The sequence below is a fragment of the Nocardioides sp. Soil777 genome, from assembly GCF_001428425.1.
GTDB lineage: Bacteria > Actinomycetota > Actinomycetes > Propionibacteriales > Nocardioidaceae > Nocardioides > Nocardioides terrigena.
In genome coordinates this window covers 224,140-673,784 of record NZ_LMSN01000012.1, presented here as the reverse complement: position 1 = coordinate 673,784, position 449,645 = coordinate 224,140, and the positions used below count along the sequence as shown (strand labels likewise).

Here is a 449,645-nt window from a genome sequence, read left to right as displayed (position 1 = left end):
GGTGATCGATGACATGACCCAAGCCAATCAGGGACCACCGACAATCAGAGGCCACGAAGACCCGTTCTGACCGGATGGTGGACACGACTTTCGACGACKTTCACGGACCCAGGGCCGGCGTGGTTTCGAGGCTCGCACCTCAACCACCGARAGCRCCGTCCCGGCCGGGCGGATGACAGGGTTTCGAGGCTCGCTGCGCTCGCACCTCAACCACCGAGAGCACGGTCCCGAMCGSGTRGGTGGCGKGGTTTCGAGGCTCGCTSCGCTCGCACCTCAACCACCGAAAGCGCCGTCCCGGCCGGGCGGATGACAGGGTCTCGAGGGGCCCGCGCTGCTCGCACATCGACCACAGAGAGCACGGTCCCGAACGCGTGGGTGGCGGGGTTTCGAGGCTCGCTSCGCTCGCACCTCAACCACCGAGGGCACGGGATCGCCGGCAGGCGAGCCCCGGACGCCCGCCTCAGCGAGCGGAACGCAGCGTGGGGAAGGTCCAGTCGCCGCTCAGGATCTCGGGGCGGGGGCGGTAGAGCCGGACCAGGTAGTTCCAGCCGTCGGTGATGGGCAGGGAGTTCTCGCCCTCGCCACCGAAGCGGACGGTCACGCTGCCATCCTCGTCGCGGGCAGCGGTGATGTTGTTGACGCTGTAGGCACCCTGCTGGTTGGGCTCGAAGAAGCCGTCGGCGTTGTAGACCGAGATCGACCAGAACCCGTCGACCGGGACGTCGTCGCCCACGGTGAGCTCGTACTCCCCCACCGGCAGACCGGGAGTCACGCCGACGTAGGCGGCCTCGGCGTCGGGGAGGCCACCCCAGCCGGCGGCGGTGCCGATGAGGTGGTGCACGGGGTCGACGTCCTCCTTGCGTCCGAAGCTGCGCGCGAAGGACTCCTGGTCGGCGGCGAGGGACAGCAGGGCCCGACGGGTGCGGTCGAGGCTGTCGGTGTCGTAGTCGGGCATCACGAACGGGTCGCCGGCACCGGCCTCGATGCCCAGCTGGTCCTGGACCGCGGCGACGGCCGCGAGGTCGGCGGGATCGCGGGGGTCGACGAGGGTGCGGGCGGCGACAGCGACGTACCGGCTGCCCGCCTCATCGACACCGAGGTCGTAGGTGCCGGGGTCGTGGAAGACCTGGTTGATGTAGTGGTCCTCGTTGACCACCATCACCGAGAGGTAGCGCTCACCGGCGTCGGGCACGGTGAGCCGCGCGCCGTCGGACAGGTCGACGATCGCGAAGCTGTAGAGCGTGTCCCGGTTGAGCCGGATCACGGTCTGCTTGTCGACCGACGCGGCCTCCCTGTGGTGCAGGAGGCGATTGATCCCTCCGGCGTCGCGTTGCAGGTCGGCCAGCATCCGGTGGGTCTCGGCACGGGCGAAGTTGTCGGCGTTGACCTTGGGTTGCGACATCTCCCGAGCGTGCTGTTCGCCCGCACGGACCGGCTCACCTCATACGGGTGAGCCTGGAGACAGCGCGGTCAGTCGTTGCTGAGCACGCGGAGGTGACCGCGCTTGGTGCCGTTGCGCGGGTCGTCGCCCCCGTGGTCGACCGGACGCGGCGGCAGGGGGCGCTCGATCGGACGGGCGGCCTCGCGGACGGCGTCGGCCAGCGCGAGCAGGTCGTCGGAGGACGGGCCACGGGTGGACGGGTCCGGCGCCAGGCGCAGCACCTCCCAGCCGCGGGGGGCCGAGAGCCGCTCGCTGTGCAGGTCGCACAGGTCGTAGGCGTGCGGCTCGGCGTACGTCGCGAGCGGGCCCAGGACGGCCGTCTGGTCGGCGTACACGTAGGTGAGCGTGTTGACCGCAGTGCGACCGCAGGCAGTGCGGGAACAACGACGGCTGAGGCTCACCCGCCAGACGCTACCCGCCGCTCGGGTGCCTCGTGATTAGGCTCGCGGCATGGATGAGGTGCTCCCCCGCCGTCGCGTGACCCGAGACCGGCGCGGCCGAGGCATGCGCGGGCCCGGCGTGATGCCCGCACGGCTGGGCGAGCCGGCGGTGCGCACGGCGCGCGAGCGCTTCGACGACCTCGTGCTCGGCATCGTCACCGAGGTCGACGAGCGGTGGCAGGAGCGGCTCGGGCTGGTGGAGTACGCCGTGGAGGACGCTCCGATGCTCCCGGACGACTGGGGCGACGAGACGGTGCCGCTGTCCTCGCTGGTGCGCGGCACGGGTGGTGACCCCACCCGGCTGGTGCTCTTCCGGCGGCCGATCGAGCACCGGTGCGAGGGCCGCGACGACCTCGAGGCGATGGTGCTCACCGTCGTGGTCGAGCAGGTCGCCGAGCTCCTCGGCCTGCCGCCCGAGGACGTCGACCCGCGGTACGGCGACCAGCTCGGCTAGCCACCACTAACGCAGCGACGGGCGGACGTCGGCGACGAGGCCCTGCAGCACCAGCGGCGTCAGCGGGACCACCGCCAGGCCGGGGGGTCCGACCTCCACGGCGGCCACCACGGTGGTCCGCTGGACGACCAGGTCGAGCTGGGTGCCGTCCGGGTCCAGCTTGATGCGCGGCGAGACGCCGGGACCGACCGCGACCCGCTCCCGGGCCACCTCGCGCCCCCGCTGGTCGCGCAGCGTGTAGGTCACCACCCCCGCCCGGTCGGCGCCGGCGAGGACCAGCCGCGCCGGACCGCGCGGCAGGGTCAGGGCGGCCCGGTCGTCGAGCGGCGCGCCAGCGACGGCGTGCGACAGGTCGCCCGACGCCAGGGTGCGCAGCGACGCGGTCACCGGCAGCGACGAGTCGAGCCGGAGCCCGATCGCCCCGCGCGCGGCGTTGCCCTGGAGCACGCCGGTCAGGTCGACGCTGGTGGTGGCGCCCGGGGGGACCGTCAGCTCCTCGAGCCGCGACGGCGTGAACTCGCTCTCCTGGGTCACCACGCGCAGCGCCACCCGCACCTCGTCGTCGCCGGGGTTGGCCACGGCCAGCACCCGGTCTCCGGGCTTGCCGCCGAGGCCGACGACGTACGACGTCGTGGCGGGGGCGGCCTGCGGCGGCAACCAGTCACGGCTGCGGGCGCCCCGACCCAGCTCGTCCACCAGGTCGACGACATGGGCGCCGAGCCGCCCGCGGGAGACCACCACGCGCAGGCTGAGGTCGGACCGGTCGGGCACGACGGCGGCGAGGTCGAAGCGCACCGTGCGCCCCCCGGGCACGGTGACGCCGCGCATCGCGGGGACGTCGACCGGGCCGTCGGGACCCAGCACGGCCACGTCGGCGACCGCCGGTCCGCGGTCGGGGTTGGTGAGCTCGAGGACCGAGGCGTGCTCGGCCGAGGCACCCACCCCGGTGAACCACTGCTCCGGGCTCGGCAGGTCGCACGACGTCGCGGTGCCCTCGCCGTACCGGCCGGCGACGAGCCCTGCGGCGAGCTCACCGTCGGCCTGGAGCACCACCGGCCTGCCGGTGGCGACGCGCGCGGTGCCGTCGAGGGCGAGGGTGTCCTCCGCCGGCAGCCGGGTGGTGACCTCGCCGCTCCCGCCGGTCGCGCTCGCGACCGAGACGGTGCCGGCGCCCGGGAGTGCGGCGGGGCACACCAGCGTGGTGCGCGTGAGCGACACCTCGGCCGGGGGCCGGGTGGTCGTGTCGTCGACGACGGGACTGACCAGGCTGATGGCCCCCACCGTCAGCAGCGGGATGACGATCGCGAGGACGTCCAGGGGACCTGCCCGACGGGCCGGCCCGGACGGTGCAGCGCGACGGCCCGGTCTCGACCTGGAGTCAGTCATCGCGACCCCTCCTCACGGTGGGAGCGGCCAGGACGAGGACGAGCAGGAGGGCGGCGACCTGCACCACCAGCAGCAGGAGGCGCGGCCAGGTGGTGCGGCCCTCGATCCCCTCGGCGGACAGCGGCCGGTCGACGCGCCAGGCCCGGGTGGACCGGTCCTCGGCACTGGCCTGGTCCAACCCGGCGGTGGCGTCGAGGCCGGCGGCGATGGTGCCGTCCGCGGGCGACGGCAGGACGACGTACTCGATGCCGGCGCGGGCCAGCGACTCCACGAGCTCGCCGGTCGGCGCCGAGACGAGCTCGGTCACCTGCCGGGTCAGCTCCACGTCCTCGTCGGCAAGGGCGAGCACCTCGTCCTCGCCGAGCGTGACGCCGTCACCGCGCAGGATGCGGTAGTCGATGCCCTCGTCGACCGAGCCGCGCAGGACCAGCACGCCGTGCTCGTCGCCCAGCAGCGAGCTCTGCTCCATGTAGGCCGGGACCACGGCGGGCTCCTCACGCGTGAGCGCGTGCCCGTCGGGGTTGGCGAGCCACCAGACGAGGCCCCCGATGGGGACGATCGCGGCGACGGCGGCGAGCAGACCGGCCAGGACGCGCTGCCACAGCGCGTGCCGCCGGCCGTCGTGGAGGCGCTGCAGGTAGGCCTCCGCGCCCAGGACGGTGGCGATGACGGCCAGCCCCTGGAGGATGACGACGAAGAGCCCGAGGCTCGGACGGGTGCGGATCGCCGGCAGCTCGAGGGTGACGAAGCCGAGGCCGGCCACCACGACGGCGGCGGCCAGCGCGACCAGCCAGCACGCCAGCACCGGCACCCGCGTCGAGCGCGGCAGCAGCGCGAGGATCGCGAGCAGTCCCAGCAGGGCGCCCAGCCACCACGGCGCACCGAGGTCGCCGAGGCGGCCGGTCAGCAGGCCGACGACGTCCACCCGGTCACCGGGGAGCCGACCGGCCTCGAGGAGCAGCCCCTCGGCCGACCCGGTCGTGACGAGCGGCACGATCCACGGCGCGAGCAGCACCGGCACCATCGCCAGGGCCACGACCGGCGGCCCCCAGCTGTGCCGGTCCTTGAGCAGTCGTGGGGAGATGAAGGCGGCCACGCCGAGCACGACCCCCGCGGCCAGGACCGCGAAGAGCCACACCCCGGGCACGAAGGCCGCACCGAGGGCGACGAGCAGCGCCGTCCGCCATGCGGCCCGCCAGCGGCGGTCGCGGTCGGGGTCGGCGAAGCCGAGGGCGGCGTGGGCGGTCCACGGCAGCAACGCGGCCACGGCAACGGTGCCGAAGCGGCCCTCGCCCCACGCGCCGGACGTGGCCGGGACCAGGCCGTAGGTCACCGCGCCCCACACGTGCAGCCAGCGCGGCATGTCGCGGGTGTCGACGAGGTGGCCGACGACGGTCAGCAGCCGCCACGCCCCCCACGCCGCGAAGGGGACGGCCAGGAGCATGAGCGCCGAGACCACGACCCCCGGCCCGCCCACCAGGCTGGCGACGAAGGCGAACGGGAGGACGTACGCCGGCGCGGGGACGTCGGTGCCCGACCCGAGCGGGTGCCACGTGTGCAGGTGCAGCTGCCACCACTCGGCCACGTCTGCGGGCACCGGCGACAGGGCGCCACCGGTGATCGAGCCGAACGCCGTCCGCGCGCCGACCACCGCGAGGATCGCGAAGAGCGCCAGCACGACCGCGACCGGGTTGGTGAGGAACCGCACCACGAGGCCGCTGTCCTGGAGGTAGGCCTCCTCGTCGTCCTCGTCGCGGCGGTCCCGGTCACGCGACGCCGGCTGGGCGGCCAGCTGCTGCTCCGCCCGGACCGCCCTGCGGCGCTCGGCGACGTCCTGGGCCTGGTTGGTCGCGGCGGCCGCCAGGTCGGTGACGAAGTCGAGACCGTGCCGGTAGGGCAGCCACGGCGGGGCCAGCAGGCGGCGTACGTCGTGGGGGTCGCCGGTGCGTCGCGCGGCGCGGGTCCGGCGCGCCGCCAGCACCTGGCGGGGCCGGGAGTAGACGGACAGCACGGCGGCGAGCTCGTCGAGGGCCTCCCCCACCGAGCGCACGACGAGGAAGCCGAGCACCCGGAGCAGCGACCCGAGGAACAGCCGCACGACCTGCCACGGCAGCCGGCGCGGGGTGGCGTTGGCGAGCATCGTCAGCAGCGCCGCGCGCCGCTCCTGGTAGTGCGTGTGGCGACCGGTCAGGGGCGTACGACGTACACCGCGGTGGGCCGCCTCCGCGTGGAAGACCACGGCCGCGGGCACCACGATCGTGGTGTGGCCGGCCTCGGCGGCCCGCCAGCCGAAGTCGATGTCGTTGCCGAAGATCGGCAGCTGGAGGTCCAGACCACCCAGCCCGGTCAGGACGCTGCGGCGTACGAGCATGCCCGCGGTGTTGACGGCGAGGACCTCACGGACCTCGTCGTGCTGGCCCTGGTCGTACTCGCCGCGCTCGAGGCCGGTCTCGCGGTGGCCCGTGCCGGTGATGGTCAGGCCGACCTCCAGCAGGCGCTTGAGCGAGGGCCACTCCCGCAGCTTGGGCCCGAGGATCGCTGCCTCGGGGTGCTCCTCGGCGGCCCGCAGCAGCTGCTCGAGCGCGTCGGGGGCGGGCCGGCTGTCGTCGTGGAGCAGCCAGACCCACTCGTCCTCCACCTCGGGCACCTGGTCCAGGGCGTGGGCGACGGCCTCGGGATAGCTCGTCGAGCCGGGCAGCTCGAGCACGGACTCGTCGTGCAGGAGCCCGCGGAGCAGGTCGGCGCTGCCGTCCCTGCTGGCCGTGTCGACGGCGATGGCGCGGTCGACGGGGCGGGTCTGGGCCTCCAGGCCCTCGAGGACCGCCGGCAGCCACCGGGCCCCGTCATGGCTGACGAGGAGCACTGTGACGGTCACCGGAGCACCCTAGCGAGGGCTCGGTGAGGCCCGAAAACGTCGTGCGGACGACGGGCGGGGCCGCCCCGAAATGCGCGGCGGGCCCGCTGGATCAGCGGGCCCGTGGCGCCTCGTGCATCAGACTGCGCGCTTCTTGAGCTTGCGGCGCTCCCTCTCGGAGAGGCCGCCCCAGATCCCGAAGCGTTCGTCGTTCATCAAGGCGGACTCGAGACAGTCGTCCCGCACCTCGCAGGTCAGGCAGACCTTCTTGGCCTCCCTGGTGGATCCGCCCTTCTCCGGAAAGAAGGCCTCCGGGTCGGTCTGCGCGCACAGGGCGCGGTCCTGCCAACCCTGCTCTTCGGCGTCCGGCTCGAGGAGAAACAGTTCTGCTCTCATGGCTTTCGCCCTTTCGACCCTGGTGATGGAGCTCTTCGTCCCCCCGCGGAAGCCGGTTCGAGACCTGCCGCCGACGGTGAAGAACACTGTGGGAATTACATGCCTGTCGTACACCTGAAGTCAAGCCCAGATCTGATATGGCCCGAACGGGCCATGAGGTCCCCCGAACGGGCGATCGGCGGTAGGGCAAGGTATTCGCATGCAGAAGATTTCCGTGCTCTCCGGTGGTATGGGCGGAGCGACGTTCGTGCGTGGCCTGCTCCACGGGATCCGTACCGGGGCGCTGCCCGGCGTGGCCCCCGACGCGGAGGTCACCGTGGTGGCCAACACCGCCGACGACATCTGGGTCCACGGCCTGAAGGTCTGTCCCGACCTCGACACTGTCATGTACACCCTCGGCGACGGCATCGACCCCGGTCGCGGGTGGGGACGCCGGGACGAGACGTGGAGCACCAAGGAGGAGCTCGCGGCGTACGGCGTGGAGCCCACGTGGTTCGGCCTCGGCGACCGCGACATCGCGACCCACCTCGTCCGCACCCAGATGCTCGACGCGGGCTACCCGCTCTCCGAGGTGACCGCCGCCCTGTGCCGGCGCTGGCAGCCCGGCGTCCGGCTGCTCCCGATGACCGACGACCGGGTCGAGACCCACATCGCCGTCGCCGATCCCGACGAGCCGAGCGGTCGACGCGTCGTGCACTTCCAGGAGTACTGGGTGCGCCTGCGCGCCCAGGTGCCGGCCGAGGCCGTCGTCGTGGTCGGCCTGGACGCCTCCAGCCCCGGTCCCGGCGTGCTCGAGGCCATCGCGGACACCGACCTCCTCGTGCTGCCCCCCTCCAACCCGGTCGTCAGCGTCGGCACGATCCTCGGCGTCCCCGGGATCCGCGAGGCCGTCGCCGCCACCCCCGCGCCCGTGGTGGGCCTCTCCCCCATCGTCGGCGACACCCACGTCCGGGGCATGGCCCACCAGGTCCTCACCGCCATCGGGGTCGAGGTCACCGCCGGCGCCGTCGCCCGCCACTACGGCAGCCGCCGCGACGGCGGCCTGCTCGACGGCTGGCTGGTCGACACCCGCGACGCCCACCACGTGGCCTCGGTCCGCGAGGCCGGGATCGCCTGCGAGGCGGTGCCGCTCATGATGGTCGACGACGACGCGACCGCGGCGATGGCGGCGGCCGCCGTCGGGCTCGTCCGGTGAGCCGGCTCGAGGTCACCGCGCCGGACGGGCTGCCCGAGATCACCGTCGACACCGATCTGGCCCGCGTCATCACCGCCGTCACCGAGCTCGCCGACGGCGACGTGGTGGTGGTCACCAGCAAGGTCGTCAGCAAGGCCGAGGGCCGGGTCCGGCCGGGCGATCGCGGTGAGGCGCTGGCGGAGGAGACCGTCCGGGTCGTCGCCACCCGGGGCCCCACCCTCATCGTGCGCAACCGGCTGGGGCTCACCATGGCCGCGGCCGGCATCGACGCCTCCAACGTCGGGCTCGGGCAGGTCGCGCTGCTGCCGCTCGACCCCGACGCCAGCGCGCGGGGGCTGCGCTCCGCGCTCCTCGAGCTCACCGGCGCCAACGTGGGCGTGGTCATCACCGACACGGCAGGCCGGGCGTGGCGCGAGGGCCAGACCGACATCGCGATCGGCGCCGCCGGACTGGTCGTCGCCGAGGACTTCTGCGGGCGCGAGGACCCCTACGGCAACCCGCTGGCGGTGACGTTGCCCGCCGTGGCGGACGAGATCGCCGGAGCCGCGGAGCTCGCCCAGGGCAAGCTCGCGGGCCGTCCCGTCGCCGTGGTCCGAGGTCGGGCCGACCTGGTGCTGGACGCCGGGGACCACGGCACCGGGGCCGTCCGCCTGGTGCGAGCCGAGGGAGCGGACATGTTCGGCTACGGCGCCCGTGAGGCCGTCGTCCGGGCCCTGGCCGGGCACCCGGAGGACCGCCGCCCGTTCGGCGCTCCGGTCCTCCCCGATGAGCTGGTCGCGGCGATCGAGCGGGTCCACCGGACGGGACGAACGACCCTCGCCGCGATCGACGGCGACCCCACGTCCTACGAGCTGGGGCTGGGCGGCGCTGCCGACCGCACCGCCGTGACCGCCGTGTGCTTCGCCCACGGCTGGACGGTGGACGGGTGGCGGGCCGGCGATTCCGACGTGGTGGCCACCGTGTCACCCGCCACTCCGTAGACTCTGCCCCCGACCCCCGCCGGAGCGCTGCACACGAGCGCCCCGGCGCGGAGCCCAGTCCCCGATCCGAGAGACACCGCGCCGTGAGCAAGAAGGACAGGACCGACCGTCAGGCGGTCATCGACTCCATCCGCAAGAAGCAGGCGGGCACCGAGAAGCGCCGCGGCTTCGCCCTCGTCGGGGCGAGCATCCTGGTGGCGCTGGTCATCATCGGTGCGGCGGCCTACCAGCCGATCAAGAACTGGTGGGACCTGCGGTCCTTCGACTCCCAGGCCATCGAGGCCATCGGCGCCCCCGCCTCGGACTGCGGCGAGATCACGACCAAGAAGGCCACCGGCGGCCAGGACCACGTCGAGCCCGGCACCCCCCTCCAGTTCGAGGACTCGCCCCCGGCCTTCGGCCAGCACTACAACGTGTGGGACGGCATCGAGCGCAAGCTCTACAACGAGTCCGACCGGCCCGACGTCGGCGAGCTCGTGCACAACCTCGAGCACGGCTACACGATCCTCTGGTACGACGAGACGGTCGCCGGGAGCGACGCGATGATGGACGACCTGCGCGGCATCGCCTCCAAGAAGTCGAGCACCACCAACCTGCGCGACAAGTTCAAGGCCGTGCCGTGGACCTCGGAGGACGGCGACCCGTTCCCCTCGGGCCAGCACGTCGCGATGACCCACTGGTCGGTCGGCGGCGAGGCAGCCGGCGAGGGTGGCGAGCAGGTGGGCGTGTTCCAGTACTGCTCCGCCCCCAGCGGCGAGGCGCTCGACGCGTTCATGGAGCAGTACCCCTACATGGACTCCCCGGAGCCGACCGTCCTCTGACGGCCCGCTCCCCTCAGGTCAGACCGACGTGGCCGTCCTCCTTGAGGGCGGCCACGATCGATTTCACGTCCTGGGCGCGGGCCAGCGTGGTGACCAGCAGGGCGTCTCCGGTGTCGACCACCACGACGTCCTCGAGCCCGACCACCGCCACGACCCGGTCGCCGGCCGGGACCACGAGCCCCGAGCTGTCGATGGCGCGCACCCGGTCGCGGTCGCCCAGCACGACGGGCTCGCCGTCGGCGGCGGGCAGCAGCGAGCGCAGGGAGGCGAAGTCGCCCACGTCGTCCCAGCCGAACCGCCCCGCGACCACGGCGACGCGCCCGGCGGCCGCCGCGGGCTCGGCGACGGCGTGGTCGACCGCGATCCGCGGCAGCGATTCCCAGACGTCCTCCAGGGTCGACGGGTCGGCGGCGATGGCTCGCAACGCCGCCGCGAAGCCCGGGTCCGACTCCGCCAGCAGGTCGAGGAGCACGGTCGGTCGCACGATGAACATCCCGGCGTTCCACCGGTAGCCGTCCGCGACGTACGTCGCCGCCACGTCGGCGTCGGGCTTCTCGACGAACTCGCGCACCACCCGCGTCCCGGGCACCCCGTCCACCTCGTCGCCGGCACCGATGTAGCCGAAGCCGGTGGCGGGGTGCGTCGGCTCGATCCCGATCGTGACCAGCCACCCGGCCCGGGCCGCGTCGACGGCGCTCGCGACCGCCGCGTGGAAGACCGCGGGCTCGCTGATCACGTGGTCGGCGGCGAAGGACCCCATGACGGCGTCGGGGTCACGGCGCTCCAGCAGCGCGGCGGCGAGGCCGATGGCGGCCATCGAGTCGCGGGCCGACGGCTCGGCCAGCACTGCGTCCGCCGGCACGTCGAGCTGCTCGAGCACCGTGTCGCGGTGCGCGCGGCCGGTCACCACGAGGATGCGGTCCTGCACGAGCGGCGCCAGCCGGTCGTGGGTGGCCTGGATGAGCGTGCGGCCGGTGCCGGTGAGGTCGTGCAGGAACTTCGGCGACGACGACCGCGAGAGCGGCCAGAGCCGGGTGCCGGCCCCGCCCGCGGGCACGACGGCCCAGAAGTGGTCGATGCTCGGGCCCGACGGCTGGGACGGCTGGGGCGTCTGGGTCATGGGCCGGAGCCTAGGCTGCCGCCGTGACCACCTTCGACGCCACCCTGCGCGCCCAGCTGCGCCGCGACCCGGGCCGCCCGCTCGTGACCTGGTACGACCACGCGACGGGCGAGCGTGTCGAGCTGTCGGTGACGACGTACGCCAACTGGGTGGCCAAGGCCGCCAGCCTCCTCGTCGAGGAGGGCGACCTCGAGCGCGGGATGCGGTTGCGCATCGACCTGCCGACCCACTGGCTGTCCCCGGTGTTCCTGGGGGCCGCCTGGACGGTCGGCCTGGTCGTGACGTCGGACGACGACCCCGACGCGGTGGTCTGCGGTCCCGACGACCTCGAGGAGTGGGCCGCGCGGGGTGACGACCTCGTGGTCCTCGCCTGCAGCCTGCTGCCGCTGGGCGTCCGCTTCGCCACGCCCGTCCCGGCCGGGGTGCACGACGTCGGCCTGGAGATCTGGTCCCAGCCCGACGCCTTCGCCCCGTGGGACCCGCCGACCGTGCGGGACGCCGCCACCGACGGCGCCTACGGCGATGCCACCCAGGGAGCGCTCATGGAGTCGGCCGCCGCCGGGAGTCTCCTCACCGACGGCGGCCGTCTCTTCTCGATGGCGAATCCGGCTTCCCCACCGGGAGTCGCCACCTTCACCGAGCCGCTCGTACGCGGCGGCTCGCTGGTCCTGGTCCGGAACCCGGACCCGGAGCGGCTCGACGCGACGTACGCCGCGGAGCGTGCCACCCACCGGGCCGGGGACCCGGAGGCCCGACCGGCTCCCTAGCCGGCCAGGTCGAAGCCCTCCATCCCTCCGCCGAGGTAGCGCGGGGCGGCGACCTTGCCGCTCGTGCCGGTGTAGAGGTAGACGTCGCCCGTGCCGGCCCGCCGCACGATGTAGTCGCCGCGTCCCTTGGCCCGGATGTCGCTGACGCTGAAGACCCAGTCGAAGGCCGAGAGGTCGCTGGGCAGCCCCGCGAGGCTGACCTTGCGTCCCGCCACCTGCTGGCCGGCCGCGACGCCGGTGCCTGTGCCGGCGTAGACCATGAGCTTGCCGCTGGCCGGGGTGCCGAGGAGGTCGGGGAAGCCGTCGCCGGTCACGTCACCGGCCGGGGCGAAGGTGATGCCCCCGAAGCCCCTCCCGACCACGACCGGCGGGTTCAGCCCGCCGGCACCGTTGCCGCGGTAGAGGTTGAGGCTGCCGTCGGCAGCGCGGGCGATCACGTCGCCCTTGCCGTCGCGGTCCCAGTCCCCCACGTTGAGGAGCGTGTCGGCGCCCGCGAAGGAGACCCCGGTGTCGATCGGTGCCCCCAGGTCGAAGGTGCCCCGGTTGGCGATCACGACGAGGTTGTTGTCCTTGACGCCGACGAGGTCGGGGGCGGCGTCTCCCACCAGGTTGCCGGCGCCGGTCATCGAGCGCAGCGAGCGCACGTTGGTGGCCGGTCCGACCGGCGTCCCGAAGGTGCCGGTACCCGAGGACGGGAGGATGAAGACCGCACCCTTGGTACGCCGTGCGACGAGGTCGAGGCGGCCGTCGCCATTGAAGTCGGCGCCGCTGGTGATCCGGTTGTAGACCCCCCACGAGCCGGGGACGGCGGTCCGGGCACCGAAGCGACCGTTGCCCTTGCCCTTGAAGAGCATGAGGCCCCTGCCGTTGCGGGCGAGGAGGTCGACGTTGCCGTCACCGTTCTGGTCGCCGGCGCCGATGAACTGCACGTAGCTGCCCATCCCCTTGCCCAGGACGACCCGCTTGAAGCCACCCTTCGGCGCACCCATGAGTGCGACGAGCTTGCCCTTGTGGCGGGCGACGAGGTCGTTGCGGCCATCCCTGTCGAGGTCGCCGACCGCGGTCATCAGGGTGTGGCCACGGGTCGACGTGATGACCTTGGAGGTCGCCTTGAAGCGTGCCTTGCCCTTGCCGGGCCGGATCCGGAGCACGCCCTTCTTGCTGGTGGAGACCAGGTCGACGACCCCGTCACCGGTGACGTCGGGCGTGACGAGCACGTCCTGCTTGTCCTTCCAGCCCTTGGTCGAGACGGTGGCCGCCTTCGCGAAGGCCGTGAGACCCCCGGTGGGGACGATGAAGCCGCGGCCGTCGCCGGCGCGGCGGACGACGAGGTCGGGGTACGCCGCGCCCGCCAGGTTGGACTGGGGTGCGGGCTCGCCGATCTTGACCGTCGTGGGCGCCGGCGGCGGCGGCGGCGCAGGCGTGCCGCCCGCGACGGCGTACGCCCTGATGTTGGCGAGCTTGGCGTAGAGGTAGCGACCCGGGCACGCGGTCGAGCCGGCGTCTCGGTGGCCGTTGATGGCCGCGAACTTCGTCCGGCCCACCTGCTGTGACATCGAGGCGGGGTTGACCCCGTGCAGGCCGAGCTTCCACGCGAAGAGGGCGCCGTAGGCCTGGAGCATCACCTCGGGCGGCTGGACCACGTCGAAGTTGCCGATCGCCGACATCGCGAACGCGTAGTCGTTGTAGCCCAGTGTGTGGGCGCCGACGACGGCCTTGTCGATGCCGCCGTAGCGGCCCTCCCAGATCCGGCCGAAGCGGTCGACGAGGAAGTTGTAGCCGATGTCGCTCCACCCGCGGGACTTCACGTGGTAGGCGTAGATGCTGCGGAGGATCCCCGGCACCTGCGCCTCGGTGTAGTCGTTGGCGTTGACCGTGTGGTGCACGAAGCCGGCGCTGATCGAGCCGTAGCGCAGGGCGCCCTTGTTGCGGATCGACTCGTCGGCGCCCCACTGGGCGCGGCTGAAGATCGTCGGCTGGGCGGCCTTGCGGGCGGCCTGCAGGGTGATCTCGCCGGACTGCTCACCTGACTGCTCGCCGCGCTCCTCGAACTCCTCGTCGTACGACGTGTCCTCGTCGCCCTCGGCGGTCTCCCCACCGACGGCCGGGGTCTCGCTCTCGGTGGCCTCGGCCCGGCCCGGCTCGACGACGGCCATGGAGAGGTCGTCAGGGAGGGCGTCGTCCGAGCTGGCCTTGATCTGGACGGCGTCGACGTCGCCGATGATCAGCGGGTCGGTGCCGGGACGCGACGTGGCGGCGTCGGGGCTACCGGCGTCGGGGGCGTGGTCGTCGTGGTACTCCAGGTCGGCCCAGTCGCTCCAGGTGTCGCCCTCACGGGTGCGCACCTGCAGGGCGATCTGCTCCTCCTCCAGCTCCTCGCCGTGGGCCCAGGTGACACCGACGGCGCCGTAGCCCGTCACGTCCTGGGGCAGGCTCGTGACGCGGTTGCTCGTCACCGAGCCGCCGACCACGGTCTCGCCGGCCAGCGACCGGGCGTTGCCGGTGCTGGTCGTGAGCGGGACCTCGGTGACGCTGGACTCGACCGCCGCGGTCGGCACGGTGGCCGAGCGCAGGGCGCCGGAGATGACCGCGGGGCCCCCCGAGCCGGCCGCACCGGGGTGCTGGCCGACGATGTCGAGGGAGATCACCCCCGAGGCCGGGGTGAGGACGGCAAGGACCACACCGAGGGCCAACATCTGCTGGCACGCGGTGATGAAACGGGCTTGGACAAGACGCATAAGTGGCTACTCCAGTGCGCGGGGAAGGTCACACAAGAAGGCAACTTTCACACCAGTCACACTGGTTCGCTAGGTTTCGTGAGTAACTACAATCGTGTAATTTCCAGTCGACACGCCGACGACTTCCACAATTGTCAACTCCGTGCGGGCGTGGCGCAGTGAAATCGCGCAGTCAGGGCGCCCTCCCGGGCAGCTGGCGGGAGACGACAACCCCCGCMGCGACCAGCACGTCGTACGCCGCCAGGCACGGTCAGGCCCGAGCACGCTGGCTGTGGCGCGTAACTGGCGGCAGACGACAGACCCCGCAACTGTGGCGGGATGCCCGGTTCTGTCTCGGGTCCGTCTGGACACTCTGACCCGAGACTGGCGGGAGACGACAACCCCCGCMGCGACCAGCACGTCGTACGCCGCCAGCTGCCACCGGGCGTGCGGGCAGCGGGCGGTCGGGCCACCGACCTCAGATGTCGGCGCCGAGCCCGTCGTCGGCCCCGCGGCTCTTGTCGTCCTCGTCCTCGTCGTCGTAGTGGAGGAACGCGATGCCCTCGTCGACGTCACCGTCGAAGGTGAGCTTGCCGTGGTCGAGCACCAGGACCCGGCTGCACAGGTTGCGCACCGAGCCGGGGGCGTGCGAGACGTAGAACATCGTCACGCCGGACTTCACGATCTCGTCCATGCGCCTCTTGCACTTGCGCTTGAAGGGCCGGTCCCCCACCGCGAGCGCCTCGTCGGCGATGAAGATGTCGGCGTCGACGTTGATCGCCACCGCGAAGCCGAGGCGCGCCTTCATGCCGGAGCTGTAGTAGGCGACCTCGGTGTCGAGGAACTTGCCGAGGTCGGCGAAGTCGACGATCTCGTCGAACTTGCGGTCGGTCTCGGCCCGCGACATCCCCAGGATGGCGGCGTTGAGGTAGAGGTTGTCGCGCCCGGTGAGCTGCGGGTCGAAGCCCGCGCCGGTGGCGATCAGGCCGGCGATCCGGCCGCGGGTCAGCACCGAGCCCGAGTCGGGGCGCATCACGCCGCTGATGAGCTTGAGGAGGGTGGACTTGCCGGAGCCGTTGAGCCCCATCAGGCCCACCGACTCGCCCTCCTGGACGGTGAAGCTGACGTCGTCGACGGCGTTGAAGACGTCGTGGGTCTTGCGCCCGCGCGCCTTGGCGATCGCGATCTGCTTGAGCGAGCGGTGGTAGGACATGGTGAACGACTTGGTGGCGTTCTCCACCTGGATCATGGTGGTCATCAGAGGCGCTCCGGGACCCTCGACTCGAGCCGGGAGAACAGCCGCTGGGCGAGGACCACGCACACCAGCGAGATGAGCGTCATGATCAGCCCGCGCGTGAAGAGGTGGTCGGGCAGGTGCAGGCCCTCGGTGTACGCCGGGTCGCTGGTCGTGCCGGTCCAGAAGGCGCGCTGGGCCAGGAGCACCGCCTCCGCGACCGGGTTGAGCAGGTAGTAGGACGCGATCGGCTCACCGAAGCGCTCCTGGACGAGGGTGTACGGGTACATCATCGGCACGCTGAACGTCGTGAACTGGGTGAGCGTCTGGGCCACCTTGCCGAAGTCGCGCATGAAGACGTTGGCGACGCTGAACACCAGGCCCAGCGCCAGGCCCAGCAGGGCGATGAGGGTCAGGCCCAGCAGCATCGCGGCCATCCCCACCGGGTCAGGCGTCCACCCCAGCAGGATGCAGACGAACAGCAGGATGAGGATCATCGGCACCGTGTGCCAGGCGGCCACGAGCATCCGCGACACCGGGAACATCTCCCGCGGCACGGGCAGCTTGGTGATCAGCGTCCGGTTCTGGATCAACGACTGGGTGCCGCCGTTGAAGGTCTCGGTGAAGAAGTGCACCATCACCATGCCGGCGAAGAGGTGCACGGCGAAGTTCTCCATGTTGCCGCCGCGCCCGACCATCACCTGGAACAGGAAGTAGAACAGGCAGAAGCGGATCGCGGGCTGGAGGTAGCTCCAGAGCCAGCCCAGCACCGTGCCCTGGTAGCGGGACTGGATGGTGTTGCGCACCAGCATCCGCAGCAGGTAGCGGCGTCGTACGACCTCGGCGAGCCCGGTGGCCGCCGGGGGCACGAGCGGCATCGCCTCGAGCTCCTCGCGGGTGGGCCGCCGCGAGGCCGGGGTGCCGTTGGTGAGGAGACCGCTCATGCAGACGTCGGTCCGGTGGTGGTGGCGTCAGCGTGCGGCGTCTGGTCGGTCCAGGGCTCGAAGGTCTTCTCCCACGCCTCCGGCGAGGTGATGTCACCAAGGGCCCCGCGGTACTCCGCGGCCAGCCGCGGCCACTCGCGCTGGAAGCGCGAGTGGATCTCCGCGGTGCGCTTCATCAGGTCGCGGAACCGCTCGGGGTCGCGCTCGTAGAGCGCGGCCGAGTTGCCGTCGGGCATCGAGACGACCGCCGAGTCGTAGCGCGCGATGCGGTACCACTTGGCGTCCATGGCCGGGATCTCCGCCTCGGGGTGCTGGCGCGAGGTCGGACGCACCGGCCGCAGCTGGCGCAGCGGCATGGTCGCGGCCCGGACCAGGGTCGACATCCGGCCGGGGACGCCGGAGTCGTCCTTGCCCTTGCGCGGCGGCTTGTGGCGGCGCACGGGCGGGAAGGCGTCCGGGTCGGCCTGCAGCTGGGCGTCGGTGAACTGCTTGCGGAAGGCGTTGACCTCCGCGAGCCGCGTCGCCAGCTTGTCGTGCAGGGCGTAGGGACCCTCGAGGACGTCCTCGAGCGCCATCAGCCGCAGCTCGACGGTGGAGTACTGCATCGAGACGAGGTGGGCGATCTGGTGGTTGAGGCTCTCGCGCACCATCCGGCCGCCCCGCTCGTACGGCGAGTGGAGCAGCGCCGCGACGAAGCGGTTGCGGAGGTGGAAGTAGGCCTGCCAGTCGAGTGCGTCGTTCTTGTCGGTCCACGGGATGTGCCACACGGCAGCACCGGGCATGGTCACCGTCGGGTAGCCCGCCGCCTTGGCGCGCAGGCCGAACTCGGAGTCGTCCCACTTGATGAAGAGCGGGAGGCTGAGGCCGACCTCGTCGAGCACCTGGCGCGGGATGAGGCACATGAACCAGCCGTTGAAGTCCACGTCGATGCGCTTGTGCAGCCACCGGGTGGAGCGGAGGTTGCGGGCGGCGAAGTCCCAGTCGCCGAACACGCCCGGGGCCGAGAGCCACCAGAAGCGCCACGGCGTGATGATCTCGCCGAAGCTGTGGAGGCGGGTGCGGGAGTAGATGCTGAACATGTGGCCGCCCACGATCGTGGGGCGGCGGGCGAGGTCACCGAAGGTGACGGCGCGGATGACGCCCTCGGGCTCGCAGATGACGTCGTCGTCCATCATCATCGCGTACGTCGCGGTGCCCTTGCGGACCGACTCGAGCTGGCCGCGGGCGTAGCCGCCCGAGCCGCCGAGGTTGCCCTGCTCGATGACGCGCAGGGTGTCGCCCAGGCTGGCGGCGGCGTCGGGGAAGAACTCCGAGTCCACCATCTTCTGGGTGCCCTGCTCCATGACGAGGACCTCGTCGAGGTAGGGCCGCAGCTCGGGGGTGGAGCCGAGCTGGCCGATGAGCTTGGCGACGAAGTCGGGGCGGTTCATCGTGGTGATGCAGATGTCGACCGTGCCGTGCTCGGCCCGGTCGGCGGGCACCTGGGCGGCCCACTCGGCGGAGCGGATGACCACGTCCTCGTCGCCGGCCACGACGTCGTACCAGTACCAGCCGCCGTCGACGAAAGGCTTGAGGGTGAGCGCGAAGTCGAAGGTCGAGGACGCCTCGTCACCGGTCGTGACCGTCTCCACGCGCTGCGAGCGGCCGTTGGCCATCGAGCGGTAGACGGTGACGGTCGCGCCGCGGCCCTCGACCGTCAGGGTCAGGTCGACCTCGGAGACGATCGTGTAGCGACGCCAGTAGCTGGCAGGGAAGGCGTTGAAGTAGGAGCCGAACGAGATGCGCTCCTCGGCCGGCAGCCGCAGCGCCTCGCGGTCGAGGATCTGGTCGGGGTGGATCGAGACCCCGGTCGAGGTCGACTGCCGCATCTGGGCGGCGTTGAGCTGCTGGGCCGAGCGGTTGGAGCCGACCTCGTACTTGTCGGCGTCGAGGACGGCGGCCTCGGGGTCGACGTACAGGCGGTAGACGTCGGTGTCCCCGTCGATGGGCAGGATCTGCCGCTGCAGGACACGGCGTGTCGTCGAGCTGGTCATGCGTCCACTCCTCCGCTCGTCAGCGGCTCTCCGTCGGCGAAGTGCGGCTTGAGCTTGTTGTCGAACATCGACAGCGCCGACCCGATGGCCATGTGCATGTCGAGGTACTTGTAGGTGCCGAGGCGGCCGCCGAAGAGCACCATCGGCTCGGCCTTGGCCAGGTCGCGGTAGGCGAGCAGCTTGGCCCGGTCCTCGGCGGTGTTGATCGGGTAGTAGGGCTCGTCGTCGGGCTCGGCGAAGCGGGAGTACTCGTGCACCACGATCGACTTGCCGGGCAGGTAGGTGCGCTCGGGGTGCAGGTGCTTGAACTCCAGCACCCGCGTCCACGGCACGTCCTGGTCGTTGGCGTTGACCACGCCGGTGCCCTGGTAGTCGTCGACGTCGACGGTCTCCTGCTCGAGGTCCACGGTGCGCCACGAGAGACGGCCCTCGGAGTTGCCGAAGTACTCGTCGACGGGGCCGGTGTAGACGACCGGGACCTTTCCCTTGAACTCGTCCTGCACGTCGAACCAGTCGGTGTCGACGCGCACCTCGATGTTGGGGTGGTCGGCCATCCGGGTCAGCCATGCGGTGTAGCCATCGACCGGCAGGCCCTCGAAGGTGTCGTTGAAGTAGCGGTTGTCGAACGTGTAGCGCACCGGGAGCCGCGTGATGATGTCCGCGCTCAACTCGGTGGGGTCAGTCTGCCACTGCTTGGCGGTGTAGCCCTTGACGAACGCCTCGTAGAGCGGGCGCCCGATCAGGCTGATCGCCTTCTCCTCGAGGTTGGTGGCGTCCTCGGTCGCGATCTCGCTGGACTGCTCGGCGATGAGCGCCCGGGCCTCGTCGGGGGTGTGCGCCTTGCCGAAGAACTGGTTGATGAGCGCCAGGTTCATCGGGAAGGAGTAGACCTGTCCCTGGTACTTGGCGAACACCCGGTGCTGGTATCCGGTGAAGTCGGTGAACCGGTTGACGTACTCCCACACCCGCTTGTTCGACGTGTGGAACAGGTGGGTGCCGTACTTGTGCACCTCGATCCCGGTCTCCTCGTCGATCTCGCTGTAGGCGTTGCCGCCGAGGTGGTAGCGACGCTCGAGCACGAGCACCTTGAGGCCGAGCTCGGAGGCGCAGCGCTCGGCGACGGTGAGGCCGAAGAAGCCGGAGCCGACGACGACGAGGTCGGGCTGGTCGATCGATCCCTGGGACAAGGGGAGAACTCCTGTGTGTGGACGCATCCCCCGCGGGGGCTGGACGAGTCTAGCGAGGGGGCCGGGCCGAATCGGAAAGGCGGCGCATGCCCCGCGCCGACGCCATGGCGCGGATCACGTTGCGCGCCTCGGCTCGGCCGCCGCGGGCGGGGCTCAACAGGACCACCGCCAGGGTGATCAGCCACGGCTTGAGCCGGACGAGGGCGTTCTCCCCGTGGCGCAGGTGCACCACGAAGAGGTTGCGGTACATGTAGAAGCCCTTCCAGCCCGAGAGGTCGTGCTGCTGGTTGAAGTCGAGCTGCCGCACGAGCACGGCGTCGCGGACCCCCCAGATCCGGCGCCCGGCCCGGCGGGCGCGGACGGCGTACTCCGCGTCGTCGTAGAAGATGAAGAAGGCGGGGTCGGGGAAGCCGATCTCGGTGATCACGTCGCGACGCACCATGAAGCCCTCGAAGGCGACGTTCTGCACCTCGACCAGCGCGGGCATGGACGCCCGGTCGGCGTACGCCGTGTCGACGGCGGCGCGCTTGGGGTGTATGGCGAGGGGGTTGCGCAGGTCGAACTCGATGGCGGCCTTCTCGACCAGCGTGCCGGCGAGGTCCTCGCGCACGGCGATGAGGCAGTCCTCGTCGACGGCCATCAGGACCGCGAGGCAGTCGGGCGCGGGCACCACGTCGTCGTCCATCAGCCAGATGCGGTCGAAGCCGGCGTCGTACGCCGCCCGCACGCCGAGGTGGAAGCCGCCGGCCCCGCCGAGGTTGGCCTCCGACGTGGTCACGTGGAGCGGCAGGTCGGTGCGCGCGTCGAGCACGGCCCGGGTGTGGTCGGTGCTGGCGTTGTCGATGACGAAGACCGCGTCAGGGGCGCGGGTCTGGGCGGCGAGGCCGTCGAGCATCCCGACGAGCAGGTCGGCGCGGTCGTAGGTCACGACGACGACCGCGACGCTCTCCGGCCCGGTCATGCGAGGAACCTCTCGTGGCCGTCGTACTCCCCCGCCAGGCCGGCGCGCATCGCCCGCGCACTCAGGCGCAGGCGGGCGGCACTGGGGCGGGTGAAGGTGTAGAACCAGACGGTCTTCACCACGAACGCGAGGGCGTGCAGCGGGCCCCGGTAGTCACGCAGGTTGACCAGGTTGTTGCGCGCCATGCAGTAGTGCTTGAGGTCGCTGGGGCTGTGGTTGTAGGTCGTGCGGCCCCACATCATCGGCGTGCCGAGCTCCCCGACGCTGGGGTGAAGCACCCGGGCCCCGGTCACGGTCGCGACCCGGGCGCCGGCCTCACGGGCGCGCCAGAGGTACTCGACGTCGTCGCCCCAGATGAAGAACTCCTCGCGCGGCAGGCCGATCCGGTCGACGAGCTCCTTGGTCACCAGGACGCCGTTGAAGGGGATCACCACGTCGGCCAGCACGCCGTCGCGGGCGGCGGCGCGGGCCTGGGCGACGTCGCCCACGACCCGGGCACCACCCGGCAGCCGGATCGGGAAGACCAGCCGGTCGGGGTCCTCCTCGTCCACGACGAGCGGGCCCCAGAAGTCGAGGTCCTCGCCGTGGGCCAGCAGGGTGGTCAGGCAGTCGGGGTCGGGCAGGCCGTCGTCGTCCATCAGCCACACCAGGTCGGCGTGGCGGTCGATGGCCCAGGCCAGGCCGTCGTGGAAGCCGCCGGCGCCACCGCGGTTGTGCTCGAGGGTGCGCGCGAGCAGCGGGGTCTCCCCCGTCGTCGGCTGTCCCGCCAGCCACTCGCCGGTGCCGTCGGTCGAGGCGTTGTCGACCACCACGACCTCGTGGAGGCCGCGCACCTCGCCCAGCCGGGCCACGAGGCGCTGGAGCAGCGGCAGCCGGTTGAAGGTGACGACCACCGCGACGACACGGCCATCACGGGGAGCAGTCACGGCGTACACCCTAGGTGCCGCACGCCCCCGCCTAGCAGGCCGCCCCGAGGTCCTCGGAGTCGTTGGCGGCGTACCCGTCCTTGAGCGTCCCGAGCGAGCCGCCCGTCATCGACGGCGGAGCGGCGGGCGTGGCAGCCGGGGCGGGAGCCGGTGCCGGCCCGGTCCCGGTCGCGGGGTCGGTGCCCGCCTCGGCCTCGGCCTCGTCCTCGACGGGCGCGGGGGCCGGGGCCTGGCCCTCGGCCTTGTCGATCGCCGTGGCGATCGTGCTGTGGACGAGGTCGATGTCCGGGTCGGCCGTGGAGATGAGCGGCGGCACCAGCGAGACGGTCGCGATCTTCTGGCTCTTGGCCTTGAGGGCCAGCTCGACGAAGCGGCCGACCTCACCGCGGGGCACGCTGGTCGAGATCATCTCCGAGGAGGCCTTGGCGATCTTCTCGAAGTTGCGCAGCGCCGTCTCGGGGCTGACCTGCTGGAGCATGGCGTTCATGACGCACTTCTGGCGGGCCATCCGCGAGTAGTCGTCGGAGCCCTCGCGCGCCCGGGCGAACCACAGGGTGTCCATGCCGTCGAGCGTGCGCGTGCCCGGCTCGATGTAGCGGAAGAAGGAGTCGTGCGGCAGCCCGACCGGGATCCGGTCGCGGACCGTCAGCTCCACGCCTCCGACCGCGTCGACGAGGTTGCGGAAGCCGGCGAGGTTGACCATGGCGTAGTAGTTGATGTCGAGGTCGGTGATGCCCTCGACGGCCGACACCGTGGCGTCGACGCCGGGGTTGTCGGAGCCCTTGAAGAGCTCGGTGTTGTCCTGGGCCCAGGTGCTGACGCCGTTGAGGTAGCAGCCGTCGCAGTCGAAGCCGCCCGGGAAGGCCTTGGCCATCGGCGACCCCTCCTCGAAGGGGAAGTTCGCCATGTTGCGGGGCAGGCCGATGAGCACGGTCTTGCCCGTGCGGGCGTCGATGCTGGCCACGGTGAGCGAGTCGGGACGCAGGCCCCAGCGGCCCGCTCCGGAGTCGCCGCCGAGGAGCAGCACGTTGAAGCGGCCCTCGTGGGCGCCGACCACGGCGCCGTCGCCGAACATCGTCAGCATGAACTGTCGCTGCACGTCGACCATGTGGGCTCCGAAGAGCAGCGCGCCGGCAACGGTCAGGGAGAGCAGCCCGTTGACGCCGACGACCGCGAGCCGCTGCTGGCGCTGGAGCCCGAGGGGCTGCCCGAGCCGCCAGGCGTCCATGAAGAGGAGGGCCCAGCCGACGGCGAGGGCCATCAGGCCGAGGCGGATGACGCCGAGGAGCAGGGTGTTGGAGGCGACCCAGAAGACGAAGGAGTGCGCGAAGACCGACACCACGGCGCTCAGCAGGGTGACCACGACGACCGTCATCCACACGCGTGTCGCGATCCGACCGATGCGGCGGTTGCCGGCCACGAGCTGCGCGGAGCCGGGGATGACCAGGGTCATCACCATCAGCGTCACCGCGCGGCGGAAGCGCACGCGCTGCGCCCGGTCGGCGGTGCTGGAGCGGCCCGCGTCACTCGAGGTGACGGTGGGACCGGTGGTGCCGTGCGGAGCGTCGGGGTGCGACCCGCTGGAGCTGTCGGGTGGCATGAGGTGCCTCTCTTGCTGGGGGAAGTCAGCCCGCCCAGTATCACCAGTCCCACCCGTCACAAGCCGGTACGACGCGCCGACGCTCCCCTGCGGAGGCTGACGACCCTCAGGCCTCCGGCGTCCAGTCGTCGTACTCCGACCACCAGCGGTCGTCGCCGTCGAGCAGGTCGACCACCCGGTCGGCGGCCTCGAGGACCGCACCCACGGTCTCGAGGTCGATCCGGCCCTGGGCCCGCTGGACGTGGAGGTGCTCGACGTCCTTCCACTCCCGGCGTCCGTCGGGGTGCACGATCAGGTCGAGGCCGTGGTCGTCGGTGTCGTAGCCGTCGTCGTCACGGACGATCGGCGACTCGAAGTTGAGGTACCAGTAGCGGAACCGCGGGCCGGCCGGGGTCTCGTCGAAGAACTTCCAGGCGCCGTAGCGCTCCCCGGTCCGGTGCACCTGGAGGACGGTCGTCCCGCCCCAGGCCTCGTGGGCACCCCACGGGTGCGGGCCGATCGGGTGGTCGTGGAAGGTGAACGGCGACCCCGGCTCCAGGAGCACCGCGAAGGTGGTGCCGTCGTCGTCCACGACGGTCACCGGGTGCTCGAGCCAGAGCCTCCCGTGCAGGACCTCGCGCCGGGTGATCACCTCACCGGGCACCCACGGGGCCGTCATGCCTCGCGCCCCCGGTCGATCTCCCGCTTGCGGGCGAGCCGGTGCGCGCGCCGGATCTGCGCCTCGCGCTCGCGGCGTACCTCCGTCGGCGTCTCGGTCACCAGGCCGGGGACCGGTCGGGGGGCGCCGTCGTCGTCGATCGCGACGAAGACGAAGTAGGCGCTGGCCACGTGGACCGGCTCGTCGGCGGCGTTGCCCCACGGCTGGGCCTCGACCCGCACCCCGATCTCCATCGACGAGCGCCCGGCCCAGTTGACCTCGCCGTACGTCGTCACGATGTCGCCGACGTGGACCGGTCGCAGGAAGGTCATCTCGTCCATGGCGGCGGTGACCGCCGGGCCGTCGGTGTGCCGGAAGGCCACCGCTCCGGCGGTGGAGTCCGCGAGCTTCATGATCTCGCCACCGTGGACGTTGCCGAGGATGTTGGCGTGGACCGAGGTCGCGGCGATGGCGAGCGAGACCCGGGAGAAGGACACCGGACGCGGGGTGAGCGCTTCACTCATGCGCGCACGGTAGCGTCTCGGCCATGGCTGAACGTCCCCCCGGGAAGGGCGGTCCCGAGGAAGGGACCCCCGAGTACGACTGGCTCTACGGCAAGGGCGGCAAGGGCTCTCCCCCCGCCGGCTCGGCCGACGCCACCCGGATGGTCCCCACCCGGGGTCGCTCCGGCGAGCCGGAGCGACCGGACGAGACGCGGGTCATGCCCGCCCAGCCACGGACGTCGTCGGGCAGTGGCCGACCGCCCGGAGGCCCGACCCGCCCGGCCACGCCTGCTCCCCCGCCCCGTGCCGAGAAGCAGCGGAGCCGTCCGCGCTTCCGCTTCGGCATCGTCAAGCTGCTCGTCCTGGTGTGGCTGGTCTTCATGCTCGCGGTGCCCTTCTGGGCGTGGAGCAAGGTCGACAAGATCGACGCGATGCCCGGCGACGAGGGTCGCCCCGACGAGCAGGGCGGCAACACCTACCTGATCGTGGGCTCCGACTCCCGGGACGACCTCACCGAGGCGGAGCGCGAGGAGCTCGGCACCGGCGGCGAGGTCGGGCAGCGCACCGACACGATCATGCTGCTGCACACCGGCGACGGCCCCAACATGTTGATGTCGATCCCCCGGGACTCGATCGTCGCGATCCCGGGCTACGGCGAGGGCAACAAGGTCAACGCCGCCTTCGCCTACGGCGGCCCCCAGCTGCTCATCCGCACCCTGGAGAACGAGACCGGCATCCGCATCGACGACTACATCGAGATCGGCTTCGGCGGCTTCGTCGGCATGGTCGACGCCGTGGGTGGTGTGCAGATCTGCCCGCGCACCGCGATGAAGGACCCCGACGCCAACCTCGACATCCCGAAGGGCTGCCAGGAGGCCGACGGCAAGACCGCCCTCGGCTACGCCCGCTCCCGCAAGACCTACGCCGAGCTCGGCGACATCGACCGCGCCCGGGCCCAGCGTGAGGTCGTCTCGGCGATCGGCGACAAGGCCCTGTCGGTGTGGACCTTCCTCAACCCGGTGCGCTACTACCAGCTCGCCATGGCGTCCTCCGGGTCGTTCTCGGTGAGCGAGGGCACCAGCCCGATCTCCCTGGGGCGCTTCGCCCTCGCGATGACGCGGGTCGACGGCGACTCCGGCCTCACCTGCGGCGTGCCGATCCAGGACCTCGCCGTCACGTGGGACGAGGAGCGCTCCGAGGAGCTCTTCTCCTACATCCGTGAGGACGACACGGCGAGCATCCCCGACAGCCTGTGCACCCCGAGCGGGATGCCGCGCGGATGACGTCGGCGCCGGTGGACCACGACACGCTCTCGGTCGCGACGGACGACGACGGCGTCTGCACGCTCACCCTCGATCGCCCCGAGGCCCTCAACGCGTTCACCGTCACCATGGCGAGCGAGCTCGAGCACTTCTTCCGCTCCGCGGCCACCGACGACGCGATCCGAGCGATCGTGGTGACCGGCTCCGGGCGCGCGTTCTGCGCCGGCATGGACCTGTCCGCCGAGGGCAACGTCTTCGGGCTCGACGAGGACGCGGCCCCCACGCCGGCCGACCTGCGCGACCACCTCACCGAGGCGCCCTACCAGGACGGGGTCCGCGACACCGGCGGCAAGGTGGCGCTGGCGATCCACGCGTGCCCGAAGCCCGTCATCGCCGCGATCAACGGTCCGGCCGTCGGCATCGGGGCGACCATGACGCTCGCGATGGACATCCGGATGGCCTCCACGAAGGCCCGGATCGGCTTCGTCTTCGGGCGCCTCGGCATCGTGCCCGAGGCCTGCTCGTCGTACTTCCTGCCCCGCATCGTCGGCCTCCAGCAGGCGCTGGAGTGGGTCTACTCCGCGGAGGTCCTCACCGCCGAGGCCGCCCGCGACGGACGCCTCGTGCGCTCGGTCCACGAGCCCGAGGACCTGCTCCCGGCGGCGCTCGACCTGGCGCACTCCTTCGTCGTCGGCCGCTCCCCCGTCGCGCTGGCCCTCGCCAAGCAGCTGTTGTACGCCGGCACGTCGGCCGCGTCGCCCCTCGAGATGCACCGGGCCGACTCGCTGGCCATGTGGCACACCTCCGTCGGGGACGGCAAGGAGGGCGTCGCCGCCTTCCGCGAGAAGCGCGACCCCGACTTCACCGGTCGGGCCTCCGACCTGCCGCAGATCTTCTAGCGCGCCCCGGCCGCCCGGGTCCCGGGCCTGGATCTCCTTGTGCGCGTCGACCTGTCGTCGTACGCTCGCGATATATCGCAATACGTCGGCGACAGGTCAGCGACTGCCGACGCCGGACATCGGGAGGACACGCACATGGGACACCGCAAGAACCCCTGGGAGCTCCGCTTCGACCAGCACGGCTGGGGCGGCCCGCCCCGCGGCCCCGGCGGCCCCCCGCCGTGGGTGCAGGGACTGCTGGGCTGGGGCGGCCAGACCGGCAGCGCACCGCCCCCCTCGGGCGGCCCGCGGGCCCGCCGCGGCGACGTCCGCCTGGCGATCCTGTCGGCGCTCGCCGACGCCGCCGACCGGGGCGAGCCCGTCAACGGCTACCAGGTCATCCAGCAGATCGCCGACCGCAGCAACGGGACGTGGCGCCCCAGCCCCGGCTCCGTCTACCCCACGATCCAGCAGCTCGCCGACGAGGGCCTCGTCGAGACCGACGACGAGCGCGGCCGCAAGACCCTGCGCCTCACCACCGAGGGCGGTCGCTACGTCACCGAGCGTGCCGACGAGCTCGAGGCCGTCTGGGCGCCGTTCGAGCGGGCCCAGCAGCGGTCGTCGACCGGCACCTCGGGCGACCTCAAGTCGGAGATCGGCCAGGTCATGAGCGCCGTGTGGCAGATCGTCACGCAGGGCTCCGACACCCAGCGCAAGGCCGCGATCGGCGTCCTGGTCGAGACCCGTCGCTCGCTCTACGGGATCCTCGCCGACGGCACCGAGCCGGAGCCCGAGCCCGACGAGGACTTGTGATGGCCGAGCCCCGCAGGGCGGAGGCCCGCATCGGCGACCGGGAGCGCGAGTCCGCGACCTCGATCCTCAACGACCACTACGCGGCCGGTCGCATCGACACCGAGGAGCACGCCGAGCGCCTCGACGCGATCTGGTCCGCGCGCACGCGGGGCGACCTCGACATCGTCTTCTGGGACCTCCCGCGCGCCGTCGTACCGGCTCCGCAGCCCCCGGCGCCCCCGCGACGCACGTCGTCGTGGCGCTTCCCCCTCGGGGCGTTCCTGGTCGCCGCCCTGGTCCTCGCGATCGCGCTCCAGGTCCCGTGGTGGATGTGGCTCATCGGCCTCGTCGTCCTCCTCAAGTCACGAGGCTGGCGCCACGGGCACCGCGGGCACCGCACGTGCCACAATCCCGGCACGGGGGTTCGGCGCAGAGCCTTCTGACTGCCCCCCGCAGGAGACCCCATGCCTGACACCCCACCCGATGCCGAGGCCTTCGCCCGGCTCGCCCTCGACCTGCACGACGTCGACGGCCTCGACGAGACCGTCGAGCGCATCCTCGAGTTCACGGTCAAGACCTTCGGCTGCGGGTATGCCGGGGTGATCCTCGTGCACGGCGGGTCCCGGGTCGAGACCGTGGCCGCGACGGATCCCGTCGTCGCCGGGCTCGACGCCGTCCAGCTCGAGGCCGGCGAGGGGCCCGACCTCGAGCTGATCGCGGACCGGCACGAGGTGATCATCCGCGACGTGCGGGAGGAGTCGCGGTGGCCGCGGTGGTGCGAGGCGGTCGCGGACGCCGGGATCCGCAGCATGCTCGGCTCGCGCCTCTACACCAGCCAGCAGGTCATCGGCAGCCTCAACCTCTACGACCCGGAGCCCGGTGCCTTCGACGGGGCCGACGCCGACGTCGCGCACATGCTGGCGCGGCACGCGGCGGTCGCGGTGCAGCACGCCCGCGGCGACGAGCACCTGCGCAAGGCGGTCGACGCGCGCAACCTTGTCGGCCAGGCACAGGGCATCCTCATGGAGCGGTTCGACCTCGACGCGGATCGCGCGTTCGAGGTGCTGCGGCGCTACTCCCAGCACCACAACACCAAGCTGCACCTGGTGGCCCAGCAGCTCATCGACAACCGGACCCTGCCGGAGGGCTGACCTCAGCCCCGGGGTGCGAGCTGCTCGACCGCGGTGTCACGCATCTCGACCCACGTGTTGCCGAGGTAGGCGTCACCCGTCCCGTCCCAGAGGGCGATCGCGGTCGCGACGGCCGCACGGTCGGCGTCGGGCAGCACCCCCGTGAGCCGCACCTCGTCCAGGGCGGCGCAGTGGCGCAGGAACGCCACGGCGACCCGCGCGCAGGCCGCGTCGAAGCCGAGGGACTCCAGCCCCTCCTGCTCGGCCGCGAGCACCTCCCGCCCCAGGGCGGCGCCGGCCTCGTCGACCTCCAGCCGGGGCGCGAGCACGACCTGCTCGAGCGCCACGTGCACTGCCAGCAGGCGGCGCGCGTGCAGGAAGACGTCCTCCCGCGCGCCGGAGTGGAGGCGGGGCACGCGACACCAGGCCTCGCGCAGCTCGCCGTGCTGCTCGGCCAGCAGCGCCGCGAGGTCCTCGCCGGTGTGCACCGGCACTCGTCCGGTGTCGGGCTCTCCCAGGTGAGCAGTCATGCCCCTGACGTACCCGGGTCGGCCCGGCGCATGTATTCGCACGGCCCGGGTACGGCATCGGCAACGGCGGACGACGCGAGGCGTCGTGCCACCGCCGTACGGACCGGTGGCCGGTCGGGACCGGACTCACGCAGCACGGGGCCGACCGGCCACTTCCCGTTCAGGCGGTGAGCTCGGGGTCCTCCACGGTCCCCACCGAGGCGAGGTAGCCGTGGCGCACGCCCCACAGGACCGCCTGCGACCGCGAGGCGACGCCCATCTTGCGGTAGGCCGACCGGATGTAGGACTTGAGCGAGTTGATGCTGATCGACGCCCGGTCGGCGATCGACTGGTTGTCGAGGCCCTGGGTGATCATCGCGATGACCTGGGCCTCGCGTGGGGTGAGCGCCTCGGACGACGCCGCCGACCCGGTCGGACGTTGGTCGCTGCCGAGGTCGACGACGGGACGACCGTGGTGGATCGACTCGAGGGCCGCCACGAGCCGGGGGGCGGGCAGCGCCTTGGAGAGGACTCCGCTGACGCCGTTGCCCAGGGCCAGCTCGACCAGCTCGGGACGGGCGTTCCAGGTCCAGGTGACCAGGCGACCGTCGTGGACGACGGAGCGCACGGCGGCGAGGGGAAGGTCCTTCACGCCGGCGAGGGTGTCGTGGAGGGTCAGGTCCACGTCTCGGGACGGCACCCCGCCCGGTGAGGGAAGCACCTGCACCCGGTGGGCGTACGGCGCGAGCAGGCCGGCGAATCCGACCGTCACGAGGTCGCACTCGTGGGCCAGGGTGACGCGCACGGGGCGTCGTCGTCGTGTCATCACGGTCATGGCCGACCCGTACCCGACTTCGCCGATCGCATGCCCGAAGGGAGGTAGCGGGGTCGCGGGACCACTGGTTGTCTGGGGACGTGGTCGAGCAGCGTGCCACGCTCGACTGCCCGAAGGAACCACGTGTCACCCACCTCCCCGATCCGGGGGCACCGCGGGGTCTCCCGCGCCCGCCGGATGGCCCTGACCAGTGAGCTGCTCTCCCGACTCGACGACGGCGACGAGGACCGCCGCGACGTCGAGGACGAGATCATCCGCCTCAACCTCGTGGTGGCGACCCAGGAGGCCCGTCGCTACGAGCGGCGCGGCATCGACGCCGAGGACCTCCGGCAGGTCGCCTACCTGGCGCTCGTCAAGGCCGTCCGCCGGTACGACGCCGAGCTGGCGAACGACTTCCTCGGCTACGTGGTGCCGTGCATCCGCGGCGAGCTGCGCCGGTGGTTCCGCGACGCCGGCTGGGTGGTGCGGCCGCCACGCTCGGTCCAGGAGCTCCAGGCGCGGATCACCGGGGTGGCCGAGGAGCTCACCCAGGAGCTCGGACGCTCACCGCGGCCGAGCGACATCGCCGCCCGGCTCGGCGTCCCGACCGAGAGGGTCGAGGAGGCCGTCTCGGCGCACGCCGGCTACTCGGTGGACTCGCTCGACGCGGTGGCCGACGACTCCGAGCGACCCCTCGCGGCGTCGCTGGTCCACCACGAGCCGGGCTTCGGCCAGGTCGAGGCGCGCACGGTCGTGGCTCCCGCCGTACGCCGCCTCGGCACCCGGGAGCAGCACATCCTGGAGCTGCGCTACCTCCACGACGCGACCCAGGACGAGATCGGGGCCGCCGTCGGCGTGACCCAGGCCCAGGTGTCGCGCCTGATGTCGGGCATCAACCGGCAGCTGCACGGGGACCTGTCGCCGCGCGACGACGGCCCCGGCAGCCTCTCGCCGGCCGTCTGAGCCGGGACGGGGACCTAGCTCTCGTCCGTCTCCGGGTCGTCCGCCTCGGGGTCGGTCGCGGGACCGTCGGGAGTGCTCCCACCCTCCCCCGACCAGTCGGCGGACTCGCCGTCGTCGAGGCTCGGGTCACTGGTCACGTCGTCGGGCTTGCTGCTCATCGCTGCCTCCGCTGTGGTGGGGATGTGTCTCCCCAGTCCTACCCGATCGGGCCGGACGGATGCGGGCCCGGTGGTGGAGGGACACGACGACCAGGAGCAGGGCCGCCAAGAGCAGCCACGTCACCGTCCCCGGCGCGTCGGCCTCCGCCGACGCGCCAGGGACGGCTTCCCGAGACACCGAGGTCGCGACACGGCCGGGGGTGGCGCTCGCGACCACGGTGAAACCGAGGCTGCCGGAGATGACGTGGCCGTCCGCGCCCACGACGCGGTAGGTCAGGGTGTGGCTCCCGGGATCCGACAGGGTCAGCCGGGCGGCGGCGGTGCTCCCGGACGTGCCCGTGGCACCCACGGCCACCTCCTCGCCCGCGGGTCCGTGCACGGCGATGGCCGTCCCGGCGGCGAGCAGGTCCTCGCCGAAGACGAGCTCCACGCGGTCGAGACCCTCGGCCACCCGGTCGCCCTGCGCGGGGATGCTGCTGACCAGCTCGGTGTGGGCGCCGGCCGGGGCCGGCCGCACGCCGAGCACGAGGACAGCCACGAGCACACCCACGACGGCGGCCAGCAGGACCGCCGTCCGCCCGGCACCGCGGCCCGTCGTGTCGTGCATGCCTCCACCCTGACCCGCCGACCTTGGGCGAACCTTGGGACTCCTGGTCGCCGTCATTCCCCGACCAGCCTGCGGACCAGGGGGGCGAGTGGACTGCCGCCTGCCGCCGCGGAGCGGATGGCGTCGACGAGCTGGTGGTGCGATCCGTCCTTGACCAGGTAGCCGCAGGCGCCCGCGGCGAAGGCCAGGCGGACGAGCCGGCGGCTGCAGGAGACGCTCAGGATCAGCACCCGGACCTCCGGCAGCCCGCGGCAGAGCGCCCGGGTGGCCTCGACGCCGTCGCGGCCCGGGATGTTGACGTCCATGACCACCACCTGCGGTCGGGTGAGCATGCCGAGCTCCACCGCCGCGTCACCGTCCTCGGCGACGGCGACGAGCTCCAGCCCGGGCTCCTGGTCGACGACGTAGGAGAGCAGCTCGCGCATCAGCTGGTTGTCCTCGACGAGCATGACGGTGGTGAGGATGGCTGTCTCCTCTCGCACTGTGTAGCCCGTGCGAGCCATGCTCCATGGGGGACCTTGGAGATTGCTCGGGCAGGTCGGCACCGTGAGCAGCCGTGCGGACGCATGTCGTGGCGGCGGGCCGGACGACACCTCGAGGTTTCTCCAAGGTCCAACGAGCAGGCTCGCGCGCATGACGGTGTCGGGACCCGAGGTCGGTACGGCGCGCGGCCGCGCGCCGGGGACGCGCGCGGACGGGGCGCCGCGCCCCGGAACCGGTGCCGTCATCGCCACCGGGCTCATCGCCGCCGGACTCGTCGCCGTGGTGTCGTGCCTCGTCGCGCTGACGGTCACCGGCGGGCTCCCGCGGGCGGCCCCGGAGGGACTTCCCGATGCCGGGGCCGTCACGGCGTGGGGCCTGCAGCTCGTGTCCCTGATGTCCACGCTGGCGGCGGTGGGCACGGTCGGCTCGCTCGTCGTCGCCACCGTCCTTCTTCCCGCCCGGACGGACGGGACGCTGGGCGGGACCGCCCGGCGCGCCGCGTCCGCCGCCGGGCGGTGGGCCGCCGGGTGGGCGGTGCTGACCGCCTGCGAGCTGGTCCTGATGGCGTCGGACGTCGCCGGGGTGCCCGTGACGCGCATCGGCGGCGGGGCGGTCGCGGAGGTGGCCTCCACCCGGCCCGGCGCCGCCCTGTGCCTGACGGCGGCACTGGCCACCGTCATCGGCATCTCGGCCCGCGCGGCCGGCACGTCCGCCGGCGCCCGTGTGCTGCTGGTCGTCTCGGTGGCCGGGCTGCTGCCCGGCGCCGTGGCCGGGCACGCCTCCTCGGCGCCGGGACACGACGTCGTGGTGTCGGCCCTCGTGGTCCACGTGGTGGCCGTCAGCCTCTGGACCGGTGGCCTGCTGGGACTGGTCCTGCACGTCCGCACCGAGCCGACCCTCCTGCCCGGCGCGGTGGCGCGCTTCAGCCCCCTGGCCCTGGGTGCCTACCTCGCCCTCGCCGGATCTGGACTGATCGCGGTCGCCGAGCGACTGGGGGCGTCGGGCGCCGCGTGGACCAGTGGCTACGGCGCGCTGGTCGCGGCCAAGGCGACGGCGCTCCTGGTGCTGGGCCTGCTGGGACACCTCCATCGGAGCAGGACGATCGCGAGCCTGGCCCGCGGGGGGGACGGCCGGCCGTTCCTCCGGCTGGCCGGTGTCGAGCTCCTGCTGATGGGGGTGGCGATCGGTCTCGCCTCCGCCCTGTCGAGGACCGCCGTCCCCGTCCCCGTGGAAGTGCGGCCGGACCACGGCACGGGACACCCGACACTGCCTGCGGTCGTGGAGCCGTTGTCGGTCACCGAGCTCGCCACGGCCTGGCGTCCCGACGCGATCGTGCTGGTCGTGCTCGCCACCGCCGCAGCGGCCTATGCATCCGGAGTCCGGGACCTGCGACGACGGGGACGCCGGTGGCCCCGGGCGAGGACGGCGGCCTTCGCCGCCGGGATCGGCGTCGCCCTGGTGGTCCTCTGCTCCGGGGTGGCGACCTATGCCCCGGCCGTGCTGAGCGTGCAGGTCTCCCAGCTCCTGGTGGCGCTGCTCCTGGTCCCCCTCCTGCTGCTCCTCGGCGACCCGGCAGGCCTCGCCCTCGAGGTGGGCGCCGCCCGCGGGACCGAGGCACCAGCACGCCTGCTCCGCTCGGGGGCGGCCCGGGCCGCTGCCAGCGCGGTCCCCGGCGCCGTCGCCGTGTGCGTGCTGTTGCTGGCGGTCTACCGCACCCCCCTCATCGAGATGTCCCAGCGGTCGTCCTGGATTCACCTCGCCGTCCTCACGCTGGCGCTGGCGGCCGGCCTGCTCCTCCTCTGGCCGGTCCTGGGGGCCGAGGTCACCCCGCGACCCGGCGGTGCCGCCGAGTGGCAGTGGTCCATGGTCGGCGTCGCCGGCTGCCTGGCGATCCTCGCCGCCCAGCTGCGGTACGGCGATCGCCTGCTGGCGGCCGAGTGGTTCCTCGAGCTGCGGTGGAGCTGGATCGACCCCGTGGCCGACCAGCGACTGGCGGGTGCGCTGGTGGCCGTGGCCACCGTCGCGGTGCTCGTCGTGGCGGTCCTGCTCGGTGTGCGGCGGCGCACCCACCGGGGCACCGCCGAGGCGTCTCAGCCGCCCGGGGGCCACAGCGTCAGCAGCGTGCGCCCCAACAGGTCCGAGGCGTGCACCGAGCCGTAGTCGCGGGAGTCGACGGAGTTGCCGCGGTTGTCGCCCATCACGAACACGCTCTCGTCCGGCACGGTGAACGTCCTGCTGTAGTAGCCGTCGACCAGCTCGGGGTCGACGTACGGCTCGTCGACGGGCTCGGCGTCGACGAAGAGCACCCCGTCCAGCACCACGACGTCCTGCCCGCCGAGGGCGATCACCCGTTTGATCGCCCGAGTGCCATCCTCCGGGGACCGGAAGACGACCAGGTCGCCGCGCGTCAGGTCGTCCACGTCGGGCGGACGCCGGGACACCAGCACGACGTCACCTTCGCCGTACGTCGGGTCCATGCTCGCGGAGTCGATCCGCACCGGGACGACCAGCGTGGCCCGCACGATCACGACCGCGCCGAGCACGACGGCAAGGACCACTGCGTACACGAGCACCCGCGCCCGGGCCGCCGGCACCGGGGCCCGAGGCGTCGGGGTGTCCGACTGCGTGAGCTCCGGCACCGGTGCGTCACTCGTCCCAGGGCCGGGCCGCGTAGATCGGGTGGTTGGGATGCAGGTCCGAGAGGTCGAGGTCGCCGGTGGCGGGCGCCACCACGAACTGCGACATCATGTCGTGGTCCTCGTGCGGCCCGTTGTGGCAGTGGATCATGTAGCGACCACCGAGGTGCCCGTTGGCACCAGCCAGGCCCGTGCTCCGACCGTCCGGGTAGCGCGCCGGAGGCATCCCGTAGAGGACCAGGAGCTCCACGCGTTCGCCCTGGCCGACGTAGACGACGTCCTTGGCCCCCTTCTCCCACGCCTCGACCCGGCCGGTCCCTCCCTGGCGTCGGATGATCCGGAAGTCCACCAGGTGGAAGTGGAGCGGGTGGAACCAGCCGCCGGAGTCGTTCTCGATCCGCCAGATCTCGAGGTCGCCCGGCCGGGGCGGGGTGCCGCCGTCGTCGGCGAAGAGGTTGTAGTACCCGGCCTGCACGTCCCGCCACGCGCGCCCGTTGATGAGGAACTCGTTGGTGACGTCGTCGTGCTCGAGGTCGATGTCGCGGGTACGACGCGACGCCGAGGCCGCCGCGGTCATCACCGGGTTGATCTCGCTGGCCGGCGGTGTCGGCACAGTGGTCCACCGGGTCTCGGTCGGCTCCTGGGTGACGCGCAGCTGCATCACCTTGTTGGTGTGCAGGAAGTCCCGGTTCTTGCCCGGGCTGGCGTTGCGGAGCTCGATCCGGTCACCGACCCGGCAGGTCCCGAAGTCGACCATGACCTCGTACCGCTCGGCACTCGAGTGGCGCCAGCTGGCGACCTGTTGCGGAGGCATGACTCCTCCGTCCGTGGCCACCACGTAGGTCGGGACCGCCGCTCCGGTGCGGGTGTTGACGAAGCTCAGCCTCATCGACCGCGACAGCGTCCCCATCAGGATCCGGAAGCGGTAGAACCGGCGCTCGACGTCGTGGAACGGCCACGGCACCCCGTTCACGGTGATGACGTCGCCCCACAGGCCCGAGTGCTCCCGGTCCATGTAGGCCAGCTTGCCGTCCTTGGCGAACATCGCGTCGCCGATCGTCAGCGGGACGTCGTACTTCCCCTGGGGCAGGTTCTCCTTCTCCCACTGGTTCTGGATGTGGTACTGCGCGTGCAGGCCGCTGTAGATGTTCTCGGCCGTGTGGTGGACGCTGTGGTCGTGGTACCAGATCGTCCTGGCTCCCTGGTGGTTCGGGTACCAGTAGTCCTTGACCTGGCCGGGCATCGTCACGTCGTCGGCGTAACCGTCGTACTGCGGCAGCGAGGCCGACCCGTGGAGGTGGACCGACGACGCGACGCCCCCGTAGCCGAAGGTCGGGTGCGTGGTCGGCAGCGCGTTGCGCACGCGCATCCTGACGCGCGTGTTCTGGTCCACCCTGATCAAGGGCCCGGGCACCGTGGGAGCGGCAGCACCTGAGGCGTAGCCGAGGACCGGGGTGAGGGGCGCGCCCGGGTCGAGGACCTGGGCCGACCCGGCACGCTGGGTGATCTCGTAGAGCAGGTACTCGCCGTGCTCGTCCGTCATGGGCACCGGTGCGAGCACCTGCGGGAGCACCAGCCGCCTCACGAAGCGCGCCGGCTTGGACGAGGTGCTGATCCAGTCGGCGGTGGTGGCCGACTCACCCAGTGGTACCACCAGCCCGACGGCGGTGACACCCGCCCCCAGTCCGGCGAGCTTGATGAAGTCGCGTCTCTCCATGTCGGTCATGAGCCCTCCCCGGCAGTCGGTGACCGTCAGGCACGATCGTGCGACGGGCGACCTTGGGGAATGCTGGGGAACGCCGGGGGGACGCCCGGGTCAGAGGTGCGACTGCACCCCTGCGAGGAGCTGGCGGGCCATCACGATCCGCTGGACCTGGTTGGTGCCCTCGTAGATCTGGGTGATCTTGGCGTCGCGCATCATCCGCTCGACCGGGTAGTCGCGCGTGAAGCCGTAGCCGCCGAGCACCTGGACCGCGTTGACCGTGACCTCCATGGCCACGTCGGAGGCGAAGCACTTGGCCGCGGCGCCGAAGAACGTCAGGTCCTTGTCGCCGCGCTCTGAGCGACCGGCTGCGGCGTACGTCATCTGCCGGGCCGCCTCGACCTTCATCCCCATGTCGGCGAGCATGAACTGCAGGCCCTGGAACTCCGCGATCGACTTCCCGAACTGCTGGCGCTCCTTCGCGTAGTCCAGCGCGTAGTCCAGCGCCCCCTGGGCCACGCCGACGGCCTGGGCGGCGATGGTCACGCGGGTGTGGTCGAGGGTCGCCATCGCAGTGGCGAAGCCGGTGCCCTCCTCGCCGATCATCCGGTCCGCGGGGATTCGGACCTTGTCGAGGTAGACCTCGCGCGTCGGGCTGCCCTTGATGCCGAGCTTCTTCTCCGGGGCACCGAAGGAGACGCCCGGGTCGGACTTCTCCACCACGAACGCCGACACCCCGCCGCGGGTCTTCTTCTCGGCGTCGGTGACGGCCATGACGGTGTAGAACTCCGACTCGCCCGCGTTGGTGATCCACCGCTTCACGCCGTCGAGGACCCACTCGTCGCCGTCGCGCACCGCGCGGGTCTTCATCCCACCCGCGTCCGAGCCGGCGTCCGGCTCGGAGAGGCAGTAGGAGAAACCGCCCTCACCGCGCGCCAGCGCACCGAGGTACTTCTGCTTCAGCTCCTCCGAGCCCGCGATCTGCACCGGCAGCGAACCCAGCTTGTTGACCGCCGGGATCAGCGAGGACGAGACGCACGCCCGGGCGACCTCCTCGATGACCAGCACCGTGGCCAGCGCATCGGCGCCCGCACCGCCGTACTCCTCCGGCACGTGCGGGGCGTGGAAGTCGGCCGCGAGCAGTGCGTCGGCCGCCTCCTGCGGGTAGCGGGCCTCCTCGTCCACCGCGGCGGCGTACGGCGCCACCTTGGCGTCGCACAGGTCCCGGACGGCGGCGCGGATGGCCTGGTGCTCCTCGGAGAGGGCGTAGAAGTCGCTCATGGCTCGAATTCTACTTGCCGGTAACCGGCGCGGGCGACGCCGGTCGGCACACACGACGAACGCCCGGCCGGTGCCGAGGCACCGACCGGGCGTCCGATCAGGAGAACGAGGTCACTTGACCTTGATCACGACCTTCTTGTCCCGCGAGACGTTGGTGTAGTCGTCCCCGCGGTAGAGGACCTTCACGACGGTCTTGCCCTTGGGCAGCTTCTTCTTGAGGGTGACGGTGACCTTGCCCTTGGCGTTGAGCGAGCCCTTGCCGAGCATCTTCTGGCCCTTCATCACCTTGACCTTGCCGGTGGGGACCTCGTTGTCGGCGTCCACGACGACCTTGAGCTTGGTCTTGGTGCCGAGCTTGGTCACCTTCTTGGCGGGCTTGGCCTTGGTGGTGGACTCGTTGGCCGCGAGGACGATGGAGCCCAGGCTCGCCGGAGATCCCGCCTTGAGCGCGCACGGGACGTCGGCCAGCATGACCACCTCACCCTGCTTCGTGGCGGTGAACGTGAACGCCGACGGCACCGCGATGTCGTAGGTGCCCTTGCCCGGGAGGTTGACCGGCACGGTCGTGGCCGGGATGACGCCGGGGGTGGCCAGCGGGTTGGGCGTGTTGAGGGTCAGCGGCTGGGGCGTGGCCGGCACCGCGGTCTGCGGGAACCGGACGTCCTGGAGCGCCAGGTCGGCGGTGTCCGAGGAGGACAGGTCGTCCAGCGTAGCGACCATGTCGTTGGAGAAGCCGCCGATCGTGGTCGCCTGGAACAGGCCCTTGGCCGCGGCGACGACGTCGGCCGGCAGGGTCACGCTGAGCAGCACCGGGATGGCCGGGGCGTCGAGGCCGGCGTTGGCCGCCGACGGCAGGGTCGCGGTGATGCCGACCGGGATGTCCTTCGCCCCGAGGCTCGGGAAGGTGCAGGTGAAGGTGGTGGCTACGGTCGCGGCCTGGGCGGCGGGCGCCGAGACGGCGACCAGGGCGCCGGCGCTCAGTGCGGTGGCGGCGACTGCGGCGCCGAGGCGCCGGGTTGAGGTGTGCAACATGTGGGGTATCCCTCCGTGGATGTGTGTGCGGTCACACCCAACCACAGTGACAGCCGTTCGCGGCGTGTCAACACCCCGCGATCTACCGATGGGTAACCCCCTGGTTTGCGTCGCCTCCCCACGGGGCACTCCCTGCGCATGCGTCGTGCTCCGTTCCTCGCCACCACCCTGCTCGTCCTCGTGCCCCTGACCGGCTGCTCGGGTGGTGACTCCACCGCCGGTCGGCCCGACGACGAGGGGTCGTCTGCGTCCGCGCCGGGCCAGGACCCCGGCGACGCACCGGTCGAGGAACCGGCCGCGCCGACGCTCACCATCGGCGACCAGTCCTACGTCCCGCCCTGCTCCCTCCTCCCACCGAGCGACGCCGCACGACTCCTGCCCCTGACCAACGGCGCGGAGGTCACCGAGCGTGGGCGCGGCGCCTCGGCGACCGACGCGGAGCTCGCGGAGCGCAAGGACACCGTGTCGGGCGCGGTGATCGAGACCAGCTGCGACTACTCGATCGGCGACGAGGACAGGACGTACGCCAAGCTCCGGGTGGAGCAGTACCCCACCGAGTCCGCGGCGACCGCGCAATGGCGCAAGGTCAAGAAGTTCGGTGACGGCAAGCTGCCCCCCGACCTGGCCGACAACGGCGGGGTGTTCGACGCCCTCGAGCAGGCCACGGTCGACATCATCCGGGACGGTCAGAAGAGCTTCGGCGGCGTGCGCCTGCGAGGGATGGACCGGCGCATCCTGTGGCAGCAGGGCACGCAGACCTACATCGCGACGGCGGGCAACCTGCTCCTGCACTTCACCCGGGGGCGCGCCTACGGGCTCACCGCCGACCTGACCGAGCGCGACGCGGGGCTCGCGGAGCGGGTGCTGACGACCGCCCTCGAGCGTGCCGAGGAGCTCCACGGCGAGGACGCCGAGCCCGCGGTCGGCTCGACGGGGCAGATGGGGATCGCGCAGGCCGAGGACTGGCCCACCTTCCTCGACCCCTGCGTGCTCCTCGACGCCGAGGCGGTGGACACCCTGTTCCCGGGCGTCGAGCTGGAGGAGCTCACCTCCGACTCGACCCCCGCCGACCCCGGCTCCTACCTGACCATGGACTCGTTCGCGGGGCGCTCGGTGCAGAACGGCTGCCTGCGCGAGGACGTCGCCAACCGGCACACCGCCGAGCTGTTCGTGCAGTACGTGGCGCCGGGAGACCAGCCGAAGCGGGTGCTCGACTCGTACCTGTCGCAGCGCGCCTACGGGGACCCCCGCCCCACTCCGGACCAGGTGACCACCATCCGGGGTGCGCTGCGTCCCGGCGGGATGTCCGACGTCGACGCCTCCTACGTGCTCGTCAGCACGGGGGGCGGCTGGTACTTCTACGCGATCGTGGACCGCTACGTCCTCGAGCTCAAGGCGGAGCAGGCGAAGAAGACGAAGAAGCGCCGGGGCGACAGGTCCGACCTCGTCCCCGAGCTCGACACGGTCGACAGCTACACCCTCAAGACGGCGATGGACCTCGTGGTCGCCAACGCCCGGAGCCAGCTCGGGACCGAGGAGTGAGCGCTACCGTGGCGCCATGAGCTCGGACTGGCAGGACCCCGCGACCGTCGACCGCATGCTCGACGACCTCGAGACCTGGGCCGTCGTCGGCCTGTCCGGCGACACCGGACGCACGGCGTACTCCATCGCAGGACTGCTCCAGCGGCGCGGCAAGCGGATCGTCCCCGTCCACCCCGACGCGCCCACCGTGCTGGGCGAGCAGGGCTACGCCACCCTGGCCGACATCCCGTTCCCGGTCGACGTCGTGGACGTCTTCCGCCGCTCGGAGGCGGCCGGGGAGTTCGCCGACCAAGCCGTGGCCATCGGGGCGAAGGGCGTGTGGTTCCAGCTCGGCGTGGTCGACGAGGCGGCCTACGACCGGACGACCGCCGCCGGCGTGCCGATGGTGATGGACACCTGCCCGGCCATCGAGTGGCGCAAGCGGGGCGCGTGAAGGACCTGCACGTCCCGTCCGGTCCCGGCCTGCCGTCGGGGCTGGTGGTCCCCGACGCCGACCTCGTCGAGCGCTTCTCCCGCTCCCCCGGCCCCGGCGGCCAGTCGGTCAACACCTCCGACAGTCGCGTCGAGCTCGAGTACGACGTCCGCACGGCATCGACGCTCACCGACGCGCAGCGGGCCCGGGCGCTGTGCCGGTGGCCGGACGGCGTCGTCGCCATCGCCGCCTCCGAGCACCGCTCGCAGCACCGCAACCGGGTCGCCGCCCGCGAGCGGCTGGCCGCGCTGCTCCGCGAGGCCCTCGCGCCACCCCCGCCGCCGCGCCGGGCCACCCGCCCGACGCGCGGGTCCAAGGAACGGCGGCTGCAGGCCAAGAAGGAGCGCGCCCGCACCAAGGCGCTGCGCGGCCGGGTCAGGGACTAGAGGTCGACGCTGCCCTCGGCCGTCGTGATGCCGAGCTGGGACAGCGCCTCCTCCATGACCCACTGGACACCGAGCGTGTCGTCCAGGGGCACGACCGACGACTCGGTGAGCCCGGCGGCCAGGCAGCGACCGACCTCCTCGATCTCGTGGCTGTAGCCGCGACCGCGGGCCGGCAGGTCGCGGGTCTCGGCCTCCTGGCCGTTGCGCCGGACCACCAGCGAGGTGGGGTGGTGGAAGCGGGGCGGCAGCTCGATGGAGCCGCCGGTGCCCCAGATCACCGCGCGGCCCGGGGTCTCGGTGGTGAGCGCGCAGGCCAGCGACGCGCCGCGCCCGTCGTCGTACGCCAGGTGCATCGTCACCGACGCGTCGGTGCCGTTGGGGTAGCGCGTGCCGGACGCGACGACCCGGTCGGGGGTGCCGAGGAAGTCCTGGGCGAAGGAGATGGGGTAGACCCCGAGGTCGAGGATCGCGCCGCCGCCGAGCGCAGGGTCGAAGAGGCGGGAGGCGGGGTCGTAGGTGCGGTGGGCACCGAGGTCGGCCTGGACCGCGACGACCTCGCCGATCTCGCCGGCCTCGACGAGACGCCGGGCCTCCACGACGGCGGGCTGCAGGCGCGTCCACATCGCCTCCATGCAGAAGACGCCCCGGTCGCGGGCGGCGGCCACGACCTCGCGAGCCCCGGCCAGGGTGGCGGTGAACGCCTTCTCGACCAGCACCGGGACGCCGGCCTCGATGGCGGCCAGGGCCAGCGCGTGGTGCTGCGGGTGCGGGGTGGCGACGTAGAGGACGTCGATGTCGGCGCGCACCAGGTCGGCGTAGGTGTGGGCGCCCTCGATGCCGTACGTCGCGGCGAACGCCGCGGCCCGCTCGCGGCTGCGCGACCCGACGGCCACCACCTCGGCGTCCGGCACGTGCTCGAAGTCGGGGACGAAGGCCTCCGCCATGCCACCGGTCCCTGCGATGCCCCACCGAGTCGTCATGGGCCAACCCTAGGGCGACCGGCGACCGCCCGGGAGGCGGCGCCCACCAGGGCCTCGAGCGGCCCGCGGGTGCGCGTGGCGGCGAACACGGCGCCGACCCCCAGCAGGAGCATCACGTGGAAGAAGTAGCTGTCGCGCAGCGCGTCGGGCAGGAGGTCCTGGGAGCGGGCGACCACGTGCACGGAGTAGAGGGTGAGAGTCATCGCACCCGCCCCGAAGAAGATCGCCGCGGTGCGCCGACCGGCGGGCCCGACCACGTCGAGGGCCAGCAGGCACAGCCCGACGACGAGGAGCGCCGAGCCGATCGTCTGCAGCAGGTCGAACGGGGTGGCGGTGTGCGGGGCCACGACCAGCAGCCACTGCCACGCGCCGTCGGTGGGCGTGGTGCCGGGCAGGCCCGCGGAGATCCGGTCGAGCAGGGCCGCGGCGTCGACGTCGGGCGCGGGCGGATCGGTGAGCAGTGCCTCCTGGACCGCGGGCCGGGCCGTCAGGGCCCGCGACACCACCGTGGCGAGCACCGCGGCGACGGCTCCCCCGGCGGCGAGCAGCGCTGCTGTACGACGCGAGGTGAGGTCGAGGCGCCCCACGGCCATCCCGACGAGCACGTAGGCCAGCCACGGCACGGCCGGGTAGTAGCCGGTGAAGGTGAGCTCGGCGAGCAGCCCTGCGGGATCGCCCACGAGCTGGTCGAAGGTGGGACTGGAGAACTGCCTCTCCGGCAGGGACGGGCGCACGAGGTGGGACACCACCGGCGCGACCACGAGCCAGGCGCCGGCCAGCAGGCCCAGTGCCCGCGCCGAGAGCCCGACGAAAGGCAGTGCGAGCACGAAGAGCACGCCGTAGTAGGTGAGGATCACCGCGATCCCCGAGTCGACCGCCCCGAGCAGGAGGCCGAGCGCGGCCACGAGCGCGGCCCGGACCACGAGCGCGGCCGACGCGCGCGCACGGGCGACACCGGTGAAGGGCCGGTCGCGCCCCGTGACCAGCGCGATGCTCAGTCCCGCGAGCACGGCGAAGAGCGCGGAGGCACGCCCGCCGGCCAGCGCCTGGCTCACTGACAGGGAGCCGTCGGGGTCGCGCTCCACCAGGACGTGGGTGGCGACCATGCCCAGCAGCGCCAGGCAGCGCGCCACGTCGATCCCGACGAGGCGGCCGCCGGCCGGCCGGTCGCTCAGAAGCCGAGCCTCCGGCTGCCGTCGGCGGCACCGCGGACGACGGCGCCCTTGTCGGTCGCTGCCTGTCGCAACTCGGCCTGGAAGTCGACCATCCGCTGCTGGAGGGCGGCGTCGCCGCTGGCGAGGATGCGTACGGCGAGCAGCCCGGCGTTGCGGGCCCCGCCGATCGCGACGGTGGCCACCGGCACGCCCGCGGGCATCTGCACGATGGAGAGCAGCGAGTCCATCCCGTCGAGGGTCTTGAGCGGCACCGGCACGCCGATCACCGGCAGCGGAGTGACCGCGGCGAGCATGCCGGGCAGGTGGGCCGCACCGCCGGCGCCGGCGATGATGACCTCGATGCCCCGGCCGGCGGCCTCGCGGCCGTAGGCCAGCATCTCGTCGGGCATCCGGTGGGCGCTCACGACGTCGGCCTCGAGCTCCACGTCGAACTCGGCGAGCGCCTCGGCGGCCGCCTGCATCACCGGCCAGTCGGAGTCCGACCCCATCACGATGCCGACACGTGCAGTCATCTCACTCACCTTCACTCACTGTGGTTGCCGAGGTCGCCGCGGAACCACGCGGCGGCGTGCCGCGCACGCTCGAGGCAGTCGTCGAGGTCGTCGCCGTAGGCGTTGACGTGACCGACCTTGCGACCGGGCCGCAGGTCCTTGCCGTAGAGGTGCACGCGCAGGTGGGGGTCGCGGGCCATCGCGTGCGGCAGCCCGTCGTAGAGGTGGCCGCTGTCGGTGGGGCCGCCCAGGATGTTGACCATCACGGTCCAGCGGCTGCGCGGGGCCGGCGAACCCAGCGGGAGGTCCATGACGGCGCGCAGATGATTCTCGAACTGGGACGTCACGGCGCCGTCCTGGGTCCAGTGGCCGGTGTTGTGGGGGCGCATCGCCAGCTCGTTGACCAGGATGCGACCGTCGGTCGTCTCGAAGAGCTCGACGGCGAGGATGCCCGTGACGTCGAGCGCACCGGCGACGCGCAGGGCGATCTCCTGCGCCTGGCCGGCCAGGGCGGGCAGCAGGTCCGGCGCGGGGGCGATCACCTCGTGGCAGATGCCCCCGAGCTGGGTGGAGGCGACCACGGGGTAGGCCGCGGCCTGCCCGCTGGGCGAGCGCGCGACGAGGGCGGAGAGCTCGCGGCGGAAGTCGACGAGCTCCTCGGCGAGCACCTCGACGCCCGCCGTCTCGGCCGCGGCGAAGGCCGCACCGGCGTCGGCGAGGTCGCGGACGACCCACACCCCCTTGCCGTCGTAACCGCCGCGGGTGGTCTTGAGGACGCACGGCAGCCCGAAGGCCTCGACGTCGGCGGTGCTGGTGACCAGGGCGTTGCGGGGGCAGGGGATGTCGAGCTCGGCGAGACGGGCCCGCATCACGCCCTTGTCCTGGGCGTGCACGAGGGCCCCGGGACCGGGCCGGACGGCGATGCCCGACTCCTCGAGCGCCCGCAGGTGGTCGGTGGGCACGTGCTCGTGGTCGAAGGTGACGACCGGGCAGCCCTCGGTGATGCGCCGGAGCGTGTCGAGGTCGGTGTAGTCGCCGACCTCGTGGTCGGGGATCACCTGCGCGGCCGAGACCCCCTCGGCCTCGGCGAGCAGCCGCAGGGGCAGGCCCAGGGCGATCGCCGGCTGCGCCATCATGCGCGCCAGCTGGCCGCCACCGATCACGGCGAGGGTGGGTGCTCGGTCGGTCACGCAGGAAACCCTAGGGCAGCACTCCTGAGGCTCGGTCAGCCCGTCTCGGTGCTCGACGCGGAGCTCGTCTCGAAGCGCAGTCCCCGACCGCGCAGCGTGGTGATGAGGCGCGGGTCGCGCGGGTCGTCGTCGAGCTTGCGCCGCAGCCAGCCGAGGTGCACGTCGATCGTCTTAGACGAGGTCCAGAAGGTCGTCTGCCAGACGTCCTCCATGAGCTCCGCACGGGTGACCACGAGTCCCGCCCGAGCCATCAGCGCGTGGAGGAGGTCGAACTCCTTGCGGGAGAGCCTGATCTCGCGCTCCCCCCGCCACACCTTCCGCTCGTGCGGGTCGAGACGGACGTCCTGGACCTTGAGCACGGGGCAACAGTGGTCGGAGACCCTCGACGGTGCGGGCCCTTTTACCCAAACGTGGACGGCTGGTCTGGTCCGCCGGTATGCACGTGGGCGTGCAGCACGGGCGCCGAGGTCGGACGCGGCCTCAGCGTCAGCGGCGGCGTACGGCGACCGGCTCGACCAGGCCGAAGCCGTGCACCGGCCGGGCCGGGAGCCGCCGGCTCTCGAACTCCTCGGGCGGCAGCAGGTCGGCCGTGCGCTGGTCGATGATCAGGCGGTTGCGTCGGGCCACCGCCGTCAGCCGGGCGGCCATGTTGACCGGCGGCCCGAACACGTCGCCCAGGCGCGGGACCACCGGTCCCGAGGCCAGGCCCACCCGCACGTCCGGGAGCTTGGGGTCGCGGCCGATCACGTTGATGATCCCCTCGGCGACCTCGATGGCCGCCTCCGCGTCGCCGATCACGAAGAGCACCGAGTCGCCGAGGCTCTTGATGATGCGACCGCCGTGGTTGGTGACGACGTCGTGGCAGCGGCCCTCGAACTTCTCGACCAGGTCGCCGATCTTGTCGCGGTCCATCTCGTTGGACAGCGCCGTGAAGGACACCAGGTCGGCGAAGCCGACGGTCACGTCCACGGTGTGCAGGTCCTCGTCCTTCGCGCCCATCGCCTCCATCCGGGCGACGGCCGCGGCGAGGTGGCGGCGCCAGGCGTAGATGAGCGTCTGCTCGAAGTGTGGGCTCACCTCGCCGATGAGGCGCAGCGCGGTGTCCACCCGCGAGCCGCTGGCATCGGGGCCTGCCTCGATCTCCTCGACCCGGTTGGCGAGGGTGGCGACCTCCCAGTCGGCGAGGCGGGCCATGGTCTGGCCGACCCCGCGGGTCATGTTGACCGCCATGTCGAAGTCGACGGACCCGCCGTCGACGATCCCCACGACGTCGCGGACGGCGTCGGCGTCGGCGCGCGTGAAGGCACGCTCGCCGAGCTGGTCGGGAAAGCCGAGCGCGCGCCACAGCCGGCGCGTCTGGTCGACCGTCACGCCGGTCTCCGACGCCACGTCGAGGGCGGTCAGGGTGGGCTGCTCGCCCAGGATGGCGAGGTCGAGGCGCTCGGGCGCGGGGACCGCGTCCGGCTCCTTGGCCCCGCGGCGGCGGCGATCAGGTGCCATCGTCGACGCGCTCGGACGCGGGGCCACCGGAGGCCAGGGTGTGCAGCTCCTCGGCGACCCGCAGCTGCACCTGCTCGACCTGCGGGACGTCCTCCAGCAGCACCCGCCCGTGGGTGCTGGCGTCGGACACGATCAGGGTGCCGCAGCCGAAGAGGCGGTCGACCACCCCGATCTCGAAGTCGACCCCACTGATCCGGTTGAGCGGGATCGTGCGGCCCTCCTTGGCGATCAGTCCGGAGCGCTTGATGAAGCGCCGGTTGGTGAACGTGTAGGTAGTGGTCAGCCAGTCCAGGACCGGCCGGACCACGAACCAGACGGCGACGAGGGCCGCGACGACCCCGGCACCCAGCCCGACCGTCGTGGAGTCGGTGATGCTGCCGAGCGAGATCACGGCGGCCACCAGCACCACCAGCACGGAGACCGGGGCGATCAGCGCCTTGGCGTGCGTGCGCGTGTGCACGACGACGTGCTCACCGTCGTTGAGGAGCTTGGTCGGGAAGGCCACGTCCCGATCATGTCACTGGCGGGGGCGCACGTGAACGACATCGCCGGCACCGACCGTGAAGGTCCCGTCCGGGGTGCTGACCACCAACGCACCCCGGCCGTCGACGTCGAGCGCCTCGCCGCGGCGTACCTCCACACCGTCCGGTCCACCCGGCAGGTGGACGTCCACCGTGCGTCCGAGCGTGGAGCAGACGTCGGAGTACGCCGCGCGCAGCGCGTCGGTGTCACCGAGCAGGCCCTGGAGCCCGTGCAGCGAGCCGAGCACCTGGCCGAGCAGGTCGGTGCGGTCGACCCGCTCCGAGGTCTCGAGCTCGATCGAGGTCGCCAGGGCCACGGGGAGCTCGTCGAGGCCCTGGGAGACGTTGATGCCCACCCCGACCACCGCCGCGGGCCCGGTCGGGGTCTCGATCCGCTCGACCAGGATCCCGGCCAGCTTGCGCTCCTCCACGAGCACGTCGTTGGGCCACTTGAGGGCGATCTCGGGGATGCGGTCGGCGACGGCGGCCTGGACGGCGTACCCCGTCAGGAGCGGGAGCCAGGTCCAGTCCTGGGCGGGCAGGTCGGGTCGCAGCAGGACGGAGAACGTCAGCGACGCGCGCGCCGGGGTCTCCCAGACCCGGTCGAGTCGTCCCCGGCCCGCGGTCTGGTGCTCGGTCACCACGACGAGGCCCTCGTCCTCACCGGCGCGGGCGCGCTCGGCGACCGCCGCGTTGGTCGACGGCGTGGCCTCGGTGACCTCGACACGCCAGCCGGCGGGGGCCACGATGCGGTCGGGGTCGAGTGCTGGGCGAGGTGCCGGCGCGGACGTCATGGGCACTACATTGGCGCACGCAGACAACAGGAGGCCACACGACGTGAGTGCACAGGTGCAGCCCGGTGAGGGCACGGACGTCCCCGGAGGGGACAGCGACATCGACATCCACACGACGGCGGGCAAGCTCGCCGACCTCGAGCGGCGCCTCGACGAGGCGGTCCACGCAGGCTCCGCGAAGGCGATCGAGAAGCAGCACGCGAAGGGTCGCAAGACCGCCCGCGAGCGCATCGAGCTGCTCTTCGACGAGGGCTCCTTCGTCGAGCTCGACGAGCTCGCCCGGCACCGGTCGACCGCGTTCGGCCTCCAGGACCGGCGCCCCTACGGCGACGGCGTCGTCACCGGCTACGGCTCGGTCGACGGCCGCCAGGTCTGCGTCTTCTCCCAGGACTTCACCGTCTTCGGCGGCTCGCTCGGCGAGGTCTACGGCGAGAAGATCACCAAGGTGATGGACCTCGCCATCAAGACCGGCTGCCCGATCATCGGGATCAACGAGGGCGCCGGCGCCCGCATCCAGGAGGGCGTCGTCTCGCTCGGCCTGTACGGCGAGATCTTCCGTCGCAACGTCCACGCCTCCGGTGTCATCCCCCAGATCTCGATGATCATGGGCAACTGCGCCGGCGGGCACGTCTACTCCCCCGCGGTCACCGACTTCACGATCATGGTCGACAAGACCTCCGCGATGTTCATCACCGGCCCCGACGTCATCAAGACCGTCACCGGCGAGGACGTCACCATCGAGGAGCTCGGCGGCGCCCGCACCCACAACACCAAGTCCGGCAACGCCCACTACATGGCCTCCGACGAGGAGGACGCCATCGAGTACGTCAAGGCGCTGCTGTCCTACCTCCCGCAGAACAACCTCGACGAGCCCGTGGTCTACGACGAGCCCGCCGACCTCGAGGTCAACGACCTCGACCGGTCCCTCGACACGATCGTCCCCGACGGGGCCAACCAGCCCTACGACATGCACACCGTCATCGAGGCCGTGCTCGACGACCAGGAGTTCCTCGAGGTCCAGCCGCTCTTCGCGCCCAACATCATCATCGGCTACGGCCGCGTCGAGGGCCGACCCGTCGGCATCGTCGCCAACCAGCCGATGCAGTTCGCCGGCACCCTCGACATCGACGCCTCCGAGAAGGCCGCCCGCTTCGTGCGCACCTGCGACGCCTTCAACATCCCCGTGCTCACCTTCGTCGACGTGCCCGGCTTCCTGCCCGGCACCGACCAGGAGTACAACGGCATCATCCGCCGCGGCGCCAAGCTCATCTACGCCTACGCCGAGGCCACCGTCCCGCTCATCACCGTCATCACCCGCAAGGCCTACGGCGGCGCCTACGACGTGATGGGCTCCAAGCACCTCGGCGCCGACATCAACGTCTCCTGGCCCACCGGCCAGATCGCCGTGATGGGCGCCCAGGGCGCGGTCAACATCCTCTACCGCAAGGAGATCGCGGAGGCCGAGAAGGCCGGCAACGTCGAGGAGCGCCGCGCCGAGCTCGTCCAGGAGTACGACGACACGCTCGCCAACCCCTACATCGCGGCCGAGCGCGGCTACATCGACGCCGTCATCTCCCCCCACGAGACCCGCTCCGAGATCGTCCGCTCCCTGCGGCTGCTGCGCTCCAAGCGCGAGACCCTGCCGCCCAAGAAGCACGGAAACATCCCGCTGTGAGCGACAGCGAGAGCCCGGCGAGCGGAGCGAGCCAGGGCGACCACGACACCGCCGCAGGCCCGCTGCTGCGCGTCGTCAACCCCGACGCCACCCCCGAGGAGGTCGCGGCCCTGGTGGCCGTGCTCGCCGCCCTCGGGTCGGTCGGCGGCGAGCCGCCGCGGCGTCGTACGCCTGAGTGGTCGGCGCCGCACCGCGGCGTCCGCCGGACCCACCTCAGCGGCCCCGGCGGCTGGCGGTCCAGCGGGCTGGCCCGCTAGCCGGTCGTGGTGGGCGGGGCCGGGCGACCTCAGAGCCAGCCCATCCGCCGGGCGACGGCGGCCGCCTCGTGTCGGTTGGCGGCGCCCAGCTTGGTGGCCGCGCTGGACAGGTAGTTGCGGACCGTCCCGGGCGAGAGGTGCACCCGGCGGGCGATCTCGTCGACCTGCGCCCCGTCTGCGGCGGCGTCGAGGACGTCGGCCTCGCGAGGGGTGAGCGGCGAGTCACCGGCCGCGATGGCCTCCGCGGCCAGCTCGGGGTCGACGTGCCGACCGCCGGCGTGCACCGTGCGCACGACGTCGGCCAGCGTGGCCGCGGAGCTCGTCTTCGGAAGGAACCCGCTGACCCCGCTCGCCAGCGCCCGCTTGAGGTAGCCCGGCCGGCCGTGGCTGGTCACGATGAGGGCGCGGCAGCCGGGGACGGCCTCGGCCAGCCGCTCGGCGAGGGTGATGCCGTCCTCGTCGGGGAGCTGCAGGTCGAGCACCGCCACGTCCGGGGAGACCCCGCGTGCGAGGGCCAGGCCCTCGGCGGCGGTGCCGGCCTGGGCCACGACCTCGAGGTCGTCCTCGAGGTCCAGCATCTGCGCGAGGGCGGTGCGGATCAGGTGCTCGTCGTCGACGAGGAGGACGCGGATCATGCGTGCTCCCCGGGCACGACGCGGAGCTCGAAGTGCTCTCCGTCGCGGGCGGTCTCGATCGCGGCCCCCAGCGGGGCGACCAGCTCGCCCAGCCCCACCAGCCCGTGGCCTCCGGTGCCGGCGGGGGCGGCCCCGTCGTTGCGGATGGCCACGACCCCGTCGTCGTACGTCATGGTCACGAGAGTGGCACGCGAGTGGCGCAGCACGTTGGTGACCGCCTCGCGGACGACCCGTGCGACCGGCTCGGCCCACGGCTCGGGGAGACCGGCAAGGTCGGCGCGTGACTCGATGCCCGCGGACCGCAGCAGGGACCGGGCGCCCTCGAGCTCGTGGTCGAGGTCGACGGGCCGGTAGCCCCGGGCCAGCTCGCGCGCCTCGCGCAGTGCCGTGTGGGCGGTGGCACGGACGTCCCCGAGGGTGCCGGCGGCGCGCTCGTCCCCGCGGGCGACGTACGCACTGGCGAGCTCGGCCTGCACGGCGATCTCGGACAGCCGCCGGCCCAGGACGTCGTGCACGTCGCGTGAGAAGCGCAGCCGCTCCTCGGCGACGGCGAGGGCGGCCCCGGTGCGGCGGCCGGTCTCGAGCTCCTCCACCACCCGGAGGAGCCACAGCGAGCTGCGCACGGTGAAGACGAGGAACGCGGCCACGGCGGCGGCGTACGCCGCCAGGCCGAGGTCGTGGCTGGTGGTCCATCCGAGCACGGGGCTGACCGCGACGACGGCCCACCACACCCGCCGGTCCTCCACGCCCGCGAGACCCCAGGAGAGCCCGAAGACCACGAACATGGCCAGGCTGAAGCCGCTCTCGGGCGGTCGCGTCCACGCGACGACCAGGCCGACGGCTGACCCTCCTAGCAGCAGACCGAGCGCGACGCGATCGGGTGCCCGGGGAGCGTCGACCGCGAGGACCGCGCGCAGGCAGAGGAGTCCGCCCGCGGTCAGGACGAGGGCGAGCCCCACCGCGAAGGCGTCCAGGACCGGCTCGGGCAGCGTCGCGACCGCGCTGCCGACGGCGAGCACCATGAAGAAGACGAACAGGAAGTAGAGCGACCCGACGACGTAGAGCCGCACCCGCTCGATGGGGGTGCGCTCCGACCAGCGGAGCGGAGTGGTGGGTCGCGGCACGGCACCGATCCTTCCAGACGCCCTCGCCGCCGGGGGTGCCCACGAGGTCACGGACGCGGCTCCCACGGCATCGACCGCGCGACGAGCGACAGGCCCAGCACCGTCCAGGCGACCAGGACCGCGAGCCCCGGCCCGGCGGCGGTGGCCGTCTCCAGCAGGGCGAGCTGCGAGCCGTCGTCGGCGACCCCGAACCACGCGGCCTGCACGACCTCCTCGACCGCCGCCCCCGGGAGCACGACCAGCCAGTCGTGGGCGTCCTCGGGCAGCACGACCCGGAAGAGGCCGGCCATCGTCAGCAGGATCACCGGGGCGCTGGTGAGCTGCGCGGCCTCCGCGTTGCGGGTCCACGCGGCGGTCCACAGGGCGAGGGCGACGAAGGCCGTGCAGGCCACCAGCATGCCGAGGAGCATGACCGGCACGTTGGCCGGCGCCGAGAAGCCGAGCAGCGGCGTCGCCACCATGGTGACCAGGCAGATCAGCAGCGCGACCCCGACTCCCGGCAGCGCCAGCGACAGCAGGATCTCGCCGTCGCGCACCTCGCCGGTGCGCAGCCGCTTGAGGACCAGCTCGTCGCGTCGGGTCACGACCACCGAGAGCAGGTTGTAGTAGACGGGGAAGAGCAGGGCCATCGACAGCACGGTGGCGACCGTCGCGAGGCCCGCGCCGGGCTGTGCGGGGTCCTGGGAGAAGAGGAGCGTCAGGGCCAGCAGCGGGACGGCGAAGGCGTAGAAGGTGGCCAGCCGGTTGCGCAGCAGCAGGCGGGTGTTGGTCGCGGCGAGGCCACGGACGCGCCGGGTCCCGGCGGCGAGGTCGAGGGCGGTGCTCATCGGAGGGCTCCTTCGAGGGTCGGGTCGGTGAGGTCGTCGGCCGGCTCGGCGGTCCCTTCCTCGCGGGCGATGCGCAGGAAGACCGCCTCGAGGCTCGGGCTGGTGACGGTCAGGTCGGCGAGCACCACGCGGTGCTCGTCGGCCCAGCGCAGCAGGGTGGACAGGGTGGGCTGGAGGTCGGCCGTGCGGATCTCGGTGCGACCCCGGTCGACACGGACCTCCGCGGGCAGGCGCGGCAGGTCGCGTCCGAGGTCGGAGAAGCCGATGGTGGAGGGCTCCCCCGCCACGATCTGCGCCACGGTGCCCTCGCTCACGACCCGGCCGGCGCGCATGATCGACACCTGGTCGGCGAGCTGCTCGGCCTCGTCGAGGAAGTGGGTCGTGAGCAGGACCGTCCCGCCCGCGTCGCGCAGGCCCTCGATGAGGTCCCACACCGCCCGCCGGCTCTCCGGGTCCAGCCCGGTGGTCGGCTCGTCGAGCATCACCACGTCGGGACGACCCATGAGCGTGCACGCCAGGTCGAGGCGGCGCAGCTCGCCGCCCGACAGGTTGCGGGCGGCGACGTCGCGGCGACCGAGGAGGTCCAGCATCCCGAGGGACTCCTCCAGGGGCCGGGGGTCGCTCACCGTGGTCGCCCACATCTGCAGCGTCTCCGCGACGGTCAGGTCGCCGACGAAGCCGGTGCGCTGGAGGAGCACGCCGGTGCGGCGGCGTACGTCCGCGCGGTCCCGGACCGGGTGCAGGCCCAGCACGCGAACCTCACCGGAGGAAGCGGGCGCGAGTCCCTCGACGACCTCCATCGTGGACGTCTTGCCCGCCCCGTTGACGCCGAGCAGTGCGTGGATGGTGCCCCGGACGACCGCGAGGTCCACGCCGCGCACGGCGGTGAAGGCGTCGGCGCCGGAGCCGTAGGTGCGGATCAGGTCCCGCACCTCGATGGCCAGGTCGGTGCTGGTCGCTGCGTCCCCGGGTGCTGTGGTCATGGCTCCAGCCTTCCGGGGCGGGTCTCCGCGCGGCAGTGCGTGGTGTCACCGGGTGCCGTGCGGCGTGCACGGAAAGCGGGTGACAAACCTCATGCGAGGCGTCGTAGGGTCGCCCCCGTGACCGAGACCGCGCCCGCCCGCACCATCGATGCCATCTGCGACCAGTTCGTCGAGGACTACTGCGCCCTCGACCCGATCGCGGCCACCTACTACGGCGTGGCCGGGCACGACGACCGCCTGCCCGACTACTCGCCCGCCGGGTACGACGCCCGCGTCGCCCTCGTACGCCGCGCGGTCGAGGCCGTGGAGGCCGCGACGCCCGTCGACGACCGCGAGGCCGCGGCCCGCGACTCGTTCCTCGAGCGGCACCGCCTCGAGCTGGAGATGGAGGACGCCGGCATCTCGCGCTGCATGGTGTCAGTCATCGACAGCGCCATCCACGGGATGCGCCAGGTCTTCGACCTCATGCCCACCGAGGGCGACGCCGCGCTCGAGGCGATCGACGCCCGGCTCGCGGCCGTCCCCGCGGCTGTCCAGGGCTATCGCGTCACGCTCGCCGACGAGGCCGCCCGTGGCCGGGTGTCGGCGTCGGCGCAGTACGCCAAGGTCGTCGAGCAGATCCGCGGCTGGACCGGCGAGACGGGCGAGAGCGGTGACTTCTTCGGCGGCCTGGTCGAGCGCTGCGCCCCCGCCGGCGAGCTGGCCGACCGGATGCGCGAGCACGCCCGCGCAGCCACCCGTGCCTTCGCCGACTTCGGGCTCTTCCTGTCCGACGAGCTCGAGCCGCGGGGCCGCGACAAGGAGGCCGTGGGGCGCGAGCACTACGCGCTGACCAGCCGCTACTTCCTCGGTGCGACGGTCGACCTCGAGGAGACCTACGCCTGGGGCTGGCAGGAGCTCAAGCGACTCGCCGACGACATGGCGGCCACCGCCGACCGCATCCTGCCGGGCGCGACGGTCGCCGAGGCGGTCGCCCACCTCGACGCCGACCCCGCCCGCGTGGTGCACGGTCGCGAGGCCTTCTGCGACTGGATGCAGGAGCTCGCCGACCGGACGCTGGCCGACATGGCCGACGTGCACTTCGACATCCCCGAGCCCATCCGGCGCATCGAGTGCATGCTCGCCCCCACCAACGACGGCGGCATCTACTACACCGGCCCCTCGGAGGACTTCGTGCGCCCGGGCCGGATGTGGTGGTCGGTGCCCGACGGCATCGAGGACTTCTACCCCTGGCGCGAGGTCACCACGGTCTTCCACGAGGGCGTGCCGGGACACCACCTCCAGGTCGCCCAGACGGCGTACCGCAGCGAGAGCCTCAACCGCTGGCAGCGACTCATGTGCTGGGTCAGCGGCCACGGCGAGGGCTGGGCGCTGTACGCCGAGCGGCTGATGGACGACCTCGGCTACCTGGCCGACCCGGCCGACCGCCTCGGGATGCTGGACGGCCAGTCGTTCCGGGCCGCCCGGGTGGTCGTCGACATCGGCATGCACCTCGAGCTCGAGATCCCGGCTGACAACCCGTTCGGCTTCCACCCCGGGGAGACGTGGACCCCCGAGCTGGGCCGCGAGTTCCTCGGCGACCACAGCCAGATCGAGCCGGACGTCCTGGACTTCGAGATCAACCGCTACCTGGGCTGGCCGGGGCAGGCGCCGTCGTACAAGATCGGCGAGCGCATCTGGCTCCAGGCCCGCGACGACGTCCGCGCCCGGCAGGGTGACGACTTCGACCTCAAGGCCTTCCACCGCGCGGCGCTCGACCTCGGCTCGCTCGGCCTCGACCCGCTGCGGGCGGCGCTGGGTCGCCTGTGATGCTCGTCCTCGCCTCCGCATCGCCGGCTCGCCTCTCCACCCTCCGCGCCGCGGGGATCGACCCGCAGGTGATCGTCAGCGGCGTCGACGAGTCCCGGCTCGACGGACTGCCGCCGGCCGAGCTGGCGCTCCAGCTGGCCGAGCTCAAGTGCGCGGCCGTGGCGACCCGTGACGACCTGCCGGGCGAGGCGCTGGTGCTCGGCTGCGACTCCGTGCTCGAGCTCGACGGCGCGGCGCTGGGCAAGCCCGCGTCCGCCGCCGACGCGGTCGAGCGGTGGCGCGCGATGCGTGGGCGCTCCGGCGTGCTGCACACCGGGCACTGCCTGCGCGAGGCGGCGTCCGGGCGCGTCGCCGCGGCGACGGCGAGCACCACGGTCCACTTCGCCGACGTCAGTGACGCCGAGATCGCGGCGTACGTCGCGACCGGAGAGCCGCTGTGGGTCGCGGGCGCCTTCACCATCGACGGACTCGGCGGCGCGTTCGTCACCGGGATCGAGGGCGACCACCACAACGTGGTCGGCGTCAGCCTGCCGCTGCTGCGCGACCTCGTGGCCGAGCTCGGCCACGAGTGGACGGGGCTGTGGACCTGAGCGACGGGCGGGTCAGCCGGGCTTGACCGCGATCACCGGGCACGTCGCGTCGATGATGACGCGCTGCGCCACGCTGCCCATGATCAGCTTGCCCACCGGCGTGCGGTGCCGGATGCCGATCACGATCGCGTCGGCCGCGACCTCCTTGGCCACGGCGAGGATCTCGTCGGCGATGTCGCGCCCCATGGTCTGGCGCAGCTCGTGCTCGACGCCGCTGGCGGTCAGCTGCTCCTCGAGGGTCACCTTCCCGTCCTCACCGAGGTAGCGGCGATCGACCAGGGCGTCGCCCTTGGTGCTGTTGACCACCACGACGCCGGTGCCGCGGCGCTGCGCCTCCGCGATTCCGTGGGCGAGGGCGGCCTCGCCGTACTCGTCCGGGATGTAGCCGATCACGACAGCCATCAGGAGACCTCCGACTCGTTGGACGTGGGTGTGGGGACGTTGCTGTTCTTGCGGGCCCAGAGGGTGGGCACGATGAGGGCGAGCAGGATGAGCACGTAGACGAAGATCGCGATCGGCTCGTTGAAGAGCCCGCTCACCTCGCCGTTGGACAGGTCCAGCGCCTCGCGCATCTTGGTCTCCATCAGCGGACCGATGATGACGCCCAGGATGAGCGGCAGGATCGGGATGCCGAAGCGGCGTACGGCGAACCCGACGGCGCCGAAGACGAGCAGCAGGAAGATGTCGAACGCGCTCTGGTTGACCGCGTAGGCACCGAGCGAGGCGAAGAACAGGATGCCGGCGTAGAGCTGGGGCCGCGGGATCCGCAGCAGCCTGGCCCACAGCGGGGCGAGCGGCAGGTTGATGACCAGCAGCAGCGTGTTGCCGATGAGCAGGCTGGCCAGCAGGGTCCACACCAGGTCCGCCTGGTCGGCCATCAGGGTCGGCCCCGGCACGATGCCGTAGGTGCGCATCGCGGCCAGCAGCACGGCGGCCGTCGCGGTCACCGGCAGGCCGAGGGCCAGCAGCGGCACGAACATGCCGGCCGCGCTGGCGTTGTTGGCCGCCTCGGGCCCGGCGACGCCCTCGATGGCCCCGTGGCCGAACTCGTCGGACTTGCGCGACAGGCGCCGCTCCAGGACGTAGGAGAGGAAGGTCGGGGTCTCGGCACCGCCGGCGGGCAGGGCGCCGAAGGGGAAGCCGATGGCCGTGCCCCGCAGCCAGGGGCGCCACGAGCGCGACCAGTCCTCGCGACTCATGTAGGGACGACCGACCGGGATCACGTCGAGCGGCGCCCGGCGCAGGTGCGCCGCGATCCACATGGCCTCGCCGATCGCGAAGATGCCGACCGCCACGACCACGATGTCGATGCCGTCCGCCAGCTGGAGGACACCGCCGGTGAGGCGCGCCTGGCCGGTCGAGAGGTCGAGGCCCACCAGCCCGATGGTGAGGCCGATGGCGAGACCGATGAAGCCGCGCAGCTTGGACGAGCCGAGCACCGCCGTGACGAGCACCAGCGACAGCAGCATGATCGCGAAGAACGACGGCGCCCCGATCTCGACGGCCAGGTCGGCGAGCGCCGGGGTGAAGAAGGCGACCAGCAGGGTGCCGATGGTGCCGGCGATGAAGGAGCCGATGGCGGCGGTGGCCAGCGCCTGCGCGGCGCGGCCCTTCTTGGCCATCTTGTTGCCCTCGATGGCCGTCATCACCGAGGCGGACTCGCCCGGGGTGTTGAGCAGGATCGAGGTCGTCGACCCGCCGTACATGCCGCCGTAGTAGATGCCGGCGAAGAGGATGAACGACTGCGTCGGCTCGAGGCCGAAGGTGATCGGCAGCAGCAGCGCGACGGCCATGGCCGGGCCGATGCCGGGCAGCACGCCGACGAAGGTGCCGAGCAGGACGCCGGCCGCGGCGAAGGCGAGGTTCTGCGGGGTGAGGGCGTTGGCGAAGCCGTCGAGGAGCAGGTTGAGGGTGTCCATCTCAGAGCACCCCGTCCAGGATCCCGGGGGCGAGCGGCACGTCGAGGCCGACGTAGAAGAAGTACCAGGTGCTGACGGCGAGGACGACACCCACGATCAGGTCTCGGACCAGGGTGCGCGATCCCAGCGCCCAGGCGCAGCCGGCGAAGAGCAGCCCCCCGGTCACGGCCCAGCCGAGCAGGTTGACCAGCAACATGTTGAGCACGAGGATCCCGGACAGCTTGCCGACGGTGAGCCAGTCGGGAGGGCTGGTCAGGTCGATGTCCTCGCCCTCCTCACCCTGGGCCACGTCGCCGCGGGCGGTGGCCAGCGCCAGCAGGACGGCCAGCAGCACCATCGAGGCGCCGACGACGTAGGGGAAGACGCGTGGTCCGACCGGGTCGCCGAAGCCCACGTTGAGGCCACGGGCGTCGATCATCGTCCACAGCCCGACGACGGCGAGGACGGCGGCCAGGCCGTACTGCGCCTTGTCGACCTGGACGGGCTCGGTGCGGGTCGGCTCGGTGTCGGCCATCAGATCAGCCCCAGATCCGTGAGGGTGGTCGAGACCCGGGAGTCCTGCTCCTGCAGGAACGCCTCGAACTCATCACCGGTGATGAAGTCGTCGGTCCAGCCGTTGTCGGCCACCGTCTGCTGCCACTCCTCGGTCTCGTGCATGGTCTCGAGGTAGGCGATGAGCTCGTCGCGACGCTCGTCGGAGATGTCCGGCGGGGCCAGGAGCCCACGCCAGTTGAGGAAGACGAGGTCGATGCCCGACTCGGTCAGCGTGGGCACGTCGGCGAAGGCGTCCTGCGGCGAACGCTCCTCGCCGGAGACGGCCAGCATCCGCAGCTCGCCGTCCTCGACGCTGCCGAGGAACTCGGCGGGCCCGGAGAACCCGGCATCGATCTTGCTGCCCAGCAGCGCACTGGTGAGCGGACCGCCGCCGTCGTAGGACACGTAGTTGACGTCCCGGGGGTCGATGCCGACCGTGTCGGCCAGCTGCATCGGGAAGAGGTGGTCGGGCCCGCCCGGAGAGGAGCCGCCGCCGATGGCCAGGGAAGACGGATCCGCCTTCCACGCCTCGACGAAGTCCTCGACGGTCTCGAAGGGCGAGTCGGCGGGGACCAGGATCCCCTCGGGCTCGCTCATGAGCTGCGCGAGCGGGGTCGCGTCGAGCGGGCCGTAGCCGCTGGCGAAGGAGTACGTCGAGCCGACGACGCCGAGGCCCACCGTCATCATGGTGTGCTCGTCACCGGCCTCGCCGATGAGCTGGGTCATCGCGGCGGCGCCGCCGGCGCCGATGACGTTCTCCACCGTGAAGTCACCGCCGGTGACCTCGTTGTCCTCCATCACGCCCACGGCCGCGCGACCGGTCTGGTCGTAGCCGCCGCCGGGGCTGTTGGGGATGATCATCAGCAGGTCGCGGCTGTCGTCACCGCGGGTCACCCCGCACGCACCCAGCGAGACCGTCAGCCCGAGGATCGTGAGGAGGGCTGTCGTACTTCGTCCCAGCCGTCTCATGCGCCACATCGTGCACCGCGCACCATCACCGTGTCGAGCGCCGGACCTGCGATCTCAGCGCGTGGTGGCGACGCCGTCCTCCACGGTCTCCTCGCGGATCCCGAAGACGAGCTGGCGGGTGAGGACGAAGCGGGCGGCATTGGCCAGCGCCAGCCCGATGACGTTGGCGGACACGTTGTCGGACAGCGGGTCGTCGAGGCCGAGGCCGTTGCGGCTGATCCACAGGCAGGTCATCGGGATCACCATGGTGACGAGGCTGATCGCCAGGAAGGCCGTGCGACCGCCGTCGGGGTGGCGGGTCGTGCGGTGCCGGAAGGCCCACGACCTCGTCCCCCGGTAGGCGACCGCCGTGCCGACGAGGTTGGCGATGACGTAGGCCAGCTGCGGCTGGTCGTTGAGCGGCGCCACGCCGCCGGTGTTGAAGCCGTGGACGAGACCGTTGAACAGGACCACCGCCACGATGGTCGCGCCGAGCCCGACGGCAAGGTACCGCCAGATCTCTCCCGCCAGCCGGCGCCCCGTTGACGTCACCGTGCAAGGCTAGCCCGCTCACCCGCAGCAGCCCGATCGGCGCGACGGTGGTCTGCGCCACTCGGTGCCGGCGGTGGTCTGCGCGACTTCGCGCCCCGGCTTCTCCCACGTCGAGGAAGGCGTGCCGCGCCCGTCCCGGAACCGTCTTTTTCCACATACCCGAAACTGGGTATGGATTCGAACATACGTTCGATATATGATGGATCCATGACCTCCTCCCCCGCACTCGCCGCCGACTCCCTGTCGGCCGTGCAGCGCGGGTTGGCGCACGCCCTCGAGCGCCCCAGCGGGCTCGACGACCACGACCGCGTCGATGCCCTGCGGGCCCTCGAGGAGCTCGTCTGCACCGCCACCGCCGCCCAGGCGGCTCTCGCAGCCGAGCTCGACGCGTCCCAACGAGCCCTCCAGGCCGACGCCGGCACCCGGGCCGCCGAGCAGGGCCGCGGAGTGGCGTCCATCGTCGCCTTCGCGCGGCGCGAGTCCCGCCACCGCGGAGAGCGTCACCTCGGTCTCGCCACGATCGTGCGCACCGAGCTCCCCCACACGTGGGCCGCCTGGTCGACCGGTCACGTCACCGAGTGGACGGCCACCGTCATCGCTCGCGAGACCGCCTGCCTCCCCCTCGAGCACCGTCTCACCGTCGACGAGACGGTCGCCGCGGACGCCGACCACCTCGCCACCCTCGGTCAGCACGAGCTGGTCGGACTCCTGCGCGCCGAGGCGGAGCGCCTCGACCCCGCCTCCGTGGTGGCGCGTCGGCGGCGGGCCGAGTCCGAGCGCAGCGTCACCCTGCGAGCAGCACCCGACACGATGGCCTGGCTCACGGCCCTGCTCCCGGTCAAGGAGGGGGTGGCAGTCCTCGCCACCCTGACGCGCGCGTCCGACAGCGCCCGCGCGTCCGGCGACCTGCGGAGCAAGGGCCAGTTCATGGCGGACACCCTGGTCAGCTCGGTGCTCGGCCGCCAGCCCGCGACCCACGCCACGACCGACCCCATGACCGCCGGCCGGACTCCGGCCGTGCCGGTGTCCCTGGGACTGGTCATGAGCGACTCCGCGCTGCTCGGCACGAGCGACGAGCCCGCACACCTCGACGGCTACGGGCCGGTGCCCGCAGAGCTGGCCCGCGAGATCGTCTGCGACGCCCTGACCCGCGACGAGCAGGTGTGGGTGCGACGGCTCTGGACCCGTCCCACGACCGGTGAGCTCGTCTCCATGGACTCCCGCCAGCGAATCTTCCCGGCCACCCTCGGCCGCTTCGTCCGGCTGCGCGACCGGGTCTGCCGCACCCCGTGGTGCGACGCTCCGATCCGCCACACGGACCACCCCGAGGAGCACTCCCGCGGAGGACCCACGAGCGCTCGCAACAGCCAGGGCCTCTGCGAGGCGTGCAACTACGCCAAGCAGGCCCACGGTTGGCGGGCCCGACACGCGCCGGACGACACCGGCAGCCACGTCATCGAGACCACCCTCCCGACCGGTCACTCCTACCGGTCCCGGGCACCGGCCGTCGCCACGGTCAGGCAAGCGGCGATCCCTCCCCTGCGCATCGACTACGTCCTCGCGGGCTGAGCCGCTCGCCACCATCACTTCTGGGACGATCGAGCCATGTCCCACGGTGACTACAAGGACTTCTTCCGCGGCGCCTGCGACGGTGACCTCGAGCTCGTCCGCCACCACCTGCGGTGCGGCGTCGACGTGGACTTCATCCACCCTGAGCTGATGTCGACCGCGCTTGTCGCTGCGATCGAGGCGGGTCGCGCCGACGTCGCACTCGCCCTGCTCGACCACGGCGCAGATCCCACCTTGCGTTCTCCGCTGGATGCCATGACACCACTGGAGGCCGCCGAGGCGGAAGGACTCGACGCCATTGCCGCGCGATTGCGCGCTGACCCTGATCACCCCCCATCGCCCGGCATCGACTGACAGCCTGCTCTAGTTGACCTGCTTACTTGACTTTCGCCCGTGGCCCGATCACGGTGCACCCGTGACGACGAAACAGGCGGGCGAGCCAGGATTGCGACCATGAGGTGGGCGACCCGCGGCCCCATCACGAGTCGCACGCCAGATGCTGGAACGACCGACGCCGCCGATGCCATTGGGGAGACGCCCGTGACCGAGACCCCGCAGCACTCCCACGACGTGATCCCGCTGCGCGAGGCGACCAAGGCGTGGTTCGCCATCTCCCTGCAGACCTTCGGCGGCCCGGCCGGCCAGATCGCCGTCATGCAGCACACCCTCGTCGACGAGAAGCGCTGGATCGGCCAGCAGCGGTTCCTCTTCGCGCTCTCCTACTGCACCCTGCTCCCCGGCCCCGAGGCCCAACAGCTCGCCACCTACGTCGGCTGGCTCCTCAACGGCGTCAAGGGCGCGCTCGTCGCCGGGATCCTCTTCATCCTCCCCGGCGTCGTCGCCCTGCTCGTGCTCTCCGGGATCTACGTCGCCTTCGGCGACACCACGCTCGTGGAATCGTTGTTCCTTGGCCTGGCGCCGGCCGTCATCGCCATCGTGGTCCAGGCCGTCATCCGCGTCGCCGGGAAGGGCCTCGGACATCCCGCGCTCATCGGGCTGGCTGTCGTCTCCTACATCGCCCTGACGTTCTTCGCCGTGCCCTTCCCCGTCGTCATCGGGCTCGCAGCGCTCATCGGCTGGGGACTCGGCAAGGTCATCCCCGACCTCACCAGGCCCAAGGCAGCCGCCCGTGACGACGGCCCCGCGCCGCTCATCAGCGACGACGCCCTGCACACCGAGCGCCCCTCCGGTCGGCGGGCCACCGTCATCCTCGTCGTCGGCCTGATCCTCTGGTTCGCCCCGGTCGCGCTCGCCGCGGTGCTGTTCGGGCGGTCCAGCATCTTCGTCGACCAGGGCCTGTTCTTCTCCGGTGCCGCCGTCGTCACCTTCGGCGGCGCGTACGCCGTCCTCGCCTACGTCGCCCAACAGGCCGTCAACGTCTACGGGTGGCTGGCCCCCGGCGAGATGGTGCGGGGCCTCGCCCTCGCCGAGACCACCCCGGGCCCGCTCATCATGGTGGTCCAGTTCGTCGCCTTCGTGGGCGCCTACCGCGACCCCGGCGACCTCAACCCGTGGGTCGCCGCGGTCATCGCCTCCCTGCTCGTCACCTGGGTGACCTTCGTGCCCTGCTTCCTGTTCATCCTCCTCGGCGCCCCCTACGTCGAACGCCTCCGCGGCAACCGCGCCCTCTCCACCGCCCTCACGGGCATCACAGCCGCCGTGGTCGGAGTCATCGCGAGCCTCGCCACCTTCTTCACCCTCCACACCCTCTTCGAGGACACCACCCGCATCACCACCGGTCCGCTCGACTTCGAGGTCCCCGTGCTGGACTCCATCCAGTGGGCCGCCGTCGCCATCACCGTCCTCGCCTGCGCCCTGGTCTTCTGGCGAGGCTGGTCCGTCCTACGCACCCTCGGTGCCTGCGCGCTGGCGGGACTCCTGGTGGGACTCGCCCAGGTCCTGGTCTGAGACGCGGCGTCCCCACGGAGCTAGGTTGCGGATCGTGGACGTCGCCGTGCTCGAGAGTGACCAGGTGGACGCCGCGGCGCGCGCGGACCTGCGTCTCCTGTGGGACCGCGCGTTCCGTGATCGCTTCGACGACCACGACGCCGACCACGCCTTCGGCGGCGTGCACGTGCTGGTCCGCGACGACGGCCGGCTCATCGGCCACGCCAGCGCGGTTCCTCGACCCATCAGGTTCGGCGACCAGCCATGGCGCACCGTCGGGTACGTCGAAGCCGTGGCCACCGATCCTGCGCGCCAGGGGCAGGGCGTCGGCCGGCTGGCCATGACGCGACTGCACGAGGAGATCTCGAACCGGTGGGAGGTCGCACTGCTCTCGACAGGGCGGGCGACCGGCTTCTACGAGCGGCTCGGCTGGGAGCGGTGGCTGGGGCTTTCCTACACGCGGACCGGGGCCGGCGTCGTCCCCGACGACGAGCACGGTGGCCTGATGGTGCTCACCACCGATCCGTCCGTCGTGGTGGATCGCACGCTGCCCGTGACCTGCCAGGACCGCGCGGGGGATGCCTGGTAGAGCATCGGTCTCAGCGCACCGGCTGCGCTTCCCAGCTGCCACCGAGGTCGGTCGAGGTCCACCACGAGCGCCCGTCCGGGCCGATCGCCCCGAGGGTCGTGGACCCGTCGTCGACGGCGGCGTACCGCACGTCCGGGACGCCGAAGGCGGCCTCGGCGAAGGGCGTCCCCTGCTCGAGACGCGAGTACGCCGCCCAGTCGCTGCCGTCGGACACGTACAGCCCGGGGGCTGTGCCCCGCAGTCGTCCTCCCGTCCGGCCGTTGTCGCTCCAGCCCTCGACGTCGACGAGGAACCGCCCGTCGGGGAGAACGGCCGTCGCGCCGACGTACGCGCGCGGCCCGGCGGGCTGGGGGACGACGGACCAGGAGTCCACGGAATCCATTGTCCGCACCTCCTCGAACGGGAAGAGGGTCGCGCCGTCGCTGCCGCCCACGAGGACGTGCCGGTCGGGCGTGGAGGTCGCAAACGACTGGAGCAGCGTCGCCGCCGAGGCTCCGGCGGACTCGTGCCACGTCGCCCCGCCGTCGTCCGACCAGGCATAGGTGCGCCGCAGGGTGGTCGCGCGCAGCTGGCCGGAAGGCAGCTGCTCGACCTGGACCGAGTCCCGCGGCACGGGGATCGGGTGTGCGACCGCCCGCACCGGGTCGGTGGCGAGGAAGGAGGCACCACCACGTCCGTGGACGACGCCGGCCACGATCTCGCCCGGTGCGACAGGAGCGACGTCACGGGTGCGGCGTACGTCGACGACCGAGCCGTCAGGGCGGACGACGGCGAGCCCGAGCCGCTCCTCCCACGAGACGACCAGGGCGCGGCCCTCGGCATCCACGCGCACCAGCGGGGTGGACCTCCACACCCGCGAGGGCACGACCCGCGTCCCGGTGCCGCGGCTGATCGCGAGTGCCACCCGAGGAGACGGGCAGTCGGTGGTGGGGCACTGCCTCCACGCCGCGACCCGCACGTCCGGGTCCCCCGGTGCGACGACGACGTCGAGCAGCGTCGACGCCGGGTCGTCGACCACTTCCATGGCAGACGCCGCGGCCGTCTCGGTCCCGCCGGGCGCGGGCGGAGCAGGTGCGGAGGTGTCAGGCCCGGCTGGCGCGGCAGCCGGCGGGGCCACCGCGCACCCGGTCAACGCGATCAGCACCGCGGCGCCGCCCAGGACGCGCGCTCCCACCCTCATGACCACTCCCCTCGTCGGGGAGGGGACGTCGGCGGGCGGGGCGAAGTTGTCCGGACCAGACCTCGCGGAGGCGGGCGGCGATCACTCGACCGGCAGGCCGAGCCCCCGCGCGATGAGCATGCGCTGCACCTCCGAGGTGCCCTCGCCGATCTCGAGCACCTTGGCGTCGCGGTAGAACCGGGCGACGGGGTACTCCTCCATGAAGCCGTAGCCACCGAAGACCTGGGTGGCGATGCGCGTCGCGGTGACCGCGGACTCGGTGGCGTAGAGCTTGGCGACCGCGGCGGCCTGCTTGAAGTCCTTCGTCGACACCGAGCGGCCGGCGTCCATGGCGTCCTTCATCGCGGCGGCCTTGTAGGTCAGCAGGCGCGAGGCGTCGAGCATCACCTGGAGGTCGCTGATCTGGAACGCGACACCCTGCTTGCGACCGATCGGGCCACCGAAGGTCTGGCGCTGCCCGGCGTACTCCAGCGACAGGTCCAGGCACGCCTGGATGCAGCCGACCGCCAGCGCGGCGATGGCGACCCGGCCGTCGTCGAGGGTGGCGAGGAACTGCGCGTAGCCGCGGCCCCGCTCGCCGAGCAGGTGCCACTCGGGCACCCGCACGTCCTCGAAGGACAGCGGGTGGGTGTCGGAGGCGTGCCAGCCGAGCTTGTCGTAGGCCTTCTCCGCGGTGAAGCCGGGCGTGCCGCTCGGGACCATGATCGTGGAGAGCTCGGGCCTGCCGCCCTCGCGCTCTCCGGTGCGGGCGGTGACGGTGACCAGCGAGGTGATCTCGGAGCCGGAGTTGGTGATGAACTGCTTGGCGCCGTTGACGACCCACTCGCCGTCGGTGAGCACGGCCTTCGTCCTCGTGGCACCGGCGTCGGACCCGGCCCCCGGCTCGGTCAGGCCGAAGCCGGCGAGCCGCTGGCCGGACACCAGGTCGGGCAGCCACGCCTGCTTCTGCTCGTCGGTGCCGTAGGTCAGGATCGGGTTGATGCCGAGGCCGACGGCGGCCTCGAGCGTGATCCCCATCGACTGGTCGACCCGCCCGATCTCCTCGATGGCCAGGCACAGCGACGTGAACCCGCCGTCCTCGCCCGCCATCCCGGCGCCGCCGAACTCCTCCGGCGCGGTGAGGCCCATCAGGCCGAGGGCCCCCATCTGCTGGACCACGTCGGTCGGGAAGTGGTGGTCGCGGTCCCACTGCGCGGCGTGCGGGGCGATCTCCTTCTCGGCGAAGTCGCGGACGCTGCGGCGGAACTGCTCGTGCTCGGGGGACAGCTCGTAGGTCATGACCGCAGGATAGCCGCGTTGGTTAACGATCGCTAACCCCCGGTGGGCGGAATGTGGTGGCCCGCGACCCGTCCACTAAGGTAAGCCGACCCTAATCCGAGCCCCGAGGACCACGCTCCCATGCCGACCTCCCCCCTGCGCCGCGCCACCCGTCGATGGGCCGGCGCCACCCTCGCCGCGCTGCTCGTCGCTCCCCTGGGCGCGTGCAGCATCCTCAACCCGCCCGACCTGGTCATCTACAACGCCCAGCACGAGGAGCTGCTCGACGAGATCGTCCCGCTCTTCGAGGAGGAGTCCGGGCTCGACGTCGAGCTGCGCAGCGGCAAGGACCTCGAGATGGCCAACCAGATCGTCGAGGAGGGCGGCGACTCCCCCGCCGACGTCTTCCTCACCGAGAACTCGCCCGCGATGAGCATCGTCGACAACGAGGGTCTCTTCGCCCCGGTGCCGCAGGGGGCCCTCGACAACATCCCCGCGGCGTACGTCCCCAGCTCCGGCAACTGGACCGGCTTCCTGGCCCGCTCGACGGTGGTCATGTACAACACCGACAACGTCACCGAGGCCGACCTGCCGACCAGCATCCTCGACTTCGCCGACCCCGAGTGGGAGGGCCGCGTGGGCTTCTCCCCCACCGGCGCCGACTTCCAGGCCATCGTCTCGGCGGTCCTCGAGCTGGAGGGCGAGGAGGCCACCCGCACCTGGCTGGAGGGCCTGGCCGCCAACGGCGTCGTCCTCCAGAACAACCTCGTCGTCATGCAATCGGCCGACGCCGGCGAGATCGACGCCGGCATCGCCTACCACTACTACTGGTACCGCGACCGCGAGGAGGGCGGCTCCGACTCGGACAACTCTGAGCTCTACTTCTTCGGCGACCAGGACCCCGGCGCGTTCCTGTCCGTCTCCGGCGCCGGCATCCTCGAGAGCTCCGAGCACGCCGAGGCCGCCGAGGAGTTCGTCACGTGGCTGACCTCGACCCCCGCGCAGCAGGCGATGGCCGAGTCCTACGCGCTGGAGTACCCGCTCAACCCGGACGCCCAGCTCAACGGCGACGTCAAGCCGTTCGACGAGCTCGAGCCCCCCACCGTCGACGTCTCCAGCCTCAACGGTCCGCAGGTGACCGAGCTGATGACCGAGGCCGGCCTGCTCTGAGGACGAGCGCCCGCACTGCGACACCACCCCTGCTGCTCGCAGCGGGGGTGGCCGTCGCGCTGCTCGCCGTCATCCCCCTCGTGTACGTCGCGACGTACACGGTCATCATCGGCCCCGCCGAGCTCTGGGACCTGGTCGTCCGACCGCGGGTGCTCGAGCTGCTGCGCAACACCGTGACCCTGGCCGTGGCCACCATGGCCGCGACCGCGGTGCTCGGCATCGCCCTGGCGTTCGTCGTCGAGCGCACCGACCTGCCGGCCCGCCGGCTGTGGCACGGGCTGCTGGTCGCACCGCTCGCCGTGCCGGCGTTCGTCAACGGCTACGCCTGGGTGTCGCTGGACCGGTCGATCAACGGCTTCGGCGGCGCCTGGCTCGTCGTGACGCTCTCCTACTACCCGCTCGTCTACCTCCCGGCCGTCGCGTCCCTCCGGGGCCTCGACCCGGCGCTCGAGGAGGCCTCCTGGTCCCTCGGGCACACGCGCTGGCAGGCCTTCACCCGGGTGGTGCTGCCCCAGCTGCGGCCCGCCCTCCTCGGCGGCACCCTGCTCGTCGGGCTGCACCTGCTCGCCGAGTTCGGTGCGCTCGCCCTGCTGCGCTTCCCCACCTTCACCACCGCCATCTACGACCAGTACGCGTCCACCTTCAACGGCTCCGCGGCCACCGCGATGGCGGCGGTCCTGGTCATGCTCTGCCTGTTCCTGCTGCTCGCCGAGCTGCGACTGCGTGGCACCCGGCACTACGCCCGGGTCGGGCACGGCGCCGCCCGGGTGTCCGAGCCCGTGGCTCTGCGCGGACTGCGCTGGCCGGTGGTGGCGCTGGTCGGTGGGCTCGTCGTCCTCGCGCTCGGCGTGCCGACGTACGCCCTCCTCCACTGGCTGGTGGTGGGCACGTCCACCGAGTTCCCCCTCGCCGAGCTGCTCTCCGCGATGGGCTCGACCGTCGTGCTGGCCACCGTCGGGGCGCTGGCCACGACGCTCGCCGCGGTGCCGGTGGCCTGGCTGGCCGTGCGCTACCGCGGCCCGCTGACGACGCTCGTCGAGCGCAGCACGTACGTCGCCAACGCGCTGCCCGGCATCGTCGTCGGCCTGGCCCTCGTGGTCGCCAGCCTGCGCCTCGTGCCGGTCCTCTACCAGACCGCGATCCTGCTGGTCGTCGCCTACGCGATCCTCTTCCTCCCCCGGGCCGTCGTCTCGGTGCGGGCCGGGCTCGAGCAGGCCCCGGTGGTGCTCGACCACGTGGCGCAGAGCCTCGGGACCGGGCCGCTGGAGACCGCCCGGCGGGTCACCCTGCCGCTGATCGCCCCTAGCCTGGGCGCCGGCGCGGCGCTGGTCTTCCTGGCCATCTCGACCGAGCTGACCGCCACGCTGATGCTGAGCCCCATCGGCACGCGCACCCTGGCCACCGAGTTCTGGTCGGCGTCCTCGGAGCTGCGGTACGGCGCCGCCGCGCCGTACGCCCTGCTGCTCGTCCTGATCTCGGTGCCCGCCACGGTGCTCCTCATGCGACAGGAGAGACTGCACCCATGAGCGCGCTGACGGTGACGGGGGTGAGCAAGGCCTTCGGGGACACCCTGGCGGTCGACGACGTGAGCCTGCACGTGCCCCACGGCTCGCTCACCGCCGTGCTCGGACCGAGCGGGTGCGGCAAGACCACGCTGCTCCGGCTCATCGCGGGCTTCCTGGCCCCCGACTCCGGGACCATCGCCTTCGACGACCGGGTCGTCGCCGGCGCCGGTCGTCCGGTGCCGCCGCAGGACCGCCGGGTCGGCTACGTCCCGCAGGAGGGCGCCCTCTTCCCGCACCTCGACGTGGCGGCCAACATCGGCTTCGGGCTGCCCCGTGGCGAGCGCGCGGCGGGCGCCCGGATCGACGAGATGCTCGACCTGGTCGAGCTGCCCCGCACCTTCCGCGGCCGCGCCCCCCACGAGCTCTCCGGCGGACAGCAGCAGCGGGTCGCCCTCGCCCGCGCGCTGGCCCCGCGACCCACCGTCGTCCTCCTCGACGAGCCCTTCTCCTCCCTCGACGCCTCGCTGCGCGAGTCGACCGGCCGGGCCGTCGCCCGGGCCCTGCGGGCGGCGCAGGCCACCGGCCTGCTGGTCACCCACGACCAGTCCGAGGCCCTGTCCCTCTCCGACCAGGTCGCCGTCCTCCGCGACGGACGCCTGATTCAGGCGGGCTCCCCCGCCGACGTCTACCTCGCGCCGCACGACCCCGAGCTCGCGCGCTTCGTGGGCGGCGCCACCTCGCTGCCGGGCCGCGCCGGCCAGGGCACCGCCGCCACCTGCGCCCTCGGGTCCGTGACCCTGACCCACCCTTCCTCGGCCGACGACCTGGTGCTGGTGATCCGCCCCGACCAGGTGGTCCTCGACCCCGCGGGCGTGGAGGCGCGCGTCGACGAGGTGAGCTTCTACGGCCACGACGCCGCGATCCGGCTGACCGTGGCCGGGGCCGCTCTGGTCGCCCGGGTGCCCGGCCCGTCCGCGCCCGCGGCCGGCGACCGGGTCCGCGTGGGGGTGCGTGGGACGGTCCACGCCTACCCCGCCCCGGTCCGCGACTGACACCTCGGTCGGCACCGCCCGACGGGGGCGATAGTGTGCCCAGCGGTATCGATGGCAGCAGACCAGGAGTGTTCCGTGGCCGACAAGCAGGGATTGCAGAAGGTCCTCATCGCCAACCGTGGCGAGATCGCAGTGCGCGTCATCCGCGCGTGCAAGGACGCCGGGATCGGGAGCGTGGCGGTCTATGCCGACCCCGACCGTGACGCCCTCTTCGTCAAGCTCGCCGACGAGGCGCACTCGCTCGACGGCTCGACGCCGGCCGAGTCCTACCTCGACATCGCCAAGATCATCGCGGTCGCGCAGAAGTCCGGAGCCGACTCCGTGCACCCCGGCTACGGCTTCCTCGCCGAGAACGCCGGCTTCGCCCAGGCCGTCATCGACGCCGGGCTGATCTGGATCGGCCCTCCGCCGGCCGCGATCGAGGCGCTCGGCGACAAGGCCAGGGCCAAGCACATCGCCGAGCGGGCCAACGCGCCACTCGCGCCCGGCACCAAGGACCCGGTCAAGGACGCCGACGAGGTCGTCGCGTTCGCGCAGGCCAACGGGCTCCCGGTCGCGATCAAGGCGGTCTTCGGCGGCGGCGGCCGCGGCCTCAAGGTCGCCCGCACGCTCGAGGAGATCCCCGACGCCTACGAGTCCGCCGTGCGGGAGGCCGTCACCGCCTTCGGTCGCGGCGAGTGCCTGGTCGAGAAGTTCCTCGACCAGCCCCGCCACGTCGAGACCCAGTGCCTGGCCGACCAGCACGGCAACGTCGTGGTCGTCTCGACCCGCGACTGCTCGCTGCAGCGCCGCCACCAGAAGCTCGTCGAGGAAGCACCCGCGCCGTTCCTCACCGAGGACCAGCTGACCCGCCTCTACGAGTCGTCCAAGGCGATCCTCACCGAGGCCGGCTACGTCGGCGCCGGCACCTGCGAGTTCCTCGTGGCCAAGGACGGCACCATCTCGTTCCTCGAGGTCAACACCCGCCTCCAGGTCGAGCACCCGGTCTCCGAGGAGGTCACCGGCATCGACCTGGTCCGCGAGATGTTCCGCATCGCGGCCGGCGAGGAGCTCGGCTACGACGACCCCGAGATCCGCGGCCACTCCATCGAGTTCCGCATCAACGCCGAGGACGGCGGCCGCAACTTCATGCCCGCCCCCGGCACCCTGTCCACCTGGGCACCCCCCAGCGGCCCCGGCATCCGCGTCGACGGCGGCTACCTCGAGGGCGAGACCATCCCCGGCTCCTTCGACTCCCTCGTCGCCAAGCTCATCGTCACCGGCCGCGACCGCACCCAGGCCCTCGAGCGCTCGCGCCGCGCCCTCGACGAGTTCGTCGTCGACGGCATGCCCACCGTCATCCCGTTCCACCAGGCCGTCGTCACCGACCCGGCGTACGTCGGGGCCTCGACGCCGTCCGGCGAGGGCGAGTTCACCGTCTACACGACCTGGATCGAGACCGACTTCGACAACCAGATCGAGCCGTACGCCGGCGCCACGGCCGAGGCCGACGAGCCCGGCGAGCGCGAGCGCGTCACCGTCGAGGTCGGCGGCCGTCGCCTCGAGGTCGTGCTCCCGGCTGGCCTGGGCGGCCTGTCGACCGGCGGGGGTGCGGGTGCGGGGTCCAAGAAGCCCAAGCGGTCGGCCAAGAAGGCCGGCGCCGCGGCGTCGGGCGACGCGGTCACGAGCCCCATGCAGGGCACCATCGTCAAGGTCGCCGTCACCGAGGGCGACCAGGTCGCCGAGGGCGACGTCGTGGTGGTCCTCGAGGCCATGAAGATGGAGCAGCCCCTCAAGGCCCACAAGGCCGGCACGGTCACGGGCCTCGAGGCCGAGGTCGGCGCCACCGTCACCAACGGCGCCGTCATCTGCGAGCTCAAGGACTGACCCGGCTCACGCCAGACCCACGGTCCCGGCCAGCACCTCCAGGTGGTGCTCGAAGACGTCCTGGGGCTGGGTGAACGTGTCGGCGCCGTACTGCCCGAACACCTCGAAGCTGACGCACCCGAAGACCGCCGCCCACACCAGGACCCCGCGGGCGACGAGCTCGTCGGGCGCCGTGAGCCCCAGGTCCCGACGGATCCGCGCCAGGTCGCGTGCGAGCCGTCGGGGGCTCACAGGCGCCTCGTCCACGGTGACCGCCCCGGCCACCCAGGCGTCCTCCCAGACCTCCACCAGCCGCGCGATGACCCGGGTCCCGGGCCCGGTGGTCTGCTCGGCGGGCGCCCGGTAGCCGGGCACCGGGCTGCCGAAGAGCAGGGCGTACGTCGCCGGCTCGGCCAGCGCCCACGTGCGCACCGCCCGGCCGATCGCGCGCAGCCGGCCGGCGTGGTCGGACCGGTCCACCCGCGCCAGGGCGGTGTCCACGGCGTCACCCAGCTCGTCGTACCCGTCGACGACCAGCAGCGTCAGCAGCTCGTCGCGGCTGCCGACGTAGCGGTAGACCGCTGACGACACGACCCCGAGGTCGCGGGCCACGGCACGCAGGGACAGCGCCGCGGCGCCGTCGGTGGCCAGGTGGGCCCGCCCGATCCGGACGATGTCGCGCATCGTCTGCTCGCGGGCCCGCGCCCTGGGTGTCCCGCTGCCCGGTGCCGTGTCGCTCATCCTGCGAGTGTGCCACATCTGGAAGCACTGGATGCATCAGTGAGCACTGCTCTTGCATTTCGGACGGGGCCGAGTCATGCTGGACGAACCGAGAGCGGTGCTCTCCCCATCCCGAGGAGCAGGACATGAACCCCATCCACGTCGTCACCGGAGCCGGGCCCGTCGGCTCGACCGTCGCCCAGCAGCTGGCCGAGGCAGGCCAGCGGGTGCTGCTCCTGACCCGCTCGGCCAGCGGGCCGGAGCACCCGCTCGTCGAGCGCCTCAGCGTCGACGTCTCCCGCCCCGACCAGCTCGGGCCGGCCCTCGAGGGCGCGGTCGCGGTCCACCACTGCATCCACGGGTCGCGGTACGACGCCCGCACCTGGCGTGCGGAGCTGCCCGTCGCCGAGCGCCACGTCCTCGCCGCCGCCGGCCACGTCGGTGCCGTCGTGGTCTTCCCCGAGAGCCTCTACTCCTACGGCCCGACCGACGGCCCGATCACCGAGGACCGGCCGCGCAGGGCCACGACCGGCAAGCTGGGCGTGCGCACCGAGCTGCTCGCCCAGCGGGACGCGTCGCCGACCCCGACCGTCAGCGTGGCGGCCTCCGACTTCTACGGGCCGCTGGTGCGCAACGCCCACGCCGGCGAGCGGCTGGTGCCGACGGTGCTGGCGGGCCGGACGATGCGGGTCATGGGGAGCCTCGACCAGCCGCACTCGTTCACCTACGTGCCGGACCTGGCGGCGGCGATGATCCGGGCCGCGGCGACCCCCGACCTCTGGGACTCCTTCCTCCACGCGCCCACCGCTCCCCCGGTCACCCAGCGCGAGCTGGTCGAGCAGGTGGCGGCCGCCGCCGGCGTGCCGGTGCCGCGGATGTCCGCCATTCCGGCCTGGGCGCTGCGCGCGCTGGGTGCGGTGTCGCGGGAGACCCGCGAGCTGACGGAGACGTCGTACATGTTCACCCGGCCCTTCGTCCTGGACTCCGGGGCGAGCCAGGAGCGGCTCGGGCTGGCGCCCACCCCGCTCTCGACCGGCGTGAAGGAGACCGTCGGCTGGTGGCGCACCGCCGGGTGAGTCAGCCCGCCGGGACCTCGTTGCGGACCACGGCGTCGGTCGGCGGCGCCGCCGTCTCGGCCTCAGGGGCATCGTCACCGGTGATGGTGCCGAAGACCTCCTCGGCCACCCCCCGCATGCCCGCGAGGAGCGGGTGGAAGGGCGCCGCGACGCCCAGGCGCATCTCGGGACCGTTGATCCAGGCGTCGCGTCCCGCGCAGACGTCGTGGCCCTCCGACGCCTCGTCGAGGTCGACGTAGGACGCACCGGCGGACTCCGCACCCGCACGCAGCGAGTCGTTGAGACGCTGGGCCACCGAGGCGGCGGTCTCGAGCTGCGACTCCGGCAGCGGCACGGCGCTGCAGCCGTCCTCCGTGGGCAGCACCCGGGGGTAGCCGACGACGTAGACCTCCGCCTCCGGCGCCCGCTCGGAGACCTGGCGGACGGCCCTCTCCACGCGGGCCTCGACGCGGCCGGCGTCGCGGAGCAGCCGCTGCTGGAGGCCGGGCGAGCAGGCTCGGGCGTCACCGGGGGCGCAGCCGACCAGGGAGGAGAAGATCCCGAAGTCGTTGCCGCCGATGCCGAGCGTCACCAGGTCGGTCTCCTCGGAGAGCGCCTCGAGCTGGGGAGCCACGCTCTCGCCGCCGATGACCTGCTGGCGGCGCCGGAGGTCGGAGGTGTCGGCGCCCGAGCAGGTGACGTCGCGGTAGGACCCCACCGCGAGCCACCCGGCGAGGAAGGCCGGGTAGTTGTCGGTCGAGCGCACGCACCCGGACGGGTCCGAGCGGACCGTGGTGACGAGCGGACCGGCACTGTAGGAGTCGCCGAGCGCCACGTAGTCGATCTCCGCGGGCAGGTCGCCGAAGGTCGGCACCTCGGTCTCGGCCGGGCCGTCGGAGCCGCCGGCACCGGAGCAGCCGGACACGCCCAGCGCCGCGGCGGCGAGGGCGACCGCGAGGGCACGACGACGGGTGGTGGCGGGCATCCGTCGATCATGTCACCGGGCTGGTGACCGTCCTACGGACCGGTAACGAACGGGGCGGGCCGGCACTCGATAGCGTGCCGCCATGTTCTCCAAGGTGCTGGTGGCCAACCGCGGCGAGATCGCGATCCGGGCGTTCCGTGCGGCGTACGAGATCGGCGCGCGCACGGTCGCGGTCTTCCCCCACGAGGACCGCTGGTCCGAGCACCGGCTGAAGGCCGACGAGGCCTACGAGATCGGTGAGCACGGGCACCCGGTGCGGGCCTACCTCGACCCCGAGGCGATCGTCGCGACCGCCGTGCGGGCGGGTGCCGACGCCGTCTACCCCGGCTACGGCTTCCTGTCCGAGAACCCCGCCCTGGCAGAGGCGTGCGCCAACGCCGGGATCACCTTCATCGGCCCCACGGCCGACGTGCTGACCCTGACCGGCAACAAGGCGCGCGCCATCGCGGCGGCCAGGGCCGCCGGCGTACCCACGCTGCAGTCCGTGGACCCCTCCACCGACGTGGAGGCTCTGGTCGCGTCGGCCGAGGCCATCCCGGCCCCGCTGTTCGTCAAGGCCGTCGCCGGCGGCGGTGGGCGCGGCATGCGCAGGGTGGACGACCGCAAGGACCTGCGCGAGGCCATCGAGACCTGCATGCGCGAGGCCGAGGGTGCCTTCGGCGACCCCACCGTCTTCATCGAGCAGGCCGTCGTCGAGCCGCGCCACATCGAGGTGCAGATCCTCGCCGACGGCGAGGGCAACGTCATCCACCTCTTCGAGCGCGACTGCTCGGTGCAGCGCCGCCATCAGAAGGTCGTGGAGATCGCGCCGGCGCCCAACCTCCCCGCCGAGCTGCGCGACCGGATGTGCGCCGACGCGGTGCGCTTCGCCCGCGAGATCGGCTACCGCAACGCGGGCACGGTGGAGTTCCTGCTCGACCCGGCCGGCAACTACGTCTTCATCGAGATGAACCCGCGCATCCAGGTGGAGCACACCGTCACCGAGGAGATCACCGACGTCGACCTGGTGCAGTCGCAGATGCGGATCGCGTCGGGCGAGACGCTGGCCGACCTCGGTCTCTCCCAGGAGGGCATCGTCATCCGCGGCGCCGCCCTCCAGTGCCGGATCACCACCGAGGACCCCGCCAACGGGTTCCGCCCCGACACCGGCAAGATCACCACCTACCGCTCCCCCGGTGGTGCGGGTGTCCGCATCGACGGCGGCACGACCTACACCGGTGCCGAGGTGAGCGCCCACTTCGACTCGATGCTGGCCAAGCTGACCTGTCGCGGCCGCACCTTCGAGAAGGCCGTCGAGCGGGCCCGCCGGGCCGTCGCGGAGTTCCGCATCCGGGGCGTCTCCACCAACATCGCGTTCCTCCAGGCCGTGCTCGACGACCCCGACTTCGCCGCCGGGCGGGTCACCACCTCCTTCATCGAGGACCACCCGCAGCTGCTCTCGGCCCGTTCCTCGGGCGACCGTGGCTCCAAGCTGCTCACCTACCTCGCCGACGTCACCGTCAACCAGCCGCACGGCAAGGCCCCGGTGACCGTCGACCCGGTCACCAAGCTGCCCGCCGTCAGCCTCGACGTCCCGGCTCCCGACGGCAGCCGCCAGCACCTGCTGCGCGTCGGTCCCGAGGAGTTCGCCCGCGCGCTGCGGGCCCAGGACCGGGTCGCGGTCACCGACACCACCTTCCGCGACGCCCACCAGTCGCTGCTCGCCACCCGGGTGCGGACCCGCGACCTGCTCGCCGTGGCCGGCCACGTGTCCCGGACGACTCCCGAGCTGTGGTCGCTCGAGGCGTGGGGCGGGGCGACGTACGACGTGGCGCTGCGCTTCCTCTCCGAGGACCCGTGGGAGCGGCTCGCCCTGCTCCGCCAGGCGGTGCCCAACATCTGCCTCCAGATGCTGCTCCGCGGTCGCAACACGGTCGGCTACACGCCGTACCCCACGGAGGTGACCGAGGCGTTCGTCGCCGAGGCGGCCGCGACCGGCATCGACGTCTTCCGCATCTTCGACGCGCTCAACGACGTCGAGCAGATGCGCCCGGCCATCGAGGCGGTGCGCGCCACCGGCACCACCGTCGCCGAGGTCGCGCTCTGCTACACCGGAGACCTCTCGGACCCCGACGAGACCCTCTACACGCTCGACTACTACCTCGACCTGGCTCGCAGGATCGTCGACGCCGGCGCGCACGTGCTGGCCATCAAGGACATGGCCGGCCTGCTCCGGGTGCCCGCCGCGCGCACGCTGGTGACCGCGCTGCGCGAGGAGTTCGACCTCCCCGTGCACCTGCACACCCACGACACCCCCGGTGGCCAGCTCGCGACGCTCGTCGCGGCCATCGACGCAGGCGTGGACGCGGTCGACGCCGCCTGCGCCTCGATGGCCGGGACGACGTCCCAGCCGCCGCTGTCCGCGCTCGTGTCGGCCACCGACCACGGCCCCCGCGAGACCGGGCTGTCGCTGGCCAGCGTCAACGCGCTCGAGCCCTACTGGGAGGCCACCCGCCGGGTCTACGCGCCCTTCGAGTCCGGCCTCCCGGCACCGACCGGTCGCGTCTACCGCCACGAGATCCCCGGCGGGCAGCTCTCCAACCTGCGCCAGCAGGCGATCGCGCTCGGCCTCGGCGAGAAGTTCGAGCAGGTCGAGGACATGTACGCCGCGGCCAACGACATCCTCGGCAACGTGGTCAAGGTGACCCCCTCGTCCAAGGTCGTCGGCGACCTCGCCCTGCACCTGGTCGCCGTCGGGGCCGACCCCCGGGAGTTCCAGGACGACCCGGGATCCTTCGACATCCCCGACTCGGTCATCGGGTTCCTCAACGGCGAGCTCGGCGACCCGCCCGGTGGCTGGCCGGAGCCCTTCCGCACCAAGGCCCTGGCGGGACGCACGTGGAAGAGGCCGGCCGCCGAGCTGACCCCCGGGCAGTCCGCCGGGCTGACCTCCGGCTCGGCCCGCGAGCGGCGCGACACCCTCAACCAGCTGCTCTTCGCCGGTCCGACCAAGGAGTTCAAGGAGTCGCGCGAGACGTACGGCGACATCTCGGTGCTGCCGACCATCGACTACCTCTACGGCCTGCGCCGCGGCCAGGAGCACGTCGTCGACCTCGACGAGGGCAAGCGCCTGCTGATCGGCCTCGAGGCCATCGGCGAGCCCGACGAGCGCGGCATCCGCACCGTCATGTGCACCCTCAACGGCCAGATGCGCCCGATCGGGATCCGCGACCGCAACGTCGCCTCCGAGGTCGCGGCCGCCGAGAAGGCCGACCCCTCGCACGGCGGCCACGTGGCGGCGCCGTTCGACGGGGTCGTCACGGTCGGCGTCGCCGAGGGCGACACGGTGGAGGCCGGTCAGACGGTCGCGACCATCGAGGCGATGAAGATGGAGGCCTCGATCACCGCCCCGCGGGCCGGCACGGTGGAGCGCGTCGCGGTGCCGGGCACGCAGGCCGTCGAGGGCGGCGACCTGGTGCTGGTGCTCCGGGGCTGAGCGGGATCAGCCCAGCCGGGTCACCCCCGCGTACGGGCCTGGAGCGGGGCCACGCTCACGGTGAACCACGACGACCGCAGGCCCAGGAGGGTCCGCAGGGTGTCCCCGGTGGTGGCGGCGCGACCGCGGGTGCCGACCAGCGTCATCTCCTGCACCCGGCCGCCCCAGTCGCCGTTGCCGTCGCGCCCGGAGATCTCGACCGACGTCAGGTCACCGATCCCCGGGTAATGCCGCTCGAGCGCCGAGTCGTTGACCGTCTTCGTCCAGGTGTGGACGGCGTTGCCCTCCCACCCGTCGTACGGGTCCGCCTGGGCGACGAGGTAGGGCGTCGAGCCGGCCGAGGTCCAGCCGCCGCTGCTGGCGGAGAACTGGGTGAACGCCGGCCGCCCGTCGTAGGTCAGCCCCTGCCGGGCGGTGTCCCGGATCGCCTGGGTCGCCGCCGGGTGCTCGGCGCCCACGCCGCCGTACACCTGGCACTGGGTGGTGTCGCAGATCTCGTAGTGCCTTGCGTTGGGGTGCGAGCGCTCGGCCGCGGCGTACGTGCGGGCCGCGACCGACTGGGCGCGGACGGCGTCCGGGCTCCAGGACGCGGGGATCTCCAGCGGCACGACGCCGCGGAGGTAGGACTCCATGCTCAGGATGTTGACGGTGTCGCGCGCCGCGCCGCCGGGCACGGGCGAGGCCGAGCGGAGCCGGCCACGGTAGTCCTTGCTGCCCGAGGGCGTCACCAGCGTGAGGCGCTTCTTCGCCGCGGAGAGCTCGGCGTCGCCGCGGAAGACCTTCCACGTGCGCCAACCGCGACCCTTGACGAACTGGACCTGCGAGCGCCCGCCGGCCAGGCCGTTGACCCGCCACTGGCGCGCCCCGTTGGCGGGCAGCGTCCACGACTTGCGCGGAGTCAACCGGGTGACCGTCAGGCCCGCCTGCGCGGCCACCACCACGTCGTCGGTGGTGTCGCCGGTGAGCCACACCGAGATCGGTCCCCGCAGCTCCCCCCATGAGGTGCCGGGGTAGTAGAACCCGATGATCTGCTGCCAGGTCAGCCCCTGCCGCGCCGCACCCTCGGCGCCGTACTGCGACATCCCGTGGCCGTGGCCGTAGCCGTGCCCGGTGAGCGTGATCGTCGAGGGCCCGGAGACGGCGTACACCTCGGCCCTGCGGCTCGCGGTCGACGGCGCAGCCGCCATCGACACGCTCAGCACCGACGCCACCAGGAGGGCGGCGCCGAGCAGGGCGAGCGGGCGGGTGGAACGGCGCATCGGGTGCGTCTCCTGAGTCGGGTGGGACTGACGTGACGGTCGATGACACCACGCGTCACAGCAGGCCACAACCGGACCGGGACAACTACAACGGTGTACTTCGCCAGGGGGTGGACCGTGGCCGGTCGCCGGGAGGACCATCAGGGCATGAGGAGCTTCGGCCGGCGCAGCAAGGAGGAGCGCCTCGCGGCGCTCGACGCCTTCCGGCACGTACGCCGTGCGGCGGACGAGGACGTCACGCGCTTCGGCGAGGAGCTGGTGCAGCTGCACGTGGACACCCTCACGACGCCGCTGGACGAGGGATCGCGGGAGGACTACCAGCGCGCCCTCGACGCCTACGAGCAGGCCAAGGCACAGCTCGCGACCGCCGAGTCCGCCACCCAGGTCTCCGAGGTCACCCGGGTGCTGGCCCGGGGCCGCTGGTCGCACGCATGCGTGCTGGCGGTCCGAGACGGCGCACCCCGGCCCGTCCGGCACGAGCCGTGCTTCTTCGACCCCGCCCACGGACCGGCCGACCACGACGTCGAGTGGGCGCCGCCCGGCGGCGAGCCCCGCGTCGTACCGGTCTGCTTCCGCGACCTCGAGCGCCTCACCGCCGGCGAGCAGCCGGAGGTCCGGCTCGTCCGCCTCGGCAACCGCCGGGTCGCGTGGTTCGCCTCCGGCCCGTTGTACGCCGCGTGGGCGCAGGGCTGGTACGGCGACCTGCTGGACGACCACCGGATGGAGGCCGACCGGCTGACGATGCTCTGGGCCGGCTCCGCGTCACGCGGGGACGGGGTCGGCATCGCCCCGGCCGCCGCCTGGTCCGACCCCGGCGCGTGGGACGGCGGCGGGATGATCGGCGGCCACGACTACTCCGGCTGGCACGGCGGCCCCGACGGCAGCGGAGGGTTCGACGGCAGCGGTGACGGCGGGGCCGGTGGCGGCGACGGCGGAGGTGGGGGCGACTGACCCCCACCCACCGTCAGACCCGGTGCAGGCGCCGGGCCGCCTCGGCGATCGAGCCGCTCATCGACGGGTAGACCGTGAACGCCTGGGCGAGCTGGTCGGCCGTCAGCGACTCGGCCACCGCGATCGACACCGGGTGGATGAGCTCGGAGGCCCGCGGACCCACGACCACTCCCCCGACGATGATCCCCGTGCCGGGGCGGATGAAGAGCTTGACGAAGCCGTCGCGCACGCCCTGCATCTTGGCCCGGGCGTTGCCGGCCAGCGGCAGGGTCACCACCTCGGCCAGGATCTCGCCCTCCTCGACGGACTTCTGCGACCAGCCGACCGTGGCGATCTCCGGCGAGGTGAAGACGTTGGAGGAGACCTTCTTGAGGTCCAGCGGCGACACCGCGTCGCCGAGGAAGTGCCACATCGCGATCCGGCCCTGCATCGCGGCCACGGAGGCCAGCATGAGGACGCCGGTGCAGTCGCCCGCGGCATAGACCCCACGCGCGGAGGTGCGGGACACCCGGTCGACGGTGATGAAACCGGCCTCGTCGGTGGCGACCCCGGCCTCCTCGAGGCCGAGGTCGGCGGTGTTGGGGACCGAGCCGAGGGCGAGGATGCAGTGCGAGCCGGTGACGGTGCGACCGTCGGTGAGCGTGACGGTGACCGTGTCGCCGTCACGGGTGACCGACTGCATCCGGGACCGGCTGAGCACCTCCATGCCGCGTCGGGTGGCGACCTCCTCGAGGACCGCCGAGGCGTCGGCGTCCTCGCCGGGGAGCACCCGGTCACGGGAGCTGACCAGGGTGACCGGGATGCCGAGCGCGAGGTAGGCGCTGGCGAACTCGGCACCGGTGACGCCCGAGCCGACGACGATGAGCTTGTCGGGCACCTCGTCGAGGTCGTAGACCTGCTCCCAGGTGAGGATCCGCTCGCCGTCGGGCTGCGCGGACTCGAGGGTGCGGGGCGCGGCACCGGTGGCGACCAGGATCGCGTCGGCCTCCAGGACCTCCTCGGAGCCGTCGGGCAGGCTGGCGACCACGGTCATGCCCGGGGCGAGCCGTCCCCGGCCGCGCAGGACGCGGACGCCGTCCCGGTCGAGCCGGGCGGCGATGTCGGCCGACTGGTCGGTGGCCAGCTTCTTGACGCGGGCGTTGACCTTGGCGAGGTCGACCCGGATGGTGGTCGCACTGTCGCCCTCGTGGTCGGAGAAGTCGATGCCGAGCTCGGCCGACTCCGACACCTCGGTCATCAGCTCCGCGGTGGCGATGAGGGTCTTGGACGGCACGCAGTCGGTGAGCACCGCGGAGCCGCCCACCCCGTCGGTGTCGACCACGGTGACCTCGGCACCGAGCTGGGCGGCCACGTGGGCCGCCTCGTAGCCACCGGGGCCCCCACCGATGATGACGACGCGGTCTGCCATCAGAGGTTGATCATGTGGCCGGCGATGCCGTGCACGGCTTCCTTGACCGCTTCGCTCAGCGTCGGGTGCGCGAAGACGTTGCGCGACACCTCGTCGGCCGTGAGGTCCCACTGCTGGGCCAGGGTCAGCACCGGCATCAGCTCGGTGACGCCCGGACCGATCATGTGGGCGCCGAGGATCTCGTTGTGCTCGGCGTCGGCCACGACCTTGACGAAGCCCATGGCTTCGCCGAGGCCCATCGCCTTGCCGTTGGCGGTGAACGGGAACGTCGACGTCTTGACGTCGTAGCCCTTCTCCTTGGCCTGGGCCTCGGAGTAGCCGAACGAGCCGATCTGCGGCATGCAGTAGGTCGCCCGCGGGACCATGTCGTAGTTGATCGGCATGGTCTCGGCGTCGTTGATGGTCTCGGCCGCGACGACCCCCATCGCCTCGGCGACGTGGGCGAGCATCATCTTGCCGGTGCAGTCACCGATGGCGTAGACGCCCGGGACGTTGGTGCGCATGTAGTCGTCGATGGCGACGGCCCCGCGCTCGGTGAGCTCGACCCCGGCGGCCTCGAGGCCGTAGCCCTCGACGCGCGGCGCGAACCCGAAGGCGGCCAGGAACTTGTCGGCCTCGATGACCTGGGTGTCGCCGCCGGCGGCGGGCGCGACGGTGACCTTGACGCCGGAGCCGGTGTCCTCGACGCCCTTCACCGCGGTGCTGGTCAGGACCTTCACGCCGAGCTTCTTGTAGTGCTTGGCGAGCTCCTTGGAGATGTCGGCGTCCTCGGTGGGGACCATCCGGTCGAGGAACTCGACGATGGTGACGTCGACGCCGAAGTTGGCCATCACGTAAGCGAACTCGACACCGATCGCGCCCGAGCCACCGATGACGATGGACTTCGGGAGCTGGTCGGTGAGGATCTGCTCCTCGTAGGTGACCACGTTGTCGCTCAGCTCGACGCCGGGCACGAGGCGGACGGTGGCGCCGGTGGCGATGATGAGGTTGTCGCAGGTGTAGGTCGTGGTGTTGCCGTCGTCGTCCTTGACGTCCATGCTCTTCGCGCCGGTGAGGGTGCCCCAGCCGTCGATCTCGGTGATCTTGTTCTTCTTCATCAGGAAGTGGACGCCCTTGACGATCCCGGCGCTGACGTCGCGGGAGCGCTTGTGGGTCGGCCCGAACGACATGGTGGCGTCGCCCTCGATGCCGAACTTCGCCTTCTCGTGCTGGAGCGTGTGCGCCAGCTCGGCGTTCTTGAGGAGTGCCTTGGACGGGATGCACCCGACGTTGAGGCAGACACCGCCCCAGTACTTCTTCTCCACCACGGCGACCTTCTGGCCGAGCTGGGAGGCGCGGATGGCGGCGACGTAGCCACCGGGGCCGGCGCCGAGGACGAGGGTGTCGAAGTGCGTGTCGGTCACGGGCCACAGACTAGCCCTCGGCCCCGACGCCGCTAGCCTTGGCCGGGTGACGCTGTACGCCGCCTACGGCACCAACCTCGACCCCGCCCGCATGAGCGAGCGGTGTCCGCACTCCCCGCTGCGCTCCACGGGGTGGCTGACGGGCTGGCGACTGACCTTCGGCGGCGAGGAGCACGGGTGGGACGGCGCCCTCGCGACGATCGTCGAGGACCCCATCGAGCAGGTCTTCGTCGCCGTCTACGACGTGACCACCGAGGACGAGACCGAGCTGGACCGCTGGGAGTCCGCCGACACCGGCCTCTACCGCAAGACCCGCGTCCGGGTGTCCACGATGTCCGGCGAGCAGGTCGTCTGGGCCTACGTCCTCGACGCCTACGAGGGCGGGCTGCCCAGCGCGTCGTACCTCGGCGTCCTGGCCGACGCGGCCGAGGCCGCGGACGCCCCCGACGACTACGTCGGGCGCCTGCGGCGCCGGGACTGCCGGTCGACGGGACTCTGAGGCGGGGTCAGCCCCGCCGGTGCCGGGCGTCGTGGGCCGCGAGGCCGATGCCGACGATGTCGGTGTGGGGCAGGCCGGCCAGCTCGTCGAGGTCGACCCAGTCAGCGCGGTCGGTGGTGCCCCCGACCTCGACGGTGCCCAGCGTGCCGCCGGTGACCTCGGCGGCGTACACCGCCCGCACCGCCCGGAGCCAGCGCGCGGTCGAGGCCGTACGCCGCTCCGGCCGGATCGCGAGCGAGTGCACGGTCAGCAGGCCGGTCAGCGCGACGTGGTGGCCGGTCTCCTCGAGGACCTCGCGCACCGCGCCCTCCTCGGGCGTCTCCGCCAGGTCGACGCCGCCACCGGGCAGCGTCCAGCAGGGCTCGGCGACTCCCTCGCCGTTCCACCACGCCAGGAGGATGCGTCGGTCCTCGACCACCACGGCGTACGCGGCCAGTCGGGTGTCGTAGTCGGTGTAGCCCAGGTCGGGAGGAAGGCCCTCGATCATGCGTCCCACCCAAGCACGGGCCTAGGATCGCGCCGTGAACGACACCGCGCCCAGCACCGCAGACCTGGCCCAGCAGGCCGCCGCCGCCCTCGCCGAGCTCACCGGCGTCGAGCGGCACGACATCGCCCTCGTCCTCGGCTCCGGCTGGTTGCCCGCCGTCGACGCGCTCGGTGAGGCCACCGCCGAGATCGCCACGACCGACCTGCCAGGGTTCCACGCCGCGGGCGTGGTCGGGCACAGCGGCCGGATCCGCAGCCTCGAGGTCGCCGGTCGCCGGATCCTCGTCTTCCTGAGCCGCACCCACTTCTACGAGGGCAAGGGCGTCGCCGCCGTCGTCCACCCCGTGCGCACCGCGGCCGCGGCCGGCTGCCGCGCCATCGTGCTCACCAACGGGTGCGGCGGCCTCAAGGAGACCTTCGAGCCCGGCCAGCCGGTGCTCATCTCCGACCACATCAACCTCACCGCGACGAGCCCCATCGAGGGCGCCAACTTCGTGGACCTCACCGACCTCTACAGCCCGCGGCTGCGCGCGCTGTGCCAGGAGATCGACCCGACGCTCGACGAGGGCGTCTACGTGCAGTTCCCCGGCCCGCACTACGAGACCCCGGCCGAGATCGGCATGGTCCGCGCGATGGGCGGCCACCTGGTCGGCATGAGCACCACGCTCGAGGCGATCGCCGCCCGCGAGGCCGGGCTGGAGGTGCTCGGCATCAGCCTGGTCACCAACCTCGCCGCCGGCATCAGCGGCGAGCCCCTCAACCACGAGGAGGTCCTCGAGGCGGGCAAGGCCGCCGCCTCGCGCATGGGCGACCTGCTCGGCCGGATCGTCCCCCGCATCTGATGCGCGTCCTCGTCACCGGCGCGGCCGGCTCCATCGGCCGGGCGGTCACCCTCGGCCTCTGCGACCGCGACCACGAGGTCGTCGGCTTGGACCTGGTGCCCGAGCCCGAGGGCTTCACCGGCAACTGGCACACGGCCGACTGCGCCGACCCCGACGCCGTGCTGGCCGTCTTCGAGGCCGAGCGCCTCGACGCGGTCGTCCACCTCGCCGGCCACCCGGGTGAGGCGTCGCTGCCGACGTCGCTGACCTCGCACGTCGTCACCACCGCCGCCCTGCTGGACGCGATGGTCGCGCACCGGGTCTCCCGGATCGTCTACGCGTCGTCCAACCACGCCGTCGGTCGCACCCCGCGCCGGGACCTGGGTCCCGACGCCCCGCTCACCGACGGTGCGCTCCCCCGCCCGGACACGTTCTACGGCGTCAGCAAGGTCGCCGCCGAGGCGCTCCTGGGCCTGTACGCCGACCGGCACGCCGTCGACGCCGTCGCCTGCCGGATCGGCTCCTTCCTCGAGGAGCCCGCCACCCTCCGGGCGTTGTCGACGTGGCTCTCGCCCGACGACTGCGTGCGGATGGTCGAGGCGGCCCTCACCGCGCCCTCGCCGGGTTTCGCCGTCATCTACGGCATCAGCGCCAACACCCGCGCCTGGTGGGACCTCGAGCCCGGCCGGCGCCTCGGCTACCGGCCCCTCGACGACGCCGAGGCGTACGCCGACCGCATCCCCCAGCGTCCCGAGGACGAGGACGAGGCGGCGTACGTCGGCGGGCCCTACGCGCTCGCCGAGATCCAGCGGCCCGCCCTCGGGGACTGATCGGCCTCGGTGGTTGAGGCGCTCACGACGTCGGGTGCAACATCGAGTGTGCGCAACGGCACCATTCCCGCCCGCTCAGTGGTGCGTCCACGCACACTCGATGATGAGCGGCGGGAGACGTTCGGAGCACGGCACCGACCCGACGAGGTCGGCTGGACTCAGAAGACCTGCGCGTGGAGCGTGCCGTCGTACCTGGCGGCTGCCTGCACCCGCGTGGCCTGGACGCCCGTCAGCTCAGCGAGTGGCGCCCAGTGCCACTCACTGTGCTCGGGTGACAGCCTGATCCTGGCCGTGTCCGGCAGCGAGCAGCGGAAGATCCCGACCTGCGACTCGAACTCGCGGTGGTAGTACCAGCCGGTCAACGGTCCGATCTCGACGTGCACGTCGATCTCCTCCCTGCACTCCCGGGCGAGCGCATCCACGATCGTCTCCCCCGGTTCCACACCTCCCCCCGGGAGGCCCTATCGCTTGTCGCCGTACGTCTGACGGACCAGGAGGACCGACTCTCGCGCAGAGTCCAGGACTGCCGCGTGCACGCTGAACCGGTATCGATCGTCGAAGGCCACCGCGCGAGTATCCACGCCCGCTGCCGAGCCGCCATCGTGACCGCGCGCAACAGAGCACACCGGGTTCGGGGCCCCGGTCAGACGACGTCGAACTGCTCGGTGTGGATCCGCCGCGTCGGGATCCCCCGCTCCCGCAGCTGGCGGCCGACGGCGATCACCATCGGCGGAGGGCCGCACAGGAAGTAGTCGTGGTGGCGGTAGTGCCGTGGGAGGCACCGCTCCAGGAGCTCGGTGTCGATCCGCCCCGTCTCTCCCGGCCAGTCGTCCGGGGGCACCTCGATCACCTCGGTGACCGCGAGGTCGAGCTCGTCACGGAGCTGGTCGATCTCCCCCCGCAGCATGAGCTCGTCCACGGTCCGGGCCCCGACCAGCAGGTGGTGGTGGCGCCGGTCTCCGCGGTCGCTGAGCGTGCGCAGCATGCTCAGCATCGGCGTGATCCCGACACCGCCGGCGATCAGGACGAATCCCTCCGAGCGGTCGAGGCCATCCATCGTGAACCCGCCGTAGGGGCCGTCGAGGAAGACGCGACGACCGGGTCGCAAACCCCGCAGCAGCTCGCTGAAGTCGCCGAGCGCCTTGATCGTGAAGGTCTTTCGGTGCGGTTGCTCCGCGGTCGAGGAGATGGTGAACGGGTGCTCCTCGAAGACGAAGGATGACGAGCCGATCTTGAGCCAGGCGAACTGCCCGGCCGCGAACGGCCGGCCGTCGTGCCCGTGCGCATGCATCACCAGGGTCACGGCGTCGCCGGCCTCGGGCCGCACCTCCTCGAGCACGTAGGAACGCCGGTGGGCCCGCCACGGGAGCCAGACCCAGCGCCGGGATGCGATGCCCAGCGTGGCCACGGCCAGCACCAGGAGCCACACGCCAAACACCGTGTGGTTGACCAGGTTGTCCAGCCACCACACGTGCAGGAAGCCGGTCACGACGACGATCGTCGCCAGGGCGATGTGCACGAGCCGCCAGCCCTCGTAGCGCGGGCGGCGCTTGCGCCGGCGCAGGCCGAGGGCCACTCCCAGCACGAGGGCCAGGGTCGAGAGGGTGCCCGCCCACGCGGCGGGCGTCGTGTCCCGGAGGTCGAGGATCGTCAGCCCCCGCGGGTCCGTGAGCAGCACGAGGACGACGTGGGCCAGCACCAGCCCGAGAGCCGTCAGGGCCAGCAGGCGGTGGCCGCGCAGGATCTTCTCGATCCCCAGCGTGGCGACCAGCGACCGCAACCGGGCGGGCATGACCAGCGCGAGGAGGAGGGCCGAGAGCGCCAGCAGGCCGGTCGTCGTGGCGATCTCCTCGGCGGGAGACGTGAAGACCGAGTCGAGGAGCACCCAGCTCGCCACCAGGGGGCCGATGAGGGCAACCAGGAACAGCCCCGCCCACACCGACAGGCCTGTACGAGACCCCATATTTCACGGTAGCGAGGGAGCCACCCACGGGGACATGGTCCGTTCGGACTCCTTCGCCGGCTGCCCGCCGGCCCCGGAAGGGGCCCCTCACCCCCTCACCGGGAGGCTGCGCGGGCGGCCGCCTCGATCCGCGCGCGGTGGTCGACCCACCCCTGACCGTCGTGCGGCGCCAGGTTGGAGTTGCCGGCCCGCATGCCCACCTGCCCGTCGACCAGCTCGCGCACGATGTCGGCGTGCCCCACGTGCCGGGAGGTCTCCGCGACCACGTGCACCAGCACGCCGTGCAGCGTGACGTCGGGGCGCGACCACCACGACACGTGGCCGGGGGCGTCGAGGGCCAGTGACCGGATCGTCCCGTCGGCGTGCGCGGTCGCCTCCCGGTAGGTCCCGAGGATCTCGTCACGCCCCTCGTCCGCGGTCGCCCACATGTCGGCCTCCTCCGGGGCGTCGTCGTCCCACCACGGCAGGTGCCGGGGGAACGGCCGGCCGAAGGTCGCGCCGAAGTACGACGCCTCGACGATCGACAGGTGCTTGACCAGTCCGAGCAGGTTGGTGCCGGTCGGCGTGAGCGGCCGGCGCACGTCGTACTCCGACAGGCCCTCGGTCTTCCAGCACAGCGCCTCGCGGCTCTCGACGAGGTAGTCGTGCAGCTGCTTCTTCTGGGCGTCGCTCATGGCTCCCACCTTGCCGCACGCGACGGATATCCGGTTGCCGGCCACGCAGCACCTTGCGAGCATCGCCTGATGCCGACCACCCCCGCCGGACCGCCGTACGACGAGTTCCGTGCCGCCGCGGAAGCGGCCGTCGCCGCGCGCCCCGACGCAGACCTCGAGATGGCGCTCGAGGTGTTCCGCGAGGCCGCGACCCTCCTGCACGACAGCCTCGCGCTCGACGGCCTCGACGACCACGACCGGGCGGCCGTCGTCGCGGCGCTGGGTGCCGACCTCGCCGCCGAGGACCCCGGTACGGCGATCCGCGCGCGTGCCGGGGCAGCACGGCTGCACCCCGGCGACCTGCACGACCCGGCCGCCGTCGAGGCGGCGTACCTCGTGTCCGCGCAGGTCCTGCAGCTCTAGGGTGGGCGGCATGGACTCACACGCCGTGGGAGAGACCACCCCCGCCCTGCTCGACGAGACGATCGGGGCGTGCCTGACCCGCACGGTCGCGCAGCACCCCGACCACGAGGCGGTGGTGGAGGTCAGCTCCGGACGGCGGTGGACGTGGGCCGAGCTCGACGCCGACGTACGACGCCTGGCCAAGGCCCTGCTCGTCGGCGGCACCGCGCGGGGCGACCGGGTCGGCATCTGGGCCCCCAACTGCGCGGAGTGGACGACCGTCCAGCTCGCCACGGCCCGCATCGGCGCCGTGCTGGTCACCATCAACCCGGCCTACCGCACCCATGAGCTCGCCTTCGTGCTCAACCAGGCGGGCATCAGCCACCTCTTCCTGGCCGAGAGCTTCAAGACCAGCGACTACGTCGCGATGCTCGACGAGGTGCGCGAGCAGTGCACCGCCCTCACCGCGAGCACCGTCCTCGGCGGGGACGCGTGGGACGCCCTGCTGGCCGGCGGCGACGAGGTCGACGACGCCGACCTCGCTGACCGCGAGCAGGCCCTGGACCCCGACGACCCGATCAACATCCAGTACACGTCGGGCACCACCGGCTTCCCCAAGGGCGCCACGCTCAGCCACCGCAACATCCTCAACAACGGGTGGTTCGTCGGCGAGGTCTGCCGCTACACCCATGAGGACCGCATCTGCATCCCGGTGCCGTTCTACCACTGCTTCGGGATGGTGATGGGCAACCTCGCGGCCCTCACCCACGGCGCCACGATGGTCATCCCCGCGCCGGGGTTCGACCCCGCCCTGACGCTCGCCGCGGTGTCCGAGGAGCGCTGCACCAGCCTGTACGGCGTCCCCACGATGTTCATCGCGGAGTGGGCGCTGCCGGACTTCGCGTCGTACGACCTCTCCTCGGTCCGGACCGGCATCATGGCCGGCTCCCCGTGCCCCGCCGAGATGATGCGCAAGCTCATCGACGCCGGCATCACCGAGATGACGATCTGCTACGGCATGACCGAGACGTCACCGGTCTCCACCCAGACCCGCACCGACGACGCCTTCGACGTCAAGGTCGGCACCGTCGGTCGCGTCGGACCCCACCTCGAGGTCAAGGTCGTCGACCCGCTCAGCGGCGACACGGTGCCCCGCGGCGAGGCGGGCGAGCTGGCGACCAAGGGCTACTCGGTGATGCTCGGCTACTGGGACGAGCCGGAGAAGACCGCCGAGGTGCTGCGCGACGGCTGGATGCACACCGGCGACCTCGCGGTGATGGACGAGGCCGGCAACATCTCGATCACCGGCCGGATCAAGGACATGGTCATCCGCGGCGGCGAGAACATCTACCCCCGCGAGATCGAGGAGTTCCTCTACTCCCACCCCGACATCGAGGACGTCCAGGTGGTCGGCGTCCCGGACGACAAGTACGGCGAGGAGCTCTGCGCCTGGCTGCGGATGCGGCCCGGCGCGGACCCGCTCGACGCGGCGGCGGTCCGCGAGTTCGCCACCGGCAAGCTCGCCCACTACAAGATCCCCCGCTACGTCCTGGTGGTCGACGAGTTCCCGATGACCGTCACGGGCAAGGTGCGCAAGGTCGAGATGCGCTCGGAGACGACACGCCTGTTGGGGTTGTGAGCCGGCGCTCCACCCCGTTGACTCGAGGACATGACGATCCAGAAGCGACAGCTCGGCGACCTCACCGTCTCGACCATGGGCCTCGGCTGCATGGGCATGAGCGAGTTCTACGGCTCTGCGGACGAGCAGCAGGGCATCGACACCATCCACCGCGCCCTCGACCTGGGCGTGACGTTCCTCGACACGGCCGACATGTACGGCCCCTTCACCAACGAGCAGCTCGTCGGCAAGGCCATCGCCGGACGCCGCGACGAGGTCCAGCTGGCCACCAAGTTCGGCAACGAGCGGCGGCCCGACGGCACCCGCATCGGCATCAACGGCAAGCCGGAGTACGTCCGCGCGGCCTGCGACGCCAGCCTGCAGCGCCTCGGCGTGGACCACATCGACCTCTACTACCAGCACCGCGTCGACAAGACGGTCCCGATCGAGGAGACCGTCGGCGCCATGGCCGAGCTGGTCGCGGCCGGCAAGGTCCGCCACCTCGGGCTCTCGGAGGCCTCCGCCGCCAACATCCGCACGGCCCACGCGACCCACCCGATCACTGCGCTCCAGACGGAGTACTCGCTCTTCACCCGCGACCTCGAGGACGAGATCCTGCCGGTGCTCCGCGAGCTCGGCATCGGCCTGGTCCCCTACTCCCCGCTCGGTCGCGGCATCCTCACCGGAGCGATCCGCCCCGGCACCCTGCCCGAGGGCGACTCCCGCGCCTCGGCGTACTTCCCCCGCTTCACCGGCGAGGCGCTCGACGCCAACCTCGCGCTCGTCGACCGGATCACCGCCATCGCCGACGAGAAGGGCGCCACCCCCGGCCAGCTCGCGCTCGCCTGGGTGCTCGCGCAGGGCGAGGACGTCGTCCCGATCCCCGGCACCAAGCGGATCGCCTACCTCGAGGAGAACGTCGGCGCCGCCGACGTGCACCTCACCGCGGACGACCTGGCCGCCCTCGACGCGGCCGTGCCGCGCGACGCGGTGGTCGGCGAGCGGTACGGCGACATGTCCTCCATCGACGCCTGAGAACGCGGTCCCGAGGGTGGCCTCAGGTCGAGGCCATCCCCATCCGGCCCTCGCGGAAGGCGTCGACGAACAGGGAGTGGTCCTCCCGGACCCGCATCGCGTAGTCCATGCCCCACTGGCAGAGCCAGTCGCCGAACTCGCGACGTCGACCCTTCAGCGAGTCGACGATGGCCTTCTCGACCTGGATGTCGACCAGGTCCTGGTCGCTGTCCTCGTCGGAGGCGCAGTGGATCTTGGCGGTGGCCCGACCGAGGAGGTCCACCACGGCGCGGATGTCCTCGGGCTCGTTGATGTCGGTCCAGTTGAGGTCGACCTCGTACGGCGACACCTCGCTCACCACGAAGCCGGTGCCGTCGATGTCGGTGTAGCCGAGCAGCGGGTCGGTGTGGACCTGGAGCGCCCGCTGGCTCACCGACGTCCGGTGGCCCTCGTGCTTGAAGTAGGCGTCCACGTCGGCGGTGTCGACGAAGCGCGAGACCGCCGGGACGTTGGCCTGCTTCATCGACAGCACGACGTCGTTGTCCAGCGCCTGGCTGTAGCCCTCGACGAGGATGTTGTACGCCGGGAGGCCGGCGCTGCCGATGCCGAAGCCGGACTTGCCGACGACGTCGCGGAGCTCGTAGAACAGCGCCCGGTCGAAGCGCTTGGACTGCGGGATGGTGTCGAGGTAGGAGCGGAACGCCGCCACCACCTTGTCGCGCTCCTCGCGGCCGAGACGACGCGCCGTACCGTCCTCGATGAAGCGCCGGGCGCCCTTGGTCAGCACGGTCACCTCGTCGAGCAGGTCGGCGCGGCGCAGTGCACGCGCGCGCTCGAGGGCCACCAGCACGGGACCGTCGGCGTTCTCGAGGTTGAGGGCGAAGTCGTCGTCCTCCTCGGTGCCCGCGTAGTGGTCCACCTGGGACAGGTAGGAGCGCAGGTAGCGGCCGATCAGCTTGCGCACCGCGTCCTCCGGCAGCGCCTTCTGCCAGCCGATCAGCGCGAGGCTGGCGGCGAAGCGCTGCAGGTCCCACACGAAGCGGCCGAGGTAGGCCTCGTCGAAGTCGTTGATGTCGAAGATCAGCCGGCCGTCGGAGTTGAGGTAGGTGCCGAAGTTCTCCACGTGCAGGTCGCCGTGGATCCAGATCCGCTCGGCGCCGTGCCGGGACCACTCGTCGGGCTCCTGCGTCACGTCGCTGTAGTAGAGGCACGCCGAGCCGCGGTAGAACGCGTGCGGGTCCAGCGCCATCTTGCGGTACTTCGCACGGAAGGCCACGGGGTCGGCCCGCATGAGAGGGGCGAACGCCTCCCGGATGACCTCGATGATCGTGTCGGTGCGGGCTGACGTCGTCGACGGTGACATGCGGGCAATGTAGCCGCCATGGAATTCAGCCAACTGTCAGAGCTCGCCCGGGGCGTGCGTGCGAAGTACGCCGCGGTGGAGCGCGAGAGGTACGGGCGCTCCTGGAGCCGTGAGGAGATCATGCTCGGGTTCCTCGGCGACGTCGGCGATCTCGCCAAGCTGGTCCAGGGAAAGGAAGGCGTTCGACCCCGTGACGACCTGGACGAGGCCTTCGCGCACGAGCTCGCCGACTGCCTGTGGTGCGTGATGACGCTGGCCGACTCGTACGGCGTGGACCTGGAGGACGCCTTCGTCTCCACGATGACGGAGCTGGACGAGGTGCTCGACGAGCCGTAGACGGACTTCTCCCCAAGCTTCCCGCTCCCCTTCCCACGGTGTGCGCACGCGGGTAGAATCGAACACACGTTCGACATCGGTCCGACCCACGCACCGAGCGGCCCCGCCACGGGTCGTCAGGGCGTGCTGTGCGCATCGGACGTGGAGGCCCGGGCCGTTGACCTGTCCTCCCGGCTGGAGGCCGCGAGCGGCCTGGACGACGCCGAGCGCGTCGACGCGCTCCGGGCGCTCGAGCGACTCGGGTGCGTCGTCACGGCGGCCCAGGCCCACCTCTCCCGCGAGCTCGACGAGTCGCAGCGCGCTGCCCAGGCCGACGCCGGTGTCCCGGCCGCCAGGCAGGGAGCAGGTGTGGCCGACCAGGTGGCGCGGGCCCGGCGGGAGTCGCCGCACCGCGGCCGTCAGCACCTCGGCCTGGCCAAGGTCGTCGCCCGCGAGCTGCTACACGTGGTCGGCCTGGCGGGCGGGCCGCATCACCGAGTGGAAGGCGACGATCGTCGCCCGTGAGACCGCCTGCCTCTCGCTCGCCGACCGGATGGTCGTGGACGAGGTGGTCGCCGGGGACCCCTCGGCCCTCGAGGCGATGGGAGACCGCGAGCTGGCGGGTGCCTGCCTCAAGGAGGTCGCACGACTCGACGCCGCCGCCCTCGTCGCGCGGCGCCGGAGGGCGGAGTCCGAGCGCCGGGTCACCCTGCGACCGGCCCCCGACACCATGACCTACCTGACCGCGCTCCTGCCGGTGAAGGACGGCGTTGCCGCCCTCGCCGCGCTGACCCGGGCCGCCGACGCCGCCCGTGCGGCCGGCGACGAGCGATCGCGCGCGCAGGTCATGGCCGACACGCTGGTGGAGGGCGTACGAGGAAGCGCCGGCGGCCAAGCGGGATCGCCGGGAGTGTCCCTCGGGCTGGTCATGAGCGACGCGGCCCTCTTCGGTGGCGCCGACGAGCCTGCCCACCTCGACGGCTTCGGTCCCGTCCCGGCCGAGCTGGCCAGGGAGATCGTGGTGGGCGCGTGCGATCGCGACGAGCAGATCTGGCTCCGCCGGCTCTACGCGAGCCCCGCGACCGGCGAGCTGGTCGCCATGGACGCTCGGGGGCGGAGCTTCCGCGGCGGCCTCGCCCGCTTCGTCCGGCTGCGTGACCGGGTCTGCCGGACCCCTTGGTGCGACGCACCCATCCGGCACGTCGACCACCCGCGCCGCCACGCCGACGACGGACCGACCACCGCGGACAACGCCCAGGGCCTGTGCGAGGCCTGCAACTACGCCAAGGACGCGCCGGGTTGGCGGGCGAGACCGGGGCCGGACGGGAGCGTCGTGACCACCAGCCCGACCGGCCACAGCATCGCCACCCGGCCACCGCCGGTCGCGCGCATCCGGGACCGGGGCATCCCTCCCTTGACGATCGACTACGTCCTCGCGGGCTGACGGGGCCCTCGAATCCCGAGTGGGGAGCCCTCACCCGATCCCCCGCCGATACCGTGCCCCCATGAGCACCGCCACCGAGGACCGCAGCACCCTGATCGACCGCGCGCGCGCCTGGGCCGCCGAGGACCCCGACGCGGCCACCCGTGCCGAGCTGGAGGCCGTCGTCGCCGCCCTCGAGGCGGGCGGCGATCCCGCCGACCTCGCCGACCGCTTCGCCGGGACGCTGGAGTTCGGCACGGCCGGGTTGCGTGGGGCCCTCGGGGCGGGCCCGAACCGGATGAACCGGGTCGTCGTCCTCCGCGCCGCGGCGGGGCTGGCGGCCTACCTCCGCGACACCGGCGCCGGAGGCGGCACCGTCGTCATCGGGTACGACGCCCGGCACAACAGCGACGTCTTCGCCCGTGACACCGCCGAGGTGATGACCGGGGCCGGCTTCCGGGCCATGACCCTGCCGCGGCCGCTGCCCACCCCGCTGCTGGCCTACGCGATCCGCGAGCTCGGGTGCGTCGCGGGCGTGATGGTCACCGCCAGCCACAACCCGCCCCAGGACAACGGTTACAAGGTCTACCTCGGGGACGGCAGCCAGATCGTGCCGCCCGCCGACATCGGCATCGCCGAGCGGATCGCCGCCGTCGGTGCGCTGGCCGACGTGCCCCGGGGAGGTCCCGGCAAGGTCGTCGACGAGCAGATCGTCGACCGCTACCTCGACACCGTGGCCGAGCTCGCCGGCGACGGCCCCCGCGACCTCGTCACCGTCTACACGCCCCTGCACGGCGTCGGCGGCACGGCCGTGGCGCAGGCCCTGGAGACGGCCGGCTTCTCCGCGCCGCACGTCGTCGAGGAGCAGGAGCACCCCGACCCGGACTTCCCCACCGTCGTCTTCCCCAACCCGGAGGAGCCGGGCGCGATGGACCTCGCGATGGCCCTCGCGGCCGCCAAGGGCGCCGACATCGTGGTGGCCAACGACCCCGACGCCGACCGCTGCGCCGTCGCGGTCCCCGGCCCGCACGGCTGGCGGATGCTGCGCGGCGACGAGGTGGGGGCGCTGCTCGGCCACCACCTGCTGAGCCGCGGCAAGCACGGCACCTACGCCAACTCCATCGTCTCGTCGTCGCTGCTGGCCAAGATGGCCGCGGCCGCCGGCCAGCCCCACGAGGAGACGCTCACCGGTTTCAAGTGGATCGGCCGCGTCGAGGGCCTCGCCTTCGGCTACGAGGAGGCGCTGGGCTACTGCGTCGACCCCGAGCACGTTCGCGACAAGGACGGCGTCTCGGCGCTGGTGCTGGTCTGCGAGCTGGCCGCCGCCGCCAAGGCCGAGGGCCGTGGCCTCACCGACCTCCTCGACGACATCGCCCTCGAGCACGGTCTGCACGCCACCGACCAGGTCTCGGTGCGCTTCGACGACCTGTCGGAGATCCACGCGACCATGGAGCGGTTGCGGACCACCCCGCCCACGACGCTCGGCGGGCTCGCCGTCGAGCGCGTCGACGACCTCTCGCTGGGCAGCGACGCCCTGCCGCCCACCGACGGGCTGCGCTACTCCCTGGCCGACGGCGCCCGGGTGATCGTGCGCCCGAGCGGCACCGAGCCCAAGGTCAAGTGCTACCTCGAGGTCGTCGTCCCGGTCGACCCGGAGGACGGCGTGGACGCCGCGCGCATCGCCGCGGCCGGTCGGCTCGACGCGATCGCCGCGGACGTCAAGGCCGCGGCCGGGATCTGAGGGCCCGTCAGGCGGCCGGGGTCGCGAAGTTCTGCACCCAGTAGTCGCCGTACGGCGACCCCGGCACGTCGGCATGCCCGACGCCGAGCTGGGTGAACGCGGGGTTCATCAGGTTGCGACAGTGACCCGCGCTGGCCAGCCACCCCTGGACCACGGCGCCCGGGGAGCCGTAGCCGGCGGCGATGTTCTCGCCGTAGGTCCTCCAGGCGTAGCCCGCGGCCGTGATCCTGTCGCCCGGGGAGCGGCCGTCGAGCGAGGTGTGCGAGAAGTAGGCCCGGGTACCCATGTCCACGGCATGCGCGTCCGCGGCTGCGTCGAGGCGGCCGTCGCCCATGACCGGGGGGACGGCGGGGTACGCCGTGTCGCCGCACGTCCGCGCCACCGACCGGGCCTCGTTGGTGAGACGGAGCACGTCACCGGCGAACCCGTCGGCGGACGGCTCCGGAGTGGGCGTCGGCGTGGGGTCGGGAGTCGGCGCGGGAGTCGGTGTCGTGTCCTCCGGCTCCGGAGCGACCACCATCCGCTTGGCGCGCGTGACGGTCGCCGGAGATCCCGGCGCACGGCGCACGTGGACCCGCAGCCACCGGGAGGTGTCATGACCCGGCGCCGACCAGCGCAGCCGGACGACCCCGCGCCGCGACGTACGGCTCCAGCGGGGTGAGCTCCACCCCCCTGCGGGCCTGGTTCGGCTCTGCAACCGGACCATCCGGACGCGGGCGCGTCCGGCGGTGCGCACCACGACCCGGAACGAGAGCGCGTCGCCCGCGCCGACGGTCACCGTGTGCGACGACCACCCGGTCACGCTCGTGCGCGGGCCCGCGGCGGACGTCCCGACGAGCGGCACCGCCACCAGTGCGGCCACGACGAGGGGCAGCACCAGGAGCAGGACGGCACGCAGGGGGCGGGGTCGCGCCACGGCGCCGGACGGGGTGGGCATGCGGGCATTGTCCACTCGGGCGACGCGGGTGTCAGACGAACAGCGACGCCACGAAGGCCACCACGGAGACCACGGTCAGGCCGATCGGCACCCAGGCCGGCTCCCGGCGTACGTCCGCGGCCAGCGCGAGCTGCTCGTCGGAGAGGGAGTCCACGCCCGCCGCGGCGCGGGCCTCCTCCATCAGCTGGTGGAGCCGCTGCTCGACGAAGTCCGCGTAGGGCAGGCCCGGGGCCGGCGCCGCGTCCTCCACGGGGGCGCTGCCGGAGCGGCCGGTCCGCATCGCCTTGCGCAGCGGTCGCCCGACGACCGTGGAGACGTAGCGCTTCTCCCCCACCTTGAGCGCCAGCACCTGCCGCACGGCCAGCTGCTCGACCGCGGCGAGGGGCACGTGGATCGTCTCGAGCATGTTGCGCATGACGAGGTGCTCCGTCGTCGCCCACAGCGCGGGACGCAGCATGGAGGCCCAGGCGAGCACCGCGGCCAGCACCGCACCGGCGAGCACGGGGGGAGGCACCGAGCCCGCGTCGACCGTCCCCGCGACGACCACGACACCGGCGAGGACGAGGACCAGCACGGCCGTCACGCGTCCACTCGTCGGGTCGAACCGCTCCACCGGTTGCTGCTGCATCCACGCTCCTTCTGGGGGTCCTCGCGGTTTGTCCACGAGGCCGTCACCAACCCTATGCTGAGCCGGTGACGACCACTTCTGCCTCAACGGCGAGTGCAGGGGTCTTCGACGACATCACCTCGTCCGAGTCCTCCCTGCGCCGCTTCCTCCACGGCCTCCCCGGGGTCGACCAGGTCGGCGCGGAGGCCCGCGCCGCCAGCCTGGGCACCCGGTCCATCAAGACGACCGCGAAGGCGTTCGCCATCGACCTCGCGATCCGGATGGTCGACCTGACGACGCTCGAGGGCCAGGACACCCACGGCAAGGTCCGCGCGCTGGCCTCCAAGGCGATGCGCCCCGACCCCGCCGACCCGTCCTGCCCCGCCGCCGCCGCGGTCTGCGTCTACCCCGACATGGTCGCGACCGCCAAGCAGACCCTCGGCGACTCCGGCGTCAACGTCGCCGCCGTCGCGACCGCGTTCCCCAGCGGCCGCGCGGCCCTCGACATCAAGCTGGCCGACACCCGCGACGCCGTCGAGGCGGGCGCGGACGAGATCGACATGGTCATCGACCGGGGCGCGTTCCTCTCCGGTCGCTACCAGCAGGTGTACGACGAGATCGTCGCCGTCCGCGAGGCCTGCGGAGACGCACACCTCAAGGTCATCTTCGAGACCGGCGAGCTCCAGACCTACGACAACGTCCGCCGCGCCTCGTGGCTCGCGATGATGGCCGGCGGCCACTTCATCAAGACCTCCACCGGCAAGGTGCAGCCGGCGGCCACGCTGCCGGTCACGATGATCATGCTCGAGGCCGTTCGCGACTACCGCGAGATGACCGGCCAGATGATCGGCGTCAAGCCGGCCGGCGGCATCCGCACGTCCAAGGACGCCATCAAGTACCTCGTGATGGTCAACGAGGTCGCCGGTCCCGACTGGCTCGACCCCCACTGGTTCCGCTTCGGAGCCTCCACGCTGCTCAACGACCTGCTGATGCAGCGCACCAAGATGCAGACCGGCCGCTACTCCGGTCCCGACTACTTCACCCTGGACTGAGGCGAATCATGGTCAAGGTGCCCGACACCTCCACCCCGTTCTTCGAGTACGCCCCGGCCCCCGAGTCGCGTTCCATCGTCGACATCAAGCCGTCGTACGGCCTGTTCATCGACGGCGAGTTCGTCGACGGCCACGGCAAGAGCTTCAAGACGATCAGCCCCTCGACCGAGGAGGTCCTCGCCGAGGTCGCAGAGGCCGACGAGGCCGACGTCGACCTGGCGGTCAAGGCCGCCCGGCGGGCCTACACCCGCGTCTGGTCCCGGATGCCCGGCAGCGAGCGCGCGAAGTACCTCTTCCGCATCGCCCGGCTGATCCAGGAGCGCGGCCGCGAGCTCGCCGTGCTCGAGTCGATCGACAACGGCAAGCCGATCAAGGAGTCCCGCGACGTCGACATCCCCACCGTCGCCGCGCACTTCTTCTACTACGCCGGCTGGGCCGACAAGCTCGAGCACGCCGGCCTCGGCACCAACCCGCAGGCCCACGGCGTCGCCGGCCAGGTCATCCCGTGGAACTTCCCGCTGCTGATGCTGGCCTGGAAGGTCGCACCCGCGCTGGCCGCCGGCAACACGGTGGTCCTCAAGCCCGCCGAGACGACGCCGCTGACGGCGCTGCTCTTCGCGGAGATCTGCCAGCAGGCCGACCTGCCGCCCGGCGTGGTCAACATCGTCACCGGGGCCGGCGCGACCGGTCAGGCGATCGTGTCCCACCCGGACGTCGACAAGGTGGCCTTCACCGGTTCCACCGAGGTCGGCAAGGCCATCGCCCGTGCCGTCGCCGGCACCCGCAAGAAGGTCACCCTCGAGCTCGGCGGCAAGGCCGCCAACATCGTCTTCGACGACGCCCCGGTCGACCAGGCCGTCGAGGGCATCGTCAACGGCATCTTCTTCAACCAGGGCCACGTCTGCTGCGCGGGCTCCCGGCTGCTGGTGCAGGAGAGCGTCGCCGAGGAGGTCATGGAGCGCCTCAAGCGCCGGATGGCCACGCTGCGCGTGGGCGACCCGCTGGACAAGAACACCGACGTCGGCGCCATCAACTCGGCCGAGCAGCTGGCCAAGATCCGTGAGCTGTCCGACATCGGCGAGCAGGAGGTCGCCGGCGCCGGTGAGCGCTGGTCGCCGGCGTGCGACCTGCCGTCCCAGGGTTTCTGGTTCCCGCCGACCGTCTTCACCGGCGTCACCCAGGCCCACCGCATCGCCCGCGAGGAGGTCTTCGGACCGGTCCTGTCGGTGCTGACCTTCCGCACCCCCGCCGAGGCGGTCGAGAAGGCCAACAACACGCCGTACGGCCTCTCCGCCGGCGTCTGGACCGACAAGGGCTCGCGCATCCTCTGGATGGCCAACCACCTGCGGGCCGGCGTCGTGTGGGCCAACACGTTCAACAAGTTCGACCCGACGTCGCCCTTCGGCGGCTACAAGGAGTCGGGCTACGGCCGCGAGGGTGGCCTGCCCGGCCTGGCGGCGTACCTGAAGGGAGCGGACGCCTGATGGCGCGCATCGACGTGAAGAAGACCTACAAGCTCTACATCGGCGGCGCCTTCCCGCGCTCGGAGTCGGGCCGCACCTACCTCGTCAACGACGCGAAGGGCGCGCTGATGGCCAACGCCTCCCAGGCCTCCCGCAAGGACGCCCGGGACGCCGTCGTCGCGGCCCGCAAGGCCTTCGGCGGCTGGTCCGGGCGGACCGCCTACAACCGCGGCCAGGTCGTCTACCGCATCGCCGAGGTGCTCGAGGGACGGCGCGACCAGTTCGTCGCCGAGCTGCGCGCCTCCGAGGGCGTCTCGGCCAGCAAGGCCAACACCGCTGTCGACGCCGCGATCGACCGGCTCGTCTGGTACGCCGGGTGGGCCGACAAGATCACCCAGGTCGTCGGCACCGCCAACCCGGTGGCCGGGCCCTACTTCAACATCTCCTCCCCCGAGCCGACCGGCGTCGTGGCCGTCGTCGCCCCGCGCGGCCCACTCCTCGGGCTCGTCAGCGTGGTGGCGCCGATCATCACCACCGGCAACACCTGCGTGGTCATCGCCAGCGAGCCGCACCCGCTCACCGCGATCACGCTGGGCGAGGTCATGGCGACGTCCGACCTCCCGGGTGGCGTGGTCAACGTGCTGACCGGCTCTGCCGCCGAGGTGGCGCCCTGGCTGGCCTCGCACATGGACGTCAACGGGCTCGACCTCACCGGCGTCGAGGACCCCGCGCTCGCGACGTCGCTGGAGGAGGCCGCGGCCGACAACCTCAAGCGCGTACGCCGCGCACCGCTGGCCGAGGTCGACTGGCTGGCCACGCCCGGCACCGACCGGATGACCGACTGGCTGGAGACCAAGACGGTCTGGCACCCGATCGGGATCTGACCAGCAGCACAGAACCCCCGTACGACGACACGTCGTACGGGGGTTCTCCTGTGCTCAGTCCCGGGTCAGCAGGGAGGTCGCGAGCACCGTGAGAATGTCCTCGGGGTTCTCGGCCAGGAAGGCCCCACCGCTGGTGACCTCGGCCATCTTGCCCAGCGCCGCCATGTCGGCGTCCTGGCTGATGCCGACCGCGACGATGCCCACCGGGCGGGCCGGGTCGTGCATCGTCCGCAGCTCCCGGAGCAGGTCCTGGAGGCTGATCGAGCTCGGGTCGTCGTTGGCACCGTCGGTGAGGATGACCAGCGTGTTGTAGTAGTTCTCGTTGTAGTCGCGGACCGCCTGGCTGTAGCCGGCGAGCACGGTGTCGTACAGGCCGGTCCCACCCTTGATCATGGCGGGCAGCACGAGGGACTGCTGGCGCAGGAGCTTGAGGTGCTTGCCGCCGCCCTCGGCCGGGGCGTCGAGGCGACGCAGCGGCGCGAGCTCGACCCAGTCCTGGTCACCCTGCTGCTGGGTGGAGAAGCCCCACAGACCGATGCGCGCGTGGCCCGGGAAGGCGTCGAGGGCGGTGAGCGCGGCGTTGACCGCGAAGTCCATCCGGGTCTGGCCGTCGGCGGCCACCAGGTTCATCGACTCCGAGGCGTCGACCACGGCGAGCAGGCTCGAGGGCACGGTGAGCACCTGGAAGTTGCGCATGACCGCGTCCGCCTCGGACGCCACGGCCTCGTCGAGCACCTCGACCTCCGGGGGGTCGACCTCGTCGGCGAGGGGCGCACCGTCGGGGCCGCGCAGGTAGGAGTCGGCCAGCTCGGCCAGGACCGCGTCAGTGGCGAAGAACTCGGCGATCTCGTCACCGGCCGCACGGATCGGGTCGAGGGAGCCGGTGCCCATGGTCATCCCGGTCTGGGCGCGGGCCGCCACGAGGGGATAGCTCAGCATCGGGGAGCCGGTGGCCGGGGCGCTCCAGCGCAGTGCCTCGTTGCCGCGGCGGGCGATGACGAAGTCCTGCTCGGTGATCGGCACGAGCCAGGACTCGCCGGCCATCAGCTCGTCGGCGTTGGTGACGACCTCGATGCCGGAGGTGACGTTCTCGCCGAAGGTCTGGGCCATCGGGACGACGTCGTTCTGCACCTCGCCGAGGGCCGCACCCTCGGACAGGGACGCGGTGAGGGCGTAGGCCGACGCGCCGTCGGCCGACGGGTCGCTCATGACGAGGCGGTCGGAGGTCAGCGCCTCGAGCCAGCTGGCGGGGGCGACGCCGTCGCGGCCGCTGGCCAGGCCCACCGGGCTGGTCGCCAGCGCTGCCGCCTCGACGCGACCGGTGTAGCCGACGCGCTGCAGCACGGTGCGCCACGCCGGGGAGTTGGGCACCCAGAGGTCGGGCAGGGCGTCGGGACGGTCCTTCTCCTCGAGCTCCTCGAGGGCGTCCTGCACCTCGGCGACCGAGGCGTCGGTGACCTCGAGGTTGATGCAGTGGGCCTTGGCGGCCAGGTGGTCGGCCGCCTCCTCCATCAGCGTCTCCAGCTCGGGCGCCACGGTGACGGTGATGGGCTCGGCCTCGCAGCTGGCCGCACCGGCCACGGGGACCTGCTCGTTCGACACGACCTGCCAGCCCAGCCAGGCGATACCGGCGACCATGGCGGTGATCACGACGATCACCAGGTTGCGCACACCGGCACCCGCGCGGGAGGCGCGGGCATGACTGTTCGTTCCCATGCGGAAACCTTTCGGGGGGGCTCGACCAACGACGCGCTGACGATAGGTCGAGGGGGGTCCCCTCCGCGGCGAAATGGCGGAGTCTGTGACGCCCCCCTCATCCCAGATGGCCGGAGGTGTCACGAGGGCACGGCACAATGGTCACCCGTGCCTGACTCCCGCGTGCCCGCCCGGGTCGTCGTCCTCGCCGGCCCCAGCGGTGCCGGCAAGTCCCGGCTGGCCGAGCGCCTCGGTCTCCCGGTCCTGCGGCTCGACGACTTCTACAAGGACGGCGACGACCCGACCCTCCCCCGCATCACCGAGGGGGCCAACGCCGGCATCGTGGACTGGGACCACCCCGACTCGTGGCTGCTGGACGACGCGCTGGCCGCGCTCACGGCCCTGTGCCGCGACGGCCGTGCGGAGGTGCCGGTCTACGAGATCGCGCAGAACGGCCGCTCCGGCTCCCGCACCCTCGACCTCGGCGACGCCCGGCTGTTCGTCGCGGAGGGCATCTTCGCCCCCGAGGTCGTGCCGGCCTGCTCTCTCGGCGGGATCCTCGCCGCGGCGTACTGCGTGCGCCAGCACCCCGTGGTGACCTTCTGGCGGCGCCTGACCCGCGACCTGCGCGAGCACCGCAAGCCGCCCCTGGTGCTCGTGCGCCGCGGACTCGCCCTGCTGCGCGACCAGCGCCGGGTGGTCTCCCACGCGGTCCACCTCGGCTGCGAGGCCGTCACGCCGGACGAGGCCCACGCCCGGCTGGTCACACTGGTCCCGTGAGCTCCTTCTGGCCGGTGCGCCTCGCCCAGCCCGACCGCCGCACGTGCGGGCCCTCGGTGGTGGTGTCGCTGCTGATGCTGGAGTCGGAGGACTACCGCGGGCGGGTGCTCCGGGGCGGCCCGGAGGCCGCACGGGCCAGGTTCGCAGCCGAGGTGTGGGCGGCGCACCGCAGCACCAACCGGGCCGTCGACTGGCACGGGCGCCTCCAGCTGCCCTGGGCGCGCGCCCTCGGCACCGGCCCGTGGGCGTTGGCCCGGCACGTCGGCGGGCGGGCCCGCTACGTGCTGCTGCCCCGGCGGCGCGGGGCGGCGTACGACCTGCTCGTGGCGTCGCTGCGCTCCGGGCCGACCCCGGTCTACGTCGGCAACCGGTGGACCCCCCGGCACGTGGTGCTGGCCGTGGCGGAGGAGGACGGTGTCGTCACGTGCTACGAGCCGGCCTCCGGCCGACGGACGCACTTCACCCGCGAGGACTGGCTCGGTGCCCGCCTCGAGGGCTGCGGCGGCTGGCGGGTGCCGTGGGCGGTGGTCACCCGCTCCCCGGTCAGCCGGCGAGGGCGGCGTACTCCGGCTTGATGACCCGGTCGATGAGCTCGAGCCGCTCGTCGAAGGGCAGGAAGGCCGACTTCATCGCGTTGATGGTGAACCAGCGCAGGTCGTCGAGGCCGTAGCCGAACGCCTCCACCAGCGAGTACATCTCGTCGGTCATCGAGGTCTGGCTCATCAGCCGGTTGTCGGTGTTGACCGTGACCCGGAAGCGGAGCCGCGTCAGCAGCCCGATGGGGTGCTCGGCGATCGACGCTGCTGCCCCGGTCTGGATGTTGGACGCCGGGCACATCTCGAGCGGGATGCGTGTGTCGCGGACGTACGCCGCGAGGCGGCCGAGCTCGACCGAGCCGTCGTCGTGGACGGTGATGTCGTCGATGATCCGCACGCCGTGGCCGAGCCGGTCGGCACCGCACCACTGGATGGCCTGCCAGATCGACGGCAGCCCGAAGGCCTCCCCGGCGTGGATGGTGAAGTGGGCGTTCTCGCGCTGGAGGTACTCGAACGCGTCGAGGTGGCGGGTGGGCGGGAAGCCGGCCTCGGCGCCGGCGATGTCGAAGCCCGCCACGCCCCGGTCGCGCCACGCGACGGCCAGCTCGGCGATCTCCATCGAGCGCGCCTGGTGGCGCATGGCGGTGAGCAGCTGGCGTACGACGATCCGGCCGCCGGAGGCCGCGACGGCCTCGTCGAAGCCCTCCTGCACGGCGCCGACCACCTCGTCGAGGGTCAGCCCGCCTCCCACGTGCTGCTCGGGCGCGTAGCGGACCTCGGCGTAGACGATCCCGTCGGCCACCAGGTCCTCGACGCACTCGCGCGCCACCCGGGTGATGGCCGGGCCGGTCTGCATGACGGCGACGGTGTGGTCGAAGGTCTCGAGGTAGCGCACCAGCGAGCCCGAGTCGGCCGATTCGGCGAACCAGCGGCCGAGGGCCTCGGCGTCGTCCGCCGGCAGCGCGTGGCCGCAGTCGGCCGCGAGGTCGATGATCGTCTGGGGGCGCAGGCCACCGTCGAGGTGGTCGTGGAGCAGGACCTTGGGGGCGCGGCGTACCTCGTCGCGGGTGGGAGTCGTCACGGCGCCATCCTCGCAGGCCTATCCTTGCCAGCCATGCGCACCTTCACCAGCCTCGACGAGGTCGCCGCGGCGACCGGCACCGACCTCGGCACCTCCGACTGGGTCGAGATCGACCAGGACCGCATCGACACGTTCGCGGAGGCCACCGGCGACCACCAGTGGATCCACGTCGACGCCGAGCGCGCGGCGACCGGGCCCTTCGGCGCGACCATCGCCCACGGCTACCTCACGCTGTCGCTGGTCCCCTACCTCGGCAGCCAGGTGTTCGCGCTGGAGACGCCGGGCGCCAAGCTCAACTACGGGGTCAACAAGGTCCGCTTCCCCTCGCCGGTGCGCGTCGGCTCGCGGGTCCGCGCGCACGTCTCGATGGGCGAGGTCACCGACCTGCCGACGGGCAAGCAGATGCTGCTGCGCTACACGATCGAGATCGAGGGCGCCGACAAGCCCGCCTGCGTCGCCGAGACGGTCGTCCTGCTGCTCCCCTGAGCCGGGGGCGTCCCCTCCGGCCGCACCGCCGACCGCCCCGTCAGGAGATGCGGTCGAGCACCAGGTCCGTCGGCGTGTACGACGCGGCGTCGCCGACGTCGTACCCGCCCTCGAGCGAGGCCAGGGCCCGTTCGAACCGCTCGGGCTCGTCGGTGAGCAGGGTGAGCAGCGGCTGGCCCTCGGTGACCTCGTCACCGGGGCGTGCGTGCCAGACGACCCCTGCCCCGGCCTGCACCGGGTCCTCCTTGCGGGCGCGGCCGGCGCCGAGCCGCCACGCGGCCAGGCCGACCGCCATCGCGTCGAGGCGGGTCAGGGTGCCCGTCGCCGGGGCGGTGACCACGTGCGACTCGCGGGCGGTCGGCAGCGTCGCGTCGGGGTCGCCGCCCTGCGCGCGGACCATGGCCTTCCAGGCGTCCATGGCGCTGCCGTCGGCCAGCCTGTCGGCCGGGTCGACGTCGGTGACGCCCGCGCCGGCCAGCATCTCGCGGGCCAGGGCCAGGGTGAGCTCGACGACGTCGGCGGGGCCGCCACCGGCGAGCACCTCGACCGACTCGGCGACCTCGACGGCGTTGCCGGCGGTGAGGCCGAGCGGGGTGCTCATGTCGGTGAGCAGCGCCACCGTGTGCACGCCGGCCGCCTTGCCCAGGCCGACCATCGTCTCGGCGAGCTCGCGGGCCCGGTCGAGGTCCTTCATGAAGGCGCCGGTGCCGACCTTGACGTCGAGGACCAGCGCACCGGTGCCCTCGGCGATCTTCTTGGACATGATCGAGCTGGCGATCAGCGGGATCGCCTCCACGGTGCCGGTGACGTCGCGCAGGGCGTAGAGCTTCTTGTCGGCGGGCGCGAGGCCGTCGCCGGCGGCGCAGATGACAGCGCCGACGTCCTCGAGCTGGGCCAGCATCTCGTCGTTGGAGAGCGCGGCCCGCCAGCCGGGGATCGCCTCGAGCTTGTCGAGGGTGCCGCCGGTGTGGCCGAGCCCGCGGCCGGAGAGCTGGGGCACCGCGACGCCGCACGCGGCGACGAGGGGGGCCAGCGGGAGGGTGATCTTGTCGCCGACGCCCCCGGTCGAGTGCTTGTCGGCCGTCGGGCGCGACAGCGACGAGAAGTCCATCCGCTCCCCCGACGCGATCATGGCGTCGGTCCAGCGGGCGATCTCGCGCAGGTCCATGCCGTTGAGCAGGATGGCCATGGCCAGTGCCGACATCTGCTCGTCGGCGACGTCGCCCCGGGTGTAGGCGTCGATGACCCAGTCGATCTGGCTGTCGGTGAGGCTCCGGCGGTCGCGCTTGGCGCTGATGACCTCGATGGCGTCGTGCGTCACGTGATGTCCTTCAGGTCGTCGGGTCCGAAGGCCATGGGGAGCACCTCGGCCATGGTGCGGACGCCTTCGGGCGTCTCGATGAGGAGCCCGGCGCCGCCGTGCTCCCAGAGCAGCTGGCGGCAGCGGCCGCACGGCATGATCACGGCCCCGTCGGCGTTGACGCACACGAAGTGGGTCAACCGCCCGCCGCCCGTGGCGTGCAGCGACGACACGAGGCCGCACTCGGCGCAGAGCGTCACGCCGTACGCCGCGTTCTCGACGTTGCAGCCCACGACCAGGCGGCCGTCGTCGACGAGCGCCGCGGCTCCGACGGGGAAGTGTGAGTAGGGCGCGTAGGCGTGGCCCATGGCGGTGACGGCCTCGGCGCGCAGCTGTGTCCAGTTCATCGGGAGCAACTATGACGTATGACGCTCGAGGGGCGTCAGGCGGCAAACAGGTCACAACCGGATGACGGATCGGCGCTTCGCTACCCACAAGCGCCCGGTCGAGGGCATCATTCTCCCGATATGCGCCCCCAGTCCGGGGGCGATGTGATCTTGGAGGGTTTTTGTGAGGAACACGAGGAAGGTCGTCACCGGCGGCATCGTGGCACTGATCGCCACCGCGTCCCTGGCTGCTTGCGGCGAGGCACCCGAGGAGGAGGCCGGCAGCGGCAGCGGCACCGAGACCGAGGCGGCGAGCGACTTCCAGCCGTGCATCGTGTCCGACGCGGGCGGCTTCGACGACAAGTCCTTCAACCAGCTGGGCTTCGAGGGCGCCACGCAGGCGGCCGAGGAGCTGGGCGTGGAGCTGATCCCCGTCGAGTCCAACAGCGAGAACGACTACGGCCCCAACCTGGAGGCCCTCGTCTCCCAGGGCTGCAACGCCATCGTGACGGTCGGCTTCGCGCTGTCCGCGGCGACCGTCGAGTCGGCCACGGCCAACCCCGACATCGACTACATCCTCATCGACGACGCCGCCGACAACGACTTCGACGGCACCAAGGACGCGGAGAACGTCAAGCCGCTCCTCTACAACACCGCCGAGGCGGCGTTCCTCGCCGGCTACGCGGCCGCCGACTACACCAAGACCGGCACCGTCGGTACCTACGGCGGCCAGCCGTTCCCGACCGTCACGATCTTCATGGACGGCTTCAAGCAGGGCGCGGAGTACTACGCCCAGGAGAAGGGCAAGGACGTCGAGGTCATCGGCTTCGAGGGCGGCGAGAAGGGCTCCTTCACCGGCGGCTTCGAGGCCAACGAGGCGGCCACCAGCACCGCGCGTCGCATCCTCGACCAGGGCGCCGACGTGATCCTGCCCGTGGGCGGCCCGATCTACCAGGGCGCACTCACCGCGATCGCGGACTCGGGTGAGGACGTCGCACTCGTCGGCACCGACGCCGACGTGTTCGAGACCGACCCCAACACGCAGGACGTCATCATGACCTCGATCCTCAAGGACATGAAGGTCTCGACCTACGAGGCCGTGATGTCCGCGGGCAACGACGAGTTCGACGCCGAGACCTACGTCGGCACCCTCGAGAACGGTGGGGTCGGCCTGGCGCCGTTCCACAACTTCGAGAGCAAGATCTCCGACACGCTCGCCGACGAGCTCGAGGAGGTCAAGGCCGGCATCATCGACGGCTCGATCGAGGTGACCTCCTACCTCGACGAGTGAGGTAGTGCGAAGCCAGTAGTTCCAGCACGGGGAGGTCGACCGCGAGGTCGGCCTCCCCGTGGCACGTCCCCGCGGAGCCGGCAGGCCCCGCGTGAATAGGATGCGGTCCCATGAAGCTTGTCCTTCGCAACATCACCAAGCGCTTCGGCTCGTTGGTCGCCAACGACTCGATCTCGCTCGAGGTGTCCCCCGGTGAGGTCCACTGCCTCCTGGGGGAGAACGGCGCCGGCAAGTCCACGCTGATGAACGTCCTCTACGGCCTCTACCAGGCCGACGAGGGCGAGATCGTGCTGGACGACCGGGTGCAGCACTTCGCCGGCCCCGGTGACGCCATGGCGGCCGGCATCGGCATGGTCCACCAGCACTTCATGCTGATCCCGGTCTTCACCGTCGCCGAGAACGTCATGCTCGGCAACGAGTCCACCGGCTTCGCCGGGACCCTCGACCTCGACGCCTCCCGCGAGCGCGTCCGCGAGATCTCCGAGCGGTTCGGCTTCCACGTCGACCCCGACGCCCTGGTGGAGGAGCTCCCCGTCGGCGTCCAGCAGCGGGTCGAGATCATCAAGGCCCTGTCCCGCGACGCCCAGGTGCTGGTCTTCGACGAGCCGACCGCGGTCCTGACGCCCCAGGAGACCGACGAGCTGATGGAGATCATGCGCCAGCTCAAGGAGGCCGGCAAGGCGATCGTCTTCATCACCCACAAGCTCCGTGAGGTCCGCGAGGTCGCCGACAAGATCACGGTCATCCGGCTCGGCAAGGTCGTCGGCGAGGCCGAGCCGACCGCCAGCAACGCCGAGCTCGCCTCGCTCATGGTCGGCCGCCCCGTCGAGCTGGTCGTCCACAAGGACGAGCCCCAGCTGGGCGACGACGCGCTGGTCGTGCAGGACCTCCGGGTGCGCGACGCGCTCGGCCACGTCCACCTCGACGGCATCAGCTTCACCATCCGCGCCGGCGAGGTGCTCTGCGTCGCCGGTGTGCAGGGCAACGGCCAGACCGAGCTCACCGAGGCCATCCTCGGCCTCCAGGAGCACGTCGAGGGCTCGGTCACGCTCGACGGCAAGCAGCTCGTCGGCCGCTCCGTGCGGCAGGTCCTCGACGCCGGCGTCGGGTTCATCCCCGAGGACCGCCAGGAGGACGGCCTGGTCGGCAACTTCTCCGTCGCCGAGAACCTCATGCTCAACCGCAGCTTCCGCTCCCCCTTCGTGCGCCGCGGCTCGCTGCGCAGGGACGCGCTCGAGGAGTTCGCGGAGCAGAAGCTCGAGGAGTACGACGTCCGCGCCCCGGACATCCACACGCATGCGAGCAAGCTGTCCGGCGGCAACCAGCAGAAGGTCGTCGTCGCCCGCGAGCTCTCCCGCGACCTGCGCCTGCTGGTGGCGGCCCAGCCGACCCGCGGCGTCGACGTGGGCTCGATCGAGTTCATCCACAAGCAGGTCATCGCCACCCGTGACTCCGGCGTGCCCGTGCTCGTGGTGTCCACCGAGCTCGACGAGGTCGTCGCCCTGGCCGACCGGATCATGGTGCTCTACCGCGGGCAGGTGGTCGGCATCGTGCCCGGCGACACCCCGCGCGAGACCCTCGGACTGATGATGACCGGCGAGCGACCGAAGGACGTGGTCGCGTGAGCGGCACCGACGACAACACCCCCACCGAGGCCGAGAGGCTCGGCGGCTCCGCGCCCACCACCACCGAGGCCCGCGAGCCGAAGGCCCCCGAGGAGCCCAGCCGGTCGCACTCCGTGCTGCGCGAGATCGCTTCCGGCAACGCCCTGGCGGGCGTGCTGGCCGTGGTCCTGGCCATCGCGGTCGGCTCGCTGATGATCGCGCTGACCGACGAGCGCGTGCGCGAGACCGCGTCGTACGTCTTCGCCCGGCCGGGTGACTTCTTCACCGCCACCTGGGACGCGATCTGGGGTGCCTACACGGCGCTCTTCCGCGGCGCGGTCTACAACGACCGGGTCGACGACTTCGCCACCCAGATCCGCCCCCTCACCGAGACCCTCAAGTTCGCCGCGCCGCTCATCGCGGCCGGCCTCGGGGTCGGGCTGGCGTTCCGTGCCGGCATGTTCAACATCGGCGGACGCGGCCAGATGCTGCTCGCCGGTGCCGCGTCCGGCTGGGTCGCCGCCAACGTTGAGCTCCCGACCGCGCTGCACCTGCCGCTGGCCATCGTGGCGGGCATGGTCGCCGGAGCCCTGTGGGCCGGCATCGCGGGCGTCCTCAAGGCCCGCACCGGGGCCCACGAGGTGATCGTCACGATCATGCTCAACTACGTCGGCTTCTACCTCGTCTTCTTCATGCTCTCGCGGCAGGAGCTGCTGCAGGCCCCCGGCTCGGGCAACCCCAAGTCGGCCCCGGCCCTGGAGACGGCCGTCCTGCCCAAGATCCTCGGCGAGCGCTTCAACCTGCACCTCGGCTTCCTGCTCGCGCTGGTCGCCGTGGCCGTGGTGTGGTGGCTGCTCGGGCGCTCCACGCTCGGCTACCGCATCCGCGCCGTCGGCGAGAACCCCAGCGCCGCCCGCGCCTCCGGCATCGACGTCGGTCGCACCTACGTCGTCGTGATGCTGATCGCCGGCGCCCTCGTGGGCCTGGCGGGCGCCAACCAGGTGCTCGGCACGGTCACGAGCGGCGTCACGGTCGACCTCGACGCCGGCATCGGCTTCGACGCCATCACCGTGGCCCTGCTCGGGCGGTCCCGACCACTCGGCATCCTCGGCGCCGGACTGCTGTTCGGTGCGTTCAAGGCCGGTGGCTTCGCCATGCAGGCCTCGGAGGGCATCCCGGTGGACATCGTGCTGGTCGTCCAGTCCCTCATCGTCCTCTTCATCGCGGCACCGCCCCTGGTCCGCGCGATCTTCCGGCTCCCCGCCAAGGAGGCGAAGTGAGCACCACAGGCCTGTCCCCCGCTCCCGTGCCCACCGCCGGGCCGGTGATCGACACCGTCCCGGTCGTGAGCCGCAAGGTGCCGATCATCTTCGGCGTCCTGACCCTGGGCATGGTGCTGATCCTCGTGTTCGCACCCCAGGACGGCGAGACGACGTTCCGCCTCGCGGCCAGCACCGACTTCGTGGCCCTGCCCGAGCTGACGGTGCCGTCCATGGCCGGCGCCTGGACCCTCACCGCGGTGTGCGCGCTGCTCACCGCCGAGTCCGTACGCCGCTACGTCGGCCGCCGCAGCACGCCCGTGTGGGTGCTGGCGGTCTTCGCCGTCGCGTGGATGGCGGGATTCCTGACCTGGGCCGCCGCCGGTGAGTCCGTCCCCGTCGTCGGCCTGCTGGCCGGGTCCATCGCGCTGGCCGTGCCCCTCGTCTTCGGTGCCCTCGGCGGCGTCCTGGGCGAGCGGGCCGGCGTGGTCAACATCGCCATCGACGGCCAGCTGCTCTTCGGCGCCTTCGCGGCGGCCCTGGTGGGCTCGCTGACCGGCTCGCCCTGGGTCGGGCTGCTGGCCGCGATGGTCGCCGGCGCGCTCGTCGCCCTGGTGCTGGGCCTCTTCGCGATCACCTACTTCGTCGACCAGGTCATCGTCGGCGTGGTGCTCAACGTGCTCGTCATCGGCCTCACCAGCTTCCTCTTCAGCCAGGTGCTGGCCACCAACACCCCCGCGCTCAACACCCCGCCCCGCTTCCCGCGGGTGCCGATCCCGGTGCTGGGCGACATCCCGCTGGTGGGCCCGGTCTTCTTCCGCCAGACCGCCATCGTCTACCTGCTCTACATCGTGGTCGCGCTCGTGGCCTTCGCGCTCTACCGCACCCGGTGGGGCCTGCGGGTGCGGGCCGTCGGCGAGCACCCGAAGGCCGCCGACACGGTCGGCATCAAGGTCAACCGCACCCGCTACCGGACGATCCTCCTGGCGGGAGCCATCGCCGGCATGGGCGGCGCCTTCTACACGCTGGTGTCGGTCCCCCAGTTCAACCGCGAGATGACCGGAGGTGCGGGCTACATCGCCCTGGCCGCGGTGATCTTCGGCAAGTGGGACCCCATCCGGGCGACCCTGGCGGCGCTGCTCTTCGGCTTCGCGACCAACCTCCAGGGCGTGCTCGCGGTCCTCGGCTCCCCGGTGCCCAGCCAGTTCATGCTGATGCTGCCCTACGTCATCACGATCTTCGCCGTGGCCGGCCTCGTCGGCCGCTCGCGGCCCCCGGCCGCCGACGGCGTGCCCTACCGCAAGGAGTAGCCGGACCGCCTGCGCGGCCGGGGCGACGCCCTAGCCGCGCAGCGCGGTGACGGCCGACTCGGCGAGCACGCGCGCGCCGATCATCGTGGCGCGCTCGTCGACGCGCAGGTTGCCCTGGTGGAGGTCGTACGTCGGGCCGCCCGGCGACCGGGTGCCGAGGCGCGCCATCGCCCCGGGGACCTTGTCGAGGTACCACCCGAAGTCCTCGCCGCCCAGGCTCTGCTGGGTGGAGACGTGGCCGTGCGGGCCGAGGACGCGCTCGACGGCCTCGCCCAGGACCCGGGTGCTCGCGGAGCCGTTGACCACCGGCGGGACGCCACGCTGGTAGGTGACCTCCGCCGTCACGCCGTACGGCGACACGATCTGGGTGATGAGCTGCCGGACGAGGTGCTCGGCGTCGGCCCAGGCGACCGCGTCGAGCATCCGCACGGTGCCGGCCACGAGGCCGGCGTGCGGGATGACGTTGGGGGCCGATCCGGCCCGGACCATGCCCCACACGACGCTCACGCCGGCCCGGGGGTCGAGGCGGCGGCTCAGGATCGCGGGCAGCTCGGTGATGAGCTTGCCGATTGCGAAGGTGAGGTCCTCGGTGAGGTGCGGGCGGCTGGTGTGCCCGCCCTTGCCGGCGAGCCGGACGCTGAGGTGGTCGGCGGCGCCGGTGATCGGGCCCTCGCGCATCCCGACGCGGCCGACGTCGAGGCTGGGGTCGCAGTGGAGGCCGAAGACGTGCTGGACGCCGTCGAGGGCTCCGGCCCGGATGAGGTGCAGCGCACCGCCGGGCATGACCTCCTCGGCCGGCTGGAAGAGCAGCCGCACCCGGCCGGGCAGCAGGCCGTGCTCGTGCACGGCGGCGAGCGCGAGGCCGGCGCCGACGAGGCCGCTGGTGTGGACGTCGTGGCCGCAGGCGTGCGCGACGCCGGGGACGGTGCTGCTCCACGGGTCGTTGGTGAGGTCGTCGATCGGCAGCGCGTCGAGGTCGGCCCGCAGCGCCACCAGTCCCCTGCCCTCGCCGATGTCCGCGACCACCCCTCCACCGTCGAGACGGGTCAGCGACCACCCGGTGCCGTCGAGGTGCTCGACGATCCGGTCGGTGGTGCGGGACTCGGTCCAGCTGAGCTCGGGGTGGGCGTGCAGGTCACGACGCAGGTCGACCAGCTCGTCGGAGTACTTCTCGACGACCTCGTCCACCAGCGACGCGGCGTCGGTCTGGGAATGGTCTGGCATGAGGCTCCCCATGCTAGTTGAGGCAGTGGCCCGTCCGGTCGGGCTTGCGCGATGCGGGACGGCGCGCGCCCCGTCAGCCCGAGTCGTACGCCGCGAGGATGCGGTCGGCGGCCATCGGCGCCGGCAGCTCCCCGGAGAGCACGGCGGCGCGCACCTCGTCACGGATCGCCGCGACCGAGGCCGAGCGGCGCAGCCGCTGGTCGAGCTCGTCGCGGACCAGCGACCAGGTGAAGTCGAGCTGCTGGCCGGCGCGCTTGCGGTGCAGCCCGTCCTCGCCGAGGTGCTCGCGGTGGGCCTGGACGCGCTGCCACACGTCGTCGACCCCGACCTGGGTGAGGGCCGAGCAGGTGACGACCGGGGGCGCCCACTCCCCCTTGCCGTGGACGAGCCGCAGCGCACCGGCGAGCTCGCGGGCCGCGCCCCGGGCCTCCTGCTCGCGGTCGCCGTCGGCCTTGTTGACCGCGATGACGTCGGCGATCTCCAGGATCCCCTTCTTGATGCCCTGGAGCTGGTCGCCGGTGCGGGCGAGGGTGAGGAACAGGAACGTGTCGACCATCCCGGCGACGGTGACCTCGGACTGCCCGACGCCGACCGTCTCGACCAGCACCACGTCGTAGCCGGCGGCCTCGAGCACCAGCATCGCCTGGGTGGTGGCCCGGGCCACGCCGCCCAGGGTGCCCGCGGACGGGGAGGGCCGGATGTAGGCGCGCGGGTCGACCGACAGCGACGCCATCCGGGTCTTGTCGCCCAGCACCGAGCCGCCGGTGCGCACCGACGACGGGTCGACCGCGAGCACCCCGACCCGGTGGCCGGCGGCGGTCAGGGCGGTGCCCAGCGCCTCGATGAAGGTGGACTTGCCGACGCCGGGGACCCCGGAGATGCCGACCCGCGTCGAGCCCGCCGTGCTGCCGAGCTCGGTGAGCAGCTCCCGCGCGGCCACCCGGTGGTCGGCGCGCGACGACTCGACGAGCGTGATCGCGCGGGAGACCGCCGAGCGCTGCCCGTCCCGGATGCCCTCGACGAGGGCGGCGACGTCGGGGACCGCCATCAGGGGTTGCGCAGCTTGGCCAGGAGGTCGAGCGCCGAGTCGGCGATCACCGTGCCGGGCAGGAACACCGCGGCGGCACCCATCTCCTGGAGCGTCGCCACGTCGTCGGGCGGGATGACGCCGCCGATGACGACCATGATGTCCGGGCGACCCTGGTCGGCCAGCGCCTGCTTGAGGGCGGGCAGCAGCGTGAGGTGGCCGGCGGCCAGCGACGAGACACCGACGATGTGGACGTCGGCGTCGACCGCCTGCTGGGCGACCTCCTCGGGCGTGGAGAACAGCGGGCCCACGTCGACGTCGAAGCCGAGGTCGGCGAACGCGGTGACCACGACCTTCTGCCCGCGGTCGTGGCCGTCCTGGCCCATCTTGGCGACCAGGATGCGCGGTCGGCGCCCCTCGGCCTCCTCGAAGTCGTCGGTCGCGGCCAGCACGCGGGCGACCTTGCCGTCGGGGGCCCCGTCCTCGCCCCTGCCTGCCTCGTCGCGGTACACACCGCTGATCGTACGAATGACGGCCTGGTGCCGGCCGTAGACCTTCTCCAGCGCGTCGGAGATCTCACCGACCGTGGCCTTGGCCCGAGCCGCGTCGACCGCCAGGGCCAGCAGGTTGCCGTCGAGCGAGCTGTCGCCGGCGTCCCCCCGCTCGGCGCTGTTCGTCAGCGCCTCGAGCGCGCGTCGTACGTCGTCGTCGTCGCGCTCGGCACGCAGCCGCTCCAGCTTGGCGATCTGCTGGCGGTAGACGTCGTCGTTGTCGACCCGCAGCACGTCGAGCTTGTCCTCGGCGGGGAGGCGGAACGTGTTGACGCCGATGACCTTCTGGTGCCCGGAGTCGATGCGCGCCTGGGTGCGTGCGGCCGCCTCCTCGATGCGCATCTTGGGGATGCCCTGCTCGATGGCCCTGGCCATGCCGCCGGCCTTCTCGGCCTCGAGGATGTGCGCCCACGCCCGCTCGGCGAGGTCGTGGGTGAGCCGCTCGACGTAGTAGGAGCCGGCCCACGGGTCGATGACCTCGGTGGTGCGCGACTCCTGCTGCAGCAGCAGCTGGGTGTTGCGCGCGATCCGGGCGGAGAAGTCCGTCGGCAGCGCGATCGCCTCGTCGAGGGCGTTGGTGTGCAGCGACTGGGTGTGGCCCTGGGTGGCCGCCATCGCCTCGATGCAGGTGCGGCCGACGTTGTTGAAGACGTCCTGCGCGGTGAGCGACCAGCCGCTGGTCTGGGAGTGCGTGCGCAGCGACAGCGACTTGGGGTTCTGCGGGTCGAAGTCGCGCACCAGCCGCGCCCACAGGGCCCGGGCGGCGCGCATCTTGGCGACCTCCATGAAGAAGTTCATCCCGACCGCCCAGAAGAACGACAGCCGCGGCGCGAACTGGTCGATCGTCAGGCCCGCGCCGAGGCCGGCGCGGATGTACTCGACGCCGTCGGCCAGCGTGTAGGCCAGCTCCAGGTCGGCCGTCGCCCCGGCCTCCTGGATGTGGTAGCCGGAGATGGAGATCGAGTTGAAGCGCGGCATCCGCTGCGAGGTGTACTGGAAGATGTCGCTGATGATCCGCATGCTCGGCGCCGGCGGGTAGATGTAGGTGTTGCGGACCATGAACTCCTTGAGGATGTCGTTCTGGATGGTCCCCGCGAGCTGCTCCGGCTTCACCCCCTGCTCCTCGGCCGCCGCGATGTAGAGCGCCATGACGGGCAGCACCGCGCCGTTCATGGTCATCGACACCGACATCTCGTCGAGCGGGATGCCGTCGAAGAGCGTGCGGGCGTCGTAGATCGAGTCGATCGCCACGCCGGCCATCCCGACGTCGCCGCGCACCCGCGGGTGGTCGGAGTCGTAGCCGCGGTGGGTGGCGAGGTCGAAGGCGACCGAGAGGCCCTTCTGACCGGCCGCGAGGTTGCGGCGGTAGAAGGCGTTGGACTCCTCGGCGGTCGAGAAGCCGGCGTACTGCCGGATCGTCCACGGCTGCGTCGTGTACATCGTCGGGTAGGGCCCGCGCAGGAACGGGCTCAGGCCCGGCCAGGTGTCGAGCGCGTCGAGGCCCTCGAGGTGCTCGGGGCCGTAGACGGGCAGGATGTCGATGCCCTCGGGGCTCCCCCACGCCTCCCCTCCGGCGGTCGAGGTGCCGACGGGCTGGGCCGCACCAGCCAGCGGCAGTCCCGCGAAGCTGTCCGGAATGCTGCTCATGCGAGGGCCTCTCTCGTCCGGGTGAGGAACGCGAGCGCGTCCACCCCCATGGCTGCACTGTCGTCGACGCCGTCGATGGGCCTGCCGGCGATGATCACGTGGGTCGCGCCCGCCTCGCGAAGGGCGGCGACGACGTCGGCCCCCCACTCGGCGTACGCCGCGTCGGTGCCGGCCAGGCAGGCGACCGGCTGCCCGTCGTAGGCCGCGAGCACGGCCTCGACGCCGTCGGTCGGGCCGGCGACCTCGACCGCGATGCCGCCGGCGGCGAGGAGGTTGCTGGCGAAGGTCGCGCGGGCGGTGTGCGCGGCGACCGGGCCGAGGGTGGCGAGGAAGACCGGCGCGGCGGCCGGGTCGTCGCGCAGTGCCTCGAAGGCCGCGCCGTGGCGACGGACCGGGTCGGGCTCGCCGGCGCGCTCGGGGAGCGCCTCGGCGAGGTGGGGGAACTCGGTGAGCCCGGTCAGCGGGCGCCGGCGGGTGGCGACCTCGCCGGCCCGGACGGCCGCGGCCTCCTCGACGCGGCCGAGCAGGGAGCCGTCGGCGAGGGCGGCCAGGACGCCGCTGCGCCCGTCGTACGACGCCGCCTCGATGCGGCCGAGCTCCTCCCACGCCACCCGGGCGAGGTCGTCGGTGAGCCGCTCGACGGCGTACGAGCCGCCGGCGGGGTCGGCGACCCGGGCGACGTGGGACTCGGAGATGAGCAGCGACGAGGTGTTGCGCGCGACCCGGCGACCGAGCGCGTCGGGGACGCCGAGGGTGATGTCGAAGGGCACCACGGTGACGGCCTCGGCCCCACCGGCGCCGGCGGCGAAGGCCGCGACCGTGCCGCGCAGCATGTTGACCCAGGGGTCGTACTTGCTGAGCATCGGCCGGCTGGTGACGACGTGCTGGCGCATGCCCGCGACGTCCGCGTTGCCGCCGGACAGCTCGACCACCCGCGCCCACAGGCGGCGCGCTGCCCGCAGCTTGGCGATGGTCGGGAACTGCTCGTCGGTGGCCGCGAGGCGGAACTCGACGAGGCCGAGGGCCTCCTCAAGCGAGAGACCGGCGGCGGTGAGGACACGGAGGTACGCCGCGCCGGTGGCGATCGCGTACCCCAGCTCCTGGGCGTCGGTGGCGCCGCGGTCGTGCAGGGCCGTGGCGTCCACGACCACGCCGAGGATCCCGTGCTCGAGCGCGAGCCGGGCCACGTCCGCCAGCGCGTCGAGGCCGGCGTCGACGTCGAGCCCGTGGCGCAGGTGGGCCCCGACGGGGTCGGCGCCGAGGTTGGTGCCGGGGTGCCCGTCGACGCCCTGGTCGTCGAGGACGGCCAGCAGCGCCCGGGCGGCGGCCACCGGCTCGTGGGATGCGTCGAGGGTGACGGGCGCCAGGTCGGCGAGGACCCGGTGCAGCACCGTCGCCAGGTCGGTGGCCACCAGGCCGCGGCCGAGCTCGACCCACAGCGAGGTGGCGCCGTTCTCCAGGTCGACGAGCACGGCCTCGTTGGCGGCCTCCGCGTCCGGGCCGAAGACCCAGGAGCGGATGTCCCAGTCACCGGTGCGGGTCGGCCGACCGCTGGTGGCGAGGTCGGCCAGGCTGTCGCGGGTGCCGATGGGCGCGACCGCGATGCCGTCGAGCGTGGTGCGGGTGAGCTCGTCCCACACCGCCGAGTCGGGGTCGTCCTCGCCGAGGCGACGGGCCTTGCGCAGCACCGCCGCCGTGGCCGCCTCCCACGCCGCGGCGTCGTGCTGGTCGTCGGGTGAGGCGAGCCGCAGCGAGCCCTGCTCGGGCTCCAGCTCGGCCGGCTCGGCGAGGCCGCCTTCAACGTCGGTCATGGAGCGCAGGATAGGCCCGTCCGGCCGACGGGGTCAGGGGCGTGGTCCTGTGGGATACCTCTCACGCCGTCGCCCGATGCTTCACCGGGTGTTGACCCGCCGTTGACCTGCCGGACCCACACCGAGGACCCCGGACGCGGCAGGCTGTCGCCATGGACACCCGTCGGATCGCCCTGGTGACCGAGACGTTCTATCCCGCCGTCGACGGCACCACCACCACGCTCAAGCAGCTGGCCGACCACCTCATCGACGCCGGGCACGAGGTGCTGCTGGTGGCACCCGGTCCCGGCCTGTCGACCTACCGGCGCAGCCAGGTCGCACGCATCCGGCCGCTCGACCGGCCCGGCCGCCAGGTGCGCGAGGCGTTGGCGCGCTTCGAGCCCGATCTGGTTCACACCGTCTCTCCCGGCACCCTGGGCCGCAAGGCGCTCAAGCACGCCCGCCGCCTCGGCGTGCCGACGTTGGTCGTGCAGCACACGCCGCCGACCGAGCTCCCCCGGGAGGTCTGGCAGGCCAAGGTCGCGGCCCGCGCCGACCGGCTGCTCGTGACCTCCGACTTCCTCGCCGGCCGCATGCACCAGCTCGACCTCGACCCCGCCGTGTGGGAGCCCGGGGTCGACACCCGCGCGTTCGCCCCGCAGCTGCGGGACCAGTGGCTCCACGACAAGTGGTCGCGTGCCCGGTCCCGCGAGGGTCGCCGGGTCGTCGTCGGCTACGCGGGCAGCCTGCACAAGCGCCACGGCGTACGACGCCTCGTCGAGGTCGCGGACCTGCCCGGCATCCAGCTCGTGGTGATCGGCGACGGCCCGCAGCAGACGTGGCTGCGACGCCACGTCCCCGCCGCACGCCACACCGGCGCCCTGCTGACGGGCGACCTCGCCACGGCCCTGGCCTCGCTCGACGTGCTCGTGCACCCGGGCGAGGAGGAGACGTGCTGCCACGCCCTGCGCGAGGCCGCCGCGAGCGGGCTGCCGGTGGTCGCCCCCCGGGCCGGTGGCGCACCCCGGGTCGTGCGCGACCTCGAGACCGGGCTGCTCTACGACCCGGCCACCGGGAGCGGCCTGCGCCGGGCCGTCGAGTCGGTCGCCGGCGACCGCCACCGGGGACTCCTGGGAGCTCGCGGCCGCGAGCTCAGCACCCGCACCTGGCGGGACGCGTGCAGCGAGCTGGTGGCCGACCACTACGCCCCGTTGCTCGCCTCGGAGGAGCTCGCCGGGCGGCGTCACACGACCGTCCGCTGATCCGCCCGGCCTAGTCGCTAAGGCTCGCCTAACCCGGCGTATGTCACACTCCCCGGCCCCCACAGGCGGGGATGCTGGCGGTACCGTGACCCCCGTGGCAACCCATACTTCAGCCCCGACCCTGGTGAAGGGTTCCCGGGCGGCCCGTACGACCATCACGCTCAAGATCCTGATGGCCGCCAGTGGCATCGTGTTCATCGGCTTCGTGCTCGCGCACATGTACGGCAACCTCAAGGCGTTCGCCGGCCATGACTCGTTCAACGAGTACGCCCACCACCTGCGCACCTTCGGCGAGCCGATGCTGCCCTACGAGGGGCTGCTGTGGGTCATCCGCGTGGGCCTCATCGTGGCGCTGGTCGTGCACGTCGCGAGCGCCTACGCCCTCGCGCGTCGTGCCTCCACCGCGCGCACCCAGAAGTACGCCGTGAAGAAGAACGCCTCGTCGTCGATCTCCTCGCGCACCATGCGCTGGGGCGGCGTCACGATCCTGGTGTTCCTGGTCTGGCACCTGCTCAACTTCACGATCGTCAAGATCAACCCGTCGGGCGGCGCGACCAACGACCCCTTCAACCTCATGGTCGACACCTTCGACCTGTGGTGGATGACGATCATCTACCTCGTGGCGATGGTGGCCCTCGGCCTCCACCTGCACCACGGCACCTGGAGCGCGCTGCAGACGCTGGGCCTCACCGGCACCGCCGCGGCGCGCCAGCGCGCGAAGACCGCGGGCTGGGTCGTCGCGGTCGTGATCGCCGGCGGCTTCTCGCTGGTGCCCCTGTTCGTCCTCCTCGGCGTCATCTCCAAGTAAGGGAGCCCCAGACATGGCCATGACCGATGCCTCCGGCACCGTGTTCACCAACCAGCCGTCCGTGCAGACGTCCGACGACGCCTCGGGCTACTACACCCCCGGCACGCCGCTGGTCGACGCGAAGGCGCCGACCGGTCCGATCGCGACCCGGTGGACCAACCGCAAGTTCGAGAACCGTCTCGTCAACCCGGCCAACCGCCGCAAGCTGACGGTCATCATCGTCGGCACCGGCCTGGCCGGCGGCTCGGCCGCCGCGACGCTGGGCGAGGCCGGCTACAACGTCAAGTCCTTCTGCTACCAGGACTCGCCGCGTCGTGCCCACTCGATCGCCGCCCAGGGCGGCATCAACGCGGCCAAGAACTACAAGGAGGACGGCGACTCCACGCACCGCCTCTTCTACGACACCGTCAAGGGCGGCGACTACCGCTCGCGCGAGTCGAACGTCTACCGCCTCGCCGAGGTCAGCGCCAACATCATCGACCAGTGCGTCGCGCAGGGCGTCCCGTTCGCCCGCGAGTACGGCGGCCTGCTCGACAACCGCTCGTTCGGCGGCGTCCAGGTCTCCCGGACGTTCTACGCCCGCGGCCAGACCGGCCAGCAGCTGCTCATCGGCGCCTACCAGGCGCTCGAGCGCCAGGTGGCGGCCGGCACCGTGACGACGTACACGCGTCACGAGATGCTCGACCTCGTCATGGTCGACGGCAAGGCCCGCGGCATCATCGCCCGCGACATGGTCACCGGTGCGATCGAGACCCACACCGCCGACGTCGTGGTGCTCGCCTCCGGCGGCTACGGCAACGTCTTCTACCTCTCCACCAACGCGATGGGCTGCAACGTCACCGCCGCGTGGCGCGCGCACCGCAAGGGCGCCTACATGGCCAACCCCTGCTACACGCAGATCCACCCGACCTGCATCCCGGTCTCCGGCGAGCACCAGTCCAAGCTGACCCTGATGAGCGAGTCGCTGCGCAACGACGGCCGCATCTGGGTGCCGAAGAACAAGGAGGACTGCGACAAGGACCCGCGGGACATCCCCGAGGAGGACCGCGACTACTACCTGGAGCGGATCTACCCGTCCTTCGGCAACCTGGTCCCCCGCGACATCGCCTCCCGGCAGGCCAAGAACATGTGCGACGAGGGTCGCGGCGTCGGCCCGATGGTCGGCGACTTCCGTCGCGGCGTCTACCTCGACTTCGCCGACGCCATCGCCCGCCTGGGCAAGGCCGGCATCGAGGAGAAGTACGACAACCTCCTCGACATGTACGAGCGGATCACGGGCGAGAACCCCTACGAGGTCCCGATGCGGATCTACCCCGCCGTGCACTACGTCATGGGCGGCCTGTGGGTCGACTACGACCTCCAGTCCAACGTCCCCGGCCTGTTCGTGACCGGTGAGGCCAACTTCTCCGACCACGGCGCCAACCGCCTCGGCGCGTCCGCGCTGATGCAGGGCCTCGCCGACGGCTACTTCGTGCTCCCCAACACCATCCGCGAGTACCTCGCCGACGGTCCCTTCGAGACCGTCACCGAGGACCACCCCGAGGTCGTCGCCGCCCACGAGGCGGTCCAGGCCCGCATCGAGCGGTTCCTGTCGATCAACGGCGAGCGGTCGGCCGACAGCTACCACAAGGAGCTGGGCCACCTCATGTGGGAGTACTGCGGCATGGAGCGCACCGCCGAGGGCCTGCGCAAGGCCATCGACGGCATCCGTGAGCTCAAGCGGGACTTCTGGTCCAACCTCAAGGTGCTCGGCACCGCCGACTCCCTCAACCAGAGCCTGGAGAAGGCCGGCCGCGTCGCCGACTTCCTCGAGCTCGGTGAGCTGATGTGCATCGACGCCCTCAACCGGCGCGAGTCCTGCGGTGGGCACTTCCGCGGCGAGTCGCAGACCGAGGACGGCGAGGCGCTGCGCATCGACGAGGAGTTCGCCTACGTCGCAGCCTGGGAGTTCGCCTCCGCGCACGAGAACGACCCCAACGAGCCGCAGGTCTCGATGGGCACCCCGGTCCTGCACAAGGAGGACCTCCTCTACACCGCGATCGAGATGAAGCAGAGGTCCTACAAGTGAAGCTCACGCTCAACATCTGGCGCCAGGCCGACGCCGCGGCGACGGGCGAGATGCGTACCTACGCGCTCGACGGCGTCTCGGAGGACATGTCCTTCCTCGAGATGCTCGACGTGCTCAACGAGCAGCTCAACGCCAAGGGCGAGGAGCCGATCGCGTTCGACTCCGACTGTCGCGAGGGCATCTGCGGCACGTGCGGCCTGATGATCAACGGCCAGGCCCACGGCCCGGAGGTCACCACGACCTGCCAGCTGCACATGCGCTCCTTCAAGGACGGCGACGAGATCACCATCGAGCCGTGGCGCGCGGACGCGTTCCCGGTCGTCAAGGACCTCGTCGTCGACCGTGGCGCGTTCGACCGGATCATCCAGCAGGGCGGCTTCATCTCCGCCAACACGGGCTCCGCCCCCGAGGCCAACTCGGTGCCGGTCCCCCGCGACAAGGCGATGCGCTCCTTCAACATGGCCACCTGCATCGGCTGCGGTGCCTGCGTGGCGGCGTGCCCCAACGGCTCGGCGTCCCTCTTCATGGGCGCCAAGATCACCCACCTCGGCGAGCTCCCCCAGGGCCAGCCCGAGCGCGACTCCCGGGTGGTCAACATGGTCGGCCAGCACGACCACGAAGGCTTCGGTGGCTGCACCAACATCGGTGAGTGCGCCGCGGCGTGCCCCAAGGAGATCCCGCTCGACGTGATCAGCCAGCTCAACAAGGACCTGCGCACCGCGCTCAAGCACGGTCACTGAGTTGTCTGACGCCCCCGGCCCGCTCGCCGAGCGCCTGGTGAATGCCGCGACGGCCCTCGCCACGCGTCTCGGTGCCACGGCGCTGCCGCGACCGCTGGACTCGTACGACGACCCGCTCGCCGAGCTGCGGCGGGCGCGGGCGTCGCTGCCCGAGGGCGGTCGGCTGGTCGTGGCGATGGCCAACGGGGCGACGGCGGACTCGGTGGTCCTGCACCTGCGCAGCGACCCGGCCCAGGCGTCGTACGCCCGACCACGCCCCGGGCAGGTGCACGGGTACGCGACCGGCTTCAAGCTCCTGCTCGAGGCCGGCTTCTCGCCCGACATCGTCGAGACCCTCGCCGGGGAGGTCGACCAGGCCCTCCTCGACGCGGCCGCCCCGCTGCTGCAGCACCTGCGGGTCGACGCCGAGCGGGCGGCCCACCACCTGTCGGTCGCGGGCTACCTCTACGTCGCCGACCCCGTGGCCGACCTGCCCGAGACCGGCGCCGAGGCCGTCCGTCACCAGCGACCGGTGACCTTCGTGGCGTGCGTCAACGACGACCTCCAGCTGGCCCACAACCTGCTGGCCTCGCCGGCCTTCGGCCCCGACAGCCCCCACCAGCTGCTGACCTACCGCGGCATGACGAGCGCCGCGGAGGGCCTCAACCGCGGCCTGCACGAGGCCGAGCACGACCTGGTGGTGATGATCCAGCAGGACATCTACGTGCCCTCCTGGTGGCCCGAGCGCCTGTCCCGGCAGTGGGACCTGGCCTCGGCCGGAGGGGCGCCGCCGTCGCTCGCCGGGCCGTTCGGCGTCCGCTACCGCGAGGGCGGTCGCGAGCACGTCGGCCACGTCGTCGACCGGGACCACCTGCTGCGGATGCCGCGCGAGCTGCCCGCGCGGGTGGACGGCCTCGACGAGCTGGTGCTGATCGTGCCGCGGGACACCGAGCTGCGGGTCGAGCCCCGGGTCGGGTGGCACCTCTACGGCACCGACCTCGCCCTGAGCGTGCACGAGGCTGGCGGCTGGACGGCCGTCCTGGACCTCCCGTGCCACCACAACTCCCTCTACCACCAGCTCGACGAGAGCTACCGCCACTCCGAGGCGATGCTGGCCACCAAGTGGCCCCGGGAGCTGCCGGTGGTCACCAACACCTCCACGATCGAGGAGGACCCGCGCGACGCCCGGGTGCGCGACCTGGAGGCGTTCGTGGCGCGCGGCCACGAGGAGCACGTGCGCATGAGCGAGGCCATCGACGTGGCGAGGGTCGAGATCGACCGGCTGCACCGGGAGCTGGCCCACGCGACCGAGCAGATCACCGTGAGCCGCGAGCGCAACGCCAAGCTCCGCAGCCGGCTTCGCGAGTCCTGAGCGCTCAGCGCAGCCCGTGCTCGGCGGTCGTCTGCATGCTCACTTCCTCCTCCTGACGACGGCGACGAGCGCCAGCATGGTCGCGGCGCCGGCCGCGAACGCTCCCACGGGCCGCTGGGACGGCTCGGGGGCCCCCAGGGCCGGACTGTGCCGGACGGCCTGCTGGAGGTCGATCTGCGGGCCCTCGACGTCGCCGGCGCGCCACGCGTCGGCCTCGCGTTGCTCGCGCGCGGCCGGGGACGTGTGCGCCCAGGCGGCGGCGAGCACCACGACCCGGGAGAAGTAGTTCATCCAGACGACCAGGATGAGCGCGATGCCGAACGCCTGCGCAGCCGGCGCGTCCTTGGTGCTGGCCAGCAGGTAGGTCGACAGCTGCTTGAGGACCTCGAAGGCCAGCGCCCCGAGGAGCGCGCCGGACCACAGCGCCCTCGGCGGAACGTTGGGGGCCGCGAGCACGCGGAAGAAGGCGAAGAAGAGCACCGTGCTGGCGGCGAGACCGAGGGCGAGGCCGAGGACCCACACGAGCGGCTCCACGCCGAGCCCGAGGCCGAGGAACTCCAGGATCGGCGTCGCCAGCTTGGTCGCGACCCCCGAGATCGCCACGCTCAGCAGCAGGACGGTGCCGAGCGTGAGCAGGGCGATGATGTCGCGGAGCTTGCCGAGGAAGAAGCTGGGCTGCTCCTTCTCCGGCTCCTCGAAGACCGCGATGAGGGCGGTGCGCATGCCCGAGAGCCAGCCGAGGCCGGAGTAGAGGGCCACGAGGAGACCGATCGTGGCGATGCCCGAGGCGGACGACTGCAGCGAGTCCAGGCTGAGCTCCCCGTCCCCGTCCCCGATGATGCCGGGCAGGACGTCACCGATGGCGGTCTCCAGGTCCCGCTCCGCGTTGGGGTAGGCGCCGGAGACGAACCCGACCACGGCGAACGCGAGCGCGATGATCGGGAAGAAGGACAGGAACGCGAAGTACGTGACGGCCGCCGCCAGGGCGCTGCCGTTGACGTCGCCGAAGTGCTGCACGGTCCGCACGAGGTGGTCGAGCAGGGGCCGCCGCTCGCGAGCGTCCTCGATGCGCTGCTTGACGGTGTCGATCAGTGGCATGGGGGCTCCTGCGGATCAGGCGTGGGGCTGCAGGGCGAACTCGCGCGTGGGCTGCCACCCCGCACCCTCGTCGTGGACGTAGAGCGAGAACGCACCCGCAGTGAACTCGCACTCGAAGTCGGCGAGCTCGTCGAAGGCCCGGTCGAGCTGGGCGTCCGCGAGGTGGTGGGCGATGGTGACGTGCGGGTGGAACGGGAAGTGCAGGTCGACCGCGAGCGGCCCCCGGCGTACGGCGTCCGCGAGCAGCTCGCACTGGGAGATGCCCTCCACCAGTGTCACGAAGACCACCGGAGAGACGGGCCGGAAGGTGCCGGTGCCGCGGAGGTGGATCCGGAACTCCGCCACCCCGGACGCCGCCCGGTCCAGGTGGGCCTCGACGGCCGGCAGGTCCTCGGCGGGCACCTCGATCGGCGGGATGAGCGTGATGTGGGTGGGTATCTGCGTCGCGGTGGTGTCGCCCACCGACGTGCGGTAGTCCTGGAGCTGGGTCGCCCACGGCTCGGGGATAGCCACTGCCACGCCGATGGTCACCACCGGTCGACCCTAACCGGTGACCCGTTCGCGCCCGCACGGCGAGGGTTCATAGACTCCCCCGGTGACCGAGTCCTACCAGGCAGCCCTCGCCCGCAGCGCCGAGCTCGACAAGATCCTCGACACGGATCCCGGCTCGCTGCGCATGCTGACCGGGGACCGACCGACCGGCGCCCTGCACATCGGGCACTACTTCGCGTCGATCCGCAACCGCGTCAGGCTCCAGCAGCGAGGTGCGGAGATCTGGCAGCTGGTCGCCGACTACCAGGTGATCACCGACCGTGAGGCCCTCGGCGACGTCGCGGGCAACGTCCGTGGGCTGGTCATCGACAACATCGCGGCCGGCCTCGACCCGGAGCAGGCGACGATCTTCACCCACTCGTCGGTCCCCGCGCTCAACCAGCTGATGCTGCCGTTCCTGAGCCTCGTCAGCGTCGCGGAGCTCCAGCGCAACCCGACGGTCAAGGAGGAGGCCAAGTCGGCCGGCATCACCTCGATCGGCGGCCTGCTGCTGACCTATCCGGTCCACCAGGCGGCCGACATCCTGTTCTGCAAGGCCAACGTCGTGCCGGTGGGCCGCGACCAGCTCCCGCACCTCGAGCAGACCCGGGTCATCGCGCGCCGCTTCAACGAGCGCTACGGCCCGACCTTCCCCGAGCCCGGCGCCCTGCTCTCCGAGGCGACCCTCATCCTCGGCACCGACGGCACCAAGATGAGCAAGTCCAAGGGCAACGTCATCGAGCTGCGGATGACCGCCGACGAGACGGCCAAGAAGATCAAGGGCGCGAAGACCGACTCCGACCGGGTCATCACCTACGACCCGGACACCCGGCCCGAGGTCGCCAACCTGCTGCTCCTCATCTCGCTCTGCGAGGGCACCCCGCCCGAGGCGGTCGCCGACGAGATCGGCGACGGCGGTGGCGGCGCCCTCAAGAAGCGGCTCACCGACGCGGTCAACACCGAGCTCGAGCCGCTGCGCGCGCGACGCGCGGAGCTCGAGAAGGACCCGGCGTACGTCGCGGGCATCCTGCGCCGCGGCAACGAGCGCGCCAACGAGGTCGCCGAGCAGACGCTCGCCGAGGTGCGCGAGCGGATGGGCATGGTCTACACGTGACCGAGGGCGTGTGACCTCGGTCACGTGACGGTGGTCACGGCATGTAACTCGTGAGTAACCTGCCGTCCATGGCAGCCGCTCGCGCTCTCGGCGCTCTCGTCGCAACCCTGTCCACCACGCTCCTGGCCACGACGCTCGTCGCGGCCCCGGCCGTCTCGGCCGTCGACGAGCCACCCCGCCCGGCCTTCTACGAGGCGCCGGCGACGCTGCCCGCGACCAACGGGGCGGTCATCCGCTCCGAGAAGCTCACGTTCCTGCTCGACCCCCTGGACGCGACCAGCCTGGTCCGCAACGCCACCCGCGTCCTCTACCGGACCACCGACCGCACCGGCGAGCCGATCGCGGTCAGCGGCACCGTGCTGGTGCCCGGCTCCCCCTGGATCGGCGTCGGGAGCCGACCGGTGATCGGCTACGCCCCCGGCACCCAGGGGATGGCCGACCGCTGCGCACCGTCACGACAGTTCTCCGAGGGGATCGAGTACGAGGGCCTGGTCATGGAGGGTCTGCTGCAGCGCGGCTACGCCATCGCGATGCCCGACTACGAGGGCCTCGGCACCGCCGGCGTGCACACCTACATGGACCGCGTCTCGCAGGGCCGGGCCACCCTCGACGCGGTGCGCGCCGCCCAGCGGCTCACCGGCACCGGGCTGTCGTCCAGCAGCCCCGTCGGTCTCCAGGGCTACTCGCAGGGTGGCGGTGCCGCGGCCGCGGCCGTCGAGCTCGCGGCGTCGTACGCACCGGACCTCCGGCTCAAGGGCGCGGTGGTCGGCGCCGTGCCGGCCGAGCTGGGCGCCGTGGCGACCAACCTCGACGGCGGCCCGTTCTCGGCGTTCGCCTTCTTCGCGCTGCGCGGCCTGGCCGCGAGCTACGACATCGACCTCGCGCCGTACCTCAACGACGCGGGACGCGCCACGATGGACGCCGTCGAGCAGGACTGCGTCTTCGACCTGCTCGACAACGCGTTCGTGCGCTCCGAGACCCTCAGCGCCGACGGCCGGCCGATGTCCGAGCTGATGACCCGCGAGCCGTTCCGCACGGTCATCGCCGACCAGAGGATCGGCACGATCAGGCCGACCGTGCCCGTCCTGGTCAGCCACTCGACCCTCGACGACACCATCCCCTATGCCGTGGGCAGGGCGATGGCACGGTCGTGGTGCGGCAAGGGCGCCAACGTGCGCTTCTCGCCCAACGTCGCGCCCCTGCACGTCGGCGGCATCGTGCCGCACGCCGCCGAGGCGCAGGTGTTCTGGGAGGCCCGGTTCGCCGGGCTCCCCCAGGTCAGCAGCTGCTGGCTGCTCTGACCCGTCCGGCGGGCGGAGCCGTCAGGCCGTCCAGGCGACGCTCTCGATGACGTGGTCGGCCCAGGGGTTGATGCCGATGAGCTCCTCGCGCCGCGAGATCAGCTCGACGACGTCGTGGGTACGACGATCGCGCAGCTGGCGTCGGCGCTCCAGCTCGGTGTCGTCGCGGTGTCCGTGCTCCTGCTTCTGCTGCTCGATCATCGAGCCCTCCCCGGGGTTCTCGTCCTGCGGCGACCCGGGTCTCGGGCGCCGTAGGACCATCCTCGGACGGTCTTGCTAACGGACCGTTGAGCACGTGTTACATCCGGGTTCCACTTCGGAGGACTTCCGTCATCCTGCGTCACCGGCCGTTCACCGGGAGGTCTCGCTCCCCGTGGCGACGCCAGTCAGGGGCGCTGGTCAGGCGGGGCTGCGCCGGTGCAGCGTCGCCGACACCAACAGCACGGCCAGGCCGGCCACCGACAGCGCGACGCCGACCAGCGCGGGCGCGCGGTAGCCCGCCCCCGCGGCGATCACCAGGCCGCCGAGCCAGGCGCCGAGCGCGTTGGCGACGTTGAGCGAGGCGTGGTTCATCGCGGCACCCAGCGTCTGCGCGTCGCCGGCGACGTCCATCAGTCGCAGCTGCAGGTTGACGACGAGCACCGAGCCGAGGGCGGTGATGAGGAAGACGACCGGCAGCGCCGCCCAGCCGTAGGGCGAGAGCAGCCAGAACAGCAGCAGCGAGACCGCCATGCCGACCGAGCCGATGATCAGCGAGCGGAAGATCGACCAGTCCGCCATCACCCCGGCCAGCCAGGTGCCGGCGACCATGCCGAGCCCGAAGCTGAGCAGGAAGAGCGGCACGGCGGCCTCGGACAGACCGCCCACCTCGGTGACGGTGGGCGCGATGTAGGTGTAGACGGCGAACATGCCGCCGAAGCCGATGGCGCCGGCGACCAGGGTCAGCCACACCTGCGGCAGCGCGAAGGCACGCAGCTCCCGGCGCCCCGACGCGTCCTTGTCGCCGCCGATCGAGGGGACGTAGAGCGCGACGAGCGCGAGCGTCACCACACCCAGCGCGGTCACCGCCCAGAACGCCGAGCGCCAGCCGAGGTGCTGACCCATCCACGTCGCGGCGGGCACGCCGACCACGTTGGCGACGCTGAGGCCGAGCATCACCGAGGCCACGGCGCGACCCTTGCGGGCCGGGCTCGCCAGGCTGGCGGCCACCAGGGACGCGACACCGAAGTAGGCCCCGTGCGGCAGCCCGGCGGCGAAGCGCGCCAGCATCAGCCCGCCGTACGACGTCGCGAGGGCGCTCATCGCGTTGCCCACGGCGAAGGCGACCATCAGCCCCAGCAGCAGCCCGCGCCGGGGCAGCCGGGCGCCGAGGAAGGCGAGCACGGGCGCGCCGACGACGACGCCGAGGGCGTAGGCGGAGATCACGTGCCCACCGGTCGGGATGGAGACGCCGACCCCGGCTGCGATCTGGGGCAGCAGGCCCATGGTCACGAACTCGGTGGTGCCGATCGCGAAGCCGCCGGTGGCGAGCGCGAGGACCGCGAGGACGAAGTGCGGGGCCTGGACGGCGGGCGTGTGGTCGACGGGAGTGTCAGCGGTGGTCGTCATGGGTGGCACTCAGTCTCCAAGGGTCGGCCCGGACCGCCTATTCCACGACACGGCGACGAGTGACGGCCCCCACAACGACAGCGCGGTGCCCGCGGCCCACGGCGTGGACCACAGGCACCGCACGGTGCCGGGACTGTGTCAGAGCGTGGCCAAGGCCTCGTTCAGCGTCGCGGACGGACGCATGACCTTCTCGGCCTTGGCGTCGTCGGGCTCGTAGTAGCCACCGATGTCGGCCGGCTGCCCCTGGACGGCGAGCAGCTCGCCGACGATCTTCTCCTCGTTGTCGCGCAGCGTGGTCGCGAGCGCACCGAAGGCCGCGGCGAGGTCGGTGTCGTCGGTCTGCTTCGCGAGCTCCTCGGCCCAGTAGAGGCCGAGGTAGAAGTGCGACCCGCGGTTGTCGATCGTGCCCAGCCTGCGACCCGGCGAGCGGTCCTCGTTGAGGAACGTCTCGGTGGCCCGGTCCAGGGTCTCCCCCAGGATCCTGGCCCGCGGGTTGTCGTCGTAGCCCGCGAGGTGCTCGAGGCTCGCGGCCAGCGCGAAGAACTCACCCAGGCTGTCCCAGCGCAGGTAGTTCTCCTTGACGAGCTGCTGCACGTGCTTGGGCGCGGAGCCGCCGGCGCCGGTCTCGAAGAGGCCGCCGCCGTTCATCAGCGGGACGACCGACAGCATCTTGGCGCTGGTGCCGAGCTCGAGGATCGGGAACAGGTCGGTGTTGTAGTCGCGCAGCACGTTGCCCGTCACCGAGATGGTGTCCTCGCCCTTGCGGATCCGCTCGAGGCTGTAGGCCGTGGCGTCGGCCGGGGTCATGATCTCGATGGTCAGGCCCTCGGTGTCGTGCTCGGGGAGGTACTCCCTGATCTTGGCGATCAGGTTGGCGTCGTGGGCGCGACCCTCGTCGAGCCAGAAGATCGCAGGGACGCCGGTGGCGCGGGCGCGGGTGACGGCCAGCTTGACCCAGTCGCGGATCGGGTCGTCCTTGGTCTGGCAGGCGCGCCAGATGTCGCCCGGCTCCACGTCGTGGGAGATCAGCACGTCGCCGGCGGCGTTGCGGACCTCGACCCGGCCGGCCGCGGGGACCTCGAACGTCTTGTCGTGGGAGCCGTACTCCTCGGCAGCCTTGGCCATCAGGCCGACGTTGGGCACCGAGCCCATGGTCGAGGGGTCGAAGGCACCGTGGGCACGGCAGTCGTCGATGACGACCTGGTAGATCGAGGCGTAGGACGAGTCGGGGATCACCGCGAGGGTGTCCTGCTCGGCGCCCGCGGCGTTCCACATGTGGCCCGAGGTGCGGATCATGGCCGGCATCGAGGCGTCGACGATGACGTCGGACGGCACGTGCAGGTTGGTGATGCCCTTGTCGGAGTCGACCATCGCGAGGTCCGGGCCCTCGGCGATGCCCTGCTCGACGGCCTTCTTGATGGCCTCGCCCTCGGGGAGCTTGTCGGTGGCGGCCAGGAGGGCGCCGAGGCCGTCGTTGGGGCTGATGCCCGCGGCAGCCAGCTGCTCGCCGTACTGCTCGAAGAGCGTCGGGAAGAACGCCTGCACGACGTGGCCGAAGATGATCGGGTCGGAGACCTTCATCATCGTGGCCTTGAGGTGCACCGAGAACAGCACGTCGTCGGCCTTCGCACGAGCGACCTGCTCGGTGAGGAAGCGGCGCAGCGCGGCGACGCGCATGACGGTGCCGTCGACGACCTCGCCGGCCAGCACCGGGATGGCCTCCTTGAGGACCGTCTCGGCGCCGTCGGTGCCGACGTGCACGACGGTGAGGGTGTCCTCGGCGTCGAGGACGACCGACTTCTCGTTGGAGCGGAAGTCGTCGGCGCCCATGGTGGCGACGTTGGTCCGGCTGTCGCTGCTCCAGGCACCCATCGAGTGGGGGTGGGCCCGCGCGTAGTTCTTGACGCTCGCGGGGGCGCGGCGGTCGGAGTTGCCCTCGCGCAGGACCGGGTTGACGGCCGAGCCCTTGACCTTGTCGTAGCGCGCGCGGGCGTCCTTCTCCTCGTCCGTCTGCGGGTTCTCCGGGTAGTCGGGGAGGTCGTAGCCCTTCTCCTGGAGCTCCTTGACCGCGGCCTTGAGCTGCGGGATGGAGGCGGAGATGTTGGGCAGCTTGATGATGTTGGCCTCGGGCTTCGTGGCCAGCTCGCCCAGCTCGGCGAGCGCGTCGTCGAGGCGCTGCTCGTCGGTGAGGCGGTCGGGGAACTGGGCGATGATGCGTCCGGCGAGGGAGATGTCGCGCGTCTCGACCTCGACACCGGCCGTCCGCGCATAGGCGGACACGATGGGCAGGAACGAGTACGTCGCCAGCATCGGGGCTTCGTCGGTGTGGGTGTAGATGATCTTGGCCATGGGTACGACGGCTCCTGTGATCGACAGCGGTGATCGGTGTGATCGACGCGGTGGGTACGCCGACCGGGCAAACTAACTTGACGTCAAGATACCTGACGGCTCGGCCCGCCCAACCTTCGCACCCACCCCCCGCGAATCGCTAGAGTGCTCGTTGTTCCCACGGGGGTGGGACACCCGCTCCCAGGAAGGCGCGACATGACCGAGATCGCCGAGGACACGCCCACGACCGGACAGAAGTTCTCCGCCGAGGTGCTGGGCACCTTCGTGCTGGTCTTCTTCGGCGTCGGCGCCGCCGTGATGAGCGGCGGCGACTACGTCGCCACCGGACTTTCCTTCGGGCTCACCGTGGTCGTGATGGCCTACGCCGTCGGCCGGGTCTCCGGCGGGCACTTCAACCCCGCCGTCACCGTCGGTGCCGCGCTCGGCGGACGCCTCCCGTGGAGCGCGACGCCGATCTACATCGGCGCCCAGCTGCTCGGCGCCCTCCTCGCCGGGACACTCCTCTTCGCTCTGCTCCACGGCTTCCCCGGCTACACCGCCGAGGGCAACATCGGGGCCAACTCCTTCGGGGACCAGGGCAGCGGCTACGCCATGTGGGCGGCCTTCCTGCTCGAGCTGCTCATGACCGCCGTCTTCATCTGGGTCATCCTCGGCGTCACCGACGCCCGCAACGAGTTCCAGGCCTTCATGGGCCCCCTCGCGATCGGCCTGGCCCTGGCGATGATCCACTTCGGGTCGATGGGCGCGACCGGCACCTCGGTCAACCCCGCCCGCTCGATCGGTGTCGGCGTCTTCGGCGGCACCGACGCCGTCCTCCAGCTCTGGCTCTTCATCCTGGCCCCGCTGATGGGCGGGGCCATCGCCGGGCTCACCTACCCGCTGATCTTCGGCCACGGCACGGAGCCGGTCCCGGGATCGGGGCTGTCCTTCGGCGGTGGCCGCAAGCAGCAGGCGATGTACGCACCGCCGAGCGGCTACGAGCAGCAGTGGAACCAGGGCCAGCCGCAGCAGTGGCAGCCCGGCCCCCCGGCCCAGTCGTGGGGTGCCCAGGACCCGTACGGCCCGCCCGCCCAGGACCCGTACGCCCAGCCCGCCGCCCCGCAGCAGTGGGGCCCGCCCGCCCCGGAGCAGCAGCAGCCCGGCCAGTGGGGCCAGCCGGCGCCCCAGCAGCCCGGCATGCCGCCCCAGCAGGGTCAGCCGGGTCAGCCCCAGCAGGGCCAGCCCCAGCAGTGGGGCCAGCCGCTCCCCGACGACGGCGAGGACGGTCGCACCCAGGTGCGCCGGCCCGACTGATCCTCACCCGCTGGTGAAGTCCACCAGCTCCAGGTCCGAGGTCGTCCCCTCCTCGAGCACCAGGCCGATCCCTCGGGCGTAGAACGCCTCGGTGGTGACGCCCGGCTCGAGCGGGGTGCCGTCCTCGACCTGCACCAGCGCGTCGAAGGCGTCGTACGGCGTCGTGCGGCGCGCGTCGATCGCCAGCACGCGCGACTCGTCCTCGGCGATGCCGGGCGCGCTCTCCTGCGCGAAGCCGTCGCCCACGCGGGGCGTCGCGGGCATCGCCAGCCCCGCCTGCGCCCCCGCCTCACCGGCCGCCCACACGCCCTCGTCGCCGAGGTGCCACACGTTGCCGCCGCGGTCCTGGGCGAACCACGCCGTCGACTGCTCGACCACCCGGCCGCGCCCCGTGCGCTCGACGGTGTCCACGGCGGTGGCCTCGACGCCGGCCACCGAGGTCGTGCCGGACACCGTGACGACGACCGTGCTCCTGTCGGAGGACTCGTAGGTCCACTCGCTGCCCGGGGCGAGGGGGAACCACGGGTTGTCGACGCCGGCGACGAAGTCGGCCGGGTCCGGGCTGGGCGTCGGGATCACGAGACCGTCCACGCCGGAGGGGGGCGCGGTCTGCGGCGCACCGGCCCCGCAGGCCGTCAGCACCACCGCGACGGGCAGCACCAGTGCGGCCGCGACACGGCGCCGGGGCGCTGGGGAGGGGCCGTCGAGCATGGCGCCAGCATGCCCGACCGCGGGTCAACCCTCTGGCCGTGGGGGGCGGCTGCGCTGCTAGCGTCGGGCGCGGTAACCCCGTCATCGCACAACTTCAGGAGTCGTCGTGAGCACCACACCTCTCAAGGTCGCCGTCACCGGCGCCGCCGGCCAGATCGGCTACAGCCTGCTCTTCCGCCTCGCTGCCGGAGCGCTGGGCGACCGCCCGGTCGAGCTGCGCCTGCTCGAGATCGAGCCCGCTCTGCCCGCCCTCGAGGGCGTCGTGATGGAGCTCGACGACTGCGCCTTCCCGCTGCTCGCCGGCGTCGAGATCGGTGCCGACCCGGCCGCCATCTTCGACGGCGCCAACGCCGCCATGCTCGTGGGCGCCATGCCCCGCAAGGAGGGGATGGACCGCGCCGACCTGCTCGCGGCCAACGGCAAGATCTTCACCGGCCAGGGCAAGGCGCTCAACGACAACGCCGCCGACGACGTCAAGATCCTCGTCACCGGCAACCCGGCCAACACCAACGCGCTCATCGCGATGAGCAACGCCCCCGACATCCCGCGCGAGCGCTTCAACGCGCTGACCCGCCTCGACCACAACCGGGCGAAGACGCAGCTGGCCAAGAAGCTCCGGGTCTCCGTGACGGAGATCCAGAACCTCGCCATCTGGGGCAACCACGACGACTCGATGTACCCCGACCTCTTCAACACGACGGTCGGTGGCCGCTCGGCCGCCGAGCAGGTCGACGAGGCCTGGATCACCGGCGAGTACATCCCGACCGTCGCCACCCGCGGTGGCGCGATCATCAAGGCCCGCGGCGCCTCCTCGGCCGCCTCGGCCGCCAACGCCACGATCGACCACATGCACGACTGGCTCAACGGCACCACCGAGTGGGTCTCGATGTCGGTCCCGTCCGACGGCTCCTACGGCGTCACCGAGGGCATCGTCTCCTCGTTCCCGTGCACCGTGAGCAACGGCGAGTGGTCGATCGTCCAGGGCATCGACCTCAACGACTTCTCCAAGGAACGCATCGCCGCCTCGGTCGCGCGCCTCGAGAGCGAGCGCGACCAGGTCAAGGAGCTCGGGCTCATCTGATCCAGGCCCCGTCAGCGGACTGGATGATGGTGGTTGAGCGAGGCGCGTGACCGAGGAACGAGGTCACGACCGCCGTGTCGAAACCCCGCAGCCCCGACCGGCCCGGTTCAGACCCCGGGCTGGTCGGGGATCGACCCGGCCAGGAAGATCAGCGCCGCGCCGAGCCCGGCGAGCATCAGGACGTCGAAGGCCTTGAAGCGTACGGCGAGCATGCCGGCGTCGCGGTTGGGCAGCAGCAGGCGCACCAGGCTGCCGAGGAGCAGCGCCCCGCCGAAGACGCGGATCCCGGTGCGCCACTCCCCCGTGACCACCACGCCGACCCCGACGATGCAGGTCGCGAGCACGAGCAGGTAGAACGCACCCCCGATCGTCGAGGGATAGCGACGCTCCTCCTCGAGGTCGAGGTCGGGGTCGGGCTGGACGCCGTCGACCAGCTCCTCGGCCGACACCGGAGGCACGCTCTCGGGCGGCGCGATGTAGGGCTCGCGCTGGTCGTCGGCGGGCTCGGTCATGCCCCGACGGACTTCTCGGCCATGGTGACGATGTTGGACAGCAGCATCGCGCGGGTCATCGGGCCCACGCCGCCGGGGTTGGGCGACACCCAGCCGGCGGTCTCCCACACGTCGTCGGCCACGTCGCCGGCGATCGTGCCGTCGACGCGGGAGACGCCCACGTCGAGCACCGCGGCGCCGGGCTTGACCATGTCCCCGGTGATGATCCCGGGCACACCGGCCGCGGCGACGACGATGTCGGCGTTGCGCACGTGCGCGGCCAGGTCGCGCGTGCCGGTGTGGCAGAGGGTGGCGGTGGCGTTCTCCGAGCGGCGGGTGAGGAGCAGGCCGAGCGGACGCCCGACGGTGAGCCCGCGGCCGACCACCACGACCTCGGCACCGTTGATCTCCACGCCGTGGCGGCGCAGCAGCTCCAGGCAGCCGACCGGCGTGCAGGGCAGCGGCCCGTCCTCGCCCAGCACCAGCTTGCCGAGGTTGTAGGGGTGCAGGCCGTCGACGTCCTTGGTGGGGTCGACGCGCGACAGGAGGCGGAACTCGTCGAGACCGGTGGGCTGCTGGACGATGAAGCCGGTCACGGCCGGGTCGGCGTTGAGGCCGTCGATCAGCTCCTCGACCTCCTCCTGCGTCGCGGTGGCGGGCAGGTCGTGGCGGAAGGACGCGATGCCGATCTTGGCGCAGTCCTTGTGCTTGGCGCCGACGTACCACTGGTTGCCCGGGTCGTCTCCCACCATCACGGTGGCCAGGCCGGGGGTGACGCCGCGCTCGCGGAGCGCGGTCACCCGCTCGGCCAGCTCGGCCATGATCGTGGCGAGGGTCGCCTTGCCGTCGAGGGTCTGTGCAGTCACGTCGTGGGTCCCATCAGTCGCTGGCGCGTCGTCGGTCAGTGGAAGAAGTGCCGGGTGCCGGTGAAGTACATGGTCACGCCCGCCGCGCGGACGGCCTCCACGACCTCCTCGTCGCGCACCGACCCGCCCGGCTGGACGATGGCACGCACGCCCGCGTCGAGGAGGACCTGCGCGCCGTCGGCGAAGGGGAAGAACGCGTCCGAGGCGGCGTACGAGCCGGCCGCGCGCTCGCCGGCCCGCTCGACGGCGAGGCGGCAGGAGTCGACGCGGTTGACCTGGCCCATGCCGACGCCCACGGAGGCACCGTCGCGGGCGAGCAGGATCGCGTTGGACTTGACCGACCGGCAGGCCCGCCAGGCGAAGGCCAGGTCGGCGAGCTCGGCGTCGGTCAGCGCCTCGCCGGCGGCGAGCGTCCACGAGGCCGGGTCGTCGCCGCCCTGGTCGAGGCGGGCGTCGACGGCGTCGGTGGCCTGGATCAGCAGGCCGCCCGAGATCGGCCGGGTCTCGACGCCACCGGTGGTGGCGGGCGCGCACACCAGGATCCGGATGTTCTTCTTCGCGGCCAGCACCTCCACCGCGCCGTCCTCGTAGCCGGGGGCCACGATGACCTCGGTGAAGACCTCGGCCACCTGCCGGGCCATCTCGACGCTGACCGGCACGTTGGTGGCGATGACGCCGCCGAAGGCCGACACCGGGTCGCACTCGTGGGCCTTGCGGTGCGCGTCCGCGACGTCCGCGCCGATCGCGATGCCGCACGGGTTGGCGTGCTTGATGATCGCGACGGCCGGGTCGGCGAAGTCGTACGCCGCGCGGCGGGCCGCGTCGGCGTCGACGTAGTTGTTGTAGGACATCTCCTTGCCGTGCAGCTGCTCGGCCTGGGCCAGGCCCGGCTCGGGCACGAAGCCGCTGGCGTAGACGGCCGCCCGCTGGTGCGGGTTCTCGCCGTAGCGCAGCACGGCCTGCTTGGTCCACGTCGCGCCCATCCACGCCGGGAAGCCGGATCCCTCGGAGGTGTCGGTCAGCACGTTGCCCATCCAGCTGGCCACGTGCACGTCGTACGTCGCGGTGTGGACGAAGGCCTCGGCGGCCAGGGCGCGGCGCTCGGCCAGCGTGAATCCGCCGGCCGCGACGGCGCGGAGGACGTCGTCGTACCGGTCGGGCGAGGTGACGATGGCGACGCTGGGGTGGTTCTTGGCCGCGGCCCGGACCATCGACGGGCCGCCGATGTCGATCTGCTCGACGCACTCGTCGGGCGAGGCACCCGACGTGACGGTCTGGGTGAAGGGGTAGAGGTTGGAGACGACGAGGTCGAACGGCTCGACCTCCAGCTCGGCGAGCTGCCGCACGTGGGACTCGAGGCGGCGGTCGGCCAGGATGCCCGCGTGCACGCGCGGGTGCAGCGTCTTGACCCGTCCGTCGAGGCACTCGGGGAAGCCGGTGAGGTCCTCGACCCGGGTGACGGGCAGGCCGAGGTCGGCGATCAGGGCGGCCGAGCCGCCGGTGGAGACGAGCTCGACACCGGCGTCGTGCAGGCCGCGGACCAGCGCCTCGAGGCCCGTCTTGTCGTAGACCGAGACGAGCGCACGGCGGACGGGGACCTGGTCGTGGACGAGAGCGGGGTCGGACACGGGAGACTCCTGAGGTCGAGCGGTGGAGGCGAGCACCCAGGCGGTCGATGCTCTGCGCGGTTCACTCCCCGGTGGTCGCCCACCTGCGCCAGTCGTGTGGGGCCAGAGTAGTGGAACCCGGCCTCGTCAGCCGAGTCGCACCCGGCGTCCGTCGAGCTCCCAGCCGTCGCGCGCCATGATCCCGACGGTGTCCACCAGCATCGTCCGCTCGGCGACCTTGATCCGCTCGTGAAGGGTGCTGCTGGTGTCGTCGTCGAGGACCGGCACCACCGTCTGGGCGATGATCGGCCCGGTGTCGACGCCGCCGTCGACCACGAAGAGGGTCGCGCCGGTGACCTTGACGCCGTAGGCCAGCGCGTCCGCTGGGCCGGTGGTGCCCGGGAACGCGGGGCACAACGCCGGGTGGGTGTTGACGACCCGGCCGGGGAAGCGGGCGAGGAACTCGTCACCCACGAGCTTCATGAAGCCCGCCAGCACCACGACGTCGGGCTCGAAGGCCGCCACCGTGTCGGCGAGCGCGCGGTCCCAGTGGTCGCGGGAGGTGAAGTGGCCGAGCTTCTTCACGAAGGTCGGCACGCCCGCCCGGTCGGCGCGCGCGAGCCCCTCGATGTCGTCGCGGTCGGCACCCACGGCCACCACCCGCGCGCCGTACGACGGGTCGGTGCAGGCGTCGAGCAGGGCCTGGAGGTTGGTGCCGGAGCCGGAGACGAGGACGACGAGGCGAGCGGTCACCCGGCGGATTCTAGGGCGTGGCGGCGCTGCCACCACGTCATGACCAGACCGCCGACGAGACCGCCGACACCGAAGGCGGTGATGGCGTGCACGAGCACGTCCGGGACGAAGGGACCCACGTGCTGCATGCGGCCCGGTCCCGCGACCCCGCCGGCCACCGAGGCCAGCGCGGCGAAGGCGACGCCCGCCACGATGCCGCCGCCGCACCCGCGCAACGCCCCGTGGTCCCAGCGCAGCGTCGGACGGCGGCGCTGCCACCACGCCGTGGCGAGGGCCGCGACGACGGGCGGGGCCGCGACGAGGGAGGCCACCCAGCCGGCGGTGGCGCCGGCGCCGGGGAGGGCCGCGAGCAGCGGCAGCAGGGGCAGCGGTCCGAGGACGACGAGGCCCGGGGAGACCATCGTGCCGCCGCCCACCGCAAAGCCGGGGCCGAGCAGGAAGGAGCCCGAGAAGAGGACGGCGTTGGGCGCGAGGCCCGCGTTGACGAGGGAGTAGACGACCGCGTCGCCGGCCGAGAGGTGCAGCTGGGACATCGTCGTGGCCGCATCGCCGGCCCCGGCGAGCAGCGCGGCCACGAACGCCAGCGCGGAGGCGGCGAGGAACCAGCCGAGCACGGACAGCGCGGCGCCCACCCCGTCACGGACGACGGCGGGGGCCAGGGCGGCCCAGATCGCGGCCCGCCCGGAGCCGATCGCGATCGCGGGGGCCGCGACCGCGAGGGTCATCAGCAGGCTCCACCAGACCACCCGGGCGGTGGAGGGCTCGGTGTCGACCGAGGCGGCGACGGAGGCGACGACGACGGCCACGACGGCGTACCCGACGAAGAAGAGGGCGACCGCCACCGGGACGGTGAAGTCCCGCTCGCCGTCGGCGATCCGGTCGGCGTCCGGGCCGTGGCCGGACACCGCGTCGCCGACACGGTGGCCGAGCCGCCACATGGCCCAGGCGGACATCGCGGTGACGCCGAGGGGCACGATGCCGACGTCCGCGCCCTGCACGGTCACGCCCGACCCGTGGCCCATCAGCCACGCCAGGGCGCCGATCCGCATCCCGTCGCTGGGGGTGCCGTGGGCGCCGGCGTCGGCGGTGAACCAGCCGATCACCCCGACCGCCGCCAGCACGAGCAGCGGTGCCAGGGCGGCCGCCACGCCTCCGAGCGAGGCGACGAGGGCGAGGGGTCGCTGCCGGTCGCTGCGGCCGTCGGCCGAGGGGCGGTCGGAGGCGCGCGGTCCCGCGGCGCGGGGAGGGAGCAGGGAGGTCATGGCCCCGCCATCATCACCCGCCGTCGTACGACGTCCGCGGAGGCCACGCCGAGGGGCCGCGATGCCCCGTCCGGTGTGCTTCTCCCCCGCCCCTCACGTACCGTGGACGGGCCATGAGGAGCCCTGACGCGTTCGACGACTTCTACGCCGGCTCGCGCGACCGTCTCCTGCTGGAGACCTACGCGCTGACCGGCGACGTCCCGGCCGCGCGCGCCGCCGTGCGGGACGCGTTCGCGGTCGCCTGGCAGCACTGGCGCAAGGTCGGCCGGCTCGAGGACCGGGAGTCCTGGGTCCGCCCGCTCGCGCACGGTCGCGCGCAGCGGCGGCACACCGCCCGCCCCTGGCACCGGGAGAAGGGCCTCGACGACGAGGTCAGGGCCACCCTCGAGGCGCTCTCGGGGCTGAGCACCGTCGAGCGCAAGGCCCTCGTCCTCACCAGCCTGTCGCCCCTCCCCCTCGACGAGATCGCCCGGACGATCGGGGTCCCCCGCCGCGAGGCCGAGCGTGCCCTGCAGAGCGGTACGTCGCAGTTCTCGATCGCGCGCGAGGTGCCCAGCACGCACGTACGCCGCCTCCTCGAGGACCTGCGCGCCCCGCTGGCGAGCGAGCGCTGGCCCCGCGCCTCCATCGTGCGGCGCCAGGGCACCGCGCGGCGTCGTACCCACACCGTGGTCGGGAGCGGCGTCGCGGTGGCCGCCCTGCTGGTCTCGGGGACCGTCGTCGCCTCCGGGGGCGCCGAGCCGAGCACCCTGGAGCGCGAGCCGACCACCTCGGGCGTCACCACGAGCGCCGTGGAGGAGGCCGACGAGGTCCTCGCCCTCGACGAGTCCACGCTGCTCACCGACGACCAGCTCGGGCGCTACGACCGTCGGCTCTCGTGGACCGAGCGGTCCACCAACGCCAACCTCGGCGGTGACGGGCTGGTCGTCCCCTGCCAGCTCGAGCGCTTCGCCGACCCGGCCGGGGTCGGCGCCCTGGTGCGCAACTTCGACGGGTCCGAGCGGGTGGCCCGGACGACGAGGAACAACCGGGGCGGCAACCGCACCCAGGAGCGCCGGGTGGAGCAGGTCCGGTCGACGGTCACCGAGTTCGTCGAGCTGTCGGCCGACGAGGACCGGGCCGCGGCCGCGTACACGACGGCCCTGCGCTGGTACACCGAGTGCCAGGACCCCCGCACCCAGCTGCTCGCCACGCACCGTGTCGCCCGCGTCGGCGACGACGCCGTGGTGCTCTCGCTGCGCAGCTGGGCCAAGCAGCCCGGCGGCATCAGCGTCGCCCTCGCCCGCACCGGCCAGGCCCTGGTCACGACGGTCGTCCGCTCGCAGGGCCCCGCGCCCGACGCCCGCACCGCCGCCACCGGTCTCGCCGCCTCCGTCAACGCCCTCTGCGGCAGCCCCGGCGCCGCCACGTGCGCCGGCCCCCCGCGGGCCGTCCGCGTCTCGCCATACCCCGTGGGCCGTCCCGCCGGCATGCTGGCGGCCGTCGACCTCCCACCCGTCACCAACGCGCGCGGGCCGTGGGTCGGCACCGACCCGGAGCGGGCACGCACCAACTTCGCCTCCACCCGCTGCGACAACACGACCTTCGACGCCAAGGGCCTCGAGCACAACCTGACGCGGACCTTCCTCTTCCCGGCCAACACGCAGGTCGACACCTTCGGCCTCACCCAGACCGTCGCGACGATGCCCGAGAAGCGGGCGCGGCAGTTCGTCGAGGAGGTGCGCGACCGCATCCGCCGCTGCGGGCAGGCCAACCTCGGCACCACCGTCCAGCCGATGGTGCAGCGCTCGCGCGGGCAGCAGGACATCACCGTCTGGGACCTCGACATCGAGATCTCCGACTCCCGCTCGGTCGAGTTCCTGATGGCGATCATGCGCGACGGCAAGGCCGTCTCCCAGCTCGGCTTCACGCCCGACCAGGGCATGACGATGACCCAGGCCGACTTCACCGCCGTCGCCGACCGCGCCCTCGACCGCCTCAGCGACCTGCCCAGCGCCCGCTGAGACAACTTCGCGGCGTCCGCCCGCGTCTCCCCTCGACACGTTCGTCGAAGGGGGAGCCATGTCCAGGAACGCTGCCGCACTGCTGCTGCTGGTGCTCGCCGCGGGAGGGTGCGGCTCGCCACCGACCGTGCCCGTCGCCGAGTCGGAAGCCTCCCGGGCTCCGGTGTCGGCCCCCGCGGACCCGGCGATCGCGGTGCCCGGTGACTTCCCGCTCACCGAGGGGATGCCGCCCAACGAGTCGGGCGAGGACATCGTCGTCGCCGGCTCGAGGGGGGTGGGGATGCGGATGCTCGACTTCTGCGGCACCCGGCCGCTGCGCGGGCTGGAGGTCGCGGACCGGGCCACCGCCGCGTCCAGCGGCCCCGAGTACTCCTCCACCCGCGACCTGATGGTCTTCGCCGACCCGCAGCGCGCGTCCGCCGTGGCGGCACAGGTGCTCGACGCCGCGCACGGGTGCCCGGTCGAGGAGTCCGGCCCGGACAGCGAGACGCTCACCGAGGTGCGGGCGTCCGACGCCGGCCCGGGCGCCGCCACCGTGGTCCACACCTACGAGACCGGGGGGCGGGTGGGCGTCGGCGCCGAGATCATCGAGGTGGTCCCCGTGGGCACCGCCCTGCTCGTCACGTCGTCGTACGCGGAGTGGAGTCCCGGGCCGATCCTCGACGACGGCATCACCCAGGGGCGCCAGGCGCTGGCCCCCGTGCTGGAGGCGATGCGGGCCTTCGGCGAGGCGTTGACCTCGACCCCGTCCTCGACAGCCGCCTCGGCCGTCCCTGCGGACTTTCCCCTCGGCCTCGACCTCCCGGAGGACGGCGGGGACTTCGACGTCGTCCCACCCTCCCCCGAGGCCGACGGGGTCGGCGAGGTCGAGGTGTGTGGGTCGACCGTCTGGCCGGCCGGCGCGTCGGAGGCGCGGCTGGCCGTCAACGCCCACGGGCCCGAGCACGTCGACGCCCGGGACCTCGTCGTGCTGGCCGACGCCGACGTCGCCTCGACCGTGGTGCGCCAGGTCCGTGGGGTCGTCGAGGGGTGCACCGACGCCCCGGCCGACCAGGTGTGGACGCTCCACGCAGCCAACACGGGCCACGACTCGGTGACCTTCAGCCTCACGTGGGACAACGGGCTCGGGGCGTCGGTCTTCCAGCTCACCCGGGTGGGCAGCGCGCTGCTGATGACCCATGTGTACGGCGAGGGCACGCTCGCCGGTGCCGACCGGACGGTGCGCGAGCGGACGGCCCTCACGCGCCGGATCGCGCCGGCGATGTGCGCCTTCACCGCCACCGGCTGCTGAGCGGCGCTCCCCCGGACGTCGTACGGCCCGGCAGGTGTCCCTGCCGGGCCGTACGAGGATGCTGGGTGGATCAGAGGGAGCCGAGGATCTCCCGCATGAGCTCGGCGGTCTCGGACGGCGTCTTGCCGACCTTCACGCCCGCGGCCTCGAGGGCCTCCTTCTTGGCCTGCGCGGTGCCGGACGAGCCGGACACGATCGCGCCGGCGTGGCCCATCGTCTTGCCCTCGGGGGCGGTGAAGCCCGCGACGTAGCCGACGACCGGCTTGGTCACGTGGTCCTTGATGTAGGCCGCGGCCCGCTCCTCGGCGTCGCCACCGATCTCGCCGATCATCACGATCGCCTTGGTCTCCGGGTCGTTCTCGAAGGCCTCGAGGGCGTCGATGTGGGTGGTGCCCACGATCGGGTCGCCACCGATGCCGATGGCGGTCGAGAAGCCGAAGTCCTTGAGCTCGAACATCATCTGGTAGGTCAGCGTGCCCGACTTGGACACGAGGCCGACCGGGCCCTTGCCCGCGATGGTGTGCGGCGTGATGCCGGCCAGCGACTCACCGGGCGTGATGATGCCCGGGCAGTTGGGACCGATCATCCGGGTGGACTTGCCCTGCAGGTAGGACCACACCTCGGCGGTGTCCTGCACCGGCACGCCCTCGGTGATGACCACGAGCAGGCCGATGCCCGCGTCGATGGCCTCGATGCAGGCGTCCTTGGTGAACGCCGGCGGCACGAAGACCACGCTGACGTCGGCGCCGGTCTCGGCCATCGCCTCCTTGACGTTGCCGAAGACGGGCAGCTCCTGGCCGCCCAGCTCGACGGTGGTGCCGGCCTTGCGGGCGTTGACGCCGCCCACGATGGTGCTGCCGGCGTCGAGCATGAGGGTGGTGTGCTTGGAGCCCATCCCACCGGTCATGCCCTGGACGATGATCTTGCTGTCCTTGTTGAGGTAGATCGACATGTTCTCTTTCTCCGTCCCTCAGGCCTGGTGGGCGAGCTCGGCGGCCTTGTCGGCCGCGCCGTCCATGGTGTCGACCTGGGTGACCAGCGGGTGGTTGAGCTCGTTGAGGATGCGGCGACCCTCCTCGACGTTGTTGCCGTCGAGGCGGACGACGAGCGGCTTGGTGGCCTCGTCGCCGAGGATCTCGAGGGCGCCCTTGATGCCGTTGGCGACCTCGTCGCACGCGGTGATGCCGCCGAAGACGTTCACGAACACGCTCTTGACCTGCGCGTCGTGGATGATCACGTCGAGGCCGTCGGCCATCACCTGGGCGTTGGCGCCGCCACCGATGTCGAGGAAGTTGGCGGGCTTGACCCCACCGTGCGCCTCGCCGGCGTAGGCGACCACGTCGAGGGTGGACATGACCAGGCCCGCGCCGTTGCCGATGATGCCGACCTCGCCGTCGAGCTTGACGTAGTTGAGGCCCTTGTCCTTGGCCTTCGCCTCGAGCGGGTCGGCCTCCTCGCGGATCTCGAAGGCCTTGTGGTCCTCGTGGCGGAACTCGGCGTTCTCGTCGAGCGAGACCTTGCCGTCGAGGGCCTCGAGCTTGTCACCGGTGAGGCGGGCGAGGGGGTTGACCTCCACGAGCGTGGCGTCCTCCTCGACGAAGACGGTCCACAGCTGCTGGATCATCGTCACGGCCTGCTCGAAGACGGGCTCGGGGAACGCCGCCTCCGTCGCGATCTCGCGGGCCTTGGCCTCGTCCACGCCGGTGCCGGCGTCGATGGCGATCTTCTTGACGGCGTCGGGGTTGGTCTTGGCGACCTCCTCGATCTCCACACCGCCCTCGACGCTCGCGATGCACAGGTAGGACCGGTTGGAGCGGTCCAGCAGGAAGGAGAAGTAGTACTCCTCCTCGATCGAGGCCCCGGGGACCACGAGCACCCGGTTGACCGGGAGCCCCTTGATCTCGAGGGCGAGGATCGCGCGGGCGGCCTCCTCGGCCTCCTCCGGCGACTTGGCGACCTTGACGCCGCCGGCCTTGCCGCGACCCCCGGCCTTGACCTGGGCCTTGACGACGACGACGCCACCGATCTCCTCCGCGGCCGCGCGAGCGTCCTCGGGGGTCTCGACGGTCTTGCCGAGCGCGCCGGCCACTCCGTGCTTGGCGAAGAGCTCCTTCGCCTGGTACTCCATCAAGTCCACGACGTACCCGTTCCTTCTCGTCTGCGTATTCGTCCAGGATTTCCTCTCGGCACCCTAGACCTGTCGGGCGGGTCACATCGAGGTCGGGCGTGGTGGCCCTGCTCACGCCGCCGATACGTTGGACGACATGTCTGCGGTGATGTGGTTCCGACGCGACCTCCGGGTCCGCGACCAGCCGGCCCTCCGGGCGGCGCTCGCCGACGGCCCCGCCGTCGCCCTCTTCGTCGTCGACCCCCGCCTGTGGAAGGGCGCCGGGGACGCCCGAAGGGCCTGGCTCTCCGGCACGCTGGCGGCGCTCGACGAGCGCCTCGGCGGACGACTGGTCGTGCGGTACGGCGACCCGGTCCGGGTCGTCCCGGACGTCGCCCGCGAGGTCGAGGCCTCGGCCGTGCACGTCTCGGCCGAGACCACGCCGTACGGGCGGCGACGCGACGCGGCCGTCGACGACGCGCTGGGCGACGTGCCCCTCACCGCGACCGGCTCGCCGTACGCCGTGGGGCCGGGGCGCGTCCTCAACGGCTCCGGCGGGCCCTACCAGGTGTTCACGCCGTTCGCGAAGGCCTGGCGGGCCCACGGCTGGGTCGAGCCGGCGCCGACCCCGCGCGACCCCGACCTGGTCGGGCTCGACTCCGACGACCGGGCCACCACGCTGCTCGAGCAGGCCACCGGCTCGGGTCCGGCGGGCATGCCGACGCCGGGCGAGGACGCGGCCTGGCGGCGGTGGCGGCACTTCCGCGACGAGCTGGTGACCGACTACGCGACCGACCGCGACAAGCCGGCCGTGGACGGCACCTCCCGCCTGTCCCCCTACCTCCACCTCGGCGTCGTGCACCCGCGCTCGTTGCTCGCCGACCTCGGCGACGTCCGCGGCCAGGGCGCCCACACCTTCGAGACCGAGATCGCCTGGCGCGAGTTCTACGCCGACGTGCTCTGGCACCACCCCGACTCGGCGTGGGCCGACCTCAAGCCCGCCCTGCAGGGCATGCGGTACGACGAGCCGGAGGACGCGATCGAGGCCTGGCGCACCGGGACCACCGGCTACCCGATCGTCGACGCCGGGATGCGCCAGCTGCTGCACGAGGGCTGGATGCACAACCGGGTGCGGATGATCACCGCGAGCTTCCTCACCAAGGACCTGCACGTGTGGTGGCCGGCCGGCGCCCGCCACTTCCTCGACCAGCTCATCGACGGCGACGTCGCCTCCAACAACCACGGCTGGCAGTGGGTCGCGGGCACCGGCACCGACGCGTCGCCGTACTTCCGCGTCTTCAACCCGGTCACCCAGGGCACCAAGTTCGACCCCGACGGCGACTACGTGCGCCGGTGGGTCCCCGAGCTCGATCACCTGCCCGGCAAGCTCGCGCACGAGCCGTGGAAGTCCGACGTCGGCTACGAGAAGGACTACCCCCTGCGGATCGTCGACCACGCCGAGGAGCGCACCGAGGCGCTCGAGCGGTACGACGCGGTGCGGGGCCGCTGAGCCGGATCAGGCCGGTGCGGGGTCCTGCTCGGCGTCGGAGAAGTACTCGGCGACCCAGCCGGTGATGTCGGTGGTCGGAGCGCCCGGGGTGAACACCTTGGCCACCCCGGCCTCGCGGAGCAGGGGGATGTCCTCCTCGGGGATGATCCCGCCGCCGAAGACGACGATGTCGTCGGCGTCGCGCTCGCGCAGGAGCTGGCCGAGCTTGGTGAAGAGGGTCATGTGGGCGCCGGAGAGCACGGAGAGGCCGATCAGGTCGGCGTCCTCCTGGATGGCCGTCTCGACGATCTGCTCCGGGGTCTGGTGCAGCCCGGTGTAGATGACCTCGTGGCCGGCGTCGCGCAGGGCACGGGCGACGATCTTGGCGCCGCGGTCGTGGCCGTCGAGCCCGGGCTTGCCGACGACGATACGGAGGCGACGGGACGGGGGCGGCGTACTCATGGACAGGAGGCTAACCCCGCGACGTGACCCACCCCACACGTGGGGAGCCCGATCGGGCCATCTATCGTGAACCGCTGCGCAGGCCGAGGGGCTCGTCCACAATCGACGGGTCCGCTGATTTCGGCGGTCGTGACCTTTCCGTTACAGTCTGGGGTCGGTTCGCCCAACGGCGGCCGACACCCATCCCCCACCACGGCAGATTGAGGACGTTCTATGGGCAACCACCGAGCGCATCGCGGCCCCCGCCGCAGCACCTCGGCAGCACCCGTCGTCGCCGTCCCCGTCGTGGGCAAGCGCAGGGCCACCGCCCCCGCTCGACGCAGTCCCCTCCTCCGCTCCCTCCCCTCGGCGCCGATCCTCCTCGGCGTCACCGCCCTCGCCATCTCGGCCGGCGGAGCCGTCACCGCCTCGGACGCCGACCTCGCCGGTCAGGTCACCTCGGGCAGCACCTCGATCGCCGCCGCCGGCACCATGGGCATCGCCCAGGTCGCTCCGACGACCACCACCCGCGACGCCGTCGTGTCGCGTGACTCCCGCCGCGACGCCCAGGCCGACGCGGCCAACCAGGAGCTCATCGAGGCCGCCGAGGCGCAGGCCAAGGAGCAGCACGCCGCGCTCGAGCAGTTCGCCCAGGCCGCCGAGAAGCAGTCCGCCAAGATCCGGGAGAACCAGTGGGTCCTCCCGCTGGAGAGCTACCGGATCTCCGCGACCTTCGGCGCCTCCAGCTACCTGTGGTCCAGCGTCCACACCGGGCTCGACATGTCGGCCCCGTCCGGCACCGCGATCCGCGCCATCGCCAACGGCGTGATCACCGAGACCGGCTACGACGGCTCCTACGGCAACAAGACCGTCCTCACCCTCGAGGACGGCACCGAGCTGTGGTTCTGCCACCAGACCTCGATCGACGTCAGCGTCGGCGACACCGTCCGCGGTGGCGAGGTCATCGGCACCGTCGGCTCCACCGGCAACTCCACCGGCCCGCACCTCCACCTCGAGGTCCGTCCCGGCGGCGGCGACCCGGTCGACCCCTTCACCGCGCTCCTCGAGCACGGTGTGACGCCCTGACCTGATCTGACCCGCGCCCGGGCGATGTCTCGGGTTCGTCCGGACGCCACAACTGGCGGGCGCCGACGCCTCCCGCGCCAGCAGCACGTTGTACGCCGCCAGCTGCACAGCCGGAGCCGAGGCAGTACGTCGCCAGCCGCCATTTCCCCGTCACCGCGGGGCACCGAGCCGTGGCGCTCAGGCGGAACCGGCGTCCCCTGGCGATCACTGCGTCCCCCCACACAGCCCGTCCAGCAGCTGGCGGGAGGCGACAACTCCGGCGCCGATAGACATGTCGTACGCCGCCAGTTCTGCAAGCAGCGCCGAGCAGCCCGCCACCCCCTCCACCAACTGGCGGGAGGCGACACCACCATCGCCGGCCAGCACGTCGTACGCCGCCAGTCTCGCGACAGGCGCCGGGACGCATGTCGCACGCCGCCAGTCTCTCGACCGGCGCCGCCCGGCCGGCCGGCGCCGGGCGGGCGCCCGATCGCGAGCCCCGGGTCACCCCGCTACAGCTAGAGCTTCTCCACCGGCGCGTAGCGCAGCAGCAGCCGCTTGACGCCCTCGGACCCGAAGTCGATCGAGGCGACCGCCTTGTCGCCCGCTCCCTCGAGCGTCACGACCGTGCCCAGCCCGAACGAGTCGTGCAGCACCCGGTCGCCGGGCTCCAGCGACGGGATCTCGCGGGCCGGCTTGGCCTTGGACATCGCGTCGGCGCGGGCGGCGGCCGAGGAGAAGTTGCGGCGACCGGCCGCGGTGGGTGCGCCCAGCCGCGCGGCGGAGTTGGCGGCCAGGTCGGGGCGGCCCCAGCGGGTCTGCGCCTCGGCGGTGCGACGCCAGTCGACGAGGTCGACGGGCAGCTCGTCGAGGAAGCGGCTGGCCGGGTTGTGCGACGGGGCGCCCCAGGCGGAGCGCACCATCGCGCGGGAGACGTAGAGCCGCTCGCGGGCCCGGGTGACGCCGACGTAGGCGAGGCGGCGTTCCTCCTCCAGCTCGGTCTGGTCGCCCAGGGACCGCTGGTGCGGGAAGACGCCGTCCTCGAGGCCGGACAGGAACACGACGGGGAACTCCAGCCCCTTGGCGGTGTGCAGGGTCATCAGGGTGACCACGCCGACGTCCTCGCCGTCGGGGGCGTCGGGGATCTGGTCGGCGTCGGCGACCAGGGCGACCCGCTCGAGGAAGTCACCCAGCCCGACACTGACGACGCCCTCCTCGACCTCCGCCGGGTCGGCGCTCGGGCCGGGCTGCGGGTCGTCGGAGAACTCGCGGGCCACGGCGACGAGCTCGGCGAGGTTCTCCACGCGGGTGGCGTCCTGGGGGTCGTCGCTGGCCTCGAGCTCGGTGAGGTAGCCCGAGCGCTCGAGCACCGACTCGAGCACCACGTCGGGGCGCTCCCCCGCGTCGACCATCGACTGGAGCTCCTGGACCATCGCGACGAAGCCCTGGATGTTCTTGAGGCTGCGCGTGGCCAGGCCGGGCGCCTGGTCGGCGCGGACGAGGGCCTCCCAGAAGGTGATCCGCTCGCGCTCGGCCAGCGCCTGGACGCACGCCTCGGCCCGCTCGCCGATGCCGCGCTTGGGGGTGTTGAGCACCCGCCGGACGGAGATCTGGTCGGCGGTGTTGACCAGCATCCGCAGGTAGGCCAGTGCGTCGCGCACCTCGCGCCGCTCGTAGAAGCGCACCCCACCGACGACCTTGTAGGGCTGGCCGGTGCGGATGAACACCTCCTCGAAGACGCGTGACTGGGCGTTGGTGCGGTAGAAGACGGCCACGTCCGAGGGCTTGCGACCCGCGTCGACGAGCTTGTCGATCTCCTCGCTGACGAAGCGGGCCTCGTCGTGCTCGTCGTCGGCGACGTAGCCGACGATCCGCTCGCCGTCGCCGGCCTCGGACCACAGGCGCTTGTCCTTGCGGGAGGCGTTGTTGGAGATGACCGAGTTGGCGGCGGTCAGGATGGTCTGGGTCGAGCGGTAGTTCTGCTCGAGCATGATCGACGTCGCGTCGGGGAAGTCCTGCTCGAAGTCCATGATGTTGCGGATGTTGGCGCCGCGGAACGCGTAGATCGACTGGTCGGCGTCACCGACGACCATCAGCTCGCTGGGCTCGTCGCCCGGGCCGTCGCCGCGCTCGAGGTCGTGGCCGCAGAGCTGGTGGATCAGGGCGTACTGCGCGTGGTTGGTGTCCTGGTACTCGTCGACGAGCACGTGCCGGAACCGGCGGCGGTAGTTCTGCCGGATGTCCGGGAAGGCCTGGAACAGGTGCACGGTCAGCATGATGAGGTCGTCGAAGTCGAGGGCGTTGGCCTCGCGCAGGCGCCGCTGGTAGGTCGTGTAGGCCTTGGCGTAGGCCTCCTCGAAGCCGTTGCGGGCGTCCTTGGTGGCGTCCTCGGGGTCGCGCAGCTCGTTCTTGTGGTTGCTGACCCAGTGGAGCACCGCGCCGGGCTGGTGGCGCTTGGGGTCGAGCTCGAGGTCCTTGAGCACCAGCGTCATCAGGCGCTTGGAGTCGGCGGAGTCGTAGATCGAGAAGTTGGACTTGAAGCCGAGCCGGTCGATCTCCTTGCGCAGGATGCGCACGCAGGCGGAGTGGAAGGTGCTGACCCACATGATCCGGGCACGCCGGCCGACGAGCTCCTCGACGCGCTCCTTCATCTCGGCCGCGGCCTTGTTGGTGAAGGTGATCGCCAGGATCGACCCGGGGTGGGCGTTGCGCTCGGAGATGAGCCACGCGATGCGGCGGGTGAGCACCCGGGTCTTGCCCGAGCCCGCGCCGGCGACCACCAGGAGCGGCGCCCCGGCGTGCACGACGGCGGCCGCCTGGGGCTCGTTGAGACCCTCGAGCAGCTCCTCGCGGGAGGGCCCGCTGCGGGTGCTGCGGGCCTCCCCGACGGGCGGGGCGGACTCGAAGCCGGGCAGCGGGAAGGGGATGCTCATCTCGTCCCCAACCCTACGTCGCGGGACGGACAGTCGCGGACCCGATCAGGCGGCGTGGGCGGGCGCCCAGAAGATGGCCACCCCGATGTTGAGCACGGTGAGCAGGAGCAGCCCGACCCACAGCCCCTGCGGGATGCTGGGCTTGCGCACGTTGGCCATCACCAGCACCAGGAGCACCAGGGCGACGGCGAACTTCACCGCGATCTTGGTGTGGTCGACGGCGGTGTCCCCGGCCTCGAGGACACCGACGAGGAGCAGGCCGGTGAGGAAGGCCGTGCCGATCCCGTCACGCATCGCGGGGTTGACCCGCTTGTCGGTGTCGCGCGCCTGGACCACGAGTCCACCGAGGAGCGCGGCGAAGCCGAGGACGTGCAGGAACAGCAGGACCAGGCGCAGGATCTCCATGGCCGCAGCCTAGTGGTCAGGCCTTGCGTCCCTTGCGGGGCTGGGGGCGTACGACGAGCACCGGGCACGGCGCGTAGTGCTGCACCCGCTGGGCGGTGCTGCCCACCAGCACGCTGTCGCTCAGGCCGCGGCCACCGGCGGCGACCACGACCAGCCCGGCGTCGTACTGCTTGGCCGCCTTGATGATCTCGTTGGCCGCCGACCCGCTGCGGATCCGCTTGTGGACCTTGGGGCCCCAGCCGTCGAAGACCGCCGCGATCGAGGCGACCGCGCTCTCCGCGGCGTCGCGGAACGATCCGACGGGCCACGCGCCCTTGGTGTCGGACACGTCATCGGCGAACGCGACCGAGGCGAGCGGGCGGATCACCGCGACCACCGAGATGTCGGTGACCTTGTCCGGGTCGGCGAAGGACTTGAGGTGCTTGGCGGCCGCGAGCGACTGCCGCGATCCGTCCGTGGCGACGATGACGTGCATGTCAGACCTCCAGGTCACTTGTCGAGGGGCGGGGCGGTGGCGGCGGTGCCCTTGCTGCCGAAGAGCTTCTCGGCGACGTACAGCACGCCACCGACGGCGAGCAGGCCGGCGCACCAGAACAACGACGTCGGGTCGTCGTAGATCGCGTAGTAGAGGATGGCGAGGTTGCCGATCAGCCCCACGATGAGCAGCGGCGTGTTGGCGCGGAACGCCCGCTCGTCCTCGTCCTGTCCACGCAGCTTGAGGCAGGTCACGATCACGAGCGCGTAGATCGCCAGCAGGAAGACCACGGTGACGAGCGCGAGCCGCTCGACCACGTCGAGCGAGCCGCCCGCCTGCGTGACCAGGGTGCCGGTGATGAGCAGGCCGCCCACCACCAGCCCGCTGAACAGCAGGCCCACCCAGGGGCTGCGCCGGGTCGGGTGGATCTTGGCGAACACGCCCGGCACCACGTCCTCGCGCGCCATGCCGTAGAGGATGCGCGGCTGCGTCACGAGGGTGACCAGGGTGGTGTTGGTGATCGCGACGAGCGCGATGACGGTGAAGATCGTCGTCATCAGGTCCGTGGAGAAGGGCAGGATCCCCTGCTTGACCACCTCGAGCAGCGCGACGTCAGAACCGGCGAGCTGGTCGGTCGGCACCGTCAGGGCGGCGGCCATGGAGACCAGCACGTAGACGATGCCCGCGACGATCATGCCGCCCACGAGGGAGCGCGGGAACGCCTTGTACGGGTCGATGGTCTCCTCCGCCACGTTGGCGGTGTTCTCGAAGCCGGTCATGGCAAAGAAGGAGAGCGCCACTCCCGCGAGGACCGCCAGCGCCGGGTTGCCGGAGACGCTGATGTCGGTGAGCGTGCCGAAGTCGGCGTTGCCCTCGGCGACGTACCAGACGCCGATGATCATGACGATGATCAGCCCGCTCAGCTCGACGAACGTCATCAGCATGTTCATCACCACCGACTCGGTGATGCCGATGTAGTTGATGAGCACCAGGGCGGCGACGAAGACGAGCGAGACGAGCAGCGCCGGCGGTCCGCCGCCGTCGAGGAGCTCGGAGAAGTACGACGCGAAGCCCGCGGCGAGCGAGCCCGTCGCCGCGAAGCTCGCGGCCAGGAAGGACACGGTCACCAGGAAGGTGAGCGCCTTGTTGTTGAAGGCCTTCTGGACGTACAGCGAGGAGCCCGCGGCCTGCGGGTACTTGGTGACCAGCTCGGCGTACGCCGCACCGGTGATCGCCGCGACCGTGACACCGGCCGCGAAGGCGATCCAGAACGCTCCACCGACCGCCGCGGCGACCAGTCCGATCAGGACGTAGATGCCCGACCCGAGGACGTCCCCGAGCGTGTAGAAGAACAGCTGCACCCCGGTGATGGACCGCTTGAGGCCGCTGTCGTCGTCCTCGTCGATGCGGTTGCTGCTGGTGACGGTGGAGTCGGCCACGGGTGGCCCTCACTTCCCGAGTGGAGTTGTGGAATCCCCCAACCCGACCGGAAGGAGGGAACCTTTGTCAATCCACTACACCCCGTCGGTGCTCACAGCAGGCGACGGTCCGAGGCCCACCGGGTGAGCTCGTGGCGGCTCGACAGCTGGAGCTTGCGCAGCGTCGAGGACATGTGGGTCTCGACGGTCTTGACGGAGATGAACAGCTCGCGGGCGACCTCCTTGTAGGCGTAGCCACGGGCGATGAGGCGCATCACCTCGCGCTCGCGCTCGGTGAGCCGGTCGAGGTCCTCGTCGACCGCGGCGACGTCGATGGAGCCGGCGAAGGCGTCGAGGACGAAGCCGGCCAGCCGCGGGGAGAAGACGGCGTCGCCGTCGGCCACCCGGGCGATCGCGTCCACGAGCTCGGGACCGGTGATGGTCTTGGTGACGTAGCCGCGCGCACCGCCGCGGATGGTGCCGATGACGTCCTCGGCGGCGTCGCTCACCGACAGCGCGAGGTAGCGCGCCTGCGGCGAGGGCGCCTGGCGCATCACCTCCACGCCCCCTCCCCCGGGCAGGTGCACGTCGAGGAGCACCACCAGCGGCTGGTGCTCGCGGATGGCGGCGACCGCCTCCGCGACGTCGGCCGCCTCGGCGACGACGTCGACCTCCCCGGCACCCGCTCCCGCGAGCTCGGCGCGCACCCCCGCACGGAACATCGCGTGGTCGTCGACGATCACGACCCTCACCGGACGGACGGGACGGGCGGTCTCGGTCATGACTCTCCTCGTGCTGCGGGGTTGGTGCGCAGGGGCATGTGCAGGCGGACCTCGGTGCCGGCACCGGGCGACGTACGGACCTCCGCACTGCCGCCGTGACGGGCCATGCGGTCGATGATGCTGCTGCGGACGCCGTGGCGGTCGGCCGCCACCGCGTCGAGGTCGAAGCCGGCGCCGCGGTCGCGGACGAAGACCTCGACCGCGTCGGGCGTCGCCTCGACGTAGACGTCGACGCGCGGCACCCCGGCATGCCGGGCGGCGTTGACCACCGCCTCGCGCGTGGCGTTGGCGACGGTGCGCACGGCCTCGGAGTCGGCGCAGTCGCCCACGGTGACGACGTCGACGACCACCGGGTGGGTCTCCTCCACCGAGGCGGCCACGTCGCGCAGCGCCCCGGCCAGGGTGGTGTCGTCGGTCGCCTCGCCCTCGAAGAGCCAGGTGCGCAGGTCGCGCTCCTGGGCCCGGGCGAGCCGGGCGACGGTGGTCGCGTCGCCCGAGTTCTTCTGGATCAGGGCCAGGGTCTGGAGCACCGAGTCGTGCAGGTGCGCGGCCATGTCGGCCCGCTCCTGGGTGCGGACCCGCTCGGCCCGCTCGGCGCCGAGGTCGTTGACCAGGCGCAGCGCCCACGGTCCGACGACGAGCGCGAGCCCCAGGATGCCGAGCAGCCCGGCCACCACGACCGGGCCGGCGAACCGGACCGAGCCGGTGGTGACGCCGAAGACCACGAGGGCGACCACGACCAGTCCCAGGCCGATGAGGACCCGGGCGTACGCCGCCCAGCCGCCGTTGCCGAAGACCGCGCGGAAGGGGTCGATCCGGCCCGTGGAGTCGAGCCACCGCTCGCGCTGGGCCTCGTCGGCCTGGCGCCACAGCAGCGCGATGCCCGCGACCCCGAGGACCACCGGCCAGAACAGCACGCCCTGGCCGAAGACCGCCTCGAAGCCCAGCACCCCACCGAAGAGGAGGGCGCCGATCGCGATCGCCGGCCCGGCGCTCGCGAGCCGTCCCACCCGCCGCGGCCGGCGTCCCCCGCGACGGGCGCTGGCCAGGCCGGGCGCCTCGTCGGCGAACCGGCTGTCCGCCGGCAGGAAGACCCACAGCGCGGCGTACAGCAGGATGCCGAGGCCGTCGATCAGCGCGAGCACCACGAACCCCACCCGCACCCACAGCACGGCGATGCCGAGGTGGCGCGCGAGGCCGGCCGCGACGCCGCCCGCCACGGGGGCGGACGTGTCGCGGTAGGCACGGCGTACGGACAGTGGGGAACTCATCGTGCCACCATCGTCGCAGGCCAGGACGACCCTTCCCATGAGGCACGACCCCGACTCGACCCTGAGGTCCGACCCCGTGGGCACCGGCAGCTTTCAGGGTCGTCACCGATGGTCCGACGACGACGCAGAGCCCACGCTGGAGCCATGGACACGACCACACCCCCTCCCGACCAGCCGGAGCCGCCGGCCACCGACCCCCCGGCGCCGGTCACCCCGCCGACCACCGAGGGTCCCCGCGTCTCCCGCGAGGAGATGCGCGACCTCGGGCGGCTCCGCCGCTCGGTCACCGACCGCCGCGTCGCCGGCGTCGCCGGTGGGCTGGCCCGCCACCTCGACGTCGACCCGATCATCGTGCGCGTCGCGCTGGTGGTGCTGGTCTTCTTCGGCGGCTCGGGCCTCCTCCTGTACGCCGCCGGCTGGCTGCTGGTGCCCGAGGAGGGCACCGCCGACCAGCCGCTCGGCCTCGACGAGCGCAGCCGCCGGATCGCGCTGATCGGCGCGGGAGTGCTGGCCGCACTGGCCGCTCTCGGCGACTGGGCCGGCGCGTTCTGGTTCCCCTGGCCGGTCGTCATCGTCGGGCTGGTCGTCCTGTGGTTCCTCAACCGCAACCAGCAGCACGCGGTCCGACCCACCTCGGGCTACGGGTCGAGCCTCACCGGCTCGACGTACGACGGCTTCGAGCAGGCAGGCCCCGCCTACGCGGGACCGACGTACACCGGCCCCACCTACGACCCCGCCGCCTACGTGCGTCCCCGCAACCCCCGCAAGCGGGGGCCCCTCCTCTTCTGGTCGACCCTGGCGCTCATCGCGATCGGGATCGGCACGCTGGGCGTCATCGACGCCGCCGGCACCGACGTCCCCGACGCCGGCTACGCCGCCCTCGCCATGGCCGTCACCGGCGTGATGCTGGTCCTCGGCGCCTTCTGGGGCCGTGCCGGCGGGCTCATCCTGGTGGGTCTGATCGCCGCGGTCGCCACGGTCGCCGGCACGGCGTCCGAGGACCTGGAGGGCACCCGTCTCGCCTACGCCCCCACCACCGTGGGCGAGGTGCGCGACAGCTACGACCTCGGGACCGGCGAGATGACGCTGGACCTGTCCGGCATCACCGACGTCGACGGCCTCGACGGCCGCGACATCACCGTCGACGGCGGTGTGGGCACCGTCGAGGTCGTCGTCCCCCGGGGCATGGACGTCTCGGTCGACGCCTCGGCCGGCGTCGGCAACGTCGAGGTCTTCGAGCAGGAGAGCGGTGGCTTCGACGTCCAGCAGGACGGCTTCGTCGACGGGGGCGACGAGGTCCCCGACATGACCATCGAGGTGGACCTGGGCATCGGCCAGGTCACCGTGCGCGAGCAGTGAGGACGAGACGATGAGCAACGACGAGAGCTACGACGGTCCCCGCGACCGCAGCGACATCCACCAGAACACCAGCCAGGGCCTCGAGGAGGACCTGCGCGACCACGAGCGCTCGCAGACCGCGGCGCTCGTCCCCGAGGCGGTCCGCGACACCTCCGGACGTCACCCCGTCAACGTCGGGCACCTGGTGATGGGCGTGGCCTTCCTCGGCCTCACCGCCATCTGGGCGCTCTTCGAGTCCGGCACCATCGGCTCGGACGACCTGCGCTGGCTGATGCCGCTCCCCTGGCTGGCGGCCGGCGTGGCCGGCCTGCTGGCGGTCGTGCTGACCGGCCGCCGCCGCGGGGACGCGTCGACGTACTAGCGCTCAGTCCTGGTCGGCGAGCCAGTCGGCCAGGGCCCGCGCGGCGATGTCGGGGTTGTCGGAGAAGAGTCCGTCGACCCCGGCACCGAGGAACGCCAGCGACTCGGCGTACATGTCGCCGGGCGCGTTCGGGTCCGTCCCGACGCGGAAGTCGGTGGCCATGAACTGGTTCTCCCGGCGCAGCGTCCACACGTGCACGACGAGGCCCGCCGCGTGGGCGTCGTCCACCACCGCCGACGGGGCACCCGTGGCGCCGGAGGCGTCGCGCGGCAGCACCCAGTTCTTCGCGGCGCCCAGGCCGTCGGCGTACGTCGCGATCGTCCGCAGGCCGGCGGCCGTCACCATCGAGGCGTAGGTCGTGCCGGGCAGGTCGAAGGGACCACCCGCGCCGTCGACGAGCTGGGCGAGGTCCACGTCGACCATCGTGTCGAGGTCGCGGAGGTTGGAGACCTCGAAGGACTGGATGACGACCTCGTCGTCGGCGTCGTCCAGCTTCCGCTTCTCGAGCGCGGCCACGAGCGGCTCCTCGAGGGACAGCCCGATGGAGTCGAAGTACGTCGGGTGCTTGGTCTCCGGGTAGACGCCGACGCCCTCGCGCCGGGCCAGCTTGAGCACCTCGTCCAGGGTCGGGACGCGGAAGCCGCCGTCGTACGCCGTGTTGTCCGGGCGTACGCCGGGCAGCCGCTCGACGGCCCGCAGCGTGCGCAGCTCCTTGTAGGTGAAGTCCTCGGTGAACCACCCGGTCACCGTCCGGCCGTCGATGACCTTGGTGGTGCGCCGGTCGGCGAACTCGGGGCGGTCGGCGACGTCGGTGGTGCCGCTGATCTCGTTCTCGTGGCGGGCGACGAGGACGCCGTCCTTGGTCGAGACCAGGTCGGGCTCGATGTAGTCGGCGCCCTGGCGGATGGCGAGCTCGTACGCCGCGATCGTGTGCTCGGGGCGGTAGCCGGAGGCGCCGCGGTGGCCGATCACCACGGGGTCGGCCGACAGGTCGGTGCTGGGTCCCGCCTGCGCGGCGGTGGGGACGAGGAGGGTGGTCGCGGCGGCGGTCAGGGCGACGGCGGCGGCGATGCTGGTCTTCCGAGAGGTCATGCCCCGGAGCCAAACGAGCGCGGACGGCCGGGCCGCGAGCGCGGGGTGAACGTCAGGTGACGCGTCCGACGACATCCGGCGCGCGGACCTCGCGGGCGGTCCGGAGCGCGATCTCGGGGTGGTCGGTGATGACGCCGTCCACCCCGGCGTCGAGGAGCGCGCGCACCTCGCCGGACATGTCGCCGGGGGCGTCGAGGGCGCTGCCGCGACGCAGGTTGGTGGGCAGGAAGCGGTTCTCGGCGCGCACCGTCCAGACGTGCACGGTCAGCCAGGCCCGGTGCGCGTCGCGGACCAGCCGGGACGGTTCGCCCACCGCCCCGTCGGCATCGCGCGGCAGGACCAGTGCCTTGTGCGGGCCGATCCCGTCGGCGTAGTCGTCGATCCACGCCAGCCCGTCGCGGGTGACGAGGTCGCCGTACGTCGTCGGGTCGCCGAGCGCGACCAGGTCGGCGGGCCGGCGGTGGGCCACGTCGAGGAGCTGGACGACGGGCAGCCGGGTGCGACCGGCCAGCCGCCGCAGGACGGTCGTCTCGAAGGACATCAGGGTGACGCGCGCCCAGGGGTGGTCGAGCCCGTGCCGGGCCAGGTCGACCAGCAGGGGGCGGTCCAGCGGCAGCCCGATCGCGTCGAAGTACGCCGCGTGCTTGAGCTCGACCATCACGCCCACGGTGCGCCCGCGTCGTACGGACTCGGCGCCGACCATGGCGAGCACCTCGGTGAAGGTCGGAACTCCCTCGACCCCGTCGTACGCCGTGTTGTCCGGGCGCAGGCGCGGCATCCGCTCGCGCGCCGCGAGGGTCTTGAGCTGGGCCAGGGTGAGGTCCTCGACGAACCAGCCCGTCAGCTCGGTGCCGTCGATGGTGCGGGTGGTGCGCAGGTGCGCCAGCTCGGGGTGGTCGGCGACGTCGGTGGTGCGGCTGATCTCGGACTCGTGGCGGGCGACGAGCACGCCGTCGCGGGTGATGACGAGGTCGAGCTCGATGTCGTCGACGCCCATCCGGATCGCGGTCCGGTAGGCGTCCAGGGTGTGCTCGGGGCGGTGCCCGCTGGCGCCGCGATGGGCCACGACCGCCGGGGTCAGGACGAGGCTGGAGGTCCGGTCGAGGAGCGGTCCGGTCGTGCCGAGCACGGTCATGGGACCACGGTCGGGTCCGCACGAGGCGGCGGCGGGACGCCCGCACGACGTCAGGGTGAATGGCACATGATGGTCGGGTGACGCTGCCGAGCTTTCCGCGACTCGAGTCCCTGCCCGTCCTCGACCACCTCGACCTGGTCGCCCCTCCGGTGGCCGCGGCGCTGGCCTCGTGGCCGGCGGCGGACCGGGCGGCGGTGGTCGAGATCGATCCGGACCTCGCCGACACGGCCGCGATGACGGCGGAGTACGACCTGCCGCTCGCCGCGTCGGGCAACTGCGTGGTCGTCACGGGCCGCCGCTCCGGTGAGGAGCGCACCGCCGCCTGCGTGGTCCGCGCCGACACCCGGGCCGACGTCAACACCCTGGTCCGGCGCCTGCTCGACGTCCGCAAGGCCACCTTCCTGGCGATGGACCGCGCCGTCGAGGAGTCCGGCATGGAGCACGGCGGGATCACCCCCGTCGGGCTGCCGGCGGGCTGGCGGTTGCTCGTCGACGAGCGGCTGCTGGACGAGCCGGTGGTGATCCTGGGCGCCGGCGTACGACGATCCAAGCTGCTCCTGCCCGGCAGCACCCTGGCGGACCTCCCGGGCGCCGAGGTCGTGCCCGCCCTGGGGACGTGAGCGTGGAACCCGAGCCGATCACCCCGCTCGCGCCCCGGGCCGCCGGTCGCACGGTCTTCACCCAGCGCTGGTCGGAGCTGGCCTTCCTGCACTGGGCGGTGCCGCCGGAGCGGGTGCAGCCGTACCTGCCGGCCGGGACGCGCCCCGACACGCTGGACGGGACGACGTACGTCGGGCTGATCCCGTTCTGGATGCAGGGCATCGGGCTCCTCGGCGGCCCCGGCCTGCCCTACGTCGGGTCGTTCCACGAGACCAACGTGCGTCTCTACTCGGTCGACGAGCAGGGTCGCCGGGGCGTGGTCTTCGTCAGCCTGGACGCGTCGCGGCTCGCGCCCGTCCTGGCCGCTCGCGGCGGTCCCCGGCTGCCCTACCTGTGGTCGCGGATGCGTCGTCGGCGGTCGGGGACGCAGGTGACCTACACGTGCCGGCGGCGGTGGCCCGGGCCGCGCGGCGCCCGGTCCCGGATCGCGGTGAGCGTCGGCGCGCGCCTCGAGGCCGGCGAGCTGGAGCACTTCCTCACGGCCCGGTGGGGGCTGCACCTGGTCGACCGGGGCGGACGCACCCGCTTCTGGCCCAACGAGCACCCGATCTGGCCGCTGCACCACGCCGTCGTCGACGAGCTCGACGACGAGCTCCTCGCCGCGGCGGGCTTCGGCGACCTGGCCGCCCGGGCGCCGGACCACGTGATGTTCTCGCCCGGGGTCGACGTGGTCTTCGGTCCGCGGCTGCGCCGCTGAGCAACGGTCCTTGCGATCGTGACAGTAACGGTGTCACAGTTGGCCCCATGAAGCTCTCCATGCCGCTCATGTACGCCGGGAACCCGCGCGAGGCCGCCGACCAGGTCAGCGCCCTCGAGAAGGCGGGCCTCGACACCGTCTGGGTGGCGGAGGCCTACGGCTTCGACTCCCCCACGCTGATGGGCTACCTCGCGGCCAAGACCGAGACGATCGAGATCGGCTCGGCGATCCTCAACATCTACTCCCGCACCCCCGGAGCGCTGCTGCAGACCGCGGCCGGACTCGACAACGTCTCCGGCGGCCGCGCGATCCTCGGCCTCGGCGCGAGCGGGCCCCAGGTCATCGAGGGCTTCCACGGGGTCCCCTACTCCAAGCCGCTGGGCCGCACCGCCGAGGTGATCGACATCGTGCGCCGCGGGCTCAAGCGCGAGCCGCTGACCAACGACGGCATCATCAAGCTGCCGCTGACCAAGGAGGACGGCGCGGTCACCGGCCTCGGCAAGGCGCTCAAGATCCTCACCCACCCCGACCGCGACACCATCCCGATCTACATCGCCGGCCTCGGCCCCAAGAGCGTCGAGCAGGCCGCCGAGATCGCCGACGGGTGGATCCCGATCCTGTTCCACCCCGAGAAGGCGCACCTGGTGTGGGGTGACGCGCTCGCGGCCGGGAAGGCCAAGCGCTCGGCCGGCCTGGGCCCGCTCGAGATCAACGCCGGCGGCATGGTCGCCATCGGTGAGGGCCCGGAGACCAAGGCGCTGCTCGACCTCGCCCGCCCGACCTTCGCGCTGTACGTCGGGGGCATGGGCGCCCGGGGCAAGAACTTCTACAACGACGTCGCCCGCTCCTACGGCTACGAGAAGGAGGCCGCGGAGATCCAGGACCTCTACCTCTCGGGCAAGAAGAAGGAGGCCGAGGCGCTGGTCCCCACCGAGTGGCTGGAGGCGGCCAACCTCGTCGGCCCCGCGTCTTACGTGAAGGAGCGGATCGCCGCCTTCCGCGAGGCCGGCATCACCAACCTCTCGCTCACGCCCGCGACCGACGACCCGGCGGCGACCATCGCACAGGTGAAGGAATGGGTCTCCTGACCCGAGGGGGCCGCCCTCGGCTGCTGGCCCATCCCCGCCGCTACGACAACCTCCGACGGATCCGCGCCCTCGACCCCGAGCGGGACGCCGACGAGATCCTCGGCCTCACCGCGCGCCGCGAGTTCCCGTGGGACTACTCGCAAGGGACCGGGATCGCCTTCATGCGCGACTACGGAGTGCCGCCCATCGCCCGGCTCCTGCACGAGACCGGTGAGTTCGAGCACGACGGCATGAAGCGCTACGACGACACGATCCTCATCGGCCAGGAGGCCACCGTCGACGGGATCGACAGCGAGCGTGGGCACGCCGCCGTACGCCGCCTCAACCGGATCCACGGCCACTACGACATCCCGAACGACGAGCTCGCCTACGTGCTGGCCACCACCATCGTCGGCCCGGTGCGCTGGATCTCGCTCTACGGCTGGCGCCCGCTCGACCCCCACGAGCTGGTCGCGATCACCCGGGTGACCACGCGCTTCGGCGAGCTGATGGGCATCAAGGACCTGCCCACGACGTACGACGGCTACCTGGCGCTCCTCATCGACTACGAGCGCGCGCACTTCGAACCCACGCCCGCCGGCCACGCCGTCGCCGAGGCGACGATCGCGATCGGGAGCAGCGTCGTGCCCGCGCCGCTGCGCCCCCTGGTCCGGCGGGTGTCGATCGCGATCATGGACGAGCCGCTGCGCATCGCGCTCGGGATGCCCGAGCAGCCCGCCTGGCTCGGCCGGCTGGTCCGCCGCAGCCTGCGGGCACGCGGGTTCCTGCTGCGCTTCGCTCCCCCGCGCCGCGAGGAGTTCCGCCACCGCGCGACCACCTACCCCGGCGGGCACCGGCTCTCCGACCTCGGCCCGCTGTCCATGCTCGACGCCCTCAACTCCCCCTCGAACGCCGGTCCCACCCTCCCTAGGAGCACCCATGCCTGAGCGCCCGTCGATCCTCGAGCAGGAGCACGAGGACTTCCGCGCCACCGTCCGCACGTTCATGGAGCGCGAGGTCGCGCCGTACCACGCGAAGTGGGAGGCCGACGGCGTCGTCGACCGCGACGTGTGGCGCAAGGCGGGCGACGCGGGGTTGCTCTGCTTCGACGTCGAGGAGGAGTACGGCGGCGCCGGGATCTCGGACTTCCGCTACAACATGGTGCTCGCCGAGGAGGCCGCCCGGGTCGGGGCCTCCGGGCCCGGTTTCGCCGTGCACACCGACATCATCGTGCCCTACATCTCCACCCTCGGGACCGAGGAGCAGAAGCGGCGCTGGCTGCCCGGGCTCGTGTCCGGCGACCTGATCTCGGCGATCGCGATGACCGAGCCGGGCGCCGGCTCGGACCTGCAGGGCATCCGTACGACGGCGGTCGACGCCGGCGACCACTACGTGCTCAACGGGTCCAAGACCTTCATCAGCAACGGGATCCTGTCCGACCTCGTGATCGTCGTCTGCCGCACCGATCCCGAGGCCGGTCACCAGGGCATCAGCCTGCTCGTGGTCGAGCGCGGGATGGAGGGCTTCGAGCGGGGTCGCAACCTCGACAAGATGGGGCTGCACGCCCAGGACACCGCCGAGCTGTCGTTCACCGACGTCCACGTCCCGAAGGCCAACCTGCTCGGCTCTCCCGGGTCGGGATTCGTCTCGTTGATGGAGAACCTGCCCCAGGAGCGGATCTCGATCGCCTGCATCGCGGTCGCCGCGATCGAGCACGTGCTGGAGCTCTGCCTGGCCTACGCCAAGGAGCGCGAGGCGTTCGGCAAGCCGATCGGGAAGTTCCAGCACAACCGGTTCGTGCTGGCCGAGATGGCGACCGAGGCCCACATCGCCCGGGTCTTCGTCAACGACTGCGTGCTGCGGCTCAACGCCGGCACCGTCGACACCTCGGTCGCGTCGATGGCGAAGTGGTGGACCACCGAGCTGCAGAAGCGGGTCGTGGACGCGGGCGTCCAGCTGCACGGCGGCTACGGCTACATGAGCGAGTACCCGATCTCCAAGGCCTACACCGACTCCCGGATCCAGACGATCTACGGCGGGACCACCGAGATCCAGAAGGAGATCATCGGGAGGATGCTCGGGCTGTAGGCCGGCTCATCGGTCAGAGCGGCACGTCGTCCGGGACGATCCGGGTGACCACGACGTCGGACCCCTCCCGCTCGGCGACGAGGCGCGAGCCTTCCAGCCGCCCGATCGACTCGCGCACCACCGCCAGGTCGAGGTGGGTGTCGTGGGCGATGTCGGCGTCGCGGACGGGGACGACGTTCGGTCCCCACTCCTCGGGCGGCACCTCGAAGGGGTCGAAGTCCGTCTGCGCGGCCGCCCAGAGCTGCAGGGCGGACTCGTGCACGATGTCGTCGGTGGTGTGGTCGTCCGGCATCTACGCGACGCTACCTGTCGTCCAGCCTGCTAGTCGACGACGAAGGTGATGGACTCCCGAGCCCGCCTGGCCATGTCCACCAGCTCCCTCGGCGCGTCGTTGTCGCGCCACTGGTCGACCACGACCGGAGTCCCCTCGATGTCCAGGACCCAGAAGTCGATGACGACGCTCTCGGGATTGGGACCTGCGCCGGAGTAGGTGATGCCGCGACCGCCGCCGAGAACTGTCTGGGCGACGCGGTAGTAATTCGGACAGTCGACGTCGATCCGTAGCCGCAGGTGGAGCGCAGCGCGCCCGAAGACCTCCGTCGGCGTCGGCGACTCGAGGACCGTGCTCCGCGGCAGCTCGGTCAGCCGCTGCGCGAGGTCCTGCGCGGTCTCGCCCAGATCCGAGGTCGTACGGTCGCGGAGACAGCCCGAGCCGTCGGCCAGCGCGGAGGGCATGTAGGCACCGAAGCCGGCAAAGGTCGCGTAGGCGTAGTGCACGACCGGGAAGCCAGAATTTTGCCAGTTCGTCCCCTCGACGGCCAGGTGGACCTCGATGGCCCCACCGGACGCGTCGGTGCCAATGGGCAGCCGGTAGGTGACCCCTGACCTGAGCGGGACTCCGCCGTCGGGCAGGGGCTCGGGCGTCGAGGAGTCGGCTCGTGTGCCGGCGGGACCGGGTCCGGTGCCGGGGTCGGCGAGGTCGGCGAGGTCGGCCTGCAGGACGCCGGCGGCGGCCGAGCCCACGAGCACGGTCGCGGCGGCGACGGCACCGAGCCGCACGACGGTGCGACGACGACGGCGTACGCGACCCCCGTTGATCATGCCGACGACGTCGGGCGGCGGAGCGGTCCGCCTCTCCGCCTCGCGCGTGAGGGTGACTCGGAGGTTCTCGTCGAGACTCATGACGTGCTCACCGCCTCTCCCACCCCTGCGGCCGCCAGGGCCCGCCGCAGGGCTCCTACCGCCGCCGCCGACTGAGACTTCACGGTGCCCCTCGCACACCCGAGCGCCTCCGCGATCTGGGCTTCGGTCAGTCCCTCGTAGTAGCGCAGCACGATCACCGCTCGCTGCCTCTCGGGAAGGGCGCACACCAGCGGCCAGAGCAGGCAGTGGTCCAGCACCTGCAGCTCCTCGGACTCCCCCTGGATCTCCGGCAGCCGCTCGCTGGGCCTCTCGCGGTTCCAGGCGCGGCGGCGGCTGGAGACCAGGGTGGTGGCGAGCATGCGGCGCACGTAGGCCTCGGGGTGCTCCACACGGCTGATGCGGTCCCAGTTCACGTAGGCCTTCTCCAGCGTGGTCTGCAGGAGGTCCTCGGCGCCCGTCGGCGACGCGGCCAGCAGGTAGGCGAGGCGGTAGAGCGACGTCCAGCGGGCGGCGACGAAGTCGGCGAAGTCCTGGTCGTCGGTCATCGGTCGATCCCTTCCACCGAGACGTCCCACAACGATGATGTGCCCTCCGCGGCCGCATGGCTACGGACACTTCTTCAACGCTTTGGCGCGGATGCTCGGTTCGGTCGGTCCTCTATCCTTCTCGCCATGCGAATCTCGGGGGTTCCTCTTGCACGACGCTGCCTGGCCACGCTCGCCCTGTGGGCGACCGCAGCCGCGACCCTGGCGGCGCCGACGCCGGCGCTCGCCGCCCCCGGAGGCGGCGGCGCCGAGCCCGGGTCGCTGACCGGCTACGCGTTCGACACATGTGCGGCCCCGGCGCAGGAGGTGATGGACGCGTGGCGGCTGTCGTCGCCGTACGCCGGCATCGGCATCTACGTCGGCGGCAGCAACCGCCTGTGCGACCAGCCCGAGCTCGACGCGGACTGGGTGGGCACCCAGCAGCGCCGTGGCTGGCACCTGTTGCCGCTGTGGGTCGGCCCGCAGGCCAGCTGCTCGGGGTATCCCGACGTCATGTCGTCCGACGTGGCCGGTGCCGGCCGCGAAGGGCGTCGCGAGGCCGCGGCCGCGGTGAGCACCGCGCGCGGTCTCGGCATCGGCCGGGGCAGCACGTTGTACTACGACCTCGAGGACTACGACATCGCCCCGGACGACTGCCGCCGAGCGGCGCTGTCGTTCCTCTCCGGGTGGACGAAGGCCCTGCGCGGCTCGGGCTACCGCTCGGGCGTCTACTCCAACATCGCCGCCGCGATCACCTCCCTGGACTACGCGAACCGCGTCTCCCGCGGCTCCTATGCGATGCCCGACGACATCTGGTTCGCCTGGGACAACGGCCGGTCGGACGTGCGCACCGACAAGCGCGTGCTGAGCGACGAGTGGGACGACCACGACCGCGTCCACCAGTACGCGCTCGACGTCACGCAGGCGTTCGGCGGCTACCCGATGGTCGTCGACGCCAACTGGGTCGACGTCGGTCGTGGGTCGGTCGCGCCCCGCAGCCGTCCACTGTGCCGTGGCGTGGACGTGGACCTGCGCCGCTACCCGACCCTGGGCAAGGGAAGAAGCGGTGACGCCGTCCGAGCCGCGCAGTGCCTGCTGCGCCGTCAGGGTGTCCTGAAGGCACCCCTCACCGGCCGGTACGACGCACGCACGGCCGCCGCGGTCGGCAAGGCCCAGCGCAGGCTCGACCTGCCCGAGACCGGCCGCCTCACCCGCAGCACCTGGACCGCGTTGCTCGCCCGGGGCGGACAGCCGCTGCTCAAGGTGGGCGACACCGGCACGGGGGTGCTCCGGCTCCAGCGCGCCCTCACCGCGGCGCTCGGCCGGCCCGTCCGCATCGACGGCGTCGTCGACAAGGGGACCGCCCGCGCCGTGGCGGCGTACCAGCGCAAGGTCGGGCTGCCGGCGACCGGGGTGGTCACCCCCGAGGTGTGGGACAGCCTGACCTGACTCAGGCCGCGAGGCCCAGCAGGGCACGGCTCACGACGAGCTCCGCCGGGCTGGCCGCTGTCGCGGGCGCGCCGATCCGCCGCGTGCCGGTGTGGTCGACGAGGTAGATCGCACCGTGGGGGTCGCGCCAGACGTAGATCCCGGCGAACGGCTGCTGCACCTGCCACGCCCCGTGGGTCTTGATCCGGTGGTGGTGCTGGGTCATCGGGCCGTAGTTGCCCACCCTCGACTGCCCCGCGGGTCTGTCCGCACCGTGCCGGAAGGCCACGGTGTGGTCGATCTGCTGGGTGCGGGACGTGCTGGATCCCCACGGGAAGGTGTCGGCCGGCGTCATGAGATGCACGGCCTGCCGATGTGGGTCGGGGATCTCGTAGGCGTCGACCGGCGCCTGTCCGGCCAGGTCGATCACGGGGCTCACGGTGAACCTCGAGTGCGGGCCGAGGTGGTGACGGAGCCAGGCCTCGGTGACCGGTCCCTGGCCCTCGACGCGAGCGACGCCGGTCTCCTCGTCACCGGCGTAGACGTGGACCATCAGGGCGACAGTCGGCATCAGGGCGTCCCAGTCGACCTCGGGGCGCTCGCCCGTGTGCTCGGCATCGCACTGGGGATCGCGTTCTGGAGGCTTGGCGCCGTCTGGATCGTCCGGCCGGTCGCGCCACGTGGCGTAGGCCGTCATGAGCGCGACGGCGCGCTGGGGGTCGGTGAGCACGAGGACGGCCTTGACCCGGCGATGGTCCTCGGGGTCGGTGTCGCCGAGGTCGGCCAGGATGCGGGCGAGGTGCGCCACGATCGCGTCCAGGCGGGCGACGACGTGGAAGGGCGCGCGGACGTAGAAGCCGCGCATGCCGTCCTCGGTGGACCGGGTCGCGTCGGCGAACTGTCGACGGGCCTGCTCCTCCTCGCGGGCGGCCGCAGCCTCCGGGTCGCTGGCGGCGATCGCACCGGTGACGAGCTCCTCGAAGCGGGTCCACGGGATGCGGCCGTCGGCGGACTCGGCGACGCGCGAGTCGACGTATGCCGCCTGCTCGAGCGTGAGGTCCCGGGTGCGCCGGGCGACGAACCGGGCGTAGGACGCCCGGACCTCGAGCGCCTCGACGCGCCGCCACAGCTGGGGCAGCCGGATGACGAGGCCGAGGGCGTCGGCGATCAGCGAGGAGGCCGCCCACGAGGTGATGCCCAGCCGCGACCCCAGCTCGGCGCAGCAGAACTCCGCGACCTCGGGTGTCCCCACGCCGCCGAACCTCCTGGCCCGCTCCCGGCCCGGCAGCCCGGTCAGCGCGGGGTCGAGGCGGTCGGAGTTGTTGATGACCGCGTGCTGCACGGCGATCCGCAGGACCTGGACCTCGCACTCGCGCTGGGTGCGCGCCACCTCCTCGGCGTGATCGAGGAGTGCCGCCCCGGTCAGCCCGGTGAGGTCGGTGGTCAGGTGCATGACCCCACTCAAGCACCGAGCACCGACAGCGCTCGTCGAGTTCGAGACCCCCTGTGGAGAGGGCCCTCTGCTCAGCCCGGGAACGGCCTGACGAGGCAAGCAGGTCAGCGCCTCCCGGGCCGCGGGAGCTCCGGGACCGGCCGCCGGCAGCCGTTGCCCCGGCAGTCCTCGAGCCGGTCGCGCAGGAGCCTGGTGAGCTGCCGCCGGATCCGCTGGTAGCGCGGGTCCGCGTGGACGTTGGTGAGCTGGTAGGGGTCCCGGCGCCGGTCGTAGAGCTCGCGCAGCCGCGGCTTCTTCCAGCGGACCAGCGTGTAGCGGTCGGTCCGCACCCCGCGGAACGTCCAGGCCCGCGCCTTCACCGTGCCCTTGGACCCGGCCTGGAGCAGCAGCGCCCGGTCGGGCTGCGGCCGGTCGGCGACGGCGTACGGCAGCAGGCTCGTCCCGTCCGTACGCCGCATCGGCCGCGCGCCGGCGAGCTCGGCGATGGTGGGGGCGAGGTCGATCGTGGCGACGGTCTGCGTCCGGCGCTGGCCGGCCGGGATGCCGGGACCCCGCATCAGCAGGGGCACGCGCACGGCCTCCTCGTAGGGCACGTTCTTGCCGACCAGCCGGTGCTCGCCGAAGAGGTAGCCGTTGTCGGAGGTGAACATCAGCACGGTGTTCTCCAGCTCGCCCGTCCGGTCGAGCTCCTCGACGATCCCGGCGACGGCCTCGTCGAGCGCGGCGAGGGCACGGACCCGCTGGGTGAAGAGCCGCTGGGCGTCGGTCCGCGAGCGAGCGGGCGCGGACGTGCCGCGGGCCTTGGCCCAGGGCCCGCGCTTGTTGAAGGAAGGCGAGTCGAGGGCCGGGAGGCGGACGTCGCCGAGGATGTCGGCGTGCCGGTCCGCGGCCGGCGGCGGGCCCGAGCAGTCGGGCTGCGGGTTGCCCTGGCAGGTGCCGTGCGGGGCGAGGAAGCTGGACCACAGGAAGAACGGCCGGTCACCGGCACCGAGGTCGCGGACGAGCTCGCGGGACTGCCGGGCGACCTCGTCGGTGTGGTAGTCCTCGGGGCCGAAGCGCACGAGCTCGCCGTCGGCGTACTGCAGGAACGAGTGGTAGTCGGAGAGCACCCCGATGATCGGCCGCCACCGGTCCCAGCCCGGCTCGATCCCGTCGCTCTCGTCGTACCCGTGCAGGTACTTGCCGACGAAGCCGGTCTCGTAGCCGGCCCGCTGCAACCACACGGGCAGCGCCGTCGACGGGTCGAAGCGCTGGTGGCCGCCCCACGGCGGCCCGTTGGTGCGGACCCCGTTGTTGTGGGCGTACTGCCCGGACAGGATCTGCGCCCGCGAGGGGCAGCAGTTGGGGTGCGGGGCGACCATGTCGGAGAAGGACACCCCGGCCCGGCCGAGCAGGCGCCGGGTCCGCGGCATCCAGCGCAGCTCCACGGCGGTCTGGTCGTCGGAGGTGATCAGCACGATGTTGGGCGGTCGCGGATCGGCCCGCTGCGACGAGGCCAGCTCGACGGTCGCGAGCGTGCCTGTCGTCGCGAGCACGAGGGCAGCGGTCATCAGGACGAGGTGGTGGGTCGGTCTCACGCGGGGTATGACAGCACGACGAGGGAGTTGGTTGTCGCCCCTGTGCGGCGTGTTCCCGCCTCAGTAGACGGACGGGACGAACGTCTGCTCGTACATCGGGGTCCGGACGTAGGGGATGTCCCTCACCTCGGGCAGCACGACGGGGTCGGGCGCCACGTCCTCGTAGTCGAACTGGTCGAGCAGGTGGGTGATGCAGTTGAGCCGGGCCGCCTTCTTGTCGTCGGACGGGACGACGTACCACGGGGCCTGCTTGATGTCGGTGTACTGGAAGGTGACGTCCTTGGCCTCGGAGTAGCGGACGTAGAGCTCACGCTCGGCGAGGTCCATGTCGGACAGCTTCCACCGCTTGACGGGCTCGGCGTTGCGCGCCTCGAAGCGCCGCTGCTGCTCCTCGGCGCTGACCGAGAACCAGTACTTCAGGACCACGATCCCGGACCGGACCAGCATCCGCTCGAACTCGGGGCAGCTGCGCAGGAACTCCTGGTGCTGGTCCTCCGTGCAGAACTCCATCACCCACTCGACGTTCGAGCGGTTGTACCAGCTCCGGTCGAACAGGACCATCTCCCCCGCAGCGGGCAGGTGCTCGACGTAGCGCTGGAAGTACCACTGGGTGCGCTCGCGGTCGGTGGGCTTGGGCAGTGCGGCGATCCGCACCGTCCGCGGGCTGGTGCGCTCGGTGATCCGCTTGATGACCCCGCCCTTGCCGGCCGAGCCGCGGCCCTCGAAGATCACCAGCACCTTGAGGCCCTGGGACTGGATCCAGTACTGCAGGAGCACCAGCTGCTCCTGCAGTCGCTCCATCTCGGCGTCGTAGACGGACGACCGCAGGCCGCCGGACGGCTTGTAGCGCGTGGAATCGGTGCGGTCGGGCGGGGTGTGACGCTTGGTCATGGTGTCTCCTGTCCGCGCTCATCGTCGCCGGGCCGACGCCGCCGGGCAAGGGCATGCCCGAACGGTCCACGGGAGGGGTCCTTCGGCCGTGTCCCCGGTGCGTCCCCGAGCGCATGCTGGAGGTATGAGAACGACGGTCCCGAAGACCCACGGCCACCACCTGGGGTGGACCGTGGAGACGCGTCCAGGCCTCTGGGCGGTCGTGCTGGCAACGCTCGCGCTGGGCGGCACGCTCACGCTCGCCGCGGCCATCGCACTGGGTGCCGTGGAGCCGGGTCAGGGCTTCACCGACAGCTGGTTCGTGACGTCCTGGGGGGTGGCGATCCTGCTGAGCGGCGTGGCCGCCCTCGTCGCCGGCGCCATCGCCGTCGTACGCCGCCACGAGCGCTCGTGGACGGTGCTGACGGCCACCGTGATCGGCGCCGTGGTCACCGCCGCGACCCTCATGCAGGTCGCCGAGGGACTGGGCTGGCTCTCCTCCTGACGAGACGCGGCCGGGATCAGTCGTCGGCGAGGTAGGGATCGCACCACGCACTGATGATGCGGGCCGCCCGCTTGGCCTGGTTGCGGCCGGTGAGCAGGTGGTCGGCGCCCTCGAGCGAGACGAAGCTCCGCGGGTGCCGCGCCGCCCGGAAGATCTCGCTCGCGTTGGCGATCCCGACGGTGTTGTCGGTTGGGGAGTGCATCACCAGGAGCGCCCGCCGCAGCGTCCTGATCTGCTCGTGGAGGTCGGCGACGCGCACGTCCTCGACGAAGTGCCGGCGCAGGGTGAGCGCCTTGCCGCCGACCGGGAACGGCGCCTCGCCGTCCTCCATGATCCGCTCCAGCAGCGCGTCGTAGTGGTGCTCCACGTGGGAGGGGTCGTACGGCGCGCCGACGCTCGCCACGGCCCGCACACCGTCGACCTCGTGCGCGGCCGCGATGACCGCGGCACCGCCGAACGAGTGGCCGACCAGGAGCCGCACCTCGCGGCCCGCGTCGTTCATGAAGCGCACCGCCTGGGCGGTGTCGGCGATCTTGTGCGAGAAGGACCCGTCCCCCCAGTCGCCCTCGGAGTGACCGAGGCCCAGGTTGTCGAAGCGGAGCATCCCGATGCCCTCGGCGGCCAGCTGCTTGCACATGCGGTTGGCCGCGGGACAGTCCTTGCCCAGCGTGAAGCCGTGGGAGAAGACGCCCCAGCCGCGGACCGGGCCCTCGGGGTGGTCGAGGAGGCCCGCCAGGCGCGGGCCGCTCGTGCTGGGGAACCAGACCTTCTCGCTCACGACAGCCGCTCCACGAGGGCCCGACCCAGGTCCCGGCCGGACAGCCACGCGGTCTCCACCTTGGGCGACGCGCCCCAGCCGTCCCCGCACGTCCCGACGAGACCGTCGGGACCGTCGACCAGCGCATGGGTGGCGGTCCGCTCCCCCACCGGTCGGGCGAAGGTCCAGCGGTGCACGTGCACGTCCTCCGGCTCTGGCAGCGACATCAGCGACCGCAGCGCGGCCACCAGCTCGGGACCGGCCGCGGCCGGGTCCTCCAGGTGACGCCCGGCGAAGTCCGGGGTCGAGTGCACGACCAGCACCGGGGCGCCGTCACCGCGCCGTCGTCCGTCGTCGGCCACCCACGCCACGACCGGATGGTCGTTGACGAACGCGCCGTCGAAGCGCCCCGTCGGACTGACGTGGTCCCAGCTGCGCTCGGCCCAGGTGGCGGCCATGGCCAGCACCGGCTCGAACTCGCGGTCGAGGCGGGCCGCGAGCGGGTGGTCGTCGCCGACGAGGCGGCGGGCCTGCGGGTCGGGCATGGCCAGCACGACGGCGGCAGCGTCCAGCGCGGCGACGCCCGCGACGTCGTACCGCTCGACCTCCAGGCCCGTCGCCAGGTCCTCGACCAGCGACCGCAGTCCACCCGGTGCACCCCAACGCAGCGGGCCGGTCTTGGCGACCGGTTCGGCGTCGCCGAGCGCGCAGAACGTGTCGGTCCAGGGCCGGGCGAGCCCGCGCTCGCGCCAGCCCTCCACCACCGCGAGGAAGTCGTCGTCGGAGGTCGTGAGGTACGACGCGCCGAGGTCGACCGGGCGGTCCCACAGCCGGCGCGAGGCCATCCGGCCACCGGGCTTCCGGCCGCGGTCGAGGACCCGGACGGGCACCCCGGCCGCCTGCAGCTCGCGGGCGCACGCCACGCCGGACAGCCCTGCACCGACGACCACGACCCCCGGGGCACCCTCGCTCGCACTCACGGCGCCATCATCCCCCGGCGAGCACCGCGGCCGTCGCGGCGACCGCTCCGAGGACGGCGAACGCGCACCGCCACCGGTCGGCCACGAGCAGTCGCGCCACGAGCACGTCGTCGCGGTCGGTGAGGCGGCCGTGGACCGGCGCGGCCGCCAGGGCGGTCGTGGCCAGCGCCAGGCCGGTCAGGCCGAGCGCCAGCCACCCGAGGGGGTCCGGCCCGGAGGCCGCGAGGAGCCCCCCGGTCACCAGCACGGCGAGGTAGAGCACGCCCACGAGCGGGGCGATGGTCCGCGAGTGCCGGTCGTGGGCGGCGCGCCACTCCTCGCTCGACCGACGGGCCAGCACCGGGTAGACGAGGAGGGTGACCGTGAGCTGGAAGCCCGCGTGCCACGCCGTCGCGACGGCGAAGGCGACGACCGCGCTCACCGCAGTGCCGCGAGCACGGCCTCCGCGGCGCGCTGCCCGCTGACCAGCGCGCCCTGGATCGAGCCGGTGTCGCGGTGGTCGCCGCACACCACCAGCTCGCCCACCCGCACGGGACGCGTGGCGGAGTACGGCGCGGGCTGGGCCGGCAGCGCGTCGGGCACCTCGTGCCGCGCGACCACCTCCCACCGGGTCGGGTCGACGCCCAGCAGGTCCCCGGCGTGCCGGCGGACCACCGCCTCGTCGGTCACCCGGCCCGGCCCAAGGAGGGCCGAGCCCTGCATGAGGTGGCGGCCCGGGGGTGCGTAGGACGGCGCCGCCCGGGAGACGACCGCCGCGTTGACCAACGGCCCGCGCGGGTCGCGGCGGGCGTCGACGTGCAGCAGGTCGGACGACGGGGCGTCGGTGGCCGACCACCACGTGGTGACCACGCCCTTGGTCGCGGGGACCTCGATCCCGGCGAGCTCCCGGGCCCGCGGACCGTCGGTCGCGACCACCACCTGCCGGGCGGTCCAGGTCCGGTCGGCGGCGGTCACCGTGGCGCCCGTGACCCCCTCGACGCGGTGGCCGATGCGCACCCGGTCGCCGAGCGGGGCGGCGAGCTGCTCGGGCAGCGCCTGCATCCCGTCGACCGGCAGCGACGGCACCCCGCGGGCGAACATCCAGGCCAGCAGCAGGGCGAAGCGGTCGGCCGTGCTGCCGTCGTCCTCCAGCAGCACGCCGGCCAGGAACCGGTCGACCACCCGCCGCAGCAGCCCGTCGAGGCCGGCCCGGTCGAGGGCCTCGGCCCGGCCCACGTCGGCCCGGCCGGCGAGCACCTCGGACAGTCGCGTGCGCCCACGGGGACGCAGGAGCGGGGCGGCCCACCGGAGCACGGCGGCCACCTCGCGCGGGTGGGCGAGCGCCGTACGGGCCGTGCCCGGGAGCAGGCCAGGAGCCCGCATCGGGTGCCCGAGGACCGCCGTGCCCGACTCGGTGACGGCCGCGACGCCGGCCCCGAAGCCCTGCAGGCCGAGGGCGTCGACGTCGACCCAGCGGCGTACGGCGGGATAGGCGGGGTTGAGCAGCTGGAAGCCGCGGTCGACCAGGAACCCGTCGACCCGGTCGGTGCGGATGCGCCCGCCCACGGCGTCCGCCGCCTCGAGCACGACCACCTCGTGGCCGGCGTCGTGCAGCACCCGCGCGCAGCGCAGCCCGGCCAGTCCTGCCCCCACCACCAGCACGTCGGCGTCCACGCGGCGACCCTAGTGGGTCCCCCGTTGCGTGTGAGCCCGGCTGCGGCCCGCCTCGCTACGGTCGTGGGACAGCCACCACCAGAGGGAGACACCATGGACCTGTTCGACATCGACGACACCCAGCGCATGAGCCGCGAGGACGCCGCCGCCCGGCTGCACGCCCTCGCCGACGCGATCGCCCGCAACAACTCCGTCGAGTTCCAGCGCGAGGGTCGCCGGATCACCGTCCGCATCCCCGACGAGGTCAACCTCAAGGTCGAGGTCGAGCTCGGCGACGACAACGAGCTGGAGATCGAGCTCACCTGGTGACGACTGGCAGGCTGGGGCGATGACCACGATCAAGATCAACGCCATCACCGTCCCGGCCGGCTCGGGTGACGAGCTCGCCCACCGCTTCGCCGCGCGCGCCGGCGCCGTCGACGGGGCCGAGGGGTTCGAGGGCTTCGAGCTCCTCCGCCCCACCGACGAGCGGGACCAGTGGCTCGTCATCACGCGCTGGCGCGACGAGGAGTCGTTCCAGGCGTGGATGAGCTCGCCGGGCTTCGCGGAGGGACACCGCTCCGCCGCCGAGCGGGCCGGCGGCGACGCGCCCCGGCCGGTCTCCACGCACAGCGAGGTGTGGAGCTACGAGGTGGCCGGCGGCTCGGCCGCGTCCTCCGACTGAGTGGTGTGCTCGGCCCGGTAGCGCTCCATCAGCCGGTCGAGCAGCGCCCCGAGGTCGGCGGCCGTCTCGTCGTCGAGCGTGGCGAAGGAGAACGTCGCCCGCCCCGTACGCCGCGCCAGCAGCGCCAGCAGCGCCAGCAGCGACGCCGCCAGGTCGTCGGGGTAGCGGTCCGCGATGACGAGGTAGAGGCCCACCTTGGCCTTGCCGCGCTTGAGCGCCGCGAAGTAGTCGTGTCCCGTCGCGCCCGGCCACACCAGGGACGGGACGCCGTAGATCGTGCCGTCCACCAGCTCGGGCCGGTAGCGGTCGAGCAGCGCCACCAGACGCGCCTCGACGGCGACCAGGTCGGTCACGACCCCGCCTCGGGGACGACTCCCTCGCGGCGCTCGTGGAGCCGCTGCTGCGCCTCGGAGAGGAACGCCAGGCACGGCGCCTCGGAGTCGGGGTGCTTCTCCACGAGGTGGAAGGTCCAGCGGTCCATCGCGGCCATGAAGCCGTTGTCCTCGCCGGGCCGGTAGGTCGACCAGGCCCGGTGACCCTTGGCGCGGCAGCTCGAGCAGCTGATCTTGTAGACGAACTGCTGCTCGGCGTCGAGGTCGATCTTGACCCGCGCCAGCGGACCGCCCTGGGCGGCGGCCTTCCTCTCACGAGCGGAGCGGCTCGCCACCATGTCGTCCTCCTGTGCTCATCGGACCGAGGACTCATCATGGCGGACGTAGGCTCGGCGGGTGAGCGTCACCCCGGTCTCCCTCCACCTGCACGACCACTTCGCCCGAGAGCTGGGCGAGATGGCCGTCCCGTGGCAGGCCGAGCGCACGCCGGACCCCCGGCTGCTGGCCGTCAACGACCGCCTGGCGGACGACCTGGGCCTGGACCCGGCCTGGCTGCGGACCCCCGAGGGGATCGGGCTGCTCACCGGCACCCGCCTGCCAGACGGTGCCGCGCCCGTGGCGCAGGCCTACTCCGGGCACCAGTTCGGGGGCTTCTCCCCGCGGCTGGGCGACGGCCGTGCCCTGCTCGTCGGTGAGCTCGTCGACCGCGACGGCGCCCTGCGTGACCTGCACCTCAAGGGATCCGGCCGCACGCCGTTCGCGCGCGGTGGCGACGGCCTGGCGGCCGTCGGCCCGATGCTGCGCGAGTACGTCGTGAGCGAGGCGATGCACGCGCTCGGCGTCCCCACGACCCGCGCCCTGGGCGTGGTCGCGACCGGGCGCAGCGTGCGGCGGGAGGAGATCCTGCCGGGTGCCGTCCTCGCCCGCGTGGCCAGCAGCCACCTGCGCGTCGGGAGCTTCCAGTACGCCGCGGCCACGGGCGACGTCGCGTTGCTGCGCCGTCTCGCCGACCACGTGATCGTCCGCCACCACCCGGCGGCCGCCGGGTCCGAGCGTCCCTACCTCGCCCTGTACGACGCGGTCGTCGCGGCCCAGGCGTCCCTGGTGGCCCGGTGGATGCTGGTCGGCTTCGTCCACGGGGTCATGAACACCGACAACATGACGGTGTCGGGCGAGACCATCGACTACGGCCCCTGCGCCTTCCTCGACGCCTTCGACCCGGCCACCGTCTACAGCTCGATCGACCACGAGGGCCGCTACTCCTACGGCAACCAGCCCGTCGCGGCCGAGTGGAACCTCGCCCGGCTGGCCGAGGCCCTCCTGCCGCTCCTCGACGACGACCAGGAGCGCGCCGTCGCCCTGGCGACCGACTCCCTCGGCGCCTTCCGCTCCCGCTACTCCGCGGCCTGGGCGGCCGGGATGCGCTCCAAGCTGGGGCTGCCCGACGGGCTCGACGGTGCCGTGGCCACCACCCTGGTCGACGAGCTGCTGGTGCTGGCCGAGCGCAGCCACGTCGACCACACGGTGCTCTACCGGGCCCTGGCCTCCGCAGCCCGCGGGGATGCGGACGCGGCCCGGGGGCTCTTCCTCGACCTGCCCGACTTCGACGACTGGTGCGCCCGGTGGCGCGCCACGGGACCCGATCCCGACGCCATGGACCGCACCAACCCGCTCCGCATCCCCCGCAACCACCTCGTCGAGGAGGCGCTCCACGCGGCGGTGGCCGGCGATCTCGACCCCTTCGAGCGCCTGGTCGACGCCGTCACCTCGCCCTTCGACGACCGGCCGGGGCTCGAGCGGTACGCCGCCCCGCCTCCGGACGACTTCGGCGCCTACCGCACCTTCTGCGGGACCTGAGGCCTAGCCACCGGACCCTCGCGTACGTGAGGATCGTGACCCCCGTCACATCCCCGAGGAGACCGGCATGATCGACGTGCTGCCCGATTCCGTCCACCCCGACGTCGCCGCCGACCGCACGCGGATCGAGGAGGCGGTCGCCGGTCGCACCCTCATCGACGCGCTGGCCGACACCGCCGCGGCATACGCCGACGAGCCGGCCTACTCCGACAGGCACGGGGTCGCGGAGGGCGAGTCATGGCGCACGCTCACGTGGGCGCAGACCCGCGAGACGGCCCTCGACCTGGCCGCCGCGCTCGTCGGGGTGGGTGTGCAGGTCGGCGACACCGTCGCGATCATGGCCACCAACCGGATCGAGCACCTCGTCGGCGACATGGGCGCGGTGCACGCCGCGGCGACCCCGATGTCGATCTACAACACCCTCTCCCCCGAGCAGGTGTCCTTCATCGCCGGCGAGTCGAGCCCGAAGGTGGCGATCCTCGAGGGCACCGACCAGCTCGAGCGCTGGCGCGACGCCCTCGACGCCGTCGCCACGGTCGTCGTGCTCGACGCCGGCCAGGCCCCGGACGGCGACCGTTTCGTCACCTGGGACGACTTCGTCGCCCGCGGGGCGGCGTACAGGCACGAGCACGCCGAGGAGATCGAGCAGCGCCACCGGGACCTCGACCCCGACGCACCGGCGACGATCCTCTACACGTCCGGCACCACCGGCAACCCCAAGGGCGTCGTGCTCACCCACCACAACGTCCTCTACGAGGCCGTCAGCACCATGGAGGCCGCCGGCTTCGGCGAGCCCCAGCGCCAGATCAGCTACCTGCCGCTGGCCCACATCGCCGAGCGGATCCTCGGCCTCTACGGCCCGCAGGTGGTCGGCGGCCACGTGCACTGCATCGGCGACCCCGCGCAGCTGCTCGCCACTCTCGGCGAGGTGCATCCCACGGCGTTCTTCGGCGTCCCGCGCGTGTGGGAGAAGATCAAGACCGGTCTCTCCGCCAAGCTCGCGGCCGACCCCAACCCCGACAACGTCAAGCTCGTGCAGGACTCGATGGCCGCGGCCCTGACCTGGGTGCAGGCCCAGGAGGTCGGCGGCACCATGACCCCGGAGATCCAGGCGGCGTACGACGAGGCCGACGCCGCGATCCTCGGCTTCCTCAAGCTCCTCCTCGGCCTCGACCAGGTGACGTGGGCCGGCTCCGCCGCCGCCCCGATGCCGCTCGAGGTCGCCAAGTTCATGGCCGGCCTCGGCCTCATCGTCTACGACGTCTACGGCATGACCGAGACGTGCGGCGCGGTCACCGCCAACGGTCCCGGCGGCTTCCGCCTCGGCACCGTCGGCCGGGCCACGCCGGGCATGGAGGTCAAGCTCGCCGAGGACAGCGAGGTGCTCGTCCGCGGGCCGGTCATCACCCCCGGCTACCACCGCCAGGAGAAGGCCACCCGCAACCTCATCGATGCCGACGGGTGGGTCCACACCGGCGACATCGGCACGCTCGACGAGGAGGGCTTCTTCGCGATCGTCGACCGCAAGAAGGAGCTGATCATCACCTCGGCCGGCAAGAACATCGCCCCCTCCAACATCGAGAACTACCTCAAGGAGTCGCCGATCGTCGGCCACGCGATGGCCATCGGCGACAACCGCTCGCACGTCGTCGCGATCCTCACCCTCGACGGCGAGGTCGCCCCGGTGCTGGCCCAGGCGCGCGGCATCGAGTTCACCGACCTCGCCGACCTGTCGTCCCGGCCGGAGATCCGGGCGATGGCCCAGGACGCGGTCGACAAGGCCAACGCCCGCCTCTCGCGACCCGAGCAGGTCAAGGCCTGGGAGCTCCTGCCGGCGGAGTGGACGGCTGAGTCGGAGGAGCTCACGCCGACGCTCAAGCTCAAGCGGCGCGTCGTCAACAGCAAGTACGCCGACGTGGTCGAACGGCTCTACGCGACCCGCCCTGCCGAGGAGTGACCTTCGACGCTGTGCCGTTGCCCGTCTTCGACGTCGAGGCCCACCGCGGTGGCGCCGGGCTCTGGCCGGAGAACACCCTGGAGGCCTTCGGCCGGGCCCTCGCCCTCGGCGTGTCGACGCTCGAGCTCGACGTGCACCTGACCGCCGGGGACGACGTGGTGGTCTCGCACGACCCGACGCTGGCCGACGCCCGGCGGATCCGCACCCTGACCCGTGCCGACCTGCCTCCGACGATGCCGCTGCTGCGCCAGGTGGCGGCCCTGCTCGAGGAGCGCGGCGCGGACGACGTCGGGGTCAACCTGGAGATCAAGTACGACGCCCTCGCCGCCGCCGAGCTGACGTCGCGCTCCGACTTCGTCGAGGTCGTCGTGGACGCGATCCGGATCGACGGGCTCGTCGGGCGGACCAGCATCCAGTGCTTCGACTGGGGCGTCCTGCGCCTCGTGGGCGGCACCGAGCCCCTGCTCGCGCGCAACCTGCTGGTCTCACCGCGCTACCTCCGGCCCTCCCCCGACGGCCCGTCCCCGTGGTTCGACGGCCTCGAGGTGGAGGAGCACTTCGTGCGGACCGCCGCCGCCCAGGGCTTCGACGCCGTCTCCCCCGTCCACGGCAGCCCCTTCGCGTCCGGCGTCGACGACCCGGCGTACGTCCCTTTCACGACCCCGGAGCTGGTGGCGGACGCGCACGACGCCGGCCTGCGGGTGATCCCCTACGTCGTCGACGACCCGCCGACCATGCGGGCCCTCCTCGCTGCCGGCGTGGACGGCCTCATCACCAACCGGCCCGACCTGCTGCGCGACGTGCTCGCGACGGTCGGGCGCGACCTGCCGCCCGCCTACCCGGGTCGGTGACGTCACCGGTGCAACCGATCCGGCGCTGGCGCTGTCCTACGAACATGAACCGTCTCGTCACCGCGCTGGCCGTCGCTCCACTGGCCCTCACCCTGCACGTCGCGCCCGCCGGCGCCGACTCCTCGCCCGACCGGGCCAGCGACCGGGCCGCCGTGCCCCGCCAGGTCCTCGACGTCTCCGACCTCGACACCGGGGCAGCCCCTCGGATGGCCTGGGCCGAGCGCACCGGCCGTCGGCTCACCATCCACGGTGCCGACGGCACCACGCCTGCCGCAGGCAACGTCCGGGCCTTCGCGCCCATGGGGTCGGGGTACGTCGTGCAGACCGGCGGCGCCCGTCCGCCGCGGGTCCGCTGGATCGCGGCCGACGGCACCGCCGGCCCCCGCGAGTGGCGCTCCGGCTACGGACTGGCCGTGTCGCCCGGCGGCGGCGCCGTCGCCTTCACCGTCCGTCGCGGCGGGGTCCGGGTCATCGACTCCGAGGGCGACCGGGTGCTGCGAATGCCCGCGGTCCCGGGGGTCCGCGGCCTCAACTCCCCCGCCGGAGTCTCGGGCGACGACTGCCGCGAGGACGCCACCAGCAACGGCTGCTCCGTCGCGGTGAACTCGACCCGCCGTCCGGTCAGCTGGTACACGTCCTCGCACGGCCTCGTCGACCGCACGCCGTTCCGTTCCTTCTCCACGGGGCGCGGTCGCTGGACCGGTGGCGTCACGAGCGTGAGCGACACGGGGAGCTGCAGCGCCATGCGCGGCGGCCTCCGGGTGCGCTGGACCACCTGCCGCAACCAGCTGTCGGTCATCTCCCCGGACACGCTGCACCTCGTTGGCACCCCGGCGTACGGCGACGGTTTCGGGCCCACCCGCCTCGACCTCCTCGACCTCCGCACCGGAGACCGCACGCGGTCGTGGACGGCCGATCGCCGCGGCCGCTCGGCGACGTACTTCGACCAGGTGTGGGAGGACGCCGACCACCTGCTCGTGGTGACCTACCAGGCCGGCGAGTGGGCGATCGTGAGGCTCGGCACCGACGGCTCGATGGAGTACGCCGTGCCGCCGCGGGCCGACGGTGGCGACCAGGAGAAGCCGCTGTACCTCAGAAAGGGGTGACTGGTCTAGACCCCCGCACGCGGGTCAGGGAAATTCCTGATGCGCACTGTCGGTGGGTTCTGTTGCACTGGTGGTCATGAACCGTCAGCTCGCAGGGGCCCTCACCGGACGCGTCACCAAGTGGATCGTGCTCGTCGTGTGGCTGATCGTCGCCGCCGGGTCCGCGACGTTCGCGGCCAAGCTCGCCGACGTCCAGAACAACGAGGCCTCCTCGTGGCTGCCGGAGTCCGCCGAGTCGACCCGCGCCTTCGAGAAGCTCGAGCCCTTCCAGGACCCCAACGCCATCCCGACCCTCGTCGTCTACGAGCGTGACGGTGGCCTGACGGAGGACGACCTCGCCGCCATCGAGGAGCACGCCGCCGAGTTCGCCGCGATGGACGGCCTGGCCGAGGCCCGGGAGGGACGGGCCCCGTCGGTGGTCAGCCCGGCCACCGCCGAGCAGGTGGGCTTCCCCGCGGTCTCGCAGGACGGCACGGTCGCCCAGACCAGCGTGACCTTCGACCTCGGCTCCGAGGGCTGGAACCAGATGCCCGACATCGCCGACGAGCTCCGGAGCATCTCCGAGCTCGAGGGCGTCGAGGTCTACGTCGCGGGCGCCGGCGGGCAGGCCGCCGACTCGGCCGAGGCCTTCGGGGGCATCGACACCACCCTGCTCGGCGCCACCCTCGGCGTCGTCATCCTGATCCTGCTGTTCACCTACCGCAGCCCGATCCTGTGGATCCTGCCGATCTTCAGCGCGATCGTGGCCCTCTTCGTCTCCCAGGCCCTCATCTACTTCCTGGCCAGGGACGCCGGCCTGACCGTCAACGGGCAGTCCTACGCGATCCTGACCATCCTGGTGATCGGCGCCGGCACCGACTACGCCCTGCTGCTGGTGGCGCGCTACCGCGAGGAGCTGCGGCGCCACGAGGACCGGCACGAGGCGATGGCGTTCGCGCTGCACCGGGCCGCGCCGGCCCTGCTGGCCAGCGCCGCGACCGTCGCGCTCGGCATGTTGTGCCTGCTCTTCGCCGAGATGAACTCCACCGCAGGCCTCGGCCCGGTGGCGGCCATCGGCGTCGCCGTGACCTTCCTGGTGATGATCACCCTCCTGCCCGCGCTCCTGGTGATCACCGGGCGGTGGATCTTCTGGCCGCGGCGCCCGGGTTATGGCTCGCCCGAGCCGACCCAGACCGGCATCTGGGCCAAGGTCGGTCGCTGGATCGCGCCGCGCCCGCGCCAGGTCTGGGTCATCACGTCGGTGGTGCTGGCCATCGCGTGCCTCGGCATGCTGCGCCTCGACACCAACGGCTTGTCGACCGAGGACTCCTACACCCAGGAATTCCAGTCGGTCACCGGTCAGCAGGTGCTGGTGGACGCCGGACTGGTCGACCAGTCCAACACCGTCATGGTGGTGGGCAACGCCGGCAGCGAGGACGCGATCACCGAGGCCCTCACCGGCCTCGACGACGTCGAGCCGCCCAAGCCGCCGGTCACCGCCGGTGACGTCACGTTCGTCGAAGCCGCGATCGGCTCGGACCCGGCGTCCCCCGAGGCCTTCGTCACCGTCGAGCGGGTCCGCGACGCCGTCCACGCCGTCGACGGCGCCGACGCCCTCGTCGGTGGCAACTCGGCGTTCTTCCTCGACACCCGCGACGCCGCCAACCGCGACAACCTGGTGATCATCCCGATCATCCTGCTGCTCGTGCTGCTGATCCTGGTGGCCCTGCTGCGCTCGGTGCTGGCACCCCTCATCCTGATCGGCACCGTGGTGCTGTCCTTCGGCGGCGCGATGGGCATCTCGGCCCTGCTCTTCGAGTACGTCTTCGGCTTCGCCGGGTCGGACCCGGGGTTCCCGCTGTTCGCCTTCGTGTTCCTCGTGGCCCTGGGGATCGACTACAACATCTTCCTGATGACCCGGGTGCGCGAGGAGACGATGCACTTCGGCACCCGCAAGGGCGCCCTGGTGGCGCTCACCTCCACCGGTGGGGTCATCACCAGCGCCGGGCTGGTGCTGGCGGCGACGTTCCTGGTGCTGGGCACCATCCCGGTGGTGTTCCTCGCGCAGCTCGGCGTCGCGGTCGCCCTCGGCGTCATCCTCGACACCATGATCGTCCGCTCGGTGCTCGTCACCGCGATCAACATGGACCTCGGCGGCAAGATCTGGTGGCCCAGCAAGCTCGACCGGGAGGACCACCACCTCACCGTCGAGGAGGTCCGGGCCCCGATCGAGACCGTGCACTGATCAGTAGCGCAGGTCCACCCAGACCTGGCGGTGGTCGGAGGTCGGGACTCCGGTGAAGGGCCAGCGGCTCGGGTCGTAGTCGCCGGTCAGGCGGTACAGCGGGTCGGCGTCGATCGGCCAGAAGATGCCCGACCCGACGACCTTCGTCCCCTTCGACGGCAGCACGTAGTCGACGCGCAGGTTGCCCGGCGCCCCGTCCGCGAAGTCCGCGGTGTCCAGCGCCGGGTCACCCTCGTGGCCCAGGTTGGCGCCGCCCTGGTCGACGGCCTCGGCGCCGCCCGCGGAGGTGGGCCGCGGGTCGCGGACCCGCGGGTGGCGCAGCAGCTGGTCGATCGCGCTGTCGACCGAGTCGCCGTCGGCGGGGTCGGCGTTCTGGTCCCCGGCGATCACGAAGGACGCACCCCTCGCCAGCCCGCCGTACCGCCCCTCGTCGTCGTAGACGTACGCCGCGCGCCCGGCTCTCGGCGCCACGTAGTCGGCCCAGAAGCGGATCTCGTCGTGGTTGCGCAGTCCGTTGCGGTCCTCGGGCCCGTCGAAGGTGGGCGGCGTCGGGTGCGAGACGAGGAAGTGCACGGTCTCGTCACCGATCTCGATCGGCACGTCCCAGTGCGACTTGGAGGAGAGCCGGACGTCCTCGAGCTCGGCCGGCGAGTACCAGTCGGCAGGGGCGTCGGTGGACGGGTCGTCCGGCAGCAGCGCACCCGGCATGTCGGCCCAACGGAAGGTCTGGAACGTCCGCACGGCGTCGGTGTCGATCGGGTACCGCGAGTAGACGACCATGCCGTACTGGCCGGGGAACAGCCCGAAGCCGAAAGCGTCGTCACCGCCCCCGACCGACCCGTTGTTGTTGAGGTCGTGGCCGCTCGGGATCCCGGTGTTGGACGGCGCGACGTACGCGTAGGGGTAGGCGATCGGACGCGCGTCCCCGTGGCCGACCCCGAGGAAGTTGTCGCGGAACAGGTCCACGGCCTCCGGGTCGAAGTCGAACTCGTTGACCAGCAGCACGTCGGGGCGCGTGCGCTGGATGGTCTCGGCCACCTTGTGCGCCTGCCGGACCGCGCCCGTGTCCGCGTCCGGGGTGGACAGGTCCGCGGCGAGCCCACCCGCGGTGGCCCGGTTGAGCGAGGCGTTGAACGTGGAGAAGCGCACGGTCTCGCGCGTGCCGGGCCCGTGGCCGTCTCGATCTGCCCGGTCTGCCTGGGCGGGGGCGAGGGTGGCGAGCGGAACGGCGGCGAGCACGGTCGCGAGTCCGGCGCCGAGCAGGGTGGTGCGTCGCATCAAGGACCTCCGAGTCGGGTGATGTGGGTCCCCGCACCCTAGGCAGCCCGGGTGAACTCCCGGTGTCCGGGGCGCGGGTCAGGCCCGGACGGTCCGGGTCCGCCCGACCACGCGGCCGTCGGCGTCCAGCGCCTCGGCCCGCACCACGCGGGACCCGGTCTCCAGCGCCACGACCGTCTCGAACCCCTCGCGCGGCACCTCGCCGACCGGCCGGAGCCGGTCGTCCCGCTCCCCCGCGAGCACCCGCCAGGCGGTCACCTCGGTGGCGCCGTTCCAGGAGATGTACGCCGACCCGTCCGCCACTGCGAGGTCCGGCAGCGTCGCCGGGCGTCCGCGCCACGGGAAGCGGTAGGACCGGTAGGAGCCCAGCCCCAGGTCGGACAGCTCGAAGACGACCTCGCCGTCCGCGTCGAACTCGGTGGCGTAGGGGTCCATCCCCCACCCGACCAGCACGTGACCGTCGGGGAGGTACTGCGCGTTGCCCATCGCGTAGCCGTAGCGGTCCTCGTGGCGCAGTGCCTGGACGAGGCGGGCGGTCATCGCCTCCTCGTCGAGCTCGAAGCGCAGCGCCGCGGACACGGCGTCGGTCTCGATCGCGTTCTCGTGGTTGTCGTAGATCGTGAGGGTGCCGTCGGGCTGGCGACGCAGGTCGTGCTGCCAGCCGAAGTCGCCTCCCTCGGGCACCTCGAAGTCGCTCCGCCTGCCCCCGAAGCGCCACAGCACCTCGCCGGTGCGGCGGTCGATCCGGTAGAGGGCACCGGTGTGCCGGGCCGAGACGAGCAGCCCGTCGCCGTCCTCCTCGACGGAGTTGACGTGGATCGGGTCGAAGGGCAGCGCGGCCGTGCCGGTGTCGTCGACCTCCCGGTAGGTGTCGGTGAGGTCGATGTGGTCGAGTCCCTCCCAGTCGAGCAGCACCTCACCGGTCTCCACGTCGACCTCCTGGAGCCGGCCGCCCCAGACGTGGCCGTCCGCCGGCCCGCCGACCGGCGTGAGGTCGTAGGGGATGGTCGGATAGGACGTCAGCAACGCGGTCCCGCGGGACGTCAGCTGGAACTCGTGCAGGTCGGAGAGGACGCCGTTGCCGCAGCGCACCTCGGCCACCGGCAGGTAGCGCTCGTCGAGGACGACCCCCTTGCCGTTGCCGGTGCCCTCCTTGACCTCCCCGGTCCAGTAGGTCAGCACCGGCCGACCCCGGTAGGTCTGCACGCGCAGGTCGGTGGCCGCGCTGCCGTCGGGCTCGATCCACACCGGCTGGGCGCGGTCGTCGTACACGACCCCGCGGAACGTCGGCGTGCGCGGCGTCGTGAAGAGCAGGCCGCCCGAGATCGCGGCCCCCTCCCGGCGCCAGGCGCTCGCCCGGGGCGCGGTCAGCTGGCTGCTGACGAACCGCACCGGCTCGGGCGCCTCCGGGGCGTCGGCCTCGGCCGGCTCCTCGCCCACCGGCTCGTCCGGGGAGCGCTCGGACCACGCCCACCCTGCCCCCACACCGGCCGCACCGAGGACGACCCCTGCACCGAGGACCAGCACGTCGCGGCGCGCGGGACGCGGCCCGCGACCGGCCTCCTCGGTGCTGTGGCTCATCACGCCAACCTAGACGAACCCGAGCTGCTCGCACCTCCGTGCGGTGGATCCGTCGCACAGCTCGTCGAGGGTGAAGGCGCCCTCCCGCACGAGCACGTCGGTCAGCCCCGCGAGTCGCACCTCGGCGGCGGTGTGGAGCCACGACGGCACGCCCTCGAAGTCCTCCGCACCCTCCGGCTCCTCGTCGGCGAGGACACCGACGGCGACGTCGGCCGCCTGCTCGCTCATCGCGGTGGCGGGCACGTGCAGCATCGAGCGGCGCTGGCCGGCCAGGACCTGGCGGGCCGCCTCGAGGTCGGAGTCGGCGGGCGGTCCTGCGTCGCTGCTGGCCAGCGGCTCGGCGAGGCCGACGAACCAGTCGGCCCCGGGAACCAGGGCCGTGTGCGCGACGACGGGGACCTCGTCCTCGCCGCCACCGACCAGGGCCTCGGCGTCCTCGACGTCGACGGGGTCGAGGACGATCACGTCGGCGCTGTCACGCAGCGCCTCGACGGCCTGCTCGGCCTGGGTGGTGGCGTCGCCCTCGGCGTCGTAGACGCGGACCGCGCACTCCTCGCAGGTGGCCTCGACGCGGGCCTCGAAGGCCTCGACGTCGACCCGGGGCTCGAGCTCACGCGCTCCGTCGGAGACGAGGAACGCGACCACGGTCGGGTCCTCGCGGAAGCAGCCGCCGAGCAGGCTGCAGCCGAGGACCACGACGAGGAGGGTGGCGAGGGGGCGCATCGCGGCACATCGTATGCGCCCCCTCACCGTTGTCGTTGCTCCGATCAGCCGCGACCGCTCGACGTACGAGCGCGACGCGACACGGAGTCGATCGCCACGGCCAGCAGCAGCACTGCGCCGGTGACCATGAAGCGCACCGACGAGTCCACGCCGACCAGGTTGAGGCCGGTCTGGATCGCCTGGAGCACGATGATGCCGAGCATCGCGGAGTAGGCCGACCCGCGGCCGCCGAAGAGCGACGTGCCGCCGATGACCGCGGCCGCGATGGCCGTCAGGTTGGTGTCGGTCGTGCCGCTCGCCTGCGAGACGCTGGTCTGGAGGCCGGCGGCCAGCAGGCCACCCACCGCCGCGAGCGTCGAGCAGAGAGCGAACACCGAGAAGTAGACCCGGTTGACCTTGATGCCCGAGCGACGTGCCGCCTCCTCGTTGCCACCAACCGCGAAGACGTGCCGTCCCCAGCGGGTACGACGCAGCGCGAGGTCCATCACCACCACCATGAACGCGAAGAAGAGCCACAGGTAGCTCCAGCCGCGGTCGATGTTGACGTAGTAGGTGAGCGCGCCGAGCCCGATGAGCAGCGCCGCGCCCTTGATGAGCACGAGCGGCAGCCACGGCGGCGTGAGGTCCGCCGCGGACCGCTGGCGGATCGTCCACAGCTGCGACCCGACGTACAGGAGCGTGATCAGCAGGACCAGGACGTAGGACACCACGTCGGACAGGAACTGGAACCGGGTGAACTCCACCAGGAACGAGTCCGACGGCAGGTTGATGGTGCCCTGGGTGCCCAGCACGTAGAGCAGTGCTCCCTGGAAGCCCAGGAGCCCCGCGAGCGAGAAGACGAACGACGGCACCCCCAGGCGTGTGTAGAGCAACGCGTAGAACGCGCCGATCGCGGTGCCGATGAGGATCGCGACGAGCATCGAGACCAGCATCGACTGGCCCTCGTTGACCAGCAGGACGGCCATGGTGGCCGACGTGAAGCCGCTCACCGAGCCGACCGACAGGTCGATCTCGCCCAGCAGCAGCACCAGCACGATGCCCAGCGCGATGATGCCGATGGGCGCCGCGAACTGGGTGATCGACACGACGCTCCGCGAGGAGAGGAACCTCGGCTCGGCGCTGTAGAAGCCGATGCTGATGCAGATCAGCCCGATGACCACGGGCAGGCTGCCGAGCTCACCGGACTTGAGCCGGTTGATGAAGAGCCGGAAGTAGCCGGACAGGCCCTCGGTCTTGATCAGCCGCTCGTCGGCGAGGTCGGCCGCCAGCGCGGTGGCGGGGGTCTCGTCAGCCATCCTGGCCTCCGTCGGTGGTCGGGTCGGTCGACTGACCGCGCGAGGCGCGGGCGGCGACGACGTTGTCGGAGGCGCCGGTGATGGCCGCCACGAGCTCGGACGTCGTGGCCTCCTCGACGTTGAACTCGGCCGCGTTCTTGCCGAGCCGGAGCACCACGATGCGGTCGGCGACAGCCTGGACGTCAGCCATGTTGTGGCTGATCAGGATGACGCCGAGGCCGGTCTCGCGGAGCCGCTCGATGAGGTTGAGGACCTCCGCGGTCTGGGCCACGCCCAGGGCGGCGGTCGGCTCGTCGAGCATCACGACCTTGGGGCTGCCGACCAGGCTGCGCGCGATGGCGACGGTCTGGCGCTGGCCGCCCGAGAGGGACGCGATCGGGATCCGGACGCTGGGAATCTTCGCGGAGAGGGTGCGCAGCAGCCGCCACGCCTCCTTCTCCATGGTGACCTCGTCGATGAAGGGCCCGAGGCTCTTCTCCTGGCCGAGGAAGAGGTTGGCCACCACGTCCAGGTTGTCGCACAGGGCGAGGTCCTGGAAGACCGTGGCGATGCCCAGGGCCTGGGCCTCGGCGGGACCACTGGCCCGGACGGGCTTGCCGTCGAAGGTGATGTTGCCCTCGTCGGGCGTGTAGACGCCCGAGATCACCTTGACGAGCGTGGACTTGCCGGCGCCGTTGTCGCCGACCAGGGCGACGACCTCGCCCGCCCGGACGTCCATGTGGACGTCCGAGAGGGCTTGGACGGCACCGAAGCGCTTGGTGACGCCGGCCAGGGAGAGGACTACCTCCCCGGCCGGCGCACGGTGTGTAGCAGTGGTGGACATCAGGAGATGCCAGCCGCCTCGCACGCGTCCGCGTACTCGTCGGTGCAGATGTCCTCGACGGAGTAGAACTCGTCGGCGATCACGGTGTCGTTGACGTTGTCCGCGGTGACGACGATCGGGTCGAAGATGAACGACGCGACGCCCTCGTACTCGGTCTGGTCGATGCCCGTCTCACTGGTCGTGGGCACCTCGTCACCGTTGGCCAGCGCGACCGCGACCTCGGCGGCCGTCTCGGCCTCGATCGGGATCGGCTTGTAGATGGTCATGGCCTGCTGGCCGGCGAGGATCCGCTGGATCGCGGCGATCTCGGCGTCCTGGCCGGTGATCGGCGGGAGGGCGTCCTCGGCGACACCGCCGCCGGTGAGGGCAGCGACCACGCCGCCGGCCTGGCCGTCGTTGGCCGCGTAGACACCGTTGATCTCGCTGGCGTCGTACTTGGAGAGCTGGTCGGTGACGAACGTCTGCGCGTTCTCCGGGCTCCAGTCGGGGTTGTCGTACTCCTCGAGGATCTCCACGCCGCTCTCGTCGAGCACGCTGTGCGCGCCGGCCTTGAACTGCGCGGCGTTGGGGTCGCTGGGGGCACCGTTGAGCATCAGGATGCCGCCCTTGTCGCCCATCGCCTCGACGAGCGCCTCGGCCTGCATCTGGCCGACCGTCTCGTTGTCGAAGGACATGTAGTAGTCGGCCTCGGCGATGAACCGGTCGTAGGCGATGACCTCGGCGCCCGAGTCCTGCGCGGACTGGACCATGCCGCCGGCGCCCGCACCGTTGACCGGGTCGAGGACGACGACGCTGGCACCCTCGGAGATGGCCGTGTCGACCTGCTGGGTCTGCTTGGCCTCGTCCTGGTCGGCGTTGTAGTAGACGACCTCGCAGTCGTCGCACAGGTCGGCGACGGCCGCCTCGAAGAGCGGCTTGTCGAAGGCTTCGTAACGAGTGGTCTTGGACTCGGGGAGGAGCAGGGCGATGACCTTGCTGTCGCCGCCGCCGTCGCCCTCGTCGCCGGACTGGGCGTCGTTGGCGCCACAGGCGGTCAGCGCCGCGGCGCCAAAGAGCAGGGCAGCGCCGCTGGCGGCGATGCGGTGGATGGTGCGAGGCATGGGGTCTCCTGAGGCTGCCAGGGCTCGTCGGGCGACGAACCGGTGTGAACGTCCTCTGAGTGTGGTGAGTCACACGCTAGTCGTCAAGAGATGAACACAAAGTTGTGACAAAACGGTGACATGAGGTCTTTGCGCCTACCTCTTGACGACAAAGGGCTCTCTGGCTCACAGTTCCCCCATGTCATCCCCCGGGTCGACCGCATCGCTGCGTACGGCCAACCTGCAGCGCGTCGTCGACGTGCTGCGCGCCCAGGAGGCCGGGGACCCGGTGACGCAGGCCGACATCGCCCGCCAGACGGGCCTGGCCCCGGCCACGGTCTCCAACATCGTCCGCGAGCTGGCGGCCACCGGGCTGCTCGAGGTCGAGCCCGGCAGCGGACGGCGCGGGACCACCGTGGCCCTGGCCCGATCCGCCGGGCTGGTGGCCGGCATCGACTTCGGACACAGCCACGTGGCCGTCGCCCTCGGCGACATGACCGGCAGCCTCATCGCCGAGGAGCGGCACCGGCTCAACGCCGGGCACCCGCACACCGAGGGCCTCGACCGCGCCCACGACCTGCTCGAGCAGCTGCTCGCGGGCGCCGGGCTGGAGCGGGCCACCATCCGCACCATCGGCCTCGGCCTGCCGGCCCCGATGACCGCCGGCGTGGTCCGCTCGTCGGCGATCCTCCCCGGCTGGGTCGGGGTCAACGCGCCCGAGGCCGCCGGCAAGCGCTTCGGCGCGGTCGTGCACATCGACAACGACGCCAACCTCGGCGCCCTCGCCGAGCACCGGCACGGCGTCGCCCGTGGCCACGACAGCTCGGTCTTCGTCAAGGTGTCCTCCGGCGTGGGTGCCGGGATCGTCCTGGAGGACCGGCTCTTCCACGGCAACGGCGGCACCGCCGGCGAGATCGGCCACCTCACGCTCGACGAGAACGGTCCCGTGTGCCGGTGCGGCAGCCGCGGCTGCCTGGAGGCCTACACCTCCACGGTCGCCCTCCAGTCGATGATGGAGCTGCAGATGCCGGGGGCGAGCGTCGACGAGATCGTCCGCGCCGCCCGCGACGGCAACGTCTCGGCCCTGCGCGCCCTCGAGGACGCCGGCCTCCACCTCGGGTGGGCGCTGGCCAGCGTGGTCAACCTGCTCAACCCGGCCCTCGTGGTGGTGGGCGGCGAGATGGCCCGGGCCGGCGAGCTGCTGCTCGAGTCGGCGCGGATCGGGCTGCGTCGCCACGCCCTCGACGCCGTCGCATCGACCCCCGTCGTCGCGTCGGAGCTGGGCGAGCGGGCCTCGCTGATCGGCGCCGTGCTGCTCGCCGCCGAGCGCACCGAGCTGCTCAGCGACTGATCCGGGTCGGAGCCACTAGTCTCCGACCATGTTGATACTTGCCATCATCGTCTTCGGCCTGCTGGCCGGCGGCCTCGCCCAGCTCGTGCTCGGCCGGTCGATGCGCGACGTGAACTGGACCGTCGCGATCGTCACGGGGCTCCTCGGATCCTTCGTCGGGGGGCTGCTGGTGAGCCTCCTCGCGGGCGACGGCCTGGAGCTGCGCGCGAGCGGCCTCATCGGTTCCTTCGTGGGTGCGCTGCTGCTCACCCTGGCGTGGACCGCGTACGCCGGGCGTCGCAACTCCGCCTGACCGCCGGCCCAGCGTCGACCGGGCGCAGGAAGCCGCCGCGCGCCGCTGCGCCTTTCAGTCCCCCACCACCAGCTCGACCTCGAAGCCCTCGGAGTTCTCCAGGTAGAGCGCTGTGTGGTCGTCACCGCCGGCGTGCGGGTAGCGGTCGGCGAACATCTCGTGCCAGCCGTGGGCGCTCGACTCCGCCCGGATCCGGTCGAGCAACGCCCGGTCCTCCACGACGAACGCCAGGTGGTTGATCCCCGGGCGCATCCGGTCGTAGGCCGCGTCGACCTGGTCGGGCGATCGCTCGAGGAAGACGTACGTCCCGTCGTCGGCCATCCAGGACGAGCCGTCGGCCGCCCAGCCCAGCTCACCGAACAGCCACCCCCACTCGTCGGCGGCGACCGCCGGGTCGCCGACCCAGAGGTCCCAGTGGTGGATCGCGCGGGCCATCGTCACTCCCACTCGATGGTGCCCGGGGGCTTGGACGTGATGTCGAGGGTGACGCGGTTGATCTCGGCCACCTCGTTGGTGATCCGGGTCGAGATCCGCTCCATGACCTCGTAGGGCAGGCGCGCCCAGTCGGCGGTCATCGCGTCCTCGGACGTGACCGGGCGCAGCACGACGGGGTGGCCGTAGGTGCGGCCGTCACCCTGGACGCCGACCGAGCGGACCTCGGCGAGCAGGACCACCGGCATCTGCCAGATGTCGCGGTCGAGGCCGGCCCGGGTGAGCTCCTCGCGGGCGATGGCGTCGGCCTCGCGGAGCAGGTCGAGGCGCTCCTTCGTGACCTCGCCGATGATCCGGATGCCCAGGCCGGGGCCGGGGAAGGGCTGGCGCCACACCATGGTCGAGGGCAGCCCGAGCTGCTCGCCGACCGCGCGCACCTCGTCCTTGAAGAGGGTGCGCAGCGGCTCGATCAGCTCGAACTGGAGGTCCTCCGGCAGGCCGCCGACGTTGTGGTGCGACTTGATCGTCGACGTCCCGGCGCCGCCGCCCGACTCCACCACGTCGGGGTAGAGGGTGCCCTGGACGAGGTACGCCGTGTCGCCGCGGTCCTCGTCGGACAACGCACCGAATACCCGCACCTCGGCGGCCTCGAAGGTCCGGATGAACTCACGCCCGATGATCTTGCGCTTCTCCTCGGGGTCGTGGACCCCTGCAAGCGCGCCCAGGAACTGGTCGGCGGCGTCCACGACGTCGAGGGCGTCGAAGACCTCCTCGAAGTCACGGCGGACCTGCTCGGTCTCGCCCTTGCGCATCATCCCGTGGTCGACGTACACGCAGGTGAGCCGGTCGCCGATGGCGCGCTGCACGATGGCGGCGGCCACGGCCGAGTCGACGCCGCCGGAGAGCGCGCAGATCGCCCGGCCGCGCTCGCCCACCTGCTCGCGGATCCGCTCCACCTGCTCCTCGACGATGTTGACCATCGTCCAGGTCTGCCGGCAGCCGGCGATCTCGTGCAGGAAGTGCTCGAGCACCTGCTGGCCGTGCTCGGAGTGCAGGACCTCGGGGTGCCACTGCACGCCGGCGAGGCCCCGGCCGGTGTCCTCGAAGGCCGCCACCGGGGTGTCGGTGGTGGAGGCCAGGACGGTGAATCCCGCGGGAGCCGCCTTGACCGAGTCGCCGTGCGACATCCAGACGTTGTGGGTGACGGGCAGGTCGGCCAGCAGGGTGCCGCCCTCACTGATCGTCACGGGCGTGCGGCCGTACTCCCGGGCGCCGGTGTGGGCGACCTCGCCGCCCAGGCCCTTGGCCATCAGCTGGAAGCCGTAGCACATGCCGAAGACGGGGACCCCCGAGGTGAAGACCGCGTCGTCGATGCCGGGCGCACCCTCGGCGTAGACCGACGACGGACCACCGCTGAGGATGATCGCCTTCGGCCCGCGCGCGAGCATCTCGGCGACGGGCATGGAGTGCGGCACGATCTCGGAGTAGACCCGCGCCTCGCGCACCCGACGGGCGATGAGCTGGGCGTACTGGGCGCCGAAGTCGACGACGAGGACGAGGTCGTGGTCAGGGGTGTCGGTCACCCCCGAAGGGTACCGAGTCCGGGCCCCTCCTCCGGACGTGACTCAGGCGTGACTCAGGGCCCCGGTCGGGGAGGGAGGATGACCGGGGCCCTGATGGTCCACGCGCTGCGTGACAGTGCCTGGACTGACGGGCCCGGCCAACTGGGAGGGAGCATGACTGCCGGACCTGTCATCCGTGCCAACGAGCCCTGTGCAGCCGGGTTACGCCCCGGCGCGAGAATCTTCGAGCGGGTCAGCTGACTCCCACGATGGGGAGCCGCAGGGCACCCGGCGCGGCCTCGGGGACGACCGGGTTCTTGGGCGCCACCGGCCGGATCCGGGTGTACGCCGACCCGAGCGCGGGACGCTCGTCGGCCTCCCCCCTGTTGGGCCAGAAGGCCATCGCCCGCTCGGCCTGCGCGGTGATGGTGAGCGAGGGGTTGACGCCCAGGTTGGCCGAGACGGCCGACCCGTCGACGACGTGCAGGCCCTCGTGGCCGTACATCCGCTGGTAGCCGTCGACGACGCCGGTCCGCGGGGAGTCGCCGATGGTGCAGCCGCCGATGAAGTGGGCGGTGAGCGGACGGTTGAAGGGCTCGCCGACGTTGCCGCCGGGCGTGCCCTTGATGATCGCCGCCATCCGGCGGACGGCGTCGTACGCGACCGGGATGTAGGTCGGGTTGGGCTTGCCGTGGCCCTGCGTGCTCGTCATCCGCCAGCCGAACGGGGTCCTGATGCCCTTGGTGGTGATCGAGTTGTCGAGCGTCTGCATGACCAGCGCGATGACGGTGCGCTCGGACCAGTGCTTCATGTCGTAGAGGTCCAGGGCGCTGCGGCGCTGGGTCCACAGCTCCTTGAGCCACGACTTCCACCGCGACTGGCCCTCCACCTCATCGGCCAGCACGGTCTGGAGGAGCGCCATGAAGTTGGAGCCCTTGCCGTAGCGGACCGGCTCGATGTGGGTGTCGGCGTCCGGGTGGAACGACGACGTGATGGCGACGCCCTGGCTGTAGTCGACGGTCACGTCGGGCGCCAGCGCCCCCAGGATCGCCTCGGAGTTGGTGCGGGTCAGGCTGCCGAGTCGGTCGCTCACGTGCGGCAGGTCGCCCTCTCCCTTGAGCTGGTGGAGCAGCTTCTGGGTGCCGAGCGCGGCGGCCGAGAAGATCACCTGCTCGGCGGTGAAGGTCTTCGTGGCCGTACGCCGCGACAGCTTGGCCTTGGTCCAGCGGGTGTCGACCCTGTAGCCGCCGCCGTCGAGGGGTCGCACCCGGGTCACCGTGGTGAGCGGGTGCACGACGGCACCGGCCTCCTCGGCGAGGTGGAGGTAGTTCTTGACCAGGGTGTTCTTCGCGTTGTGGCGGCACCCGGTCATGCACTCTCCGCACGCGGTGCAGGGATTGCGGTCCGGCCCGGCGCCACCGAAGTAGGGGTCGGCGACCGCCTCGCCGCCGATGCCGGGCTGCTGTCCGAAGAAGACGCCCACGGGGGCGGGGTGGAAGGTGTCGCCCACGCCCATCTCGACGGCGACCTGCTCCATCACCTCGTCGCTCGGCGTGCGCAGGGGGTTGTCGACGACGCCGAGCATCCGCTTGGCCTGGTCGTAGTAGGGCGCCAGCTCGGCCTTCCAGTCGGTGATGTGCGACCAGGACGGGTCGCGGTAGAAGGCGTCCAGCGGCTCGTAGAGGGTGTTGGCGTAGACGAGCGAACCGCCGCCCACGCCGGCGCCGGCCAGGATCAGGCAGTCCCTGACCATGTCGATGCGCTGGATGCCGTAGCAGCCCGCGGACGGTGCGAAGAGATAGCGCTTCGCGTCGAAGCTGGTGGCCGCGAAGTCGGCGTCCTCGAAGCGGGCGCCGGCCTCGAGCACGGCGACCCGGTAGCCCTTCTCGGTCAGCCGCAGCGCCGACACGGACCCGCCGAAGCCGGAGCCGATGACGATGACGTCGTAGTCGAAGTCGTCCTCGGTGCCGTCGCCGCCCATCACGCGCGCCCCAGCTTCTTCATCAGCCGCAGCTGGGCGGTCATCACCTTGGCGTAGCGCTCGTCGGACATGCCGAGCATCGGGGCGAAGCGGATCAGCCGCTGCGTCGCGACGGACTGCGACTCCGTGTAGCGGTGGATGCCCTCGCTGCCCTGCCGACGTCCCATGCCGGACTCACGCATGCCACCCATCGGGGAGTCGATGCTGGCGAAGGTCGCCCCGAATGCCTCGTTGATGTTGACGGTGCCGCACTTCACCTGGCGCGCGATCTCGCGGCCCCGTGCTCCGTCCTGGGTGTAGATGGAGGCGTTGAGGCCGTACTCCCCCGCGTTGGAGCGCGCGACCGCGTCAGCCTCGTCGTGGAAGCGGTAGAGGGAGATCACCGGCCCGAAGGTCTCGGTGCCGAAGCAGGTCATGTCCGGGGTGACGCCCTCGAGGATCGTCGGCTCGAAGAAGTAGGGACCCAGGTCGGGCCGGGCCCGGCCGCCCGCCAGCACGCGGGCGCCCTTGGCGACCGCGTCGTCGACGTGGGCCTGCACGGTGTCGAGCTGCGCCTGGGACACGAGGGAGCCCATGTCGACGCCCCACTCCAGGCTGGCCCCGAGGGTCATCGCCTCGGTGCGGGCCACGAAGCGCTCGACGAACCGGTCGTAGACCTGGTCGGCGACGAACATCCGCTCCATGGACACGCACAGCTGGCCGGCGTTGGAGAACGACGCCCGCACCGCACCCTCGGCGGCCTTCTCCAGATCGGCGTCGCGGAGCACCAGGAGGGGGTTCTTGCCGCCGAGCTCGAGCGAGCAGCCGATCAGGCGCTCCGCGCACTGCGCGGCGATCAGCCGGCCGGTGGCCGTGGACCCGGTGAAGCAGACGTAGTCGGCGCCGTCGATGATCGGCGTCCCGAGCTCGCGCCCCGGGCCGGCCACGACCTGCCACAGGTCCGGGGGGAAGCCGGCCTCCTCGAGCAGCTGGGCGCCGAGCAGCGCCGAGAGCATCGTCTGGGCGTCGGGCTTGGCGACCACCGCGTTGCCGGCGAGCAGGGCGGGGATCCCGTCGCACAGCGCCATCGTGAAGGGGTAGTTCCAGGGCGAGATGATGCCGACGACGCCCTTGGGCACCCGGTTGACCTCGACGCGCGTGAGGCCGGGGACGACGCCGAGCTTGCGCTCGGTGTCGAGGTGCTGGTGCGCGGTACGTCCGTAGTAACGGGCGGTGAGGGCGATGTGAAGAGGCTCGTCGAAGGCGTGCTTGCGGGCCTTGCCCGACTCCAGCACGACCAGGTCGATGATCTCGTCCTGCCGGTCGAGCACGAGGTCGTGGAGGCGCAGCAGCATCGCCGCGCGCTCGTCCAGCGACGTCCGCGCCCAGGCGGCCTGCGCGCGACGGGCCCGGACGTAGGCCTCGGCCACGTCGTCGGTGCTCGACTGGGGGATGTGCGCGAGCGGCTGGCCGCCCAGCGGCGACTCCACCGGCACCGTGCGACCCGTGGTGCTGAGGATGCGTCGGGTGAGCCCGGCGACGTAGTCGGGCTCGAGCGCGTAGGACGCTCGCGGGTCGTGCTCGGGGTCGTGCGGACCGTCCACCAGCGGGTCGGGGGCAGGAGTGTGCTCGCTCATGCGCCGAGGGTAGGCCGGTCCCCCGGGCCTTGCTACCCGTTGGTCACATCGTCCCGCTATTTGACATCCAACTCACATTTGTCAAGCAGCGTTCAGACGATGTCGGGTGCCCTGACGCGCGCCTCGTCGGCCGCCTGGTCGGTGAGCTCGAGCTGGGACTGGCGCTCGGCCTCGACCCGCCGCAGGTAGTGGTCGACCTCGGCGTCGACGGTCGCGGCGTCCCAGCCGAGCACGCCCGCCATCAGCTCAGCGGCCGGACGGGCGCTGGCGACGCCGCGGTCGAAGGTCTCGATGGAGATGCGGGTACGCCGCGTCAGCACGTCGTCGAGGTGCCGCGCGCCCTCGTGGCTGACCGCGTAGACGACCTCGGCGGCGAGGTAGAGCGGCGCACCGGTGAGCGGCTCGGCCAGCTCGGGGCGCTCGCGGACCAGCTCCAGCACCTCGTCGACCAGCCCGCCGTACCGGCCGAGGAGGTGGTCGACCAAGCCGATCTCGATGCCCGACTCGCGCGAGAGGGCCACCCGCTGGTTGGTGCGCGCCTCGTAGCCCCACGCCCCGAGCAGCGGCACCCGCTCGGTGATGCTCGGCAGCGCACCCGGTACGTCGCGGATCGCGTGGTCGACGGCGTCGCGGGCCATCACGCGGTACGTCGTGAGCTTGCCGCCGGCGACGAGCACCAGGCCGGGCACGGGGTTGGCGACGGTGTGCTCGCGGGAGAGCTTGGTCGTCTCACCCTGCTCGCCCTTGCGCACCACCGGCTTGAGCAGCGGCCGCAGGCCGGCGTAGACCCCGACCACGTCGCGGTGGTCGAGCGGGTCGCGCAGCAGGGCGTTGACGTGGCCGAGCAGGTAGTCGATGTCCTGGCGGCTGGCCGCCGGGTGGGCGAGGTCGAGGTCCCACGGGGTGTCGGTGGTGCCGATGATCCAGAAGGCGCCCCACGGGATGACGAAGAGCACCGACTTCTCGGTCTTGGTGATGAAGCCGCACTCGGAGCGGATGCGGTCGCGGGGCACGACGAGGTGCACGCCCTTGCTGGCGTCCACGTCGAGGGTCGCGTCGCCGCCGATGAGCTCCTGGACCTCGTCGGTCCAGACCCCGGCGGCGTTGATGACGACCCGGGCCCGCACCTCGAGGTCGACGTCGTTCTCGAGGTCGCGGGCCGTCACGCCCACCACCCGGTCGCCCTCGCGGAGGAAGCCCGTGACCTTGGTCCGGGTGGCGATGTGGGCGCCGTTGTTGGCGGCCGTGCGCGCGATGGTCATGACCAGGCGGGCGTCGTCGACCTGGCAGTCGTAGTAGCGGATGGCGCCGTGCAGGTCCTCGGTGCGGATGTCGGGCGCCATCCGGGCCAGCTGCTTGCGGAAGAGGTGCTTGTGCTTCGGGACGCCCATGTCGTACTTGCCGGTCATCGCCATCGCGTCGTACAGCGCGACGCCGGAGCCGACGTACGGCCGCTCCCACGCCTTCGTGAGGGGGTAGAGGAACGGCACCGGGCGGACCAGGTGCGGGGCGAGCCGGGTCAGCAGCAGGCCGCGCTCCTCGAGCGCCTCCTTGACCAGGCCGAAGTCGAACATCTCGAGGTAGCGGAGCCCGCCGTGCACGAGCTTGGAGCTGCGCGAGGACGTGCCCGACGCGAGGTCGCGCTGCTCCAGCAGTCCGACGCTGAGCCCGCGGGTCACCGCGTCGAGGGCCGCGCCGGCGCCCACGATGCCACCGCCGACGACGAGCACGTCGAGCTCGCCCGTCACCATCGCGTCGAGCGCCGCCGTGCGGTGGTCGGGACTGAGCTGGTAGGTCATGGCGCCAGTCTGGCAGGCGGCCGGGAGGGTCAGCCCCCGACGACGACCTCGACCCGCTGGAACTCCTTGAGGTCGGTGTAGCCCGTCGTGGCCATGGACCGGCGCAGCGCGCCGATGAGGTTCATGGTGCCGTCGGCGACGCGGGACGGGCCGAAGAGGATCTCCTCCATCGACCCCACGGGGCCGAACTCGACGCGCTGGCCGCGCGGCAGGTCGGGGTGGTGCGCCTCTCCGCCCCAGTGGAAGCCGCGGCCGGGGGCGTCGGTGGCCCGGGCGAGCGGCGAGCCGACCATCACGGCGTCGGCGCCACAGGCGATGGCCTTGGCGACGTCGCCCGAGCGTCCGATCGAGCCGTCGGCGATGACGTGCACGTAGCGACCGCCCGACTCGTCGAGGTAGTCGCGACGGGCCGCGGCGACGTCGGCGACGGCCGACGCCATGGGCACCGCGATGCCCAGCACGGTGCGGGTCGTGTGGGCGGCACCGCCGCCGAAGCCCACGAGGACGCCGGCCGCCCCGGTCCGCATGAGGTGCAGCGCGGCCTGGTGGGTCGCGCAGCCGCCCACGACGACCGGGACGTCGAGCTCGTAGATGAACTCCTTGAGGTTGAGCGGCTCGCTCTGGGACGAGACGTGCTCGGCGCTCACCGTGGTGCCGCGGATGACGAACATGTCGACCCCCGCGTCGACCACGGCCTTGGCGAACTCCTTGGTCCGCTGCGGCGACAGGGAGCCGGCGACGGTGACGCCGGCGTCGCGCATCTCGTTGAGGCGCGCGGTGATCAGCTCGGCGCGGATCGGCTCGGCGTAGATCTCCTGCATCCGCCGGGTGGCGTCGCTGCCCGTCAGGCCCGCGACCTCCTCGAGCAGGTCGGACGGGTCGTCGTACCGCGTCCAGAGCCCCTCGAGGTTGAGCACGCCGAGGCCGCCCAGCCTGCCGAAGGCGATCGCGGTGGCCGGCGACATCACCGAGTCCATGGGTGCCGCCAGCACGGGCAGGTCGAACCGGTAGGCGTCGATCTGCCAGGCGGTGCTGATCTCCTCGGGATCGCGGGTGCGCCGCGAGGGCACGATCGCGATGTCGTCGAAGGAGTAGGCGCGACGGGCGCGCTTGGCTCGGCCGATCTCGATCTCAGTCACGGGCGCAGCCTATCGGCCGCCCACCCCGTGTCCGCCGGTCCCGTCCCCGGCCCGTGGCACGATCGCGGCCATGCCCACCACCTGGACCAGCACCGTCGGCACCGCCGACGCAGACCTCGACGCACGGCTCTCCGACGAGCTCGAGGTCGTCAACGCCGCCGCCACCCCCGGGATCGACGCCGCCGAGGAGCTGACGGTGCGGATCACGGACGACGCCGGGGCGCTGGCCGCCGGGATCAGCGGCTGGACGTGGGGCGTGGCGGCCGGGATCGCGATGACCTGGGTGCGTGCCGACGCCCGGGCCGAGGGCCTCGGGGCCCGACTGCTGACCGACTTCGAGGCCGAGGCGCTGCGCCGCGGGTGCACGCACGTGTTCGTCACGTCGTTCACCTTCCAGGCGCCCGCCTTCTACGAGCGGCACGGGTACGTCGAGTTCGCCCGGTGGGAGGACGTGCCCCGGGTCGGGGAGGCCGACGTGCACCTGCGGAAGGACCTGCCCGGCGCGCAGGTACGTGGTCACGGATGAGGTATCTGAAACTTCCACAGTTATCCACATAGACTTCCACAGCCTGTGGAGGTACGGTCAGGGTCCCACCTACGAAAGGTTCCCCTGATGCTCAAGCGCCACCTGGCCGGCCCCGTTGCCGGTGCCCTCGTCGCCGCCGCGCTCGCCACGGCCCCGATCGCCCCCGCCAACGCCCAGCGTGCCGCTGGGACCGACAGCCTGGCGGCCCTCCTCGCCGCCGACGGGCAGAAGCTGGACAAGAACTGGAAGGACTTCGACATCATCGAGGCCGCGGTCCTCACCGTCGCCGGTGCGAAGCCCGAGACCCCGCTGCTCGCGCTGACCAACGGCAAGAAGCGCCTCACGGCCTTCGCGCCCACCGATGCGGCGTTCCGCAAGCTGGTCGCCGACCTCACCGGGACCGCACCCAAGTCCGAGAAGGCCACCGTCGACGCCATCCTCGCGACGTACGACGTCGACACCATCGAGTCCGTCCTGCTCTACCACGTGGTCGCGGGCGCCACGCTCAACTCCACCAAGGTGGTGGCCGCCGCCAAGAAGAAGCAGAAGATCACCATGGCCAACGGCGCCACGATCCGCGTCAAGCTCAAGAAGGGCAAGGTCGTCCTGGTCGACAAGGACAGGAACGACCGCGACGCCCGGGCCATCCCGAAGCTGCTCGACCTCAACAAGGGCAACCGCCAGATCGGCCACGGCATCGACCGCGTCCTGCGTCCGCTCGACCTCTGATCACCGCCCGCTGATCGACCTGCCGAGCCAGGCAGCCGTGCCCGGGACCTCCGCCCGGGCACGGCATGCCGCAGGATGGGACCACATGAGCACCTCCCTCTCCATCGGCGAGCTGTCCGCGCGCACCGGGGTGACCCCGTCGACCCTGCGGATCTGGGAGGAGCGCCACGGCTTCCCGGTGCCCTCGCGGCTCGGTTCGGGCCACCGTCGTTACGACGAGGGCGACGCCGTCCTCGTCGCCGAGGTGGCCCGCCTGCGTGACTCCGGCATGCGTCTCGACGCTGCGATCGCCGCGGCCCGCCGCGAGGCCGAGCACCAGCAGCAGGTGGCCGGCGGCCCCCGGACCCGCTCGGTCCACGCCCGCCTGTTGCGGCGCGAGCCGGCCCTGCCGGTCCACCGCCTGCGCAAGCGCACGCTGATCGCCCTGTCGCACGCCATCGAGGACGAGTTCTGCGCCCGGGCCCGCGACGCCCACCTCTTCGGCCTGTTCCAGCGGGCCGAGCACTTCGCCCCGGCGCGCTCCCGCTGGCGCGAGCTGGCCCTGCTCGCCCGCACGACCCACGTCTTCGCCGACTTCCCGCCCGGGTCCCGTGACGAGGACGACCTCCAGCTGGTGACCCTGCCCGAGCGCTCGCCGCTGCTGCGGGAGTGGGCCGTGATCTGCGACGCGACCGAGGCCCCGATCGCGCTGACGGCGTGGGAGGTCCCGGGTCAGGTCGGGGTCCCCGAGCACCACCGCGTCTTCGAGGCGACCTGGACGATGGTCCCCTCCCTCGTCCGCGAGGCCGCCCGCGTGTGTGCGGACGCCGCGGCCGGCACCCCGGGGGCGGACGAGCTGGCCGAGGAGCTCGCGGCCGCGCCGACCGGCGATCGCGCAGACCCCGAGCTCGCGTCCGCGTTCTTCAACCGCGCCGTGGCCTACCTCGACCGCGGCTGAGACGCGTCAGGCCCCGGAGTAGTTGGGCGCCTCGACGGTCATCTGCACGCCGTGCGGGTGGCTCTCCTTGAGCGAGGCCGAGGTGATCCGCACGAAGCGGCCCCTGTCCTGGAGCTCGGGGACGGTGCGCGCGCCGACGTAGAACATCGACTGGTTGAGGCCGCCGATGAGCTGGTGGGCCACGGCGCCGAGGGGACCCCGGTAGGCGACCTGCCCCTCGATGCCCTCGGGCACGATCTTGTCGTCGCTGGTGACCTCGGCCTGGAAGTAGCGGTCCTTGGAGTAGGACTTCTTGCCGCGGCTCGACATGGCCCCGAGCGAGCCCATCCCACGGTAGGACTTGAACTGCTTGCCGTTGACGAAGACCAGCTCACCGGGGGACTCCTCGCACCCGGCCAGCAGTGAGCCGAGCATGACCGCGTCGGCGCCGGCGACGAGCGCCTTGGCGATCTCGCCGGAGTGCTTCATGCCCCCGTCGGCGATGACCGGCACCCCGGCAGGCTTGGCGGCCAGCGAGGCCTCGTACACCGCAGTGACCTGGGGTACGCCGACGCCGGTCACGACGCGCGTGGTGCAGATGGAGCCCGGCCCCACCCCGACCTTCACCGCGTCGGCCCCGGCATCGACGAAGGCCTGGGCGCCCGCGCGGGTGGCGACGTTGCCGCCGATCACCTGCACGTGGCGGGTGGCGGGGTCGCTCTTGAGCCGGCGGACCATGTCGAGGAGCAGGTGGACGTGGCCGTGCGCCGTGTCGGCGACCAGCACGTCGACGCCCGCCTCGACCAGCGTGGTGGCGCGCTCCCACGCGTCGCCGAAGTAGCCGATCGCGGCCCCGACGAGCAGCCGGCCGTCGCCGTCGTACGACGCGTGCGGGAACTGCTCGCCCTTGACGAAGTCCTTGACGGTGATGAGACCGCCCAGCCGTCCGTCGGCGTCGACCAGCGGGAGACGCTCGCGCTTGTGCCGGCGCAGCAGGGTCGTGGCGTCGTCGCGCGAGATGCCGATGGTGCCGGTGATGAGCCCCTCGGAGGTCATCACCTCGGTGACCTTGGTGGTCGCCCACTCCGCGACCGGCGTGAAGCGCAGGTCCCGGTTGGTGATGATGCCCAGCAGGCGGTTGTCCACGTCGACGACGGGGAGGCCGGAGACGCGGTACTCACCGCAGATCCGGTCGAGCTCCTCGAGGGTGGCGTCGGGGCCGATGGTGACGGGGTTGGAGATGATCCCGGTCTGGGTCCGCTTGACGAGGTCGACCTGGTAGGCCTGGTCGGCGATCGACAGGTTGCGGTGCAGCACCCCGAGGCCGCCCTCCCGGGCCATCGCGATGGCCATCCGCGACTCGGTGACGGTGTCCATCGCCGCGCTGACGAGCGGCACCTTGAGCGAGATCTCCCGGGTCAGGCGACTCGTGGTGTCGATCTCGTCGGGCGCCAGGTCCGACTCCCCCGGCAGCAGGAGGACGTCGTCGTAGGTGAGGCCGAGGGCCGCAAACTTCTCCGGGATCTCCACTCCCCCATCCTACGGGCCGTCAGCGCCGCGCTCCCTCCAGGTCTCGCAGCGGCACCCGCACCGTCAGGCCGTCCCCGGACATCCGGATCCGGCCACGCAGGCCCGAGCCCAGCACCATCGGCAGGACCGCCTGGTTGTCGGCGCTGGTGACCAGCACCAGCTCGTCGTCGCCGAGCCCGGCGGCCGCCCGGGCGGCCTCCAGCAGCAGCCGCGACCCGATGCCGCGCCGGCGCCAGGCCGGGTCCACCTCGAGGTGCAGGTGGCGGGACCCGGGCGCGACCATCTCGGCGAGCACCGCCCGGCCCACCGTCGTGCCGTCCACCATCGCCGAGACCCCATGGCTCGACGCGACGAACTCGGGGGTCGCCCCGGTGCCCAGCCGGCGGCCCGGCTCGGGCATCGCCATCGCGTCCCGGCTGCGGCCCAGGACGTCGCTCACCAGCTCGGCCAGGCCGGCCCCGCGCGCGTGCTCGGTGGCGGTGAACGGTGCCGCCCGGTGCACCTGCACCGAGACGTCGCTGACCGTCATCTCCATCGAGTCGTGGTCGACCCCGGTCTCGATCGGATCCGCCTCCGCGTCGAAGAGCTGGGCGACCACCTCGGGGAAGCGGGCCGGCTGGGCCAGGATCGTCCGCGCCGCCGCGACGTACCGCGCCGGCTGGTCGACCAGCGCCGCCTCCGTGCACGGGTGCGAGACCACCGCGTGCGCACCGGCCCGTTCCACCAGGGCGGCGATGTCGTCCACGTCCCAGCCGCCCGGCACCTCGAGCACCAGCTCGTCGGTTACCGTGTCGATCCCCGGGAACACCTGCAGGCCCAGGATGTTGACACCCGCGGCACCGCACTCGCTCGCCAGGGTCGCCAGCGCACCCGGCCGGTCCGGCAGCGTCAACCGCACTCTCCACAACATGGGATCCCCCTTGGTCTCGTCGTCCCGGGACCAGCGTGCGTCGTGCGTGTTGCCGGTCGGAGGCCCCCGTGTTTCGGTGATGAAAACCCTCGACCGGACGGGCCTCAGCCTGTGCGGGTGAACCCTGCGCGAGGGTCGCCCCTCCACAATGGACGCACTGTGTCCCGGATCCCCCTGCCCTCCCCGCGCCTGACCGTCTGGATCGCGGCGGTGGCGGCCCTGCTGGCGCGCTACCCCTCGGCGATGTGGCCGCTGCGTCCGGACGAGGCCGGGTTCCTGCTCGTCGCCCGCACGTGGGCCCCGCGGGCTGACAGCGTCTACGGTCCCTACTTCGTCGACCGGCCGCCCGAGATCATCGCGCTGGTCCGGCTCGCCGACGGGGTGGGCGGTCCCTACGCGCTGCGGGTCCTCGCCGCGCTCGGGATCCTCGGCTTCGTGCTCCTCGCGGCCGCCACGGCACGCTCCCTCGCGACGGACGCCGGGCGGTTGTCGCGGGAGCGGGCCGACCGGGTGGCGGCGTGGACGGCGGTGGTGGCCGCGGGGCTCGTCGGCAACGCCGGCGTCGACGTGGTCTCCGCCAAGGGCGAGCACCTGGGCATCCCCCTGGTCATGGGCGCCTGCTGGCTCGCGCTCGCCGCCCTGCGCAGGTCCTCGGCCTCACTGTCCCTGCTGGCCGGGCTGACCGCCATGCTGGCCGTCGGCCTCAAGCAGAGCATGGTGGGCGGACTCGTGTTCGGCGGGGTGCTCCTGGTCGGCACCGCGCTCGGCGACCGGCCGCGGGTCCGGTCGTACGCGCGGCTCGCCGCGGCCGCCGCGATCGGCGCCCTGGTGCCCGTCGTCGCCCCCGTCGTCTGGGCCCTCGTGGCCGGCGTGGACCTCGGCACCCTCTGGTACACCGTCGTCGGCTTCCGCCCCGACGCGGACGCCGTGCTGGACGCGCAACCGAGCTCGAGCATCGATGCGCGCGCCGTGAAGATGGTCGGCCTCGCGATCGGGACCGGGATGCTGGTCCTCGTCGCCTGGTTCGTCCTCCACCTCGTGCCGCTGGCACGGCGCCTGCCGGTCCACACGGCGGCGGTCTCCGCCATGCTGCTCGTCGATGCCGTCGCGGTGGCGCAGAGCGGCAGCTTCTGGATGACCTACCTCGTCGTGTTGGTGCCACCGGTGGCAATGGCCACTGCGCTGCTCCTCGTGGCAGAGCCCGATCAGGGCCCGCCGGCCGATCCCGAGCCCCCGCCGAGGCGGGCGCACCGGTGGACCGTCGGGGCGATCACCCGCGGCATCGTGGTGTTCACCGCGCTGAGCAGCGTGAGCTCGCTGATCATCTGGTGGGGTCTCACCGAGGCGGGTCACCGACCCGTCGAGTACTACGCCGGCGAGGCGATCGGCGACGCCGCCCGGCCCGGCGACACCCTCGTCGTCTACGGCGGCCGCGCCGACATCCAGTGGGCCAGCGGCCTGCGCTCGCCGTACCCCCACCTGTGGTCCCTTCCGATGCGCACCCTGGACCCCGACCTCTCCGAGCTGAGCGACCTGCTCACCGGACCGGCAGCGCCGACGTGGTTCGTGGAGTTCACCTACCTCGACACCTGGAGCGAGACCGGGACGCAGCGGATCAGCGACGAGCTCATCGAGCGCTACCAGTACGTCACGACAGTGTGCGGCCAGTACCGCGTCTACCACCTCAAGAGCCTGGAGCGTCCCGTGCTCGAGAGCCGCTGCTCCGCGCCCTGGCGCGGGGGCCTCGCGTCGCTGCGCGACTGACCCGGGCCGGCACGCGCGAAGGCCGCCGCCTCCCGAGGGAGACGGCGGCCTTCGCGGTGGTGCCGACGATCAGTGGCTCAGTGGCCGTGGCCGTGGCCGTGGCCGCCCGCAGCGGCGGGCTCCTCGTCCTCGGGCTTCTCGACGATCAGCGTCTCGGTCGTGAGCAGCATGCCCGCGATCGAGGTGGCGTTGACCAGCGCGGAGCGGGTGACCTTGACCGGGTCCAGGACGCCCTGGGCGACCAGGTCGCCGTACTCCTCGGTGGCGGCGTTGTAGCCGTTGCCGATGCCGAGCTCGCGGACCTTGGTGGTGACGACGTAGCCGTTGACACCGCCGTTCTCGGCGATCCAGCGCAGCGGCTCGTCGGCGGACTTGCGCACGATGCGCACGCCGACGGCCTCGTCACCGGTGAGGCCGAGGTTGTCCTCGAGCACCGAGACGGCGTGGATGAGCGCGGAGCCACCGCCGGGGACGATGCCCTCCTCGATCGCGGCGCGCGTCGCGGAGACGGCGTCCTCGATGCGGTGCTTCTTCTCCTTGAGCTCCACCTCGGTGGCGGCGCCGACCTTGATGACGCAGACGCCGCCGGCCAGCTTGGCCAGGCGCTCCTGCAGCTTCTCGCGGTCCCAGTCGGAGTCGCTGTTCTCGATCTCGGCCTTGATCTGGTTGACGCGGCCCTCGACGGCACCGGCGTCGCCGGCACCCTCGATGATCGTGGTGTTGTCCTTGGTGATCACGACGCGACGGGCCTGGCCCAGCACCTCGAGACCGACCTGGTCGAGCTTGAGGCCGACCTCGGGGGCGACGACCTGGCCGCCGGTGAGGACGGCGATGTCCTGCATCATCGCCTTGCGGCGATCACCGAAGGCGGGGCTCTTGACCGCGACGGCGTTGAACGTGCCGCGGATCTTGTTGACCACCAGGGTCGAGAGCGCCTCGCCCTCGACGTCCTCGGCGAGGATGAAGAGCGGCTTGCCGGCGGCGATGACCTTCTCGAGCAGGGGCAGCAGGTCCTGGATCGAGGAGATCTTGCCCTGGTGCAGGAGGATGTAGGCGTCGTCGAGGACGGCCTCCATGCGCTCGGGGTCGGTGACGAAGTAGGCCGACAGGTAACCCTTGTCGAACTGCATGCCCTCGGTGAACTCGAGCTCGGTGCCCATGGTGTTGGACTCCTCGACCGTGATCACGCCGTCCTTGCCGACCTTGTCGAAGGCCTCGGCGAGCAGGTCGCCGATGTGGCTGTCGCGGCTGGAGATCGTCGCGACGGAGGCCATGTCCTCCTTGGACTCGACCTCGCGGGCGGCCTCGCGCAGCGCGTCGCCGACGGCCTCGGCGGCGGCGTCCATGCCCCGCTTGAGACCCATCGGGTTGGCACCGGCGGCGACGGCGCGCAGGCCCTCGTGGACCATCGCCTGGGCCAGCACGGTCGCGGTCGTCGTGCCGTCACCGGCGACGTCGTTGGTCTTGGTCGCGACCTCCTTGGTGAGCTGGGCACCGAGGTTCTCGAACGGGTCGTCCAGCTCGATCTCACGAGCGACGGTCACACCGTCGTTGGTGATGGTCGGCGCGCCCCACTTCTTGTCGAGGACGACGTAGCGGCCCTTGGGGCCGAGCGTCACCTTGACGGCGTTGGCGAGGGCGTCGACGCCGCGCTCGAGGGCGCGGCGGGCGTTCTCGTCGAACTCCAGGATCTTGGGCATTCAGGTGCTCCTTGGAAGGTTTCGGGTCCTGACGTGCCTGGCGCCCGGCTGGCAAGGCGCCGCCGCAAAGGCGACCTTGGAGCGGAGCGGTCGCCGAGCGGCGAGCAACGCCGCCAGCCGGGATGCCAGGTGCGTCAGGAAACGACGGCGAGGACGTCGCGGGCAGAGAGGATGAGGTACTCGGCGCCGGCGTACTTGACCTCGGTGCCGCCGTACTTGCTGTAGATGACCTTGTCGCCCACGGCCACGTCCAGCGGGACGCGGTTGCCGTTGTCGTCGATGCGACCCGGGCCGATGGCCAGGACCTCGCCCTCCTGGGGCTTCTCCTTGGCCGTGTCCGGGATGACCAGGCCGGAGGCCGTGGTCTGCTCGGCGTCGAGCGGCTGGACGACGATGCGGTCCTCGAGGGGCTTGATGTTGACCGACACTTCGGATCAACCTCCACTTTCCACGTTGGTCGAGACGGACTCGAGAGCGATTGCTCTCGCACGTTGGGGCTTGCTCTGCCGTACGCCGTCGCGGGGGTCGCACGTCGTCGCAAGCACTGGCACCCTCAGGGCGAGAGTGCCAAGTCAGACGCTAGCACTCCCCCAAGCCGAGTGCTAGCGGGAGGCGTCAGACGAACGCGCCCTGGACCACCAGGGCGCGGGCGGTGCGGGTCCTGCGCCCGTCCTGCAGCTCGCCGGTCAGCCGGCTCCGGATGTCGAGCTGGCCGGGTCCCCGGTCGGCGGGGACCTCGAACACGACCACCTGGGGGTCGAGCGGGTCGGGCTCGGCGGAGTCGGGGAGCAGGTCGTTGGCGGCGTACACCTCGACGGGCTCCTCGAAGCCGAGGCCGTACGACGTCTCGACACCCGACGCCGGCACCTCGTAGGTCCCGCGGCGACCCTCGAAGGCGGTGGGCGCACCCGGCACGACGGTGACCACGAGCCAGCGGGAGTCCTCCGGGGCCCAGCCCAGCCCCGCGACGTACGGGCGCGTGGCCGCGGAGCGGACGAAGCACCCGGACACGGCATCGTCCACGGCCGAGGCACCCGTGCTCCAGAGCTGGTCGCCGCAGGGACCGCCCGGGGCGGGGAACGGTGCGTCGTAGAGCGGGGCCGCGTCCCCGATGGTGACGTCGGCGGTGGCGGCGTCGATGGTCTGGGTGACACCGTCGTACTCCATGGTGACGGTGACCTCCTCGGCGTCCTGCGGCACTGCGACGTACTGGCGACGGGCTCCGGGCTCGACCTCCGCACCGTCCGCCCAGCCGGACAGGGCCGGCAGCTCCCACGCCTCGTCGTCGGCGACGACGCTGAACACCGGGTCGAGGAAGGAGGCGTCGGGCAGCCGGTCGACCGGGACCGAGTCCTCGGTGTCGCGCAGCTCGACCTGGATCCCGATGAACGACCCCTCGAGCGTGCCGTCGTCGCCCTCGACGGTGTCGACGGGCTCGGTCGTCGTGACCTGGAGCCGGCCCCACGGGACGCGCACGTCGGTGCTGCGACCCACGAGGAGCCCGTCGACCTGCTGGTCCACGAGCGTGCCGGCCGCGGTGGCCGGCTCCTCGCGCTGGGACAGCCAGACGCCGGCGCCGGCCAGGGCGGCGATGAGCAGCAGCGGCACGAGGACGATCAGCACTTTGCGCACGAAGGAGAACCTGCCACGTCCGGGCCGGCGAGTGGGACCGACCCGCCTGACAGGATGCACGTGTGGACCTCGAGACGCTGGCCTGGCTGCAGACCGATGCCGGCCGGCGGCTGTTGGAGGAGGCGACCCATGCATGGGTCGATCATGGCGGTGACCCGGTGCGCGCTGCGACCGCGGTCCGCCGGATCGAGCCGGATCCCGACCGGGCCGCCGCGGCCACGACCCAGGTGCAGCTCCGCGCTCGCGCGGTCGCCAAGTTCGGCGACCTCGCCCCGCTGATGTTCTTCACGCCCGAGGCGCTGGAGCAGGCGACCCGCCTCCGCGTGGCCGAGCACCGTGCCGCCCGCCTCGCCGCCGCCCGGCCGGCCAGCGTCCTTGACCTCGGGTGTGGCATCGGCGGCGACCTGCTCGCCTTCGCCCGCGCCGGCCTCACCGCGGCGGGCGTCGACCTCGACCCGCTGCGGGTCGCCCTCGCCCAGGCCAACCTCGACGCCCTCGGCCTGCCCGGCGCGGTCCAGGTCGCCGACGCGACGACGCTCGACGTGCGCGGCTTCGGGGCGGTCTTCGCCGACCCGGCCCGCCGTGGCGCACGGGGGCGGGTCTTCGACGCCGAGGGGTGGACCCCGCCGTGGCCCTTCGTCCTGGACCTCCTCACCGGGACGGCCGTCGTCAAGGTCGCCCCGGGCATCCCGCACGCCATGCTCCCCGACGACGTCGAGGCCGAGTGGGTGAGCGACGGCGGGGAGGTCAAGGAGGCCGCTCTCTGGTCCTCGCGGCTCGCCACCACCCGGCGGCGCGCGACGGTCATCCCGTCGACGCGCCCGGGACAGGCGGCCGGCGGGCTGGCCACCCTCACCGACGAGGACGACCCGTACGCCGGGCAGCCCCGCCCGGTGCGCGCGGTGGGCGCGTTCCTCTACGAGCCCGACGGCGCGGTCATCCGGGCCGGGCTGGTCACCGCCGTGGCCGCCGGGGTCGGCGGTGGGCTCGTGGACGAGCACATCGCCTACGTCACCGGCGACGCGGCCTTCCAGACGCCGTTCGCCCGGTCCTACCGGGTCCTCGAGGAGCTCCCCTACCGGGAGAAGCAGCTCAAGGCGGCGCTGCGCGAGCGCGGCATCGGCCGGCTGGCCATCAAGAAGCGCGGCGTCGACGTCGTGCCCGAGCAGCTGCGCAAGCGGCTCTCGCTGTCCGGGGACCAGGAGGGGACGCTGGTCCTCACCCGCGTCGCGGGTGCCGGCACGGCGCTGCTGGTGGAGCCCCTCTAGCAGCCGGGCCGCTCGACGCCGGCGACCTCGACCGGCAGCCGGCCCGGGGCCTCGGCCCGCCCGAGGAGCACGTCGACGAGGGCGGACATGGCGCCGGGGGTGTCCCCGTAGGTCGCCAGCCGCACCGGCGCTCCCACCGTGCCGAGGACGTACGGCGTGTTGGTCGCGACGGCGACCGCCCCGTCGTACGTCGCGTCCTGGAACCCGCTGAAGCCGATCCGGGTGCCGCGGGCCAGTCGGCGGTCCTCGGCGGCGGTCCACCGCGCGAGGGCGGCGACGCGGCGCTTCTCCCGGGCCCGCCAGGCCTTGCGGCGGCGCTCGAACGCCTTGGCCTTCTCCTTCTTCGCCCGCTTCAGGGCCGGCTCCGCGGTCACCAGCGACGCCGGGGCGGCCCGGCGGGTCAGCACCTCGATCCCCGCCGCACCGGCGGCACCGGCGAAGTTGGCCACCGCCACCGGGTCGCCGACCGGCGTGACGGCTGGCCCGACCAACCGGCCGCGACACGCGCCCGCGACGCTCGTGATCGCCGCGGCGCTCAGGGCCCGCGAGGCGGTGCGGCCGGAACCCGGCGGGCGGCCCCGCTGCTGGGCGGGAGTGCCCTCGGAGTGCTGGAGCAGCGCGATCATCCGCGCCGCCGCCTGCTCGAGCCGGCGGCGCGGCAGGCGACCGGTCCGCACGGCGCGCACGATCCCCGCCCGGGCGGCCGCGGGCGAGGGCGGCATGAGCAGCACGTCGTTGCCGGCACGGAGCCCCTCGACGGCCGAGCGCGCGGCGTCGTACTCCCGCTCGACGCCCGCCATCGACAGCGAGTCGGTGACCGCGAGGCCCTCGAAGCCGAGCTGCTCGCGCAGCACCCCGGTCACCACCTCCCGCGACATCGAGGAGGGCACCCGCGGATCGATCGACCTCACGTCGATGTGGCCCACCATCACGGCCGGGACGCCGGCGGTGACCGCGGCGGCGAAGGGCGCGAGGTCGACGGCGGCGAGCTGCTTGCGGGTGCGCGTCTGCACCGGCAGCGTGAGGTGACTGTCCTGCGGCACCGAGCCGTGCCCGGGGAAGTGCTTGAGCACCGGCACGACCGCGGCCTGCTCGATCCCCTCGACGGCAGCGGCCACGTGGGTGCCCACCACCTCCGGGTCCGAGCCCGCCGACCGAGACCCGATGGTGGGGTCACCCGGTCCCGACGTGACGTCGGCGTCCGGCGCGAACACGACGTCGAAGCCGAGGCCCCGCAGCTCGGCGGCGCTGGCGCGGTGGGCGGCCGTGGTCACCTGCGGGTCACCCGCGGCACCGGCGGACATGAAGGTCGGGAAGCGGGTGGCATCACCCTTGACCCGCTCGACGATGCCGCCCTCCTGGTCGACGGACAGGAAGAGCGGCCACGGGCGGCGTACGGCGCGCTCCAGGGTGGCGTTGACGGTCCGGATCTGGCCGGTCGACGCCACGTTGTCGGAGAAGGCGATCACCCCGCCCAGGTGCAGCTGGCGGACCATCTGCACGGGGGCCGCGGTGCCCCGCCACTCGGCCACGATCACCTGCCCGGCGAGGTCGGGCAGCGACATCCGGCCCACCAGCCGGGCCGCCCGCTCCAGCTCGGCCTGCGTCGGACCCCAGCCCTCGACGAGGCCGAGGCGCTCGGCCGGCGTGGGCGGGGTCGGGGCCGCGGCGGTCGGCTCGCCGGCCGGGGTCGCGGGCTCGTCGGCCGCCGGGTCGCCGCTGCACGCCGAGGCGGTCAGCCCCAGCGCGAGCACGAGGGGCAGGACGCGACGCAGCATCCCGGCAGTCTTCCAGCCGGGACGCTGCGCCTCCAATCCGTCAGGCCAGCGCCTCACGCTCGGCGGCGATCGTGGTGTCGTCGCCGTGCCCGGTGTGGACGACGGTGTCGTCGGGCAACCGGAACAGCTGGCGGCGGATCGACTCCTGGATGACGTCGGCGTCGCTGTAGGACCGTCCCGTGGCTCCCGGTCCACCCTGGAAGAGAGTGTCGCCTGTGAAGACGCAATCGAGGTCGTGGACGTAGACGCAGACGGCGCCGGGCGCGTGCCCGGGCGTGTGCAGCACCTTGAGCGAGGCCCCGGCGACCTTGATGGACTGGCCGTCCTCGAGGTCCATGTCCCACAGCTCGTCGGTGTGGGTCAGCTCCCACAGCGGCCGGTCGTCGGGGTGCAGCAGGATCGGTGCCGTGACCCGCTCGCGCAGCGCCGGCGCGACGCGGCAGTGGTCGTCGTGGGCGTGGGTCAGCAGGATCGCCTTGACCTGCCGCCCGCCGACCACGTCCAGGATGGCGTCGACGTCGTGGGGCGCGTCGATGACCACGCACTCCTCGTCATCGCCGACCACCCAGATGTTGTTGTCGACCTCGTGCACCTCGCCGTCGAGGGAGAACGTGCCGGACACGACCGCGTGGTCCACCCGCAGCCCGCCCATCAGAACGTCACCACCGAGCGGAGCACCTGGCCGCCGTGCATCTTGTCGAACGCCGCCTCGACGTCGTCGATCGAGATCTCCTCGGTGACGAAGGCATCCAGGTCGAGCCGCCCCTGCTGGTAGAGGTCGACCAGCATCGGGAAGTCCCGTGACGGCAGGCAGTCGCCGTACCAGCTGGACTTGAGGGACCCGCCGCGTCCGAAGACGTCGATGAGCGGGATCTCGGGGATCGTCATGTCCGGGGTCGGTACGCCGACCAGCACGACCGTGCCGGCCAGGTCGCGGGCGTAGAACGCCTGCTTCCACGTCTCGGGACGACCGACCGCGTCGATCACGACGTCGGCGCCGTTGCCGCCGGTGAGGGCCTGGATCGCCTCGACGGGCTCGGACTCCTGGGAGTTGACGGTGTGGGTGGCGCCCATGTCGCGCGCCCAGCCGAGCTTGGTGTCGTCGATGTCGACGGCGATGATCGTCGACGCCCCGGCCAGCGCGGAGCCGGCGATGGCGGCCATGCCGACGCCGCCGCAGCCGATGACCGCGACGGACTTGCCGCGGGTCACGTTGCCGGTGTTGATCGCGGCGCCGAGGCCGGCCATCACGCCGCAGCCGAGGAGGCCCACCGCGGCGGGTCGGGCCGCGGGGTCGACCTTGGTGCACTGGCCGGCGGCGACGAGCGTCTTCTCCGCGAAGGAGCCGATGCCCAGCGCGGGGGTCAGCTCGGTGCCGTCCTCCAGGGTCATCTTCTGGGTGGCGTTGTGGGTGGCGAAGCAGTACCAGGGCTCGCCGCGGTCGCACGCGCGACAGCTGCCGCACACGGCGCGCCAGTTGAGGACGACGAAGTCGCCCGCCTTGAGGCCGGTGACGCCCTCCCCCACCGACTCGACGACGCCGGCGGCCTCGTGGCCCAGCAGGAACGGGAAGTCGTCGTTGATCCCGCCCTCCCGGTAGTGGAGGTCCGTGTGGCAGACCCCGCACGCCTGGACCTTCACCACCGCCTCGCCCGGACCCGGGTCGGGCACGTTGATGGTGACCACCTCGACGGGTGCTCCCTTGGCCTTCGCGACGACGGCCTTGACCTGCTGCATGTGCACTCCTGGTGAGTCGGTGCGGTGTGGTGTGGGGCGAGCCTCGCAAGCCTTGCAAACCGCATGCAACCCGCGTCACCCCGGAGGCGTCCTCCACACGACTGCCCGCACACGGTTGGATGGGAGGTGAGTCGGTGAGCAGTGCATCGGACGTCCTCACGGGAGACGCGTTGCCCCACAGCAACAGGACCAGCAGCAGGGACGAGGAGTTCTCGTCGTACATGGCGGCGCGCCAGGCCGCCCTCCTGCGCACGGCCTACCTCCTGACCGGCGAGCGCGCCGCGGCCGAGGACCTGCTGCAGACCGCCCTGGCCAAGCTCTACCTCTCGTGGGACAAGGTCCGCGACCGCGGTGCGCTGGACGGCTACGTCCGGCGGATCATGGTCAACGAGCACAACTCGCTGTGGCGCCGCGCGTGGAAGCGCCGCGAGCACGCCACCGACGAGGTGCCCGAGCGACCGGTCCACGACGAGTACGACGACGGGCTCGGGGCCGCGCTCTGGTCCTACCTGCAGACCCTCCCGCCCAAGCAGCGCACCGTGCTGGTGCTCCGCTACTACGAGGACCTCTCCGAGGCCGAGATCGCCGACGTCATGGGCATCTCGACCGGGACCGTGAAGTCCCAGGCCAGCCGCGCGCTGGCCGGCCTGCGCGAGCGGGCCCCCCGCAGCCTCGACCCGCGCCACACCGACCCCCGGGAGGAGGAGCGATGACCCACGACCAGGACCTGGCGCGCGAGCTCGGCGAGACCCTGCACCGCCGCGCCGACGCGCTCCACGACACCCCGCTCGACCTCGCGGGCGTCCGCGGGCGCGCCACGACGATCCGCCGCCGCCGCCATACCGCCGTGGGACTGGCGGCCGCGGCCGCCGTCGCCGCGGTCGTGCTGCCGCTGTCCCTGCTGCCCACCGGCGGGGACGACCGGGTCGTCGACCCGCAGCCCGTCGACACACCCACCCCGATCGAGGACCCGGTGCCGCTCGACCCGCGCTCCGCCCCCGAGGGTGCCGCCGCTCGGGCACCGTACGTCGCGATCGGTGCCGAGCAGCTGGTCACCCCGGCGGCCACCTACGACCTGCCGGAGGCCTACCCCCAGATCACGCCGTACGGCGAGGGCTGGATCGCCCTCCTCCCCACCGGCGACAGTCGCACGTCGTACAGCGTCGTCGTCCTCACCTCCGACTTCCAGCAGGCCGACGGGGCTGCCGAGTCGAGCGACCTCGCCGTGAGCGAGGACGGCAGCGAGGTCGCCTGGGTGGAGTTCGACGGGGTCGCCCAGTGGACCCTGCGCGTCGCTCCCAGCGACGCGTCCGCAGAGTCCAGCTCGATCCCCGTCGCCCGAGGTGGCCCGCGCTTCCTCACCCGTCCGGTCGGGTTCCTCCCCGACGGCGCGGTGGTGCTCTCGACCACCGAGCCCGCCAACGCCTCCCAGACCTTCTCGGTGGTCGAGCGCGACGGCACCATCACCCCCTTCGACGGCTTCAACTGGCTCGCCGACAGCTCGTCGGTGACCGGGCTGGTCGCCGGGCAGACGCAGTACCTCGGTGACGACTCCTGCTCCGGCGTCGTCGACCCGCTCTCGGGGTCGGGGGCGCTGGTCTGGGAGACCTGCGACTTCTCGCTCGGGGCGTTCAGCCCCGACGGCCGCTTCGTCGTCGGGCTGGCCGACTACTCGGACGGCCTGGGGTCGCCCAACGTCGCCATCCTCGACGCCACCACGGGTGAGCCCGTCGTCGACTTCGTGAGCGGCCGCACCGCCCGGACAGCGGCCGCGGTCGGCGACGTCGTCTGGGAGGACGCGACGACCCTGCTGGCCACGGTCACCCAGGGCGCGGACCAGTACGTCGTCCGAGCCACCATCGACGGCCGGGTCGAGCGGGTCGCCGGTCCCGAGCCCGTCCAGATGAGCACCGCGTTCTGGTTCCCGACCAACCCCTACGGCTGAGGAGTCAGCCGAGCTGCATCGTGGCGAGCATGCTCTCGATGATCTCGTCCTTCTCGGCCCGGCTCTCACCGTTGGCGAAGGTGAACACCAGCGCGACCCGCTGGTCCGCGGCGATGGTGGCGAACCGCTCGACCTCGACGCCCTTCTCGTCCGTCCAGACGAGGTGGTAGACCTGCGTGCCGTCGATCTCGAGGTCGTCGAGGCGCTTGCCGCCCCTGCCCAGGTCGGCGACCTCCTCGTCCGCGATCTCCTCGATCGTGAAGAGCCCCGAGTTGGGGAACCGCACCACGCCGGCCGTCGTGCCCACCTGTCCCGGGGGGAAGGAACCGTGACCGACAGCCACCCGCATCGTCGTCTCCCACCCCTCGGGCGCGTTGACCCTCATCCCCTTCACCTTGAGCACCCGCCCCGTGGCGGGAGCGACCGTCGGCGTCGACTCGGGCTCCCCCGTGGGGCTCGACGACCCCGGTGCTGTCGGGGACTGTGAAGCGTCCGTGTCGGCCGGACCGTCGCCGCCCTCCGGGCCGGAGCCGCACCCGGCCAGCACCAGGACGAGGCCGGCGGCACCCGTCGCCGCTCGCGGCCACGATCCCGCGCGCGGGACACGCACCACGATCGTCACCCGACCTGCACGGTCGCGAGCACGCTCTCGATGATCTCGTCGCGCTCGGCACGGCCCTGCCCGTTGCCGAACTCGAACTGCACCGAGAGCCGGTCGTCACCGGCGATCGTGCCGAACCGCTCGGCGTACAGGCCGGGCTCGAGGGTGCCGGTCAGGTGGTAGAACGGCTCGCCGTCCAGCTCGACGTCGTCGCGCCGTCGTGACCGGGCCCCCATGTCGGAGACCTCCTCGTCACCGAGCTCGTCGACGGTGAAGAGCCCGCTGTTGGGGAAGCGGAAGACCGAGATCATCGAGCCGATGACGTCCGGCGGTCCGGCGGACTGCTGGATGGCGAGCGGCTCCGTGGTGATCCAGCCCTCCGGCGCGCGGACCTCGAGGCCCTTCACCCCGATCGCCGGACCGGTCGCCGGCTCGACCGCGGGAGTCGTCTCGGTCGGCTCGGTCTCGCTGGGCTGCTCCTCGGGGGACTCGGGCGGCGCGGACTCGGACGCGCCCGCGTCGGGCGCGGCGCCCGACGGCTCGTCGGAGTCCGAGCACGAGGCCAGGAGGAGGGTCAGGACGGCAGCGGCAGCAGCCACGCCCGATCGTGTGCGCACGTGTTTCTCGCCTTCCGAGACGACGATGGTGAGGTGTGCTGCAGACTATGACCTGAATTTCCGCGCCCCACGTTTGGGGCGTGTCGTCCCGGGGAACGAGCGTGGTCGCGGCGCAAGCCGCCCACACATCTTGTCCACCACATGGAAGCCAAGGGGAGGCCCACCATGGTCCACGTGCTGTCCGACGTCGGCGGCATCAGCGGTGTGCGCAGCACGCTGACGTCCGTCAAGGTCCCGCCCGACGTGATCGAGGAGATCGTCGCCATCCTCGAGGAGAACTCCGGCGACCTGAATCCCGATGGGTTCCGCAGCGTCAAGGGCACCTGGTACGGCGGCAGCGCCAGCGCGCAGGTGCTCGGCTCGCACACCGAGAAGGCGCACCTCGCCCTCGAGAACGCCGTCGTGGAGGCCGTGGCCGGACTCCAGGAGACCGGCGGTGCCATCAAGCAGTTCGACCGGGAGCTGTCGGCCGCCGACGCCGACTCCGAGGCCGCCGCCCAGGCCCTGCTGCAGCGCACCCAGCTCGCGGTCGACCAGATGGACGGCGACCGGCACACGCCGCCGTCCCAGCAGCCCACCGACCCCTCCGGGAGCGCCTGATGGTCAGCCGCCACTACCGCAACCAGCTCCAGCAGGCGCTGTCCACCGCGGACGCCGACTCCCTCACCGCCGCGTCGCTCAACTGGAGCTCCCACGCGAGCCTGCTGGACCGCGTCTCCGAGAGCATCCGCAACGGCGGCAAGAAGGTGAAGAGCGAGATCGAGGGCCAGGCCGGCGACGCGATGGTCGCGAAGTTCAACTCGATCAGCGACAAGCTCGACCTCGACGCCGCCGACATGCGCAAGGGTGCGGACGCGATCGGGGTGGCGCAGGCCGCCGCGATCGAGGCCACCAAGACCCACAACGGCATCCTGCTGTCCGGTCCGATGAACCAGATGCCCACCAAGCCGACGGGCCCGTCCCCCGGCACCCAGCCGACTCCCGCGCAGGAGACGGCGATGGGCACCTACAACGCCCAGGTGAACACCTACATCGCCAACGAGGAGCGCTACGAGGAGAACGCCCGGCTCGCCCTCCAGCACATGGACACGGAGTACGCCGCCGCGACCCAGGTGATGAAGGAGATCCACGGCGAGCCCGACCCGGAGGGCCCGGTCGACGTCCCCCCGCCCGGTGGCACCACTCCCGGGTCACCGACCGGACCCATCTCGCCGACCACGCCCGGGACTCCCGGCACGCCGGGCACGCCCGAGCCGCGCGACCCCGACCGTCCGCGCGACCCCGACCAGCCAGTGCCGCCGACGCACATCGACCCGCCGACACAGACGCCGCACCCGATCCCGAACCCGAACCCGACCGAGCACCCGACGTACAACCCGCCACAGGTCCCGGGCTACCAGCCCGGTACCAACGTGGCCGGTGGCACCGACGGTGGCTACCAGTACTCCCCCGGCTCGCCGGGCTCCGGCTCGGCCCCGAGCGGCCCCGCCGGGGGCGGTGGTGGCGGTGTCAGTGGTGCCGGGATGGCTGCGGGCGGTCTCGCCGGTGGCGCGGCCGGCGCGGCGGGCATGCGGGGCTCGGCTCCGGCCGCCCCGCTGCGCAGCGCAGGCGTCAAGGGCATCGGTGCCACGACGCGTCCCTCCGGTCCGGGCTCGCTGAGCCGGGGCGCGGGCTCGTCGGGCGCCCGGGGTGCCGGCAGTCCCGCGCGGGGCACCGCGCCCGGCGGGGCCCGCGGGGCCTCTGCGGGAGGCCCGCGGGGCGCCGCCGGTGCCAAGGGTGTCGCCGGCGCCGGCAGCCGCTCGAGCGCCAAGGCGGCCGGCGCGGGCACCCGGTCGTCCGGCTCCAGCCCTCGTTCCGCAGGGTCGGCCGGCGCCAAGGGTGCCGCCGGACGCTCCTCCGGCGCGGCAGGGCGCTCCGGTGCCGCGGCCAACGGCTCCGGCCAGGCCAAGGGCTCCGGCAAGGGCCGGGGCCTGTTCCGGCGCGGGAGCAACGGCTCCGCCGCCGGCACGCGTGGCGCCAACAAGCTGAGCGACGAGCGCACCGAGCAGCGCGACGCGCTGGTCTACGAGCAGGACTGGCTGGGCGACGAGTCGGCCGGCACGGGCGTGCTCGACTGAGAGCCAGGAGGCTCAGGCCACCACGGTGGTGATGGGCTGGGACGAGTCTGCAGGGAGGTCGAGCGCCGACGGCGCTCGACCTCTCTGCACGAGCTCGGCTCCCAGGGCGGCCACCATGGCGCCGTTGTCGGTGCACAGGCCCGGGCGCGGCACCCGCACCCGGATGCCCTTCGCCTCGGCGCGCTCGACGGCCATCGCGCGCAGCCGGCTGTTGGCCGCGACCCCGCCGCCGATGAGGATGTCCTCGATCCCGTGGGTCACCGCCGCGTCGAGGGCCTTGCGGGTCAGCACGTCGCAGACCGCCTCCTGGAAGGACGCGGCGACGTCGTTGACATCGATGGCGACGCCGGCGCGCTGCTGGGTCTCCACCCAGCGGGCCACCGCGGTCTTGAGCCCGCTGAAGGAGAAGTCGAACCGGTGCCGCTCCATGTCGCGCCGGGCCGTGAGCCCGCGCGGGAAGTCGATGGCGACGCTGTTGCCGCTCGCCGCCGCGCGGTCGATGTGCGGGCCGCCGGGGAACGGCAGCCCGAGCAGGCGGGCCACCTTGTCGAAGGCCTCGCCGGCCGCGTCGTCGATGGTCGCGCCGAGCGGCTCGACGCCCGTGGTCACGTCCTCGACCCGCAGCAGGCTGGAGTGGCCGCCCGAGACGAGCATGGCCAGGCACGGCTCGGGCAGCGGCCCGTGCTCGAGCTGGTCCACGGCCACGTGCGCGGCGAGGTGGTTGACGCCGTACAACGGCTTGCCGAGCCCCAGGGCCAGCGCCTTGGCGCTCGCGACCCCCACGAGCAGGGCACCGGCCAGTCCCGGCCCGCTGGTGACGGCGATCGCGTCCACGTCGCGCAGCGCGATCCCGGCCGTCTCGCAGGCCCGCTCGATGGTCGGCACCATCGCCTCGAGGTGCGCCCGGCTCGCGACCTCGGGCACGACCCCGCCGAAGCGGGCGTGCTCGTCCACGCTGCTGGCGACGGCGTCGGCCAGCAGGGTGGTGCCGCGGACGATGCCGACGCCGGTCTCGTCGCAGGAGGTCTCGATGCCGAGCACGAGGGGTGCGTCACTCATGGCGCCATTGTCCCCGACCCGGTCGGCAGGTCCCTCTGCAGGACCAGGGCGTCCGACCCGTCGCGGTAGTAGCGCGGCCGCACGTCGATGCGGCTGAAGCCGTGCGCCGCGTAGAAGGCCACCGCGGCCCCGTTGCCCTCGCTCACCTCGAGCAGCATCCGGTCGGCGGCCCCGGTGTGCGCGAGGAGGTCCTCGAGGAGGGCGGTGGCGAGCCCGCCACGGCGATGCTCGGGGCGTACGACGATCCGCTGCAGGTCGACGATGTCGCCGAGCGTCATCGAGACGGCATACCCGGCCGGCTCCCCGGACGGTGCGTCGGAGACCACGACGCGACGGCCCGGGCCCTCGAGCTCGGCGACCAGGGCCTGCGCGTCCCACGCGTCGCCGCCGAACACCTCGCGCTCGAGGTCGGCGAGGGCCGCGACGTCGTCCGGCGTGGCGAGCCGGATCCTCACAGCACCCGCTTGGGTGCGGCGTTGACCACCGCGTCGGGGCGGCGCAGGTAGAGCGGGTCGGGATCGAGCAGCTCGGCCCGCTCCTCGGCCACCACCCGGGCCAGCCAGCCCGCGCTGGGACGGGCCGGACCCACCGGTCGGGGGAAGGCCTCCGGGTAGAGCAGCGCCCCCTCCCCGACCACCGGTCGTCCGGTCGCGGCGTCCGCCGGCCGGAGGACCTCGGGACCCGACAGGCGACCGCCGTCGGCGTCGTACGACGCGAGGTAGACCTCCTTGCGCCGGGCGTCGGTGGCCACGAGGAAGTCCTCCCCGACCGCGCCGGAGTCGACCGCCTCGATCGCGAGCACGTCGAGGGTGCAGACGCCGTAGACCGGCAGCTCGAGGACCATGGCCAGGGTGCGGGCGGTGACGAGGCCGACGCGCAGCCCGGTGAACGGCCCGGGGCCGACTCCCACGGCGATCGCGGTGAGGTCCTGGCGCACGAGGCCGCGGTCGGCGAGCACCGCCTCGATCAGCGGGGCGAGCTGCTCGCCGTGCTTCATCGGCAGGTCGGAGGAGCGCTCGGCGACCACGTCCTCACCGTCGTGCAGGGCGACGGTGACGAACGGGGTGGCGGTGTCGAAGGCGAGGAGCACGGTGCGAGATTACTCAGACGACCCGGCGCAGCTCGACACGACGAGGGTCGGCGTCGTCGACCCCCACCTCGTCCGCCAGGGCACGCGTGATGATGACGTCGAGGCGCTGCTCGGCGAGGGCCTCGGCCAGCCCGGCACCCCACTCGACGACGGTGACCGCGGTGTCCAGCGAGGTGTCGAGGTCGAGGTCGTCGAGCTCCTCGATGCCGCCGAGCCGGTAGGCGTCGACGTGCACGAGGTCGGGCCCCTCGACCAGGGACGGGTGCACCCGGGCGATGACGAAGGTCGGCGACGTGACCCCGCCGCGCACGCCCAACCCCTCACCCAGGCCCTGGGTGAAGGTCGTCTTGCCGGCCCCCAGCTCGCCGGTCAGCACGACGAGGTCCCCGGCCCGCAGGGCGGCGCCGACCCGGGTGCCCAGGTCGCGCATGGCGTCGGCGTCCGGGGCGTCGTACGACGTCGGAAGCGCGCGGCGCAGCTCGACGTACGGCGGGCGACGGTCGGCCTCCTCGAAGCCGTGCCGCTCCCAGAACCTGATCGTCGCGGGCAGCTCCTCACGGGCCAGCACGCCGACGCACCCGTGGCCGATCGCCGCGGCGACGGCGGCGTCGACGAGGGCGGCGGCCACACCGTGGCCCTGGGCGTCGGGCACGACCCCGAAACGTCGCAGGTAGAACGCCTCGGGCAACGGCTTGAAGACCAGGGTGCCGACCGGCCGGCCGTCGAGGGTCGCCAGCAGCCCGCCGTACGCCGCGAGGTCGGCCGCGACGGTCTCCTCGGTGTCGGCCATCGCGTCGGCCGGCGGGTCCAGCGGCGGGCGGGCACCGAAGGCGGCCTGCACCACGGCCAGGACGTCGGCGGCGGCCTCGGGTCCGACCCGTCGCACGGTCACGTCCGCACGGCTCACGAGGCCTCCACCCGCGCCAGGGCGAGCTCGATGAGGTCGTCGAGCTCCGCGTTGACGTCCTCGTGGCGCTCGAGGATGACCATGTGTCCGGCTCCCTCGCACTCGAGCAGGCTCGAGCCGGGGATGCGCGCGTGCAGCTTGCGGCTGTGGCCGATGCTGGTCACCTTGTCGTCGGTGCCGCAGATGACCGCGGTCGGGACCTTGCCGAGGACCTCGACGTGGTCGAAGTGGTCGAGGGACGCGAAGGCCGGGTAGAAGTCGGCGACCACGGCGAAGGGCGTGTCGTTGAGCATGTCGTAGAGGAACTCGACGTAGTGCGCGGGGACCTCGTCGCCGAAGGCGTAGCGCTCGGTGACGACGTCGGCGACCGCGTGGCCCCACTTGCGGGCCAGGTCGACGATCCGGTGCCCGCGGTCGAGGGTGCGCACGGCCCGTCCGACGAAGCGACCCCCGAGGCCGAGGGGCAGCATCGGGAAGAGGATCCGGCCGGGGTCGAGCCCGCCGGCCGTGGTGGAGATGAGCGCGGCGCCGACGATGCGGTCACCGAAGAGCTCCGGGTGCTGCTGGGCGAGGCTGATGATGCTCATCCCACCCATCGAGTGCCCGACGAGCACGACCGGCCCGGGGGCGGTCTGCTCGATGACCCTCAGCAGGTCCTTGCCGAGCTGGTCGATCGTGGCGTTCTCCTCCGAGGAGCGCGCGGACCGGCCGTGGGAGCGCTGGTCGTAGTACACCGTCCGCACCTGGCCGCGGTAGCCGGCGCGCTGGAAGTGCCAGCAGTCCATGTGCATCGAGTAGCCGTGGATGAACACGACGGTCAGGTCCCCGGTGGCGAGCCGGTGGTGCTGCGCGGGGTCGACCTCGTCGATCTCGGCGTAGAGGTCGACCGCGTCGTCGGCGATGACGTGCAGGGGCGTCGAGCGCAGCGAGCCGAACGGCGTCTGGTCGCCGTCGCGCCGCGCGATCACGCGGGCGCGGTGGGCGACGACGCCGACGGCCGCGCCGGCCGCGGCGAGGCCGGCGGCTCCGGCGGCGGCGCCGATGACCTTGCGGCCGATGGATCCTCGTGCGCCGCTCATGCGGTTCCTCCGTCCACGTGGCGGCGGGCCAGACGCCCGCCGACCCGCGTCACGATCTCGTAGTTGATGGTGTCGAGCGCCTCGGCCCACTCCTGGGCGGTCGGCTCCCCCGCGGTGCCCGGACCGAAGAGGACGACGTCGTCGCCGGGCCGGAGGGTGTCGTCACCGAGGTCGATGACCAGCTGGTCCATGCAGACCCGGCCGCGGACGGCGCGGCGCGCGCCGCCTGCCCAGACCTCGGCCCGGTTGCCGGCGGCGCGCGGGACGCCGTCGCCGTACCCGGCGGGGACGACACCGACCGTCGTGTCCTGCGGGGCGACCCACGTGTGGCCGTAGGAGACACCGGCGCCGGCGGGGATCCGCTTGGCCAGCGCCAGGTCGGCGCGGACCGTCATGGCCGGTCGCAGGTCGAGGTGGTGGGGCACGCCCGGCGCCGGGTCCAGGCCGTAGGTCGCGATGCCGCACCGCACCAGGTCGTGGCGGGAGCCGGGTCGCAGGATCGCGGCGGCGGAGTTGGCCAGGTGACGCACCTCCGGATCCAGTCCGGCCGACGCCGCGAGGGCCAGGGCCTCGGCGAAGGCCGCCTCCTGGGCGGCGTTCGCGGGGTGGTCGGGGTCGTCGCTGGCGGCGAAGTGGGACCAGACGCCGGTGATCCGCGCCCGGCCGTCGAGCTCGAGGCCGCGGGCGTGGGCGAAGAGGTCCTCCCAGTCGGCGCGGGCCGCGCCGCCGCGGGACAGGCCGGTGTCGACCTTGAGCTGGACGCGGGCCACCCCGGCGGCGACCATCTCGTCGAGCTCGGTCGTGGAGTATGCCGTCACGTCGAGGTCCGCGGCGGCCGCGGCCGCGTAGTCCTCCCCGGGGACCGTGAGCCAGCACAGCACCCGTCCGGTGTCCCCCGCGGCCCGCAGCGCGAGGGCCTCGTCCACGGTCGCGACGCCCAGCCACTCGGCGCCGGCGTCGCGCGCGGCCCGGGCGACCGGCACCATCCCGTGGCCGTAGCCGTCGGCCTTGACCACGGTCATCATCGCGACGCCCGGACCGACGACCTCCCGCAGCAGGCGCACGTTGTGACGGATCGCCGCGAGGTCCACGACGATCTCGGCACGGGCGGGCATGGCGGCAATTCTTCCATCCGTCACCCGACACCGGTCACGGCAGGGACCGCACCACGGCGGGCAGCGCCGCCGCTACGTCGCCCGCCACCAGCGGTCCGCCGCCCGACGCCAGCGTCGCGGCGGCGCCGTGCAGCCAGGAGCCGACCGACGCGGCGTCCCACGGATCGAGACCGGCGGCCAGCAACGCGCCGATCAGGCCGGACAGGACGTCGCCGGCACCGGCGGTCGCCAGCCAGGGCAGCCCGGTGGTGGTGACACGTGTCCGCCCGTCCGGCGCCACCACGAGCGTGTGGCGGCCCTTGAGCAGCAGCACCGCGTCGTACCGCTCGGCGGCGAGGCGGGCGTGGGCCAGCGGACGGGCCTCGACGTCCTCGCGGGCGGTGTCGAGCATCCGGGCCAGCTCCCCGGCGTGCGGTGTGAGCACGGCGGCCTGCCCGGGCCGCACGTGGGCGAGCCCGTCGGCGTCCACGAGCACGGGTACGCCGCTGCCGACGACGGCGGCCAGCTGCTCGGCCGCCTCGTCCCCGCCACCGGGGCCGACCACCCACGCCTGGACCCGACCGTCGCCGACCACCTCCGGGTGGGCGACCCGGACCCGGTCGGCGGCGCTGCCGACGTAGCGGACCATCCCGACCAGGCCGCTGGAGGCACCGGCGACGCACAGCAGCGCGGCTCCGGGATAGGTCTCCGAGCCGGCGCGAACGCCGACCACGCCGCGGGTGTACTTGTGGTCGTCGGGGCCCGGGCGGGGCACGAGGGCGGCGACGTCCTCGGGCTGGAGGGACTCCGCGACGGCGGGCGGCAGCTCGAGGCCGAGGTCGACGAGGTGCACCGCACCGCACACGCCGGCCGCGGGGCCCACGAGGTGGGCGACCTTGTGCGTGCCGAAGGTGACGGTGAGGTCCGCGACCACGTGCGGCCCGTCGAGCTCACCGGTGTCCACGTCGACCCCGGAGGGCACGTCGACCGCCACCACGGGGACACCGGACAGCGCGGCCAGCGCCGCGACCGCCTCGGGCCGCAGCCCGGGCCGTCCGCCGATGCCCACGATGCCGTCGACCACGACGTCGGGGCGGGGCGCGTCGGCGACGTCGTCCACCACGCTCCCCCCTGCCGCCGTGAACGCGGCCAGCCCCTCCTCGTGGTGGCTGCCACCGAGGAGCACCGCCGCGACCCGCGAGCCGCGACGCAGCAGCGCGCACCCGGCGTGCAGCGCGTCGCCGCCGTTGTCCCCGGACCCGACCAGGAGCAGGACGCGGTGGCCGTAGCCGCCGCCGAGCAGGTCGAGGACCGCGTGCGCGAGGCCGGTGGCGGCGCGCTGCATGAGGACGCCGTCGGGCAGCGACCTCATCAGGTCGGCCTCGGCGTCGCGCACCTGGGGGACGGTGTGGGCACGGCGCATGCCGCCACGCTAGCGGCTGGCCGGGGCCCGGCCCTGCGTCCGTCAGCTCGCGGGGAGGCGGAGCTCCTGGCCGGGGAAGATCAGGTCCGGCTCGTCGATGCCGTTGAGCCGGGCGAGCTCGTCGCGGGTCACGCCGTGGCGGGCGCCGATGTCGCCGAGGGTGTCGCCGGTGCGCACCGTGTAGGTCTCGTACGCCGGCTCGACGGGGACCTCGGCCGGCACCTCGTCGGGGGCGTCCTCGGGCGTCCGCTCGGCCTGCGGGGGCGGGGCGGCCACGGCTCCCCGGAGCGCGTTCTTGACGGAGTCCAGGAAGCCCATGGCGTCACCGTAGCCCCAGCACGCCGGGGTCGGACCTCAGCCCTCGAGGACCACCACGGCGGAGGCGATCCCGGCGTCGTGCGAGAGGGACACGTGGACGTGCCGGACGCCGAGCGCCTCGGCCTGCGCGAGCACCGTCCCGCGGATCTCGAAGCGCGGCCGACCGGTCTCCTCGGAGACGATCTCGGCGTCGTGCCAGGCCATGCCGACGGGGGCACCGAGCGCCTTGGCGATGGCCTCCTTGGCCGCGAACCGCGCCGCCAGCGAGGCGTGCGGGCGCGACGCCTCGGAGGGGGTGAAGAGTCGCTCGCGCAGCGCGGGGGTGCGCTGCAACGACTCCTCGAAGCGGTCCAGGTCGACCACGTCGATGCCGACGCCGACGATCATCGGACGATCACGCGCGCGCCGGTCCGGTGGGTCATTCGACCGTGACGGACTTGGCCAGGTTGCGCGGCTGGTCGACGTCGTGGCCCATGGCGGTCGCGAGCTCGCAGGCGAAGAGCTGGAGCGGCACGACCGACACGACCGGCTGGAGCAGGGTCGGGACCTTCGGCAGCCGGATCAGCACGTCGGCGTACGGCGTGATCGACTCGTCGTCCTCCTCGGCCAGCACGATGGTGTGCGCACCCCGGGCGCGGATCTCCTGGATCGCGCTCACCATCTTCTGGTGGAGCTCGTCGCGACCGCGGGGCGGGACGATGCAGAAGACCGGCAGCCCGTCCTCGATCAGGGCGATCGGACCGTGCTTGAGCTCGCCGGCGGCGAAGCCCTCGGCGTGGATGTAGGCCAGCTCCTTGAGCTTGAGCGCACCCTCGAGGGCGATCGGGAAGCCGGCGTGGCGGCCGAGGAAGAGCACCGAGCGGGTCTCGGCGTGCTGGGCGGCCAGCGCGTAGATCTCCTCGGCGCGGTCCAGCACCGTCTGGACGTGGGCGGGCATCTTGGCCAGCTCGTCGACGACCTGGGAGATCTCGTCGCCGAACTTCGTGCCGCGCACCTGGGCGAGGTAGAGGCCCAGCAGGTAGCAGGCGATGAGCTGGGTGAGGAAGCCCTTGGTCGACGCGACACCGATCTCCGGGCCGGCGTGGGTGTAGATCACCGCGTCGGACTCGCGCGGGATGGTGGAGCCGTTGGTGTTGCAGATCGCCAGCACCCGGGAGCCCTGCTCGCGGGCGTGCCGGATCGCCATCAGGGTGTCGGCCGTCTCGCCCGACTGGCTCATCGCGACGACGAGCGTGTCGCGGGTCAGGATCGGGTCGCGGTAGCGGAACTCGTGGGCGAGCTCGACCTCGCAGGGGATGCGGGTCCAGTGCTCGATGGCGTACTTGGCGACGAGGCCGGCGTAGTTGGCGGTGCCGCAGCCGACGATGATGATCTTGTCGACGGTGCGCAGCTCGTCCTCGGAGATCCGGACCTCGTCGAGCTGGAGCCTGCCGCTGCCGTCGTGCCGGCCGAGCATGGCGTCGGCCACGGCGCGGGGCTGCTCGAAGATCTCCTTGCGCATGAACCAGTCGTAGCCGTCCTTCTCGGCGGCCGACAGGTCCCAGTCGACGTGGTAGCGCTCGCCCTCGGCCGGCGAGCCGTCGAAGCCGGTCACCTCGACGCCCTCGCGGGTGATGGTCACGACCTGGTCCTGGCCGAGCTCGAGGGCCTCGCGGGTGTGCTCGATGAAGGCCGCGACGTCGGAGCCGATGAAGTTCTCGCCCTCGCCCAGCCCCACCACGAGCGGGGAGTTGCGGCGGGCGGCGACCACGCGGGACGGGTCCTGGCCGTCGACGGCGACGAGGGTGAAGGCACCCTCGAGGCGCTGGCAGACGTGCTGCATGGCGGTGGTGAGGTCGGATCCGCCCTGGACCTCGAGCTCGAGCAGGTGCGCCGCGATCTCCGTGTCGGTCTCCGAGAGCATCTCGTGGCCGGCGTTCTCCAGCCCGGTGCGCAACGAGGCGTAGTTCTCGATGATGCCGTTGTGCACGACCGCGACCCGGCCGGTGCGGCCCAGGTGGGGGTGCGCGTTCTCGTCGTTGGGGGCGCCGTGGGTGGCCCAGCGGGTGTGGCCGATGCCGGTGGTGGCGGCGGGCAGCGGGGTCTCGGCGATCGCCTTCTCGAGGTTGGCCAGCTTGCCCTTGCGCTTGTCGGAGGCGATCCGTCCGGCGCCCTCGGAGGTGTCGACGAGCGCGATGCCGGCGGAGTCGTAGCCGCGGTACTCCAGCCTCCGGAGGCCCTCGATCACGACGCCCTGCGCCTGCTTGTCACCGACGTAGCCAACGATTCCACACATGGGCCGGAGTCTACGCAAGCGTGCCGGTCCCCAGCGCATCCGCCGCCGGTGCAACAATCCTGCGCATGTCCGCCGCCGGAGCAGCTGAGCGGGAGGGTCTCCCCGGTGCGAGCGAGACCTCTCCCTACGTCGAGCTCGACCGGTCGGCCTGGGCCGCGCTGGCGCGGGAGACCGAGAACCCCCTCTCCCCCGAGGAGGTGGGCCGGCTCCGCGGCCTCGGCGACGCGCTCGACCTCAACGAGGTGGAGCAGGTCTACCTGCCGCTCTCGCGCCTGCTCTCGCTGTACGTCGCCTCGGCCGGTCGGCTGCACCGCGAGCAGGAGGAGTTCCTGCACCGCCAGCAGCCGCCACGCACGCCGTTCGTCATCGGCCTCGCCGGCTCGGTGGCGGTCGGCAAGTCCACGACCGCCCGCGTGCTCCAGCAGATGCTGGCCCACTGGCCCGAGCACCCCAACGTCGCGCTGGTCACCACCGACGGCTTCCTGCTCCCCAACGCCGAGCTCGAGCGCCGCGGCATCCTGCACCGCAAGGGCTTCCCCGAGTCCTACGACCGCAAGGCCCTGATGCGCTTCGTCGTCGACATCAAGTCCGGCAAGGACGAGGTCGAGGCCCCGATCTACTCCCACCTGGTCTACGACGTGGTCCCGGGCGAGAAGGTCGTGGTCAAGCGCCCCGACGTGGTGATCATCGAGGGCCTCAACGTCCTCCAGCCCGCGCGGGTGCGCGACGACGGCAAGGCCGGGCTCGCCGTCAGCGACTTCTTCGACTTCTCCGTCTACGTCGACGCCGCCGTCGGCGACATCAAGCGCTGGTACGTCGAGCGGTTCCTGCGGCTGCGCGAGACGGCGTTCCAGGACCCGCTCTCCTACTTCCGTAAGTACGCCATGCTCTCCGAGCACGAGGCCACCGCCGAGGCCGGCCGCATCTGGGACGCCATCAACGGCCCCAACCTCCTCGAGAACGTCGCCCCCACGCGCGCCCGGGCCACCCTGGTGCTGCGCAAGGACTCCGACCACTCCGTGCGCTACGTGCGGCTGCGCAAGCTCTGACGTTGCGAGGGCGGCTCAGAGGACCTTCTGGAGCTCCAGCAGGGTCTCGATGCTGCGGTAGCCGAGGGCCTCGTTGACGGCGTTCATGTGGGTGTTGACCTCGGCGTTGCAGGTGTCGACCGTGGCGCACTGCGGGTAGGTCGCGACGAGCAGGTCGTGGGTGGCGACCTTGAGCGCGAGCCCCAGGCGGTGTCCGCGGTGCGCGGGGTCGACGAGGGTGATCCCGACCTGTCCGTGGGTGGGGTCGGCGTCGTTGACGCGGACGTCGCTGGAGCCTGCCACCGACCCGTCCGGCGCGATCGCCAGGGCGGTGAGGACGTGGCGGCCGATGTCCACCTGGCGCTGCTCGGCGGCACGCAGCCGCTCCGGGGTCCACTCGGAGTCCTCGAGGTCGAGGTCGCCCAGCGGGATCTCGGAGATGAGCATCCCCAGGAGCCGCCCGAAGGACTCCACGTGCTCGTCCGGGCAGACCGTGTCGAAGGTGACGACCGTGTAGTCGTTGGCTCGGGACCCGACGGACGCGACGAGGGCGGGACGGCGCGCGGCGTACGACGCCAGCGCCAGCTCCTTGAAGCCCTCCCGGCTCGCGACGACGAATCCCCGGGCGAGGGCGAACTGCTCGGCCGGCCCGGTCTCCCCCGGCGGCACGTAGCCCTCGGCCTGGAGGGTGGTCCGACCCAGGGCTGTGGCCCGGGACTCCCCCTCGGCCAGCAGGAGCGTGCCGAGGCCATCGCGTCGCCGGGGCGGCGGGACGTAGACGTCGAGCACGGCCGTGTGGAGGTTCTCCTGCACCGGAGCCAGCAGGAGCGCCGACGCGACCATCCGGTCACCGTCGAAGGCGCCGAGGAACACGGTGTCGCGCTCGGGGTTGTCAGCCGGGAGCGCCGTACGGCTGACCTCCCAGCGGGGCCACGGGTGGCCGGGGCGCTCGGCCGTGGCGGCGGCGCCGACCTCCCACCAGGCGCGCAGCGCGGCTTCGTCGCTCGGGTCGATCTCGCGGATCTCGATGGTCACGGCCGCGACCCTAGGGCAGCGGCGCTCAGCGGGCACCCCGGTGTGCGGGCGGGTGCCTCAGAGGGCGAGCTGGGCCTTGACCACGTCGGCGAGCCGGTGGGCGACGGAGTCGGCCGTCTCGAGCGAGGGCGCCTCGACCATCACGCGCACCAGCGCCTCGGTGCCGGAGGGCCGCAGCAGGATCCGGCCGGTGTCGCCGAGCGCGGCCTCCTCCTCGGCGACCGCCGCGGCGAGCACGGCGTCGTCGTCGGTGCGGGCCTTGTCGACGTCCGGGACGTTGACCAGGACCTGCGGGAGCCGGGTCATCACGCCCGCCAGCGCCTGGAGCGACTGGCCGGTCGCGGCCATCCGCTCGAGCACCTTGAGCGCGGTGAGGATGCCGTCGCCCGTGGTGGCGTGGTCCGAGAGGATCACGTGCCCCGACTGCTCGCCGCCGAGCGAGTAGCCCGACACCTTCATGGCCTCGAGGACGTAGCGGTCGCCGACCTTGGTCTGGCGGACCCCGATGCCGGCACCGCGCAGCGCCTGCACGAAGCCGAGGTTGCTCATCACCGTCGCCACGACGGTGTCCTTGGCGAGCAGCCCCTGGTCGCGCAGTGCCAGGGCGAGGACGGCGAGGATCTGGTCGCCGTCGACGACGTTGCCCTCGTGGTCGACGGCCAGGCAGCGGTCGGAGTCGCCGTCGAGGCCGAAGCCGGCGTCGGCACCGTGCTCCACGACCGCGCGCTGCAGGGAGCCGAGGTGCGTCGACCCGCAGTTGTCGTTGATGTTGAGGCCGTCGGGGGACGCGTGGATCGCGATCACCTCGGCGCCGGCGTCACGCAGGGCGAGCGGACCCGCCTCGTACGCCGCGCCCTCGGCGCAGTCGAGCACGACCTTCAACCCGTCGAGGGGCTTCGTCGTGGCCGCGACCAGGTGGGCGGCGTAGTCGGTGACCGCGGCGTCGTACGTCGTGACGCGGCCGACGCCACCGCCGGTGGGGCGCTCCCACTGCTCGCGCATCCGGCGCTCGATGGCGACCTCGATCGCGTCGTCGAGCTTGTGGCCCCCACGGGCCAGGAACTTGATGCCGTTGTCGGGCATCGGGTTGTGCGACGCCGACAGCATGACGCCGAGGTCGGCGCCGAGCTTGTCGGTCAGGTGCGCGACCCCGGGGGTCGGCAGGACGCCCAGCAGCAGCACGTCGACTCCCGCCGAGGCGAGGCCGGCGACGACGGCCGCCTCGAGGAACTGTCCCGAGATGCGCGTGTCCCGGCCGACCACGGCTCGGGGGCGGTGCCCCGCGAACTCCCCGAGGTCGGCCAGGACATGGGCAGCGGCAACGGAAAGGTCCAGGGCCAGCTCCGCCGTCAAGGACGCGTTCGCCAGGCCCCGGACCCCGTCCGTGCCGAAGAGTCGAGTCACGATTCTCGACTCAGCCGATCAGCGCTTGCTGAACTGCGAGGCCTTGCGGGCCTTCTTGAGACCGGCCTTCTTGCGCTCGACGGCGCGGGCGTCACGCGTGAGCAGCCCGGCCTTCTTGAGCGTGGCGCGGTTGGCGTCCTCGTCCACGGCGTTGAGCGACCGGGCGATGCCGAGGCGGAGCGCGCCGGCCTGACCGGCGATGCCGCCACCGTGGATACGGGCGATCACGTCGAAGCGACCCTCGAGCTGCAGGCTGGTGAACGGCTCGTTCACGATCTGCTGGTGCAGCTTGTTGGGGAAGTAGCTGTCGAGCGAGCGGCCGTTGACCGTGATCTCGCCGGTGCCCGGAACGATCCGGACGCGGGCGACGGCCTCCTTGCGACGACCGGTGGCGCCGGCGGGCGCGATGGTCGCCGGGCGGGCCGGGGTGTCGGCGGACGGGGAGCTCTCGGAGCTGTAGGCAACGCCCTCGGCGTTGGTCTCGTAGGTCTCCTCGACCTCGGTGCTCTCGATGTTGTCAGTCATTGAGTGAGTCCTCGATCGGGATTACTGGGAGACCTGGGAGATCTCGAACGGGATGGCCTGCTGGGCCGCGTGGGGGTGGTTCGGGCCGCTGTAGACCTTGAGCTTCTTGAGCACCTGGCGGCCGAGCTTGTTCTTGGGGAGCATGCCCCAGACCGCGTTCTCGATCGCCTTGCGGGCGTCCTTCTCGAGCAGTTCGCCGAACGGCGTGGCGGACAGGCCGCCCGGGTAGCCGGAGTGGCGGTAGGCCAGCTTGGTGACCTTCTTGTTGCCCGAGAGGGCGACCTTCTCCGCGTTGACGATGATGACGAAGTCACCCATGTCCATGTGCGGGGCGAAGGTCGGCTTGTGCTTGCCGCGGAGGAGGTTGGCGGTCTGGACGGCGAGGCGTCCCAGGACCACGTCGGTGGCGTCGATGACGAGCCACTCTCGCTGGATGTCAGCGGGCTTGGGGCTGTACGTGCGCACGGCTGTATCCCGTTCTCGTTCGTAGGTCCGGGTGGAAGGTGTCCCACCCGGTGGTACTGCTGCGCTTCTGACGAACACGGCCCGGCTCACTGCATCTGGTGGGACACAGCGTCCGGGTCTGCACCCTCGGTCGTGCGGACCGGGGCGCGGCAGGAGACGCGACCCCCAAGACTACGGCGCTCGCGCGAGGAGGGTCAAAACGACGCGGGGGCGGTGTGCACCCACGGCGGTGTCCACCAACAGCAGGGGCGGGTTAGCGCCGTCCGCGGGGTCGCGGCTAGGTTGGTCGGGAATCCCACGAACCCAGCAAGGAGCCGACGTGAGCAACGAAGCTTCCGGCAACGAGACCCTGACCGTACGCGACAACCGCACCGGCCAGGACTACGAGATCCCGATCACCGACGGGACCATCGCTGCCAAGGACCTCGGACAGATCAGGGTCGGCGACGACCAGCCCGGCCTCGCGACCTACGACCCCGGCTTCGTCAACACGGCGTCCTGCCGCAGCGCGATCACCTACATCGACGGCGACAAGGGCATCCTGGAGTACCGCGGCTACCCGATCGAGCAGCTGGCGGAGAAGTCCAGCTTCCTCGAGGTGGCCTACCTCCTCATCCACGGCGAGCTCCCCACCAAGGCGGAGATGGACGCGTGGGTGCACGAGATCACCTACCACACGTTCGTCCACGAGAACGTCAAGTCCTTCATGGAGGGCTTCCGCTACGACGCCCACCCGATGGGCATGCTGATGGCCTCGGTCGGAGCGCTGTCGACGTTCTACCCGGACGCCCGCAACATCACCGACGGCGACAACCGGCACATGCAGATGGTCCGCATGATCGCCAAGATGCCCACCCTCGGCGCCTGGTCGTTCCGCCACGCGCAGGGCAAGCCGTTCGTCTACCCCGACAACGACCTCGGCTACACCGCCAACTTCCTCTCGATGCTCTTCAAGATGAGCGAGAAGAAGTTCGAGGCCGACGAGCGCCTCGTCAAGGCGCTCGACGTGCTGTTCATCCTGCACGCCGACCACGAGCAGAACTGCTCGACCAACGCGGTCCGCTCGGTCGGCTCCAGCGAGGTCGACCCCTACTCGGCCGTCGCGGCCGGCGTCGCGGCCCTCTACGGCCCGCTGCACGGCGGTGCCAACGAGGCGGTGCTGCGAATGCTGCGCCGGATCGGCTCGAAGAGCGAGATCCCCGCCTTCATCGAGGGCGTCAAGAACGGCAACGAGCGGCTCATGGGCTTCGGCCACCGGGTCTACAAGAACTACGACCCGCGCGCCAAGATCATCAAGAAGTCCGCCGAGGACGTCTTCGAGGTCACCGGCACCAACCCGCTCCTCGAGATCGCTCTCGAGCTCGAGAAGATCGCCCTCGAGGACGAGTACTTCGTCAAGCGCAAGCTCTACCCCAACGTCGACTTCTACTCCGGCCTCATCTACGAGGCGTTCGCGTTCCCGCCGGAGATGTTCACGGTCCTCTTCGCGATCGGCCGCACCCCCGGCTGGCTCGCGCAGTGGCTCGAGCTCGTCCAGGACAAGGACCAGAAGATCGCTCGTCCCAAGCAGATCTACACCGGCGACCGCCAGCTGACCTTCACCCCCGCGTCCGAGCGGTGGGCGTGACCGTCCACTGACGCTCGTCTGACGCCCCCGACAGGTCTCCTGTCGGGGGCGTCGTACGTCCGGGGCCGGCCTCGGCCCGGAAGATCGGCGGTCAGCGCTCGAAGACCACCGTCGTGCGGGCCGGCACCGTCACGGAGTCCGCGGCAGCGGTAGCGCCCTTGACGACCTCGTCGCCACCAGTGGCCTGCACCTCGTGCAGCGTCCAGCCGGACCCCGTCCCCGCGACCGTGGTGGCGGACGGGGTCGCGTTGAAGACCACCAGCAGGCCGTCGCGGTCGGGGTCGGCGTCCGCTCCGACGGTGTCGTCGACCAGCATCGCGATGACACCGGGGGCGGCGTCGAGGAAGGACACCTTGTCCTGGATCGCGGCCGCGCTGCCGAGGCGGAAGAGCGGCGAGGACGTCCGCAGGCGCAGCAGGTCGATCGCCGCGGCGTGGGCGGCGTCCATCGCCTCCGGGCCGGGCCTCATCGCCGGGTCCGCCAGCAGCGGGCGCATGAGGTGCCACCTGTCGGCGTTGTCGGCCGCTGGCGGCAGGCCGGAGCCGAAGGCGTTCTCCCGTCGGGCCCAGTCGACCCGGTTGAACCAGTCGCCCGAGTCGTAGGAGTTGCGGTCCAGGCTCTTGGAGCGGAGCAGGTCGGTCCCGGCGTGCCAGAAGACCACGCCCTGCGACAGCGCCACGGTGGACAGCGAGACGGTGTTCATCCGCACCCGGTCCGCCATCGAGGTGCCCCGCGGCAGCGTGAGGGCCAGCGAGTCGTAGAGCGTCTCGTTGTCGTGGGCGTCGACGTAGGTGACGGTCTCGGCCGGGTCGGCGGCGTACCCCGCCGGCTGGCCGTGGAAGTCGACGTCCTTGCCCAGCACGGTCGCGCCGGAGGAGGTCCGGAACGAGAAGTCGCGCAGGTTGCCGGCCAGGCCGAGCTTGACCAGGTCCTGCGCGCGGCGGAGGGCCTCGCGCTGCTCGTCGCGCGTGCCGTTGACCTCCGCGCCGTTGGGGTCGGTGAAGAGGCCGGAGCCGAAGCCCTGCACCTGCGGGTCCTCGTCGAACGGTCCTCCCCCGCGCACCGCGTCGCGGAGCCGGTCGCTGAAGGAGCCGATGCCGGTGCCGGCCAGGTTGCGCTGGGTGGCCTGGACGAAGAGGGCGTCGTCGGCGACCTCGCCGAAGCTCCACCCCTCGCCGTACAGGTAGATCGCGCGGCCGTCGACACCGTCGCGACGCACGGTGAGCCGGTCGAGCGCGGCCCGCAGGCGCTGCATGGTCGCCAGGCCGTGGTGGCCCATCAGGTCGAAGCGGAAGCCGTCGACCTTGTAGTGCCGCGCCCACGTGAGCACGGAGTCGATCATCAGCTTCTCCATCATCCGGTGCTCGGTCGCGGTGTTGGAGCAGCACGTCGAGCTCTCCACCGCGCCCGACGCGTCCAGCCGGTGGTAGTAGCCCGGGACGACCCGGTCGAGGACCGAGGTCGCGGCCTGCCCGCTCGCGGCCGTGTGGTTGTAGACGACGTCCAGGACCACCTGGAGGCCGGCGCCGTGGAGGCCCTGCACCATCCGGCGGAGCTCCACCGTGCGGCGGGTGCCGTCCGGGTCCGTGGCGTAGGAGCCCTCGGGAGCCGTGTAGTGCAGCGGGTCGTAGCCCCAGTTGAAGCCGTCCTTGTTGCGGACCGCGTCGATGCACTCCTGCTGCTCCTCCGAGTCGGGGGCCATGGCAGCGAGGTCGCAGGCGGGGACCTGCTGGGCCGACCGGCGCTCCTCGATGGTGGCGATGTCGAACACCGGCAGCAGGTGCACGGTGTTGAGCCCGGCGCCGGCGAGGCGGCGCAGGTGGCGCATGCCGTCGGTGTCGTCGTGGGTGAACGCGAGGTAGGTGCCCCGCTCCCCCGCCGGCACCGTCTCGTCGCCGATCGAGAAGTCGCGCACGTGCAGCTCGTAGACGGTGCGGTCCACGGGCCGGGCGATCCGGGGCGCCGTCGTACCGGACCAGCCTGCGGGAGCCAGCGCCGGGTCGGACAGGTCGACCACGAGCGACCGGGCGGAGTTGGCGGTCAGGGCCACCGACCAGGGGTCGGTCACCCGGTTGGTGACGACCTCCTGGGCGTCGGGGGCCCACACCACGACCTCGTAGGTGTAGGCCGCGCCGTTCCAGGACGCGGGCCCCGTGTCGGTCCACGTGCCGTCCGACCCACGTCGCATGGGCACCCGCCGGTCGCCGACGAGCGCGGTCACGGACTGCGCGGTCGGGGCCCACAGGGACAACGTCGGTCGGCCGCCCTGCCAGCTGACCCCCAGCTCGCGGTCGGCCGCGGCGGCGTACAGGTCGTCGAGGACGCCGGGCACCTGCACTCCGGTGGCGTCGCGCAGCCTCCCGTCGGTGGCGTACGACGCGACGGCGAGCTGGCCGGTCAGGATCTCCTCCACCTGCCGGACGGCGACCCGGTCGAGCCGGAACGCCGCGTGGCCCTCGAGCCGCGGGAAGTCGGTGAGCACCTCGGCCGGCAGCCCGGCCGGGTCGTGGCGCAGCGGGACGCTGGAGCCGCCGGTGACGGCCTCGGCGTCGACGGCCAGGTCGCCGGCGGTGGACCAGTGCAGGCGGTGACCGGCCATGTGCGCGTCGGACACGTCCCAGGCGACCAGGTCCTTGCGCACCCAGTGGGCCCTGGCGAGGGTCAGGTCCGGGGTCGCCCCGGCAGTGCGCGAGCTGACGGCCGGCCGGTGGCCGGGCGCGTCGTACGAGAAGACCACTTCCACTCCTGCCGCCGGTACGTCGAGGCCGATGGTGCCACCGTCCCGCACGTGCGGGAACGACACTGCGAAGGAGGTCCGCGGCGGGCCGCACGTCACTACACTCGCGAGCCACGGACCGGGGAGGGGACTGTGGAGGGGACGCCGACGACCGAGGACACGACCTCGCTGGCCGCCGTCCTGCGTGCGCTGCGCGAGCGCGCCGGTCTCTCGCAGGAGGAGCTGGCCCGTCGGGCCGGACTCAGCACCCATGCCGTCAGCGCCCTGGAGCGGGGCACCCGCACCCGGCCCTACCCGCACACCCTCCGTGCCCTGTCGGCGGCGCTGTCGCTCCCGGAGGCCGACCGCTCCCGGCTGATCGCGTCGGTGCCACCCCGCGCACGGCCCGCACGCGCCGCCTCCGACGCCGCCACCGCACGCCCGCGTGACCTCCCGGTCCCGACCACCGCCCTCCTGGGGCGCGACGAGGACGTGCGTCGCGTGGGTCGCCTCCTCGCCGAGCACCGGCTCGTGACCCTCAGCGGCACGGGCGGGGTCGGCAAGACGCGCCTGGCGCTGGCGGTCGCCGCCGACGTCCGGGACCGGTACGCCGACGGCGTGACCCTCGTCGAGCTGGCGCCGCTGATGGAGCCGTCGGCGGTGCTCCCCGCCGTCGCCGACGCGGTCGAGGCGACCCGCGGGGTCGGGCGCAGCGTCGCCGAGGACGTCGTCGAGCGGGTCCGGGGCCAGCACCTGCTGCTGGTCCTCGACAACCTCGAGCACCTCCTGGACGCCGCGCCGGAGGTCGCCGCGCTGATCGAGGCGGCGCCTGACCTCACCGTGCTCGCGACCAGTCGCGCACCCCTGCGGGTGCGGGGCGAGACCGAGGTCGCCGTCGAGCCGCTCGGGCTGCCGTCCGCGACCACGTCCACGGCCGCGTCACCGGCCGCGCGGCTGCTGCTGGAGCGGGCCGGCGCCGTGAGCCCCGGGTGGGGCACGGACCCCGCGGAGGAAGCTGCCGTCGCAGCGACCTGCGTCCGCCTCGCGGGCCTGCCGCTCGCGCTCGAGCTGGCCGCCGCCCGCGCCCGGCTGCTCGACCCGGCCACCCTGCTCACCCGTCTCGACACCGCTCTCCGGGAGGGCCCGCGCGACCTGCCGGCCCGGCAGCGCACCATGCGCGCCACCCTCGACTGGAGCCACGGCCTGCTCGGCGAGGACGAGCAACGGCTGCTGCGGCTGCTGGGGGTCTTCGTCGGCGGCTTCACCCTCGCCGACCTCGAGGACGTCGTCGCGCGCACCGGAGCCCCTGCGGGCTCGTCGGTGGCACTGCTGGAGTCGCTGGTCGAGCACTCGCTGGTGGTCACCGCGCCGGGCGGCACGCGCTTCCGGATGCTGGAGCCGGTGGCTCAGTACGCCCGCGTGCTGCTCGTCGAGGCCGGGGAGTGGGAGGCGGCCGCCACCGCCCACGCCGCCCACTTCCTCGCCCTCGCCGAGGCCACGGGTCCCCGCTACCGCGACGAGGGCCAGGTGGCCGCGCTCGCCCGGATCGATCCCGAGCACGCCAACCTCACCGCCGCTGCCGAGCGGATGCTCGCCGGCGGCGACGTGGAAGGCGCGGCCCGGACGGCGTGGGCGCTGTGGCTCTACTGGTGGTTGCGCGGCCACCACGGCCACGGTCGGCGGCTCGCCGAGGCGGTGCTGGCCCGGGGTGGGATGGCCGACGACGTGCACGCCCGCGCCGCGCTGGCCGCCGCGACGATGTGCTTCGCGATGGACGACGTCGACGCGGCCCTGCACTGGTGGCAGGACGCCCACCTTCACTCCACCGGCAACCCGGTCATCGACTCCAACTCCGTCGCCGGGATCGGGCTGGCCGCCCTCGCGCGCGGCGAGCTGGTGACCGCACGCGAGCAGTTCACCGCCGCCCTCGACCTCGCGGCGCGGGGCGGTGAGGAGTCGGAGTGGACGTGGGCGCTCGCCCACATCTGGCTGGGGACCGTGGCCCTGCTGCTGGGCGATCCCGACGAGGCCGTACGCCGGGTGGAGGCCGGGCTGGCGTCCGCCCGGCGGCGCGGCGACCGGCTCGCGTCGTACATCGCGCTCTACAACCTCTTCCAGGTCGAGCTCGCGCGCGGCGAGCACGCCCGCGCCCGCCGGCACCTCGAGGAGGGCCTGCGACTCTCCACCGAGACCGGCGACCAGGCCAACCTCGCCTACCTGCTCGACGCGCTGGCGACCATCGAGGCCGCCGAGGGCACCGTGTCGCGGGTCCCGCTGCTGGTCGGCGCCGCCCAGGGGATCCGCGAGACCATCGGGTCCCGCGGCTACGGGTACTACCGACCGGACCCCGACGTCCTCGCCGCTGCCGAGGCCGCCGCCCGGCAGCGCCTCGGCACCGACCGGTACGACGACGCGCTGGACGCCGGCCGTGCGCTCAGCCCCGAGCAGGCCGCCCACCTGGCACTCGGGGGCCACACGGCCTGATCCCGCACCCGCACACCACCCGTACACCTGCTGCTGTGCGTGGTGCGGCGCCCGGCCGCGGATCGACAGTGGTGCCGCGGCCCACCGGTCGCGCACCCACCGTCAAGGAGACGCCGTGACCACCACCCTCGAGCCCGGCACCGCGCCCGGCGCCACCTCCACGCCGACCGGCCTCAGTTGGGCCGTCGCCGGCGTGGCCGCCGGCCTGGCCGGCATCGCCTCCGTGGCCGCCAGCATGGGCACCGGAGCCGTCTACGAGTCCGACATCGCCGGCGATGCCCCGGCCATCACCGAGCGGCTGGCCGAGATGACCGGCGCGATCATGGCCTTCCACGTCGCCACCATGGTGTCGGCGCTGCTGGTGGTCGTCTTCGCCGCCGGGCTGCACCGCGACCTGGCCGGTCGCCTCCCCGCGAGCAGCACGCTGCCGATGGTCGCGTCCTCCGGACTGCTGCTCGTCGCCGCCGCGCAGCTGCTCGGCTCCGGGCTCACCACCGAGTTCGTCTTCGGCGTGCAGGACCCCGAGCAGCTCGTGCCGGAGACCGCCGTTCTGTTCGGGCACTGGATCGGCACGATCCCGTGGCTGTGGGGCACGGCCGGGCTCACCGCCGTCGCCCTCGGGATGGCGTCGCGTGCCGCCGGCTACCCCCGCTGGCTGGGGCTGCTCGGCCATGGCCTCGGCGGGCTGCTGCTGCTCCTCGCGGTGAGCCCGCTTCAGTACATGGCCGGCATGGTCGGACCGGTCTGGCTGACCGTCACCGCGATCGGCCTGCTCGTCTCCCGCCGCGGACGCTGAGCCGGCCATGACGCCCCCCGGCTTCGCCGACTACGCCGACTTCGTGGCCCTGCGTCGCCCCGCCCTGCTGCGGGCCGCCGTGGCCATCACCGGTGACCCGCACCGGGCCGAGGACGTGCTCCAGGGCGCGCTCCTGCGGGTGCTGCCGCGCTGGTCGTCGATCCGGGACGGGGCCGCGGCCGACGCGTACGTGCGCCGGGCCATGCTCCACCAGCACATCAGCTGGTGCCGGCAGCCGTCGTACCGCCACGAGTCGGTGCGCAGCGAGGTCCCCGAGCCCACGGGGGGCGGGCTCGGGGCCTCGCCACCCGGGCATGTCCCCGGGGAGCTGTGGCCGCTCGTCGCCGCCCTGCCGCCCCGGCAGCGCAACACGGTGGCGCTGCGCTTCTACGAGGGGTTGTCCGTCGCCGAGACCGCGACCGCCCTCGGCTGCTCCCCCGGCACGGTCAAGTCCAACACCCACCACGCCCTGGCCCGACTGCGGGCCATGATCGAGCACGACGACCTCCCGGTCGCCGGCTGACACCGAGAGGTCCACCCATGTCCACCACGCCGACCACGGGCTGGCTGCCCGCGTCCTTCGTCCACCCGACCCATGTGGAGGTCGGGCTCGGGCACCACCTGCGCCCGATCCGGGCCGAGGACGTCGACCTCGACATGGTGGCCGTGATGGGGTCGCGCGAGCGGCTGTGGAGCATCTACGGCGACGCCTGGGGGTGGCCGCCGGCCTCGATGACGCACGAGCAGGACCGCGAGGACCTGGCCCGGCACGCCGCCGAGATGGTGACCCACGAGTCCTTCAACTACGCCCTCCTCGACACCGACGAGACGGCACTGCTCGGCTGCGTCTACATCGATCCCCCGGAGAAGCCGGGGGCGGACGCCGAGATCTCGTGGTGGGTGGTCGACGAGTGCGTCGGCACCGACGTCGAGGCCGCGCTCGACGCCCTGGTCCCCCGCTGGATCGCGGCCGACTGGCCCCTGGAGCAGCCGAGGTACGTCGGTCGCGACCTGTCCTGGGCGGAATGGGCAGCGCTGCCCGACCTGTCCCGCTGACGACGTCACGGGACCTTCCCAGCCCGCTCTCAGGCAGGACACAGGGTCACGCCACACACTCGGAGCATGAGCACCACGCCCCCGCCCCCGTTCGAGAACCACCCGACCACCGTCTACGGCGCGTACCCCTACGGGAACCCGCAGGCACCGCCGCCCGCGCCGCGCCGCGGCCGGGGCCGGGGCGGCCTCGTGGCGGGCGTCCTCGTCACCACCCTGCTCGTCGGCGGTGGCGCCGGCTTCGGCGGCGCGGCGCTGTGGGACCAGACCCAGGGCGACGCCGCCTCCTCGTCGGCCACGGCGACGGCCACCACGCCGGTCATCGACCAGGGCGACACGCCCGCCACCGACGGCTCCGTGGAGTCCGTCGCCTCCTCCGTCCTCCCGTCGGTCGTCACCATCCAGGTCGCCGGCCAGCAGGGCGAAGGCTCCGGCTCGGGCATCATCCTCAGCGCCGACGGCACGATCCTGACCAACAACCACGTGGTCGAGGTCGCCGAGGGTGGCGGCACCGTGCGCGTCTACTTCGACGACGGCACGAGCGCGCCCGCCGAGATCCTCGGCACCGACCCGCTCACCGACACCGCCGTGATCAGGGCGGAGGGTGTCAGCGACCTCACCGCGGCGACCATCGGGCAGTCCGCCAACCTCGACGTCGGCCAGGACGTGGTGGCCTTCGGGGCGCCGTTCGGCCTCGACTCGACCGTCACGAGCGGCATCGTGAGCGCGCTGGACCGTCCGGTCAACGTCGGCTCGGACAGCGAGGGCAACTCCACGACGTACCCCGCGATCCAGACCGACGCGGCGATCAACCCCGGCAACTCCGGCGGGCCGCTGGTCGACATGACCGGCGCCGTGGTCGGCATCAACTCCTCCATCCGCACCGCCTCGCAGAGCTCCGAGAGCGGCGGCTCGATCGGCCTCGGCTTCGCCATCCCCATCGACGAGGTGATGCCGATCGTCGACCAGATGATCGCCGGCGAGACCCCCACCCACGCCCGCCTCGGCATCCAGGTCGGCGACGCCGGGTCGGCGGCCGACGGCGCCAGCGGCGCCCTGGTGCGCGAGGTCGGCGAGGGCTCGACCGCTGCGGGTGCCGGCCTCGAGCAGGGTGACGTCATCACCCGCATCGACGACCGGGCCATCACCGACGCCGACTCCCTCGTGGCCACGATCCGCTCCTACCGCCCCGGTGACGAGGTCCAGGTGACCTGGCAGCGCAACGGCGAGCAGCAGACCGCCACGCTGGAGCTCGACACGGACGCCGCCACCGGCTGACGGACGACTGGGCGCTGCGCACATCGCCTCGTGTGGTCGGTCGCGCCATGATGGGGACCGCCCCACCGGGCGACGACCCTGAGGAGTCCCATGCAGCTCGAGCTGTCCGCCGAGGACGCCGCGTTCCGCGAGGAGATGCGCACGTTCTTCACCACCGAGTTCCCCCAGGGGATCCGCGACGCGGTGCTGGAGGGCCGGCACCTCTCGCGTGAGCAGATCGTGGAGAGCCAGCAGGTCCTCAACCGGGCCGGCCTCGCGGTCCCGCACTGGCCCGAGGAGTGGGGCGGTCGCGGGTGGAGCGACCTGCAGCGGCACCTGTGGCACGAGGAGATGCAGCGGGCCGGCGTGCCCACGCCGCTGGCCTTCAACGCCTCGATGATCGGCCCGGTGATCGCGCAGTTCGGCAGCCAGGAGCAGAAGGAGCGCTTCCTGCCGGCCACGGCCAACCTCGACATCTGGTGGTCGCAGGGCTTCTCCGAGCCCGACGCCGGCTCCGACCTGGCCAGCCTGCGCACGACCGCCGTCCGTGACGGCGACGACTGGGTCGTCAACGGACAGAAGACGTGGACGACCCTGGGGCAGTACGGCGACTGGATCTTCACGCTGGTCCGCACCGACCCGGAGGTGAAGAAGCAGGCCGGCATCTCCATGCTGCTCATCGACATGACGCTGCCCGGTGTCGAGGTGCGCCCCATCGAGCTCATCGACGGCGGCCACGAGGTCAACGAGGTCTGGTTCACCGACGTGCGGGTCCCGGGCGACCTGCTGGTCGGCGACCTCAACGGCGGCTGGACGATCGCCAAGTTCCTCCTCGGCAACGAGCGCGTCGGCGTGGCCCCGGTGGGCGCCACCAAGCGGGCGCTCGCGACCCTCAAGGACAACGCCGGCGACCGGCTCGACGACCCCTACGTGCGGGCCCGGATCGTCGAGATCGAGAACGAGCTGCTCGCCCTCGAGCTCACCGCGCTGCGCGTGGTGGCCCACTCGGCCGGCGGCGAGCCGCACCCGGCGTCCTCGGTGCTCAAGCTCAAGGGCACCGAGCTCCAGCAGGCCGTCAGCGAGCTGGCCGTCGACCTGGCCGGCCCGGCGTCGATCGCCTCCGGGGCCGACGACGACTCCCCGCTCGCCGGCTGGGCGCGTCGCAGCGCCCCCACCTACCTCAACCTCCGCAAGGCGTCGATCTACGGCGGGTCCAACGAGATCCAGCGCCAGATCATCGCCCGCACGATCCTGGGACTCTGACATGGACTTCACGTACGACGACGAGCAGCAGGCCCTGCGCGATGCCGTCCGCGGGCTGCTGGACAAGCAGTACGGCGACTACGAGGTGCGCCGCCGCACCACCACGACGGACCCCGGCTTCGACGAGGACCTCTGGGGCCGGCTGGCCGAGATGGGCGTCCTCGGCCTCCCCTTCGCCGAGAGCGACGGCGGCGTGGGCGCGGGTCCGGTCGAGATCGGCATCGTGTGCCGCGAGCTCGGCCGGGTGCTCGCCCCCGAGCCCTACCTCACCGGCGTGGTGCTGGCCGGCGGCCTGGTGTCCGCCGCCGGCACCCCCGAGCAGCGGGCCGAGGTCCTCGGAGCGGTCGCGGCCGGCGAGCGGGTGCTCGCCGTCGCCCACGACGAGCCCGACGGCCCCCGCTGGGCGACCGACGCCCCCGGCACCACCGCGACGCAGGCCGGCGACGGCTGGACCCTCACCGGCACCAAGGACCCCGTCCTCCACGGCGCGCGCGCCGACCAGGTCGTCGTCACCGCCACGCTGCCCGAGGGCGGCACCGGGCTGTTCCTCGTCGACCCCGCGGCCGCCGGCGACACGCTCGACCGCACCGGCTACCCGACGTACGACGGGGGGCGCGCCGCGCGGATCGTCCTCGACGCCACTCCCGCCGTGCTGCTGGGCGACGCCGCGACCGACCGGTCCGCGACCCTCGCCACGATGCTCGACCTCACCCGGGTGATGGCGGCCAACCAGGCGCTCGGGGTGATGCAGGCGCAGCTGGCGGCCACGACGTCGTACCTCACCAGCCGCAAGCAGTTCGGCGTCACGCTCAACACGTTCCAGGCGCTGACCTTCCGGGCCGCGGACATGTACGTCTCGCTCGAGCTGACCCACAGCGTCGTCGACTGGGCGACCATGGTCATCGCGACCGGTGACCGGGACCGGCTCACCGAGGCGGCCGCCCGGTGCGCCCTGCAGACCAGCCGGGCGTCGCGGCACATCGGCCAGGAGGCCATCCAGCTGCACGGTGGCATCGCGATGACGGCCGAGTACTCCGTCGGCACCGCCACCGCCCACCTGACCGTGCTCGACCACCTCTTCGGCGACGGCGACCACCACCTCGGCACCCTCGCCGCGGGCGTCACCGACCACGACACCCTGGAGGCACTGGGCTGATGGACCTCTCCCTCTCCGACGAGCAGCAGGCCTTCCGCGACCTGGCGCGCACCTTCCTCGACAAGGAGGCGGTCCCGCACCGCACCCGGTGGGACCGCGACGAGGCCGTCGACCTCGCGATCGTGCCCAAGATGGCCGAGATCGGCTTCTTCGGCCTCACCATCCCGGAGGAGTACGGCGGCCTGGGCGGCGACTACGTCACCTACGCGCTGGCCATGGAGGAGCTCGGCCGCGCCGACTCCGCGCTGCGCGGCATCGTGTCGGTCAGCAGCGGCCTGGTCGGCAAGTCGATCCTCTTCTTCGGCTCCGAGGAGCAGAAGCAGGAGTGGCTGCCCCAGCTGGCCACCGCGAGCAGGCTGGGGTGCTTCGGGCTGACCGAGCCCGACACCGGGTCCGACGCCGGCAACCTCACCTCGCGGGCGACCCGCGACGGCGACGACTGGGTGATCAACGGTCAGAAGCTCTTCATCACCAACGGCACCTGGGCCGACGTGGCCCTCGTCTTCGCCCGCACCAGCGACGACGGGCCGCGCGGCGTCACGGCGTTCCTCGTCCCCACCGACACCCCCGGCTTCGAGGCCCACGAGATCAAGGGCAAGCTCGGCCTGCGCGGCCAGGCGACCGCCGAGCTCTTCCTCGCCGACGTCCGTGTCCCGGCCTCGGCCGTGCTGGGCGAGGTCGGCCAGGGCTTCAAGATCGCCATGAGCACCCTCGACAAGGGCCGGCTCGCGGTCGCCGCCGGGTGCGTCGGCATCGTGCAGGGCTGCCTGGAGACGTCCGTGGAGTACGCCACCAGCCGGATGCAGTTCGGCCGGCCGATCGCCGGCTTCCAGCTCGTGCAGGACATGATCGCCGACATCTCGGTGGACGCCGACGCCGCGCGGCTGCTGGTCTGGCGCTGCGCCGACCTCGTCGACCGGGGGGAGCCGTTCGGCACGGCGGCGTCCAAGGCCAAGCTGTTCGCGTCCGAGGCCGCCGTCCGCGCCGCCAACAACGCGATCCAGGTGCACGGCGGGGCCGGGTACGTCGACGACTACCCCGCCGCCAAGTACCTCCGCGACGCCCGGGTGATGACGCTCTACGAAGGCACCTCGCAGATCCAGAAGCTGCTCATCGGGCGGGCCGAGACCGGCATCAGCGCGTTCGTCTGACCGGCGTCACGCCGCGTGCGCGGTGCTTCACGCCGCGTGCGCGGTGACCGCCAGCCAGAGCAGCATCTTGTCGCGCGGCTCGGTGAGCTGGCGTCCGGTGAGCCGCTCGATCTGCTTGAGTCGGTAGATCACCGTGTTGCGGTGGCAGTAGAGCTCCTCGGCCGCGTGGGTCGGGGAGCCGTCGTGGGCGAGCAGGGCGCGCAGCGTGGTCAGCAGGGTGTCCGCCTGGGGGTGGGCGAGCAGGTCGCCGAACGCCTCGGCCACCAGCAGCGGCGTCACGTGGGAGTCACCGGCCAGGAGCACCTCCGGCAGCCGGTCGGTGACGCCGACCGCCCCGGCCTGCCCGGACGGCAGCGTCTCGGCCGCCCGCAGTGCCAGCTGGAACGCGGTGCCGAAACCGGCGACGCCACCGGCGCTCCCGGCGACGGCGACCCGGCCGGTCGCCACCGGCGCGAGCATCTCGACCAGGACCGCCTCGTCGGGCAGGGCGCCCGAGACCAGGCCGTAGGCGACGCCCGAGCGGACGTGCCAGTGGGAGACCAGGCCCTGCCGGTCGAGCCGGTCCTCGACGGGACCGACGACGTCGGCCCCCTCGCCGTCGGCGAGCACCACCACGCAGGAGACCGCGTGGTCCGCGGCGACACCGAGGGCTGCCCTGGCCCCGGCGGCGTAGGACGGGTCGCCTCCCCGACCGTCGACCAGGCCGTCGAGGACGGTCTGCTGGCGTTGCTGGTCGCGGCGCTGCACCCGGTCCCGCTCGCGGTGGTAGGCCTCGATGAGCACGGCGTTCTGGACGTCGAGGTTGGCCCACACCCCGCGGGCGGCGCCCAGCAGGTCGGCGTCGGGCACGTGCCCGTGCGTCGTCGCGGTCTCGGTCAGCGCCTCCCACAGCACCCGCGCGCCCATCGTGTAGGCGTTGAGGACCAGCTCCAGGGGCACGCCCTGGCGCGCCCGGCGCCTCCCGGTCTCCCGCCACAGCTCGACGGCGGTGGCGGTGTCGGTGCTGACGCCGGAGAGGTTCTGCAGGCCGCGGCGGATGTGCTCGCGGCAGCTGTGGCGCACGTCGTCCGGGAGGTGCGGGCTGATCGTGCGGTAGGCGTCGAGGTCCTTGGCCAGCAGCCGCGACGAGATGACGTCGGCGATCTCGTCGGCCCGGTGCAGCACCAGTCGCCAGGCCCGCGCCACGGCGTCGGGCTCCGGGTCGGTCCACGAGGCGGCGGTCGCGTGCGCGCGCTCGCTCGCACTCTCGCTGGCCCGGGACACGCCGCCACCGTGTCACTCCGTGCACACAGAGCGCCAGCCGGAATGACATTTCTGCCTCGGATCTTGTGCAGTCCGCCCAATGTGCTCGGCGCCCATGGTCGCCAGAGTGGTGCGCATCACATCTCGGACCCGGAGGTCAGACGCGCTCGTGACCGAACTCCAGCTCAGCGGCATCACCGTCACCTTCGGCGGGCTCACCGCCCTCCAGGACGTCGGCCTCACGGTCGGCCCGCGCCAGGTGCACGGGGTCATCGGCCCCAACGGCGCCGGCAAGACCACGCTCTTCAACGTCGCGTGCGGCTTCGTGCAGCCCGACAGCGGCGACGTCGTACGACGAGGGGAGCGGGTCGAGGGCCTGCGACCGCGCGACCTCCCCCGCCTCGGCATGGCCCGCACCCTCCAGGGGCTCGGCCTCTTCGACCGGATGACGGTGCTCGACAACGTCATGGTCGGCGCCGACCACCACGCCCGCTCGGGCTTCGTCGGCTCCCTGCTGGCCCTGCCCCGGGCCGGCGCGGACGAGCGGGCGCTGCGCGACCGGGCCCACCGGGTGCTCGACGACCTCGGCGTCGCGTCGTACGCCGACCGCTACCCGCCGAGCCTGCCCTACCCCATCCGCAAGCGGGTGGCGCTGGCGCGGGCGCTGGTCTCCGAGCCCGACCTGCTGCTCCTCGACGAGCCCGCCAGCGGGCTGTCGGCCGGTGAGATGGAGGAGCTCGGCGACCTGGTGCGCGCGCTCACCGAGCAGATGTCCGTGCTGCTCGTCGAGCACCACATGGACCTGGTGATGCGGGTCTGCGACGAGATCACCGTCCTCGACTTCGGCAGGGTCATCGCCCACGGCACCCCCGACGAGGTCCAGGGCGACCCCGCCGTGCTCGCCGCCTACCTCGGTGAGGACGTGCACTGATGCTGACCCTCACCTCACTGACCGCGGGCTACGGCCCCGTCACCGCACTGGAGGACGTCTCGCTCACCGCCCGCGAGGGCGAGATCACGGCCGTCCTCGGCGCCAACGGCGCCGGCAAGACCACCCTGCTGCGCACCGTCTCGGGCCTGCACCGCGCCCGCAGCGGCACCATCAACTTCGACGGCACCCGGCTCGAGTCGGTGGCCGCCGAGAAGATGCCGCGCCTCGGCCTGGCCCACGTCCCCGAGGGACGTGGAGTCATCACCGAGCTGACCGTCGAGGAGAACCTCCGTCTCGGTGGCCTCGGCCGCGGAGGCCGCGTGTCGGCCTCCGACCTCGAGCGGGTCAACGACCTCTTCCCGATCCTCGGCGACCGCAGCGCCGCCCTGGCCAGCACCCTGTCGGGCGGCGAGCGGCAGATGCTCGTCATCGGGCGGGCGCTGATGGCCCGGCCGACGATGCTGCTGCTCGACGAGCCCTCCCTCGGGCTGGCCCCGCGGATCGTCGCGCAGATCTTCGGCCTGGTGCGCACCCTCGTGCGCGAGGAGGGGCTCAGCGTGCTCCTCGTCGAGCAGAACGCCCGCAGCGCCCTCTCCGTCGCCGACCACGGCGTCGTGCTCAACCTCGGTCGCGTCGTCGCCGACGCCCCCGCCGACGAGCTGGCCGGGGACGACCAGCTCCGCCACGCCTACCTCGGATTCTGAACCCCCCGACCAGGAGCCTCCCTGTGCAGCAGTTCTTCAACACCGCCCTCACCGGCCTGACCCTGGGGATGGTCTACGCCGCGTTCGCCCTCGCCCTGGTGCTGATCTGGCGCTCGACCCGGATCGTCAACTTCGCCCAGGCCCCGATGGCGATGGTCACCACGTTCGTCGCGCTGGTCGTGATCGACGCCGGCTACAGCTACTGGCTCGGCTTCGTCGCCGCGCTGGTCTCCGGCCTCGTCCTCGGCGCCGTGATCGAGCGGGTGGTCATCCGACCGGTCGAGGGCAAGGCCGAGATCAACGCCGTGATCCTCACCCTGGGCCTCTTCATCGTCCTGCACGGCCTGGCGGCGGTGGTCTTCGGCAACCGCTACCGCTCCTTCCCCGCGCCCTTCGGCCTCGAGGGCCTGACCGTCGGGGGCACCACCATCGCCCTCAACGGCTTCGGCGTCTTCACGATCGTCTCCGTGCTCGTGGTGATGGGCCTGCTGGTGGCGCTCTTCCGCTACACCGACGTGGGGCTGCGGATGCGTGCGTCGGCCTTCAACCAGGAGGTCGCGAGGCTGCTCGGCGTCAAGGTCGGCGCCATGCTCACCCTCGGCTGGGCGCTGGCCTCGGTCGTCGGATCGCTGGCCGGCCTCCTCATCGCCGGCGGCAGCCTGGTCCACCCGTCGTACATGGACTCGGTCGTGGTCTTCGGCTTCGTCGCCGCCGTGCTCGGCGGCCTCGACAGCCCGCTGGGCGCGGTGGTCGGCGGCCTCATCCTGGGCGTCTCGCTGAGCTTCGTGAGCGGGTACGTCGGCAGCCAGCTCGTCGCGCTGGCAGCGCTGGTGATCCTGATGCTCGTCCTCACCCTCAAGCCGGGCGGCCTCTTCGCCCAGGCGCCGGAGCGGAGGGTCTGATGCGCGACCGGATCGTGTCCCTGCGCCGGCACGTGCTCGCCCGGCACCTGTTCCTCGCCCTGGTCGGCCTCCTCGTCGTGGTCGTGGTGGTGGAGAGCGTCTCCGACTACCGCAACACCCAGCTGGCCTCGATGGCCTACCTCGGCATCGCCGCCGGCGGGCTGACCGTGCTCACCGGCATCAACGGCCAGATCTCGCTGGGGCACGGGGCGCTGATGGCCATCGGCGCCTACACCTCGGCGCTCCTGCTGCCGGACCGCGACGCCACCGTGCCGCTGACCGTGGTGATCCTCGCCGCGGTGGCCGTCACCCTCGTCGTCGGCGCCGCCGTCGGGCTGGCCGCCGCCCGTCTGCACGGCCCCTACCTCGCCGGCGCGACCCTGGCCCTGGCGGTCGCGGTTCCGGGCATCGCCCTCTACTTCAAGGACACCCTCGGCGGCGAGCAGGGCCTGCGCGTGGTGATGCCCGACATCCCGGTGTGGGTGCTCGACGCGGTGTTCTTCGTGACCGGCCAGGACCTCACCCGCTCGCGCTTCACGGCGTACGTCGGGTGGCTGACGCTGATCGTCGTCTTCCTGCTGCTGGCCAACCTCAGCGCCGGTCGCACCGGGCGCCGCTGGCGGGCGGTGCGCGACGACGAGGTCTCCGCGGAGCTGGCCGGCATCGACCTGGGCCGCGCCCGCGTCTCGGCCTTCATGGTGAGCGCCGCCGCGGCCGGCGCGGCCGGCGCGATCCTGGCGTTCACGGTCAAGCTGGCGGCCCCGAGCGCGTTCACCCTGACGCTCAGCCTCACCCTCCTCGCCGCGATCGTGCTCGGCGGGCTCGGGAGCCTCGCCGGCGCGCTCATCGGAGCCGCCCTGCTCACGTTCCTGCCCAGCGTGGTCACCGACATCGGCCGCAACGCCGGGCTGAGCGACATCCAGGCCGCCGAGCTGGCCCCGCTGGTCTACGGGCTGGTGATGGTCGCCGTGATCCTGCTCGCCCCCACCGGCATCGTCGGGTCGCTGCGCAGCGGCCTCCAGCGGGCCCGGTCCCGCCGTCGTACGACATCCCCCACCACCACATCGAAGGGAACAGCATCATGACGAGACACATCCGGGGTGGCGGCCCCTTGGTCGCCGCCCTCGCCGCGGCCCTCGCCCTCACGGCGTGCGGCGCGGGCGGACGCGACAGCTCCGACGGCGAGGCGGCCGTGGCCGACCCCGGCGTCACCGACGACACCGTCACGATCGGCGGCACGTTCCCGCTGACCGGCGTCGCCGCCCCCGGTTACTCCGAGATCCCGACGGGCGCGAAGGCCTACTTCGACTACGTCAACGAGCAGGGCGGCATCCACGGTCGCCAGATCGAGTACATCGTCAAGGACGACGGCTACAACCCGACGACCACCAGCACGGTCACCAACGAGCTGGTGCTCAAGGACGAGGTCTTCGCCACCGTCGGCTCGCTGGGCACGCCGACCCAGGCCTCGGTCGCCGACTACCTCAACGACGAGGGCGTCCCCCAGCTGATGGTCTCCTCGGGCTCGCTCCAGTGGGGCGACGACGTCGAGAACCGGCCGCTCACCTTCGGCTGGCAGCCCGACTACGAGTCGGAGGGCAAGATCATCGGCCAGTGGGTCGCGGAGAACATGCCCGACGCCAAGGTCGGCCTCTTCCTGCAGGACGACGACCTGGGTGAGGACGCCGAGAAGGGCGTGCGCCAGTTCGTCGACGACCAGATCGTCGCGGTCGAGCGCTACACCTCCGGCAACACCGACGTCGCACCGCAGGTCTCCGGGCTCCAGGCCAAGGACGCCGACCTGGTGCTCGCGTTCAACACCCCGTCCTACACCGCGCTCAGCCAGCTGGTCGCGCTCAAGACCGGCTACAAGCCGCAGTGGTTCTACGCCAACATCGGGTCCGACCCGGCGCTGGTCGGCTCGCTGCTGGAGCGCTTCTCCGAGGGTGCCGTGGCCGGCAGCTCCGCGGCACTCGACGGCGTGATGACCACCGAGTACATCCCCGGCATCGACAGCGCCGACGACCCGTGGGTCGAGCTGTGGCAGCAGGTGTGGGACGAGCACGGCGACGACGGCGAGCTCACCAACTACCGCATCTACGGCATGTCCCAGGCCTACGCCTTCGTGCAGGCGCTCGAGGCGGCCGGTGAGGACCTCACCCGCGAGGGCCTCGTCGAGGCCATCGAGGAGGGCGGCACCGAGTGGGAGGGCCCCCAGCTCGCGCCGTTCCGCTACAGCGCGGACAGCCACATGGGCATCTCCGGCATGCGCATCGTCGAGCTCAAGGGCGGTGTGGGCGAGCCGCTCACCGACGTGCTGGTGACCGACATCGGCGACGCCGAGATCACCACGGACGACTCCGGCCAGGCCGACGATGCTCCCCCGGAGGGCGGCGTCCCGACCAGCTGAGAGGGACCCGGCTCGGGGCTCAGTCCAGGCGCTTCTGGAAGTCCCCGAGCCGGGCCACCGGCACGAAGCCCATCGCCTCGTTGACACCGACCATGTGCGCGTTGACCTCGGCGTTGTAGGTCGTCAGCCGGCGCACGTCCGGGCGCTCGCGCTCGAGCAGGCGCAGGTTGGCGACCTTGACCGCCACCCCCAGCCGATGGCCGCGGTGGTCGCGCCGCACCAGGGTCCCCCACTGGTAGGCCCGCCCCGGCTCGTGGACCGTGGTCGCGAGGTCGGTGTAGGCGACCACGACGCCGTCGGCGTCGAGGGCCACGGTGTTGTACTTCGTGCGGCCCTGCCGCTCGATCGTCGCCTCGCGCTCACGCACCGCCTCGGTGCTGACCGCCTCGGGCTCGAGCTCGAGGTCGCCCGTCGGCGCCTCGGTCGCCAGGCTCGACGTCAGCTCGGCCCAGCCGCGGAGCAGGTCGTCGGGGACCGGCCCCACCCACGACCTCAGCGTGTACGCCGCGTGGGCACGCGCCGCCTCCTCGGCCAGGCGGTCGAGGACCCCGGCCGCCACCGGGAGCGTGAGCTCGCGCTGCACCTCCGACAGCGCGAGCGACCAGCCACGAGCGGCCGCGAACGCCGGCCCGGACGCGCCCGCCCCGTCCGACCCCGCGTCGTACGGCCAGGAGGCGAGTCCGGTGAGGACCCGGCGCCCCCGCTCGGCGGCGACGCCCTCGAGGTGCCGCAGCATGGCGGAGCCGTGCCCGCGGCGCCGGTGGTCGGGCAGGACGTGCACCGTCATCTCGGCCAGCTCCGGGTTGTCCAGCAGCGGGGTGCGCATCCAGCCGCTGGCCACCGCCTCGCCGTCGACGAGGCCCGACCACCCGCCCGACCACGAGTGCGATCCCCGGTCCTGCATCAGGGCCCGGATCTCCTCGAGCTGCCACACCGCGGCGACGTCGCCGAGCTCGTGCCGCTCGGCGACGTCGTACACGTGGTGCCACGCGTCGAGCGCGGCGTCGTCGGCCGGGTCGAGCTCCCGGATCTCCAGCTGGCTCATCGCGACCTGGCCACCCGACCCTCGTCCCAGACCGGCCCGTCGGACTCGTAGACCTCGCCGTCGGCGCCGTAGACCAGGAACCGGTCGAAGCCCCGGGCGAACCACCGGTCGTGGGTGACGGCGAGCACGGTGCCGTCGAAGGCGTCGAGGCCCGTCTCCAGGGCCTCGGCGCTCTGCACGTCGAGGTTGTCGGTGGGCTCGTCGAGGAGCAGCAGGGTCGCGCCGCTCAGCTCGAGCAGCAGGATCTGGAAGCGCGCCTGCTGGCCGCCCGAGAGCGACTCGAAGGTCTGCTCCCCGGCGTGCGCGAGCTCGTAGCGGTCGAGCACCCGGCTCGCCTGCTCGCGACCCATCCCGGCGCGGCCCTGGCCTGCGGGCTGGCCGTCGCCGCGGTGCAGGACCTCCAGCAGCGTCTTGCCGCGGAGCTCGGGGTGGTCGTGGGTCTGCACGAACCACCCGGGACGCACCCGGGCCCCCAGCTTGGCCTTGCCGGTGTGCGGCACCGGGGCGGGCGGCTCCCCCACCGGGCGGTGCTCGACGTCGGGGTCGCTGCCCCCGGCCGCGAGCAGCCGCAGGAAGTGCGACTTGCCGGAGCCGTTGGACCCCAGGACCGCGACGCGCTCGCCGTACCAGACCTCGAGGTCGAAGGGCTTCATCAGCCCGGTGAGCTCGAGGTCGGTGCACACCACGGCGCGCTTGCCCGTGCGACCGCCCCTGAGGCGCATCGACACCTGCTGCTCGCGCGGCTGCTCGGTCGGCGGGCCGGCCTCCTCGAACTTGCGCAGCCGCGTCTGGGCGGCGCGGTACTGCGAGGACATGCCGTCGTTGTACTCGGACTTGATCTTGAGCCGCAGCACGAGCGCCTTGATCTTGGCGTGCTCCTCGTCCCAGCGACGGCGCTGCTCCTCGAAGCGGAGGAACCGGTCCTCGCGGGCCTCGTGGTAGCTCGCGAAGCCGCCCGGGTGCGTCCAGACCAGGTTGCCGGCCGCGCCCAGCTCGACGGTCACGATCCGGGTCGCGGTGTTGGCCAAGAGCTCGCGGTCGTGGCTGATGAACAGGATCGTCTTGGCCGACTCGCGGATGCGCTGCTCGAGCCAGATCTTGCCGGGCACGTCGAGGTAGTTGTCGGGCTCGTCGAGCAGCAGCACCTCGTCGGGGCCGCGCAGGAGGTACTCCAGCACCAGCCGCTTCTGCTCACCGCCGGAGAGGGTCGAGAGCGAGCGGTGCCGGGCCCGGTCGTAGGGCAGGCCCATCGAGGCGACGGTGCACGTGTCCCAGGTGACCTCGAGGTCGTAGCCACCCGCGTCGGCGTACTCCGACAGCGCCTCGGCGTAGCGCATCTGCGTCGCCTCGTCGTCGGTCTCCATGAGCGCGAGCTCGCACTCGTCGACCGCGCGCGAGGCCGCCTGCACCCGCGGCGGGGCGACGCTGAGGAGCAGGTCGGCGACGGTCTCGTCGATCCCTCCGTGGCCGACGAACTGCCGCATGACGCCCAGCCCGCCGGAGCGGTTGACCGCGCCTGCGTGCGGGACGAGGTCGCCGGTCACGATGCGGAGCAGGGTCGTCTTGCCGGCGCCGTTGGCGCCGACCAGCGCGACCTTGGCACCGTCACCGACCCGGAAGCCCACGTCGTCCAGAAGCACTCGTCCGTCGGGCAGCTCGTAGCGCACTCCCGACACATCCACATGTCCCACGCGGACCATTGTCGGTGACGCGGAGGCCTGCGGCCACGCGTTAAATCCGGCGGGCGGCGTGTCGGAAGTGGTCTGGACCACTTTAGGGTGGAGCGCATGTCCGTCCAGAACGAACCCACCACGTCCACCGTCCCCAAGTGGCGCGTCATCGGTCCCGGCCTCGTCGTCGCCGCCACCGGCGTCGGCGCGGCCGACCTCGTCGCCACCCTGATCGCCGGTCAGAAGTTCGGCTACACGCTCCTGTGGTGCGTGGTCGTGGGCTGCCTGATGAAGATCGTCCTGGTCGAGGGGGCGGGTCGCTACTCCCTCTCCACCGGCCGCACGATCTTCGAGGGCTGGCGCTCGCTGGGCATCTGGACGACGTGGTACTTCGCCCCCTACATCGTCATCTGGGGCTTCGTGTACGGCGCCGCGGCGATGGCCGGCACCGGGCTCGCGCTCGCCGGGCTCACCGGGGTCCTGTCGGTCACGTGGTGGGGCATCCTCTCGGGCCTCATCGGCCTGGCCCTGGTGTGGACGGGCCGCTACAGCACCTTCGAGAAGGTCCTGGCCGCCCTCGTCGGCCTGATGTTCGTCACCATGGTCGGCGCCGCACTGCTGGCCACCCCCAACATCCCCGAGCTGCTCACCGGGCTCGCCCCGCGCATCCCTGACGGCGGCCTGGTCAACACACTCGCCCTGGCCGGTGGCGTCGGCGGCACCATCACCCTCGCGGCGTACGGCTACTGGCTGCGCGAGAAGGGCTGGTCCACCCCGTCGTACATGCGCGTCATGCGCATCGACAACACGGTCGCCTACGTGGTGACCGGGCTCTTCGTGCTCGCCACCCTGGTCGTCGGCGCCGAGCTGCTCTACTCCACCAACGTCGCCATCGAGCAGGGCGACGCCGGCCTCGTCGACCTGGCCGTGGTGCTCCAGGACCGGTACGGCGAGTGGGCCGGCAAGGTCTTCCTCGTCGGGTTCTGGGCGGCCGCGATGTCACTCGTCGGCGTGTGGAACGGCGTGAGCCTGATGTTCGCCGACTTCATGACCAACGTGCGCGGCGGCACGAGCGAGGACGCGGACGCCCGCGCCGGCGGCAAGTGGTACAAGGCCTACATCCTGTGGCTGACCTTCCCGCCCATGGCGATGCTGTTCCTCGGCAAGCCGGTCTGGCTGATCCTCGCCTACGGCGTGCTGGGCGCGTTCTTCATGCCGTTCCTCGCGGTCACGCTGCTGTGGCTGCTCAACACCGACCGCACGCCGGTCGAGTGGCGCAACAAGCTCCACTCCAACGTGCTGATGGCGATCATCGCGCTGGCCTTCGTCGCGCTGTGCGTCAACGAGGTGCGCAAGGCCGTCTCCGGCGTGTGACCCCCACGCGGGTGGCCCGGACGGATCAGAACCGTTCGGCCACCCGCCGGGCGGCGATCTGCAGGACGTCCCACGCCGTCGAGAACGGCGGGGCGTAGGCGAGGTCCATCCAGGCCAGGTCGTCGACCGTGCCGCCGGCCCACAGGACCGCCGCGGCGGCGTCGACGCGCTTGCCCGCGCCGCGACCGCCCACGACCTGCACGCCCAGCAGCCGCCGGGTGCCCCGGTCGGCCATCACCCAGAGGGCCACGGGATCGGCCTCGGGCATGTAGCCGCTCGCGGTGCTCCCCTCGGTCACCAGGGCGACCGGGTCCAGCCCGGCGGCCTCGGCCTCCGCGCGGCCCAGCCCGGTGCGGGCGATCTCGAGGTACTCCCCACCCGCGGCGAAGCGGGTGATCGAGGTGTCCACGACCCCCGGGAAGGACAGCGTCCCGCCGGCGAGCGAGTCGCCCAGCGCCCGTCCGTGCTTGGTGGCGTGGGTGCCCAGGGGCCGGAAGACCCAGCGGTCGTCGACGCGGCGGCGTACCTCGCAGCAGTCACCGGCCGCCCACACGTGCTCGGCCACGCGTCCGTGCGGGTCCGGGCGCAGGGCGCCGTTGTCGGCGGCCTCCAGGCCCGAGCCGTCGAGGAAGGCGGTCCCGGGCCGCACCCCGATCGCGAGGACGACCAGGTCGGCGTCGCGGGTGCCGCCGTCCCAGTGCACCCCGGTGACCCGGTCGCCGTCGACCTCGAGGCCCGTCACCTCGGCGCCGAGCACCACCTCGGCACCCGCGTCGCACAGCGCCACGGCCACCCGCTCGGACATCTCCTCCTCCAGCAGGGCGAGCCCGTGCCCGCGGGTCAGCACGGTCACCCCGAGGCCGCGGCGCAGCGCAGCCTCGGCGACCTCGACCCCGATGTAGCCCGCGCCCACGACCACGACGTGGGCACCGTCGCCGGCGGCGTCGAAGCGGTCCAGCCACGCGGCGCCGTCGTCGAGCGTCTTGACCGGGCCGACCGTGTCGTACGGCGTGCCGTCGGGGCGCAGCGCCCAGTCCGGCACGATCGCGGGAGCACCGGTCGCCACCACCAGCTCGTCGTAGTCCAGCACCTCCCCGGACGCGGTGGTCACCGTGCGGGCCGCGAGGTCGGCGGCGACCGCCTCGGTGCCCAGCCTCAGGTCGATCCCGGCCTCGCGGTGCCGCTCGGCGGTCCGGGCGACGAGGTCGTCGCCGGAGTCGACGTCGCCGGCCATCCAGTAGGGGATCCCGCACGCGGAGTACGACGTGTGGGTGCTGCGCTCGAGGACGGTGATCGCGAGCTCGCGCCCGGTGCGCCGGGCGGTCCGCAGCGCCTGGTGCGCCGCCGACATGCCCGCGGCGTCGGCCCCGACGACGAGGACGCGCGTGCGCTTGCTCATTCCTCGGTCTGCTTGGCCCACAGGTTGATGCCGGAGTCGACGGCGTGCCGGTCGATCGCGGCCAGCTCGTCGTCGGTGAGCGGCGGACCGTCGAGGGCGTCGAGGTTGGTGTCGAGCTGCTCGACGCTGCTCGCACCGATCACCGCGCTGGTGACCCGCGGGTCGCGCAGCGCCCACTGGAGGGCGAGCTGGGCGAGCTTCTGCCCTCGCTGCTGCGCGATCTCGTCGAGCGCCCGGACGCGGTCGAGCACGTCGTCCTCGAGCCCGGCCAGGGTGCTGTCGTCGCGGGCCGCGCGGCTGTCCCCGGGGACGCCCTTCAGGTAGCGGTCGGTCAGCAGGCCCTGGGCGAGGGCGGTGAAGACGATGCAGCCCATCCCCTGCTCCTCGAGCTCGTCGAGCAGGCTCTGCCCCCCGTCCTGGGGGGCCTCGATCCAGCGGTTGAGCATCGAGTAGGACGGCTGGTGGATCAGCAGCGGGGTGCCGAGCTCGCGGGCGATGGTCGCCGCCTCGCGCGTCTTGTCGGCGGAGTACGACGAGATCCCGGCGTACAGAGCCCGGCCGCTGCGCACCGCGGTGTCGAGCGCCGCCATCGTCTCCTCGACGGGCGTCTCGGGGTCGAAGCGGTGGCTGTAGAAGATGTCGACGTAGTCGAGGCCCATCCGGGCCAGCGACTGGTCGAGGCTGGCGAGCACGTACTTGCGACTGCCGCCGCCCTGGCCGTAGGGCCCGGGCCACATGTCGTAGCCGGCCTTGGTCGAGATGACGAGCTCGTCGCGGTAGGGCGCGAAGTCGTCGCGGAGGTAGCGGCCGAAGTTCTCCTCGGCGCGGCCGTAGGGCGGGCCGTAGTTGTTGGCCAGGTCGAAGTGCGTCACGCCGCGGTCGAAGGCGCGCCGCAGGATCGCCCGCTGGGTCTCCTCGGAGCGGTCGGTACCGAAGTTCTGCCACAGCCCCAGGCTCAGCGCCGGGAGCTTGAGCCCGCTCCGGCCGGTGAAGCGGTAGTCCATGGAGTCGTAGCGGTCCTCGGCTGCGTCGTACGTCATGGGTCCACTCTTGCAGGTGGACTTGTGCCCCGGGCCTAGCGTGGAGGGATGGCAGGCGTACGACGGGTGGTCGCGGTGGCGCTCGGCTGCGCGCTGGTCACCGGGTGCTCGTCGCCGTGGGCCACGCCCCCGCTGCCCGACCCGTCCGCCTCGCCGTCCACCTCGCCGTCCGCTGCATCCGGCGCCGCGCCAGCGGGGTCGAGACCCTCCTCCCCTCCCCCGTGGGTGCTGCCGCGCACTCCGACGCCCACCTCTCCGGCGCCCACGTCCGAGCCGACCACCCCGGACGCCGCCCCGGCGCCCGAGCCCCGCCGGGCGTACCTCACCGTCCCGCGCCTGGGCCTCCGGGACTTCCCGGTCGTGCGCTACCCCGGGTCGCCCGACGACGCCCCCGGCACGGCGATCCAGAACGACGGCGACCTCGCGTCGCCCCGCGGGCCGGGCGGTGGCGTGGCCGCCGGAGAGGTCGGCAACCACATCGTGACCGGGCACCGGCTCTCCTCGACCGAGCCGTTCCGCTACCTGCCGTCCCTGCCGAGGGGCAGTCGGGTGCTGGTGCGGGTGGGCGGCACCGTGCACGTCTACGAGGTACGCCGCACCCGCTGGACGTCGTTCCGCTCGCAGGAGTCGCTGGCCGCCCAGCGCGCCCCGGTCCCCGGTCGACCCGGCGTCGAGGCCACCCGCCCGATGATCACCCTGTCGACATGCGCCACCCTCGAGGACCACGCCGCGGGCAACTACTGGTCCGACGAGTTCGACAACCCCGAGCACCGGATCGACAAGATCGGCGTGCTCGTCGCCACGCGGGCCGCCTGACCTCCTAGCCTCGCCCCATGGCCTCCTCCACCGACGTCGCCCTCCACGACTGGCTCGTCGAGGAGCGCGAGTACCTCCGCCACCAGCAGCGCCGCGGCCGCCGCTTCGCCTTCGAGTCCCTCGACCCGGCGCGCACCGCCCTGGTCGTCATCGACCTCGTGCCGTTCTTCGTCGAGGAGTCGGCCTACTGCCGCGGCATCGTCCCCCACGTCAACCTCCTCGCCGACGAGCTCCGCTCCGCCGGTGGCGTGGTGGCCTGGGTCGTGCCCGGCTACCGCGAGCCCACCGCCCGCGAGCGCGAGCACCTGGGCGACGAGGTCGCCGAGCGCTACGCCCGGTCGGGAGGTCCCGGCACGCCGGCCGAGCGCCTCTGGCCGGGGCTGTCGGTCCACGACGAGGACCTGGTTGCCGAGAAGACGGAGCGCAGCGCGTTCTTCCCCGGCAGCAGCGACCTGCCCGACCTGCTGGCGGAGCGCGGCATCGACACGATCGTCGTGACGGGCACGGTCACCAACGTCTGCGTCGAGGCCAGCGTCCGCGACGCCGCCACCCTCGACCTCCGGGTCATCCTCGTCGCCGACGCCTGCGCCGCCATGCGCGACCGGGACCACAACGCCACCCTGCACGTCGTCTACCGCTCGTACGGCGACGTGCGCCCCACCGCCGACGTCGTCAACCTCATCCGCGCCGGCCGCTGACCCCGGCCCGCATCGAGTGTGCGCAGGAGCACCACGCACGCCCACGGGCGGGTGCTTCCACGCACTGTCGTCACCCGCGGCGTACCCGCGCCTGTGCGCGGCGTGCCACGATGAACCCGTCCGCTCCACCCGACACGAACGGAACTCACATGGGCCTCATCTTCCCCGTCGCCGAGGACACCCCGGACGACAAGGACGCCGCGTTCGAAGACTTCGCGACCGACTGGTCGGACACCTGGATGGTGGAGGTCGACACCGACTTCGAGGACGAGGAGGCCGGCGACGTCGTCCGTCTCGGACCGATGACCGCCCAGGCCGCCTGGGACCTCGCGAGCGCGCTCGACGCCAAGCGGTCGGAGTGGACGATGATCATCCTGCCGCTCTTCTCCGACACCGACGTCGACGCGATCATCGAGCAGATCGAGTCCTGACCGGACCGTTCCACCACGTGCAGGTGCGCCCGGCGGCGGCTCAGCCCCGCCGGGCCTCCAGCACCCGAAAGCCCTTGGCCGACGCGAGCCGCGTGGTCGGGTAGCCCTGCTCCCCCAGCCACCGCTGCAGCGAGTCGGCGCCGAGGTTCTTGCCGACGACCATCACCGCGCGCCCGCCCGGTGCGAGGCGCGGGAGCCACGTGAGCAGCAGCTCGTGCAGCGCCTCCTTGCCGATCCGGATCGGCGGGTTGGACCAGATCTCGTCGAACTGCATGTCCGAGGGGACGTCGGCCGCCCGGCAGGCGACGAAGTGGCCGCCCACCCCGAGCCCGGCGGCGTTCTCGTTGGCGAGCAGGATGGCCCGCTCGTTGACCTCGAGCCCGATCACCGACGAGAGCGGGACGGCCGTGGCGATGGCCAGCCCGATGACGCCGTACCCGCAGCCGAGGTCGAGGAAGCGGCCCGCGACCGGCGGCTCCACCTCCCGGAAGAGCACGGCCGTCGCGTGGTCGAGGTGACCTCGGCTGAACACGCCGGCACCGCTCGTGAGCTCGAGGTCGTGCCCCCACACGGACGCGGTGAACGTCTCGCGCTCGAACGGCACGCTCGGGTCCGCGGTGAAGTAGTGGTCCTGGTCCTCAGTCATCCATGGCCTCCCTGGTGTTGCGGGCCCGTTCGGCCTGCGCGGCGAGCTCGGCGCCCTCCGGGTAGCCGACCTCCTCCAGCGTCAGTCCGTGGGCGTGTACGACGGTCACGGCGGGGTTCCGGCGACGCCCCGCCAGCGTCTCGGCCGCCCACTCCGGGGGCCGGCGCCCGTCCCCGACGGCCAGCAGGCAACCGACCAGCGAGCGCACCATGCTGTGGCAGAACGCGTCGGCCACGACCCGCGCGACCGCGATCCCCGTCTCGTCCCGGGTCCACTCGAGCTCCGTGAGGGTGCGGACCGTGGTGGCACCCTCGCGTCGTCGGCAGAAGGACGCGAAGTCCCGCAGCCCGAGGAGCGCCCGGGACGCGGTGTTCATGGCGTCGAGGTCCAGTGGCTTCGGCCACGCCAGCACGTGGGAGCGGACCAGTGGGTCGACCAGAGCGGGGTCGTCGGCCACCCGGTAGGCGTAGCGCCGCCAGGTCGCCGAGAAGCGGGCGTCGAAGCCCGCCGGCGCCTCGAGCGCGCGGCGTACGTGCACGTCGGGCGGCAGGATGCCGTTGAGCCTGCGGGCCAGCGCCTCCATGGGCGAGTCCCCCCTGCGCCCGGACGACCCCGTCAGGCTCTCGGGGGCGATGTCCAGGTGGACCACCTGCCCGCGGGCGTGCACCCCGGTGTCGGTGCGCCCGGCACACACGACGCGCACCGACGGGACCCGCAGCGCGGTGGCCAGCGCCTCCTCGAGCGTGCCCTGCACCGTCCGGAGCGACGGCTGGACGGCCCAGCCCTTGAAGTCGGTCCCGTCGTAGGACAGGTCGAGCCGGATGCGCACCCGACGATCCTAGGTGGCCCTCGCAGACCCTCCCTGCTGCGCCCCGGGCCGCCATACTCGGGGGGTGAGCAACCCCGCGATCATCCTGGTCTCCGGCAACCACCTCGACGTCCTGGAGCAGCAGTTCTCCCGCTACGCCCACGAGTACGACGTCCGCTCCGCCGCCGGCGCGGCCGACGCCAAGCACCAGGCGCTCGACGTCCTGGACGCGGGCGGCCAGGTGGCGCTGTTCGTCATCGAGTCCGAGCTGCCCGACATGGACGTCTACCCCGCGATCGGCAAGATCCGGCAGGCCGTCCCGACTGCGCGCCGGGTCGTCGTCGCCCACTACGAGAACTTCCGCCGCGACGCCGAGGCCCTGCGTGCCGGTCAGGCCACCGGCAAGTACGACGCGTTCCTGCTCATGCCGCGCGGGGTCCGCGACGAGGAGTTCCACAGCGCGATCATCGACCTGCTCAACGACTGGGCGGCCACCGTCGCGGTGCCGGAGGTGGTGTCGGTCCGGATCGTCACACCCGAGCACGACAGCCTGACCCTGCAGCTGCGCGACTACCTCGAGCGCGTCGGGCTGCCGTGCGGCGTCTTCCACCCCGACAGCGACGACGGCCGCGACGTCCTCTCCCGCCACGTCGGCGAGCCGGACCAGTGGCCCGTGGTGGAGGCCTTCACGTCCACGGCACCCTTCGTGCCGCGCACCACGCGCGACCTCGCGGTGACCCTCTACGGCCGTCCCGACGACATCGAGGTCGACCAGGTGGTCGACCTGGTGGTCATCGGTGCCGGCCCGGCCGGGCTCGCCGCCAGTGTGTACGCCGCCAGCGAGGGCCTCTCCACCGTCACCGTCGAGGGCGAGGCGATCGGAGGCCAGGCCGGCACCAGCTCCATGATCCGCAACTACCTCGGCTTCCCCCGCGGCATCTCCGGGATGCGGCTGGCCCAGCGTGCCCGCAGCCAGGCGATCCGCTTCGGCACGCGCTTCTTCACCGGCTGGCCGGTCGTCGCGCTGGAGCCGGGGACCGACGGGCGGCCGCACGTCGTCCGCACCGAGGGCGGTGACGTGCAGGCCCGCGCCGTGGTGATCTCGACCGGCGTGACCTACCGCCGGATCGGCATCGAGTCCCTCGACGCCCTGGTCGGGTACGGCGTCCACTACGGCGCCGCCATGACCGCGTCCCGCGAGATGGAGGGTGCCGACGTCATCGTGGTCGGCGGCGGCAACAGCGCCGGCCAGGCCGCCGTGCACCTGGCCCGCTTCGCCCGCTCGGTCACCATCATGGTCCGGCGTCCCGACCTGTCGGCCACCATGTCGCACTACCTGGTCAACGAGATCGGCTACAACCCCCGCATCGAGGTCCTCGGCAGCGCCCGCGTGGTCGACGGGGGTGGGGACGGACGGCTGGAGTGGGTGGACGTCGAGGACGTCACGAGTGGCGCGACGCACCGCCGCGAGATCCGGGGACTGTTCCTGCTCCTCGGGGCGGACCCGCACTGCGAGTGGCTGCCCGACGAGGTCGCTCGCGACGAGCGCGGCTTCGTGCTGACCGGACGCGACGTCCCGGCCGGTGCCTGGCGCGACGGCCTCCCGCCGGCCAACCTGGCCACGACCGTGCCCGGCATCTTCGCCGCCGGCGACATCCGCTCCGGATCGATGAAGCGCGTCGCGTCCGCCTCCGGGGAGGGGGCGTCGGTGGTCTCCCTCGTGCACGAGTGGCTGGCCTGACCGACCCAGACCCTCTTGACCTGCGAGTTCAACACACCGGTTGACAACGGTCCGGAGGCGGCCTACCTTTATTCAACCGAACAGTTGAGGAAGGTGGACGCCATGACCGACCAGCTCTCCCGGGTCTTCGCCGCCCTCGCCGACCCCACGCGACGCGACATGATCGCCCGCCTCACCGTCGCCGACGCGACGGTGGGCGATCTCGCCGAGCCGTACGACGTGAGCCTCCAGGCCGTCTCCAAGCACCTCAAGGTGCTCGAGGAGGCCGGCCTGGTGACCCGCAGCCGGGACGCCCAGCGCCGCCCGGTGCACCTGGAAGCCGAGGTGTTCGACCTGATGACGAAGTGGATCGAGCGCTACCGGCGACAGGCGGAGGAGCGCTTCACGCGACTCGACGCCGTGCTCGCCTCCCTGCAGGACAAGGACATCCCCACCACCGAGGAAGGAACCGCATCATGACCACCACCCAGGACCACCGCTACAGCGAGGCCGCCATCGAGGCCGACCCGACCGTCCCTGCCGTCCACATCTGGCGCGACTTCGCCGCCACCCCCGCGCAGCTCATGCGGGCCCACACCGACCCCGAGCTCTTCGCCCGGTGGATCGGTCCCTCCTCGCTCACCACCCGCATCGACCACTGGGACTGCCGCACCCTCGGCTCCTACCGGTACGTCGCCGAGCGCGACGGCGAGGAGTACGCGTTCCGCGGCACCTTCCCCCACGTGGGCGAGGACAAGCTGGTGCAGACGTTCACCTGGGAGGGGATGCCCGACGCCATCGCCCTGGAGACGATGACCTTCGAGGACCTCGGCGACGGCATCACCCGCCTCCACGGGTTCTCGTTGTGCGACTCCTTCGAGGCGCGCGACGGGATGCTGGCCAGCGGCATGGAGGTCGGCATCCACGAGGGCTACGCCAAGCTGGACAGGCTGCTGGCCGATGGCGTTGCCTGACGACCCGGCGGCGCGGCACCGCGAGGTGGCCGCGGCCTTCGGCCGGCTCGTCGACGGTGCCGCCTCCTGGCAGGCGCCCGCACCGGTCGACGGGTGGACCGCCCGCGACGTGGTCGCCCACCTCGTGGGGTGGTTCCCCGGGTTCCTCGCGGGCGGCGGGGTCCCGCTCCCCGCCGGCCCGCCGGTCGTCGACGACCCGGCCGCCGCGTGGCAGCACCAGGCGCGCTCCGTCCAGGACCTGGTCGACGAGCGCGGTGACGAGTCGTTCACCCACCCGTACGCCGGCACGCACCGGCTCGCGGACGCCGTCGACCGGTTCTACACCGCCGACGTCTTCATGCACAGCTGGGACCTGGCGAGGGCCACCGGACAGCCGGTGCACCTCGACGAGGACTTCGCGACGACCCTGCTCGACGGGATGAGGCCGATCGAGGACGTGCTGCGCTCCTCTGGCCAGTACGGCGCGCCGGTGCCGGTCCCGGACGATGCCCCGGTGGTCGACCAGTTGATGGGGTTCATCGGCCGCGACCCGGCCTGGACTCCCCCGACCGGCTGACGGTCTTCAGTCGAGCTCGTGCCGCCGGGGCGGGTCGCCGCCCGGTCGGCTCACGGTCACGGCCGCGGCCCGGGCCGCGAACGCCAGCACGGAGGTGCGCTCGGCGGCGACCAGCGCGCGCAACCGCTCGCCCGCACCGGGTCCCACGACGTCGAGCTCCCACAGGGCGTGCACGACCGCGGCCGTCACCGTGTCCCCGGCGCCGATCGTGTCCACCACCTCGACGGCCGGTGCCGGCACGGTGACCTCGTCGGCCTCGGCGTACCAGCTGACCCCGTCGCCGCCCATGGTCACCACCACCGCCCCGGCACCGGCCGCGATGAGGTGGCTCGCGACCTCGCGGTGGGTCCGTCCCGGCCAGAGCACCTCCAGGTCCTCGTCGCTCGCCTTGACGACGTCCGCGAGGCGCGCCATCTGCTCGGCCCGGGCGACCACCTCGTCGCCGGCGCCCGTGATCGCCGGGCGGGCGTTGACGTCGAAGACCGTCAGCGCACTCCCCCGCGACGACTCGACCAGGGCCGCGACGTCGTCAGCCCCCGGAGCCAGTGCCGCCCCGATGGAGCCGTAGACCACCACGACCGGCGCCACGTGCGCGGGCAGGGTGACGGCCGGGACCCGCCACTCGATGTCGAACTCGTAGCTCGCCGAGCCGTCCTCGGCCAGCGTCGCCACCGCGGTCGCCGTGCGGGTGAGCGCCAGCGGGTCGACCGCCAGGCGCACGCCGTTGTCGGCCAGGTGCCCGGCCAGCAGCCGTCCGTGCGCGTCGTCCGCCCAGGCGCTCGCGAACCACACCTGGCGGCCCAGCCGGCTCATCGCCACGGCCGCGTTGGCCGAGCTCCCGCCCGCGTGGTCGCGCTCAGTGCCGTCACGTCCCAGCACCACGTCGACGAGTGCCTCACCGGCCACCAGTGCCACCTGCTCCATGACGAGGTTCTACCACCTCCGCGCCTAGGCTGGCGCCCATGGAGCTCGCCCCGGTCGACCTCGAACCCCTCGACGCCGACTCCGGCACCCCGCCGTACGAGCAGGTGCGTGTGCAGCTCGCGACCCGCATCGGTGACGGGCGCCTGCCCGCCGGCAGCCGCCTGCCGACCGTGCGCGCGCTGGCCGGAGACCTCGGGCTCGCGGTCAACACCGTGGCTCGCGTCTACAAGGAGCTCGAGGCCGATGGGCTCGTGGCCACCGAGGGGCGTCGCGGCACGCGGGTGACCGGTCGGGTCGCCACGCCGACCGCGGTCCGGGCGGCCGCCGCGACGCTGGCCCTCGAGGCACGGCGCGCAGGTCTCACCCTCGCCGAGGCCACCCGGCTGCTCGAGCAGGGCTGGACTCGATGAGGTGGGTCGTCTACGGCGCCGGGGCCGTCGGGGGTGTGATCGGCGGCCACCTGCACCTCGCGGGCCTGCCCACCACGCTGGTGGCCCGCGGCGCACACCTGGCCGCGATCCGCGACGGAGGGCTGCGGTTGGACACGGGTGACGGCATGCACCGGATCGTGGCACCGGCCACCGACAGCGCCGCCGAGGTGGAGTGGACCGACGACGCCGCCGTCCTGCTCGCCGTGAAGTCGCACCAGGCCGCCGCGGCCCTCGACGACCTGGCCACACACGCCCCGTCCGGCACGACCGTCGTCTGCGCCACCAACGGCGTCGCCACCGAGGTGGCCGCCCTGCGCCGCTTCGCCGCGACGTACGCCGTGTGCGTGATGCTGCCGTCCACCCACCTGGAGCCGGGACTGGTCGTCGCGAAGTGCCACCCCGTCCCCGGTCTCCTCGACGTGGGCCGCGTCCCGGCAGGGACCGACGACCGCACGGCGGCCGTGGTCTCGGACCTGCGGTCGGCGGGCTTCGAGTCCGTCGAGCGCGACGACGTGATGGCCTGGAAGCGTCGCAAGCTGCTGCTCAACGTCGGCAACGGCGTGGACGCCTCCTTCGTCCCCGGGGACACCGCCGACGAGCTCGCCGACCTCGCCCAGCGGGAGGGCGAGCGCGTGCTGGCCGCCGCCGGGCTCACGTTGACCAGCGCGGAGGACGACCGGGAGCGCCGCGGGGACCTGCTGCGCCGCCGCGACGACCTGCCCCCGGCAGGCGGCTCCACCTGGCAGAGCCTGCGCCGCGGCACGGGCGACACCGAGATCGACTACCTGGCCGGCGAGGTCGTCCTCCTCGGGCGGCTGCACGACGTGCCCACCCCGGCCTGCGAGGCCGTGGTGGCCGCCACCCGTGGGCTGACCCGGACGGGCGGGGAGCCCCGCAGCCTCCCCGCCGACGAGGTCCTGGCCGCGCTCCGGTGACGTCCTGTGGAGGAGCCGCACGCGCTGTCGGTGCGTCGTGCCAGTCTCACCCGGCACCACCACTGATCCCGGGGAGCTGACATGGACCACACCGACGACTCGACCACAATGCTGGCCAAGGTGCGCAAGCTGCTGGCCAAGGCCGAGGACCCGGCGGCGACGCCGGCCGAGGCCGAGACCTACACCGCCAAGGCGGCCGCCCTGATGGCGGCGTACGGCATCGACCGAGCCCTCCTCGCCCTGAGCGACCCGTCCCTCGACGTCGTGGGAGACCTGGTCGTGCTGGTCGACCGGCCCTATGCCGCCGACAAGGCTGACCTGCTGGCCACCGTCGCGGCGGCCCTGGGATGTCGCGGTGTCCGCCGCACCCGCTACCCCGACGGCACCAAGGAGCTGTCCCTGCACCTCTTCGGCCACCGCTCGGACCTCCAGCGCGTGGAGATCCTCTTCACCAGCCTGCTCGTCCAGGCACTGCACGCCCTGGCCCGCACACCGGTGCCGTCCTACGACCACCCGGCGGCGTTCCGGCGCAGCTGGCTGGCCGGGTTCACCCAGTCGGTCGGTCGCCGCCTCGACCGTGCCGAGGCTGCCGCGGCCGAGGACGCTGCGGACCGGTTCGCCGACCACGGCACCTCGAGCACCCTCGTCCTGGCGGACCGGTCCCACGCGGTCGTGGCCGCTCGGGACGAGACCTACCCGCACCTGCAACAGGCGAGCGCGCGTCGTCTCTCGGGCACCGGACGGCACGACGGGTGGGCGGCCGGGCAGCGCGCCGACCTCGGTGGCAGCCGGCTCGGTGGCCCGCGCAGGTCGTTGCCCGGGACCTAGGTGCTCCGGACGCACGACGACCCGCCACCCCAGTGGGGTGACGGGCCGTCGATTCGACGCGTGTGGCTAGCTCACTCGCCGGCGCGCGTGAAGCCAGCGGCCTCCGCGGACTCGACCGAGTCGAACCACACCTCGGCGACAGTCTGGCCGTACCACTGGCCGTCGGGCTCGTGGAACTTCATCGAGTTCTCGTTGCCCTTGACCGGGAAGCCGTCGGGGGCCTCGTCGACGTTCTCCATCGGCGCGTGCGAGCCGGCGTACTTGCCGGACACGTTGCCGTCGGTGACGTCCTCGTCTGCGGCCACGACGGCCGTCTCCTGGCTCTCGGTGTCGGTCGCCTCGGTCTCGGCGGTCTCCTCGGCGGGAGCCTCCTCCTCCGCAGCGGCCGGAGCCGGAGCAGCAGCCTGCGTCTTCTTCGTCGAGGCAGCCTTGGGGCTGTACGCCTCGGTCACCAGCTCGATGACCGCCATGGGAGCGTTGTCGCCCTTGCGCGGACCGATCTTGGTGATCCGGGTGTAGCCACCCGGGCGCTCGGCGAACGTCGGCGCGATCTCGGTGAAGAGGGTGTGCACGACCGACTTGTCGCGGATGGTCTTGAGGACCTCGCGGCGGTTGTGCAGGTCTCCACGCTTGGCCTTGGTGATCAGCTTCTCCGCGTACGGGCGAAGCATGCGCGCCTTGGTCTCCGTGGTGGTGATCCGGCCGTGCTCGAACAGGCTGGTGGCCAGGTTCGCCAGGATCAGGCGCTGGTGGGCGGGGCTACCGCCGAGGCGCTTGCCCTTCTTGGGCTTGGGCATGTGATTTCTCGCTTCTCTCCGGCCGTGTCAGGTACCGGGGTAGACGTCCGCCGGGACCGGCGGACGGTTTGGATGTCAACGCGAGCGTGGCGGCGGCAAGCCGCCACACGACCGTATCCCCAGTCAGCGTCAGCTGCGGGTGCGGGAGCGAGGCGCCGGTGAGACGCCCCGCAACCACAACCACAACACACGTCAACCGCGGCGCGGCAGCGTGACGGCGAAGCCGGCACGCTCGCGCAATTCAGTTGCGCGGCAGCGAGGCGCCGGTGAGACGCCAGGCCACCGCTACCACAGTCATACCTCGACTGCGGCGCGGCAGCGAGGCGCCGACTGCGACTCGCTCGCGCAATTCAATTAGTACTGCTCGTCCTCGACGAAGGCGTCGTCGTCGTCATCGCCGTACGCCGCGAGAGCGGCGTGCGGGTCGAAGCCGGGCGCACTGTCCTTGAGGGACAGACCCATCTCGACCAGCTTGGCCTTGACCTCGTCGATCGACTTCGCACCGAAGTTGCGGATGTCGAGCAGGTCCTGCTCCGAGCGGCTGATGAGCTCACCCACGGTGTGGATGCCCTCGCGCTTGAGGCAGTTGTAGGACCGGACCGTCAGCTGCAGGTCCTCGACCGGGAGGGCGAGGTCGGCGGCGAGCTGCTCGTCGACGGGCGACGGGCCGATGTCGATGCCCTCGGCCTCGACGTTGAGCTCACGGGCCAGGCCGAAGAGCTCCACGAGCGTCTTGCCGGCCGAGGCGATGGCGTCGCGGGGACGCATCGACGGCTTGGTCTCGACGTCGATCACGAGCTTGTCGAAGTCCGTGCGCTGCTCGACACGGGTGGCCTCGACCTTGTAGGTGACCTTGAGGACCGGGCTGTAGATCGAGTCGACCGGGATGCGGCCGATCTCGTTGTCCGCACCCTTGTTCTGCACGGCCGAGACGTAGCCGCGGCCACGCTCGACGACGAGCTCGACGTCCAGCTTGCCCTTGTCGGACAGCGTGGCGATCTTCAGGTCGGGGTTGTGGACCTCGACACCGGCGGGCGGGGTGATGTCGGCGGCGGTGACGTCACCGGCACCGGACTTGCGGAGGTACATCACGACCGGCTCGTCGTGCTCCGAGGAGACGACGAGGCCCTTGAGGTTGAGGATGACCTCGGTGACGTCCTCGGTCACACCCTCGATGGTCGAGAACTCGTGGAGCACGGAGTCGACCTTGATGCTGGTGACCGACGCACCCGGGATGGACGACAGGAGGGTACGGCGCAGCGAGTTGCCGAGCGTGTACCCGAAACCGGGCTCCAGGGGCTCGATGACGAACCGCGAACGGAACTCGTCGACGGACTCTTCCGACAGGGTCGGGCGCTGAGCGATAAGCACTGATTCTTTCCTTTCCGGACCCACCCACCATTTGACGGGCCCGAACTCACAGGATTGTTGTGAAAGGGAGGGACCGGTGGCCACCCGAGGGCGGCCACCGGCAAGGGATTACTTCTTGGAGTAGTACTCGACGATCAGCTGCTCGGTGATGGGCAGGTCGATCTGCGCGCGGGTCGGCACCTGGTGGACGAGGATGCGCATCCGGGTGGGGATGGCCTCCATCCACGCAGGCACGTGACGCTCGCCGTGGGTCTCACGGGCGACGATGAACGGGGTCATCTCCAGCGACTTCTCGCGGACGTCGATGATGTCGTGGGCCGACACCTGGAACGACGGGATGTCGACCTTGTGACCGTTGACCAGGAAGTGACCGTGCACGACGAGCTGCCGGGCGTGGCGACGCGTGCGGGCGAACCCGGCGCGGTAGACCACGTTGTCGAGGCGGCACTCGAGGAGCTGGAGCAGGTTGTCACCGGTCTTGCCCTGGCGACGGTTGGCTTCCTTGTAGTAGCGGAGGAACTGCTTCTCCATCACGCCGTAGGTGAAGCGGGCCTTCTGCTTCTCCTGCAGCTGGAGGAGGTACTCACTCTCCTTGATGCGGCGACGGCCGTGCTGGCCGGGGGGGTAGGGACGCTTCTCGAAAGCAGCGTCGCCGCCGACGAGGTCGACACCGAGGCGGCGCGACTTGCGGGTGATCGGGCCGGTGTAACGGGCCATGGCTGGAAGTCTCTCTTTCTCGGGTGTCGGGTCAGACGCGGCGGCGCTTGGGCGGCCGGCATCCGTTGTGGGGCGTGGGGGTGACGTCCTGGATGGTGCCGACCTCGAGGCCGATGGCACCCAGCGAACGGATCGCCGTCTCGCGGCCCGAACCCGGGCCCTTCACGAAGACGTCGATCTTCTTCATCCCGTGCTCCATCGCCCGACGACCCGCAGCCTCGGCTGCCATCTGCGCGGCGAACGGCGTGGACTTTCGCGAGCCCTTGAAGCCGACGGTGCCGGCAGAGGCCCACGAGATCACCGCCCCGGTGGGGTCGGTGATCGTGACGATGGTGTTGTTGAACGTGCTCTTGATGTGGGCTTCGCCCTGAGCGACGTTCTTCTTCTCCTTGCGGCGGACCTTGGTCGCGCGGCTCTTGGGAGGCATTCAGGTATCTCCTACGAGGTTCTGGTCTGGAAGCTTCGAGTGAAGGGGCGGGACTCAGCGCGTCAGCGCCGGGTCACTTCGCCTTCTTCTTGCCGGCGACAGTGCGCTTGGGGCCCTTGCGGGTGCGCGCGTTGGTCTTGGTGCGCTGGCCGCGGACCGGGAGGCCCATGCGGTGGCGGCGACCCTGGTAGCTGCCGATCTCGATCTTGCGGCGGATGTCTGCCTGGACCTCGCGACGGAGGTCACCCTCGATCTTGAAGTTGGCTTCGATCTCGTCGCGAAGCTTGACCAGCTCCTCGTCGCCGAGCGTGTGAACTCGCGCGTTCGGGTCGACCCCGGTGGCGGCGAGCAGCTGCTGGGCGCGGGTACGGCCGATGCCGTAGATGTAGGTGAGTGCGATCTCGATGCGCTTGTCGCGCGGGAGGTCAACACCAACGAGGCGTGCCATGTGGCTTTCCTTGTCTGTACTCGCAATGGTTTCTGGTCGTGTCGCGTCCCATCCCGCCTCGGGTGGGCTCCGGCCAGTGCTCCGGAGGTGGCTTCGGTCAGGGGGTGCCTGGCCTAGCGATCACGTTGTGGGGTGTTCAGTTGTACGTCGGGTGCTGCGAGGTGAGCGTCAGCTCAGCCCTGCCGCTGCTTGTGGCGGGGGTTCTCGCAGATGACCATGACGCGGCCGTGACGACGGATGACCTTGCACTTGTCGCACATCGCCTTGACGCTGGGCTTGACCTTCATGAGAAGGACCTTTCGGATCGGCTGGTTACTTGTAGCGGTAGACGATCCGACCGCGGGTCAGGTCGTAGGGGGACAGCTCCACCACCACGCGGTCCTCGGGGAGGATCCGGATGTAGTGCTGGCGCATCTTGCCGCTGATGTGGGCGAGCACCTTGTGTCCGTTGCTCAGCTCCACCCGGAACATCGCGTTGGGGAGGGCTTCAGTGATGACGCCCTCGAGCTCGATCACGCCTTCTTTCTTCGGCATGTCCTCCACAATCTGTTGGTCGTATGTCTACCGTTGTTGCACCGCGTCACCGTGGTGACGCGGCTGGCCCGGGAACCTCCGGCCCAGGTGGACCGGTGGACCTCGTGAAGCGGTGCCGTGAACCTCATCCCGGGCACGACACGAACCGCCTTTCAGGACGGTCGAGGCGTGATCCGGCAGCCGCGAGGCACCACGAAACGCAACCCACGTTGGGCCGACACGCCAGTTTAGTCAGTCGCTGTCGGAAAAGACCAATCAGCGCGGGCGCCTGCGGCTCCCCCGCACCCGGGGGCCGGTGGGCCGCAACGAGCGGAGGTTGACCGCGGCCATCAGCCGCTGCCGGCGACCCACGGACTGGGACATCGCACGTCGCTCGGCGTCGACAGTCTGCCAGTAGGACGCCGCAGCGCCCGCATCGGGAGCGCTCGGGCCGAAGACGAAGCCGTCCGCCCGGCGCGCCAGCGAGGGCGCCTGCTCGGATCCGATCGCCCCGGACTGCTCACGACGGGTGACGGTCGGGCCCAGGGGCACCGGCTGGCCGAGGTCGCGGGCGTGGTCGACCAGCTCGCGCCAGGCGCCCACGAATCGCGCGGAGACCACGGAGGCGTTGCGCCGCCGCCGGCGGCGGAGCAGCTTGAGACCGATGACCGCGCCGACCAGGAGGAACGCCACCAGCAGCGGGCCCCCGACGTACGTCGCGACGACCCGCACCCAGCCGGGCAGGCCGGCCACGAGCGAGTCCTCGTCCTCCTCGTCGGCCTCCTTCTTGTCGGCCTTGCGCTGCTTGAGGTCGGCGTCGCTCTGGTCGCCGGCGTCCGACGGCGGCGGGATCGGCGCCGGGGGCGGGACGACCGTGCCGGTCATCGGGGTGTTGGTCTCGGGCAGCTCGTCGGCGGGCGGCTCGTCGGACATGAAGTCCTCGGTCGGCAGGGTCTTCCAGGAGCCGTCGGCGGCGCGCAGCTCGACCCAGGCCGAGACGTCCTTGCCCGTCACCACGCCGCCCTCCGGCACCTCGGCCCCGAGCACTACCCGGGCGGGCACACCCACCTCGCCGGCCAGCAGGGCCATTGCCGCGGCGTACTGCTCGTCGTTGCCGACCATCTGCGGGGCCTGGAGGAAGCCCTCGGACAGCCGCTGGACGCTGTGGCCGGGGTGGTAGACCTGCTCGGAGCGCCGGACCCCGTCGGAGTACTTGCCCTCGGTCAGCAGGTGCTTCGCGATGGCCTCGACCCGCTCGACGGGCGAGGTCGCCTTGGTCGTCCACTGCGCCGCCGGCGTCTTGAGGAAGGCCGTGCCCTCGGGTGCCGGCACGACGGCACTCGACGCGACGGTGGAGGAGTCGAGGGTGTCGTCGGGCAGGACGGCGGTGAAGGAGTAGGTGTCCCCCTCGGTCAGTCCGGTGGGGACGACGGCCGTCGAGGTGGCGAGGTTGTAGCGGAAGGACTCGGCCTTGCCGTCGGGGTCGCCGATGCGGAAGTCGAGGGACTGGAGCGCGCCGGCCGTCGGCAGCCAGACGCCGTCGTACGCCTCCCCGATGGTGACGGTGGCCTCGACCTCCTCCCCCTCGACGGGGTTGTCGATCGTCGACGACACCCGCTGGAACGAGTCGGCGGCCGGCTCCGGCAGCGCGTTGTCGGATGCGCCCCACACCATGCCGTCGTAGTGGTCCATGGCCGCGAAGCGCACTCGCGTGCCCTCCGGCACCCCGTCGACGGTGAACAGGGTGCGGTCGTAGACGTTGGCCGCGTTCTCCTGCCCGAGGGGGTCGATGTACTTGCGGAACCCGGCGAGGGGCGAGGGGTACTGACCGATGTCGAACGGCGGCTCCACCCAGTTGCGCACCACGGTGCGGTCGCCGTCGTCGTCGCCCATGACGAGCGCGGAGGCGGGTACGGCGAGCGCGGACGCCAGCGCGACCAGCCCGGTCCCGACAGCGAGACGGCCCCAGCCGGACGTGCCGCCGTGCACCGTCGCGGACGCCCGCCGGGCGCGCAGCGCGAGCCAGCCCAGGGCCAGGCCGGCGAAAGCCGCTCCCTGGACGAGGAGCGACTGCGGGTGGCGCACGCCGAGCAGGATGACCGTGGCGAGCACGGCGGTCAGCCCGAGGACGGGCAGCAGGGCGGTGAGCCACGCACGCCGTAGGTGGAGGTGGGACAGCGACGTCCCCAGCAGGCCGGCGAGGAGACCGAGCAGCCACGGCAGCACGAGCAACGGACCGTCGCCGTCGACCGGCGGCAGGGTCGTGAGTAGGTCCTTCCAGCCGTGGATCGCCTGGTCGACCAGCGTGGACAGCGTCTGGCTCCCGGGGACGAAGGCCGTGTCGCCCACCGACCGCAGGCAGAGGGGGCCACCGAGCAGGAAGAACACCAGGGTGAGGATGAGCACCGGCGCCACGAGCGGCCAGCCGAGGGCCCGGCTCAGGTGCGTCACGGCCATGGCGATGACGGCACCGGTCATGCCGATGACGAGGAACGACCACCCGGTGAAGGAGGTCGCGAGACCGCTCAGGGCCACAGCCGTCAGCAGCAGGACGAAGACCAGGTCGACGACGGCCTGGCCGTCCGGCAGCAGGTGGCTGGGCCGGGTGCGGGTCTGGGTGTCGACGTGACTCACTCGGGGCCCCCGCGACGTTGTCCGGCGGAGGAGCGGAGCGGAGGAGACGGAGAACGTCGTGGGGTGAGGGTCATCGAAGGCTCCAGAGGAGGAGGCCGCCGAGGTCCTCGCGGGCGGCGAGGTGCAGGACGGGAAGGCCCCCGGTCTCGGTCACCCTGCTGGCGCCCTCGGGGTCGAGCACGATCGCAAAGCGGCGCACCTCGGGCGGGAAGGCCGCCGAGCCGCGCAGCAGGTCGGTGAAGGAGGTGTCCTTGCCACCCACCAGGAAGAGCAGGCTGCAGTCGGGCGCGACCATCGTGGCCCGCCGGCTGGCCGCCACGATGCCGGTGTCCCCGAAGTCGGCACGGCACACGGCGTCGAGCGCCAGGTGGCCGTCGGACCCGGTCGAGGCGGTCGTTCCACAGACGAAGGACACGTCGAACTCGTCGAGCACGGCCCGGACGGCGATGGACGCGGCCACCGACATCGCGTCCTCGAAGACCTCGTCGCTGCTCCAGGAGGCGCGCTGGTCGTCGACGACGAGGGCCGCGTGGCTCCGGCGGGTGTCGAGGTACTGCCGGACCAGCAGGGCGGACTCCCCCGTCGAGGCCATCACCTTGGCCGAGGAGCGCCAGTGGATGTGGCGCAGGTCGTCACCGGGGACGTACTCACGCAGGGCGTGGAAGGCGAGGTCGCTCTGCGAGACCGCATCGGTCGAGACGCCTTCCAGGTCGCGGAGCAGCCCGGCGCCGAGCGAGTCGAGCGGCACCATCGGCGGGCGCACGAGCACCTCGCGGACGGGCGTCCACACCATGTCGCGCGAGAAGACGCCGACAGGATCACCACGACGCGTGGTGGCCGGCCCGACGCGGATGACGCCGCGGCGCTCCGTGCGGATGGTGAAGGACTCCTCGTGCACTCCCCCGGCAGGCAGCGAGCCGATGCCGTAGCGGTGCGTCGACGAGCCGACCGGGACCTCCAGCGTGGTGGGCAGCAGCCGCCGGGAGGCGATGTTGCGCACCACGACGCCGGCCGCGACCGAGTCGCCGGCGGCGACCCGCTCCGGCTCGAGGCGCAGGTCCACGTCGACCGAGGTCCGTCCCAGCAGGAACGGCGCCGCGAGCAAGAGCAGCAGCAGGCAGGCGGCCGCCAGCACGGCCATCTCCCGCCAGCCCACGAGGGCGGCGAGGTACGCCGCACCCGTCCCGATGCCGAGGACCAGCCAGCCCGTGGGGCGGACAATCGCCAGCAGCTCCTTCACGCGCTCCATCAGCAGATCAGGCCACCCGGTCGGTGGGCGGCGCGACGGAGTCGAGGAGACGCCCGATGACGGTCTGGACGCTGACGCCGCTGAACTGGGCCTCGGCGTCGAGGAGGACGCGGTGCGACAGCACGGGCTCGGCGAGCTCCTTGATGTCGTCCGGCACGACGTGGTCGCGGGCGTCGGCCGCGGCCCAGGTCTTGGCGACCCGCACCAGGGCCAGGCAGCCGCGCGGCGACAGCCCGAGCTTGACGTGCGGCTGGCGGCGCGACTCCTCGGCGAGCTCGGCGACGTAGCCGACGACGGCCGGGTCGACGTACACCTGGTCGGCGAGGCCGCTCATCTGGGAGATGGTGGCCGCGGTGATGACCGGGGTGACGAGCGAGGCGCGGTCGCGCACGGCCGCGTTGACGAGCAGCTCGACGGTGGCCGCCCGGTCGGGGTAGCCCATCGAGGTCTTCATCAGGAAGCGGTCGAGCTGGGCCTCGGGCAGGCGGTAGGTGCCGGCCTGCTCGATGGGGTTCTGGGTGGCGATGACGAGGAACGGCTTGCCGACCGAGTGCGCGACGCCGTCGACGGTGACCCGGCTCTCCTCCATCACCTCGAGCAGCGCCGACTGGGTCTTGGGCGAGGCGCGGTTGATCTCGTCGGCCAGGACGATGGTGTGGAAGATCGGGCCGGGGTGGAAGTCGAACGTGCCCTTGTGCTGGTCGTAGACCGTCACGCCGATGACGTCCGAGGGCAGCAGGTCGGGGGTGAACTGGATGCGCGCGTGGCTGCCCTGGACCGTGTTGGCCAGCGACCGCGCCAGCATCGTCTTGCCGGTGCCGGGGAAGTCCTCGAGCAGGATGTGACCCTCCGACAGGAGGCACGTCAGCGCCAGGCGCACCACGTGGCGCTTGCCCAGCACGGCCTTCTCCATGTTGTCGGTCAGCTGGTCGAAGGTCTGCTTGAACCAGTCGGCCTGCTCGTGCGAGATCGTCATCGTGCTCCTTGGATGGTGAAGGGTCGGCTGGTCACTTCCACTCCCACGTCGTGGTCCCGGCTTCTCGGTTGCCGCCCTGCTCGTCGCACGTCACCGTGACGTGGCCGGCCTCGTAGACGATGTCGGTGACGTTGGAGCCGTTGGAGCCGAAGTCGCGCGTGCGGTCCTGGAAGGGGCGCAGGGAGTTGGAGATCGTGCACCGGTAGGACCGGTTCATGTCGGTGGTCGTGATCACCAGGAACCCGCAGGTCGCGGACGTGCACTGACCGCCGAGCAGGCTGCCCCCGCACGACGGGAGGCCGCTGGCGCCGTCGTCGCTGCACGCACTGCGGGAGAGCGAGATCGCGGGGGCCGGAGCGGTCCCGGACTGCGACCTGGTGCGGGTGTTGACCTCGCCCCGTCCGACCGCAGGGTCCACCAGGCGGGCGTAGATGTCCACGTCCTCCTCGAAGGACTCCGTCGCGACGTTGAAGCCCACGGTGAAGGGGCTGGCGCCCAGCTCTCGCGTCGTCTCCAGGTAGACCCTGTTGCCGTTGCCGACCACCGAGACGACGAGCCGGACCGGTCGTCCGTTGCCGCTGCCCGAGACGGTGAAGCCGATGCTCTTGCCCGAGACGGAGGTGATCGCGGGCGCAGAGAGGTGCTCGGGGCGCAGCGGGCCGTAGCTCTGCACCGTCTTGGTGTCGGAGCTCGTGCAACCCTGGGGCACGGACTCGTTGCACATGCGCAGCTGCACCTGGTACGGCGTGGTGTTGCTCTGCGTGCTGACGACCTGGGAGATCGCCTGGCCAGCGGTGGTGTTGCCCTCCCAGACCACCTGCCCGCCCACCAGGATCGCGACACGACCCGACTTCCCACGCGGGTCCGGAGCCACCGCGTCCACGCGCACCTGCTGGTCGGCCCCCGTCGGAGCGACGCTCCAGGCGCCCCACTGCGCCGGGATGCCGACCGCCTGGAACGACGCTGCCGGGCTGGGGCCGGACGTGTTCTCGACGTTGTGGGCCCGGACGGAGTAGGAGTAGACGGTCCCGTCGTAGCCGAGTCCCGAGTGGACGCACGTCGTCGCCTGGACGCGGGAGCAGCCCGGGACGTTCTGCGTGCCGGACGGCGTCGAGTAGCTCACGGTGTAGAGCGTCGGGCCAGGGCCCTCGGGCAGCGTGGCCGGCCAGGTGACCCGCACCGACGTGCGCTCGGCCCCGGACTCGAGGTCCACGACGGTCGGCGTGCCGGGCGGCAACGGAGTACCCAGGGGCTGGAACAGGCCCGACGAGCGCGGGGGCGAGTAGCCGACCTTGTTGAGCGCCTTGATCGTGAAGGTGTACTGGGCGTTGTTGTCCAGGCCGCTCGCCGTGACCGACGTCGTCTCGCCCGTGACCTCCTGGGCGCCGCCGAGCCAGGTCACGTAGTAGCTGAGCACCTTCGAGGTCGCCGTCGTGGGCGGGTCCCACACGACCGTGATGGTGCCGTCTCCACGCGACTTCATCCGGATGTTGTCGACCCGGCCCGGACGGGTGTCGGCGTACGCCGACTGCGAGACGTCGCTCCAGTCGCCCGGGCCGATCTTGTTGATCGCGCGGACCTTGAACGTGTAGGCCTTGGCGTTCGCGAGGCCACCGAAGTCGCACTCGTTGGTGCGGCAGGTGATCTGCTTGTTGGTGCGCAGCTCCTGGACCTGGTAGCCCGTGATCGGGGACCCGCCGTCGTCGCTGGGCGGCTCCCAGCCCATCGAGATCTTGTTGGACTGCTCGGCCGGGAAGGGTCGCGGAGGCCCGGGCGCACCCGGCGTGCCGCTGACCTCGAACTGGATCCGGCCCTCGGCCGTGCGCTGGGGACTGTCGGAGTCGGCGACGTCGCTCATCACGATGCGGAACGTCGAGGTGCCCTGGGCGTCCGGGCCTGCCCTGAAGGTGACCGACGAGCCACTCCTGCTGGCCGACACCCCCGCGCCGCTGATCGGGTCGACGGACACGACCGTGGGGTCGGGGCTGGAGACGCCCGGCTCGAGGTAGGCCGCCAGGTCGTAGGTCCGGGACTGGCCGGCCTGCAGGTCGTCGACCCGGATCGGCAGCAGTGACGGCGGCGGGGCGTCATCGAGGCGGAAGCGGATCTCCTCGGCGTTGCTGTCGCCGGCCGTCACCGACAGGACGGCGGTGCCCCCCTCGGTGGCGTCGTCGGCCGCGGACACACGCAGCACGGAGGTGCCGGTGCCGCTGACGGCGATCCCCTCGACCGCCTCGGTGAACGTGCCGTCGTAGGTGAGGTCGTCGGCGTCCGCCGGGTCGAGCGTCCACACGGTGCACAGCGACCCGATGTCGAGGTCGTAGACCTGTCCCGAGGAGATCGGGATCGTGGTCGCCGGACACGTGAGCTCGGGGGTGTCGTCACCCACCTGCACCGGGATCGAGAGCAGCGCGGTGTAGCCGTCGGTCGGGTCCTGCGGGTCCTCGTTGCCACTCGGGTCGGTGGCCGTCGTCACCTCGAGCAGCAGGGCGCCCGGGCCGCGGTAGTCGGCGTCGGTGTCGATGGTGAAGCCGCGCTCACCGTCCGGGGCCGGCTGGAGGGCCGTCGGTGAGGCGTTGACGGCACGCTTGCCGGTCAGCCGCATGGACCCGCCCGAGGGGTTGGCGATGTAGTCCTCCAGCGACCCGGAGAAGCTCCCGCCGCGGTCGATCTCGATGAGCGCGTCCGGCTCGACGTACGGGATGCCGGTCCCGGTCGGTGGCACGTAGAGCGATGCCGTGGCGGAGGCGCCGCCGGCGTCCTCGACGCGGAAGGGCACCACCTGCGGGGAGGCGCCCCGGTTGGCCTTGATGCGGTCGCCGTCGATGCGGGCGACGTCGGGGGCGCCCAGCACCTCGGCCACGACCAGGTCGTCGACGGAGCCGTCCGGGTCGTAGGCGCCGTCGAGGACGCCCACCGTGACGCTCTCGCTGTCGTCGGCGCGCCCGAAGGCGTCGTACACGATCGGTGGGTTGTTGATCGAGGCGGCGGTGTCCAGCCTCATGATCGCCCGGGAGGTGTCGAGGCCGTTGCTGATGGAGTAGACGACCGTGGTCGCAGCGGCGTCGACCCGGTCGGGCGCCGGCACCGTGACCAGGCTGGTCTCCCGGTCGAGCTCGACACCGTTGGGTGCGTCGACGAGCTCGATCCGGACGTCGTCCCCGGGGGCGACGTAGTCGTTGGCCAGCGGGTCGAACGTGGCGGTGCGCCCCGGCTCGACGGTCAGCTGGTCGTCGACGGCCAGCGGGCTCTGCGGCTCCTCGAGGGGCACGACGACGATCCGCACCGTGGCGGTGGCGACGCCCCCCTGGGTGTCCACGACGGAGTACTCGAACTCGTCGGTGCCCTCCGTGCGCGGATAGGCCTGGTACTCGAGGAAGTTGCCGCCGAAGGAGAGCAGGCGGCCCTTGCGGGGAGCGGACGTGATGCCCGCGATGGTGACCGGGTCACCGTCGGGGTCGATCCCGCTGCCGGGCAGGCGGACCTTGACCGTGTCGCCCGAGACGACCCGCGACTCCAGCGTCGGCGGCTCGGGCGCCGTGTTGGGGTCGTCGGCCGGCGTCACGACGACGGTCAGCCGACCCGGGGACGTCTGCCCGGTGGTGTTGACCGCGACGTAGGGGATGGTGAAGCTGTCGCGCTCCGCGAGGTCGGCCGGCGCGACGTAGCGCACCGTGCGACCGGTGACGAAGGCCCGCCCCACGTCGCCCTTCACGTCGATCGGCGCGACCACCGCGAGCTCGCCGGGGGATCCCTCGACGACGTCGCCGAGCAGGGAGAGCCGGTCGCCCGACGGCGAGAGGTCGTTGTCGAGCACCGGCGCGGTCACCGAGGTGCCGGCACGCACCACGACGCGGTCGGAGGCGGTGATCGGCGAGTTGTCCTCGGGCACCGGGCGCAGGCTGACCGAGACCTCGCCCTCGACGCCCGAGCGCGTGCCGTTGCTGATCGTGTAGGAGACAAGCTGGGGGTTCGGGGCCAGCGCCCCCTGCCGCGCCGAGATGCGCAGCCAGCGACCGTCGATGATCGCCACGTCGAGCTGGTCGGGGTCGTCGGCGGCCGCACGCTGCACGGCGAGCAGCCCGCCGGCGGGGTCGAGGTCGTTGGCGAGCACGTCGATGATGGCCGCCGACTGCCCGTAGACCGTCAGCGTGTCGGGCATCGCGATGGGCGCGCGGTCCCCGCGTGCCGGCTGCACGTCGACCCGGACCGTGCTGCCGTCGAGGGGGGCGTTGCCGTACGCCGCGTCGTAGTCGAGGAAGAAGGTGCCCGCCTTGGACCCGGTGAAGGTGATGACGCCGTTCTCGGTGTCGGTCTTGACGACGGCGCCTCCCTGCCCCGGGAGCTTGCCGCCGAGGGCGAGCTCGGCGTCGGGGTTGGCCGGGTCCGAGCCGGGCAGGTCGTTGAGGAGGGGGCGGATCTTGATCGGCTGGCCCACCTCACCGCGTACGACGTCGGGCTCGGCCGTCGCGGCGAAACTCTCCTGGTCGAGCTTGTCCTGGACCTGGAAGGTCATCGTGCGGCGTTCCGGCGCGGAGCGGCCGTCGGTCACCGTGTAGGCCACCTGGACGGGCTCGCCGCCGTCCCGCGGAGCGGTGAACCGCACCCGGCCGTCGGACGTGGTGCGCGCGACGGCACCCGACACGTCGCCGCCCACGGCGGTCGCCGAGTCGAGGACGACGGCGTCCCCGTCGGAGTCGTCGCGCCAGTCGGCGAGCACCGGCACCGACAGCGACCCCGCGGCGGGGACCCGCCACACGCGCGGCTTGTAGCCGGAGCGCAGCTGCGGGGCGCTGTTGTCGCCGGCACCCCGGACGGCCACGGTCACCGTCGCGTGCGCGGAGGTGTCCCGCCCGTCGTTGATGTGGTACTCGAAGCTCGTGCTGCGGGCGTCCTCGGGCAGGGTGAGGACGATGGTCTGGCCGTCCGGGCTGATCTCGGCCCGGGCGCCTCCGGTGGGCTCGTCGACCTGCACGATGCTCAGCAGCCGGCCGTCGGGCGCGGAGTCGTTGTCGAGCGGGTGGAGCACCGTGGTGCGTCCGGGACGGGCGCCGTAGCGGTCGGGCTCGGCCTTCGGCGGGCGGCGGTCGCCGTCGCTCTGGTCCTGGTTCTCCTTGTCCTCCTCCTCGACCTTGGTCGAGGCGGTGAAGGCGTTCCAGTTGTCGATGCGCTGGGGCTCGAGGTCCTCGACGTCCCACACCGTGCCGGTGGTGCCGTCGTTGAGCACGATCTGGCCGCGGTTGACCCGCAGGGACAGGGCGCGTCCCTTGCCCCCCAGGTCGGACACGGTGGCCTCGTCGTCACCGCACCGGACGGCGACGTGGCCCAGGCCCCCGGACCACGCGGCGTACTGGCAGGCGCCGAGGCGCACGGGCTCGGCCGGCTGGCCGTTGACACCGTCCGCGACGACGGTGGCCTCGCCGCTGGTGAGGTCGACGCTCATCAGGCCGCCGCGGCTGGCGACCAGGACGGCGTCCGCGGCGGGCCCCGCCTGCTGCAGCACGGCGTCCTCGGGGACGCTGGCGGTGCCCCCACCGAGCACGGCGAGCGCCCCGGTCGCGGAGTCGAGGGTGACGACGGTGTCGCCGACGGTCGTCACGGCGCTCGGCTCACCGGCGGCCTCGGGGAGGTCCTCGGTGCGGGGCTTGCCGATCCCGCCCTCGCCCGGGACCAGGTAGGTGACGGTGCGCTCGGTGCCCGAGGTCACGACCACGGTGCCGGCCTGGCTCACCGCGAGCGCGGCCGCCTCGCCGACCTCGTCGAGGGGGTCGGACTGGCGGTCGACCTCGCTGACGATCGACCGACCCGTCACGGGGTCGACGCGGGCGGCCCAGACGGCGCCGGTCTCCGCGTCGACCGAGGCCAGCGTGCCGCCGGCGAGCTGGAGGTCGCCGCGGGAGGGCACAGAGATGGTGCCGCTCGGCTCGACCTCCGAGGTAGCGGGGTCGACCAGCTGGGCGGTGCTGGCACGCTCGTCGACCGCGAGCACCGCGGCCCCGTCCTGGACGACGTCGAGCCGCAGGTCGTCGCGGTCGGCGAAGACGACCGTGTCGAGCTGGTTGATCGGCTTGTTGATCCGGCCGTAGAGGCCTTCCTTGCCGTTGACGACCCAGATGCCGCCGTCGTTGAGCTCGGCCTCGTGGGCCTGGTAGCCGTCGGCCGAGACCGCGTAGACCAGCACGGCGACCGCGGCGATCGCGAGCGCGGTGTTGGAGGCGATGGCCGTACGGTGCCGTCGCAGGAATCCCACCCGTGCCACTGGCAGCCCCCTACCGCGAGAATGAGCCCGTCCCCCGACGGCGCAGGATGGAGCCTAGGTACAAGCGCGCACAACGGACAAGTTCGGCACAACCGGCACGCTGGGGCCCCGGGGGATGACACTATCGTGCTAGTCCGGATGGCACTTGCTTTCGTGAGGAGAGGCTCGTGGTCGTGGAGACCAGGTACGCCGCAGGGGACGGCGTCCTGCTGGGGGCGGGTGACCACTGGGTCCTCGTCACCGACCCGCACGACGACGACGTGCTCGACGAGATCTGGGCCGTGGTGTCCCGCTCGCGGACGGCCACGGGCTCGGTGACCGAGGAGGTCCTCGCCCTCCTCGAGAAGGCGTTCGAGGGAGACCCGCCGGCACTGGCCGTCGTGGACCTGTCCGCCGGCGGCTCCGCCAGCCTCTCGCGCGGCCACGGCCACGTGCGCGTGCTGGGTGCGGACCGCATCCTGTCCCTCGACGGAGGCGCCGACCCCGTGGCTCTCGTCCCGACCCGTCGCCTGGTGGCCGGCGTGGTCGCGGCCTCCCGGGCGGAGATCCGGCCCCTGGCCCACAAGGTGGCGCCGACCTCAGCCGCGCCCGCCGTCCCGGCGCAGGCCGCCGCCCCCGGCATGATCGACGGCATCCCGGCCTCGATCCTGGCCGCCACCGGCCCTGCCGGCCCGCCACCCCCGCGACCACGGCGTCGCGATCCCGCGCAGGCGTCCGAGGACACCGGGTCGCTGCACGACACCACCGAGCCGGACCCCGCCTTCATGGAGCGCATCAGCGAGGGTGGCCACACGACGATCCAGTCGACCGACCCCGGGCAGCACACCGGGGAGCCGGAGGACGACGACCACGACGGCTCCACCGTGCACCGTCCGGGACCCGTCCCCCACCTGCGGCACGGGACCCACGAGACGGTGCTGGCCGTCAGCTGTCCCCTGGGCCACCTGACGTCGCCGTCGCAGCCCTCCTGCCGCGTGTGCCGGCAGCGGGTCGCCCCGCAGGAGCCGCGCCGGCTGGCCCGTCCCACCCTCGGCGGCCTGCGGCTCCCCACCGGGGAGGTCGTGCCACTCGACCGGGGTGTCGTGCTCGGCCGCAGGCCCGCACCTCTCGAGGGCGCCGGCGACTGGCCGCACCTCGTGCACCTGCCCTCCGACCACACCTTCGTGTCGCGGATGCACCTGCACATCGAGCTCGACGGCTGGCAGGTGCTCGCGCGCGACCTGGACTCGCGAGGTGGCACCATGCTCACCATGCCCGGACGCCCACCCGAACGCATGCGTGCCGGCGAGGCGTACGTCCTCGACCCCGGCGCCTCCCTCGACCTCGCCGAGGTCTACGAGGTCCGCTACGAGGTCGGCTCCGCGGCCGCCACGGTGAGCGAGCGGTGAGCGCGCCGGTCATCCCGGGGTTCCAGTTCGTCGAGCACCTCGGGAGCGGCGGCTTCGCCGACGTCTTCCTCTACGAGCAGCAGTGGCCGCGACAGCGCGTCGCGGTCAAGGTCGTGCGGCCCGACGTACCCCTCAACGAGCGCGAGAAGCAGCTCTTCACCGCCGAGGCCAACGCCATGGCCCGGCTGGCCGACCATCCCTACATCGTCTCGGTGATCACCGCCGGGGTGACGCAGGACGGCGGCCGCCCCTACCTCGTGATGCGCTACTGCCCGCCGCCCGACCTCGGCATCCGGGTGCGCTCCAACCCGATGCCCGTCGTCGACGCCGTCGCGACCGGCATCAAGCTGGCCAGCGCCATCGAGACCGCGCACCGCTCCGGGATCCTGCACCGCGACATCAAGCCCAGCAACGTGCTGGTGACGACCTACCACGAGCCCGCGCTCACCGACTTCGGCATCGCCGGCCACATGGCCGACATCGAGGGCGAGAGCGACGTGCGCATCTCCTACCCGTGGTCGCCGCCGGAGCTGCTCGACGGGCGCTCCAACGGCTCGGTCGCCTCCGACGTCTACTCCCTCGGCGCGACGATCTGGCACCTGCTCGTGGGGCGCTCGCCGTTCTCCATCCCGTCCGGCGACAACTCCACCCGGGCGCTGAGCGCCCGCATCCTGCACGCCGCTCCCCCGGCCACCCAGCGCCCCGACGTGCCTCCGGCCCTGGACCGGCTGCTGCAGCAGTGCCTGGCCAAGCAGCCCGGGCACCGGCCCCAGAGCGCCCTGGAGCTGGCCCGCAGCCTCCAGCAGATCGAGTCCGCCGCCGGGTGGTCGCGCACCGCCGTGGCCGTCGAGGGCGACCGTCCCGACTCGTCCGTGCGCGCCGTCGCCCCGGAGCCCGAGGAGGACCGGACGGTCATGAAGGCCGTCACGGTGATCTCCGCGTCCGGCCCGCGGCGGATCGCGACGGCCCAGGAGGAGCAGGAGGCCGAGGAGGAGGAGCGGTCGCGCGGCGTCTCCGGGGTCGTGTGGGCGGCGGCGGGCGTCGTCGCCGTCGCGGCCGCGGTGGTCGCCCTGGTCCTGGGCGGCGGTGACCGTCCCGACGACCGGGAGGCCGACGGACCGCTCACGCCCACGGAGACGACGCCGTCGGACCTGGTCCCCCAGGACCTCGGCACCGCACCCTCGGTGACGGGCACCCGCACCGCCGAGGGGGTCGTCTTCCGGTGGCAGACCACCGAGGAGCTCGAGCCTGGGGACACGTGGCTGTGGCAACGCCTGGACTCCGGGGACTTCGAGCGCACCGACAAGGACCAGGTCGTCATCCGGACCCCGGAGGACATCTGCGTCGAGGTGCGCCTGGTGCGGGGCAGCGACCAGTCCCCCGCCACCAACGAGTGCGTCCCCGCCGGCTAGGCCGACGGGGACGCGTTCACGGTGTGGCGGGGACGATCAGTCCTCGTCCCAGTCGCGACGGGGTCCGGTCGCGGCGTCCTGCTCCTCGTCCGTCATCCGGCTCGAGGCCCACAGCGAGAGCACCGCGGTGATGGCCAGGGTGGCCAGGATGACCACCAGCGAGAGCCAGATCGGGATCTCCAGCCAGGCGTAGTCGAGGGGCTCGCCACCGTTGATGAACGGGAGCTCGTTCTCGTGGAGCGCGTGGAAGAACAGCTTCACGCCGATGAAGGCCAGCAGGAACGCCAGGCCGTACGACAGGTAGATCAGGCGCTGCAGCAGGCCGCCGATGAGGAAGTAGAGCTGGCGCAGGCCCATCAGCGCGAAGATGTTGGCCGTCAGCACCAGGTAGGGCTCCTTGGTGATGCCGAAGATCGCCGGGATCGAGTCGAGCGCGAAGAGCAGGTCGGTCGTGCCCAGGGTGATGATCACGATGAACATCGGGGTGATCATCCGCTTGCCGGCGTCCTGGATGAACAGGGACTTGCCGTGCCACTCCGAGGTGGCCGGGAAGCGACGCTCGATGAAGGCGACGAGCTTGTTCTCCTCGAACTCCTCGTCCTCGTCCTCCGCACCCTCCTTGGCGAGCTTGAAGGCCGTGTAGACCAGGAACAGGCCGAAGATGTAGAAGATCCAGCTGAAGTTGCTGATCGCGGCCGCGCCGACGGCGATGAAGATCGCGCGCATGATGAGCGCCATCACGATGCCGATCATCAAGGCGTACTGCTGCAGCTCGCGGGGCACGGCGAACTTGGCCATGATGATGATGAAGATGAACAGGTTGTCGATGGAGAGCGAGTACTCCACCAGCCAGCCGGAGTAGAACTCCAGCGCGTAGGTGCCGCCGGAGGTGTACCAGACGCCGAGGCCGAAGATCACCGCCAGGCCGACGTAGATCGACAGGTACGTCGCGCACTCCCGCATGCTGGGCTCGTGCGGTCGTCGGCCGACGACGGCGAGGTCGAAGGTGAAGATGGCGATGGTCACCACGGCAGTGGCGATCCAGACCCAGGTGGGTACGTCCACGAGGTTCCTCCGGGAGGGGTAGGGGGATGTGCGGGCACCGGCGCCGCGCGGGGCGGTCACTCCGGAGGTCTCTTCCGCACCTGGGCCGTGGCCGCAGGGGCCGATGGCACCGGGAGCGGATCGAGACCCACGCCGTACTGACGACACCACCGCGGGGGAATACTCCCCTCCTGGTGGCCACAGTCTGGCACGGACCCTCGACCGGGGTCGAACCGTCAGGCCGGCGCTCGGGTCAGGAGCCGCCGTACGGCGCGCCGAGGCCGGCGAGCCTCGCGGCGCCACCGTCCACGGCCGTGAGCACCCACGCACCGGAGGGCGTGAGGGTGAAGGTGTGCTCGAAGTGGGCGGCCATCGAGCCGTCCACGGTGGCGACCGTCCACTCGTCCTCGAGCAGGTCGGTCTCCTTGCTGCCCAGCGTCACCATGGGCTCGACCGCCAGGGCCAGGCCCTCGACGAGGGTCGGGCCCTTGCCGCGCTTGCCGTAGTTGGGCACGTTCGGAGCCATGTGCATCTCGGTGCCGATGCCGTGGCCGGTGTAGTCCTCGAGGATGCCGTAGCGGCCCTGGCTGACGACATAGCGCTCGATGGCATGACCGATGTCGCCGACCCGCCCGCCGAGGTGGGCGGCGGCCATGCCCCGCCACAGCGCCTCCTCGGTGACCCGGAGCAGCTCGAGGGTCTCGGGGGCGACGTCCCCGATCGGCACGGTGATCGCCGCGTCGCCGTGCCAGCCGTCGACGATCGCGCCGCAGTCGATCGAGATGACGTCGCCGTCCCGCAGCACCCGGTCCCCCGGGATGCCGTGCACGACCTCGTCGTTGACGGAGGCGCAGATCGTCGCGGGGAAGGGCGGCTGGCTGTAGCCCTTGAACGACGGGATGCCGCCGTGGTCGCGGATGTGCGACTCGGCCAGCCGGTCGAGCTCACCGGTGGTCACACCCGGAGCAGCGGCTCCGCGCAGCAGCTCCAGCGTGCGACCGACGAGCAGCCCGCTGACGCGCATCTGCGCGATCTGGGCCGGCGTCTTGATCTCGAGGCCCCGGTTGGCGAACACCACAGGGCTCCGCTCAAGACTGGGGGACGACGTCGAGCGCGGTGAAGATGCGCTGGGTGACCTCGTCGACCTCGCCGAGGCCGTCGACCTCGATGAGCAGGCCACGGTCGCGGTAGACCTCGACGAGCGGGGCCGTCTCCTCGCCGTAGATCTCCTGGCGGCGGCGGATGACGTCGGCCGTGTCGTCGGCCCGGCCGTCGGTCTCGGCACGCTGCAGGAGCCGCTCGACGACCTCGTCCTGGTCGACCGTCAGCACCACGACCGCGTCGAGCGCGTGGCCGGTGTGCTTGATCATCCCGTCGAGCTCCTCGACCTGCGCGAGCGTGCGCGGGTAGCCGTCCAGCAGGAAGCCGGGCTCCGCGTCGGGCTCGTCGATGCGGTTGCGCACCATGAGGTTGGTGACCTCGTCCGGGACGTACTCGCCGGCGTCCATGTAGCGCTTGGCCTCGACGCCGAGCTCGGTGCCCCGCGAGACGTTGGCGCGGAAGATGTCACCGGTCGAGATCGCCGGGATGCCGAAGTGCTCGGCGATGAACTTGGCCTGCGTGCCCTTGCCGGCACCGGGCGGCCCCATGATGATCAGCCTCATTAACGCAGGAACCCTTCGTAGTTGCGCTGCTGGAGCTGGCTCTCGATCTGCTTCACCGTGTCCAGCGCGACACCGACCATGATGAGGATCGAGGTACCGCCGAACGGGAAGTTCTGGTTGGCGTTGATCAGCGCGAACGCGATCAGGGGCACCAACGAGATCAGGCCGAGGTAGAGGGCTCCGGGGAACGTGATGCGGGACAGGACGTAGGACAGGTAGTCCTCGGTCGGCTTGCCCGCCCGGATCCCGGGGATGAAGCCGCCGTACTTCTTCATGTTGTCTGCGACCTCCGTGGGGTTGAAGGTGATCGAGACGTAGAAGTACGTGAAGAAGATGATGAGGGCGAAGTAGATCGCCATGTAGAGCGGGTGGTCGCCACCGACGAGGTAGGTGTTGATGAAGGTGATCACCGGCGACGAGCTCGTCTGGTTGAACTGCAGGGCCATCGCGGGCAGGTAGAGCAGCGACGACGCGAAGATCACCGGGATGATGCCGGCCTGGTTGACCTTGAGCGGGATGTACGTCGAGGAGCCACCGAACATCTTGCGGCCCACCATGCGACGGGCGTACTGCACCGGGATCCGGCGCTGCGCCTGCTCGATGAAGATGACGGCGGCGACCAGGATGAGGCCGATCACCATCACGATGCCGAACACCCACCAGCCCTGGGTCACCTGGACCTGCCACAGGGAGCCCGGGAAGGTCGCCACGACCTGGGTGAAGATGAGGATCGACATGCCGTTGCCGATGCCGCGGTCCGTGATGAGCTCGCCGAGCCACATGATGACGGCCGTGCCGGCGGTCATGGTGAGGACCATGGTCAGGAACGTCGACGTGTTGTCGCTGTGCAGCAGGTCGCGGGTGCACCCCTGGAGCAGGTTGCCCGACCGCGCCAGCGCCACGATGCCGGTCGCCTGGAGGAGCGCGAGGCCGAGCGTGAGGTAGCGGGTGTACTGCGTGATCTTGGTCTGGCCCGACTGGCCCTCCTTCTTCAGCGCCTCGAGCCGTGGGATCACCACGACGAGCAGCTGCAGGATGATGCTGGCGGTGATGTAGGGCATGATCCCCAGCGCGAAGATCGTCAGCTGGAGCAGCGCGCCACCGGAGAACAGGTTGACGAGCTGGTAGAGGCCGTTGGACTCCACGTCACTGAGACACGCCTGCACGTTGGCGACGTTGACGCCGGGCGTCGGCACCTGGGAGCCGAGCCGGAAGATCGTGACGATCAGCAGGACGAACAGCAGCTTGCGCCGCAGGTCCGGCGTGCGGAAAGCGTTGGCGAACGCGCCTAGCACAGGATCGGCCTTTCGGTTACTGGTGCCGGGACAGGGTCTGGTCCCCGTCGCGGCGGACTACGCCTCCACACACCTGCGTGAAGGCCCGGGGAAGCCTAACAGTCGCCCGTCAGACTTCTGCCCCGGTGAACGATGAGGCCCGGCCCGACAGTTCCCACTGCCAGGCCGGGCCTGTGTACGTCATGCGAGAGGACGAGCCTCAGACCACCGTGGTGGTGCCGCCGGCGGCCTCGATCTTCTCCTTGGCGGAGCCCGAGAACGCGTCGGCGGTGACCTGCACGGCGACCGAGATGTCGCCCTGGCCGAGCACCTTGACGGGCTGGCCCTTGCGGACCGCGCCCTTGGTGACCAGGTCCTCGACCGAGACGGCGCCACCCTGCGGGAAGAGCTCGTTCAGCTTGTCGAGGTTGACCACCTGGAACTCCACCTTGAAGGGGTTCTTGAAGCCCTTCAGCTTGGGGAGCCGCATGTGGATCGGCATCTGGCCACCCTCGAAGGCGACCGGAACCTGGTAGCGGGCCTTGGTGCCCTTGGTACCGCGACCGGACGTCTTGCCCTTGGAGCCCTCACCGCGACCCACGCGGGTCTTGGCGGTCTTGGAGCCGGGAGCCGGCCGGAGGTGATGCAGCTTGAGCGTCATGTCAGTCGACCTCCTCGACCGTCACCAGGTGACGGACAGTGTTGACCATGCCCCGGATCTCCGGGCGGTCTTCCTTGACGACCACGTCGCCGATCCGCTTGAGACCGAGCGAGCGCAGCGTCTCGCGCTGGTTGGCCTTGAGGCCGACCAGCCCGCGCTTCTGCTGGACCTTCAGCTGCGCCATCAGGAGGACACCCCCGAAGCGGCCGCCGCAGCGGCCTCCTCGCGACCGGCCTCGCGGGCCTTCAGGATCGCAGCCGGGGTGACGTCCTCGACCCGCTTGCCGCGGCGAGCCGCCACGGCCTCGGGCTCCTCCAGCATCCGCAGCGCCTCGACGGTCGCGTGCACGATGTTGATCTGGTTGGACGAGCCGAGCGACTTGCTCAGCACGTCGTGGATGCCGGCGCACTCGAGCACGGCGCGCACCGGGCCACCGGCGATGACGCCGGTACCGGGGGACGCCGGGCGCAGCAGGACGACGCCCGCTGCCTTCTCGCCCTGCACCGGGTGCGGGATGGTGCCCTGGATGCGGGGGACCTTGAAGAATGCCTTCTTGGCCTCCTCGACACCCTTGGCGATCGCCGCAGGAACTTCCTTCGCCTTGCCGTAGCCGACGCCGACCAGACCATCGCCGTCGCCCACGATCACGAGGGCGGTGAAGCTGAAGCGACGACCACCCTTCACGACCTTGGCGACTCGGTTGATCGCAACGACGCGCTCGATGTAGGCGGTCTTCTCAGCACCCTGGCCCCGACCATTGTCGCGTCCGCGACGGTCGTTGCCCTGGCGCTCGCCACCACGCTGTCCGCGCTGGGCTCCGCTCATGAGATTCTCCTCTTTCGAAAAACTGGTTCGGCGATCAGAACGACAGTCCGCCCTCACGGGCGGCGTCGGCGAGGGCCGCGATGCGACCGTGGTACTTGTTGCCGGCGCGGTCGAAGACGACCGCGTCGACACCCTGGGCCTTGGCACGCTCGGCAACGAGCTCGCCGACCTTCTTGGCCTTGGCGGTCTTGTCACCCTCGGCGGCGCGCACGTCGGCCTCCATGGTGGAGGCGTGGACGAGCGTGGCACCCTGCAGGTCGTCGACGACCTGCACGCTGAGGTGCCGGGCCGACTTGGTGACCACCAGGCGCGGGCGCTCGGCGGTGCCGGAGACGCGCTTGCGACCACGGACCTGACGACGCAGGCGCGACTTGACGCGTGCGGCGGTGTGCTTGTTGTTGGACAGCGAGATCGCCATGGTCACTTACCAGCCTTTCCGACCTTGCGGCGGATGTGCTCGCCGGAGTAACGGACGCCCTTGCCCTTGTAGGGCTCCGGCTTGCGCAGCTTGCGGATCTTGGCCGCGACCTCACCCACGAGCTGCTTGTCGATGCCGACGACGCCGAGCTTGGTCGGGCCCTCGGTGGTGAACGTGATGCCCTCGGGGGCGTCGAACACGATGGGGTGGCTGTAGCCGAGCTGGAACTCGAGCTGCGTGGGGCCCTTGGGCAGCACGCGGTAACCCACGCCCACGATCTCGAGCTTCTTCTCGTAGCCCTCGGTGACACCCACCACCATGTTGCTGATCAGGGTGCGGGTCAGACCGTGGAGAGAACGGCTCTCACGCTCGTCGTTGGGGCGGGTCACCTCGAGGACGCCGTCCTCGGACTTCGCCACCTTGATGGGCTGGGCCACGGTGTGGCTCAGCGTGCCCTTGGGGCCCTTGACGGTCACCAGCGCGTCGTCGATCGCGACGTCGACACCGGACGGGACCGTGATGGGGAGCTTGCCAATACGCGACATGCTTCTCTATCTCCTTCTTGGTCTCAGTGGTCCGGGGTCACCAGACGTAGGCGAGGACTTCGCCGCCCACGCCCTTCTGGTTCGCCTGACGGTCGGTGAGCAGGCCCTGGCTGGTCGAGATGATCGCGACCCCCAGGCCGCCGAGCACCTTGGGCAGGCCCGTGCTCTTGGCGTAGACCCGGAGGCCGGGCTTGCTGATGCGGCGCACGCCGGCGATGGAACGCTCGCGGTTGCGGCCGTACTTCAGGGTGACGGTCAGCGTCTTGCCGACCTCGCCCTCGGAAGGCTCCTTGACGTCGAACGACGTGATGTAGCCCTCCTGCTGGAGGATCTCGGCGAGGCCGGCCTTCATCTTGCTGTAAGGCATCGACACCTCGTCGTGGAACGCCTGGTTGGCGTTGCGCAGACGCGTGAGCATGTCTGCGATCGGGTCAGTCATCGTCATGGCCGTGAGGCCCTTTCTCCACCGTGGTTTCGCGCCTGCATCTCAGGCGCGACCTGCAGCGATCGTTTAGAAGGGGGTGAGGAGGGAGGACAGGTCACCAGGAGGACTTGGTCACGCCGGGCAGCTCGCCCCGGTGCGCCATCTCCCGAAGGCAGATGCGGCACAGCCCGAACTTGCGGTAGACCGCCTTCGGCCGGCCGCAGCGCTGGCAGCGGGTGTAGCCGCGCACCGCGAACTTGGGCTTGCGGGCGGCCTTGACCTTGAGCGCAGTCTTTGCCATGTCAGTTCTCCTTGAAGGGGAAGCCGAGCTGCTTGAGCAGCGCACGACCCTCGTCGTCGGTGGTCGCGGTGGTCACGACGGTGATGTCCATGCCTCGCGACCGGTCGATCTTGTCCTGGTCGATCTCGTGGAACATGACCTGCTCGGTGAGACCGAAGGTGTAGTTGCCGCGGCCGTCGAACTGCTTGGGCGAGAGCCCACGGAAGTCGCGGATGCGGGGCAGCGCCAGCGAGAGCAGGCGGTCGAGGAACTCCCACATGCGGTCGCCGCGCAGCGTGACGTGCGCGCCGATCGGCATGCCCTCGCGGAGCTTGAACTGCGCGATGGACTTGCGAGCCTTCGTGACCGACGGCTTCTGACCGGTGATCGCGGTGAGGTCCTTGATGGCGCCCTCGATCAGCTTGGAGTCGCGAGCGGCCTCGCCGACACCCATGTTGACCACGATCTTGGTGAGACCGGGGACCTGCATGATGTTCTTGATGTCGAACTCGGACTGCAGCGCGGGGATGATCTCCTCGCGGTAGCGGGTCTTGAGACGCGGGGTGACCTTGTCGGTGGTCTCGGTCATCTCAGATCTCCTTCCCGGTCTTGCGCGAGATGCGCACGGAGCGCTCCGCGGAGTACGTCGAGCCGTCGGGACGACGCTTGGTGACCTCGTCGCGACGGAAGCCGAGGCGGGTGACGTCGTCACCCTCGACCAGCATGACGTTGCTGACGTGGATCGGCGCCTCGGCGGTGATGATGCCGCCGGTGTTGCCACCCTGGACGGCCTTGGTGTGGCGCTTGACGCGGTTGACACCCTCGACGATCACCCGCTGCTCCTCACGGAGCACCGAGATGACCTTGCCCTGGGCACCCTTGTCCTTGCCGGCGATGACCTTGACGGTGTCGCCCTTCTTGATGTTCATGGTGTTCTTACCCATCTCTCACAACACCTCCGGGGCGAGCGAGATGATCTTCATGAAGCGCTTCTCGCGCAGCTCACGACCGACGGGGCCGAAGATGCGCGTGCCCCGAGGCTCACCGTCGTTCTTGAGGATGACGGCGGCGTTCTCGTCGAAGCGGATGTAGGAACCGTCGGCGCGGCGGCGCTCCTTGACGGTGCGCACGATCACGGCCTTGACGACGTCGCCCTTCTTGACGTTGCCACCGGGGATCGCGTCCTTGACGGTGGCGACGATGACGTCACCGATGCCGGCGTAGCGACGGCCCGAGCCACCGAGAACACGGATGCACAGGATCTCCTTCGCACCGGTGTTGTCGGCGACCTTGAGTCGCGACTCCTGCTGGATCATTGATTTCTCCTGGTTGTCGAGCTGGTTCTCGCCCCCTCAGCGGGGAGCGAGCCTGGCCGAACTGATGTGTGGAAGATGTAGCGGGAGGCCGAGCAGCACGAGGCTGTCGGTCTCAGGTCACTTGGCCTTCTCGAGGACCTCGACCAGGCGCCAGCGCTTCGTGGCGGACAGCGGGCGGGTCTCCATGATCAGGACCCGGTCGCCGATGCCGCACTGGTTGTCCTCGTCGTGTGCCTTCAGGCGCGAGGTCTTGCGCAGGACCTTGCCGTAGAGGGCGTGCTTCACACGGTCCTCGACGGTGACGACGATGGTCTTGTCCATCTTGTCGCTCACCACCAGGCCCTCACGGACCTTGCGCGAGTTGCGCGGGGTGCTCTCAGTCGTCTCGCTCATGCGCTTGCCTCTTCAGTGCTCGTGCCCGGGGTGGCGCGGATTCCGAGCTCACGCTCGCGCACCACGGTGTAGATCCGGGCGATGTCCTTCTTGACCGTACGGAGCCGGCCGTGGCTCTCGAGCTGGCCGGTGGCCGCCTGGAAGCGGAGGTTGAACAGCTCCTCCTTGGCCTCCCGCAGCTTGGCCTCGAGGTCGACCGGGTTGAGCTCGTCGAGCTCGTGGGCGTTCAGCTTGCTTGTTGCCATCAGAATTCACCTGCCTCGCGGGAGACGAACCGGCACTTCATCGGAAGCTTGTGCATCGCGCGGCGCATGGCCTCACGAGCAGTCACCTCGTCGACACCGGAAAGTTCGAACATGACGCGGCCGGGCTTGACGTTGGCAACCCACCACTCGGGGGAACCCTTACCGGAACCCATGCGGGTCTCGGCAGGCTTCTTGGTCAGCGGGCGGTCGGGGTAGATGTTGATCCACACCTTGCCGCCACGCTTGATGTGACGGGTCATCGCGATACGAGCCGACTCGATCTGACGGTTCGTGACGTAGTGACCCTCGACCGCCTGGATGCCGAAGTCGCCGAAGGCGAGCTTCGTGCCACCCTTGGCCGCACCGGTCCGCTTGGGGTGGTGCTGCTTGCGGTGCTTGACACGACGGGGCATCAGCATGGTGCTCAGCCCTCCTGTCCGGTGGAGGCGGCCTCACCGGCACCGGCGGTCGCCTCGGCCGGAGCCTCGGTCGCCGGAGCGTCGGTACGGTCGCTGCGGGCCGGACGGTCGGCGCGCGAGCCACGGCTCGGACGCTCGCCGCCACGGGCGGGACGGTTGCTGCCACCGCGACCCGGCGCACCGGCGCGGGCAGCAGCCTGGGCCTGGCGCTCGGCACGGGTGCCGGCGACCTCGCCCTTGTAGATCCAGACCTTCACGCCGATGCGGCCGAAGGTCGTCTTGGCCTCGTAGAAGCCGTAGTCGATGTCGGCACGCAGCGTGTGCAGCGGGACGCGGCCCTCGCGGTAGAACTCGGTGCGCGACATCTCGGCGCCGTTGAGGCGGCCGGAGCACTGGATCCGGATGCCCTTGGCACCCGAGCGCATCGAGGTCTGCATGGCCTTGCGCATGGCACGACGGAACTGCACGCGACCCGCGAGCTGCTCGGCGACACCCTGGGCGACGAGCTGGGCGTCGATCTCGGGCTGCTTGACCTCGAGGATGTTGAGCTGCACCTGCTTGCCGGTGAGCTTCTCGAGCTCGCCGCGGATGCGGTCGGCCTCGGCGCCACGGCGACCGATGACGATGCCGGGACGCGCGGTGTGGATGTCGACGCGCACGCGGTCACGGGTGCGCTCGATCTCCACCTTGGAGATGCCGGCCCGCTCCATGCCCTTGGAGAGCAGCTTGCGGATGGCGACGTCCTCGCCGACGTACGCCTTGTACAGCTTGTCGGCGTACCAGCGGCTCTTGTGGTCGGTCGAGATGCCGAGACGGAAGCCGTTCGGGTTGATCTTCTGGCCCATCAGGCACCCTTTCCGTTCTTCTTCACGGTCTTGGCAGCGGCGACCTCGGCCGGCTGCACCGCGAGAGTGATGTGGCTGGTGCGCTTGTTGATCCGGGTCGCACGACCCTGCGCACGCGGACGCCAACGCTTCATCGTCGGGCCCTCGTCGACCATCGCGACCGAGACGACCAGGTCGTTGGTGGCGAGGCCCTCGGTGGTCTCGGCGTTGGCGATGGCGCTCTCCAGCACCTTGTAGACGGTCTCGGAGGCGGCCTGCGGAGCGAACTGCAGCAGGGCCAGGGCCTCGTCGACGGGAAGACCGCGGACCATGTCGACGACACGGCGGGCCTTCATGGGGGTGATCCGCACGAAGCGGGCGGCCGCGAAGGCGCCCGGCTGGTCACCCAGCAGGGTCTCGCGGCGGGCGCTGGTGCGCCGGCGCTCGGTGACACTCATCGACGCTTCCCCTTCCGGTCTTCCTTGACGTGACCCTTGTAGGTGCGCGTCGGAGCGAACTCACCGAGCTTGTGACCGACCATCGAGTCGGTGACGAACACGGGAACGTGCTTGCGACCGTCGTGCACGGCGATGGTGTGGCCGATCATGTCGGGCACGATCATCGACCGGCGCGACCAGGTCTTGATGACGTTGTGGCTGCCCTTCGCGTTCTCGGCGTCCACCTTCTTCTGAAGGTGGTCGTCGATGAAGGGGCCCTTCTTCAGGCTGCGAGGCATGTCGGTTACTTCCTACCCTTGCCGGACTTGCGACGACGAATGATCTGGGAGTCGGAGGCCTTGCGCTTGCGCGTGCGGCCCTCCGGCTGGCCCCAGGGCGACACCGGGTGGCGACCACCGGACGTCTTGCCCTCACCACCACCGTGCGGGTGGTCGACCGGGTTCATGACGACACCACGGACGGTCGGGCGCTTGCCCTTCCAGCGCATGCGGCCGGCCTTGCCCCAGTTGATGTTGGACTGCTCGGCGTTGCCGACCTCGCCCACCGTGGCGCGGCACCGGACGTCGACGTACCGCATCTCGCCCGAGGGCATGCGGAGCGTCGCGCGGCTGCCCTCGCGGGCGACCAGCTGGGCCGAGTTGCCGGCCGAGCGGGCGATCTTCGCGCCGCCGCCGGGACGCAGCTCCACGCAGTGGATCGTCGTACCGACGGGGATGTTGCGCAGCGGGAGGTTGTTGCCCGGCTTGATGTCGGCGTTGGCGCCCGACTCGACGGCAGTGCCCTGCGACAGGTCCTTCGGCGCGATGATGTATCGCTTCTCGCCGTCGGCGTAGTGCAGCAGCGCGATGCGCGCGGTGCGGTTGGGGTCGTACTCGATGTGAGCGACCTTGGCCGGCACGCCGTCCTTGTCGTAGCGACGGAAGTCGATGATGCGGTACGCGCGCTTGTGGCCGCCACCCTGGTGCCGGGTGGTGATCCGGCCCTGGTTGTTACGGCCGCCCTTCTTGGGCAGCGGACGCGTCAGCGACTTCTCCGGCGTGGTCCGGGTGATCTCGACGAAGTCGGCCACCGAGGAGCCGCGACGGCCCGGGGTGGTCGGCTTGTACTTGCGGATTGCCATGTGTGATCAGTCCTATTCCGGCGGTCAGCCGACCTGGCCGAAGATGTCGATGCGGTGACCCTCAGCCAGGCTGACGATGGCGCGCTTGGTGTTGGCGCGCTTGCCGAGCCCGGTGCGGGTACGGCGGGTCTTGCCCTGGCGGTTGATCGTGTTGACCGAGGTCACCTTGACGTTGAAGACCTTCTCGACCGCGATCTTGATCTCGGTCTTGTTGGCGTCCGGACGGACGATGAAGGTGTACTTGTTGGCGTCGAGGAGCCCGTAGCTCTTCTCGGAGACGACCGGCGCGATCAGGATGTCGCGGTGGTCCTTGTGCAGGGTGCTCACTTGTCGTCCTCCTGGGCCTGGGAGCTGCTCGCGGTGCCGTTCACGAAGGCGTCGTAGGCGCCCTGCGTGAAGACCACGTCGTCGGACGCCAGCACGTCGTAGGTGTTGAGCTGGTCGACGGCGACGATGTGCACCTGCTGCGCGTTGCGCAGCGAGAGCCAGGTCAGCGCGTCGGAGCGCTCGAGCACCACGAGGAAGCGCACCCGGTCGCTGAGCGTGGCCAGCGAGGTGAGCGCGAGCTTGGTCGACGGCTTGTCACCGGAGACCAGGCCGTCCACGACGTGGATGCGACCGTTGCGGGCCCGGTCCGAGAGGGCACCGCGCAGGGCGGCGGCCTTCATCTTCTTGGGCGTGCGCTGGTCGTAGTCGCGCGGCTTGGGGCCGTGCACGACGCCACCACCGGCGAACTGGGGAGCGCGGGTCGAGCCCTGACGGGCGCGACCGGTGCCCTTCTGCTTGTAGGGCTTGCGGCCACCGCCGCGAACCTCGCCGCGACGCTTGGTCGAGTGCGTCCCCTGGCGGGCCGCGGCCTGCTGGGCCACGACGACCTGGTGGATCAGCGGGACGTTGACCTCGACGCCGAAGATGTCGGCGGGGAAGTCAACCTTGACGGTCTTGACAGCCATGCTCAGGCCTCCTGCGTCTTCTTGGCAGCCGAGCGGATGACCACGAGACCGCCGCGGGGGCCGGGAACGGCACCCTTGAGCAGGATCAGGCCCTTCTCGGCGTCGACGGCGTGGACCGTGACGTTCTGGGTCGTGACGGTGTCGTTACCCATGCGACCGGCCATGCGCGTGCCCTTGAAGACACGACCCGGCGTGGCGCAGGCACCGATCGAGCCCGGCTTGCGGTGGTTGCGGTGGGCACCGTGGGAGGCACCGACACCATGGAAGCCGTGACGCTTCATGACACCGGCGTAGCCCTTGCCCTTGCTGGTGCCGGTCACGTCGATCTCGTCGCCGGCCGCGAAGAGCTCGGGAGAGAGCTCCTGGCCCACGGAGTACGACGCGGCGTCCGACGTGCGGATCTCGACGACGTGACGACGCGGGGTCACCCCGGCCTTGCCGAAGTGGCCGGCCTCGGGCTTGTTGACCTTGCGGGCCTCGATCTCGCCGTAGGAGACCTGGATGGCGTTGTAGCCATCGGTCTCGGGCGAGCGGACCTGGGTCACGACGTTGGTCGCAGCAGCGATCACGGTCACGGGGACGACGATGTTGTTCTCGTCCCAGAGCTGGGTCATGCCGAGCTTGGTGCCCAGCAGTCCCTTGACATTGCGTTCAAAAGTTCCGGTCATCGCAGATACCTCAGAGCTTGATCTCGATGTCGACACCAGCAGGCAGGTCGAGACGCATGAGCGAGTCGACCGTCTTCGGCGTGGGGTCGATGATGTCGATGAGGCGCTTGTGCGTGCGCATCTCGAAGTGCTCGCGTGAGTCCTTGTACTTGTGGGGCGAGCGGATGACGCAGAACACGTTCTTCTCGGTCGGCAGCGGCACGGGGCCGGCGACCTTCGCACCCGTGCGGGTGACGGTGTCCACGATCTTGCGCGCCGAGGTGTCGATCACCTCGTGGTCATAGGCCTTGAGCCTGATGCGGATCTTCTGTCCCGCCATAGGTCTCTCTCGTCCTTATCGATCTCGTACCCCGCCAGGAGGTACCGCGTTCTGGTCCTTGTTTCACGACACGGCCTCGTCGGGTGAGGCCGCACCGCCTGTCTCTCCACCACCTCCGCCGACCCCCGCGGTCGGGCGTGTCGCCGGTGTTGGCACGACACGAGACGCGAGTCTCGACGGTGTTGCGGGTGGCACCCGACCGGTTCGTCGGGCTTGATCGGGCCTCCGCCAGACGACCGAGCCGGTGCGGCGCACGCAGAGCACTGAGATCGATCCGGGAGACGCGATTCAGTGATCAATGTGGTGCCGCATCCGTGCGCGTGGTCTGGTGGGACCCGCCGGAGCAACCTGGATATCTTGGCAGAGATCCGGGAGTGCGCCAAATCGAAACGTCCGCGGCCCCGGAACGCCCGTCCCGGGGCGCGGTGTCACCGGACCTGACAGGATTGACGCACTCACGAGACGGGGGTCCGATGACCGAGCAGTTCCCGCCGCCCGGGTCCCCCGGGCAGCAGCCGCCACCGCCCGGCAGCCAGCCCACGGCGCCGTACGTCGCGTCGTACGGACAGCAGCCGGTGCCGGTGCCCCGTCCGGTGCAACCGGGGATGCTCGGCGCCGCCCACAAGCCCGGCGCGGTGCCGCTGCGCCCGCTCACGCTCTCGGACATGTACGACGCGGCGTTCCGGATCATCCGCTTCAACCCCAAGGCCACGGTCGGCTCCGCGGTGCTCGTCGCCGCGGTGGCCATGGCGATCCCCGTCCTCGTGACGACGTTCCTCAGCCTCGGCCTCGACCTCTCCCTGCAGGTCGACGACACCGGCGAGCTGAGCGGCGACGTCGGCGGGCTGGTCACCTCGCTCGGGTCGTTGGGCCTCGGGACGGCCCTCCAGACCATCGGGCTCATCCTGGTCGGCGGCATGATCGCCCACGTGGTCGCCGCCGCGGCGATCGGTCGCCGCCTCAGCCTCGAGCAGGCCTGGGCCGTGACCCGCGGCAAGCGGTGGCGGCTCGTGGGCCTCACCGCCACGCTCGGGCTGACCCTCACCCTCGTCATCGTCGTCTACGCGCTGAGCTGGATCCCGGTCGTGCTGCTGGCGGACGGCTGGCGAGAGCCGCTGGTCTACGGATTCGTCAGCGTGCCGCTGTTCGTGGCCTTCGTCGTGTGGTTCTGGGTGCGCATCTACTACCTGCCGGTGCCGGCGCTCATGCTGGAGCCGGTCGGGGTCTTCGGTGCGATCGGCCGGGGCTACCACCTGACCCGGGGCGCCTTCTGGCGCACCTTCGGGATCGCCCTGCTCACCGTGGTCATCGCCCAGGCGGCGGGGACGGTGCTCGCCCTGCCCATCAGCTTCCTCTCGCAGGCCGCGCTGCTGGGCGGCCTGCCGAGCGAGGCCGGGCTCCTCGTCCTCGTCCTGAGCCAGGCGCTCGGCTCCGTCGTGACCGCGGCCTTCGTGGCGCCGTTCACCACCGCGGTCGCCTCGCTGCAGTACCTCGACCTGCGGATGCGCACCGAGGGACACGACATCACCCTCATGCAGCAGGCCGGGGTCATCGGCGCGTGACCCTGCTGGTGCCGGCCGAACCGCCCCTCGTCCCCTCGCCGGACGAGGGGCGCTCGCTGCTGCGCCGCGAGCTGCTGGAGGCCGACTACCGCGAGGACGACGTCCTCGGTCGGTTGCTCGACTGGGTGCGGCGGGTGATCGTGCGGACCCTCGACGCCGCGTCGTCCGCGCCGCCCCTCTCCACGTTCTTCGCGTTGCTCGTCGGCCTGCTGCTCGTGCTCGCCCTGGTGTGGCTGGTGACGCGCACCCGCGCCGCCCGCGGGGTGCGGCGGGAGGGGGCCGCCGCGGTCCCCGACGACTCAGTGGGCGCGGACGAGTGGCGCGCCCGTGCCGAGGCGGCGTACTCCTCCGGGGACCACTCCACCGCCCTGGTCGACGGCTTCCGGGCGCTGGCCGTGCGCCAGGTGGAGCGGGGCCTGCTGGACGACGCCCCCGGGGCGACCGCCCACGAGCTCGCCGCCGCCCTCGGCGCCCGGCACCCCGACCGTGCGCAGCACGTCGACGAGGGGGCCCGGCTCTTCGACCTCGTCCTGTACGGCGACCGCGTGGCCACCGAGGGCCAGGCCCGATCGGTGCTCGCCCTCGACGACGAGCTGGCGGGCATCGCATGAGGGGGTGGTGGGAGCGTCACCGCGCCACGGTGCTGATCGGTGCCGGCACGCTGGCCGCCCTGCTGGTGGCGGTGCTGCTCGGGACCGGCAACCGCACCTCCGCCAGCCACGACCCCGACAACCCCGGCGGCACGGGCGCCCAGGCGGTGGCGCGGGTGCTGGCCGACCAGGGCGTGGACGTCGAGGTGGCCCGCTCGGCCGCCGAGCTCGAGGACGCAGACGTCGGCGCCGGCACCACCGTGCTCGTCACCTCCCCCGACAACCTCGGCCGCAGCACCGCCCGACGCCTCCTGGCCCACGCGGGTGCGTCGACCGTGGTGGTCGCCGGCCCGGGTCCGGGGGCGGTCGCCGCCCTGGGCGTCGAGCTCGACGGCGCCACCTCGGTCCCGGACTCCCCGCGGAGCGCGGGCTGCACCGAGGGCGGCCTCGAGGTGTTGTCGGGCCTGGCCGTGGACGTGGACCTCGCCACCGCGTGGCCCACCACCGCCGGCTGCTTCGGCGGTCCCGACGGCTGGTGGCTCGCCTCCGCCGACGACGGCCTGCTGCTGCTCGGGGCCCCGGGCATCCTGGAGAACGACCAGGTCCTGCGGGCCGACAACGCCACCGCCGCCCTGCGCCTCCTCGGCCGCGAGGACCGCCTCGTCTGGTACGTCCCGGACCTGGCCGACCTCAGCGGCGACGACGGCGTGAGCCTGCGCAGCCTCGTGCCGCCGTGGCTGCTCCCCGCGGTGTGGCTCTGCGGCCTGACGGTGGTGGCCGTGGCCTGGTGGCGCGGTCGCCGGCTCGGACGGCTCGCCACCGAGCCCCTCCCGGTGACCGTCCGGGCGCTGGAGACGACCCACGCGCGCGGTCGTCTCTACCGGGACGCCGCGGACCGGGCGCACGCCGTGCACGCACTCCGACAGCACACCCGCACGACCGCGGCGGTCCACCTGCAGCTCCCGCCGCAGGACACCGACGCCCTCGTGCGGCACGTCGCCCACGCCGTCGGCCGACCCACCCACGAGGTGGCCGCCCTCCTCGACGACACCGCTCCCCCACCGGGCAGCGACGACGAACTCATCCACCTGGCCACCGCGTTGGCCGAGCTCGACAGAGAGGTACGTGCCACATGACCGCAGGACCCATCGGGGCCGAGGAGGCCCGCGCCCGCCTCGCGGCCGTCCGCACCGAGGTCGCCAAGGCGGTGGTCGGCCAGGACGCCGCCGTGTCGGGGCTGCTCGTCGCCCTGCTGTGCGGCGGCCACGTGCTGCTCGAGGGGGTGCCCGGCGTGGCCAAGACGCTGCTGGTGCGCACCCTGGCCCAGTCGCTCTCCGTCGGCACCAAGCGCGTGCAGTTCACCCCGGACCTGATGCCCGGCGACATCACCGGGTCGATGGTCATCGAGGGCCGTGCCGGGGAGCTGACCTTCCGCGAGGGCCCGCTCTTCACGCACCTGCTGCTGGCCGACGAGATCAACCGGACGCCGCCCAAGACCCAGTCGGCACTGCTGGAGGCGATGGAGGAGGGCCAGGTCTCGGTGGACGGGGTGTCGCGCCGGTTGCCCCACCCCTTCCTGGTGGCGGCGACCCAGAACCCCGTCGAGTACGAGGGCACCTACCCGCTCCCGGAGGCCCAGCTCGACCGCTTCCTGCTCAAGCTGGTGCTCCCGGTGCCCGACCGGGAGGCCGAGCTGGAGATCCTGCGCCGGCACGCCGCGGGGTTCGACCCGCGCGACGTCGCGGCGTCCGGCGTCACCGCGGTGGCGGGACCCGACGACATCGCCGCCGGCCAGGCAGCCGTCCGGGAGGTGCAGGTCTCCCCCGAGGTCACCGGCTACATCGTCGACATCGCCCGCGCCACCCGCGAGTCGCCCTCGCTCTCGCTCGGCGTGTCCCCGCGCGGGGCCACCGCGCTGCTGCGCGCCGCCCGGGCCTGGGCGTGGCTGACCGGTCGCGACTTCGTGACTCCCGACGACGTCAAGGCCCTGGCCCACGCCACCCTGGCCCACCGGCTCGGGCTGCGTCCCGAGGCGGAGCTCGAGGGCGTGGACGTCAGCGCCGTGCTCGCCTCCGCGCTCGGCTCGGTCCCGGTGCCGCGCTGAGCATGACGATCACCGGGCGCGTCCCCCTCCTGCTGCTCGCCGGGCTGGTGCCCGTCGTGCTGCGACCCGCTGCGAGCACCGTGTGGATGTGGCTGCTTCTCGTCGGCCTGGTCACGGCCGCCGACTGGCTGTTGGCGCCGCGACCCGCGTCCCTCGAGGTGACCCGCCGCCCTCCCGGCACCGTCCGGACCGGGACGCCGGCCGACTCGCGCCTCACCGTCACGGCCACCGGCCGGGGCGTGCGCGCCCTGGTCCGCGACGCCTGGCAGCCCAGCGCCGGAGCCACCGACAACCGGCACCGGGTCGTGCTGCGTCCCGGGGCCCGCGCCCTGCTCACCACTCCCCTGCTCCCGCGACGCCGCGGCGACCTGCAGGCCCTGGGCGTGACGGTCCGGGTGCCCGGGCCGCTGGGGCTCGCCTGCCGCCAGGCGACCCTCGACGTCCCGGGCACGGTCCGCTCGCTGCCGGCCTTCGAGTCCCGCAAGCACCTGCCCTCGCGGTTGGCCCGCCTGCGGGACCTCGACGGGCGCGCGGCGGTCCGGGTGCGCGGCCAGGGCACCGAGTTCGACTCGCTGCGGGAGTACGTCCGCGGCGACGACGTGCGCTCCATCGACTGGCGGGCCAGCGCGCGCAACCGCTCGGTCGTCGTACGCACCTGGCAGCCCGAGCGGGACCGCCGGGTGGTGCTGGTGCTCGACACGTCGCGCGTCTCGGCCGGGCGCATCGGCGACGTGCCCCGGCTGGACTCCGCGATGGACGCGGGGCTGCTGCTCGCCGCCCTCGCCGCCCGCGCCGGCGACCGCGTCGACTTCCTCGCCGGCGACCGCACCGTCCGGTCCCGGGTCCGGGCCGCCGGGGCCCGCGACATCGCGGCCCGGCTGCAGGAGGCGATGGCCGACCTCGAGCCGGTGATCGCCGAGGCCGACTGGTCGGCCCTGGCCGGCGAGGTGACCCGGCTCGGTCGCCAGCGGGCGCTGGTGGTGCTGCTGACCCCCCTGGAGCCCGCGGCGGTCTACGAGGGACTGCTCCCGGTCCTGCCGACGCTCGTGCGCCACCACCGGGTGGTCGTCGCGTCCGTGAAGGACCCCGCACTCGGCGACCTGGTGGGGACACGCGGGTCCCTGGACGAGGTGTACGCCGCCGCCGCGGCGTCGCAGGTCCTCGGCGAGCGCGAGCGCGCGGCCCGCGTGCTCAGGACGCTCGGGGTCGACGTGCTCGACGCGGACGCCGAGCGGTTGCCGCCGCTCCTGGCCGACCACTACCTCGCGCTCAAGGCCCGCGGTCTGCTCTGAGGTGGCCGCACCTCAGGCCTGGGTGGCGACCCGGTCCTCGAGCAGGGCGGCGTCGACGTCGCCGGTGTGCCCGCGCAGGGCCGCGTTGCGGCCGAGCACGAAGACGTAGGCGAAGAACGCCGCCTCGGCGAGGATCCCGATGCCCACCCGGGCCCACGTGGGCAGCGGCGACGGGGTCACGAACCCCTCGATGACCCCGCTGAGGGCCAGGACCGCGACCAGCCCGAGGGCGATCGTCCCGGCCGTGCGTCCCTCGTGGGCCAGCGACTGGGCCCGGGTCAGCGACCCGGGCTCGATCCAGGACCAGAAGAGCCGCAACCCGACTCCCCCGGCGACGAAGACCGCGGTCAGCTCGAGCAGCCCGTGCGGGAGGATCAGCCCCCAGAAGTGCCCGGCGTGGTCGTGGCGCGTCATGATCGAGCCGATGACCGCCAGGTTGGCGATGTTCTGGAAGAGCAACCAGATGACCGGGGCGCCCAGGATCCCCAGTGCGATGCAGAGCGCGGCGACCCACGCGTTGTTGATCCAGACCTGCGCGGCGAAGTGCGAGGCGGCGTACTCGCTGTAGTAGCCCTCGAAGTCGGAGCGGACCAGCTGGTCCACCTCGTCGGGGGTGAGCAGTGACTGCTCCACGGCCGGGTTGCCGAGCAGCCACCACATCATCACGGCGATGACGACCACGTTGCCCACGAGCGTCCCCAGCCACCACCACCGGAGCCGGTAGAGGGCCGCCGGGAAGCGCTGGGTGAAGAAGTCGCGCACGCCGCGCCAGGTCGTCGCCCGGGTGCCGACGGTGCGCTGGCGCGCCCGGGCGAGCAGCGAGGACAGGTGCGCGATGAGGCTCGCGTCCGGCGCGGACGTGCGCACCACGGACAGGTGGGTGGCGACCCGCTGGTAGAGCTCGACCAGCTCGTCGCTCTCCGCACCGCTGAGGCGGCGCCGGCCGGCGAGCTCGTCGAGCCGTCGCCAGTCGGCCGAGTGCGTGAGCACGTAGGCGTCGAGGTCCACGCGGCCAGCCTATGCTGGCGGCGATGTCCGAGCCCGGCCCGACCTTTGCCAGCCTCACCGCCGACGACCACGTCACCGGCGAGGCCGTGGCCCTCGACCTGCCCCCGGCCAGCCTCGGCGCCCGCATCGTCTCCGGTCTCATCGACGTGCTGCTCACCCTCGTCGTCCTCGTCGTCGCGATCCTCGTCCTCGGCATCGCGGCCCTGCAGTCCGACGGGGCCCTGGCGCACGTGGCGCTGATCGGCACGCTCATCCTCGTCTTCCTGGTGCTGCCCACGACGGTGGAGACGCTCACCCGCGGCCGCTCGCTCGGCAAGCTGGCGATGGGGTTGCGCACGGTGCGCGACGACGCCGGGCCGATCACCGCGCAGCACGCCTTCGTGAGGGCCCTCATCGGGTTCGTGGAGATCTACGTCTTCTCCGGGGTGCCGGCGTTCTTCTCCGCCATGCTGTCGTCCAAGGGCAAGCGGCTCGGGGACTACGCAGCCGGCACGTACGTCGTGCGCAGCCGGGTCCGGCTCCAGCTGGCGCCGCCGGCGCTGATGCCGCCCGAGCTGACCCGGTGGGCCCGGACCGCCGACATGTCCGCCCTGCCGACCGGGCTGGCCCTGGCGGTCCGCCAGTACCTCGGCCGGCAGGCGAGCCTGGACCCGCAGCACCGCCACGAGATGGGGGTCCGCCTCGCCGACCTGGTCGCGGCCCACGTCGCGCCGCCGCCCCCGCCCGGCACCTCCCCGCAGGCCTACCTCGCCGCGGTCGTCGCGTCGCGCCGCGAGCGCGACCTGGTCCGGCTGCGACGCGACGCGGCCCTGCGCGACCGGCTCACCGCACGCCGGTGACTCCCAGCCGGCCGCGGCGTACCGTGGCTGCATGGTGATCGGCCTGCTGGTCGTCGTGGCGTTCACCGCCGTGGTCGGCCTGGTGGTGGGAGCGGCGTGGGACGCCGGCTCCCTGGGCCGTTACGCGCGCCGGCCCCGGCGCCGCCCGCCGCAGCCGACGGGACGCCCCCTCGAGCGCGTCGTGGCGGACCTGCACCGGATCCGCGCCGAGGTCCTCGCCCCGGTCCCCGGCGCGAGCAAGGTGCGACGCGACGCGACGCTCGCGGCGTACGACGACGTGCTCGCCGACGCCTGCCGGGCGCTGGGCGTCCCCGACCACCTCACCGCGGTGCCACCGGGCACCGAGCGGGAGGCGGAGCGCCTGCACACGGAGTGGCTCCTCGAGCAGGCGGGAGTGCCGGTCACGTCGCCGCGGTGACACCCTCGCGGACCCGCGGGATCAGCAGGCAGGCGCCCGCCGCGAGCACGCACAGCAGGCCGGCCGTCAGCCAGGCGCCGAAGTAGTCACCGCGCCACTCGCGGACCCAGCCCGCGAAGCTGGCGGCCACACCCGCACCCACCATGTGGGCGGCGAATACCCAGCCGAAGACCACGCTCGCGCGCTCGGCCCCGAAGTGCTGGCGGCACAGGGCGACCGTCGGTGGCACCGTCGCCACCCAGTCGAGGCCGTAGAACAGGATGAAGAGGAACAGGCTCGGGTGGACGTGCGGGCCGAGCAGCCACGGGACCGCGAGCAGCGAGAGCCCGCGGAAGAAGTAGTAACCGCACAGCAGGTAGCGGGAGTCCACCCGGTCGGTGAGCCAGCCGCTGGCGATGGTGCCCGCGATGTCGAAGACGCCGATCAGGGCGAGCAGGCCGGCGCTGGTGGTGGCCGGCATCCCGTGGTCGTGGGCGGCGGGGATGAAGTGGGTGCCGATCAACCCGTTGGTCGACCAGCCGCATATCCAGAAGGTGCCGAAGAGGATCCAGAAGGTCCGGCTCGACGAGCTCTCGCGGAGGGTGCGCAGGGCGACGGTGCCGGCACCCGCGTCGGGGACGGCCCGCGGTGCGGGCGCCGCGACGGGGTCGACGGCGTCGCTGGTGGCGGCCGCCGCGCCGTACGCCGTGGTGCCGACGTCGGCGGGATGGTCGCGCAGCAGCCACAGCACCAGCGGGACCAGCGCCAGGGCGAAGACCGCGACCAGACCGGCGGCCCAGCGCCAGCCCGGGCCGTCGGCGAGCTGCGCGATCGCCGGCAGGAAGACCAGCTGCCCGGTGGAGCTCGCGGCCGAGAAGATGCCGACCACGAGACCGCGGTGCCGCACGAACCAGCGCTGGGCGACGACCGCGCCGAACACCAGGGCCAGCGCGCCCGTGCCGATGCCGACGGCGAAGCCCCACAGCAGCCACAGCTGCCACGGGCTGGTCATGACGAGGGTGAGCCCCGAGCCGACGGCGACGAGGGCCAGCGCGGCGGCGACCACGTGACGCACCCCGAAGCGCTCCATCAGCGCCGCGGCGAACGGCGCGGTGAGGCCGTAGACGATGAGGTTGAGGCTGACCGCGCCGCTGGTGGTGGCCCGCGACCAGCCGAACTCCTCCTCCAGCGGCACCAGCAGCGCGCCGGTCGAGGAGCGGAAGCCGGCCGCGGCGACGAGGGCTGCCATGGTGATGCCGGCCACCCACCAGGCGCGGTGGATGCGCGGCTCGCTGCGGGTCGCGGTCGTGGTCACCGCAGCACCCTAGGTGCGACGCGGACCGACCACCCTCGATGTCCGGCCGTCCTGCGGCGGGATCCTGCCGACTCAGGTGCGCGTGTAGGTGAGGTCCGTGATCTCGCGGTCCTTCTCGAGGCCCTTGCGCTCGAAGCGCGTCACCGGTCGGTCCGCCCAGCGCTCGACCCGGCCGCCGGTCAGCAGCGGCTCGGCGTCGAGCACCTCGATCATCTGCTGCGCGTAGTCGGCCCAGTCGGTGGCCAGCCGCCAGTGCGCCCCGGGCGCGAGCCGGCTGGCGATCATCGCGGCGTTGGGCCCGGTGACGAGGCGACGCTTGCGGTGCTTCTTCTTGTGCCAGGGGTCGGGGAAGAAGGTCCACAGCTCGCTGATGCTGCCGGGTCCCAGGAGGTGCTCCAGGGACCAGACAGCATCCACCCCGCAGAAGCGGACGTTGTCGGCGCCGGCCTCGGCCACGCGCCACAGGCCGTCGGCGATCCCGGGCGTCCACACCTCGAGGGCCAGCACGTTGACGTCGGGGCGCTGCGCGGCGAGCACCGCGGTGGCCTCGCCCACGCCCGAGCCGACCTCGACGACGAGCGGGGCGTCCCGGTCCGGCCACCACGACAGCAGGTCGAAGTCCGGGCGGTCGACGGCCTCGTCCGGGATCACCCAGTCGGCCTGGTGGGCGGCCCACCCCTCCGCCTGCCGCGGGGTGAAGCGGCTCCCGCGCCGCGAGTAGGTGAGGACCTCGCGCATGCGGCGACCGTCGTCGGTGAGCTTGTGGTGGGGACGGGCGGGGCGGGCGTCGTTCACACGCCGATTCTCGCAGCGCGCGGCCCGGAACGTGCAACGAGGCCCCACTCCCGAAGGAGTGGGGCCTCGCTGGTGGAGCTGGGGATCAGATCACTTGGTGATCTTGACGACCCGGCCGGCGCCGACGGTGCGGCCACCCTCACGGATCGCGAACCGGAGGCCCTCGTCCATGGCGATGGGCTGGATGAGCTCGACCGACATCTCGGTGTTGTCACCCGGCATGACCATCTCGGTGCCCTCGGGCAGGGTCACAACACCGGTCACGTCAGTCGTACGGAAGTAGAACTGGGGACGGTAGTTGTTGAAGAACGGCGTGTGACGGCCGCCCTCGTCCTTGCTGAGGATGTAGACGGACGCCTCGAAGTTGGTGTGAGGCGTCGTGGTGCCCGGCTTGATGACGACCATGCCGCGCTCGATGTCCTCGCGCTTGGTGCCACGGAGGAGCAGACCGACGTTCTCACCGGCCTGGCCCTCGTCGAGCAGCTTGCGGAACATCTCGACACCGGTGACCGTCGACTTCTGCGAGGTCTCGCGGATGCCGATGATCTCGACCTCCTCGTTGACCTTGACGATGCCGCGCTCGATGCGACCGGTGATGACCGTGCCGCGACCGGTGATCGTGAAGACGTCCTCGACGGGCATGAGGAACGGCTTGTCGGTCTCGCGCTCGGGGGTCGGGATCGACTCGTCGACAGCGTTCATCAGCTCGATGATCGACTCGCCCCACTTCTCGTCGCCCTGCAGGGCGGGGAAGGCAGCAACGCGCACGACGGGGATGTTGTCGCCGTCGAACTCGTACTCGGAGAGGAGCTCGCGCACCTCCATCTCGACGAGCTCGATGAGCTCCTCGTCGTCGACCATGTCGCACTTGTTGAGCGCCACGACCAGGGCGGGGACGCCGACCTGGCGGGCGAGCAGCACGTGCTCACGCGTCTGCGGCATGGGGCCGTCGGTGGCGGCGACCACGAGGATCGCGCCGTCCATCTGAGCGGCACCGGTGATCATGTTCTTGATGTAGTCCGCGTGACCCGGGCAGTCGACGTGCGCGTAGTGGCGCGCCTCGGTCTGGTACTCGACGTGCGCGATCGAGATCGTGATGCCGCGCTGACGCTCCTCGGGAGCCTTGTCGATCTGGTCGAAGGCCGAGGCCTCGTTCAGGTTCGGGTACTTGTCGTGCAACACCTTGGTGATCGCCGCGGTCAGCGTCGTCTTGCCGTGGTCGATGTGACCGATCGTGCCGATGTTGACGTGCGGCTTGGTCCGCTCGAACTTCGCCTTAGCCACTGGGGCTCCTCCTGGTTGGGTTTGTACTTGAACTCGTGGGTGTGGAACGGGGTGGTGCGGGGCCGAGGGCCCGGGGCGACTTACTCGCCGCGGACCTTCTTGACGATCTCCTCGGCGATGTTCGTGGGAACCTCGGCGTACGAGTCGAACTCCATCGAGTACGACGCCTGCCCGGAGGTCTTGGACCTCAGGTCGCCAACGTACCCGAACATCTCGGAGAGGGGCACGAGGGCGTTGACGACCATGTCCCCGTGACGCTCCTCCTGGGCCTGGATCTGCCCGCGGCGGGAGTTGATGTCGCCGATCACGGTGCCGAGGAAGCTCTCCGGCGTGGTGACCTCGACGGCGAACATCGGCTCGAGCAGGACCGGCTTGGCCTTGCGCGCAGCCTCCTTGAACGCCTGGTTGCCGGCGATCTTGAACGCGAGCTCGGAGGAGTCGACGTCGTGGTAGGCGCCGTCCTGCAGCGTGAACTTCACGTCGACCATCGGGTAGCCGGCGAGCACGCCGAACTCCATGGCCTCCTGGCCGCCCTGGTCGACCGAGGGGATGTACTCCTTGGGCACGCGACCACCGCTGACCGAGTTGACGAACTCGTAGCCGGCGCCGGTGCCGGTCTCCGGGTCGATGTTCGGCTCGAGGTCGATGACGACCTTGGCGAACTGACCCGAACCACCGGTCTGCTTCTTGTGCGTGTAGGAGTGCTTCTCCACCTTGCGGCGGATCGTCTCGCGGTAGGCCACCTGCGGCTTGCCGACGGTCGCCTCGACGCGGAACTCGCGCTTCATGCGGTCGACGAGGATCTCCAGGTGGAGCTCGCCCATGCCGGCGATGATCGTCTGGCCCGTCTCCTCGTCGGCCTTGACCGTGAAGGTGGGGTCCTCGTCGGAGAGGCGCTGGATCGCGGTGCCGAGCTTCTCCTGGTCGCCCTTGGTCTTGGGTTCGATGGCGACCTCGATCACCGGGGCCGGGAAGGTCATCGACTCGAGCACGACCTGGTTCTGCGGGTCGCAGAGGGTGTGCCCGGTCTTGGTGTCCTTGAGGCCCATGACGGCGACGATCTGGCCGGCGCCGACCGACGCGATCTCCTCACGCTTGTTGGCGTGCATCTGGTAGACCTTGCCGATCCGCTCCTTGCGGCCGTTGACCGAGTTGATCACGGACGTGCCGGCCTCGAGCTTGCCGGAGTAGACCCGGACGTAGATCAGCTTGCCGAGGTGCGGGTCGGAGGCGATCTTGTAGGCGAGGCCCGCGAAGGGCTCGTCGTCGGACGGCTGGCGGACGATGACCTCGTCCTCGTCCTTGACCGAGTGACCCTGGATGCCGTCGATGTCGAGCGGCGAGGGCAGGAACTTCACGACGGCGTCGAGCAGGGGCTGCACGCCCTTGTTCTTGAACGCGGTGCCGCAGAGGACCGGGTTGAGCTTGTCGGCGAGGGTCGCGCGACGGATCGCGGTCTCGAGCTCCTCGACGGTGAAGTTCTCCTCGCCCTCGAGGTACTTCTCCATGATCTCGTCGTCGGCCTCGGCGAGCGTTTCGATGAGCTTCTCGCGGTACTCCGCGGCCTGCTCGGCGAGCTCGGCCGGGATCTCCTCGACCTCGTAGTCCTCACCCATCGTGGTCTCGCCGCGCCAGGTGAGGGCGCGCATGCCGACCAGGTCGACGACACCGAGGAAGTCGCTCTCGGCGCCGATCGGGAGCTGGAGGACCAGCGGGGTGGAGTTGAGGCGCTCGACCATCATGTCGACGCAGCGGAAGAAGTCCGCTCCGGTGCGGTCGAGCTTGTTGACGAAGCACATGCGGGGGACCGAGTACTTGTTGGCCTGGCGCCACACCGTCATCGTCTGCGGCTCGACACCGGCGACACCGTCGAACACCGCGACGGCGCCGTCGAGGACGCGCAGCGAGCGCTCGACCTCGGCCGTGAAGTCCACGTGGCCCGGGGTGTCGATGATGTTGATCTGGTGGTCCTTCCACCAGCACGTGGTCGCAGCAGAGGTGATCGTGATGCCACGCTCCTGCTCCTGCTCCATCCAGTCCATCGTGGCTGCGCCGTCGTGGACCTCACCGATCTTGTAGGAGATACCGGTGTAGAAGAGGATGCGCTCGGTCGTGGTGGTCTTGCCGGCGTCGATGTGCGCCATGATGCCGATGTTGCGGACCTTGTTGAGGTCGGTGGTGATGTCGACAGCCACTGTTGGGTCTCAGTCCCTCGAAAAAGTTGGTGGGCGGTGGGAGGCGGAGCACGCCGCGCCTGCGACGTGCTCCACCAGCATCACCAGCGGTAGTGGGCGAAGGCCTTGTTGGACTCGGCCATCTTGTGGGTGTCCTCGCGCTTCTTCACAGCGGCACCGAGGCCGTTGGACGCGTCGAGGATCTCGTTCATCAGGCGCTCGGCCATGGTCTTCTCGCGGCGGTCGGCGGCGTAGCCGACGAGCCAGCGCAGCGCCAGCGTGGTGCTGCGGTTGGCCTTGACCTCGATCGGGACCTGGTAGGTCGCGCCACCGACGCGGCGGGACTTGACCTCGATGGCGGGCTTGACGTTGTCGAGCGCGCGCTTGAGCGTCACGACCGGGTCGGTGCCGGTCTTCTCACGGCAGCCTTCGAGCGCCGTGTAGACGATGCGCTGAGCGACCTGCTTCTTGCCGTCCTGGAGGACCTTGCTGACGAGCTGCGTGACGATCTGCGAGCCGTAGACCGGGTCGACGACGAGAGGGCGCTTGGGAGCGGGACCCTTGCGAGGCATTACTTCTCCTTCTTCGCGCCGTAGCGGCTGCGGGCCTGCTTGCGGTTCTTGACACCCTGGGTGTCGAGCGTGCCGCGGATGATCTTGTAGCGGACACCGGGAAGGTCCTTCACACGGCCGCCGCGCACGAGCACGATCGAGTGCTCCTGGAGGTTGTGACCGACACCCGGGATGTACGCCGTGACCTCGACGCCGCTGCTGAGGCGCACGCGGGCGACCTTGCGGAGGGCGGAGTTCGGCTTCTTGGGGGTGGTCGTGTAGACGCGGGTGCAGACGCCGCGACGCTGGGGCGAACCCTTCAGGGCAGGCGTCTTGCTCTTGGACACCTTGTCCTGGCGGCCCTTGCGGACCAACTGATTGATGGTGGGCACCGAGTGGTTCCCTTTCTTTGATGACTCTCTCGCAACGGCAACCTGCCGAGGCGGTCTGTTCGGGAACTGCCGCGTGAAGCGGTGGTGCCCGGCGCACGGACGTGCTGTGCGCTGTCGTGGATGGGCGCCCGGCCCGTCCGGAACGGACAGGCCTGAGGGCAGGCCAAACACGAGGAGTCAATCTACCGGCCGCCCCAAGGCGGGTCAAAACGCCATGGACCCCGCTCGGAGCCCACCTCAGCCACCCACCCGGTCGGGCACCGCGGGGGTGCGGTGGGGGATCACGGAGATGCCCTTGGTGCGGGCGAAGACGAGGGTCGCGAGACCCACTCCGGCGATGGTGAGCAGCCCTCCGAGCACCAGCGTCCACCGGGCCCCGAAGGTCTCGCCGATCCAGCCGATGACCGGGGCGCCCGCGGGCGTGCCGCCCATGAAGATCATCATGTAGAGCGCCATCACCCGCCCCCGCATGCCCGGCTCGGTGTTGAGCTGCATGTAGGCGTTGGCGCTGGTGATGAGGGTGAGCGCGCTGAGACCGATGAGCGGGGTGACGAGGGCGTAGGTGAGGTAGGACGGCATCAGCCCCGCGATCGTCACGACGGTGCCGAACACGAGCCCGGCGCCGATCACCAGCCGGTGCCGCACGTGGGTGCGACCGGCGGCCACCAGCGCCCCGGTGAGCGATCCGACCGCGAGGAAGGTGCCCAGCAGGCCGTACTCGGCCGGCCCCTTGCCGAACACCTCGGTGGCCATCAGCGCCGACGTCATCTGGAAGTTGAGGCCGAAGGTGCCGGCACTGAAGACGATCGCGAGGATCAGCAGGAGGTCCGGCCGGGCGCGGACGTAGGCGACGCCCTCGCGGATCGCCCCCGGTCCGCGGATGCCCGGCACCGGGCTGTCGAGGCGGCTGGCGTCCATGCCGCGCAGGGCCAGGACCGGGGCGACGTACGAGACGGCGTTGATGAGGATCACCCAGCCGGTGCCGACCACTCCCCCACCGAAGGCCGAGATGAGCAGGCCCGCGACGGCGGGGCCGACGAGTCGCGCTGCGTTGAAGCTGGCGGAGTTGAGGCCCACCGCGTTGGTGAGGTCGTCGGGGTCGACGATCTCGGAGACGAAGGACTGGCGCGCGGGTGCGTCGAACGCGGAGGCGGTGCCGAGCACGAAGGCCAGCACGTAGACGTGCCAGATCTGCGCGGTGCCGGTCACGGCGAGCACGCCGAGGATCGCGGCGGGCACGGCCATGCCCAGGTTGGTCAGCTGCAGCAGCCGCTGCTTGGGCATCCGGTCGGCGACCAGGCCGGCGAAGGGCGCGATGAGCAGGAACGGCAGGAACTGCAGCCCGGTCGTGATGCCGAGGGCGGCACCACTGTTGGCGGTGAGCTGGAGCACCAGCCAGTCCTGGGCGACGCGCTGCATCCAGGTGCCGGTGTTGGAGACGACGCCGCCGGCGGCGTACAGGCGGTAGTTGGGGTTGGACAGGGAGCGGAATCGGGGACTCGTGGTGGCTCCTTCGGGTCAGTCGGCCTGCGAGAGGCGGTCGAGGAGGGGGGCGGCGCGACGCAGGACGTTGCGCTCGTCGGGGGTCAGGTGGGCGAGCTGGACGGCCAGCCAGGCGTCGCGGCGCCGGCGGTCCGCCAGGACCACCGCGCGGCCGCGGTCGGTGAGCGAGACGATGACCACGCGGCCGTCGGTCTCGTGCGGACGGCGTACGACGAGGCCGTCGCCCTCCAGGCACGTCACGGTGCGCGTCATGGACGGCGGCTGCACGTGCTCGAGCCGGGCGAGGTCGCCGACGGTCTGGTCACCCCGGCGGAACAGCAGGCCGAGCACGGCCATCTGGCCCAGGCTCAGGTCGTTGTCGGGGTGCCGCTCGCCGGCCAGCCGGCGGCGCAGGCGCATCACTCCCACGCGGAGCTCTGCGGCGAGCCCCGCGTCGGTGCGGGCAACGGCTGCTGTGGTCGGCATGTCGTGAGCATAACTCATTACCCATGCTAACTATTCCGCCGAAGGAAGCCCCTCCCCGCTCGAGGCGGAGAGGGGCGTCCCAGGGGTCAGGAGAGCAAGCGGTTGATGGGCGTGTAGGCGAAGTAGACGACGAAGAGCGCGGCCACGACCCACATCAGCGGGTGCACCTCACGCGCCTTGCCGACGACGACCTTGATCAGGACGAACGCGACGAAGCCCGCCCCGATGCCGACGCTGATCGAGTAGGTGAACGGCATCAGCACGACGGTCAGGAAGGCCGGGATCGCCAGCTCGACGTCGCGCCAGTCGATCTCGCTGACCTGCTGCATCATCAGGAAGCCGACAAGGACCAGTGCCGGGACGGCCGCCTCGGACGGGATGGCCGAGACGAGCGGGGTGAAGAACGTCGCGAGCAGGAACAGCACGCCGGTGACCACCGAGGCGAGGCCGGTGCGGGCGCCCTCCCCCACGCCGGAGGCCGACTCGATGTAGGAGGTGTTGGACGAGACGCCGCCCGCGCCACCCGCGATGGCGGCCACGGAGTCGACGACCAGGATGCGCTGGGCGTGCGGCGGCGTGCCCTCCTCGTCGTTGAGGCCGGCCTCGGCACCGATCGCCGTCATCGTGCCCATCGTGTCGAAGAAGTCGGCCAGCAGCAGCGAGAACACCAGCAGCAGGGCCGCGAGCACGCCGCCCTCGATGGTGCTGAAGGCGCCGAACAGGCTGAACTCGCCGAGGGTGTCGAAGGTGGGCCAGGCGACGACGTCGCCACTGAGCGTCGGGACGCTCAGCGACCAGCCGCCCGGATTGTCGGCGGAGGCGGCACCGAGGTCGGCGACCGCCTCGACGACCACCGCGACCACGGTCGTGACGACGATCGAGATCAGGATGGCGCCGCGGACCTGGCGCACCCACAGGGCGACCATGAGCGCGAGGCCGAGGCAGAAGACGAACACCGGCCAGCCGACCAGGTGGCCGTCGGCCCCCAGCTGGACGGGCACGGTGGTCTGGAAGGCGTCGGGGATGCGGGTGATGAAGCGGGCGTCGACGAAGCCGATGAGGGCGATGAACAGGCCGATGCCGACCGAGATCGCGACCTTGAGCTGCTGCGGGACCGCGTGGAAGACCGCCTTGCGGAAGCCGGTCAGCACCAGCACGAGGATCACGATGCCCTCGAGGACCACCAGGCCCATCGCGTCGCCCCACGTGGACTGCCGGGCGATGGAGTTGGCGACGAAGGCGTTGAGGCCCAGGCCGGTGGCCAGCGCCAGCGGGAAGTTGGCGACGCCGCCCATCAGGATGGTGAGCAGGCCCGCGATGAGCGCAGTGCCCGCCGCGATCGCCGGGATGCCGCTGCCGGGCTCGGCGCCGCCGCCGAGGAAGGCCCCGGTCGAGTCGGGCACGAAGCCGAGGATGAGCGGGTTGAGCACGATGATGTAGGCCATCGTCAGGAACGTGACGAGGCCGCCACGCACCTCCTGGCCGACGGTCGAGCCGCGCTCGGAGATCTTGAAGTAGCCGTCGAGGCCCGACTGGGTGGACCGCTTCGCGGTCGGGGTCTTGTCACTCACGGGCGGCAGTGTGGCAGAGGCGCGTTGCGGCGGTGTTTCGGTGGTCCCGGACGAACGGCTAGCGTGGCGGCGTGGACTTCAGGGACGAGCAGCCGACGCAGCACGAGATCGGCAACCGCACCTTCATCGTGGCCGACGTGGCCCCGCTGGACGTCGACGGCGTCCGCACCGTCGAGGTGGGCACGGGGCTCTGGCTGCTCGCCTTCATCGGCCTCCTCCCGTTCTACGGCACCCTCGCCGACACGGGCCGCACCTGGTGGCTGTGGACCTGCCTGGCCGGCTTCGGGCTCGGCCTGTGCGGCCTCGAGTACGTCCGCCGCCGCCGCCGGGCCCGCTCGGAGCAGGACGCCGCGCCGGACCCGACGCAGGGCACGGCGTGAGCCTCCCCCGCACCCGGTGGGAGCTGGCCGGCGAGGGCAACCGCGGGTACGGCGAGAAGTTCGGCCGGCTCGTGGCGGAGGGCGCCGACGTCGACGGCGAGGCCCGGCTGGCCGACACGCTGGTGGCCCGCGGGGCCCGGATCCTCGACGTGGGGTCCGGCATGGGCCGGGTCTCGGCCGCGCTGGTGGCGCGCGGGCACGACGTCGTGGCGGTCGAGCCAGACGCCGCCCTGGTCGCCCAGTGCCGCGCGACCTACCCGGACCTCGAGGTCCAGCACGCCGACGTGCTCGCAGCCTCGCTCGAAGGTGGCTTCGACCTCGTCGTCGCGGTCGGCAACGTCATGGTCTTCCTGGCGCACGAGACCGAGCGTGCGGTCCTGGCCCGGCTGCGGGCACTGCTGGCCCCGGGCGGTCGGGTGCTCGCCGGCTTCCACCCGGTCGACGGGCCGGCCACGGCGCGCGACTACCCGCCGGAGGAGTTCGTCGCCGACCTCACCGCGAGCGGCCTGCGCGTGGACGCCCACTTCGGCTCCTACGAGCTGCACCCGCCGTCCGACGAGTACGCCGTGTGGGTGCTCGCCCGCGACGACGCCCCGCGGGCCGCGACGTCGTACGGCCACGCGCTGGGGCCGGGCTGAGGGACCGCCGTCAGAGCGTGTCGAACCCGTCGTCGGTCAGGGTGTCGAAGACGTGGTCCGGCACCGGGATCGGCTGCTGCTTGCGGGCCAGCTTGACCTCGGAGTGGGCGCCGCAGCCGTGGTCGACCGACACGACGCGACCGTCGTCGTTGGCGTTGCCGTTGGCGCAGACGCCGAACGTGCCGGCCAGGTGGCCGGACAGGCGCACGAGGAAGCCGCACGACCAGCACGACTCGGGAGCGCTCTTGGCGAGGGCCGCCTCGGGACCACCGTCGCCGGCGTACCAGCGCTCGGCGGCCATGTCGACGCCCTCCGGGGACAGGGTGCGGACCCGGCCGAGGCCGAGGTCCTGGGCGACCTGGCGCACCTGCGCCTTGGCGTCGGGGTCCAGCGGGTCGTCGCCGAAGGAGTAGGTCGGCACCAGGCGCGGGTCCTCGTCCTCGACGGGGAGCAGGTCGCCGGGCGAGAGGTCGCCGGGCTGGAGCCGCTCCTTGTAGGGCACCCACGGGGGCGCCACGATCGCCTCGGCGCCCGGGATGAGCACGACCTCGTTGACCGTGGGCTCGCTGCTGTCGGCCGCGCGGCTCAGGGTGACCGACCAGCGCCACCCGGTGTAGCCCGGGCGCGTGCAGGCGAGGAGGTGGGTGACGACGAGCTCACCCTCGCCCTCGGCACCGAGGTGCTCACCGACGTCGGTGGCGTCGGCGAGGTCGAGGACCACGGCGCGCGCGAGGTCGGCGGCCGCGGCCAGGGTGGCGTCGGGCGAGGTCTCGGCGAGGGCGATCACCGGCGAATCATGACAAACCCACGGGCTCCTGTCAGGTCGACCGGCCCACGGGGTCCCTGCTGCGTACCTGCGGACCACCCACACGGCAGGATTGGTCCATGACCGCCGACCACCCACCGCGCCCCGACGGGACCGGTCGGACGCGCCTCGGCGGAGCCGGCCGCGGGATGAGGGCCGCCGGCCGCGGGATGGGCCGTGGGGTCGCCGGGGCCACCCGGGCCACCGGCCGCGCGAGCCGCTTCACGATGCAGCAGGCCCGGCGCGCCTCCCGTGCCGAGGGCGCCGGCGACTCCGGCCTCTCCCGCCTCATCGAGCTGCACGCCTTCAACGCCGCGGGCGACGCGGCCGTGGCGATCTCGCTGGCCGGGACGCTGTTCTTCCAGGTCCCCACCGGCGAGGCGCGGGGCCAGGTCGCGCTCTTCCTCGGGCTCACGATGCTCCCCTTCGCCATCGTGGCCCCGCTGATCGGCCCGTTCCTCGACCGCTTCAGCCACGGTCGCCGGTGGGCCATCGGCTCGACCATGGCGGTCCGCGCGTTCCTCTGCTGGGCGCTGGCCACGGCGGTCGCCACCGACTCCGAGTGGCTCTTCCCGGCCGCCCTCGGCGTGCTCGTGGCGTCCAAGGCGTACGGCGTGACGCGGGCCGCCGCGGTCCCCCGGCTGCTCCCCCCGGCGCTCACGCTCGTCAAGGCCAACGCCCGGGTGTCGCTGGCCGGCGTCGTCGGGGCCGCGCTCTCGGCACCGATCGCGGTGCTCGCGTCCACGGCCGGGTCGGAGTGGTCGCTGCGCTACGCCTTCGTGCTCTTCGTGCTGGCCACCATCTGGGCGATCCGGCTGCCCGAGCGGGTCGACTCCAGCGCCGGCGAGGAGCAGCTCGTCCTCCTGCCCGGCCCGAGCGCCGGGCCGCGGTCACGGACCCGCAACCGGCGACGGATGCCCAGTGCGGTGGCCTTCGCCCTCAAGGCCAACTGCGGACCTCGCTGGCTGAGCGGCTTCCTCGTGATGTTCATGGCGTTCCTGCTGCGCGAGAACCCGATCGGCGAGTATCGCCCCGAGGTGCTCCTCGGGCTGGTGATCGGGGCCGCGGGCCTCGGCAACACGCTGGGCATCGCCCTCGGCTCCCTGCTGCGACGCATCGACCCGGCGCTGACCGTGGTGCTGGCCCTGGTCGCCGACGCGGTCGCGGTCCTGGTCGCGGCGCTGTTCTACGGGCTGCTGCCGCTGGTGCTGCTGGGCGTGACCGCCGGCCTCGCCCAGTCGCTGGCCAAGCTGTCGCTCGACTCGACCATCCAGCGCGACGTGCCCGAGCGGGTCCAGGCCAGCGCCTTCGCGCGCTCGGACACCTCGCTGCAGCTGGCCTGGGTGATCGGCGGCTTCGTCGGGATCGCCATGCCGCTCATGCCGCGCCTGGGCCTGGGCATCGCCACCGGCGTGCTCGTCGCCTGGGGCGCCTACGTGCTGCTCACGCGACCGTCCCGGGTCGGGACGTCACCCGGCGGGGCCTGAGGGCCGCTACAGCTCGAGCTCGTCGGCCAGCGCCCGCAGCAGCTTGGCCGTGGGCCGGGCCGTCTTCGCCTCGGGGTGGCGGCCGTGGCGGTACGTCTCGCCCACGCCGTCCAGGAGCCGGATGAGGTCCTCGACGATGGCGACCATCGCGTCCGGGTCCTTGCGCTGGGCGTTGCGCTGGTTGCGCGTCACCGAGGCCGGCGCGTCGAGGACCTTGACCTGGAGCGCCTGGTCGCCGCGGCGGCCCTGGGCGATGCCGAACTCGACCCGGGTGCCGGCCTTGAGGACCGTGACCCCCTCGGGGAGCGCGTCGGAGTGCACGTAGACGTCGGGGCCGCCGTCCTGGGACAGGAACCCGAAGCCCTTGTCGGCGTCGAACCACTTCACCTTGCCACTGGGCACGGCCTTGACCTCTTCATTCCTGCGTCTGTCTGGTGGGTGAGTCGGGGTGGGTGCTGCCGGGGCCGGGGCCCCGAGCGCGCACAGACTATGGGTGCCGACGGACAACCCGCCATCGACATCCGCTATTCCGCGGCGAGCGCCTCGTTGAGCGAGCCGGAGCGGAAGCCACGGGGGTCGATCCCGGCCTCGGCGAACCCGGCGGAGACCACGGCGGCCACCACCGCGTCCTCGCCCCGCGCGCCCTCGGACAGCGGCCCGCGGAGCAGGTCGCGGTCGAGCTCGATGCTGGCCCGCCCCCCGAGGTCGCGCACCCTCAGGTCCCGGCTCTCGAGGCCGAGGTCGGCCAGCGCGGCCCGGGCGGCCGCCTCGGCGCGCTCGACGCGGGCCAGCCGGTGCGGGGTCACCTCGATGCCGTAGGCCACGCGCGAGGAGAGGCAGGCGGCGGCGGGCTTGTCCCAGGTGGGCAGTCCCCAGCGGCGCGAGGCGCGGCGTACGTCGTCCTTGGTGAGGCCCGCGTCGAGGAGCGGCGTCACGGCGCCGCGCTCCGCCGCGGCCCGGATGCCGGGACGGAACCCCGCCACCGCGTCGTCGGCGTTGGTGCCGGTCGCCACGTGCGCGATGCCGTGCTCGTCGGCGAGCGGCCGGAGCGTCTCGATGAGCTCGGCCTTGCAGAAGTAGCAGCGCTCGCCGGAGTTGGCGCGGTAGCCCTCGCGCTCCATCTCGTGGGTGCGGGGGGTCAGCAGCGGCACTCCCAGCGACTCCACGAAGGCGCGACCCGGGTCGCGCTCGACGGCCGGGAGCGAGTCGGAGTAGCCGGTCGCCGCGACGACCCGGTCGGTGCCCAGCGCCCGCACCGCCGCGGCCAGCAGGAGGGCGCTGTCGGCGCCGCCGCTGAAGGCCACCACCACGGAGCCGAGGTCGCGCAGCCGCGCCTCCAGGGCAGCCAGGCGGAGGTCGAGCAGGTGGTCGTCGAGCCACGCGGGGAAGTCCTCGAGCGAGTCGAGGACGACGTGGGTGCCCGCGTCGAGCAGCTCGTCGCGGGTGCAGCCGCCGGTGAGCACCGAGACGCTCACGACGCCGGCGGCCAGCGCCCCCTCGACGTCGTGCACGTGGTCGCCGACGTAGACCGAGGCGCCCTCGTCGCGCAGCACGTCGGCCTTGCCGATCCCCCACACCTCGCCGGCCACCAGGTCGACGTCGAGCGCGAGGTGGTCGACGTGGCGCCGTGCGTTGGGGGTGAACTTGCCGGTCACCAGCAGCGTGCGGCCGCGGTGGCGGCGTACGGCGGCGAGGGACTCGTGCGCGCCCGGGAACGCGGGGACGGGAAGGATGGAGTGGTCGGCGTACAGCTCGCGGAAGCGGGCGATGGCCGGCGCGACGGCCTCGGCCGCCAGGTGCGGTGTCAGCATGTGGTCGAGCGGGGGGCCCAGACGCGAGGTCAGGTCCCCGACGGGCAGGTCGATCCCGAGCTCGTCGGCCAGCACGGCCAGGGTGGCGGAGAAGCCCGGCACGGTGTCGATGAGGGTCATGTCGAGGTCGAACCCCACCACGAGCCCGGGAGCGGGGTCCGGGGGCTGCGACGTCATGCACGTCAGCGTACGGCGCGCGGTGCGGCGGACCGGACGACGCCCGCATTGATTCGCCCCCGACCGCCTGACACGATGGGCCGTTCGCGAGACCATGGGCACTCCTGCCCCTCCACTCCCAGCCGGATCCGGAAGCCTGCCGTGCCTCACCACCGACGAACCCGCACCCCGCGCGCCGGCCTGCGCCGCGCGTCGGTCGTGGCCGTGCTCGCCACCGTGGCCGCGGGCCTGTCCGCCGCCTCGATGTCGGCGCCTGCGGTCGCCGACGGCGAGGGCGTCCCCGCGCTGCGGCTCGTCACGCTGACCGGTCCGGGCACGTCCGCGGGCGAGGCCGGCGCGGCCGGCCTGCTGGCCCGCCAGGACGCCGTGCTGGCCCGGGCGGGCAGCCCGGCGACGACCTACCGCTGGACCACCGCGCTCAACGGCTTCGCCGCCCTGTTGACCCCCGAGCAGGTCGCGGCGATCGAGGCGGACCCCGAGGTCGAGTCCGTCGAGGTCAACGAGGTGCGCGCCATGACCGGCCGCCGCGGCACGGCCCTCGCGTCCGGCCAGGTCGGACAGCCGCGCGCCACCGGCGGTGCCGGCGTCGTGATCGGTGTCGTCGACTCCGGCCTCGCACCCGAGTCCCCGCTGTTCGCCGGCGTCCCCGGCCTCGGCCGCGCCCCCCGGGACTTCTCCGGCACCTGCCAGGAGGGCGAGGAGTGGCCCGCGTCCACCTGCAACCGCAAGGTCGTGGCGTCCGGGTGGTGGGTCGCCGGCTTCGGTGAGGACCGGGTCCGCAGCTCCGAGCACCTGTCCCCGCGCGACGCCGTCGGCCACGGCACCCAGGTCGCCTCGGTCGCGGCCGGCAACGCCGGGGTCAGCGTGCGGATGCAGGGCCGCACCGTCGGCCAGTTCGGCGGCATCGCCCCGCAGGCCCGGATCGCCGCCTACAAGGCGTGCTGGGGCGCCCCCGACCCGGGTGACGACGGTTGTGCGACCGCGGACCTGGTGTCCGCGATCGACCGCGCCACCGCCGACGGGGTCGACGTGCTCAACCTCGCCGTGGCCGGACCGCCCGGCACCGACACCGTCGAGCGCGCCCTGCTCGGCGCGGCGGAGGCCGACATCGTCGTCGTGGCCGCCGCCGGCAACGACGGGCGCGAGCAGTACGCCGCGCACGACAGCCCGTGGGTCACGACGGTCGGCGCCTCGCTCGGGAGCACCTGGCAGGGCCGCGTGTCCGTCGCCGGCGGACCGACACTGACCGGTGCGAGCCGGTCGCGGCGTACGTCCGGACCCGTCCGGCTCGTCCTCGGCGCCGACGTGGCCGCCACCGGCGCCCGCCGCCGCGACGCTGCGCAGTGCCGACCGGGCTCCCTCGACGCCGCCCGGACCGCGGGACGGGCGATCTACTGCGAGCGCGGCGGCATCGGCCGCATCGACAAGTCCGACGCGGTGGCCCGCGCCGACGGCGTCGCCATGGTGCTCGGCAACGTCCGGCCCGGTCAGCCCGTCGACGACTTCCACGCGGTGCCGACGGTGCACCTCGACGCCTCCGACGCGGCCCGGCTCACGCGCTGGGTCCGCACCCACGACCGCACCGCCATCCGGATGTCGGGCATCGCGCCCTCCCCCGCCGCCGGCCGCACCGCCGCCTGGTCCCCGCCGGGCGACCCCCGCGCCGGCCTGGTCAAGCCGGACGTGGTGGCCGTCGGCGACGGCGTCCTGGGCGCCGTGCCCGGCGACCGCGGCTGGGCGCTCTTCAGCGGCAGCTCCGCGGCCACGGCCCGGGTCAGCGGCGCCGCCGCACTGCTCCGCTCCCGGCACGACTGGCGGGCACCGGTCGTCCGGTCCGTGCTCGCCACCACCGCCGTCCCGCTGGGCTCTGACTCGGCCCTGCGCCAGGGCGCCGGTCGCGCCGGGGCCGACGTGAGGGGGGCCCGGCTGGCGCTGGTGGTCGGCACCTCCCGCTACCGCGAGGCGCTCGAGGCGGGCTCGTGGTCGGACCTCAACCTGTCGTCCGTGATGGTCCGCGGCACCGGGACCGTCACCCGCCGGGTCACCAACCTCGGCTCCCGGGCGGAGTACTTCTCCGCGGAGGCCTTCGGCTTCACCCGCCACCAGGTCCGGGTGGCGCCGCTGGCCGCCCGGTTGAGTCCCGGGGAGTCCGCGACCTTCAGGGTCACGGTGACCGGTCCGGGGACCCCGGGTGGGGTGGACGACGGGTGGATCCGCTGGCGGGGCGCCCGCGGGTCGGTCACCCGGATCCCGGTCGCCATCACCCGCTGACCGGGCGGGGGCTCACGCCTCCCGGCGTACGTCCATCGAGCGGTCGCCGAACGCGACCGTGTCGCCGTCGACCAGGGTCGCGGGCTTGCCCGGCGACAGCTGGCGCGAGACCCCCTTGCGGGTCAGGGTCGACCCGTTGGTGGAGCCGCGGTCCATCACCACGAGGGCGCCGTCGGGGGCGGGCGAGAACTGGGCGTGCGTCTTGGAGACCGACATGTCCGCCGACGCGAGGGGCACCAGGTGCCACACCGGCTCGCCGGACCGGGGCTCGGGGCGACGACCGACCAGCACCATGCCCTCGACCACGAAGGAGTGCCCGTCGTCGAAGGTGACCCGCCAGCGCGGGCCGGCCGGGCGGGCGGGAGTGGCGCCGTCGGGGCGCGAGCGGACCACGGTGCGCCCCGGGTCGTCCACCGACGGACGCTGTATCACCGGCTGCGGAGCGGGCTGGTGCTGGGCCGGCGGCTGCTGGGCGGGCGGCTGCTGCGGACGGGCCGGGACGGGCGGGTGCTGGCGACCTTCGGGGGCCGGCGCGAACCCGGGCACCTGGGGGGTCGGGTACGCCGGGGTCCGCTGCGGCGCCGGGTGGGCCTGGGGCTGCTGGGGCGCGGGTGGCCGCTGGGGGGCCGCGGGTGCCTGGGGCGCGGGTGCCTGGGGGGCACGCGCCTCGGGAGCGGGCCGGGTCGGCGGCGGCGGGGCCTGGAAGACGGGGGGCTCGACCGCCGGGGCGGGGATCAGCCGCATGGCGGTGAGGTTGACGACGTGGCGCGGGCTGTCGTCGACGGTCTCGGCGACGACCTCCGCCGGTCGGACGTCGACCACGACCGAGGAGGCGAGGTGGTCGTGCCAGCCACGGCGCTGCCGACCCCGGTCCTCCACGGCGGTCCAGGCGAGGGTGGCAAGACCGATCCCGAACGTCGGCAGCGAGGCCGCGGCCAGCACCAGCGAGCGGCCCAGGGCCGGTCCGACCCCGATCGGGGTGCCGGTGCCGTGGTGCACGACCCTCAGCCCGACGGCGGACTTGCCCGGGGTGTTGCCCGAGACGCCCGTCATCACGGCGAGCACGAGCCAGCCGACGACCATGGCCCCGCCGACGATGCCGGCGATGACCCACGGCTCGTCTCCGAGCGCCAGCCAGGCGCCGAGACCCAGCAGGAGGTAGAGGCCCCAGGTGACCAGCCGATCGATGGCGAAGGCGTAGAACCGGCGCTCGAGCTCGGCGACGGGGTAGGTCGTGGCCGGGGCGTCGGCCTGCTGCTGCGTCACGTGGGGTCGGTCCTGCGTCAGGGGTTGGTGGTCTGGATGGTCACGCCGTCGCCGAGGTCCAGGATGGCGCCGGGGATCAGCGACACGGCGATGCCGGCCTGGAGGTCCTCGGGCGGGAGGCCGGGCTGCACCAGGACGGTGCCGTTGGTGGAGCCGAGGTCGGTGACCACCGCACTCCCGTGGTCCGCGCCGGCACCGGGACGGATCTCGAGGTGGGTGGAGGAGATCTCGTGGTTCGGGCTGGCGACGGTGACCAGCTGGGGCTGGTCGCTGGAGGCCAGGCGACGGGCCTCGGGGGCCCGGCCGACCACGATCGTGCGGTCGACCTCGACGACCTCGCCGGTCGACAGGACCAGCTTGGCGACCGGGCGGGACACGACGGCCGGCGCGAGCTCCTGGCCCGGGACGCCCGGTCGCACGAACCCGTCCGCGGCCGGGCCGACCGTGGTCTGGCCGTCGTGGTCGTCCGCCTCGTGGTCGTCGACCACAGGGGGCTGCTCACCGGTGGGCGTGGCGTCGTCGTCGGTGGGGGCACCGAAGGTCAGGGGCTCCCCGGCGTCGGGCTCGCTCGAGGCGGCCGCCTCGATGGGGACGACGTCCGCGACCGGCGCGGAGTCGGCCTCGGGGTCGGCCCCGTCGTCACCGGGGTCGGAGTCCCCGGCGGGCTCGGCCGGCAGCGGCTCGGGGCGGGCCGCCGGGTCGTCCTGGGTGTCGGGGCCGGTGTCCGCGACCTCGTCGCGGTCGGCGACGGGCGCGGCGAACGACTCCGGGGCGGATGCGGTGGCGGCGGCGCCGTCCACCGAGGCCGGGTCGCCGAAGAGCAGGGAGCCCACCCGGGCGATGCCGGAGGTGAGGGCGAGGTCGGTCGGGCCGGCGTCCTCGAGGACCACGGCACCGCCGGTGACACCCGTGACGCTGCGGTCGGCCCACATGGCCTCCCCCGCGCCCGAGACCGTGATGTCGTTGTCGGCGTCGCCGGTCACGAGGGTCACCGTGGCCCCACCCCGTACGAGCACCCGGGTGCTGTCGCCGTGGCCGACGAGCACGAAGCCCGTGAGCGTGCGGATGCCCCCGGCGAGCAGGCCGTCGAGCACCTCGTCGAAGTCGGCGCCGCCGTCCACCAGCTCCCAGAGGCCGGCGACGCGCGGGCGCTCGGCAGCGGGCAGGACCAACGAGACGCGGTCGCCGAGGACGGCGTACCAGTGCCCCTCGGACAGCTGTCGACGATGACCTGTGGACTCACTCACGGACGGGCCCCCAACTTGTCTTCGAGACTCGCGAGCTGGCGCTCGGAGTCGTATGAGTCGTCGTGCACCAATCCCACCACATCGACGACGACGGCGGTGGCGTTGTCGCGACCCCCGGCGTCGAGCGCGGCGCGCACCAGGGCGTCGGCGGCGTCCCGGGGATCGGGGACGGAGTCGAGGATGGCGGCGATGTCGGCGTCGGTGATCATCCCGGAGATCCCGTCGCTGCAGAGCAGGAGCCGCTCGACCGCGGGGAGCGGCAGCAGGAAGAAGTCGGGGCGCACGCCCTCGGGGCTGCCGAGCGCCCGGGTGATCACGTGCCGCTCGGGGTGGACCGAGGCCTCCTCGACGGTGATGGTCCCGGCGTCGATGAGCTCCTGGACGACCGAGTGGTCGACGCTCACCTGGTCGAGCCGGCCGTCGGTGAAGCGGTAGATGCGCGAGTCGCCGAGGTTAGCGAGCAGCCACTTGGTGGTGCCGCCGTCGTCGACGAGCACGGCCACCACGGCGGTGGTGCCGGCGTGCCAGCGCGGGTGATCGGCGCGCTGCCCGTCGCCGTACTCGACGATCCGGGCCTGCGACCGGGCGATGGTGTCGGCCACCTGCTCGGCGCCGCGGCCCGGGTCGTAGCCCTGCTCGACGAGCCGGGCGAACTCCTCGACCACGATCCGGCTGGCGACGTCGCCACCCGCGTGCCCACCCATGCCGTCGGCCACGACGAACACCGGCGGCGCGACGAGGAAGGAGTCCTCGTTGACCGTGCGGACGTGTCCCACGTCGGTGGCGGCTCCGTGGTGCAGGTCGACCGGCTTCATGCCCTGTCCTCACGCTCTCCGACGATGAGCCCCGGGGTGGGCTCGGCGAGTAGCGTAGAAGGGATGTCGAGGACACAGCAGGCGGCGCTCCCACGCACGCTCGCGGACCAGTTGCGTGGCTGGCCGGACGAGCGCCTCGCCCGCCTGCTCGCGGACCGTCCCGATCTCGCCACTCCTGCACCTCACGATTCCGCCCAGCTGGCCTCACGGGCAGCGACTCGCAGCTCGGTCATCCGCGCGCTCGACAGCCTCACGCGCCTCGAGCTCTCGGTGCTTGATGCCCTCGTGGTTGCAGGTCAAACCACATCGGAGCAACTGATCTCGATGGTGCACGCCGAGCCCGCGGCGGCGGCCGCGGCGGTCGCCCGGGTGGTGGACCTCGCGCTCGCCTGGGAGTCGCCCGGTGGGCTGCGCCCGCTGAGCGGGGTGTCCGACGCGCTGCGCGGGGACGAGGCCGCCGGGGTGAGCGGCCTGCGCCCGATGTCGCCGGAGCCGCCCGACCCCGCGGACGTCGCCGCCCGCCTCGAGGCGCTCTCCCCCGCAGCACGGGCCCTGCTCGCGCACGTCGACGACCACGGCGGCGAGGGCACCACCGGCAGCGCGCGTCGCACGGTCTCGCCGGCCGACGCCACGACGCCGGTCGAGGAGCTGATCGCCCACCGCCTGCTCCTGCCCCGCGACGGCGGCACCCTGGTCCTGCCCGGCGAGGTGGGCCTGGCGCTGCGCGGTGGGCGTACGACGCGCACGCCGCGCGACGAGGTGCCCGAGGTCGCGACCACCGACCGCGACGTGGCACTCGTCGCGCGCAGCGCGGCGGGTGAGGCCTTCGAGGTCGTCCGCCGCGTGGAGCTGGTGCTCGACCACTGGGGACTGGAGCCGCCCGGCGTGCTGCGCGGCGGCGGGCTGGCGGTCCGCGACCTCAAGGCGACCGCCCGCGACCTGCAGGTCGACGAGGCCGGGGCGGGCCTGCTCGTCGAGATCGCGTCGGTCGCCGGCCTGCTCACCGAGGGGGTCGACGAGGACGGCGAGGCCGTGTGGCTGCCGACCGACGCCTTCGACGCCTGGTCGGCCGGCTCCGTGGCCGAGCGCTGGGCCGCCCTGACGCTCGCCTGGCTCGACACCACCCGGGTGGCCTCCCTCATCGGCGCCCGCGACCCCGCCGGTCGGGCGTGGAACGCCCTGGCCCCCGACCTGTCCAGCCAGATGGCCCCCGAGGCACGGCGTCTCGCCCTCGAGGAGCTCGCCGCCCTGCCGGCCGGTGCGGCCCTGGCCACCGGCACCGGCATCCCGTCCCTGGTCGAGCGCGTCGCGTGGCGGCGACCCCGCCGCCCGTCGGTCCACCGCGACCTCGTGGCCGCGGCGGTGTCCGAGGCCGCGGTCCTCGGGCTCACCGGCGCCGGCGCGCTGTCGGAGGCCGGCCGCGCGGTGCTCGCCGGTGACCACGACGCCGCCGTCGCCGCGATCACGCCGCACCTCCCCCACCCGGTCGACCACGTGCTGCTCCAGGCCGACCTCACCGCGGTGGCGCCGGGTCCGCTCGAGGCCGAGCTGGCCCGGACCCTGCACCTCGTCGCCGACGTCGAGTCCCGGGGCGGCGCCACCGTCTACCGCTTCACGCCCGGCTCGGTGCGCCGGGCCTTCGACGCCGGCTGGACGGCGCTGGAGGTGCACGACTTCGTCGGCTCGGTGTCGCGGACGCCGGTCCCCCAGCCGCTGTCCTACCTCGTCGACGACGTGTCGCGGACCTTCGGCACGGTCCGGGTCGGCCAGGCCGAGTCGTTCCTGCGCGCCGACGACGAGAGCGCGCTCACCGAGCTCCTCCACCACCCCAGGGCGGGGTCGCTCAACCTGCGCCGCATCGCGCCGACCGTGCTGATCAGCACCGTGTCCGTCGACGTGCTGCTCCCCCGGCTGCGCGAGCTGGGCGCCGCCCCGGTCGTGGAGGCACCGGACGGCACCGTGCGGGTCGCCCGCCGCGACCTGCTGCGGGCCCGTCGTCCGCGCTCCGGGCGCAGCCGCGCCGCCGCGCTCGCCCGGACGCACGCCGGGGTCGCCGCGGTGGTGACCGCCATCCGCAGCGGCGACCGGGCCGTCGCGTCCCGTCCCGAGACGCCGACGGTGACCACCACCCCGACCAGCGCGCTGGCCGCGCTGCGGGAGGCGATCGAGGCCGGCAGCACGGTCGTCATCGGCTACGTCGACAACCACGGCGCCCGCTCCGACCGCGTCGTCGACCCGGTCCGCCTCGAGGGCGGCAGCCTCACGGCCCACGACCACCGCGCCGACGACGTCCGGGCGTTCGCCGTGCACCGCATCACGTCCGTCGCCCCGCTCCCGGCCCGTCCGTAGGCTGGGGCCGTGGACTTCATCAGGTACGCCGAGGCGTCAGCGGCGCTGCTCAACGCGGACCTGGCCGACCCGGACGCCCTGGTGGCCCACCTCGCCGACCGCAGCTGGCTGCACGCGTCGGTCACCCCCGGTGACGTGGCCTCCCTGCAGGAGTTCCAGGTCGAGCTGCGGCCGGTCTTCGAGGCCTCCGAGGCCGGCGAGGTGCCGGTCGTGGTGTCGCACCTCAACGACCTGCTGGCCCTGCACCCGGTGACCCCGATGATCAGCGACCACGACCCGTCGCACCTCCACATGCACGTCGCCAACCGGTCGGCGTCGGTGGCCGAGCTGCTCATCGGCGAGTCCCTCATGGGCCTGGCCACCCTGGTCTGCGACCTCGGGGCGACCCGGCTCGGCGTGTGCCACGCCAGCTCGTGCGACAACGTCTTCGTCGACACCTCGCCCAACCAGTCCCGGCGCTACTGCTCCGACCGGTGCTCCTCGCGCGCCAACGTCGCGGCGTACCGCGCCCGCCAGAAGGCCGCCGCGAGCTGACGCGCGGCGTACGCCGGGTGCCCGCGTTGCGGGCCTCCGTAGGCTGGGGCGGTGAATGACGGCCCCCTGATCGTGCAGAGCGACAAGACCCTGCTGCTGGAGATCGACCACGAACGGGCCGCCGACTGCCGCAAGGCGATCGCCCCCTTCGCGGAGCTCGAGCGCTCCCCCGAGCACGTGCACACCTACCGGCTCACGCCGCTGGGCCTGTGGAACGCGCGCGCCGCCGGCCACGACGCCGAGCAGGTGGTCGACGCGCTGCTCAGCTACAGCCGGTACGCCGTCCCGCACGCGCTGCTCGTCGACGTCGCCGAGACGATGGCGCGCTACGGCCGGCTGCGGCTGGAGAAGCACCCGATGCACGGCCTGGTGCTGAGCAGCAACGACCGGCCGGTGCTCGAGGAGGTGCTGCGCGCCAAGAAGATCGCCGGCATGCTCGGCGAGCGGCTCGACGACGACTCGGTGGCCGTGCACCCCAGCGAGCGCGGCAACCTCAAGCAGGCGCTGCTCAAGCTCGGCTGGCCGGCGGAGGACTTCGCCGGGTACGTCGACGGCGAGGCGCACGCCATCGCCCTCGACGAGGACGGGTGGGAGCTGCGGACCTACCAGCGCGAGGCGGCCGAGTCGTTCTGGCACGGCGGCTCCGGCGTCGTGGTCCTCCCCTGCGGTGCGGGCAAGACCATCGTCGGCGCGGCCGCGATGGCGCAGGCCCAGGCGACGACGCTGATCCTGGTCACCAACACCGTCAGCGCGCGGCAGTGGAAGGACGAGCTCATCAAGCGCACGTCGCTGACCGCCGACGAGATCGGCGAGTACAGCGGGTCGGTGAAGGAGGTGCGGCCGGTGACCATCGCGACGTACCAGGTCCTCACCACGCGCCGGAAGGGCGTCTACACGCACCTCGAGCTGCTCGACGCCCGCGACTGGGGCCTCATCGTCTACGACGAGGTGCACCTGCTGCCGGCGCCGATCTTCCGGATGACGGCCAACCTCCAGGCCCGGCGGCGGATCGGGCTGACCGCGACGCTGGTGCGCGAGGACGGTCGGGAGGGCGAGGTCTTCTCGCTGATCGGGCCGAAGCGGTACGACGCCCCGTGGAAGGACATCGAGGCGCAGGGCTGGATCGCGCCTGCCGACTGCGTCGAGGTGCGGGTGACCCTGCCGGAGGGACAGCGGCTGGCCTACGCCACCGCCGATCCCGAGGAGCGCTACCGGCTCGCGTCGTGCACCCACAAGAAGATCGACGTCGTCCGGCAGCTGGTGGACCAGCACTCGACGCAGCCGACGCTGGTGATCGGGCAGTACATCGACCAGCTCGACGAGCTCGCCGCGGTGCTCGACGCCCCGGTCATCAAGGGCGAGACGCCCGTCAAGGAGCGCCAGCGGCTCTTCGAGGCGTTCCGCTCGGGCGAGATCTCGCTGCTGGTGGTCAGCAAGGTGGCCAACTTCTCCATCGACCTGCCCTCGGCGGAGGTGGCGATCCAGGTGAGCGGGTCGTTCGGCTCCCGCCAGGAGGAGGCCCAGCGCCTCGGACGCCTGCTGCGGCCCAAGGCGGAGGGCAAGACTGCGCACTTCTACACGATCGTCTCGCGCGACACGGTCGATGCGGACTTCGCGCAGAACCGGCAGCGGTTCCTCGCCGAGCAGGGCTACGCCTACCGGATCATCGACAGCGATGACCTCGAGGCGGACCCGGCGAGCTGAGGTGGGCACCGAGGGGGCGGCACCGGACCGTGAGTTCGTGCTGGAGACCGATCGCCTGCTGCTGAGGCCGTGGCGGGTGGACGAGGCCGTCGTCCAGCGGGAGCTGTGGACCGAGCGCGATCCACGGGTGCCAGCGCACCGCCGCATCGACGCGGACGGACACCCCACGGTGGCCGAGCTCGAGGAGGCCATCCGCGCCGGCGCGCCGGCGCCCACGACCGGGTCGCCGCGCACGACCGGGTTGCTGGCGGTCGAGCGGAGGTCCGCCGGTGACGTGATCGGCTACTGCGGGCTGGTCGACAGCGGGCGCGGTGCGGACGACGAGCCGGAGCTCGCCTTCGAGCTGCTGCGCCGGACCTGGGGGCAGGGGTACGCGACCGAGGCGTCGCTGGCGGTCCTGGACTGGGCGAGGTCGTCCGGTCATGCGCGCCTCTGGGCCACGGTGTGGGACTGGAACACGGCCTCTCGGCGGGTGCTCGCCAAGCTGGGGTTCACCGAGACGGGTCGTACCGAGGTGGACCCTGAGCGCGGAACCACGCTGTTCACCATGCGCCGGTTGTGACGCCCGAACCGGGCCCGTCATGGACCTGCGCGGTGGCGCCGTTGTGCAAGAGTGCGCCTCATGCTCATCAACCCCGGCAGCGACCGGCCCCAGGGTCCCTGGGATCCCGACGAGAAGCCGAAGTGGATCGACACCACGTACTTCTGGGTCCTGCTGCCGCTCCTGGTCCTGATGGTCGCCGGCATGGCGGTGAACTACTTCTTCGGCTCCTGAGCCCGGGTGCTGGTGCGGCTACTTGTCAGAGACGTTCACCGCCGGGAGGCCGCGCTCACTCCTGGCTCGATCGACGATCTCCTGCACGAACGCCGTCTTCCCCTCGTTGTAGGCGACGCGCCCTGAACTGGTCGCGACGGCCGCCCGCCGCTTCGCGTCCTCATAGCGTCGGGCATCGAGAGGATGGCTCAGCAGCCAGTCGCGAAAGAGGCGCTGGTTGACCTCGGGCCACTGCGCACTGTCGAAGAAGTGGGCGATGTGGGCCCGTGTTCCCTCGACCTCCCTGACCATCACGGGGTGGCTACGTACGCTGCTACCGGCGCGCCATCCGCCTCGTTCGAGTCCGGGTCGATGCCTGCGGTAGTCGCGCTCGTCATCCACGCGCACCGCGAGGTCGATGACGGGTTTGGCAGTCATGCCGGGGACTGCGGTCGACCCGATGTGCTCGATGACCCAGACCGCGTTTCCCAGCTCGTGGAGCTGCGCGGCCGCTGACCGGAAGAGGTCTCGCCATCGCGGGTCGTAGGGCACCAGCACATGCAGGACTGTAGGCCCCGTGTCCTCCGCCTCCCGGCCATCCGAACCGTCCACGGCCCGGCGGTCTCACGGGCTGTGTCCGCGTGGTCCCGATGACTCGGTCGGGCAGGCCGGGAGGTCATCGACGAGAGTGCGTGGAAGCACCGCTGAGCGAGCGAGCCTGGTGCCGTTGCGCACACTCGACGTCGCAGCCAGCGTCGTCAACGCGCTCATCGAACGTGCCTGTGGCCCCGCCGGTGTCACTCGGGCGGGGTCCGGGGCGTGGTGGTCAGAGGTCGGGCGGGTGCGCGGAGGTGGCGGGCTCTGGCCGGGCGCGGCCGATCGACTGGCTGCCGGTGTGGTCGCGGAGGTAGGCGTTGCCGAGCGGGCTGGTCCAGACGAACACCCCGGGCTCGGTCATCTCGTACCGCCACCGCCCACGCGTCTTCAACCGGTGATGCCTGCGGCACAACGGCGCGAGGTTGTCGGTCGCCGTCGGACCACCGTCCTCCGGATTGTCGTGGTCGTACGGGATCAGTGGTCCAGGTCGCAGAGCCTCGCGTTGCGGCCGCACCATGGGAACACACAGGTCCCGTCCCGGACGATCACGTGCTCCCGGATCCTCGGGGTCGGTTTGTAGCCGTGGCACTCGAGGCGTTGGCGGAGGTCGATGACCTCGTTGACGACCACCTGCACGTCAGGGCGGCCGCACCAGGCCCGGATCTGGTCCACCGACAGCAACCGTTGGCCGCCCTGCTCGATCCGCCCGCACAACGCCTCGTCCGGAGCGTCCGGGTTGTCGAAGTGGGTGATCGCGTCCGCGGACAGGTGGGCATACAGGTGGATCTGCGTCACCGGCTTGGTGGCCTTGCCGGATGTCCCAGACGACCGCGGTTTCGCGACTGGCCCTATGGGGTCCTGACCAACGAGTGATGCGTCAGCGCCGGAGGCTTGGCCGGTGTTGGTTCCTGTGGTGTCGCCGCTGTGGTCCGGGTCGTCGAAGCCGATGGTGAACTGGTGCCGGGCCAGGTCGCCCAGCGCGGTGGCGCGGCGTCCGTCGGCGGTGTCGGTGGACCCGAGCTTCGCGAGGTGCTCCGYCCGGGATCTCCAGGTCGGCCTCGAGGTGCATCGTCCCGTCGAACGACGCCTGCTCGGTGTCGAACGTGACATGCCGCTTGTCCGCCGAGTCCTCCAACGCCTGCTGCACCGCGTCGGGCATGAACCGCACCCGCGCCTCGTCGACCACCCGACACAGCTGCGACGGCGTCAGCCGCGACGCGCACCAGAAGACCTGCTCGTCCACATGAGTCGCGGCCTCCAGAGTCAGGGCGAGGGTGGTCTGCGCGATGATCCGCGCCCGCCACCCCGCCACCAGCCCACCGAGGACCGCACCCCACAACCTGGGGAGGCGGTAGGCGACCTCGACACACTCGGTCAGGAACCGCCCCGCACTGTCGTTGGTCCGACCCAGCATCGTCGCGAACTCCGGCACGCAGAACTCATCAATGCTCGGCGACCCCTCGCCGGCGAACGTCTTCGGAGACGTGAAGCAGGCCTCCGCGAACTCCGGGTCCGCGATGTGCAGGCCCGCCCAGTGCACCGCCAGACGCATCATCTCCACGTCCTCTGCCGCGGCCCGATCACGCGACTCCTTCACCGCACGCAACAGCTCGGCCGGGGAGTCCGGCAGAGCGGTTGCGGTGATCGATGACATGACCCAAGCCAATCAGGGACCACCGACAATCAGAGGTCGGGAAGACCGGTTCTGACCGGATGGTGGACACGACTTTCGACGACTTTCACGGACCCAGGGCCGGCGTGGTTTCGAGGCTCGCTGCGCTCGCACCTCAACCACCGAGAGCACCGTCCCGCCCGGGCGGGAGGCGGGGTTTCGAGGCTCGCTGCGCTCGCACCTCAACCACCGACAGCACCGTCCCGCCCGGGCGGGAGGCGGGGTTTCGAGGCTCGCTGCGCTCGCACCTCAACCACCGAGAGGGACTGGTCTCGACCCTTCGAGACTGCGCTGGCGCGCCTCCTCGGGACGGCGCGGATAGGGTCGGGGACGTGCCCGACCTCGCCGACCGGTGGCCGATCCCGACGCTGCACGACGTACGCGACGCCCTCCTCACGGCATGGGACCGCGACGGCTACCACGACCTGAGGCACCTCACCGAGGTGCTGGACCGCATCGACGAGCTGGACCGGGCGGGTGAGCGGTTCGACCGGGTGCCGGTGGTCCTGGCGGCGTGGTTCCACGACGCCGTGTACGACGCCCTCCCGGACGCCGAGGAGCGCTCGGCGCAGTGGGCCGAGCGCGCTCTCCCGGAACCACCGGCCGCGGAGGTCGCCCGCCTGGTGCGGATGACGGAGCACCACCGGCCGTTCCCCGACGACCGCAACGCGTGCGTGCTCAGCGACGCCGACCTGGCGATCCTGGCGGCGCCGGAGGAGCGCTACCGGGAGTACACGCACGGGGTCCGGCGAGAGTACGCCAGCGTGGGCGACGAGGACTTCGCCGTGGGCCGGGCGGCGGTGCTCCGCGACCTGCTCGACGGCCCGCGCCTGTTCGCCACTGCCGCGGGGGCGCGGCTGTGGGAGGGGACGGCACGCGCCAACGCGACCGCCGAGATCAGCAGGCTCGAGGCCTAGGAGTCCCCGCCGAGCTGCACGTAGACGGTGTAGCGGTCGGGGCGGTAGACGGTGCGCGAGACCTCGACCGGCTTGTCGCCGAGCAGCCCACGGCGGGAGTGACGGAGCACCGGGGCGCCGACCGTCAGCTCCAGCAGCCCGGCCTCCTCGGCGTCGGCGCCGTCGGCGCAGATGGAGTCCTCGGCCCAGTTGGGACGCAGGCCGCGGACCTCGAGGGCGTCGTACAGGCTGGTGGGCATCCCGCTCTGCAGGAAGCCGGGCAGCAGCACCTCGTTGAGGTAGGCGTCCTCGATGCAGACGACCTGCTGGTCGGCGCGGCGCAGGCGCTTCCAGTGGATGACCGCGTCACCCGGCGTGATGGACAGCGCGCGGGCGACGCCCGGGCCGGCCTGCTCGCGGCGGGCGAGGAGGGTCTGGGACTCCGGGAGCATGCCGCGGCGCCGGATGTCCTCGGTGAAGGAGGTCAGCTGGCCGATCCGGTGGCGCGGCTGGGCGACGAACGTGCCCCGGCCGGGGACCCGCTCGAGGAGCCCCTCACCGACCAGTGCGTCCAGCGCCTGGCGCACCGTCATCCGGGCGACGCCGAACTGGGCGACCAGCTCACGCTCGGAAGGCGCGGCGGTGCCGGGCTCTGCAGCGGCGAGGAGGTCCCGGACGTACTCCCGCACCTGCACGTGCTTGAGGCTGCGCTCGGCAGGCCTGACGTCCACGGTGTCCACGCTAGGAAGGGTAAGTCGGACCGGAGGGTCGTGAACACGTTTTCGACAAGCGAATGGTAAAGGTCAGTCGGTGCTGATGGCCTTGAGCACGTCCAGCCGGGCCGCCCGACGGGCCGGCAGCAGCGCGGCCAGCACCCCGATCACCAGCGAGACGACGAGGAACATCACGAGCTGGCCGACCGGCACGTCGATCACCTCGAGCCCCTCCTCGCGCAGTGCGTGCATGAGCGCCACCCCGAAGCCGATGCCCATCACCACGCCCAGGACGGCGCCCAGGACAGCGATCACCACCGACTCCAGCGTGACCATCCGGCGCAGCTGGGCCCGGCTCACCCCGATCGCCCGCAGCAGGCCGACCTCGCGGGTGCGCTCGATGATGGAGAGGGCCAGCGTGTTGACGATGCCGAGCACCGCGATCAGCAGCGCCAGCCCCAGCAGGGCGAAGATCATCAGGACCAGCTGGTCGATCGGCGCCCGCTGCTCCTCGGCGAACTCCTGCTGGTCCTTGACCGTGACGATCGGCAGGTCGGCGACCAGGGCCTCGAGGTCGCCCTGCACCGCCGCCGAGCCGTCGGTGTCGATGATGAGGAAGTTGTCGGCGTCGCGGTAGCCCGCGTCGATGAGCGTCTGGGGCGTGGTGACGGCCGGGAAGATCAGGATCGGGTTCTCGGCGTAGATGCCGACCACCTCGAGGTCGCGCGGCCCGTCGGCGAGCACGACGTCGTACGTGTCACCGACCGCCAACCCCTCCTCGCCGGCGTACTCCTCGTCGAGGATCACCGTGCCGTCGCGCAGCGCGCCCGCGGAGCCGTCCACCATCGTCAGGTCGATGCCCTGCCCGAAGGCCGCGGGGTCCAGCGCCGCCACGCCCTGCGAGTCCTCCCCGGACCCGGTGATCGCGAAGCGCTGCGCCCACACGTGGTCGACGCCGTCGACCTCGGCCATGTCCCGCGCGACGCGCGGCGAGAACGGCTGGCCGAAGAGCGAGCTCACGACGTAGTCGCCGACGAAGTTCTCCTCGATGGTCTGGTCGACGCTGGCCTTGGCCGACGCCCCCACGATCGCCATCGTGCAGGCCAGCGAGAGACCGATCATGAGCGCCGAGGACGTGGCCGTCGTACGACGCGGGTTGCGCAGGCTGTTCTGTCCGGCGAGCCGGCCCACGGTCCCGAAGAGCCGCGCGTAGACCCACGCGGCCGCCGCCAGGAACGGGTGGCTGATCACCGGGCTGGCAGCCGCGACGCCGAGCAGGACGAGGAGGATGCCACCGCCGACGAACCAGCCGGGACGCGGCACCACGTCCATGAGGCCGGCGGCGAGCGCGGCCCCGCCCGCGACGATCATGGCCACGCCGACGACCAGCCGGCGGTGCAGCGACGACTCGGGCATGGCCACGTCGTCGCGCATCGCCTGGATGGGCGCGATCCGGCCGGTCCGGTGGGCGGGCAGCCACGCGGCCACCATGGTCACGACGATGCCGACGGCGTACGCCGCGAGGACGGTGCGTGGGGCGACGATCAGCGGCTGCCCCGACAGGTCGAGGCCGAACTGGCCGAAGAGGGTGCGGATGCCCATCGCGAGCAGGATGCCCAGCCCGAGGCCGATGGTGGAGCCGACGGCGCCGAGGACGAACGCCTCGACCATCACCATCCGGGTCACCTGCCGCTTGCTGGCCCCCAGTGCGCGGAGCAGCGCCAGCTCGCGGCTGCGCTGGGCGACCAGGATCGAGAACGTGTTGACGATGAGGAAACCGCCGACGACCAGCGAGATGCCCGCGAAGATCAGCAGGAAGGTGGTGAGGAAGCCGACCGCCTCCTGGATCGCGCTGGCGGCCTCGTCGGCCGCCTCGTCGCCGGTCACCGCCTCCACGCCGTCGGGCAGCCGCTCGGTGACGCTCGCCGCGAGCTCCTCCTGGCTGGTGCCCGGCTCGGCGGTGACCCAGATGTCGGTGAAGGCGTCCTCACCCTCGAGCAGGAGCCGCTGCGCCGTCCGGGTGTCGAAGGCGGCGAAGGTCGCCCCGTTGAGCGAGCCGCCCTCGGGGAAGCCTCCGATGCCGACCAGCGTCGGGCGCAGCACCGCCTGCTCGCCGCTGGTGACGAGGTGGACCTCCTCGCCGATGGTGTAGCCCGCCTCGCCTGCGGTCTTCGAGTCGAGCAGCACCTCGCCGGCCCGCTCCGGCTCGCGGCCGCCGATGACCGACATCCCCTCGAGGTCGTGGCCGGCGGGGGCGTCGTTCCAGTTGGCGCCGATGGCCGGCGGGCCCTGGCCGCCGACGACCTTGTTGTCCTCGTCCACGACGAAGACGCCGAAGGCGGTCACGTTGCCGTCGACGCGGGCGGCCCCCTCGACGCCCTCGAGCTCGCCGACGAGCGAGGAGTCGACGGTGCGGGCGGACGGCTCCGACTCCCCCGAGGCGCCGACCGGGCGCACGACGACGTCGCCGACCGTCGAGGCCATCAGCGCGGTGAAGCTGCGGCTGAGGGTGTCGCTGAAGACGAGGGTGCCGACGACGAACGCGACGCCCAGCACGATCGCGAACGTGCTCATCAGGAGCCGGACCTTGCGGCCCAGCAGGCTCTTGAGCGCGGTGCGGAACATCAGTCCGCCACCGGGGCACTCATCCGGGCCATGACCTCGAGGACGCTGTCGCGGTCGGGGTCGCGCAGATCGTCGACCACGCGGCCGTCGGCGAGGAAGACCACGCGGTCGGTGTAGGACGCCGCCACCGGGTCGTGGGTGACCATCACGATGGTCTGCCCGTGCTCCCCGGCGCTGCGCCGGAGCAGGTCGAGCACCTCCGCGCCCGACTGCGAGTCGAGGTTGCCGGTGGGCTCGTCCGCGAAGACGATCCGCGGCCGCCCGGCGAGCGCCCGCGCCACGGCGACGCGCTGCTGCTGGCCGCCGGAGAGCTCGTTGGGCCGGTGGCCCAGGCGGTCGCGGATGCCGACGGTGTCGATGACCGAGTCGTACCACTCGCGATCCGGCTTGCGCCGCGCGATGGACTGCGGGAGCAGGATGTTCTCCTCCGCGGTCAGGGTGGGGACCAGGTTGAAGCTCTGGAAGACGAAGCCCACCTCGTCGCGCCGCAGCCGGGTGAGCTCCTTGTCCTTGAGCCCGCTCAGCTCCCGGTCGCCGATCCACACCTCGCCCGACGTCGCGTTGTCGAGGGCCGCGCAGCAGTGCATCAGCGTCGACTTGCCGGAGCCGCTCGGGCCCATGATCGCGGTGAACTCGCCCTCGACGAGGTCCAGGCTCACGTCGTCCAGCGCCCGCACCATCGCGTCGCCGGAGCCGTAGGTCTTGGTGAGGTTGCGCACCCGTGCCGCGACGGGTCGGTCCCCGGTGGTCGTCATGGTGGAAACGATCCCGCACACCTCCAACTCGTCGCTACCGGGTATCCCCCTGAGCCGCCCCCGACACCCACCCGGACACGCGTGCACCTACGAACACCTGTTCGACCACGGGTGTATCGTCGTCGCGTGGACTTCCAGTCGACGCTCTTCGACACGGCCGAGGTGCCGGCCGTCTCCCCGCTCGCCCCCGACCGCCGGGTGCTCACCCGCGGCGCGTGGATCGACGTGCAGCGCAACTTCCTCGTCGCCCCCGACGACGTGCTCGCCGCGATGGCCGCCGACGTGCCGTGGCGGGCGGAGCGCCGACAGATGTACGACCGGGTGGTCGACGTCCCGCGCCTGGTCCACACGTACGCCGTCGGCGAGGCGCTGCCGCACCCGGTGCTGACCGAGGCCCGCGAGGCCCTCAGCGCGCACTACCTCCCCGAGCTCGGCGAGCCGTTCGTGACCGCCGGGTGCTGCTACTACCGCGACGGCCGGGACTCCGTGGCCTGGCACGGCGACACCATCGGCCGTGGCCGCACCCAGGACACGATGGTCGCCATCGTCTCGCTGGGCGACCCGCGCCGGCTGGCCCTGCGCCCGCGCGGCGGAGGCGACTCGATCGCGGTCACCCTGGGCCACGGCGACCTCGTCGTCATGGGCGGCTCGTGCCAGCGCACCTGGGAGCACGCCGTCCCCAAGGTGGCGAACGCCGGGCCGAGGATGTCGGTGCAGTTCCGCCCGCTGAACGTCTTCTGAAGGCGGCCGGCACTCAGCCGGCGTACGCCTCGTCGTAGAGCCCGGCGAGGAGGTCGTCCTTCTCGGCGCTGAGGCCGCACAGGCTGACCTGTCCGTCGCTGGCGCTGACGAGGTAGGTGCCGCCCTCCTGGAAGTCGACGGCGAGCAACAGGTCGACGATCTCGCGGCTGGGCGTCGAGACGCGCACCCGGTCGGTCTCGTCCTCCCCGGCGTACCAGGTGTCGACGTCGAGCGTCGCGGTCCCGTCGCCGACCTCGGTCACGGTGCCCTCGAAGGCGGTGTCCTGGGTCTGGAGCAGCTCCACGCTCGGGACGGCGCACCGGGCGTCGGCGGCGGCGGGCGTGACCTCCAGCGAGGTCACGCTGCCCTCCCCCGAAGTCACCGGGGTGACCTCGGTGGAGGGGTCGGGGCCGTCGACCCCGCGACCGCAGGCGCCCAGGAGCAGGGCGCCCGTCAGCACGGTCACGGCCAGGCCAGCGGTCCCCCGCGTCGTCCTCATGCCCTCAGATTCCCACACCGGGCAAGATCACCGGCGCAGCAGCCTCCACAGCAGGGCGAGGACCACGAGCGCGCCGACCCCCTGCTTCCAGTAGGCCCGGGCGAGCACGGGCAGGACCGCGCTGCCGAGGTCGAGCGCCTCCGGCTGGGCGGGCGGCTGCTGGGGCCGCGGCGGCGGGACCGGCCGCGGAGCCGGAGGGGGAGGCTCCGCGGCCGGAGGACCGTCGTCGACCGCCGCCGCGGGGGCGGCGGCCGCCACCGGCTGCGGTACGTCGTCCGGCTCGTCGCCGGCGGTCAGCCGCTGCTCGAGGCAGGCGACGAACTGGCCGAGCAGCTTGTCCGACACGTCCTGCATGACTCCGCGTCCGAACTGCGCCGGCTTGCCGGTGATCGCCAGATCGGTCTGCACCGACACGTCGGTGGAGCCGTCCGCGTCGGCCATCGAGACCGTGACATGGGCGCCCGCCGTGCCGTTGCCGCGCTTGTCCTTGCCCTTGGCGTCGACGACGAAGCGCTTGGCCTCCTCGTCCTTCTCCACGAAGGTGCCGCTGCCGTTGTAGACGAGGGCGATCGGACCGAGCTTGACCTTGACCGACCCGGCGAACGAGTCGCCGTCCGCCGAGGTCACCTGGGCACCGGGGAAGCACTCCGCCACGGAGGCGATGTCCTCGAAGTGCGCCCACGTCTCCTCGACGCCGGTCGGGACGGTGAAGCGGTGTGTCAGCTCCATCCGCTCACGCCCCTGCGGCGGCGAGCACGGCGCGCCGGGTCAGGACCTTGGCGAGGTGGGTGCGGTAGTCGGCGGCACCGTTGAGGTCGGAGGGCGGGTTGGTGCCCTCGGCGGCACGGGCCGCGGCCGTGGCCACGGCGTCCTCGGTGGCGGGCTGCCCGACCAGCGCCTCCTCGACCGCGCGGGCCCGGAGCGGGGTGGAGCCCATGTTGGTCAGGCCCACCCGGGCCTCCGCGATGGTCCCTCCCTCGACCCGCACCGCAGCGGCGACGGCGACGATCGGCCACTGGTGGGCGACGCGCACGAACTTCTCGTAGTGCGCGCCCCACCCGGTGTGCTTGGGCACCCGGATCTCGGTGAGCAGCTCACCCTCGGCGATCGCGGTCTCGAAGAGGTCGACGAAGAAGTCGTCGGCCGCGACCGTGCGGGTCCCGCCCGGGCCGGCGATGACGAACTCGGCGCCGAGCGCCAGCGACGGGGCCCCCAGGTCACCGGCCGGATCGGCGTGCGCCAGCGCGCCGCCGATCGTGCCGCGGTGCCGGATCTGGGCGTCGGCGAGCTGGTGCTCGGCCTTGACCAGGAGTGCGGCGTGCTCGCCGACCAACGGGTCGTGCAGCACGGTGTGGTGCGTGGTCATGGCGCCGATGACGAGGGCGTCGCCGTCCTCGCGGACGCCGCGCAGCGCCTCGATGCCGCCGAGGTCGATGACCACCTCGGGGGCGTTGAGCCGCATCCGCAGCACCGGGAGCAGGCTCTGCCCGCCGGCGATCACCTTGGCGTCGTCCCCGTGCTGGGCGAGCGCCGCGAGGGCGTCCTCGACGCTGGTGGGCGCGAGGTACTCGAACTGGGTGGGGATCATCAGCTTGCTCCGTCCGTGCGGTCCGTCGTGCCCTGCATGCCGGTGGACTCGTCGAAGTGCGGCATGGCCGCCCCCTCCGTGTCCGTGGTGCCGCTGCCACCCACGTCGTGGATGGCACGCCAGACGCGCTCGGGGGTGCACGGCATCTGGATGTCGTTGATCCCGAGGTGCCGGATCGCGTCGACGACGGCGTTGACGACCGCCGGGGTCGAGGCGATGGTGCCCGCCTCGCCGACGCCCTTGGTGCCGAGCGTGTTGGTGGTCGAGGCGGTCGAGTTGTGCTGCACGTCGAAGCTGATCGTGTCGGCCGACGTGGGCAGCAGGTAGTCGACGAAGGAGCCGGACACCAGGGTCCCCGAGTCGTCGTACACCGCCTCCTCCCACAACGCCTGGGCGATGCCCTGGGCGAGGCCGCCGTGCACCTGGCCCTCGACGATCATCGGGTTGATGACCGTGCCGATGTCGTCGACGCAGCTGTACTTGCGCATCAGCACGCCGCCGGTCTCGGTGTCCACCTCCATCGCGCACAGGTGCGTGCCGTGGGGGTAGTTGAAGTTGACCGGGTCGTACGTCGCGTCGCTGTCGAGGCTCGCCTCGACGCCGTCGGGCAGGTTGTGCGCCGCGAAGGCGGCCATCGCGATGTCGGCCATGGCCAGGCCCTGGTCGGTGCCCCGGACGCCGAAGCGACCGGCGCTGAACTCGATGTCGTCCACCGAGGCCTCGAGCAGGTGTGCCGCGATGGGCTTGGCCTTCTCGATCACCTTGTCGGCCGCCCGGACGAGCGCCTCGCCACCGACGACCAGCGAGCGCGAGCCGTAGGTGTCGAGCCCGCGGTGCGAGACCTGGGTGTCGCCGTGCAGGATCTCCACGTCCTCGAAGGCGACGCCGAGCCGGTCGGCGACGATCTGGCTGAACGCCGTCTCGTGGCCCTGGCCGTGCGCCGACGTGCCGGTGGTGATCTCCACCTTGCCGGTCGCGAGCATCCGCACGCTGGCGTACTCCCAGCCGCCGGCGCCGTAGTTGAGCTGGCCGAGCACCCGGCTGGGGGCGAGGCCGCACATCTCGGTGAAGGTCGAGACGCCGATGCCGAGCTGGATGCGGTCCCCGGAGTCGCGACGCCGCTTCTGCTCGGCGCGGAGCTCGTCGTACCCGAAGCTGGCCTTGGCCTTCTCGGTCGCGGCCTCGTAGTTGCCGGTGTCGTACTCGAGCCCGGCGACGGTGGTGAACGGGAACTCCTCGTGCGTGATCCAGTTCTTCTCGCGCACCACCAGGGGGTCGACGCCCACCTCGGCGGCCAGCTCGTCCATCAACCGCTCGATCGCGTACGTCGCCTCGGGTCGCCCGGCGCCGCGGTAGGCGTCGGTCCAGGTCTTGTTGGTGAGGACCGTCTGGCAGTTGAACTGGTACGACGGGAACTTGTAGATCGAGTTGAACATGAACGCGCCGAGCACCGGCACGCCGCCGCCCACGAGGGACACGTAGGCGCCGAGGTCGGCGGTGAGCTCGACCTTGAGGCCGGTCACGGTGCCGTCCTTCTCGGCCGAGAGGGTGAGCTTCTGCCACTGGTCGCGCCCGTGGTGGGCGGTCATGAGGGACTCGGACCTGGTCTCGGTGTACTTCACCGGCTTGCCGAGCCGGCGGGCGACCGCGAAGGTGATCATCTCCTCCGGCGTCTGCTGGAGCTTGCCGCCGAAGCCGCCGCCCACGTCGGGCGCGATGACCCGGATCTTGGACTCGGGCACCCCGGTGGTCGCCGCGAGGGCGAAGCGCAGGATGTGCGGGATCTGGGTCGCCGACCACATGGTGATCTGCTCCCCGGTCGGGTCGACGACGGTCGAGCGGGGCTCCATGAACGCCGGGATGAGGCGCTGCTGGCGGTACTCGCGCTCGATGACGATGCCGTCGCCTCGGGCCTTCTCGATGGCCTGGTCGACGTTGCCGCCGGTGCCCGCCTCCTCCGAGTCGAACTTCCAGAAGGCGGACTTGTTGGTGCCGAGGTCGGGGTGCGCGAGCACCTCGTCGGCCGCGGACTTCTTGAGGTCCAGCGCGGCCGGCAGCTCGTCGTACTCGACGTCGACGAGCTCGGCGGCGTCACGGGCGGCGGCCATGGTGCGCGCCACGACGACGGCGACGGTCTCGCCGGCGAAGGCGACCCGGTCGGTCGGCATCGGCACGTGCGTCGGGGCGACCTGGTCGGTGGTGATCGCCCAGGCGTTGATGCAGACGCCCTGGGCCTCGCCGAGGTCGGCGCCGGTCAGCACGGTCACGACGTTCTCGGAGGCCTTGGCGGCCTCGGTGTCGATGGAGACGATCTTGGCGTGGGCGAAGGGGCTGCGGACCATCGCCATGTGCAGCATGCCCGGGAGCGCGATGTTGTCGGTCCAGCGGGTGCGGCCGGTGATGAGGCGCTGGTCCTCCTTGCGGCGGCGGTCGCGCCCGATCTCCTTGGCGGAGGTGTCGGGGCGGTCCTCGACGGCGGTCACTGGGCACCTCCCGCGGTGCTGGAGGAGGCGTGCAGGACGCTCTTGACGATGTTGTGGTAGCCCGTGCAGCGACAGAGGTTGCCCTCCATGCCCTCGCGGACCTCGGCCTCGGTGGGCGACGGGTTCTCGGCGAGCAGGTCGACGGCCTGCATGATCATGCCCGGGGTGCAGAAGCCGCACTGGAGGCCGTGGCACTCGCGGAACGCCTCCTGCACGGGGTGCAGGTCGCCGCCCTCGTGGGTGTCGGCGAGGCCCTCGATCGTGGTCACCTCGTGGCCGCTGGCCTGGACGGCGAGCACGTTGCAGCTCTTCACGCTCCGGCCGTCGAGGTGCACCGTGCAGGCACCGCAGTTGCTGGTGTCGCACCCGATCACGGTGCCGGTCTTGCCGAGCTTCTCGCGGAGGTACTGCACGAGGAGCATGCGGGGCTCGACGTCGTCGGAGACCTTTGCTCCGTCGACGGTGAGATCGATCCTGGCCATCGAGTTCCTGCCTTCACGTAGGTGACGGGCTGTGATGCCCGTCACGCTAGGTGCGCGTGGTTGGAGGAAGGTTGGAGTGCCGGGGCGTGGGGACTCAGTCGCCCACGCGGGCGGTGAGCAGGCGCAGGGTGGTCTGCAGCGCCGCGAACTCGGCCTCGTCGAGACCGAGCGCGTCCTTCATGTCGCAGTGGATCCGGGAGGCGTGCTGGCGCAGCGCGTCACCCCGCTCGGTGAGGGTGACGACGACGAAGCGCTCGTCGGCGTTGTCGCGCCTGCGGGCGATGAGCCCGCCGACCTCCATCCGTCGCAGGAGGGGCGTGAGGGTGCCGTGGTCGAGCCGCAGCTCGTCGGCCAGGTGCCGGACGGTGCACGACCCCTCGTCCCACAGCACGATCAGCACGAGGTACTGCGGGTAGGTCAGGCCGAGGTCGGTGAGCACCGGGCGGTAGGCGGCCGTGACGGCGCGCGACGCGGCGTACAGGTCGAAGCAGAGCTGCTCCGACAGTGCCGGTGTGTCGGTCCCCGACAGTGCCGGTGTGTCGGTCCCCCACGGTGCCGGGGTGTCGGTCTCCGCCATGGCGCCCATCCTCGCACGAGATGCGCTACCTTGTGCCCAATCCACTTGTGCGCGAGGTACTTGTCGATGCACGGACGCAGAAGAGGACCCCCATGGACGCCACCCCTCTCCCTCCCCCTCCGCCTCCCCGGGGCGCTCGGGTGAGGGACCTCGATCGACTGCTGGTGGCTGCGGGACGGTCGGACACCGCCGCGTTCGCCGAGCTGTACGACGCGCTGGCGCCGCGGGTGCTCGGCCTGGCCCTGCAGGTCCTCGGCGAGCCACGCCGGGCGGAGGAGGTCGCCGAGGCGGCGTTCCTCGAGATGTGGCGGACCGCCCCCCACTTCGACCCGACGCAGGGCAGCGCCCTCGCCCGGGCGATGGCGACCACCCACCGGCGTGCGGTCGACCGCCTGCGCTCCGACGCGCCGATGGGTCGGGGCCGCGGCGACCAGTCGTCCACGCCGTCACTCCGGACCGCTCTCGCACAGCTGCCGGACGTCCGTCGCGAGGCGGTCGAGCTCGCCTACTGCGACGGGCGGACCCACACCGAGGTCGGGCTGCTCACGCAGGCGCCGTCGGGCGCCGCCGCTGCCCGAATGCGTGACGGGCTGGCGCAGCTGCGCGACCTGCTGATGGCTCCTGTGGTCGAGACGGCATAGGTCACGCCCGGGCGAGCGACGCGAGGTGGTCCCCCAGCCGCGCGTCGATCTCCTCGCGCGGGATCTCGCGGTCCCGGAGCTCGGCGAGCCACCCCAGGGCGATCTCGTTGGAGGCGCTGAGCTCCAGCGCGATGTGGTCGGGGTCGCGGAAGTTGAGGTGGTGGCCGAACTCCATGTCCCGGACCGGGGTGTGCTCGACGCCGAGCTCCTCCAGTCGGTGCTGCCACCGCACCAGCTCGTCGCGGCTGTCGACGGAGAACCCGACGTGGTCCAGCCCCGTGTGCAGCTCGGTGAACGGCCCGGGGTCGGCCCCCTCGTGCCGGACGAGCGCGAGCATGAACGACGTCGGCCGGTGGACGAGGATGCGCGCGTGGCCGAAGTCGGCGAGGCGGAGCAGGCCGAGGACGGAGGTGTAGAAGTCCTCGCTGCGGTCCAGGTCGGTGACCGACAGGCCCAGGTGGTCGACGACACCGGAGAAGGCGGGCCCGGAGCGGACGGGCTCGGCGGGGACGGTCGCCGCAGCGTCAGGCACGGCGACCGTCCTCCCCCGTGGCGCGCGCATCGCGTCGTACGACGTCCTGGTGCGGCGGTTGCCGCAGCCCCAGCAGGGGCGGGTGGTGCCAGGTGTTGACGTAGGCCCAGCCGGGATGCCGGAGCGACCGGCCGAGCATCTCTAGGATCGTGGTCGATGTCAGCACCAGGGCCTCCTCAGGACAATGGCTCACCGGTCGAAGGTCGCACCGGGAGCGACCGCGTCGCGTCCGGGGAATCCCTCACCCCGGCCCCCGGGCTGGTGGGGCGCGAGGCGGAGCTCGCCCGCATCGACGCCCTGCTGGCGGAGGCCACGGGCCGCGGGAGCGCCACGCTGCTCCTCCAGGGCGATCCCGGGGCGGGGAAGACGACGCTGCTCGGCGCCGCCCGGTCCCGCGCGAGCGGATTCACCCAGCTGACGGCGACCGGGGTCGAGTCCGAGTCCCACCTCGCCCACGCCGGACTGCTGGAGCTGCTGCACCCGCTGCGCGACCAGCTGGACGAGGTGCCCGAGGCGCAGGCCGCGGCGCTGGGTGCCGCCCTCGGCTGGTCGCCCCGGCCCTCCGGCGCGGCGGACCGCTTCCTGGTCGGGGCGGCGACACTCTCCCTGCTCGCCGCGGCGGCGGAGCGGCGCCCGGTCCTGGTGGTCGTCGACGACCTGCAGTGGCTGGACGAGGAGTCGTCGGTGGCCGTGCTCTTCGCCGCCCGCAGGCTGGGTCCCGACGCCGTCGCCCTCCTGCTGGCCGGCCGTGCGGGCTCTGTCCCGTCCGGGCTCGTGCACGACGTGCCCGTCCTCACCCTCGGCGGCCTCCCTGCCCACGCCGCCGCGGGCCTGCTCCCGCGCGCCACCTCGCCGGCCGTCCTCGACCGCCTCGTCGCCGAGACGTCCGGCAACCCCCTCGCCCTGCTCGAGGTGTCGACGCGGCTGGACGCCGCGCAGCTCCTCGGGACGGCCCCGATCCCCGAGACGTTGCCCGCCGGCGAGCGGGTGCGGAAGTGGCACGCTGCCTCGGTGGTCCTACTCTCCCCCGCGGCCCGACGGGCAGTGCTCCTGCTGGCACTGTCGGGCCCGTCGTCGGCGAGCGGGACCGCCGCCCTCGCCGCCCTCGCCGGTCCCGACGAGGCCGCACGGCACCTCGACGAGGCCCGCGAGCGCGGCGTGCTCGTGCAGGAGGACGGGCAGCACGCGTTCCGGCACCCCCTGCTGCGCAGCACCGTGCTCGAGCTGGCCACGCCCGCGGAGCGGCGGGCGGCCCACGAGGCCCTCGCCGACGCGTTGCCCGCCGGCGACCGGGCCCGGACCTGGCACCGCGCCGAGTCCACGGTCGGCACCGACGCTCGGGTGGCCGACGAGCTGGAGCGGCTGGCGCAGGCGGACCGGCACCGGCTCGGGTACGCCGCGGCCTCGGCGGCGCTCGAGCGGGCCGCGACGCTCACCGACGACCACGACCTGGCGGCCCGGCGGCTGGCCGCTGCGGCCCACGACGCCTTCGTGGCCGGTGACGTCGGCCGCGTCCGGCGCCTGGTGGCCCGGGTGCTGGCCGAGGACGCACCCGACCGCGCCCGCGGCGAGGCGCTGTTCACGCTCGGGATGCTGGAGCAGTACGCCGGGTCGGTGCCCCGGTCGGTCGAGCACCTGGACGCCGCCTCCCGCCTGCTCGACGGCCTGCTGCTGGTCCGGGTCCTGACCGAGCTGGCGGTGGCCCGCTTCCGCCTGAACGACGTCGCCGGGCTGGTGGACTGCGCCCACCGCATCGACGCGGTCGCCGACACCACGGACCCCGAGCAGCAGCTGCTCGCCGCCTTCACCGGCGGCGTCGCCCTCGTCCTCACCGGGGACCCGGTCGCCGGCGTGGCCCGGCTCGCCGACGTACGACGACTGGCGGACCTGCCCGCCCTGCGGCACGACGCCCTCGCGCTGCTGCTGATGGCGATCTCGAGCGCGTTCACCGGGCAGGTCGAGCACGCGGTGACCGCGGGCACCCCCCGCCTGGAGGAGCTGCGGCGGCGGGGATCGGTCGGCGTGCTGGTGCCGCTGCTGGCGATCCGGGCCTCCGGCCGGGCCTGGCTGGGCGACCACACCGGCGCGTTCGCGGATGCGGGCGAGGCCGCCGAGCTGGCGCAGCACCTGGGCTACGCCGCGGACGCCTCGGTCGCCGAGGAGATGCTCGCCTGGCAGCAGGCCGCGCGGGGCCTGCACGACGACGCCCGCGCCTCGCTGGCCCGGGCCCGGACGCTCACCGACCGGGCGGGGACGACGACCGCCGCCGCGCACCAGGCCCTGACGGCGGCGTTCTGCGCCGTCTGCCGCGGCGACCTCGACGCGACGGTGGAGCTGCTCGAGGCACGGCTGGAGATCGACGGCGGGGTCGGGTCGTCGGGCGAGCCGCTCGGGATCGCGCCGCTTCTGGTGGAGGCCTACACCGGCCTCGGGAGGACGGACGACGCCCGGGCGCTCACCGCGCAGTACGCCGCCGCGACGCCGGTGTCGGCACCCGCGCTCTCCCGCGCCCTGCTGCACCGGTGCGAGGGTTGGAGCGCCGTGGACGACTCCGCGGCCCGCGACTTGTTCGAGGCCGCCCTCGAGTCACACGCGGCGGCCGACGACCCGTTCGAGGAGGCGCGGACCCGACTGGCGTACGGCGGGCGGCTGCGGCGGACCGGGCAGCGGATCGCCGCCCGCGAGCAGCTCGATGCGGCGGCTCGCGCCTTCGCCGCCATGGACCTCGACCACTGGTCCGACCTCGCCGCCCGGGAGCTGGCGGCCACCGGCGCCACCGCCCACCGTCGGCACACCCCCGGCGAGGCGCCGCTGACCTCCCAGGAGACCCGCGTCGCCCTGCTCGCCGCCCAGGGCCTGTCCAACCGCGAGATCGGGGCCTCGCTCTTCCTGAGCCCCAAGACGATCGAGCGGCACCTCAGCAGCGTCTACCGCAAGCGGGGCTTCCGCTCGCGCACCGAGCTCGCCGCGGCGCTGGCGCGGCAGGACCCGTCACCGTGAACCCCGGTCGGAGCACGGCCCGGGCCGTGGGGCTGGGGCCTACTCGGCGGCCTGCTCCTCCTCGACCCGGCGCTTGATCCGGCCGAGACCGGGGAGCTTGCCCAGCATCTCGTTGAGCTCGCGCGAGACGTCGAGCAGGTCGTGCAGGTCGGGAGCGACCGTGCCCAGGGTCGTCATCACCGGCAGCACGTCGCGCTCGATGCGCTCCGTGAGGTCGGGCAGGTGGTCGATGAGCTGCACGAGGGCGGCGACCTCCTCGGGATGCGTGGTGTCGGCCAGCGTCTGCAGCGTGGGCTGCAACGTGGTCAGCGGCGGCTCGAGGGCGTCGAGGAGCACGACCGTGCGGGCGACCATGGCGTCGGCGCGATCAGCCACCGTGGCAGCGCCGTCGACCACCCGGTCGACCCGGACGACGAGCGCCTCGGCCCGGTCGACGACGGCGTCGGTGTGCACGACCACGGTCTCGGCCTCGCGCGTCACCGCCTCCACGGCGTCGACGGCCGCCGAGGCACGCACGAGGAGCACCTCGGCCTGGTCGAGCAGGGCCAGCACCCGCGGCACGGCCCCGAGGAGCTGGTCCACCTGGTCCGCGCCCTTCTCGATGACGGCGAGGAGGTCACGGGGTCCGGGGACGGGCAGGCGCATGAGCACTTCCTATCAACCACCGCCTACCGCCGGCCCGGAGCCGCGCAGGGATCAGCGCTCGGAGACGGCCAGCCGGCCCCGGAGCAGGGCCTTGGCGGGGTGGTCGCGGAGGCCGAGGTGGTCGAGGCAGACCTCGACGACGTGCGTGTCGTACGGCGCGAGCTCGCTGTAGCGCAGCACGGCCTCCGGGTCGGGGTGGGCGATCAACGCCTCGCGCATGCTCACCGCCAGGTAGTCGCCCATCTCGACGAGGGCCGGGGCGTTGGTGCCCGGCAGCAGGTCGCCGCCGTACGCCGCCACGGCCCCGCGCACGTCGCCGCGACGCAGCAGCAGCTGCACCTCGTCGATGTCGGTGACGACCGGCAGGGTGAGCCGGTAGGGGCGTGACGCCAGCTGTCCGCCCAGGGCGGAGCGGAGGTGGGAGACCTCGGCCTTGAGGGTCGAGGTGGTGACCGCGGAGTCGCCGTAGACGAGCGTGTGGAGGTGCTCGAGGGAGAGTCCCTGCGGGTGCATGGCGAGGAGGGCGAGGATCTCGGTCTGGCGCCGGTTGAGCAGCAGCCGGCGACCGTCGAGCCAGGCCTCGGCGGTGCCGAGGAGCGAGAGCGTCAGCCCGGGCTCGGAGGGCGCGACGGTGGTGAGGCCTGTACGCCGCCCGGTCGGCATCGCGGTCTCGATGAGGCGCGCCATCACGCGCGCCGTGGCCAGTCCGATCGGGTGGGTGCGGTCCCACGTGGTCGACAGGTCGATGACGCCGAGCTGCTCGCCGCTCACCGGGTCGTGCAGGGGCGCGGCCCAGCAGACCCAGTTGTGCACGATCGAGGCGTAGTGCTCGGCGCTGAAGACCATCGACGGGTCGCCCGTGCGGCTGGTGATGGCCAGCGCGTTGGTGCCGACGCTGCGCTCGTCCCAGCGTCCACCGGGCACGAAGTTGACGGTCTCGGCCTTGCGGCGCATCACCCGGCCGCCGTAGGTCCACAGGATGCGGGTCTCGGCGTCGGTGATGGCGATGACCAGGTCGCCGTCCTCGGCGGTGCGTCGCAGGTCGGCCTCCACGCGCTCGACGGCGGTCTGGAGGGGCGACTGCCGCCAGTAGGCCGCGGTGTCGGACTCGTCGGCCAGCGGCGCCTCCGTGAGGTCCGGCGTGACAGCACCGGTGGACAGCTGCCAGCTGTCCCGGATCTCGGGACGCACCCGGTCGCTCGCCTCGTCGCCCAGCTCGACGAAGGCGGTCCAGGCCTGCACGGCCTCGAGCCGGCGGTCCCGCAGGTCGCGGTCGGTGCTCATGGTCCCCCACACGGTGTGCTGCGCGCTGCTCGGGTGTGACGGTGGTCACGGTAGCGCGCCGGACCTGACCGTGGCACTGGTCTGGGGCAGCGGGCCGGACCAGCTGGCGGTCAGCGGGGGGTGTGCGGGTCCTGGTGGATGCGGCCGCTGGAGCTGGCCAGCCGGTGGCCGGTGCCGCCCCACTGCCGGGCGACGATCTCGGCGGCGATGGAGACGGCCGTCTCCTCCGGGGTGCGGGCACCGAGGTCGAGTCCGATCGGGCTGCTCAGCCGGTCGAGCTCCTCGTCCGTGAGCCCGGCGTCGCGGAGCCGCTGCATCCGGTCGTCGTGGGTGCGCCGCGAACCCATCGCCCCGACGTATGCGACCTCGGGCAGTCGCAGCGCGACCTCGAGCAGCGGCACGTCGAACTTGGGGTCGTGGGTGAGGACGCACACGACGGTGCGCCGGTCGATGTGCCCGGCCTCGACCTCCGCGTCGAGGTAGCGGTGCGGCCAGTCGACGACCACCTCGTCGGCGTCGGGGAAGCGGCTGGTGGTGGCGAAGACGGGCCGGGCGTCGCACACGGTGACGTGGTAGCCGAGGAAGGACCCCACCCGGGCCACGGCCGCGGCGAAGTCGATCGCCCCGAAGACCAGCATCCGGGGCTTGGGCGCGAAGCCCCAGACGAAGACCCGCATCCCCTCGCCACGCCGCTCGCCGTCGGGCCCGTAGGTGAGCGTGGCGTTGCTGCCGGCGGCGAGCAGGCCGAGCGCGTCGTCGTGCACGGCGTCGTCGGCGCGCGGCGACCCCAGCGACCCCTCGGCGTCCCGGTCGGGGCGGACCACCATGCGACGCCCGAGCCACGCGGGGTCCGGGTGGTCGATGACGGTGGCGAGTGCCACCGGACGGCCGGCCTCGATGTCGGCGGCGATCGCACCGAGCTCGGGGAAGGTGTCGCGCGAGACCTTCTCGACGTACACGTCGAGGATGCCGCCGCAGGTCAGGCCGACGGCGAACGCGTCGTCGTCGGAGACGCCGTACCGCTCGAGGACCGGCGCGCCGGAGTCGACGACCGCCTGGCCGAGCTCGTAGACCGCACCCTCGACACAGCCGCCGGACACCGATCCGACGGCCGTGCCGTCGGGTCCGACCAGCATCGAGGCGCCCGCGGGACGGGGTGCGGAGCTGAAGGTCGCCACCACGGTGCCGACGCCGACGGTCTCGCCGGCCTCCCACCACGCCATCAGCTCGCCCAGGACGTCACGCACGACCGACCACCTCCACGAGCTCGGCGAAGGCCGCCAGCGAGTGGCCGGCCACGAAGTCGTCACAGTGCGGGAGGGCGGCCGCGATGCCGCCCTGGACCGGCTCGTATCCGGCCTTGCCGCGGTGCGGGTTGACCCACACGACCCGGTGGGCGACCCGCTGCAACCGCGCCATCTGCTCGCCCAGGAGGGCCGCGTCGCCGCGCTCCCAGCCGTCGCTGAAGACCACGACGACCGAGCCGCGGGCCATCCCGCGCTGCCCCCAGCGGTCCATGAAGACCCGCAGGGTCTCGCCGAGCCGGGTGCCGCCGGACCAGTCGGGGACGGCCTCGCCGGCGGCCACGATCGCCCGGTCCGGGTCGCGGTGGTGCAGCGCGCGGGTGACGTGGGTGAGCCGGGTGCCGAGGGTGAAGACCTCGACCCGCGGCTGGGCGGTGACGAAGCGGTGGGCGAGGCGCAGCAGCGCGTCGGCGTACCCGCTCATCGAGCCGCTCACGTCGACCAGCAGGACGATGCGGCGCGGACGGACCCGGCGGCGCCGCCAGGCCAGGTCGCCGGGCTCGCCCATCCGGCGCAGCGAGTCGCGCAGCGTGCGCGACGCGTCCAGGCGGCCGCGGTGCCAGGGCTCGTGCCGGGCCGTACGACGCGTGGGCGCGGTGGGCCGCAGGGTCGCGAACATCGCGGCGAGCCGCTGCTTCTCGGCGGCGTCCAGGGTGGCCACGTCGCGGTGGCGCAGCACGTCGGAGGTGGTGGCCTTGGCGCGGAGCACCTCGTCGTCCTCGTCGGCGTCCCCTTCGCCGGGCGCGTCGATGCTGGGCAGCGCGATCGCCGCGGGGACCGGGGGTCCGCTGTCGCGGCGACGCGGGAGCTCGCCGCGCGGGTCGAACCACGCCTCGAAGACCTGGTCGTAGCGGGCCAGGTCGTCGGGGCCGGCACACAGGGTGGCGCGCCCGGCCCAGTAGGTCGCACGGCGGTCGTCGAGGCCGACCAGGGCCGTGGCCTCGAGGAACGCGTGGGAGCGGTCCTGCGTGACCGGCACCCCGGCCGCCCGCAGGGCCCGGGTGAAGCCGAGGAGCGCCGGTAGCGCGTCGGCGGGGCCGGCGTCCTCGGGCATCGTGGTCAGGACGGTGCCGGTCACGGCGTGAGCATCCGGTCGAGCGCCTGGCGCACCCGGTCGGCGTCCTCGCGGTACTTCACGAGCGCGCCCAGGGTGGCCGCGGCGGTCGCCAGGTCGAGGTCGGTGGTGCCGAGGTGGTGCAGCGCCCGCGCCCAGTCGAGGGTCTCGGCGACCCCGGGCGGCTTGAGCAGGTCGTCACGGTCCCGCAACTGCTGGACGACGTTGACCACCTGGCGGGCCAGCGTCTCCGACACCTCCGGCGCCCGCGAGCGCACGATCTCGACCTCGCGCTCGAGGCCCGGGTGGTCGATCCAGTGGTAGAGGCAGCGCCGCTTGAGCGCGTCGTGGAGCTCGCGGGTGCGGTTGGAGGTCAGCACCACGATCGGCGGGGTCGGCGCGCTGACCGTGCCCAGCTCGGGGATGGTCACCTGCCAGGTCGAGAGCACCTCGAGCAGGAACGCCTCGAACTCGTCGTCGGCCCGGTCCACCTCGTCGATGAGGAGCACCGCCGGGGACTGCTGGAGCGCGGCGAGGACGGGGCGGGCGAGCAGGAAGCGCTCGTCGTACAGGCTCTTCTCGGCCTCCTCCGCGCTGCTCTCCGCGCCGGCCGCCTCGAGCGCGCGCAGGTGCAGGATCTGGCGCGGGAAGTCCCAGTCGTAGAGCGCCTGGGTGGCGTCGATGCCCTCGTAGCACTGGAGCCGGATGAGCGGCAGGTCCAGCGTGGCGGCCAGCGCCTCCGCGAGCGCGGTCTTGCCGGTGCCGGGCTCGCCCTCCAGCAGCAGCGGCCGCTGCATGCGGTCGGCGAGGAAGACGATGGTGGCGAGCTCCTCGTCGGCGAGGTAGCCGGTGGCGCCGAGGCGTGCTGCGACGTCGGCGGCGGAGCTCAGACCGGTGTCCATGTCGGTCAGGCTACGACCCCCACGTTGGTCGGACGTTGGCGTCCGCACCCCGGCCCTGTCGGGGTCCGCGCAACGCCCGTCGTCCCGGCAGACTGGTCGGGTGAGCACCCCCGAGCCCAAGACCTGCGCGTCCTGCGGGCGCACGATCGAGTGGCGCAAGAATGGGAGCGCGACTGGGACTCGGTGCGCTACTGCTCGCAGGGCTGCCGCAGGCGCCGAACGACCCCCGAGGACGAGGCGCTCGAGGCCGCGATCGTCCGCCTGCTCGCGGCGCGTGGACGGTCGGCGGGCATCAGCGGCACCGATGCCGCTCGGGTGGTCGCGGACGGCGCCGACTGGAGCGCCCTGGTCGAGCCGGCCCGCAGGGCGGCCCGCCGGCTGGCCGCCGCCGGTGAGGTCGAGATCGTCCAGGGTCGCCGGGTGGTCGACCCCTCCACGGCCCGGGACGAGTTCCGCATCCGTCGACGCTGAGCCCCCGTCACCGCCGGGCGAGGAGGTGCGCGGCGGTCTCCAGGAACGGCCGGCCCACCCGCTCGGCGCCGAACGACGTGACGTAGAGCCCGGTGGAGACGCGCTCGAGGAACGCCCAGGCCCGCACCCGGTCGCGGTCGGTGCCGGTGCGCTCGGCGACGAGGTCGCACCAGCCGTCGAGGCGCGTCCGCGCGTCGGGACCGGTCAGGTGCGAGCACCAGTCGCGCAGCACCACGCCCGCGTCGTACGCCGGGTCGCCGCGGAAGCCGTCCGGGTCCACGAAGACGTACCCGGCCGGCGCACCCTCCCGCGGCGCCGTCACCGGCAGCGCGTTGCCGGGGTGGGCGTCGCCGTGGAGGACCACGGTGGTGGCCGGGTCGTGCCCGGCCAGCGCGTCGGCGTGGGCCAGCGCGGCGCGCAGGACCCGCCGGTCGGTGGGCCGGCCGAGGCGCTCGTCCAGGTCGACGACCAGGGCGCGCAGGCTCACCGCCTTGTCCTCCCCCGGCGGAACGGCGTCCAGCGGCAGCCGCCACGCCTCGCGCAGGGTGTCGGTCAGCAGGGCGATGGCCCGCTCGGGCGGTGCGCCGGACTGCGCGAGGGCGGGTCCGAGCGACTCGACCAGCACCGCGTCGTGCTCGGGGTCGTGGCCGTGCAGCAGCGCGTAGCCGCGTCCCCCGGCCGCCCCGAGCACCCGCGCCTCGGCGACCAGGTCGTGGCCGGGCACCCCGACCTTGACCACGCGCTCCTGCCCGTCACGGGTCGTCGCGCGGCAGACGTACGACGCACTCCCGCCGGGCAGCGGGCGGCCCATCGCCACCTGCCAGCGCTCCTCGAGCGCGGCGAGGACCCCGGGCAGGTCGCGGTGCCAGGCCGCTCCCTCCTCGCCCTGGCCGGCCAGCTTGGCGCGGGTGAGCGGCTGCAGGCGCGGAGCGGTCACCGGTCGGTCACCGGGTGTCCCGGTCGGCGCCGGTGGCGAGGTCCCCGCACTCGACGAGGGTGACCTCGTGCGCCGCCAGGTAGGGCTTCGCCCCGACGTCGCCGTGCAGCGTCGCCACAAGGGGGGCGAGGTGGTCGGCGCCGAGCAGGACCGGGTGCCCCGCCTCCCCGTCGTACGCCGCCCGCGCGAGGACCGCGCGCCCGGTCCCGGTCCCCAGCACCCGCGCCACGACGGGTGCGTCGACGTCGGGCAGGTCGACGAGCGAGACGAGCACCGCGTCGGTGTCGCCCACGGCGAGGAGCCCCGCACGCAGGCTGGCACCCATCCCCTCGTCCCAGTCGTCGGCGACGACCACCTCGACGGGGAGGTCCTCCAGGAGCACGCGCGCCTCGTCGGCCGAGGCGCCCAGCACCACGTGGACCGGCGCGCAACCGCCGTCGAGCAGTGCTTGGGCGGAGCGCCGCAGCCACGAGGTGCCGTCGACGTCGTGCACCAGGGCCTTGGGGGTGCCCATCCGGCGGCCGGCTCCGGCGGCGAGCAGCAGTCCCGTCGTCATGCCGCCACCGTAGAGGGGCGTGGCCCGCCCCTCGAGCCGGAGCTCACGGCGCGTCGGACGTGCAGACGCGGCAGGCGTCGAGGGCCGTGCCGCTCGCCACGGGACGGCCCGTCAGGCCCGGGTGGCGACCGTCAGCAGGACCGCGGCGTCGGTGTCGGCGTGCAGGTCGTGCCGGTGCTGCGGGATGACCAGGTAGTCGCCGGCGGCGCCCTCCCACATCTCGTCGCCCGCGGTGAGGCGGACCGTGCCGGCCAGGACCTGCAGGCTGGCCTCGCCCGGGGCGTCGTGCTCACCGAGCGAGCGACCCCCCACGAGCGCGATGAGGGTCTGCCGCATGTCGTGCTCACGGCCGCCGAAGACGGTGACCGAGGCCCGTCCGCTGCTGGACGCGCGGGCGTGGGCCAGCTGCTCCTCGGCCAGGTGGGTCAGGGAGGTGGATTCCATGGATGTCTCCTCGTCGTGGGGTGTCACCGGCCCGGAAGGGCCGATCGGGGTACGTCGGGCAGGAAGGTCGGGATGTCGTCTCGCGCGCGCTCGACGAGCTCCCAGCCGGCGGCACCGAGGGTGACCACCGAGACCGGGAAGATGCCGAGGTTCTCCCGCTCGACGTGCCGCTCGAGCTCCAGCAGCAGGGCCAGGACGTCGCGGTCGAAGTCGGGGTCGCGGACGTCGAGGCCGGCGATGGCGGAGTCGAGACCCCGGTGCTCGCCCTCGAGCTGGGCCACCTCGTCGGCCCAGTCGCCCTGGTCGCGCAGCGCCGAGAAGATGCCCTGCTCCTCCCGGCGGACGTGCGGGTCGAGGTGCGAGGCCAGGTGCCGCAGTCGCTCGACGACCTCGGTGCGGTCGCCGGTGCGCAGCGCCGTACGCACCTCGTGGGCGTCCACGAGGATGACGTCGTGCTCCTCCATGAGCTCGGCGATCGGGGGCACCCCGCGACAGCCGCAGTACTCACACACCTCAGCCCACCCGGTCCCACCCGCGCCGCGACGGCGTGCTGCCGGGCTGGCCCGGCCGGGAGTCCCGGGACCGGTAGACGATGTAGGGCCGGGTCAGGTAGCCGATCGGGGCGCTGAAGACGTGCACGAGCCGGGTGAACGGCCAGAGCGCGAAGAGCCCGAACGCGACCAGGGCGTGCAACTGGAACCCGATCGGCGCGTCGGCCATCAGCTCGGCGTCGGGCTGGAAGGCGAGGAACGAGCGGTACCAGACCGAGACGCCCTCGCGGTAGTTGTACTCCCCGCCGAGGCTGAAGATCGAGCCCGCGATCGTGTTCCACATGCCCAGCACGATGGCCGCGCCGAGGAAGGCGTACATGACCTTGTCCATGACGGTGGTGGCCGAGAACACGGGGCCGACGGTGCGTCGTCGGTAGATCAGGATCGTCATCCCGACGAGCGCGGCCACCCCCGCGACGAGCCCGCCACCCACGGCGACGTAGTGGTAGAGGTGGTCGTCGATGCCGATCGCCGCGGTCCACGACCGCGGCACCAGCAGCCCGATCACGTGACCGCCGACGACGCCGAGCATGCCGAAGTGGAACAGCGGCGACCCGAGCCGCAGCATCCGGTCCTCGTAGAGCTGGGAGGACCGGGTGGTCCAGCCGAACTTGTCGTAGCGGTAGCGCCACACGTGGCCGACCACGAAGGTCGCCAGGCACAGGTAGGGGACGATGACCCACAGGAAGGTGCTCATCTCGGCGCTCCTACGGGGATGGTGGCGGGCGCGATGATCGGCGAGGAGCCGTAGCCCTCCAGGCCGACCTCCTCGGCCGGCGGCCCCTGCTCGACGAGGCGTCGTACGGCGTCGGCCTCGTCCCCCTCGAGGGGCGGGAGGGTGTCGCACAGGGCGAGCAGTGCCGCGGCCCACGGGGACCCCGTCGTGCCGTCGTCGTTGCGCCACCCGGTCAGCGCGAGCCGCAGCATCTCGACGGCCGCGCGGTGGTCCTCGAGCAGCCGCCACGCGGCGTCGGCGTCAGCGGTCGCCCCGAACTGCAGCACCGCACACAGGTGGTCGGGCAGCTCACCGGTCGACTCGTCCCACTCGGCCCCGGCCGCACGGTAGGCCTCCTTGAAGTGCACCAGCGCCATCCCGCGACGGCGGGTGTCGCCGTACGCGAAGTAGGTGAGGTAGAGCGCGCACTTGCGGGTGTGGTCGAAGGTGGCGACGTACTCCTCCTGCAGCGCGCCGAGCTCGGTCTCCCGGAGGTGGGCGATCAGGGGCGCGAGGCGGGGGTGGCCGGGCACCAGCGCCTCGACGGCGTCCAGCGACGCCACGAGCGCGGGCGTCGGGTAGTCGAGCAGCACCGACAGGGCTGCCCAGACCGGGCGTACGGCGTCCGCCCGGGGCCTGCGGCGCGGGAACGGGAACATCAGTCGTCCTTCCGCGCCGGGAAGAGGCCGTCGGGGGCACCCTTGCCGTCCCAGTTGAGGAGGTTGACCCGCGACGCCTTGTCGCCCGGCGAGGCGAGCGTGTCGGACGTCTGCCGGTCCTGGAGCATCCGGAAGTTCTCCACCGCGACCGGCGTCGGGTAGCCCGACCCCTCGCCGAACAGGTCCTGCTGACCACCGCCCTGGTCCGAGACCGGGCAGTCGGTGGCCAGCTCCTCGAGCGCGTGCGCCTGCTCGGCGTGAGCCGGGGGGATGACGTAGCGCTCGTCGTACTTGGCGATGGCGAGCAGCCGGAACATCTCGTACATGGTCTCCCCCGACATGCCCACGGACGCGGGGATGGAGTCGTCGGGGTCGCGTCCCAGGTTGATGTCGCGCATGTAGGAGCGCATCGCCGCGAGCTTCTTGAGCACCTTGGTCACGGGCTCGGGGTCGCCGGCGGTGAACAGGTTGGCGAGGTACTCGACGGGGATCCGCAGCGTGTCGATGGCGGCGAAGAGGTTGCCCCGCTCCTCCGCGTCCTCGCCCGTGTCGCGGACGACGTCGACGACCGGCGAGAGGGGCGGGATGTACCAGACCATCGGCATCGTGCGGTACTCCGGGTGCAGCGGCAGGGCCACCTCGTACGTGTTGATCAGCGCCCACACCGGCGACCTCCGCGCCGCCTCGATCCAGTCGGCGGGGATGCCCGCCGCCTCGGCCGCGCGTCGTACGTCGGGGTCCTCGGGATCGAGGAAGCAGCCGCGCTGGGCGTCGTACAGGGCGTGCTCGTCCTCGATCGACGCGGCCTCGAGCACCTTGTCGGCGTCGTAGAGGACGAGGCCGATGTAGCGCAGCCGGCCCACGCACGTCTCCGCGCACACGGTCGGGATGCCGACCTCGATCCGCGGGTAGCAGAACGTGCACTTCTCGGCCTTGCCGGTCTTGTGGTTGAAGTAGATCTTCTTGTACGGGCAGCCGGAGACGCACATGCGCCAGCCGCGGCAGCGGTCCTGGTCGACGAGGACGATGCCGTCCTCCTCGCGCTTGTAGATCGCGCCGGAGGGGCAGGAGGCCGCGCAGGACGGGTTGAGGCAGTGCTCGCAGATCCGGGGAAGGTAGAACATGAAGGTCTGCTCGAACTCGAGCTTCACCTTCTCCTCGATGCCCCGGAGCATCACGTCGCGCGCGGCGTGCTCCTGCGAGCCGCCGAGGTCGTCGTCCCAGTTGGCCGACCACTCGACGTTCATGTCCTTGCCCGTGAGCAGGCTCTTGGGCCGGGCGACGGGGAATGTGTCGGTCTGCGGTGAGTTGAGCAGCGTCTCGTAGTCGTAGGTCCACGGCTCGTAGTAGTCCTGGATGGACGGGAGCTTGGGGTTGGAGAAGATCGTGAGGAGCTTCTTGAGCCGGCCACCGGAGCGGAGCGCGATCCGGCCGTTGGGCTTGCGCACCCAGCCTCCCTGCCACTCCTCCTGGTCCTCGTAGGTCCGCGGGTAGCCGAGGCCGGGCCGGGTCTCGACGTTGTTGAACCAGACGTACTCGGTGCCGGAGCGGTTGGTCCACGCCTGCTTGCAGGTGACCGAGCAGGTGTGGCACCCGATGCACTTGTCGAGGTTCATGACCATCGCCATCTGCGCCATCACACGCATGCCGATGCCCCCTCGGTGGTTGAGGTGTGAGCGCAGCGAGCCTCGAAACCCATGTCAGTACTCCACCTTCGCGGTCCGCCTGCGGATCATGGTGACCTCGTCACGGTTGTTGCCGATCGGGCCGATGTAGTTGAAGAAGTAGGACAGCTGGGCGTAGCCCCCCACGATGTGGTTGGGCTTCATCAGGATCCGGGTGAGGCTGTTGTGGATGCCGCCGCGCTTGCCGTCCCGCTCGGTGAGCGGCACGTCGATGAGCCGGTCCTGGGCGTGGTGCATGTAGACCGTCCCCTCCGGCATCCGGTGGCTGACGATCGCCCGGGCGGCCACCACGCCGTTGCGGTTGACCATCTCGATCCAGTCGTTGTCCTTGATCCCGACCTTGGCCGCGTCCCGGTCGGACATCCACACCGACTGGCCGCCGCGCGAGAGGGACAGCATGAAGAGGTTGTCCTGGTACTCGCTGTGGATCGACCACTTGTTGTGCGGCGTCAGGTAGCGCACGGACACGCCGAGCTCGTTCTGCTCGCCGATGGGCGTCTCCCCGAAGAGCGCGGTCATGTTGAGGGGTGGCCGGTAGACCGGCAGCATCTCGCCCATCCCGAGGAACCAGTCGTGGTCGACGTAGAACTGCTGGCGGCCGGTGAGGGTGTGGAACGGCTTGTGCCGCTCGATGTTGATGGTGAACGGCGCGTAGCGGCGACCGCCCGACTCGGAGCCCGACCACTCGGGTGACGTGATCACCGGGACGGGGGCGACCTGGGTGTCGGCGAAGGTGATCTGCTTGCCCTCGTGCTCGGCGGCGAGGTCGGCCAGCTCGGTGCCGGTGCGCTTCTCCAGGAACCGGAAGCCCTGGGTCGCGAGGTGGCCGTTGGACACCCCCGCCAGGTGCAGCATGGCGTCGGCCATCTGCACGTCGGTCTCGACCTTGGGCTGGCCGTCGCCGGCGCCCCCGTGGACGACGCCGTTGCGGGTGCGGAGGATGTCCACCTCGCGCTTCACGTCGTACGCGACGCCCTTGGTCAGCATGCCGACCTTCTCGAGCAGCGGGCCGATGGACGTCATCTTCTCGAAGACCTGGGTGTAGTCGCGCTCGACGACCGCGATGACGGGCATCGTCTTCCCGGGCACGGGGTCGCAGCCGTCCGGGTGGTCGGGGCCGAGCTTCCAGTCCTTGACCACGCCGTGCTCGCTCGCCATCGCCTCGGGGGTGTCGTGCCACAGCGGCTTGGCCACCACGTCCTTGCGGGTGCCGAGGTGGGTGACCGCGAGCTCGGAGAACTTCTCGGCGATGACCTTCCACGTGTCCCAGTCCGACTTCGTCTGCCACGGCGGGGCGATGGCGGGGTTGAACGAGTGGATGAAGGGGTGCATGTCGGTGGTCGACAGGTCGTGCTTCTCGTACCAGGTGGCCGCCGGCAGGACCACGTCGCTGAAGATCGTGCTGCTGGTCATCCGGAAGTCGATCGTGGTGAGCAGGTCCAGGCGACCCTCGGCCGCCTTGTCGGGCCACGCGACGTCCCGGGGGCGCATGTCCGGCGGCGCCTCCACGGCGGTCGCCGCGCTGTCGGTGCCGAGCAGGTGGCGCAGGAAGTACTCGTTGCCCTTGGCCGAGGAGCCCAGCAGGTTGGAGCGCCACAGCGACAGGATGCGCGGGTGGTTGTCCTCCGCCTCGGGGTCCTCCACCGCGAACTTCAAGGTGCCCGCCTTGAGCTCCCGGGCGACGTACGCCGGCGCCTCCATGCCCGCGGCGTCCGCGTCGTCGGCGAGGGCCAGCGAGCTGCGGTCGAACGTCGGGTAGCTCGGGCTCCAGCCCAGGCGCACCGACTGCGCCAGCAGGTCCATCACGGTCCGCCCGGCGAAGATGCCGGTGCCGGCATCCAGGTCGTCTGCGCTGAAGGTGTCGTAGCGGTACTGGCTGGTGTTCACGTACCAGTACGCCGTCTGGTTCATGTGCCGCGGCGGGCGGTGCCAGTCGAGAGCGAAGGCCATGTGCTGGAAGCCCATGATCGGGCGGATCTTCTCCTGGCCCACGTAGTGCGCCCAGCCGCCGCCGTTGCGGCCCTGGCAGCCGGTGATCGTGGTGAGCACCAGCATCGCGCGGTAGATCTGGTCGGAGTGGAACCAGTGGTTGACCCCGGCCCCCATCAGGATCATCCCGCGACCCTCGGTGTCGATCGCGTTCTGCGCCCACTCGCGGGCCAGGCGCTCGACCTGGGCAGCGGGGACGCCCGTGTGGGTCTCCTGCCAGGCGGGGGTCGCTGGGTCCGTCGGGTCGTCGTAGCCCGTCGGCCACTCCCCGGGGAGGCCGTCGCGCGCGACGCCGTACTGGGCGAGCATCAGGTCCAGGACCGTGGTCACGAGCCGGTCCCCCACCCTCGCGACCGGTACGCCGCGCCGGTGCCGGCGGACCTTGCCGTCGGGGTCGTCGAAGCGCGGCAGCTCGACCTCGACGGACTCGCGGGTCCCGCCCTCGCGGTCGGCGTACATCGTGAGCGCCGGGTCGATGTCGCCCAGCTCGAGGTTCCACCGGCCCAGCCCCTCGTCGCCGAAGCGGTGGCCGATGGCGCCCTGCGGGATGCGGACCTCGCCGGTGCCGGCGTCGATGACGGCCGGCTTCCACATCGCGTTCTCCGCGCCACCCTCCGGGTGCTCGATGTCACCGGCGACGAGGTACTTGCCGGGACGGTAGGCGCCGTCGCCGGTGGGCTCGAGGCAGATGAGGTTCGGGAGGTCGGTGTACTGCTTGTTGTAGTCGGTGAAGAACGGCACGTCCTGGTCGACGAAGAACTCCTTGAGCACCACGTGGCCCATCGCCATCGCGAGCGCCCCGTCCGTCCCGGGGGCGGTGGTGACCCACTCGTCGGCGAACTTCACGTTCTCCGCGTAGTCGGGGGCGACCGCGACGACCTTCTGGCCGCGGTAGCGCGCCTCGGTCATCCAGTGCGCGTCCGGGGTGCGGGTCATCGGGACGTTGGAGCCCCACATGATCAGGTAGCCCGCGTCCCACCAGTCCCCCGACTCGGGCACGTCGGTCTGGTCGCCGAACATCTGCGGGGAGGCGTTGGGGAGGTCGGCGTACCAGTCGTAGAAGGACAGCATCGGGGCGCCGATGAGCTCCAGGAAGCGCGATCCCGAGGCGTAGGAGACCGGTGACATCGCGGGGATCGGGGAGAACCCGGCGATCCGGTCCGGGCCCCAGCGCTTGACCGTGTAGACGTGGGCCGCGGCGACGATCTCGGCCACCTCGTCCCAGCTGGCGCGGACCAGGCCGCCCTTGCCCCGCGCCTTCTTGTAGAGCCGGGCCTGCTCCTCGTCCTGGACGATCGAGCCCCAGGCGACCACGGGGTCGCCGTACTTCTGCTTCGCGGCGCGGAAGAGCTCCAGCAGCACGCCCCGGACGTAGGGGTAGCGCACCCGGGTCGGGCTGTAGGTGTACCAGCTGAACGCGGCGCCGCGGGGGCAGCCGCGGGGCTCGTACTCGGGCTTGTCGGGGCCGGCCGAGGGGTAGTCGGTCTGCTGGGCCTCCCACGTGATGATCCCGTCCTTGACGTAGACCTTCCACGAGCAGGAGCCGGTGCAGTTGACCCCGTGCGTCGAGCGGACCACCTTGTCGTGGCTCCAGCGGTCGCGGTAGAACGCGTCCCCCTCCCGGCCGCCCTTCTTGAACAGGGCCCGGCCGTCCTCGGACGCCGTCGCCTTGGTGAAGAAGGTCCGGCCCCCGATCAGGGCCGAGGTGAGGGGGCCTTCGAGCGCTGTCATGCGGTCTCCGATGCGGCGGCGGTACGACGGACGACGGTGAGGGTCAGCAGGAGCGTGAGCGCGGCGGTGGCCGCCAGCAGCCACAGCCCGATGGCGTAGGAGTCGGTCTGGCCGTAGACGTAGCCCATCAGCAGGGGCGGCACGAACCCGCCGAGACCGCCGGCCGCACCGACGAGGCCGGTCACCCCACCGACCCGGGCCGGCTCGGTCACCCGGGCGATCAGGGCGAAGACGGCACCGCTGCCGGCGCCGAGGGCCGCGGCCATGGCCAGGAACGCCACCGTGCCGGCGCCGTCCAGCGGAGGGGTCCCGGCCGCCACGGCGGCGCACAGCGCGACCAGGGCGTAGACGGCGGCGAGCACCGGGATCGGGCCGAACCGGTCCGAGAGCGCACCGCCGAGTGGGCGGCACAGGACCGCGACGACCACGAACCCCGCCATCCGGTTGGCGGCGTCCGCCGGGGTCAGCCCGTGGGCGGTGATGAGGTAGGCCGGCAGGTAGACCGAGAAGGCGACGTAGCCGCCGAACGCGACGGCGTACAGGATGCAGGCCTGCCAGGTGATCGGCAGCTTGGCATTGGCGACGAGTCGTGAGGCCAGCGACGTCGTGGGCACCACGCGCCCGGGGGCGTCACGCAGCAGCACCCACGACACGACGGCGTACGCCGCGAGGGCGATCGCGGTGATGACGAACGGCAGCCTCTCGTCGCGCTCGAAGAGCTTGACGGTGGTGAGCGCGCTGATGGCGGTGCCGCCCATGCCCGCTCCGAAGATGCCGATCGCGAGCCCACGCCGCTCGGGCGGGAACCACGCGTTGACGAAGGGCACCCCGACGGCGAAGGCCGTGCCGCCGATCCCCAGGAAGAACCCGCCCACGAGCAGCAGGGTGTAGGAGTCGATGGCCACGAACCCGATGAAGAGCACCGGGATCACCGTGGCCGCGGAGACGAGCGGGAACATCACCCGGCCGCCGTACCGGTCGGTCAGCGCGCCGACGACGATCCGGCCCAGCGACCCGACGAGCACGGGGACCGCCACCAGGAGCGCCACGTCGGACTCGGACAGCTCGCCCAGCGCCCCGGTCTTGCGGAACATCGGCCCGAGCGGGCTGATCAGGGCCCACGCCCAGAAGTTGACGGCGAAGCCCAGCGTCGCCAGGACCAGCATCAGCACGGGACCACCCGTGGTGGTGGGGGTCCCGGTCGTGGCCTCTGCGTCGTGCCGTGCCGTCATGCGGCGCCTCCCGTTGGTCCATGGGTAGCGCGTACGGCGACCCCGTGTCCACCATCGGGCACCGGGAGGTCGAGGCGTAGGGACTTACGTCCCGATCCCGCGGGCTCGGCGGCCCGGCGTGGCCCCAGCGGTCAGGAGGGACGCACGGCGATCGCGTCGACCTCGACGAGCTGGTCGGGGTAGCCGAGCAGCGCGACGCCGAGCAGGGTGCTCGGGGCGTCGTGCTCCCCGAAGGCGGCGCGCACCACCTCCCAGGCGGCGACCAGGTCGGCGCGGTCGGAGGACGCGACGTAGACCGTGGTCCGGGCGACGTCGGTGAGGCCGCAGCCGGCGTCGGCGAGGGCGGTGACCAGGTTGGCCATCACGCGACGCGCCTGCTCGGCCACGTCACCCGGCGCGACCACGTCGCCGGCGGCGTCCAGCGGGCACGCGCCGGCGGTGAGGACGAGGTCGCCGGCGCGGGCGGCACAGGCGTAGGGCGCGGAGTCGGTGAGGGTCGGGGACCGGAGCAGCTCGACGGGGCTCATGGGGGCATGGTGCCAAAGCCGACGTGTCCGGAGACGGAGCAAGGCCCCCACCCGGAGGTGGGGGCCTTGCTGGTGGAGCTGGAAGGGCTGGTGGACCGGTTTCGAGACGCGTCCCGCACTCCGTCACTGCGTTCCGGAGTGCGTCGACGCTCCTCAACCTGATCGCCCACGGTCACCCGCGGCTTCGCCGCGGATGACCTGGCGATCAGAAGTCCATGCCGCCCATGCCACCCATGTCGCCACCGCCGCCGCCCATGGCCGGAGCCTTCTCGGGCTTGTCGGCCACGACGGCCTCGGTGGTGAGGAAGAGCGCCGCGATGGAGGCGGCGTTCTGGAGGGCGGACCGGGTCACCTTGGCGGGGTCGATGATGCCCTCGGCGATCATGTCGACGTACTCGCCGGTGGCCGCGTTGAGGCCGTGGCCCGGGGTCAGGTTGCGCACCTTCTCCGAGACGACGCCACCCTCGAGACCGGCGTTGATCGCGATCTGCTTGAGCGGGGCCTCGATGGCGACCTTGACGATGTTGGCGCCGGTGGCCTCGTCACCCGACAGGTCGAGCTTGAGGAAGGCCTCGGTGCCCGCCTGGACGAGGGCCACGCCGCCGCCGGCGACGATGCCCTCCTCGACCGCAGCCTTGGCGTTGCGGACGGCGTCCTCGATGCGGTGCTTGCGCTCCTTGAGCTCGACCTCGGTGGCCGCGCCGACCTTGATCACCGCGACACCGCCGGCCAGCTTGGCCAGGCGCTCCTGCAGCTTCTCGCGGTCGTAGTCGGAGTCCGACTTCTCGATCTCGGCGCGGATCTGGTTGACCCGGCCCTCGATCTGGCCCTGGTCGCCAGCGCCCTCGACGATGGTGGTCTCGTCCTTGGTGATGACGACCTTGCGGGCCTGGCCGAGGAGCTCGATGCCGGCCGACTCGAGCTTGAGGCCGACCTCCTCGGAGATGACCTGGCCACCGGTGAGGATGGCGATGTCCTGGAGCATGGCCTTGCGGCGGTCACCGAAGCCGGGAGCCTTGACGGCGACCGACTTGAAGGTGCCCTTGATCTTGTTGACGACCAGGGTCGACAGCGCCTCGCCGTCGACGTCCTCGGCGATGATCAGCAGCGGCTTGCCGGACTGCATGACCTTCTCCAGCAGCGGGAGGAGGTCCTTGACCGTGGAGACCTTGGAGTTGGCGATGAGGATGTAGGGGTCCTCCAGCACCGCCTCCATGCGCTCGAGGTCGGTGGCGAAGTAGGCCGAGATGTAGCCCTTGTCGAAGCGCATGCCCTCGGTCAGCTCGAGGTCGATGCCGAAGGTGTTCGACTCCTCGACGGTGATGACGCCTTCCTTGCCGACCTTGTCCATCGCCTCGGCGATGGCGTCACCGACGGTGGTGTCGCCACCGGCGGAGATGGTGGCCGTGGCCGCGATCTGCTCGCGGGTCTCGACCTCCTTGGCCATCGAGAGCAGCTGCTCGGAGACCGCGGTGACCGCAGCCTCGATGCCGCGCTTGAGGCCCATCGGGTTGGCGCCGGCCGCGACGTTGCGCAGGCCCTCGCGGACCATGGCCTGGGCCAGCACGGTGGCCGTCGTCGTGCCGTCACCGGCGACGTCGTCGGTCTTCTTGGCGACCTCCTTGACCAGCTCGGCGCCGATCTTCTCGTAGGGGTCCTCCAGCTCGATCTCCTTGGCGATCGAGACACCGTCGTTGGTGATCGTGGGGGCGCCCCACTTCTTCTCCAGGACGACGTTGCGGCCCTTGGGGCCGAGGGTCACCTTCACCGCGTCGGCGAGGGTGTTCATCCCGCGCTCGAGGCCGCGACGGGCTTCCTCGTTGAAAGCAATCAGCTTGGCCATACTCAGCGATTTCCTTCGTGATGAGTCTGTGTGGGTGGCGTCGGTGGGCTGCCCGCGACGGACGACCCGCACGGACCGACGGACCATTCCCGTCGACGTGCGGACCTCAGCGATCACCGATGCCGAGTTGTCACTCACATGATGAGAGTGCCAGCCTCATGTTTAGCACTCGACCCCGGCGAGTGCAAACAGCTCAGGGCGCGACGTGGACGGTCGGCTCGTGCTCCACCGGGAAGTTCACCGACGACGCGATGAAGCACGCCTCGCCCGCCTCCCGATGGATGCGCAGGGCCACCTCGACCTGGGACTCGTCGGCCACGGTCACCACCGGGCGCAGGAGCACCCGGGTGAAGTGCCCGCCGATCCCCTCCTGCGCCATGGTGCCGACGGGCGAGTCGGCGTACGACGTCACGACGACGCCGTGGGTGACCGCCATGTGGAGGTAGGACAGCAGGTGGCACTGGGCCAGCGCCGCGACGAGCAGCTCCTCGGGGTTCCACCGGGAGGCGTCGCCGCGGAAGGTCGGGTCCGCCGAGCCCTCGAGCGCGGGCTTGCCGGCCGCCCGCAGCACCACGTCGCGCGCGTAGTCCCGGTAGCCGCTCGTGCCGCTGCCCCGGTTGCCCTTCCACTCGAGGTCGAGGGCGTAGGTGTGCTCCATGCGGCTCACCCCAGCCGGGCGACGACGAGGTCGGCGAAGGGGTCGGCGTTGGCGGGCAGCACGTCGAGGTAGAGACCGGGCTCGATCAGCTCGAGCTCGGAGACCACCCACTCGTCGTCGTGGAGCAGCAGGTCGACGCGGACGTAGTCGAGCGGACGCTCGAAGCGTTCGGCCAGCCAGGCGTCCGCGAGCGACGCGACCTCCGCGACCACCGGGTCGATCGGCACCGGCCGGGAGGCGCCGCCGAACTCCTCGTGCACCCGCACCTCGTCGCCGGCGGGCAGCTTGTCGACCTGGGAGACCACGCGGCCCCCGATGACGAAGACCGACACCTCCCCGTGGGTGCGCACCGACTCGACGAGCGGCTGGGCGATCCAGGGACCGCCGACCGGTGGGTACGTCGGGTGGCTGCGGAGGGTCTGGCCGAGGCGGGGGTCGTGCGGGTCCGAGACCACGATCAGCCCGGCGCCGCCGGCGCTGACGCGCGGCTTGACGACCGCCGTGCCGAACTCCTCGATGGCGGCGGCGAACTCCGTCGGCGAGGACGTGAGGCGGGTCGGGACCGCCGGGAGCGTCCCGAGGTCGGCGAGGTAGGCCTTGTCGTGGTTCCACGAGAAGACGTCGGCCCCGTTGAGGAGGCGGGACTGGTCGAGCGAGCGGGTCCAGCCGAGGAACTCCTCGGCGCGCGTGGCGTAGTCCCACGTGGACCGGACGACGACCAGGTCCGCGGCGTCCCAGTCGACGGCCTCGTCGTCCCACGCCGCCCACGCGTGGTCGACCCCGCGGGCGGCCAGGGCTGCGTCGAGCGCCTCGCTCCCGGGCTCGCCGTGGGGCAGGTCGGCGCACGTGGCCAGCAGGACGGTCACGGGGTCTCCTCGGGGGTCGCGGCGGCGCTGGCGGCCGGGTCGGGCGAGCTGCCGTGGAAGTGCCCGGAGCTGGTGTCGCGGTTGGTGCCCTCGCGGTTGTCACCCTTCTCGATGACGACGAGGTTGTGGTAGCAGTGCACCGCCCGGACGTGCGTGTCGGTGTAGGTCGGCTCGTAGCCCTCGACGAGCAGCTCCTCGTGGTTGAGGCCGTCGACGAGGTCCTTGACCATGTCCATCGACGTCCCCCGGGCCCGCGGGTCGAGCTGGCCGCCCCAGGCGGGCCAGTACGACGTCTGGGTGTCCTCGATGCAGTAGATCGCGCCGTCGGGGAGCAGCGGGAAGACGATCGAGAAGGTCTCGCGGACGTGGGCCGGCACGTGGCTGCCGTCGTCGATGACGACCGTCGGGACGCCCCGCTCCTCGAAGATCCGGCGGAAGACGTCGGGGTCCGTCTGGTCGCCGCGGTAGGTCACGATCGGGCCCTGGTCGATGAAGGACTTGTCCTCGATGTCGAGACCGACGATCGTCGCCCGCGGGAAGAACCAGCGCCACATCTTCAGCGACGCCCCGCTGCGCTTGCGCCGGGTGTAGCCGCCCACCCCGATCTCCAGCAGGGTGAACTCACGACGCCGCAGGTGCTGGAGGTGGCGCTCGTAGTGCGGGGTGTAGCGGTGCACGCCCCACTTGTCGGTGCCGAACTCCTCGGCCAGCTCGGTCAGGGTCATCGCCCGCAGCCGGCGCCGGCGTTCGCGACGTCGCTGCTGCGGCGTCGGCTCCGCCGTCTCGCTGGTGGGCGGCACGACGCCCTCGGGCGCCGCACCCGGGAGGCGGCGGCGCACGGCGGAGACGACCTGGTGCGGGGAGAGGGAGACCACGACGGAACCCTAACGACCGGGGGTCGGCCGCCCTCACCCCCCGAGGACGAGGGAGAGCGCGATGGCGGCCATCACGACGGCGATCACCCCGTCCAGGACCCGCCAGGCAGCGGGCCGGGCGAAGAGCGGCGCCAGGCGGCGCGCGCCGTACGCGAGCCCGAAGAACCAGACGAAGCTGGCCAGCACCGCCCCCGCCGCGAAGAACCAGCGCCCGTCGTCACCGTGCTGGTTGGCGATCGAGCCGAGCAGCAGGACGGTGTCGAGGTAGACGTGCGGGTTGAGGAAGGTCAGTGCGGCGGCCGTGGTCAGCACCGGGCGCAGCCCGACCCGCGCGCCACCGGTGGCCGCGTGCAGCTCGCCGGGGCGCACCGCGCGACGCAGGGCGAGGACGGCGTAGCCGAGCAGGAAGGCCGCCCCCGCCCAGCGGACCACGTCCAGGACCACCGGCACCCGCTCCACGATCGTGCCGATGCCGGTCACGCCGGCGAGGATCAGCGCGGCGTCGGCGGCCGAGCAGAGCAGCGCGACCGCACCCACGTGCTCGCGCCGGATCCCCTGCCGCAGCACGAAGGCGTTCTGGGCCCCGATGGCGACGATGAGGGAGAGACCGGTCAGGAAACCGGCGAGCACGGTGGTGGGCACCGTCAGAGGTTAGGCGGCGCCGGGCGGGCACTTCGGCGCCGCTGCGGCACGAGGTGGTCCGCGTCTGTTTTAATATGAGTAAGTTGGTTGACTTTAGACAGTGGGGAGCATCATGGAGGTCATCGTCGTCGAGGTCCCGGAGCTGGGGAACCACGCACACCTGGTCCACGACGGGGCACACGCCCTGGTCGTCGACCCCCCGCGGGACTGGCGCCCGCTCGAGCTCGCCGCCGAGGAGGCGGGCGTCCGCATCGCGGCGGTCGCCGACACCCACGTGCACAACGACTACGTCTCCGGCGCCCCGGGCCTGGCCCGCCGGCACGGGGCCGACTACTGGCTCTCCGCCGACGAGCAGGTGCACGTCGACCGCCTGGGCGTGCGCGGCGGCGACATCCTCGGTGTCGGCGACCTGGTCGTCCAGGTCCTGTCGACGCCCGGCCACACGTTGCACCACCAGTCGTTCCTGGTGACCGATCCCGAGTCCGGGGCCCGCACCGTGTTCTCGGGCGGCAGCCTGCTGCACGGCACGGTCGGCCGCACCGACCTGGTCGACCCGCTGCTGAGCCGGATGATGGGGCGGGCCCAGTGGGAGAGCGCCCGCCAGCTCGGCGCGCTCGACGACAGGGTGGGCCTCCACCCCACCCACGGCTTCGGCAGCCTCTGCGCCGCCACCGTCCCCGGGGGCGGCGTGCACGGCACCATCGGCGACGAGCGCGGGACCAACCCCGTGCTCCGGACCCCGCGGGACACCTACGTCGAGGCGCTCGTGGCCGGCTTCGGCCCGGTCCCCCGCTACTACCGCCACATGTCCGCCCTCAACCGGGCCGGCGCGGGGGCGACGCCGGTGCTGCCGCCGACCGAGGTCGACGAGGTCGCGGTGCACGCCGCGGTCCGCGCCGGCTCCTGGGTGATCGACCTGCGCTCGCGGCACGCCTTCGCCCGCGCCCACCTCACCGGCTCGGTCAACATCGAGGACTGCCCGCAGCTCGCGACGTACGCCGGGTGGCTGGTGCCGTGGGGCACCGACGTCGTCCTGGTCAGCGACTCCCCCGACGACCTCGCCGCCGGCGTGCACGACCTCGCCCAGATCGGGATGACGGTGCGGGCCACGCACCTCCTCGGCCCGGTCGACACCTGGCTCGACAGCACCGACTACCGCGTCGCCGACTGGGCGACGTACTCGCGCAGCCCGCGCGGCAGCGTCACCCTCGACGTGCGCCTCGACGCGGAGTACCACGCGTCGCACCTCCCCGACTCGATGCACGTCCCCCTGCACGACCTCGACGGCGCCATCGGCCGCCTCCCCGCGGGCCAGGTGTGGGTGCACTGCCGGAGCGGCTTCCGTGCTGCCATCGCGGCCAGCCTGCTCGCCCGCCGCGGCCGCGACGTGGTGCTCGTGACCGACGACTGGGACGCCATCGGGTCCATCGGCCTCCCGACCGTGGCCAGCCGCCCGGCGGCCTGATCGCCGAGGACGTAGTGTCGAGGGCAACGACCCGCCCACCGCCTCCGCCGGAGCGCGGCCACCGGTCGAGAAGGCGGTCGCCATGTCGACGCCCACCCCGTCCCCTCCTGCGTCCCCGGCGGCTGTCGACCGCGGTCCGCTCCGCCTCCGCGTCGTGACCCCGGCGGGAGCCGGCCACCTCGACGGGGGCTGGTGGCCGCGGGGCCGCGACCTCGCCACCGAGGTCGAAGACCTGGTCGACCACTTCCCGGCCCACCTCGGCCGCATCACCCGCGTGCTCTACTCCCCGCCCGACTGGGACGGCGCCGTCCCCCACGTGCGGGTGGCCGGCCGCCAGGTCGAGACCTGCTCGTTGCCGCACGACGACACGCACCACGTCGACGTGCTGACGACGGACCGCACGACCCTGCGGCTCCTCGTCGTGCCGCCGGACTTCAACGACGCCGACGGCGAGGAGGCCCTGCTCGCGGCCGCGACGCCCGGCAACTCCCACGCCGCCGAGGATCTCCTGCGCACGGTCACCGACGAGCCCGACGTCGACCCCCGCGACCGGTGGCGCGACGACGGCAGCGCCGGCTGGGGCTACGAGACGGCGGAGCCGCCGCCCGGCTGAGACCCCGGCCCGGACCTCGGCCCGGGTGACCGTGCCGGCGCGTGGTGCCCGAACGGGACCGTCTCGGCGTACCCGAGCGCGGCCAGCACCGAGGGCAGCATCGCCGACGCCGTCCGCTTGTAGCCGTGGGTGCTGGGGTGGAACCGGTCCAGGCTGAACATCTCGTCGGGGTTGGTGATGAAGAACGGCCCGACCACGTGCGCCAGCGACACCGCCCGGGCGCCGGTCGCCAGGGCAGCGTCGCGCTGGGCGGCCGCCAGCTGCCGTGAGGCCCGGGAGCCCAGGGAGCGCAGCGGCTGGGGCACCGGCCGCAGGGCGCCGAGGTCCGGGCAGGTGCCCACCACGACCGGGGTCCCCCGCTCGCCCAGCAGCTCGATCGCCTCGGTGAGGTGTCGCACCGAGTCCGCGGTGGGCACCCGGTGGGTCACGTCGTTGCCGCCGACCACGATCACGGCGACGTCGGCGCGGTAGCCCGGAGGGAGCCCGGCCAGCTGCCCCGCCAGCTCGGAGCTCTCCGACCCGACCCGCGCCGCGGTGTGCAGGCGTACGCCGCGCCCGGTGCGTTTGGCGACGCGCCTGGCCAGGCCACCGCCGAGCGTGTGCTTCGGGGCGTCGGCGCCGAGCCCGGCCGCGATCGAGTCCCCGAGGACGAGCAGCTCGACCGGGTCGCCGTACCGCTTCTTCCAGACCTTGTCCGCGTCGGGGGCGACCTCGCCGAGGGCGTGGTGGTTGATACGGGTGCGGGCGACGGCGGCCTGGCGGGTGAGCAGCTCGCGCGCGCCGTACGCCGCGGCGCCGGCGATCGCACCGAGGGTCGCCGCACCCAGTCCCAGCCGCGCCCAGCCCCGTGCGGTCCCGCTCGTCGTCATGGGCGCTTTCAACCAGACGCGACCGAACGCCGGGCCAACGGCGGTCGAGGGGCGGCCGTCGGGGACGCGACGGACTGGTCCGAACGGACGATCGGAACAGGACTTCGTACTCATGTGCGCACCTCCGCGAAGGGCCACAGTGGAGACATGACCACCTCCACCCCGCAGAGGGAACCGCACGACCACCGTCGCGCCGCGACCGCGGTCCAGCTCGGCTGGTTGCGTCGCGAGCTCGCCGACTGGCAGTCCGCCGGCATCGTCGACGCGACCCAGGCCGCCGCCATCTCCGATCGCTACCGCACCGTCTCGGAGACCCGGCGCTTCTCGCTCGGGCGCCTCCTCCTCGCCCTCGGGGCGCTGTTCGTCGGCGTGGGCCTCATCTGGCTGGTCGCCGCCAACCTCGACCAGCTGCCGCCCCTGCTCCGCTTCGCCGTCGTGGCCGCGTTCTGGCTGGCCTTCCTCGTCGGCGGGGAGCTCGCGGCACCGCGGCTGACGCCCGGGGTGCTCGGCGCGCTGCGGCTGCTGGCCGCGCTGGCCTTCGGCGCGACGATCTTCCAGGCCGCACAGTCGATGCAGGTGCCGGCCTACGAGCCGGTGCTCCTGGGGCTATGGTCGGCCGGCACCCTCCTGCACGGCTACCTGACCCGCGCGGTGATGCCCCTGCTGGTCGGCATCGCCACCGGCCTCGTCTGGTGGATCTGGCAGCCCCTGGCCGAGTCCGGGAGCGGCGCGGGTGCGGTGCTCGCCATCGGCACGGCGTCGGTGCTGGCCGTGTCGCTGGCCGTCGTCCACGACCGCGGGCTGGAGGACTTCGCGGCCATCTGGCGCACCGTCGGGTGCGCCCTGGCCATGGTCACCCTGTTCGCCGCGGCCATCCCCTACACGACCACCGACGGCTTCGAGTGGAACGTGTGGCTCGTCCTCGGCCTGGTCGCCGCGCTGGCCGCGGCCGCCGCGGCGCTGGCCGTCGCGCGGGGCACCGCCCGCCTCGAGCCGCTCGGGGCGCTCGGCGTCCTCGCCTTCTCCGTCCTGATGGTGCTCTGGGACACCGGGACCGACACCTCGTCGGTGGACGCCGCCGACTGGGCGCACGCCGCCGTGGGCGTCGCAGCGTACGTCGTCGTGGCGGTCGGCCTGGCGGCGCTCGGCACGCTGCGCGACACCCCGGCCCTCACCGCGATCGCGATGGTCGCACTGGTGGTCTTCACGACCTTCCAGAGCTTCGCCGTCTTCGCCGCGATCATCCAGGGCGCCTGGCTCTTCGTCGTCCTGGGCCTGGTGTTCCTCGGCACCGGGTTCCTCTTCGACCGGGCCCGCCGCGGGATCTCCGCCAACCTCGAAGGAGCCGACTCATGAACCGCCTGCTCACCGTCGGGGTCGTCGTCGCCGTCCAGGCCGCCCTGGTCGTCGTCGGCGTCGCCCCCCAGATCTCGGCCCGTGCCACCGGCGAGACGCACACCTTCCGAGTCGAAGCGGTCGACCCGATCGACCCCTTCCGCGGGGCCTACGTGACCCTCGGCTACCCCGACCTGCGGCACGACCTCTCCACCGACGGTGGGGGCGGGCAGGGCTCGATGGACGACGGGGAGAGCGGCGCGCTCTACATCGTCCTCACCGAGGAGGACGGCCACAGCGTGGCGACCGACTACCTCCGCGAGCGGCCCGACTCCGGCACCTACCTCGCCTGCGACGACACCATGTGGCAGATCCGCTGCGGCATCGAGAGCTGGTTCCTCCCGCAGGACGAGGCCGCGGAGATGGAGCGCGTCCTCCGGGACGGCGCGGTCGCCGAGGTGCGGATCGACTCCCGCGGCAACGCCGCGCTGATCGACGTACGGGCCGAGTAGACCCGCCGCTCAGCCCCCCGCGACCGCCGGGATGACCGAGACCTGGGTGCCGTCGGGCGTCGCGGTGTCGAGGTTGTCGAGGAAGCGCACGTCGTCGTTGCCGACGTAGACGTTGACGAAGCGGCGCAGGCTGCCCGCCTCGTCGAGGATGCGGCCCTTGATCCCGGCGTAGCGGGCGTCGAGGTCGTCGAGCACCTCGGCCAGCGTGGTGCCGGAGGCGCTCACCTCGGACTCGCCGCCGGTGTAGGTGCGCAGGATGGTGGGGATGCGGACGGAAACGCTCACGGGTGTCTCTCCTGGATCGGTGGTTGAGTGCGAGCGGAGCGAGCCTCGAAACTCAGACGATGCCGGCGGCCGTGAAGGCACCGTACGACGGGTCGATGGTCGCGCGCGGGCCGACGTGGTCGGAGACCGCATCGAGGGTCTTGAGGCCCATCCCGGTGTTGATGACGACGGTCTCGAGGGTCGGGTCGAGCTGGCCGCTCTCGACGAGCTTCTTGAGGACACCGACCGTGGTGCCGCCGGCCGTCTCGGTGAAGATCCCCTCGGTGCGGGCCAGGAGCAGGATGCCCTCGCGCACCTCGTCGTCGCTGATGTCCTCGACGGCGCCACCGGTCTGGCGGCAGATGTCGAGCACGTAGATGCCGTCGGCGGGGTTGCCGATGGCCAGGCTCTTGGCGATCGTGTCCGGCTTGACCGGGCGGATCGCGTCGACGCCGGCCTTGTAGGCGACCGAGACCGGCGAGCAGCCGGTGGCCTGGGCGCCGTACACCTTGTAGGGCCTGTCCTCGACGAGGCCGAGGGTGATGAGCTCCTGGAAGGCCTTGTGCACCTTGGTCAGCTGGGAGCCGGAGGCCACCGGGATGACGATCTGGTCAGGCAGCCGCCAGCCGAGCTGCTCGGCGATCTCGTAGCCCAGCGTCTTGGAGCCCTCGGCGTAGAAGGGACGGACGTTGACGTTGACGAACGCCCAGCCCTCCTCCTCGCCGGCGATCTCGGAGGCCAGCTTGTTGACGTCGTCGTAGTTGCCGTTCACCGCGACGAGGTTGTCGGTGTAGACGGCCGAGTTGACCTGCTTGGGCTTCTCCAGGTTGCTCGGGATGAAGACGACCGTCTTGATCCCGGCCCGGGCCCCGGCCGCGGCGACCGCGTTGGCCAGGTTGCCGGTCGACGGGCAGGCGAAGACCTTGGCGTCGAGCTCGATGGCCGCGCTCAGCGCGCAGGCGACGACGCGGTCCTTGAAGGAGTTGGTGGGGTTGGTCGAGTCGTCCTTGACCCACAGGTTGTCGATGCCGAGCTCGCGGCCGAGGTTGTGGGCCTTGAGCAGCCGGGTGTAGCCCGGCTCGGTGTTCTTGCTCTGCTCGATGTCGTCGGGCACCGGCAGCAGCGCCTTGTAGCGCCAGATGTTGTTGGGCCCGGCGGCGATCTCCTCGCGGGTGACGACCGGGAAGTCGTAGGAGACCTCCAGCGGGCCGAAGCACTCCGGACACGCGTAGAACGGGCCGAGCTCGACCTCGTGGCCGCACTCGCGACAGGCGAGCGCCCGGGCGTTGCCGAAGGCTCCCTCGCGCAGGGTGTGGCCGGTCTTCTGGCTGGTGTTCTCTGCAACGGCAGTCATGACTCGTCCTCCTTCTCATCTACCCCGGGCGACTTTCGCTCCGGGACGGAATTGGCACCGTTTCCACGACTGCCGCGTGCGGCAGGAGGTTCGTGGCGGTTGCCGGGACGTCGTCGGGCCGTTCCCTCAGTCCCTCGTGATGAGGTCTCTAGGTTAGGCAGGTCGTCTCAGCATGTGCACATCGAGTCCACATGCTGGAGAGACGTGCCGCACGCCACTCAGGAGGTGCGGGCGACGGCGTCGGCCGTCAGCTGGCGCAGCAGGTCGAGCACCCCGTCGGGACCGGGTACGACGACGTCGGCGAGCGGCACCAGGGCCGACTGCTCGTCGGACGCGGCGGCCACCAGCAGCGTCGGCAGTCCCTGCTCGCGGAGGGCGGCGACGGCCTCGAAGGCCTCGATGTCGCCGAGGTCGTCCCCGGCGAAGAGGAAGCCGCCGGCCGACTGCTCGCGCACGAGGGTCTCCACCGCGTGGCCCTTGTGCATGCCGTCCGAGCGGACCTCGATCACGTTGCGACCCGGCTCGACGACGAGGCCGTGCCGGGCGGCCAGCTCGCGCATCGGCGGCAGCAACCGCTCGAACGCCGCCGCCGGGTCGTCGAGGCGACGGGTGTGCACGGCGACCGCGAGCCCCTTCTCCTCGACGTGGGCGTCGCCGGCGTCGGCACGCCGCATCAGGCCGGGGAGCTCGCGCTCGAAGGTGGACAGGCCGTGCGGGGGCCGAGGGGAGATCACCCGGCGGCTGGTCGAGGACCAGCGCTCGTTGCCGTACTGCCCGAAGAGGAAGAGCTCCTTGCCGTGGTCGCCGATGGCGTCGCCGACCTCGTCGAGGCCGCCGAGGGCCAGGGCCTGGCGGGCCGGGCGTCCCGTGACGACCGCGACCGCGCGCACGACGTCGCTCAGCGCGACGAGGACCTCGGGCGCGTCCGGGTGGATGTGCGCCTCGCTCGGCTCGTCGACGATCGGCGAGAGGACGCCGTCGAAGTCGAGGCCGACGACGACCTGGTCGACGGCGCGGACGAGGGCGTCGTACCGCTCACGGGCCTCGGGGGAGGTGAACTCCATGCCCCTCAGCCAACCACGACCGGTTGAAGACCGGACAACCAGTCCGGTCCGTGGGGGCGGTCGGGACCGGTCAGGCGGCGTCGACGGTGAGGATGACCGTGAGGCGGTCCATCCGCATCGGCTCGACCGCGGGCGCGGTCCGCTGGATGCCCAGGTCGAGGGCGAGCAGCTTGGCCGCGGCCTGGAGACGGGCCGGGTAGTAGACCGTGGAGGCCGGGATGACGCCCTGCCAGTTGTCCTCGCCCACGACCTGCCAGCCGACCTGCGTGGCCTTGGCGGCGGTGCCGGCGGCGAGGCCCTTGATGCCGGAGTTGTTGTAGACCTCGACGTAGACCTCTCCGCGCTTGACCTGCGGCTTGGGCTTCTTGGTCGGGGCCGGCGTGGTCGGGACGACCTCGGGGGTCGGGGCCGGGGTCTCGGTGGCCGGGGCCGACGCCGTGGTGATGCGCCGCTCGGTGGGCTCCTCGTCGGAGGTGGCGACGAAGGCGAAGCCGGCCATCGCGACGGCGATGATGCTGAGCATCACCACGGGCGAGGGGAACGCGACGCCGCGCTCGTCACGGCGGCGGGAGGAGGCGGAGGACGTGCGGGACCGGAGCGGGGAAGAGGCGGTCATGGGTCTGCTCAGAGCTCGAAGCCGAGGCGGCGGGCCGAGCGCTGGCGCTGGCGGGAGGCGCGCAGCCGGCGCAGACGACGCACCAGCAGCGGGTCGGCCTCGAGGGCCTCGGGACGGTCGATGAGGGCGTTGAGCACCTGGTAGTAGCGCGTCGACGACATGTCGAACTTCTCGCGGACCGCCTGCTCCTTGGCGCCGGCGTACTTCCACCAGTGGCGCTCGAACTCGAGGATGTCGCTGTCACGCTGGGTCAGGCCCGGCGCTCCCGGCTCGTGACCCGGCTCGTGCGCGCCGGTGTGCTGGACGGCGTCGGCCATGTCGGTCTCCCCTTCGAAGGAACTGCTGTGGCACCACTCTAGGTGACGAACCACAGCGATGTCATTCGCCTTCGGCGAGTCGCAGGGGCTTGTGGCGTGTCGGTGCAGTAGCGACCCCCTCAGGGGTGCTGCGCGGCTCGCTAGGGTGAGGCCCGTGACCACTCCAGGCCGCGCCGACCTCGTGATCGTCGCCAACAGACTCCCCGTCGACCGGGTGACCAATCCCGACGGCACCAACGACTGGCGGCGCTCCCCCGGCGGCCTGGTCTCCGCCCTCGAGCCGGTGATGCGGGCCAACGACGGCGCCTGGATCGGCTGGCCGGGCGCCCCCGACGACGACCTCGAGCCCTTCGTCGAGGACGGGCTGCAGCTGGTGCCGGTGCACCTGAGCGCCCAGGAGGTCGAGGAGTTCTACGAGGGCTTCTCCAACGGCACCCTGTGGCCGCTCTACCACGACGTCGTGGCCAAGCCGGAGTTCCACCGCGAGTGGTGGGACTCCTACGTCACGGTCAACCGGCGCTTCGCCGAGAAGAGCGCCGAGGTCGCCGCCGAGGGCGCCACCGTCTGGGTCCAGGACTACCAGCTGCAGCTGGTGCCGCAGATGCTGCGCGACCTCCGTCCCGACCTGCGCATCGGCTTCTACCTGCACATCCCCTTTCCCCCGGCCGAGCTCTTCAGCCAGCTGCCGTGGCGCCGGCAGATCCTCGAGGGGCTGCTGGGCGCCGACCTGATCGGCTTCCAGCTCGCGGGCGGTGCGGGCAACTTCGTGCGGCTCGTCCGGCACCGCGTGGGCCACAAGACGCACCGCGACCTCGTCTACCTGCCCGACGGCCGGACCGTGAAGGCCGCGGCGTTCCCCATCTCCATCGACACCGCGGGCTTCGAGGAGCTCGCCCGCTCCGAGGCCGTCCAGGAGCGGGCCGACGAGATCCGTGAGGCCCTCGGCAGTCCCCGCAAGGTCTTCCTGGGCATCGACCGGCTCGACTACACCAAGGGCATCGTGGCCCGGCTGCGCGCCTTCGGCGAGCTGATCGCCGAGGGCGAGCTCGACGTGGAGGACGCCGTCTTCGTCCAGGTCGCCACCCCGTCGCGCGAGCGGGTCGAGCAGTACCGCATCCTCCGCGACGACATCGACCGGCTCGTGGGCCGCCTCAACGGTGACCTCGGGCAGATCGGCAAGCCGGCCATCTCCTACCTGCACTCCTCCTACCCCCGCGAGGAGATGGCGGCGCTCTACCGGGCCGCCGACATCATGGTCGTCACGCCCTTCCGCGACGGCATGAACCTCGTCGCCAAGGAGTACGTCGCCTGCCGCTACGAGTCCGACGGCGCGCTGGTGCTCTCGGAGTTCGCCGGTGCCGCGGACGAGCTCCGGCAGGCCTACCTGGTCAACCCCTACGACATCAACGGCATCAAGCAGGCCCTGCTCGACGCGTTCCACGCCGAGCCCAAGGAGACCACCCGCCGGATGCGGGCGATGCGCAAGACGGTCGTCGAGCACGACGTCGCGGCGTGGGCGGACAAGTTCCTCGACGAGCTGGCCACCGGGCGCCACGAGCACGACAAGAGCGTGCGGCCCGCCCGCCGCAGCTGAGCGGCGTACGACGGGCGCTCGAGGCCGCTTCCGGGGCCGGCGTCAGCGGGTGGTCGGGCGGGGCAGCGGCGACTCGCCCTGCGCCATCATGATCTCCTCGATCGTGGTGCGCAGGTCGGGACCGATGGCTCCCCAGTCGTCCTCGTAGCCGTAGACGTCGTGCAGCGCCTCGGTGGAGCGGTGCCCGGTGAGGATGTCGACGTCCCACGGCGTGATGAGCCCGGGGTGCACGACCCCCACGGCCTCGGAGACCTTGAGGAGGTCGCGGCGCAGCGACCGGACGTAGTTGGCCGCCCGCACGCTCTTGAGCTCGACGTCGAGGCCGAAGGTGTAGCGCGGGTTCTGCGTCGCGATGCCCACCGGGCAGTGGTCGGTGTGGCACTTCTGGGCCTGGATGCAGCCGATCGACATCATCGCCTCGCGGCCGACGTTGATCATGTCGGCGCCGAGGGCGAAGGCGACGACGGCGTTCTCCGGGATGCCGAGCTTGCCCGCCCCGATGAAGGTGACGTCGTCGGTGAGGCCGGCCGCGGCGAAGCGCCGGTAGACCTGGCTGAAGGCGATCCGGAACGGGTAGGCCACCGAGTCGGCGAAGATCATCGGCGCCGCGCCCGTTCCGCCCTCGCCGCCGTCGATGTTGACGAAGTCGACGCCCCGGCCGCCCGCGGCCATCGCCTCCACCAGCTGGTCCCAGAGCGTCATGTTGCCGACCGCCGACTTCACGCCGACGGGCAGCCCGGTGGCGTCCGCGACGGTCTCCACGAAGTCGAGCATCGAGTCCACGTCGTCGAAGACGGCGTGCCGGCTCGGGGAGGCGCAGTCCTTGCCCTGGGGGATGCCGCGGATCTCGGCGATCTCGGCGCTGACCTTCTCGCCCGGCAGCATGCCGCCGAGGCCGGGCTTGGCGCCCTGGGACAGCTTGATCTCGATGGCCCGCACCGGCGCCGACTGGACCAGGTCGACGAGGCGTGGCAGGTCGAAGCGGCCCTGCTCGTCGCGGCAGCCGAAGTAGCTGGTCCCGATCTGGAAGACGATGTCGCCGCCGTTGCGGTGGTAGGGCGAGAGCGCGCCCTCGCCGGTGTTCTGGAAGCAGCCCGCCAGCGCGGCACCCTGGTTGAGCGCCTCGATCGCCTTGCCGGACAGCGAGCCGAAGCTCATCCCCGAGATGTTGACCACCGAGGCCGGGCGGAAGGCGTGCCGGCGGCCCCGGGCCGCCCCCATCACCTTGGCGCTCGGCAGGGTGATCTCCTCGTCGGCGTGCGGCATGGTCGCCGCGCCCGGGCCCATGAAGGTCCGGTGCTTGATGATCGGGTAGCCCTCGACCCGCTCCATGTCGTTGTCGGTGCCGAAGCCGAAGTAGTTGTTCTCCAGCTTGGAGCTCGCGTAGATCCACCGCCGCTGGTCGCGGCTGAAGGGCCGCTCCTCGTCGTTGCTGGTCACGATGTACTGCCGCAGCTCGGGTCCGAAGCGCTCCAGGAAGAACCGCAGGTGGCCGGCCACCGGGAAGTTGCGGATGATCGCGTGGTTGCGCTGGGTGACGTCGTGCGCGACGAGGCCGGCGAGGGCGCCGGCCCCGAGGGCGGCGAGGTTCCACTTCATGGGTCGTGTCTAGTCCTGACCCGGTCCGCGGGCAACCTCCCCCGGGGCGTGGTGACCCGGCGTATCTTCGCCCCCATGGACCTCTTCCCCCCGAAGCCCGACCAGCTGGTCGCGGCGGCGGGCAACGTCGCCCACAAGGTGCTGTACGGCGGCCTGGCCGACCTGCGCCCGATGCCACGCACCCTGATCGACGACGGGGAGCTGCGCGAGGTCTACCACTACCGGCCGGCGGCGACCGTCCACGAGTCGGGCGACCCGGTGCTGCTGGTGACCCCGCTGGCCGCGCCGGCGATCTGCTACGACCTGCGCCGGGGCTGCTCGCTGGTGGAGCACTTCGTCTCCCTGGGTCGCCGGACCTACCTGGTGGAGTACGGCCAGGTGTCCTTCCGCAACCGCAACCTCGGCATGGAGCACTGGGTCGACGAGGTCCTCCCCCAGGCGATCCGCGAGGTGTCGGCACACGCCGGCGGACGGCCGGTGCACGTCGTCGGCTGGAGCCTCGGCGGCATCTTCGCGATGCTGACCGCGGCCGACCAGCCCGAGCTGCCGATCGCGTCCCTCACCGTCGTCGGCTCCCCCGTCGACGTGAAGAAGGTGCCCCTGGTGGCGCCGATGCGTCCCCTGCTCAACCTCACCGACGGGCGGGGGCTGCTCACCCGCAGCTACCGCGCGCTCGGCGGGATCCCGCAGCCGTTGGTCAACTGGGCCTTCACGGCGGCGTCCGTGCAGAAGGTCGTCACCAAGCCGGTGGCCGTCGTGACGCACCTCGACGACACCGACTACCTCGCGCAGCTCGAGGCGGTCGACCGCTTCACGGCCAACATGATCGCCTACCCCGGCCGGACCTTCGGCCAGCTCTACCACCGCTTCGTCAAGGGCAACTCGCTCGCGGCCGGCGCGATGGAGCTCGGCGACCGGACCATCGAGCTGTCCGCCATCACCGCCCCCGTCCTGGTCTTCGCCGGCGCCACCGACGGCATCGCGCCGGTGGCCGCGGTGCGCCCGGTGCTCGACCTGCTGAAGGGCGCCCGCGAGGTCCGCTTCGAGATCGTGCCCGGCGGGCACCTGGGCATGCTCACCGGCCGGGCCGCCCGCGGCAGCACCTGGCGGGTCCTCGACGAGTGGATCGAGCAGTGGTCCAGCGACGACGCGCCCGCCCCGACCCCGCGGCGTACGAAGAAGGCGAAGACGAAGAAGAAGGACGCCGCCCCGAAGGCAGCCGGGCAGAAGGCGGCGAAGAAGCCGCCGGCGGTCCGCAAGACCACCACCCACAAGGCACCGGCGAAGGACGCGACGCCCGCCTCGGACGCCATCGGCGCCAACCCCACCCGTCGCTACGGCTCGGCCGGGTCCCGCTCGCTCGGCACCTGAGCGGGTCCGCGGCCCTAGAGTCGCGGCATGGACGACACCGGCGGCACGCTGCCGCGCAGCGTGCGCTGGGGCTACGGGTCCGGGTCGGTCGCCACGGGTGCCTTCGGGACCGTGCCCGGCCTGATGCTGCTGCCCTACCTCACCGACACCCTGGGCATCGCGGCGCTCTGGGCCGGCCTCATCGTCTTCGCCCCCAAGGCGTGGGACGTGCTGCTCAACCCGGTCGCGGGCCGGATCAGCGACCGCACCGTCGACCCCGCCGGTCCCCGGCGCCCGTGGCTGCTGCGCGCCGGGGTGATGCTGGCCGGCGCCTTCGCGCTGATCTTCGCGGCACCCGACCTGGGCTCGCAGGTCCTCGAGGCGAGCTGGGTGCTGGTGTTCTTCGTGCTGGCCGCGACGGCGTACGCCTTCTTCCAGGTCCCCTACGTCGCGATGCCCGCCGAGATCACGTCGTCGTACGACGAGCGCACCCGGCTGATGACCGCCCGCGTGGCGATCCTGGCGTTCACGATCATGCTGGCCGGGGCCACGGCGCCGCTCATCCGGGACGCCGTCGGCGGCCGGGACGGCTACCGCGTGATGGGCGTGGCGATGGCCGTCCTCATCGGCGTCGGCGTCCTGGCGGCGTACGTCGGCACCCGGCGCGCGCCGATCGGCGCGGTCGCCGCAGGGGCGGGGTCGTTGCGCGAGCAGCTGCGGATCGTGGCCACCGCGCGCGACTTCCGGCTGCTGCTGACGACCTTCGTCCTGCAGGCGCTGGCCACCGGCTGCATGCTCGCCGGGGTCGACTACCTGGCGTCGGACGTGCTCGGGTCGAGCGGCGCCGCCACGATCCTCTTCGTCTGCTTCGTCGGCCCGGCGCTGGTCCTCACGCCCCTGTGGGCGCGGTACGGCGCGCGCGTCGGCAAGCAGCGCGGCTACACCGTGTCCTCCCTGGTCCTCGCGACCGGTGCCGCGGTGGCGGTACTCGCGCCGTACGCGCCGTCGGCGGTCACCTTCGCGGCGGTCGGGCTGGTGGGCGTGGGCTACGCGGGCTGCCAGGTCTTCCCGATGGCGATGCTGCCCGACGCGGCCGCGACCGACGCCGCGCGGACCGGCGAGAACCGCGCCGGCGTCTACACCGGCGTCTGGACCGCGGGCGAGACCCTCGGGCTGGCGCTGGGCCCTGCGGTCTTCGCGGTCGTGCTGGCCCTCGGCGGCTACGTCTCATCGCAGGGCGGGGAGGTCACGCAGCCAGGGTCGGCCCTCACCGCGATCACCCTCGGCTTCTCGCTGCTGCCCGCCGCCCTGACCCTGCTCAGCCTGCACTGGCTGCGCCGCTACACCCTCGATGCGGACGCCGTCGCCCGCGCGACCACGGAGGCCACGACATGAACCCCGCCGACACGAACCCTCTCGACCGGATGCGCGAGCTGCAGGCGGACGACCTGCCCGTCCACGGCGGCCGCACGCTCGCCTACGTGTACGACGGCGGCGACGCCGAGGTGGACCGGATCGGCCGCGAGGCCGTGGCGGCGTACGCCGGCTCGAACGCCCTCGACCCGACGGCCTTCCCCAGCCTGCTCCGGATGGAGAACGAGCTCGTCGGAGTCGCCTGCGGCCTGCTCGACGCCCCGGACTCCGCGGTCGGCACGGTGACGTCCGGGGGCACCGAGTCGATCCTGCTGGCCGTGCAGGGTGCGCGCGACTCCCGGCCCGACGTGGAGCGGCCGACCATGGTCCTGCCCGCCACCGCGCACGCGGCGTTCCACAAGGCGGCGCACTACTTCGGCGTCGAGGCCGTGCTGGTGCCCGTCGGAGCCGACTTCCGCGCCGACGCGGCCGCGATGGCCGCCGCGATCGACGACCGCACGGTGCTCGTGGTGGCCAGCGCCCCGTCGTACGCGCACGGCGTGGTGGACCCGGTGACCGAGATCGCGGCCGCCGCGCACGCCGCCGGCGTCCGCTGCCACGTCGACGCCTGCATCGGTGGCTGGGTGCTGCCGTACGCCGTCCGTCTGGGGCGGCCGGTGACGCCCTGGACGTTCGCGGTCGAGGGCGTGACGTCGATCAGCGTCGACACCCACAAGTACGCCTACGCCCCCAAGGGCACCTCGCTGCTGCTGCACCGCGACGCCGCGCTGCGCAAGCCGCAGTTCTTCGCCTCGGCCGCGTGGCCGGGCTACACGATGCTCAACCAGACGACCCAGTCCACCCGCTCCGGCGGGCCGATCGCCGGCACCTGGGCGGTGGTGACCGCGATCGGCGACGACGGCTACCTCCGGCTGGCCGCGCAGGTCTTCGAGGCCGTCGACCGGATCGTCGCCGCCGTCGAGGCCGTCCCCGCGCTGCGCGTCGTCGCGCCCCCGGAGTCGACGCTCGTCGCGCTGGCCACCGACGACACGTGCGACCCCTTCACGCTCACCGACGAGATGGTCGCGCGCGGGTGGTACGTCCAGCCACAGCTGTCGTACGACGGGCAGCCCGCCAGCGTGCACCTCTCGGTGAGCGCAGCGACGCTCGCCGGGCTCGACGACTTCACGACCGCCCTCGGGGAGTCGGTCGCTGCGGCGCAGGCGGCCGGCCCGGTGGCCGTGGACGAGGGCGTGGTCGCCTTCATCGAGTCGCTCGACCCGGCCACCCTGGGCGACGACGACTTCGACGGGCTGCTGGCCGCCTCCGGCCTCGTCGGCGAGTCGGCGGACGGGTCGCTCTCATTGCCCGGGCGGATGGCCGAGGTCAACGCCATGCTCGACGTGGCCGCGCCCGCGATGCGCGAGGCGCTGCTCGTTGCCTTCCTCGACCGGCTCTCGCGGCCGGTGCGCTGAGGCGCGTCCGCCGAGCGGGCTCGAGACGGGACTCAGCGCGAGTAGGGCGCGAGGTAGCCGGCGACCATCCGGATGCCCTCCTCGACCAGCTCCTGGTCCCCCTCCAGGTCCTGGGCGTAGGCGAGCTGGAAGACCCGGTCGCCCACCTCGACGGCGAGCAGGGCGATCTTGGGCGGCACGTCGTGCGACAGCAGCCCGGCGGCCTCGGCGAACTGCAGGAGGTTGGAGGCGATCTCGACGCTGTGCTCGCGGCCGCGGTCCCGGATCGCCGGGTTGTCGCGACCGCGCAGCCAGATCTCCACGAAGGCCGGACGGCGTGCGTAGACCTTGGTGAAGGCCCGCATCGCGGTCTCGACGAGGGCCGAGAGCGACAGCTCGTCGAGGCCGGCCAGGTCGGCCAGCAGCTGCTCGTCCATCTCGGCCCGGTCCCGCTCGACGAGGGCGAGCAGGATGTCCTCCTTGTCGTGGAAGTACTGGTAGAGCGACGCGACCGGGACCTCGGAGGCCTCCGCGATCGCCCGGGTCGTCAGCGCGTCCACGCCGCGCTCGATCACGAGGCGGGAGGCGGCGTCCAGGATCTGCTCGACGCGGCGTCGGCTCCGCTCCTGGCGCGGCACCCGCCGGGCCGCGCTGCGGCGCGCGGCTACCCCGGTCCCGCGGCTCCCCTCCAGCATGCCCGCCAGTGTAGGACCGCCCGCCGGCCGCGCGCCGGACCGCGGCCCCGCGTCGTACGGGACCGGCTAGCGTCGTCGCGTGAGCACTCTGCAGGGACTGGTGGACCGGGGACTCGTGGCGGCCGACTGGGCGGAGGCGCTGGCCCCCGTGGAGGACCGGATCGAGGCGATGGGGCGCTTCCTGCGGGAGGAGATCGCCGCCGGGCGTGGCTACCTCCCGGACGGCGACCACGTGCTGCGGGCCTTCGAGCGGCCGCTGGCGGACGTCCGCGTGCTGGTGGTCGGCCAGGACCCCTACCCGACCCCCGGCCACCCGATCGGGCTGTCGTTCGCCGTCGCCCCCGACGTGCGTCCGGTGCCACGGTCGCTGGCCAACATCTACGCCGAGCTGCAGGCGGACCTCGACATCACGCCCGCCCCGCACGGCGACCTCACCGCCTGGGCCGACCAGGGCGTGATGCTGCTCAACCGGGTCCTCACGGTCACTCCCGGCCAGGCCGCGTCGCACCGCGGCCGCGGGTGGGAGGAGGTCACCGAGCGGGCGATCCACGTGCTCGCCGCCCGCGGCGGACCGTGCGCCGCGATCCTCTGGGGCCGCGACGCCCAGTCGCTCAAGCCGATGCTCGGGTCGATCCCGTGGGTCGAGTCCGCGCACCCCTCCCCGCTGTCCGCGTCGCGGGGCTTCTTCGGGTCCCGCCCGTTCTCCCGCGTCGACCGGCTGCTCCAGGAGCAGGGCGGGACCCCGGTCGACTGGCGGCTCCCCGGGTAGCCGCGGCCGCTCGCTGCAGGTCGTCCGGCCCGTGGGTTCACACCCTCGAGTGCCCCGTCACTAGTCTCGGTGGGATGAAGGTCCTCTCGATCCAGTCCTCGGTCGCCTACGGCCACGTCGGAAACTCCGCGGCCGTCTTCCCGCTCCAGCGGCTCGGGCACGAGGTCTGGCCGGTCCACACCGTCAACTTCTCCAACCACACCGGGTACGGCGCGTGGCGCGGTCCGCTCATCCCGCCGACCGACGTGGCCGACGTGATCACCGGCATCGAGGACCGCGGCGTGCTCGGCCAGGTGGACGCGGTGCTCTCGGGCTACCAGGGCGGCGCCGGCATCGCCGACGTCATCCTCGACGCCGTCGCCCGCGTCAAGGCGGCCAACCCGGCGGCGACCTACACCTGCGACCCGGTCATGGGCAACGCGACGTCGGGCTGCTTCGTCGACCCGGCCATCCCCCCGATCATCCGCGAGCGGGTCGTGCCGGCGGCCGACGTGATCACGCCCAACCAGTTCGAGCTGGGCTTCCTCACCGACACCGCACCCGCCGACCTCGACTCGACCCTTGCCTCCGCCGACCGGGCGATGGCCATGGGACCGTCGACCGTGCTGGTCACCAGCGTCGAGCGGCCGGACGCGCCCGCCGACACCCTCGAGATGATGGCCGTGACCCGCGGCGGCGCCTGGATCGTCCAGACCCCGCGGCTGCCGATGAAGGCCAACGGCTCGGGCGACGTGACGGCCGCCCTCTTCACCGCACACCTGCACTCCACCGGCTCGCCGGCCGAGGCCCTGGCCGCCACCGTGAGCTCGGTCTTCGACCTGCTGCAGAACACCCTCGACTCCGGCGAGCGCGAGCTGCGCCTCATCCAGTCGCAGGACGCCTTCGCGCACCCGCAGCTGCAGTTCGAGGTCACGCAGGTCCGCTGACGGACACCCCGGTGTCGGTGAGCTGGCCACACCGGCTCGCGCACGAAGGTGGCTGGGCCACCGCTCACCGCGGCTCCCCGGAGTGTGTGGCTTCGGTGTCACCAGGTGGCACTGAAGCCACACAGAAGATCGGAGCCGCGTGAGAGATTCGAACTCTCGCAACCCAATTTACAAGATTGGTGCTCTACCCCTGAGCTAACGCGGCCTGCTGCGCTGACGCAGCGCCGGCAATCCTAGACGCCGGCTCCTGCGAGAATGCGCGCATGTCCCTGCTCGACCTGCCGCACCACGACGGCTCCCCCCTCCACGTCTCCGACGAGTCCCCGCGCCTCGGCGACGTGGTGACCGTCCGGGTCCGGACCAGCACCGCCGATCCGGTCGACGCGGTGTGGCTGCGGACGACGTACGACGCGGAGCCGGTGTTCCACGCGATGACGCCGACGACCGACGGCGACACGACGTGGTGGTCGGGTGAGCTGCCGGTGCACAACCCGGTGACCCACTACCGCTTCCTCCTCGTCCGCGCAGGCGTCGACGGACAGCACGAGCAGGAGTGGCTCACCGCGGCCGGCATCGTGGGTATCGACGTCCCGGACGCGACCGACCACCTCATCAGCGCCTACTCCGCCGCACCGGACTGGGGCCGCGATGGCGTGGTCTACCAGGTGTTCCCCGACCGCTTCGCGCGCTCCGCAGCGGCCGACGAGCGACCGACGCCGGAGTGGGCGATCGCGGCCGACTGGGACGACGAGGTGATCTTCGAGCCGCTCGACCCGCGCACCCCGCTCCAGCTCTTCGGCGGCGACCTCGACGGCATCACCGAGCACCTCGACCACGTCGAGGAGGTGGGCGCCGACATCGTCTACACGACCCCGGTCTTCCCGGGCGAGAGCAACCACCGCTACAACGCGACCACCTTCGACCGGGTCGACCCGCTGCTCGGCGGCGACGAGGCCTACGAGCGGCTGTCCACCGCGGTGCACGCCCGCGGCTGGCGGATCCTCGGCGACCTCACCACCAACCACACCGGTGACACCCACGAGTGGTTCACCGCAGCGGCCGCCGACCCCACCGCCGCGACCCGCTCCTACTACTACTTCGAGCCGGACGGCACCTACGCGACCTGGATGGGCCACACCACCCTGCCCAAGGTCAACCACGGCGACCCGGACCTGCGGGCCGCGATGGTCGAGGGCCCGGACTCCGTGGTCGGGCGCTGGCTGCGACCGCCGTACGACGTCGACGGCTGGCGGATCGACGTGGCCAACATGACCGGGCGCCTCGGCGCCCTCGACGTCGCGCACGACGTGGCCCGCGCCGCGCGGCACACGGCCGCCGAGCTGCGCGACGACCCGCTCGTCATCGGCGAGCACAACCACGACGCCACCGGCGACATCGACGGCGACGGCTGGCACGGCACCATGAACTACTCCGGCTTCTCCTGGCCGCTGTGGTCGTGGCTGCGCGACCCGGCCACCCCGGCGCGGGCGTTCGGCCGACCGGTGCAGGTCCCCCGGCGACCCGGCGGGGCGGTCGTCGAGACGTTCCGCGCCTGGCACGCGGCCTTCGGCTGGCGGGCCACCTCACAGTCGTGGAACATCCTCGGCTCCCACGACTCCGCCCGGATCCGCACCATGGTCGGCAGTGCGGACGTGCACCGGGTGGCGGCCGGCCTGCAGTTCACGATGCCGGGCGTCCCGATGATCTTCGCCGGCGACGAGATCGGCCTCGAGGGCGTCACCGGCGAGGACTCGCGCCGCACCATGTCGTGGCACCGCCGCGACGAGTGGGACACCGACACGCTCGCGACGTACTCCCACCTCGCCCGCCTGCGCCGCTCCTACGGCGCCCTGCGCCACGGCGGGCTGCGCTGGGCCCACGTCGACGACGACACCATCGCCTTCGTGCGTGAGCTCGACGGTCAGCGCCTGCTGGTGGTCGCCCGACGCGCCGGTGGAGAGACCTTCACGCTCCCCACGGCGGACCGCGCGACGCACCTGCTGGGGACCGAGCCGGGCGGTGTCGACCTGGAGGGGCCCGGCGACGAGGTCGTCGTCCCGGCCACCGCCGGCGCCCGCCTGGACGTCTGGCGCCTCGACGGATGACCGCGCCCCACCGGGCCGCCGGGGAGTAGGTTGCCGACCATGGCCCTGCGCATCGTGGCGAGTCGTCCCGATCCGGCGATCATCAAGCTGCCGTGGTCGACGCCCCTGGAGGAGTGGACGGACGAGTACGTCGTCCCGCTCCCGCGTGGCCTGAGCCGTCACGTCGTCCGCATCGTCCGGCTCGGCAGCCGGACCTACGCGGTCAAGGAGACGCAGGAGGACATCGCCTTCCGGGAGTACCGCCTGCTGCGCGACCTCCAGCGTGAGGGCCTGCCCGCGGTGGTGCCGCAGGGCGTGGTCGCCGGTCGGGTCGACGAGCACGGCGAGGAGCTGCCGGCGGCGCTGATGACCGAGCACCTGCGGTTCTCGCTGCCCTACCGCAGCCTCTTCTCGCACGGCATGACCGCCGACAACCTGCCCAGCCTCATCGACGCCATCGTGGTGCTGCTCGTGCGCCTGCACCTCTCCGGCTTCTACTGGGGCGACGTCTCGCTGTCCAACGTGCTGTTCCGGCGGGCCGCCGGCGACTTCGCGGCGTACCTCGTGGACGCCGAGACCGGCGAGCTGCACCACGACGTGAGCGACCGGATGCGTGACTACGACCTCACCGTCGGCACCGAGAACATCTTCGCCGAGCTGATGGACCTCCAGGCGAGCGGCACGGTGAGCGAGGACTTCGACAACTTCGCCGTCATCACCCGGCTGCGCGAGCAGTACGACAAGCTCTGGGCCGAGCTCACCAGCGAGGAGGAGTTCACCGCCGACGAGATGTGGCGCATCGAGAGCCGCATCGAGCGGCTCAACGACATGGGCTTCGACGTCGACGAGCTCGACATCGTCACCGACTTCGACGGCGACCGGGTGCGCATCCAGCCCAAGGTCGTCGAGCTCGGGCACCACCGCCGCGAGCTGCAGTCCCTCACCGGCATGAACGTCGAGGACAACCAGGCCCGGCGGCTGCTCAACGACCTCGCGTCCTTCACCGCCCACTACGACCTCGGCCGCGAGGACCGGCACCTGGTCGCCGGCCGCTGGATGACGCAGTTCTTCGAGCCGATCATGGAGATGGTCCCCCGCGACGCCCGCGGCAAGCTCGAGCCGGCCGAGATCTACCACGAGATCCTCGTCCACCGGTGGTACCTCTCGGAGCGGGCCGGGCACGAGGTCGGCATCTTCGAGACCGCCCGCGACTACATCGACACCGTGCTCACGAAGAAGCCCGACGAGCTGATCGCCGCCGACACCGACGTCGCGGGGAGCGGGGGCGGCACGGGCTCCGGCGCCGCCGAGGACGCATGACCGACCCGCGTCCCCTCGGCCCCGACGACATCGGCGCCTCGATCACCCTCAGCACCGAGGCCTTCGGCGACCTGCCCGCCGGCTACACGCCGCCCTCACCGGACACCTGGCCACTGCCCGGCCGCCACTCGTGGGGCACGTGGGACGGCGACCGCCTCGTCGCGCGCGTGATGGGCCGCGAGTACCACTCCTGGTGGCACGGCCGGGAGGTCCCGACCTGCGGCATCGCCGGCGTAGCGGTCGCGGCGGAGAGTCGCGGCGAGGGCCTGCTCGACGCCCTGATGGCGACGGTGCTCGACGAGGGGCTGCGGGAGCGGGGCGAGGTCGTGTCGACGCTCTACCCCACGGCGCCCGCCATCTACCGCCGCTACGGCTACGAGATCGTCACCAGCCTGCTCGAGGTCGAGCTGGCGACCGACCGGCTGAGCCGCGTCAGCCCCGACCCGACGGTCACCCTGCGCCGCGCCACGGCCGCCGACGTGGACGACGTACGCCGCCTCTACGCGACCTGGGCCGCCGCCCACAACGGACCGCTCACCCGCACCGGCCCGTCCTTCCCCACCGACCCCGACGAGCTGGTCGCGTCGTTCACCGCGATCACCCTCGCGGTGGTCGACGACACCGTGGTCGGCTGTGCGAGCTGGCACCGCGGGACCGGGTACGACGACAGCGCGACGATCGTGGTCGACGACCTGGTCTCGCTGCATGCGGGCGCCACCCGCTCCCTGTGGGCGATGCTCGGCAGCCACGCCTCGGTCACCGGCCGGGTGCGGCTGAGCACCTCCGGCGACGACCCGGTGCGGCTCGCGCTGCCCTTCTCGGAGTGGCGGGTCACCCGGCAGATGCCCTACATGCTGCGCGTGCACGACGTGGCCGGCGCCCTGACCGGGCTGCGGCTCGGACCGCTCGACGCGCGCGTCGCCTTCACCGTGGCCGGCGACCCGCTGGGCACGACCGACGGCCACTGGGTCCTCACCACCGCGGACGGGGTCTCGACCTGCACACCCGGCGACGCGTCGTACGGCGGGCCGGTGCTGTCCTCGCGCGGGCTCGCGCTGCTCTGCTCGGGCGCCCAGGGCTGCGCCGACGTGCGGGCCGCCGGGCTGATGAGCGGCGACACGACCTCGGACCTCCTGCTCGACACGCTCCTCGGCGGCCGGCGCGTGCACGTCCGCGACTACTTCTGAGCGCTCACTCGGCCACCCGGCCGCCCTGCTCCAGCCACCAGCGCGCCGCCGCCCGGACGTCCGCGGGCAGGTCCGGGGCCACCGCGATCCCGGCGAGCCCGGGGTGGCCGCTCATCCCGGCGGCGTAGATGGCCAGCCGCCGGGTGTCGGGGTCCCGCAGCCCGGTGTGGAGGACGTCCGCCGGGATGTCGCGTCCGGCGGACCCGGCCACGCCCAGGGCCGCGCCCCGCAGTCCGGGGTCGGGGTCGGTGAACCACCGCTGCACCAGCGGGATGTCGTGACCGTGCAGCACGCCGAGGAGCCGGCGCGCGCCGCGGGCCCGGATCCGGGGGTCCTCGGTCGCCTCGACCAGGGCGGCCACCCGCTGGCCGGCCGGGCCAGCGAGGACGGGGAGGCCGCTGAGCAGCATGTAAGCGGTGACGGCCCGCGTCTCCCAGTGGCCGAAGGAGATGTCGTAGAGCAGGCGCGCCAGCATCGGCTGCTCGCCGACACCCGTCTCGTCGCCGACCGCGCGGGCCGCGGCGACGCACTCGCGCCACAGCGCGTTGGACTCGTCGCGGCTCATCGTCGGCACCGGGGCGGCCGGCGGGAGCGGTCGCGCCGGGACGAGGCCGTTGCTCCGCCAGACGTCACGGGGGACGAGCCGGATGAGGTGGGTGACCCACTCCTCCTGCGAGGAGCCGGGCTCGGTGGCCTCCAGGGCCTCGAGGAGCCGGGGCGACACGGTCTCCCAGAAGGGGGTGCCGCTGATCTGCCCCATGTTCTCGATCGCCAGGGCGCCGCACCGGGCGACGTACTCGCGCTCGTCGACCAGCAGGGCGAGGCACCAGTCGAGGGCGTCGTCGGTGACCGCCTCGCCGACGGCGCTCATCAGGTCGCCGAGACCCTGGGCGTGGGTGCGGGCCACCTCCTCCTGGGTCACCGAGAGGACGAGGTGGCCGTAGGCGCTGCAGCGGACGAGGGACAGCGCCTCGTAGCGCGAGGGGTAGCCGTGGGAGACCGACCGGGCCAGCTCGGACACCAGCCGGGTCAGCAGCTCGAGGCCCTGCCGCTCGGGCAGGCCGATGTTGCCCGGGGACGCGGTGGCCCGTGCCCAGCGCAGCCACTCGCCGCCCGTGACGGGGACGGCGCCCTGCAGCCGCTCGGTGAGCTGGGAGAGCTCGCGGACGGTCTCGATGCGGCTGCCCGGGTCGGCGTCGCGCGGGCTGACCTGCGGGAAGGTGCGGCACAGGATGTCGATGGGCGCCCGCAGCGACCCCTCCACCAGGCCGAGCGCGGACTCGTAGCCGTCGACCACCCGGCCGTCGCGCAGCTGGCCGGTCTCGATGCGGGACAACCGGGCGGCGCTGGTCCCGAGCTCGTCGGCCAGGGCCCGCAGCTGGGTGCCGCTCGCCGAGGTCGTCCGGGCCATCCGGAGCACCCAGGCCACCCGCGCGGCGACGTCGATGTCGGGACCGTCGAGCGCGGTCGCGTCGTCCACGGTGATCGTGCGGCCCCCCGACATGCTCCGAGGATTACCACGGAGTACCGACATCGCCCCGACGACACGGCGTACGACGCGCCGGGGACTCCTCAGCCGACCTCGGGCCCGGCGTACTCGAGCGGCGCGAAGTCGCCGACGACGAAGGTCCCGTCGGTCTGGAGCCGGACCGGCTGGACCCCGACGGGGCGGCCGTCCTCGCCGTAGGTCACCAGGCTGACGCCCGCGTCGCGCCGCGGCTTGCTGCCGACCGCGATCGCGTACGCCGCGCCGCCGGTGGTGCCGTTGGTGTAGGTCCAGCCGACCTGCCCGTCCTCGCCGAGCACCGCCTCCGGTCCGCGCTGGACGTGGGTGTGGCCGCCGACCACGAGGTCGGCACAACCGCGGGCCAGGGTCTCGCGGCCGAGGTTGGCGTCGTGCACGAGCAGGGTCGCGATGCGCTCCTCGGAGGCGCAGGCCGCGTCGGCCAGCCGCTCGCCCACCTCGGTGAAGCTGAGGCCGGTCTCCTCGCGCCAGTCGCCGAGCCCGCTGGCACGGGGGTCGTCCACGCCCAGGACCAGCCCGCCTCCGGGGCCGTCGGCGGGCTCGCCGTCGAAGGTCGTCCAGCCCAGGTCCGCGAGGTAGCCGATGACGAACGGCCCGTTGTCGTGGTTGCCGGCGATCGCCCAGCGGTCGAGGTCGTCGAACGCACCGTCCAGCGAGTCCAGGCTGAACGCCTCCCACGGCTGGCCGGTCGAGGTGTCGTCGCCGGCGTCCAGCACGGCCGTGGCGCCGCCCGCGTCGCCGATCGCCCGGGCGACCGGGTCCATGCCGATGTTGTCGTGGCGGTCGCTGACGAGCAGCGCGACCGTCTCGCCCTCCTCGGGCCGGCGCAGCTCGAGGTCGGCGGCCGCCTCGGCCGCCTCGGCGTAGAACGCCTTGCTCTTGTCGTAGGTGCTCACCGCGCTGCCGATCAGGCGGCGGGTCTGGGTGGTCGTCGGGCCGGTGCGGACCTCGATGCCGTCGGCCTCGGAGGGCAGCGGCACGGCCGCGCCGAGGAAGGTGCCCAGCGGGATCCAGTCCTGCTCGGCCTCCTGGGTCTCCGCGTCCCCGTCCCACGGCTGCCAGAGGGCGAGCGGCAGGGCCACGAGGAGCACCCCGGCCACGGCGCCGCGGCGGGTGCGCAGCCCTCGGAAGAGCTCGCCGCGCCGGTGCGGTCCGAGGAGCAGCCAGACGGCGAGGGGCACCAGGCCGATGCCGAGGCCGCGGATGGCGGCCGACACGGCGATGTCCCGGACCGCGGCCTCCACCTTGGCCACCTGGGCCTCGGGCTGGCTGGCGATGAAGGCGTAGCGGTCGATCAGCTCGTCGGCCGAGACGGCCTCGGTCTTGCCCAGCACGAGCTCGACGCCCACGGGTCCGTCGCCCTGGCGGCGTACGTCGGGAAGCAGCGGCCCGGTGCGCACCACGACGTCCCCGTCGAGGGTCGGCTGCACCGTCGCGTCGTGGCTGGCCACGACGATCGTCCTGCTCCCGGAGAGGAACAGGGTGACCGTCGCGACCACCGCGACGACGAGGCACCCCACCGCCACGGCGACGGTGGGGATCAGGCGGGTGCGGCTCACGCCCGGGCGCGCGCCTGCGCGATCGAGTACAGCGTCACCGACGCGGCCACTCCCGCGTTGAGCGACTCCAGCTGGTTGGCCATCGGGATCGAGACGAGCTGGTCGCAGGTCTCGGTCACGAGGCGGCCCAGGCCCTTGCCCTCGGAGCCGACGACGACCACGAGCGGGCCGTCGGCGAGCTCGAGGTCGGGCAGCGCGACGTCGCCGTCGGCGGCCAGGCCGACCACCATGCAGCCCGCGTCCTGGTAGGCCTTGAGCTGCCGGGTGAGGTTGACCGTCTGTGCGACCGGGATGCGGGCCGCGGCACCGGCGCTGGTCTTCCACGCCGACGCGGTCATGCCGGCCGCCCGGCGCTCGGGGATCAGGACGCCGTGGGCGCCGAAGCCCGCCGCCGAGCGGATGACGGCACCGAGGTTGCGCGGGTCGGTGACCGAGTCGAGGGCCACGATGAGGGGCTTCTCGCCCATCTCGGCGGCGCGGTCGAGGAGGTCGTCGGGGTGGGCGTACTCGTAGGACGGCAGCCGGGCCGCGAGGCCCTGGTGCACCGCGCCACCGGTCATCCGGTCCATCTCGCCACGGGTCACCTCCATCATGGAGTAGCCCTGCTCCGCGGCGATCTTGAACGCCTCACGCAGCCGGCCGTCGCGCTCGGCGCCCTCGGCGACGTAGACCGACGTGATCGGGATCCCGGCCCGCAGCGCCTCGACGACGGAGTTGCGCCCGGCCACCCACTCGGCCTCGGTCGACTTCGTCGTACGCCGCTTGGGACGGGTGGTCTCGGTGCGCCCGGAGCGCTCGGCGCGCTTCGCGTCCTTGTGGGCCTTGTGGTACGGCCGGTCCTTGGCCTTGGGCGTGGGGCCCTTGCCCTCGAGGCCGCGCTTGACGCGCCCGCCCGATCCGGCCGTCGGGCCCTTGCCCGTCTTGCGGATCGCGCCCTTGCGCTGTGAATTGCCTGGCACGTCAGTGTCCTTTTCGGTGATTGAGGTGCGAGCTTGCGAGCCTCGAAATCCGTGGCATGTCAGATGCTCCACTTCGGCCCGGAGGGCGTGTCTTCGATCTCGATGCCGGCGGCCTTGATCCGGTCCCGGATCGCGTCGGCGCGACCCCAGTCCTTGTCGGCTCGCGCCTGGGCCCGGTCCTCGAGCAGTGCGGTGATGAGTACGTCGACGGCGCCGCGCAGCTGCTCGGCCTCGGCGCCGTTGCTGCCGTCGGTCCAGCCGGGGTCGGCCGGGTCGAGCCCGAGCACGCCGAGCATGGCGCGCACCGAGGCGGCGTTGCCGCGGAGCGCGTCGGAGGGACCGTCGGCGAGCAGCTTGTTGCCCTCGCGGACCACGTCGTGGATCGCGGCGACGGCAGCGGGCGTCCCGAGGTCGTCGTCCATGGCCGCGACGAACTCGGCGCACCAGATGCCGTCCGACGGGACCTCTCCGAGCAGCGCGGCCGCGCGCTCGAGGTAGTTCTCGATGCGTCGGAAGGACGTGGCCGCCTCGTCGAGCGCCTCGAAGCTGAACTCCACGTGGGAGCGGTAGTGCGCGCTCACCATGTAGAACCGCAGCTCGATGCCGCGCACCCGCTCGAGCACCGACGGCACGAGCAGCGAGTTGCCGAGCGACTTGCTCATCTTCTCGCCGGCCGTGGTGATCCAGGCGTTGTGCATCCAGTACGACGCGAAGGGCTTGCCCGCCGCGCGGGACTGGGCCAGCTCGTTCTCGTGGTGGGGGAAGCGCAGGTCGACGCCACCGCCGTGGATGTCGAAGGCGGGGCCGAGGTACTTGCTGGCCATCGCCGAGCACTCGATGTGCCAGCCCGGGCGGCCGCGGCCCCACGGGGCGGGCCAGGCGGCGGACTCGGGCTCGGTGGTCTTCCAGCCCTTCCACAGGGCGAAGTCGCGGGGGTCGCGCTTGCCGCGGGGGTCCGCGTCCTCCGCCGGCTCCATGTCGTCGAGGCCCTGCCGGGTGAGCTCGCCGTACGACGGCCAGGAGCGCACGTCGAAGTAGACGTCGCCGGACCCGTCCTCCGCGGCGTACGCGTGACCGCGCTCGATGAGCGTCTCGATGAGCTCGAGCATCTCCGGGACCGTGCCGGTGGCGCCGGGCTCGTAGGTGGGCGGGAGCACGTTGATGCTGGCCAGCGCCTTGGTGAGCTCGGCGTGCATGGCGTAGGCGAGGTTGTACCAGGGGCGGCCCTGCTCGGCGGACTTCGCGAGGATCTTGTCGTCGATGTCCGTGACGTTGCGGATGAAGTGCACGTCGTAGCCGCTCGCGGTCAGCCAGCGGCGCAGCACGTCGAAGTTGACGGCCGAGCGCACGTGGCCGACGTGCGGCTCCGACTGCACGGTGAGTCCACAGACGTAGATACCCGCCCTCCCCTCCTCGAGGGGGACGAAGTCACGGACCTCGCGGGTCGCAGTGTCGTGGAGCCTCAGATTCACCCGGCAAGTCTAGGGGCGGCGGGTCGACACAACGATTCGACCGGGCGCTGTGACTCGTGGGACAGGTGGGGCATCTGCGGGTTAGCGTGGTCGCGTGGCCCCTTCCCTGGTACGACGCCCGCTGCTCGCCGTCCCCGTGCTCGCCCTGCTCGCGGGCGCCCTCTCCCCGGTGACCGTGTCCGCGTCCGCGGACCCCGGTGCTCCGGTGGTCGCCGAGCGCCGCGCCGCCTCCGGCATCCAGCACACCTCGTGGAGCCGGGGCCGCGACTGGCGCGCCGGCACCATGCGCGGCGTCCGCACCGCGAAGGGCTCGCTGCTGCTCAAGAAGCCCCGCACCGGCAAGCTGCACGGGCGGGCCTACCAGGCCGGCAGCTGGACCTCGCCCTGGGCGTCGCCCGGCTTCGGTGCCACCGAGCTCATCCCGTCGTGGGAGGCCCTCACCACCGGGGACAGCGTGGTCAAGGTCGCCGTCCGGGCCCGGACCGCCGACGGCCGCACGTCCAGCTGGGACTCGATGGCCGAGTGGGCCCTCGACAACCCCGCCGTCCGCCGCCAGTCGCTGGCCTCGCAGTCCGACGACCTCGGCCGGGTCAACGTCGACACCTGGGTCGCCGCGGCTCCGGTCACCCAGTGGCAGGTGCGGGTGACGCTCTACCGCAGCGCCACGACCAAGCCGCTGGTGCGCGTCGACCGCGTCGGCGCCGTGGCCAGCGCCATCGCTCCTCGTGGCAGCACGCCCACGTCCACGCCCGGCCCGGCGGCGGGCACGGTCCTCGACGTCCCGGCGTACTCCCAGATGACCCACTCCGGCCACTACCCGCAGTGGGGCGGCGGCGGCGAAGCCTGGTGCTCGCCCACCTCGACCGCGATGGTGCTCGGCCACTACAGCCTCCAGCCCGGCCCCTTCCCGGCGGTCACCGCGGGCCACGCGGACCCACAGGTCGACCACACCGCCCGGCTCGTCTACGACCACCGCTACGGCGGCACCGGCAACTGGGCGTTCAACACGGCGTACGCCGCCACGCTCACCACCGGTGACGCCTACGTCACCCGGCTGCGCAACCTGCGCGAGGCCGAGGACTTCATCGTGGCCGGCGTCCCGCTGGTGATCTCGGTGGCCTTCGGCGCCCGTCAGCTCACCGGCGCCCCGATCTCGTCCAGCAACGGCCACCTGCTCGTGGTCGTGGGCTTCGAGGCCGACGGCGACGTGGTGGTCAACGACCCCGCCGGCGCCACCAACGGAGCGGTCCGCCGGGTCTACGACCGCGACCAGCTCGAGGACATCTGGATCAACGCCAGCGGCGGGACGACGTACGTCATCAACCGCTGACGCGGCGCGTCACTCGTCGCGGACGCTGAAGTCGACGGTGTGCCAGCCCGTCGCCCCGTCGGGTACGACGTCCGCGATCGCGCCGGTCTGCACGTCGCCGTCCTTGCCGATCGCGCGCACCCGCAGCGTGTGGTCCCCCGGGGTGACGTCGACGGTGCCGGACCACTGCACCCAGGTGTCCTCGGTGGGCGCGGCGGCCAGCGAGACGCGCTCCCAGGCGCCGCCGTCGAGCGCGACCTCGACCGCCTCGATGCCGGTGTGCTGCTTCCAGGCCATGCCGCCCACGTCGAGGGTGCCCGGGTCGACGTCGGCGCCCGAGCGGGGCACGTCGATGCGGGAGGCGATCTTGACCGGCCCCAGCTCGGACCAGCCGCGCTCGGTCCAGAAGGCCGCGACGTCACCGAAGCGGGTCACCTCGTAGTCGACGACCCACTTGGTCGCCGAGACGTAGCCGTAGAGCCCCGGGACCACGGTCCGGACCGGGAAGCCGTGCTCGATGGGCAGCGGCCGGCCGTTCATGGCGACGGCCAGCATCGCGCCCCGGTCGTCGGTGAGGGCGGTGAGCGGGGTGGCGCAGTTCCACCCGTCCTCCGAGGTCTGGAGCACGCAGTCGGCGTCCCCACGGACGCCGGCCTCCGCGAGCAGGTCCGCGACGCGTACGCCGCTCCACCAGGCGTTGCCGATCAGGTCCCCGCCGACCTCGTTGGACACGCAGTTGAGGGTCACCCACGACTCGGTCAGCCCCCGGGCGATGAGGTCGTCGTAGGTGAGCACCAGCTCGCGGTCGACCATCCCGTGGATGCGCAGGCGCCAGTCCTTGGGCTCAATCGCCGGCACCGAGATGGCCGTGTGGATCAGGTAGAAGTCGTCGTTGGGCGTCTGCCACGAGGTGACCTCGGCCAGGCCCGACGCGACGCCGGACGGCGGCTCGGGGAGCGTGACCTCGTCGAGGCGGAGCAGCCGCCGGCTCTCCACCACGTGCCGGCGACCGGCGCCGACGACGCGGCCGGCGACCGCGACACCCACGGCGGCGACGCCGAGCACGCCCGCGACCATGAGGAAGACCCGCCGCTCGCGTGACTCCAGCTCGGGGTGCGACTCCCCCATCCGCAGCGGCGCGGTGAGTGCGGGGAGCAGAGCCACCCAGGTGAGGAGGCCGACGAGGACGGGGAGGACGTCGACCCCGCCCGCGCCCCGCTGGAGCAGGACCGCGACCACGCCGACCGTGGCCAGGCCGAGCCACACCAGCTGCGGCTTCAGCCACGACGTGCGGGCCAGCAGGCCGGCGAGGGCGAACATCGCCAGCAGGAAGAGCACGATGCCACCGACCAGCAACGGCTTGTCGAGCTGGCCGACGAGGCTGATGGCCTGCTCGGCGAGGGCACCGGGGGTGAGCCGGATGACGAGCTCCGCGACGGCCACCACGGGCGACTCGCGGATGGTGAGCACCATCGCCACGGCGTAGCTCGTCGCCAGGCCCGCGATGCCGGTGACGATGCCCGCAAGCGCCCAGGGCAGGCGCGACGAGGGGTTCATGGGGCCATTCTGTCCGACGGCGCCTCACGTGCGGTCGGCGGACGACCAGGCGGCATGATGGGCCCCGTGACCCTCCCGCGCACCGGCATCGGCACCGACGTCCACCGCCTCGTCGAGGGTGTGCCGATGCACCTGGCCGGACTGTCCTGGCCGGACGAGCCGCGTGGCCTCGAGGGTCACTCCGACGCCGACGTCGCGGCGCACGCGGCGTGCGACGCGCTCTTCTCCGCGGCGGGCATCGGCGACCTCGGCTCTCACTTCGGCACCTCGGAGCCCGCGTGGGCCGGTGCCTCCGGGGCCACGCTGCTCGCGGAGGCGGCCCGCCGGGTCCGCGAGGCCGGCTTCGAGATCGGCAACGTGGCGGTGCAGGTCGTCGGCAACGCGCCGCGGCTCGGCCCGCGGCGTACGGACGCCGAGGCGGCCCTCACCGCTGCGGTCGGGGCGCCGGTGTCGGTGTCGGCCACCACCACCGACGGTCTCGGGCTCACCGGCCGCGGCGAGGGCGTGGCCGCCATCGCGACCGCGCTGGTGGCCCCGCGCGCCTGACCGCTCGCCGCGCCGCCACCGCTGTCACGCGCTGTGACGCGTGCTCCGGACGTCACCGGTGGGTGGCGAAGCTCCCGCAACAGCGCGTGACATGCCAGCCGTACGACGGCCGGCCGCTGGCGGCGGGTGGGGAACGAAAGCCGCCGTGCCGGATCGTCGTACGCCGATCTGGTTCCCCACCCCGCCACCGCCGCCTCGCCGCGGCGTACGACGTCCGGCAACGTCCGGCCGTGGCCACCACTGTGCGTGGATGCACCCTGGGACGAGGTCGGATGGTGCATCCACGCACACTCCTCGGGTCAGTCGTCACTCTCCTGCTCGCGCCACCGGTCGCCGCGGGCAGGTGGGGAACGTGAGCCGCCTTTCCGGGTCGTCGTACGGCGCCCGCATCTGGGGTGTCGGCGTCGGTCCGGGGCGCGGCGGACGCTCACCGTCCACGACCGACTCAAGCGCTTCGCCGCGCGGCGTACGGCGTCCGGCAGTCACGTCCCGCTGTGTCCACGACCGACCCGTGCACTTCGCCGCGCGGCGTACGGCCCGGCAGTCACGTCCCGCTGTGTCCACGAGTGTGCGTGGATGCACCCTGGGACGAGGTCGGATGGTGCATCCACGCACACTCGTCGGGGTCAGTCGTCCCACTCCTGCTCGCGCCACCGGTCGCGGTGGGCGGGCGGGGAACGAGCGCCGCCGGGCCGGGTCGCCGTACGCCGATCTGGTTCCCCACCGCCGACCCGCCACCACCCCGGTTCATGTCACGCGCTGTCACGAGTGCTCCGCACCCCACCGGTGGGCGGTGGAGCTGGCGCAACAGCGCGTTACATCAGAGCCGTACGACGACCAACCACGGAGGTCACGAAACGGTCACGGCGAGGTCACGAGCCGACCGCGAGGCGGTAGCCCCGCTTGACCACGGTCTGCACCACCCGCGTGCCGAGCGCCGCCCGCAGCCGGGCGACCGCCATCTCGACGGCGTGCTCCGACCCGGCGGTCCCGCTGGGCAGCGCGGCGAGCAGCTCCGAGCGCGAGACCACGTGGCCCGGGTTGACGACCAGGGCGTGCAGCACCGCCAGCGGCGCCGGTGAGAGGTGCACCTCCACCCCGTCGACCAGCACCAGGTCACCGTGCATGAGCAGGGTGTGGTCGGCCACCTCGAGCGACAACCCGTTCTTGCGCGACGGCAGCTCGGTCTCGAGCAGCTTGATCATGGCCGCGAGCCGCGACCGCTCGGGCGTGATGCTCGGGACGCCCCACATCTCGAACGCCGCCGCCGTCACCGGACCCACGCACGCGGCGATCACGTCGGCCTGGCAGGCGGCGATCACCTCGTCGCGGCGGCCGGTCACGCCCGCCGCCTCCATCAGCGCGGCCACCGCGGGGGCGGAGGTGAAGGTGACGGCGTCGAGCTCGCGGTCGGCGATCAGGTCGACCATCCGGAACATCGGCTCGGGGTCCTCGGCGCTCTGCACCCGGTAGACCGTGACCACCTCGACGCGCGCCCCCTGGCGCTGGAGCGCGTGGGCGACCATCGAGAGCGACTGCCCGTGCTCCTGCACCACGATCCGTCGGCCGCGCAGGTCGCGGCCGCGCAGGTGGGCGAGCACGTCCTCGAAGCATTCCGAGCCCGGCGACCACAGCTCGCGGATCCCGCGGCGCCGCAGCGCCCCGACGCTCTTGGGCCCCCGGGCCAGCACCTCGGCGGCGCCGATCGCATCGACGAGCGCGTCGTGGAGGCCCCACGCCTCCGTGGCGTCGAACCACGTCCGCATCCCGATGCCGGTGGTCGCGACGAAGATGTCGACCGGCTCGGAGAGCAGCCGCTCGGAGGCCGCGCGCAGCTCGGCGTCGTCGACCTGGTTGGGGTCCTGGGAGAGCGACGGCGCCCACTCGACGTGCGCCCCGCGGCGCTCGAGCAGGGCGATCTGCTCGTCCACCTTGCGGGCGGCGGTCACCCCGACCCGGTAGCCCTCGAGGGGTCGAGAGGTGCCCGAGGGTGCCTCGTCAGGGGTCACTTCGGAGTCCACCGCAGGCCCGGACAGCAGGGGACGCACCGTCACGCGACGGCCTGCTTGCGGCGGCCGACCAGGACGACGCCGTCCTCGACCACGACGTCGTACACGGGGACGCTGTGGGTCTCGTCGTCGAGGCAACGGCCGGTCCGCAGGTCGAAGGCGTGCTTGTGCATGGGGCTGGCGACGAACGGCACGCCGGCGCGGGTGCCGACGATGCCGCGGGCCAGGACGGAGGCGCGGGCGAAGGGGTCGTAGTTGCCCAGCGCGTGGATCTCGTCGTCGTGGGTGCGGAAGATCGCGATCGCCTGGCCGTGCACCAGCGCCGTGACGCCGCGCTCCACCTCGAGGTCGTCGACGGGGCAGACCCGCTCCCACTCGGCGCCCATCACGACACCCCTGCCGCGTCGGGGGCGCCGACGGGGATCGTGGCGCCGAGGACGACCGGGCCCTCGCTGTCGGCCGGCTTGATCTGGCCGCGCTCCTCGGTGAAGGAGATCGCTGGGTCGGGGGTGTCCGGCGCGTTGACGAACGACACGAAGCGCGACAGCTTGGCCGGGTCCTCGAGGGTGGCCTTCCACTCGTCGAAATAGGACCCGACGTGCCGCGCCATCTCGGCCTCGAGCTCGGCACCGAGGCCGAGCGAGTCCTCCACGACGACCTCGCGCACCCGGTCGAGCCCGCCCTCGAGGGAGTCGACCCAGCCGGCGGTCCGCTGGAGCCGGTCGGCGGTGCGGATGTAGTACATGAGGTAGCGGTCGAGGTAGGAGATCAGGGTGTCGGTGTCGAGGTCGCCGGCCAGCAGCCGGGCGTGGACGGGTACGGCGCCGCCGTTGCCCCCGACGTACAGGTTCCAGCCCTTCTCGGTGGCGATGATCCCGAAGTCCTTGCTGCGCGCCTCGGCGCACTCGCGCGCACAACCGCTGACGCCCCCCTTGAGCTTGTGGGGGCTGCGCAGCCCGCGGTAGCGCAGCTCCAGGGCGATGGCGAGGGCCACGCTGTCCTGCACGCCGAAGCGGCACCAGGTGGAGCCGACGCACGACTTCACCGTGCGCAGCGACTTGCCGTAGGCGTGGCCGGACTCGAAGCCGGCGTCGACGAGCCGGCGCCAGATCGCGGGCAGCTCCTCCATGCGGGCGCCGAAGAGGTCGATCCGCTGGCCGCCGGTGATCTTGGTGTAGAGGTTGAAGTCGCGGGCGACCTCGCCGATGACGATGAGCTTGTCGGGCGTGATCTCGCCGCCGGGGATGCGCGGCACGACCGAGTAGGTGCCGTTGCGCTGGATGTTGGCGAGGTAGGCGTCGTTGGTGTCCTGCAGCTGGCGGGTGTCGGTGTCCAGCACGTGGCCGTTGAACTGGCTGGCCAGGATGCTCGCGATCGCCGGCTTGCAGACGTCGCAGCCGCGCCCGGTGCCGTGCGCCTCGACGATGTCGTCGAAGCGGCGGTAGCCGTGCACCGCGACCACGTCGAACAGCTCCTGGCGGGTGAGCCGGAAGTGCTCGCACAGGCCCTTGTCGACGACCTTGCCGACCGCGGCGAAGTGCTCCTCGACGATGTTCTTGACCAGCGGCACGCAGCTGCCGCAGGTGCTGCCGGCGCGGGTGCACTTCTTGACGTCCGCGACGGTCTCGCAGCCGTCCTCCGCGACCGCGTGCACGATCTGGGCCTTGGTGACGTCGTTGCACGAGCAGACCTGCGCCTCGTCGGGCATGCCGAGCTCCACGCCCCCGCGGCTGGCCGGGAGGATCAGCTCCTCCGGGTTGGCCGGCAGCGCGATGCCGCTCGCGACGAGCGGTCGCAGCACGCCGTACGCCGACGCGTCACCGACCAGGATGCCGCCGAGGAGGCGGAACGTGCCGTCCTTCGACTCGGCCACGACGAGCTTCTTGTAGACGCCCGCGACGGCGTCGGAGTAGACGAGCTCCAGCGAGTCGGGCGTGGTCGCGAAGGCGTCGCCGAAGCTGGCCACGTCGACGCCGAGCAGCTTGAGCTTGGTGGACATGTCGGCGCCGGTGAAGGTGCCGGGGCCCTCGCGCAGGGCGTCGACGACGACCTCGGCCATCGCGTAGCCCGGGGCCACCAGGCCGTACATACGCCCGCCCGGGGCGGCGCATTCCCCGATGGCGAAGATGTGCGGGTCGGACGTGCGGCACTGCTCGTCGACGAGCACGCCGCCACGCTCGGCCAGGTCGAGGCCGCACTCGCGGGCGATCGCGTCCCGGGGCCGGATGCCGGCGGAGAACACCACGACCTGGGCGTCGACCGTGGTCGTCTCGGCCCCCTCCTCGGTGCCGGCGGGACGGACCCGCAGCCCGGTCACCGCGTCGTCGCCGGTGATGGCCTCGGTCATCACGCCGGCGTGGACACGGACGCCGAGCTTCTCGATGTGGCGGACCAGGGTCGCACCGCCCGAGCCGTCGAGCTGCACGGGCATCAACCGGGGCGCCATCTCCACGACGTTGGTCTCGAGGCCGAGCTGGACGAGCGCGTTGGCCGCCTCGAGGCCGAGCAGTCCCCCGCCGATCACGATGCCGCTGGTGGCGGACCCGCTGGCGGCCCGGATCGCCTCGAGGTCCTCGATGGTGCGGTAGACGAAGCAGCCGTCCTTGTCGCGGCCCTCGACCGGCGGCACGAACGGCGCGGCGCCGGTGGCCAGCACCAGCGCGTCGTACGCGAGGGTCTCGACTCGGCCGGGGTTGGTGAGCGGCTCGGTGACGTTGCCGGGGGCCGGCGAGACGTAGGTGATGGCACGGCCGGCGCGGTCGATCTCGGTCACCTCGGCGTCGAGGACCAGGGTGACGCGCGGGTCGTCGTACGCCCCCTCGGGCAGCAGCGACAGCTCGTCGGCGCTCTCCGCGGCGAAGAAGCTGGTGAGGGCGACGCGGTCGTACGCCGGGCGACGCTCGGCGCCGATCACCACGATGTCGTGGGTCTCGGTCAGGCCGCGCTCGATGGCAGCCTGGACGAAACGGTGGCCGACCATTCCGTGGCCGACGACGACGAGGGTGGAGCGCGTGTGCCTCATGCCACGACGCTAGGTTCGCGATGTTGTGGTGGGTGTTACCTCATGTTTCAGGGAGGAAAACCCTCACTCACGCCCCTCACAGCTGCGTCGGCACGCCGACGCCCTCCTGGCCGCCGGACGCGGCCGGCGCGACGGTCGGCGTACGTGCCCCGCTGCGCTCGGCGCCGATGCCCGCCGCGACGACGAAGCCGATCCCCGCCACGGCCAGCAGGTTGGGGACCTGGTGGAGCACGACGAGGCCGATGACCATCGCGAACGCCGGCTCGAGCGCCATCAGGGTGCCGAACGCCCCCGTTGTCATGCGGCGCAGCGCCAGCAGCTCGAGGGTGAAGGGCACGACGGGCAGGAGGATGGCGAGGCCGAGCCCGGCGACCATCAGCTCGGGGGTGAGCTGTCCGACCAGTCCGGGACCGGCGACGACGGTGGCGACGAGGGCCGCGACGGGCATGGAGATCGCAAGCCCGGCGATCCCGTTGACCGAGTCGCCCACCTTCTGGGTGAGCAGGATGTACGCCGCCCAGCAGACCGCGGCCGCGAGGGCGAACGCGACCCCGACCGGGTCGGCGGTCCCGGCCCACGGCTGGGTCAGGCAGAGGACCCCGACCGCCGCCACGAGGGCCCAGGCGCGGGCGACCCCGTGGGTGCGGGCGATCGCGACGCCGAGCGGTCCCAGGAACTCGAGGGCGCTCGCGGTGCCGAGCGGCAGCCGGGCGACCGCGGCCATGAAGAGCAGGGTCACCCCGGCGGTCACGACACCCAGGGCGACGCTCGCCCAGAACGCCTCGCGGTCGAAGAGCGCGGGGCGCGGACGGACGACCACGAGGAGCAGCACGCCCGCCCAGAAGAGCCGGAGCCAGGCTGCGCCGGCCGCACCCACGTCGTCGATGAGGCCGACCGAGGCGGCGAGGCCGAGCTGGACGCAGAGCATGGACGCGACGGCCATGGAGGCACCGGAGCGGGCGGGCGACGAGGTCATGACACCAGTCGACACCCGCACCACCGTGTGCGTCCACGTGAGAATCCGTGACACATCGTTCACTGATCCAGCACAATGCCCGCATGGACGTCCGCCGGCTGCGGCTGCTGCTCGAGCTCTCCCGCCTGGGGTCGATGGGCGAGGTGGCGGCCGTGCTGGGGACGACCACCTCGAGCGTCTCCCAGGGCATCGCCGCGCTGGCCCGCGAGGCCGGCACCGCCCTGGTGGAGCCCGACGGGCGGCGGGTGCGCCTCACCCCGGCCGGGCACCGGCTGGCGGAGCACGCCGTGGCGATCCTGGCGGCGGTGGACGCCGCGCGGCTCGACCTCGACCCGACCGCCGAGCCCGCCGGTGTCCTGCGCGTGGCGGGGTTCGCGACCGCGATCGAGCGCTCGCTGCTGCCGACCATCGCGGACCTGGGGCGGCGCCACCCGGGCGTCGACGTGCGGGTGCACGAGCACGAGCCGCTCGAGGCGTTCGACCTCCTGGCCCGGGACCACGTGGACCTCGCGCTCGTCTACGACTACGACATCGCGCCCGCCGCGTGGCGATCGGAGTACGACGTGGTCCCCCTGTGGCAGGTCGAGTGGGGCGTGGGCATGCCGTCCCACGAGCGACCGCTCCCCCTCGCGGACTTCGCCGAGCGCGACTGGATCGTCAACTCGCGCCACACCGCCGACGAGGAGGTGCTGCGCACGCTGGCGTCCATGGCCGGGTTCACCCCGCGCGTCGCGCACCGCATCGACTCCCTCGACCTGGTCGAGGGACTGATCGTGGCCGGGCTGGGCCTGGCCCTGCTCCCCCTCGGTCGCACCACCCGGGGCGGGGTCACGGTGATGCCGCTCGCCGATCCCGGCGCGCGCCTGCGGGCGTACGCCGTGACCCGCCGCGGGCGCGACCAGTGGCCGCCGCTGCGGGCCGTGCTGGAGGGACTGTCCCGCCACCGCTGACACGCAGCGCGCTCTCCCCGACGTGCGCTTCGGGACGACACTCCCCTCGGATGCCGTGGCACGATAGGTCATGCTCACGTGAGGTTGAGGTCTGGAGGTGTGGAGCGATGGATCCCAGAGACCTGCTCCCGATGGGCGAGATCACGCGTCGCAGCGGCTTTGCGGCGTCGGCGATCCGCTACTACGAGGCCGAGGGACTGATCGAGGCGGACCGCTCCTCCGGCGGCCAGCGGCGCTTCGAGCGCAGCGTGCTGCGGCGGCTGGCCTTCATCAGGGCCGCCTCCAACGTGGGACTCACCATCGTCGAGATCCGTGACGAGCTCTCCCGGCTCCCGGGCAACAGGAACCCGACCAAGGCCGACTGGCACCGCATCTCGCGGCACTGGCGGCAGCGGCTGGACGACCAGATCGCGGCGCTCGAGCGGCTCAAGAGCGGGCTCGACGGCTGCATCGGCTGCGGGTGCCTGAGCCTGCGCAGCTGCGCCTTCTCCAACCCGGGCGACGTCCTCGACGAGGCCGGTCCGGGCGCCCGGCTCCTCCCCGACACGCTCCGCCGGCCGCACCCGACCCGGCGGTAGGTCGCTCGGCCCCCAAGCACGACGAAGGCAGTTCGCCGGCCGTCAGCCACCGTCCACGCTCGGCGCGGCCGGCGCCGGGCATGAACTGCCTCTGTTGTGCGCGTCTCAGCCCACCGGGACCGCGACGTCCTCGCCGAGCAGGCGGCGTACGACGGACTCGCAACCTCCGCAGCCGGTGGTCGCCCGGGTCGTCTCCCGGCACGAGGCGTAGGAAGCGCAGGCGCGGATCGTCCCCGCGCTGACGCCCGCACAGGCGCAGACCTCGGCGTCGTCGGGCAGGCTGACCGGCGCCGAGGCCGGCTCGCCGAGCAGCAGCTGGCCGGGCTCGTCGGGACCGAGCACGGTGCCCCGGTCGTAGAGCTGGGTGATGAGGCCGACGCGCGAGAGGTCGCCGACGAGCGCGGCGGCGACGATCCGGCCGCCGTGCACCACGAGCGTCCGGTGCGAGCCGGCGATCGGGTTCGTCATCTCGACGACCTCGCCCTGCGCGTGCTCGGGGTCGCCGAGGACGGCGACGTCGAGGCCGGTGGCGCGCAGCCGGGCGACGCTGCGCGAGCCGTCGTACGCCGCGTCCTCGCCGCAGAGCACGGCGGCCAGCACCCCGGCCTGCTCCCAGGCCGGCGGGACGAAGCCGGTGGTGCGGTTGCGGTGCTCGGCGCAGTCGCCGATGGCGTGGATGCGCCCGTCGGTGACCGAGGCGAGCGTGGAGTCGACGACGACGCCGCGGCGGACCATCAGGCCCGCCCGGCGCGCGAGCGCGGTGGACGGCCGACCGCCGGCGGTGAGCACGACGAGGTCGGCGCCCAGCTCGTAGCCGGTGTCGAGCCGCAGGCCCTCCTCGGTCATCGCGACCGCCCGCGAGCCGGTGTAGACCTCGGTCCCGAGCCGGCGCAGGTCACGGGCCAGCACCCGGCCACCGGCGGCGCCGAGCTGGGAGGCCAGCAGGTGCGGGGCGCCCTCGACCACCTCCGTCGCCACGCCGCGCACGGTGAGCGCCCGGGCGACCTGGAGGCCGAGCAGGCCGCCGCCGACCACGACGGCGCGCTGGCCGGGGGCGACCACGTCGTCGAGGCGCCGGCAGTCGGCCAGCGAGCGGAACGCGTGGACCTTGGGGTGCAACGAGCCGTCGCGACGCACCAGCCCACGGATCGGCGGGAGCGTGGGGATGGACCCGGTGGCCAGCACGAGCCGGTCGTAGCCGAGGCGCTCGCCGTCGACCAGCATCACCTCCCGCGTCTCGCGGTCGACCTCGAGCACCCGGGCGCCGAGGCGGAGGTCCACCCCCCGGTCGGCGAACCACGCGGCCGAGCGCAGCGTCAGCGCGTCCGGGCCGTGGGTGCCCTCGAGGACGGCCGACAGCAGGATCCGGTTGTACGGCGCGTGGTCCTCGTCGGCGAGGACGGTGACCGCGCCGTCGTACCCGCGCGAGCACAGCTCCTCCACGAGCCGGACGGCCGCCATCCCGCCCCCGACGACGACCAGGCGCTCCCGCATGCCCTCGATCATGCGCTCACCGCTGCCGCGCACACCTTGAACTCCGGCATCCGGGACGCGGGGTCGAGCGCGTCGTTGGTGAGCCGGTTGGCCCCCACCCAGTGGAAGGGCACGAAGACGGTGTCCGGGCGGATGGTGGCCACCACGTGCGCCGGCGCGGTCATCGTGCCGCGCCGGGTGGCCACGGTGACGGGCTCGCCGTCCACGGCGCCGATCCGTCCGGCGAGCATCGGGTGCAGCTCCACGAAGGGCCCGGTGTCGGGCAGGTCGCGGACCCGCCGGGTCTGGGCGCCGGACTGGTACTGCGCGAGCACCCGGCCGGTCGTGAGGTGCACCGGGTAGTCCGCGTCGGGCACCTCGGCGGGCCCGCGGTGGTCGACGGCGAGGAAGCGGGCCCGGCCGTCGGGGTGCGCGAAGGCGCCCAGGAACATCCGCGGGGTGCCCGGGTGTCCCGGCTCGGGGCACGGCCAGAAGACGCCGTGCTCGTCGCGGATCCGGTCGTAGGTGATCCCGGCGTAGTCGGCCTTCCCGCCCGCGGAGGCCCGGCCGAGCTCCTCGAAGACGGTCTCGGGGTCGGTCGAGAAGACGCCCGCCGACCCGAGGCGAGACGCCAGGCCCGCCATCACGTCCAGGTCCGAGCGGACGCCCGCGGGCGGGCTGATCGCCCGTTGCCGCAGGATCACCCGGCCCTCGAGGTTGGTCATGGTGCCGGTCTCCTCGGCCCACTGGGTGACCGGCAGGACCACGTCGGCCAGCGCCGCGGTCTCGGAGAGCACCATGTCGGCGACCACCAGCAGGTCCAGCGACTCCAGCCGCTGGGTCACGTGCGTGGCCCGGGGGGCGGAGACGACGATGTTGGAGCCGAAGACCAGCAGCGCCGACGGACCGCCGGGCTGCCCGAGCGCGTCGAGCAGCTCGTACGCCGAGCGCCCCTTGCCGGGCAGCGAGTCCGGGTCGACGCCCCAGACGCCGGCCACGTGGGCCCGGGCGGCCGGGTCGTCGATCATCCGGTAGCCGGGCAGCTGGTCGGCCTTCTGGCCGTGCTCGCGCCCACCCTGCCCGTTGCCCTGCCCGGTGAGGCAGCCGTAGCCCGCGCCCGGCGTGCCCGGCATCCCGAGCGCGAGGGTCACGTTGATCCAGGCGAGCACGGTGTCGGAGCCGGTGCTGTGCTGCTCGGCCCCGCGGGCGGTCAGCACCATGACCCGGGGCTTGCCGGCCAACAGCTCCGCGAGCGCCCGGACCTCGTCGGCCGGCACCCCGGTGACCCGCTCGACCCGCTCGGGCCACCAGCCGGTGACCGACTCGCGGACCTCCGCCCACCCGGTGGTGCGGGCGGCGACGTACTCCTCGTCGACCATCCCGCCCGCCACGAGCAGGTGGAGCACGCCGAGCGCCAGGGCGAGGTCGGACCCGGGGACCGGCTGCACGAAGACGTCGGCGCGGTCCGCGGTCGGCGTACGCCGCGGGTCGATGACCACGACCTGCCCGCCGCGGGCGCGGAGCGCGTCGAGGTGGCGTGCGGCGGGTGGCATGGTCTCGGCCAGGTTGGAGCCGACGAGGACGACGACGTCGGCCTCCTCGACGTCGGACAGCGGGAACGGCAGCCCCCGGTCCAGGCCGAAGGCCCGCATCCCGGCGGACGCCGCCGACGACATGCACCAGCGGCCGTTGTAGTCGATCTGGGAGGTGCCGAGCGCGACGCGAGCGAGCTTGCCGAGCTGGTAGGCCTTCTCGTTGGTCAGCCCTCCCCCGCCGAACACCGCGACCGAGTCGGCGCCCCGCTCCGCGCGCAGTGCGGCGAGGCGACCGGCCACCAGGTCGAGCGCCTCGTCCCACGACACCGGGCTCAGCTCGCCCGTCGCGCGGTCCCGCACGAGGGGGGTGGTGAGCCGCTCGCGACCGCCGTACAGCCCGGCCGCGCTCCACCCCTTGCGGCAGAGCGCCCCGGAGTTGACGGGGAACTCGGGCCACTCCTCGACCTGGGGGGTACGACGCCCCGTCAGCCGCATGCCGCACTGCAGCGAGCAGTAGGGGCAGTGGGTGTCGGTCACGGTGTCCCCGGATCGGTCGAAGGGATGGCTGGATGGGTGGAGGGGCTGGTCAGACGTCGGCGGTGGCGAGCGCCGGCGCCCGCCCGGCCACGGTGACGCGACGGGTGTAGAAGAACCAGGTGGTCGCCAGGCACACGACGTAGAACCCGGCGAACACCCCGAACGCCATCTTGACCGCCTCGACCGGGTCCGTCACCCACGGTGAGCCGAACGTCAGCGGGATCAGGAAGCCACCGATCGCGCCCACCGCACCGGCGATCCCGATGACCGCCGAGGACTCCTTGGTGGCCCGCGCCATGTCGGCCCGCCGGGTCTCGGGGGTCGTGGTGTGCTCGGCCTGCCGCTGCAGGATGAGCGGGATCATCCGGTACGTCGACCCGTTGCCGATGCCGGTCGCGGCGAAGACGAAGAGGAACGCCGCGAGGAACCACGGGAAGATCGTCGAGTTGGCCTCGACCGCGGCCCGGGTGGCCTCGGAGTAGACGAACGTGCTCGGGTCGGCGGGGACCTCGGACGGCGGGACCGGGGTGAGCTGGCGCAGGGTGACGATCACGGCCAGGGTGCCGACGATCATCGCCACGAAGGTCCAGAAGGTCACCCGGGCGCCGCCGTACTTGTCGGCGAGCCAGCCGCCGAACGGTCGGGCGATCGAGCCCACGAGTGCGCCGAGGAAGGCGTAGTAGGCGAAGTTGATGCCGATCCCGGGGACCTCGGGGACTGGCTGGTTCCAGAAGTTGATCTTGATCAGCAGCGGCATCGCGGCGGAGTAGCCGATGAACGAGCCGAAGGTGCCGATGTAGAGGAACGACATCACCCAGGTGTGGTGGTAGCGGACCACGGCGAGCTGCTCGCGCGGCGACGACTTGGCCCCGCTGAGGTTGTTCATGAAGAGCCAGGCCGCGAAGGCTCCGACGATCGCCAGTCCGGCGTAGAGGTAGCCGGCCCGCTCGAGGTTCAGCTCGTCCTTCGCCTGGACCAGCCCGAAGACCCCGGCGCCGCCGACGATGATCGGCAGGAAGAACTGGATGAAGGCCACGCCGATGTTGCCGCCCGCGGCGTTGAGGCCGAGCGCGGTGCCCTTCTTGCGCAGCGGGTAGAAGAAGTTGATGTTGGCCATCGAGCTGGCGAAGTTGCCGCCACCGAGGCCGGCCGTCGCGGCGATCAGGCAGAACGCCCAGTACGGCGTCCCCGGTGTCTGCACCGCCCACGCGAAGAGCAGCGTCGGCACCAGCAGCAGCGAGGCGCTGATCACCGTCCAGTTGCGACCACCGAACCTCGGCACGGCGAACGTGTAGGGCAGCCGGATCAGCGAGCCCACCAGGTTGGGGATCGCGACCAGCACGAAGAGCTGGGAGACCGTGAAGTCGAAGCCGATCCGCGGCAGCATCGCCGCGCTGACCGACCAGAGCAGCCAGACGGAGAAGCCGAGGTGCTCGGAGAAGATCGACCAGATCAGGTTGCGGCGGGCGACGGGCCGGCCGACCGACTCCCAGAACGCCTCGTCCTCGGGGTGCCATTCGTCGATGGTGACCCCGCCGCGCGGCGGGACCGGGGGTGCGGCGACGGCGGTGGGGGCGGTGTCGGTGGTGGTGGACACGGGGGCTCCTCGGGGTTCTCGAGCGGACTCCGTGGACGCTAGGCAGCCCACGTTTCGCCCCCCGGCCGGTTTGTTTCACCGACGTGTCAACTTGTCCTCACGACCTCACGGGCCGCACGATCACCCCGTGCCCGCCGCTGTCGTGATCCTCGCCGCCGGCTCCGGCACCCGTGTCGGAGCCGAGGTCAACAAGGTCCTGCTCCCGCTGGGCGACGCCCCGGTCCTCGCCTGGTCGGTGCGCGACGCGCTCGCCCTCGACGACGTACGCCGCGTGGTCGTGGTGGTGCGCGACGGCGAGCAGGCCGCTGTCGGCGAGGCCCTCGGGCCCCACCTCGGCGACCACGAGGTGCTCGTCGTCACCGGGGGCGACACCCGGCACCGGTCCGAGCACGCCGCCCTGCGAGTCCTCGCGCGCGAGATCGAGCAGGGCGAGATCGACGTCGTCGCGATCCACGACGGCGCCCGGCCCCTCGCCGGTCGCGACCTCCTCACCACCACCGTCGCCGCCGCGCGCGAGCACGGAGGCGCGATCCCGGTCGTGCCCGCCCCGGGACTGCTCACGACCGGCCTCGATCCGGTCGAGGGTCGACTGGGGACGGTGCAGACCCCGCAGGCCTTCCGCGCCGGCCCCCTCCTCGCGGCGTACGACGCAGCCGCCCGCGACGGATTCGAGGGCACGGACACCGCGGCGTGCTTCGTCCGCTACGCGAGCGGCGACACGGGCGACGACGTCGCGGCGGTGCCGAGCACGCCGCTCAACCTCAAGATCACCTTCCCCGAGGACGTCGCCCTCGCGGCCCGGCTCGTGGCGGCCCGACCCTAGAAGGGTCGCGGGGCCTCACCGGTGAGCGCCTCGAGGAGCGCGATCTCCTCGGCGGACGTCACCCGGCGCGCCTCCGGCGGCGCCTCGACGGTCTCGATGACGTGGTGCTCGCGCAGGCGGGCCACGATCGCGGCCAGGTCGTGGCCCGGGAAGTCGTCGAGGGCCCGGACCACCGACGGCGGCAGCACCACCGGCGACGACGGGGCCAGCAGCCCCTCGCGGTCCACCGTCTCGCCCACCAAGCCCCCTTCGACCCGCTTGACCGTGTCGGTGACGGGGCGGACGGCGACCACGACGGCGTCGTGCGCGAGCGACCGCTCCACGCAGTCGGCGATGAACGCGGCCGGGGTCATCGGGCAGAGCGCGTCGTGCAGCACCACGGCCTCGTCGACGGTCTGCAGGCTGGACCACGGGACCCCGACGTCGACGGGGGTCACCCCGGCGTCGCCGAGGGCCCAGGCGGCACAGGCGACGAGCGCCTCACCGTGGATCAGCGCGTAGGGCAGGGCGCCGCGGCCCTCGTCCAGCACCAGGCCCAGGGCCGGGGGCAGCTCACGCTCGTCGTACGGGTGCTCGCTCATGGTGGGTCCACCGTAGGACCACCGGCCGGTCCACGGCGACCCGCCCCGGACATGCGACGAGGCCCCCGGCAGCGTGTGCCGGGGGCCTCGTCAGAGGTGTGTCAGGACCTGCTCAGGAGGCGAGGACCTCGTCGAGGATGGCCTCGGCCTTGTCCTCGTTGGTGTGCTCGGCCAGCGCCAGCTCGGAGACGAGGATCTGGCGGGCCTTGGCGAGCATCCGCTTCTCGCCGGCCGACAGGCCGCGGTCGCGCTCGCGGCGCCACAGGTCGCGGACGACCTCGGCCACCTTCATGACGTCGCCGGAGTGCAGCTTCTCGAGGTTGGCCTTGTAGCGGCGCGACCAGTTGGTCGGCTCCTCCACGTGCGCGGCCCGGAGGACGTCGAACACGCGGTCGAGGCCCTCCTTGTCGACGACGTCGCGGACGCCGACCAGGTCGAGGTTGCAGGCCGGGACGCGGACCACGAGGTCCTGCTGGGCCACGATGCGGAGGACCAGGTATTCCCTGTCCTCTCCCTTGATGGTGCGCGTCTCGATCTCCTCGATGACAGCAGCCCCGTGATTCGGGTAGACAACCGTTTCGCCGACGGTGAAAGTCATGTACTTGTACCCCTCTTTCTAGGTGACCATCTTAACACGCGTTCCGAGGACCTCCCTCATCGTTTGTGCAGGTCAGAGGCCCTCTCGGGGGTTGACAGACGCTGGATCGTGTGGTGCGGGCCGCCCTATGCGGAGGCGCGGGGAGGCCCACGACGGGCCCCGCCGACGGTCGCGGATCGGTCCGGATGTCCCCACCGATCGGCCGGAGTGTCCGATACTCGGGGCATGTCGACCCAGGCCGAGACCGCCCGTCGCGGCTCCCGCTTCGCCCGCACCCTGCCGGTGCTGCTGGTGCGGGCCGCCCACCCCCGGCAGGCGGTGCTGACGGCCCTCGCGATGGGTGCCGCCGCCGCGCTGGCGGGGCGCCCGCTGCGCGAGATCGGCCTCGTCGCGGCCACGGTGCTGGTCGGGCAGGCGATCCTCGGCTGGGACAACGACCTGGTCGACCGGGAGCGAGACGCGCGGCACGGGACGCCGGGCAAGCCGGTGGCCGCGGGGCTGCTGGAGGCAGGGACGGTGTGGTTCACCCTGCTGTGCGCGGCGCTGCTCGTCGTACCCCTCTCCGTGTCCGCGGGCGTCGTCGCCGCGGGCGCCTACCTCCTCGCGGTGGGCGTGGGCCTCCTCGGCAACCGCCTGCTGCGCGGTGGCGTCCTGTCGTGGCTGCCGTGGGCGGTCCAGTTCGCGCTCTACCCCGCCTACCTGGCGTACGGCGGGTGGGACGGCCAGGGCAGCGACACGCCCCCGACCGTGGCGATGACCGTGCTGGCGGCGCTGCTCGGCGTCTGCGTCCACGTGCTGCGTGCGCTGCCCGGCCTGGTGCCGGACCACCAGGACGGCCTGCGCCACCTCCCGCTGCGGATCGCGTTGCGCACCGGCGCCCCGCGACTCCTCGTGCTGGCCAGCGTCCTGACCGGTGTGGTGGTCGTCGCGATGCTGGTTGTCGGGCAGGCCGTCGGCCTCACCTGACTCGGCGCTAGGCTGTGCGCCATGCAGCTCCGACGCTCCTTCGCGCTCACCGCCGCCGCGCTGGCCCTCACCGCGCCGGCCCTGACGTCGTGCGGGTTCGACTACGCCACCGACCGGTACTACACGCCCGCCAACGGCGCCAACAACCGTGACGGCGCCGTCGACGTGCTGGGCGCCGTGGTGGTGTCCACCGAGCCCGGCTCGGGCACCTTCATCGCGTCGTTCTCCAACAACTCGACCACGGAGCCGGCGACGTTCACCGAGCTCGGTGCCACCGAGGGCGGCGACGTGACGGCGGCCGAGTTCGAGCCCGTCGAGATCGCGCCCGGCGCGCTGGTCAACCTCGCCGAGCCGCCGGCCGACATCCAGGTCACCGGCGAGTTCGAGGCCGGTGACTTCGTCGAGGTCAGCCTCGGCTTCGACAACGGCGAGAACACCGTCGTCGAGGTCCCGGTCGTGGACAACCACGGCTACTTCGAGGGCCTCGACGGGGAGCCGCTCCCGGTCGAGGAGAGCGCCGAGACCGAGTCCTCGCACTGATCCCGCCCCGCACGGAGGAGATCCACCCATGACGTACACCCTGGTCCTGCTCCGCCACGGCGAGAGCGACTGGAACGCCAAGAACCTCTTCACCGGCTGGGTCGACGTCGACCTCACCGAGAAGGGCCGCGGCGAGGCCGTCCGCGGCGGTGAGCTGATGCGTGACGCCGGGCTGCTCCCCGACGTCGTGCACACCTCCCTCCAGCGCCGCGCGATCACCACCGCGTGCCTGTCGCTCGACGCGGCCGACCGCCACTGGATTCCCGTCAAGCGGTCGTGGCGGCTCAACGAGCGCCACTACGGCGCCCTCCAGGGCAAGGACAAGAAGCAGACGCTCGCGGAGTACGGCGAGGAGCAGTTCATGCTCTGGCGCCGCTCCTTCGACACCCCGCCGCCGCCCATCGAGGACGACGACGAGTTCTCCCAGGTGGGCGACCCCCGCTACGCCGACCTCGGCGACGAGATGCCGCGCACCGAGTGCCTCAAGGACGTCATCGCCCGCTTCCTCCCCTACTGGGAGGCCGAGATCGTGCCCGACCTCAAGGCCGACAAGACGGTGCTCGTCGCCGCGCACGGCAACAGCCTCCGCGCCCTGGTCAAGCACCTCGACGGGATCTCCGACGAGGACATCGCCGGGCTCAACATCCCCACCGGCATGCCGCTGGTCTACCGCCTCGACGAGTCGCTGGCCCCCACCGTCGCCGGTGGCGAGTACCTCGACCCCGAGGCCGCCGCGGCCGCCGCCGCCGCCGTCGCCAACCAGGGCCGCTAGCTCGCTCGCGGAATCACGCCCGCCGCCCGCGGGTAGTTTGGGACGAAATGGTGGGCGATCCGGGCGATCGAGCCACCAGGTCGTCCCAAACTAGGCGCCGCCGACCCGGCGTACGACGCTCAGTCGTCGTTGCGGTTGAGCTGCTGGCCGGTGACGACGAAGACGACCCGGTTGGCCACCGACACGGCGTGGTCGGCGATCCGCTCGTAGTAGCGCCCGAGCAGCGCGATGTCGACGGCCGCCTCGACGCCGTGCGACCAGTCGTCGCTGAGCAGCTGGGCGAAGGAGCGGCGCCGGAGCTGGTCCATGATCTCGTCGTCGCGGCCGAGCTCGATGGCGGCGTCGACGTCGCGGTCGCTGATGATCGCGCGCACCCGTCGGACCATGTCCTCGGCGACCTCGGCCATCCGCTCCAGGGTGGGACGGATCTCGTCCGGCACGGCCACGTTGGGGACCCGGAGCCGGGCGATCTTGGCGACGTGGACGGACAGGTCGCCCATCCGCTCGAGCTCGCTGACCATCCGCAGCGCGGAGACGATCATCCGCAGATCGCCGGCCACCGGCTGCTGGAGGGACAGCAGCGCGAAGGCGTTGTCCTCGATCCGCTCACGGTTGGCGTCGACGGCCTCGTCGGCGCTGATGACCTGCTCGGCCACGGCGGCGTCGCCGCTCAGCAGCGCCTCGGTCGCGCGGCGTACGGCCACCTCCACCTGACCGCACATGTCGGCGAGATCGGTGAAGACGGCATCGAGCTGGTCATGGAAGGCCTCACGCATGACCCGCAGCCTAGGTGGCCCGACGTGCCCTCCCGACCGCCTGCGGTGAACGCGTGGTGAACTCTGGGCACAGGACTGGCGCCATGGCGTCCAGGGGCGGATCGTAGCCCCGCCACGTGCGTACGATCGACACGTGGACCCGACGACCCAGACAGCGCTGGCTGCTGTCATCGGGGCGATCGTCGCCGGCGGCGCCGTACTCGCCTGGCACATCAGCGACCGACAGCAGCGCCGCCTGCCGCACGTCGACGAGCCCCTCGTGCCGCCCGGCGTGGCCGCCGTGCTGTCCGTGCTGCGCTCCTCCGCAGTGGTCGTGGACGCCGACGACCACGTGCTCAAGGCCTCCGCGCCGGCGTACGCCTTCGGGCTGGTGCGCGGCAACGAGATCCTCGTCGAGGACCTGCGCGACCTCATCCATGTCGTACGCCGCGACGGCCAGATCCGCGAGTCCGAGATGGAGCTCGCCGGCGACCGCTCGTCCGCCCGCACCGTGATCGCGCGCGTCGCCCCCCTGGGCTCGCGCCTCGTGCTGGCGCTGGTCGAGGACCGCACCCGCGAGCGCCGGGTCGAGGCCGTGCGCCGCGACTTCGTGGCCAACGTGAGCCACGAGCTCAAGACCCCCGTCGGCGCGATCCGGCTGCTCGCCGAGGCGGTCGACGAGGCCGCCGACGACCCCGAGGCCGTGCAGCGCTTCGCCCGCCGGATGCTGCACGAGAGCGACCGGCTCTCCCGGCTGGTCCAGCAGATCATCGAGCTGTCGCGCCTCCAGGGCGACGACCCGCTGGAGATGCCGGTGCAGGTGCGGATCGACGACGTCGTGGCCGCCGCGGTCGACGCCAGCGCCATCGACGCGGCCGCCAAGGACATCACCCTGGTGACCCGCGGCGACCACGAGCTCGAGGTCTTCGGGTCCGAGGAGCAGATCGGCGCCGCGGTGAGCAACCTGGTGGCCAACGCCGTGCACTACTCCAACGGCGGCTCCCGGGTGCTCGTCTCCACCAAGTCGATGGGCGACACCGCGCAGATCTCGGTGGTCGACCAGGGCATCGGCATCCCGGCACGGGAGATCGACCGGATCTTCGAGCGGTTCTACCGCGTCGACCCCGCGCGCCACCGCTCCACCGGCGGCACCGGCCTCGGGCTCTCCATCGTCAAGCACGTCGCGGCCACCCACGGCGGCGAGGTCAGCGTGTGGTCGGTCGAGGGCCAGGGATCGACGTTCACCCTCACGCTCCCCCTCAGCTCGCAGTCGAGCACCCGGCTCGCCGGCCCGACCGCGCCCGTCACCGTCGTCGCCCCCCGCGACACCTCCGGTCGACGCCCCACGAGCCCACCCCCCATCCGTCCCGGCGCCGCCGGGCAACCCAGCCAGGAGGTACGCCCGTGACCCGGGTACTCGTCGTCGAGGACGAAGAGAGCTACAGCGACGCGCTCGCCTACATGCTCCGCAAGGAGGGCTACGAGGTGGCGATCGCCGCGGACGGCAACAGCGCGCTCACCGAGTTCGAGCGCAACGGCGCCGACATCGTGCTCCTCGACCTGATGCTGCCCGGCCTGCCCGGTACCGAGGTCTGCCGGGCGATCCGCCAGACCTCGAGCGTGCCGGTGATCATGGTCAGCGCCAAGGACGACGAGGTCGACAAGGTCGTCGGCCTCGAGCTCGGCGCCGACGACTACGTCACCAAGCCCTACTCGCCGCGCGAGCTCGTCGCCCGGATACGCGCCGTCCTGCGCCGCGGCCACGAGCCCGACCTCGCCCCCGACACCCTCGAGGCCGGCCCGGTCCGGATGGACGTCGAGCGCCACGTCGTCACCGTCGAGGGCGTCGAGCAGCGGCTGCCGCTCAAGGAGTTCGAGCTCCTCGAGATGTTCCTGCGCAACCCCGGCCGGGTGCTCACCCGTGGGCAGCTCATCGACCGGGTCTGGGGCTCCGACTACGTCGGCGACACCAAGACCCTCGACGTCCACGTCAAGCGGCTGCGCGCCAAGCTCGAGCCCGACCCGAGCGAGCCGAAGTACCTCGTCACCGTGCGGGGGCTGGGCTACAAGCTCGACCTCTGAGCGGTCCGGCGGGATCTCGTCGTACGACGTCCGAAACCCGCTCGCGGGGACGTCATGCGCGTCCGTAGTCTTCAGTCATGACCGTCACGCAGCACGCCGAGCCCCAGGCGCCGACGCACCCGGCGTGGTTCCCCGCCGCCGCGGGAGCCATCACGCTGGTGATGTGGGCGTCGGCGTTCGTGGTCATCCGCCACGTCGCCCACGACATCAGCCCCGGCTCGCTCGGCGCCGGTCGGCTGCTCGTGGCGGCGCTCGTGGTCCTGCCGCTGGTCCTGCGCCGCGGGTGGGTGCAGCCGACCCGACGCGAGTGGATCCTGCTCACCGCCTGCGGCGTCGGGTGGTTCGGCATCTACAACCTGGCCCTCAACGAGGGTGAGCGCCGCGTCGACGCCGGCACCGCGGCCATGATCATCCAGATCGGCCCGATCATCGTGGCCTTCATGGCCGTCTGGATCTTCGGCGAGGTCCTCCACAAGTGGCTGCTGATCGGCATGGTGATCGGCTTCGCCGGGGTCGCTGTCATCGCCCGGGGTTACTCGGGCGGCGGCGAGGGCGACGTGGTCGGCGTCCTCCTCGTGGTGGTGGCGGCCGCGATGTACGCCGTCGGCGTGCTGAGCCAGAAGTCGCTCCTGCGCCGGATCCCGTCGGTGCAGGTGGTCTTCGTGTCGTTCGTGATCGGCGCCCTGGTCTGCCTGCCGTTCGCCCACGACCTGGTCGACGTCGTCACCGAGGGCGGGGCGACCCTGTGGTGGACGGTCTACCTCGGCGTCTTCCCGACGGCCGTCGCCTTCACGACGTGGGCCTTCGCGCTGACCCACACCGACGCCGGCAAGCTCTCCCTGACGACCTTCCTGGTGCCGGCCATCACGACGCTGATCGCCTGGGCGCTGCTCGACGAGGTGCCGCCGGCCCTCACCTTCGTCGGCGGGGCGCTGGCGATCGTCGGGGTGCTGCTCACCCGGCGTGCTGCACCCGTCCCGAAGGCCTAGGTCGGTTCCGGATCGGTCCCGGCCTCGAGCCAGCCCCGGAAGGCGTCCAGGTTGCGGGTCGACTCCCCCCGCGAGATCCGCCACTCCCACTCCTTGCGGATCGAGGTGGCGAAGCCGAGCTCGAGGATGGCGTTGAAGGACTCGTCGGCGTGCGTGAGCACCGAGCCGAGGAGCCGGTCGAGCTCGTCGTCGGTGACCGCGGAGAGCGGCAGCCGGGCGTCGAGGTAGATGTCACCGCTGTGGTCGACGGCGAACGCCACGGCGTACATCCGCAGGTTGCGCTCGAGCAGCCAGCGGTAGACGCGGGCGTGGTTCTCGTCGGGGTTGCGGCACACGAACGCGTGTACGCCGAGGGCGTGCTCGCCGACGTCGAGGCGGACGGGGGTCTGGAGCTTCTTCTCCCCCGGCAGCGTCAGCGAGAAGACGCCCGGGCGGTCCTCGACGTACTCGATCCCGTTGCCGTCGAGGTAGTCGCGGATGGTGCCGGCGATGGCGGGGTCGCTCACACCGTCATCTCATCACGCATGAGGGTGCGCGCCTCGCGGTAGGCGTGGAGGGTGCGCTCGGCCGTCCGCTCCCAGGAGAACTCGCGGGCGTGCTCCAGCGCGCCCTGCCCGAGCCGGGCGGCGAGCGCGGGGTCGTCGATCAGCCGGCGCAGGGCCGCGGCCCAGTCGCGCGGCTCGTGGCCGTCGACGAGCAGACCGCTGCGGCCGTCGGCCACCACGGTCGTCAGACCGCCCACGGCGGCCGCGACCACGGGAGTCCCGGTGGCCTGGGCCTCCGCCGCGACCAGCCCGAAGGACTCGTTGTACGACGGCACGGCGACCGCCGTCGACGCGGCGCACCAGCGGGCCAGGTCGTCCTGGGCGACGGGCGGGACGAAGCGGACCACCCCGTCGAGGCCGAGGTCGGCCGAGAGCTGGGCGAGCGACTCGGGGTGCTCGAGCCCGCTGCCGGAGGGACCGCCGACGACGGGTACGACGAGGCGCGAGCGCAGCGAGGGGTCCTGGTCGAGGAGGACCGAGACCGCCCGGAGAAGTACGTCCGGGGCCTTGAGCGGCTGGATGCGGCCGGCGAACATCAGCACCACCGCGTCGGCGGGCAGGTCGAGCGCCCGGCGGGCCTCCGCCCGGTCCATGGGGCGGAAGACGTCGAGGTCGACGCCGGGGTGGATGACCTCGACGCGCGAGGGGTCGGCGTCGTACAGGTTGATGAGCTGCTTGGCCTCGAGGTCGGTGTTGGCGACGAGGAGGTCGGCGGCCTGCACGACCTGCTCCTCCCCGATCAGCCGGGCGGCGGGCTCGGGGGTGTCCCCCTCGGCCAGCGCGTCGTTCTTGACCTTGGCCATGGTGTGCATCGAGTGCACCAGCGGCACCTGCCAGCGGTCGCGGGCGAGCGCGCCGACCTGGCCGGAGAGCCAGTAGTGCGAGTGCACGACGTCGTAGTGGCCCAGCGGGTGGGCCGCCTCGGCGCGCAGCACCTCACGGGCGAAGGTGCACAGCTGGCCGGGCAGCTCGGCCTTGGTGAGCCCCTCGAAGGGGCCGGCCGCCACGTGGCGCACCAGCACGGCGCCGTCGGTGCCGGGCACCTCGACCACCGGCGGCAGCGCCGAGGAGGTGGCCCGGGTGAAGACGTCCACCGCGATGCCCTGGCGCGCCAGGCGCCGGGACAGCTCGATGACGTAGACGTTCATCCCGCCCGCGTCGCCCGTCCCCGGCTGGTCGAGCGGCGAGGTGTGCAGGCTGATCATGGCGACCCGGTCCACGCGACGTCCTCTCCTCAGGGCGCCCGGTCACGGATCTCGCCACACGAGAGGGGCGCCGACCGAGCACAACACCGTCAGGGTGTCAGCGATTCCCGACCCGGCGCCTCACCCCGGCGAGGGCAGCTCCGCCCCGGCGTACGACGACCGCGGCGGCCACTCCGACGGCCAGTGACAGCAGGGTCGCCAGCAGCGGGAAGTCGACCTCGAACCACGGGTAGACCCGCCAGTGCAACAGGTAGATCCACAGGGACGACGCGGCCACGACGCCGACGACGGGGGCGACCAGGGCGGGGAGCCGCACCTGCGGCACCCAGGTCAGCGCGAGCAGCCCGAGGGTGAGGTAGACGTGCCGGTCGAGGCCGCCGACCGAGAAGAAGCCGGGCACCAGCGCCAGCACGAGCCCGGAGACCACCAGGCGGTGGCGGGTGGTGCGGGCCTGCGACATGGCCCACCCGAGGGTGAGCAGCCACAGCACGCCGTGCGCGCGGTGCACGTGGTCGCCGGGCATGCCGACGAGGTCGTAGCGCGTGGGGAGCAGCACGAGGGTGAGCACCACCGGGGTGGTGAACGGGTGCCGTCGGCTGGCCCGGTCGACGGCCGGGACGGCCAGGATCGCGGCCAGCACCAGCACCGCCAGGGTGAGCGCCTCGATGAACCAGTAGCTCCACCGCGGCTCCGACCAGCTCCACTCGGTGAAGGCGGTCAGCAGCGCGGCCTGCTTCCACGTGATGTCGCGGGAGACCGCGGCCACGGCGCCGATGACGAGCACCGAGGGCACGACGACCCGGGCGAGCCCGCGCAGCACGGCCCGGGTCCGCTCCGTCCGCGAGCGGTCGCCGAGCTGGAAGCGGCCCAGGTTGAAGCCGACGATAGCCAGCAGCACGTGCGCGCCGCCGAGGAGCGTGAAGAGGTTGGCGTGCGAGCCCACGATCGTGACGATGGCCAGCGCCCGCAGCGCGACGTTGGTCTCGACCGCGACGCCCCGTCGGGGGCGGCCGGGACGTCGTTCGTCGGTCGACGCGGCCAGCGCGGTGGCGGTCATGGTGGGCCAGCCGGCGGGCAGGTGGCCGAGCAGCTCCTCGAGCCGCAGGGACACCTCGACGTAGGACAGCGAGTCCCCGCCGAGGGCCACGAAGGAGTCGTCGGGCGTCGCCTCGGGACGACCGAGCAGCCGGGCCAGGAGGGCGGTCACGTCGTCGGCGGTCGCCTCGCGTCGTACGTCGGGCGCGGACGTGGTCGTCCCGGTCACGGTCGCCAGGGCCGCCAGCGCCCGGTGGTCGACCTTGGCGTTGGCCAGCCGCGGCAGGTCGGGCAGCACGACGACCTCGACACCCGTCGGGGCGAGCCCGGCGGCGTCGGCGGCGTCGCGGCGTACGGCCTCGGCGTCGACGGGACGCGCGCCGTCGACGACCCCCACGACGACCCGGTCCCCCGCGTCCGCGACGGCGGCGACGGTCCCGGCGAGGGCCAGGGTGCGCTCGACCCGGTCGAGGTCGATGCGCAGGCCGCACACCTTGGCGATCCGGCTGGTCCGGCCGACGACCTCCCAGAGCCCGTCGGGGCGGCGGCGGGCCAGGTCGCCCGTACGCAGCGCGTCCACGGTGCGTCCGGCGGCCAGCTCTGCCGGCGACCCGGCGTAGCCCATCATCACGTTGGGGCCGTGGAAGACGAGCTCGCCGACGCCGGGCTGGAGGCCGTCCAGACCCTCGACCGGAGCGAGCTCGAAGGTCGTGCCGGTCAGCGGGCGACCGATCGACTCCGGCGCCGCGAGGGCGAGGTCGGGCGGGAGCACGCTCATCCGGGCGGTGGCCTCGGTGGCGCCGTACATCACGAAGAGGTCGAAGCCGCGGCGCTGGCCGAGCTCGGCGACGCCGCGCACCCGCTCGGGGGCCATCCGGCCGCCGGCCTGGGTGAGCGCCCGCACGGACGGCACGTCACGGTCGGCGAAGCTGGCCCGCTCGAGCAGCTCGAAGGTGTGCGGGACGCCCGGGATCGTGGTGACACCGTGCTCGCGGACCAGGTCCCAGAAGCACTCGTCGACGACGGACAGCTCGGTGAGCAGCAACCCGGCACCGCGCAGCAGGTGGCTGTGCAGCACCGACAGGCCGTAGCAGTAGTGCAGCGGCAGGGTGGTCGCCACGAGGTCGGTGTCGCGGATGCCGAGGGTCTCGGCGATGGCCGCGGCGTTGGCCAGCACGCCGTCGCGCGCCAGGCGCACCAGCTTGGGCGATCCGGTCGAGCCGCTGGTCGAGAGCAGCAGCGCGAGGTCGGGGTGGAGCGCGTGCCGGGACTCGTCCGAGCGCCACTCGCGACCCTGCGGGCCGGCGACGACGTCGGGGGCGTAGGCCTGCTCCAGTCCCGGGGCGGCAGCCGGCGAGGAGACCAGGACGACCTGCTCGGCGGCCAGGGCGGCGACGTACTCGACGACCGAGTCCACGTCGTTGCCCGGCGTGAGGAGCACGAGCCGGCGACCCCCGGCGTACGTCGCGGCGACCTCCTCGACGCGGCGGGCGAGCTCGGCGTACGAGACCGTGCCGTCGGCGGTGACCAGGGCCCGTCGCTCGCCGAAGGAGGCGAGGTGGGCGATGAGGGACGCCGGGGTCGGGCGCACCTGGGGGGCGGTGGTCACCCGCCAGACGATAGAAGGTAAGGCTTACCTTTGCCAGTCGGTGTGACCGGGGTCTCGACGCCGCTCGACCGGCGAGGGCGGGCTCAGGCCTCGGGGGTGCCCTGGTGGAAGCGCTGCTGCCAGCCGTGGGGGGTCCGCACCCAGATCGAGCTGCGCAGCACGCTGCCGTCGTCGCTGATGCTGCGCCACAGCAGCAGGACCGAGTCCGGCGAGAGCCGGTCGGTCGACACCACGTCGAGGGTGGTCTCGGTGCCCAGCGGGCCGATCTCGGCCAGGATCTCCTCGCGGGTCCACAGCCGGCTCGACTGGCCGATCTCCTGCCACTCCGGGTGCAGCAGCGCGGCGACGGTCGCGCGGTCGGAGCGCACCCCATCGGTCAGCAGCGAGCGCTCGAGGGCGATGACCTGCTCCTCGTCGGAGAGCGCGGCCTCGGCGTCGAGGTCGCTGAAGAGGTCCGGCTCCTCCTCGACCACGGTCGGTCCCGACTGCGGGACGGTGCTCACCGAGGCGCCGGCGAAGCCGGGACCCGGGTCGGCCACCCGGCCCGCCTGGTACGCCGACGCGGCGGCGTTGGCGCGCTTGTCGGCCGCCTCGTTGAGGACGTGACCCGAGTGGCCCTTGACCCACTCGAACTTCACCCGCCCCCGACGACCCTCCATCGCCTCGTCGAGCGCCTTCATGAGCTCCACGTTCTTCACGGGCTGGCCGCCGCCCGTCTTCCAGCCCTTGCGCTTCCAGCCGGCCATCCACTTGGTGACGGCGTTGATCACGTAGGTGCTGTCGCAGTAGACGTGCAGCTCGTCGTCGACGTGCGCGGTCTGCTGGAGCAGGTCGAGGACCGCCATCAGCTCGCCCATGTTGTTGGTGCCGCGGGCCCAGCCGCCGGACGCCCAGCAGCCGTCGTCGACGTACCACGCCCATCCCGCTGGTCCGGGGTTGCCGAGGGCCGAGCCGTCTGCTGCCGCGATGATCACGGCGCACATCCTGCATCATGGCGCCATGACCGAGACCCACCACTCGACCGACCAGCGCACCCGGACCGCCGTCGTGACCGGCGCCTCGAGCGGCATCGGCGCTGCCACGGCGCGCGCCCTGGCCGCCGCCGGCTTCCACGTCCTGTGCGCCGCCCGCCGTACCGACCGCATCGAGGCCCTCGCCGAGGAGATCGGCGGGCGCGCCGTCGCCTGCGACGTCACCGACGACGCCTCCGTGGCCGCGCTCGCCGCAGCCGTCGCGGAGGCGGGCGACGGCGCCCTGCACGTCCTGGTCAACAACGCCGGCGGCGCCTTCGGCTCCGACACGGTCGACGAGGCCGACGTCGAGGACTGGCGCGCGATGTACGACGTCAACGTGCTCGGCCTGCTGCGCGTCACCCAGGCCCTGCTCCCGGCCCTGCGGGCCAGCGGCGACGGCCTGATCCTCAACGTCGGCTCGACCGCCGGCCGGGTCTCCTACGAGAAGGGCGGCGGCTACACCGCGGCCAAGCACGCCACCAAGGCGGTCACCCAGACGCTGCGCCTCGAGCTCAACGGCGAACCGATCCGGGTCAGCGAGGTCGCGCCCGGGATGGTCCACACCGAGGAGTTCGCCCTGGTCCGCTTCGGCGGCGACCAGGCGGCGGCCGACGCGGTGTACGACGGCGTGCCCGACCCGCTCTCGGCCGACGACGTCGCCGACGCCATCGCCTGGGTGGCGACCCGGCCGGCCCACGTCAACATCGACGAGCTCGTCATCAAGCCGCGCGCGCAGGCCGCCCAGCACAAGGTCCACCGGATCCGCTGACACGGGGGTCCACGCGGTTCGCTGCGCGGGGGTCCACGCGGTTCGCTGACGCGGGGGTCCACGCGGTTCGCTGCGCGGCGGTCCACGCGGCCCGCCGACGCCGGTGACACCCGGTCCACGGACCGGACCGGGGTCCGAGCGGCGTGCCAGACTGCACCCGTGCAGACCATCGGACTCATCGGCGGCATGAGCTGGGAATCCAGCCTGGTGTACTACCGCGACCTCAACGTCGGGGTGCAGGAACGGCTCGGCGGGCTCTCGTCCCCCAAGCTGGTGCTCAGCACCGTCGACTTCGCGGAGCTGACCCACCTCGAGGACGACGAGAAGTGGGACCAGATCGGCACCCTCCTCGCCGACGCCGCGGTCGGGGTCGAGCGCGCCGGCGCCGACTTCCTGATGCTGTGCACGACGACCTTCCACAAGGTCGCCGACCAGGTCGCCGAAGCCGTCGACATCCCGCTGCTGCACCTCGCCGACGTGGTCTCCGACGCGTGCACCGCGGCGGGCATGGACAAGGTCGCCTTCATCGGGACCACCGTCGCGATGAACGACCCGTTCTTCATCAGCCGGATCGCCGACGGCGGCCCCGAGGTCATCGTCCCGGACGCCCGACACCACGAGTGGCTCAACGACGCGATCTACGGCGAGCTGGTGCACGGCCGCATCGTCGACCGGACCCGCCGGCGCGTGGTCTCGCTCATCGACGAGCTGTGGGACGCGGGTGCCGGCGGTGTGCTGCTCGGCTGCACCGAGCTCGAGCTGCTCATCCGACAGGCCGACACCGAGCTGCCCGTCTTCCCTTGTACGACGCTGCACGTGCAGGCCGCGCTCGACCGCGCCCTGGCCTGAGAGAGTCGGCGGCGTCGGCTGACCCGCGCACCTGCGCACGTGCGCAGCTCTGAGGTGGGCCCGACGACCTTTGCCTGCGCACCCGCGCAGCTCTCCAGGCGGGGCCAACACGCCTTGCCTGCGCACCTGCGCAACTCTCAGGCGGGGCCAACACCCCTTACCTGCGCACCTGCGCAGGGAAGGCCCCAGGCGGCCTCGGCATAGCTGCGCACCCGTGCAGGGAAGACCCCGTGCCCCCTCTCCATAGCTGCGCACGTGCGCAACTCTCAGACGAGGACCACCCCGTCGCTCGCGCACCTGCGCGACCGAGCCCTCGGTCTCTTCTCCATAGCTGCGCACCTGCGCGACCAAGCCCTCCGTCCCCTCCCCATAGCTGCGCACCTGCGCAACACCCGAGCCACCCTCAGTGGGTGCCGTCGCCGGGTTCGAGGACCAGGCGGGCGAGCTCGGCCAGGTCGGAGGGCAGCGGCTCGCAGACCTCGGCCGTGCGGTCGCCGATCTCGAAGCGGTAGAGGTACATGTCGGGCATCGGCTTGCGCGGGGCCACCCCCGCCAGGTCGACGCGATCGGCAATGTCCGCGACGGCGGCCGCGCGCGGGTCGTCGCCGGCGAGGGCAAGGTCGACCTCACCCTCGGAGGTCCGGCCGGCAAAGCCGCCGCTGCGCCGCACCCGCACCACTCGCGCGCCCGCCGCAGGCGCCTCGGCCGACGCCCCCGGCGTGCTCCCGGCCGGCACCCCCGGCGCGCGCCCTGGCGATCCCGCGGGCGTCACCCCCACCTCCTCCCACGCCCCCCGCACGGCCTCGGCCCGGTCGCCGGCGCCGGCGCCGTCGCCGGCGCTGGCGGCCGCGATCGTGGCGGCGGCGAAGGACGCGAAGTCCGCGCGGGGTGACACGTCGCCGGAGGTGAGCGCGTCGTACCAGACCTGGCCGGCGCCCTCGAGGCTCGTACCGCCGAGCGCCACGGCGGCGAGGTGGAAGGCGCGGTTGGGAATGCCGGAGTTGATGTGCACCCCACCGTTGTCGTCGGTGGTCTCCACGAAGCGGTCCATGTGGTCGGGCTGGGGGTCGCGGCCGAGCTGAGGGTCGTCGTACGCCGTGCCGGGGGCGGCCATGTCGCGCAGCCCGCGCGCCTGCACGGCTGGCAGGAACAGGTCCTCGCCGATCAGCCAGCTGCCGGACGCCGCGTCCTGGCCGAGCAGCCGCTGCTTGAGGCAGATCGCGAAGACGTCGGACACCGACTCGTTGAGCGCGCCGGACTGGCCGCGGTAGACGAGCCCGGCGGTGGACTCGGTGACCGCGTGGGCGAACTCGTGGGCCAGCACGTCCACCGGCTTGGTGAACCGCTCGAAGATCTCCCCGTCACCGTCGCCGAAGACCAGCTGGGTGCCGTCCCAGAACGCGTTGTCGTAGTCGCGGCCGTAGTGGACGGTGATGCTCACCATCGCGCCCGCGTCGTCGTACGACGTGCGTCCGAGGCCCTCGGCGAACATCTCCAGGGTCGCGGTGATCCCCGCCGACGCCTCGTCGACGGCGACGTCGCCGGACGCGGGGGTGCCCGGGGTGCGCACGGCTCGCCCGGGCAGCACCTCGCGGTTGCCGGCAGTGTGGACCGTCCAGGCCGGCTGGTCCGCCGCGGCCGCCGGGGCGGCGACATCCGACCCCGGGCCGACGGCGGCCGCGCGGGCCGAGGCCGCCTGCTCACGACGGGCGCGGAAGGCCGCGTCGGCAGCGAGGGCATCGCCGGACCCGATCCGCTCGAGCACGTAGGGCGGCACGAAGGTGCAGGACGGGGCGGTGTGCTGGGTCTCCCGAGAAGAAGTCATGGGTCAGGCCTACCCCACCGGACCGACAGCGGGAAGGGCCCGGCAGAAGGGCTGCACGTCACACGCCGCCGAATCGGGCCCACGGCCCGGCGCCACTAGACTCGACGACGGCCCGGCTCCGGGTCACGGGCGCTGTGGACACCGCGCCCCGACATACCCCAGCGAAAGCGACGTCGTACTGCCATGCCCCAGAAGCGCTCCGACCTCCGCAACGTGGCGATCGTCGCCCACGTCGACCACGGCAAGACCACGCTCGTGGACGCCATGCTCCGCCAGGCCGGTGCCTTCACGGCCCACCAGGCCGAGAGCGTCGCCGAGCGGGTCATGGACTCCGGTGACCTCGAGCGCGAGAAGGGCATCACGATCCTCGCGAAGAACACCGCCGTGCACTACGCCGGTCCGGCGGGCGGCGGSGAGCCGATGGTCATCAACATCATCGACACCCCCGGCCACGCCGACTTCGGTGGCGAGGTCGAGCGCGGCCTGTCCATGGTCGACGGCATCGTGCTCCTCGTGGACGCCTCCGAGGGCCCGCTCCCCCAGACCCGCTTCGTGCTCCGCAAGGCGCTCAACGCCGACATGCCGGTGATCCTGGTCGTCAACAAGACCGACCGCAGCGACGCCCGCATCGCCGAGGTCGTCGAGGAGACCTACGAGCTGTTCATGGACCTGCTCGACGAGAGCCACAGCCAGGACGCGCTGGACTTCCCCGTCGTCTACGCGTCGGGTCGCGCCGGCATCGCCAGCCTCACCGCCCCCGAGGACGGCACGATGCCCGAGGGCAGCGACCTCGAGCCGCTCTTCAAGACGATCCTCGAGACCATCCCGGCGCCCGTCTACACCGAGGGCGCGCCGCTGCAGGCGCACGTCACCAACCTCGACGCCTCCCCCTTCCTCGGCCGGCTCGCGCTGGTCCGCGTCCACGAGGGCACCCTCAACAAGGGCCAGACCGTGGCGTGGATGCGTCGCGACGGGTCGGTCAAGAACGTCAAGATCACCGAGCTCCTCGTCACCGAGGGCCTCGAGCGCCAGCCCGGCCAGAGCGCGGGCCCCGGTGACATCGTCGCCGTCGCCGGCATCCCCGAGATCACCATCGGCGAGACCCTCGCCGACGCGGAGAACCCCGTCGCGCTGCCGCTCATCCACGTCGACGAGCCGGCCATCTCGATGACCATCGGCACCAACACCTCGCCGCTGGTCGGCCGCTACAAGGGCGGCAAGGTCACCGCCCGCCTGGTCAAGGACCGCCTCGACCAGGAGCTCGTCGGCAACGTGTCGCTGCGCATCCTCCCCACCGAGCGCCCCGACGCGTGGGAGGTGCAGGGCCGCGGTGAGCTGGCGCTGGCCATCCTCGTCGAGCAGATGCGCCGCGAGGGCTTCGAGCTCACCGTCGGCAAGCCGCAGGTGGTCACCAAGGAGATCAACGGCAAGGTGCACGAGCCGTTCGAGCGCCTGACCATTGACGCGCCCGAGGAGTACCTCGGCACGATCACCGAGCTCCTCGCCTCCCGCAAGGGCCGCATGGAGTCGATGACCAACCACGGCACCGGCTGGGTCCGGATGGAGTTCCTGGTGCCGGCGCGTGGCCTCATCGGCTTCCGCACCGAGTTCCTCACCGACACCCGCGGCACCGGCATCGCGCACGGCATCTCCGAGGGCTACGAGCCCTGGGCCGGCGAGATCCGCTCGCGCACCAACGGCTCGCTGGTGGCGGACCGCAAGGGTGCGGCGACGGCGTACGCCATGACCAACCTGCAGGAGCGCGGGATCATGTTCGTCGAGCCGACGACCGAGGTCTACGAGGGCATGATCATCGGCGAGAACTCCCGCGCCGACGACATGGACGTCAACATCACCAAGGAGAAGCAGCAGACCAACATCCGGTCCGCCACCTCCGACAACTTCGAGAAGCTCATCCCGCCGAAGAAGCTGTCCCTCGAGCAGTGCCTGGAGTTCTGCCGCGACGACGAGTGCGTCGAGGTCACGCCCGACTCGGTCCGCATCCGCAAGGTCGTGCTCGACGCCAACGCCCGCGCCAAGACCGCCTCGCACGCCCGCAAGGCCTCCAAGTAGGACCGCTGACCCGGTGACCGACCTCCCCGACTCCTCCCGCCCCGCCCCGGGCTCCGGCGACCTCGCCGGACGCCTGGCCGCGTGGCTGGAGGAGCTCGGCCTGGCCGACCAGCTCGCCGCGGCCGGCCTGCCGACGTACGAGCGCGACGACGCCGGCACGGTGCACTGGACGGACCCCGTCACCGGGGAGCCGCTCACGGACGACCGGCTCGCGGAGCTCGACGTGCTCCTGCGCTCGGAGGGCGACGACCCCACCCACGCCGTGCCGATCGCCCTGGTGCGGCTGCGCCGCGAGGGCAGGGTGCGGGCCGCGCTGCTCGACGGCGGCTGGGTGGACTACGCCGAGGTCGGCCGCCTGCGCGGGATCTCCGAGAACGCCGCCCGCTTCGCCCTGCACAAGGCCGCCGAGCGGCGGGCCGTGCTGCTGGTCCAGGACGAGGGCCGCACCCTCGTGCCCGCCTTCCAGCTCGACGAGCAGGGGCAGGTCCGGGCCGAGCTGGTGGCCGTCCTCGAGCCGCTGCTCGCGTCGGGCACCGACCCGTGGCGCACCTGGGCCTGGCTCGCCACCCCGGCTGCGCTGCTCGGCGGCGCGATCCCCCACGAGGCCGCGCGCGACCCCGAGGAGCTGCCGCTCGTGCAGCACGCGGCGGTCCGGCTGGCCGAGCGGGCACGGCCCGCGTCCCGCTGACGTACGACGCGCGCGCCGGCGGCGCTCTCGGTCCCGGTCGGCGCTTCAGCCGGTCGGCGTACGCCGGATGTTCGTCCACCCCGTGTAGCCACGCTCCTCGAGGAGTGCGAGCAGCCGCGCCGCGCACGGCACGGACGTGAGGAAGACCGAGTCGAGCAGGGCCGCGAGGTCGTCCGGCAACGCCTCCTCGCCCCACGCCTCGTCCGGAGCCTGGTCGAACTGCGCGGCCAGGCGGTCGGCGACGCCGTCCAGCCGGGGGTCGTCGGCGGGCCACCGGATGACCTCGGCGAGGTCGCGGTAGAGCTCCCGGACGGACGGGTCGTCGAGCTGCTGGTCCTTCATCTCCATGTAGAACGGCATCCGGTCCGGCAGCTGGGCGACCACCAGGATCCAGGCGTCGCGCTCCGCCTCGACCATGACCTCCGGCACGCCGACCCCGCGGAGCCGGTCCAGGTAGGCGACCGCCTCGGGCGGCAGCGCCAGGCTGTCGCCGGCCGCGAGCCGGACGATCCGCTCGCGGTGCTGCTGCCGCTCGCGGATCTCCGCCCGCAGCCGCCGATCGATCTCCTCCACCGCGGCGGCGAACTCGTCCTCGTCGGCCCCGAGCAGCTCGCGCACCCGCGACAGTGGCACGCCGGCGTCGGCCAGGACGCGGATCCGGACGAGGTCGACGACGGCCGCGGCGTCGTACCGCCGGTAGCCGGAGTGGTCGCGCTCGGGCTCGGGGAGCAGGCCCGTGGCGTGGTAGTGCCGGACCGCGCGCACCGTCACCCCGGCGTACGACGCGAGCTGGCCGATCGTCAGCATGGCCACAGTCTGGCGTCGCTCACGCGATCCGGCGACGGTAGGTGCGCATCGCGAGCGCCTGGGCGACGACGAGCAGGCCCACGCACCAGGTCACGGCGATCCACCCCTCGGTGCCGACCGGCTGCTCGGCGAAGAGGTTGCGGATGGTGTTGACGATCGGCGTGACCGGCTGGTGCTCGGCGAACCACTGCACCGGGGCCGGCATGCCCTCCGTCGGCACGAAGGCGGAGCTGATGAACGGCAGGAAGATCAACGGGTAGGAGAAGCCGCTCACGCCGTCGACCGTCTTGGCGGTGAGCCCGGGGATCACCGCCAGCCACGTGAGGGCCAGGGTGAAGAGGACGAGGATCCCCAGGACCGCCAGCCACGACAGCAGGCCGGCGCCCGTGCGGAAGCCCATCGCCACGGCGACCAGCACGACGAGGACGAGCGAGACCAGGTTGGCCACGACGGAGGTCAGCACGTGGCCCCACAGCACGGCCGAGCGGGCCACCGGCATCGACTGGAACCGCTCGAAGATGCCGCTGGAGACGTCGGTGAAGAGCCGGAACGCGGTGTAGGCGATGCCGGACGCGACGGTGATGAGCAGGATCCCGGGCAGCAGGTAGTCGACGTACGCGCCCTCGACCTCGATCGCACCTCCGAAGACGTAGACGAAGAGCAGCAGCATGGCGATCGGCGTGACGGCCGTGGTGATGATGGTGTCCGGGCTGCGCAGGATGTGTCGCAGGGACCGCTCGAGCAGCACGGTGGTGTCGTGCACGACGTGGGTGGTCATCGCTGGGCTCCTCCGTCCGGGGCGTCGCCGCCCACGATGGCGAGGAAGATGTCCTCGAGGCTGGGCTGCTTCTCGACGTACTCGACGGTGGCCGGCGGGAACAGCTGCCGCAGCTCGGCGAGGGTGCCCTCGGCGATGATCCGTCCCCCGTGCAGGACGGCGATCCGGTCCGCGAGGTGCTCGGCCTCCTCGAGGTGCTGCGTGGTGAGCAGCACCGTGGTCCCGCCGTCGGCGAGCTGGCGCACGGTCCTCCAGACCTCGTTGCGCGACTGCGGGTCCAGCCCCGTCGTCGGCTCGTCGAGGAAGAGCACGGGCGGGTCGCCGATCAGGCTCATGGCGATGTCGAGGCGACGCCGCATGCCTCCGGAGTACGTCGCCGCGCGCCGGTCGCCCGCGTCCTCCAGGTCGAAGCGGGCGAGCAGCCCGTCCGCGACCCCGCGCGGGTCCGGGAGACGTCGGAGCCGCGCGACGAGCACGAGGTTCTCCCGCCCGGTGAGGACCTCGTCGACGGCGGCGAACTGACCGGTGAGGCTGATCGACGCGCGGACGTCCGCGGCCTGGCTCGCGACGTCGTACCCGTGGACGGTGGCGGTGCCGCCGTCGGCGTGCAGCAGCGTCGACAGGATCCGCACGATGGTGGTCTTGCCGGCCCCGTTGGAGCCGAGCAGGGCCAGGACGGTGCCCGGCGGGACGCTCAGGTCGACGCCCCGGAGGACTGTGGCGTCGCCGAAGGACCGGGTCAGACCGGTGATCTCGATGGCTGGCGTGGTGGACATGGGACCAGCCTCCAGCCCTGACGCTGCGTCAGGGTCAAGCCCGATTCCCGGGCCTGTGGAGGGCTCAGCGCTCGCGGCCGACCCGGGCCAGCTGGAAGCGCTCGTTGGCGTGCACCGCCACCCCCATGAAGGCGACACCGACGACGATCGCGCCGATGGCGGCCAGCTGCGGGACGCGGCCGGTCAGCGGCAGCATCGCGACGTGCGTGAGGAGCAGGACCGGCACCCAGCGCGGGACCGTGCGCGCCCGGAGCATCCCGACGGCGAGCAGCGCCTCTCCGAGGTAGAAGCTGCCCACGAAGACGACCGTGAAGCCACGCAGCCCCGGGTCATCGCCGAGCAGGACCATCTCCGACTCGTCGATGATCCCGTTGACGGCCAGCGCCTGGAAGAACACCAGCAGCGCGCCGTACGCCGCCATCGCCAGCGTCGCGACGCCGAGCACCGTGGTGCCCGCGTAGCCGAACCGCCGACCGCGCCGGGGCAGCGCGAAGACGAACGTCGGCAGCCCGAGGCCCATCCCGACGGCGCAGAAGAAGAAGGCCGCCGCCGCCATGATCCAACGACCACCCTCGACCTGCGCGCTCTGGAGGAGGGCCATGTCGTCGGAGCTCATGGGGAGGCTCAGCGTGCCGAGGACCAGGGCGACCGCACCGCTCGCCAGGGCCGCCGCCGAGTACGGCAGCCAGTGGTCGTCCATGGTGCGCAACGTAGAGGTGACCAGACGAGCCGCGAGGCGGGTGATGGGCAAATGGCTCGGACGGACTACGCCGCCTAGGGTGATCGGCAGCGTGACCACCGTCACCGGTACAGCCCACTCGTCGCATCCTCAGCCACACCCCCGGGAGGACCACCGCATGACCGCCAGCCGCGTGCTGCCCACCGAGGAGGCGCGAGACCTCCTCGCCCTCACCCGCGAGATCGCGACCCGCGAGCTGGCCCCGCGCTCCGCGGAGGCCGAGGCGACCGAGACGTTCCCGCGCGACGTCTTCACGATGCTGGGCCGGGCCGGCCTGCTGGGGCTCCCCTACCCCGAGGAGCACGGTGGCGGCGGGCAGCCCTACGAGGTCTACCTCCAGGTGCTGGAGGAGATCGCCGCGGTGTGGTCGTCGGTGGGTGTCGGGGTCTCCGTGCACGCGCTGTCGTGCTTCGGGCTGTACTCGTTCGGCACCGAGGAGCAGAAGGCCGAGTGGCTGCCCGACATGCTCGGCGGGGACCTGCTCGGTGCCTACTGCCTGTCCGAGGCGCACGCGGGCTCCGACCCGGCGGCGATGCGTACGACGGCCCGGCGCGACGGCGACGACTACGTCCTCAACGGCGCCAAGGCCTGGACCACCCACGGCGGCCACGCCGACTTCTACAAGGTGATGGCCCGCACCTCCGACGACCGCAACGGCATCTCCTGCTTCCTCGTCCCGGCCTCGACCCCCGGGCTGGTCGCCGACCCGCCCGAGCGCAAGATGGGCCTCACCGGCTCGGCCACCGCCACCATGCGCTTCGACGACGTCCGCGTCCCGGCCTCGCGCCGGCTCGGCGAGGAGGGCGAGGGCCTGCGCATCGCCCTCGCCGGCCTCGACTCCGGTCGCCTCGGCATCGCCGCCGTGGCCGTCGGCCTTGCGCAGGGCGCCCTCGACGCCGCGGTCGCCTACGCCCGCGAGCGGGAGACCTTCGGCAAGCCGATCATCGAGCACCAGGGGCTGGCCTTCGTGCTGGCCGACATGGAGGCCGCGATCGTCTCGGCCCGCGCGACGGTGCTCCACGCCGCGCGGCTGCGCGACGCCGGCCAGCCCTTCTCCCGGGAGGCCTCGATCGCCAAGATGGTCGCCACCGACAACGCCATGAAGGTCACCACCGACGCCGTCCAGGTGCTCGGCGGCTACGGCTACACCCGCGACTTCCCGGTCGAGCGCTACATGCGCGAGGCCAAGGTCATGCAGATCTTCGAGGGCACCAACCAGATCCAGCGGATGGTCATCTCCCGCTCGCTCGCCAAGGACAACGCCGGCACGATCCGCTGACGCTCAGCCGACGTAGCGGTCGACCGGCTCGCCCCGGCGACCACCGGACAGCCACCAGGCGGCGAGCACCCCGCCGATCGCGCCGAAGAGGTGGCCCTGCCAGGAGATCCCGGGCTGGCCGGGGAGCACGCCCCACAGCGCCCCGCCGTACGCCATCAGCACCGCGATCCCGACCAGGATCTGGCCGGGGCGACGGGTGACGAAGCCGCGCACGATGAGGTAGGTGAGCCACCCGAAGACCAGCCCGGACGCCCCGAGGTGGACGGTCCCGACGCCGCCGAAGAGCCACGTCCCGACCCCGGCGACGACCCAGACGAGCGTCGTGACCGCCGCCCACCGGGCGACGCCGGAGAGCAGGATCAGGAAGCCGAGCACCAGCAGCGGCAGGCTGTTGGCGATGAGGTGACCGAAGCCGGCGTGCAGCAGCGGCGCGAACGCGATCCCGCTCAGCCCGTCGCTGTATCCCGGCCGGATGCCCTCCGCGTCGAGCCGGTTGCCCAGCAGGGTGTCGACGATCTCCGCGACCCACAGCACCGCCACGAACCCGAGGCTCCACGCACCGGCCTGCCCCCAGGACGGGGACGTGCGGGTGAGGGCGGGCGTGGTCATGCCATCGAGAGTACGAGGCTGCCGGGAACCCGAGCGGTCAGCGCGAGCGCCGCAGGTCCGGCACCAGCGCGAGGAGCCCGACGGCCGGGAGCACGGCGAGCACGGCGAGGCTCCCGGGGATCCCGATGACCTCGCCGAGCCCGGCGACCACGGCCGAGCCGACGCTGCCGCCGACGAGGAAGAGCAGGGTGGCGATGCCCAGGGCCACGCCACGGACGTCGGCGTGCACCGCGTCACCGACCAGCGCGGTGAGGGCGGGCTGGCCGAGCCCGAACGACACGGTCGCCAGGGCGACCGCGATGCCCACCGGGACGGGCGCGACGAGCTGGGTGCCGAGCGCGGCGAGGAGCATGGTCAGGGCGGCCACGACGCCGCTGACCGCCAGGCTCCAGGAGCCCCCGATCCGGTCGAGCAGCGGGCCGGCGAATCGCGGGACGAGCATGGCGATCACCGCGCTCGGCACGAGCAGCAGCCCGACCTCCCACGGCTCCCAGCCGGCGTTGACCAGGACGGCCGGGACACCGATGAGCAGGGCGAACCACGACGCCGGGATCGACGCCGCCGCGACCGCCGAGCGGACCACCTTGCCGTTGCGGATGACGGCCATCGGCAGGAAGCCGTGCGGCTTGCGGCGCACCCGCATCGCGACGAGCGGGGCGCCGAGGAGCAGCATCAGCGCACCGGCGACGGCGATCGCGAGCCCGCTGGTCGGGGACTGCACGAGCAGCACCAGCCCGCCCGAGGTGACCGCGACGAGCACGGCCCCGATGATGTCGAGCCGCGCGCCGGTGCCGCCGCCGGCCAGCGCGTGCCAGAGGAACGGGATCACGACCACGCCGAGGATCGGCAGCGCCATCACCGCGCGCCAGCCCAGCGAGTGCTCGACGACCCCGCCCACCAGCGGCCCCAGGCAGCTGATCGCCGCGGCGGTCCCGGCGAGCCGACCGAGGGCCAGCCCGCGCACCGACCCGGCGTACCGCGCGCTCAGCGCCGCCACCCCGAGCGTCGGCACGGCCGCCGCTCCGGCGCCCTGGAAGAGCCGGGCGACGAGCAGCACCTCGAAGGTCGGGGCCAGGGCCGCCGAGAGCGCGCCGACCGTCATCAGGGTGATGCCGAAGACGAGCGGGAGGCGTACGCCGACCAGGTCGCTGACCCGGCCGTAGACGGCCGTCGTCACGGCGAGCATCAGGACGTAGAGGCTGATGCTCCACGCAGCCGTCCCGACGCTCACCCCGAGGTCGGGCGCCATCAACGGCAGGGCTACGGCCGCGGACGACGAGCCCATGCCGGCGAGGCCGAAGAGGAGACCCAGCAGCACGGACACCCGACGGGAGTCGTCGGGTGCCTGCACGGGGGTCGTCACTGTCTGGGCCACGTCCGGTCGCAACACCTCCCGGCGTGGTCGCATTCCTCAGACGTCGGTGACGCGCAGCCCTGCGTGGCACTTGTAGCGCCGGTTGATGGCGATCAGGTTGGCCGTGAGGGCCTCGACCTGGTGCGCGTTGCGCAACCGTCCGCCGTACAACCCGCGCATGCCGGGGACGACGTCGGCGAGCTCCTGGACCAGCGTGGTGGCCTCGCGGTCGTCGCCGAGGACGAGGACGTCGGTCTCGACGCGCTCCACGGCCGGGTCCTCGAGGAGCACGGCCGAGACGTTGTGGAAGGCGCCGACGACGCGGGACTCGGTGAGGATCGCGGCGGCCTGCTGGGTCGCCGACCCCTCCTCGACCTGCAGCGCGTAGGGCCCCTGCTTGTCGAAGCCGAGCGGGTTGACGCAGTCGACGACGACCTTGCCGGCCAGGGTCTCGCGGAGCGACTCGAGCAGCTCCCGGTGCCCGTCCCACGGTACGACGACCAGCACGACGTCCGCGGCGGCCGCGGCGTCGGCGTTGCTCGCCCCGGACACGGGAATGCCGAGGGCCGAGGACAGCTCGGCGGCGGTCGCCTCGGCCTTCTCGGCCGTGCGGCTGCCGAGCACCACGGTCAGCCCGGCGGTGGCGAAGCGGCGGGCCAGTCCGCGGCCCTGGGGGCCGGTACCACCGAGGACGGCGATGGTCTGGTCCCCGATGCGCGGAGCGGCGGATACTGCGTCGGCGGAGGCGGGCGGCGTGGTGTCGTCGGTCACGCGGTGAGGCTAGCGCCCGCCGCCCCATGGGGTTCTGAGCCGCCACCCACCGGCCGTGGCCCCGCCCCACCCGCAGGTGTGTTGTCCGGCCCCTCCCCGCGAGACACCGTGGAGGCATGACCAAGCGCATCGCATTCCTGACCGCATCCAAGGGCATCGAGGCCGTCGAGCTCACCGACCCGTGGGACGCCGTGACCGGCGCCGGCCACACGGCCGAGCTGCTGTCTCCCGAGTCCGGTGAGGTCCAGCTCTTCAACCACCTCGACAAGGCCGAGACCCGCACCGTGGACACGACCGTCGCCGACGCCTCCGTCGACGACTACGACGCCCTCGTCCTCCCCGGCGGCGTCGCCAACCCCGACGCCCTCCGGATGGACGAGAAGTCCGTCGCGTTCATCAAGGCGTTCGTCGACTCGGGCAAGCCCGTCGCCGCGATCTGCCACGCCCCGTGGACCCTCGTCGAGGCCGGCGTCCTGTCCGGCAAGCGGGTCACCTCGTGGCCCAGCCTGCAGACGGACATCCGCAACGCGGGCGGCGACTGGGTGGACGAGGAGGTCGTCGAGGACGGCAACCTCATCACCTCGCGCAACCCCGACGACCTGCCCGCCTTCAGCAAGGCGCTGCTCTCCGCCCTGGGCTGAGCAAGACGGGAGATCAGCTGCTGCGGCCGCCGGCAACCAGCCAGCGGCCCAGCAGCGTCCCCTCCTCCTCCAGCAACGAGTGGGGAGTCAGCGACACGTCGAGGTCCGCGCCGGCGGTGATCCGGGTGAAGTCCCCGCCCAGCAGCCGCGGCACGATGGTGAGGCACAGCTCGTCGACGACCCCGGCCTCGAGCGCAGCGGCGAAGAGCCCCGGCCCGCCCTCGCACAGCTGGTCGACCCAGCCCCGCGCGGCCAGCCGCGCCTTGAGCTCCACGAGGTCCACCGAGTCCTCCCCCAGCACGAGCACCTGCTCGTCCCCGAGCAGCGACCTCGACTCGGCCAGCCCGTCGGCCGACGCGGTCGTCGCCATCAGGATCCGCCCCTCGGGGGCCTCGCGCAGGTTCTCGGGCACCTCCCCCGACCGGGACACGACGACCAGCGGGATCTTCGGGACGTCGTACTCCTCGTCGCGCAGCGTCCCCGCCCCCACCACCAGGCAGTCGGCGTTGCGCCGCAGGG

At 72.4% G+C, this 449,645-nt stretch carries 433 protein-coding genes, 1 tRNA gene, 2 pseudogenes and 1 riboswitch (1 of these 437 running past the window's edge); of the genes and pseudogenes, 169 read left to right on the top strand and 267 right to left on the bottom strand.

Annotated elements, in window-relative coordinates; translation table 11 throughout:
• Positions 1-460: 460 nt before the first annotated feature.
• Together ASG88_RS10705 and ASG88_RS10700 are read right to left on the bottom strand one after the other, a co-directional pair.
• Positions 461-1,402 (bottom strand): DUF1214 domain-containing protein, encoded by a 942-nt coding sequence (locus ASG88_RS10705; RefSeq protein ID WP_056887375.1) that lies wholly within the window; start codon positions 1,400-1,402, stop codon positions 461-463.
• Between the two features lie 68 nt (positions 1,403-1,470).
• Positions 1,471-1,842, bottom strand: coding sequence for a DUF3499 domain-containing protein (locus tag ASG88_RS10700; RefSeq protein WP_056887374.1), 372 nt, complete (start codon positions 1,840-1,842; stop codon positions 1,471-1,473).
• Between the two features lie 49 nt (positions 1,843-1,891).
• Between ASG88_RS10700 and ASG88_RS10695 the strand changes: the two genes are divergently transcribed.
• The gene (locus ASG88_RS10695; RefSeq protein WP_235534798.1) at positions 1,892-2,335 is read left to right on the top strand and encodes a metallopeptidase family protein; all 444 of its coding nucleotides are present in this window, start codon (positions 1,892-1,894) and stop codon (positions 2,333-2,335) included.
• Between the two features lie 6 nt (positions 2,336-2,341).
• On the opposite strand, the gene ASG88_RS10690 is transcribed toward ASG88_RS10695, so the two are convergent.
• The 3 genes from ASG88_RS10690 to ASG88_RS10680 form a co-directional block, all read right to left on the bottom strand.
• A complete protein-coding gene (locus tag ASG88_RS10690; protein ID WP_056887372.1) occupies positions 2,342-3,721 on the bottom strand; it encodes a DUF5719 family protein in 1,380 nt (459 codons plus the stop codon).
• Positions 3,714-6,596, bottom strand: coding sequence for a glycosyltransferase family 2 protein (locus ASG88_RS10685; protein WP_056887371.1), 2,883 nt, complete (start codon positions 6,594-6,596; stop codon positions 3,714-3,716). Before ASG88_RS10685 ends, ASG88_RS10690 begins: the two co-directional genes overlap by 8 nt.
• 117 nt (positions 6,597-6,713) lie before the next feature.
• A complete protein-coding gene (locus tag ASG88_RS10680; RefSeq protein ID WP_056887442.1) occupies positions 6,714-6,971 on the bottom strand; it encodes a WhiB family transcriptional regulator in 258 nt (85 codons plus the stop codon).
• Between the two features lie 199 nt (positions 6,972-7,170).
• On the opposite strand from ASG88_RS10680, the gene cofD reads away from it, so the two are divergent.
• From cofD to ASG88_RS10665, 3 genes are all read left to right on the top strand, one after another.
• Positions 7,171-8,166: a 2-phospho-L-lactate transferase gene (gene cofD, locus ASG88_RS10675; RefSeq protein ID WP_056887370.1), complete on the top strand. Its 996-nt coding sequence runs from the start codon at positions 7,171-7,173 to the stop codon at positions 8,164-8,166.
• On the top strand, positions 8,163-9,146 hold the full coding sequence (gene cofE / locus ASG88_RS10670; protein ID WP_056887369.1) for a coenzyme F420-0:L-glutamate ligase: 984 nt from the start codon (positions 8,163-8,165) through the stop codon (positions 9,144-9,146). The genes cofD and cofE overlap by 4 nt, the downstream gene beginning before the upstream one ends.
• 83 nt (positions 9,147-9,229) lie before the next feature.
• The gene (locus ASG88_RS10665) at positions 9,230-9,967 is read left to right on the top strand and encodes a DUF3105 domain-containing protein (protein ID WP_056887368.1); all 738 of its coding nucleotides are present in this window, start codon (positions 9,230-9,232) and stop codon (positions 9,965-9,967) included.
• A gap of 13 nt (positions 9,968-9,980) precedes the next feature.
• Here the strand turns inward: ASG88_RS10665 and ASG88_RS10660 are convergent, their stop codons facing one another.
• Positions 9,981-11,087: a mannose-1-phosphate guanylyltransferase gene (locus tag ASG88_RS10660; protein WP_056887367.1), complete on the bottom strand. Its 1,107-nt coding sequence runs from the start codon at positions 11,085-11,087 to the stop codon at positions 9,981-9,983.
• Positions 11,088-11,110: 23 nt separating this feature from the next.
• Between ASG88_RS10660 and ASG88_RS10655 the strand changes: the two genes are divergently transcribed.
• A complete protein-coding gene (locus ASG88_RS10655) occupies positions 11,111-11,854 on the top strand; it encodes a TIGR03089 family protein (protein ID WP_056887366.1) in 744 nt (247 codons plus the stop codon).
• On the opposite strand, the gene ASG88_RS10650 is transcribed toward ASG88_RS10655, so the two are convergent.
• The 10 genes from ASG88_RS10650 to ASG88_RS10605 form a co-directional block, all read right to left on the bottom strand.
• Complete coding sequence (locus ASG88_RS10650; protein WP_157559668.1) at positions 11,851-14,592, bottom strand: FG-GAP-like repeat-containing protein; 2,742 nt, start codon at positions 14,590-14,592, stop codon at positions 11,851-11,853. The two genes, ASG88_RS10655 and ASG88_RS10650, sit on opposite strands and share 4 nt — an antisense overlap.
• 457 nt (positions 14,593-15,049) lie before the next feature.
• Entirely contained in the window at positions 15,050-15,829 is a 780-nt protein-coding gene (locus ASG88_RS10645; protein WP_056887364.1) for an ABC transporter ATP-binding protein, read from the bottom strand.
• On the bottom strand, positions 15,829-16,749 hold the full coding sequence (locus ASG88_RS10640; protein WP_056887363.1) for an ABC transporter permease: 921 nt from the start codon (positions 16,747-16,749) through the stop codon (positions 15,829-15,831). The genes ASG88_RS10645 and ASG88_RS10640 overlap by 1 nt, the downstream gene beginning before the upstream one ends.
• Positions 16,746-18,782: a glycosyltransferase gene (locus tag ASG88_RS10635; RefSeq protein ID WP_056887362.1), complete on the bottom strand. Its 2,037-nt coding sequence runs from the start codon at positions 18,780-18,782 to the stop codon at positions 16,746-16,748. The genes ASG88_RS10640 and ASG88_RS10635 overlap by 4 nt, the downstream gene beginning before the upstream one ends.
• Positions 18,779-19,996 (bottom strand): UDP-galactopyranose mutase, encoded by a 1,218-nt coding sequence (gene glf / locus ASG88_RS10630; RefSeq protein WP_056887361.1) that lies wholly within the window; start codon positions 19,994-19,996, stop codon positions 18,779-18,781. Before glf ends, ASG88_RS10635 begins: the two co-directional genes overlap by 4 nt.
• Positions 19,997-20,018: 22 nt before the next feature.
• Positions 20,019-20,930, bottom strand: coding sequence for a glycosyltransferase family 2 protein (locus ASG88_RS10625; protein ID WP_056887360.1), 912 nt, complete (start codon positions 20,928-20,930; stop codon positions 20,019-20,021).
• Positions 20,927-21,856: a glycosyltransferase family 2 protein gene (locus tag ASG88_RS10620; protein WP_056887359.1), complete on the bottom strand. Its 930-nt coding sequence runs from the start codon at positions 21,854-21,856 to the stop codon at positions 20,927-20,929. The genes ASG88_RS10625 and ASG88_RS10620 overlap by 4 nt, the downstream gene beginning before the upstream one ends.
• Before the next feature lie 31 nt (positions 21,857-21,887).
• Positions 21,888-23,456: an LCP family protein gene (locus tag ASG88_RS10615; RefSeq protein ID WP_056887358.1), complete on the bottom strand. Its 1,569-nt coding sequence runs from the start codon at positions 23,454-23,456 to the stop codon at positions 21,888-21,890.
• 106 nt (positions 23,457-23,562) lie between these two features.
• Positions 23,563-24,114 carry a DUF402 domain-containing protein gene (locus tag ASG88_RS10610; protein WP_056887357.1) on the bottom strand — a complete coding sequence of 184 codons (552 nt, stop codon included), beginning with the start codon at positions 24,112-24,114 and terminating at the stop codon, positions 23,563-23,565.
• Positions 24,111-24,617, bottom strand: coding sequence for an acyl-CoA thioesterase (locus ASG88_RS10605; protein ID WP_056887356.1), 507 nt, complete (start codon positions 24,615-24,617; stop codon positions 24,111-24,113). The genes ASG88_RS10610 and ASG88_RS10605 overlap by 4 nt, the downstream gene beginning before the upstream one ends.
• A gap of 23 nt (positions 24,618-24,640) precedes the next feature.
• Between ASG88_RS10605 and ASG88_RS10600 the strand changes: the two genes are divergently transcribed.
• From ASG88_RS10600 to ASG88_RS10580, 5 genes are all read left to right on the top strand, one after another.
• On the top strand, positions 24,641-25,879 hold the full coding sequence (locus ASG88_RS10600) for an LCP family protein (RefSeq protein ID WP_056887355.1): 1,239 nt from the start codon (positions 24,641-24,643) through the stop codon (positions 25,877-25,879).
• Complete coding sequence (locus tag ASG88_RS10595) at positions 25,876-26,757, top strand: crotonase/enoyl-CoA hydratase family protein (protein WP_056887441.1); 882 nt, start codon at positions 25,876-25,878, stop codon at positions 26,755-26,757. Before ASG88_RS10600 ends, ASG88_RS10595 begins: the two co-directional genes overlap by 4 nt.
• Before the next feature lie 135 nt (positions 26,758-26,892).
• Positions 26,893-27,549: a PadR family transcriptional regulator gene (locus ASG88_RS10590; RefSeq protein WP_082600215.1), complete on the top strand. Its 657-nt coding sequence runs from the start codon at positions 26,893-26,895 to the stop codon at positions 27,547-27,549.
• Positions 27,549-27,971: a DUF1707 domain-containing protein gene (locus ASG88_RS10585; protein WP_056887354.1), complete on the top strand. Its 423-nt coding sequence runs from the start codon at positions 27,549-27,551 to the stop codon at positions 27,969-27,971. Before ASG88_RS10590 ends, ASG88_RS10585 begins: the two co-directional genes overlap by 1 nt.
• 21 nt (positions 27,972-27,992) lie before the next feature.
• A complete protein-coding gene (locus ASG88_RS10580) occupies positions 27,993-28,679 on the top strand; it encodes a GAF and ANTAR domain-containing protein (protein WP_056887353.1) in 687 nt (228 codons plus the stop codon).
• 2 nt (positions 28,680-28,681) lie between these two features.
• On the opposite strand, the gene ASG88_RS10575 is transcribed toward ASG88_RS10580, so the two are convergent.
• Complete coding sequence (locus tag ASG88_RS10575; protein WP_157559667.1) at positions 28,682-29,188, bottom strand: hypothetical protein; 507 nt, start codon at positions 29,186-29,188, stop codon at positions 28,682-28,684.
• 160 nt (positions 29,189-29,348) lie between these two features.
• Positions 29,349-30,002: a helix-turn-helix transcriptional regulator gene (locus ASG88_RS10570; RefSeq protein ID WP_082600213.1), complete on the bottom strand. Its 654-nt coding sequence runs from the start codon at positions 30,000-30,002 to the stop codon at positions 29,349-29,351.
• Positions 30,003-30,125: 123 nt separating this feature from the next.
• On the opposite strand from ASG88_RS10570, the gene ASG88_RS10565 reads away from it, so the two are divergent.
• Complete coding sequence (locus ASG88_RS10565; RefSeq protein WP_235534796.1) at positions 30,126-30,944, top strand: sigma-70 family RNA polymerase sigma factor; 819 nt, start codon at positions 30,126-30,128, stop codon at positions 30,942-30,944.
• A 14-nt stretch (positions 30,945-30,958) separates the two neighbouring features.
• Here the strand turns inward: ASG88_RS10565 and ASG88_RS23085 are convergent, their stop codons facing one another.
• The 3 genes from ASG88_RS23085 to ASG88_RS23325 are packed head-to-tail and all read right to left on the bottom strand — an operon-like array spanning position 30,959 to position 32,191.
• The gene (locus ASG88_RS23085; RefSeq protein WP_157559666.1) at positions 30,959-31,102 is read right to left on the bottom strand and encodes a hypothetical protein; all 144 of its coding nucleotides are present in this window, start codon (positions 31,100-31,102) and stop codon (positions 30,959-30,961) included.
• Complete coding sequence (locus tag ASG88_RS10560; protein ID WP_056887349.1) at positions 31,071-31,709, bottom strand: copper resistance protein CopC; 639 nt, start codon at positions 31,707-31,709, stop codon at positions 31,071-31,073. The genes ASG88_RS23085 and ASG88_RS10560 overlap by 32 nt, the downstream gene beginning before the upstream one ends.
• A 53-nt stretch (positions 31,710-31,762) precedes the next feature.
• Positions 31,763-32,191 carry a response regulator transcription factor gene (locus ASG88_RS23325; RefSeq protein ID WP_056887348.1) on the bottom strand — a complete coding sequence of 143 codons (429 nt, stop codon included), beginning with the start codon at positions 32,189-32,191 and terminating at the stop codon, positions 31,763-31,765.
• Between the two features lie 151 nt (positions 32,192-32,342).
• Here ASG88_RS23325 and ASG88_RS10550 point away from each other — a divergent pair, with 151 nt between their 5' ends.
• Positions 32,343-34,352 carry a cytochrome c oxidase assembly protein gene (locus ASG88_RS10550; protein ID WP_056887347.1) on the top strand — a complete coding sequence of 670 codons (2,010 nt, stop codon included), beginning with the start codon at positions 32,343-32,345 and terminating at the stop codon, positions 34,350-34,352.
• Here ASG88_RS10550 and lepB read toward each other — a convergent pair.
• From lepB to ASG88_RS10530, 4 genes are all read right to left on the bottom strand, one after another.
• Positions 34,283-34,831: a signal peptidase I gene (gene lepB, locus ASG88_RS10545; protein WP_200956408.1), complete on the bottom strand. Its 549-nt coding sequence runs from the start codon at positions 34,829-34,831 to the stop codon at positions 34,283-34,285. The two genes, ASG88_RS10550 and lepB, sit on opposite strands and share 70 nt — an antisense overlap.
• Positions 34,832-34,838: 7 nt before the next feature.
• A complete protein-coding gene (locus tag ASG88_RS10540) occupies positions 34,839-36,554 on the bottom strand; it encodes a multicopper oxidase family protein (protein WP_056887346.1) in 1,716 nt (571 codons plus the stop codon).
• A gap of 90 nt (positions 36,555-36,644) precedes the next feature.
• The gene (locus tag ASG88_RS10535) at positions 36,645-37,811 is read right to left on the bottom strand and encodes an acyl-CoA dehydrogenase family protein (RefSeq protein ID WP_056887345.1); all 1,167 of its coding nucleotides are present in this window, start codon (positions 37,809-37,811) and stop codon (positions 36,645-36,647) included.
• Positions 37,812-37,922: 111 nt separating this feature from the next.
• Positions 37,923-38,843: a DUF6801 domain-containing protein gene (locus ASG88_RS10530; protein WP_056887344.1), complete on the bottom strand. Its 921-nt coding sequence runs from the start codon at positions 38,841-38,843 to the stop codon at positions 37,923-37,925.
• Between the two features lie 138 nt (positions 38,844-38,981).
• On the opposite strand from ASG88_RS10530, the gene ASG88_RS10525 reads away from it, so the two are divergent.
• The 3 genes from ASG88_RS10525 to arfB are packed head-to-tail and all read left to right on the top strand — an operon-like array spanning position 38,982 to position 41,243.
• Positions 38,982-40,385, top strand: a complete 1,404-nt coding sequence (locus tag ASG88_RS10525) for a hypothetical protein (RefSeq protein WP_056887343.1) — start codon at positions 38,982-38,984, stop codon at positions 40,383-40,385.
• 16 nt (positions 40,386-40,401) lie between these two features.
• The gene (locus ASG88_RS10520; RefSeq protein WP_056887342.1) at positions 40,402-40,818 is read left to right on the top strand and encodes a CoA-binding protein; all 417 of its coding nucleotides are present in this window, start codon (positions 40,402-40,404) and stop codon (positions 40,816-40,818) included.
• Positions 40,815-41,243 carry an alternative ribosome rescue aminoacyl-tRNA hydrolase ArfB gene (arfB, locus tag ASG88_RS10515; protein ID WP_056887341.1) on the top strand — a complete coding sequence of 143 codons (429 nt, stop codon included), beginning with the start codon at positions 40,815-40,817 and terminating at the stop codon, positions 41,241-41,243. The genes ASG88_RS10520 and arfB overlap by 4 nt, the downstream gene beginning before the upstream one ends.
• On the opposite strand, the gene ASG88_RS10510 is transcribed toward arfB, so the two are convergent.
• The 8 genes from ASG88_RS10510 to ASG88_RS10475 all read right to left on the bottom strand — a co-directional run bounded on the left by ASG88_RS10510 (position 41,240) and on the right by ASG88_RS10475 (position 47,894).
• Positions 41,240-42,223 (bottom strand): Gfo/Idh/MocA family protein, encoded by a 984-nt coding sequence (locus ASG88_RS10510; RefSeq protein WP_056887340.1) that lies wholly within the window; start codon positions 42,221-42,223, stop codon positions 41,240-41,242. The two genes, arfB and ASG88_RS10510, sit on opposite strands and share 4 nt — an antisense overlap.
• On the bottom strand, positions 42,220-43,362 hold the full coding sequence (locus ASG88_RS10505) for a heparan-alpha-glucosaminide N-acetyltransferase domain-containing protein (RefSeq protein ID WP_268790861.1): 1,143 nt from the start codon (positions 43,360-43,362) through the stop codon (positions 42,220-42,222). Before ASG88_RS10505 ends, ASG88_RS10510 begins: the two co-directional genes overlap by 4 nt.
• 32 nt (positions 43,363-43,394) lie before the next feature.
• A complete protein-coding gene (purE, locus tag ASG88_RS10500) occupies positions 43,395-43,910 on the bottom strand; it encodes a 5-(carboxyamino)imidazole ribonucleotide mutase (protein ID WP_056887338.1) in 516 nt (171 codons plus the stop codon).
• Positions 43,911-43,921: 11 nt separating this feature from the next.
• Positions 43,922-45,079 (bottom strand): 5-(carboxyamino)imidazole ribonucleotide synthase, encoded by a 1,158-nt coding sequence (locus ASG88_RS10495; protein WP_082600209.1) that lies wholly within the window; start codon positions 45,077-45,079, stop codon positions 43,922-43,924.
• A 35-nt stretch (positions 45,080-45,114) separates the two neighbouring features.
• Positions 45,115-45,438, bottom strand: a complete 324-nt coding sequence (locus ASG88_RS10490) for a winged helix-turn-helix domain-containing protein (protein ID WP_056887337.1) — start codon at positions 45,436-45,438, stop codon at positions 45,115-45,117.
• 127 nt (positions 45,439-45,565) lie between these two features.
• Entirely contained in the window at positions 45,566-46,579 is a 1,014-nt protein-coding gene (locus ASG88_RS10485; protein ID WP_082600262.1) for an adenylate/guanylate cyclase domain-containing protein, read from the bottom strand.
• On the bottom strand, positions 46,569-47,084 hold the full coding sequence (locus tag ASG88_RS10480) for a PH domain-containing protein (protein WP_056887336.1): 516 nt from the start codon (positions 47,082-47,084) through the stop codon (positions 46,569-46,571). Before ASG88_RS10480 ends, ASG88_RS10485 begins: the two co-directional genes overlap by 11 nt.
• 12 nt (positions 47,085-47,096) lie before the next feature.
• Positions 47,097-47,894: a biotin--[acetyl-CoA-carboxylase] ligase gene (locus ASG88_RS10475; protein ID WP_082600207.1), complete on the bottom strand. Its 798-nt coding sequence runs from the start codon at positions 47,892-47,894 to the stop codon at positions 47,097-47,099.
• Between the two features lie 55 nt (positions 47,895-47,949).
• Between ASG88_RS10475 and ASG88_RS10470 the strand changes: the two genes are divergently transcribed.
• Positions 47,950-49,569, top strand: a complete 1,620-nt coding sequence (locus tag ASG88_RS10470) for an acyl-CoA carboxylase subunit beta (protein WP_235534803.1) — start codon at positions 47,950-47,952, stop codon at positions 49,567-49,569.
• Entirely contained in the window at positions 49,566-49,826 is a 261-nt protein-coding gene (locus tag ASG88_RS10465) for an acyl-CoA carboxylase epsilon subunit (protein WP_082600203.1), read from the top strand. The genes ASG88_RS10470 and ASG88_RS10465 overlap by 4 nt, the downstream gene beginning before the upstream one ends.
• Before the next feature lie 29 nt (positions 49,827-49,855).
• On the opposite strand, the gene ASG88_RS10460 is transcribed toward ASG88_RS10465, so the two are convergent.
• From ASG88_RS10460 to ASG88_RS10445, 4 genes are read right to left on the bottom strand one after another with little or no spacing between them, the layout of a single operon-like run.
• The gene (locus ASG88_RS10460) at positions 49,856-50,461 is read right to left on the bottom strand and encodes a response regulator transcription factor (protein ID WP_056887334.1); all 606 of its coding nucleotides are present in this window, start codon (positions 50,459-50,461) and stop codon (positions 49,856-49,858) included.
• A complete protein-coding gene (locus ASG88_RS10455) occupies positions 50,458-51,585 on the bottom strand; it encodes a sensor histidine kinase (RefSeq protein WP_056887333.1) in 1,128 nt (375 codons plus the stop codon). The genes ASG88_RS10460 and ASG88_RS10455 overlap by 4 nt, the downstream gene beginning before the upstream one ends.
• A 47-nt stretch (positions 51,586-51,632) precedes the next feature.
• Entirely contained in the window at positions 51,633-52,412 is a 780-nt protein-coding gene (locus tag ASG88_RS10450; protein ID WP_056887332.1) for an ABC transporter permease, read from the bottom strand.
• The gene (locus ASG88_RS10445) at positions 52,409-53,395 is read right to left on the bottom strand and encodes an ABC transporter ATP-binding protein (protein ID WP_056887331.1); all 987 of its coding nucleotides are present in this window, start codon (positions 53,393-53,395) and stop codon (positions 52,409-52,411) included. The genes ASG88_RS10450 and ASG88_RS10445 overlap by 4 nt, the downstream gene beginning before the upstream one ends.
• Before the next feature lie 117 nt (positions 53,396-53,512).
• On the opposite strand from ASG88_RS10445, the gene ASG88_RS10440 reads away from it, so the two are divergent.
• Together ASG88_RS10440 and ASG88_RS10435 are read left to right on the top strand one after the other, a co-directional pair.
• Positions 53,513-55,204 (top strand): DUF885 domain-containing protein, encoded by a 1,692-nt coding sequence (locus ASG88_RS10440; protein ID WP_200956406.1) that lies wholly within the window; start codon positions 53,513-53,515, stop codon positions 55,202-55,204.
• Positions 55,204-55,794 (top strand): Maf family protein, encoded by a 591-nt coding sequence (locus tag ASG88_RS10435; RefSeq protein WP_056887433.1) that lies wholly within the window; start codon positions 55,204-55,206, stop codon positions 55,792-55,794. The genes ASG88_RS10440 and ASG88_RS10435 overlap by 1 nt, the downstream gene beginning before the upstream one ends.
• 12 nt (positions 55,795-55,806) lie before the next feature.
• On the opposite strand, the gene ASG88_RS10430 is transcribed toward ASG88_RS10435, so the two are convergent.
• From ASG88_RS10430 to ASG88_RS10410, 5 genes are read right to left on the bottom strand one after another with little or no spacing between them, the layout of a single operon-like run.
• The gene (locus tag ASG88_RS10430) at positions 55,807-56,196 is read right to left on the bottom strand and encodes a universal stress protein (RefSeq protein ID WP_056887330.1); all 390 of its coding nucleotides are present in this window, start codon (positions 56,194-56,196) and stop codon (positions 55,807-55,809) included.
• Positions 56,196-57,713 carry a tripartite tricarboxylate transporter permease gene (locus ASG88_RS10425; RefSeq protein ID WP_056887329.1) on the bottom strand — a complete coding sequence of 506 codons (1,518 nt, stop codon included), beginning with the start codon at positions 57,711-57,713 and terminating at the stop codon, positions 56,196-56,198. Before ASG88_RS10425 ends, ASG88_RS10430 begins: the two co-directional genes overlap by 1 nt.
• 1 nt (position 57,714) lies before the next feature.
• Complete coding sequence (locus tag ASG88_RS10420; protein ID WP_056887328.1) at positions 57,715-58,227, bottom strand: tripartite tricarboxylate transporter TctB family protein; 513 nt, start codon at positions 58,225-58,227, stop codon at positions 57,715-57,717.
• Positions 58,227-59,216 carry a Bug family tripartite tricarboxylate transporter substrate binding protein gene (locus tag ASG88_RS10415; protein ID WP_056887327.1) on the bottom strand — a complete coding sequence of 330 codons (990 nt, stop codon included), beginning with the start codon at positions 59,214-59,216 and terminating at the stop codon, positions 58,227-58,229. Before ASG88_RS10415 ends, ASG88_RS10420 begins: the two co-directional genes overlap by 1 nt.
• 54 nt (positions 59,217-59,270) lie before the next feature.
• Positions 59,271-59,747, bottom strand: coding sequence for a GtrA family protein (locus ASG88_RS10410; protein ID WP_056887326.1), 477 nt, complete (start codon positions 59,745-59,747; stop codon positions 59,271-59,273).
• Positions 59,748-59,954: 207 nt separating this feature from the next.
• Here ASG88_RS10410 and ASG88_RS10405 point away from each other — a divergent pair, with 207 nt between their 5' ends.
• From ASG88_RS10405 to ASG88_RS10390, 4 genes are all read left to right on the top strand, one after another.
• A complete protein-coding gene (locus ASG88_RS10405; protein ID WP_056887325.1) occupies positions 59,955-61,316 on the top strand; it encodes an HNH endonuclease in 1,362 nt (453 codons plus the stop codon).
• Positions 61,317-61,352: 36 nt separating this feature from the next.
• Positions 61,353-61,670 (top strand): ankyrin repeat domain-containing protein, encoded by a 318-nt coding sequence (locus ASG88_RS10400; protein ID WP_056887324.1) that lies wholly within the window; start codon positions 61,353-61,355, stop codon positions 61,668-61,670.
• 186 nt (positions 61,671-61,856) lie between these two features.
• A complete protein-coding gene (gene chrA, locus ASG88_RS10395; RefSeq protein ID WP_056887323.1) occupies positions 61,857-63,224 on the top strand; it encodes a chromate efflux transporter in 1,368 nt (455 codons plus the stop codon).
• A 34-nt stretch (positions 63,225-63,258) separates the two neighbouring features.
• The gene (locus ASG88_RS10390; protein WP_162259837.1) at positions 63,259-63,792 is read left to right on the top strand and encodes a GNAT family N-acetyltransferase; all 534 of its coding nucleotides are present in this window, start codon (positions 63,259-63,261) and stop codon (positions 63,790-63,792) included.
• Between the two features lie 10 nt (positions 63,793-63,802).
• On the opposite strand, the gene ASG88_RS10385 is transcribed toward ASG88_RS10390, so the two are convergent.
• Positions 63,803-64,972, bottom strand: a complete 1,170-nt coding sequence (locus tag ASG88_RS10385) for a hypothetical protein (RefSeq protein ID WP_157559661.1) — start codon at positions 64,970-64,972, stop codon at positions 63,803-63,805.
• An 81-nt stretch (positions 64,973-65,053) separates the two neighbouring features.
• The gene (locus ASG88_RS10380; RefSeq protein ID WP_056887320.1) at positions 65,054-66,250 is read right to left on the bottom strand and encodes an acyl-CoA dehydrogenase family protein; all 1,197 of its coding nucleotides are present in this window, start codon (positions 66,248-66,250) and stop codon (positions 65,054-65,056) included.
• 120 nt (positions 66,251-66,370) lie between these two features.
• On the opposite strand from ASG88_RS10380, the gene ASG88_RS10375 reads away from it, so the two are divergent.
• The 4 genes from ASG88_RS10375 to ASG88_RS10360 all read left to right on the top strand — a co-directional run bounded on the left by ASG88_RS10375 (position 66,371) and on the right by ASG88_RS10360 (position 71,822).
• Positions 66,371-67,399, top strand: coding sequence for an iron ABC transporter substrate-binding protein (locus ASG88_RS10375; RefSeq protein WP_056887319.1), 1,029 nt, complete (start codon positions 66,371-66,373; stop codon positions 67,397-67,399).
• 47 nt (positions 67,400-67,446) lie between these two features.
• Positions 67,447-68,925 (top strand): ABC transporter permease, encoded by a 1,479-nt coding sequence (locus ASG88_RS10370; RefSeq protein WP_235534795.1) that lies wholly within the window; start codon positions 67,447-67,449, stop codon positions 68,923-68,925.
• A complete protein-coding gene (locus ASG88_RS10365) occupies positions 68,922-69,956 on the top strand; it encodes an ABC transporter ATP-binding protein (RefSeq protein WP_056887318.1) in 1,035 nt (344 codons plus the stop codon). The genes ASG88_RS10370 and ASG88_RS10365 overlap by 4 nt, the downstream gene beginning before the upstream one ends.
• A 93-nt stretch (positions 69,957-70,049) precedes the next feature.
• Positions 70,050-71,822, top strand: coding sequence for a biotin carboxylase N-terminal domain-containing protein (locus tag ASG88_RS10360; protein WP_200956418.1), 1,773 nt, complete (start codon positions 70,050-70,052; stop codon positions 71,820-71,822).
• A gap of 6 nt (positions 71,823-71,828) precedes the next feature.
• On the opposite strand, the gene ASG88_RS10355 is transcribed toward ASG88_RS10360, so the two are convergent.
• Positions 71,829-72,542, bottom strand: a complete 714-nt coding sequence (locus ASG88_RS10355) for a TetR/AcrR family transcriptional regulator (RefSeq protein WP_056887316.1) — start codon at positions 72,540-72,542, stop codon at positions 71,829-71,831.
• A gap of 125 nt (positions 72,543-72,667) precedes the next feature.
• Here ASG88_RS10355 and ASG88_RS10350 point away from each other — a divergent pair, with 125 nt between their 5' ends.
• Positions 72,668-73,597, top strand: coding sequence for an NAD-dependent epimerase/dehydratase family protein (locus ASG88_RS10350; protein WP_056887315.1), 930 nt, complete (start codon positions 72,668-72,670; stop codon positions 73,595-73,597).
• A 1-nt stretch (position 73,598) separates the two neighbouring features.
• Here ASG88_RS10350 and ASG88_RS10345 read toward each other — a convergent pair whose 3' ends face one another.
• A complete protein-coding gene (locus ASG88_RS10345) occupies positions 73,599-74,561 on the bottom strand; it encodes an SGNH/GDSL hydrolase family protein (protein ID WP_056887314.1) in 963 nt (320 codons plus the stop codon).
• A gap of 82 nt (positions 74,562-74,643) precedes the next feature.
• Between ASG88_RS10345 and ASG88_RS10340 the strand changes: the two genes are divergently transcribed.
• Positions 74,644-78,036, top strand: coding sequence for a pyruvate carboxylase (locus ASG88_RS10340; RefSeq protein ID WP_056887313.1), 3,393 nt, complete (start codon positions 74,644-74,646; stop codon positions 78,034-78,036).
• A 20-nt stretch (positions 78,037-78,056) separates the two neighbouring features.
• Here ASG88_RS10340 and ASG88_RS10335 read toward each other — a convergent pair whose 3' ends face one another.
• Positions 78,057-79,295: a SpoIID/LytB domain-containing protein gene (locus tag ASG88_RS10335; protein ID WP_056887312.1), complete on the bottom strand. Its 1,239-nt coding sequence runs from the start codon at positions 79,293-79,295 to the stop codon at positions 78,057-78,059.
• A gap of 147 nt (positions 79,296-79,442) precedes the next feature.
• Between ASG88_RS10335 and ASG88_RS10330 the strand changes: the two genes are divergently transcribed.
• On the top strand, positions 79,443-80,246 hold the full coding sequence (locus tag ASG88_RS10330) for a hypothetical protein (RefSeq protein ID WP_056887311.1): 804 nt from the start codon (positions 79,443-79,445) through the stop codon (positions 80,244-80,246).
• Between the two features lie 13 nt (positions 80,247-80,259).
• On the opposite strand, the gene ASG88_RS10325 is transcribed toward ASG88_RS10330, so the two are convergent.
• Both ASG88_RS10325 and lpdA read right to left on the bottom strand, forming a co-directional pair.
• Positions 80,260-81,654 (bottom strand): NAD(P)H-quinone dehydrogenase, encoded by a 1,395-nt coding sequence (locus ASG88_RS10325; protein WP_056887310.1) that lies wholly within the window; start codon positions 81,652-81,654, stop codon positions 80,260-80,262.
• A complete protein-coding gene (gene lpdA / locus ASG88_RS10320) occupies positions 81,654-83,057 on the bottom strand; it encodes a dihydrolipoyl dehydrogenase (RefSeq protein ID WP_056887309.1) in 1,404 nt (467 codons plus the stop codon). Before lpdA ends, ASG88_RS10325 begins: the two co-directional genes overlap by 1 nt.
• A 46-nt stretch (positions 83,058-83,103) precedes the next feature.
• Here lpdA and ASG88_RS10315 point away from each other — a divergent pair, with 46 nt between their 5' ends.
• Positions 83,104-83,556 carry a gamma-glutamylcyclotransferase gene (locus tag ASG88_RS10315; protein ID WP_056887308.1) on the top strand — a complete coding sequence of 151 codons (453 nt, stop codon included), beginning with the start codon at positions 83,104-83,106 and terminating at the stop codon, positions 83,554-83,556.
• A gap of 7 nt (positions 83,557-83,563) precedes the next feature.
• Here ASG88_RS10315 and ASG88_RS10310 read toward each other — a convergent pair whose 3' ends face one another.
• Complete coding sequence (locus ASG88_RS10310) at positions 83,564-84,043, bottom strand: NUDIX hydrolase (protein ID WP_056887307.1); 480 nt, start codon at positions 84,041-84,043, stop codon at positions 83,564-83,566.
• A 34-nt stretch (positions 84,044-84,077) separates the two neighbouring features.
• On the opposite strand from ASG88_RS10310, the gene ASG88_RS10305 reads away from it, so the two are divergent.
• Complete coding sequence (locus ASG88_RS10305) at positions 84,078-84,884, top strand: purine-nucleoside phosphorylase (protein ID WP_056887306.1); 807 nt, start codon at positions 84,078-84,080, stop codon at positions 84,882-84,884.
• Positions 84,884-85,693, top strand: coding sequence for an NAD-dependent epimerase/dehydratase family protein (locus tag ASG88_RS10300; RefSeq protein ID WP_056887305.1), 810 nt, complete (start codon positions 84,884-84,886; stop codon positions 85,691-85,693). Before ASG88_RS10305 ends, ASG88_RS10300 begins: the two co-directional genes overlap by 1 nt.
• Before the next feature lie 158 nt (positions 85,694-85,851).
• Here ASG88_RS10300 and ASG88_RS23515 read toward each other — a convergent pair.
• The 3 genes and pseudogenes from ASG88_RS23515 to ASG88_RS10285 form a co-directional block, all read right to left on the bottom strand.
• Positions 85,852-86,139 (bottom strand): annotated as a pseudogene (locus ASG88_RS23515) (NUDIX hydrolase); the annotation flags it as partial.
• Positions 86,140-86,336: 197 nt separating this feature from the next.
• Positions 86,337-87,656, bottom strand: a complete 1,320-nt coding sequence (locus tag ASG88_RS10290; RefSeq protein WP_082600194.1) for a ferric reductase-like transmembrane domain-containing protein — start codon at positions 87,654-87,656, stop codon at positions 86,337-86,339.
• Positions 87,657-87,751: 95 nt separating this feature from the next.
• Positions 87,752-88,330 (bottom strand): DinB family protein, encoded by a 579-nt coding sequence (locus ASG88_RS10285; RefSeq protein ID WP_056887303.1) that lies wholly within the window; start codon positions 88,328-88,330, stop codon positions 87,752-87,754.
• 69 nt (positions 88,331-88,399) lie between these two features.
• Between ASG88_RS10285 and ASG88_RS10280 the strand changes: the two genes are divergently transcribed.
• Genes ASG88_RS10280 through ASG88_RS10270 form a run of 3 tightly spaced genes read left to right on the top strand, consistent with a single transcriptional unit; the run spans position 88,400 to position 91,364 of the window.
• Complete coding sequence (locus tag ASG88_RS10280; protein ID WP_056887302.1) at positions 88,400-88,732, top strand: hypothetical protein; 333 nt, start codon at positions 88,400-88,402, stop codon at positions 88,730-88,732.
• Between the two features lie 10 nt (positions 88,733-88,742).
• Entirely contained in the window at positions 88,743-90,350 is a 1,608-nt protein-coding gene (locus tag ASG88_RS10275; protein WP_056887431.1) for an AMP-binding protein, read from the top strand.
• Between the two features lie 30 nt (positions 90,351-90,380).
• Positions 90,381-91,364 carry an aldo/keto reductase gene (locus tag ASG88_RS10270; protein WP_082600192.1) on the top strand — a complete coding sequence of 328 codons (984 nt, stop codon included), beginning with the start codon at positions 90,381-90,383 and terminating at the stop codon, positions 91,362-91,364.
• 22 nt (positions 91,365-91,386) lie between these two features.
• On the opposite strand, the gene ASG88_RS10265 is transcribed toward ASG88_RS10270, so the two are convergent.
• A complete protein-coding gene (locus ASG88_RS10265; RefSeq protein WP_056887301.1) occupies positions 91,387-92,706 on the bottom strand; it encodes a DUF2252 domain-containing protein in 1,320 nt (439 codons plus the stop codon).
• A gap of 18 nt (positions 92,707-92,724) precedes the next feature.
• Here ASG88_RS10265 and ASG88_RS10260 point away from each other — a divergent pair, with 18 nt between their 5' ends.
• From ASG88_RS10260 to ASG88_RS10245, 4 genes are all read left to right on the top strand, one after another.
• On the top strand, positions 92,725-93,042 hold the full coding sequence (locus ASG88_RS10260) for a MazG nucleotide pyrophosphohydrolase domain-containing protein (RefSeq protein ID WP_056887300.1): 318 nt from the start codon (positions 92,725-92,727) through the stop codon (positions 93,040-93,042).
• 123 nt (positions 93,043-93,165) lie between these two features.
• The gene (locus tag ASG88_RS23075; RefSeq protein WP_056887299.1) at positions 93,166-93,546 is read left to right on the top strand and encodes a hypothetical protein; all 381 of its coding nucleotides are present in this window, start codon (positions 93,166-93,168) and stop codon (positions 93,544-93,546) included.
• Positions 93,547-93,580: 34 nt separating this feature from the next.
• On the top strand, positions 93,581-94,465 hold the full coding sequence (locus ASG88_RS10250; protein ID WP_157559660.1) for an HNH endonuclease: 885 nt from the start codon (positions 93,581-93,583) through the stop codon (positions 94,463-94,465).
• Between the two features lie 61 nt (positions 94,466-94,526).
• A complete protein-coding gene (locus tag ASG88_RS10245) occupies positions 94,527-96,185 on the top strand; it encodes a phospho-sugar mutase (protein WP_056887297.1) in 1,659 nt (552 codons plus the stop codon).
• Between the two features lie 7 nt (positions 96,186-96,192).
• Here the strand turns inward: ASG88_RS10245 and ASG88_RS23510 are convergent, their stop codons facing one another.
• Positions 96,193-97,122 (bottom strand): CAP domain-containing protein, encoded by a 930-nt coding sequence (locus ASG88_RS23510; RefSeq protein ID WP_200956404.1) that lies wholly within the window; start codon positions 97,120-97,122, stop codon positions 96,193-96,195.
• Between the two features lie 31 nt (positions 97,123-97,153).
• Positions 97,154-97,750 (bottom strand): hypothetical protein, encoded by a 597-nt coding sequence (locus ASG88_RS10235; protein ID WP_056887296.1) that lies wholly within the window; start codon positions 97,748-97,750, stop codon positions 97,154-97,156.
• A 65-nt stretch (positions 97,751-97,815) separates the two neighbouring features.
• On the opposite strand from ASG88_RS10235, the gene deoC reads away from it, so the two are divergent.
• The 3 genes from deoC to ASG88_RS10220 are packed head-to-tail and all read left to right on the top strand — an operon-like array spanning position 97,816 to position 101,128.
• Entirely contained in the window at positions 97,816-98,781 is a 966-nt protein-coding gene (gene deoC / locus ASG88_RS10230) for a deoxyribose-phosphate aldolase (protein WP_056887295.1), read from the top strand.
• A 17-nt stretch (positions 98,782-98,798) separates the two neighbouring features.
• Complete coding sequence (locus ASG88_RS10225; protein ID WP_235534794.1) at positions 98,799-100,265, top strand: aldehyde dehydrogenase family protein; 1,467 nt, start codon at positions 98,799-98,801, stop codon at positions 100,263-100,265.
• Entirely contained in the window at positions 100,265-101,128 is an 864-nt protein-coding gene (locus ASG88_RS10220; protein WP_056887293.1) for an aldehyde dehydrogenase family protein, read from the top strand. Before ASG88_RS10225 ends, ASG88_RS10220 begins: the two co-directional genes overlap by 1 nt.
• 54 nt (positions 101,129-101,182) lie before the next feature.
• Here ASG88_RS10220 and ASG88_RS10215 read toward each other — a convergent pair whose 3' ends face one another.
• A complete protein-coding gene (locus ASG88_RS10215; RefSeq protein WP_082600191.1) occupies positions 101,183-102,844 on the bottom strand; it encodes a substrate-binding domain-containing protein in 1,662 nt (553 codons plus the stop codon).
• Between the two features lie 147 nt (positions 102,845-102,991).
• Here ASG88_RS10215 and ASG88_RS10210 point away from each other — a divergent pair, with 147 nt between their 5' ends.
• Together ASG88_RS10210 and ASG88_RS10205 are read left to right on the top strand one after the other, a co-directional pair.
• Positions 102,992-103,603 carry an ATP-binding protein gene (locus tag ASG88_RS10210; protein WP_235534793.1) on the top strand — a complete coding sequence of 204 codons (612 nt, stop codon included), beginning with the start codon at positions 102,992-102,994 and terminating at the stop codon, positions 103,601-103,603.
• Positions 103,600-104,178 carry a hypothetical protein gene (locus ASG88_RS10205; RefSeq protein ID WP_056887290.1) on the top strand — a complete coding sequence of 193 codons (579 nt, stop codon included), beginning with the start codon at positions 103,600-103,602 and terminating at the stop codon, positions 104,176-104,178. The genes ASG88_RS10210 and ASG88_RS10205 overlap by 4 nt, the downstream gene beginning before the upstream one ends.
• Here the strand turns inward: ASG88_RS10205 and ASG88_RS10200 are convergent.
• Positions 104,147-105,220, bottom strand: coding sequence for an adenosine deaminase (locus ASG88_RS10200; RefSeq protein ID WP_056887289.1), 1,074 nt, complete (start codon positions 105,218-105,220; stop codon positions 104,147-104,149). The genes ASG88_RS10205 and ASG88_RS10200 overlap by 32 nt on opposite strands.
• A 33-nt stretch (positions 105,221-105,253) precedes the next feature.
• On the opposite strand from ASG88_RS10200, the gene ASG88_RS10195 reads away from it, so the two are divergent.
• Positions 105,254-105,706, top strand: a complete 453-nt coding sequence (locus tag ASG88_RS10195) for a MaoC family dehydratase (RefSeq protein WP_056887288.1) — start codon at positions 105,254-105,256, stop codon at positions 105,704-105,706.
• A 40-nt stretch (positions 105,707-105,746) separates the two neighbouring features.
• Here ASG88_RS10195 and ASG88_RS10190 read toward each other — a convergent pair whose 3' ends face one another.
• Together ASG88_RS10190 and ASG88_RS10185 are read right to left on the bottom strand one after the other, a co-directional pair.
• Positions 105,747-107,027 carry a thymidine phosphorylase gene (locus ASG88_RS10190; RefSeq protein ID WP_056887287.1) on the bottom strand — a complete coding sequence of 427 codons (1,281 nt, stop codon included), beginning with the start codon at positions 107,025-107,027 and terminating at the stop codon, positions 105,747-105,749.
• Positions 107,024-107,413, bottom strand: coding sequence for a cytidine deaminase (locus ASG88_RS10185; RefSeq protein WP_056887286.1), 390 nt, complete (start codon positions 107,411-107,413; stop codon positions 107,024-107,026). Before ASG88_RS10185 ends, ASG88_RS10190 begins: the two co-directional genes overlap by 4 nt.
• Before the next feature lie 163 nt (positions 107,414-107,576).
• Here ASG88_RS10185 and ASG88_RS10180 point away from each other — a divergent pair, with 163 nt between their 5' ends.
• From ASG88_RS10180 to ASG88_RS23065, 4 genes are all read left to right on the top strand, one after another.
• Positions 107,577-108,683, top strand: coding sequence for a BMP family lipoprotein (locus ASG88_RS10180; protein ID WP_056887285.1), 1,107 nt, complete (start codon positions 107,577-107,579; stop codon positions 108,681-108,683).
• Between the two features lie 110 nt (positions 108,684-108,793).
• Positions 108,794-110,308, top strand: coding sequence for an ABC transporter ATP-binding protein (locus ASG88_RS10175; RefSeq protein WP_056887284.1), 1,515 nt, complete (start codon positions 108,794-108,796; stop codon positions 110,306-110,308).
• Entirely contained in the window at positions 110,305-111,567 is a 1,263-nt protein-coding gene (locus ASG88_RS23070; RefSeq protein ID WP_200956403.1) for an ABC transporter permease, read from the top strand. The genes ASG88_RS10175 and ASG88_RS23070 overlap by 4 nt, the downstream gene beginning before the upstream one ends.
• On the top strand, positions 111,564-112,856 hold the full coding sequence (locus ASG88_RS23065) for an ABC transporter permease (RefSeq protein ID WP_235534792.1): 1,293 nt from the start codon (positions 111,564-111,566) through the stop codon (positions 112,854-112,856). The genes ASG88_RS23070 and ASG88_RS23065 overlap by 4 nt, the downstream gene beginning before the upstream one ends.
• A gap of 30 nt (positions 112,857-112,886) precedes the next feature.
• On the opposite strand, the gene ASG88_RS23060 is transcribed toward ASG88_RS23065, so the two are convergent.
• The 4 genes from ASG88_RS23060 to ASG88_RS10145 form a co-directional block, all read right to left on the bottom strand.
• A complete protein-coding gene (locus tag ASG88_RS23060; protein WP_056887283.1) occupies positions 112,887-114,080 on the bottom strand; it encodes an amidohydrolase in 1,194 nt (397 codons plus the stop codon).
• 73 nt (positions 114,081-114,153) lie between these two features.
• Positions 114,154-115,128: a methylmalonyl Co-A mutase-associated GTPase MeaB gene (meaB, locus tag ASG88_RS10155; RefSeq protein ID WP_056887282.1), complete on the bottom strand. Its 975-nt coding sequence runs from the start codon at positions 115,126-115,128 to the stop codon at positions 114,154-114,156.
• Positions 115,128-117,305: a methylmalonyl-CoA mutase gene (gene scpA / locus ASG88_RS10150; protein WP_056887281.1), complete on the bottom strand. Its 2,178-nt coding sequence runs from the start codon at positions 117,303-117,305 to the stop codon at positions 115,128-115,130. Before scpA ends, meaB begins: the two co-directional genes overlap by 1 nt.
• Positions 117,302-119,116: a methylmalonyl-CoA mutase family protein gene (locus ASG88_RS10145; RefSeq protein ID WP_056887280.1), complete on the bottom strand. Its 1,815-nt coding sequence runs from the start codon at positions 119,114-119,116 to the stop codon at positions 117,302-117,304. The genes scpA and ASG88_RS10145 overlap by 4 nt, the downstream gene beginning before the upstream one ends.
• Before the next feature lie 152 nt (positions 119,117-119,268).
• On the opposite strand from ASG88_RS10145, the gene ASG88_RS10140 reads away from it, so the two are divergent.
• The 5 genes from ASG88_RS10140 (at position 119,269) to ASG88_RS10120 (ending at position 125,324) form a co-directional block, all read left to right on the top strand.
• Positions 119,269-120,357: a glycosyltransferase gene (locus tag ASG88_RS10140; RefSeq protein WP_056887279.1), complete on the top strand. Its 1,089-nt coding sequence runs from the start codon at positions 119,269-119,271 to the stop codon at positions 120,355-120,357.
• 94 nt (positions 120,358-120,451) lie between these two features.
• Positions 120,452-121,165 carry a succinate dehydrogenase cytochrome b subunit gene (locus tag ASG88_RS10135; protein ID WP_056887426.1) on the top strand — a complete coding sequence of 238 codons (714 nt, stop codon included), beginning with the start codon at positions 120,452-120,454 and terminating at the stop codon, positions 121,163-121,165.
• A gap of 19 nt (positions 121,166-121,184) precedes the next feature.
• Complete coding sequence (locus ASG88_RS10130) at positions 121,185-123,233, top strand: fumarate reductase/succinate dehydrogenase flavoprotein subunit (protein ID WP_414858635.1); 2,049 nt, start codon at positions 121,185-121,187, stop codon at positions 123,231-123,233.
• On the top strand, positions 123,230-123,973 hold the full coding sequence (locus ASG88_RS10125) for a succinate dehydrogenase/fumarate reductase iron-sulfur subunit (protein ID WP_056887277.1): 744 nt from the start codon (positions 123,230-123,232) through the stop codon (positions 123,971-123,973). The genes ASG88_RS10130 and ASG88_RS10125 overlap by 4 nt, the downstream gene beginning before the upstream one ends.
• A 1-nt stretch (position 123,974) precedes the next feature.
• A complete protein-coding gene (locus tag ASG88_RS10120; RefSeq protein ID WP_056887276.1) occupies positions 123,975-125,324 on the top strand; it encodes a hypothetical protein in 1,350 nt (449 codons plus the stop codon).
• A 39-nt stretch (positions 125,325-125,363) separates the two neighbouring features.
• Here ASG88_RS10120 and ASG88_RS10115 read toward each other — a convergent pair whose 3' ends face one another.
• Both ASG88_RS10115 and ASG88_RS10110 read right to left on the bottom strand, forming a co-directional pair.
• Positions 125,364-126,422 carry a YihY/virulence factor BrkB family protein gene (locus ASG88_RS10115; protein WP_056887275.1) on the bottom strand — a complete coding sequence of 353 codons (1,059 nt, stop codon included), beginning with the start codon at positions 126,420-126,422 and terminating at the stop codon, positions 125,364-125,366.
• 15 nt (positions 126,423-126,437) lie between these two features.
• Positions 126,438-126,956, bottom strand: a complete 519-nt coding sequence (locus tag ASG88_RS10110) for a 2'-5' RNA ligase family protein (protein ID WP_056887274.1) — start codon at positions 126,954-126,956, stop codon at positions 126,438-126,440.
• 61 nt (positions 126,957-127,017) lie between these two features.
• Here ASG88_RS10110 and trpS point away from each other — a divergent pair, with 61 nt between their 5' ends.
• A complete protein-coding gene (gene trpS, locus ASG88_RS10105) occupies positions 127,018-128,067 on the top strand; it encodes a tryptophan--tRNA ligase (protein ID WP_056887273.1) in 1,050 nt (349 codons plus the stop codon).
• Positions 128,068-128,135: 68 nt separating this feature from the next.
• A complete protein-coding gene (locus ASG88_RS10100; protein WP_056887272.1) occupies positions 128,136-129,368 on the top strand; it encodes a lipase family protein in 1,233 nt (410 codons plus the stop codon).
• A gap of 21 nt (positions 129,369-129,389) precedes the next feature.
• Here the strand turns inward: ASG88_RS10100 and ASG88_RS10095 are convergent, their stop codons facing one another.
• From ASG88_RS10095 to ASG88_RS10085, 3 genes are all read right to left on the bottom strand, one after another.
• Positions 129,390-129,569, bottom strand: coding sequence for a hypothetical protein (locus ASG88_RS10095; RefSeq protein WP_056887271.1), 180 nt, complete (start codon positions 129,567-129,569; stop codon positions 129,390-129,392).
• A gap of 198 nt (positions 129,570-129,767) precedes the next feature.
• The gene (locus ASG88_RS10090) at positions 129,768-130,976 is read right to left on the bottom strand and encodes an MFS transporter (protein WP_056887270.1); all 1,209 of its coding nucleotides are present in this window, start codon (positions 130,974-130,976) and stop codon (positions 129,768-129,770) included.
• 138 nt (positions 130,977-131,114) lie between these two features.
• The gene (locus ASG88_RS10085) at positions 131,115-133,325 is read right to left on the bottom strand and encodes an NADP-dependent isocitrate dehydrogenase (protein WP_056887269.1); all 2,211 of its coding nucleotides are present in this window, start codon (positions 133,323-133,325) and stop codon (positions 131,115-131,117) included.
• A gap of 195 nt (positions 133,326-133,520) precedes the next feature.
• On the opposite strand from ASG88_RS10085, the gene ASG88_RS23055 reads away from it, so the two are divergent.
• A complete protein-coding gene (locus tag ASG88_RS23055; protein WP_082600187.1) occupies positions 133,521-134,618 on the top strand; it encodes an aquaporin in 1,098 nt (365 codons plus the stop codon).
• Between the two features lie 3 nt (positions 134,619-134,621).
• Here ASG88_RS23055 and ASG88_RS10075 read toward each other — a convergent pair whose 3' ends face one another.
• Positions 134,622-135,329 (bottom strand): hypothetical protein, encoded by a 708-nt coding sequence (locus ASG88_RS10075; RefSeq protein WP_056887268.1) that lies wholly within the window; start codon positions 135,327-135,329, stop codon positions 134,622-134,624.
• A 106-nt stretch (positions 135,330-135,435) separates the two neighbouring features.
• On the opposite strand from ASG88_RS10075, the gene ASG88_RS10070 reads away from it, so the two are divergent.
• Positions 135,436-136,410: a malate dehydrogenase gene (locus tag ASG88_RS10070; RefSeq protein WP_056887267.1), complete on the top strand. Its 975-nt coding sequence runs from the start codon at positions 135,436-135,438 to the stop codon at positions 136,408-136,410.
• Positions 136,411-136,517: 107 nt separating this feature from the next.
• On the opposite strand, the gene ASG88_RS10065 is transcribed toward ASG88_RS10070, so the two are convergent.
• The 5 genes from ASG88_RS10065 to ASG88_RS10045 form a co-directional block, all read right to left on the bottom strand.
• The gene (locus ASG88_RS10065; protein ID WP_056887266.1) at positions 136,518-136,922 is read right to left on the bottom strand and encodes a DUF3017 domain-containing protein; all 405 of its coding nucleotides are present in this window, start codon (positions 136,920-136,922) and stop codon (positions 136,518-136,520) included.
• Positions 136,919-137,767 carry a bifunctional methylenetetrahydrofolate dehydrogenase/methenyltetrahydrofolate cyclohydrolase gene (locus tag ASG88_RS10060; protein ID WP_056887265.1) on the bottom strand — a complete coding sequence of 283 codons (849 nt, stop codon included), beginning with the start codon at positions 137,765-137,767 and terminating at the stop codon, positions 136,919-136,921. Before ASG88_RS10060 ends, ASG88_RS10065 begins: the two co-directional genes overlap by 4 nt.
• A gap of 35 nt (positions 137,768-137,802) precedes the next feature.
• Positions 137,803-139,395 (bottom strand): bifunctional phosphoribosylaminoimidazolecarboxamide formyltransferase/IMP cyclohydrolase, encoded by a 1,593-nt coding sequence (purH, locus tag ASG88_RS10055; protein ID WP_056887264.1) that lies wholly within the window; start codon positions 139,393-139,395, stop codon positions 137,803-137,805.
• Between the two features lie 126 nt (positions 139,396-139,521).
• Positions 139,522-140,127 (bottom strand): phosphoribosylglycinamide formyltransferase, encoded by a 606-nt coding sequence (gene purN, locus ASG88_RS10050; protein WP_056887263.1) that lies wholly within the window; start codon positions 140,125-140,127, stop codon positions 139,522-139,524.
• A complete protein-coding gene (locus ASG88_RS10045) occupies positions 140,124-141,389 on the bottom strand; it encodes a DUF6350 family protein (RefSeq protein WP_056887262.1) in 1,266 nt (421 codons plus the stop codon). The genes purN and ASG88_RS10045 overlap by 4 nt, the downstream gene beginning before the upstream one ends.
• A 113-nt stretch (positions 141,390-141,502) precedes the next feature.
• On the opposite strand from ASG88_RS10045, the gene ASG88_RS10040 reads away from it, so the two are divergent.
• Positions 141,503-143,392, top strand: coding sequence for a hypothetical protein (locus ASG88_RS10040; RefSeq protein ID WP_056887261.1), 1,890 nt, complete (start codon positions 141,503-141,505; stop codon positions 143,390-143,392).
• Between the two features lie 58 nt (positions 143,393-143,450).
• Positions 143,451-144,683, top strand: coding sequence for a hypothetical protein (locus ASG88_RS10035; protein WP_056887260.1), 1,233 nt, complete (start codon positions 143,451-143,453; stop codon positions 144,681-144,683).
• A gap of 70 nt (positions 144,684-144,753) precedes the next feature.
• Here ASG88_RS10035 and sucD read toward each other — a convergent pair whose 3' ends face one another.
• Both sucD and sucC read right to left on the bottom strand, forming a co-directional pair.
• The gene (gene sucD, locus ASG88_RS10030; protein ID WP_056887259.1) at positions 144,754-145,635 is read right to left on the bottom strand and encodes a succinate--CoA ligase subunit alpha; all 882 of its coding nucleotides are present in this window, start codon (positions 145,633-145,635) and stop codon (positions 144,754-144,756) included.
• 18 nt (positions 145,636-145,653) lie between these two features.
• Positions 145,654-146,820: an ADP-forming succinate--CoA ligase subunit beta gene (gene sucC, locus ASG88_RS10025; protein ID WP_056887258.1), complete on the bottom strand. Its 1,167-nt coding sequence runs from the start codon at positions 146,818-146,820 to the stop codon at positions 145,654-145,656.
• A 127-nt stretch (positions 146,821-146,947) separates the two neighbouring features.
• Here sucC and ASG88_RS10020 point away from each other — a divergent pair, with 127 nt between their 5' ends.
• Positions 146,948-148,300 carry a cryptochrome/photolyase family protein gene (locus ASG88_RS10020; protein WP_056887257.1) on the top strand — a complete coding sequence of 451 codons (1,353 nt, stop codon included), beginning with the start codon at positions 146,948-146,950 and terminating at the stop codon, positions 148,298-148,300.
• Positions 148,301-148,306: 6 nt separating this feature from the next.
• Here the strand turns inward: ASG88_RS10020 and ASG88_RS10015 are convergent, their stop codons facing one another.
• Positions 148,307-148,741, bottom strand: a complete 435-nt coding sequence (locus tag ASG88_RS10015) for a cobalamin B12-binding domain-containing protein (protein WP_056887256.1) — start codon at positions 148,739-148,741, stop codon at positions 148,307-148,309.
• 213 nt (positions 148,742-148,954) lie between these two features.
• Between ASG88_RS10015 and ASG88_RS10010 the strand changes: the two genes are divergently transcribed.
• Positions 148,955-149,806 (top strand): M23 family metallopeptidase, encoded by an 852-nt coding sequence (locus ASG88_RS10010; protein ID WP_056887255.1) that lies wholly within the window; start codon positions 148,955-148,957, stop codon positions 149,804-149,806.
• A 497-nt stretch (positions 149,807-150,303) separates the two neighbouring features.
• On the opposite strand, the gene pcrA is transcribed toward ASG88_RS10010, so the two are convergent.
• The 6 genes from pcrA to ASG88_RS09980 all read right to left on the bottom strand — a co-directional run bounded on the left by pcrA (position 150,304) and on the right by ASG88_RS09980 (position 157,069).
• Positions 150,304-152,718: a DNA helicase PcrA gene (gene pcrA, locus ASG88_RS10005; protein WP_056887254.1), complete on the bottom strand. Its 2,415-nt coding sequence runs from the start codon at positions 152,716-152,718 to the stop codon at positions 150,304-150,306.
• Between the two features lie 45 nt (positions 152,719-152,763).
• Positions 152,764-153,123, bottom strand: a complete 360-nt coding sequence (locus tag ASG88_RS10000) for a hypothetical protein (protein WP_056887253.1) — start codon at positions 153,121-153,123, stop codon at positions 152,764-152,766.
• Between the two features lie 16 nt (positions 153,124-153,139).
• Positions 153,140-153,598 (bottom strand): universal stress protein, encoded by a 459-nt coding sequence (locus ASG88_RS09995; protein WP_056887252.1) that lies wholly within the window; start codon positions 153,596-153,598, stop codon positions 153,140-153,142.
• A gap of 14 nt (positions 153,599-153,612) precedes the next feature.
• Positions 153,613-155,037 (bottom strand): APC family permease, encoded by a 1,425-nt coding sequence (locus tag ASG88_RS09990; RefSeq protein ID WP_200956402.1) that lies wholly within the window; start codon positions 155,035-155,037, stop codon positions 153,613-153,615.
• Between the two features lie 92 nt (positions 155,038-155,129).
• The gene (locus ASG88_RS09985) at positions 155,130-155,798 is read right to left on the bottom strand and encodes a LuxR C-terminal-related transcriptional regulator (RefSeq protein ID WP_056887251.1); all 669 of its coding nucleotides are present in this window, start codon (positions 155,796-155,798) and stop codon (positions 155,130-155,132) included.
• On the bottom strand, positions 155,795-157,069 hold the full coding sequence (locus tag ASG88_RS09980; RefSeq protein ID WP_056887424.1) for an ATP-binding protein: 1,275 nt from the start codon (positions 157,067-157,069) through the stop codon (positions 155,795-155,797). The genes ASG88_RS09985 and ASG88_RS09980 overlap by 4 nt, the downstream gene beginning before the upstream one ends.
• A 144-nt stretch (positions 157,070-157,213) precedes the next feature.
• Between ASG88_RS09980 and ASG88_RS09975 the strand changes: the two genes are divergently transcribed.
• Together ASG88_RS09975 and ASG88_RS09970 are read left to right on the top strand one after the other, a co-directional pair.
• Positions 157,214-158,428 (top strand): PspC domain-containing protein, encoded by a 1,215-nt coding sequence (locus tag ASG88_RS09975; RefSeq protein ID WP_056887250.1) that lies wholly within the window; start codon positions 157,214-157,216, stop codon positions 158,426-158,428.
• Positions 158,429-158,438: 10 nt separating this feature from the next.
• Positions 158,439-158,789, top strand: coding sequence for a hypothetical protein (locus ASG88_RS09970; protein WP_056887249.1), 351 nt, complete (start codon positions 158,439-158,441; stop codon positions 158,787-158,789).
• 3 nt (positions 158,790-158,792) lie between these two features.
• Here ASG88_RS09970 and ASG88_RS09965 read toward each other — a convergent pair whose 3' ends face one another.
• Complete coding sequence (locus ASG88_RS09965) at positions 158,793-159,881, bottom strand: glycerophosphodiester phosphodiesterase (RefSeq protein ID WP_056887248.1); 1,089 nt, start codon at positions 159,879-159,881, stop codon at positions 158,793-158,795.
• Between the two features lie 52 nt (positions 159,882-159,933).
• On the bottom strand, positions 159,934-161,016 hold the full coding sequence (locus ASG88_RS09960; RefSeq protein ID WP_082600186.1) for a glycerophosphodiester phosphodiesterase family protein: 1,083 nt from the start codon (positions 161,014-161,016) through the stop codon (positions 159,934-159,936).
• 77 nt (positions 161,017-161,093) lie between these two features.
• Between ASG88_RS09960 and ASG88_RS09955 the strand changes: the two genes are divergently transcribed.
• Genes ASG88_RS09955 through ASG88_RS09935 form a run of 5 tightly spaced genes read left to right on the top strand, consistent with a single transcriptional unit; the run spans position 161,094 to position 165,528 of the window.
• Positions 161,094-161,636, top strand: coding sequence for a YbaK/EbsC family protein (locus tag ASG88_RS09955; protein WP_235534791.1), 543 nt, complete (start codon positions 161,094-161,096; stop codon positions 161,634-161,636).
• A complete protein-coding gene (locus tag ASG88_RS09950) occupies positions 161,633-162,373 on the top strand; it encodes a YqjF family protein (RefSeq protein ID WP_235534790.1) in 741 nt (246 codons plus the stop codon). The genes ASG88_RS09955 and ASG88_RS09950 overlap by 4 nt, the downstream gene beginning before the upstream one ends.
• Positions 162,374-162,420: 47 nt before the next feature.
• Positions 162,421-163,461 (top strand): LLM class F420-dependent oxidoreductase, encoded by a 1,041-nt coding sequence (locus ASG88_RS09945; protein ID WP_056887245.1) that lies wholly within the window; start codon positions 162,421-162,423, stop codon positions 163,459-163,461.
• On the top strand, positions 163,449-164,387 hold the full coding sequence (locus ASG88_RS09940; protein WP_082600185.1) for an oxygenase MpaB family protein: 939 nt from the start codon (positions 163,449-163,451) through the stop codon (positions 164,385-164,387). Before ASG88_RS09945 ends, ASG88_RS09940 begins: the two co-directional genes overlap by 13 nt.
• Positions 164,380-165,528 (top strand): acyl-CoA dehydrogenase family protein, encoded by a 1,149-nt coding sequence (locus ASG88_RS09935; protein ID WP_056887244.1) that lies wholly within the window; start codon positions 164,380-164,382, stop codon positions 165,526-165,528. Before ASG88_RS09940 ends, ASG88_RS09935 begins: the two co-directional genes overlap by 8 nt.
• 13 nt (positions 165,529-165,541) lie before the next feature.
• Here the strand turns inward: ASG88_RS09935 and ASG88_RS09930 are convergent, their stop codons facing one another.
• From ASG88_RS09930 to ASG88_RS09920, 3 genes are read right to left on the bottom strand one after another with little or no spacing between them, the layout of a single operon-like run.
• Positions 165,542-165,820, bottom strand: coding sequence for a hypothetical protein (locus ASG88_RS09930; RefSeq protein WP_056887243.1), 279 nt, complete (start codon positions 165,818-165,820; stop codon positions 165,542-165,544).
• Between the two features lie 29 nt (positions 165,821-165,849).
• A complete protein-coding gene (locus ASG88_RS09925; protein ID WP_056887242.1) occupies positions 165,850-166,710 on the bottom strand; it encodes a hypothetical protein in 861 nt (286 codons plus the stop codon).
• Positions 166,707-167,216, bottom strand: a complete 510-nt coding sequence (locus ASG88_RS09920) for a SigE family RNA polymerase sigma factor (protein ID WP_056887241.1) — start codon at positions 167,214-167,216, stop codon at positions 166,707-166,709. The genes ASG88_RS09925 and ASG88_RS09920 overlap by 4 nt, the downstream gene beginning before the upstream one ends.
• A 126-nt stretch (positions 167,217-167,342) precedes the next feature.
• Between ASG88_RS09920 and ASG88_RS09915 the strand changes: the two genes are divergently transcribed.
• Positions 167,343-168,644, top strand: coding sequence for a glycoside hydrolase domain-containing protein (locus ASG88_RS09915; protein ID WP_082600184.1), 1,302 nt, complete (start codon positions 167,343-167,345; stop codon positions 168,642-168,644).
• A 1-nt stretch (position 168,645) separates the two neighbouring features.
• Here the strand turns inward: ASG88_RS09915 and ASG88_RS23505 are convergent, their stop codons facing one another.
• From ASG88_RS23505 to ppk2, 3 genes are all read right to left on the bottom strand, one after another.
• Positions 168,646-170,076: a DUF222 domain-containing protein gene (locus ASG88_RS23505; protein ID WP_056887239.1), complete on the bottom strand. Its 1,431-nt coding sequence runs from the start codon at positions 170,074-170,076 to the stop codon at positions 168,646-168,648.
• 104 nt (positions 170,077-170,180) lie between these two features.
• Entirely contained in the window at positions 170,181-171,653 is a 1,473-nt protein-coding gene (locus ASG88_RS09905; protein ID WP_056887238.1) for a sulfatase, read from the bottom strand.
• A 60-nt stretch (positions 171,654-171,713) separates the two neighbouring features.
• A complete protein-coding gene (ppk2, locus tag ASG88_RS09900; RefSeq protein WP_082600183.1) occupies positions 171,714-172,544 on the bottom strand; it encodes a polyphosphate kinase 2 in 831 nt (276 codons plus the stop codon).
• Between the two features lie 124 nt (positions 172,545-172,668).
• Between ppk2 and ASG88_RS09895 the strand changes: the two genes are divergently transcribed.
• Entirely contained in the window at positions 172,669-173,028 is a 360-nt protein-coding gene (locus ASG88_RS09895; protein WP_056887237.1) for a hypothetical protein, read from the top strand.
• A gap of 16 nt (positions 173,029-173,044) precedes the next feature.
• Here the strand turns inward: ASG88_RS09895 and ASG88_RS09890 are convergent, their stop codons facing one another.
• The 4 genes from ASG88_RS09890 to ASG88_RS09875 are packed head-to-tail and all read right to left on the bottom strand — an operon-like array spanning position 173,045 to position 176,418.
• Positions 173,045-173,806 (bottom strand): alpha/beta hydrolase family protein, encoded by a 762-nt coding sequence (locus ASG88_RS09890; protein WP_056887236.1) that lies wholly within the window; start codon positions 173,804-173,806, stop codon positions 173,045-173,047.
• On the bottom strand, positions 173,803-174,765 hold the full coding sequence (locus ASG88_RS09885) for an NAD(P)/FAD-dependent oxidoreductase (RefSeq protein ID WP_056887235.1): 963 nt from the start codon (positions 174,763-174,765) through the stop codon (positions 173,803-173,805). The genes ASG88_RS09890 and ASG88_RS09885 overlap by 4 nt, the downstream gene beginning before the upstream one ends.
• Before the next feature lie 7 nt (positions 174,766-174,772).
• The gene (locus tag ASG88_RS09880; RefSeq protein ID WP_056887234.1) at positions 174,773-175,186 is read right to left on the bottom strand and encodes a hypothetical protein; all 414 of its coding nucleotides are present in this window, start codon (positions 175,184-175,186) and stop codon (positions 174,773-174,775) included.
• Positions 175,183-176,418, bottom strand: a complete 1,236-nt coding sequence (locus tag ASG88_RS09875; RefSeq protein ID WP_056887233.1) for an NAD(P)/FAD-dependent oxidoreductase — start codon at positions 176,416-176,418, stop codon at positions 175,183-175,185. Before ASG88_RS09875 ends, ASG88_RS09880 begins: the two co-directional genes overlap by 4 nt.
• 93 nt (positions 176,419-176,511) lie before the next feature.
• On the opposite strand from ASG88_RS09875, the gene ASG88_RS09870 reads away from it, so the two are divergent.
• Positions 176,512-176,727 carry an amphi-Trp domain-containing protein gene (locus ASG88_RS09870; RefSeq protein ID WP_056887232.1) on the top strand — a complete coding sequence of 72 codons (216 nt, stop codon included), beginning with the start codon at positions 176,512-176,514 and terminating at the stop codon, positions 176,725-176,727.
• A gap of 19 nt (positions 176,728-176,746) precedes the next feature.
• Positions 176,747-177,082 (top strand): antibiotic biosynthesis monooxygenase family protein, encoded by a 336-nt coding sequence (locus ASG88_RS09865; protein WP_056887231.1) that lies wholly within the window; start codon positions 176,747-176,749, stop codon positions 177,080-177,082.
• Here ASG88_RS09865 and ASG88_RS09860 read toward each other — a convergent pair.
• Both ASG88_RS09860 and ASG88_RS09855 read right to left on the bottom strand, forming a co-directional pair.
• A complete protein-coding gene (locus tag ASG88_RS09860) occupies positions 177,043-177,435 on the bottom strand; it encodes a hypothetical protein (protein ID WP_056887230.1) in 393 nt (130 codons plus the stop codon). The two genes, ASG88_RS09865 and ASG88_RS09860, sit on opposite strands and share 40 nt — an antisense overlap.
• Positions 177,432-177,752 carry a hypothetical protein gene (locus ASG88_RS09855; RefSeq protein ID WP_056887229.1) on the bottom strand — a complete coding sequence of 107 codons (321 nt, stop codon included), beginning with the start codon at positions 177,750-177,752 and terminating at the stop codon, positions 177,432-177,434. Before ASG88_RS09855 ends, ASG88_RS09860 begins: the two co-directional genes overlap by 4 nt.
• 58 nt (positions 177,753-177,810) lie before the next feature.
• Between ASG88_RS09855 and ASG88_RS09850 the strand changes: the two genes are divergently transcribed.
• The 5 genes from ASG88_RS09850 to ASG88_RS09830 all read left to right on the top strand — a co-directional run bounded on the left by ASG88_RS09850 (position 177,811) and on the right by ASG88_RS09830 (position 185,409).
• The gene (locus tag ASG88_RS09850; RefSeq protein WP_056887228.1) at positions 177,811-179,271 is read left to right on the top strand and encodes a protein adenylyltransferase SelO; all 1,461 of its coding nucleotides are present in this window, start codon (positions 177,811-177,813) and stop codon (positions 179,269-179,271) included.
• 67 nt (positions 179,272-179,338) lie between these two features.
• Positions 179,339-181,228, top strand: a complete 1,890-nt coding sequence (locus ASG88_RS09845; protein WP_056887227.1) for an AMP-dependent synthetase/ligase — start codon at positions 179,339-179,341, stop codon at positions 181,226-181,228.
• Entirely contained in the window at positions 181,225-182,079 is an 855-nt protein-coding gene (locus ASG88_RS09840) for a glycerophosphodiester phosphodiesterase family protein (protein WP_056887226.1), read from the top strand. Before ASG88_RS09845 ends, ASG88_RS09840 begins: the two co-directional genes overlap by 4 nt.
• A gap of 44 nt (positions 182,080-182,123) precedes the next feature.
• Positions 182,124-183,185 (top strand): hypothetical protein, encoded by a 1,062-nt coding sequence (locus ASG88_RS09835; RefSeq protein WP_056887225.1) that lies wholly within the window; start codon positions 182,124-182,126, stop codon positions 183,183-183,185.
• A gap of 76 nt (positions 183,186-183,261) precedes the next feature.
• Positions 183,262-185,409, top strand: a complete 2,148-nt coding sequence (locus ASG88_RS09830; protein WP_056887224.1) for an MMPL family transporter — start codon at positions 183,262-183,264, stop codon at positions 185,407-185,409.
• Here the strand turns inward: ASG88_RS09830 and ASG88_RS09825 are convergent, their stop codons facing one another.
• The 6 genes from ASG88_RS09825 to ASG88_RS09800 all read right to left on the bottom strand — a co-directional run bounded on the left by ASG88_RS09825 (position 185,410) and on the right by ASG88_RS09800 (position 192,209).
• Entirely contained in the window at positions 185,410-186,687 is a 1,278-nt protein-coding gene (locus tag ASG88_RS09825; protein ID WP_056887223.1) for an endonuclease/exonuclease/phosphatase family protein, read from the bottom strand.
• 78 nt (positions 186,688-186,765) lie between these two features.
• Complete coding sequence (locus ASG88_RS09820) at positions 186,766-188,268, bottom strand: arylsulfotransferase family protein (protein WP_056887222.1); 1,503 nt, start codon at positions 188,266-188,268, stop codon at positions 186,766-186,768.
• A gap of 9 nt (positions 188,269-188,277) precedes the next feature.
• The gene (locus ASG88_RS09815) at positions 188,278-188,991 is read right to left on the bottom strand and encodes a hypothetical protein (protein WP_056887221.1); all 714 of its coding nucleotides are present in this window, start codon (positions 188,989-188,991) and stop codon (positions 188,278-188,280) included.
• 44 nt (positions 188,992-189,035) lie between these two features.
• Entirely contained in the window at positions 189,036-190,286 is a 1,251-nt protein-coding gene (locus ASG88_RS09810; protein WP_056887220.1) for a sugar ABC transporter permease, read from the bottom strand.
• Positions 190,279-191,109, bottom strand: a complete 831-nt coding sequence (locus tag ASG88_RS09805) for an ATP-binding cassette domain-containing protein (RefSeq protein ID WP_056887219.1) — start codon at positions 191,107-191,109, stop codon at positions 190,279-190,281. The genes ASG88_RS09810 and ASG88_RS09805 overlap by 8 nt, the downstream gene beginning before the upstream one ends.
• Complete coding sequence (locus ASG88_RS09800; RefSeq protein WP_056887218.1) at positions 191,109-192,209, bottom strand: substrate-binding domain-containing protein; 1,101 nt, start codon at positions 192,207-192,209, stop codon at positions 191,109-191,111. The genes ASG88_RS09805 and ASG88_RS09800 overlap by 1 nt, the downstream gene beginning before the upstream one ends.
• Positions 192,210-192,387: 178 nt before the next feature.
• On the opposite strand from ASG88_RS09800, the gene ASG88_RS09795 reads away from it, so the two are divergent.
• The gene (locus ASG88_RS09795; protein ID WP_056887217.1) at positions 192,388-193,539 is read left to right on the top strand and encodes an ROK family transcriptional regulator; all 1,152 of its coding nucleotides are present in this window, start codon (positions 192,388-192,390) and stop codon (positions 193,537-193,539) included.
• Between the two features lie 28 nt (positions 193,540-193,567).
• Complete coding sequence (locus ASG88_RS09790) at positions 193,568-193,831, top strand: GlsB/YeaQ/YmgE family stress response membrane protein (protein ID WP_056887216.1); 264 nt, start codon at positions 193,568-193,570, stop codon at positions 193,829-193,831.
• A 54-nt stretch (positions 193,832-193,885) separates the two neighbouring features.
• On the opposite strand, the gene ASG88_RS09785 is transcribed toward ASG88_RS09790, so the two are convergent.
• The 6 genes from ASG88_RS09785 to ASG88_RS09760 form a co-directional block, all read right to left on the bottom strand.
• Positions 193,886-194,266, bottom strand: a complete 381-nt coding sequence (locus ASG88_RS09785; RefSeq protein ID WP_056887422.1) for a VOC family protein — start codon at positions 194,264-194,266, stop codon at positions 193,886-193,888.
• Between the two features lie 2 nt (positions 194,267-194,268).
• On the bottom strand, positions 194,269-195,846 hold the full coding sequence (guaA, locus tag ASG88_RS09780) for a glutamine-hydrolyzing GMP synthase (RefSeq protein WP_056887215.1): 1,578 nt from the start codon (positions 195,844-195,846) through the stop codon (positions 194,269-194,271).
• A gap of 232 nt (positions 195,847-196,078) precedes the next feature.
• Positions 196,079-197,806 carry a GMC oxidoreductase gene (locus ASG88_RS09775; protein ID WP_056887214.1) on the bottom strand — a complete coding sequence of 576 codons (1,728 nt, stop codon included), beginning with the start codon at positions 197,804-197,806 and terminating at the stop codon, positions 196,079-196,081.
• Positions 197,806-199,422, bottom strand: a complete 1,617-nt coding sequence (locus ASG88_RS09770; protein WP_056887213.1) for a succinic semialdehyde dehydrogenase — start codon at positions 199,420-199,422, stop codon at positions 197,806-197,808. The genes ASG88_RS09775 and ASG88_RS09770 overlap by 1 nt, the downstream gene beginning before the upstream one ends.
• Positions 199,423-199,514: 92 nt before the next feature.
• Positions 199,515-201,221 (bottom strand): glycerol-3-phosphate dehydrogenase/oxidase, encoded by a 1,707-nt coding sequence (locus ASG88_RS09765; protein WP_056887212.1) that lies wholly within the window; start codon positions 201,219-201,221, stop codon positions 199,515-199,517.
• Between the two features lie 29 nt (positions 201,222-201,250).
• The gene (locus ASG88_RS09760; RefSeq protein ID WP_056887211.1) at positions 201,251-202,360 is read right to left on the bottom strand and encodes a GuaB3 family IMP dehydrogenase-related protein; all 1,110 of its coding nucleotides are present in this window, start codon (positions 202,358-202,360) and stop codon (positions 201,251-201,253) included.
• 70 nt (positions 202,361-202,430) lie between these two features.
• Between ASG88_RS09760 and ASG88_RS09755 the strand changes: the two genes are divergently transcribed.
• From ASG88_RS09755 to ASG88_RS09745, 3 genes are all read left to right on the top strand, one after another.
• Complete coding sequence (locus tag ASG88_RS09755; RefSeq protein WP_056887210.1) at positions 202,431-202,886, top strand: GNAT family N-acetyltransferase; 456 nt, start codon at positions 202,431-202,433, stop codon at positions 202,884-202,886.
• An 87-nt stretch (positions 202,887-202,973) separates the two neighbouring features.
• Positions 202,974-203,615 carry a fasciclin domain-containing protein gene (locus tag ASG88_RS09750; protein ID WP_056887209.1) on the top strand — a complete coding sequence of 214 codons (642 nt, stop codon included), beginning with the start codon at positions 202,974-202,976 and terminating at the stop codon, positions 203,613-203,615.
• An 85-nt stretch (positions 203,616-203,700) separates the two neighbouring features.
• A complete protein-coding gene (locus tag ASG88_RS09745; RefSeq protein ID WP_056887208.1) occupies positions 203,701-204,552 on the top strand; it encodes a MerR family transcriptional regulator in 852 nt (283 codons plus the stop codon).
• A gap of 6 nt (positions 204,553-204,558) precedes the next feature.
• On the opposite strand, the gene guaB is transcribed toward ASG88_RS09745, so the two are convergent.
• Positions 204,559-206,061: an IMP dehydrogenase gene (guaB, locus tag ASG88_RS09740; protein WP_056887207.1), complete on the bottom strand. Its 1,503-nt coding sequence runs from the start codon at positions 206,059-206,061 to the stop codon at positions 204,559-204,561.
• 19 nt (positions 206,062-206,080) lie between these two features.
• Complete coding sequence (locus ASG88_RS09735; protein ID WP_056887206.1) at positions 206,081-206,971, bottom strand: GNAT family N-acetyltransferase; 891 nt, start codon at positions 206,969-206,971, stop codon at positions 206,081-206,083.
• 159 nt (positions 206,972-207,130) lie between these two features.
• Between ASG88_RS09735 and ASG88_RS09730 the strand changes: the two genes are divergently transcribed.
• Positions 207,131-208,735, top strand: coding sequence for a hypothetical protein (locus ASG88_RS09730; RefSeq protein ID WP_056887205.1), 1,605 nt, complete (start codon positions 207,131-207,133; stop codon positions 208,733-208,735).
• Positions 208,736-208,812: 77 nt separating this feature from the next.
• Here the strand turns inward: ASG88_RS09730 and groL (ASG88_RS09725) are convergent, their stop codons facing one another.
• The 3 genes from groL (ASG88_RS09725) to ASG88_RS09715 all read right to left on the bottom strand — a co-directional run bounded on the left by groL (ASG88_RS09725) (position 208,813) and on the right by ASG88_RS09715 (position 212,067).
• Positions 208,813-210,435 carry a chaperonin GroEL gene (gene groL / locus ASG88_RS09725; protein WP_056887204.1) on the bottom strand — a complete coding sequence of 541 codons (1,623 nt, stop codon included), beginning with the start codon at positions 210,433-210,435 and terminating at the stop codon, positions 208,813-208,815.
• Between the two features lie 134 nt (positions 210,436-210,569).
• Entirely contained in the window at positions 210,570-210,863 is a 294-nt protein-coding gene (gene groES, locus ASG88_RS09720) for a co-chaperone GroES (RefSeq protein ID WP_056887203.1), read from the bottom strand.
• A 187-nt stretch (positions 210,864-211,050) separates the two neighbouring features.
• The gene (locus tag ASG88_RS09715; protein ID WP_157559656.1) at positions 211,051-212,067 is read right to left on the bottom strand and encodes a hypothetical protein; all 1,017 of its coding nucleotides are present in this window, start codon (positions 212,065-212,067) and stop codon (positions 211,051-211,053) included.
• A gap of 62 nt (positions 212,068-212,129) precedes the next feature.
• On the opposite strand from ASG88_RS09715, the gene ASG88_RS09710 reads away from it, so the two are divergent.
• Positions 212,130-213,335 (top strand): class I SAM-dependent methyltransferase, encoded by a 1,206-nt coding sequence (locus ASG88_RS09710; RefSeq protein WP_056887201.1) that lies wholly within the window; start codon positions 212,130-212,132, stop codon positions 213,333-213,335.
• Here the strand turns inward: ASG88_RS09710 and ASG88_RS09705 are convergent.
• From ASG88_RS09705 to ASG88_RS09695, 3 genes are read right to left on the bottom strand one after another with little or no spacing between them, the layout of a single operon-like run.
• Positions 213,332-215,113 carry a glycoside hydrolase family 3 protein gene (locus tag ASG88_RS09705; RefSeq protein ID WP_056887200.1) on the bottom strand — a complete coding sequence of 594 codons (1,782 nt, stop codon included), beginning with the start codon at positions 215,111-215,113 and terminating at the stop codon, positions 213,332-213,334. The two genes, ASG88_RS09710 and ASG88_RS09705, sit on opposite strands and share 4 nt — an antisense overlap.
• Positions 215,114-215,153: 40 nt before the next feature.
• Positions 215,154-215,765 (bottom strand): MBL fold metallo-hydrolase, encoded by a 612-nt coding sequence (locus ASG88_RS09700; RefSeq protein ID WP_056887199.1) that lies wholly within the window; start codon positions 215,763-215,765, stop codon positions 215,154-215,156.
• Positions 215,765-216,850, bottom strand: a complete 1,086-nt coding sequence (locus ASG88_RS09695; RefSeq protein ID WP_056887198.1) for an S-(hydroxymethyl)mycothiol dehydrogenase — start codon at positions 216,848-216,850, stop codon at positions 215,765-215,767. The genes ASG88_RS09700 and ASG88_RS09695 overlap by 1 nt, the downstream gene beginning before the upstream one ends.
• 134 nt (positions 216,851-216,984) lie before the next feature.
• Between ASG88_RS09695 and ASG88_RS09690 the strand changes: the two genes are divergently transcribed.
• A complete protein-coding gene (locus ASG88_RS09690) occupies positions 216,985-217,563 on the top strand; it encodes a SigE family RNA polymerase sigma factor (protein ID WP_235534789.1) in 579 nt (192 codons plus the stop codon).
• Entirely contained in the window at positions 217,560-218,795 is a 1,236-nt protein-coding gene (locus ASG88_RS09685) for a hypothetical protein (protein WP_056887196.1), read from the top strand. The genes ASG88_RS09690 and ASG88_RS09685 overlap by 4 nt, the downstream gene beginning before the upstream one ends.
• A 4-nt stretch (positions 218,796-218,799) precedes the next feature.
• Here the strand turns inward: ASG88_RS09685 and ASG88_RS09680 are convergent, their stop codons facing one another.
• Both ASG88_RS09680 and ASG88_RS09675 read right to left on the bottom strand, forming a co-directional pair.
• A complete protein-coding gene (locus tag ASG88_RS09680; RefSeq protein ID WP_235534788.1) occupies positions 218,800-219,405 on the bottom strand; it encodes a hypothetical protein in 606 nt (201 codons plus the stop codon).
• A gap of 8 nt (positions 219,406-219,413) precedes the next feature.
• Positions 219,414-219,995 (bottom strand): hypothetical protein, encoded by a 582-nt coding sequence (locus ASG88_RS09675; protein ID WP_056887194.1) that lies wholly within the window; start codon positions 219,993-219,995, stop codon positions 219,414-219,416.
• 192 nt (positions 219,996-220,187) lie between these two features.
• Here ASG88_RS09675 and ASG88_RS09670 point away from each other — a divergent pair, with 192 nt between their 5' ends.
• Together ASG88_RS09670 and ASG88_RS09665 are read left to right on the top strand one after the other, a co-directional pair.
• The gene (locus ASG88_RS09670) at positions 220,188-220,613 is read left to right on the top strand and encodes a hypothetical protein (RefSeq protein WP_157559655.1); all 426 of its coding nucleotides are present in this window, start codon (positions 220,188-220,190) and stop codon (positions 220,611-220,613) included.
• Complete coding sequence (locus tag ASG88_RS09665) at positions 220,613-222,130, top strand: hypothetical protein (RefSeq protein WP_056887192.1); 1,518 nt, start codon at positions 220,613-220,615, stop codon at positions 222,128-222,130. Before ASG88_RS09670 ends, ASG88_RS09665 begins: the two co-directional genes overlap by 1 nt.
• A gap of 12 nt (positions 222,131-222,142) precedes the next feature.
• On the opposite strand, the gene tsaD is transcribed toward ASG88_RS09665, so the two are convergent.
• From tsaD to glmS, 10 genes are read right to left on the bottom strand one after another with little or no spacing between them, the layout of a single operon-like run.
• A complete protein-coding gene (tsaD, locus tag ASG88_RS09660) occupies positions 222,143-223,189 on the bottom strand; it encodes a tRNA (adenosine(37)-N6)-threonylcarbamoyltransferase complex transferase subunit TsaD (protein WP_056887191.1) in 1,047 nt (348 codons plus the stop codon).
• Positions 223,186-223,644, bottom strand: a complete 459-nt coding sequence (locus ASG88_RS09655) for a GNAT family N-acetyltransferase (protein ID WP_056887190.1) — start codon at positions 223,642-223,644, stop codon at positions 223,186-223,188. Before ASG88_RS09655 ends, tsaD begins: the two co-directional genes overlap by 4 nt.
• Positions 223,641-224,279, bottom strand: coding sequence for a tRNA (adenosine(37)-N6)-threonylcarbamoyltransferase complex dimerization subunit type 1 TsaB (gene tsaB, locus ASG88_RS09650; RefSeq protein ID WP_056887189.1), 639 nt, complete (start codon positions 224,277-224,279; stop codon positions 223,641-223,643). Before tsaB ends, ASG88_RS09655 begins: the two co-directional genes overlap by 4 nt.
• A gap of 13 nt (positions 224,280-224,292) precedes the next feature.
• Positions 224,293-225,186 (bottom strand): tRNA (adenosine(37)-N6)-threonylcarbamoyltransferase complex ATPase subunit type 1 TsaE, encoded by an 894-nt coding sequence (tsaE, locus tag ASG88_RS22595; protein WP_157559654.1) that lies wholly within the window; start codon positions 225,184-225,186, stop codon positions 224,293-224,295.
• Positions 225,183-226,265 carry an alpha/beta fold hydrolase gene (locus ASG88_RS09640; RefSeq protein WP_056887188.1) on the bottom strand — a complete coding sequence of 361 codons (1,083 nt, stop codon included), beginning with the start codon at positions 226,263-226,265 and terminating at the stop codon, positions 225,183-225,185. Before ASG88_RS09640 ends, tsaE begins: the two co-directional genes overlap by 4 nt.
• On the bottom strand, positions 226,262-227,380 hold the full coding sequence (gene alr / locus ASG88_RS09635; protein ID WP_056887187.1) for an alanine racemase: 1,119 nt from the start codon (positions 227,378-227,380) through the stop codon (positions 226,262-226,264). Before alr ends, ASG88_RS09640 begins: the two co-directional genes overlap by 4 nt.
• Before the next feature lie 34 nt (positions 227,381-227,414).
• Positions 227,415-228,782, bottom strand: coding sequence for a bifunctional ADP-dependent NAD(P)H-hydrate dehydratase/NAD(P)H-hydrate epimerase (locus ASG88_RS09630; protein WP_056887186.1), 1,368 nt, complete (start codon positions 228,780-228,782; stop codon positions 227,415-227,417).
• Between the two features lie 42 nt (positions 228,783-228,824).
• A complete protein-coding gene (locus ASG88_RS09625; RefSeq protein ID WP_056887185.1) occupies positions 228,825-229,100 on the bottom strand; it encodes a LysM peptidoglycan-binding domain-containing protein in 276 nt (91 codons plus the stop codon).
• A gap of 36 nt (positions 229,101-229,136) precedes the next feature.
• Positions 229,137-229,487 carry a holo-ACP synthase gene (locus tag ASG88_RS09620; protein WP_056887184.1) on the bottom strand — a complete coding sequence of 117 codons (351 nt, stop codon included), beginning with the start codon at positions 229,485-229,487 and terminating at the stop codon, positions 229,137-229,139.
• Between the two features lie 31 nt (positions 229,488-229,518).
• Positions 229,519-231,375, bottom strand: coding sequence for a glutamine--fructose-6-phosphate transaminase (isomerizing) (gene glmS, locus ASG88_RS09615; protein ID WP_056887183.1), 1,857 nt, complete (start codon positions 231,373-231,375; stop codon positions 229,519-229,521).
• A 65-nt stretch (positions 231,376-231,440) separates the two neighbouring features.
• Between glmS and coaA the strand changes: the two genes are divergently transcribed.
• A complete protein-coding gene (gene coaA / locus ASG88_RS09610) occupies positions 231,441-232,424 on the top strand; it encodes a type I pantothenate kinase (protein ID WP_056887182.1) in 984 nt (327 codons plus the stop codon).
• Positions 232,425-232,439: 15 nt separating this feature from the next.
• Here coaA and ASG88_RS09605 read toward each other — a convergent pair whose 3' ends face one another.
• Genes ASG88_RS09605 through rplM form a run of 4 tightly spaced genes read right to left on the bottom strand, consistent with a single transcriptional unit; the run spans position 232,440 to position 235,832 of the window.
• The gene (locus tag ASG88_RS09605) at positions 232,440-233,438 is read right to left on the bottom strand and encodes a GNAT family N-acetyltransferase (RefSeq protein WP_056887181.1); all 999 of its coding nucleotides are present in this window, start codon (positions 233,436-233,438) and stop codon (positions 232,440-232,442) included.
• A 57-nt stretch (positions 233,439-233,495) separates the two neighbouring features.
• Positions 233,496-234,842: a phosphoglucosamine mutase gene (gene glmM, locus ASG88_RS09600; protein ID WP_056887180.1), complete on the bottom strand. Its 1,347-nt coding sequence runs from the start codon at positions 234,840-234,842 to the stop codon at positions 233,496-233,498.
• Positions 234,843-234,860: 18 nt separating this feature from the next.
• The gene (rpsI, locus tag ASG88_RS09595; protein ID WP_056887179.1) at positions 234,861-235,367 is read right to left on the bottom strand and encodes a 30S ribosomal protein S9; all 507 of its coding nucleotides are present in this window, start codon (positions 235,365-235,367) and stop codon (positions 234,861-234,863) included.
• Positions 235,368-235,388: 21 nt separating this feature from the next.
• On the bottom strand, positions 235,389-235,832 hold the full coding sequence (gene rplM, locus ASG88_RS09590; RefSeq protein ID WP_056887178.1) for a 50S ribosomal protein L13: 444 nt from the start codon (positions 235,830-235,832) through the stop codon (positions 235,389-235,391).
• 319 nt (positions 235,833-236,151) lie between these two features.
• On the opposite strand from rplM, the gene ASG88_RS09585 reads away from it, so the two are divergent.
• Positions 236,152-237,459 (top strand): citrate synthase, encoded by a 1,308-nt coding sequence (locus ASG88_RS09585; protein ID WP_082600180.1) that lies wholly within the window; start codon positions 236,152-236,154, stop codon positions 237,457-237,459.
• Positions 237,460-237,550: 91 nt separating this feature from the next.
• Here ASG88_RS09585 and pulA read toward each other — a convergent pair whose 3' ends face one another.
• Positions 237,551-240,262 carry a pullulanase-type alpha-1,6-glucosidase gene (pulA, locus tag ASG88_RS09580; RefSeq protein WP_235534787.1) on the bottom strand — a complete coding sequence of 904 codons (2,712 nt, stop codon included), beginning with the start codon at positions 240,260-240,262 and terminating at the stop codon, positions 237,551-237,553.
• 66 nt (positions 240,263-240,328) lie between these two features.
• Between pulA and ASG88_RS23045 the strand changes: the two genes are divergently transcribed.
• From ASG88_RS23045 to ASG88_RS09540, 8 genes are all read left to right on the top strand, one after another.
• Entirely contained in the window at positions 240,329-242,659 is a 2,331-nt protein-coding gene (locus ASG88_RS23045) for an ATP-binding protein (RefSeq protein WP_056887176.1), read from the top strand.
• Between the two features lie 115 nt (positions 242,660-242,774).
• A complete protein-coding gene (locus ASG88_RS09570; RefSeq protein WP_056887175.1) occupies positions 242,775-243,455 on the top strand; it encodes a hypothetical protein in 681 nt (226 codons plus the stop codon).
• A gap of 7 nt (positions 243,456-243,462) precedes the next feature.
• On the top strand, positions 243,463-243,978 hold the full coding sequence (locus ASG88_RS09565) for a SigE family RNA polymerase sigma factor (protein WP_056887174.1): 516 nt from the start codon (positions 243,463-243,465) through the stop codon (positions 243,976-243,978).
• A 17-nt stretch (positions 243,979-243,995) separates the two neighbouring features.
• The gene (locus ASG88_RS09560; RefSeq protein WP_056887173.1) at positions 243,996-244,511 is read left to right on the top strand and encodes a GNAT family N-acetyltransferase; all 516 of its coding nucleotides are present in this window, start codon (positions 243,996-243,998) and stop codon (positions 244,509-244,511) included.
• Between the two features lie 66 nt (positions 244,512-244,577).
• Entirely contained in the window at positions 244,578-245,786 is a 1,209-nt protein-coding gene (locus tag ASG88_RS09555; RefSeq protein ID WP_056887172.1) for a S1C family serine protease, read from the top strand.
• A 90-nt stretch (positions 245,787-245,876) separates the two neighbouring features.
• Positions 245,877-247,028 carry an acyl-CoA dehydrogenase family protein gene (locus ASG88_RS09550; RefSeq protein ID WP_056887171.1) on the top strand — a complete coding sequence of 384 codons (1,152 nt, stop codon included), beginning with the start codon at positions 245,877-245,879 and terminating at the stop codon, positions 247,026-247,028.
• A gap of 1 nt (position 247,029) precedes the next feature.
• Entirely contained in the window at positions 247,030-248,184 is a 1,155-nt protein-coding gene (locus tag ASG88_RS09545) for an acyl-CoA dehydrogenase family protein (protein WP_056887170.1), read from the top strand.
• Complete coding sequence (locus ASG88_RS09540; RefSeq protein ID WP_056887169.1) at positions 248,184-249,335, top strand: acyl-CoA dehydrogenase family protein; 1,152 nt, start codon at positions 248,184-248,186, stop codon at positions 249,333-249,335. Before ASG88_RS09545 ends, ASG88_RS09540 begins: the two co-directional genes overlap by 1 nt.
• A 27-nt stretch (positions 249,336-249,362) precedes the next feature.
• Here ASG88_RS09540 and ASG88_RS09535 read toward each other — a convergent pair whose 3' ends face one another.
• Positions 249,363-250,598: a PucR family transcriptional regulator gene (locus ASG88_RS09535; protein WP_056887168.1), complete on the bottom strand. Its 1,236-nt coding sequence runs from the start codon at positions 250,596-250,598 to the stop codon at positions 249,363-249,365.
• 148 nt (positions 250,599-250,746) lie between these two features.
• On the opposite strand from ASG88_RS09535, the gene ASG88_RS09530 reads away from it, so the two are divergent.
• Genes ASG88_RS09530 through ASG88_RS09510 form a run of 5 tightly spaced genes read left to right on the top strand, consistent with a single transcriptional unit; the run spans position 250,747 to position 255,524 of the window.
• On the top strand, positions 250,747-251,508 hold the full coding sequence (locus tag ASG88_RS09530; RefSeq protein WP_235534786.1) for an ABC transporter ATP-binding protein: 762 nt from the start codon (positions 250,747-250,749) through the stop codon (positions 251,506-251,508).
• Positions 251,508-252,212 (top strand): ABC transporter ATP-binding protein, encoded by a 705-nt coding sequence (locus ASG88_RS09525; protein WP_056887166.1) that lies wholly within the window; start codon positions 251,508-251,510, stop codon positions 252,210-252,212. Before ASG88_RS09530 ends, ASG88_RS09525 begins: the two co-directional genes overlap by 1 nt.
• A 23-nt stretch (positions 252,213-252,235) precedes the next feature.
• Positions 252,236-253,114, top strand: coding sequence for a branched-chain amino acid ABC transporter permease (locus tag ASG88_RS09520; RefSeq protein WP_056887165.1), 879 nt, complete (start codon positions 252,236-252,238; stop codon positions 253,112-253,114).
• Complete coding sequence (locus ASG88_RS09515) at positions 253,114-254,199, top strand: branched-chain amino acid ABC transporter permease (protein ID WP_056887164.1); 1,086 nt, start codon at positions 253,114-253,116, stop codon at positions 254,197-254,199. Before ASG88_RS09520 ends, ASG88_RS09515 begins: the two co-directional genes overlap by 1 nt.
• Positions 254,196-255,524 (top strand): ABC transporter substrate-binding protein, encoded by a 1,329-nt coding sequence (locus ASG88_RS09510; protein WP_056887163.1) that lies wholly within the window; start codon positions 254,196-254,198, stop codon positions 255,522-255,524. Before ASG88_RS09515 ends, ASG88_RS09510 begins: the two co-directional genes overlap by 4 nt.
• Before the next feature lie 19 nt (positions 255,525-255,543).
• Here ASG88_RS09510 and ASG88_RS09505 read toward each other — a convergent pair whose 3' ends face one another.
• Together ASG88_RS09505 and ASG88_RS09500 are read right to left on the bottom strand one after the other, a co-directional pair.
• Entirely contained in the window at positions 255,544-256,569 is a 1,026-nt protein-coding gene (locus ASG88_RS09505; RefSeq protein WP_056887162.1) for a GNAT family N-acetyltransferase, read from the bottom strand.
• Positions 256,566-258,260 carry an ABC-F family ATP-binding cassette domain-containing protein gene (locus ASG88_RS09500; RefSeq protein WP_056887419.1) on the bottom strand — a complete coding sequence of 565 codons (1,695 nt, stop codon included), beginning with the start codon at positions 258,258-258,260 and terminating at the stop codon, positions 256,566-256,568. The genes ASG88_RS09505 and ASG88_RS09500 overlap by 4 nt, the downstream gene beginning before the upstream one ends.
• 96 nt (positions 258,261-258,356) lie before the next feature.
• Between ASG88_RS09500 and ASG88_RS09495 the strand changes: the two genes are divergently transcribed.
• Positions 258,357-259,613, top strand: coding sequence for an Nramp family divalent metal transporter (locus tag ASG88_RS09495; protein WP_056887418.1), 1,257 nt, complete (start codon positions 258,357-258,359; stop codon positions 259,611-259,613).
• Between the two features lie 25 nt (positions 259,614-259,638).
• On the opposite strand, the gene ASG88_RS09490 is transcribed toward ASG88_RS09495, so the two are convergent.
• On the bottom strand, positions 259,639-261,012 hold the full coding sequence (locus ASG88_RS09490) for an FAD-dependent oxidoreductase (RefSeq protein ID WP_056887161.1): 1,374 nt from the start codon (positions 261,010-261,012) through the stop codon (positions 259,639-259,641).
• A complete protein-coding gene (mgrA, locus tag ASG88_RS09485; protein ID WP_056887160.1) occupies positions 261,009-262,052 on the bottom strand; it encodes an L-glyceraldehyde 3-phosphate reductase in 1,044 nt (347 codons plus the stop codon). Before mgrA ends, ASG88_RS09490 begins: the two co-directional genes overlap by 4 nt.
• 48 nt (positions 262,053-262,100) lie before the next feature.
• Here mgrA and ASG88_RS22580 point away from each other — a divergent pair, with 48 nt between their 5' ends.
• The 3 genes from ASG88_RS22580 (at position 262,101) to ASG88_RS09465 (ending at position 263,997) form a co-directional block, all read left to right on the top strand.
• Complete coding sequence (locus tag ASG88_RS22580; protein ID WP_082600178.1) at positions 262,101-262,868, top strand: sortase domain-bontaining protein; 768 nt, start codon at positions 262,101-262,103, stop codon at positions 262,866-262,868.
• A 17-nt stretch (positions 262,869-262,885) separates the two neighbouring features.
• Positions 262,886-263,566, top strand: a complete 681-nt coding sequence (locus ASG88_RS09470) for an isochorismatase family cysteine hydrolase (RefSeq protein WP_056887158.1) — start codon at positions 262,886-262,888, stop codon at positions 263,564-263,566.
• A gap of 149 nt (positions 263,567-263,715) precedes the next feature.
• The gene (locus ASG88_RS09465) at positions 263,716-263,997 is read left to right on the top strand and encodes a hypothetical protein (protein ID WP_056887157.1); all 282 of its coding nucleotides are present in this window, start codon (positions 263,716-263,718) and stop codon (positions 263,995-263,997) included.
• A 40-nt stretch (positions 263,998-264,037) separates the two neighbouring features.
• Here the strand turns inward: ASG88_RS09465 and ASG88_RS09460 are convergent, their stop codons facing one another.
• A complete protein-coding gene (locus ASG88_RS09460; protein ID WP_056887156.1) occupies positions 264,038-264,643 on the bottom strand; it encodes a class I SAM-dependent methyltransferase in 606 nt (201 codons plus the stop codon).
• The gene (truA, locus tag ASG88_RS09455; RefSeq protein ID WP_056887155.1) at positions 264,636-265,472 is read right to left on the bottom strand and encodes a tRNA pseudouridine(38-40) synthase TruA; all 837 of its coding nucleotides are present in this window, start codon (positions 265,470-265,472) and stop codon (positions 264,636-264,638) included. Before truA ends, ASG88_RS09460 begins: the two co-directional genes overlap by 8 nt.
• Positions 265,473-265,536: 64 nt before the next feature.
• On the opposite strand from truA, the gene ASG88_RS09450 reads away from it, so the two are divergent.
• From ASG88_RS09450 to ASG88_RS09435, 4 genes are all read left to right on the top strand, one after another.
• Positions 265,537-267,192 (top strand): FAD-dependent oxidoreductase, encoded by a 1,656-nt coding sequence (locus tag ASG88_RS09450; RefSeq protein ID WP_056887154.1) that lies wholly within the window; start codon positions 265,537-265,539, stop codon positions 267,190-267,192.
• Between the two features lie 102 nt (positions 267,193-267,294).
• The gene (locus tag ASG88_RS09445) at positions 267,295-267,651 is read left to right on the top strand and encodes an ArsR/SmtB family transcription factor (protein WP_056887153.1); all 357 of its coding nucleotides are present in this window, start codon (positions 267,295-267,297) and stop codon (positions 267,649-267,651) included.
• On the top strand, positions 267,648-268,145 hold the full coding sequence (locus ASG88_RS09440; RefSeq protein ID WP_056887152.1) for an SRPBCC domain-containing protein: 498 nt from the start codon (positions 267,648-267,650) through the stop codon (positions 268,143-268,145). Before ASG88_RS09445 ends, ASG88_RS09440 begins: the two co-directional genes overlap by 4 nt.
• A complete protein-coding gene (locus ASG88_RS09435) occupies positions 268,132-268,701 on the top strand; it encodes a TIGR03086 family metal-binding protein (protein ID WP_056887151.1) in 570 nt (189 codons plus the stop codon). Before ASG88_RS09440 ends, ASG88_RS09435 begins: the two co-directional genes overlap by 14 nt.
• Before the next feature lie 6 nt (positions 268,702-268,707).
• Here the strand turns inward: ASG88_RS09435 and ASG88_RS09430 are convergent, their stop codons facing one another.
• Positions 268,708-269,625 (bottom strand): PfkB family carbohydrate kinase, encoded by a 918-nt coding sequence (locus ASG88_RS09430; RefSeq protein ID WP_056887150.1) that lies wholly within the window; start codon positions 269,623-269,625, stop codon positions 268,708-268,710.
• A 38-nt stretch (positions 269,626-269,663) separates the two neighbouring features.
• Between ASG88_RS09430 and ASG88_RS09425 the strand changes: the two genes are divergently transcribed.
• From ASG88_RS09425 to ASG88_RS09415, 3 genes are all read left to right on the top strand, one after another.
• On the top strand, positions 269,664-270,035 hold the full coding sequence (locus ASG88_RS09425) for a GntR family transcriptional regulator (RefSeq protein WP_056887149.1): 372 nt from the start codon (positions 269,664-269,666) through the stop codon (positions 270,033-270,035).
• Positions 270,032-270,991 (top strand): ketopantoate reductase family protein, encoded by a 960-nt coding sequence (locus tag ASG88_RS09420; protein ID WP_056887148.1) that lies wholly within the window; start codon positions 270,032-270,034, stop codon positions 270,989-270,991. Before ASG88_RS09425 ends, ASG88_RS09420 begins: the two co-directional genes overlap by 4 nt.
• Before the next feature lie 81 nt (positions 270,992-271,072).
• On the top strand, positions 271,073-271,819 hold the full coding sequence (locus ASG88_RS09415; RefSeq protein ID WP_200956401.1) for a DUF2786 domain-containing protein: 747 nt from the start codon (positions 271,073-271,075) through the stop codon (positions 271,817-271,819).
• 212 nt (positions 271,820-272,031) lie between these two features.
• Here the strand turns inward: ASG88_RS09415 and rplQ are convergent.
• The 11 genes and pseudogenes from rplQ to ASG88_RS09360 all read right to left on the bottom strand — a co-directional run.
• Positions 272,032-272,616 (bottom strand): annotated as a pseudogene (rplQ, locus tag ASG88_RS23785) (50S ribosomal protein L17); the annotation flags it as partial.
• 354 nt (positions 272,617-272,970) lie between these two features.
• Positions 272,971-273,987 (bottom strand): DNA-directed RNA polymerase subunit alpha, encoded by a 1,017-nt coding sequence (locus tag ASG88_RS09405; protein WP_056887146.1) that lies wholly within the window; start codon positions 273,985-273,987, stop codon positions 272,971-272,973.
• Positions 273,988-274,095: 108 nt separating this feature from the next.
• Positions 274,096-274,704, bottom strand: coding sequence for a 30S ribosomal protein S4 (rpsD, locus tag ASG88_RS09400; RefSeq protein ID WP_056887145.1), 609 nt, complete (start codon positions 274,702-274,704; stop codon positions 274,096-274,098).
• Between the two features lie 31 nt (positions 274,705-274,735).
• Positions 274,736-275,131 carry a 30S ribosomal protein S11 gene (gene rpsK, locus ASG88_RS09395; RefSeq protein ID WP_056887144.1) on the bottom strand — a complete coding sequence of 132 codons (396 nt, stop codon included), beginning with the start codon at positions 275,129-275,131 and terminating at the stop codon, positions 274,736-274,738.
• A gap of 73 nt (positions 275,132-275,204) precedes the next feature.
• Complete coding sequence (rpsM, locus tag ASG88_RS09390) at positions 275,205-275,579, bottom strand: 30S ribosomal protein S13 (RefSeq protein WP_056599771.1); 375 nt, start codon at positions 275,577-275,579, stop codon at positions 275,205-275,207.
• Positions 275,580-275,752: 173 nt separating this feature from the next.
• A complete protein-coding gene (gene rpmJ / locus ASG88_RS09385; protein WP_056887143.1) occupies positions 275,753-275,866 on the bottom strand; it encodes a 50S ribosomal protein L36 in 114 nt (37 codons plus the stop codon).
• Between the two features lie 25 nt (positions 275,867-275,891).
• Positions 275,892-276,113, bottom strand: coding sequence for a translation initiation factor IF-1 (infA, locus tag ASG88_RS09380; protein ID WP_056887142.1), 222 nt, complete (start codon positions 276,111-276,113; stop codon positions 275,892-275,894).
• A 255-nt stretch (positions 276,114-276,368) separates the two neighbouring features.
• Positions 276,369-278,726, bottom strand: a complete 2,358-nt coding sequence (locus tag ASG88_RS09375; RefSeq protein WP_056887141.1) for a DUF3488 and transglutaminase-like domain-containing protein — start codon at positions 278,724-278,726, stop codon at positions 276,369-276,371.
• A gap of 70 nt (positions 278,727-278,796) precedes the next feature.
• Entirely contained in the window at positions 278,797-279,975 is a 1,179-nt protein-coding gene (locus ASG88_RS09370; RefSeq protein WP_056887140.1) for a DUF58 domain-containing protein, read from the bottom strand.
• 7 nt (positions 279,976-279,982) lie between these two features.
• Positions 279,983-280,951, bottom strand: coding sequence for an AAA family ATPase (locus ASG88_RS09365; protein ID WP_056887139.1), 969 nt, complete (start codon positions 280,949-280,951; stop codon positions 279,983-279,985).
• Positions 280,952-280,982: 31 nt separating this feature from the next.
• Positions 280,983-287,210, bottom strand: coding sequence for an Ig-like domain-containing protein (locus tag ASG88_RS09360; protein WP_056887138.1), 6,228 nt, complete (start codon positions 287,208-287,210; stop codon positions 280,983-280,985).
• Between the two features lie 173 nt (positions 287,211-287,383).
• Here ASG88_RS09360 and ASG88_RS23040 point away from each other — a divergent pair, with 173 nt between their 5' ends.
• Positions 287,384-288,598 (top strand): FHA domain-containing protein, encoded by a 1,215-nt coding sequence (locus tag ASG88_RS23040; protein WP_157559651.1) that lies wholly within the window; start codon positions 287,384-287,386, stop codon positions 288,596-288,598.
• On the top strand, positions 288,595-290,010 hold the full coding sequence (locus tag ASG88_RS23500; RefSeq protein ID WP_056887136.1) for a serine/threonine-protein kinase: 1,416 nt from the start codon (positions 288,595-288,597) through the stop codon (positions 290,008-290,010). The genes ASG88_RS23040 and ASG88_RS23500 overlap by 4 nt, the downstream gene beginning before the upstream one ends.
• A gap of 36 nt (positions 290,011-290,046) precedes the next feature.
• Here the strand turns inward: ASG88_RS23500 and ASG88_RS09345 are convergent, their stop codons facing one another.
• The 25 genes from ASG88_RS09345 to rpsJ form a co-directional block, all read right to left on the bottom strand.
• Complete coding sequence (locus ASG88_RS09345) at positions 290,047-291,075, bottom strand: TerC family protein (RefSeq protein ID WP_056887135.1); 1,029 nt, start codon at positions 291,073-291,075, stop codon at positions 290,047-290,049.
• A 232-nt stretch (positions 291,076-291,307) separates the two neighbouring features.
• Positions 291,308-292,129: a type I methionyl aminopeptidase gene (gene map / locus ASG88_RS09340; RefSeq protein ID WP_414858630.1), complete on the bottom strand. Its 822-nt coding sequence runs from the start codon at positions 292,127-292,129 to the stop codon at positions 291,308-291,310.
• 13 nt (positions 292,130-292,142) lie between these two features.
• Positions 292,143-292,718: an adenylate kinase gene (locus ASG88_RS09335; RefSeq protein ID WP_056887133.1), complete on the bottom strand. Its 576-nt coding sequence runs from the start codon at positions 292,716-292,718 to the stop codon at positions 292,143-292,145.
• On the bottom strand, positions 292,718-294,013 hold the full coding sequence (gene secY / locus ASG88_RS09330) for a preprotein translocase subunit SecY (RefSeq protein WP_056887132.1): 1,296 nt from the start codon (positions 294,011-294,013) through the stop codon (positions 292,718-292,720). The genes ASG88_RS09335 and secY overlap by 1 nt, the downstream gene beginning before the upstream one ends.
• A gap of 199 nt (positions 294,014-294,212) precedes the next feature.
• A complete protein-coding gene (gene rplO / locus ASG88_RS09325) occupies positions 294,213-294,653 on the bottom strand; it encodes a 50S ribosomal protein L15 (protein ID WP_056887131.1) in 441 nt (146 codons plus the stop codon).
• 1 nt (position 294,654) lies between these two features.
• Complete coding sequence (rpmD, locus tag ASG88_RS09320) at positions 294,655-294,837, bottom strand: 50S ribosomal protein L30 (RefSeq protein ID WP_056887130.1); 183 nt, start codon at positions 294,835-294,837, stop codon at positions 294,655-294,657.
• Complete coding sequence (gene rpsE / locus ASG88_RS09315) at positions 294,837-295,478, bottom strand: 30S ribosomal protein S5 (protein ID WP_056887129.1); 642 nt, start codon at positions 295,476-295,478, stop codon at positions 294,837-294,839. Before rpsE ends, rpmD begins: the two co-directional genes overlap by 1 nt.
• Positions 295,479-295,512: 34 nt before the next feature.
• The gene (gene rplR / locus ASG88_RS09310) at positions 295,513-295,896 is read right to left on the bottom strand and encodes a 50S ribosomal protein L18 (protein WP_056887128.1); all 384 of its coding nucleotides are present in this window, start codon (positions 295,894-295,896) and stop codon (positions 295,513-295,515) included.
• 2 nt (positions 295,897-295,898) lie between these two features.
• Positions 295,899-296,441 carry a 50S ribosomal protein L6 gene (gene rplF / locus ASG88_RS09305; RefSeq protein WP_056887127.1) on the bottom strand — a complete coding sequence of 181 codons (543 nt, stop codon included), beginning with the start codon at positions 296,439-296,441 and terminating at the stop codon, positions 295,899-295,901.
• Positions 296,442-296,478: 37 nt separating this feature from the next.
• The gene (rpsH, locus tag ASG88_RS09300; protein WP_056887126.1) at positions 296,479-296,886 is read right to left on the bottom strand and encodes a 30S ribosomal protein S8; all 408 of its coding nucleotides are present in this window, start codon (positions 296,884-296,886) and stop codon (positions 296,479-296,481) included.
• Between the two features lie 94 nt (positions 296,887-296,980).
• On the bottom strand, positions 296,981-297,166 hold the full coding sequence (locus ASG88_RS09295; protein ID WP_011757321.1) for a type Z 30S ribosomal protein S14: 186 nt from the start codon (positions 297,164-297,166) through the stop codon (positions 296,981-296,983).
• A 1-nt stretch (position 297,167) separates the two neighbouring features.
• On the bottom strand, positions 297,168-297,734 hold the full coding sequence (rplE, locus tag ASG88_RS09290) for a 50S ribosomal protein L5 (protein ID WP_056887125.1): 567 nt from the start codon (positions 297,732-297,734) through the stop codon (positions 297,168-297,170).
• 1 nt (position 297,735) lies between these two features.
• Positions 297,736-298,089 (bottom strand): 50S ribosomal protein L24, encoded by a 354-nt coding sequence (gene rplX / locus ASG88_RS09285; RefSeq protein ID WP_056887124.1) that lies wholly within the window; start codon positions 298,087-298,089, stop codon positions 297,736-297,738.
• Between the two features lie 3 nt (positions 298,090-298,092).
• Positions 298,093-298,461 (bottom strand): 50S ribosomal protein L14, encoded by a 369-nt coding sequence (rplN, locus tag ASG88_RS09280; RefSeq protein ID WP_056887123.1) that lies wholly within the window; start codon positions 298,459-298,461, stop codon positions 298,093-298,095.
• A gap of 117 nt (positions 298,462-298,578) precedes the next feature.
• Positions 298,579-298,854, bottom strand: a complete 276-nt coding sequence (rpsQ, locus tag ASG88_RS09275; RefSeq protein ID WP_056887122.1) for a 30S ribosomal protein S17 — start codon at positions 298,852-298,854, stop codon at positions 298,579-298,581.
• A complete protein-coding gene (gene rpmC, locus ASG88_RS09270) occupies positions 298,851-299,099 on the bottom strand; it encodes a 50S ribosomal protein L29 (RefSeq protein WP_056887121.1) in 249 nt (82 codons plus the stop codon). Before rpmC ends, rpsQ begins: the two co-directional genes overlap by 4 nt.
• A complete protein-coding gene (rplP, locus tag ASG88_RS09265; RefSeq protein ID WP_056887120.1) occupies positions 299,099-299,518 on the bottom strand; it encodes a 50S ribosomal protein L16 in 420 nt (139 codons plus the stop codon). The genes rpmC and rplP overlap by 1 nt, the downstream gene beginning before the upstream one ends.
• Positions 299,519-299,523: 5 nt before the next feature.
• A complete protein-coding gene (gene rpsC / locus ASG88_RS09260; protein WP_056887119.1) occupies positions 299,524-300,363 on the bottom strand; it encodes a 30S ribosomal protein S3 in 840 nt (279 codons plus the stop codon).
• Entirely contained in the window at positions 300,363-300,800 is a 438-nt protein-coding gene (gene rplV, locus ASG88_RS09255; protein WP_056887118.1) for a 50S ribosomal protein L22, read from the bottom strand. Before rplV ends, rpsC begins: the two co-directional genes overlap by 1 nt.
• The gene (gene rpsS / locus ASG88_RS09250; RefSeq protein ID WP_056887117.1) at positions 300,797-301,078 is read right to left on the bottom strand and encodes a 30S ribosomal protein S19; all 282 of its coding nucleotides are present in this window, start codon (positions 301,076-301,078) and stop codon (positions 300,797-300,799) included. The genes rplV and rpsS overlap by 4 nt, the downstream gene beginning before the upstream one ends.
• 5 nt (positions 301,079-301,083) lie before the next feature.
• The gene (rplB, locus tag ASG88_RS09245) at positions 301,084-301,920 is read right to left on the bottom strand and encodes a 50S ribosomal protein L2 (RefSeq protein WP_056887116.1); all 837 of its coding nucleotides are present in this window, start codon (positions 301,918-301,920) and stop codon (positions 301,084-301,086) included.
• 24 nt (positions 301,921-301,944) lie between these two features.
• Positions 301,945-302,247 (bottom strand): 50S ribosomal protein L23, encoded by a 303-nt coding sequence (gene rplW, locus ASG88_RS09240; RefSeq protein WP_056887115.1) that lies wholly within the window; start codon positions 302,245-302,247, stop codon positions 301,945-301,947.
• The gene (rplD, locus tag ASG88_RS09235; protein WP_056887114.1) at positions 302,244-302,873 is read right to left on the bottom strand and encodes a 50S ribosomal protein L4; all 630 of its coding nucleotides are present in this window, start codon (positions 302,871-302,873) and stop codon (positions 302,244-302,246) included. The genes rplW and rplD overlap by 4 nt, the downstream gene beginning before the upstream one ends.
• Before the next feature lie 2 nt (positions 302,874-302,875).
• The gene (gene rplC, locus ASG88_RS09230) at positions 302,876-303,541 is read right to left on the bottom strand and encodes a 50S ribosomal protein L3 (RefSeq protein ID WP_056887113.1); all 666 of its coding nucleotides are present in this window, start codon (positions 303,539-303,541) and stop codon (positions 302,876-302,878) included.
• A gap of 10 nt (positions 303,542-303,551) precedes the next feature.
• Complete coding sequence (gene rpsJ / locus ASG88_RS09225) at positions 303,552-303,860, bottom strand: 30S ribosomal protein S10 (protein WP_007078637.1); 309 nt, start codon at positions 303,858-303,860, stop codon at positions 303,552-303,554.
• Between the two features lie 473 nt (positions 303,861-304,333).
• On the opposite strand from rpsJ, the gene ASG88_RS23320 reads away from it, so the two are divergent.
• Genes ASG88_RS23320 through ASG88_RS24045 form a run of 5 tightly spaced genes read left to right on the top strand, consistent with a single transcriptional unit; the run spans position 304,334 to position 309,408 of the window.
• Positions 304,334-305,422, top strand: a complete 1,089-nt coding sequence (locus ASG88_RS23320; RefSeq protein WP_056887112.1) for a hypothetical protein — start codon at positions 304,334-304,336, stop codon at positions 305,420-305,422.
• A complete protein-coding gene (locus tag ASG88_RS23315) occupies positions 305,419-306,033 on the top strand; it encodes a DUF4129 domain-containing protein (protein ID WP_056887111.1) in 615 nt (204 codons plus the stop codon). Before ASG88_RS23320 ends, ASG88_RS23315 begins: the two co-directional genes overlap by 4 nt.
• Complete coding sequence (locus tag ASG88_RS09210; RefSeq protein WP_082600176.1) at positions 306,030-307,148, top strand: DUF4350 domain-containing protein; 1,119 nt, start codon at positions 306,030-306,032, stop codon at positions 307,146-307,148. Before ASG88_RS23315 ends, ASG88_RS09210 begins: the two co-directional genes overlap by 4 nt.
• Positions 307,145-308,116 (top strand): AAA family ATPase, encoded by a 972-nt coding sequence (locus ASG88_RS09205; protein ID WP_056887109.1) that lies wholly within the window; start codon positions 307,145-307,147, stop codon positions 308,114-308,116. Before ASG88_RS09210 ends, ASG88_RS09205 begins: the two co-directional genes overlap by 4 nt.
• Positions 308,117-308,118: 2 nt before the next feature.
• Positions 308,119-309,408, top strand: a complete 1,290-nt coding sequence (locus ASG88_RS24045; protein ID WP_056887108.1) for a DUF58 domain-containing protein — start codon at positions 308,119-308,121, stop codon at positions 309,406-309,408.
• Between the two features lie 12 nt (positions 309,409-309,420).
• On the opposite strand, the gene ASG88_RS09195 is transcribed toward ASG88_RS24045, so the two are convergent.
• Positions 309,421-310,416: a stage II sporulation protein M gene (locus tag ASG88_RS09195; RefSeq protein WP_056887107.1), complete on the bottom strand. Its 996-nt coding sequence runs from the start codon at positions 310,414-310,416 to the stop codon at positions 309,421-309,423.
• Between the two features lie 23 nt (positions 310,417-310,439).
• On the opposite strand from ASG88_RS09195, the gene ASG88_RS09190 reads away from it, so the two are divergent.
• Both ASG88_RS09190 and ASG88_RS09185 read left to right on the top strand, forming a co-directional pair.
• A complete protein-coding gene (locus ASG88_RS09190; protein ID WP_082600248.1) occupies positions 310,440-311,255 on the top strand; it encodes an RDD family protein in 816 nt (271 codons plus the stop codon).
• Positions 311,256-311,286: 31 nt separating this feature from the next.
• Positions 311,287-311,673 (top strand): hypothetical protein, encoded by a 387-nt coding sequence (locus ASG88_RS09185; protein ID WP_056887105.1) that lies wholly within the window; start codon positions 311,287-311,289, stop codon positions 311,671-311,673.
• Here the strand turns inward: ASG88_RS09185 and ASG88_RS09180 are convergent.
• The 9 genes from ASG88_RS09180 to ASG88_RS09140 form a co-directional block, all read right to left on the bottom strand.
• On the bottom strand, positions 311,657-312,967 hold the full coding sequence (locus tag ASG88_RS09180; RefSeq protein ID WP_056887104.1) for an MFS transporter: 1,311 nt from the start codon (positions 312,965-312,967) through the stop codon (positions 311,657-311,659). The two genes, ASG88_RS09185 and ASG88_RS09180, sit on opposite strands and share 17 nt — an antisense overlap.
• 72 nt (positions 312,968-313,039) lie before the next feature.
• Positions 313,040-313,762 carry a tRNA (guanine(46)-N(7))-methyltransferase TrmB gene (gene trmB, locus ASG88_RS09175; protein ID WP_056887103.1) on the bottom strand — a complete coding sequence of 241 codons (723 nt, stop codon included), beginning with the start codon at positions 313,760-313,762 and terminating at the stop codon, positions 313,040-313,042.
• A 90-nt stretch (positions 313,763-313,852) separates the two neighbouring features.
• Positions 313,853-315,046 carry an elongation factor Tu gene (tuf, locus tag ASG88_RS09170; RefSeq protein WP_056887102.1) on the bottom strand — a complete coding sequence of 398 codons (1,194 nt, stop codon included), beginning with the start codon at positions 315,044-315,046 and terminating at the stop codon, positions 313,853-313,855.
• Positions 315,047-315,126: 80 nt separating this feature from the next.
• A complete protein-coding gene (gene fusA / locus ASG88_RS09165; protein ID WP_082600175.1) occupies positions 315,127-317,241 on the bottom strand; it encodes an elongation factor G in 2,115 nt (704 codons plus the stop codon).
• Positions 317,242-317,321: 80 nt separating this feature from the next.
• A complete protein-coding gene (gene rpsG, locus ASG88_RS09160) occupies positions 317,322-317,792 on the bottom strand; it encodes a 30S ribosomal protein S7 (RefSeq protein WP_056887101.1) in 471 nt (156 codons plus the stop codon).
• Positions 317,792-318,163 carry a 30S ribosomal protein S12 gene (gene rpsL, locus ASG88_RS09155; protein WP_056599611.1) on the bottom strand — a complete coding sequence of 124 codons (372 nt, stop codon included), beginning with the start codon at positions 318,161-318,163 and terminating at the stop codon, positions 317,792-317,794. The genes rpsG and rpsL overlap by 1 nt, the downstream gene beginning before the upstream one ends.
• Before the next feature lie 237 nt (positions 318,164-318,400).
• Complete coding sequence (locus ASG88_RS09150) at positions 318,401-319,645, bottom strand: MFS transporter (RefSeq protein ID WP_056887100.1); 1,245 nt, start codon at positions 319,643-319,645, stop codon at positions 318,401-318,403.
• A gap of 36 nt (positions 319,646-319,681) precedes the next feature.
• Positions 319,682-320,131, bottom strand: coding sequence for a MarR family winged helix-turn-helix transcriptional regulator (locus ASG88_RS09145; protein WP_235534785.1), 450 nt, complete (start codon positions 320,129-320,131; stop codon positions 319,682-319,684).
• 86 nt (positions 320,132-320,217) lie between these two features.
• Positions 320,218-321,702 carry an NCS2 family permease gene (locus ASG88_RS09140; RefSeq protein WP_056887098.1) on the bottom strand — a complete coding sequence of 495 codons (1,485 nt, stop codon included), beginning with the start codon at positions 321,700-321,702 and terminating at the stop codon, positions 320,218-320,220.
• 71 nt (positions 321,703-321,773) lie between these two features.
• Between ASG88_RS09140 and ASG88_RS09135 the strand changes: the two genes are divergently transcribed.
• Together ASG88_RS09135 and ASG88_RS09130 are read left to right on the top strand one after the other, a co-directional pair.
• Positions 321,774-322,082 carry a DUF2530 domain-containing protein gene (locus tag ASG88_RS09135; protein WP_235534784.1) on the top strand — a complete coding sequence of 103 codons (309 nt, stop codon included), beginning with the start codon at positions 321,774-321,776 and terminating at the stop codon, positions 322,080-322,082.
• Positions 322,079-322,720 (top strand): class I SAM-dependent methyltransferase, encoded by a 642-nt coding sequence (locus tag ASG88_RS09130; protein WP_056887097.1) that lies wholly within the window; start codon positions 322,079-322,081, stop codon positions 322,718-322,720. Before ASG88_RS09135 ends, ASG88_RS09130 begins: the two co-directional genes overlap by 4 nt.
• Before the next feature lie 10 nt (positions 322,721-322,730).
• On the opposite strand, the gene ASG88_RS09125 is transcribed toward ASG88_RS09130, so the two are convergent.
• Positions 322,731-323,507 (bottom strand): DUF3027 domain-containing protein, encoded by a 777-nt coding sequence (locus ASG88_RS09125; RefSeq protein WP_082600174.1) that lies wholly within the window; start codon positions 323,505-323,507, stop codon positions 322,731-322,733.
• A 98-nt stretch (positions 323,508-323,605) separates the two neighbouring features.
• On the opposite strand from ASG88_RS09125, the gene ASG88_RS09120 reads away from it, so the two are divergent.
• Entirely contained in the window at positions 323,606-325,012 is a 1,407-nt protein-coding gene (locus ASG88_RS09120) for an MFS transporter (protein ID WP_235534783.1), read from the top strand.
• Positions 325,013-325,018: 6 nt separating this feature from the next.
• Here the strand turns inward: ASG88_RS09120 and ASG88_RS09115 are convergent, their stop codons facing one another.
• On the bottom strand, positions 325,019-325,414 hold the full coding sequence (locus tag ASG88_RS09115) for a cold-shock protein (protein ID WP_056887096.1): 396 nt from the start codon (positions 325,412-325,414) through the stop codon (positions 325,019-325,021).
• 122 nt (positions 325,415-325,536) lie between these two features.
• The gene (locus ASG88_RS09110) at positions 325,537-327,000 is read right to left on the bottom strand and encodes an HAD hydrolase-like protein (RefSeq protein WP_056887095.1); all 1,464 of its coding nucleotides are present in this window, start codon (positions 326,998-327,000) and stop codon (positions 325,537-325,539) included.
• Positions 327,001-327,141: 141 nt separating this feature from the next.
• On the opposite strand from ASG88_RS09110, the gene ASG88_RS09105 reads away from it, so the two are divergent.
• On the top strand, positions 327,142-329,271 hold the full coding sequence (locus ASG88_RS09105; protein ID WP_162259836.1) for a S8 family serine peptidase: 2,130 nt from the start codon (positions 327,142-327,144) through the stop codon (positions 329,269-329,271).
• Positions 329,272-329,283: 12 nt separating this feature from the next.
• On the opposite strand, the gene ASG88_RS24040 is transcribed toward ASG88_RS09105, so the two are convergent.
• From ASG88_RS24040 to ASG88_RS09090, 3 genes are read right to left on the bottom strand one after another with little or no spacing between them, the layout of a single operon-like run.
• Positions 329,284-330,537, bottom strand: a complete 1,254-nt coding sequence (locus ASG88_RS24040; protein WP_056887093.1) for an RDD family protein — start codon at positions 330,535-330,537, stop codon at positions 329,284-329,286.
• Between the two features lie 17 nt (positions 330,538-330,554).
• The gene (locus ASG88_RS09095; protein ID WP_056887092.1) at positions 330,555-331,784 is read right to left on the bottom strand and encodes an FHA domain-containing protein; all 1,230 of its coding nucleotides are present in this window, start codon (positions 331,782-331,784) and stop codon (positions 330,555-330,557) included.
• A complete protein-coding gene (locus ASG88_RS09090) occupies positions 331,781-332,599 on the bottom strand; it encodes a PP2C family protein-serine/threonine phosphatase (protein ID WP_056887091.1) in 819 nt (272 codons plus the stop codon). Before ASG88_RS09090 ends, ASG88_RS09095 begins: the two co-directional genes overlap by 4 nt.
• Before the next feature lie 63 nt (positions 332,600-332,662).
• Between ASG88_RS09090 and ASG88_RS09085 the strand changes: the two genes are divergently transcribed.
• From ASG88_RS09085 to ASG88_RS23025, 5 genes are read left to right on the top strand one after another with little or no spacing between them, the layout of a single operon-like run.
• Positions 332,663-334,948 carry a helicase C-terminal domain-containing protein gene (locus tag ASG88_RS09085; RefSeq protein ID WP_056887090.1) on the top strand — a complete coding sequence of 762 codons (2,286 nt, stop codon included), beginning with the start codon at positions 332,663-332,665 and terminating at the stop codon, positions 334,946-334,948.
• A 9-nt stretch (positions 334,949-334,957) separates the two neighbouring features.
• On the top strand, positions 334,958-335,482 hold the full coding sequence (locus ASG88_RS23760) for a CGNR zinc finger domain-containing protein (RefSeq protein WP_056887089.1): 525 nt from the start codon (positions 334,958-334,960) through the stop codon (positions 335,480-335,482).
• A 51-nt stretch (positions 335,483-335,533) separates the two neighbouring features.
• The gene (locus ASG88_RS09075) at positions 335,534-337,186 is read left to right on the top strand and encodes a DNA repair helicase XPB (protein ID WP_056887088.1); all 1,653 of its coding nucleotides are present in this window, start codon (positions 335,534-335,536) and stop codon (positions 337,184-337,186) included.
• A 37-nt stretch (positions 337,187-337,223) separates the two neighbouring features.
• On the top strand, positions 337,224-337,748 hold the full coding sequence (locus tag ASG88_RS09070; protein ID WP_200956400.1) for a GNAT family N-acetyltransferase: 525 nt from the start codon (positions 337,224-337,226) through the stop codon (positions 337,746-337,748).
• Positions 337,749-337,808: 60 nt separating this feature from the next.
• The gene (locus ASG88_RS23025; protein ID WP_157559649.1) at positions 337,809-337,961 is read left to right on the top strand and encodes a hypothetical protein; all 153 of its coding nucleotides are present in this window, start codon (positions 337,809-337,811) and stop codon (positions 337,959-337,961) included.
• A gap of 18 nt (positions 337,962-337,979) precedes the next feature.
• Here ASG88_RS23025 and ASG88_RS09065 read toward each other — a convergent pair whose 3' ends face one another.
• The 4 genes from ASG88_RS09065 to ASG88_RS09055 form a co-directional block, all read right to left on the bottom strand.
• Positions 337,980-338,498: a GrpB family protein gene (locus ASG88_RS09065; RefSeq protein WP_162259835.1), complete on the bottom strand. Its 519-nt coding sequence runs from the start codon at positions 338,496-338,498 to the stop codon at positions 337,980-337,982.
• A 268-nt stretch (positions 338,499-338,766) separates the two neighbouring features.
• The gene (locus ASG88_RS24035) at positions 338,767-338,898 is read right to left on the bottom strand and encodes a hypothetical protein (RefSeq protein WP_268790823.1); all 132 of its coding nucleotides are present in this window, start codon (positions 338,896-338,898) and stop codon (positions 338,767-338,769) included.
• A gap of 113 nt (positions 338,899-339,011) precedes the next feature.
• Positions 339,012-339,332 (bottom strand): hypothetical protein, encoded by a 321-nt coding sequence (locus ASG88_RS09060; RefSeq protein ID WP_056887085.1) that lies wholly within the window; start codon positions 339,330-339,332, stop codon positions 339,012-339,014.
• 82 nt (positions 339,333-339,414) lie between these two features.
• The gene (locus ASG88_RS09055; RefSeq protein ID WP_056887084.1) at positions 339,415-340,191 is read right to left on the bottom strand and encodes a hypothetical protein; all 777 of its coding nucleotides are present in this window, start codon (positions 340,189-340,191) and stop codon (positions 339,415-339,417) included.
• 350 nt (positions 340,192-340,541) lie between these two features.
• On the opposite strand from ASG88_RS09055, the gene ASG88_RS09050 reads away from it, so the two are divergent.
• Positions 340,542-341,126 carry a hypothetical protein gene (locus ASG88_RS09050; protein WP_056887083.1) on the top strand — a complete coding sequence of 195 codons (585 nt, stop codon included), beginning with the start codon at positions 340,542-340,544 and terminating at the stop codon, positions 341,124-341,126.
• On the opposite strand, the gene ASG88_RS09045 is transcribed toward ASG88_RS09050, so the two are convergent.
• The 3 genes from ASG88_RS09045 to ASG88_RS09035 all read right to left on the bottom strand — a co-directional run bounded on the left by ASG88_RS09045 (position 341,123) and on the right by ASG88_RS09035 (position 345,198).
• On the bottom strand, positions 341,123-341,845 hold the full coding sequence (locus ASG88_RS09045) for a GntR family transcriptional regulator (RefSeq protein ID WP_234411029.1): 723 nt from the start codon (positions 341,843-341,845) through the stop codon (positions 341,123-341,125). The two genes, ASG88_RS09050 and ASG88_RS09045, sit on opposite strands and share 4 nt — an antisense overlap.
• Positions 341,846-341,908: 63 nt before the next feature.
• Positions 341,909-344,443 carry an ABC transporter permease gene (locus ASG88_RS09040; protein WP_056887082.1) on the bottom strand — a complete coding sequence of 845 codons (2,535 nt, stop codon included), beginning with the start codon at positions 344,441-344,443 and terminating at the stop codon, positions 341,909-341,911.
• Positions 344,443-345,198 (bottom strand): ABC transporter ATP-binding protein, encoded by a 756-nt coding sequence (locus tag ASG88_RS09035; protein WP_056887081.1) that lies wholly within the window; start codon positions 345,196-345,198, stop codon positions 344,443-344,445. The genes ASG88_RS09040 and ASG88_RS09035 overlap by 1 nt, the downstream gene beginning before the upstream one ends.
• Positions 345,199-345,324: 126 nt before the next feature.
• On the opposite strand from ASG88_RS09035, the gene ASG88_RS09030 reads away from it, so the two are divergent.
• Positions 345,325-345,939, top strand: a complete 615-nt coding sequence (locus ASG88_RS09030) for an alpha-ketoglutarate-dependent dioxygenase AlkB (RefSeq protein ID WP_056887080.1) — start codon at positions 345,325-345,327, stop codon at positions 345,937-345,939.
• Between the two features lie 13 nt (positions 345,940-345,952).
• Here ASG88_RS09030 and ASG88_RS09025 read toward each other — a convergent pair whose 3' ends face one another.
• From ASG88_RS09025 to ASG88_RS24135, 6 genes are all read right to left on the bottom strand, one after another.
• A complete protein-coding gene (locus ASG88_RS09025; RefSeq protein WP_157559648.1) occupies positions 345,953-346,438 on the bottom strand; it encodes a hypothetical protein in 486 nt (161 codons plus the stop codon).
• 27 nt (positions 346,439-346,465) lie between these two features.
• Positions 346,466-347,167, bottom strand: a complete 702-nt coding sequence (locus ASG88_RS09020) for an SRPBCC family protein (protein WP_056887078.1) — start codon at positions 347,165-347,167, stop codon at positions 346,466-346,468.
• 4 nt (positions 347,168-347,171) lie between these two features.
• Complete coding sequence (locus ASG88_RS09015; protein WP_056887077.1) at positions 347,172-348,026, bottom strand: FAD binding domain-containing protein; 855 nt, start codon at positions 348,024-348,026, stop codon at positions 347,172-347,174.
• The gene (locus ASG88_RS09010) at positions 348,026-350,509 is read right to left on the bottom strand and encodes a xanthine dehydrogenase family protein molybdopterin-binding subunit (RefSeq protein ID WP_056887076.1); all 2,484 of its coding nucleotides are present in this window, start codon (positions 350,507-350,509) and stop codon (positions 348,026-348,028) included. The genes ASG88_RS09015 and ASG88_RS09010 overlap by 1 nt, the downstream gene beginning before the upstream one ends.
• Entirely contained in the window at positions 350,506-350,991 is a 486-nt protein-coding gene (locus tag ASG88_RS09005) for a (2Fe-2S)-binding protein (RefSeq protein ID WP_056887075.1), read from the bottom strand. Before ASG88_RS09005 ends, ASG88_RS09010 begins: the two co-directional genes overlap by 4 nt.
• A 94-nt stretch (positions 350,992-351,085) precedes the next feature.
• A complete protein-coding gene (locus ASG88_RS24135; RefSeq protein ID WP_200956399.1) occupies positions 351,086-351,568 on the bottom strand; it encodes a MarR family winged helix-turn-helix transcriptional regulator in 483 nt (160 codons plus the stop codon).
• Positions 351,569-351,708: 140 nt separating this feature from the next.
• Between ASG88_RS24135 and ASG88_RS08995 the strand changes: the two genes are divergently transcribed.
• The gene (locus tag ASG88_RS08995) at positions 351,709-352,209 is read left to right on the top strand and encodes a sigma factor (protein ID WP_162259834.1); all 501 of its coding nucleotides are present in this window, start codon (positions 351,709-351,711) and stop codon (positions 352,207-352,209) included.
• A gap of 1 nt (position 352,210) precedes the next feature.
• Here the strand turns inward: ASG88_RS08995 and ASG88_RS08990 are convergent, their stop codons facing one another.
• Positions 352,211-352,741 carry a VOC family protein gene (locus ASG88_RS08990; protein WP_056887072.1) on the bottom strand — a complete coding sequence of 177 codons (531 nt, stop codon included), beginning with the start codon at positions 352,739-352,741 and terminating at the stop codon, positions 352,211-352,213.
• The gene (locus ASG88_RS23020; RefSeq protein WP_157559646.1) at positions 352,734-352,907 is read right to left on the bottom strand and encodes a hypothetical protein; all 174 of its coding nucleotides are present in this window, start codon (positions 352,905-352,907) and stop codon (positions 352,734-352,736) included. The genes ASG88_RS08990 and ASG88_RS23020 overlap by 8 nt, the downstream gene beginning before the upstream one ends.
• Here ASG88_RS23020 and ASG88_RS08985 point away from each other — a divergent pair.
• On the top strand, positions 352,898-355,741 hold the full coding sequence (locus tag ASG88_RS08985; protein WP_082600168.1) for an AAA family ATPase: 2,844 nt from the start codon (positions 352,898-352,900) through the stop codon (positions 355,739-355,741). The genes ASG88_RS23020 and ASG88_RS08985 overlap by 10 nt on opposite strands.
• A 39-nt stretch (positions 355,742-355,780) precedes the next feature.
• On the opposite strand, the gene ASG88_RS08980 is transcribed toward ASG88_RS08985, so the two are convergent.
• From ASG88_RS08980 to ASG88_RS08960, 5 genes are all read right to left on the bottom strand, one after another.
• Positions 355,781-356,386 (bottom strand): hypothetical protein, encoded by a 606-nt coding sequence (locus ASG88_RS08980; protein ID WP_157559645.1) that lies wholly within the window; start codon positions 356,384-356,386, stop codon positions 355,781-355,783.
• A gap of 51 nt (positions 356,387-356,437) precedes the next feature.
• Positions 356,438-357,670 carry a helix-turn-helix domain-containing protein gene (locus tag ASG88_RS08975; RefSeq protein ID WP_056887069.1) on the bottom strand — a complete coding sequence of 411 codons (1,233 nt, stop codon included), beginning with the start codon at positions 357,668-357,670 and terminating at the stop codon, positions 356,438-356,440.
• A gap of 110 nt (positions 357,671-357,780) precedes the next feature.
• On the bottom strand, positions 357,781-358,917 hold the full coding sequence (locus tag ASG88_RS08970) for an XdhC family protein (protein ID WP_056887068.1): 1,137 nt from the start codon (positions 358,915-358,917) through the stop codon (positions 357,781-357,783).
• Complete coding sequence (locus ASG88_RS08965; RefSeq protein WP_235534782.1) at positions 358,910-360,052, bottom strand: vWA domain-containing protein; 1,143 nt, start codon at positions 360,050-360,052, stop codon at positions 358,910-358,912. The genes ASG88_RS08970 and ASG88_RS08965 overlap by 8 nt, the downstream gene beginning before the upstream one ends.
• Positions 360,049-360,930, bottom strand: a complete 882-nt coding sequence (locus tag ASG88_RS08960) for an AAA family ATPase (protein WP_056887067.1) — start codon at positions 360,928-360,930, stop codon at positions 360,049-360,051. Before ASG88_RS08960 ends, ASG88_RS08965 begins: the two co-directional genes overlap by 4 nt.
• A gap of 150 nt (positions 360,931-361,080) precedes the next feature.
• Between ASG88_RS08960 and ASG88_RS23490 the strand changes: the two genes are divergently transcribed.
• Entirely contained in the window at positions 361,081-361,401 is a 321-nt protein-coding gene (locus tag ASG88_RS23490; protein ID WP_235534781.1) for a DUF3253 domain-containing protein, read from the top strand.
• A gap of 7 nt (positions 361,402-361,408) precedes the next feature.
• Here the strand turns inward: ASG88_RS23490 and ASG88_RS08950 are convergent, their stop codons facing one another.
• From ASG88_RS08950 to ASG88_RS08880, 15 genes are all read right to left on the bottom strand, one after another.
• Entirely contained in the window at positions 361,409-362,338 is a 930-nt protein-coding gene (locus tag ASG88_RS08950) for an aminoglycoside phosphotransferase family protein (protein ID WP_082600166.1), read from the bottom strand.
• Between the two features lie 7 nt (positions 362,339-362,345).
• Positions 362,346-362,894 carry an NTP transferase domain-containing protein gene (locus tag ASG88_RS08945; RefSeq protein ID WP_056887066.1) on the bottom strand — a complete coding sequence of 183 codons (549 nt, stop codon included), beginning with the start codon at positions 362,892-362,894 and terminating at the stop codon, positions 362,346-362,348.
• Between the two features lie 111 nt (positions 362,895-363,005).
• Entirely contained in the window at positions 363,006-363,338 is a 333-nt protein-coding gene (locus tag ASG88_RS08940) for a cupin domain-containing protein (protein WP_056887065.1), read from the bottom strand.
• A 23-nt stretch (positions 363,339-363,361) separates the two neighbouring features.
• Positions 363,362-363,823 (bottom strand): hemerythrin domain-containing protein, encoded by a 462-nt coding sequence (locus tag ASG88_RS08935; protein ID WP_056887064.1) that lies wholly within the window; start codon positions 363,821-363,823, stop codon positions 363,362-363,364.
• Positions 363,824-363,851: 28 nt separating this feature from the next.
• Positions 363,852-364,586, bottom strand: coding sequence for a respiratory nitrate reductase subunit gamma (gene narI, locus ASG88_RS08930; RefSeq protein ID WP_056887063.1), 735 nt, complete (start codon positions 364,584-364,586; stop codon positions 363,852-363,854).
• Positions 364,583-365,263, bottom strand: a complete 681-nt coding sequence (gene narJ, locus ASG88_RS08925) for a nitrate reductase molybdenum cofactor assembly chaperone (RefSeq protein ID WP_056887062.1) — start codon at positions 365,261-365,263, stop codon at positions 364,583-364,585. The genes narI and narJ overlap by 4 nt, the downstream gene beginning before the upstream one ends.
• The gene (narH, locus tag ASG88_RS08920) at positions 365,263-366,909 is read right to left on the bottom strand and encodes a nitrate reductase subunit beta (protein ID WP_056887061.1); all 1,647 of its coding nucleotides are present in this window, start codon (positions 366,907-366,909) and stop codon (positions 365,263-365,265) included. The genes narJ and narH overlap by 1 nt, the downstream gene beginning before the upstream one ends.
• A 54-nt stretch (positions 366,910-366,963) precedes the next feature.
• On the bottom strand, positions 366,964-370,668 hold the full coding sequence (locus tag ASG88_RS08915) for a nitrate reductase subunit alpha (RefSeq protein ID WP_056887060.1): 3,705 nt from the start codon (positions 370,666-370,668) through the stop codon (positions 366,964-366,966).
• Positions 370,665-371,900: an MFS transporter gene (locus ASG88_RS08910; RefSeq protein ID WP_056887059.1), complete on the bottom strand. Its 1,236-nt coding sequence runs from the start codon at positions 371,898-371,900 to the stop codon at positions 370,665-370,667. The genes ASG88_RS08915 and ASG88_RS08910 overlap by 4 nt, the downstream gene beginning before the upstream one ends.
• A 131-nt stretch (positions 371,901-372,031) precedes the next feature.
• Positions 372,032-372,427 carry a RidA family protein gene (locus tag ASG88_RS08905; RefSeq protein WP_056887058.1) on the bottom strand — a complete coding sequence of 132 codons (396 nt, stop codon included), beginning with the start codon at positions 372,425-372,427 and terminating at the stop codon, positions 372,032-372,034.
• Positions 372,428-372,632: 205 nt separating this feature from the next.
• Positions 372,633-374,270, bottom strand: a complete 1,638-nt coding sequence (gene groL, locus ASG88_RS08900; RefSeq protein ID WP_056887057.1) for a chaperonin GroEL — start codon at positions 374,268-374,270, stop codon at positions 372,633-372,635.
• A gap of 193 nt (positions 374,271-374,463) precedes the next feature.
• The gene (locus ASG88_RS08895) at positions 374,464-374,928 is read right to left on the bottom strand and encodes an OsmC family protein (RefSeq protein ID WP_056887056.1); all 465 of its coding nucleotides are present in this window, start codon (positions 374,926-374,928) and stop codon (positions 374,464-374,466) included.
• 5 nt (positions 374,929-374,933) lie between these two features.
• Complete coding sequence (locus tag ASG88_RS08890) at positions 374,934-375,794, bottom strand: ATP-grasp domain-containing protein (protein ID WP_056887055.1); 861 nt, start codon at positions 375,792-375,794, stop codon at positions 374,934-374,936.
• Positions 375,791-376,669 carry a hypothetical protein gene (locus ASG88_RS24030; protein ID WP_056887054.1) on the bottom strand — a complete coding sequence of 293 codons (879 nt, stop codon included), beginning with the start codon at positions 376,667-376,669 and terminating at the stop codon, positions 375,791-375,793. The genes ASG88_RS08890 and ASG88_RS24030 overlap by 4 nt, the downstream gene beginning before the upstream one ends.
• 33 nt (positions 376,670-376,702) lie before the next feature.
• A complete protein-coding gene (locus ASG88_RS08880; protein WP_056887053.1) occupies positions 376,703-377,311 on the bottom strand; it encodes a LysE/ArgO family amino acid transporter in 609 nt (202 codons plus the stop codon).
• A gap of 100 nt (positions 377,312-377,411) precedes the next feature.
• Between ASG88_RS08880 and ASG88_RS08875 the strand changes: the two genes are divergently transcribed.
• Positions 377,412-378,776, top strand: coding sequence for a rhodanese-like domain-containing protein (locus ASG88_RS08875; protein WP_157559644.1), 1,365 nt, complete (start codon positions 377,412-377,414; stop codon positions 378,774-378,776).
• An 82-nt stretch (positions 378,777-378,858) separates the two neighbouring features.
• A complete protein-coding gene (locus ASG88_RS08870; protein WP_056887051.1) occupies positions 378,859-379,389 on the top strand; it encodes a DUF5994 family protein in 531 nt (176 codons plus the stop codon).
• On the opposite strand, the gene ASG88_RS08865 is transcribed toward ASG88_RS08870, so the two are convergent.
• Positions 379,359-380,258 (bottom strand): SGNH/GDSL hydrolase family protein, encoded by a 900-nt coding sequence (locus ASG88_RS08865; RefSeq protein ID WP_056887050.1) that lies wholly within the window; start codon positions 380,256-380,258, stop codon positions 379,359-379,361. The genes ASG88_RS08870 and ASG88_RS08865 overlap by 31 nt on opposite strands.
• Before the next feature lie 147 nt (positions 380,259-380,405).
• Here ASG88_RS08865 and ASG88_RS08860 point away from each other — a divergent pair, with 147 nt between their 5' ends.
• On the top strand, positions 380,406-381,614 hold the full coding sequence (locus tag ASG88_RS08860; protein WP_056887049.1) for a DUF2157 domain-containing protein: 1,209 nt from the start codon (positions 380,406-380,408) through the stop codon (positions 381,612-381,614).
• Positions 381,611-382,105, top strand: a complete 495-nt coding sequence (locus tag ASG88_RS08855; RefSeq protein WP_056887048.1) for a GDYXXLXY domain-containing protein — start codon at positions 381,611-381,613, stop codon at positions 382,103-382,105. Before ASG88_RS08860 ends, ASG88_RS08855 begins: the two co-directional genes overlap by 4 nt.
• Positions 382,106-382,114: 9 nt before the next feature.
• Here ASG88_RS08855 and ASG88_RS08850 read toward each other — a convergent pair whose 3' ends face one another.
• The 5 genes from ASG88_RS08850 to ASG88_RS08830 all read right to left on the bottom strand — a co-directional run bounded on the left by ASG88_RS08850 (position 382,115) and on the right by ASG88_RS08830 (position 385,720).
• A complete protein-coding gene (locus ASG88_RS08850) occupies positions 382,115-382,390 on the bottom strand; it encodes a MoaD/ThiS family protein (protein WP_056887047.1) in 276 nt (91 codons plus the stop codon).
• A gap of 52 nt (positions 382,391-382,442) precedes the next feature.
• Complete coding sequence (gene thrC / locus ASG88_RS08845; RefSeq protein WP_056887046.1) at positions 382,443-383,723, bottom strand: threonine synthase; 1,281 nt, start codon at positions 383,721-383,723, stop codon at positions 382,443-382,445.
• Between the two features lie 12 nt (positions 383,724-383,735).
• Positions 383,736-383,869, bottom strand: a riboswitch (SAM riboswitch).
• Positions 383,870-383,941: 72 nt separating this feature from the next.
• Entirely contained in the window at positions 383,942-384,787 is an 846-nt protein-coding gene (gene otsB / locus ASG88_RS08840) for a trehalose-phosphatase (RefSeq protein WP_056887045.1), read from the bottom strand.
• A gap of 70 nt (positions 384,788-384,857) precedes the next feature.
• Positions 384,858-385,403: a LytR C-terminal domain-containing protein gene (locus ASG88_RS08835; protein ID WP_056887044.1), complete on the bottom strand. Its 546-nt coding sequence runs from the start codon at positions 385,401-385,403 to the stop codon at positions 384,858-384,860.
• Positions 385,404-385,411: 8 nt separating this feature from the next.
• Positions 385,412-385,720, bottom strand: a complete 309-nt coding sequence (locus ASG88_RS08830; protein WP_056887043.1) for a DUF3263 domain-containing protein — start codon at positions 385,718-385,720, stop codon at positions 385,412-385,414.
• A gap of 154 nt (positions 385,721-385,874) precedes the next feature.
• Between ASG88_RS08830 and ASG88_RS08825 the strand changes: the two genes are divergently transcribed.
• Complete coding sequence (locus ASG88_RS08825; RefSeq protein WP_056887042.1) at positions 385,875-387,314, top strand: alpha,alpha-trehalose-phosphate synthase (UDP-forming); 1,440 nt, start codon at positions 385,875-385,877, stop codon at positions 387,312-387,314.
• 42 nt (positions 387,315-387,356) lie between these two features.
• On the opposite strand, the gene ASG88_RS08820 is transcribed toward ASG88_RS08825, so the two are convergent.
• Positions 387,357-388,913 carry an FMN-binding glutamate synthase family protein gene (locus ASG88_RS08820; protein ID WP_056887041.1) on the bottom strand — a complete coding sequence of 519 codons (1,557 nt, stop codon included), beginning with the start codon at positions 388,911-388,913 and terminating at the stop codon, positions 387,357-387,359.
• Between the two features lie 75 nt (positions 388,914-388,988).
• Between ASG88_RS08820 and ASG88_RS08815 the strand changes: the two genes are divergently transcribed.
• Genes ASG88_RS08815 through ASG88_RS08805 form a run of 3 tightly spaced genes read left to right on the top strand, consistent with a single transcriptional unit; the run spans position 388,989 to position 393,091 of the window.
• A complete protein-coding gene (locus tag ASG88_RS08815) occupies positions 388,989-390,284 on the top strand; it encodes an alpha/beta fold hydrolase (RefSeq protein ID WP_056887040.1) in 1,296 nt (431 codons plus the stop codon).
• Between the two features lie 27 nt (positions 390,285-390,311).
• Positions 390,312-391,658, top strand: coding sequence for an MFS transporter (locus ASG88_RS08810; RefSeq protein WP_056887039.1), 1,347 nt, complete (start codon positions 390,312-390,314; stop codon positions 391,656-391,658).
• Positions 391,655-393,091, top strand: a complete 1,437-nt coding sequence (locus ASG88_RS08805) for a pyridoxal phosphate-dependent decarboxylase family protein (protein WP_056887038.1) — start codon at positions 391,655-391,657, stop codon at positions 393,089-393,091. The genes ASG88_RS08810 and ASG88_RS08805 overlap by 4 nt, the downstream gene beginning before the upstream one ends.
• A gap of 32 nt (positions 393,092-393,123) precedes the next feature.
• On the opposite strand, the gene ASG88_RS08800 is transcribed toward ASG88_RS08805, so the two are convergent.
• Positions 393,124-393,765 (bottom strand): TetR/AcrR family transcriptional regulator, encoded by a 642-nt coding sequence (locus ASG88_RS08800; RefSeq protein ID WP_082600162.1) that lies wholly within the window; start codon positions 393,763-393,765, stop codon positions 393,124-393,126.
• Between the two features lie 79 nt (positions 393,766-393,844).
• On the opposite strand from ASG88_RS08800, the gene ASG88_RS08795 reads away from it, so the two are divergent.
• Together ASG88_RS08795 and pdxY are read left to right on the top strand one after the other, a co-directional pair.
• A complete protein-coding gene (locus ASG88_RS08795) occupies positions 393,845-394,534 on the top strand; it encodes a uracil-DNA glycosylase (RefSeq protein WP_056887036.1) in 690 nt (229 codons plus the stop codon).
• 74 nt (positions 394,535-394,608) lie between these two features.
• Entirely contained in the window at positions 394,609-395,460 is an 852-nt protein-coding gene (gene pdxY / locus ASG88_RS08790; protein ID WP_056887035.1) for a pyridoxal kinase PdxY, read from the top strand.
• Positions 395,461-395,593: 133 nt separating this feature from the next.
• Here pdxY and ASG88_RS08785 read toward each other — a convergent pair.
• A tRNA-Thr gene (locus ASG88_RS08785) sits at positions 395,594-395,665 on the bottom strand.
• 58 nt (positions 395,666-395,723) lie between these two features.
• On the opposite strand from ASG88_RS08785, the gene ASG88_RS08780 reads away from it, so the two are divergent.
• The 3 genes from ASG88_RS08780 to eis are packed head-to-tail and all read left to right on the top strand — an operon-like array spanning position 395,724 to position 400,051.
• Positions 395,724-397,565 (top strand): glycoside hydrolase family 13 protein, encoded by a 1,842-nt coding sequence (locus tag ASG88_RS08780; protein ID WP_056887034.1) that lies wholly within the window; start codon positions 395,724-395,726, stop codon positions 397,563-397,565.
• A gap of 39 nt (positions 397,566-397,604) precedes the next feature.
• Positions 397,605-398,864: a DUF4032 domain-containing protein gene (locus ASG88_RS08775; protein ID WP_056887033.1), complete on the top strand. Its 1,260-nt coding sequence runs from the start codon at positions 397,605-397,607 to the stop codon at positions 398,862-398,864.
• Entirely contained in the window at positions 398,861-400,051 is a 1,191-nt protein-coding gene (gene eis / locus ASG88_RS08770) for an enhanced intracellular survival protein Eis (protein ID WP_056887032.1), read from the top strand. Before ASG88_RS08775 ends, eis begins: the two co-directional genes overlap by 4 nt.
• A 4-nt stretch (positions 400,052-400,055) precedes the next feature.
• Here eis and ASG88_RS08765 read toward each other — a convergent pair whose 3' ends face one another.
• The 4 genes from ASG88_RS08765 to cysS form a co-directional block, all read right to left on the bottom strand.
• On the bottom strand, positions 400,056-401,555 hold the full coding sequence (locus ASG88_RS08765; RefSeq protein ID WP_056887031.1) for a HEAT repeat domain-containing protein: 1,500 nt from the start codon (positions 401,553-401,555) through the stop codon (positions 400,056-400,058).
• 68 nt (positions 401,556-401,623) lie between these two features.
• Entirely contained in the window at positions 401,624-403,135 is a 1,512-nt protein-coding gene (locus tag ASG88_RS08760) for a metallophosphoesterase (RefSeq protein ID WP_235534779.1), read from the bottom strand.
• Entirely contained in the window at positions 403,132-404,094 is a 963-nt protein-coding gene (gene rlmB / locus ASG88_RS08755; protein ID WP_056887030.1) for a 23S rRNA (guanosine(2251)-2'-O)-methyltransferase RlmB, read from the bottom strand. Before rlmB ends, ASG88_RS08760 begins: the two co-directional genes overlap by 4 nt.
• Before the next feature lie 59 nt (positions 404,095-404,153).
• A complete protein-coding gene (gene cysS, locus ASG88_RS08750; protein ID WP_056887029.1) occupies positions 404,154-405,566 on the bottom strand; it encodes a cysteine--tRNA ligase in 1,413 nt (470 codons plus the stop codon).
• Between the two features lie 94 nt (positions 405,567-405,660).
• On the opposite strand from cysS, the gene ASG88_RS08745 reads away from it, so the two are divergent.
• Complete coding sequence (locus ASG88_RS08745; protein ID WP_056887028.1) at positions 405,661-406,896, top strand: C39 family peptidase; 1,236 nt, start codon at positions 405,661-405,663, stop codon at positions 406,894-406,896.
• Between the two features lie 9 nt (positions 406,897-406,905).
• Here ASG88_RS08745 and ASG88_RS08740 read toward each other — a convergent pair whose 3' ends face one another.
• The gene (locus ASG88_RS08740; RefSeq protein ID WP_056887027.1) at positions 406,906-408,432 is read right to left on the bottom strand and encodes a molybdopterin-dependent oxidoreductase; all 1,527 of its coding nucleotides are present in this window, start codon (positions 408,430-408,432) and stop codon (positions 406,906-406,908) included.
• Positions 408,433-408,489: 57 nt separating this feature from the next.
• Between ASG88_RS08740 and ispF the strand changes: the two genes are divergently transcribed.
• Positions 408,490-408,978 carry a 2-C-methyl-D-erythritol 2,4-cyclodiphosphate synthase gene (gene ispF / locus ASG88_RS08735; protein ID WP_157559643.1) on the top strand — a complete coding sequence of 163 codons (489 nt, stop codon included), beginning with the start codon at positions 408,490-408,492 and terminating at the stop codon, positions 408,976-408,978.
• An 872-nt stretch (positions 408,979-409,850) separates the two neighbouring features.
• Here the strand turns inward: ispF and ASG88_RS08730 are convergent.
• The 4 genes from ASG88_RS08730 to ASG88_RS08715 all read right to left on the bottom strand — a co-directional run bounded on the left by ASG88_RS08730 (position 409,851) and on the right by ASG88_RS08715 (position 414,985).
• Entirely contained in the window at positions 409,851-411,032 is a 1,182-nt protein-coding gene (locus ASG88_RS08730) for a uroporphyrinogen-III synthase (RefSeq protein ID WP_235534778.1), read from the bottom strand.
• Complete coding sequence (gene nirD, locus ASG88_RS08725; protein ID WP_056887024.1) at positions 411,029-411,373, bottom strand: nitrite reductase small subunit NirD; 345 nt, start codon at positions 411,371-411,373, stop codon at positions 411,029-411,031. The genes ASG88_RS08730 and nirD overlap by 4 nt, the downstream gene beginning before the upstream one ends.
• Positions 411,373-414,009: a nitrite reductase large subunit NirB gene (gene nirB / locus ASG88_RS08720; RefSeq protein WP_056887023.1), complete on the bottom strand. Its 2,637-nt coding sequence runs from the start codon at positions 414,007-414,009 to the stop codon at positions 411,373-411,375. Before nirB ends, nirD begins: the two co-directional genes overlap by 1 nt.
• Positions 414,010-414,085: 76 nt before the next feature.
• A complete protein-coding gene (locus ASG88_RS08715) occupies positions 414,086-414,985 on the bottom strand; it encodes an EamA family transporter (RefSeq protein WP_056887022.1) in 900 nt (299 codons plus the stop codon).
• A gap of 83 nt (positions 414,986-415,068) precedes the next feature.
• On the opposite strand from ASG88_RS08715, the gene ASG88_RS08710 reads away from it, so the two are divergent.
• Both ASG88_RS08710 and soxR read left to right on the top strand, forming a co-directional pair.
• On the top strand, positions 415,069-415,935 hold the full coding sequence (locus ASG88_RS08710; RefSeq protein ID WP_056887021.1) for a LysR family transcriptional regulator: 867 nt from the start codon (positions 415,069-415,071) through the stop codon (positions 415,933-415,935).
• Positions 415,936-416,042: 107 nt separating this feature from the next.
• A complete protein-coding gene (gene soxR / locus ASG88_RS08705; RefSeq protein ID WP_056887020.1) occupies positions 416,043-416,513 on the top strand; it encodes a redox-sensitive transcriptional activator SoxR in 471 nt (156 codons plus the stop codon).
• Between the two features lie 105 nt (positions 416,514-416,618).
• Here the strand turns inward: soxR and ASG88_RS08700 are convergent, their stop codons facing one another.
• From ASG88_RS08700 to ASG88_RS08690, 3 genes are read right to left on the bottom strand one after another with little or no spacing between them, the layout of a single operon-like run.
• Positions 416,619-418,007 (bottom strand): FAD-dependent oxidoreductase, encoded by a 1,389-nt coding sequence (locus ASG88_RS08700; RefSeq protein ID WP_056887407.1) that lies wholly within the window; start codon positions 418,005-418,007, stop codon positions 416,619-416,621.
• Between the two features lie 8 nt (positions 418,008-418,015).
• Positions 418,016-420,058 carry a molybdopterin oxidoreductase family protein gene (locus tag ASG88_RS08695; RefSeq protein WP_082600153.1) on the bottom strand — a complete coding sequence of 681 codons (2,043 nt, stop codon included), beginning with the start codon at positions 420,056-420,058 and terminating at the stop codon, positions 418,016-418,018.
• Between the two features lie 49 nt (positions 420,059-420,107).
• The gene (locus tag ASG88_RS08690) at positions 420,108-421,655 is read right to left on the bottom strand and encodes an MFS transporter (protein WP_082600151.1); all 1,548 of its coding nucleotides are present in this window, start codon (positions 421,653-421,655) and stop codon (positions 420,108-420,110) included.
• 127 nt (positions 421,656-421,782) lie between these two features.
• On the opposite strand from ASG88_RS08690, the gene ASG88_RS08685 reads away from it, so the two are divergent.
• A complete protein-coding gene (locus ASG88_RS08685) occupies positions 421,783-422,478 on the top strand; it encodes an IspD/TarI family cytidylyltransferase (protein ID WP_056887019.1) in 696 nt (231 codons plus the stop codon).
• Here ASG88_RS08685 and ASG88_RS08680 read toward each other — a convergent pair.
• Both ASG88_RS08680 and ASG88_RS08675 read right to left on the bottom strand, forming a co-directional pair.
• Positions 422,475-423,059, bottom strand: a complete 585-nt coding sequence (locus tag ASG88_RS08680) for a 2-C-methyl-D-erythritol 4-phosphate cytidylyltransferase (protein WP_056887018.1) — start codon at positions 423,057-423,059, stop codon at positions 422,475-422,477. The two genes, ASG88_RS08685 and ASG88_RS08680, sit on opposite strands and share 4 nt — an antisense overlap.
• A gap of 112 nt (positions 423,060-423,171) precedes the next feature.
• Complete coding sequence (locus ASG88_RS08675) at positions 423,172-423,657, bottom strand: CarD family transcriptional regulator (protein ID WP_056887017.1); 486 nt, start codon at positions 423,655-423,657, stop codon at positions 423,172-423,174.
• A 225-nt stretch (positions 423,658-423,882) separates the two neighbouring features.
• On the opposite strand from ASG88_RS08675, the gene ASG88_RS08670 reads away from it, so the two are divergent.
• From ASG88_RS08670 to ASG88_RS08660, 3 genes are read left to right on the top strand one after another with little or no spacing between them, the layout of a single operon-like run.
• Positions 423,883-424,623, top strand: coding sequence for a UbiA family prenyltransferase (locus tag ASG88_RS08670; RefSeq protein ID WP_056887016.1), 741 nt, complete (start codon positions 423,883-423,885; stop codon positions 424,621-424,623).
• A gap of 21 nt (positions 424,624-424,644) precedes the next feature.
• Complete coding sequence (locus ASG88_RS08665; protein ID WP_056887015.1) at positions 424,645-425,163, top strand: hypothetical protein; 519 nt, start codon at positions 424,645-424,647, stop codon at positions 425,161-425,163.
• A gap of 28 nt (positions 425,164-425,191) precedes the next feature.
• Positions 425,192-425,935 (top strand): phosphoglyceromutase, encoded by a 744-nt coding sequence (locus tag ASG88_RS08660; protein ID WP_056887014.1) that lies wholly within the window; start codon positions 425,192-425,194, stop codon positions 425,933-425,935.
• A 119-nt stretch (positions 425,936-426,054) separates the two neighbouring features.
• On the opposite strand, the gene phoU is transcribed toward ASG88_RS08660, so the two are convergent.
• A complete protein-coding gene (gene phoU / locus ASG88_RS08655; protein WP_056887013.1) occupies positions 426,055-426,711 on the bottom strand; it encodes a phosphate signaling complex protein PhoU in 657 nt (218 codons plus the stop codon).
• A 133-nt stretch (positions 426,712-426,844) separates the two neighbouring features.
• Here phoU and ASG88_RS08650 point away from each other — a divergent pair, with 133 nt between their 5' ends.
• The 3 genes from ASG88_RS08650 to ASG88_RS08640 all read left to right on the top strand — a co-directional run bounded on the left by ASG88_RS08650 (position 426,845) and on the right by ASG88_RS08640 (position 429,761).
• Complete coding sequence (locus ASG88_RS08650) at positions 426,845-428,098, top strand: sensor histidine kinase (RefSeq protein WP_082600149.1); 1,254 nt, start codon at positions 426,845-426,847, stop codon at positions 428,096-428,098.
• The gene (locus ASG88_RS08645) at positions 428,095-428,772 is read left to right on the top strand and encodes a response regulator transcription factor (RefSeq protein WP_056887012.1); all 678 of its coding nucleotides are present in this window, start codon (positions 428,095-428,097) and stop codon (positions 428,770-428,772) included. Before ASG88_RS08650 ends, ASG88_RS08645 begins: the two co-directional genes overlap by 4 nt.
• A 77-nt stretch (positions 428,773-428,849) precedes the next feature.
• Entirely contained in the window at positions 428,850-429,761 is a 912-nt protein-coding gene (locus tag ASG88_RS08640; RefSeq protein ID WP_082600148.1) for a DMT family transporter, read from the top strand.
• On the opposite strand, the gene ASG88_RS08635 is transcribed toward ASG88_RS08640, so the two are convergent.
• The 4 genes from ASG88_RS08635 to ASG88_RS08620 form a co-directional block, all read right to left on the bottom strand.
• Positions 429,758-430,240 (bottom strand): YbjN domain-containing protein, encoded by a 483-nt coding sequence (locus ASG88_RS08635; protein ID WP_414858634.1) that lies wholly within the window; start codon positions 430,238-430,240, stop codon positions 429,758-429,760. The genes ASG88_RS08640 and ASG88_RS08635 overlap by 4 nt on opposite strands.
• A gap of 23 nt (positions 430,241-430,263) precedes the next feature.
• Complete coding sequence (mshA, locus tag ASG88_RS08630; protein WP_414858629.1) at positions 430,264-431,526, bottom strand: D-inositol-3-phosphate glycosyltransferase; 1,263 nt, start codon at positions 431,524-431,526, stop codon at positions 430,264-430,266.
• An 82-nt stretch (positions 431,527-431,608) separates the two neighbouring features.
• Positions 431,609-434,155 carry an AMP-binding protein gene (locus ASG88_RS08625; protein ID WP_056887010.1) on the bottom strand — a complete coding sequence of 849 codons (2,547 nt, stop codon included), beginning with the start codon at positions 434,153-434,155 and terminating at the stop codon, positions 431,609-431,611.
• An 83-nt stretch (positions 434,156-434,238) separates the two neighbouring features.
• Complete coding sequence (locus ASG88_RS08620; protein WP_056887009.1) at positions 434,239-435,138, bottom strand: ribonuclease HI family protein; 900 nt, start codon at positions 435,136-435,138, stop codon at positions 434,239-434,241.
• Positions 435,139-435,154: 16 nt separating this feature from the next.
• On the opposite strand from ASG88_RS08620, the gene ASG88_RS08615 reads away from it, so the two are divergent.
• Both ASG88_RS08615 and ASG88_RS08610 read left to right on the top strand, forming a co-directional pair.
• On the top strand, positions 435,155-435,937 hold the full coding sequence (locus tag ASG88_RS08615; protein ID WP_056887008.1) for an SDR family NAD(P)-dependent oxidoreductase: 783 nt from the start codon (positions 435,155-435,157) through the stop codon (positions 435,935-435,937).
• Positions 435,938-436,096: 159 nt separating this feature from the next.
• Positions 436,097-436,786 carry an aspartate/glutamate racemase family protein gene (locus ASG88_RS08610; protein WP_056887007.1) on the top strand — a complete coding sequence of 230 codons (690 nt, stop codon included), beginning with the start codon at positions 436,097-436,099 and terminating at the stop codon, positions 436,784-436,786.
• A gap of 403 nt (positions 436,787-437,189) precedes the next feature.
• Here ASG88_RS08610 and ASG88_RS08605 read toward each other — a convergent pair whose 3' ends face one another.
• Positions 437,190-438,611, bottom strand: coding sequence for a M4 family metallopeptidase (locus tag ASG88_RS08605; protein ID WP_056887006.1), 1,422 nt, complete (start codon positions 438,609-438,611; stop codon positions 437,190-437,192).
• Between the two features lie 183 nt (positions 438,612-438,794).
• Between ASG88_RS08605 and typA the strand changes: the two genes are divergently transcribed.
• Together typA and ASG88_RS08595 are read left to right on the top strand one after the other, a co-directional pair.
• On the top strand, positions 438,795-440,684 hold the full coding sequence (gene typA, locus ASG88_RS08600; protein ID WP_056887005.1) for a translational GTPase TypA: 1,890 nt from the start codon (positions 438,795-438,797) through the stop codon (positions 440,682-440,684).
• A gap of 13 nt (positions 440,685-440,697) precedes the next feature.
• Positions 440,698-441,372, top strand: coding sequence for a hypothetical protein (locus tag ASG88_RS08595; protein WP_056887004.1), 675 nt, complete (start codon positions 440,698-440,700; stop codon positions 441,370-441,372).
• 45 nt (positions 441,373-441,417) lie between these two features.
• Here ASG88_RS08595 and ASG88_RS08590 read toward each other — a convergent pair whose 3' ends face one another.
• The 4 genes from ASG88_RS08590 to ASG88_RS08575 all read right to left on the bottom strand — a co-directional run bounded on the left by ASG88_RS08590 (position 441,418) and on the right by ASG88_RS08575 (position 444,433).
• Complete coding sequence (locus tag ASG88_RS08590; protein ID WP_056887003.1) at positions 441,418-442,179, bottom strand: MerR family transcriptional regulator; 762 nt, start codon at positions 442,177-442,179, stop codon at positions 441,418-441,420.
• Between the two features lie 19 nt (positions 442,180-442,198).
• Complete coding sequence (locus tag ASG88_RS08585; RefSeq protein ID WP_056887002.1) at positions 442,199-442,957, bottom strand: ABC transporter permease; 759 nt, start codon at positions 442,955-442,957, stop codon at positions 442,199-442,201.
• The gene (locus ASG88_RS08580) at positions 442,954-443,733 is read right to left on the bottom strand and encodes an ABC transporter ATP-binding protein (protein WP_056887001.1); all 780 of its coding nucleotides are present in this window, start codon (positions 443,731-443,733) and stop codon (positions 442,954-442,956) included. The genes ASG88_RS08585 and ASG88_RS08580 overlap by 4 nt, the downstream gene beginning before the upstream one ends.
• Positions 443,734-443,797: 64 nt before the next feature.
• On the bottom strand, positions 443,798-444,433 hold the full coding sequence (locus ASG88_RS08575; protein ID WP_056887000.1) for a hypothetical protein: 636 nt from the start codon (positions 444,431-444,433) through the stop codon (positions 443,798-443,800).
• A 157-nt stretch (positions 444,434-444,590) separates the two neighbouring features.
• Here ASG88_RS08575 and ASG88_RS08570 point away from each other — a divergent pair, with 157 nt between their 5' ends.
• Positions 444,591-445,751, top strand: coding sequence for an acyl-CoA dehydrogenase family protein (locus tag ASG88_RS08570; RefSeq protein ID WP_056886999.1), 1,161 nt, complete (start codon positions 444,591-444,593; stop codon positions 445,749-445,751).
• Positions 445,752-445,754: 3 nt separating this feature from the next.
• Here ASG88_RS08570 and ASG88_RS08565 read toward each other — a convergent pair whose 3' ends face one another.
• Genes ASG88_RS08565 through npdG form a run of 3 tightly spaced genes read right to left on the bottom strand, consistent with a single transcriptional unit; the run spans position 445,755 to position 448,485 of the window.
• Positions 445,755-446,360 carry a rhomboid family intramembrane serine protease gene (locus ASG88_RS08565; protein ID WP_056886998.1) on the bottom strand — a complete coding sequence of 202 codons (606 nt, stop codon included), beginning with the start codon at positions 446,358-446,360 and terminating at the stop codon, positions 445,755-445,757.
• 37 nt (positions 446,361-446,397) lie between these two features.
• Positions 446,398-447,735 (bottom strand): MFS transporter, encoded by a 1,338-nt coding sequence (locus ASG88_RS08560; protein ID WP_162259833.1) that lies wholly within the window; start codon positions 447,733-447,735, stop codon positions 446,398-446,400.
• Between the two features lie 36 nt (positions 447,736-447,771).
• Complete coding sequence (npdG, locus tag ASG88_RS08555; protein ID WP_082600144.1) at positions 447,772-448,485, bottom strand: NADPH-dependent F420 reductase; 714 nt, start codon at positions 448,483-448,485, stop codon at positions 447,772-447,774.
• A 116-nt stretch (positions 448,486-448,601) separates the two neighbouring features.
• Here npdG and ASG88_RS08550 point away from each other — a divergent pair, with 116 nt between their 5' ends.
• Positions 448,602-449,126, top strand: a complete 525-nt coding sequence (locus ASG88_RS08550) for a type 1 glutamine amidotransferase domain-containing protein (protein ID WP_056886997.1) — start codon at positions 448,602-448,604, stop codon at positions 449,124-449,126.
• A 13-nt stretch (positions 449,127-449,139) separates the two neighbouring features.
• Here the strand turns inward: ASG88_RS08550 and ASG88_RS08545 are convergent, their stop codons facing one another.
• Positions 449,140-449,645 carry the 3' portion of a dihydrofolate reductase family protein gene (locus ASG88_RS08545; RefSeq protein ID WP_235534777.1) on the bottom strand. Its footprint extends 187 nt past the window's final position, so 506 of the gene's 693 nt are visible here — the last part of the coding sequence; the start codon falls outside the window, past its right edge — the gene reads right to left on this strand; the stop codon is at positions 449,140-449,142.

Excerpts from the sequence above, each read along its gene's own strand:
- ASG88_RS10705 (WP_056887375.1), bottom strand. The coding sequence starts at position 1,402 with ATGTCGCAACCCAAGGTCAACGCCGACAACTTCGCCCGTGCCGAGACC.
- ASG88_RS10695 (WP_235534798.1), top strand. The coding sequence starts at position 1,892 with ATGGATGAGGTGCTCCCCCGCCGTCGCGTGACCCGAGACCGGCGCGGC.
- ASG88_RS10690 (WP_056887372.1), bottom strand. The coding sequence starts at position 3,721 with ATGACTGACTCCAGGTCGAGACCGGGCCGTCGCGCTGCACCGTCCGGG.
- ASG88_RS10680 (WP_056887442.1), bottom strand. The coding sequence starts at position 6,971 with ATGAGAGCAGAACTGTTTCTCCTCGAGCCGGACGCCGAAGAGCAGGGT.
- cofD (WP_056887370.1), top strand. The coding sequence starts at position 7,171 with ATGCAGAAGATTTCCGTGCTCTCCGGTGGTATGGGCGGAGCGACGTTC.
- ASG88_RS10660 (WP_056887367.1), bottom strand. The coding sequence starts at position 11,087 with ATGACCCAGACGCCCCAGCCGTCCCAGCCGTCGGGCCCGAGCATCGAC.
- ASG88_RS10650 (WP_157559668.1), bottom strand. The coding sequence starts at position 14,592 with ATGCGTCTTGTCCAAGCCCGTTTCATCACCGCGTGCCAGCAGATGTTG.
- ASG88_RS10645 (WP_056887364.1), bottom strand. The coding sequence starts at position 15,829 with ATGACCACCATGATCCAGGTGGAGAACGCCACCAAGTCGTTCACCATG.
- ASG88_RS10640 (WP_056887363.1), bottom strand. The coding sequence starts at position 16,749 with ATGAGCGGTCTCCTCACCAACGGCACCCCGGCCTCGCGGCGGCCCACC.
- ASG88_RS10635 (WP_056887362.1), bottom strand. The coding sequence starts at position 18,782 with ATGACCAGCTCGACGACACGCCGTGTCCTGCAGCGGCAGATCCTGCCC.
- glf (WP_056887361.1), bottom strand. The coding sequence starts at position 19,996 with ATGCGTCCACACACAGGAGTTCTCCCCTTGTCCCAGGGATCGATCGAC.
- ASG88_RS10625 (WP_056887360.1), bottom strand. The coding sequence starts at position 20,930 with ATGACCGGGCCGGAGAGCGTCGCGGTCGTCGTCGTGACCTACGACCGC.
- ASG88_RS10615 (WP_056887358.1), bottom strand. The coding sequence starts at position 23,456 with ATGCCACCCGACAGCTCCAGCGGGTCGCACCCCGACGCTCCGCACGGC.
- ASG88_RS10610 (WP_056887357.1), bottom strand. The coding sequence starts at position 24,114 with ATGACGGCCCCGTGGGTGCCCGGTGAGGTGATCACCCGGCGCGAGGTC.
- ASG88_RS10605 (WP_056887356.1), bottom strand. The coding sequence starts at position 24,617 with ATGAGTGAAGCGCTCACCCCGCGTCCGGTGTCCTTCTCCCGGGTCTCG.
- ASG88_RS10600 (WP_056887355.1), top strand. The coding sequence starts at position 24,641 with ATGGCTGAACGTCCCCCCGGGAAGGGCGGTCCCGAGGAAGGGACCCCC.
- ASG88_RS10595 (WP_056887441.1), top strand. The coding sequence starts at position 25,876 with ATGACGTCGGCGCCGGTGGACCACGACACGCTCTCGGTCGCGACGGAC.
- ASG88_RS10590 (WP_082600215.1), top strand. The coding sequence starts at position 26,893 with ATGGGACACCGCAAGAACCCCTGGGAGCTCCGCTTCGACCAGCACGGC.
- ASG88_RS10585 (WP_056887354.1), top strand. The coding sequence starts at position 27,549 with ATGGCCGAGCCCCGCAGGGCGGAGGCCCGCATCGGCGACCGGGAGCGC.
- ASG88_RS10580 (WP_056887353.1), top strand. The coding sequence starts at position 27,993 with ATGCCTGACACCCCACCCGATGCCGAGGCCTTCGCCCGGCTCGCCCTC.
- ASG88_RS10575 (WP_157559667.1), bottom strand. The coding sequence starts at position 29,188 with ATGACTGCTCACCTGGGAGAGCCCGACACCGGACGAGTGCCGGTGCAC.
- ASG88_RS10570 (WP_082600213.1), bottom strand. The coding sequence starts at position 30,002 with ATGACCGTGATGACACGACGACGACGCCCCGTGCGCGTCACCCTGGCC.
- ASG88_RS23085 (WP_157559666.1), bottom strand. The coding sequence starts at position 31,102 with ATGAGCAGCAAGCCCGACGACGTGACCAGTGACCCGAGCCTCGACGAC.
- ASG88_RS10560 (WP_056887349.1), bottom strand. The coding sequence starts at position 31,709 with ATGCACGACACGACGGGCCGCGGTGCCGGGCGGACGGCGGTCCTGCTG.
- ASG88_RS10550 (WP_056887347.1), top strand. The coding sequence starts at position 32,343 with ATGACGGTGTCGGGACCCGAGGTCGGTACGGCGCGCGGCCGCGCGCCG.
- ASG88_RS10540 (WP_056887346.1), bottom strand. The coding sequence starts at position 36,554 with ATGACCGACATGGAGAGACGCGACTTCATCAAGCTCGCCGGACTGGGG.
- ASG88_RS10535 (WP_056887345.1), bottom strand. The coding sequence starts at position 37,811 with ATGAGCGACTTCTACGCCCTCTCCGAGGAGCACCAGGCCATCCGCGCC.
- ASG88_RS10530 (WP_056887344.1), bottom strand. The coding sequence starts at position 38,843 with ATGTTGCACACCTCAACCCGGCGCCTCGGCGCCGCAGTCGCCGCCACC.
- ASG88_RS10525 (WP_056887343.1), top strand. The coding sequence starts at position 38,982 with ATGCGTCGTGCTCCGTTCCTCGCCACCACCCTGCTCGTCCTCGTGCCC.
- ASG88_RS10520 (WP_056887342.1), top strand. The coding sequence starts at position 40,402 with ATGAGCTCGGACTGGCAGGACCCCGCGACCGTCGACCGCATGCTCGAC.
- ASG88_RS10510 (WP_056887340.1), bottom strand. The coding sequence starts at position 42,223 with ATGACGACTCGGTGGGGCATCGCAGGGACCGGTGGCATGGCGGAGGCC.
- purE (WP_056887338.1), bottom strand. The coding sequence starts at position 43,910 with ATGACTGCACGTGTCGGCATCGTGATGGGGTCGGACTCCGACTGGCCG.
- ASG88_RS10485 (WP_082600262.1), bottom strand. The coding sequence starts at position 46,579 with ATGGCACCTGATCGCCGCCGCCGCGGGGCCAAGGAGCCGGACGCGGTC.
- ASG88_RS10475 (WP_082600207.1), bottom strand. The coding sequence starts at position 47,894 with ATGACGTCCGCGCCGGCACCTCGCCCAGCACTCGACCCCGACCGCATC.
- ASG88_RS10460 (WP_056887334.1), bottom strand. The coding sequence starts at position 50,461 with ATGATCCGCGTCCTCCTCGTCGACGACGAGCACCTGATCCGCACCGCC.
- ASG88_RS10450 (WP_056887332.1), bottom strand. The coding sequence starts at position 52,412 with ATGAGCACCGCCCTCGACCTCGCCGCCGGGACCCGGCGCGTCCGTGGC.
- ASG88_RS10445 (WP_056887331.1), bottom strand. The coding sequence starts at position 53,395 with ATGACCACAGCACCCGGGGACGCAGCGACCAGCACCGACCTGGCCATC.
- ASG88_RS10435 (WP_056887433.1), top strand. The coding sequence starts at position 55,204 with ATGCTCGTCCTCGCCTCCGCATCGCCGGCTCGCCTCTCCACCCTCCGC.
- ASG88_RS10430 (WP_056887330.1), bottom strand. The coding sequence starts at position 56,196 with ATGGCTGTCGTGATCGGCTACATCCCGGACGAGTACGGCGAGGCCGCC.
- ASG88_RS10425 (WP_056887329.1), bottom strand. The coding sequence starts at position 57,713 with ATGGACACCCTCAACCTGCTCCTCGACGGCTTCGCCAACGCCCTCACC.
- ASG88_RS10420 (WP_056887328.1), bottom strand. The coding sequence starts at position 58,227 with ATGGCCGACACCGAGCCGACCCGCACCGAGCCCGTCCAGGTCGACAAG.
- ASG88_RS10415 (WP_056887327.1), bottom strand. The coding sequence starts at position 59,216 with ATGAGACGGCTGGGACGAAGTACGACAGCCCTCCTCACGATCCTCGGG.
- ASG88_RS10405 (WP_056887325.1), top strand. The coding sequence starts at position 59,955 with ATGACCTCCTCCCCCGCACTCGCCGCCGACTCCCTGTCGGCCGTGCAG.
- ASG88_RS10400 (WP_056887324.1), top strand. The coding sequence starts at position 61,353 with ATGTCCCACGGTGACTACAAGGACTTCTTCCGCGGCGCCTGCGACGGT.
- ASG88_RS10385 (WP_157559661.1), bottom strand. The coding sequence starts at position 64,972 with ATGAGGGTGGGAGCGCGCGTCCTGGGCGGCGCCGCGGTGCTGATCGCG.
- ASG88_RS10380 (WP_056887320.1), bottom strand. The coding sequence starts at position 66,250 with ATGACCTACGAGCTGTCCCCCGAGCACGAGCAGTTCCGCCGCAGCGTC.
- ASG88_RS10375 (WP_056887319.1), top strand. The coding sequence starts at position 66,371 with ATGCCGACCTCCCCCCTGCGCCGCGCCACCCGTCGATGGGCCGGCGCC.
- ASG88_RS10365 (WP_056887318.1), top strand. The coding sequence starts at position 68,922 with ATGAGCGCGCTGACGGTGACGGGGGTGAGCAAGGCCTTCGGGGACACC.
- ASG88_RS10355 (WP_056887316.1), bottom strand. The coding sequence starts at position 72,542 with ATGAGCGACACGGCACCGGGCAGCGGGACACCCAGGGCGCGGGCCCGC.
- ASG88_RS10350 (WP_056887315.1), top strand. The coding sequence starts at position 72,668 with ATGAACCCCATCCACGTCGTCACCGGAGCCGGGCCCGTCGGCTCGACC.
- ASG88_RS10345 (WP_056887314.1), bottom strand. The coding sequence starts at position 74,561 with ATGCCCGCCACCACCCGTCGTCGTGCCCTCGCGGTCGCCCTCGCCGCC.
- ASG88_RS10340 (WP_056887313.1), top strand. The coding sequence starts at position 74,644 with ATGTTCTCCAAGGTGCTGGTGGCCAACCGCGGCGAGATCGCGATCCGG.
- ASG88_RS10335 (WP_056887312.1), bottom strand. The coding sequence starts at position 79,295 with ATGCGCCGTTCCACCCGCCCGCTCGCCCTGCTCGGCGCCGCCCTCCTG.
- ASG88_RS10330 (WP_056887311.1), top strand. The coding sequence starts at position 79,443 with ATGAGGAGCTTCGGCCGGCGCAGCAAGGAGGAGCGCCTCGCGGCGCTC.
- ASG88_RS10325 (WP_056887310.1), bottom strand. The coding sequence starts at position 81,654 with ATGGCAGACCGCGTCGTCATCATCGGTGGGGGCCCCGGTGGCTACGAG.
- ASG88_RS10310 (WP_056887307.1), bottom strand. The coding sequence starts at position 84,043 with ATGATCGAGGGCCTTCCTCCCGACCTGGGCTACACCGACTACGACACC.
- ASG88_RS10300 (WP_056887305.1), top strand. The coding sequence starts at position 84,884 with ATGCGCGTCCTCGTCACCGGCGCGGCCGGCTCCATCGGCCGGGCGGTC.
- ASG88_RS10290 (WP_082600194.1), bottom strand. The coding sequence starts at position 87,656 with ATGGGGTCTCGTACAGGCCTGTCGGTGTGGGCGGGGCTGTTCCTGGTT.
- ASG88_RS10285 (WP_056887303.1), bottom strand. The coding sequence starts at position 88,330 with ATGAGCGACGCCCAGAAGAAGCAGCTGCACGACTACCTCGTCGAGAGC.
- ASG88_RS10280 (WP_056887302.1), top strand. The coding sequence starts at position 88,400 with ATGCCGACCACCCCCGCCGGACCGCCGTACGACGAGTTCCGTGCCGCC.
- ASG88_RS10275 (WP_056887431.1), top strand. The coding sequence starts at position 88,743 with ATGGACTCACACGCCGTGGGAGAGACCACCCCCGCCCTGCTCGACGAG.
- ASG88_RS10270 (WP_082600192.1), top strand. The coding sequence starts at position 90,381 with ATGACGATCCAGAAGCGACAGCTCGGCGACCTCACCGTCTCGACCATG.
- ASG88_RS10265 (WP_056887301.1), bottom strand. The coding sequence starts at position 92,706 with ATGTCACCGTCGACGACGTCAGCCCGCACCGACACGATCATCGAGGTC.
- ASG88_RS10260 (WP_056887300.1), top strand. The coding sequence starts at position 92,725 with ATGGAATTCAGCCAACTGTCAGAGCTCGCCCGGGGCGTGCGTGCGAAG.
- ASG88_RS10245 (WP_056887297.1), top strand. The coding sequence starts at position 94,527 with ATGAGCACCGCCACCGAGGACCGCAGCACCCTGATCGACCGCGCGCGC.
- ASG88_RS23510 (WP_200956404.1), bottom strand. The coding sequence starts at position 97,122 with ATGCCCACCCCGTCCGGCGCCGTGGCGCGACCCCGCCCCCTGCGTGCC.
- ASG88_RS10235 (WP_056887296.1), bottom strand. The coding sequence starts at position 97,750 with ATGCAGCAGCAACCGGTGGAGCGGTTCGACCCGACGAGTGGACGCGTG.
- ASG88_RS10220 (WP_056887293.1), top strand. The coding sequence starts at position 100,265 with ATGGCGCGCATCGACGTGAAGAAGACCTACAAGCTCTACATCGGCGGC.
- ASG88_RS10215 (WP_082600191.1), bottom strand. The coding sequence starts at position 102,844 with ATGGGAACGAACAGTCATGCCCGCGCCTCCCGCGCGGGTGCCGGTGTG.
- ASG88_RS10195 (WP_056887288.1), top strand. The coding sequence starts at position 105,254 with ATGCGCACCTTCACCAGCCTCGACGAGGTCGCCGCGGCGACCGGCACC.
- ASG88_RS10185 (WP_056887286.1), bottom strand. The coding sequence starts at position 107,413 with ATGAACTGGACACAGCTGCGCGCCGAGGCCGTCACCGCCATGGGCCAC.
- ASG88_RS10175 (WP_056887284.1), top strand. The coding sequence starts at position 108,794 with ATGAAGCTTGTCCTTCGCAACATCACCAAGCGCTTCGGCTCGTTGGTC.
- ASG88_RS23060 (WP_056887283.1), bottom strand. The coding sequence starts at position 114,080 with ATGCCAGACCATTCCCAGACCGACGCCGCGTCGCTGGTGGACGAGGTC.
- meaB (WP_056887282.1), bottom strand. The coding sequence starts at position 115,128 with ATGGCGGTCCCCGACGTCGCCGCCCTCGTCGAGGGCATCCGGGACGGG.
- scpA (WP_056887281.1), bottom strand. The coding sequence starts at position 117,305 with ATGAGCAGCATTCCGGACAGCTTCGCGGGACTGCCGCTGGCTGGTGCG.
- ASG88_RS10145 (WP_056887280.1), bottom strand. The coding sequence starts at position 119,116 with ATGACCGACGTTGAAGGCGGCCTCGCCGAGCCGGCCGAGCTGGAGCCC.
- ASG88_RS10140 (WP_056887279.1), top strand. The coding sequence starts at position 119,269 with ATGGACACCCGTCGGATCGCCCTGGTGACCGAGACGTTCTATCCCGCC.
- ASG88_RS10130 (WP_414858635.1), top strand. The coding sequence starts at position 121,185 with ATGACCGATGCCTCCGGCACCGTGTTCACCAACCAGCCGTCCGTGCAG.
- ASG88_RS10115 (WP_056887275.1), bottom strand. The coding sequence starts at position 126,422 with ATGCCACTGATCGACACCGTCAAGCAGCGCATCGAGGACGCTCGCGAG.
- ASG88_RS10100 (WP_056887272.1), top strand. The coding sequence starts at position 128,136 with ATGGCAGCCGCTCGCGCTCTCGGCGCTCTCGTCGCAACCCTGTCCACC.
- ASG88_RS10095 (WP_056887271.1), bottom strand. The coding sequence starts at position 129,569 with ATGATCGAGCAGCAGAAGCAGGAGCACGGACACCGCGACGACACCGAG.
- ASG88_RS10090 (WP_056887270.1), bottom strand. The coding sequence starts at position 130,976 with ATGACGACCACCGCTGACACTCCCGTCGACCACACGCCCGCCGTCCAG.
- ASG88_RS10085 (WP_056887269.1), bottom strand. The coding sequence starts at position 133,325 with ATGGCCAAGATCATCTACACCCACACCGACGAAGCCCCGATGCTGGCG.
- ASG88_RS23055 (WP_082600187.1), top strand. The coding sequence starts at position 133,521 with ATGACCGAGATCGCCGAGGACACGCCCACGACCGGACAGAAGTTCTCC.
- ASG88_RS10075 (WP_056887268.1), bottom strand. The coding sequence starts at position 135,329 with ATGCTCGACGGCCCCTCCCCAGCGCCCCGGCGCCGTGTCGCGGCCGCA.
- ASG88_RS10065 (WP_056887266.1), bottom strand. The coding sequence starts at position 136,922 with ATGACCGAGCCCGCCGACGACCAGCGCGAGCCCTACATCGCGCCGCCC.
- ASG88_RS10045 (WP_056887262.1), bottom strand. The coding sequence starts at position 141,389 with ATGACCTCCCTGCTCCCTCCCCGCGCCGCGGGACCGCGCGCCTCCGAC.
- ASG88_RS10040 (WP_056887261.1), top strand. The coding sequence starts at position 141,503 with ATGAGGAGCCCTGACGCGTTCGACGACTTCTACGCCGGCTCGCGCGAC.
- ASG88_RS10035 (WP_056887260.1), top strand. The coding sequence starts at position 143,451 with ATGTCCAGGAACGCTGCCGCACTGCTGCTGCTGGTGCTCGCCGCGGGA.
- sucD (WP_056887259.1), bottom strand. The coding sequence starts at position 145,635 with ATGTCGATCTACCTCAACAAGGACAGCAAGATCATCGTCCAGGGCATG.
- ASG88_RS10020 (WP_056887257.1), top strand. The coding sequence starts at position 146,948 with ATGTCTGCGGTGATGTGGTTCCGACGCGACCTCCGGGTCCGCGACCAG.
- ASG88_RS10015 (WP_056887256.1), bottom strand. The coding sequence starts at position 148,741 with ATGAGTACGCCGCCCCCGTCCCGTCGCCTCCGTATCGTCGTCGGCAAG.
- ASG88_RS10010 (WP_056887255.1), top strand. The coding sequence starts at position 148,955 with ATGGGCAACCACCGAGCGCATCGCGGCCCCCGCCGCAGCACCTCGGCA.
- pcrA (WP_056887254.1), bottom strand. The coding sequence starts at position 152,718 with ATGAGCATCCCCTTCCCGCTGCCCGGCTTCGAGTCCGCCCCGCCCGTC.
- ASG88_RS10000 (WP_056887253.1), bottom strand. The coding sequence starts at position 153,123 with ATGGAGATCCTGCGCCTGGTCCTGCTGTTCCTGCACGTCCTCGGCTTC.
- ASG88_RS09995 (WP_056887252.1), bottom strand. The coding sequence starts at position 153,598 with ATGCACGTCATCGTCGCCACGGACGGATCGCGGCAGTCGCTCGCGGCC.
- ASG88_RS09985 (WP_056887251.1), bottom strand. The coding sequence starts at position 155,798 with ATGACCGAGACCGCCCGTCCCGTCCGTCCGGTGAGGGTCGTGATCGTC.
- ASG88_RS09980 (WP_056887424.1), bottom strand. The coding sequence starts at position 157,069 with ATGAGTTCCCCACTGTCCGTACGCCGTGCCTACCGCGACACGTCCGCC.
- ASG88_RS09975 (WP_056887250.1), top strand. The coding sequence starts at position 157,214 with ATGGACACGACCACACCCCCTCCCGACCAGCCGGAGCCGCCGGCCACC.
- ASG88_RS09970 (WP_056887249.1), top strand. The coding sequence starts at position 158,439 with ATGAGCAACGACGAGAGCTACGACGGTCCCCGCGACCGCAGCGACATC.
- ASG88_RS09965 (WP_056887248.1), bottom strand. The coding sequence starts at position 159,881 with ATGACCTCTCGGAAGACCAGCATCGCCGCCGCCGTCGCCCTGACCGCC.
- ASG88_RS09960 (WP_082600186.1), bottom strand. The coding sequence starts at position 161,016 with ATGACCGTGCTCGGCACGACCGGACCGCTCCTCGACCGGACCTCCAGC.
- ASG88_RS09945 (WP_056887245.1), top strand. The coding sequence starts at position 162,421 with ATGAAGCTCTCCATGCCGCTCATGTACGCCGGGAACCCGCGCGAGGCC.
- ASG88_RS09940 (WP_082600185.1), top strand. The coding sequence starts at position 163,449 with ATGGGTCTCCTGACCCGAGGGGGCCGCCCTCGGCTGCTGGCCCATCCC.
- ASG88_RS09935 (WP_056887244.1), top strand. The coding sequence starts at position 164,380 with ATGCCTGAGCGCCCGTCGATCCTCGAGCAGGAGCACGAGGACTTCCGC.
- ASG88_RS09930 (WP_056887243.1), bottom strand. The coding sequence starts at position 165,820 with ATGCCGGACGACCACACCACCGACGACATCGTGCACGAGTCCGCCCTG.
- ASG88_RS09925 (WP_056887242.1), bottom strand. The coding sequence starts at position 166,710 with ATGAGTCTCGACGAGAACCTCCGAGTCACCCTCACGCGCGAGGCGGAG.
- ASG88_RS09920 (WP_056887241.1), bottom strand. The coding sequence starts at position 167,216 with ATGACCGACGACCAGGACTTCGCCGACTTCGTCGCCGCCCGCTGGACG.
- ASG88_RS09915 (WP_082600184.1), top strand. The coding sequence starts at position 167,343 with ATGCGAATCTCGGGGGTTCCTCTTGCACGACGCTGCCTGGCCACGCTC.
- ASG88_RS23505 (WP_056887239.1), bottom strand. The coding sequence starts at position 170,076 with ATGCACCTGACCACCGACCTCACCGGGCTGACCGGGGCGGCACTCCTC.
- ppk2 (WP_082600183.1), bottom strand. The coding sequence starts at position 172,544 with ATGACCAAGCGTCACACCCCGCCCGACCGCACCGATTCCACGCGCTAC.
- ASG88_RS09895 (WP_056887237.1), top strand. The coding sequence starts at position 172,669 with ATGAGAACGACGGTCCCGAAGACCCACGGCCACCACCTGGGGTGGACC.
- ASG88_RS09870 (WP_056887232.1), top strand. The coding sequence starts at position 176,512 with ATGGACCTGTTCGACATCGACGACACCCAGCGCATGAGCCGCGAGGAC.
- ASG88_RS09865 (WP_056887231.1), top strand. The coding sequence starts at position 176,747 with ATGACCACGATCAAGATCAACGCCATCACCGTCCCGGCCGGCTCGGGT.
- ASG88_RS09855 (WP_056887229.1), bottom strand. The coding sequence starts at position 177,752 with ATGGTGGCGAGCCGCTCCGCTCGTGAGAGGAAGGCCGCCGCCCAGGGC.
- ASG88_RS09845 (WP_056887227.1), top strand. The coding sequence starts at position 179,339 with ATGATCGACGTGCTGCCCGATTCCGTCCACCCCGACGTCGCCGCCGAC.
- ASG88_RS09835 (WP_056887225.1), top strand. The coding sequence starts at position 182,124 with ATGAACCGTCTCGTCACCGCGCTGGCCGTCGCTCCACTGGCCCTCACC.
- ASG88_RS09830 (WP_056887224.1), top strand. The coding sequence starts at position 183,262 with ATGAACCGTCAGCTCGCAGGGGCCCTCACCGGACGCGTCACCAAGTGG.
- ASG88_RS09825 (WP_056887223.1), bottom strand. The coding sequence starts at position 186,687 with ATGCGACGCACCACCCTGCTCGGCGCCGGACTCGCGACCGTGCTCGCC.
- ASG88_RS09820 (WP_056887222.1), bottom strand. The coding sequence starts at position 188,268 with ATGAGCCACAGCACCGAGGAGGCCGGTCGCGGGCCGCGTCCCGCGCGC.
- ASG88_RS09815 (WP_056887221.1), bottom strand. The coding sequence starts at position 188,991 with ATGCGCCCCCTCGCCACCCTCCTCGTCGTGGTCCTCGGCTGCAGCCTG.
- ASG88_RS09810 (WP_056887220.1), bottom strand. The coding sequence starts at position 190,286 with ATGGCTGACGAGACCCCCGCCACCGCGCTGGCGGCCGACCTCGCCGAC.
- ASG88_RS09805 (WP_056887219.1), bottom strand. The coding sequence starts at position 191,109 with ATGTCCACCACTGCTACACACCGTGCGCCGGCCGGGGAGGTAGTCCTC.
- ASG88_RS09800 (WP_056887218.1), bottom strand. The coding sequence starts at position 192,209 with ATGCCTCGCACCATCCACCGCATCGCCGCCAGCGGCGCTGCCCTGCTC.
- ASG88_RS09795 (WP_056887217.1), top strand. The coding sequence starts at position 192,388 with ATGTCATCCCCCGGGTCGACCGCATCGCTGCGTACGGCCAACCTGCAG.
- ASG88_RS09790 (WP_056887216.1), top strand. The coding sequence starts at position 193,568 with ATGTTGATACTTGCCATCATCGTCTTCGGCCTGCTGGCCGGCGGCCTC.
- ASG88_RS09785 (WP_056887422.1), bottom strand. The coding sequence starts at position 194,266 with ATGGCCCGCGCGATCCACCACTGGGACCTCTGGGTCGGCGACCCGGCG.
- ASG88_RS09775 (WP_056887214.1), bottom strand. The coding sequence starts at position 197,806 with ATGGGCGGCGACGGCACCGAGGACGACTTCGACTACGACGTCATCGTC.
- ASG88_RS09770 (WP_056887213.1), bottom strand. The coding sequence starts at position 199,422 with ATGAGCGAGCACACTCCTGCCCCCGACCCGCTGGTGGACGGTCCGCAC.
- ASG88_RS09765 (WP_056887212.1), bottom strand. The coding sequence starts at position 201,221 with ATGACCTACCAGCTCAGTCCCGACCACCGCACGGCGGCGCTCGACGCG.
- ASG88_RS09755 (WP_056887210.1), top strand. The coding sequence starts at position 202,431 with ATGCCCACCACCTGGACCAGCACCGTCGGCACCGCCGACGCAGACCTC.
- ASG88_RS09750 (WP_056887209.1), top strand. The coding sequence starts at position 202,974 with ATGCTCAAGCGCCACCTGGCCGGCCCCGTTGCCGGTGCCCTCGTCGCC.
- ASG88_RS09745 (WP_056887208.1), top strand. The coding sequence starts at position 203,701 with ATGAGCACCTCCCTCTCCATCGGCGAGCTGTCCGCGCGCACCGGGGTG.
- ASG88_RS09735 (WP_056887206.1), bottom strand. The coding sequence starts at position 206,971 with ATGTTGTGGAGAGTGCGGTTGACGCTGCCGGACCGGCCGGGTGCGCTG.
- groL (WP_056887204.1), bottom strand. The coding sequence starts at position 210,435 with ATGCCCAAGATCCTGGAGTTCGACGAGAACGCCCGCCGCGCCCTCGAG.
- ASG88_RS09705 (WP_056887200.1), bottom strand. The coding sequence starts at position 215,113 with ATGCTGCGTCGCGTCCTGCCCCTCGTGCTCGCGCTGGGGCTGACCGCC.
- ASG88_RS09700 (WP_056887199.1), bottom strand. The coding sequence starts at position 215,765 with ATGGGCGGGCTGCGGGTGGACCACGCGGTCGTGTCCGGCACGTTCTCC.
- ASG88_RS09695 (WP_056887198.1), bottom strand. The coding sequence starts at position 216,850 with ATGCAGCAGGTCAAGGCCGTCGTCGCGAAGGCCAAGGGAGCACCCGTC.
- ASG88_RS09685 (WP_056887196.1), top strand. The coding sequence starts at position 217,560 with ATGACCCACGACCAGGACCTGGCGCGCGAGCTCGGCGAGACCCTGCAC.
- ASG88_RS09665 (WP_056887192.1), top strand. The coding sequence starts at position 220,613 with ATGGTCAGCCGCCACTACCGCAACCAGCTCCAGCAGGCGCTGTCCACC.
- tsaD (WP_056887191.1), bottom strand. The coding sequence starts at position 223,189 with ATGAGTGACGCACCCCTCGTGCTCGGCATCGAGACCTCCTGCGACGAG.
- ASG88_RS09640 (WP_056887188.1), bottom strand. The coding sequence starts at position 226,265 with ATGAGCGGCGCACGAGGATCCATCGGCCGCAAGGTCATCGGCGCCGCC.
- alr (WP_056887187.1), bottom strand. The coding sequence starts at position 227,380 with ATGCCCGCCCGTGCCGAGATCGTCGTGGACCTCGCGGCGATCCGTCAC.
- ASG88_RS09630 (WP_056887186.1), bottom strand. The coding sequence starts at position 228,782 with ATGCGCCGTGCCCACACCGTCCCCCAGGTGCGCGACGCCGAGGCCGAC.
- ASG88_RS09625 (WP_056887185.1), bottom strand. The coding sequence starts at position 229,100 with ATGGGCTTCCTGGACTCCGTCAAGAACGCGCTCCGGGGAGCCGTGGCC.
- ASG88_RS09620 (WP_056887184.1), bottom strand. The coding sequence starts at position 229,487 with ATGATCGTCGGCGTCGGCATCGACGTGGTCGACCTGGACCGCTTCGAG.
- glmS (WP_056887183.1), bottom strand. The coding sequence starts at position 231,375 with ATGTGTGGAATCGTTGGCTACGTCGGTGACAAGCAGGCGCAGGGCGTC.
- coaA (WP_056887182.1), top strand. The coding sequence starts at position 231,441 with ATGTCCGCCGCCGGAGCAGCTGAGCGGGAGGGTCTCCCCGGTGCGAGC.
- rpsI (WP_056887179.1), bottom strand. The coding sequence starts at position 235,367 with ATGACTGACAACATCGAGAGCACCGAGGTCGAGGAGACCTACGAGACC.
- ASG88_RS09565 (WP_056887174.1), top strand. The coding sequence starts at position 243,463 with ATGACGCCCCCCGGCTTCGCCGACTACGCCGACTTCGTGGCCCTGCGT.
- ASG88_RS09560 (WP_056887173.1), top strand. The coding sequence starts at position 243,996 with ATGTCCACCACGCCGACCACGGGCTGGCTGCCCGCGTCCTTCGTCCAC.
- ASG88_RS09555 (WP_056887172.1), top strand. The coding sequence starts at position 244,578 with ATGAGCACCACGCCCCCGCCCCCGTTCGAGAACCACCCGACCACCGTC.
- ASG88_RS09550 (WP_056887171.1), top strand. The coding sequence starts at position 245,877 with ATGCAGCTCGAGCTGTCCGCCGAGGACGCCGCGTTCCGCGAGGAGATG.
- ASG88_RS09545 (WP_056887170.1), top strand. The coding sequence starts at position 247,030 with ATGGACTTCACGTACGACGACGAGCAGCAGGCCCTGCGCGATGCCGTC.
- ASG88_RS09540 (WP_056887169.1), top strand. The coding sequence starts at position 248,184 with ATGGACCTCTCCCTCTCCGACGAGCAGCAGGCCTTCCGCGACCTGGCG.
- ASG88_RS09525 (WP_056887166.1), top strand. The coding sequence starts at position 251,508 with ATGCTGACCCTCACCTCACTGACCGCGGGCTACGGCCCCGTCACCGCA.
- ASG88_RS09515 (WP_056887164.1), top strand. The coding sequence starts at position 253,114 with ATGCGCGACCGGATCGTGTCCCTGCGCCGGCACGTGCTCGCCCGGCAC.
- ASG88_RS09510 (WP_056887163.1), top strand. The coding sequence starts at position 254,196 with ATGACGAGACACATCCGGGGTGGCGGCCCCTTGGTCGCCGCCCTCGCC.
- ASG88_RS09505 (WP_056887162.1), bottom strand. The coding sequence starts at position 256,569 with ATGAGCCAGCTGGAGATCCGGGAGCTCGACCCGGCCGACGACGCCGCG.
- ASG88_RS09495 (WP_056887418.1), top strand. The coding sequence starts at position 258,357 with ATGTCCGTCCAGAACGAACCCACCACGTCCACCGTCCCCAAGTGGCGC.
- ASG88_RS09490 (WP_056887161.1), bottom strand. The coding sequence starts at position 261,012 with ATGAGCAAGCGCACGCGCGTCCTCGTCGTCGGGGCCGACGCCGCGGGC.
- mgrA (WP_056887160.1), bottom strand. The coding sequence starts at position 262,052 with ATGACGTACGACGCAGCCGAGGACCGCTACGACTCCATGGACTACCGC.
- ASG88_RS22580 (WP_082600178.1), top strand. The coding sequence starts at position 262,101 with ATGGCAGGCGTACGACGGGTGGTCGCGGTGGCGCTCGGCTGCGCGCTG.
- ASG88_RS09470 (WP_056887158.1), top strand. The coding sequence starts at position 262,886 with ATGGCCTCCTCCACCGACGTCGCCCTCCACGACTGGCTCGTCGAGGAG.
- ASG88_RS09465 (WP_056887157.1), top strand. The coding sequence starts at position 263,716 with ATGGGCCTCATCTTCCCCGTCGCCGAGGACACCCCGGACGACAAGGAC.
- ASG88_RS09460 (WP_056887156.1), bottom strand. The coding sequence starts at position 264,643 with ATGACTGAGGACCAGGACCACTACTTCACCGCGGACCCGAGCGTGCCG.
- ASG88_RS09445 (WP_056887153.1), top strand. The coding sequence starts at position 267,295 with ATGACCGACCAGCTCTCCCGGGTCTTCGCCGCCCTCGCCGACCCCACG.
- ASG88_RS09440 (WP_056887152.1), top strand. The coding sequence starts at position 267,648 with ATGACCACCACCCAGGACCACCGCTACAGCGAGGCCGCCATCGAGGCC.
- ASG88_RS09435 (WP_056887151.1), top strand. The coding sequence starts at position 268,132 with ATGGCGTTGCCTGACGACCCGGCGGCGCGGCACCGCGAGGTGGCCGCG.
- ASG88_RS09430 (WP_056887150.1), bottom strand. The coding sequence starts at position 269,625 with ATGGAGCAGGTGGCACTGGTGGCCGGTGAGGCACTCGTCGACGTGGTG.
- ASG88_RS09425 (WP_056887149.1), top strand. The coding sequence starts at position 269,664 with ATGGAGCTCGCCCCGGTCGACCTCGAACCCCTCGACGCCGACTCCGGC.
- ASG88_RS09420 (WP_056887148.1), top strand. The coding sequence starts at position 270,032 with ATGAGGTGGGTCGTCTACGGCGCCGGGGCCGTCGGGGGTGTGATCGGC.
- ASG88_RS09415 (WP_200956401.1), top strand. The coding sequence starts at position 271,073 with ATGGACCACACCGACGACTCGACCACAATGCTGGCCAAGGTGCGCAAG.
- rpsD (WP_056887145.1), bottom strand. The coding sequence starts at position 274,704 with ATGGCCCGTTACACCGGCCCGATCACCCGCAAGTCGCGCCGCCTCGGT.
- rpsK (WP_056887144.1), bottom strand. The coding sequence starts at position 275,131 with ATGCCTCCCAAGAGCCGCGCGACCAAGGTCCGCCGCAAGGAGAAGAAG.
- rpsM (WP_056599771.1), bottom strand. The coding sequence starts at position 275,579 with ATGGCACGCCTCGTTGGTGTTGACCTCCCGCGCGACAAGCGCATCGAG.
- rpmJ (WP_056887143.1), bottom strand. The coding sequence starts at position 275,866 with ATGAAGGTCAAGCCCAGCGTCAAGGCGATGTGCGACAAGTGCAAGGTC.
- infA (WP_056887142.1), bottom strand. The coding sequence starts at position 276,113 with ATGCCGAAGAAAGAAGGCGTGATCGAGCTCGAGGGCGTCATCACTGAA.
- ASG88_RS09370 (WP_056887140.1), bottom strand. The coding sequence starts at position 279,975 with ATGGAGCGCGTGAAGGAGCTGCTGGCGATTGTCCGCCCCACGGGCTGG.
- ASG88_RS09365 (WP_056887139.1), bottom strand. The coding sequence starts at position 280,951 with ATGACGATCTCGCACGAGCAGGCCGACTGGTTCAAGCAGACCTTCGAC.
- ASG88_RS09335 (WP_056887133.1), bottom strand. The coding sequence starts at position 292,718 with ATGAGGCTGATCATCATGGGGCCGCCCGGTGCCGGCAAGGGCACGCAG.
- rplO (WP_056887131.1), bottom strand. The coding sequence starts at position 294,653 with ATGACGCTCAAGCTGCATCACCTCCGGCCGGCTCCCGGCTCCAAGACC.
- rpmD (WP_056887130.1), bottom strand. The coding sequence starts at position 294,837 with ATGGCGCAGCTGAAGGTCCAGCAGAAGCGCGGGCTGGTCGGCCTCAAG.
- rpsE (WP_056887129.1), bottom strand. The coding sequence starts at position 295,478 with ATGAGCGGAGCCCAGCGCGGACAGCGTGGTGGCGAGCGCCAGGGCAAC.
- rplR (WP_056887128.1), bottom strand. The coding sequence starts at position 295,896 with ATGGCGATCTCGCTGTCCAACAACAAGCACACCGCCGCACGCGTCAAG.
- rplF (WP_056887127.1), bottom strand. The coding sequence starts at position 296,441 with ATGTCGCGTATTGGCAAGCTCCCCATCACGGTCCCGTCCGGTGTCGAC.
- rpsH (WP_056887126.1), bottom strand. The coding sequence starts at position 296,886 with ATGACGATGACTGACCCGATCGCAGACATGCTCACGCGTCTGCGCAAC.
- ASG88_RS09295 (WP_011757321.1), bottom strand. The coding sequence starts at position 297,166 with ATGGCAAAGACTGCGCTCAAGGTCAAGGCCGCCCGCAAGCCCAAGTTC.
- rplE (WP_056887125.1), bottom strand. The coding sequence starts at position 297,734 with ATGACCGAGACCACCGACAAGGTCACCCCGCGTCTCAAGACCCGCTAC.
- rplX (WP_056887124.1), bottom strand. The coding sequence starts at position 298,089 with ATGGGTAAGAACACCATGAACATCAAGAAGGGCGACACCGTCAAGGTC.
- rplN (WP_056887123.1), bottom strand. The coding sequence starts at position 298,461 with ATGATCCAGCAGGAGTCGCGACTCAAGGTCGCCGACAACACCGGTGCG.
- rpsQ (WP_056887122.1), bottom strand. The coding sequence starts at position 298,854 with ATGAGCGAGACGACTGAGAGCACCCCGCGCAACTCGCGCAAGGTCCGT.
- rpmC (WP_056887121.1), bottom strand. The coding sequence starts at position 299,099 with ATGGCAACAAGCAAGCTGAACGCCCACGAGCTCGACGAGCTCAACCCG.
- rplP (WP_056887120.1), bottom strand. The coding sequence starts at position 299,518 with ATGCTGATGCCCCGTCGTGTCAAGCACCGCAAGCAGCACCACCCCAAG.
- rpsC (WP_056887119.1), bottom strand. The coding sequence starts at position 300,363 with ATGGGCCAGAAGATCAACCCGAACGGCTTCCGTCTCGGCATCTCGACC.
- rplV (WP_056887118.1), bottom strand. The coding sequence starts at position 300,800 with ATGAGTGTCACCGAGCGCCGGCGCACCAGCGCCCGCCGCGAGACCCTG.
- rpsS (WP_056887117.1), bottom strand. The coding sequence starts at position 301,078 with ATGCCTCGCAGCCTGAAGAAGGGCCCCTTCATCGACGACCACCTTCAG.
- rplB (WP_056887116.1), bottom strand. The coding sequence starts at position 301,920 with ATGGCAATCCGCAAGTACAAGCCGACCACCCCGGGCCGTCGCGGCTCC.
- rplD (WP_056887114.1), bottom strand. The coding sequence starts at position 302,873 with ATGGCTGTCAAGACCGTCAAGGTTGACTTCCCCGCCGACATCTTCGGC.
- rplC (WP_056887113.1), bottom strand. The coding sequence starts at position 303,541 with ATGACCGGAACTTTTGAACGCAATGTCAAGGGACTGCTGGGCACCAAG.
- rpsJ (WP_007078637.1), bottom strand. The coding sequence starts at position 303,860 with ATGGCGGGACAGAAGATCCGCATCAGGCTCAAGGCCTATGACCACGAG.
- ASG88_RS23320 (WP_056887112.1), top strand. The coding sequence starts at position 304,334 with ATGACCGAGCAGTTCCCGCCGCCCGGGTCCCCCGGGCAGCAGCCGCCA.
- ASG88_RS09210 (WP_082600176.1), top strand. The coding sequence starts at position 306,030 with ATGAGGGGGTGGTGGGAGCGTCACCGCGCCACGGTGCTGATCGGTGCC.
- ASG88_RS09205 (WP_056887109.1), top strand. The coding sequence starts at position 307,145 with ATGACCGCAGGACCCATCGGGGCCGAGGAGGCCCGCGCCCGCCTCGCG.
- ASG88_RS24045 (WP_056887108.1), top strand. The coding sequence starts at position 308,119 with ATGACGATCACCGGGCGCGTCCCCCTCCTGCTGCTCGCCGGGCTGGTG.
- ASG88_RS09190 (WP_082600248.1), top strand. The coding sequence starts at position 310,440 with ATGTCCGAGCCCGGCCCGACCTTTGCCAGCCTCACCGCCGACGACCAC.
- ASG88_RS09185 (WP_056887105.1), top strand. The coding sequence starts at position 311,287 with ATGGTGATCGGCCTGCTGGTCGTCGTGGCGTTCACCGCCGTGGTCGGC.
- rpsG (WP_056887101.1), bottom strand. The coding sequence starts at position 317,792 with ATGCCTCGCAAGGGTCCCGCTCCCAAGCGCCCTCTCGTCGTCGACCCG.
- ASG88_RS09145 (WP_235534785.1), bottom strand. The coding sequence starts at position 320,131 with ATGCCGACCACAGCAGCCGTTGCCCGCACCGACGCGGGGCTCGCCGCA.
- ASG88_RS09120 (WP_235534783.1), top strand. The coding sequence starts at position 323,606 with ATGACCGCCGACCACCCACCGCGCCCCGACGGGACCGGTCGGACGCGC.
- ASG88_RS09110 (WP_056887095.1), bottom strand. The coding sequence starts at position 327,000 with ATGACGTCGCAGCCCCCGGACCCCGCTCCCGGGCTCGTGGTGGGGTTC.
- ASG88_RS09090 (WP_056887091.1), bottom strand. The coding sequence starts at position 332,599 with ATGAAGCCGGTCGACCTGCACCACGGAGCCGCCACCGACGTGGGACAC.
- ASG88_RS09085 (WP_056887090.1), top strand. The coding sequence starts at position 332,663 with ATGTCGAGGACACAGCAGGCGGCGCTCCCACGCACGCTCGCGGACCAG.
- ASG88_RS23025 (WP_157559649.1), top strand. The coding sequence starts at position 337,809 with ATGCTCATCAACCCCGGCAGCGACCGGCCCCAGGGTCCCTGGGATCCC.
- ASG88_RS24035 (WP_268790823.1), bottom strand. The coding sequence starts at position 338,898 with ATGACCGAGCCCGGGGTGTTCGTCTGGACCAGCCCGCTCGGCAACGCC.
- ASG88_RS09040 (WP_056887082.1), bottom strand. The coding sequence starts at position 344,443 with ATGTTCCGCACCGCGCTCAAGAGCCTGCTGGGCCGCAAGGTCCGGCTC.
- ASG88_RS09035 (WP_056887081.1), bottom strand. The coding sequence starts at position 345,198 with ATGACGACCACCGGGGACCGACCCGTCGCGGCACGGGTGCGCAACCTC.
- ASG88_RS09025 (WP_157559648.1), bottom strand. The coding sequence starts at position 346,438 with ATGAGGACGACGCGGGGGACCGCTGGCCTGGCCGTGACCGTGCTGACG.
- ASG88_RS09020 (WP_056887078.1), bottom strand. The coding sequence starts at position 347,167 with ATGGAGCTGACACACCGCTTCACCGTCCCGACCGGCGTCGAGGAGACG.
- ASG88_RS09015 (WP_056887077.1), bottom strand. The coding sequence starts at position 348,026 with ATGATCCCCACCCAGTTCGAGTACCTCGCGCCCACCAGCGTCGAGGAC.
- ASG88_RS09005 (WP_056887075.1), bottom strand. The coding sequence starts at position 350,991 with ATGGCCAGGATCGATCTCACCGTCGACGGAGCAAAGGTCTCCGACGAC.
- ASG88_RS24135 (WP_200956399.1), bottom strand. The coding sequence starts at position 351,568 with ATGGCGGAGACCGACACCCCGGCACCGTGGGGGACCGACACACCGGCA.
- ASG88_RS08985 (WP_082600168.1), top strand. The coding sequence starts at position 352,898 with ATGTCAGCACCAGGGCCTCCTCAGGACAATGGCTCACCGGTCGAAGGT.
- ASG88_RS08980 (WP_157559645.1), bottom strand. The coding sequence starts at position 356,386 with ATGCGCCTGCCCGTCCCCGGACCCCGTGACCTCCTCGCCGTCATCGAG.
- ASG88_RS08975 (WP_056887069.1), bottom strand. The coding sequence starts at position 357,670 with ATGAGCACCGACCGCGACCTGCGGGACCGCCGGCTCGAGGCCGTGCAG.
- ASG88_RS08960 (WP_056887067.1), bottom strand. The coding sequence starts at position 360,930 with ATGGACACCGGTCTGAGCTCCGCCGCCGACGTCGCAGCACGCCTCGGC.
- ASG88_RS08945 (WP_056887066.1), bottom strand. The coding sequence starts at position 362,894 with ATGACGACGGGACTGCTGCTCGCCGCCGGAGCCGGCCGCCGGATGGGC.
- ASG88_RS08940 (WP_056887065.1), bottom strand. The coding sequence starts at position 363,338 with ATGGAATCCACCTCCCTGACCCACCTGGCCGAGGAGCAGCTGGCCCAC.
- narI (WP_056887063.1), bottom strand. The coding sequence starts at position 364,586 with ATGAGCACCTTCCTGTGGGTCATCGTCCCCTACCTGTGCCTGGCGACC.
- narJ (WP_056887062.1), bottom strand. The coding sequence starts at position 365,263 with ATGTTCCCGTTCCCGCGCCGCAGGCCCCGGGCGGACGCCGTACGCCCG.
- narH (WP_056887061.1), bottom strand. The coding sequence starts at position 366,909 with ATGCGTGTGATGGCGCAGATGGCGATGGTCATGAACCTCGACAAGTGC.
- ASG88_RS08915 (WP_056887060.1), bottom strand. The coding sequence starts at position 370,668 with ATGACAGCGCTCGAAGGCCCCCTCACCTCGGCCCTGATCGGGGGCCGG.
- ASG88_RS08910 (WP_056887059.1), bottom strand. The coding sequence starts at position 371,900 with ATGACGGCACGGCACGACGCAGAGGCCACGACCGGGACCCCCACCACC.
- ASG88_RS08905 (WP_056887058.1), bottom strand. The coding sequence starts at position 372,427 with ATGAGCCCCGTCGAGCTGCTCCGGTCCCCGACCCTCACCGACTCCGCG.
- groL (WP_056887057.1), bottom strand. The coding sequence starts at position 374,270 with ATGGCCAAGCTGATTGCTTTCAACGAGGAAGCCCGTCGCGGCCTCGAG.
- ASG88_RS08895 (WP_056887056.1), bottom strand. The coding sequence starts at position 374,928 with ATGGAGCACACCTACGCCCTCGACCTCGAGTGGAAGGGCAACCGGGGC.
- ASG88_RS08870 (WP_056887051.1), top strand. The coding sequence starts at position 378,859 with ATGTCGACGCCCACCCCGTCCCCTCCTGCGTCCCCGGCGGCTGTCGAC.
- ASG88_RS08865 (WP_056887050.1), bottom strand. The coding sequence starts at position 380,258 with ATGACGACGAGCGGGACCGCACGGGGCTGGGCGCGGCTGGGACTGGGT.
- ASG88_RS08860 (WP_056887049.1), top strand. The coding sequence starts at position 380,406 with ATGACCACCTCCACCCCGCAGAGGGAACCGCACGACCACCGTCGCGCC.
- ASG88_RS08855 (WP_056887048.1), top strand. The coding sequence starts at position 381,611 with ATGAACCGCCTGCTCACCGTCGGGGTCGTCGTCGCCGTCCAGGCCGCC.
- thrC (WP_056887046.1), bottom strand. The coding sequence starts at position 383,723 with ATGACTGCCGTTGCAGAGAACACCAGCCAGAAGACCGGCCACACCCTG.
- otsB (WP_056887045.1), bottom strand. The coding sequence starts at position 384,787 with ATGGAGTTCACCTCCCCCGAGGCCCGTGAGCGGTACGACGCCCTCGTC.
- ASG88_RS08835 (WP_056887044.1), bottom strand. The coding sequence starts at position 385,403 with ATGACCGCCTCTTCCCCGCTCCGGTCCCGCACGTCCTCCGCCTCCTCC.
- ASG88_RS08830 (WP_056887043.1), bottom strand. The coding sequence starts at position 385,720 with ATGGCCGACGCCGTCCAGCACACCGGCGCGCACGAGCCGGGTCACGAG.
- ASG88_RS08820 (WP_056887041.1), bottom strand. The coding sequence starts at position 388,913 with ATGAAGTGGAACCTCGCCGCCCTCGGGGCCGGCGCCCTCGCCGGCCTC.
- ASG88_RS08815 (WP_056887040.1), top strand. The coding sequence starts at position 388,989 with ATGGACCTCTTCCCCCCGAAGCCCGACCAGCTGGTCGCGGCGGCGGGC.
- ASG88_RS08810 (WP_056887039.1), top strand. The coding sequence starts at position 390,312 with ATGGACGACACCGGCGGCACGCTGCCGCGCAGCGTGCGCTGGGGCTAC.
- ASG88_RS08805 (WP_056887038.1), top strand. The coding sequence starts at position 391,655 with ATGAACCCCGCCGACACGAACCCTCTCGACCGGATGCGCGAGCTGCAG.
- ASG88_RS08800 (WP_082600162.1), bottom strand. The coding sequence starts at position 393,765 with ATGCTGGAGGGGAGCCGCGGGACCGGGGTAGCCGCGCGCCGCAGCGCG.
- pdxY (WP_056887035.1), top strand. The coding sequence starts at position 394,609 with ATGAAGGTCCTCTCGATCCAGTCCTCGGTCGCCTACGGCCACGTCGGA.
- ASG88_RS08780 (WP_056887034.1), top strand. The coding sequence starts at position 395,724 with ATGTCCCTGCTCGACCTGCCGCACCACGACGGCTCCCCCCTCCACGTC.
- ASG88_RS08775 (WP_056887033.1), top strand. The coding sequence starts at position 397,605 with ATGGCCCTGCGCATCGTGGCGAGTCGTCCCGATCCGGCGATCATCAAG.
- eis (WP_056887032.1), top strand. The coding sequence starts at position 398,861 with ATGACCGACCCGCGTCCCCTCGGCCCCGACGACATCGGCGCCTCGATC.
- ASG88_RS08765 (WP_056887031.1), bottom strand. The coding sequence starts at position 401,555 with ATGTCGGGGGGCCGCACGATCACCGTGGACGACGCGACCGCGCTCGAC.
- ASG88_RS08740 (WP_056887027.1), bottom strand. The coding sequence starts at position 408,432 with ATGAACCCCTCGTCGCGCCTGCCCTGGGCGCTTGCGGGCATCGTCACC.
- ispF (WP_157559643.1), top strand. The coding sequence starts at position 408,490 with ATGGGCCCCGTGACCCTCCCGCGCACCGGCATCGGCACCGACGTCCAC.
- nirD (WP_056887024.1), bottom strand. The coding sequence starts at position 411,373 with ATGGGCGCCGAGTGGGAGCGGGTCTGCCCCGTCGACGACCTCGAGGTG.
- nirB (WP_056887023.1), bottom strand. The coding sequence starts at position 414,009 with ATGAGGCACACGCGCTCCACCCTCGTCGTCGTCGGCCACGGAATGGTC.
- ASG88_RS08715 (WP_056887022.1), bottom strand. The coding sequence starts at position 414,985 with ATGACCTCGTCGCCCGCCCGCTCCGGTGCCTCCATGGCCGTCGCGTCC.
- ASG88_RS08710 (WP_056887021.1), top strand. The coding sequence starts at position 415,069 with ATGGACGTCCGCCGGCTGCGGCTGCTGCTCGAGCTCTCCCGCCTGGGG.
- soxR (WP_056887020.1), top strand. The coding sequence starts at position 416,043 with ATGGATCCCAGAGACCTGCTCCCGATGGGCGAGATCACGCGTCGCAGC.
- ASG88_RS08700 (WP_056887407.1), bottom strand. The coding sequence starts at position 418,007 with ATGCGGGAGCGCCTGGTCGTCGTCGGGGGCGGGATGGCGGCCGTCCGG.
- ASG88_RS08680 (WP_056887018.1), bottom strand. The coding sequence starts at position 423,059 with ATGAGCGAGCACCCGTACGACGAGCGTGAGCTGCCCCCGGCCCTGGGC.
- ASG88_RS08675 (WP_056887017.1), bottom strand. The coding sequence starts at position 423,657 with ATGACTTTCACCGTCGGCGAAACGGTTGTCTACCCGAATCACGGGGCT.
- ASG88_RS08670 (WP_056887016.1), top strand. The coding sequence starts at position 423,883 with ATGTCGACCCAGGCCGAGACCGCCCGTCGCGGCTCCCGCTTCGCCCGC.
- ASG88_RS08665 (WP_056887015.1), top strand. The coding sequence starts at position 424,645 with ATGCAGCTCCGACGCTCCTTCGCGCTCACCGCCGCCGCGCTGGCCCTC.
- ASG88_RS08660 (WP_056887014.1), top strand. The coding sequence starts at position 425,192 with ATGACGTACACCCTGGTCCTGCTCCGCCACGGCGAGAGCGACTGGAAC.
- phoU (WP_056887013.1), bottom strand. The coding sequence starts at position 426,711 with ATGCGTGAGGCCTTCCATGACCAGCTCGATGCCGTCTTCACCGATCTC.
- ASG88_RS08640 (WP_082600148.1), top strand. The coding sequence starts at position 428,850 with ATGACCGTCACGCAGCACGCCGAGCCCCAGGCGCCGACGCACCCGGCG.
- ASG88_RS08620 (WP_056887009.1), bottom strand. The coding sequence starts at position 435,138 with ATGTGCGCCGTGATCATCGCGGCAGCAGACGGCTCGGCCCTCGGCAAC.
- ASG88_RS08615 (WP_056887008.1), top strand. The coding sequence starts at position 435,155 with ATGACCGAGACCCACCACTCGACCGACCAGCGCACCCGGACCGCCGTC.
- ASG88_RS08605 (WP_056887006.1), bottom strand. The coding sequence starts at position 438,611 with ATGACTTCTTCTCGGGAGACCCAGCACACCGCCCCGTCCTGCACCTTC.
- ASG88_RS08590 (WP_056887003.1), bottom strand. The coding sequence starts at position 442,179 with ATGCTGACGATCGGCCAGCTCGCGTCGTACGCCGGGGTGACGGTGCGC.
- ASG88_RS08585 (WP_056887002.1), bottom strand. The coding sequence starts at position 442,957 with ATGACCACCCACGTCGTGCACGACACCACCGTGCTGCTCGAGCGGTCC.
- ASG88_RS08580 (WP_056887001.1), bottom strand. The coding sequence starts at position 443,733 with ATGTCCACCACGCCAGCCATCGAGATCACCGGTCTGACCCGGTCCTTC.
- ASG88_RS08575 (WP_056887000.1), bottom strand. The coding sequence starts at position 444,433 with ATGGACGACCACTGGCTGCCGTACTCGGCGGCGGCCCTGGCGAGCGGT.
- ASG88_RS08570 (WP_056886999.1), top strand. The coding sequence starts at position 444,591 with ATGACCGCCAGCCGCGTGCTGCCCACCGAGGAGGCGCGAGACCTCCTC.
- ASG88_RS08565 (WP_056886998.1), bottom strand. The coding sequence starts at position 446,360 with ATGACCACGCCCGCCCTCACCCGCACGTCCCCGTCCTGGGGGCAGGCC.
- ASG88_RS08550 (WP_056886997.1), top strand. The coding sequence starts at position 448,602 with ATGACCAAGCGCATCGCATTCCTGACCGCATCCAAGGGCATCGAGGCC.